At 36.5% G+C, this 324,218-nt stretch carries 270 protein-coding genes, 1 tRNA gene and 2 pseudogenes (1 of these 273 cut by a window edge); 88 read left to right on the plus strand and 185 right to left on the minus strand.

Annotated features, from left to right (window positions below):
* Nucleotides 1-1,744, plus strand: the 3' portion of a protein-coding gene (locus tag IPM14_10760) for a T9SS type A sorting domain-containing protein (GenBank protein MBK9098573.1). 77 nt of this gene lie to the left of the window's left edge; 1,744 of the gene's 1,821 nt are visible here — the last part of the coding sequence; its start codon lies beyond the left edge, outside the window; the stop codon is at nucleotides 1,742-1,744.
* Nucleotides 1,745-1,798: 54 nt separating this feature from the next.
* Here IPM14_10760 and IPM14_10765 read toward each other — a convergent pair whose 3' ends face one another.
* Both IPM14_10765 and IPM14_10770 read right to left on the minus strand, forming a co-directional pair.
* Nucleotides 1,799-2,482, minus strand: a complete 684-nt coding sequence (locus tag IPM14_10765) for a response regulator transcription factor (GenBank protein MBK9098574.1) — start codon at nucleotides 2,480-2,482, stop codon at nucleotides 1,799-1,801.
* A 135-nt stretch (nucleotides 2,483-2,617) separates the two neighbouring features.
* Nucleotides 2,618-4,201 (minus strand): HAMP domain-containing histidine kinase, encoded by a 1,584-nt coding sequence (locus IPM14_10770; GenBank protein ID MBK9098575.1) that lies wholly within the window; start codon nucleotides 4,199-4,201, stop codon nucleotides 2,618-2,620.
* A 102-nt stretch (nucleotides 4,202-4,303) separates the two neighbouring features.
* Here IPM14_10770 and IPM14_10775 point away from each other — a divergent pair, with 102 nt between their 5' ends.
* Complete coding sequence (locus IPM14_10775; GenBank protein ID MBK9098576.1) at nucleotides 4,304-4,504, plus strand: DUF2905 domain-containing protein; 201 nt, start codon at nucleotides 4,304-4,306, stop codon at nucleotides 4,502-4,504.
* Between the two features lie 102 nt (nucleotides 4,505-4,606).
* Here IPM14_10775 and IPM14_10780 read toward each other — a convergent pair whose 3' ends face one another.
* A complete protein-coding gene (locus IPM14_10780) occupies nucleotides 4,607-5,815 on the minus strand; it encodes an aminotransferase class I/II-fold pyridoxal phosphate-dependent enzyme (GenBank protein ID MBK9098577.1) in 1,209 nt (402 codons plus the stop codon).
* A 79-nt stretch (nucleotides 5,816-5,894) separates the two neighbouring features.
* On the opposite strand from IPM14_10780, the pseudogene rpiA reads away from it, so the two are divergent.
* Nucleotides 5,895-6,588 (plus strand): annotated as a pseudogene (gene rpiA, locus IPM14_10785) (ribose-5-phosphate isomerase RpiA).
* Between the two features lie 383 nt (nucleotides 6,589-6,971).
* Here rpiA and IPM14_10790 read toward each other — a convergent pair.
* From IPM14_10790 to IPM14_10830, 9 genes are all read right to left on the minus strand, one after another.
* Nucleotides 6,972-7,043, minus strand: a tRNA-Arg gene (locus tag IPM14_10790).
* Between the two features lie 2 nt (nucleotides 7,044-7,045).
* Complete coding sequence (locus IPM14_10795; protein ID MBK9098578.1) at nucleotides 7,046-7,291, minus strand: GIY-YIG nuclease family protein; 246 nt, start codon at nucleotides 7,289-7,291, stop codon at nucleotides 7,046-7,048.
* A 163-nt stretch (nucleotides 7,292-7,454) separates the two neighbouring features.
* Nucleotides 7,455-10,109: a carbohydrate binding family 9 domain-containing protein gene (locus IPM14_10800; protein MBK9098579.1), complete on the minus strand. Its 2,655-nt coding sequence runs from the start codon at nucleotides 10,107-10,109 to the stop codon at nucleotides 7,455-7,457.
* Between the two features lie 184 nt (nucleotides 10,110-10,293).
* A complete protein-coding gene (locus tag IPM14_10805; protein ID MBK9098580.1) occupies nucleotides 10,294-11,430 on the minus strand; it encodes a DUF4097 family beta strand repeat protein in 1,137 nt (378 codons plus the stop codon).
* A gap of 1 nt (nucleotide 11,431) precedes the next feature.
* Nucleotides 11,432-12,385: a zf-HC2 domain-containing protein gene (locus IPM14_10810; protein ID MBK9098581.1), complete on the minus strand. Its 954-nt coding sequence runs from the start codon at nucleotides 12,383-12,385 to the stop codon at nucleotides 11,432-11,434.
* A 29-nt stretch (nucleotides 12,386-12,414) separates the two neighbouring features.
* Nucleotides 12,415-12,993, minus strand: coding sequence for a sigma-70 family RNA polymerase sigma factor (locus IPM14_10815; GenBank protein MBK9098582.1), 579 nt, complete (start codon nucleotides 12,991-12,993; stop codon nucleotides 12,415-12,417).
* A 72-nt stretch (nucleotides 12,994-13,065) separates the two neighbouring features.
* A complete protein-coding gene (locus IPM14_10820; GenBank protein MBK9098583.1) occupies nucleotides 13,066-13,854 on the minus strand; it encodes an HAD-IIA family hydrolase in 789 nt (262 codons plus the stop codon).
* Nucleotides 13,851-14,765, minus strand: coding sequence for a dTDP-4-dehydrorhamnose reductase (gene rfbD, locus IPM14_10825; GenBank protein ID MBK9098584.1), 915 nt, complete (start codon nucleotides 14,763-14,765; stop codon nucleotides 13,851-13,853). The genes IPM14_10820 and rfbD overlap by 4 nt, the downstream gene beginning before the upstream one ends.
* Nucleotides 14,737-15,627, minus strand: coding sequence for a carbohydrate kinase family protein (locus IPM14_10830; GenBank protein MBK9098585.1), 891 nt, complete (start codon nucleotides 15,625-15,627; stop codon nucleotides 14,737-14,739). Before IPM14_10830 ends, rfbD begins: the two co-directional genes overlap by 29 nt.
* Nucleotides 15,628-15,752: 125 nt before the next feature.
* Here IPM14_10830 and bshA point away from each other — a divergent pair, with 125 nt between their 5' ends.
* From bshA to IPM14_10850, 4 genes are read left to right on the plus strand one after another with little or no spacing between them, the layout of a single operon-like run.
* Nucleotides 15,753-16,877, plus strand: a complete 1,125-nt coding sequence (gene bshA, locus IPM14_10835) for an N-acetyl-alpha-D-glucosaminyl L-malate synthase BshA (GenBank protein ID MBK9098586.1) — start codon at nucleotides 15,753-15,755, stop codon at nucleotides 16,875-16,877.
* A 2-nt stretch (nucleotides 16,878-16,879) separates the two neighbouring features.
* Complete coding sequence (locus tag IPM14_10840) at nucleotides 16,880-17,302, plus strand: hypothetical protein (protein ID MBK9098587.1); 423 nt, start codon at nucleotides 16,880-16,882, stop codon at nucleotides 17,300-17,302.
* Complete coding sequence (locus IPM14_10845; protein MBK9098588.1) at nucleotides 17,299-17,727, plus strand: hypothetical protein; 429 nt, start codon at nucleotides 17,299-17,301, stop codon at nucleotides 17,725-17,727. The genes IPM14_10840 and IPM14_10845 overlap by 4 nt, the downstream gene beginning before the upstream one ends.
* Nucleotides 17,724-19,184: an RsmB/NOP family class I SAM-dependent RNA methyltransferase gene (locus IPM14_10850; GenBank protein ID MBK9098589.1), complete on the plus strand. Its 1,461-nt coding sequence runs from the start codon at nucleotides 17,724-17,726 to the stop codon at nucleotides 19,182-19,184. The genes IPM14_10845 and IPM14_10850 overlap by 4 nt, the downstream gene beginning before the upstream one ends.
* A 40-nt stretch (nucleotides 19,185-19,224) precedes the next feature.
* Here IPM14_10850 and IPM14_10855 read toward each other — a convergent pair whose 3' ends face one another.
* The 10 genes from IPM14_10855 to IPM14_10900 form a co-directional block, all read right to left on the minus strand.
* Nucleotides 19,225-19,551, minus strand: coding sequence for a hypothetical protein (locus IPM14_10855; GenBank protein ID MBK9098590.1), 327 nt, complete (start codon nucleotides 19,549-19,551; stop codon nucleotides 19,225-19,227).
* 296 nt (nucleotides 19,552-19,847) lie between these two features.
* Nucleotides 19,848-21,062 (minus strand): T9SS type A sorting domain-containing protein, encoded by a 1,215-nt coding sequence (locus IPM14_10860; GenBank protein MBK9098591.1) that lies wholly within the window; start codon nucleotides 21,060-21,062, stop codon nucleotides 19,848-19,850.
* A gap of 223 nt (nucleotides 21,063-21,285) precedes the next feature.
* A complete protein-coding gene (glnA, locus tag IPM14_10865; protein MBK9098592.1) occupies nucleotides 21,286-22,713 on the minus strand; it encodes a type I glutamate--ammonia ligase in 1,428 nt (475 codons plus the stop codon).
* A gap of 19 nt (nucleotides 22,714-22,732) precedes the next feature.
* Nucleotides 22,733-23,182: an Lrp/AsnC family transcriptional regulator gene (locus tag IPM14_10870; protein MBK9098593.1), complete on the minus strand. Its 450-nt coding sequence runs from the start codon at nucleotides 23,180-23,182 to the stop codon at nucleotides 22,733-22,735.
* Nucleotides 23,183-23,313: 131 nt separating this feature from the next.
* Complete coding sequence (locus IPM14_10875) at nucleotides 23,314-24,123, minus strand: glycosyltransferase (protein ID MBK9098594.1); 810 nt, start codon at nucleotides 24,121-24,123, stop codon at nucleotides 23,314-23,316.
* A complete protein-coding gene (locus IPM14_10880) occupies nucleotides 24,116-24,274 on the minus strand; it encodes a hypothetical protein (protein ID MBK9098595.1) in 159 nt (52 codons plus the stop codon). The genes IPM14_10875 and IPM14_10880 overlap by 8 nt, the downstream gene beginning before the upstream one ends.
* A gap of 73 nt (nucleotides 24,275-24,347) precedes the next feature.
* A complete protein-coding gene (locus IPM14_10885) occupies nucleotides 24,348-24,506 on the minus strand; it encodes a hypothetical protein (protein MBK9098596.1) in 159 nt (52 codons plus the stop codon).
* A 9-nt stretch (nucleotides 24,507-24,515) separates the two neighbouring features.
* Nucleotides 24,516-24,932, minus strand: coding sequence for a hypothetical protein (locus tag IPM14_10890; protein MBK9098597.1), 417 nt, complete (start codon nucleotides 24,930-24,932; stop codon nucleotides 24,516-24,518).
* A 3-nt stretch (nucleotides 24,933-24,935) separates the two neighbouring features.
* Nucleotides 24,936-26,753, minus strand: a complete 1,818-nt coding sequence (locus IPM14_10895; protein MBK9098598.1) for a carbamoyltransferase — start codon at nucleotides 26,751-26,753, stop codon at nucleotides 24,936-24,938.
* A gap of 36 nt (nucleotides 26,754-26,789) precedes the next feature.
* Complete coding sequence (locus IPM14_10900) at nucleotides 26,790-28,631, minus strand: peptidyl-prolyl cis-trans isomerase (protein MBK9098599.1); 1,842 nt, start codon at nucleotides 28,629-28,631, stop codon at nucleotides 26,790-26,792.
* Between the two features lie 267 nt (nucleotides 28,632-28,898).
* Here IPM14_10900 and IPM14_10905 point away from each other — a divergent pair, with 267 nt between their 5' ends.
* The 3 genes from IPM14_10905 to IPM14_10915 are packed head-to-tail and all read left to right on the plus strand — an operon-like array spanning nucleotide 28,899 to nucleotide 34,626.
* Nucleotides 28,899-30,758 (plus strand): hypothetical protein, encoded by a 1,860-nt coding sequence (locus tag IPM14_10905; GenBank protein MBK9098600.1) that lies wholly within the window; start codon nucleotides 28,899-28,901, stop codon nucleotides 30,756-30,758.
* A 9-nt stretch (nucleotides 30,759-30,767) separates the two neighbouring features.
* A complete protein-coding gene (locus IPM14_10910) occupies nucleotides 30,768-32,750 on the plus strand; it encodes a hypothetical protein (protein MBK9098601.1) in 1,983 nt (660 codons plus the stop codon).
* The gene (locus IPM14_10915) at nucleotides 32,743-34,626 is read left to right on the plus strand and encodes a hypothetical protein (GenBank protein ID MBK9098602.1); all 1,884 of its coding nucleotides are present in this window, start codon (nucleotides 32,743-32,745) and stop codon (nucleotides 34,624-34,626) included. Before IPM14_10910 ends, IPM14_10915 begins: the two co-directional genes overlap by 8 nt.
* A gap of 53 nt (nucleotides 34,627-34,679) precedes the next feature.
* On the opposite strand, the gene IPM14_10920 is transcribed toward IPM14_10915, so the two are convergent.
* The 7 genes from IPM14_10920 to IPM14_10950 all read right to left on the minus strand — a co-directional run bounded on the left by IPM14_10920 (nucleotide 34,680) and on the right by IPM14_10950 (nucleotide 44,713).
* On the minus strand, nucleotides 34,680-35,717 hold the full coding sequence (locus tag IPM14_10920; GenBank protein MBK9098603.1) for a T9SS type A sorting domain-containing protein: 1,038 nt from the start codon (nucleotides 35,715-35,717) through the stop codon (nucleotides 34,680-34,682).
* Nucleotides 35,718-35,908: 191 nt separating this feature from the next.
* Nucleotides 35,909-36,913, minus strand: coding sequence for a PorV/PorQ family protein (locus IPM14_10925; GenBank protein ID MBK9098604.1), 1,005 nt, complete (start codon nucleotides 36,911-36,913; stop codon nucleotides 35,909-35,911).
* A gap of 14 nt (nucleotides 36,914-36,927) precedes the next feature.
* Complete coding sequence (locus IPM14_10930) at nucleotides 36,928-40,455, minus strand: hypothetical protein (protein ID MBK9098605.1); 3,528 nt, start codon at nucleotides 40,453-40,455, stop codon at nucleotides 36,928-36,930.
* Between the two features lie 18 nt (nucleotides 40,456-40,473).
* On the minus strand, nucleotides 40,474-43,266 hold the full coding sequence (locus tag IPM14_10935) for a TonB-dependent receptor (protein MBK9098606.1): 2,793 nt from the start codon (nucleotides 43,264-43,266) through the stop codon (nucleotides 40,474-40,476).
* A gap of 407 nt (nucleotides 43,267-43,673) precedes the next feature.
* Nucleotides 43,674-43,916 carry a zinc ribbon domain-containing protein gene (locus IPM14_10940; protein ID MBK9098607.1) on the minus strand — a complete coding sequence of 81 codons (243 nt, stop codon included), beginning with the start codon at nucleotides 43,914-43,916 and terminating at the stop codon, nucleotides 43,674-43,676.
* A gap of 3 nt (nucleotides 43,917-43,919) precedes the next feature.
* Nucleotides 43,920-44,156, minus strand: a complete 237-nt coding sequence (locus tag IPM14_10945; protein MBK9098608.1) for a zf-HC2 domain-containing protein — start codon at nucleotides 44,154-44,156, stop codon at nucleotides 43,920-43,922.
* Nucleotides 44,153-44,713 (minus strand): RNA polymerase sigma factor, encoded by a 561-nt coding sequence (locus IPM14_10950; GenBank protein ID MBK9098609.1) that lies wholly within the window; start codon nucleotides 44,711-44,713, stop codon nucleotides 44,153-44,155. The genes IPM14_10945 and IPM14_10950 overlap by 4 nt, the downstream gene beginning before the upstream one ends.
* A gap of 158 nt (nucleotides 44,714-44,871) precedes the next feature.
* Between IPM14_10950 and IPM14_10955 the strand changes: the two genes are divergently transcribed.
* The 4 genes from IPM14_10955 to IPM14_10970 are packed head-to-tail and all read left to right on the plus strand — an operon-like array spanning nucleotide 44,872 to nucleotide 50,607.
* Complete coding sequence (locus IPM14_10955) at nucleotides 44,872-46,854, plus strand: cyclic nucleotide-binding domain-containing protein (GenBank protein MBK9098610.1); 1,983 nt, start codon at nucleotides 44,872-44,874, stop codon at nucleotides 46,852-46,854.
* A gap of 36 nt (nucleotides 46,855-46,890) precedes the next feature.
* Nucleotides 46,891-47,787, plus strand: coding sequence for a tRNA (adenosine(37)-N6)-dimethylallyltransferase MiaA (gene miaA, locus IPM14_10960; GenBank protein ID MBK9098611.1), 897 nt, complete (start codon nucleotides 46,891-46,893; stop codon nucleotides 47,785-47,787).
* The gene (locus IPM14_10965; GenBank protein MBK9098612.1) at nucleotides 47,780-49,135 is read left to right on the plus strand and encodes a glycosyltransferase family 2 protein; all 1,356 of its coding nucleotides are present in this window, start codon (nucleotides 47,780-47,782) and stop codon (nucleotides 49,133-49,135) included. The genes miaA and IPM14_10965 overlap by 8 nt, the downstream gene beginning before the upstream one ends.
* Complete coding sequence (locus IPM14_10970) at nucleotides 49,132-50,607, plus strand: FAD-binding oxidoreductase (GenBank protein MBK9098613.1); 1,476 nt, start codon at nucleotides 49,132-49,134, stop codon at nucleotides 50,605-50,607. The genes IPM14_10965 and IPM14_10970 overlap by 4 nt, the downstream gene beginning before the upstream one ends.
* A 3-nt stretch (nucleotides 50,608-50,610) precedes the next feature.
* On the opposite strand, the gene IPM14_10975 is transcribed toward IPM14_10970, so the two are convergent.
* The 11 genes and pseudogenes from IPM14_10975 to IPM14_11025 all read right to left on the minus strand — a co-directional run bounded on the left by IPM14_10975 (nucleotide 50,611) and on the right by IPM14_11025 (nucleotide 61,320).
* Entirely contained in the window at nucleotides 50,611-50,997 is a 387-nt protein-coding gene (locus IPM14_10975) for a response regulator (GenBank protein MBK9098614.1), read from the minus strand.
* Between the two features lie 31 nt (nucleotides 50,998-51,028).
* The gene (locus IPM14_10980; GenBank protein MBK9098615.1) at nucleotides 51,029-52,441 is read right to left on the minus strand and encodes a cysteine--tRNA ligase; all 1,413 of its coding nucleotides are present in this window, start codon (nucleotides 52,439-52,441) and stop codon (nucleotides 51,029-51,031) included.
* 61 nt (nucleotides 52,442-52,502) lie between these two features.
* Entirely contained in the window at nucleotides 52,503-53,492 is a 990-nt protein-coding gene (locus IPM14_10985; protein ID MBK9098616.1) for an RluA family pseudouridine synthase, read from the minus strand.
* A complete protein-coding gene (locus IPM14_10990; protein MBK9098617.1) occupies nucleotides 53,455-54,144 on the minus strand; it encodes a signal peptidase II in 690 nt (229 codons plus the stop codon). The genes IPM14_10985 and IPM14_10990 overlap by 38 nt, the downstream gene beginning before the upstream one ends.
* Nucleotides 54,141-54,734: a signal peptidase II gene (locus IPM14_10995; protein MBK9098618.1), complete on the minus strand. Its 594-nt coding sequence runs from the start codon at nucleotides 54,732-54,734 to the stop codon at nucleotides 54,141-54,143. Before IPM14_10995 ends, IPM14_10990 begins: the two co-directional genes overlap by 4 nt.
* Nucleotides 54,735-54,767: 33 nt before the next feature.
* A complete protein-coding gene (locus tag IPM14_11000) occupies nucleotides 54,768-55,469 on the minus strand; it encodes a conjugal transfer protein TraR (protein MBK9098619.1) in 702 nt (233 codons plus the stop codon).
* An 18-nt stretch (nucleotides 55,470-55,487) separates the two neighbouring features.
* Nucleotides 55,488-58,641: pseudogene (locus tag IPM14_11005) on the minus strand (isoleucine--tRNA ligase).
* A gap of 8 nt (nucleotides 58,642-58,649) precedes the next feature.
* Nucleotides 58,650-59,261: a hypothetical protein gene (locus IPM14_11010; protein ID MBK9098620.1), complete on the minus strand. Its 612-nt coding sequence runs from the start codon at nucleotides 59,259-59,261 to the stop codon at nucleotides 58,650-58,652.
* Entirely contained in the window at nucleotides 59,258-60,082 is an 825-nt protein-coding gene (locus IPM14_11015) for a purine-nucleoside phosphorylase (GenBank protein MBK9098621.1), read from the minus strand. The genes IPM14_11010 and IPM14_11015 overlap by 4 nt, the downstream gene beginning before the upstream one ends.
* A gap of 3 nt (nucleotides 60,083-60,085) precedes the next feature.
* Nucleotides 60,086-60,622: a DivIVA domain-containing protein gene (locus IPM14_11020; protein MBK9098622.1), complete on the minus strand. Its 537-nt coding sequence runs from the start codon at nucleotides 60,620-60,622 to the stop codon at nucleotides 60,086-60,088.
* Nucleotides 60,619-61,320, minus strand: a complete 702-nt coding sequence (locus IPM14_11025; protein ID MBK9098623.1) for a YggS family pyridoxal phosphate-dependent enzyme — start codon at nucleotides 61,318-61,320, stop codon at nucleotides 60,619-60,621. Before IPM14_11025 ends, IPM14_11020 begins: the two co-directional genes overlap by 4 nt.
* A 188-nt stretch (nucleotides 61,321-61,508) precedes the next feature.
* Here IPM14_11025 and pta point away from each other — a divergent pair, with 188 nt between their 5' ends.
* The gene (pta, locus tag IPM14_11030; GenBank protein MBK9098624.1) at nucleotides 61,509-62,486 is read left to right on the plus strand and encodes a phosphate acetyltransferase; all 978 of its coding nucleotides are present in this window, start codon (nucleotides 61,509-61,511) and stop codon (nucleotides 62,484-62,486) included.
* A 230-nt stretch (nucleotides 62,487-62,716) separates the two neighbouring features.
* Nucleotides 62,717-62,953, plus strand: a complete 237-nt coding sequence (locus IPM14_11035; protein ID MBK9098625.1) for a hypothetical protein — start codon at nucleotides 62,717-62,719, stop codon at nucleotides 62,951-62,953.
* Between the two features lie 29 nt (nucleotides 62,954-62,982).
* On the opposite strand, the gene IPM14_11040 is transcribed toward IPM14_11035, so the two are convergent.
* A complete protein-coding gene (locus IPM14_11040; GenBank protein ID MBK9098626.1) occupies nucleotides 62,983-64,977 on the minus strand; it encodes a hypothetical protein in 1,995 nt (664 codons plus the stop codon).
* On the minus strand, nucleotides 64,977-66,803 hold the full coding sequence (locus IPM14_11045) for a transglutaminase domain-containing protein (GenBank protein ID MBK9098627.1): 1,827 nt from the start codon (nucleotides 66,801-66,803) through the stop codon (nucleotides 64,977-64,979). Before IPM14_11045 ends, IPM14_11040 begins: the two co-directional genes overlap by 1 nt.
* Before the next feature lie 252 nt (nucleotides 66,804-67,055).
* Between IPM14_11045 and IPM14_11050 the strand changes: the two genes are divergently transcribed.
* Nucleotides 67,056-67,544, plus strand: coding sequence for a glutathione peroxidase (locus tag IPM14_11050; protein ID MBK9098628.1), 489 nt, complete (start codon nucleotides 67,056-67,058; stop codon nucleotides 67,542-67,544).
* Between the two features lie 70 nt (nucleotides 67,545-67,614).
* Here IPM14_11050 and IPM14_11055 read toward each other — a convergent pair whose 3' ends face one another.
* From IPM14_11055 to IPM14_11065, 3 genes are all read right to left on the minus strand, one after another.
* Nucleotides 67,615-68,094 carry a TerB family tellurite resistance protein gene (locus IPM14_11055; GenBank protein MBK9098629.1) on the minus strand — a complete coding sequence of 160 codons (480 nt, stop codon included), beginning with the start codon at nucleotides 68,092-68,094 and terminating at the stop codon, nucleotides 67,615-67,617.
* Between the two features lie 161 nt (nucleotides 68,095-68,255).
* Nucleotides 68,256-68,750 carry a VOC family protein gene (locus IPM14_11060; GenBank protein ID MBK9098630.1) on the minus strand — a complete coding sequence of 165 codons (495 nt, stop codon included), beginning with the start codon at nucleotides 68,748-68,750 and terminating at the stop codon, nucleotides 68,256-68,258.
* 14 nt (nucleotides 68,751-68,764) lie between these two features.
* A complete protein-coding gene (locus IPM14_11065; GenBank protein MBK9098631.1) occupies nucleotides 68,765-71,272 on the minus strand; it encodes a glycogen/starch/alpha-glucan phosphorylase in 2,508 nt (835 codons plus the stop codon).
* A gap of 131 nt (nucleotides 71,273-71,403) precedes the next feature.
* Here IPM14_11065 and IPM14_11070 point away from each other — a divergent pair, with 131 nt between their 5' ends.
* Nucleotides 71,404-72,723, plus strand: a complete 1,320-nt coding sequence (locus IPM14_11070; GenBank protein MBK9098632.1) for an alkaline phosphatase — start codon at nucleotides 71,404-71,406, stop codon at nucleotides 72,721-72,723.
* 1 nt (nucleotide 72,724) lies between these two features.
* Here the strand turns inward: IPM14_11070 and IPM14_11075 are convergent, their stop codons facing one another.
* From IPM14_11075 to IPM14_11135, 13 genes are all read right to left on the minus strand, one after another.
* Nucleotides 72,725-73,117, minus strand: coding sequence for a RidA family protein (locus IPM14_11075; protein ID MBK9098633.1), 393 nt, complete (start codon nucleotides 73,115-73,117; stop codon nucleotides 72,725-72,727).
* Between the two features lie 8 nt (nucleotides 73,118-73,125).
* Nucleotides 73,126-73,836: a DNA alkylation repair protein gene (locus IPM14_11080; protein ID MBK9098634.1), complete on the minus strand. Its 711-nt coding sequence runs from the start codon at nucleotides 73,834-73,836 to the stop codon at nucleotides 73,126-73,128.
* Between the two features lie 124 nt (nucleotides 73,837-73,960).
* The gene (locus IPM14_11085; protein MBK9098635.1) at nucleotides 73,961-75,478 is read right to left on the minus strand and encodes a response regulator; all 1,518 of its coding nucleotides are present in this window, start codon (nucleotides 75,476-75,478) and stop codon (nucleotides 73,961-73,963) included.
* Between the two features lie 2 nt (nucleotides 75,479-75,480).
* A complete protein-coding gene (locus IPM14_11090) occupies nucleotides 75,481-76,785 on the minus strand; it encodes a GAF domain-containing sensor histidine kinase (protein MBK9098636.1) in 1,305 nt (434 codons plus the stop codon).
* A gap of 18 nt (nucleotides 76,786-76,803) precedes the next feature.
* On the minus strand, nucleotides 76,804-80,253 hold the full coding sequence (locus tag IPM14_11095) for a PD40 domain-containing protein (GenBank protein MBK9098637.1): 3,450 nt from the start codon (nucleotides 80,251-80,253) through the stop codon (nucleotides 76,804-76,806).
* Between the two features lie 366 nt (nucleotides 80,254-80,619).
* A complete protein-coding gene (locus tag IPM14_11100) occupies nucleotides 80,620-80,844 on the minus strand; it encodes a hypothetical protein (protein ID MBK9098638.1) in 225 nt (74 codons plus the stop codon).
* A gap of 257 nt (nucleotides 80,845-81,101) precedes the next feature.
* Nucleotides 81,102-81,527 carry a hypothetical protein gene (locus IPM14_11105; GenBank protein MBK9098639.1) on the minus strand — a complete coding sequence of 142 codons (426 nt, stop codon included), beginning with the start codon at nucleotides 81,525-81,527 and terminating at the stop codon, nucleotides 81,102-81,104.
* Nucleotides 81,528-81,815: 288 nt separating this feature from the next.
* Nucleotides 81,816-83,195, minus strand: coding sequence for a sigma-54-dependent Fis family transcriptional regulator (locus IPM14_11110; protein ID MBK9098640.1), 1,380 nt, complete (start codon nucleotides 83,193-83,195; stop codon nucleotides 81,816-81,818).
* A 3-nt stretch (nucleotides 83,196-83,198) separates the two neighbouring features.
* The gene (locus IPM14_11115; GenBank protein MBK9098641.1) at nucleotides 83,199-86,768 is read right to left on the minus strand and encodes a protein kinase; all 3,570 of its coding nucleotides are present in this window, start codon (nucleotides 86,766-86,768) and stop codon (nucleotides 83,199-83,201) included.
* Nucleotides 86,768-87,343 carry an ABC transporter permease gene (locus IPM14_11120; GenBank protein ID MBK9098642.1) on the minus strand — a complete coding sequence of 192 codons (576 nt, stop codon included), beginning with the start codon at nucleotides 87,341-87,343 and terminating at the stop codon, nucleotides 86,768-86,770. Before IPM14_11120 ends, IPM14_11115 begins: the two co-directional genes overlap by 1 nt.
* Before the next feature lie 73 nt (nucleotides 87,344-87,416).
* Entirely contained in the window at nucleotides 87,417-88,043 is a 627-nt protein-coding gene (locus IPM14_11125; protein MBK9098643.1) for a hypothetical protein, read from the minus strand.
* Nucleotides 88,040-89,026, minus strand: a complete 987-nt coding sequence (locus tag IPM14_11130) for an ABC transporter permease (GenBank protein ID MBK9098644.1) — start codon at nucleotides 89,024-89,026, stop codon at nucleotides 88,040-88,042. Before IPM14_11130 ends, IPM14_11125 begins: the two co-directional genes overlap by 4 nt.
* A gap of 9 nt (nucleotides 89,027-89,035) precedes the next feature.
* Entirely contained in the window at nucleotides 89,036-90,688 is a 1,653-nt protein-coding gene (locus IPM14_11135; GenBank protein ID MBK9098645.1) for a hypothetical protein, read from the minus strand.
* Between the two features lie 85 nt (nucleotides 90,689-90,773).
* On the opposite strand from IPM14_11135, the gene IPM14_11140 reads away from it, so the two are divergent.
* The 6 genes from IPM14_11140 to IPM14_11165 all read left to right on the plus strand — a co-directional run bounded on the left by IPM14_11140 (nucleotide 90,774) and on the right by IPM14_11165 (nucleotide 97,544).
* Nucleotides 90,774-91,535 (plus strand): ABC transporter ATP-binding protein, encoded by a 762-nt coding sequence (locus tag IPM14_11140; GenBank protein MBK9098646.1) that lies wholly within the window; start codon nucleotides 90,774-90,776, stop codon nucleotides 91,533-91,535.
* The gene (locus IPM14_11145; GenBank protein ID MBK9098647.1) at nucleotides 91,522-92,301 is read left to right on the plus strand and encodes an ATP-binding cassette domain-containing protein; all 780 of its coding nucleotides are present in this window, start codon (nucleotides 91,522-91,524) and stop codon (nucleotides 92,299-92,301) included. Before IPM14_11140 ends, IPM14_11145 begins: the two co-directional genes overlap by 14 nt.
* Nucleotides 92,298-92,771, plus strand: coding sequence for a Cys-tRNA(Pro) deacylase (gene ybaK / locus IPM14_11150; protein MBK9098648.1), 474 nt, complete (start codon nucleotides 92,298-92,300; stop codon nucleotides 92,769-92,771). Before IPM14_11145 ends, ybaK begins: the two co-directional genes overlap by 4 nt.
* A gap of 53 nt (nucleotides 92,772-92,824) precedes the next feature.
* Nucleotides 92,825-93,571 carry a TerC family protein gene (locus IPM14_11155; GenBank protein MBK9098649.1) on the plus strand — a complete coding sequence of 249 codons (747 nt, stop codon included), beginning with the start codon at nucleotides 92,825-92,827 and terminating at the stop codon, nucleotides 93,569-93,571.
* Between the two features lie 267 nt (nucleotides 93,572-93,838).
* Nucleotides 93,839-96,520: a PAS domain S-box protein gene (locus IPM14_11160; GenBank protein ID MBK9098650.1), complete on the plus strand. Its 2,682-nt coding sequence runs from the start codon at nucleotides 93,839-93,841 to the stop codon at nucleotides 96,518-96,520.
* A gap of 151 nt (nucleotides 96,521-96,671) precedes the next feature.
* Complete coding sequence (locus IPM14_11165; GenBank protein MBK9098651.1) at nucleotides 96,672-97,544, plus strand: EamA family transporter; 873 nt, start codon at nucleotides 96,672-96,674, stop codon at nucleotides 97,542-97,544.
* A 57-nt stretch (nucleotides 97,545-97,601) separates the two neighbouring features.
* Here the strand turns inward: IPM14_11165 and IPM14_11170 are convergent, their stop codons facing one another.
* From IPM14_11170 to IPM14_11225, 12 genes are all read right to left on the minus strand, one after another.
* On the minus strand, nucleotides 97,602-103,766 hold the full coding sequence (locus IPM14_11170; protein ID MBK9098652.1) for a hypothetical protein: 6,165 nt from the start codon (nucleotides 103,764-103,766) through the stop codon (nucleotides 97,602-97,604).
* Between the two features lie 141 nt (nucleotides 103,767-103,907).
* Nucleotides 103,908-104,591, minus strand: coding sequence for a 2-C-methyl-D-erythritol 4-phosphate cytidylyltransferase (ispD, locus tag IPM14_11175; GenBank protein MBK9098653.1), 684 nt, complete (start codon nucleotides 104,589-104,591; stop codon nucleotides 103,908-103,910).
* A gap of 15 nt (nucleotides 104,592-104,606) precedes the next feature.
* Complete coding sequence (gene queA / locus IPM14_11180) at nucleotides 104,607-105,641, minus strand: tRNA preQ1(34) S-adenosylmethionine ribosyltransferase-isomerase QueA (protein MBK9098654.1); 1,035 nt, start codon at nucleotides 105,639-105,641, stop codon at nucleotides 104,607-104,609.
* A 97-nt stretch (nucleotides 105,642-105,738) separates the two neighbouring features.
* Nucleotides 105,739-108,459 (minus strand): pyruvate, phosphate dikinase, encoded by a 2,721-nt coding sequence (locus tag IPM14_11185; GenBank protein ID MBK9098655.1) that lies wholly within the window; start codon nucleotides 108,457-108,459, stop codon nucleotides 105,739-105,741.
* A gap of 56 nt (nucleotides 108,460-108,515) precedes the next feature.
* Complete coding sequence (gene lpxK, locus IPM14_11190; GenBank protein MBK9098656.1) at nucleotides 108,516-109,553, minus strand: tetraacyldisaccharide 4'-kinase; 1,038 nt, start codon at nucleotides 109,551-109,553, stop codon at nucleotides 108,516-108,518.
* A 1-nt stretch (nucleotide 109,554) separates the two neighbouring features.
* Nucleotides 109,555-110,217, minus strand: a complete 663-nt coding sequence (locus IPM14_11195) for a lysophospholipid acyltransferase family protein (protein MBK9098657.1) — start codon at nucleotides 110,215-110,217, stop codon at nucleotides 109,555-109,557.
* Nucleotides 110,207-111,328 carry a lipid-A-disaccharide synthase gene (lpxB, locus tag IPM14_11200; protein ID MBK9098658.1) on the minus strand — a complete coding sequence of 374 codons (1,122 nt, stop codon included), beginning with the start codon at nucleotides 111,326-111,328 and terminating at the stop codon, nucleotides 110,207-110,209. Before lpxB ends, IPM14_11195 begins: the two co-directional genes overlap by 11 nt.
* A gap of 29 nt (nucleotides 111,329-111,357) precedes the next feature.
* Nucleotides 111,358-111,942: an isoprenylcysteine carboxylmethyltransferase family protein gene (locus tag IPM14_11205; protein ID MBK9098659.1), complete on the minus strand. Its 585-nt coding sequence runs from the start codon at nucleotides 111,940-111,942 to the stop codon at nucleotides 111,358-111,360.
* A 28-nt stretch (nucleotides 111,943-111,970) separates the two neighbouring features.
* Nucleotides 111,971-112,693 carry an MtnX-like HAD-IB family phosphatase gene (locus tag IPM14_11210; GenBank protein MBK9098660.1) on the minus strand — a complete coding sequence of 241 codons (723 nt, stop codon included), beginning with the start codon at nucleotides 112,691-112,693 and terminating at the stop codon, nucleotides 111,971-111,973.
* Between the two features lie 73 nt (nucleotides 112,694-112,766).
* Nucleotides 112,767-116,354 carry a chromosome segregation protein SMC gene (gene smc / locus IPM14_11215; GenBank protein MBK9098661.1) on the minus strand — a complete coding sequence of 1,196 codons (3,588 nt, stop codon included), beginning with the start codon at nucleotides 116,352-116,354 and terminating at the stop codon, nucleotides 112,767-112,769.
* 9 nt (nucleotides 116,355-116,363) lie between these two features.
* Nucleotides 116,364-118,961 (minus strand): hypothetical protein, encoded by a 2,598-nt coding sequence (locus IPM14_11220; protein ID MBK9098662.1) that lies wholly within the window; start codon nucleotides 118,959-118,961, stop codon nucleotides 116,364-116,366.
* Nucleotides 118,962-119,082: 121 nt separating this feature from the next.
* A complete protein-coding gene (locus tag IPM14_11225; protein MBK9098663.1) occupies nucleotides 119,083-119,835 on the minus strand; it encodes a triose-phosphate isomerase in 753 nt (250 codons plus the stop codon).
* Nucleotides 119,836-120,006: 171 nt separating this feature from the next.
* Between IPM14_11225 and queC the strand changes: the two genes are divergently transcribed.
* The 4 genes from queC to IPM14_11245 are packed head-to-tail and all read left to right on the plus strand — an operon-like array spanning nucleotide 120,007 to nucleotide 124,520.
* A complete protein-coding gene (gene queC / locus IPM14_11230; protein MBK9098664.1) occupies nucleotides 120,007-120,702 on the plus strand; it encodes a 7-cyano-7-deazaguanine synthase QueC in 696 nt (231 codons plus the stop codon).
* A 20-nt stretch (nucleotides 120,703-120,722) separates the two neighbouring features.
* A complete protein-coding gene (gene queF, locus IPM14_11235) occupies nucleotides 120,723-121,088 on the plus strand; it encodes an NADPH-dependent 7-cyano-7-deazaguanine reductase QueF (GenBank protein MBK9098665.1) in 366 nt (121 codons plus the stop codon).
* A 28-nt stretch (nucleotides 121,089-121,116) separates the two neighbouring features.
* Nucleotides 121,117-123,681, plus strand: a complete 2,565-nt coding sequence (locus IPM14_11240; GenBank protein MBK9098666.1) for an HD domain-containing protein — start codon at nucleotides 121,117-121,119, stop codon at nucleotides 123,679-123,681.
* Nucleotides 123,682-123,689: 8 nt separating this feature from the next.
* Nucleotides 123,690-124,520 (plus strand): glutamate racemase, encoded by an 831-nt coding sequence (locus tag IPM14_11245; protein ID MBK9098667.1) that lies wholly within the window; start codon nucleotides 123,690-123,692, stop codon nucleotides 124,518-124,520.
* A 14-nt stretch (nucleotides 124,521-124,534) separates the two neighbouring features.
* On the opposite strand, the gene IPM14_11250 is transcribed toward IPM14_11245, so the two are convergent.
* On the minus strand, nucleotides 124,535-125,527 hold the full coding sequence (locus tag IPM14_11250; protein ID MBK9098668.1) for an asparaginase: 993 nt from the start codon (nucleotides 125,525-125,527) through the stop codon (nucleotides 124,535-124,537).
* Between the two features lie 163 nt (nucleotides 125,528-125,690).
* On the opposite strand from IPM14_11250, the gene IPM14_11255 reads away from it, so the two are divergent.
* Nucleotides 125,691-126,233: a NifU family protein gene (locus IPM14_11255; protein MBK9098669.1), complete on the plus strand. Its 543-nt coding sequence runs from the start codon at nucleotides 125,691-125,693 to the stop codon at nucleotides 126,231-126,233.
* 73 nt (nucleotides 126,234-126,306) lie between these two features.
* On the plus strand, nucleotides 126,307-126,816 hold the full coding sequence (locus tag IPM14_11260; GenBank protein MBK9098670.1) for a methylated-DNA--[protein]-cysteine S-methyltransferase: 510 nt from the start codon (nucleotides 126,307-126,309) through the stop codon (nucleotides 126,814-126,816).
* Between the two features lie 76 nt (nucleotides 126,817-126,892).
* Here IPM14_11260 and IPM14_11265 read toward each other — a convergent pair whose 3' ends face one another.
* A complete protein-coding gene (locus IPM14_11265; protein ID MBK9098671.1) occupies nucleotides 126,893-127,057 on the minus strand; it encodes a hypothetical protein in 165 nt (54 codons plus the stop codon).
* Between the two features lie 213 nt (nucleotides 127,058-127,270).
* Between IPM14_11265 and plsY the strand changes: the two genes are divergently transcribed.
* Nucleotides 127,271-127,942, plus strand: a complete 672-nt coding sequence (gene plsY / locus IPM14_11270) for a glycerol-3-phosphate 1-O-acyltransferase PlsY (protein ID MBK9098672.1) — start codon at nucleotides 127,271-127,273, stop codon at nucleotides 127,940-127,942.
* A complete protein-coding gene (locus IPM14_11275) occupies nucleotides 127,943-128,938 on the plus strand; it encodes an NAD(P)H-dependent glycerol-3-phosphate dehydrogenase (GenBank protein ID MBK9098673.1) in 996 nt (331 codons plus the stop codon).
* A gap of 4 nt (nucleotides 128,939-128,942) precedes the next feature.
* Here IPM14_11275 and IPM14_11280 read toward each other — a convergent pair whose 3' ends face one another.
* A complete protein-coding gene (locus IPM14_11280) occupies nucleotides 128,943-130,643 on the minus strand; it encodes a hypothetical protein (protein MBK9098674.1) in 1,701 nt (566 codons plus the stop codon).
* Between the two features lie 22 nt (nucleotides 130,644-130,665).
* Complete coding sequence (locus tag IPM14_11285; GenBank protein MBK9098675.1) at nucleotides 130,666-132,033, minus strand: deoxyguanosinetriphosphate triphosphohydrolase; 1,368 nt, start codon at nucleotides 132,031-132,033, stop codon at nucleotides 130,666-130,668.
* Between the two features lie 106 nt (nucleotides 132,034-132,139).
* Here IPM14_11285 and recG point away from each other — a divergent pair, with 106 nt between their 5' ends.
* From recG to IPM14_11310, 5 genes are all read left to right on the plus strand, one after another.
* Nucleotides 132,140-134,347: an ATP-dependent DNA helicase RecG gene (gene recG, locus IPM14_11290; protein MBK9098676.1), complete on the plus strand. Its 2,208-nt coding sequence runs from the start codon at nucleotides 132,140-132,142 to the stop codon at nucleotides 134,345-134,347.
* 248 nt (nucleotides 134,348-134,595) lie between these two features.
* On the plus strand, nucleotides 134,596-135,678 hold the full coding sequence (locus IPM14_11295; protein MBK9098677.1) for an ATP-grasp domain-containing protein: 1,083 nt from the start codon (nucleotides 134,596-134,598) through the stop codon (nucleotides 135,676-135,678).
* Nucleotides 135,675-136,739, plus strand: a complete 1,065-nt coding sequence (locus IPM14_11300; protein MBK9098678.1) for an ATP-grasp domain-containing protein — start codon at nucleotides 135,675-135,677, stop codon at nucleotides 136,737-136,739. The genes IPM14_11295 and IPM14_11300 overlap by 4 nt, the downstream gene beginning before the upstream one ends.
* On the plus strand, nucleotides 136,714-137,196 hold the full coding sequence (locus tag IPM14_11305; protein MBK9098679.1) for a GNAT family N-acetyltransferase: 483 nt from the start codon (nucleotides 136,714-136,716) through the stop codon (nucleotides 137,194-137,196). Before IPM14_11300 ends, IPM14_11305 begins: the two co-directional genes overlap by 26 nt.
* A 9-nt stretch (nucleotides 137,197-137,205) precedes the next feature.
* Entirely contained in the window at nucleotides 137,206-138,348 is a 1,143-nt protein-coding gene (locus tag IPM14_11310) for a KamA family radical SAM protein (protein MBK9098680.1), read from the plus strand.
* A 114-nt stretch (nucleotides 138,349-138,462) separates the two neighbouring features.
* Here the strand turns inward: IPM14_11310 and IPM14_11315 are convergent, their stop codons facing one another.
* The 7 genes from IPM14_11315 to IPM14_11345 form a co-directional block, all read right to left on the minus strand.
* On the minus strand, nucleotides 138,463-141,174 hold the full coding sequence (locus IPM14_11315) for a T9SS type A sorting domain-containing protein (protein MBK9098681.1): 2,712 nt from the start codon (nucleotides 141,172-141,174) through the stop codon (nucleotides 138,463-138,465).
* Between the two features lie 253 nt (nucleotides 141,175-141,427).
* A complete protein-coding gene (locus IPM14_11320; protein MBK9098682.1) occupies nucleotides 141,428-141,808 on the minus strand; it encodes a hypothetical protein in 381 nt (126 codons plus the stop codon).
* A gap of 473 nt (nucleotides 141,809-142,281) precedes the next feature.
* Nucleotides 142,282-146,415, minus strand: coding sequence for a response regulator (locus tag IPM14_11325; protein ID MBK9098683.1), 4,134 nt, complete (start codon nucleotides 146,413-146,415; stop codon nucleotides 142,282-142,284).
* A gap of 84 nt (nucleotides 146,416-146,499) precedes the next feature.
* Complete coding sequence (locus IPM14_11330) at nucleotides 146,500-149,112, minus strand: TonB-dependent receptor (GenBank protein ID MBK9098684.1); 2,613 nt, start codon at nucleotides 149,110-149,112, stop codon at nucleotides 146,500-146,502.
* Between the two features lie 243 nt (nucleotides 149,113-149,355).
* Nucleotides 149,356-150,258, minus strand: coding sequence for an NAD(+)/NADH kinase (locus IPM14_11335; protein MBK9098685.1), 903 nt, complete (start codon nucleotides 150,256-150,258; stop codon nucleotides 149,356-149,358).
* Between the two features lie 6 nt (nucleotides 150,259-150,264).
* A complete protein-coding gene (locus tag IPM14_11340; GenBank protein ID MBK9098686.1) occupies nucleotides 150,265-150,573 on the minus strand; it encodes a DUF1844 domain-containing protein in 309 nt (102 codons plus the stop codon).
* A 234-nt stretch (nucleotides 150,574-150,807) separates the two neighbouring features.
* Nucleotides 150,808-151,551: an SdiA-regulated domain-containing protein gene (locus IPM14_11345; GenBank protein MBK9098687.1), complete on the minus strand. Its 744-nt coding sequence runs from the start codon at nucleotides 151,549-151,551 to the stop codon at nucleotides 150,808-150,810.
* Nucleotides 151,552-151,738: 187 nt separating this feature from the next.
* Between IPM14_11345 and IPM14_11350 the strand changes: the two genes are divergently transcribed.
* From IPM14_11350 to IPM14_11360, 3 genes are all read left to right on the plus strand, one after another.
* On the plus strand, nucleotides 151,739-152,107 hold the full coding sequence (locus tag IPM14_11350) for a hypothetical protein (protein MBK9098688.1): 369 nt from the start codon (nucleotides 151,739-151,741) through the stop codon (nucleotides 152,105-152,107).
* A gap of 80 nt (nucleotides 152,108-152,187) precedes the next feature.
* Nucleotides 152,188-153,522 (plus strand): sodium:alanine symporter family protein, encoded by a 1,335-nt coding sequence (locus IPM14_11355; GenBank protein ID MBK9098689.1) that lies wholly within the window; start codon nucleotides 152,188-152,190, stop codon nucleotides 153,520-153,522.
* Between the two features lie 240 nt (nucleotides 153,523-153,762).
* Nucleotides 153,763-154,062: a 4Fe-4S dicluster domain-containing protein gene (locus IPM14_11360; GenBank protein ID MBK9098690.1), complete on the plus strand. Its 300-nt coding sequence runs from the start codon at nucleotides 153,763-153,765 to the stop codon at nucleotides 154,060-154,062.
* Nucleotides 154,063-154,221: 159 nt separating this feature from the next.
* Here IPM14_11360 and IPM14_11365 read toward each other — a convergent pair whose 3' ends face one another.
* Nucleotides 154,222-155,217, minus strand: coding sequence for a tetratricopeptide repeat protein (locus IPM14_11365; GenBank protein ID MBK9098691.1), 996 nt, complete (start codon nucleotides 155,215-155,217; stop codon nucleotides 154,222-154,224).
* A 114-nt stretch (nucleotides 155,218-155,331) separates the two neighbouring features.
* On the opposite strand from IPM14_11365, the gene IPM14_11370 reads away from it, so the two are divergent.
* Together IPM14_11370 and IPM14_11375 are read left to right on the plus strand one after the other, a co-directional pair.
* Entirely contained in the window at nucleotides 155,332-155,868 is a 537-nt protein-coding gene (locus IPM14_11370; GenBank protein ID MBK9098692.1) for a DUF350 domain-containing protein, read from the plus strand.
* Nucleotides 155,869-155,898: 30 nt separating this feature from the next.
* Complete coding sequence (locus tag IPM14_11375; protein MBK9098693.1) at nucleotides 155,899-156,807, plus strand: transglutaminase family protein; 909 nt, start codon at nucleotides 155,899-155,901, stop codon at nucleotides 156,805-156,807.
* Between the two features lie 7 nt (nucleotides 156,808-156,814).
* On the opposite strand, the gene IPM14_11380 is transcribed toward IPM14_11375, so the two are convergent.
* Nucleotides 156,815-157,519, minus strand: a complete 705-nt coding sequence (locus tag IPM14_11380; protein MBK9098694.1) for an SDR family oxidoreductase — start codon at nucleotides 157,517-157,519, stop codon at nucleotides 156,815-156,817.
* A 193-nt stretch (nucleotides 157,520-157,712) separates the two neighbouring features.
* On the opposite strand from IPM14_11380, the gene IPM14_11385 reads away from it, so the two are divergent.
* Nucleotides 157,713-160,964, plus strand: a complete 3,252-nt coding sequence (locus IPM14_11385) for a glycosyl hydrolase (protein MBK9098695.1) — start codon at nucleotides 157,713-157,715, stop codon at nucleotides 160,962-160,964.
* Between the two features lie 138 nt (nucleotides 160,965-161,102).
* Here the strand turns inward: IPM14_11385 and IPM14_11390 are convergent, their stop codons facing one another.
* From IPM14_11390 to IPM14_11405, 4 genes are all read right to left on the minus strand, one after another.
* Complete coding sequence (locus tag IPM14_11390; GenBank protein MBK9098696.1) at nucleotides 161,103-161,495, minus strand: hypothetical protein; 393 nt, start codon at nucleotides 161,493-161,495, stop codon at nucleotides 161,103-161,105.
* Between the two features lie 92 nt (nucleotides 161,496-161,587).
* Complete coding sequence (locus tag IPM14_11395; GenBank protein MBK9098697.1) at nucleotides 161,588-162,043, minus strand: nuclear transport factor 2 family protein; 456 nt, start codon at nucleotides 162,041-162,043, stop codon at nucleotides 161,588-161,590.
* Between the two features lie 359 nt (nucleotides 162,044-162,402).
* Nucleotides 162,403-162,954 carry a T9SS type A sorting domain-containing protein gene (locus tag IPM14_11400; protein ID MBK9098698.1) on the minus strand — a complete coding sequence of 184 codons (552 nt, stop codon included), beginning with the start codon at nucleotides 162,952-162,954 and terminating at the stop codon, nucleotides 162,403-162,405.
* Between the two features lie 920 nt (nucleotides 162,955-163,874).
* Nucleotides 163,875-164,576, minus strand: coding sequence for a hypothetical protein (locus IPM14_11405; GenBank protein ID MBK9098699.1), 702 nt, complete (start codon nucleotides 164,574-164,576; stop codon nucleotides 163,875-163,877).
* A gap of 544 nt (nucleotides 164,577-165,120) precedes the next feature.
* Between IPM14_11405 and IPM14_11410 the strand changes: the two genes are divergently transcribed.
* The 4 genes from IPM14_11410 to IPM14_11425 all read left to right on the plus strand — a co-directional run bounded on the left by IPM14_11410 (nucleotide 165,121) and on the right by IPM14_11425 (nucleotide 168,582).
* Nucleotides 165,121-165,996 (plus strand): hypothetical protein, encoded by an 876-nt coding sequence (locus tag IPM14_11410; protein MBK9098700.1) that lies wholly within the window; start codon nucleotides 165,121-165,123, stop codon nucleotides 165,994-165,996.
* Nucleotides 165,997-166,112: 116 nt separating this feature from the next.
* Entirely contained in the window at nucleotides 166,113-167,645 is a 1,533-nt protein-coding gene (locus IPM14_11415) for a restriction endonuclease (GenBank protein MBK9098701.1), read from the plus strand.
* A gap of 6 nt (nucleotides 167,646-167,651) precedes the next feature.
* Complete coding sequence (locus IPM14_11420) at nucleotides 167,652-167,903, plus strand: hypothetical protein (GenBank protein MBK9098702.1); 252 nt, start codon at nucleotides 167,652-167,654, stop codon at nucleotides 167,901-167,903.
* 70 nt (nucleotides 167,904-167,973) lie between these two features.
* Nucleotides 167,974-168,582, plus strand: coding sequence for a hypothetical protein (locus tag IPM14_11425; GenBank protein ID MBK9098703.1), 609 nt, complete (start codon nucleotides 167,974-167,976; stop codon nucleotides 168,580-168,582).
* A 137-nt stretch (nucleotides 168,583-168,719) separates the two neighbouring features.
* Here IPM14_11425 and IPM14_11430 read toward each other — a convergent pair whose 3' ends face one another.
* The 9 genes from IPM14_11430 to hydF all read right to left on the minus strand — a co-directional run bounded on the left by IPM14_11430 (nucleotide 168,720) and on the right by hydF (nucleotide 181,746).
* Nucleotides 168,720-170,822, minus strand: a complete 2,103-nt coding sequence (locus tag IPM14_11430; GenBank protein ID MBK9098704.1) for a M3 family metallopeptidase — start codon at nucleotides 170,820-170,822, stop codon at nucleotides 168,720-168,722.
* A gap of 245 nt (nucleotides 170,823-171,067) precedes the next feature.
* Entirely contained in the window at nucleotides 171,068-171,460 is a 393-nt protein-coding gene (locus IPM14_11435; GenBank protein MBK9098705.1) for an STAS domain-containing protein, read from the minus strand.
* Nucleotides 171,461-171,780: 320 nt separating this feature from the next.
* Nucleotides 171,781-173,271, minus strand: coding sequence for a response regulator (locus IPM14_11440; GenBank protein MBK9098706.1), 1,491 nt, complete (start codon nucleotides 173,269-173,271; stop codon nucleotides 171,781-171,783).
* A 183-nt stretch (nucleotides 173,272-173,454) separates the two neighbouring features.
* Nucleotides 173,455-173,862 (minus strand): response regulator, encoded by a 408-nt coding sequence (locus IPM14_11445; protein MBK9098707.1) that lies wholly within the window; start codon nucleotides 173,860-173,862, stop codon nucleotides 173,455-173,457.
* Complete coding sequence (locus IPM14_11450; protein ID MBK9098708.1) at nucleotides 173,859-175,868, minus strand: 4Fe-4S binding protein; 2,010 nt, start codon at nucleotides 175,866-175,868, stop codon at nucleotides 173,859-173,861. Before IPM14_11450 ends, IPM14_11445 begins: the two co-directional genes overlap by 4 nt.
* 155 nt (nucleotides 175,869-176,023) lie before the next feature.
* Nucleotides 176,024-177,751: an iron hydrogenase small subunit gene (locus tag IPM14_11455; protein MBK9098709.1), complete on the minus strand. Its 1,728-nt coding sequence runs from the start codon at nucleotides 177,749-177,751 to the stop codon at nucleotides 176,024-176,026.
* Nucleotides 177,752-177,858: 107 nt separating this feature from the next.
* Nucleotides 177,859-179,841 (minus strand): SLBB domain-containing protein, encoded by a 1,983-nt coding sequence (locus IPM14_11460; GenBank protein ID MBK9098710.1) that lies wholly within the window; start codon nucleotides 179,839-179,841, stop codon nucleotides 177,859-177,861.
* Nucleotides 179,841-180,320 (minus strand): NADH-quinone oxidoreductase subunit NuoE, encoded by a 480-nt coding sequence (gene nuoE, locus IPM14_11465; GenBank protein MBK9098711.1) that lies wholly within the window; start codon nucleotides 180,318-180,320, stop codon nucleotides 179,841-179,843. Before nuoE ends, IPM14_11460 begins: the two co-directional genes overlap by 1 nt.
* 187 nt (nucleotides 180,321-180,507) lie before the next feature.
* Nucleotides 180,508-181,746, minus strand: coding sequence for a [FeFe] hydrogenase H-cluster maturation GTPase HydF (hydF, locus tag IPM14_11470; protein ID MBK9098712.1), 1,239 nt, complete (start codon nucleotides 181,744-181,746; stop codon nucleotides 180,508-180,510).
* A gap of 658 nt (nucleotides 181,747-182,404) precedes the next feature.
* Here hydF and IPM14_11475 point away from each other — a divergent pair.
* Both IPM14_11475 and IPM14_11480 read left to right on the plus strand, forming a co-directional pair.
* The gene (locus IPM14_11475; GenBank protein MBK9098713.1) at nucleotides 182,405-182,854 is read left to right on the plus strand and encodes a septal ring lytic transglycosylase RlpA family protein; all 450 of its coding nucleotides are present in this window, start codon (nucleotides 182,405-182,407) and stop codon (nucleotides 182,852-182,854) included.
* A 109-nt stretch (nucleotides 182,855-182,963) separates the two neighbouring features.
* Nucleotides 182,964-183,518 (plus strand): class I SAM-dependent methyltransferase, encoded by a 555-nt coding sequence (locus IPM14_11480; GenBank protein MBK9098714.1) that lies wholly within the window; start codon nucleotides 182,964-182,966, stop codon nucleotides 183,516-183,518.
* A gap of 7 nt (nucleotides 183,519-183,525) precedes the next feature.
* On the opposite strand, the gene IPM14_11485 is transcribed toward IPM14_11480, so the two are convergent.
* Nucleotides 183,526-183,894 (minus strand): DUF423 domain-containing protein, encoded by a 369-nt coding sequence (locus IPM14_11485; protein ID MBK9098715.1) that lies wholly within the window; start codon nucleotides 183,892-183,894, stop codon nucleotides 183,526-183,528.
* A 79-nt stretch (nucleotides 183,895-183,973) separates the two neighbouring features.
* Between IPM14_11485 and IPM14_11490 the strand changes: the two genes are divergently transcribed.
* Entirely contained in the window at nucleotides 183,974-184,315 is a 342-nt protein-coding gene (locus IPM14_11490; GenBank protein MBK9098716.1) for a hypothetical protein, read from the plus strand.
* A 3-nt stretch (nucleotides 184,316-184,318) separates the two neighbouring features.
* Entirely contained in the window at nucleotides 184,319-186,331 is a 2,013-nt protein-coding gene (gene uvrB / locus IPM14_11495) for an excinuclease ABC subunit UvrB (GenBank protein ID MBK9098717.1), read from the plus strand.
* 4 nt (nucleotides 186,332-186,335) lie between these two features.
* On the opposite strand, the gene truA is transcribed toward uvrB, so the two are convergent.
* The 4 genes from truA to IPM14_11515 all read right to left on the minus strand — a co-directional run bounded on the left by truA (nucleotide 186,336) and on the right by IPM14_11515 (nucleotide 189,683).
* The gene (truA, locus tag IPM14_11500; protein MBK9098718.1) at nucleotides 186,336-187,196 is read right to left on the minus strand and encodes a tRNA pseudouridine(38-40) synthase TruA; all 861 of its coding nucleotides are present in this window, start codon (nucleotides 187,194-187,196) and stop codon (nucleotides 186,336-186,338) included.
* Nucleotides 187,197-187,205: 9 nt separating this feature from the next.
* Nucleotides 187,206-188,450 (minus strand): anion transporter, encoded by a 1,245-nt coding sequence (locus IPM14_11505; protein ID MBK9098719.1) that lies wholly within the window; start codon nucleotides 188,448-188,450, stop codon nucleotides 187,206-187,208.
* Nucleotides 188,451-188,470: 20 nt separating this feature from the next.
* A complete protein-coding gene (locus IPM14_11510) occupies nucleotides 188,471-188,887 on the minus strand; it encodes a 6-carboxytetrahydropterin synthase (protein ID MBK9098720.1) in 417 nt (138 codons plus the stop codon).
* A gap of 154 nt (nucleotides 188,888-189,041) precedes the next feature.
* Nucleotides 189,042-189,683 carry a radical SAM protein gene (locus IPM14_11515; protein MBK9098721.1) on the minus strand — a complete coding sequence of 214 codons (642 nt, stop codon included), beginning with the start codon at nucleotides 189,681-189,683 and terminating at the stop codon, nucleotides 189,042-189,044.
* Between the two features lie 214 nt (nucleotides 189,684-189,897).
* Between IPM14_11515 and rpsT the strand changes: the two genes are divergently transcribed.
* The gene (gene rpsT / locus IPM14_11520; protein ID MBK9098722.1) at nucleotides 189,898-190,161 is read left to right on the plus strand and encodes a 30S ribosomal protein S20; all 264 of its coding nucleotides are present in this window, start codon (nucleotides 189,898-189,900) and stop codon (nucleotides 190,159-190,161) included.
* A gap of 55 nt (nucleotides 190,162-190,216) precedes the next feature.
* Here rpsT and IPM14_11525 read toward each other — a convergent pair whose 3' ends face one another.
* The 10 genes from IPM14_11525 to IPM14_11570 all read right to left on the minus strand — a co-directional run bounded on the left by IPM14_11525 (nucleotide 190,217) and on the right by IPM14_11570 (nucleotide 204,364).
* Nucleotides 190,217-191,722 carry an NTP transferase domain-containing protein gene (locus IPM14_11525; GenBank protein MBK9098723.1) on the minus strand — a complete coding sequence of 502 codons (1,506 nt, stop codon included), beginning with the start codon at nucleotides 191,720-191,722 and terminating at the stop codon, nucleotides 190,217-190,219.
* Between the two features lie 235 nt (nucleotides 191,723-191,957).
* Nucleotides 191,958-193,436 (minus strand): O-antigen ligase family protein, encoded by a 1,479-nt coding sequence (locus IPM14_11530; GenBank protein ID MBK9098724.1) that lies wholly within the window; start codon nucleotides 193,434-193,436, stop codon nucleotides 191,958-191,960.
* A 2-nt stretch (nucleotides 193,437-193,438) separates the two neighbouring features.
* Complete coding sequence (locus tag IPM14_11535) at nucleotides 193,439-194,029, minus strand: hypothetical protein (protein MBK9098725.1); 591 nt, start codon at nucleotides 194,027-194,029, stop codon at nucleotides 193,439-193,441.
* Nucleotides 194,029-195,891, minus strand: a complete 1,863-nt coding sequence (locus IPM14_11540) for an ABC transporter ATP-binding protein (protein ID MBK9098726.1) — start codon at nucleotides 195,889-195,891, stop codon at nucleotides 194,029-194,031. The genes IPM14_11535 and IPM14_11540 overlap by 1 nt, the downstream gene beginning before the upstream one ends.
* Before the next feature lie 5 nt (nucleotides 195,892-195,896).
* Complete coding sequence (locus IPM14_11545) at nucleotides 195,897-196,916, minus strand: hypothetical protein (protein ID MBK9098727.1); 1,020 nt, start codon at nucleotides 196,914-196,916, stop codon at nucleotides 195,897-195,899.
* A gap of 160 nt (nucleotides 196,917-197,076) precedes the next feature.
* Nucleotides 197,077-197,619, minus strand: a complete 543-nt coding sequence (locus IPM14_11550; protein ID MBK9098728.1) for a T9SS type A sorting domain-containing protein — start codon at nucleotides 197,617-197,619, stop codon at nucleotides 197,077-197,079.
* A 1,492-nt stretch (nucleotides 197,620-199,111) separates the two neighbouring features.
* On the minus strand, nucleotides 199,112-200,050 hold the full coding sequence (locus tag IPM14_11555) for a T9SS type A sorting domain-containing protein (GenBank protein ID MBK9098729.1): 939 nt from the start codon (nucleotides 200,048-200,050) through the stop codon (nucleotides 199,112-199,114).
* A 366-nt stretch (nucleotides 200,051-200,416) separates the two neighbouring features.
* Entirely contained in the window at nucleotides 200,417-201,307 is an 891-nt protein-coding gene (xerD, locus tag IPM14_11560) for a site-specific tyrosine recombinase XerD (protein ID MBK9098730.1), read from the minus strand.
* The gene (locus IPM14_11565) at nucleotides 201,307-203,508 is read right to left on the minus strand and encodes an HDIG domain-containing protein (protein MBK9098731.1); all 2,202 of its coding nucleotides are present in this window, start codon (nucleotides 203,506-203,508) and stop codon (nucleotides 201,307-201,309) included. Before IPM14_11565 ends, xerD begins: the two co-directional genes overlap by 1 nt.
* Nucleotides 203,501-204,364, minus strand: coding sequence for an HAD family hydrolase (locus tag IPM14_11570; protein MBK9098732.1), 864 nt, complete (start codon nucleotides 204,362-204,364; stop codon nucleotides 203,501-203,503). The genes IPM14_11565 and IPM14_11570 overlap by 8 nt, the downstream gene beginning before the upstream one ends.
* A gap of 271 nt (nucleotides 204,365-204,635) precedes the next feature.
* Between IPM14_11570 and IPM14_11575 the strand changes: the two genes are divergently transcribed.
* Nucleotides 204,636-205,499, plus strand: coding sequence for a tetratricopeptide repeat protein (locus tag IPM14_11575; GenBank protein ID MBK9098733.1), 864 nt, complete (start codon nucleotides 204,636-204,638; stop codon nucleotides 205,497-205,499).
* A gap of 16 nt (nucleotides 205,500-205,515) precedes the next feature.
* On the opposite strand, the gene IPM14_11580 is transcribed toward IPM14_11575, so the two are convergent.
* The 43 genes from IPM14_11580 to IPM14_11790 form a co-directional block, all read right to left on the minus strand.
* Nucleotides 205,516-205,866 (minus strand): STAS domain-containing protein, encoded by a 351-nt coding sequence (locus IPM14_11580; protein ID MBK9098734.1) that lies wholly within the window; start codon nucleotides 205,864-205,866, stop codon nucleotides 205,516-205,518.
* 1 nt (nucleotide 205,867) lies between these two features.
* Nucleotides 205,868-206,407, minus strand: coding sequence for a hypothetical protein (locus IPM14_11585; protein ID MBK9098735.1), 540 nt, complete (start codon nucleotides 206,405-206,407; stop codon nucleotides 205,868-205,870).
* A complete protein-coding gene (gene ligA / locus IPM14_11590; protein MBK9098736.1) occupies nucleotides 206,404-208,443 on the minus strand; it encodes an NAD-dependent DNA ligase LigA in 2,040 nt (679 codons plus the stop codon). Before ligA ends, IPM14_11585 begins: the two co-directional genes overlap by 4 nt.
* A 1-nt stretch (nucleotide 208,444) precedes the next feature.
* Complete coding sequence (locus IPM14_11595) at nucleotides 208,445-209,314, minus strand: DUF4115 domain-containing protein (protein ID MBK9098737.1); 870 nt, start codon at nucleotides 209,312-209,314, stop codon at nucleotides 208,445-208,447.
* Between the two features lie 24 nt (nucleotides 209,315-209,338).
* Nucleotides 209,339-210,727 (minus strand): 16S rRNA (cytosine(967)-C(5))-methyltransferase RsmB, encoded by a 1,389-nt coding sequence (rsmB, locus tag IPM14_11600; protein ID MBK9098738.1) that lies wholly within the window; start codon nucleotides 210,725-210,727, stop codon nucleotides 209,339-209,341.
* Entirely contained in the window at nucleotides 210,727-211,974 is a 1,248-nt protein-coding gene (locus tag IPM14_11605) for a GlmU family protein (protein MBK9098739.1), read from the minus strand. Before IPM14_11605 ends, rsmB begins: the two co-directional genes overlap by 1 nt.
* A gap of 42 nt (nucleotides 211,975-212,016) precedes the next feature.
* Entirely contained in the window at nucleotides 212,017-215,115 is a 3,099-nt protein-coding gene (locus tag IPM14_11610) for an efflux RND transporter permease subunit (GenBank protein MBK9098740.1), read from the minus strand.
* Between the two features lie 65 nt (nucleotides 215,116-215,180).
* Nucleotides 215,181-216,248 (minus strand): efflux RND transporter periplasmic adaptor subunit, encoded by a 1,068-nt coding sequence (locus IPM14_11615; protein ID MBK9098741.1) that lies wholly within the window; start codon nucleotides 216,246-216,248, stop codon nucleotides 215,181-215,183.
* A gap of 115 nt (nucleotides 216,249-216,363) precedes the next feature.
* Nucleotides 216,364-216,624, minus strand: a complete 261-nt coding sequence (locus IPM14_11620; protein ID MBK9098742.1) for a type B 50S ribosomal protein L31 — start codon at nucleotides 216,622-216,624, stop codon at nucleotides 216,364-216,366.
* Nucleotides 216,625-216,755: 131 nt separating this feature from the next.
* Nucleotides 216,756-217,496, minus strand: a complete 741-nt coding sequence (locus IPM14_11625) for a hypothetical protein (GenBank protein ID MBK9098743.1) — start codon at nucleotides 217,494-217,496, stop codon at nucleotides 216,756-216,758.
* A gap of 8 nt (nucleotides 217,497-217,504) precedes the next feature.
* Entirely contained in the window at nucleotides 217,505-218,089 is a 585-nt protein-coding gene (locus tag IPM14_11630) for a sigma-70 family RNA polymerase sigma factor (protein ID MBK9098744.1), read from the minus strand.
* A gap of 93 nt (nucleotides 218,090-218,182) precedes the next feature.
* Nucleotides 218,183-219,193, minus strand: coding sequence for a DNA polymerase III subunit delta (gene holA / locus IPM14_11635; GenBank protein MBK9098745.1), 1,011 nt, complete (start codon nucleotides 219,191-219,193; stop codon nucleotides 218,183-218,185).
* Entirely contained in the window at nucleotides 219,180-219,302 is a 123-nt protein-coding gene (locus IPM14_11640) for a MetS family NSS transporter small subunit (protein MBK9098746.1), read from the minus strand. The genes holA and IPM14_11640 overlap by 14 nt, the downstream gene beginning before the upstream one ends.
* Nucleotides 219,303-219,419: 117 nt before the next feature.
* The gene (locus tag IPM14_11645; protein ID MBK9098747.1) at nucleotides 219,420-219,746 is read right to left on the minus strand and encodes a transposase; all 327 of its coding nucleotides are present in this window, start codon (nucleotides 219,744-219,746) and stop codon (nucleotides 219,420-219,422) included.
* Between the two features lie 26 nt (nucleotides 219,747-219,772).
* On the minus strand, nucleotides 219,773-219,910 hold the full coding sequence (locus IPM14_11650; protein MBK9098748.1) for a hypothetical protein: 138 nt from the start codon (nucleotides 219,908-219,910) through the stop codon (nucleotides 219,773-219,775).
* Nucleotides 219,911-220,476: 566 nt separating this feature from the next.
* Nucleotides 220,477-221,955, minus strand: coding sequence for a sodium-dependent transporter (locus IPM14_11655; GenBank protein MBK9098749.1), 1,479 nt, complete (start codon nucleotides 221,953-221,955; stop codon nucleotides 220,477-220,479).
* A 47-nt stretch (nucleotides 221,956-222,002) separates the two neighbouring features.
* Entirely contained in the window at nucleotides 222,003-222,488 is a 486-nt protein-coding gene (locus tag IPM14_11660) for a peptidylprolyl isomerase (protein MBK9098750.1), read from the minus strand.
* 128 nt (nucleotides 222,489-222,616) lie between these two features.
* Nucleotides 222,617-223,465 carry an undecaprenyl-diphosphatase UppP gene (gene uppP / locus IPM14_11665; GenBank protein ID MBK9098751.1) on the minus strand — a complete coding sequence of 283 codons (849 nt, stop codon included), beginning with the start codon at nucleotides 223,463-223,465 and terminating at the stop codon, nucleotides 222,617-222,619.
* Complete coding sequence (locus tag IPM14_11670; protein MBK9098752.1) at nucleotides 223,462-224,124, minus strand: hypothetical protein; 663 nt, start codon at nucleotides 224,122-224,124, stop codon at nucleotides 223,462-223,464. The genes uppP and IPM14_11670 overlap by 4 nt, the downstream gene beginning before the upstream one ends.
* Nucleotides 224,121-225,176, minus strand: a complete 1,056-nt coding sequence (locus IPM14_11675; GenBank protein MBK9098753.1) for a flippase-like domain-containing protein — start codon at nucleotides 225,174-225,176, stop codon at nucleotides 224,121-224,123. The genes IPM14_11670 and IPM14_11675 overlap by 4 nt, the downstream gene beginning before the upstream one ends.
* Nucleotides 225,163-225,771 carry an outer membrane lipoprotein carrier protein LolA gene (locus IPM14_11680; GenBank protein ID MBK9098754.1) on the minus strand — a complete coding sequence of 203 codons (609 nt, stop codon included), beginning with the start codon at nucleotides 225,769-225,771 and terminating at the stop codon, nucleotides 225,163-225,165. Before IPM14_11680 ends, IPM14_11675 begins: the two co-directional genes overlap by 14 nt.
* A gap of 12 nt (nucleotides 225,772-225,783) precedes the next feature.
* Nucleotides 225,784-228,204: a DNA translocase FtsK gene (locus tag IPM14_11685; protein ID MBK9098755.1), complete on the minus strand. Its 2,421-nt coding sequence runs from the start codon at nucleotides 228,202-228,204 to the stop codon at nucleotides 225,784-225,786.
* Between the two features lie 12 nt (nucleotides 228,205-228,216).
* Nucleotides 228,217-228,939, minus strand: coding sequence for a 2-phosphosulfolactate phosphatase (locus IPM14_11690; GenBank protein ID MBK9098756.1), 723 nt, complete (start codon nucleotides 228,937-228,939; stop codon nucleotides 228,217-228,219).
* Nucleotides 228,940-228,946: 7 nt separating this feature from the next.
* The gene (gene gcvT, locus IPM14_11695) at nucleotides 228,947-230,029 is read right to left on the minus strand and encodes a glycine cleavage system aminomethyltransferase GcvT (GenBank protein ID MBK9098757.1); all 1,083 of its coding nucleotides are present in this window, start codon (nucleotides 230,027-230,029) and stop codon (nucleotides 228,947-228,949) included.
* 74 nt (nucleotides 230,030-230,103) lie between these two features.
* Nucleotides 230,104-231,675, minus strand: coding sequence for an Rne/Rng family ribonuclease (locus tag IPM14_11700; protein MBK9098758.1), 1,572 nt, complete (start codon nucleotides 231,673-231,675; stop codon nucleotides 230,104-230,106).
* 225 nt (nucleotides 231,676-231,900) lie between these two features.
* Nucleotides 231,901-234,009 carry a polyribonucleotide nucleotidyltransferase gene (gene pnp, locus IPM14_11705; protein MBK9098759.1) on the minus strand — a complete coding sequence of 703 codons (2,109 nt, stop codon included), beginning with the start codon at nucleotides 234,007-234,009 and terminating at the stop codon, nucleotides 231,901-231,903.
* A 10-nt stretch (nucleotides 234,010-234,019) separates the two neighbouring features.
* Nucleotides 234,020-234,283, minus strand: a complete 264-nt coding sequence (gene rpsO, locus IPM14_11710; GenBank protein ID MBK9098760.1) for a 30S ribosomal protein S15 — start codon at nucleotides 234,281-234,283, stop codon at nucleotides 234,020-234,022.
* Between the two features lie 71 nt (nucleotides 234,284-234,354).
* On the minus strand, nucleotides 234,355-235,311 hold the full coding sequence (locus IPM14_11715; protein ID MBK9098761.1) for a bifunctional riboflavin kinase/FAD synthetase: 957 nt from the start codon (nucleotides 235,309-235,311) through the stop codon (nucleotides 234,355-234,357).
* A gap of 69 nt (nucleotides 235,312-235,380) precedes the next feature.
* A complete protein-coding gene (gene truB, locus IPM14_11720) occupies nucleotides 235,381-236,112 on the minus strand; it encodes a tRNA pseudouridine(55) synthase TruB (GenBank protein ID MBK9098762.1) in 732 nt (243 codons plus the stop codon).
* Nucleotides 236,072-236,434, minus strand: coding sequence for a 30S ribosome-binding factor RbfA (rbfA, locus tag IPM14_11725; protein ID MBK9098763.1), 363 nt, complete (start codon nucleotides 236,432-236,434; stop codon nucleotides 236,072-236,074). Before rbfA ends, truB begins: the two co-directional genes overlap by 41 nt.
* 34 nt (nucleotides 236,435-236,468) lie before the next feature.
* Nucleotides 236,469-239,072, minus strand: a complete 2,604-nt coding sequence (infB, locus tag IPM14_11730) for a translation initiation factor IF-2 (GenBank protein MBK9098764.1) — start codon at nucleotides 239,070-239,072, stop codon at nucleotides 236,469-236,471.
* A 17-nt stretch (nucleotides 239,073-239,089) separates the two neighbouring features.
* Nucleotides 239,090-240,337 (minus strand): transcription termination/antitermination protein NusA, encoded by a 1,248-nt coding sequence (gene nusA / locus IPM14_11735; protein ID MBK9098765.1) that lies wholly within the window; start codon nucleotides 240,335-240,337, stop codon nucleotides 239,090-239,092.
* A 15-nt stretch (nucleotides 240,338-240,352) separates the two neighbouring features.
* Complete coding sequence (locus IPM14_11740; GenBank protein MBK9098766.1) at nucleotides 240,353-240,802, minus strand: hypothetical protein; 450 nt, start codon at nucleotides 240,800-240,802, stop codon at nucleotides 240,353-240,355.
* 86 nt (nucleotides 240,803-240,888) lie between these two features.
* On the minus strand, nucleotides 240,889-241,158 hold the full coding sequence (locus tag IPM14_11745; protein ID MBK9098767.1) for a DUF1049 domain-containing protein: 270 nt from the start codon (nucleotides 241,156-241,158) through the stop codon (nucleotides 240,889-240,891).
* A gap of 166 nt (nucleotides 241,159-241,324) precedes the next feature.
* A complete protein-coding gene (locus IPM14_11750) occupies nucleotides 241,325-243,532 on the minus strand; it encodes a S8 family serine peptidase (protein MBK9098768.1) in 2,208 nt (735 codons plus the stop codon).
* Between the two features lie 230 nt (nucleotides 243,533-243,762).
* Nucleotides 243,763-244,473, minus strand: coding sequence for a hypothetical protein (locus IPM14_11755; protein MBK9098769.1), 711 nt, complete (start codon nucleotides 244,471-244,473; stop codon nucleotides 243,763-243,765).
* A 13-nt stretch (nucleotides 244,474-244,486) separates the two neighbouring features.
* On the minus strand, nucleotides 244,487-246,418 hold the full coding sequence (locus tag IPM14_11760) for a transglutaminase domain-containing protein (GenBank protein ID MBK9098770.1): 1,932 nt from the start codon (nucleotides 246,416-246,418) through the stop codon (nucleotides 244,487-244,489).
* An 89-nt stretch (nucleotides 246,419-246,507) separates the two neighbouring features.
* Nucleotides 246,508-247,416, minus strand: coding sequence for a hypothetical protein (locus tag IPM14_11765; GenBank protein MBK9098771.1), 909 nt, complete (start codon nucleotides 247,414-247,416; stop codon nucleotides 246,508-246,510).
* Between the two features lie 158 nt (nucleotides 247,417-247,574).
* A complete protein-coding gene (locus tag IPM14_11770) occupies nucleotides 247,575-248,525 on the minus strand; it encodes a hypothetical protein (GenBank protein MBK9098772.1) in 951 nt (316 codons plus the stop codon).
* A 264-nt stretch (nucleotides 248,526-248,789) separates the two neighbouring features.
* On the minus strand, nucleotides 248,790-249,236 hold the full coding sequence (locus IPM14_11775) for a thioredoxin family protein (GenBank protein ID MBK9098773.1): 447 nt from the start codon (nucleotides 249,234-249,236) through the stop codon (nucleotides 248,790-248,792).
* 109 nt (nucleotides 249,237-249,345) lie between these two features.
* Entirely contained in the window at nucleotides 249,346-250,890 is a 1,545-nt protein-coding gene (gene malQ, locus IPM14_11780; protein MBK9098774.1) for a 4-alpha-glucanotransferase, read from the minus strand.
* 102 nt (nucleotides 250,891-250,992) lie between these two features.
* Entirely contained in the window at nucleotides 250,993-251,568 is a 576-nt protein-coding gene (locus tag IPM14_11785; GenBank protein ID MBK9098775.1) for an outer membrane beta-barrel protein, read from the minus strand.
* 209 nt (nucleotides 251,569-251,777) lie between these two features.
* Nucleotides 251,778-252,464: an outer membrane beta-barrel protein gene (locus tag IPM14_11790; GenBank protein MBK9098776.1), complete on the minus strand. Its 687-nt coding sequence runs from the start codon at nucleotides 252,462-252,464 to the stop codon at nucleotides 251,778-251,780.
* 173 nt (nucleotides 252,465-252,637) lie between these two features.
* Between IPM14_11790 and IPM14_11795 the strand changes: the two genes are divergently transcribed.
* The 3 genes from IPM14_11795 (at nucleotide 252,638) to IPM14_11805 (ending at nucleotide 254,343) form a co-directional block, all read left to right on the plus strand.
* Entirely contained in the window at nucleotides 252,638-253,252 is a 615-nt protein-coding gene (locus IPM14_11795; protein MBK9098777.1) for a DedA family protein, read from the plus strand.
* Nucleotides 253,253-253,433: 181 nt separating this feature from the next.
* The gene (locus tag IPM14_11800; GenBank protein MBK9098778.1) at nucleotides 253,434-253,733 is read left to right on the plus strand and encodes a GYD domain-containing protein; all 300 of its coding nucleotides are present in this window, start codon (nucleotides 253,434-253,436) and stop codon (nucleotides 253,731-253,733) included.
* Between the two features lie 136 nt (nucleotides 253,734-253,869).
* A complete protein-coding gene (locus IPM14_11805) occupies nucleotides 253,870-254,343 on the plus strand; it encodes a YbaK/EbsC family protein (GenBank protein ID MBK9098779.1) in 474 nt (157 codons plus the stop codon).
* A 25-nt stretch (nucleotides 254,344-254,368) separates the two neighbouring features.
* On the opposite strand, the gene IPM14_11810 is transcribed toward IPM14_11805, so the two are convergent.
* The 4 genes from IPM14_11810 to IPM14_11825 all read right to left on the minus strand — a co-directional run bounded on the left by IPM14_11810 (nucleotide 254,369) and on the right by IPM14_11825 (nucleotide 255,908).
* The gene (locus IPM14_11810; GenBank protein ID MBK9098780.1) at nucleotides 254,369-254,896 is read right to left on the minus strand and encodes an LOG family protein; all 528 of its coding nucleotides are present in this window, start codon (nucleotides 254,894-254,896) and stop codon (nucleotides 254,369-254,371) included.
* Between the two features lie 94 nt (nucleotides 254,897-254,990).
* Nucleotides 254,991-255,317, minus strand: a complete 327-nt coding sequence (locus tag IPM14_11815; GenBank protein MBK9098781.1) for a YceI family protein — start codon at nucleotides 255,315-255,317, stop codon at nucleotides 254,991-254,993.
* Nucleotides 255,269-255,622 (minus strand): YceI family protein, encoded by a 354-nt coding sequence (locus IPM14_11820; protein MBK9098782.1) that lies wholly within the window; start codon nucleotides 255,620-255,622, stop codon nucleotides 255,269-255,271. The genes IPM14_11815 and IPM14_11820 overlap by 49 nt, the downstream gene beginning before the upstream one ends.
* A gap of 10 nt (nucleotides 255,623-255,632) precedes the next feature.
* Nucleotides 255,633-255,908, minus strand: a complete 276-nt coding sequence (locus IPM14_11825) for a hypothetical protein (GenBank protein MBK9098783.1) — start codon at nucleotides 255,906-255,908, stop codon at nucleotides 255,633-255,635.
* Nucleotides 255,909-256,093: 185 nt separating this feature from the next.
* On the opposite strand from IPM14_11825, the gene lhgO reads away from it, so the two are divergent.
* The 13 genes from lhgO (at nucleotide 256,094) to IPM14_11890 (ending at nucleotide 274,180) form a co-directional block, all read left to right on the plus strand.
* Complete coding sequence (gene lhgO, locus IPM14_11830; protein MBK9098784.1) at nucleotides 256,094-257,308, plus strand: L-2-hydroxyglutarate oxidase; 1,215 nt, start codon at nucleotides 256,094-256,096, stop codon at nucleotides 257,306-257,308.
* Between the two features lie 6 nt (nucleotides 257,309-257,314).
* Nucleotides 257,315-258,355, plus strand: a complete 1,041-nt coding sequence (locus IPM14_11835; GenBank protein ID MBK9098785.1) for a DNA methyltransferase — start codon at nucleotides 257,315-257,317, stop codon at nucleotides 258,353-258,355.
* Nucleotides 258,356-258,363: 8 nt separating this feature from the next.
* Nucleotides 258,364-258,783: an META domain-containing protein gene (locus tag IPM14_11840; GenBank protein MBK9098786.1), complete on the plus strand. Its 420-nt coding sequence runs from the start codon at nucleotides 258,364-258,366 to the stop codon at nucleotides 258,781-258,783.
* 9 nt (nucleotides 258,784-258,792) lie between these two features.
* The gene (locus IPM14_11845) at nucleotides 258,793-259,164 is read left to right on the plus strand and encodes a hypothetical protein (protein MBK9098787.1); all 372 of its coding nucleotides are present in this window, start codon (nucleotides 258,793-258,795) and stop codon (nucleotides 259,162-259,164) included.
* Complete coding sequence (locus tag IPM14_11850; protein MBK9098788.1) at nucleotides 259,106-259,435, plus strand: hypothetical protein; 330 nt, start codon at nucleotides 259,106-259,108, stop codon at nucleotides 259,433-259,435. The genes IPM14_11845 and IPM14_11850 overlap by 59 nt, the downstream gene beginning before the upstream one ends.
* 112 nt (nucleotides 259,436-259,547) lie before the next feature.
* Nucleotides 259,548-263,753 carry a response regulator gene (locus IPM14_11855; protein ID MBK9098789.1) on the plus strand — a complete coding sequence of 1,402 codons (4,206 nt, stop codon included), beginning with the start codon at nucleotides 259,548-259,550 and terminating at the stop codon, nucleotides 263,751-263,753.
* Between the two features lie 356 nt (nucleotides 263,754-264,109).
* On the plus strand, nucleotides 264,110-264,646 hold the full coding sequence (locus tag IPM14_11860; protein ID MBK9098790.1) for an outer membrane beta-barrel protein: 537 nt from the start codon (nucleotides 264,110-264,112) through the stop codon (nucleotides 264,644-264,646).
* Nucleotides 264,647-267,164: 2,518 nt separating this feature from the next.
* Nucleotides 267,165-267,665, plus strand: a complete 501-nt coding sequence (locus tag IPM14_11865; protein MBK9098791.1) for a T9SS type A sorting domain-containing protein — start codon at nucleotides 267,165-267,167, stop codon at nucleotides 267,663-267,665.
* Between the two features lie 16 nt (nucleotides 267,666-267,681).
* Entirely contained in the window at nucleotides 267,682-269,070 is a 1,389-nt protein-coding gene (locus IPM14_11870) for a T9SS type A sorting domain-containing protein (protein ID MBK9098792.1), read from the plus strand.
* A gap of 489 nt (nucleotides 269,071-269,559) precedes the next feature.
* Nucleotides 269,560-269,937, plus strand: a complete 378-nt coding sequence (locus IPM14_11875; protein MBK9098793.1) for a T9SS type A sorting domain-containing protein — start codon at nucleotides 269,560-269,562, stop codon at nucleotides 269,935-269,937.
* 207 nt (nucleotides 269,938-270,144) lie between these two features.
* The gene (locus tag IPM14_11880) at nucleotides 270,145-271,182 is read left to right on the plus strand and encodes a T9SS type A sorting domain-containing protein (GenBank protein MBK9098794.1); all 1,038 of its coding nucleotides are present in this window, start codon (nucleotides 270,145-270,147) and stop codon (nucleotides 271,180-271,182) included.
* 125 nt (nucleotides 271,183-271,307) lie between these two features.
* Complete coding sequence (locus IPM14_11885) at nucleotides 271,308-272,666, plus strand: MBL fold metallo-hydrolase (GenBank protein MBK9098795.1); 1,359 nt, start codon at nucleotides 271,308-271,310, stop codon at nucleotides 272,664-272,666.
* 203 nt (nucleotides 272,667-272,869) lie between these two features.
* Complete coding sequence (locus IPM14_11890) at nucleotides 272,870-274,180, plus strand: citrate (Si)-synthase (GenBank protein ID MBK9098796.1); 1,311 nt, start codon at nucleotides 272,870-272,872, stop codon at nucleotides 274,178-274,180.
* A 102-nt stretch (nucleotides 274,181-274,282) separates the two neighbouring features.
* On the opposite strand, the gene IPM14_11895 is transcribed toward IPM14_11890, so the two are convergent.
* The gene (locus tag IPM14_11895) at nucleotides 274,283-275,809 is read right to left on the minus strand and encodes a DUF1501 domain-containing protein (GenBank protein MBK9098797.1); all 1,527 of its coding nucleotides are present in this window, start codon (nucleotides 275,807-275,809) and stop codon (nucleotides 274,283-274,285) included.
* Between the two features lie 14 nt (nucleotides 275,810-275,823).
* Nucleotides 275,824-277,170, minus strand: a complete 1,347-nt coding sequence (locus IPM14_11900; protein MBK9098798.1) for a DUF1800 domain-containing protein — start codon at nucleotides 277,168-277,170, stop codon at nucleotides 275,824-275,826.
* A 349-nt stretch (nucleotides 277,171-277,519) separates the two neighbouring features.
* Here IPM14_11900 and IPM14_11905 point away from each other — a divergent pair, with 349 nt between their 5' ends.
* The 11 genes from IPM14_11905 (at nucleotide 277,520) to IPM14_11955 (ending at nucleotide 290,649) form a co-directional block, all read left to right on the plus strand.
* On the plus strand, nucleotides 277,520-282,304 hold the full coding sequence (locus IPM14_11905) for a GNAT family N-acetyltransferase (protein MBK9098799.1): 4,785 nt from the start codon (nucleotides 277,520-277,522) through the stop codon (nucleotides 282,302-282,304).
* Between the two features lie 106 nt (nucleotides 282,305-282,410).
* Nucleotides 282,411-283,268 carry a carboxypeptidase regulatory-like domain-containing protein gene (locus tag IPM14_11910; GenBank protein ID MBK9098800.1) on the plus strand — a complete coding sequence of 286 codons (858 nt, stop codon included), beginning with the start codon at nucleotides 282,411-282,413 and terminating at the stop codon, nucleotides 283,266-283,268.
* A 117-nt stretch (nucleotides 283,269-283,385) separates the two neighbouring features.
* Nucleotides 283,386-284,114 (plus strand): esterase family protein, encoded by a 729-nt coding sequence (locus IPM14_11915; protein ID MBK9098801.1) that lies wholly within the window; start codon nucleotides 283,386-283,388, stop codon nucleotides 284,112-284,114.
* A gap of 24 nt (nucleotides 284,115-284,138) precedes the next feature.
* The gene (locus IPM14_11920; protein MBK9098802.1) at nucleotides 284,139-284,765 is read left to right on the plus strand and encodes a hypothetical protein; all 627 of its coding nucleotides are present in this window, start codon (nucleotides 284,139-284,141) and stop codon (nucleotides 284,763-284,765) included.
* A 14-nt stretch (nucleotides 284,766-284,779) separates the two neighbouring features.
* Nucleotides 284,780-285,115, plus strand: coding sequence for a hypothetical protein (locus IPM14_11925; protein ID MBK9098803.1), 336 nt, complete (start codon nucleotides 284,780-284,782; stop codon nucleotides 285,113-285,115).
* A gap of 240 nt (nucleotides 285,116-285,355) precedes the next feature.
* Nucleotides 285,356-287,344, plus strand: coding sequence for a hypothetical protein (locus IPM14_11930; GenBank protein ID MBK9098804.1), 1,989 nt, complete (start codon nucleotides 285,356-285,358; stop codon nucleotides 287,342-287,344).
* 357 nt (nucleotides 287,345-287,701) lie between these two features.
* Nucleotides 287,702-288,373: a hypothetical protein gene (locus IPM14_11935; protein MBK9098805.1), complete on the plus strand. Its 672-nt coding sequence runs from the start codon at nucleotides 287,702-287,704 to the stop codon at nucleotides 288,371-288,373.
* Between the two features lie 110 nt (nucleotides 288,374-288,483).
* Nucleotides 288,484-289,017 (plus strand): RNA polymerase sigma factor, encoded by a 534-nt coding sequence (locus tag IPM14_11940; protein ID MBK9098806.1) that lies wholly within the window; start codon nucleotides 288,484-288,486, stop codon nucleotides 289,015-289,017.
* Entirely contained in the window at nucleotides 288,995-289,558 is a 564-nt protein-coding gene (locus tag IPM14_11945) for a hypothetical protein (protein ID MBK9098807.1), read from the plus strand. The genes IPM14_11940 and IPM14_11945 overlap by 23 nt, the downstream gene beginning before the upstream one ends.
* A 1-nt stretch (nucleotide 289,559) precedes the next feature.
* Nucleotides 289,560-290,129: a DUF4252 domain-containing protein gene (locus IPM14_11950; protein MBK9098808.1), complete on the plus strand. Its 570-nt coding sequence runs from the start codon at nucleotides 289,560-289,562 to the stop codon at nucleotides 290,127-290,129.
* Nucleotides 290,119-290,649, plus strand: a complete 531-nt coding sequence (locus tag IPM14_11955; GenBank protein MBK9098809.1) for a DUF4252 domain-containing protein — start codon at nucleotides 290,119-290,121, stop codon at nucleotides 290,647-290,649. The genes IPM14_11950 and IPM14_11955 overlap by 11 nt, the downstream gene beginning before the upstream one ends.
* Nucleotides 290,650-290,769: 120 nt before the next feature.
* Here IPM14_11955 and IPM14_11960 read toward each other — a convergent pair whose 3' ends face one another.
* Together IPM14_11960 and IPM14_11965 are read right to left on the minus strand one after the other, a co-directional pair.
* The gene (locus IPM14_11960; GenBank protein MBK9098810.1) at nucleotides 290,770-292,170 is read right to left on the minus strand and encodes an insulinase family protein; all 1,401 of its coding nucleotides are present in this window, start codon (nucleotides 292,168-292,170) and stop codon (nucleotides 290,770-290,772) included.
* Nucleotides 292,171-292,190: 20 nt separating this feature from the next.
* Nucleotides 292,191-293,498, minus strand: a complete 1,308-nt coding sequence (locus IPM14_11965; protein MBK9098811.1) for an insulinase family protein — start codon at nucleotides 293,496-293,498, stop codon at nucleotides 292,191-292,193.
* Nucleotides 293,499-293,653: 155 nt separating this feature from the next.
* Here IPM14_11965 and IPM14_11970 point away from each other — a divergent pair, with 155 nt between their 5' ends.
* The gene (locus IPM14_11970) at nucleotides 293,654-294,103 is read left to right on the plus strand and encodes a hypothetical protein (GenBank protein ID MBK9098812.1); all 450 of its coding nucleotides are present in this window, start codon (nucleotides 293,654-293,656) and stop codon (nucleotides 294,101-294,103) included.
* Between the two features lie 24 nt (nucleotides 294,104-294,127).
* Nucleotides 294,128-294,574, plus strand: a complete 447-nt coding sequence (locus tag IPM14_11975) for an SRPBCC domain-containing protein (protein MBK9098813.1) — start codon at nucleotides 294,128-294,130, stop codon at nucleotides 294,572-294,574.
* 56 nt (nucleotides 294,575-294,630) lie between these two features.
* On the opposite strand, the gene IPM14_11980 is transcribed toward IPM14_11975, so the two are convergent.
* Entirely contained in the window at nucleotides 294,631-295,230 is a 600-nt protein-coding gene (locus IPM14_11980; protein ID MBK9098814.1) for a diheme cytochrome c-553, read from the minus strand.
* A 309-nt stretch (nucleotides 295,231-295,539) separates the two neighbouring features.
* Between IPM14_11980 and IPM14_11985 the strand changes: the two genes are divergently transcribed.
* Together IPM14_11985 and IPM14_11990 are read left to right on the plus strand one after the other, a co-directional pair.
* Nucleotides 295,540-296,031: a hypothetical protein gene (locus IPM14_11985; protein ID MBK9098815.1), complete on the plus strand. Its 492-nt coding sequence runs from the start codon at nucleotides 295,540-295,542 to the stop codon at nucleotides 296,029-296,031.
* A gap of 10 nt (nucleotides 296,032-296,041) precedes the next feature.
* Nucleotides 296,042-296,794 (plus strand): PEGA domain-containing protein, encoded by a 753-nt coding sequence (locus tag IPM14_11990; protein MBK9098816.1) that lies wholly within the window; start codon nucleotides 296,042-296,044, stop codon nucleotides 296,792-296,794.
* Nucleotides 296,795-296,846: 52 nt separating this feature from the next.
* Here IPM14_11990 and IPM14_11995 read toward each other — a convergent pair whose 3' ends face one another.
* Genes IPM14_11995 through IPM14_12015 form a run of 5 tightly spaced genes read right to left on the minus strand, consistent with a single transcriptional unit; the run spans nucleotide 296,847 to nucleotide 300,302 of the window.
* Nucleotides 296,847-297,083: an EamA family transporter gene (locus tag IPM14_11995; GenBank protein MBK9098817.1), complete on the minus strand. Its 237-nt coding sequence runs from the start codon at nucleotides 297,081-297,083 to the stop codon at nucleotides 296,847-296,849.
* The gene (locus IPM14_12000; GenBank protein ID MBK9098818.1) at nucleotides 297,041-297,736 is read right to left on the minus strand and encodes a DMT family transporter; all 696 of its coding nucleotides are present in this window, start codon (nucleotides 297,734-297,736) and stop codon (nucleotides 297,041-297,043) included. The genes IPM14_11995 and IPM14_12000 overlap by 43 nt, the downstream gene beginning before the upstream one ends.
* Nucleotides 297,733-298,746: a hypothetical protein gene (locus IPM14_12005; GenBank protein MBK9098819.1), complete on the minus strand. Its 1,014-nt coding sequence runs from the start codon at nucleotides 298,744-298,746 to the stop codon at nucleotides 297,733-297,735. The genes IPM14_12000 and IPM14_12005 overlap by 4 nt, the downstream gene beginning before the upstream one ends.
* Nucleotides 298,695-299,264: a glycosyltransferase family 39 protein gene (locus IPM14_12010; GenBank protein ID MBK9098820.1), complete on the minus strand. Its 570-nt coding sequence runs from the start codon at nucleotides 299,262-299,264 to the stop codon at nucleotides 298,695-298,697. The genes IPM14_12005 and IPM14_12010 overlap by 52 nt, the downstream gene beginning before the upstream one ends.
* A gap of 15 nt (nucleotides 299,265-299,279) precedes the next feature.
* Complete coding sequence (locus IPM14_12015; protein ID MBK9098821.1) at nucleotides 299,280-300,302, minus strand: glycosyltransferase family 9 protein; 1,023 nt, start codon at nucleotides 300,300-300,302, stop codon at nucleotides 299,280-299,282.
* A gap of 180 nt (nucleotides 300,303-300,482) precedes the next feature.
* On the opposite strand from IPM14_12015, the gene IPM14_12020 reads away from it, so the two are divergent.
* Nucleotides 300,483-301,451 carry a site-specific DNA-methyltransferase gene (locus tag IPM14_12020; protein ID MBK9098822.1) on the plus strand — a complete coding sequence of 323 codons (969 nt, stop codon included), beginning with the start codon at nucleotides 300,483-300,485 and terminating at the stop codon, nucleotides 301,449-301,451.
* Nucleotides 301,452-301,560: 109 nt separating this feature from the next.
* Nucleotides 301,561-302,475: a DUF1684 domain-containing protein gene (locus IPM14_12025; protein MBK9098823.1), complete on the plus strand. Its 915-nt coding sequence runs from the start codon at nucleotides 301,561-301,563 to the stop codon at nucleotides 302,473-302,475.
* Here the strand turns inward: IPM14_12025 and IPM14_12030 are convergent.
* Together IPM14_12030 and IPM14_12035 are read right to left on the minus strand one after the other, a co-directional pair.
* Nucleotides 302,469-302,984 (minus strand): DinB family protein, encoded by a 516-nt coding sequence (locus tag IPM14_12030; protein MBK9098824.1) that lies wholly within the window; start codon nucleotides 302,982-302,984, stop codon nucleotides 302,469-302,471. The two genes, IPM14_12025 and IPM14_12030, sit on opposite strands and share 7 nt — an antisense overlap.
* Before the next feature lie 2 nt (nucleotides 302,985-302,986).
* On the minus strand, nucleotides 302,987-303,829 hold the full coding sequence (locus tag IPM14_12035) for an alpha/beta hydrolase (GenBank protein MBK9098825.1): 843 nt from the start codon (nucleotides 303,827-303,829) through the stop codon (nucleotides 302,987-302,989).
* A gap of 221 nt (nucleotides 303,830-304,050) precedes the next feature.
* On the opposite strand from IPM14_12035, the gene IPM14_12040 reads away from it, so the two are divergent.
* Nucleotides 304,051-305,205, plus strand: a complete 1,155-nt coding sequence (locus IPM14_12040; protein MBK9098826.1) for a T9SS type A sorting domain-containing protein — start codon at nucleotides 304,051-304,053, stop codon at nucleotides 305,203-305,205.
* A 10-nt stretch (nucleotides 305,206-305,215) separates the two neighbouring features.
* On the opposite strand, the gene IPM14_12045 is transcribed toward IPM14_12040, so the two are convergent.
* Nucleotides 305,216-306,358: a hypothetical protein gene (locus tag IPM14_12045; GenBank protein MBK9098827.1), complete on the minus strand. Its 1,143-nt coding sequence runs from the start codon at nucleotides 306,356-306,358 to the stop codon at nucleotides 305,216-305,218.
* Nucleotides 306,359-306,363: 5 nt separating this feature from the next.
* On the minus strand, nucleotides 306,364-307,683 hold the full coding sequence (locus tag IPM14_12050; protein MBK9098828.1) for a hypothetical protein: 1,320 nt from the start codon (nucleotides 307,681-307,683) through the stop codon (nucleotides 306,364-306,366).
* Between the two features lie 319 nt (nucleotides 307,684-308,002).
* Between IPM14_12050 and IPM14_12055 the strand changes: the two genes are divergently transcribed.
* Nucleotides 308,003-309,196, plus strand: coding sequence for an MFS transporter (locus IPM14_12055; GenBank protein MBK9098829.1), 1,194 nt, complete (start codon nucleotides 308,003-308,005; stop codon nucleotides 309,194-309,196).
* A gap of 60 nt (nucleotides 309,197-309,256) precedes the next feature.
* On the opposite strand, the gene IPM14_12060 is transcribed toward IPM14_12055, so the two are convergent.
* From IPM14_12060 to IPM14_12120, 13 genes are all read right to left on the minus strand, one after another.
* Nucleotides 309,257-310,495, minus strand: a complete 1,239-nt coding sequence (locus IPM14_12060; GenBank protein ID MBK9098830.1) for a hypothetical protein — start codon at nucleotides 310,493-310,495, stop codon at nucleotides 309,257-309,259.
* Complete coding sequence (locus tag IPM14_12065) at nucleotides 310,492-310,944, minus strand: hypothetical protein (protein MBK9098831.1); 453 nt, start codon at nucleotides 310,942-310,944, stop codon at nucleotides 310,492-310,494. Before IPM14_12065 ends, IPM14_12060 begins: the two co-directional genes overlap by 4 nt.
* Before the next feature lie 159 nt (nucleotides 310,945-311,103).
* Complete coding sequence (locus IPM14_12070) at nucleotides 311,104-311,427, minus strand: RNA-binding protein (protein MBK9098832.1); 324 nt, start codon at nucleotides 311,425-311,427, stop codon at nucleotides 311,104-311,106.
* Between the two features lie 164 nt (nucleotides 311,428-311,591).
* Nucleotides 311,592-312,851, minus strand: a complete 1,260-nt coding sequence (locus IPM14_12075; GenBank protein ID MBK9098833.1) for an NAD(P)/FAD-dependent oxidoreductase — start codon at nucleotides 312,849-312,851, stop codon at nucleotides 311,592-311,594.
* Between the two features lie 160 nt (nucleotides 312,852-313,011).
* Entirely contained in the window at nucleotides 313,012-313,656 is a 645-nt protein-coding gene (locus tag IPM14_12080) for a hypothetical protein (protein MBK9098834.1), read from the minus strand.
* Between the two features lie 160 nt (nucleotides 313,657-313,816).
* A complete protein-coding gene (locus tag IPM14_12085; GenBank protein ID MBK9098835.1) occupies nucleotides 313,817-314,275 on the minus strand; it encodes a hypothetical protein in 459 nt (152 codons plus the stop codon).
* Between the two features lie 35 nt (nucleotides 314,276-314,310).
* Nucleotides 314,311-316,257 (minus strand): S9 family peptidase, encoded by a 1,947-nt coding sequence (locus IPM14_12090; GenBank protein ID MBK9098836.1) that lies wholly within the window; start codon nucleotides 316,255-316,257, stop codon nucleotides 314,311-314,313.
* Nucleotides 316,258-316,287: 30 nt separating this feature from the next.
* Nucleotides 316,288-317,403 carry a saccharopine dehydrogenase NADP-binding domain-containing protein gene (locus IPM14_12095; protein MBK9098837.1) on the minus strand — a complete coding sequence of 372 codons (1,116 nt, stop codon included), beginning with the start codon at nucleotides 317,401-317,403 and terminating at the stop codon, nucleotides 316,288-316,290.
* A 13-nt stretch (nucleotides 317,404-317,416) separates the two neighbouring features.
* Entirely contained in the window at nucleotides 317,417-319,435 is a 2,019-nt protein-coding gene (tkt, locus tag IPM14_12100; protein MBK9098838.1) for a transketolase, read from the minus strand.
* A 200-nt stretch (nucleotides 319,436-319,635) separates the two neighbouring features.
* Nucleotides 319,636-321,024: a Glu-tRNA(Gln) amidotransferase subunit GatD gene (gene gatD / locus IPM14_12105; GenBank protein MBK9098839.1), complete on the minus strand. Its 1,389-nt coding sequence runs from the start codon at nucleotides 321,022-321,024 to the stop codon at nucleotides 319,636-319,638.
* Nucleotides 321,014-322,945 (minus strand): Glu-tRNA(Gln) amidotransferase subunit GatE, encoded by a 1,932-nt coding sequence (gene gatE / locus IPM14_12110; GenBank protein MBK9098840.1) that lies wholly within the window; start codon nucleotides 322,943-322,945, stop codon nucleotides 321,014-321,016. Before gatE ends, gatD begins: the two co-directional genes overlap by 11 nt.
* Nucleotides 322,946-323,055: 110 nt before the next feature.
* Entirely contained in the window at nucleotides 323,056-323,268 is a 213-nt protein-coding gene (locus IPM14_12115) for a hypothetical protein (protein MBK9098841.1), read from the minus strand.
* A gap of 80 nt (nucleotides 323,269-323,348) precedes the next feature.
* Nucleotides 323,349-324,218 (minus strand): acyl-CoA dehydrogenase family protein (locus IPM14_12120; GenBank protein ID MBK9098842.1); only part of this gene is annotated, 870 nt, incomplete at its 5' end.

A 324,218-nucleotide genomic window follows, 5' to 3' on the forward strand; every position in this document is an offset into this window, starting at 1 on the left:
GACTTCTACTCTTGATAATTTAGTTTTTTTAGCAACTTCACAAGGTTTATATCGATCAATGGACTTTGGAGATAATTGGGAGAGAATTGATTCCGGATTTTCCAGTACAGTCATTAATGGAGTATTAAATTGTAGTAACGGTGATGTGTATGCCTATTTAAATTGGAGTATTTATCGTTCAACTAATAATGGTTTAAACTGGATAAGTCTCAGCGGGCTTCCGCCTTATAAAGTAACTCATCTTACAAGCGATGCATTAAACAATCTTTTTCTAACACTTAGTGAAGGTACATCTTCAATATTTTTTGGATATCGTTCTACAGATCAAGGCCTTACCTGGGAGCAATTTGGTGCAAGTTGTCCTGTATTCTTTCATTTCGTTAAAGTCTCTACAGACGGAAGTCTTTATATTCAAGGTCAGTTTGGCATATACAGATCAACTAATTTAGGAGAATCCTGGTTGCAGATAAGCTCACTTACTGACAGCAACTGTTTAAGTTTTTTTTCAAATGAAATATTATTTGCTGGTTCTTTGACCGGTGTCAGAAAATCTACAAATGCAGGTGTGGATTGGAATGTCGTTGGTCTTCCTATTGATTACCCCCGGATCTTATCACTTGCAACTAATTCTACCGGGATTGTTTTTGCCGGTGGGAAAGGAAATTTTCCTGTAATTTCTAAAACAACGAATCAAGGTCAAGAATGGTTGAATATTACCGCAACATTTGATGGAACAATAATAAGTGCATTAGAATTGGATGAGGAAGATAATCTTTTTGCTGGAAGCTATGGTGGAGGTATATATTACTCTACTGATTTTGGAGCAACATGGGTTCAAAGAAATAATGGACTGACTGATTTACACATTACAGCACTTAAATTAATTTTGAATGGTGAAGCATTTGTTGGAACTGATAATGGAGGAATTTTTTATACAACGGATTATGGTTTACAATGGAATCCAATAAATGAAGGATTAACAGTAACAAGAATCGAGGATATAGCAATTGCAACATCAGGTAACATTTATATTGGAACAACAGACGGAGTGTTTGGTTCTACCAATCATGGATTGAATTGGACACATTTAAATAATGGTTGGACTCAATATAGACAGGTAATTTCCATCGCTGTAAACTCACAGGAACATATATTTGCTGAAAATTCAGGGTATGGTATTTATCGTTCAACGGACTTCGGTAGTGGTTGGACTCAAGTATCAACTGAAATTTGGAGTCCAATTATGGACATTTTTATAAATTCAATAGACACAATTTTTGTTGCTGGTGCTAATGGAGTATTCAGGTCTACGAACAATGGAGAGGATTGGACACTCTTCAATTCAGGTCTCGCCGAATTTAATGGTACCAATAGTTTTATTATTGACAATGATGGGAAACTAATTGCTGGCACTGAAGATCGTGGTGTGTGCTGGACCACTGATCCTACCGCTTCGGTGGAAAATGTCAACAATCTGAGTAATAGTTATAGTTTATTTCAAAATTATCCTAATCCATTTAATCCTTTCACAACTATATCATACTCGATAAAGGAAAGAGGATTGGTTCAAATTAAAATTTATGACCTTCTGGGAAATGAAATGTTAAACCTTGTTAATGAGGAAAAATCGCAGGGTAATTATTCGGTAAAATTTGATGGAAGTATTCTACCAAGTGGAGTATATTTTTATTCATTAAGAGTCAATGACTTCTTGTCTTGTAAGAAAATGATTTTGCTTAAATAGATAATCTGGTTTTTTATCGTTATTTACTCTTAATTTATTCGCTTCAAAAACTGTTCAACTCACCAACTTATACCCAATCCCGTGAACAGTTAAAATTATTTGCGGGTGATTGGGATCTTTTTCAATTTTGTTACGCAGCTTAACAATGAAATTATCAACTGTACGCGTTGCAGGATTTTCTTCATATCCCCAAATGTTGTTGAGCAATTCATCTCTGCTGATTGTCTGGTTTCTTTTTTTCCAGAGATAGTGAAGTATCTCAAATTCTTTGTGTGACATCTGAACAGGGATTCCTTCCTCATAAGCCTGGTAGCCAGTAAAATGAACAGTAAGCTTTCCGATGACAGCTTCCGAAACATTTGTATTGATTGAGGTCTCACCTCTTCGTAAAACCGCTTTTACTCTTGCTAAAAGCTCGCGAAGACTAAATGGTTTTGTAACATAATCATCAGCGCCTAATTCAAGTCCGAGTACTTTATCAATCTCTTCACCTTTTGCAGTGAGAAGAATCACGGGTGTCTGCACTCCTTCTTTGCGGATTGTCTTGCAAACATCAAAGCCTGACATCTTGGGCATCATCACATCGAGAATGATAAGATTGTATTGGTTTTCGCGGATCATCTTCAAACCTTTTTCACCATCTTCAGCAATGCTTACTTCGTAACCTTCAAATTCGAGATTGTCACGCAAACCCATCCGCATATTTGGTTCGTCTTCGACGATTAAGATTTTGACCATAGGTTTTATTAGAATATTATTATTAAGTAAAACGATTCCGACCGTCATTCCTGCGAAAGCAGGAATCTACAGCTCACTAATTCATCATCATAAATATGGATTCCCACTTTCGTGGGAATGACAACAAGAAAACAATTAATCCTTATTCAACGGTAACAGCAACGTAAACTTACTTCCTTTATTCACTTCACTGCTTAACTCAATTTTGCCATGATGCGCATCAACAATATGCTTAACAATGCTTAAACCGATTCCAGATCCTTTTACATTGTGAATGTTTCCAGAGCTCACTCTGAAAAATTTTTCAAACACTTTTTTCTGATCTTTTGATGGAATTCCAATCCCTTTATCCTCAACGTCCACAAAAGCAAAATTGTTTTCCATTCCGGTACGAATAGTAATTTCCTTTATACTATCACTATATTTAACTGAATTGTCAACGAGATTAACTATTGCTTCTGAAACTGCTTCTTCATCAAGTTTGATAATAGGGATTGATTCATCTTTAATAATATTAAATGTAAATCCTTTCTGCTCCAGATGGAATTTGTACGAGCGGTAAACATTTTCTGCTACATCGTTTAAATAGCTGTCCACAAAATTGAATTGTCTCTTTCCGGCTTCCATTTTTGAAAAGTTAAGAATTGAATTAACTATCTTTCCAAGCCTGTTCGCTTCCTGGCTGATGATTGAATAGTACTCTTTCTTCTTCTCTTCTGTTTTTATCCTGTCCATTTCAAGAGTTTCTGAAAACATACTTATCAGCGAAAGAGGTGTTCTGAGTTCGTGAGAGACATTCGAGACAAAATCTTCCTTTATTTGCGCCAGCTCAACTTCTTTCTTAATATTCCTGTAAACGATCCAAACGCCAAAAATTAGCACGACCGTAAGTAAACCAACAAGCAAAATGTTTGTGAGTGCCCTCTGCTGAACAAGATCTTCAATCGTTTGTCCAACTAGTGAAATTCCTATCTGATAGTCAGGAAATATCCAAAGTGATTTAGATTGCTGTACTTCACCAATCTTAAAATCTTTCGATGAGTTGAATTGATAATTTTCTTCACGATTAAAAACTGAAATTAAAAATTCCTGTTGGGCAACTTCCTGTAATTTGGGTGAAAGTATGCGATATGTAAACTCCTTTGGATCAATCACCATCCCGGTTATCCTTTTTAACCCTTCCGGAGTTTCTTCTATAAATAACAGAATCGAACCATCAATAGTTGTATCAGATTTGATAGGCTCAAGTTTTCTGTATCCCGCTTCTTTATAAGTTAAAAGTCTGTTTACAACTGGTTGATTTTCAGATATATTTTTTTTAATTGATTTTTTAAACTCACCAAGTTTATTCAAGAACTCACTGTCATTATTTTGTCTAACGATCAGCTTTATTTCACTATCCACACTATCAGCCACAAAGATTAGATTTAAGGATGGAAACTGGCTGTAAAAACTGTCAATGGTTGAAGAAATTTTCACATCATCTAAATTATTAAGCTTATCATGAAATTCATCAATCTTACTAGCCCAGTCGCTCACAACATCTTCAGAATATTGGTTAACTGAATATAAAATTGCATCAAGCTGGTTGGAGTAAATTTTTGAGATTACTTCTTCGTTTTGCTTTAATGATAGAAATTCGTTAACCGTAAGAAAGACTGCAGGAAGTAGTATTAGAATAATGAGTATGATAACTATTCTTTTTACGGTCTTGTTCATCAGGTTAACAAATTGTCGTGGATTACTTTATACATTACAAAACTTTATTTTCATTTCTAAAATAATGAAATATATTTTTGAAGAAGATATTGAGAAAAATATATGCAGAGAACTTTAATAATAATCGGAATTGTGATTTTGCTGGCAGGATTGCTCTGGCCCTGGCTGATAAAGTTGCCTATTGGTAAACTTCCGGGAGATATAATAATAGATAAACCGAATTTTAAGATCTACATTCCTATTACTACGATGATCATTTTCAGCTTGCTGCTGACATTGATATTCTGGTTATTCAGGAAATGAGGTTTCCGAATGTCATTCCTGCGAAAGCAGGAATCTACTCACCGAGAACTGAAATAGATCGAAATGGATTCCCACTTTCGTGGGAATGACCATACTAACATCCTACGTCTTCAACAATCCAACATCCACCATACATTTTTTAATCCGTTCAAAAGTTTTGTGAATATTATTATCCAGTCCAATTGAAATTCTGACAAGTCCTTCACTCAATCCCATTTTCTCCTGCTCTTCTTTCGGAATCTCAGATGACGTGCTGTGTCCGGGCGAACTAAATAAAGTCTTGAAGTAACCAAGACTCACTGCAAGGTAACCGACTTTTTCATCCTGCATTTTTTTCATAAATGCATCGGCAGTTTTTTCATCACGCGCATCAAGTGCGAGCATACCACCAAATCCGAATCCTTCGTTCATCAGTTTTCTTAATAGTTTATGTCCGTTGTGCGAAGGAAGGCCCGGATAGTAAACTTTCAATCCAAGCTTCTCAAAATTTTCAGCAAGATAAATTGCATTCTTACTGTGCTTCTCTATCCTGATGTGAAGCGAATGTAAATTTTTCAGGATGCTTGCAGCTCTGTGACTATCCAGTACAGGACCGAGTAACATTGCCGTGCCCGAATTAATATCCATCATCTGATTGATGAATTCTCTGCTGCTACAAACACATCCGGCAACGCAATCGCTCGTACCATTTATAAATTTTGTGAGGCTGTGTATAACTATGTGTGCACCAAGATGTATCGGGCTTATAAATACTGGGCTGAATGTGTTATCGACCATCAATTTAATATTGTGAAGATTTGCAATTTCGCTAAGCTTTGGAATGTCCGCAATCTCAAGCAGAGGATTGCTAACTGATTCGCAGTAAATGATTTTTGTTTTGGTAGTAATAGTTTTTTTTACTGCTTCAAGATCAGTAGTGTTCACAAACTTAACATTTATACCAAATCTTGGTAAAAGATTCTTCAGAAAGGCATAAGTCCCGCCGTAAATCGTCCTGCTCGATATAATTTCATCGCCAGTGCTGCAAACCTGTAACATTGAACAAACTATAGCCGCCATTCCTGAGCCGGTTACAAGTGCTGCTTCACTGTCTTCAAGCCGGGCGAGCGCATCTGCCAGATATTTATTTGTTGGATTCCAGTGACGTGAATAAAGAAAACAACCTTCAACTTCGTGATCGAAAAGTTCTTTCATTCTCTCGGGACTTAAAAAAGTATAAGTTGATGAATCAGTTATTGAAGGATTTACATCTCCGTATTCGCCAAATACAAGATAATCCTGAATTTCGGTGGAAGGATCGAAGTGGTGCATTTTATTTCTCCTAAAAATTTGCTTTGTAAAAATAAATAAATGATTTTTCATTTGAACGTTTAATATTTTCGGGATAAAAATGGACGAAAAGAAAATAGCGGCTGAATACTCGGTCAACTATATTGAAGACGGAATGATTGTCGGTTTGGGGTACCGGTTCAACTGTTTCGCTGATGCTGAATAAGCTATCTGAAAGAATAAAATCCGGGCTGAATATAACTGCAGTATCCTCTTCACAAGCTACCACAAAACTTGCCACTTCACTTGGAATCAAACTAATACCTCTGAGTGAAGTTGAGGAAATTGATGTAACTATTGACGGCGCTGATGAAGTTGATGAAAAATTAAATGGTATAAAAGGCGGTGGAGGTGCACTGCTTTATGAAAAAATTATCGCCTCCAATTCAAAGAAAAATATCTGGATAGTTGATTCCTCGAAGCTCGTAAAAACCCTTGGAAAATTCCCTCTACCGGTTGAGATAATTCAATTTGGGCATACACAGTTGTGTGCTAAATTAGAAGAAAACGGATTTAATCCAACACTCCGAGTGAAAGGTCCATTAAAATATATTACTGATAATAACAATTACATTGTAGATTTGAAGATGGATAGAATTCAGGATCCGGTTTCCCTCGATATTAAATTAAAAAGTTTTCCAGGAGTTGTTGAGACCGGGTTATTTTGTAATACAGCAGATGAAGTAATTGTGGGAACTGGCAGAGAAATTAAAATATTTTCAAAAAAAAGAGAGCTTAAATCTCTGAGGTTTTAAACTCTCTTATCCCCGTTTTCTTGTTTTTAGTATTTATCCGCGCCCATTCTTCTTAATTCTCTTGCTACCTTTCTTGAATTATTATAAGCTAAAAATCCAAGTACTGCCAGGAAAGCGATAACGATTAATTCAGTAATTCCCATTTTATTATTTCTCCAATTGATTTTCTGTTTTGATTAAAAAATCAAGTATAATGCCATTTGAGTATTTCAAAATGAAACTTTCTTTAGTTCATTTGATTGATAAAAGTTTTTTTATCGATTTTAGAATTGTAATTATTACAGAATGCGACAGAACTGGCAGTAACAATTTACAATAACCGAGAACTTCATTAAGAATACAAAGTGAGCTGAATAGTAGTAAATATTTTTTCCTGGAAGAAATGCCCCCGAGAGGAGTCGAACCTCCGGCCAAAAGTTTAGGAAACTTCTGCTCTATCCACTGAGCTACGGGGGTGTTAATTATTCAATAATATTTTTAATTTTCTTCTACCAGCTGCTGACTTAAAGTATTTTTCCCTTTTTCGTGCACTAGCCCTATCAGCAACTACCTCTTTATAAATTACTTCCCAAGGTGTATATTTTTTCGTATAAATATTTTTACCCGAGTTATGTTCCTTTAATCTTCGTTCAATATCATTCGTCATTCCTATATAGGTTTTTTCATCATTCATACTTTTCAATATGTAAACAAAATATTTCAAATAAAGTTTAGGAAACTTCTGCTCCCCGCCTTGACCGACGCAAGTCGGGCAGGTATCCACTGAGCTACGGGGGCGTTTCAATTAAAAATGAAAAATTAACAATTAAAAATTTTTCTTTACAAAGGTAAGAAAGTTTGGAATTTTATTAAACGGAATTGATAAGTTAGAAATTCAACCAATAGGTTACTTTTATCATAAAAATATTATCCGGTTCAGCTTGCACCATTTTAGTCATCGATTCTTCAAATTGAAAATCTCCAATTTCTTCAGCTTCCGATCTTGTTTGAGTCCAGACAAAATAGATTGCACTTCCCGGTAAGTACTCCCAACGCAAAACAGCATTCCCTCTTAATGATTTTACATTGAAATCAGGATTATCAATTTCTATTGGCTGAGCAGGTCCCTCACCATCAGGATCAGCGATGTTTGTTTCTGGATCGAATGTAGAACCTTCTTCACCATATGTTAGAAACTCATATGTCCCCGGTGCTTTAAGTTCTTTAAATTTCGTGTACTCACCGGCTGAAATTAATGGCTGAACATAAAGCTGCAGACTTAAATTCGGAGTAAACGTCCAGTTTAACCTGATGCTTGATGATAGCGTCTTCTGATCAAGTTCAGCAAACACGTACCTGTTTCCGTATGTGTTTGTTGCGGTTTGATCCGTGTATGTATCAACATACTGTGCATATGAAAATTCTTTTGCAAACTGAGGACTTAGTACGAAAGAAATATTTGGTAGTAATCTGAGTTCGAGACTTGCACCGGTAAACCAATCGTAAGAAGGACCTGACTCACTTGTTCCTCCACCAACACCAATCACCCAATCTTTCCGGCTGTCTGATGAAAAATTTAATGAAAGCTGATATCCTGCAGGATTTAAAGTTAACGGTCCGCCTCGTGTTCGGTTATTATTAAAACTCTCAGCATACAATCCAACATTCCAGTTTGCAGAGTAGTAATTTGGGAATTGAATCGATCCAAAGTGAAAAAATCCTTCCCAGGTTTTATTTCCTCCAAAATCATAGTTTTGAAATAACGCACCGCCAAGTTCAAGATATCTGAAAAAATCATTTGGGTCACTCCAGTAATATCCGGCACCGGCATGCCAATTAATTATATCTGCACGATAAAGAAAACCCACATCATTTACATCAAATGAAGGTGTAATAAAACCAAAAGCTGTATTAACGAAAAAATTTCCTTTCTGCTTATTGAGATAAATTCTTCCTGCATATCCTGTAAGAGAAGTTGCAAGGCTATCTACATTTACATGATCAGCATCAGGTCTTTGAAAATAATGTCTTGAACTATTTTGCAGGTCAATCATACGCTGTTCATTTCCACCAACGTAACTAGCTCCAGTCCAACCTGCTATTACCCATGTTTTTGATTCATCGAGGAAAGTCCATCCATCAATACCAAAAGTTAATGCACTTTTGCTAATCTCATCACGTAGTCTTTGATCTTTAAAATCTCTGACGGCAACTGTAGAAATAAATCCAAGACCTTGCTGCCCATCACTGAATTCATTTTGTGCTCTGAAAATTCCATAATATGCAAGAGGTTCAACTTCAGTTTCGGACTGAACTCCATTACTCGAAATTTTTGCATACTCTCTTTGGGTTATATTCTGGATAGTACCAACATTCCAGCTATCACCAAGTTTTCCTGTGAGCTTTCCGGCTGCGAGTATATGAGTTCCAGTAGGATAATCGGAATAATCAATATCATCGGGTAAACTTCCCTGCGGTTGTCTACCAATTCTTCTACTGTAGAAAAAATCAGCACCACCCCAGTTAAAACCCCAGTAGTTTCCTGCACCACCATAACCAAAATTAAAAATACTGGAGCCCTCTATAAAGAATGGTCTCTTCTCTTCAAAAAATGTTTCAACATCGCTAAGATTTATTACGGCTGGATCAATTTCCACTTGTCCAAAATCCGGATTGATGGTTGCATTCAGATTAAGATTTGAGCCAACTCCCATTTTCAAGTCAGCGCCCGCACCTGGAACATAGCTTTTTCCGTTATGAAAAGGATCACCATCTTCATACTGAATGTATTCAGCTCGAGTTGTTATGTATGGTAATACTTCTATCTTTCCGCTGCCGGAAATATTTTCAAATCCTGTGAGACTGGCAAAGTGAGAAACGAATCCGCTTTCATGCTTAGGAATAAATACCATAAATGATTCCTCATTCTTGCGGGCAATAACCCTTTTAAAATTTACTCCCCATACCATGCTGTCAGATTGATTAAATCTCATTTGAGAAAAAGGAATTTTCATCTCTGCTGTCCAGCCATCTTTGTTTCTTTGAACTTTCCCTTCCCATACACCATCCCAGGAATCATCGCTCCAGCTATCATTATAAAGCACACCATCACGTTGAGTGCCTGCTGCGTTCAAACCAAAAAAATAACCACTGCGTTTATCATGATAAGGATCAAGACCTAATGCAATATGATCGGAATCAATCCATTCATCCCTTCTTGTCAATCTCGCCATTATTAAATCGGGATGCGAATCAAACATAAATGCACCCAGATACAAATATTTTTCATCATAAGCTATTTTGATAATCGTCTTTTCACTAGCTGGTTCACCCTCATTTGGATCTACCTGATAAAAATTTTCAAAGGTATTACCGTTATGCCAGACAGGTTCATCCAAAATACCATCTACTTCAACAGGCGAATTGAGCTTTTCAGCGATCAGAATAACATCGTTATTTTTTATTTGCAGTGTATCCCTGGAAGGGAAAATGATTGCTAAAGGGATGAAGAGAAATAATAGAAATAAAATTTTGCTCATCATTGAATTTTATAAATCTGGATTTTTTAATACGTCTTTCAGAATAGATAAACATGTTTTTTGAGCTTGCTTAAGATGCAGGAATTTTATCGCCTGCATCTTATCTTAATTCTCAATACAAAATTGATTATTATTTAATTAATCTGATTCATTATTTAAATGAACGGCTTTTTCTGATGATATATTGTTACTTGGATTTCTTAATATTTATTTCACCCAGACCAACATTCAACTCAATTTTGCTTCCTCCGCCATTAAGTTCATAAATGGCTTCAAAAGTATTTCCTCTGCGGAGTTGAGAAATATTATATGATTCGAAATCCGATTTAATGCTTTCAGAATCTTTTCGAGAATCGCCCCATTTAAAGTCGCTTGCTGTTGCAACAATAGTTGCTTTGGATGATTCAGGAATGTATAGCGTAATATTTCCAACACCTGAGTTTAAATCACTGCTGCTTTTACCATCAGGAATTAATTCGGCAGTAATATTACCCGCACCTGTGTTGGCTTCAATTGAACCTTTTATATTTTTTAATTCGATGTTTCCACCACCGGTATTTGCTTCAACTTTACCTGTTGCACCATCAAGAATTACATTGCCTCCTCCGGTTGAAATATCAGCACTTCCGGAGACTGTCGATACTGTAATATTTCCTCCAGCAGTTGATATATCCGCGTTACCACCGACAGTTCCAACAGTTACATTACCACCGGCTGTTGAAATATCCGCAGTGTTGTTCACAGAACCAACTTTAATATTTCCACCTGCCGTTGAAATTTCTGCTTTGCCATTAACCGAACCAACCTGAATATCGCCGCCAGCCGTAGTTAACTCTACGCTACCATTTATATCACCAAGCTTAATATTACCACCAGCTGTGCTTATATTTGCTTCCGCACCGATTGTTTTTGCTGTGATATTTCCTCCGGCAGTTGAAATTGTAGTTTTACTTCGGAGATCATTATTGATTGTTACGTTACCGCCACCGGTTTTAAAATCAATAGTTAAATCGTTGGGAATGGTCAGCTCTAAACTGAAGTCATCTGAATCGTCTCCTTTAAACTTGACTACAATAATTCCGGATTTTTTTTCTGCCGAGTAAAGATTAAGCTCATCATCATCAATGTTTTTAGCCGATATCTGTACTTCGTTTTTATCCCAGGTGCTTACATTAATATTTCCATGTTCTATTTCAACATCCAGCACATCACCTTTTTGAACACTGAATGTGGCGTCTTTATCCGAAGCAATAGAGAAATTCAATGAAGATAATATCAGAATGCTAAGGACCACCAGCAATGAAGTTACTTTCCTGTTTTTCATTTTAATTGTACTCCTGTAAAATTGTTTTTGAGCGTAATTTGATATAAGGATTTTCATCCTTTTGTAATTTTTCTTTGAAAAGATTTATTTCGTTGTTATTCAATTTGTAGCCTTTATTTCCTGCCTCGATAAGCGAGTTTAAAGCTTCAATTCTCAAACCTGAAACAGTATCATTGGCTACAACGTAAAACAGTGTTTGTTTGATTGATTCATCATAAGGAAATTTCCCCATCAGTTTCAATGCTTCTCTTCTAACACCCGGGTTTTCATCTGTCATCACTACAGTAATCAAAGCATTCTTTACATCATCATCATAATTAGTTGAGATTTCTGTATCCATTGCATTTATTGAATTCAATCTTGAGCCCGGATTTTGTTCATTAAGCATTGCATAAGTTAGGACACTTTGAATTTGCTGATCGTTGATGCTACCTTTCAGTCGTACGGGTCTTGATGCTTCAAAAGAGAATTCAACTTCACCATCAGAAGCATCCGAATCAATGAATCTTACATTTGAAATGCTGATGTCTTCACTCAATGATGCAAATCTGTTGTCACCATTTTGCTGATTTGAAAATTGAGTTGCACCTTTACCAAAAAACAAGCTGCCGATTACTACACCAACTACTAATAATGCTACTCCGGTAAAAGCAAATTTCAGCGGAGTGGTAAAAAGTTGAAAAATACTTTCAGCAGTTGAATTAAAAATATTTCTGTGTGATTGCTCTGATCTGAGTGCACCTCTCAGCTGGTATCGCGCATTAGATAAAACTTTTTCATTCACGATTGGTTTCTTTTTCCCGGATAATAATTCAAGGAGATTTTTCTGGTCTTCCAGTTCGGTACGACATTCTTCACATATTAAAAGATGCTCTTTCAAAATTCTCTGTTCTTCAGATTTTAATTCACCAAACAACGAAAGCTGAAGAAACTGTTTATATTCATTATGTTTCATTTGTTACTCCAATAATTGAGTTCGTCTGTTTATACATAAACAGGACTTAATTTTTTTCTAAGATTTTGAACCGCATCGAAGAGATATTTTTTAACCGTTCCTTCTTTACAATTCATCATCTCTGCAATCTCTCTTATTTTATAGCCTTCATAATGCTTCAGTATGAAAGTCATTTTCTGTTTTGGTGCAAGTGATTCAACTGCTTCATTCACTAGCTCTCCGATATTTGCACCTGAAGATATTTCCTCCGGTGATGAACCTTCATATACTAATTCGGGCGATGAACTTACACCCTGTTCTTCGTCATCATAATCATTATTAATAGAAACTTTAAGATGCTCTTTACTTCTGCTTTTATAAGTGAGGCAAACATTTGTCGTAATCCTGAAAAGCCAGGTCGAGAACTCACTTTGAAAACGGAAATTTTTCATCCCTCTGTAAACTCGTATGAAAACTTCCTGATACAAATCTTTTGCATCGTCCTCATTATTAGCATACTTGAGTGTAACGGAAAGCACATTTCGGTCGTAGCGGTACACGAGCTCCTCAAAGGCATTCTGATTGCCTTTTTGAGCCTGAATTATCAATTCTGTATCACTTAACTGCATTTAGTCCTTTCCATAACTAAGGAATTAGACTTCATTGTTTGAGAAAAGGTTGTGGAGTCTTCGGGATGAAAATTAAGTTTTAGGAATCAATAAATCAAAAACCGAGTTAATCTGGTAGGTTGGACTGATGTTTTCATTTCCATTTGAAAAATATTTTACGCCTGTACTCACTAAGGCTGTATCTATTCCGAATTTATTTCCCATAGTGATATCGGTTTCTATTCTGTCACCGATCAGCAATGTTTTTTCAGGAATAAATTGCAGATGATTTTTTATTTCGTTGAACATAAACTCGGATGGCTTGCCAAAATGCATCTCAAGTTTTCTGTGTGTTCTTTTTTCAAGCGCTGAAATTGTGGAGCCGGCATCGATTACTTCTCCGTTCTCCACTGGACAAGTATCATCAATATTTGCAGCGAAAAATTTAGCGCCGTTTTCAAGAGCTCGTGCTGCTATTTCCAGTTTCTGGTAGTTAAGTGTTCTGTCAAGTGTGATAAGTACAATTCTCACCTCATCCGCATTTGTTGAAAATTTCAATCCGGAATTTTCAATTTCTTGTATGAAGGAGTTCTCCCCAATAGCAAAAAATAATGAACCGCTGAAATGATTTTTTAGATAATTAGATAAAACAATTGTTGAATTGATTATCTGTTTTTCTCTGACATCCAATCCCCAGTTTTTTAGAAAGAGATAATAGTCTGTTGCAGTGCCTGTTGTTTTATTTGAAACGAATACAAATTTTTTCCCGGTGGTATTCAAAAAATTTATCACTTCATTTGCACGAGGAATGAGGTGTTCTCCTCTGTAAATAGTTCCGTCAAGATCAAAGATAAAATAGTCGTACTTTTCAGCTAATGTCACAGCTCAAGTTCTTTCTTCATTGCTGAAAGTGCTTCGGTGATTGTATGAGGTTTGTATCCAAGTTCTGTTTCTGCTTTTAATATTAATAAACCTGATTTAAGCGGTCGCCGAGCTGGTTGTTTCAATTCTTCAGTTGTAATTGGAATGATCAAACGTTTATCAAGTCTAAAAAAATCTGCAATCCGTAATGTGAAATCATAGCGGGATAAAAATTCTTTTCCGCCGATGTTGTAAATTCCGGTTTTTCTGAATTCAATTATTTTATTAATAGCCTGCACAAGATCGTCAATGAAAGTCGGATTGCCGATCTGGTCTTTTACTATCCGAATTTCCTGTTTATTGCGAAGAGAATTTACAACCCATCTGACAAAATCAGGTCTGCTGTTTGGAGCAATTCCATATAACACATTTGTTCTGAGAATTGTAAAAAATGTTCCGCTGATTCTAAGCGCATTTTCACTCGCAAGTTTTGTCCTGCCATAATATCCGATCGGATCAGGAGTTGCATTTTCATCATAAGGCCCATTCTTCCCGTCAAAAATATAATCTGTTGAAATATGAATTATATGCGCATCAATTGCTCTTGCTGCTTCACCAATGTATTCAACTCCTTTTACGTTTATTTTCCATGCTTCCTCACGTAGTTTTTCACTAAGATCCACATTCGTGAATGCAGCAGTGTGAACAATAAAATCGGGACAGTAATCATAAATTAGCTTTTTAATGCTTTCCCTGTCTTTAATATCTGACTGAATATACTCTACAGATTCAACAACTGATTTATCCTCAACAGAAGTTGCAAGTAACTCAACGTTTTCTTTCGAAGAATAAAATTGAACAGTCCGCTGTCCGAGCATTCCGTTCGAACCTGTAATTAAAATTCTATTTTTTACTAATCCATTCGTTTGCATATCGCTTTAGATTTAGGAATTCCTCTGTTGATGATAAAGTTGTAGCAACGCCTGCAAATAAATTTGCCTGTTCCAAAGCCAAAGTTACGTTTTTATTTTTTATGTAATTGTAGAAATATACTGCTCCAAAAACATCTCCGCAGCCGATTTTATTTTTTACATTTACTCTAATGGCATCTTTATGAATACGTTTTATTTCAATGCCGCTTTTGAAATAAACAGTTGCACCTTTTTCAGCTTTTGTAATTATTATCTGCTTAATTCCATACGAGAATAACTCATTCAAAATATCCGCTTCAGATGTATTATGTGAAAGTGTCATAAGTTCAGATTCATTTGCTTGAAGAATATCCACACATTCTGCCCATTCATTAAATGCTTCAATTCTTCTGAAAACTCGATTCATATTATCATCAACACCACGGCTTAAAGTATGAACATCAAAGTAAATCAATCCTTTAAAATCATTTCGCAATTGTTTCAGCTGTGAATGTGAAATATCATATCCGGTAATCATGTTAATTAATATTCCATCAAACCTTCTCAAATCGGAAGGCAATTTAAGGTTAGAACCGATCTTCGAGTAAGTTTCATTTCGCTCGCCCGTTTTATTCACAACGAGTTCTACTGTCGGAATTGAATCAACAGCAGTGATAAAATCTCTTTCTATTTGATTATCCGCTGCCTCAAATAATTCTCCACTTTCTTTATCAATGCTTGAGCAAAGAAACAATTTATCGTCAAAACTTTTTTGACCAAGTAATGATACGACGGTATAGAAGATACCTCCAGGTTTGGTGGAGATGCATCTTTCCTCTTTTATTTTATCTACTACCGAGTGTCCAATAACCAGAAAATTCATTTTAATTTTTTTAGTAAATATAGATTTATCATTACTTCAATAGAAATAATTGGGGCTTCAAACTTCATTAAAATTAAGTTATATTTGTTAATAATAATGATTACTAATACCTGCGGAATAAGTGAATGAAAATCGGAATTACGTGCTACCCAACCTACGGCGGAAGCGGTGTTATTGCTACAGAATTAGGTAAAGAATTAGCATTACGGGGACATCAGATTCATTTTATAAGCTACGCTCTCCCGTTCAGATTATCTCATTATATCGAAAATATTTTTTTCCACGAAGTTGAAATAAGTAATTATCCCGTGTTTGAATTTCCTCTCTACTCACTATCGCTCGCAAGTAAAATGGTAGAAGTAGCCGAGTTTGAAAATCTTGATTTACTGCACGTTCACTATGCGATCCCCCACGCGACAAGCGCATTTCTTGCCAAAGAAATAACTAAGAAAAATCGGGATCTGAAAGTTATTACAACTCTCCATGGCACTGACATAACTCTAGTTGGTTTAGAACCATCTTTTCTGCCATTAGTAAAACTGAGTATTGAAAAGAGCGATGGAGTTACTGCGGTTTCCCGATTCCTGAAAGAAAAAACCATCACAAATTATTCTTGTGAAACTGATATAAGAGTCATTCCCAATTTCGTAAATACTGATCATTTTAAACCAGAAAGCAGTTGTGACTTCAGGAAAACAATTGCGCCCAAAGGTGAAAAGATTCTTGTTCATACCTCAAACTTCAGACAGGTTAAAAGAGTACCAGATACAATCAGAATATTTGAAAAAGTGCAGAAAGAAATTCCATCTAAGTTAATTCTTGTAGGTGACGGACCGGACAGGTCTGAATGCGAAAGACTGACGAGGCAGCTTGACTTAGTTGATTCGGTAAAATTCCTTGGCAAGCAGGAAGCTTTGGTAGAAATATTATCTTCATCCGATCTCTTTCTTATTCCATCACAGTCTGAAAGTTTTGGACTTGCAGCACTTGAAGCAATGGCTTGCGGTTTGCCTGTGATCAGTTCAAGTGTTGGCGGACTTCCAGAATTAGTCAAACACAACGAAACCGGTTTCATTGCAGAGATTGGGGACATTGATAGAATGGCAAAATATACTCTTGAGCTTTTAAACAATGAAAAGAAATACAAACTCTTTGCCGACAACGCAAGGCAGAGAGCAGTCAATCAATTTGATAAATCAATTGTTATACCTCTTTATGAGGAGTATTACGAACAGATATTAAATAGCTAATTATGATCGTTTATTGTACCGGCACAAAAAAAGGTTACGAGGCTTATCAAATACTTCATAAAAATATAATTGAGTTTACTGAAAGTCTTGGTCATTCTGTATTGTCTGAATTAAGTCCAAAGTTCAGCACTACTATTCCACTTACCGATACGCAGATTTATAAAAGAAATCTGAAATGGATTGATGGCAGCAAGCTCGTCATAGCAGAAATTTCCAACAGCGAATTGGAGACAGGAGTTGAAATTGCATATGCTCTCTTTCACAGAAAGATTCCTGTACTTGCTTTGCACATTTCAGATGAAAGAAAACTTCCTCCGATGCTTTTAGGATGCGACCTATCTCTGTTAAAAATCGATCAATATAGTGACGAAAGTGAAATGCAGAAAATTGTTAAGAACTTTTTATTAAATCATTCCAAAAGTTGAACGAAAAAGATTTTATCTTCAGTAAAAGTAAAGACCTTTCTCTTTCAGGAATAAAGAATTTCCCACAGGACTTCAACAATTCACAGAGTTTTAAGACGATTGACGTACCCGAAAAAGTACTGGTTCTCGGAAAAGAATTTTTTGGATCATTCGAGGTAACTTCTGCAACCGGTGACTTTGTGATGACATTTCAGAATGAGTTTGAAGCTAAGTACGTTGTTTATGCAGGTCATAATAGAAAAAATAAAATTAAAATTCCCACTGATCTTTTAGCAATCAGAAATGCTGTTGAAGAATATGAAAAATATCTTGATAAACTACTTTTAGAAATAGAGAATGAATATCAGAGAAAAATCAATAATGGGAAAAACATTACTGCAGTTTCAAATGAAATTTTTAAGAAGCTGAACCTGACAAGGTTATGAGCAATAGTTCACGTGTTTCTGACAAAATCTACTCCTACCTTGAATCAACATTCGGTGAAGATGCCGCAAAAAATTATTCAAGCTTTATTGATTCCGAACCAGCAAAATATATCAGGGTCAACGAAAGTAAAATAAAACGGGAAACACTGGCAATCAGACTCGAAGAAGTTTACGGAATAAAAACAGAACCGATGAACTTTCCATCAAATGCACTTAAAATTATTGATGGCTTTGATTATGCTGGCAGTACTCTCGAAATTGCTTTCGGATTTTATTACATGCAGGCATTAACTTCAATGCTTCCTCCAATCTTTCTCAATCCATCAGAAAAAGATTTGGTTCTCGATCTATGTTCCGCACCTGGTTCAAAAACTACACAGTTAGCAGAGATGATGCAGAACAAAGGAAGACTGGTAGTAAATGAACTAGAAATTGATAGAATAAAGGCATTGGTCTTCAACCTTGATAAAATGAATTTCCTCAATTGTGGTATTGTAAATCAACGCGGTGAAATACTGAGCAAATACTATGATTCTTATTTCGATAAAATTCTTGTAGATGCACCTTGCAGCGGTTTGGGTATCATTCAGAAAAAAAGTGAAGTCAATAAATGGTGGTCAATTGAAAGAGTAAAGAATCTCGTTGAATTGCAAAACAAACTGCTTGTTTCTGCAATAAAAATGTTGAAGGTTGGTGGTGAAATTGTATATTCAACTTGCACACTCACTCCTGAAGAGAATGAATTAATTATCAACCGGATTTTGGAAAAATACCCTGTTGATGTTGAACTGATTTCTCTTCCTTTAAAACATCACATGGGATTAACTGAATACAACGGATCCAATCTTGACAAAAGACTATCAAAGGCAATCAGAATTTTTCCATGGGAAATAGATTCAGATGGATTTTTTCTTGTCAAACTCCGGAAAACAGATCATACTCCTGCAACAGAACAACTGAAATGGAAAAAGAATTTTATTTTGACAATCCATTCTCACTCCGACAAAATTCTAAATGATAAATTGAAATATTTAGCATCAGAGTTTGGAATAGATGCAAATATTTTTTCAAAATACAAGTTCTTTATTAAGAGGAATGATATATATTTTTCTTCAGGTGAATGGAACGATGATAATCTTGGGCTATTCCACAGGGTAGGTACTAAGTTTGGAATGATCGACAAGAATGGTAGTATTATGCTTCATTCTTTCGCTGCACAGATCCTTCAGGAAAAAATTTCAAAAAACATTTACAGAATTAAGAATCTTGATGAACTAAGATTATACCTGATGGGAGCTTTAATTCCAGTTGATAATCTCCAATCAGGACAATACGCAGTTAGTTTTAATGATTATATTTTAGGAACAGGTGTTGTAATCAAAGCAGGATTAAAGAGCAGATACCCTCGATCCAGCCGCACACAAACCATCCGAATAAAAGGACAAAAAATCCAATAGTTATTTATCAAAAATAATTGTTGATAAATCTAAATTACTATCAAGCACTTAAAGCAGCTACTAAACTTCCCTGCTTTTCAAGTTCAACTATACTTTTATGATTTTTTAATCCTTTTAAGCCATCCATTCTTTCGAGAAGAGAGAATGCTTCAAATATTGCTCTCTTCCAATCAGAGTTTTTTATTATAAAAGGTAATTCTCGTACAGGTTTCGGCGCTCCTTCAGAAATAGGCACTATCTTTACAATTTTATCCCTGTCACCAAGCGCCTGGTTTACAGAAACGCTTATCAAATATGAATGCAGAGTTTTGGGAACTCCATAAGAACTGAAATTATCCCCAAAGAATGTTACTGTTGCTAAAGCCATATACAACCACCATATTTTTAATTGTTGAAATAATTTTTTGAAGGAATCTACAACCGGAGATTCTACTTCATCCCACCCACTGGATTTGCTTTAAATATTTGCAAGAATAATACCATCAAACAAAATGCTGATTTACAACAATATGAGGTAGTGTTAAAACTACAGGCGACAAATTTTTTAAGGCGGCGACAGGATTGGCAACGTCGATGTTTTGCCGTCAAGGATGGTTATTATAAAAAAGCCGCCTCAATCAAATAAGGCGGCGATATCACAGATATAAGATCAGAAACTAAATTTTATTTTGCCAGAAGCATTTTTTTGGTTTGTCTGAAGAGTGGTGTCTCTATTGTATAGAAATAAGCCCCGCTTGTTAATCCGGAGGCATCGAAGTTAATACTGTGTTGTCCTGCTTCCTTGAATTCATTTACTATCAACGCAACTTCCTGACCGAGCAGATTATAGATTGCAATCTTAACAAGGCTTGCCTCTGCTATACTGTAATTAATTATTGTAGATGGATTAAATGGATTTGGATAGTTTTGCTCTAAAGAAAATTCTGCAGGAGAATTTACTTCCACTTCTATCTCATTGCTGTAATCAAATACACCATTGAAATCTATCTGCTTCAGACGATAAATATATTTATCATTCGGAATGTTCACATCGTTGAATGAATAACTTCTCTGCTCGGTAGTTGAGCCTGAACCAGCCACGAATCCAATTACTTCAAATCCTGATTCTTGTGTTCTTTTTTGAATTTCAAATCCAGAATTATTCAATTCAGTTGCGGTAGTCCATTGCAATATAACATTCTTGCCTGATGAAGTGGCTGAGAATGAAACTAATTCAACCGGGACAGGATCATCAGCAGTGATTCTAACGATAGAAAAATTTCCATATGCCCCGGAATCAGCTGCAACACCACTGCCCCAGCAACTTCTAAATAAAGTACCATACCCTGGAGTTGAGGTACCTAATGCATCTACACTTCGCGAAGTGCCTGTGAAGCCTGTCTGGCGAAGTTCGATTAATAAATTTCCCCCATTATAAACCCAGACACTATCAATGGCAAAAGACATTTCAGGTCCCCAGTTGTTAGGAGAACTTCCAAAAGTATATGAATTAGCCAATATTGTTAAGCTGCCATCTCTTACTTGTTTCTTGGGTCCGACAAAATTGGAAGAGAAATTTGTTCTGTCCATACTGGCAGGATCCACCCCCAGACCAAGATAAAAATCATAATCAGTTATTGTAATGTCAGCAGTTGGCCAATTTGTAGTTGCTGAGGTAGGGAGTCTCCAGCTAACTGCTAAAATTTGCTTATTCATCAATGGGGCTAACAAACTTTCATGCATAAGCAGTTGATACGTACGTGGAGAATTTGCCAGCTGACTTGTAAAACCTGCATTCCCGGGTGTGTTAGTATAATCTGGTGGAGCAACGTGATAAATTTGAGCCATGACGGTCAATGATAACAGGATAAAAAGAGAAAATGTAAAAGAAGTTTTCATAGCATCTCCTATTTTGTTGATGGTTATATTAAAAATAGAATATTCTTTCTTTTAAATCAACAAAAAAATAAAATTTATTGACTCAACCTTCCATAAAAGAGAAGTAAAGATTAAAATACAGATATACGAAATAAAAAAACCGCAATCCTTTTTTCAAGATTGCGGTCACAAATCAAGATAGCTTTTCCCGACTTAAATCGGAATCGCAATGAATTATTATTAATTAAACATCGTAATACATTCCGAACTCAAACGGGTGAGGTTGTAATGCCATCGGTTTTATTTCCTTTTCAACTTTATATTTTATCCAGGTTTCAATTACATCTTCAGTGAACACATCGCCTTTCAACAAATATTCATGATCGTTCGCCAGAGCTTTTATTGCTTCATTCAAACTTCCCGGTGTTGATGGAACATTTTTTAGTTCTTCAGGCGGCATATCGTAGATGTCTTTATCTAAAGGATCGCCAGGATCTATTCTATTAATTATGCCATCAAGGCCAGCCATGAGCATTGCAGAAAATGCAAGATAAGGATTAGCTGAAGGATCAGGACATCGGAACTCAACTCTTTTTGCTTTAGGACTTGTAGAGTACATTGGAATTCTAACGGCTGCACTTCTATTCCTTTGTGAGTATGCAAGATTCACAGGTGCTTCAAATCCCGGTACCAATCTTTTATAAGAGTTAGTAGTTGGGTTTGCAAAAGCACAAAGTGAGGCTGCATGTTTTAAAAGTCCGCCAATGAAATAAAGTGCATCTTCACTTAAGCCAGCATAGCCTGGGCCAGCAAAAAGTGGTTTACCTTTTTTCCACAAGCTTGTGTGCACATGCATCCCGCTGCCATTATCTCCTTGAATCGGTTTGGGCATATAAGTAACAGTCTTGTTCCACTTCTTCGCTGTATTCTTAATAATGTATTTAAACATCAAAAGTTGATCGGCAGCTTTAACCAGCGGTGAAAAACGTAAATCAATTTCGCATTGACCACCACTTGCAACTTCGTGGTGCTGAGCTTCTACATCAATACCGCAATCAATTAAATTATTTACCATTGCATTTCGTAAATCCATTAATGCGTCTGTCGGCGGAACAGGAAAATATCCTTCTTTATATCTCGGCTTGTATCCGAGATTCGGATTTTCTTCTCTGCCAGTATTCCACCTGCCTTCAACTGAATCAACGTGATAAAAACTTCCGTTGGGTTTCGAATCGAATCTCACATCATCAAAAATAAAAAACTCGGCTTCGGGTCCATAATAAACGGTATCAGCAATTCCTGTCGACTTCAGATGAGCTTCTGCCTTCTGCGCGATATTTCTTGGACAGCGAGAATATTTTTCCTTTGTTGCAGGTTCATAGACATCACAAATCAGACGTGCTGGCGGGGATTCAATGAACGGATCGAAGAATAAAGTATTTGGATCAGGAATAATAAGCATATCACTTTCGTTTATTGCTTTCCAGCCTCTTATTGATGAACCGTCAAATCCGTATCCATCTACAAAAGAATCTGCATCAAACTGACTTACAGGTACTGTAAAATGCTGCCACTGTCCTGGAAAGTCCATAAATTTTAAATCAACGAATTTGATTTTTTTTGTCTTGATAAAGCTGAGCACATTATCAATAGCGCTCGGGGTTTTAGCCATGTTATTAACCTTTTATTTATTATTGAATATTAATTGATGTTGTTTCTTTTATTGTAGAAAGTACATAAGTTGTTTTTGTTCCAGTGACACCGGGCCAGGTTTGAATTTCACTAAGTAGCTTTTCTAACGCCTCAGTATTCTTCACACAAACTTTCAGTAAGTGCGAACCTTCACCCAAAACTGAATAACATTCAAGAATGTGTGGATGTTTTTCTACATGTTTGATCAAATCCTTATAATGCTTTGAAGAATCCATCATAACAAGTATGAAAGCCAGGATATCATAACCGAATGCCTGTCTGTTGACTTTTGTATAATACCCTTCGATGATATTGTTATCTTCAAGTTTTTTTAATCTATCACTTACTGAAGGAACGGATAGTTGAACCTGATCAGCTAATTCATTTCGTTTTGTTCGACCATTCTGCTGAAGTGTTCTTAGTATTTTTAAATCCAGTTCGTCGAGCATAAAACCTTAATAATTTAGGAATATTCAAATTATTACCTTCGAAAATAAGTTTAGACAACATTTATTCCAAATTATATTTGGGATTTTATAAGATTATCCCGTAAATCAGTGGGTCAAATTGAGAAATTGTATTACTTTGTTAATCCGAAGGGAGTAAAGGCTAATTTGTTCTTTTTGACTTCATCGAAAAGAACAAGATTTCTACGTGGTCTGTCTTGCAATTTATGATAGAGGTGATATTGAACTGCTGCATGATTTACCGACTTAACTTGAATCCCGGAAAGTTCAAGTCTGAACTGAACATCCGAGTCTTCTCCGATGGAAGGTGCTTCATATCTTTCATCGAAGCCATTTATTTTGATAAGATCTTTTTTGAATAAAGAGAAATTGCAGCCGAGTAACCCTCTATTTTTCTTGTTTAAAAAACTCAATAATAATTTGTTCCGGATGTAAATACCTTTTTCTACATCGACGGAATTACCAAATATCCCGTCCAGAGCTTGCATAAAAAATTTTTTTTCCAGATAGCCTTCGCGAACATTTTGTTCTGAAAGAATGTATGTAATTTTTTGAGAGAGGTTTACCCTTCTTCCTGTGAGTGCTATATTCTTCCATGCAAAATTCAAGTGACCTTCGACGAATTCACGGTGAGGGACACAATCTGCATCGATAAATATCAAATAGTCGGACTCGGCTTCGTTAATTGCTTTGTTTAATATTTTATTTTTTCTAAACCCTTTGTCTTCCTGCCAGATATGTTTTATCGGGAATGAATATGTAGCTTTTATTTTGTTAATCTCTGCAACCACATTTTCTTTTGAGCCGTCATCAGCAATTATAAGTTCAAAGTCTTTTGTGGTTTGCCTTTCAAATCCTGTAAGAACAAGTTTCAGATAATCGATCTTGTTGTAGAATGCTGCAATGACTGAGGCCTTATTCATCGGGGGAAAGATCCTCACTAAGTTTCTTCTTCAGGTTTCGTTTGTTCTTCTTTCTATCGTATGCTTTCGGATTTTTCTCAACTTTTGGCGGTTTTTGCGGAACAGGAATCCGCTTTGCTTTTTTCTTTATTTTGATTTTACTTTTCTTCAACTTAAAAAAAATCGTTTGTGAACCTTCCTGCTGTCAGCAGATTCGTAGCAGAAGAACAAGCCACGAGCAAAAATTAAAATATTGCATAAATAAAAGGAGCTAATGCCGATCCTTGTGTTAAAATAATTAATCCTCCGAGAAGAAGAAGTAGAATAAGTATCGGTGCAAGCCACCATTTTTTTCTTACTTTAAGAAAATCCCAGAGTTCAGATAATATTGAAAGTTTGCTCATAATTATTTCCTAAAATTGTCTTTCGTAATCTATTTGTTTTTTCTGAATGATTGAACGCTTTTCCCAGTAGGTCTTTGCTGACCTGTCATATTTTAGATCCATAAATTTCTTCCCAAAAATTTTTGCAAGAAATCCGATTGGGGTAATAACAAGATAAAATAAAGTAGTCAGTATCACTCTCGTCATAATATAACCGAGGATTATCGCCAAGCCCATCCAAAGCTTATTGAGAGGTTTAAGCAATTGAGGGAATAATATTCCGAGAAGGATTAATAATCCTCCAATTACCGTGAAATAAATCTCCGAGGGTTTTTCAAAGTAAAAAATAAGTGCTCCAATCGCTACTAATACAATACCAACAGTTAAGCCAAACTTGCGAAGGTCGCTTTTTGTTTCTTTAATATGTTTGAATTCTTCTTTGAGCATAAATTAATCCAGTGCAAATTCCTTTTTCCAGTCAGTATCTTTTTCTAACGGTTTTTGATCCTCTTTCGATAAAAGATAATTTCCAAGCACGAGGTAATCAATGTTCGTTCTCATAAAACATTTGTAAGCATCTTCTGGTGTACAGACAATCGGTTCACCTCTGACATTGAACGATGTATTTATGATAACCGCACAACCTGTATGCTTCTCAAATTCTTCTATCAGCCTATGATATCTTGGATTAGTTTCTTTGTGAACTGTCTGAAGCCTTGCAGAATAATCAACGTGAGTAATTGCGGGAATATCGGACCGAACGACATTGAGTTTATCTATTCCCCAAAGATTATCCTCGTCTTCGGTCATTTTGATTCGGCGTTCTTTTTTCACATCAGCAACCTGAAGCATATACGGACTTTCTTTTTCAAACTCAAAATATTCACTCACTTTTTCAAAAAGAACGGATGGTGCAAATGGTCTGAATCCTTCCCTGAATTTTATTTTAATATTCATCAACGCCTGCATTTTCGGAGATCTAGCATCTCCAATTATTGAACGCGCACCAAGAGCGCGCGGACCAAACTCCATCCTGCCATCAAACCAGCCAACAACTTTTTCTTCAGCAATAAGTCCTGCTAATATCTTTATAAGTTCATCTTCCTGATACTTTTTAGCAACAAGATTTGATGATTGGATGAATGAGTGAATGTAACCCTCACTGTATTCAGGACCAAGGTAAGAACCTTGCTGTGAATCAGATTTGTCATCTGAAACTCTTGGATTACCGAGATAGCTGAACCATCCGAGAAGTGCTGCACCTAAAGCACCACCAGCATCTCCAGCAGCAGGCTGAATCCAGATGTTTTCGAAAGGACCTTCTCGCAATAACTTTCCATTTGCTACACAGTTCAATGCAACCCCGCCGGCAAGGACTAAGTTTTTCATTCCGGTTTCTTTGTAAACATGGTTCCCCATTTTCAAAACGATTTCTTCCGTCACTTCCTGCAGAGAACGAGCAAGATCCATATCTTTTTGTGTAAGTTTTGTTTCGGGTACTCTCGGTGGTCCTCCAAACAACTTATTGAACTTCTCATTTGTCATAGTAAGACCCTGGCAGTAATTAAAGTATTTCATATTCATCCGGAATGAACCATCATCTTTCACATCAATCAGGTGATCATAGATAAGTTTTTTGTATTTTGGTTCGCCGTAAGGCGCAAGACCCATTACTTTATACTCGCCTGAGTTAACTTTGAATCCGGTGTAATAAGTAAATGCAGAATATAAAAGACCAAGTGAATGAGGAAATTTTATGTCTGCCCAAAGTTCAATTGAATTTTCTTTACCAATTCCATAACTGCTCGTCGTCCATTCACCAACTCCGTCCATTGTAAGTATTGCGGCTTCTTTGTAAGGAGAAGGAAAGAATGCAGAAGCAGCATGTGATTCGTGATGTTCCGGAAATATTATTTTTCCTTCATATCCGAGTTCTTTTTTTATTAATTCCTTCATCCACAATTTTTCCTTTATCCATAAAGGCATCGCTTTGATGAAAGATTTTATTCCAATCGGTGCGAAAGTAAGATAGGTTTCAAGAAGCCGTTCAAATTTTAAAAATGGCTTATCATAAAAAGCTACAAGATCAAGATCGTTAGCCTTGATACCGGCATAATCCAAACAAAATTTAATTGCGTTATGCGGGAATCGATGATCATGTTTTTTCCTGGAGAATCTTTCTTCCTGAGCAGCAGCTAAAATTACTCCATCTTTCACAATGCAGGCAGCGCTATCGTGATAGTAAGCTGAAATTCCAAGTATGTAGATGCTTTTATCGTTCAAGAGAAATTCTTTAAAATCAATTTATGGTGATAGTGTTTCCTGTTCCTGCCATTTTTTAAACCACAAAAAATTTGGTGTTGTCATTGGCACGGCAAGCAACTTTCCGCCAAAACCAAAATACCTGTATATCACGGTAGTTGTGTTAAGCACTTTTACTGAACTCAAATTTTCAGTATTAATCTGCAAATCATACTTATTTGCCAGTTCAACTGTTTTGTTGATTATTTGCTCGCTGTATTTTTTAAGTCTTAGTTCCTGCTTAACTGCTGCTTTGACTGACTCAAAACTATCAGAGACAAAAGCACGATTTTCTTTCCGGTCAATCAATTCAAATAATGAGTAGCCCTCAGGAACTTTAATAGGTCCATACATCTCTCCTATTTTCATTACAGCAGCCTTCTGCCCGATTTCGCCATACTCGCTTACGGGAAAGAATCCCAATTCGCCATTATTATTTTTTGCTTCTTGCCTAATTGTAAACTTAACAGCAAGCTCTCTGAATTCTTTTCCATTATTTAGTTCATCAAGCACTTGTTTGATAACATCAAGGTCTTCAGTTAAAAGCTCAAGAATTTTCACTTCAACAATTGATAATTCAGCTTGATTCTTTTCAAGGTAATACTTATTTGCTTCTTCATCAGTGACTTTAATTTCATCTGCTATTTTTTTACGGAGTGATTCCGAAAGATAATACGAACTCCACATTTTTAAAGATCGCTGAACTTCTGGTGAATTCTGAAGTCTTCTCTTGTATCCTTCTGCTGATAAAAGTTCGTGCTCAATAAAATTTTTAATTGCGAAGTTCAACCTACCTTTAATATGATTTTCTTCGAGTGAGTCTACATACATTTTCTCTATTGATAACTCCTGCAGAAAATCATTTATTGTTGCTGACTGATCATTAATTTTTACAAATTCTGCATTCAGTAAATCTGATTCTAATTTGCTTTCAATTCTGTACAGATCATCTGGCATCAAATATATTTTATTACTTTCTTGTACATCTTCTTTCTGATTTTTACCCTTTAAAACATCAATTACAATATTGGATAGTTTCAGAAATAATTCTTTATTCGTTTCAGCTTTAGCTTCTTCAAAAAAACGAGAATAAAAATCCTTATAGATGCTGTCGGTTAACGTTGCTTCTGCAACTTTCAAAACATAATTCTGCTGCTCTTCTGCCTGCTTTACATTTTCAATTATTTTTTGGTCGGTGGATAGCAGCCTGAAAATGTACCAGCCGTTCGGAGCTTTTAACGGTGAAGTAAATTCACCGACCTGTAATTGATAAAGCTGATCTTCTACATTTTTATCCATCTGACCGTAGCTGACAACGTATGGTTTTTCCTGCAAGCTGCTTTCTGGTCGTTTCAGAAATACTGAATAAAAATCCGATCCAGAAACTAATTGCTGATAAATATTATTTATCTCATTTTCATCTTTCGAAAATATATAATGCAAGTTGAGAGAAAGACTATTTCGCCTGAAAGCTTCTATCAGATATTGATCCGATAAATTTACTTTACTGAGAACTTCCTGCTTGTAAAGTGCATCGCGTACATACATTTTCTCGATAGCTTTATATGTTGTTTTCATTAATTCTGAGTCGTTCAAACCTAATTCTACTGCTTCAAGCGCCCAAAGTCTTTCTGCAATAATTGAATAAAGCACTTCACGTTTGAAATTTTCTTCTCCTCCTTTAATCCCAGCATACAACTGTGGGGTAAGCTCATACCGTTCAATGAATTCACTTTCAGTGATAATTTCATTACCCATCTTTGCCAGTACATTTGATTCATCCGTTTGTCCTGATATTCCAAATGCTGAGAACAGCAATATTATAACAATAAATATCTTATGCATTATTTTCTGCTAATATTTAGCCGGATATTATTTGCAACGATTGAATTAATTTCTTGTTCGATGTTACTGAAATAGTTGATTAAATTGTTGCTAAAATAGCGATATTATGAGAATTCAGACAGGTTAAAAGAAGGAAATACCTGAATGAGCCACCTTCAATTAAATCTATTTTTGAGCTCCGCTTCTGATATATTTAAGCAGTTAATTCAATTTTTTTGAATGCATTTTTAACTAGCATTTATCTCCATTTTAAAGTGAACAAAAGTAATGGAAAGTTCTAATAAAAAAGTTCCACGCTGGTTTTATCTTGTAATGATTTTACTTCCTGTTCTCATTATCGTATTGTTAGAAGTTTGCTTGAATATTTTTAACTACGGAAGAATTAATGATCAATGGATTTCCACCGGAGATGGAAGATTAACCTTAAATCCTGAAATTGCATTCAGATATTTTTATAATACCGAAAGAGTTCCATCAGCCAATCACAATTATTTTGATGAAATCAAACAGAACAAATCCTACCGCGTTTTTATAATGGGCGGCAGTAGTGCTGCGGGTTTTCCGTATTCACCTAATGGAGCTTTCTCCAGATATATTCAGAAAAGACTTGAACTACTCTATCCGGATAAAAAGATAGAAGTTGTGAATATCGCAATGAGCGCAATAAATTCTTATGCGTTAAGAGATATGCTTCCCGGAGTTTTAGAAAAGCAGCCCGAGTTAATAATAATTTATGCGGGTCACAACGAATATTATGGAGCGCTCGGTGTCGGCTCAGTTGAGACACTGGGAGATACAAGATTTATTGTAAACACTGTAATCTGGCTGAACCAGTTTAAAACTTTTGAACTCCTCCGGAATATTATTAAGTCAGTATCCGGTATGTTTTCCGAGCCAGTAAAATCAGACGGAACTTTGATGGCACGGATGTCACAAAGACAACAAATTCCATTTGATTCAGATAAATATTTTGCAGGTTTGAATCAGTTTGAAGGAAACCTTCGTGATATTCTGGAAATGGCAAAGGATGAAAATGTTCCTGTTATTCTAGGAAAACTGGTAAGCAATCTAAAAGATCAAAAACCTTTTGAGTCAATTTCAGATAAAAATTTTCCATCGGCAGATGAGATCTTTACAAAAGCAAAAGATGAACTTGCTGCTGGAAATATTAAAAGTGCTGATTCACTTTTTAGATTTGCAAAAGATCTTGATGTATTAAGATGGCGCGCACCGGAAAAATTTAATCAGATAATTGAGACACTTGGTAATGAATTTAACTTCCCTGTTGTGGAAATAGATTCAGTAATGAATGCTGAATCTCTCTCAGGTGTTGTCGGTGATGATTTGATTACTGATCATCTTCATCCCAACCTCAGAGGATTTCAAATTATTGGAAGAGAATTTTGTAATACTGCAATTAACTCTGGAATTTTTCCAAAGGCAGACAATGATTATTCGCTCCATACTCAGGATAGTATAACTTTAAGCCATTACGAATTTACAAAGCTCGATTCCATCACAGCACTTTACCAGATAATTATCCTAAAAAGTGATTGGCCATACACAAAAGAAAAATTATCAGACGAAGAAAAACTAAAGCTGTTAAACATTCAAACTTATACTGATAGTTTAGCTTTTCTCACCGGTAAAGGTGATTTGTCCTGGCAAGCTGCACATCTTAAACTTGCAGAAAGAAAATTTTCCGAAGGTGATTTTCAATCTTTTCAAAATGAAATTGCAGCTGTAACAGATGAATATCCATTCGATCCATTTCCGTATGAATTTGCGGCTAAGCTTCTTGTGAATTCAAAAATGTTCACGGAATCTTATCCTTTTCTTGCTAAACTTAATGAGTTGCAACCCGGTGCGTATTCAACAAAGTGGCTAGGAATTATTGATTTGTTGAACAATAAAGTCGACTCAGCAACAAATTTTCTTTCGAAGAGTATAAATTACAATTCATCAGATGCACAGGTTTATTATAACCTTGCCGGCGCTTACTCAATAAAAAAAGATTACAAAACAGCTTTGCAGATGATCAATCGTTGTCTTCAGTTGGAACCTAATTACTCGATGGCGAGAGACCTTCAGCAGCAGCTATTGAATGCCACTGGAACGAGAAGGTAGAAAATAGAATTGGCTTTATCTGATAAACAAATTCAGTTTATAAAAAAGAATTATAGAATCCTTTCCTCAAAGGAAATGGCGAAGCAATTGAATGTTTCAACTGAGGATATTAATTCATTTTTAAAAGAGAATAAAGCTTCTTCACCCAAGTGGTTTTATTTTTTGCTGATCATTATCCCAATACTATTCTTTGTTCTTCTTGAAACAGGGCTTCGTATTTTTAATTATGGAAGAGATGATCGTGTATGGATCGATATTTCTCAAGATATGCAGATACTAAATCCCGAGCTTGGGTATAGATACTTTTTCACAACGCAGAACCTTCCGTTCTCAGTCGAGTCATTCATTTATAAAGAGAAAAAAGAAAACAGTTTCAGAGTATTTGTGGTTGGTGCAAGTTCTGCCGCGGGTTATCCGTATTTATCGAGTGCTTCTTTCAGCAAGTTCATCCGGAAAAAACTGGAGATTCTTTATCCGGATAAAACTATCGAAGTGGCTAACTTCAGTATGTCTGCAATCAATTCGTACACGGTCCGGGATTTAATGCCTGAGTTAATTAAAAAAAATCCTGATCTGGTTTTAATGTATCTCGGTCATAATGAATATTATGGTGCATTGGGTGTTGGATCTGTCGAATCATTCGGTTCATCGCGATTTATTGTGAACTCAACTCTCTGGCTCAATAAATTTAAAACTGTTGAACTGACAAGAAACATAGTTAAATCAATTTCCGGTTTATTTTCTTCTGATAGTGAATTGACCGGTGGTACAATGATGGCCCAACTTGCAAAGGAAAAGCTCATTGATTATAATTCTGAAATTTTCCTGGCGGGTATTGAACAGTTCGAAGGAAATTTGCACGATATTTTATCAATGTGTAAAGAGGCTGATGTTCCGGTTATAGCAAGTATACTGGCAAGCAATCTTAAAGATCAAAGACCATTCGTCTCTGTCCCTGATTCGGATTATCCCCCAGCGGATAAAATATTTAATGAAGCTATTACAAAATTAAATGCAGGAAAGTTAGATTCTGCAAAAAGCTTATTCGTTTATGCAAAGGAGCTTGATGCTTTACGGTTTCGCGCACCGGAAGAAATTAATAATGTGATTATTCGTTTATGCAAGAAGTTTAATTATAAATTTATAAGAAGCGATTCACTGCTTAATTCAAAAAGTAATTATGGAATTGTCGGCGATGAATTGATGACAGACCACCTTCATCCGAATGTGAAAGGATATCAGTTAATCGGAAATTTATTTTTTCATGAAATGAAAAGAAATGGCTATCTTCCAACTACTGAGCCATCCGATCTTGATGAGAAAACAGCAGACAGTCTGGTTTTTGCATATTATAATTTCACCCTCTTTGATTCAACAGTAGCTGATTTCCGGATAAAAATTTTAAAAAACGACTGGCCTTATATAAATCCCAAAAATCAAATTCCGAGAAACAAACTGATTTCACTCAACAATTTAATTGATAGTCTTGCACTTGAAATTATTGATGGAAGAATTTCAAGAGAGCAGGCACGATTGAAAGTCGCAAAGAGTTATTTGAGAAAAGATGAAATGGATAAGTACTCAACCGAGATGGCTGCTTTGATTGAAGAGTTTCCGTTTCTTTATAAGTATTATAATGTTGCCTCGCGCGAGCTGATTTCGGCAAGCAAATATCAGCATGCATATTATTTTTTAAAAAGAGGATTTGACAGAAAGCCTGATGCTTTCAATACAAAATGGCTTGGTATAATTGATCTTTCGCAGGGATTTACAGATGATGCGATCAAATATCTTGAAGCAAGTATACGATTTAGCAGTAATGATGCTCAGGTTTATTTCAACATTACAGGTGCATATGCTCAGAAGAAAGAATTCACCAAAGCGCTTGATGCAATAAATAAATGTTTGCAGATAAATCCGGAGTTCCAGCGAGCGGCAATTATAAAGCAGCAGCTTGAGGAGATTATAAGTCAAAGGAATACCGTTGAGTAAAACTCCAAAAAGTGAAAATAGAAACCATAAGAAATCACCTTTATGGTTTTATCTAGTTCTAATTCTGATTCCTGTTATCTTTTTTATTCTGCTTGAAATATTTCTCCGCGTTATAAGCTACGGAAAGAATACTGAGCAGTGGATTAAAATTACAGAAACAAAGCAGATGCTAAATCCGGATGTTGCAGCCAGATATTTCTTCAACACAGCAGATTTACCACAATCGAACAATGATGCATTCGATATTGTAAAGAGAAAAAATGCTTTCAGAATTTTTGTGATGGGTGGAAGCAGTGCGCAAGGATTTCCTTTCTCACCAAATGGAACTTTCTCCAGATATATCTGCGATCGACTCGAATTAGTTTATCCTGATATTCATTTTGAAGTCATTAATCTCGGAATTACAGCAACAAATTCATATACAATCAGAGACTTGATGCCTGGTGTACTCGAGCAGGATCCTGACCTCATTTTAATTTATGCAGGACACAACGAATATTATGGCGCGTTTGGTGTTGGTTCAACAGAAAATATTGGTAATTCAAGAGAGTTTGTAAATTTTCTTATCTGGCTGAATAAATTGAAATCTGTTGAACTTCTTCGAAATGCAATAACAACCATAGCAGATCTATTCACCAAAGATTCTGATTCAAATAAAAATCGCGGCGGAACTTTGATGGCAAGAATTGTAAATGAGCAGTTGATTACTTTTAATTCAGACTCTTATAATGTTGGAATCAGACAGTTTGAAGGAAATATGCGAGATATATTTCAAATGACACAGGATGCCGGCGTCTCTGTTGTGATCGGAACACTCGTAAGTAATCTGAAGGATCAAAAGCCATTTATTTCAGTCGGTAATAGCAAAAATGAAATTGCGGACTCCGTCTATTCACAAGCATTAATTCAATTAGAGAATAACAATAATCAAACAGCTGATTCACTTTTCAGGAAAGCAAAGGATCTTGATGCACTCAGGTTCAGAGCGCCGGAAGAAATTAATAAAGTAATCAAAAGATTATCATTTGAATTTGGTTACACGACGGTAGATGTAGATTCAATATTCAATTCAATTAGTCCGGATGGAATTGTCGGAAATAATTTAATAGTAGACCATCTTCATCCATCGCTTAACGGTTATTTATTGATGGGTAAAACTTATTTTGAAGCCATCCGGAAAAATAATCTTTTACCAAAAACAGGAGGAGTCCAGTTGACTGATGAAAAACAGGATAGCATTGTTGTCTCTGACTTTGCATTTTCTCATCTCGATTCCAGCATAGCTGACATCAGGCTTCGGGGATTACTACATGATTGGCCATTTGTCGAAGATCCGGATTTATCTTTCCTGAAGAACTTGAATTTGAAAGACAGGATTGATTCGATTGCGTATAAAGTCGCGGTTGAAGATATGAGCTGGGAAATAGCTCACAGAGAGGCAGCTCAATCGTATCTCAACAAAAAAGATTATCATAATTTCGCAAAAGAGTTCCGTGTGTTAGTCTCACAGTATCCGTTTAAACTCAACGATTACGATTATGCTGCTTCACAGCTTATTAATGTAAAGGAGTACAATCTCGCATACTCATTTCTACAAAAAAGGTTTAAGGAATCACCCGATGCATTTTCTACGAAATGGCTGGGAAATATAAATTTAAATCGAGGCAATATTGATGATGCCATCAAATATTTATCGCTAAGTATTAAGTATGATAACAAAGATGCACAAACTTTTTATAATCTTGCTGGTGCATTAATTCAAAATAAAGATTATAAAAATGCTCTGATGGAAATTGAAAATTGTCTTAAAATAAATCCTGAATTCCCTAATGCACAAAACCTAAGAGCGCAGCTCACCGAAATAGTAGCTCAATAAAAAAGCCCCGCAGAACGGGGCTTCAAATTTTTATAGAACCAACCCGGAGGGGATTACTTCAATAAAATCATTTTCTTTGTTTCAGTAAAGTTGCCAGAGCTGATCTTGTAGAAATATATTCCACTTGTAAGATTAGAAGCATCAAAGTTAACCGTGTAAGTTCCAGCTGTCTTTGATTCGCTTACTAAGTTAGCAACTTTCTGTCCGATTGAATTGTAAACATCAAGTGTTACAAATCCTTCAGTCGGAATACTGTAATTAATCTTTGTTGATGGATTGAATGGATTCGGGAAGTTCTGCTCAAGAGCATAAGCAACTGGAGTTGAACCTGGAAGATCGTTCACATCTGTTGTGAATGCATGATTTCCCATTGTACCGAATACATTATCAACACGGCACTGCCATGCAAGAGCAAATAATTCAATCACATGGTTAGCGCCTATGGCATTTTCATTATCGTTTCCGCCACCATTATTTACAGCGTCGGCGTAATTGATACCATACTTGTACTGAATTTCAAAAATCGTATATGCAGGAAATGTAACAGTCGCCGTAAATATTTTATCACCAGCTGTTTCATCTCCACCTGTCGCTCCGTCATCATACATAGGAATCATTCTATCTATCTGTGCATCAGGCCAACCAAGATCAGGCCATTGTAAAGGAGGTGTTCCACCTGCCATATGAACAGTATTTACCACAGGAAATGGCTGGTTATTTATTGCAGAAATTGCATTATTGCAATCGACTGTAAATATAACGTCAGTTGGCTGATTGGTAACCGTTTCAAGAGTACCGTCATTGAATGCACGTGAAATTACAGCTTCGCCGTTGTTGTAATCATCCTGGGTAAGAATGTATCTTCTGTCAGATCCGCCTTCCCAGTTACTTGGTGTATAGAAAAATTTATACCCGGTTATAATGGTATCGCCAACTTCAGCACCAAATACTGTATCAGGAACTTCGCTGATATAAAAATTTGGGTCTAGAGTGCTTGGAACAAGGTCGTGCCGACCCCATCCATTGAAATTACCTCTGGCAGCGACAGTATCGGAAGTATTAAATCTACCAGAAAGTATTTCAATTTCCATATTGCATTCCCAGTTAACGAGAATGTCTTTGGGCTGGGCAAATGAGAGGCCCGCGAGCAAGAGCAAAAAGGAAATGTAGAGCAATTTATTCATATTTCTATCCTTCTATTATTGTGAAATATTGCTGTTGATTAAAGTTTCAAATCCAAATATAGATAATTTTTCCATTAAATATTATTCACTAAATAAGGTCAAAATTTAATGCCTAATGAAAAATGTTGAGTATAATCAAGCATACCAAAATCCTGGTAAGCATAATCTACTCTGACACCAAAATCAGTAGTGAAATTATAGTTTAATCCAACCCCGGCAGTAAATCCTTCTTCGGAATTAGAAAGGAACAATGATTTATAACCTAATCTGAATGCAATAAGATTATTAAACATATATTCACCACCAACATTTATTGATTCATCGTTATCATTCGGGTGTAAAGCATCAGCAGCCAAAGTAACCCGATGTTCTTCACTATCCACAACATCCATTGCCAGACCAATTCTGAAAGTTAATGGAAGTGGGAATTCATCGGTTCTGAGGGATGCAAGTATCTGTTCGTTGTTACCATAATTATTTGGATCAATATCGTGCTGGACAAACAAATCCTGTCCGTCCATTCTCATCCCGGTTCCAAAGTTTGTGATTGTAGCTGCGATCCTTAATCCATAAATATCAGACAAGAATAATACACCAAGATCAACTGCGAAAGCACTTGCGGAAGTATTCCAAATTTTCTGCTGAATGTATTTAACCGTTCCACCGAGTGAGAATCTGTCAGTCAGGTTATAAGCATAAGTCATCCCCAGCGAAAGATCGTGTGCTGAGAACATCTGCCCTGTACCGTCCTGCTCAGCTAAGGTTGTTATTTCCATTTCACCATAGTTCAGATAAGTAAGGTTTAAACCCACAGTGCCAGCATCTCCTAATTTTACCATTGCAGCGGCCCATTCATACGTAATATCAGCGAACCAGCTGGAATGTGCAAAGATCGCTTCATTAGTATTGCTTCGGGAAGCACCCGCCGGATTCCAGTACAATGAGCTTATATCATTTGACGTGGCAACAAAAGCTCCACCCATTGAAATCGCTCGAGGTCCAACACCTATATTAAGAAACGGTGCCGCAGTCGATCCAATTTTTGATTGACCAAATAAACAGCCAACAGAGAGTAAAAGAAATATTATTATAAACTTTTTCATAATTTCATTCTCCATTATTTAATTAAGGCAAATTTGCCAATCTTGGTACCAATCCCCGGTGCGTCAACAACGAATACGTAGACACCAAAGGCTACATCAATATTTTCTTCGCTTCGTAAATTCCAATAAACATCGCCGACAAAAAGATTTTCGGTATTTAGAGTTCTTACCAGCTCACCTCTTACAGTAAAGATTGATATTTTCGATCCCGGCGGAATATATGTAAAACGGATTTCTCTTTCGCCTCTTCCGCTTGTTTGTGTACTGAGTAGCCTTTGTTCACCGGCATGTGTGACTACGTAAGGATTTGGCACAACTTTAATCTTATCAAGCTGGTCTTTTGCGAGATCATTATCTATCCTGGCTCCATACATCGTAAAGAAGAAACTGTCATTCTGATTAAACGGTTTAAAAGTAATTATGTTGAACGTTCCAGCGGTTTCAAGTTCACTAAGAGTTCTGTACCTAATATTCACACGCCAGGTTCTTACGTACTGTCCTTGTACAAATTCCTTAAACCATATGCTGTAAGTATAACTTAAGGTACCTACTCTTAAATAAACCGCATCTATATATTGATCTTTCGTTAGGTTTTTAACCTTGAAGTTAATCGGTCTTGCCGGAACAATATTGCTTGCACCGGTGCCAACAGTATCAACAACAGAAGTGTCAATTATTGAATCATAAAATTCAATCACATAATCATTTGGCGTTGCGTAACCATTATATTTTGGATTGTTTGCAACAAACCTCAAAACTTCAAATGTCGGTGGTGGATCAGAAGGAATATTTGATGCATAGGATGTATCAACTGCAATAAAATCATTATATAACTGCATCCTGAATCCGTGACGAACCGGTGTCTCTCCGTTAAACAAATTGGATTCGAAAACGAGAGCATCATAAACAGCAGTGTAGTATGACTGACCGGTAACTCCGACTTTGTTGCCGTTTACAAAAATTGTATCCGTACCAGCAGGAAGTGGAATAGAATCGTTTGGATTGACGATGTAGGTCTGATTCGCAAGCGGAACAAAAACAGTATCCGGTGTCTGCAAATCCAACAAAGTCCAGTTGGAAGTTAAATCTGTCAGTCCTGTATCCTGAAAAACTATCTGATAATTGAATCCATCCCGAACTTCCGCTTCATCAATAATTTCAACTGCTGCATAACCTGTTCCGAAGAATGGATCGGATTTTTCCAGATCATCAAGAAATGCATTTGAATACCCGGCTGGTCTTCTACCTGGAGTTATAAACGCTGTGTTATCATCAAGTATTACCTCACCGGTATTTGATCTGAATATAAATTTAGAATTTTCTTCCGGAAAGATATCCGGTGTTCCGTCTCCGTGGTCAAATGCACAAACTGCATAATAATATGTGATACCCGGAGTAACAGTCGAATCGACAAACCGGTTTACTATTCCGTTACCTTCACCGAAGTAATATGTAATTCCGCCGAAGGCTTCCAGCAGTTCTGCACTCGGGATGAAAAATCCATTATACTGATTTGCTAGATCGTACTGAGCGATTGGTTTATCGAATGTTAAAACACCGAGAGCATTTGTAATTGTCCTTGCATCCCGGAAGTTTGCATCCGTTGCTCTGTAAATTTTGTAGCCTTCAAAATCCTGTTGTTTGGTTACGAAGTCACGGGAATTTTCTGTCTCTTCACCATCCCAATAAATAACAACCTTTCCGTCATTTTGAGTGATATTTATCTTTGGCTTTTTCGGTGCCTGAGGGAAAGCATAACCAGCATTGTAAATCTGCTGAACTATTTTTTTATTCTTTACGATATCTGCGTAATCCTCACCGAATAACAATGAAACTGAAAATCTTTCGGGAGTTTTTGGAAAGAGCGGGAAGAATCCTGAACTATAAATAAAGTCACCATCCTGAGGAGTTGCCGGTACAACGTCGAATCTTCCCGGAGTCATTCTTCCCCAAAGAGATGAATCAATACTTAAATCAGGTGCACTTTGGAGTTCAAAGAAGTTAAATCCGGTAAGACCGATTTGGTCAGATTCATCTGGATCGGTTTTCCCAAAATTTGGTTCACCTTGAGTTGGTATTCCATCTCCCTCGCCAAAATCCGGACCCGGATAGTTATCATCTTCCGGACCTAACCCGTCTTCTCCTAAATCATCAAACAACGGATCCCAATCTTCATCTTCATCAATATCATTATCTCTTCTTTCATCGATTAAAAGATCATTCACTCCCGCCCCAGTGACAAAATTTTTGTACGACAGACCGGTCAATCCTCTTCTAACTCTGGTTTCATAGTGAGTTGCCTGGTTTTCATCAACCAAACCATCAAGGTCATTGTCTATAGCATCGTTTGCCGAAGGATCCGGGATAAAAATTTCCTGGCCGTTAACTAATGTGAGAGTTGCATTACCTTCTCTAAGTTGAGTCACACCAGGTTCAATGATGAATCTGACTCCGAGTGAAAAAACTGTATCTGTAGTAGATTTAACTGTATGAAGCGATCTTTTATAAATTCTTAATCCCTGAGCATCAACTGTATCTGAAATTAGCACAACCTGCTCACCAGCATTATAAATAACAGCATTAAAATCGGAAGAAACGAACCTCGGTGAATTTGATTTGGAATCATTGTCATTATCAATTCCATCAAAAGGATTTCCCGGAGATTCGAGGAAAGCATAACCAACGTATCCAACTTTTTGTCCACGATTACCAATGCCATCACTATCCCAAGAATAAGTTATCCAGTCATTGATATCAAAAAATCCAAGGTCATCCTGGCTGTCGCCATCACCACCGGCTAATGTTCCAACTATAGTTCCGAAATTAGCTTTTTTATAAAGCGTTGTTCCATCATTGTTGATTTCATACAACCAGAATATTGCATCTTCAGCTAAGAAACTTGACCATTGAAAACCTCTTTGTCTCATACGAAGAGCCATTCCGTTCCTGGAAAGGTTATTTGAATCTGGTCTGAAGTTCGCATTGAATTCATCATCCCAATCATCATCGGCTTCGAAGAAAGATTCCTGATCAGCGTTTTGAATACCTCTGCCGAAATAACCGAACCACTGAGTGTTTCCGTTTTCGTCTTTCCAGTTTCCAGCAACCGGATCGTTCCATCCTTCAATTGGCCAGGACTGTGGCAAATGACTCATCGCGACAGAAGGGTAATTCGGATTTCTGAATCCCGGGACAGGATTCCATCCCCAGAAATATCCGCTCGGACTCTTTTCGTCAAACTGACCGCGTCTGGGACCTCGTGAAATAACAATAGATTGAAGAGTATCATTAAGTGTATTAATGAATTCTACGCCGATCAATGGGATACAATCACCAATGTAGTTTTCACCTGAACCAAGTGGCCATTCACCCCTGATATCAATTCCGGTGTTTACTCCGGCAATCTGACCGTCATTGTAGTAAGTAATTGCTGCTCTGTTTCCGGTATGGTACCCAATCGTAAGCAGTGTCGGATCACTGGTTCGCTGGGCAAAAACACTGATGCCGGATAATAGAAATAGAATTAAAAGTATTTTCTTCATAATTACCTTCGCTTAAAATTAAAAGTTTAAACCTAATCCTAACTCAACTCTCCTTGGCTCAGAGAAATAAGTAGGATTAGTATAAAGTTCGTCAAGTGAATTATTATATAGAGTCGGATTTATTTTCTCTGCTTCAAGTTTTGCAAAAGTGAAGAAAGGATCTCCAGTATCTGTATAAATATTAACAGGATTATCAAAGTCTAATAGGTTAAACACTCTTAGGAAAACAGATAGTAAGGTACCCGATGCTATTTCAAAATCCTTGTAAACTCTTAGATCAACATTTACAATTGTGGGTTTATCAGCACTGTTTCTTGGGAAAGCATTTTGTGTAACTCTTGTATTTTTGTTAACTGCTGGCGTGTAAGGCTGACCTGAAAAGAAATTACCAATAAGAGAAAATCCCCAATCACTTGCTTTGGAATAAGCTAATGATACATTTAGTGTGTGTGTTTGATCCCAGTTTAAAGGAGCTATATATGTTTCTGGCAATGCACCGCCAAGTGCAGCATTCCTCGAATCGGCTGGATCTGAAGCATTTCCTTTTGTATCGGAGAATGTATAATCTACGTAAGCTGCGAATCCGCCGGAAAATCTTTTTGTGAATTTTAAAACGAATCCTCTTGAACTTCCAAAATCTGAGTTAATATATTGACTGTATGTTTGAGCTCCGCCAAATACAACTACATCCTGGGTTTGGGTTCCGGTAAGATTTCTAAAATCTTCAAAGAAAACTGTTGCATCAACTGACATATCATCTCCGATTTGCTGCTGCAATCCAATTTCACCCTTAACAGTTTTCTGCGGTTCCAGGTCAGCGTTACCAAACAAGCCGGCATTACCAGAATTTACGCCTAGTTTAAACCTTGGATTCTGATAAAGGTATTCATATCGCGGAAGCTGTAAAAAATGTCCATATGAAAAATGAACAACACCATTCGCTGAAATCGGAAACGCCAAACCTACACGAGGACTTACCTGTGTTTTAGAGGTAGCATCTCTATACCAGTAGGTTTCTCTTTCTTCAAAAGTTTTAGATGCTTCGCCTGGATCCTGAACTCCGTTTCCATTTGCGTCATTAAATCTGTTATTTGGTTTCAGCGGGTTGTAAATATTAGGATCAGTCGGATCATTAAGCACAACTCCATCTGGCTGGAAGTAATCAACTCTTAAACCCAGATTGAAAATCAGATTAAATGCTTCGAACTTTGATTGAACATATCCAGCAATTTCATTTGGTTCATGATTATAGGTGTCATAATCTGTTGAAGAAATATTTGGGACATCCACATTATATGGAGTGACTTTCTGGCCGTTTTCATCAACCATCGGAACAAGATTAATATTCTCAAGATAAATCTCATTATATCTGTAATCGCCGCCAAACTGCAAATTAATTTCCTGTGTAAGCTGAGATGTCCAATCAAGCTTGGCTCCGTACGTTCCCGTATTTCTTACAAAACGATTATTGTTTGTACCCCCAACTGCAAAGCTGTAAGGTGGAGTTACTACCGTTGAATTGTCTTCGTAATTTGTTGGTTTAGCTGCGTTGCCTGTATAAATCTCCTCAAATAAATACTGCCTGTAATCTCTGTATGCATAACTTAAATTCAAGGTATAGAAGCTGTTGTTAGATACAGCATGATTTATTGCTAAAATATTTGTGTATGATTTATTGAATCTTTGGAGATTATTATCCGGTGTCAGTTTATTGTTATGATCATAATCAAAATAATCTCTTTGCTCAAGCAAATAATTATAACTTAGTTTAAAACCCTGGAATAGTTGGTAAGTTAATTTCCCCTGACCATAGATAGTTTCACTTTCGTTCATCGAAACAAATTCGCCATCACCACTTTCCTGAACTTCGAATTCCTGAGTAATAGGATTTTCAATGGCACGATCACTTATCAAATATACTCTTTGACCGTATAGATATCCAGCGTTGTAATAATATCGTCCATTTACGTAGAAGAATAACTCATCCTGAAGAATTGGTCCGCTAAGACTCCCTTCAATATTTCTGATTCCTATCGGGTTTAAATCGTCTACGTTTGTAAAAACATCTGTTCTATCGGAAACATAATCACCGCTGTACAGTTGAAGATTTCCATTAAATTCATTATTGCCATCTTTTGTAACAAGATTTACAACACCTGATTGAGCCTGACCATATTCAGCATTAAATGCACCACTGATAACTTGTAATTCCTGGACAGAGTTTTGATTCACATTAATAACACTGCTTCCATCGTAAACGTCAGTAACAGGAACTCCATCAATTTGGTAAGCAACCTGGTTAGCTCTTCCACCTCTGATGTGAATGTTTCCCCCGGAAACAACAACGCCCGCTTGAAGTTTTAACACATCCTGAACTTCAGCGACAGGGAGTTGAGAAATAACATCATCACCAACAATAGAAGTGCTAGCTGTTAAATCCATCTTTACTAATGGTTTTGTAGCTATAACTACAACTTCTTCACCCAACTCAACAGATGCTTCAGATAGTTGAAAATCAATTGTGGTGGTAAGATCAATTGAGACTTTTACATCCTGATAAGTAACGCTGTTATATCCTATTGCCGAGGCTTTAACTTCATAGTTTCCCGGCGGAACATTAATAATTGAATAATATCCATCAATATCTGTCGCTGCACCCAGTGTTGTTCCCATAATAACAACATTTACGAAAGGAAGAGGTTCACCGGTTGCATCCGTAACACGACCTGCTAGTCTGCCTGTTGTTCCTGCAAATATTATCTGGTTGGAAACTATCAACAATGATAGAAAAATCTGTGAGAGTATTTTCATAAGATGCTCCTGTTTAACATTCTTACAAAGTCGAAATTGTGTACGGCTGTTTTATTTTTAATCCTGCCCGTTGGATAAATAATATTTTAGTAATCAAACTTAAACGGAGTTAATTTTTTCAGGATAAACTTCTACTTCACAGCCATCATCTTTGAAGGATTCCATTCAACAAATATGAATGGATTGAATACGGATATTTTAAAGGGAATTTGATTTTGAGAAGCAGTAAAGATTTATCGAATATCGCTCCGGGTTTCGTTTACAGTTTGGTTATGTTATTTCAATTAGAAAAAACGAATAAATTATGTGCAATATTAACACGTTTTTTTGCGATCAGCAAACTTGCTCGAATAATCTCAAGTTGCTGGAGAATTGCTAACTTGACATAAGTTTGACACAAGCTAATTTTAATTTAGACCGCACATCCCTGAGGAACAAGTATTTACGGGTAAACCACAGCTGCCTGTGCTGCACTCCCCGGCCAAAGAATTTGATCCACTCTTGATACTTGCACTGAATGAAGAAAATAATTTTCTGTTTTCATCTGATTTGCAGACAGGACAGATTACTTCTTCCTGCTGAGTTGTAGATTTGTGGAGGAATTCGAATTTATTGTTGCAGACGGAACATTTGTATTCAAATATTGGCATTAATTATTCCTCCAAGCCAAGCATTTTCATTAATCGGCCATGAGCTTCTTCCGGCACTTGAACGTTATATTTTCTATAGCACTCAATTGTTATTTCTACTGATTTAAAATATTCTTTGCAATGCGGGCAAGTATCAAGATGATTTTTAACTTCTGCACATTTTTCATCATTCAGGTTTTCACCCAAACTTTCACAAACGTGCTTCATTACTTCCTTGCAGGTTATTTTTTCTTTTTTCATCTGCTGAATGCCTCATTAATTTCTTTTCTTAGAAAAGCTCTTGCACGGTGAAGTCTTGACTTTACTGCTGGTACAGACAGATCAGTAACCTTTGCGGTTTCTTCCGTTGAAAGGCCTTCAACATCCCGTAAAAGAAATACGAGTCTATAATCCGGTGATAAATTCTGTATTGCCATATCAAGAATTTTTTTTAGTTCCTTGTTCTCTGTATCCTTATATGGAATTGTACTCCAGTCAGCTGCATATCTGTCTTCAAAAAGATTTTCCTCATCATCAAGTGAAACAAAAGACCGGCTCTTTGCTTTTCTGGCCATCATCAGGCAATGGTTGGCAACTATCCGGTACAGCCATGTTGATAGTTTTGAATTATGGTCAAACTGATGAAGTGATTTAACCATACTGTAAAAAGTTTCCTGCATAATATGCTCAGCATAATTTTTATCCCGGCAAATCTTAAATGCAAAATTGTAAATAGTTTGTTCGTACTGCTTTACCAACTCTGCCAGAGATTGCTTATCGCCGGCCTGCGCTTTTTCAATAAGCTCTTTTTCTTCCATTCGTAAGATGTTTTTAAGTAATTTAGGATTCAAAACTAATGAAATTATGGTTATTATTCTCTCAGAGATTACAGATCTTTTTAGTAATCTTTGCACTTTTATATTGGGATACCTAATTTTAAACTCAATTAATAAATTGATATTCGCTTATTTAGCATATGCCAATTACCCGGACAACCCGAGATATCAGAAGTAACAAACTTTTCACTGGCCTGAAAGAATCCCTGCTTAATTCCTTTTTTGATCAAAAAGAAATTAGAGAGGCCAGAGAAGGCGATATTATTTACAGAACCGGTGATCCTGGCAATGATCTTTATCTTATAATCAAAGGAGAAGTAAAGCTTAAGTTTCCATCCCACAGCTATGTTGCCAGTAAAATATTAAATGATTTTTTTGGTGAAAAAGAGCTTCAGGATGAGACGAAAAGAATTTCTTCTGCTATGGCTTTTAGTAAAGTGGTTTACTACAGAATTGACAAATCGATCCTTCAATCAATATTCAAAAAAATCCCCCAAATAGCAGAAAATTTCGGAAAATTCGGTGAATTTAAATTGCCCGAACCCACTCTTGATGCTGAAAGGAAATTTAATATATCCGAAAGAGATAGACCGGTCCGGTTTCGTGCATTTGCAAATGACAATAAATTAGAAGATGAAAAAAAATCTGAAAAGGAACCACCTCCGGTACAAACTCAGCAATTATTGCCTGATCTTGAATTGATGGAAAAATCCATTGAGATAGAAGATGAACTTATTCTGGAAGATAATCTTGAGCTTGAACAAGCTTTGGAAGAATTGAGTGAAATGACAGAAGATGATCAGATTGACTTGTTAGAGCCGATTGCAGCAGAGGAATATGAAGTTACACCACAATCAGAGCCAGCTGAAAATCTGCCACCGGATTCTAGTGAACCAGAAATTATATCTTCGGAAATTAAAGCTAACGACGAAGTAAAAATCGCTCCTGTTGAAACTGGTATTAACAGAGAAGTCGTAAGAAAAATATTCCTCGCTCTTAATCGGATCTTCAGCGGAATAAGTATGACTGAGTTAGTGAAAAACACAAAAAGATCGATCCGCGATCTTACAAATTCTGAAAGTGCCGATCTGATTTTTGTGGAAGAAAAAAATTCATCAATGTACAAGATTATTACACAGGAAGGTAAAAGCAAAAACGAATTTTTTGAAATAGCGGATGGATTGACAGGTGCATGCGCACTTCGAAAATCACCTATAAATTTTGACAGGCCAACTGAAGACAGCCGTTTTAATTCAAAGATAGACTATCCAGGTCCGGCAAGAATGAAACGGATTCTCTACTTCCCTGTTATGAATGATGTTGGTGAAACAATCGCAGTTATTCAGACAGCACGGGATAACAAAAAATTTAGTGATGATGAAGTATCTTACCTTACAATGATAAGCAAGCAGCTTGAAACAGCCATTTCACGCACCAAAACTCTTGAATCACTTCTGAACAAAGAAAAACTAAATTCCGGAAGAAAACTCAGAGATGTTATCACAAAGGAGTTACATATCCCGATAGATATTATCGACAGCTACACTAAAATATTAAGCTCTAAAAATCTTCCTTCTGATACAGATGATATTGTAAGAATGCTGCAGAAACAAGCAGCCTCTGTTATTGATCTGACCGACAGTATGCTGAAAGTATTAGTTGATGAAATAGCACTTGAAAGCGGCAAGGTTCATTTCAACGAATTCATTGACGATGTACTCGAACTCCTTTCCGAGTACTGCGAAACACAGGGAGTGAAGCTGTATAAAAAAATCGGAGATGGCGCAGTCGTAGATATTGATCGTGCTAAATTATTTACTGCAATTTTTCAGTTGATTAAAGCCTGTGTTGCTGATTGCCGAGATGCTGGAAAAATCTATTTCAGTACAGAACTTTCTATGGATAAAATTTCAGTTTCAATTCAGGATGAAGGTAAAGGTGTTATTGTATTCCCCGAAGGTGAAATTCTGGATTACTTTTACTACAAAGAAAAGATAAAAGAAGATGAAGTTCATTTACTTCTCGCAAAAAAAATTATCACTGCTCACTCCGGAAGTGTTGATGTGGAAAGTATTAAGGGAGTGGGTTCAACATTTCACTTGTTTCTACCGGTTGCTAACTAAGCTGCCGGAAATATTTACCCCAAATAAATTATAATCATGCCTTTCGAATTGGTCACAATCTTAGGACCGACTGCTGTTGGTAAAACGAGAATAGCAGTAAATCTTGCTTCCAAGATAAATGGTGAAATTATCTCGGCTGATTCCCGACAGGTTTATACTGGTATGGATATCGGTACAGGAAAGGATCTTATCGAGTTCAAAAAAAATAATATTAAATATCATCTGATTGATATAGTTGATCCAACTGAAGAATACAATATTTTCCGTTTTGCACAGGATTTTAAATTATCACTCGAATCAATTAAAAATGCCGGCAGGTTTCCACTAATGGTTGGCGGATCAGGATTGTACTTGTCTGTAGTTCTCCAGTCGTATCAACTTCCTTCTGTAACTGACTTTGAAACTGATGATTTAGGAAAAAAATCTATGTCTGAACTGCAGGAAATGCTATTACAGTTAAAACCAAAACTGCACAATATTACCGATTTCAATTCCCAAAAAAGACTTATAAAAGCAATTCTAATCGAACAAGCAAGAAAGCAATCTGATAATAAAGTAATTAATATCAACTCTTTAAATGTTGGGATAAAACTGAATCGCGAGGAAATAAAGAACAGGATAACTGAAAGATTAAAATCAAGATTAGCTAACGGAATGATAGATGAAGTAAAAGGGTTAATTCAAAAAGGAGTATCACATGAAAAGCTTCAGAATTTTGGATTGGAGTACAAATTTATTTCTCTGCACTTAATAGGCAAGCTTAACTATAACGATATGTTCCAGAAACTTAACAGCTCAATTCACACATTCGCAAAGAAGCAAATGACGTGGTTCCGAAAGATGGAGAAAGAAGGGGTCGAAATAAACTGGTTCCGTCCCGAACAGTACGACGAAATAGAAAATTTTGTCCTTTCTAAATTGAATAATGAATAAAACTCTTCCTGCAAACGTTTTTCATTACCTCGAAAAAAAATCTTACAAGGATTGGCAGCTCGAGTGGGAAGAAGTTTCCGGGATACAAGCTGTTATTGTCGTGCCAGCCATTAGTGAATATGAGAATATAAAAAGACTTTTAATTTCATTAATCAAGAATGACAGTGCTAGTTTGGAGAAGAGTCTCGTAATTTTTATTGTGAACAATTCTGTTACCGCAGATGATGAAATTAGGAGGGATAATCAAAGCACCATTGAATTTTTAAGACAAATAATACACGGCAAATCTAACGATCAGTTATCAAAAGACATTTTGGAATCAGGATTGAGGATCGGACTAATCGATGCTTCCTTCGAAGGAAAAGAATTTGGTGAGAAATTGAGTGGTGTGGGACTTTCAAGAAAAGTTGGAATGGATTTGTCGTTAACTTGTTTTGATTATTCAACTCAAAATAAAAAAATAATTATCTCGTTGGATGCCGATTGCATTGTTGAAAAAAACTATCTTCAGGAAATAATAAATTCCTTTGAGACAAAAAAAATTTCTGTTGCAAATATTGAATTCGAACATAATCTTTCTGAGAGCGGTATACACAAATCGGGGATAATTTCATACGAAATATTTTTGCGGCATTATGTTGCTGGACTTCTATTCGCAAAATCACCATTTGCTTTCCATACTGTTGGCTCAACCGTCGTATGTGATCATGATGCCTACATCACCACAGGTGGTATGAACACAAAAAAAGCTGCAGAAGATTTTTACTTTCTTGAAAAACTTGCCAAGCATTATAAAATTGATCGAATATTTAATACGAAGGTAAAACCTTCTTCGCGCGAATCGTGGAGGGTTCCTTTCGGCACAGGAAGAACTATGATGGAACTCTCTTCAAATAAAAAAGAAATTCTGGTGTACGATCCGGACATATATTTAATTATTAAAAATTGGCTGGAATTGTCTTACTCTGATTTATCAGTGAACATTGAGTTATTACTCGCAGAAGCAAAAAAAAATCATTTTGAATTATTCAATTTTCTGATCGAGAGAAAGTTCACACAGGATTGGAGCAAAATACTTGAGAACAGTAAATCAGTCAGACAATTAGATTATCAAAGAAAGAATTGGTTCGATGCTTTTGAGACGCTCAAGCTGACACATTATTTGAGAGATAAAGCTTTTCCGATGATGGATTTATTTTCCGGAACTAAAAAGTTTTTTCAGATTGCTAATTATACTCCTAAATTTGATTTGGAAAATGTTAATAATAATTCAGTAGATGATCTGCTATTGTTGCTTGACGAAATGCGCACATTTGAATTTCAACTTCACGAAGAAATGAATCAATGATAATAAAAACCGAACAGAACGAAATACAGGATTATCTTAAAGATGCTTCGAATACTAAAGGCTATTGTGATGCAGTAGTTTATCCGGAAAACACAGATGATATCGTTACAATTTTAAAAAGAGCAAATGAAGAAAATACAAAAGTAACTATCTGCGGTAACAGGACAGGATTATCAGCCGGATGTGTGCCTAATGGAGGAATCGTTCTTTCAACAGAAAAGATGAATAAAATTCTGCAGATAAATGAAAAAGAGAAATATGCAGTTGTTGAGCCTGGAGTTCTACTTTCAGATTTCCTGCAGATCATTAAGCCGTTAAAGCTTTACTACCCGCCTGATCCAACAGAACTGAATTGTTTCCTTGGAGGAACGGTTGCCACCAACGCTTCTGGTTCAAAAACTTTCAAATATGGACCAACAAGAGATTTTATACTTGGTATCGACATCGTTTTGCCAACCGGTGAATTGCTTGCTCTTAAAAGAGGAAAGGTTTTTGCTAACAATTTTAATTTATCATTTACTATTTCAAACGGAAAAGAGTTTGCATTAATAATTCCATCCACCAAAATATTAACCACAAAAAATACTGCCGGATACTTCTGCAAAGAGAATATGGATATCATCGATTTATTTATTGGTTCGGAAGGAACGCTTGGAGTTATAACCAAAATTAAATTGAAATTACTTTCGGCACCTGAAACAATTCTTTCTGCGGTGATTTTTTTTCAATCAGAAGAAGCTGGATTAAATTTTATTGAGCAAGCGAGAACTGAATCATACGAATCAAGAAAAAGTCAAAATAAACTTGCTATTGATGCTTTGTCATTAGAATACTTCGACAAGAATGCGCTGGAATTTTTACGAGACGATTATCCAAATATTCCGGTAAATGCAAATTCGGCTGTATGGTTTGAACAGGAAACTGATGAACAATCCGGTAATGATATAACCGAATTGTGGATTGGTCTGGTAGAAAACCATCACGGAGATCTGAGTAATTCCTGGATAGCAATGAATGAAAAAGATAAATCACGTTTCATTGAATTCCGTCACAGAATCTCAGCGAAGGTTAATGACTTTATTTCGTCAAAAAATTTAAGAAAGCTTGGTACTGATTTCGCTGTTCCTGATAACAAACTAAAAGAATTTTACTTCAAATTAAAAAAAGACGTTGAGTCAGCCGGATTTGATTATGTTATCTACGGACATTTCGGCAATTCACATATTCATTTAAATATTCTTCCAAAAAATCAGGAAGAATTTGAGCAGGCAAAGAAACTTTATAGGGAATTGTGCATTTCTGCAATTAACTACTGCGGCACTTTTTCTGCAGAACATGGCGTTGGAAAAAATAAGAAAGAACTTCTTTACGAGATGTATGGAGCAGAAATAATTGAGCAGATGTTCAGGATAAAGAAGACTTTAGATCCGGAATTAATTCTGTGCAGCGGGAATTTATTCAATACAAAATAATAGTCACTTGATAAGCACTTTATTAATTTTGTCAAGAAGAGCTTTTTTTGTGAATGGTTTAGTAATATAATCTGAGCAGCCGCAATTCATAATTCTAATTTCGGCTTCCTTGAAAGCATGAGCTGTTACAGCTATAATAGGTTTGTCGAAATAATTTTTATCTTCTCTTATTTTCTTTGCAAGTTCAAAACCATTTAATCCCTGACAGAGATTAATATCAAGCAAGATAACTGCGAATTTTTTTTGGTTGAGTTTATTAAAAGCCTCAGTTGAGTCAGAAGCTGTTTCAACCATATAATGGTTTTTTAGAAACATCACGACGATTTCACGGTTTGCACTATCGTCCTCAATGTACAGTATTGAATCTGAAACCCCTTTTTCTTTTTGCATCACGTTCTCCTTAAGCAGAAAATTGACTTTGCTATTGCCGCTTAATGAAATCAGTTCCTTCCCTGGTATCTTTTAAAGTGATTCCAAGAGATTCTAATTTTTTCCTGATCTCATCAGCAAGCTGAAAATTCTTCTCCAACTTTGCTCTTAATCTAACTTCAATTAATAACTTTATCAATTCATTTTCAAGGCGAGAATCCTGCTTCATTTCTTTTTCCTCAAAGGATATTATTCCCAAAACATTCTGAGCGGTGTTCGTTAAAAATTCTTTTACATGAATATAAAAATCGATATCAATGTTTTCCTTCTCTGCAATAACCCGGTTGACTTCCTTAACAAAGTCATAAATTACTGCTATTGCCTGAGGAGAATTAAAATCTTCATCCATAGCTTCAGTAAAACGACTCTCAAAAGATTTGAAATCAAAATCAGGATTTACTCCGTCGGATTTATTTTTGGTAAGTGCCGTATCGATAGTCGCCTGAAGATTTTTAAATTTTTCCAATCCCTTTTCGGCTGCGTCAAGCAGTTCAGCTGTAAAATCAACCGGACCTCTGTAATGAGCCTGTGCAAAAAATAACCGGATCGCTTCAGCAGAATATTTGGAAAGCACTTCTCTTGCAGTAAAGAAGTTGCCAAGTGATTTTGACATTTTTTCTTTGTTGATGTTCAGAAATCCAAAATGCAGCCAGTATTTTACAAATGATTTTTTATTTGCTGCTTCACTCTGGGCAATTTCATTTTCGTGATGAGGAAATATCAAATCATTTCCGCCAGCGTGAATGTCAAATGATTCTCCGAGATGTTTGCAGCTCATTGCAGAACATTCAATATGCCATCCGGGACGACCATTTCCCCATTCACTTTTCCAGAAAGGTTCACCCTCTTTTGATTTTTTCCAGAGTGCAAAATCAAGTGGATTCTGCTTTTCCTCCATCACTTCTACTCTTGCACCGGATTCGAGTTCATCAATTTTTTTACCGCTCAACTTGCCGTAAGTTTTGAATGAGGAGACATTGTAGAAAACATTTCCATCAACATTGTAAGCTGCACCGTTATCAAGGAGTGCTTTTATCATTCCAAGAATTTTATCCATATGCTCAGTTGCTTTAGGATAGAATGTAGCCGGCTTGATCTTTAGTCTTTTTATATCATCAAAGAAAGCATCCGAATATTTTTTAGCAACTTCACTTGCGGGAACTTTTTCCTCGATAGATTTTTTAATGATCTTATCATCGATATCTGTCAGGTTCATTATATAAGTAACATTGTATTTTTTATACTCAAGATATCTTCGTATGATATCTGCCATAATAAATGTTCGTGCATTACCGATATGAAAATAATCATAAACGGTTGGTCCGCAGATATACATTCCAACATTTGGCGGATTCAGAGGAATGAATTCCTCGATTTGCTTTGTAAGTGTGTTGTATAATTTCAGCATTAAAGTAGTAATTTAGAATTAATAAGCTTTCAAAATATAACTAATTAAAAATTGAATTTTAGGATTCGATTGATTTCAATTTTTGAATCAGGTGTTTCATATCATCTGGAAGTTCAGAATTGAAAAACATCTTCTTCTTTTCTACCGGATGATAGAATCCAACTGTTTTTGCGTGCAATGCTTGTCTCGGAATAATCTCCAGCAGATTCTGAACTCTTGCTTTAATTTTTGGAAGTTCAGAACCAAAAACGACCTGACGTCCGCCGTAAGTTGGATCACCAAATACAGGTTTGCCAATCCCCGATAAATGGACTCTGATCTGGTGAGTTCTTCCGGTTTTTAAATTTATTTTCAGATATGAAGTAAACTCAAATTCTTCGAGAACTTCGTATAAAGTGAGAGCTGTTCTTCCTTCACTTTCGCTCACTGAAAATTTTTTTCTGTCTTTTTTACTGCGGACAATGTTAAAATTAATTTCACCCTTCTTCTCTTTAAATTTACCCCAGCATATTGCGTGATACTCGCGATCAACTGTTCGCTTGCTGAACTGCTCTGCAATTTTTACGTGAGTAAAATCATCTTTGGCAACAACAAGCAATCCACTTGTATCTTTATCGAGGCGGTGAATAATTCCCGGTCTTCCGGGTTCATTTAATCCGCTGAGTTTTCTTGTATGATGAAGAAGTGCATTTACCAATGTCCCCGTATAATTTGCATAAGCTGGATGTGCGACCATTCCTGCAGGTTTGTTTATCACAAGCAGATAATCGTCTTCATAAATAATATCGAGAGGAATGTCTTCAGGTTCAGTTTCTTCAGGACGCGGAGTTATCGGATGAAATGCTTCGATTACATCAAATGGTTTTACGTGGTAATTTGATTTAACCGTAACGCCATTTACAGTTACAAATTTTGCATCAATCAGTTTTTGAACTTTAGAACGGGTTGCATTTTCAATCGAGCTGGCAAGAAAAACATCAAGCCTTTCTTTCTTTTTCCCCTCCGGTATTTCAAACCGATATTTCTTTTCCTTTATCAGTTTCACCATCGCTTAAACCATCATTTATATTTTTAGAAGGCAGCTCACTATCAGAAGTTTCACCGGAATGATTTACTTCTTTGTTCGCAATCTCTTCAGCTTCTCTCAGCTTTTTATCTTCTGCTTCGTGATGTTTATAAAAAACTAACAGAATTAAAACACCAATGGAAACTGCCGCATCAGCAATATTGAAAATCGGCCAACGGCCGTAGCTCCGCCCGAATATCGAGAAATTGAAAAAGTCAAAATCGAAGAAGTCAACTACTTTTCCGTAAAAGAGTGGGGCATAATCGTAAATCATTCCATAAAACATTCTGTCAATTACGTTTCCAACGGCACCACCAAGTATTAATGCAATTGCAATCTTGAGACTGAGCGATTTTTTCCGGATAGTGAAAAGATAGATGAGCAATCCGACACTTGCTACAAGTGAAAACACGGAAATAAATAATTTAAAATCCGATCCCGGATCAAAACCAAATGCCATCCCCGGGTTTTCAGTGAAAGTAATTCTGAAAAAATCTCCGATAACTGAAATAGATTCTCCAAAATACATCCCTTCGAAATTAATATTCAGAAAAGGAATAGAAATTCCTTTGATATAGAATTTCGAAACCTGGTCAATGAAAATTACAGCGAATGTAATATATAATACTCTCAATTTTTTTCTTCTCCGTCTTCAACGAGCTTTGGAACCAACTCATCCGGTTTATGACTTTTCCTGGTTAAAATGACATATATCAACAGAACTACACCAAACAAAATACAGATATCCGCAAAGTTAAAGACATAATTGCCGTGTATATTATCGAAGATAAAAATCCTAAAAAATTTTATATCCAGAAAGTCCACAACATTTCCCTGGAACAAAGGTGCGTAGTTATAGAAAACACCGTAGAATATTCTATCAAATAAATTTCCAACTGCGCCGCCAAGAATCAGTGCAACTGAAATCCGAACTTTTCTGTCAGGGTTTTTCACAACTACCAGATAAGAGAAAAAACCAATGCAGGTTAGAATAGTGATTACCAGTATCAAATCTCTCAAAGATTCGCCGGGATCTATACCAAATGCAATTCCGGGATTTTCAACCAGAGTAATGTTCAGCACATCATTAATAATTGGTTTGGTTTGACCAGGATTTATTCCGTCATAACTTATGTTGAACATCGGCAGGTGTAAACCTCTGACCGATATTTTGCTTATCTGATCTATAAGGAAAAGAGATAACGGAAAAAAAAGAATTTTCAATATTACGCTTCTGCTTTCTGCTGAGAAGAGATGCTATTTCTTTTCTTGTCTCTGCTTTATCGGCAAACAGTGCTGACTGTGCGGTACTGCTTCTAATCTTTCTTTTGGTATTAGAGGGCAAGTCTCACACAAATGCTGCGGTTCGTCAATACACTCCACGCAAATACCATACGTGCCCGCATCAATTCTTTTCAACGCATCTTCGAGATACCCGAGAAATTTATTTTCTCTCTGAGCATAAAGAAAAGTTTTTTCTCTCTCCATCGCATCGGTTCCCTGCTCAGCCATATGAAGTGAATAAGGAGAATTCTCGTTTATGTATTCGCCGGTTGTAGGATCAAGCATCTGCTCTTTCAGGTTCTGGAGCTGTTCAATTATTTCATCTCTTTTTTCAAGGATGATCTGTCTGAAATGTTCAAGGTCTCTTTTACCATAACCTTTTATCTTGGCAATCGCTTTATTTCTTGATTCAACGATGTCTTCAACTTTAACTTCAACCGGGGCTTTTGGCAATTTGCTTTTTTTGAATGATACAGCTTTAACCGCTTTTCTTATTGGTTTTGCTTCTTTTTTAACAACTGAACTTTTCGCAGCTGATTTTTTTGTGGCAACCGTTTTCTTAACGATTTTTTTTGCGGCGGTTTTCTTGTGAACTTTCTTTGGTGCCGCTTTTTTTGCAGCAGGTCTTTTAGCTGCTGTTTTCTTGACTGTTTTTTTAACGACTTTTTTAGCCATTGTGATTTACTCCTATAATTAAATACTTACTTTTTCTATTTTAATTTTAATTTCTTCGCTGCCGATTTTCCAATCCTGAACAAAGCCGCCATTAAGCTCAACTTTGTTCTCTATTTTTTCCGCAAGTGTTTCTATTGCAATATAATTTTTAAATGAATCAATCGCTGAGTTGAATTCTGAGTTTCCTGCAAACGCGATGGTTATTTTATCAGTAACCTGGAAACCGGCATCTTTCCTCATATTCTGAATTCTGTTTACGAACTCTCTCGCCAGTCCTTCTGAAATAAGTTCTTGTGTAAGCTGAGTATCAACAGCAACTGTTACACCATCTTCGCTTTCAACAATCCAGCCTGCAATCTGTTCGGACAGTATCTCCACATCATCTTTACTGATTGATAAGTTTTCACCATCAACTTCCACTGTAACTAAATTGCCTTTTTCGACTAAGCTAATTTCCGCAGCGGTAAAGTTTTTAATTTTCTCCGCAATGACTTTTACATTCTTACCGAATTTTGGTCCGATAGCTTTAAAGTTTGCTTTAGCTGACTTATGAACTAAGGTTGAATCGTCATCAAGAATTTCAAGTTCTTTAATATTCACTTCTTCTAGAATTACATCCTTCATCTTCGACAGAGCATCTCTCATATTTCTTTCAACAACAACAATAAGTTTCTTTCAGAGGCTGCCTGACTTTTAAATTTGATTTTGCTCTTATCGCTCTAACAAGATACACAACGTGCTGTGCAACATCCATTTTCTGTTCTAATTCTTTATCAATCTCGCCTCTGACCGGAAAATCAGCAAGATGGACAGACTCGATCTTTTCACTTTTTGTGACAGTATTTAAATTCTGGAATAATTCCTCTGCGAGAAATGGTGCAAAAGGGGCAATAAGTTTTGAAATTGTAACAAGACATTCATATAATGTCTGATACGCAGCCAGCTTGTTTTCGTTCATCTCAGATTTCCAGAATCTGCGTCTGCATCTTCTTACATACCAGTTTGACAGATGATCAATTGTAAAATCTGAAATTGCCCTTGCCGCTTTTGTTACTTCATATTCATCCATCAGTTTAATATTAGCTTCAACTAATGAATTAAGTTTTGAAAGGATCCACCTGTCAATTTCTTCTCTTTTAGAAAGAGGAACCTGCGCCTGCTTATTTTCAAATCCATCTATGTTCGCATACAAAGCAAAGAATGCATATGTATTCAACAACGTTCCAAAAAATTTTCTTTGAACTTCAAGCAATCCTTCTTCATCGAAGAGAGTTGGTCTCCAAGGAGGACTGTTTGTTACAAGATACCACCTCGTCGCATCGGCACCATATTTTTCAAAAAGAACAAAAGGATCGACTGTGTTGCCTTTTGACTTTGACATTTTCATTCCGCTCTTATCAAGAATCAACTCATTGACAATAAGGTTTTTGTATGCAACACTATCAAACAGCATTGTAGCAATTGCGTGCATAGTATAGAACCATCCTCTTGTCTGATCAATACCTTCGCAAATAAAATCAGCAGGGAAAGCTTTCTTTTCAAACCACTCTTTATTTTCAAAAGGATAATGATATTGTGCAAAAGGCATCGCTCCGGAATCAAACCAGACATCAATTAATTCTGGAGTTCTCGAATAAATCTTTCCGTCCTTCTCGAATTGTACTTTGTCAACAAATGGTTTATGGAGATCGATATTATCAATTTCACTTACAGGGATTCGTTTGTTGTTTTCAACTATAAAACCTTTTTTCAAGTCCTCGATGCTTCCGATTGGAAGAATATCTCCATCTTCATTTATCCAGAAAGGAAGCGGAGTAGCCCAGAACCTGTCACGCGATAATGCCCAGTCTTTATTTTCTTCCAGCCAGTTTCCGAATCTTCCTGCACCAACTTCCGGCGGCTGCCAGTTGATAGTTTTGTTAAGCTCGATCATCCGTTTTGCAACACTGGTGGTTCTGATAAACCAAGATTCACGAGCGTAATAAATTACAGGAACATCCTGGTTTCGCCAGCTGAAAGGATAAGTATGTACTATTGTATCTTTTTTGTAGAGCTTGCCTTCTGTTTTTAGTTTTATAATAATTTCTTTATCGGCATCTTTAACGAATTGTCCGGCGTAATCAGTAATTTCGGATGTGAATCTTCCGCCTCTGTCAACAGGCTGAAGCATCGGGAGATTATATTTTTTTGAAAGGTCATAGTCGTCCGCACCGAAAGCAGGTGCAATGTGAACAATTCCAGAACCGGTATCCGTACTTACAAACTCACCGAGACAAACGAAGAATGCTTTCTTGCTCGGTTTTACATAAGGTAAAAGCTGCTCGTACTCAACTCCCTCTAAATCTTTTCCTTTCATCTCTTTAAGAATTTCATACTCACCATCCAGCGTTGAGAGCAATTCTTTCGCGAGAATAATTTTCTTTTCTTTGTGAAGAACCTTTACATAGTCAACATCGGAACCAACTGCGAGAGCAACGTTTGAAATTAATGTCCACGGAGTGGTCGTCCAGACTAAGAAGTATTCATCTTGATCTTTCGATTTAAAGAGAACATAGACTGACGGGTCTTTTGTTTCCCTGTAACCGAGTGCCAGTTCTGCCATTGACAGAACAGTTTCAGATTTCGGATCCTGCGGAACGATTTTATAATCTTTATAAATAAGTCCTTTATCATAGAGAGTTTTGAGCGCCCACCAGACTGATTCGATGTATTCATTTGTCAACGTTATGTAAGCAGACTTTAGATCAATCCAGTAGCCCATCCGCTCGGTCATCTTCTCCCAGAGATCGAGGTAGGTAAAAACAGAATCGCGGCATGCCTGGTTATATTTTTCGACCCCGAACTTTGCTACTTCACTTTTATTTTTTATGCCGAGAGTTTTCTCAACTTCAATTTCAACGGGAAGACCATGAGTATCCCAGCCTGCTTTTCTTTCAACACGGTAACCACGCATAGTTTTGTATCTGCAGACGATATCTTTTAGTGTCCGCGCCATAACGTGATGGATTCCGGGTTTGCCGTTTGCTGTCGGAGGACCTTCATAAAACGTAAATGATTTTTCAGGAGAGCGGGATTCCACACTCTTTTGAAAAATCTTTTTCTCCGACCAGAACTTTAATATTTCCTGTTCGGTCTCCGGATATTTTATTTTTTCCAAACCTTGCTTATACATTTTAAAATCTATTTAAGCTCTTCGTATTTTTTTATCAGTTCTCGTTCTATCTGAATAAACTCTTTTAATTCCTGCTCAATTCTTTCCTTTTTCAGGAAAGTATTTTTTGCATTCGATTCAGCTGCATTAATTATTGTATCAGCAGTTAATCTTGCTTCTTTTATTAAAAGTTCAGCTTCTTTTTTTGTGTCCGGGGCAGTCGCTTCAAATATTTTAACTTTCTCTCTAAGGACTAATGCTTCCTTTTCACCACTTACAATTTCCTGGATTGCCATTCCAAAAATTCCCATTGCACCCAAAGTAATGTTCCTCAAACTGAAAAGAACAAGATTCTCTGCAAGCAACTCAAATGTTCCAAAGTATTCATTAAAGAAAACAATAATAGCAATACTCAGTATTGTCACAGCTACGATTACAGCAAATACAATCCTTCCGCCGCGCTGCCAACCGATTGTTCTGTTGATATACCAGCCGCAAGCAAAACATAAAATCGAAAGAACAAACCATACTGCAAAATTTCTGTCTCCGAAATTAAATAAGGATGTATTCAGAAAATTTGAGGTGAAGATTAGCAAACCAAGCAGTAATGGTATACTGTAAGAGCTAATAAATTTTTTCATTTCAGCCTCTTAATTATTTCTTTCATAATTAATGTCATTTTCGGTTCTGCCTGCATTGCTGCTGCGATAATCTCCTCAACATTAACGGGCTTGAGAGAATCAGGAAAACATTCATCAGTTACAATGCTGATTCCGAGCACTTTCATTCCCATATGATTCGCAACTATATTCTCTGGGATGGTTGACATTCCAACTACATCTGCACCTGTCGCTCTCAGAAATCTGTATTCGGCTCTTGTTTCAAGGTTTGGTCCGGGTACAGCAACGTAAACTCCTTTTTGAACTTTTATTTGATTTTCCAATGCGATTTTTTCTGCCAATGCAATCAACTCAAAATTGTACGGCTCACTCATATCAGGAAATCTTGGTCCGAGTTCATCTTCATTTTTGCCGATGAGAGGATTATCGCCAAGCATATTTATATGATCAACCATAATCATCACATCGCCTTTTCGGTACTGAGGATTCATTCCTCCGCAAGCATTTGAAACAAGCAAAGTTTCAACTCCTAAAAATTTCATCACGCGAACCGGATAAGTAATCTGCTGCATCGAATATCCTTCATAAAAATGAAAGCGTCCCTGCATCGCAACAACATTCTTTCCGTTGATTGTTCCGAATATCAGCTTTCCGTGATGTGATTCAACTGTTGAGATCGGAAAATGCGGAAGGTCTTCATAATCAATTTGATGCTTGACATTAATTTCATTCACAAGTCCGCCCAGACCGGTGCCGAGAATAATTCCAATCGAATATTTCTCTGAAGTATGCTTTCTGATAACTTCCAGAGTTTCATCAATATTTGAAATCAGCTTGCCCATTTTTTATAAGAGTTTATCTACAATTCCGTCAACGTCAATGTCTAGCTTTTGCGGTTTTTCCTTGACCACCGGTTTCTTCGGTTCCTGTCCGGCATCTTTTACTTTTCCTTCAAGAAGATTTGCCTGCGAGCCTACAATTGCTTTTAATCTTGCAATTATCAAATCCTTTTCCTCACGTAAAACCATAATAGCATTCTGCAATTGATTTGCTTTTTCTTCTGCATTCTGAATAACCTGCGATGCTTTTATTTCCGCTTCCTTAATTATAACTGCAGATTGCTTCTTCGCTGCTTCAATTGTCTGTGCAGAAGCTTCCTCTGTTTTTAAAATTTTTTCCTGAAGTTTTTGCTCTATCCTGTGAAAATTATCGAGCTCACTCTTGAGTCTATTCACTTCATTCTGCAGCTGTTCATTTTCATTGAGAAGTTCTTCAATATCGGTTGATAATTTTTCGAGGAATGCCTGCACTTCCTCAACATTATAACCTCTCATTGATTTTTCAAATTCCTGTTTTTTGATCAGGATCGGTGAAAGCTTCATGACTGCCTCCAGTCTTTTGTTGTGTCTCTTTGACCAAAGATTGCGGAACCAATCCTCAGCATAGTTGCTCCTTCTTCAATTGCAATTTCATAATCGTTTGTCATCCCCATTGAAAGTTCTTTGAGGTCAAAACCATTTTTATTTATTTTCTCTTTTAAGTTACGCAAATCAGCGAAACTTTTTCTGATTATCTTTTCATCTTCAGTAAACGCTGCCATTGTCATTAGTCCAACCAGCTCGACATTCGGAAGATTTGAACAGTGCTTCACAAGTTTCAGTACTTCCTCTTCATCACTTAATCCGGATTTTGTTTCTTCGGAGGATGTTTTAACTTCCAATAAAATCTTCTGAACCTTGTTTAACTTATTTGCTTCTTTATTTATTTCATCAACGAGAGAAGCCGAATCAACTGAATGAATATATGCCGCAGCTCTTACGGCGTACTTAACTTTGTTCCTCTGGAGATTACCGATGAAATGCCAGGTTACTTTATCACCGACTATTTCATATTTATCTCTCAGCTCCTGAGCCTTGTTCTCACCAAAATCAGTAATACCGAGCCGATGAGCTTCGGTTATTGCATCTATCCCGAAAAACTTGGAAACTGCGATTAGCCTGATTTCTTGCGAATTTCGCTTAAATTCATCACATTTGGCAGCTATTCGATCCCTGAGATGCCTTATATTTTGTGCAATCATAAAATTTTTAAGGCTGTGAATGTATATTATTCGGCATCAAAAATCAATCTAAATGAAGGAAAAATTATTCGGCAAATAATTCACTCAACTTTTCTATAAGTGAATAAGATTCAGTTCAATTAATCACACAATATCATTATCCGTTTTTGTAATTTTCAATGTCATTTTCTTAAAAATATGGAGACATTATGGAAATTAAGTTGCTAAATGAGATAAAGGAAAAAGCATCAAAGGCAAGAAAGACAATTATCCTTCCTGAATCCCACGATGAACGAGTCCTCAAGGCAGCGGAGAAACTAACAAATGAAAAAACCGTTTCAGTAATTACTCTCGGTGATGAAGACCGGATTCACAAAGATGCAAAGCGTCTGGATGTTGATTTGACAGGAGTAAGAATCATCAATCCAACAACATCAGACAAGCTGAGCGACTTTACAAATATTTTCTTCAACCTTCGCAAGCACAAAGGTGTAACAATCGAACAGGCTCGAAGTACTGTTCAGCAGGATTTGTTTTTTGCTGCGATGATGGTAAAAGAAAATATGGTTGATGCCAGCGTTGCAGGTTCAGCTTCTGCAACTGCGGATGTAATGCGAGCAGGAATTCAGTGCATCGGAATGCCGGAAGGAATTTCAATTGTATCAAGCTTCTTCCTGATGCTTTTCCCGGATAAAAATTATTCTTTTGCAGATAGCGCCGTTGTTCCCGATCCTGATGAAAAGCAGCTGGCAGATATTGCAATTTCTACTGCTGATAACCACAGAAAGCTTACCGGTGAAGAACCGTTTATTGCGATGCTTTCCTTCTCAACAAAAGGAAGTGCAAAGCATGAAGCAGTTGATAAAGTATTAAATGCAACTGCAATCATTCGTTCAAAAAGACCGGACCTGAATGTTGACGGTGAATTGCAATTCGATGCGGCCGTCATTGAATCAATCGGAAAGAAGAAAGCACCAGGCAGTAATGTTGCCGGTAGAGCAAATGTCCTGATTTTCCCTGATTTAAATTCAGGAAATATCGGTTACAAAATTGCACAACGATGGGGTAAAGCAGAAGCTGTCGGTCCAATGGTTCAGGGATTGAAAAAACCATTTTTCGATTTGAGCCGCGGCTGCAGTGTTGAGGATATAGCAAACACAGCGGCTATTGCTGCGTTGATGAGTTGAGGACGGCCTCCCCCTTCCCCCTCCGAAGGAGGGGGTTTTTGTATGTTCAAAACCAATTTCGTATCACAGGTCTCAAGACCTGTGCCTCGTATTACTAAGCGCAGGACTGGAGTCCCGCGCTACGTTGTTTCATAAAATTAACTATAATATTTTGTCAAAGGATGAACATTATTTTTTTGACATTATTTGCATTTATAATTAATATCCCTTTCGGGTACTGGCGGGCGAATGTGAGAAGATATTCGCTTCAGTTTTTTCTGGCAATTCATTTTCCGGTTGCATTAATTATTTTATTTCGGTTTTTTACTGATATTGGATTCGAGGTCGAAACACTTTTCTTTACTGTACCGGCATTCTTCCTGGGACAGTTTGCTGGTTCAAAAATTTATTTATTTCGGAAGTTAAGAGCAGCAGTTCCGCTTACTTCCTGCCTGGTTATGGATCTTGTTCGATCAATTTCTGAATGAAGATTTTTTTCTAAAAAAATATTTTCAAATTACTCATTTATCGGATTAAAGATAATTACAGGAACTTGGAGCAGAGAGAGATTACCAGTGATTTTTAAAAATTCTTCAAACTTTTCTTTCGGTTGATTGTTTTTCTTTAGAAAACTTTTCTGTTCAATTGAAATCAATCCATCCGCATACAAATAATAACCTTCAATTTTTCCAAACTCATTATCAAAATTAACATTTTCAATTTTCTTTAGTACTTCCCATTCTTTGGGGAAGTTTATTTTAATATTTTTTTGAAAGAGCTGATCAAAATATATAACAATTGGGTTTACTCTTTCCTTAGGATCCAGACGCTTCTTAAATTTTGATGAGGGTGAAAGTAATCCACCAGTTTGGAAAAGAATTTCTTCGGGTGTAAGTGTAACAAGATTATTTATTGTGTATTCAATTTTTATTTTTAGTGGTTCACTGGTATTCTCCATGTTAACAATTTCGTGACTCAATACATCGATGTTTCCTTCAGTGTAAGTTAATATATCCCTGATATCCTTTTCGATCTCTTTTTCTTTTCTTTCATCAAAATATTCTCTCAGTTCATAACCAAAATCACCATAAGCAGTTTTTACTTCCTTCACATTTAGCAATCCATCGGGAGTGATAGTTATATTATAATCTTCAGAAATAATATTGTTAGTAACAGTATCAAGAGGAATCTTCCAATATGTTCCGTGAACTTTTTCATTATTGGATATTATTAAAGCAGGTTGCTCTTGTAAATCATCAGGTAAATAGCCTATCGGAAGATATTTGTAATAAGGTATTACTATATAGTAAACATCATCGATCTTTGCTCTAATAGCGGGTATTTGAAATTGATCATAAGATACAAAATCATAATCGAGATATCCTGTACGGGCAGAGTGTATCAACAGATAATCAACTTCCAGATCAGCCTCACTTAGCATTGCCTCGGTAAGTCCGCATATTTCATAGATACTACCTTTCCTGTCACGAAGAACAGTTCCAAATTTTCTATCTTTATTATCTTCAGCAACGGTAATATTTTTTTGAATAAAGTTGACGATAGTATCTAATTTTGATAAAGGACTCTCAAGATCTTCAGTAAGTTCGTCTGATTTGCCTCCTGCTTTATTTGATAAGAAACTCTCTTTATTCATAGAGTAATCTTTAAATTCATCTGCAATTTCGATCCAGTCTTTGTAAATTTCTATTGGATATACCAGATCAATTAAAGTGAAATTGATTCTGAGATATTTGGCTACCTCATAAAAGAATGGGGCAAATGGCTCGGGTGTAATTGGTGGGATATTCTCTGCATTATATGACAGTATAGTTTTCTTCTCTTCTTTATTATTAGTTACTGTGTAGTCAATATCAGTACCGACGGCAACTTTTTTTGTCTTTATTTTCCACCAGTCAGGATAAGCAAATTCTAAAAAAAGCCTCTCACAAGGCATTTCATATTGCAATTCAATGAAGTAATTCAATGGACCTCCGTAATATGATAGATCCAGTCCGTATTCAATCATCGTTCCTTTTCTCACATCAGGAATGGCAAATTTGTAGTTAATGTTACCTTCATAATCCTTTTCGGCGATCAGACTTTTTTTATCATATCGTTTAATGCTTCTGTCTGGAGATATGGTTACAAGGTAATAACTATTAATTACCGCATTCTGCGAAAGCGTTGTATTTATTGTAGTCAATTTTTCATTATCGGGATTAATGACTAAATACTTCACCGAATATATTCTATGATATTTCCATTCACCCCCCCGACTGAACAATGGATTACCTTTTGTTGCAGAATGCTCGTATATATCTTTAATATTAAGATATACTCCATCGTATTTTGAGTATTTATTTATCAATGTATCAATGTTTATTGAAGTAGAAGCAAGCTCCGAATCGGTTGGAGCAGTTTGTATTGAAGTTAGACGTTTTGAAACAGTACAACTCGTTAACAAGTAAAGTGAAATTAATAAACTGAGGAAGGTGCTTATATTAAATTTCATTATTTAGCCTTAAGAATAAACATATTAGGTTTATTTATTAGATAACTATCATAAAAATTAATAAACTCTTTTTTTTGTTGATTGTTCAACTTTTTTTCTTCTATAGCTAATGAATAAGATATTAACAATTTGTTATTATCAAATTCACGTATCCTTGATTTAAATAATGTTAATTCTTCTTTATCTGATAGATAAAGAGAATCGGGCTCAAATGAATAATTTTGGTTATCCAGAATAATATTTAACTCCATCGAAATTCTCTCGGGCAAATAGAAACTCAATGAATCTTTGGCCCTTTCCAGAACATCTCTATCGAGAAAAAGAAAAGGTACTTTGGGAATATATTTTTTTGAAGCAGATGAAATGACAAATTCAGATAAATCAGCATCAGTACTAAATGTTAATGAATTCTCTGTCTCAAACTGTTCGGTAAAATAATCCAATGAAATTTTATATAAGTTCTTAAGCACAATTGCTGAAAGAAAATTTTCTAATTTTGCACCACTCAAGTCATTAATTGCATGCTTCGCATAGGAAAAGTAATCATTGTGCAATGTTATAATTGCTTTTGCTGTTCCGAGCGAATCAGATGATGCATAAATGTTTATTACGAAAGAAGGTTCCTGGACCGGTGCTTTAATCTTTTGCAATGTTGGATTGTCTGAATCTAATATAAATGCATCTCTGCCAATATTGTAATCGGGCAAGTTGCCAAATTCACAATACTTTGCAGTTGGATCAAAAAATATGGTTTCGTTGTTTATTGTACTCGAACAAATAACATGATCGAATTTATCTATATAAATATATTTATTGCCGACAGCCGTTTCTTTAGTCACCAAAGTCATGTTTATATCAATCCCATGTTCACGTGCTATGGCTGACATTAACGAAGCCCTTTCTTTGCAATCAGCATATCCGCGAGCTAATACTACTGATGGCATACGAGGTACAATTGAATTTTTTCCCTGTTCTTCTGCTATATATCTGAAATTTTCCCTTACAAAATTGTAAATAGTTTTAATCTTCTCTGTTTGTGTAGAACATGCAGAAATTTCTTTTGAAAGAATTTGTTTATCTTTTTGTTCTAATTCTGGATTTATCGATGTTAAAGAAGAATACCAATCAACAAATTCATCGGGTGTAACATTATTTATGCTGGTTCCCTGTTTCTGAAGGTCAATGAAAATAAAAAGCAAGTAATCGTTAAATGGAAAATAATTTAATTTATTTGAGGGTTTAATATTGGCTATTTCGAAGATTGTTTCGTCGGTGTCAACGTACTTCACGTCAAACGGATACTCTTGAAATATTCCTTGAACATTAAATATTGGCTTGATATCATCCGGATGAGAGAATATTAATTTAACTGATTCATATTCATAGTTATTGTTTAACCAAACTAACGGTAGATATGTGACATCAATATAGTCCTGTTCAAATTCATACCTCCATGATTCGCCCTTTTTTATACCTTCAGGAACGCTGAAATAATATAATTTCCCTCCGGAAATAAAAATATCTTCATCTTCAGGAATTACATAAGGAATATTTCTTTTATAAAACATAACCGATCTGGATCGCACCTCGATACTGTTAGTCTCATTAAAATAATTCTCGTAAATAATAAAATCTTTGGAATCAGTATCTGTTTCCGTAAGCCTGGTAAGAATATTCTTTTCTAAATATGTGAATTTATATTTACCATCTTCTATATCATCGATGTCAATTTCTATAGATTTACTTATAGAGAAATCAGCATCCTGTGGGAAGAAAGTAGCAGATAGGAAAAAGAATAGCGAAATAGCAGTTACATAAAAAATCATATCAAATGTTTTTTATTTCTCATTCTAAAATAATCTTTAATTATGTCAATGCAAATCACTCTTACATAAAAATGAACTATTACCAGTAAAATGGTATTTTGAAAAATCCATCTCTGTATTAAATTAAATTCAAAATATTATTTGATAATTATTAACAGTGAACAACTAATGAAAAAAATATATCCATATCTTGTTTTAATTCATATATTTTGTGTAATCCAATTATTTCCACAAAAACAAGAAAGTAATAAAATGCAATCAGATATAAATAATATTGAAGTAAAAGATATGTCTGGTAAGACCATTAGCCTTTCAGATTATAACGGAAAAGTCTTGATGATAGTCAACGTTGCAAGTGAATGCGGCTACACAAAACAGTACGCCGGTTTGCAGGAAATTTTTGAAAAATATAATCCACAGGGATTTGAAATACTTGCTTTCCCATGTAATGATTTCGGCGGACAGGAACCCGGCACAAATGAACAGATCAAGAATTTCTGCGGCTCAAAATTTGGAGTGACATTTAAATTGTTTGACAAAATAAAAGTGCTTGGCGCCGATAAATCACCGCTTTATGAAAGATTGATTAATAATGCCGTTACAGAGAAAGGTGACGTCAAGTGGAACTTTGAAAAGTTTATTATCTCGAAGGATGGAAAAATTGTGAACAGGTTTAGAACCAAAGTTGAGCCGACAAGTGATGAAGTAATTTCTGCGATTGAGAGAGAGTTAAAAAAGTAGTTGCTATTTAGTATTAAGATTCCGGACAAGTTCACCATTCGTGAACTTTCCGGAATGACATTTTAAACTATTATCTCCCCAATTCCTGTTTTACAAAAAGCTTTGTTCCGATAACATCTTTGTGTTCAAGATTCAACGTGCTGCCGATAATTTTGATGAGCCTGTCTTCGTGACTATCCAGCTTGCCGTCTTCATAAATTATCCGCCAGAGATTTTTCAACAATTCAATTTTTTCTGCTTGTGAAAAAGTTTCATTGATAACTGACGTGAACTCATAAACGCTGATGCTGTCTTTGACTTTTTGTTCAGAAAGTGTCAGTAGTTCACCCACACATTCATCGTCGAGATCGAAATCTTTTTTCATCAGGTTGATTATTCTTTTTCTTTCATCTTCCGAAAAATCTCCATCAGCTTTTGCTACTTCAACGAGTAAAGCAGCGGTCGCAACCCGATATTTTTTGTTGGGGGATTTGGAAGTTTCAATTTTTTGTAATTGAACTATTTGTTCTTCTTTCTCTGCGGAAAGAATTTTTCTTAAATATTCAAACATATTATACTTCTTATTTAGTGTTTTTATTCGGTTGGATCACCTGTGTCATTCCCGCAAGTCAACAAAGTTGACGCGTCGGGAATCTGAGTTTTATGTAGCCACGGAATTCTGGACTCTCCCGCCTAAAGTCGGGATTGCCAGAATGACAAGCCAACTAATTTTTAATCTTGACTATTCAATTCTGAAAGCAAGTTTGGAAGATCTAATGCTTTGGTAAACATCACAACATTACCCTCTTCATCAACTGGCCATTCTTCCTGCGGTCTGTCGCAGTAAAGTTCAATTCCGTTTCCATCAGGGTCTTTTAAGTAAATCGATTCTGAAACTCCATGATCAGATGCACCCTCGATCGGATATTTATTCTCCCACAAAACTTTGAAAGCTTTTGCAAGCTCTTCCCTGCTAGGATAAAGTATGGCAAAGTGATAAAGTCCGGTGTGACCTGCGGGCGGAGCAACAGCATTTTCACCGGCCCAGGTATTCAAACCAATGTGATGATGATAATTTCCTGAAGATAAAAAAATTGCTGAGTCGCCAAACTTTGCTGTAACAGAAAATCCGAGCATCTCAGTGTAAAACTTAACGGCTCTTTCCAGATTTCCTACTGTTAAATGAATATGTCCTATTCTCGCTTTTGGATGTATTTCGTAGCTCATTATTTTTTTCTTGATTATGTTTGATTGATTTTAACCGGTTCAACTTTCCAGATTTTTTCTGCGTACTCACGGATTGAACGGTCGCTAGAAAATTTCCCTACTCTTGCAACATTCAGTATTGCTTTCTTTGTCCACTCATCCTGATTTAAATACAATTTACTTACTTGATCCTGTGCATCCATGTAAGATTGATAATCAGCAAAGAGACAGTAGTAATCCACGCCCATTAAACTATCTATTATCGGCTTAAATATTCCCGGCTCATTTTTGCTAAAGAAATCAGAAGCAATCATATCAACTACCCTTTTAAGCATCGGGTTAGATTCATAGTATGTCCGAGGATTATATCCGCTGCTTTTTAATTTCACAACCTCATCAGCGAGTAATCCAAAAATAAAAATATTTTCTTCACCGACCTCTTCGCGGATTTCGATATTCGCTCCGTCCATTGTTCCGATCGTTAATGCACCGTTAAGAGTAAACTTCATATTTCCGGTTCCTGAAGCTTCCAGTCCAGCCATAGAAATCTGTTCGGAGAGATCAGCAGCGGGAATTATTTTTTCTGCAAGTGTTACCGAATAATTCGGAATGAATGCTACTTTCAGTTTATCGCCAACCTCCGTATCATTATTTATAATCGATGCTACAGAATTTATCAGCTTGATGATAAGCTTTGCCATTTGGTACGCTGGGGCAGCTTTGCCGGCAAAGATTATTGTTCTCGGAACCATTTCAATTTTCGGGTTGTCTTTTATTCTATTGTAAAGAGTAATGACATGAAGAACATTCAGGAGCTGGCGCTTATACTCGTGAAATCTTTTTATCTGCACATCGAACATTGATTCAGGATTAATTATTATTCCGTTATTATCTTCAATCAAATCAATTAATAATTTTTTTGTAAGCCATTTTGCACTTCTAAACGCTTCTCTGAACTCAGGCTGTTCGGCAAATTGTTCGAGCTTTTTTAAATCATTTAAATCATAAACCCAGTTCTCACCAATCCGTTCACTTATAATATTTGAAAGGAATGGATTCGCTGTCTTCAACCACCTTCTTGGTGCAATTCCGTTTGTTATATTGATAAACTTTCCGGGAAATATTTTATGAAAGTGTGAGAAGATCCTGGTTTTAAGAATTTCTGTGTGAAGTGCTGCAACTCCATTGACTGCATAACTTCCTACAATTGCAAGATTAGCCATCCGGACTGATTTACTTCCGCTTTCATTTATTATCGAAAGACCGGAGATAATGTTCGGATCGGTTGAATAATTCTTTTTAACATCTTCAATAAACCTTCTGTTGATTTCGTATACAATCTGCATGTGGCGCGGAAGCAGTTCTTCAAATAACTGCAAAGACCATTCTTCAAGTGCTTCCGGAACAACTGTATGATTGGTGTAGGCAAAAGTCTTGCTGGTAATGTTCCAGGCTTTTACCCAACTCATACCTTCCTGATCAATTAATATTCTCATCAGCTCGGGGATAGCAACAACAGGATGTGTATCGTTAAGCTGGATTACATTTTTCTCTGCAAACTCATCGAATGTATCGTGATTTATTTTGTACTTTCTTATAATATCCTGCAACGTGGCGGATACGAAGAAGTACTGTTGTTTTAATCTTAAAAATTTTCCCTGGACATAAGAATCGTTCGGATAAAGAACTTTTGAAATATTTTCAGAATCAGTCTTCGTTGCAACTGCAGCAACATAATCACCGGCATTAAATTCCTTAAAGCTAAATTCAGTTGCAGCTTTAGCCTGCCAGAGCCTTAAGTTATTTACAGTATTATTTTTATATCCGGGTACCGGAATGTCATAAGCAATTGCGAGAACGTCTTCAGTATCTACCCAATCAAATTTGTAAGAGCCATCCGGATTCTGAACTTTGACTGCTTTACCGTAAAACTTCACGCGATACTCAAGGTCTCTTCTCAGAATATCCCACGGATTTCCATTAAGCAGCCAGCTGTCAGGATACTCTACCTGATAACCGTTTTCAATCTCCTGCTTGAAAATTCCGTATTCGTATCTTATTCCATAACCAAATGCCGGAAACTCCTGAGTTGCCATCGAATCAAGATAACATGCAGCAAGACGACCCAAACCACCATTTCCCAAACCCATATCGTGTTCAATCTCTCTGATTTCTTCAAGGCTGTATCCATCTTCTTTTAAAATCTTATAGCACTCATCATAGTAATCCATATTAATTAATGAGTTACCAAGAAGTCTTCCCATTAAATATTCCAGTGAGAGATAGTAGACTCTTTTTGTATCTCTCTGGAAATATTGGTGCTGGGTTCGCAGCCATTTTCTCACAAGTCTGTCGCGGATCGCTAATGATAATGCAAAGTACGCATCTGAGCCGGTAGCTGTTATCCTGTCTTTGATCAGACGGAACTCTAAGTTTTCAGCAAATTGGTTTGAGAGAGAATATGAAGTTGGAGATTCAGTGTCAGTAAAGAATATTGAAGTTTTTCCGTTTAGAGATAGTTTCGGTTTATGCTTCATTAAAATCCTGATTTCTTAAAAAATAAAATTCGGGGGCTAATTTAAGATTGTGAGTAATCTTTACAAAATGATAATTAAATCCTCTAAATCTTTTTGATTAATTTACCTAAGTAAAATTTGAATGATGAGGAATTTTTATGAAAAAGACTTTAATAAAATTATTAATCTTTACTCTCGCAGCTTTAAGCATCTTACTAACAATTACTTTTTCCAGCCAATCCCAAAAAAATATTGAAACGGGTAATGTGATATTCATTCATCCCGATGGTACAGGTTTGGCAAACTGGAATGCTATGCGGGTTCTGTTCTATGGGCCTGATGGAGAAACAAACTGGGATAAACTTTCGCATATCGGTTTGTATCAGGGTCATACAAGAACTACTCTCACTTCCTCCTCTGAAGCTGGAGCGACAACACACGCCTATGGAGTCAAAGTAGAATTACTCTCTTATGGAATGGATGGAAATAAACCGTTGACTTCAAGATCGGGCAGCAACTTAAGTATAATGATGGAAGCAAAGAGTAAAGGGATTAATATCGGTATTATTAACAGCGGAAAGATTGTTGAACCCGGTACGGGTGTTTTTGTTGCAAGTGATGATTCAAGAGCGCACGAGGATGTAATTTCAAAAAAAATAATTGAATCCGGTGCTGATCTTATTTTTTCCGGTGGTGAAGAAAATTTATTACCATTGGGAGTTGAAGGAAAATTCGGACCCGGCAAAAGAAAAGACGGAGTTAATGTTATTGAATTAGCCAAACAGCTCGGTTACGAAGTGATTTACACAAGAGAAGAGTTATTTTCTATTTCAAATGATACAAAAAAAATACTGGGACTTTTTGCACGCAGTCACACATTCAATGATAAATCAGAAGAAGAACTCATTGAAGCGGGATTAGAAAATTATCAGCCTGAGGCTCCGACTTTAGCCGAGATGACGGATGCAGCAATAAAATTTTTATCATCTAAAGAAGGCAATTTCTTTCTTGTTATTGAAGAAGAAGGAACCGATAACTTTGGTAATGCAAATAATGCTAATGGATATTTCGAGGCTATTAAACGCGCAGATGATGCAATTGGAGTTGCATTAAATTTCTATTCAAAAAATCCCAACACATTAATTATTACCGCAGCCGATAGTGAAGCCGGCGGAATGGAAATTTATGGCTTCCTCGAGAAAGATATGAGGCTTGATCTGCCACTACCTGCAAACGCTCATAACGGTGCACCACTCGATGGAGTAAATGGGACGGGCACAAAACCATTTTTAACTGCTGAAGATAAAAACGGAAATCAATTTCAGTTTGCCGTTGCCTGGTCAACTAATGATGATGTTTACGGTTCGGTCGTAGCAAAAGCAGAAGGACTAAACTCTGATTTAATGAAAGGAAAAATAGATAACACAGAAATTTACAGAATTATGTACACCACTCTGTTCGGTAAAATCCTTGACTGATTTATTCAGCGCTTAAGTACGCTGTCGCTTCGATTTCCACAACAAAATTAGGATCGATCAGGGATTTTACTTCAACCATTGTTGTAACTGGTTTTATGTTTTTAAAAAACTCACCATGTGCCCTGCCAACAGAATCCCAATCTTTGATATTGGTAACATAAATTCTTGTCCTTACAACATCATTCAATGAAGCGCCGGCATCGTTCAACGCTTTTTCAATTTTTTGAATGATAAACTTTGTCTGCTGATAAGGATCGCCCGGAGCAATAATTTTCTCGCGGTCAATAGCTGCTGTACCTGATACTTCAATCAGCTTCCCAATTCGTACCGCTCTGGAATAACCGATTTTATCCTCCCACGGTGTACCGCTTGTAATACTTATTCTTTTTTCCATTTTACCCTCTAGATTTTTCCCAAAAGATATTTTTTCCTTTTTGATTCCGGAAACTTCTCTATAGCGTACCTGAGCATTGTACGCGGCATTTTTTTATAGTACAACTTTAAAAAGTTTTCTTCTGTTTTCAAATCTCTTTTACCAATTTCTCTCAGCATCCAACCGACTGCTTTGTGTATTAAATCGTGTTTATCATCTACGAGCAATTTGGCAATCTCTAATGTGGTTTGAAAATCATTATTTCTGATGAACTCATATGTTGATAGGACCGCAATTCGCTTTTCCCATAGATTTTTGGATAACGCAAATTTAAATAATAAACCCCTGTCTTTTTTCAACAGGTGTTTCCCCATTATTTTGGGTGCCGAAAGATCAACAAGATCCCAATTGTTAATCCCCTTTCTGTTTTTCAGATAGAATGAAAATATCTTTTCTTTTTCTATGTCACTACTTTTCTCATATTTATCAACGAGTATGAAAAGTGAAATGAGTCTTTCTTCATGAATCTTTGATTCAAGTAAAATTTTAAGTTCGGATAATTCTAAATTTATAAACTCACGTGCGATTTTCCGCTGAATTGGGACTTTGAGACCTGCAAAAATATCACCCTCACCATATTCTCCTTCTCCCGTTTTAAAAAACCATTGCATCGTTTCTGACACTTCGGGACTTGCGAGTGATTTTATTTTCTTCCTTAATTCTGCTATCTGTTTACTCATTTTACTTTTATGCAGTTAGTGATATTTATATAAAATTCATTAAACAACAATTAAAAAATAGTAAAGATGGAAGAACTTTTGTAAAGGATGGATTTAATTATCCTGTAGAGAACTCGGAAGGATATCAGTGGACAGCGATCTTTTTTATAAGAGAGACAAGCTCGCCTTTTGCAAATGGTTTGACCAGGAATTCATCTGCGCCGGCTTTTCGAAATTGCTGAATTTTTTCCTGCAGAAATTCACTTGATAATATTACGATTGGAACTTTTGTGCTTTTATCTTTTCTGACATTGCGAACAATCTCAAGTCCCCTGTTCCAGTAATTAATCGCTACATCAAAAATTATAGCACTGAATATTTGTTCTTTCATCAATCCCGAATTAAAATCCTGGGAGGATAAAAGTTTCACTTCGAAGTTATCTTTTAGGAATGCTTTTATTAGTGGATAAGAATCACCACTATCGTCTAGCATCAAAATTTTGGATACGCCATTACTTCTCTCTGAAGGCAATTTGCTTTTTTCTTTTCTCGATACTTTGGCAAGTGGTAATGTAAAAGTAAAAGTGCTGCCTACACCCTTGATACTGTCGACTATAAGTGAGCCGCCCATTTTTTCAATATATCTTTTTGAAATTGCCAATCCAAGGCCATTACCTTCAAAGTTTCTGCCTATATCAAGCTCTTCCTGACTAAAAGGTCTATATAAGTGGTCAAGATACTCTGTAGAGATTCCCACTCCTGTATCTTTAATTTTACAAACGGCTAATTCTCTATCGGCAAATGTCTGTACTTCAACCTCTATATATCCCTGCCGCGTGAATTTAATTGCATTGTCAGTAAGATTATTTATCACAGCTTCAACAGATTGCTGATCGACCTCAACATAAATATTATCATCAGAGATCTTTATAGTAAAATCAAGTTTCTTTTCAGCAGCTTTTATTTTAAATGGCTCCAAGCAATTTTTAATTATATGAATAAGGTTCACTGTCTCGAGATTTAATTTATAATTGCCGGCTTCAATCTGTGCAAACTCAAGCATCTGGGTTATACTTTTAAATAACCGTTCACTGCCTGTATAAAGATTGTCGAGATAAATTTTATCCTCGCTGTTAATTTTTTCTTTCAGGTTTTCCTTGATGATTGTAGAATACCCAAGTATAATATTCAACGGTGTTCTAAGTTCGTGTGATAGAACATTTAAAAAGGTACTCTTCAACCTGTCTGCTTCTTTACTTGAATCTCTGGCCTTTCGCACTTCTTCTTCAGCTAACAGAACATCTGTCTGGTCTTCATAGAAAAATACGATATATGATTTGTCATCAAGATTGAGAGGGAAAATTGTTGTCTTTAAAATAGGAACCGCTTTGTCGGAACCGAGCAGTCTTGTATCGACATAGTTTTGAATCTGCGCGGGCTTTTGCTGCTTACGGACATTACTGATTTTTTTGACGATTTCTCTTTTATGGAGTTCTTTGTCAGTTGCATATGAGTATCCATCCAGTTCGTTGATCGTATAGCCCCATCTCTTTGAGAATGCTTTGTTAATATAGATAACAAAACCGTTTTCATCGAATACTTCTACGGGAAAAGGTAAAGCATCGTAATACAGTTCAAAATATTTACTGCTATTCGACTGCAAGATTAATTAACCGGAAGTGAAAAATGAATGAGTGCCCCTTTATCGCTGTTAAGTATTTTAATCTCTCCTCTATGCTTATCAATTATATTCTTACAAAGGAACAGACCGTAGCCTCCGTTTGATAAATTAAAAACTGTTGAAGGATTTGATTTTATTTTTTCCGGAAAGCCGGGCCCATCGTCCTGAACTTCAACACAGTTGTGATTATCCTTTGCAAATGAACGGATTATTATAGTCGCATTTCTGTTTACATCGACTGCATTAGTGATCAGGTGTACCAAAAGATGCTGGATTTGCTCAGGATCAAAATTGCAAAGCGGAAGTGGATTTAGTTCGGTTTTGAATGTAACTGCATTGAACTTTTTTAATGGTGAGAGATATTTGATTACTGATTGAATGGTTCTGTTTAAATCATTGTTTTCTTTATTTAGATCTGTTACTGATGTTTCGAGCAGGACCTGTGCGTATTTCTGAATGTTGCGGATACTATCGGCAGCTACCTTCGATTTTAATTTCAACCTATCAAAAAGCAGATCATCAAGATTACTGTTGATTTCAAATTCATTTTGAGATTTTTCAATTGTTCTTAGAAGGCTTTCTGTTTCAAGAAGTGCAAGGTGAACTAAACCCTGCAATGCCTGTCCGATTTCAGCATCAATCCCGGCTTTAAGAACTCTTCTCTCAGCCTGAATAAGTTGAGCATTCGCTTCCTGCAGAGCATTATATGCGTTCACCTGTCCATCATATAGCTGAGCATTTCTTATTGCAGTAGCCGCTTGTCCGGCAAGAATTTCAAACGTCCCGGTTATTTCTCTCACTTTTATTTTGTGAAGATGTTTACTGTCGACATAAATTACACCGATTTTTTTTCCGTCAGTAATCAGAGGAGAACAAAGAATAGTTTGTAAGTCAAGTTTGAGAATACTTCTTGAAGGATCGTACTTTGCATCACTTTGAGCTCCTTCGATAAAAGCCGACTGTCCGTTATGAAAAACATCTTCTACTACTGTATTACTGACTTCAAATAATTGCTTTGGAAGATTTTCATCATGATCGTTCAATCCCAACTTGTACTCAAGTTCGCCGCTCATACTTTGGAGTACAATAAATCCTCTCTCTGAATTAGTAAGCTTGATTGCATTCTTGAGCACCAGCTGAAGTACATCTTCAAGTATAAGAGATCTGTTTATAGTATTAACTATATTCAGAATTACTTCAAGATTCCTTAACCTCTCGGAAGATTCATCCTCATCAATTGCAGTTTTAATCCTGTCGTCGATATTTTTTTTGAAGTCTGAAAATTTCATCAAAATAAAAAGAGATTATTAATCTTTTAATAATTTAATTGAGAGAAACCACTCCCAATCATGATAACCATCCCAGGACCATGCTTTTGCTACACCTGCAGAAAATGTCGATTCCAGATTATACCAGTGCTTTAGTTTGATATCCATCTGGGCTCCCAGATCAACCATATAATTCCCAAAGTTTGATTCAGTAACCAGGCCTTGAGAATACACAGAGAAATCAAAATGATTTACAAATTGCTCCAGCAATAACCATCCTGAAGTTCTTATCGGCGGAAACGCATTTTCAAGCATTAACTTGCCGAACTTACTGGTGACAAGGCTGTAAATTGGAAGCCCCGGAAACCTGAAAATTCTCCTGAACTGCTTGACTTCGTCATTGTCAACAGGTCTGTTTCCAAAACCGCCAACATAGAACAAACTTTGGACTAAATTTTCATTTTCCTTGTTATAACCACCTGCAATTTTTACGTGTAAAACGTTATGATTCCACAACCACGTAGAGAAATCACTCAATTCAATGTAAGTATTAAATCCAACTTCAGGTTGGTCAAAATTTGTACCGTATACACCAATTGTCCAGTTAAATTCGTTTCCATATTCAAAATCGGAACTTCCGATTGTTTTTCTGAGATTTTTGTAGTTCAGGTTTGTCGCAAGAACCGCAAAATCTGGCTGCGTGACTGGTATAAGGTTATCGTTTATAAATTTAACATCACGATAAAATGTTAAAGTAGTAGCTTGCTTAATCTTTGTCGGATTATCGTACTTCCAGAAGTAAGTATGCCCAAGTTTGAATTGAGTTCCGAAGGTGCCCCTTTTTCTTTCATTAAAAAGATCAAAAAAATCAGCTCCGTTGTAAAGAACATCTATGAAAAAAAGTTGTTTATAATCGTACTTGAATCTTAGATGCCAGAGAGGTTCACTTGGAGTTTCATTGAGAGGCGAAACACCTGCTTCCATATAAAAATCATGAATTAAAAGAGGATCAGAAATTCTGGTGAACAAACCAAAAACAACCTGGTTCTGAAATCCGCTCACTACCGGAATAATTGAATGGATATGTAAATTTTCTAATCCATTAAAACTCGATTCAGCAGAAAAATCCATTGGATTAATCGTTGTTGTGTCAGAGCTTAAATTCAGGCTTTCCAAATCTGGATTAACCTCTATTACCTTTTGTCCAAAATAATTGATCGCAGGTAAGTACTTAGCAGGTTTATTTTCAAAAACTACGGGAACAAATCCATCAGTTGTATATTCAAACGCAAAAACTGAATCCGGAGAAATTTCTATCGGCTTAAATAATCCTGTGATGCAATGCGAAATCGCCTTTACTGTATTGTCGGTAAAGTCATAACGATAAATGTTTGATACACCATTTGTATAAGCATTCCAGTACAAATTCTTTCCGTCCCTGCTCCAAGATGGATTCTCGGGAGAACCGCTGCTGGAAATAATATCATAATTGAGTAAAGAATCTGAAATTATGCTCGAAGCATCAAAAACTATTATTGACTGCTGACCTGATGGCTTCTTCAATGTTGCTGCTAACTTCTTACCTCTGTCTTCAATAGAAAGATTGAATATTTCTTCGCCGAGTTCGAGCGTGATTAATCTTTTTATCTCTTTGTACGGATATTTAGAATAAACCAGAGTAGCGAACCCGGATTCATGTTGTATTCCCCATAAGTCATGCGTAACCGGTGATACAGCAAGATCACCGATTCTTGCATCTTCAAAAAGTAACTTCTCGTCGCCTGTTTCCAGATGATAAGCCCAAATATCCCTGAATAGCTGATTATTGTTTGTAGTATAAAATAATAAACCATTTACTTCATCGAGTGCAATTGATGAAACCTGTATCATACTTGGTGTGGCAATGGAGCTAAGTTTGGTTGATACTCCCGACGATAGTTTTAAAGACTGTAATGAATTTAGTTCATGAGATCTGTGATACACAAAATATACCGATCCAGTTGGACTATCATAACAAGGACGTGAAACCCAGCCAAAATTTATGGGATTAAGAGTTTTTAAATTTGTCAGTTCGGCTTGCTTGAGTATTTTGATATTATCCTCTTGAAATTTTGATTCATATTTAAGAAAGTCTTTCCATTCCTGATCAAAGTCCTTCTTGAATATTTTATTAAATCTGCCTTCGAAGCCACTATAAGTATCTCCCGGCTTAGTTCTGAACCAATCAATCACTTTATCATTTCCATATACAAAAGATAAATAAGCTATAAACCTTCCTCCATAAATGTAATGGATGTTTTCTAACAGAATTGAATTATGGCTTAATAAAGTCTCAAGATCCAACTGAGAAGGCATTTGATTTTTTTCCAGAACCATACTTCTGAAATACATTTCATCGAAGCTGCCAAGTACACGGCCGTAACCACCACTTAACCATGTTTCGAAGTATACGGCAATTGACTCCTGATGCCATCTTGGTGAATATCTGTTATAATTTGTAAGAAGTCCATACAAAACTGAAAGAGGTTGTGTCTTTTCCGGCGGAACTTTTCCAAAAACCGATCTGCAAAACTTTTCAAATCCAATTTCAGCATCGTTGACAATTACGTGAACGAGCTCATGACTTATCAGCCATTGGATTCGCTCATTGTAAGGCACAACTTCGTACCCTGGTTCCATTGGTTCAATTTCTAGTCTGATAAAATTCTGAGGAGTGGTACTAGTTGCTGCAAATCCATAGTCACTGACATCATATGTATTGATTATTATTTTATCCTTGGGAATGTAGTTGAATAACTCTGATAGTGGTTTAAAGGCCTTTTCTGCACTTTTTAAAACATGATTGACCAGATGTGAATGATAATCGCGATAGATTACAATAAAATGTTCGCTTTCCTTTTCAAGCCACTGTGATTCTTCTCTTTCAAATAGATGCACAACCAATTCATTTCCTTTATCAGAATTAAAATACTCGTTCGCAACATTCAACTTTTTTTTCATTATTCTTATTTCAACATTCCCATCTAAATTAAACACACCGATATTTTTTACTAGCCCGACAGGCACCAGATTCTCAAAGTTTTTTCCAAAGGTGGATGAATTTTTAATCAAAATGTTAAGACTTGTGGAATCACTCGCTTTAACAAATGGATGAACTTGAAGATTTCCTTTAACTGATAGGTATGTTCCCTTAGTTGTATGATTAAGTGATATATCGTGTATATCGACAACTTCATTCTGTTCTTTATCAAGAACCATTACTTTACCAGGACTGATTATTGCAAGCGATTTTGAATAATATTTATTGAAAATGTCTATTGTTTCATTCAACGGGACAAATATTAAATTATCTACAAAATGTGTAGAGGTTGGATACTGGTGAATGGTTGATTTACCGTTGGATTTCGATACAACAACTACATAGGGATTTTTACTTGTAAACCTCAGAAGAAAATCTTCCAGGTTAATTTCGATTACATTGTCTGACACAGACAACTCTTCTAATAGATTTAACCCTTCAGCAAAATGTTCTAAAGAGACATATATTATTCCTTGATGATTGTATGATGGGATAGCATTACTAATTTCATTTTCAATTAAATTAATTCTGGATAATTCCTGCGGAATAATTAAGGTTGTTATTAAAAAAAACAGGAGAGATATTCTTAACATATTACAAGTAAGCAGGTGATTCTTTTTGTGCTGCGCAAAAATGACTATTCAATTAACAAAAATTTTACACTGACGATGAATTGCAAATTGCTATTGAAAAATAACAACTTACTGCAAATAATAAAAAAGCCTTCAATAAAGATTGAAGGCTTAACAAAGTATACTTTGGAGAACTAATTCATTCTACCTTACCCAGCCGTACTTGCCACCGAGTTCGTCAAGTTGTGAACCTGATCTTACCCAGCCGTACTTTCCACCGAGTTCGTCAAGTTGTGAACCTGATCTTACCCAGCCGTACTTTCCACCGAGTTCGTCAAGTTGTGAACCTGATCTTACCCAGCCGTACTTTCCACCGAGTTCGTCAAGCTGTGAACCTGATCTTACCCAGCCCATCTTCACCGAGTTCATCAAGTTGTGAACCTGATCTTACCCAGCCATTTTTCCACCGAGTTCGTCAAGCTGTGAACCTGATCTTACCCAGCCGTACTTTCCACCGAGTTCGTCAAGCTGTGAACCTGATCTTACCCAGCCGTACTTTCCACCGAGTTCGTCAAGTTGTGAACCTGATCTTACCCAGCCGTATTTCGCACCGAGTTCATCAAGCTGTGAACCTGATCTTACCCAGCCGTATTTCGCACCGAGTTCGTCAAGTTGTGAAGCTGATCTTACCCAGCCTGCTTTCCACCGAGTTCGTCAAGCTGTGAACCTGATCTTACCCAGCCGTACTTTCCACCGAGTTCGTCAAGTTGTGAACCTGATCTTACCCAGCCGTACTTTCCACCGAGTTCATCAAGTTGTGAACCTGATCTTACCCAGCCGTACTTTCCACCGAGTTCATCAAGTTGTGAACCTGATCTTACCCAGCCGTACTTTCCACCGAGTTCGTCAAGTTGTGAGCTTGATCTTCTATCAAGGAACTTTAACTCGGTCTGAGTAATTTCTGATGATTGAATATAGTGGTTACCGGTAACGGTAGACATATTATCCTGATTAACACGATATCTGGTCGCCTCCTGGACATTGTCAGCAACCTGAGCGAATCCGGATATGAATAGTCCCCAAATAAGGGCTATGGATAATATAGTTCGCATAGTACCACTTGTTAAATATGACACACTACTAGTAGTTTGACATACACTTCACCCTGAAACTGCGCTTTGCAGCCCAATTTGCAAAGCCAATGCTTGTGCCATGCGAAAAATTGATGTTTTTTGTTTTAAGGTGAGTCAAACATGAAAATCAGGTAATAATTACCTGAAAAATCACTGATATACTACTTTATGTAAAAAATTATTACGAAAAACATCAGTCAATCAAATAACAAAAATTCAAAAATGTCGGCGATCCAACCTATCGAAGAGTATACTCACTTCGTAATTCTATACCTTTAATAATATATCCAACTTAGGTCTGGAAATGCCTAGCAGCTTGGCGGTTTGGGTTTTATTTCCACCCATTTTAGCGAGCACTTTTTTAGCATATTCTTTATCCACATTTCTTAGTGAAGTAATTCCATAATTTACATCCAGCCTCACAATATTGTATGGTATATCTTCTTGCTTGGATTCTTCTAATGCTTTTGAATTAAAATTATCTATCAGATTACTAAAATCTTTAATCTGTAATTTCCGATCATCACACAGAAGTACAGCTCTCTCAATAGCATTCCTTAATTCCCGAACATTTCCGGGCCAGGAATAACCCATCAACAAATGCTGTAAATCTTTATCTAATTTTTTGACCGACTTATCAAATTGCTGATTAAATTCTTCGATGAAATGATTTGCTAAATGAATAATATCCTCTCCGCGCTCCCTTAACGGAGGTATTTCAATCGAGACTACATTTAACCTGTGGAATAAGTCTCTTCGAAATAAATTTTTTTCAACCATGAATTCCAGATCCCGATTTGTCGCTGAAATTATTCTCGCGTTCACCGGTATATCTACTACACCACCTAATCGTTTTATTACTTTTTTCTCAACAGCTCTTAAAAGTTTAGTCTGAATATTAAAGCTTAGATCCCCAATTTCATCAAGAAAAAGTGTTCCTCTTTCCGCAAGTTCAAACAAACCAACTTTTCTTGTTCTTGCATCCGTAAAAGCGCCCGCTTCATAACCAAACAATTCTGATTCAAGAAGATTTTCAGGTATTGCTGTACACACGATATCAATAAAAGGAAATTGATTTGCAGGTCCGCTATTGTGAATTGCTCTGGCAAATAATCCTTTTCCTGTACCGGTTTCACCAAGTATAAGAACATTTGAGTTACTTTTTTCAGATACTTTGCTTGCAAGTTCAACTGCTCTTAATAATTTTTCTGAGCTGCCCAGAATAGATTTAATTCCGTGCCTGCTAACACCGAAAGTTCCCAAGTGACCAGACTCTGTTATATAGGATTTGTTCGAAAAAACTTCCGCAAGAAATGATGTGAATTTTAATACTTCGTAGGGAAAGACAAAGATATCATAAAAACCTTGTTTTAATAATGATGTAACTAGTAATGCATCTGAGTTATTTATCACAACGACTATCTTGTTGGTCTTCGCTTTTTTGAACCGCTGTATGTCCTTATAGATTGAAGAGTCTAAGGATTCTAGTTTTAAAATTATTATCTCGTTATTCTCAATTTCAATTTCTGTTGGAAAGCTGATATTTAGTGAGAAGCCCTTCAGCTCCAATTGTTTTAATGCAGATGTCACAGAAATGAGATCAGCGGAATCCGAAAAGACTTTTATGTTAAAGTGACCTTCGTACATAAATTAACTCTGCGGATAAAAACTTTCTAATTTTTTCAATGTGTTCAATCTATCCTGTTGTCTTAAATATGCCGCACGTACTCTGGGTGAATGTATACGTTCTCCAATAAAATATATTAATTCTCTTGTATATGTAATAAATTGTTTGGCTTTATTAAGATTTCCGCGATCAATATACAGCTCGGAAATTTCATAAAGTACTTGCCAGGTTAATTCAATAATATTATCATTCTTAATTAGTTCATAAGATTTTTCAAAATACACCATCGGTGGTAATAATTTTTCTGATCTAAAATTTTTCGAAATAATTCCTAAAAAATATTCCCTCTCAGCCTCCAATATAGAATTTTGTGAGCATAATTCCATAAGTTTGGTTCTTTTAAGTTCAATGAGCGCTTCTTTAAATTGCCTATGGTGTATGTGAAATTTTGTTGTGAGAAAAACACATTCCAAATAATTCTTAATATCTTCCCGCGACAAAAATTTTTGACGCAGATACTCCATTTTATCCGGTAAAATTATACCGGTTCCAATGAATGCAATCCATTGCTCAAAAAATTCTTTTAAAATTTGATAATTATCCGGCTGATTTAATAACGAAAAATATGAGATGAATTCGTTATATGTTTCTATCAGTTTATCATTGAAACCGATTTTATAATACATTCTGCCCAATAAAAAGGTGAGGTCAAGCATTTCCTCTTTATTCTCTAATTTTTCAAAGAGTTTTCGGGCTTCATCAATTGATTCAATTACCTTTTGATATTCGCACAATGAAAGATAAACTTCTCCAAGATTCCAGAGTATTTGAGCTCGTCTCAAGTCCTTCCCCAAATTAAGAAAAATTATATCTGCTTTCTTATATGCGTGGATAGCTGATTCATATCTTATCCTGTCGTAATAAAAAACGCCCATACTTTGAAGCAAAATTCCTTCTTGCTCAAGACTGCCAATAGATTGATTTATTTCAGAAGCACTTTTCCAATGAAATTCCGCTTTGTCATATTCTTTTTGCATAGAATATACATTACCTATATTTACTTCGGCACCAGCCACCCGGGAAGACTGACCCGCTTCAAAAAATTTACTTCGTGCCGTTTGAAAATTTTCTAATGCTGAATTAAGGTTATTACTCTGATAAATATCAATCATTCCCTTCAAATTATAACAACGACCCGCTAGTTCAGGTGAAAGTGATTTATCATTTAATAAAAGATCACATTGCTGTTGCGCTTTGTCATATAATTTTAATTCAAAATCGGCGTAAGCTAATTCTACTTTTAATGCATGTATTTCTGCCGTATCACTTATTTTCCCAAGAAGGTCGGAGATAACCTTTTTGCCAGTTTCATATTCACCCGAGGCAATGAGTGCACTTCCTTCAATTGATGATATTTTTTTATCAATCTTATTTTCTGCTATTGTACTTTTTAATTCCTTAATAGTATTTAACGATGATTGAACATCACCAAGCTTAAAATAAACTTCGCTAAGTTTTATCTTTAATGCATCGAGTGTTGTCTTCTTCAGTGGAAGTTGAATCAAGTGGAGCAGCAATTTTTTCATATATGAAAATGCAGAACGTTTTTCCGCTTCATTAATTTCTTCCAGTGAGAGATTGCAGCTTTTATTATAATCGCCGGCAAGCTCATACTGTCTGGCTTCTTCAACTCTGTATATTGAAGGAACTTTGGCGGAAAACTTTTTAGCTATGTGCAGGTGAAAATCTTTTTTATTATCAACAGAAGCATATATGTATTTCTTTATCGCCTCAGAAGTAAAAATCAAAGTTTGGCCGGAACTGAACTTCTGGACAATATTATTCAGTTGAAGACTCGAAGCAATACCTTCTGCTTCTGCTTTTGAGATATCTACTAATAAAGATAGTAATTGTAAATCGATAAAAATTTCCAATGCCGAAATGATTTTTACAGTTGAAAATTCCTTTTCAGACAGGTTGGCTAACCTTAAATCATAAATGCTGAAATGCGCTTCGGTTAGAGCGGAAATCTTGTTTTCATCTTTAGTAAAACTGACACCGCTTGCGGAAAAATGCATTATCCCAAACAGAATTAAATCTTTAATGAAAGCCTTGATATTTCCTGGGATCAAATCAGCGTTTGTTATGATCAATTCTTTTAGCTCTGCTATAGGTACTTCCTTTGAATAACTTTCTTCCAGGAATTGAAACATTTCGCTATTAGTAAATGGACCAAGAGTAACTTCTTTAACATTATTTAAACTTGATGATAATAACTCATGCCCCTGAGATTCATTCACAATGACTTTGGAATTATTCACTTGCAGCAAAGGAATTACTTCGAGAAGGAAATTACTTGTTAACTGATCATATAGATTAAAATCATCAATCAAAAGAATAATGGTACATTGTGAAGCAACAGCTGCTGTGATTTGCTTCAATTCATCTATCTCTTTTTTCTTTCCATCAGAAAGAAATCTAAGAATCATTTGCTGATTCTCTGCATTGAGATTGGGATACACAGCTTTTGAGAAGATCATCTGCCGGATTATAAATCTTATTAATTCTTCAGATGTTTTTCCCCGCACTTCTGAAATAATCACTGCTTCATTTCGTTGCTCGAGTATTTTATGAAGCAGCGAAGATTTACCAACACCATCAAATCCCTTGATAGTGTAAACTTCACTGCTATCTGTATTATCAAGAAATTGAAATAAAGCTTCCAGGGTAGATTCGCGGGAGGAATATACTTTCGCCGGTAGAAACTCCTTTGTAAGTGCAAGGTCAATCTGAAAACCAAGATCTTTAATTATCGCCAAAGCTGAAGAATACCTTTTATCAGTATCTTTTTCCAGAAGCCTTTTTAAAATATCTATTATTTCTTTTGAGAAAATATCCGAGGCGGGATATTCAAATGAACTTTCAATGGCTGACTTATAAATATCAAGTTCTGTTTTAGCTTTAAATGGAAAATGATTATAAACAACCTGGTAGAGAAGAATTCCAAGTGAATAAAAATCAACGGAGTGATTGTGGTTTTCTTTCTTTAACAGCTCGGGTGCAATGTAATAAGCAGTTCCTTTAATTTCATAATCTGACGGAGATGGTGAATACTCAGCAAGTCCCAGATCAATTAATTTAATTACTGGCTGTCCATTCCTGAATGAGATTAAAATATTTTCGGACTTTAAATCGTAATAGATATATTTCGATTGATGCAGATAATAAAGTGCCGCACAAATCTGTCTTGTAATTTCCCTTAAAATTTTATCGTCGCGGATACTATTAGAAGATTGAAGAACTTCACCTTCAAAATACTCCAAAGTCATAAAAGTCGAACCGATTTCAATTTCTTCTTCACCATCGAAATGAAGTACTGTGCCCAGCTCATAGGCCTCAATTATATTCGAATGCTCAAGTCTTTGAAGTGTAAAGTATTCTTTTACAAAAGTATCGAGTTCTCTTTTATGAACATCTGCCGGAAGAATTTTTATTGCATATTCTTTTTCAGGAAATTCTATATCACGGCAGAGAAAAACTTTGCTTCTTCCCTCTCCTAGTTTTTTTAATATTTCATACCGAGTATTTATCATTATTTCATTCTTGGATTTAATTTTTTACCAAGCTTTCTTCCTGAAGAATTAAACGTGAACAAAGTAAGTATCAAAGCTAGTCCTGGAAATGTTATCAGCCACCATGCTTTAGTGATATATTCCTGACCTGAACTTATCATCGATCCCCACGAAGGATATTCATTCCCGGTTCCAAGCCCGAGATAACTTAAAGCCGCTTCTGCAAGAATAACATTGCTGAATAAAAAAACCATGTTAACTATAATGGGAATAATAACTGCGGGGAATATCTCTCTGAAGAGAAGGTGAATCTTGTGTAAACCGATCAGTTCTGCAGTATAGAAAAAATCTTTTTGCTTGATGGAAAGAACTTCGCTTTTAACAATTTTAAATAAGCTCATCCAGCCGGAAATTCCAAGCACTACAATTACTGAAAACACCGAACTGCCGAATAAAGCCAGTATTAAAACAATAAGATATATAATTGGAAATGATAAAAAGACCTCAGCAAAGCGATTTAACGCTGTATCTAAAAAACCACCGCGGTAACCCGCAATGAACCCCAGAATAATCCCAATAATAAATGATAATATCACTGCTCCTAAACCAACTGAAATTGAAATCCTTGTTCCGTATATCAGGCGAGAAAATAAATCTCTCCCGAATTCATCAGTGCCGAGCAGATAAAATTTTTTCTTTCACATCGATCTTATCATTTATCATAGCCAGCTTTTCTATTTCTATTTCATTAAAAATATTTTTCTGAAAATACGTTACTTTATTTGTCTGATTTACGCTGTCGGCGAGAATAATTTTATCGTTGTATGATGGTTTAATTATTTTTTCAGATTCTGAAACGAACTTTTCCGCTCCGATTAATGATTCACTGCTTCTTAATTCTAATTGTTTCAACGAGCTTATAGGCGGCAGAAGCTTCGCAACTGAAAGCTTCCCAGAGTATTCCGGATTTTCGTCTGCGATTATGGGGGCAAAAATGAAAACAAAGCAAAGTAGAATCAGAAATGCAAACGATAAATTTATCCTTTGCTGAAGAAATGATAACTTATTTTTATAAATTAAAGTAAGGACAAATAGTAAAATCAATACTACAGAAGATAACATCGCATCAGTAAATCGATAAGTTAAGATCGTAAGAGCGGATGAAAAATCAGAAAAAAGTAATGTTGAGTAACCAAATAAAAGTGAGTAATAATCGAGTATCAATTCAAAGCGAAAGATTACTAACAAAAGCCAAAGAAAAATTATCCAGTGAAATATTTTCAGATTTAATTTCAATTGAGAATTCCTTTAAGCAATCTTTTGTCGAGCTTCAGTTTAAAAATATCCGCTAGAAAATTTGCAATAATCATCACAGCACCTGCAGTAAATACACAGCCAATTACTAATGGATAATCTCTGGAAAGAATTGAATCGATTGTCAATCTTCCCATACCAGGGAGACTGAATATTACTTCTGTTATTAATGTCCCTCCAAGAAGTATTCCCAATTCTACACCCGCAACCGAGATTATTGGCCTCAATGAATTCGGGATAACGTGTTTCTTTAAGATTGAGTTGCTTTCCAGTCCAGAGGAAACAAGATTAGTTATGAATGTCTGACTGAGTACTTCATCCATGCTGTCCTTTGTATACTTATAGAACATAGCAACGCCGGCAGCTGTAAGAGTAATCAATGGTAAAAACAGATGATGTAATGTGTCAATCACCTTTCCAAAGAAAGAAAAGTTTTCAAAGTCAAGTGAATGCAAACCGGAAATAGGAAACAAATTCCATTCAACTGAAAAAATGTAAATTAATGCAACACCTAAAACAAAAGCCGGGATCGAATAAACAAGAATTGCTGAGTTGGAAATGAAATTGTCGAGCAGCTTACTCCGCCATTTTATAACCCACACAGAAAGCCAGATACTCATCCCTATCTGCAGGATAATACTTGTAATTGCAAACACAAGTGTAAATGAAAAATACTCCCAAATGATTTCGAAGACTGGCTGCCTGTAATTATAAGAAATCCCTAAATCACCCTTGAATACATTTGTAACAAATGCAAAGTATTGATCCGCAATCGGCTGATTAAGTGAGAATTTTTCGAAAATTTTATCTGATAATTCACTCCCGAGTTTAGCCGAGATATATTTATCGGTTGGATTGCCCGGTGATAATCTGATTAATACAAATAGAAAACTTATAAGCAGAAAAAGTGTCAATAGTGAGGAAAAGAAACGAAGCAAAATTGTCTTCAAGATTCCTGATTTCATAGATGCAAGTTAGTTAATCTTCCATTCCCAGCAGTGAACCAATACCCCATATGGAGTGATTTTCAGGTTCGTAATTTTTTTATTGTAAACGATAATGTTAGGTGTCCAGTAAAGAAAAGTAACAGGCTCATCATAGTGAATTATTTCCTGGAACTTTTTAAACTTTTCATTTTTTATTTCATCGGTGATGTCTGTTTCCAACTGATCCAGAATATTATCAACTTCATCATTATTATAACTTGAAAAATTCAGAAAGCCGGTGTTTGGATCAGAATACCAGTAAGGTTTTAAATCAAGAGGAATGGGAACGCCAAAACCAGCTATCCATGCGTCCAATTTTTTTTCATAAAGATTATCTATGAAAGCTCCAAGTTCCATTTTTTCGGTGGTCAATTCAATTCCAACAGCTTTCAAATTATTTTTAATAATGACTGCTGCATATTCACGCAATGGATTTCCAACCGGGTAATAAAGTGTAAATTTAAATTCAGTATTACCTTTTTCAAGTATTCCGTTTTTGTTTCCATCCTTCCATCCTTCAGCCGCTAAAAGTCGTTTTGCTTCTTCGGGATTATAATCATATGGTTTTACATCTGCATTAAACGAGGATTTAAATATCGGAGAGACCGGAGTTGCAGCGAGCATTCCCTGACCCAGTAGATATTCATCCAGAATTTCTTTCCTGTTAACTGCCATAGAAAGAGCTTTGCGGATGTTCCTGCTTCCAAAAAGTTTATTCGGTTTCAACATTCCTTTTTCGAATTTATTAACATCTATGTTGTTCCAGCCGATGTAATCATATTCCCGACCGACAATATTTTTAACGGAAAGATTTTCGAGAACAGAAAGCCCCGGGATATCTTCAACTTTGATTTGTTCTGCTAAATCAATATCTCCCTTTTTTAATTGTAATATTCTCGAGGTGTAATCAGGAATAATTTTGAACACAAGCTCTGATATCTGACCTTGTTGAAACAAGAAAGAATTACTGTCAGCTTCGAGTTTTATTGTCTGATTCCTTTCCCAATCTTTCAATTTGAAAGCTCCGCATGAAACCGGGTTAAAACTACTTTCGTGAGTTCCGATTTCGTCTCGTCCGATATTCTCAAAAATGTGTTTCGGAATAATGGGAACAACTATTTCAAATAAATCCGGAGTTGATCCAAGAGGGAAAAGAAATTCCAATTCATATTCAGAAATTATTTTAAATGATTTCTGAACATCAATGTGACCATCTTCCTCTAAAAAAAACTGATCAAACGTCCCCATAAAGCGGCTTTGAACATTCGGATCCGAATAGATATCATAAGAAAAAACTATGTCTTCAGAAGTGAGTTTCTTCCCATCGCTCCATTTAACATCATCTCTTAAAATAAATTTTATTGAAGAAGAGTCTACTGACCATTGCCAGCTTTTTGCTATCATCGGATGAGTCTCTAATTCACCACGGTCGGCATTCCACTGAAAATCCGACAAGCCCGGATATAGCAGGTCAGCAATAACAGTTTCTTCATAACTGAATGCAAACAAAGAATTAAAAGACTGAACATCCGAAGAAATTCCAATTACAATCCGGTTATCATTTGTGGAATGATCTGAACTGCACGATATTAACAGGAAGAATATTAAGGAAAGAAGCAGATTTAAAGTTTTATTGTTCATTTAATGGATTGTGTATTACTAATAGTAATTTCTCCTGTCAATTTATTATTTTGTTGAGTAAAAGAAAAACAAACATTTGCAGCTAATGTTAAGTGCAGACATTGACTCTGTGGTACTTCGTGTTGAAGATAAAAATCAACTTGTCCTAAAGAACATAAAGTTTGATATTACCAAAGGTGAAATCTATTCTATCCTCGGTAAGAATGGCTCCGGCAAATCAACCCTCATTAAATCTCTAACTTCTCTCCTGCCGGATAATCTTTATGAAATTAATGGCAATGTTTTATTTGGTACAACAAATTTACTGGAGACAACAGAAGAGAGTTTAAGGGAAATTAGAAAGAATAAAATCCGTTACGTTTTTCAGGATGCGGCGAACAGTCTCGATCCGTTGAAGAAAATCAAATATTACTTTGAGCTTACAAATGTAAGTCCTCTCAAAATCGAAGAGCTGCTGATATATTTTTCACTGCCTTCATATAAAAAATTATCCGCGCTTTACCCTTATGAACTGAGCGGCGGAATGGCACAAAGACTTTTGATTGTTCTTGCCCTTCTCGCAAATCCCGATCTTCTGATTCTCGATGAACCGACATCAGGGGTAGATTATGCTGTTATGAATCTTATCTTGTTAAAATTGAAAAACTTTGTTCGTGATAATGATAAATCCGTTTTGGTAGTTACTCAGGATATTAACTTTGCAATTAAGTCATCTGATTTTATTGCATATTTATCCGAAGGTAATCTCTCAAAATTTTTTACTCCGTCTGAATTGATGAACTCACCGGATGAAAAAGTAAAAAACTTTATTGAATCATTCAAAGAGTTGGACAATGTCTCTGCTTAAAGTTGAAAATATTTCTTACTCCGTGACTGTAAAAGAGGAATCGAAGAAACAGTTCGATATTCTTCAAAATGTTTCTTTTGAAGTTGAAGTCGGAGAAATTTTGGGAATATGTGGCGAATCCGGTGGAGGAAAATCAACTCTTGCAAAAGTTATTGCTAGACTAATCAAACCTGACAATGGAAAAGTTACTTTAAATTCAGAATCAGTGAAAAGAAAAAGCAGTCCGATTCAAATTCTGTTTCAAAATCATGGCGAGGTGTTAAATCCTTTTAGGAAAATCCAGAATGTAATCGACGAAGCTTTAATCATTTCCGGAATTGATAAGAGTAATCTGCAAATCGAACGAGAAAAAGTTCTTAGTTCTGTAGGATTCTCAAAAGGATTGTATGAACGAAGAGGAATGGAACTTAGCGGTGGTGAACAGCAAAGAGCAGCCTTAGCCAGATTGCTTGCAGTAAAGCCTGTTTTACTTATTCTTGATGAACCATTTTCTGCGCAGGATGTTGAGTCGCAGCTAAATCTTGTTAAACTTTTTAAATATCTGAATAAAGAATTTGATCTAACTATGATCTGTATCAGTCACGATTTAAGAATTCTCAGAAATCTTGCAAACAGAGTTATCATCATAAAGGATGGTGAAATTGTAGAGAGCGGAATTACAAAAGAAGTTTTCAATAATCCGCAAAAAATTTATACAAAATTTCTTTTATCGGCCGAATCATTAGAACTCACCTACGAAGAAATTAAATCCTTAAGTAAAAATTGAAATCTCAAAAAACTAACGCAGTCCGATTGCTCGAATCCGGCAGCATTCCACATTCAACTTTGGCTTACGATGTTGATGAAAGTGATTTAAGCGGAATTACCGTTGCAAATAAAATTGGAGTTGAACCGGAAAAAGTTTTTAAAACTCTCGTGACAAGAGGAGAGAAAACCGGGATTAATGTTTTCTGCATTCCTGTAACAGAAGAATTAAATCTGAAAAAAGCTGCCGTTGCATGCGGTGATAAAAAAATCGAAATGATAAAAGAAAAAGAATTACTTCCGCTAACCGGTTACATAAAAGGCGGTTGTTCACCAATTGGTATGAAAAAGTATTATCCAACTTTCATTGATGAGACGGCACAGCTATTTGAAGAGATCTCAATTAGTGCTGGCATCAGAGGGATGCAGATCATGATTAAGCCAGATGATCTTAAAAAAATCGTGAAAGGCCAATTCTCGGATTTAATTTGAAATATGTTTATTATTTTTCTAAAAAGCATAATTAACAAAAACGGAATACAACCTTGGAATGGATTACACAACCTGAGTCATTGATTGCACTGTTAACTTTAACAGTTCTGGAAATCGTTCTCGGCATCGATAATATAATTTTTATTTCAATACTGTCAGGCAAACTGCCGAAAGAACAGCAGAGTAAGGCAAGACTGACAGGTCTGGCACTTGCGATGATCACAAGAATTCTACTGCTTTTCTCAATCGTTTGGATAATGAAATTAACACTGCCTCTCTTTACGGTTATGAGTCAGGAAATCAGTGGAAGAGATTTGATATTAATTGGCGGCGGATTATTCCTGATCGCAAAAAGCACATTTGAAATTCACGACAAGCTGGAAGGAGAAGAAGGTCACAGGTCTGCAAAGGTTGCGAAATCTTTTGCAAGTGTAATCACGCAAATAATACTGCTGGATATTGTATTTTCACTCGACTCAGTCATTACGGCTGTCGGAATGGCTAACAATATCATGATAATGATTCTTGCAGTTGTGATAGCTGTCGGAGTAATGATGGTTTCAGCGAAAGGAATAAGCGATTTTGTAGAGAAACATCCAACTGTTAAAATGCTTGCACTTGCTTTTCTATTATTAATAGGTGTTTCATTAATTGCAGAAGGACTTGAACAACACATCCCAAAAGGCTATATCTATTTTGCAATGGCATTCTCGGTGTTTGTTGAAATGCTTAATCTGAAAATGAAAAGTAAAAGAAGAAATCCCGTTGAGTTGAGGAACAGGTTTGCAAAGGAAAATTGATAAAAAATTCATATTTGAGGATAAGCTATTGTTAACTCGCTTGTTAAATTAGCTTTAAGCAACCCACTAAATACTTGACTTTAAATAAGACTGCACCTATCGACAATTATCATTGAATTGACATTTCTTTTTCATTATTGAGAGCAATTCTCAATTGTTGTGTACTAACAAATATGAATATTCAAAAACAGCCTTTAATTTTACAAATATTTTCTGGTCTGAATATTGGATAATTTCTGCTCAATTAGAATTAATAGTGGAAAGAAAATGCAAGCAATCGATGAACCAATCCAAAAAATATCAAATCAAGCTAAAATAGATACCGGCTATGATTTATTCTTCAGCTTAAATCCTGTTCCAATGCTTATTTACGACACAAAAACACTAAAATTTTTAGATGTCAATCCAGCAGCAATCAAAATGTATGGATACACAAAAGATGAATTTCTTTCAATGTCAGTCGAAGATATTCGTCCTGATGAGGATATCGAAAAGTTAAGGAAGATGTTCAAGGATAATAATAATAACACCAGAATAACGGGGTACTGGCGACATAAAAGAAAAGATGGTTCGATTTTTTTCGTTGAAGTTTATTCACACCAAATTGACTCTGGTTTATACAAAAATGCGCGTGTGGTTACTGCATATGATGTGACCAGTAAAAAATTAGCAGAAGATAATCTCATTAAAAGTGAGCAGCGGTTCCGCGATCTTGCCGAACTGCTACCACAAATAATTTTTGAAATTGATCTTAGCGGCCGTCTTTTGTATTGCAATAAAATTGCTTATGATACTTTTCAATATCCATATGATACAGATCTAAGCACAATTAATATCTTCGACTTTGTCTCACCTTCACAGAATCATATTGCACAAGAAAACTTTTCTAAAATGGTGTCTGGTGGAAGGATGATGAATACGGAATATACGCTTTTCAAAAAAGATGGATCATCATTCACGGCTATTGTACTGATCTCGCCAATCCTTCAAAACGAGATACCCATCGGTTTCAGAGGAACAATCATAGATATCAGCGAGATGAAGAAAGTTCACAAAGAATTGCATTATAGTCAGATGAAGTACAGCTCTCTTTTTGAAAATGCATATTCAATGATGATGATAGTTGATCCCGAAACACAAATTATAATTGAGGCAAACAAGGCAGCTGCAGATTTTTATGGCTATACGCTGGAAACGCTGAAAAAATTACATTTATCAGATATTTCAAACCGTCCACACGAAGAATTAAAATCAGTAGTCAAGAAAGCAATGGACTTTGAGATAAATCAATTTATCGGCCAGCATAAATTGGCGGATGGAAGTTCTCGGTTTGTCGAAGTATTTACAAGTCCGATAGTGATTGAGGGGAGAAATTTTCTGTTCTCAGTAATACACGATATTAATGAAAGAGTACTTGCTGAAAGAAACATAAAGAAATTAAACAAAGCAATTGAACAAAGTCCTGTTTCGGTTGTAATCACTGATCGCGCCGGTAATATTGAGTACGTAAATCCAAAATTCAGTGAAGTCACCGGTTACACTTCGGAAGAGGTACTCGGGAAAAATCCTAAAATATTAAAATCGGATGAGCATAGCGATGAATATTATAAAGATCTTTGGAGAACAATAACTGGAGGTAAAAATTGGTACGGTGAATTTAAGAATAAAAGAAAAGACGGAAGTTATTACTGGGAATCTGCTTCTATTTCTCCTTTATTCGATGAACAAGGAAATGTCAATCACTTTGTTGCAATTAAAGAAGATATTACAGAAAGAAAAATAAAAGAAGTTGAACTCAGGCAGGCAAAAGAAATGGCTGAAGAATCAAACCGGCTCAAATCAAGTTTTCTTGCTAATATGAGTCACGAACTTCGAACACCGCTTGTTGGGATACTCGGATACGCTGATATCCTCGCAAATGAACTCCAAGAAAATGATTTCAAAGAAATGGCAGATACAATTCTGCAAAGTGGTCAGCAGCTTGTAGAGACACTTAATTCAATACTTGATCTTTCACGAATTGAATCAAATCAAAATCATCTTGATATAAAAACTTGTGAATTAAAATCTATATTACAAGAAACTTGCTCTCTCTTCCAATCGGTTGCCAAGAATAAAAATCTATACATCAAACTGAATGTCCCTGATGATAATATTTATGTAGACTCAGATAATCACTTATTGAATAAAATATTTAATAACCTGCTCAACAATGCACTTAAATTTACATCTTCAGGCGGAGTTACTATAAGTGTTGAATTAGAAAAAAATAATCAATTGGCTAAAATAGATATTGCCGATACCGGAATTGGAATCCCCGAGAAATATTATGAACAAATATTTGAACCTTTCAGACAGGCTAGCGAAGGTCTTTCCAGAAATTTTGGTGGGACAGGACTAGGATTAACATTAACTAAAAAATTTGTCGAGCTAATCAATGGAACGCTTTCATTAAGCAGTAAAGTTGGTCAGGGATCTACATTTACAATAAAGCTTCCCCTATCACAACAAACACAACAAAAAGTTTTTGAAGATGAGATTCATATCAATGAAGACAGTTTAAACTTAAATTTTAAACCTTCTATGCTTCTGGTTGAGGATGATGAAATTAATGCACAGATAGTTTGTGCTTATTTAAAACCATACTTTAATATTGATCATGTCCTAGATGGTCAAAGAGGAATTGAATATTGTAAAACTAAAGATTATGATGTCATCCTGATGGACATAGCATTGAAAGGAATTAGCGGAACAGAAGCCATGCTAGAAATTAAAAAACTCGGCAGAAATAATTCTAAAATTCCAATCATCGCAATCACAGCATTTGCAATGCTCGGTGATAGAGAATCATTTCTAAAGGCAGGATTCTCACATTATATTTCCAAACCATTTACACGCGTAAAACTTTTTGAAATTCTCCGTCAGATTTTTGTAGATAAATCCGATTAATTTCTACTGAACAGGTTATCTCCAACTGCGACAAATACTTCCTATATCTTTTTAAACTCCTTTCCTAAGGATTAAAAATGTGACGACGCGCAACAAGCTGAATATCAGGTTTGCACAAGAAAAATAAAAGAAGTAAAAAGCAGAAGCATTTATGAAAAATTTAATTCTGTATATCATCCCTGCATTTATCTGGGGCTCAACCTGGCTTGCAATAACTTTTCAGCTTGGTGTTGTTGATCCGTTAGTTTCGGTCTTTTACCGTTTTTTACTCGCTGCAATAATTCTTTTTGTTTACTGCAGTATGATTAAATTGAATTTAAAGTATAATGCAAAGCAGCATTTGTTTATGGCACTTCAGGGAGTATTTCTATTTGGAATAAACTACTGGCTGGTTTACCTCGCAGAGGTTCATCTTGAAAGCGGACTTGTTGCGGTTATATTCACAACAATTATTTTCTTAAATATTTTCAATGGTTTCGTATTTCTAAAATCTAAAATTCGCTTGAATGTTTTGGGCAGTGCTCTAATTGGCTTTACCGGGATTATTTTGGTTTTTAAGGATGAACTTTTAGGTTTTAATTTCTCCAGCGATAAATCATTAGGGCTGTTACTTTCTTTCCTAAGTGTTATAGCTGCTTCACTCGGAAATATAATTTCAGCATATAACCAAAGAAATAAATTACCTGTTGTGCAGACAAATGCTTATGGAATGTTTTATGGAGCCTTGTTAATGCTTCTCCTGGTTTTTATTACTAATACACCTTTAAGTTTTGATGCATCATTTAAGTATATCAGCTCATTAATTTATCTGGCAGTATTCGGTTCTATAATTGCTTTCTATAGCTACTTAACTTTGCTTGGTAAAATCGGAGCGGACAGAGCTGCTTACGTAACATTAGTCTTTCCAATCATCGCTCTTTTGCTTTCAACATTTTTTGAAGATTACACCTGGACTTTGTTCGCATTGCTTGGTGTTGCCTTAATAACGTTTGGTAATTTTCTAATGCTGAAGAAAGCACACTAAATAAAAAAACCCTCTCCACCTTTCGATGAAGAGGGTTGAATGATAATTAAAAATAATTTACTGAACCTTTACCCTCACACCTTCAGAATGACTTGCGAATTCAGGTGCGTACATACACTGGATTGTTGTAATTCCGTTTGAGAAATCTCCTTTGAATGTTACACGCAGCGGATACTCAAACACATAAGTTCCTTTCGGCAGCCAATCCATAAAGAAGTTTGTTGCAGCATCTCGTGTGTTTTCATAATAATATAAACCATCCTGGTATTTGTGCTGAGAGAGAACATTTATCGGTTCAAATCCTGCCGCACGCATATCTTTCATATGAACGAATTCTATATCGCGGTCAACACGGATTTCAATTCTAACTTTCACCAGATCTCCCGGTTTCAGCTTTGTGTTTTCATCAACCGGAGTAATTTTCTTTCCTGTTGGTGAATCCAGTTCTAGGAATAACTGCTTCTTTATCTTCAACGGAGTTTCAGCAGGAGTAATTTTATCAAGCTGTTCGTAATACTGCCAGTAGAGTGAACCCCAGGCAACAACATTGTTATTGTTGGTTACAGTTACTTCTCCCATTTCAGGTTTTATTTCTTCACCCTTCCAGGAAGTTTTGAAATATCCCGTTCCGGCCTCGATATGAATTTCAGGATTGTTCAGAAGATCAAACTTCTCACCACCAATCGTTATGTCAGGTAATTTTGTATCAGCAAGCCAATCGCTTCCTCTCAACAGAAGTGCATAGCAAGCTTCAGCAGTTGCTTTGGTTGTTTTCCAATCCTGAACTTGTTTCTGTTTCAGCAGCCAGACTTTCATATCATCAACAGACTTTTGATCTTTCACAATTTCATCAACTGCTTCAATCAGCAATGCCTGAGTTTCAATCGGAGCCTGATACCACCACCATCCCCATTCTTCTTTGAAATACATTCCCATTTCATCATTGAACACCGAGTTCTCAATAATCGATTTGATAATCGCTTTCGCTGTCTTCGCATCATACATTCTGTAAAGAGTAAGTGCAATCATTCCCTGCATATACTTATTGTTGCTCAGCCAGTATTTCTGTGCCTGACCCTTCCAGTAATCGAATGCTTCTTTGTATTTGTCATCGACAGGAATATCGAGATAGTAACTTCTTCCATAAAGATATTGTGCCTGGATGTAACCGATATTTTTCTTATCAAGGATTCCGTGCTTCTTTATCCATTCATAATCTTCATACATTCTGATATCAGTGTAAACGACAGCTCTCTGAAGCATTTGCCAGGTTGTAGGATTTTCCCGAATGTCTTTTATTCCTAGTCTTTCAAGATGTCCCATTCCAACAACAATATATTGAGTGATGAAACGGTTTTCAGGAAGTCCCGGGAACCATGGCCATCCGCCGTTTGAATACTGCATTTCCTGAATTTTCATTTCTGCTCGTTCAAGTTCACCAGCCATTTTTACTAAGTCAAATAATAATCCGACTCTTCTCTTTCTTTCACTTTCATCCTGTGCATCGAGAACCCACGGAGTTTCTTCAAGCAATGCATACTTCAACTCCTGGTTCTTTTCAAGATTAGAGAGAAGTGCATCTTTATCAACTTCCTTCCAGCTCTCAAAAACTTTTTTGATTTTCGGACTTGAGTTTGCAATATGAGTCGCGATGCTGTTTGCATAAAATCTATTGAACACCTGCTCGATACATTCGTACGGATATTCCATCATATACGGCAATGCCTGAATTGCATACCACGCAGGATTAGCAGTGAACTCAAGTGTGAGATTATAATTCTGCAAAGTTGTGGATTTATTTTCCATCAGTTTTTTAAGAATGAAAGTCTTCGTCTGGTTTCCTCTTACAGGAAGCGGAAGAGTTTCTGTAACAAGCATTCTATTAATCAAAATCGGAAGCGCATTCTCTTCACCGTCAGAATGTTTTCCGGAAGTTGCAATAACTCTGTAAACAATCGCATCAACTTTGCCGAGAGGAACTTTAAGTCTCCAGCTTAATCCTTCGCTCATTCCTTTTTCTGCAGAGAAAGATTTTATATTATCAGTATTTTCAAAAAGTGCGTCGACAGGTTTCATTGTGAATGCATCAAACAACTGCAGAGTTGCTGAACCTGTAATTGAACTATCGGAAAGATTGCTGACCTTTGCAGTGAAATAAATTTCATCTCCTTCTCTTAAAAATCTCGGGGGATTCGGCATTATCATCAAATCTTTCTGCGTCACAGTTTCATTGTAAACTATTGCATTCTTCAAATCTTTTGTGAGAGCAAATCCCATAAATTTCCATCTTGTCAATGCTTCAGGAACTGTGAAAGAAATTATTATTTCACCTCTTTCATTCGTTCTTAATTCAGGATAGAAGAAAGCAGTTTCATTAAGATTTTTTCTGACAGGAATTCCTTCAAAGTCATTAGGTTTTTGGACTTGAGTTTGTGATTCTTTCTTCTCTTTCACGCCTCCATCAATGTAATAGCTCACTTCATCTTGTCTGCCCCCCCTTATATTAATTGTGGCATTACCTTCCTTTTCCATTACCACTCCAGATTGCAGTGATGTAATATCACCAATGCTTCTCGTTGGCATCATATCATATCTGCCATTAGCATATCCGTAACCATAAAAATAAAAACCAAAGTTGTTGATGTACGGTAAATACATATATGGTCTGTTCACATATTGGTTCCAGCCTTCATCATAAAAGGACGAACTAATGCTTTTAAAATTATTATCAGTCGTCCAGTTATATCTTGAATAAAAGGAGGAATAAATATTAAAGTTCCAGTAATTTGCTGCGAAAACATCGAGAGAAGCATCATACATTGAAGCAAGAAGTTCTGCTGCGACTGCATCTCCATTTGGTCCTGATATTTTCAGCTTCCATTCTTCATTTGATCCTGGAAGAAGTTTGTTTCGGAAAGTTTCGAATGAAATTTTTAATTGCTTGTTCGTCCACGGAACTGTAATAACTTTTGTAATTATATTAGGTTCATTATTTACGATTGATGAAATATGAACTACAAGATTTCCGCGATACTCTTCTTTAACCAAAATTTCAATTTTCTTCTGTTCATTATCAAGTTCAATCCATTCTTTTCTGATAATCTTTCCATCGTATTCCAACTCGAAAAGTGCTTTAACATTTTTTTCTGCCGAACCAATGTAAAGAGTTACAGTTTCTCCGGGCTCATAACTTCTTTCATTCATATAAACCCAGCTTGATTCGTTCAAAGGAGTTTTATCAGATTCTGGATCGAATAAAGTGAAATATCTTGTAAGTTCAACCGGAGTTCCGTTTTTGTCTTTTGTTTTCAGAATCAGGACATACTTTCCAGCCTGCCATTCAGGTAAATCCTTGAAAGATATAAACGAGCTGTCAACTGTTGTAAAACTTGTCGTGAATTCTTTCCGTTCTTTTTCCCAGTTGAAGTATTCATTCTCTTCATCATAAACATCGTGCTGAAAGTTCTGATAGAATTCATCTTTTGTCATCAGAAATTTATCAGGTTTCGTCCAGAGCCTGCTCCTGAAAATTCTTTCGGGATTTTTCAAACGATAAACTTCAATCGAAATCGGTGCCGGTTCAAACTGTCCGTTCAGGTTTGTGGTTGAAACTTGGTATCTATCAATTTTATAAGAGTTGATAATTTCAGGAAGAATAATGTTTGCAACCAATGCAACATAACCTGCACTCACATAAGTCTGCGCAGAATGAGTTTCTCCCGTCACATCAATTACATCCGCATAAACAGTGTAGCTGAAGACCGGTTTGGTTTCTTTCGGCATTGAAAGATCGGGAATCAAATCAAACTCGACTTTGAATTTTCCTTCTTTATCTGTGGTTGTAACTCCATTCGTGATTTCCATTTCGTTATATCTTCCCCAGAACCAGTTGTAATACCATCTCCATCTGAAATCATAATACGGAAAGTAAACTGTGCGCACAACTCTGTATTTAACATCAACATCATTCAGGTTTGCACCGGAATAAGTTTTTGCAAAACCTTCAACTGTTACTTTATCATTTAAAGAATAACTTCCTTTTACCGGGTCAAACTTCACTTCAAACTTTGGTCGTTTGTATTCTTCTACTCTGAAATACTGAGAACCATTTTCATTTTGTATGCGGTATTGTCCGCCAATCTTTCCAAACGGAATTGTAAACTTTCCGTTGAACGTTCCGTATTCATTTGTAGTGAATGTTGCATCAGCGATTTTCTGATAGTTGGCATCGAAGAAAGTAACTGTCGTGGTTTGGTTCGTAACAACTTTATGATCTTTTTTCCCATCGGTATTAATCATCAAGCCTTTGAAGTAAACAATTTGTCCGGGACGGTAAATTGCTCTGTCAAGATAAAAGAAAGTTGTGTTTCGTTTTTCGGTTCTTTCCTGGTAGGAATAAGAATAAAAATTCTGCGACTCGAATTTGTCTTTTTTATGAATGAAGATTACTTTAAAGCTGTTATAACTAGCTGTAGTTTTATTCAGAATAATTGATCCCTGCTCATCAGTAAATCCGCTTTTAATAAGAAAGAATTTATATTCCCTATCATCAGGTTCATAACGTTGCCCATAAAATTCATATTTAACATTCGCAATTGGATCGCTCGATTTCCGATTGAGAACATAAAAATGTTCATTATTATTTTTTTCATTTTTCCTGATGTAGCTGATATTTGTAATCCATGTTCTGCTGTAACCAACTGCGTTTTTTACATAAGTGAATTCAGCATCGGTCCCGACAAGAATCAGATATTGACCAACAGACAACGAAGGCATTTTTATTTCAACACTGTGACTTTGATAATCTTTATCATCCGGAAGATCAACTGACCATTCCTGAATTGGTTTCTGTGATGCATATCGTTGATAAAGCTTTTGCGCATCAAGTTTATTTTTTGTTTGATCTAATGACTCTGTCCAGGGGAGTATGCGCAAATAAATCTTGTTAACATTTTTATAAGTAATTAAAGAACGGAACGGCTCATCAGGAATGTTTCCATATTCAGTCTGGACACTCAAACTTTTTTGAAGTATCGCATTCTGAAGCCATCCGCATTCCCCGGCACCAAAAGTATCAGGATACTTTTCAATGGTTGAATTGCAAATCTCAAGAGCTTTTTTAATTTTCCATTTGTAATTATCCGAACCGTTTGAATCGTACTTTAACCCTTCGTTATAATGATATTGTGCAATGTTGAATGAAATGAGAGAAGAGTATGGAACATCCTTGAATTGCTTTTCCATTTCAACAATCGCATTGAGATACAAACTATCCTTTATTGAATTAACAGTTTGACTTCTCACAAAATTCAGTCTTGCAAGATCAACATCTATCAATGCATCTTTTTCTTTATCCTCAAGATGAAATTCTATTAATTGCTGGTAAAGCTGAATTGCATAAAACTTTAGTGACAACGAATCTTTGGTTGAATAAACAATTTCTACGAAATCTTCTGCGGGTGAAAAATCATCTTCACTCTTTAATTCAAACTTGTAAACAGGTTGAGTTACTGATGCCTCATCATTCACAAAAAAAGCAATAGCCTGATGTGCAAGAAGATCGTACAATGTCGGACGGAGATAAGAATGTTCGGTCGTTCCATAAACAAGAATATCTTCAAACTCTTTGAGTGGAATTTTCTTCAGCTTATCGCTTTCCTCAAGTGAAGCGTGGAAATATTTTGTGATTTCTTTGATAAGTCTTGATAAATCCCACGTTTGAAAGTTTTCATTATCAAAATTCACAGTTTCGGTTCTTTGCTGAAATCTCCATCTGTTGTTCTGATAATACTGCCAGTAAATATTTGCAAGAATGGATTTAAGAATTGCATTTGCAGGAAATGAAGCTGAATCAATTTCAGCTTTTACATCATTAACAATCTTAACGTGACTGTCTTCCTCTATGTAGTTGCCATATTTCAACTTGTAAAAAACAGATTTGATAAACTGCGGCTGATTGTTGTCTTTCTTCGCTGCTTTGTAAATTTCCTCAACTACTTCAAGAGCAGAGCGAGTAAGTCCCTGTTGTTCTAATGAATCAACTGTTTTCCAGGCAGCTTTGTAATCATCTTTGAATTGATATGAAAACTCATTATCCGAATCAATATCAAAAATGTTTATTCCGGGAATCAGGTTTGAAAATGATAAAAATAAAAATGCAAATGGAAGGAGAAGCAAAAGATGATATTTATGTTTCATTGCAATTACCCTTAAATTTTTCATAATTATAAAACTCCCAATTCAATTATTTTAACTGGTAGTTTTACTGTCAGGGAACAAATAGGTTCCTTAAATTATTTTTTTGATAGGAGAAATTTAAAGATAAGAAAAGTGAAATGAGACAGATTTGGCGGGAAGAATCAATTATTGATTATGAGTTGTCAGTTTCTCAAACATCTCAATATCTGTCGCTGTTGTAACTTTAAAGTTGAGCATTGAGCCTTCAACAATATTGATATCAATGCCAAGTTCTTTTACAAGCATTGATTCATCGGTTCCAATAAAATTCTTTTCGTATGCTTTTTTCATTGCTTTAATTAAATCCCCGTACTTAAAAATCTGCGGTGTCTGCACGTAATACATTTCTGTTCTGTCAACATACTCTTTTACGAACTGATCACCTTTAAGCAAAGTATCTCTTGCTTTCAGGCAGACAAGCGCATTTCCCTTATCTTTTGCAGTTTTTATCGCATTGGTTAGAATATTATCGGGAAGTAAAGGTCGCGCAGCATCGTGTACGGCAATTAGAGCATCATCATCTGCTTTAATTGCTTTCAGTGCATTGTAAACTGAATCCTGTCTTTCTTCTCCGCCTTCAACCAGTTGTGAAATTTTCGTGAGATTATAATCCTTTATAATTTTATTCAGAAGTGTAAAGTACGGCTGTTCTGCAGATATAATTATTTCATCAACAAGATTACTTTTCTGGAAAACTTCAAGAGTATATGCAATCAATTCCTTTCCGTGGAATTTGAGGTACTGCTTCGGAGTTTCTGTTCCGCTTCGCTTACCCTTTCCGCCAGCAGGAATTATTGCATAAGTTTTCATCTGGTAACCTTTTGGTTACAGTATAAGCATTGCATCGCCGTAACTGAGGAAGCGATATTTTTCTTTAAGAGCTTTTTTATAAGCTTTCATAGTCAAATCAGTTCCTGCAAGTGCACAAACAAGCATTAATAGTGTTGATTCCGGAACGTGAAAGTTTGTAATTAGTTTGTTTGTAATTTTAAACTCATACGGAGGAAAAATAAATTTGTCTGTCCAGCCGCGGTTTGGCTTTACAAATCCATCTGCAGTTGTACTTGTTTCAAGTGCACGACAGGTGCTTGTTCCAACAACGAAAATATTATGCTTTTGATGCATTGCGTGATTAATAACTTCAGCTGACTTTGCAGGAATTTCAAAGAACTCGGAATCCATTTTATGTTTTGTCAAATCTTCAACTTCAACCGGCCGGAAAGTTCCCAATCCAATATGAAGGACTACAGGAACAATTATCACTCCTTTTTTATGAGCTTTTTGCAAAAGCTGTTTTGTAAAATGAAGTCCTGCGGTAGGAGCAGCAACAGCACCATCAACTCTTGCAAATATTGTCTGGTAATCTTCTTTGTCAGATGGTTCCGCTTCTCTTTTAATGTAAGGCGGAAGCGGAGTGAGTCCAATTTTTTCCACAGCTTTAAAAATATTTCCTGCCTGGTTGAACCTGATCGTTCGTCCTCGTGATGTTGTATTATCAATTACTTCACACCAGAGCTTATCATTGAAATAAATTTTGTTTCCGATTCTCACTTTTCTTGCCGGATCAACAATCACATCCCAGATCGCTTCTTCGGAATTAAGCTCTCTTAAAAGAAACACTTCAATCTTTGCGTTGGTTTTTTCTTTCTTTCCATACAACCTTGCCTGGAAAACCCGTGTTTCATTTACAACGAGTACGTCACCTTTAGACATATAGTCAACAACACTTGTAAACCGTTTTGACTCTAACTCCTGCGTTTCTCTGTTAACCACAAGAAGTTTTGACTTATCTCTTGGTGAAACAGGATATTTAGCAATTGAGGTTTTGGGTAGAACATAACTGAAATCTGATAACTTCATCATTTTTCGTCCTTCGAAATTATTTTTAAAAAGCGGATGACAATAAAGCATCCGCCAATAATTTATTTTTTACTTTTATTCTTTGAAGCTGATTTCTTCAACTTCTTTTCATTAATAACAGCACGGCAGCAGCAAGTCTCGCAATTGGAACTCTGAATGGAGAACAACTTACGTAATCGAGCCCTGTTCTGTGACAGAATTCAACCGAAGATGGTTCACCACCATGCTCACCGCAAATTCCAACTTTTAAATCCTTACGAACTGATCTTCCCTTTTTTGTTCCCATTTCAACAAGCTGACCAACGCCAGTCTGATCGAGAGCTTCAAAGGGATCAGTCGGTAAAATTTCATTCTGCACATAAAGCGGTAAAAACTTACCGGCATCGTCTCTTGATAATCCGAATGTTGTCTGAGTTAAATCGTTCGTACCATAGCTGAAGAACTCTGCTCTGCTTGCAATTTCATCAGCAGTTAAAGCAGCGCGAGGAAGTTCAATCATAGTTCCAACTAAGTAACTGATCTTCTTTCCTTTTTCGTTCATTACTTCTTTAGCAACACGCCTTACAATTTCTTCCTGAAGAATGAATTCTTTAACGTGACCAACAAGTGGAATCATTATTTCAGGTTTAACAGGAATTCCTTTCATCGAAATATTCACGGCAGCTTCGATAATTGCTCGTGCCTGCATTTCTGTAATTTCAGGATAAACAACTCCGAGTCTGCATCCTCTGAATCCAAGCATTGGATTGAATTCGTGCAAGCTTTCTATTTTTGCTTTTAGTTTTGATTGATCAATTCCAAGTTCACTTGCAAGCTCAGCAATTTCTTTTTCTGAATGCGGAAGGAATTCGTGCAGCGGTGGATCAAGTGTTCTGATTGTAACAGGTCTTCCTTTCATCACCTCAAATATTCCTTCAAAGTCTTCTCTTTGTAAAGGCAGAAGTTCGGCTAGTGCTGATTTTCTATCTTCAAGAGTATCAGATACAATCATCTTCCTTACAGATGTTATTCTGTCGCCGCCAAAGAACATATGCTCTGTTCTGCAAAGACCAATTCCTTCTGCACCAAATGCAATTGCATTGCTTGACTGATCTGGTTGATCGGCATTGGTTCTTACTTTTAATCTTCTTATTTCATCAGCCCATTTCATCAGGCTTGAGTATGTCTGATACACTGACGATTCTTTTGCCTGCATTGTTTGTGAAATAAGCACTTGAATCACTTCCGATGGTTTTGTTTCAAGTTTTCCTTTTATAACTTCACCTGTTGTTCCATCAATTGAAATGTAATCACCCTCACGAATCACATCGTTCTTTCCTTCAACCCCGATCGTTCTCTCCTTATAATTTATTTTGAGAGCACCACAGCCTGCAACGCAAACTTTACCCATTTGTCGTGCAACAAGTGCAGCGTGAGAAGTCATTCCGCCACGAGCAGTCAAGATTCCTTCTGAAGCATTCATTCCTTTAATATCTTCGGGCGAAGTTTCAATTCTTACGAGAATTACTTTGTCACCCTTTGCTGCCATCTCTTCTGCATCTTGTGCACTGAGAGCAACTTTACCGGAAGCGGCGCCAGGACCAGCATTCAAACCTTTAGCAAGTAAACTTCCCGCTGATATTGCTTTATTCTTTTCATTCTGATCGAAGATTGGTCTTAATAATTGATTCAACTGGTTGGGCTCTATTCTGCTGATCGCATCTTCTTTGGAAATTAATTTTTCCTTCACCATATCGACTGCCATTTTGATAGCAGCAAATCCGGTCCGTTTTCCAACTCGGCACTGAAGCATCCAGAGTTTTCCCTGTTGAATTGTGAATTCGATGTCCATCATTTCTTTGTAATGCTTCTCAAGTATTTTTCTGATGTCATCAAGCTGTTTATAAATTTTAGGATCTTCTTTTTTCAATTCAGAAATTGGATGAGGTGTTCTTGTTCCTGCGACAACATCTTCTCCCTGAGCGTTGAATAAATACTCACCGTAAAAAACATTTTCACCTGAAGCAGGATCACGTGTGAATGCAACACCAGTCCCGGAATCTTCACCCATATTTCCAAAGACCATTGATTGCACATTTACAGCTGTTCCCCAATCTGCGGGAATGTTATTGAGCTTACGATATACAATTGCTCTTTCATTCATCCATGAGCCAAATACTGCACCGACCGCACCCCAAAGCTGGTCCATCGGATTATCTGGAAAATCATGTCCGGTTCTTTCTCTGATTGCTGCTTTAAATTCTTCGACCAATTCTTTTAAATGATCTGCAGTAAGTTCAGTATCAAGTCTGAATCCGTGCTGATGTTTTTTCTTATCAAGAATAACTTCAAACGGATCTTCGTCGTGTTTATCAACTGGTTTTAATCCGAGAACGACATCGCCGTACATTTGAACAAATCTTCTGTATGAGTCATAAGCAAATCGAGGATTGTTTGTCTTTCTTATCAATCCCTGAACTGTGACATCATTCAATCCAAGATTGAGGATTGTGTCCATCATTCCCGGCATTGAAGCTCGAGCACCGCTTCTAACAGAAAGAAGCAATGGATTTTCTGCATCACCGAATTTTGCTCCCATTTCTTTTTCAACTTTACTTAAAGCGGAAAGAACCTGAGCTTTTAATTCTTTTGGATATTTTTTGTTGTTATCGTAGTAGTAGGTACAAACTTCAGTTGTAATTGTGAAACCGGCAGGAACCGGTAATTTAATATTAACCATCTCAGCAAGGTTGGCACCTTTACCGCCAAGTAGTGATTTCATCTCAGCTTTTCCTTCGGCGCGTTTTCCTCCGAAAAAGTATACATATTTTCTGGGCATTTATATTTCCTCCGAAATTAGATTATTTTTTGAAATATGTGCTAAATAGAAAAATTTTAGACCCCAAAGATAAAGCCTTTAAAGGCATCTTCATCATCAAGGGCAAATTTTATTTTTAAATAATATATGTCGATGTCGTCCATCTCACGTGAAAATCTGGTCAATTTTACTGCATCCTTTTCAGTTGTAACGACAGAGTGCGAATTTGTTGAATAAAACAACTGTCGTATTCTCTGAACATCATTATAATTATATCTTTTATGATCCTTGAAAATCAGTTTATTTTGTGTATCAACTTTTGTCTGCTTCAAAATATTCAGGAAAGAGAACGGAGTTGCGATTCCGGATACTACGAGGCTTTTCTGCCCCTGGAATTCTTCGAGGCTAAGTTCAGTATTGTGTTTTAAATCGAAAAAACTAATTGCCTTGTAGTAACCGGTAAATATTCTCTTATCCTCAAAGTGTCTTTGGTGATGGTCAGGGATATCCTTCTTTTCCATAAACTTCCGGTTGATGATAACAACATCTGCTCTTCCTATTGATGAGAATGATTCCCTCATTATTCCTGTTGGAAGCAAGTTATTTATGAAAAAATGATTTTCCGTCAAAAGGCGTTGATCAATAACCAGAATATCAACATCTCTCTTTATCCAGCGATGCTGGAATGCATCATCAAGTACGATTGTATTTACTCCGGTATCATTTATTAATCTTTCCGCACCTTTGACTCGATTTTCAGAAACTGCAGCCGGAACTGAGCAGTCTAAAGCAGTATGATAGATTTCATCACCTGCTTTATCTACGGTCGATAAAAATTTCTTACCATCAGAAACAAGAATATACCCTGATGATTTCCTCCCGTAACCCCGGCTTAAAACTCCGACTTTTTTCCCTCCAAGCTTCAACAAACTTGTAAGGTAAATAGTTACGGGTGTCTTACCGGAACCACCGAAAGATATATTGCCTACAGAATAAACTTTTGCATTCACCGTACGGCTTTTAAAAATATTTTTATCGAACAGAAAATTCCTCAGCCATATTACAAATGCGTATACGGGTATCAAAGGATATAATATGATCTTTAGCAAATTCATACTAATTAGTAAAATCCTGCGCTGACTGTTGGAGACGGTTCAACTCTTCATCACACTTTGAGATGATTGCCGAAGTTTCTTCATACGATAGATTATTATCAACATAAATTGGTTCTGAATAAATAATCTTTGCTTTGGTGAAGAAGTGCGGTATTTCAAATCTGTCCCAGTTATTCAAAGCTTTTTTCTTTTTAAATCCCACTCCGGCCAATATTAAAGGTATTCCTGATTTTTTAGCTGTAATAATAGCTCCGGCTTTAAATTGTTGTTTTGGTCCGCGCGGTCCATCAGGAGTGATTGCAATCGAATACTGATTTTTTGCATAGTCAACCATAATTCCAAGTGCTACATCACCTCCAGTGCTGCTTGAACCTCGGACAACCTGGTATTTCCACTTCTTTAAAATCTTTGCGAGAAGATCACCATCTTTACTTTTGCTTGTCAATGCGGCAAAATCATTCGCACCATGCAAATACCACGGAAGGATCATTGTTCCATGCCAGAATGCGAGTACAAAGTTTTGATTTTTTATTTTCAGTTCTTCAATCACTTTTAAATTCGCTTTTTCAATTTCCAGACTTTTACATAATGCCGTTACTGCAAAGTAAAGAAAATGATCGCCCAAAAACCTAAGTATCCCCTGCTTTGATTTTTTAATACTCATTCAGTATTTCCAAAATTTTACCGGCGGCTTTTTTTGATGCACCATCACCGCCCAGTTTCTCTTTTACCAATCCGAGTTTTTGTTTTACTGCCAGATAAGTTTTTCCATCTGATAAAATTTTTGAAGCGATAGCAAAAATATTTTCAGCATCTGCGTCGTTCTGAATCAATTCCGGTACAACCATTTCATCCAGTAAAATATTCACCATTCCAATTCTGTCAAGCTTTATCAGCTGCTTCCCAATCAGATAAGTAAGCGAACTTGTTTTGTATACAACGATCATCGGCAGAGCAAAATACCCGGATTCAAGTGTCGATGTCCCTGATTTGATTATACCAAAACGTGAATACTGCATCAACTCATAATTATAGCCATCGATGGAGACAAAATTTTCAGAATCAGCAAGATGACGCAGTAATTTTTCATCAATATTTTTTGATCGGGCAACAACGACCTGCAAATTATATTCTGCTGCAAGCTTATTAGCTGCTTTGATAATCTCGGGGAAAATTGACTTTACTTCCTGCTTTCGGCTCCCAGGCATCACCAGAAGAATTTCTTTTGCTTTATCCAGATTGAATTTTGTAAAGAATTCCTCCCTGCTTAAAAAATTATATTGACTTATTCTCTCAACAAGCGGATGACCAACATATTCAACATCTACATTCTCTTTTTTGTAAAAGTCAACTTCAAAAGGAAATACAACCAGCATCTTATCAACCAGTTGTTTTACTTTTTTTACTCTACCTTTTGCCCACGCCCATAATTGAGGCGAGACATAATAAATAATTTTTATTCCGAGAGGCTTTAGTTTTTTTGCAATGCTTAGATTGAATCCAGGATAATCAATCAGTACCACACATCTGATGTTTTCTTTTTTTATCACTTCAATCAGTTTCTTTTGGACTTCTCTTATGAAAGGCAAATGTTTTACAACTTCAACAAATCCCAAAAACGCCATCTGATTGGTATGATATATTAAATCCATTCCTGCTGATTTCATTTTCTCCCCACCAATACCCGTAATTATCAAATCAGGTTTTGAAGATTTTAGTTCCCTTACCAAAGCGCCGCCAATCAAATCACCGGATACTTCACCCGTAATGATCATCAATTTATTTTTTACTGCAGAAGTCACGATCAACCCCTGATAAGCCAAAGGATAGTTAGCAGTAAAGAAATTCCAAGAAATGCCTGAAGACTTCTTCTTTCAGATTTTAGTCCGGCTTTTGAATTGTAAGGTGGTTGAATTATGCTTGAGTTTTTATAAGGCAAAAGTCTTGGTAAAAATGCCGGAACATGCTTGCAGTATTCTTTGTAGTCATTCTTAAATCTTTCAACTAGATATTTTTCTTCTTCTCTGACAATGAAGTAATATTGAAGAAGAAAGAAAAGAATCGCAACAATTTGTAAATACGGAAACAATGCAAATGACATAATTCCAAGTCCGAAATAGATGAGTATATTTCCGACATAAAGTGGATTACGAACATATGCGAACGGACCGCTGATAATAAGAAAAGTTCCGCCGACTCCGCCAGTTGTTCTGGTTTCGCTGCCAGCCCAGCTTACTCCCCAAAACCTTATGAGCTCTCCAAACAACGCAACGATAAATCCGATAATTAAAGTCATCGGAGTTGATTGCTGAAAAATTAACATCAGAATTAAAAATGGAATCGGAGTGTAACTTCTGTATTTAAATGCAAGAGATGAAATGTTATTCATTAATTTCTTAATTCAGTTGAAAATATGTTTACTCTGCCAAATACGCTTCGCGGCGTTTTAATTCTGCCTGATGTCTTTTCTTTAATCTCTTTTTGGATAAAAGTCCATCCAGCTTTACAATCACATCATCAAAATTCCTGAATGGGAAAAATGTTATCCTGTTCATTTCACAAAATCGCAGGAGACTATCTTTCGCAAAAATGAAATCCACGTATTGAACTGCATCGATATCTGAACTCCCATCGCCAATATAAACTGTGTAATCGTTTTCGCTGCTGTTCTCGATTATATGATTTCTCTTGCAATTTGATGAGGTCCTGCAATCTGCATTAAAATATGGAAATAGAGGCATCAACTTCCCATTAGCAGTTAAGTTTAATTCGTTACTAAAAAAATTTAAATGTCCAAGATTTTCTCTTCCCAGAATTTTTTCTATGTAATAATCAAAACCATCACTCAGAACAAAAACAGGAAAATTATTCTTTTCACAATATTCAATAAAACGATGAAGCGACGGTTCTACTTCCTGTGAAAGTATAAATTCATCAAACTCTTTCTTTTCGATTAATGGTGCAGCGAGACAGAGAGCTTCCCAGCATTCTCTTGATGATATATTTTCTAAAAGAAGATCTGTCACTATTTTACTGACGACATCTTCATCAACGAATTTTCTAAAAATTTCTTCCCCGACATCGTTCTTTGTTATAGTGCCATCAAAGTCAATAAATATTTTGAATTGTTTTTCTGTCAAAGGTTTGATTGAATTACGGATTAAATTATTGAAATGATAAGATGGTTTTCTGTACTTATTTGAAATCAGTTGACTATGCAACGACTTTTATATCTTCATTAAATCTGACGCTTACAAGCTTTGAAACTCCTTCTTCCTGCATCGTAACACCGTAAAGAGTTTCTGCTGCTTCCATCGTTCTTTTATTGTGTGTGACCACTATAAACTGTGTGTTTTCGCTGAACTGTTTAATCAGCCTTGTAAACCGGTCAATGTTTGCATCATCAAGCGGTGCATCAATTTCATCGAGAATACAGAACGGACTCGGCTTCACAAGATAAATTGCAAATAAAAGTGCAATTGCTGTTAATGTTTTTTCTCCTCCTGATAAAAGCTCGATCGAAGTCGGACGTTTCCCCTTTGGCTTTGCAATTATTTCAATTTTGCCTTCGAGCGGATCGGCACCTTCTTCCAATCTCAGATCTACCTCATCACCGGGATCGAACAATGATCTGAAAACTCGAATGAAATTTTCCCTTATCTGGTTGAATGTTTCAGCAAATTTTGCCTGCGCCGTATGATTTATTTCTTCAATAGTTTTTACGATATCTTTTTCAGATTCAACAAGATCGTCACGCTGTTTATTAAGGAATTCAAGTCTGTCGCGTTCTTCTTCGAATTCAGAATATGCCAGAAGGTTTATCGGACCAAGATTCCGGATCTTCTGACGAAGATCATGAACTTCTTCTTTGCGCGGTTCAAATTCGAAACTATCGTTGTCATCAAATTTCTTCCGTTCAATCTTTATTGAATACTCCTCATTTATATGTTCGAGGAGATTATTCTTCTTAATTTCATATTCACTCAGCTTGATTTCAAGATCGCGGTTTGCATCAAGTATATTATCTTTTTCAGCTCGTATATCATTTATCTTTGTTTCAATAGCAGTACTCTCAGACCTCAATGTATTGTATGCTTCCTCAACTTTTTGAAGCTCGGTAATTGTATACTGTTTCTTGCTCTCAAGTTCAGCAGCTTCTGATTCAAGCTTTGCTATCCGCACATCAATTTCAGATATTTCTTTGTGAGCAAGTTCCGTATCATTCTTGCGTCCCGAAATTGATTTGAAGGTGTTTGCAACATTCTCTTCGGACTGAGATATAGTGTTACGAAGGTTTCGTACTTCACCGAGACTTCTTTCGATAATAATCTTAATTTCGTTTTCCTCGGCAATTAACTGATCAAAATTCTGTTCGGCTTTTCTATTCTCATCTTCCAGTGATTGGAGTCGTGATTCAGCAATTACTTTTTGATTCTGAAATTCAGCAAGCTGACTGCTGATTGTGTTTTTATCATTGTCAAGCTTGTTAGCATCAGCAGCGATATCTTGTATAAGCTGACGTGTTTTTTCGATCTCATCGTTTGCCTTTTTCTTTTCATACTCAAACTGCGAAATCTGCTTATCAATATTTGCGAGATCATTTACAAGCATTCTTCCCTGGTCAGATAAAACCTTCAAATCAATCTTGCTGATAGCAGTTTCATAATCAGAAATTTTCTTTGAAATTTCATTAAGGTCATTCTGCTTAGATGGAATATCCTTCTTGATCTCAAGTAAAAGCTGTCTCTTTCCGAACAGTGATTCATCAATAATCGCTGAACCGCTTTCAATTAACCCCGTTCCTTCTGCAAGATCGCCGTCAAGTGTAACAAATCTGAACTCGGGAAATTTTTGTGAAAGAGAGATTGCAGAATCCAAATCATTTACGATAGCCGTTTTACCGAGCAACTTTTCAAAATAATTTTTCCATTCGCTTTCTACCTGGACTGCATTTGCTTCCCAATCCTGGAAAGATTTGTCTGCTTCAATTTTTTTCTTTTGTCTGTTTGAAAAAAAGTTTTGAAGCTTTGCCAGAATTCCTGAATTTCCGATTCCATTCTGCTTTAAATAAAATGAAGCTCTTCCAAGATTATTATTCTTAAGATGCTTAATCCCTTTCTTCAACTCTTCAAGAGAAGAGATGAGGATATCATTTACATTATTACGTAAAGCGGCTTCAACTGCTGCTCTTAAATCATCAGAAGAATTGCCAGCGTTTGCAAGAAGTGTAACTTTCCCGTTAGCCCAATCTTTTAATTCGAGTAATGATTTTGTCCCCTGTGATACACCTTCGAGATTATCAACGAGATTCTGAATAAATGATATCTTATCATTAAGACTTTGCAGGATGCTGTTCAGTTCAAGCTCTCTCGCTTTGTATTCATTTAATTCCTGTTCAAGCTTTTCTTTTTCCTGAACTTTCTTCGCATAATTATCTTCAGCTTCATTCAGGTTGGAAGCAACTTTTTCTTTTTCATCTTTTAAATTTTCGAGGAAACCTACCGTCTTCGCAATATCACTAGTAAGATTTTGAATTCGGGAGTTAAGCTTTCTTATTTGTGAATTCCTGTCCTCGAGAGATTTGGTAATATTAAAAAGCTCATTCTCTTTGTCGCTTATGTGTTTCAATCCTGAAAGAATAACTTCAGAGTGTTTTTTCACCCCGGTTCTTTTTTCATCAAGTAATGAACCTGCATTTTCAATCTTCAGCTTCAGTTCATCTTTTATTTCTCTGTTCTTTTCTATTTCACGAGTGAAGGTTTCGGTATCCTGGAGTGCCTGTTGAATTACTTTCTTTGTTGATTCGATGCGGCTGTTGAGTTCAACTATTTCACTTTCGTACCTGGTAATATTTAAGTTAACAGAGTTCTTTCTTTCCCTTGATACAGAAATATCGCTCTGAAGCTTATAAATATTTTCTGTAAGTCGACCCTCCTCAACACGCTTCCCTTTCAGGTCATTTTCATAGCTGACCATATTTTTTCTGATTTGGTCAAGCTTTTCAGAGAGTGATGATATTTCATCTTCGCACAATTTCTTTTTCTTATTGTTCTCAACTTTATTTTGAATAATCTCTTCAGTTTTGTCAAGAAACCAGGCATACTCACGTTCAGCAAGTTCAAGTTCGATTTCTTTCAGCCTGGAAGATAATTGATTATACCTGTCAGCTTTCTTCGCCTGTCTTTCAAGACTTGCAACATTTTTAGCAACTTCACTAACGATATCATTTACTCTCGTAAGATCGCTCATCACCTCTTCAAGCTTTTTGAGAGCAAGTCTTCTTCTTAATTTATATTTATTCACACCAGCAGCTTCTTCAAACATTGTACGGCGTTCTTCAGCTTTGCTACTCAGAATTGTCTCAACCATTTTAAGTTCAATAACGGAATATGCGTTCGCACCAATTCCGGTATCCATAAAAAGATTAGTAATATCTTTTAACCGGCAAATGTTTTTGTTAAGAAGATACTCGCTTTCACCGGAACGGAAAATTCTTCTTGTAATTGTAACATCGGTGTATTCGGTAGGAAGTATGCCTTTTGTGTTTTCTATTGTAAGTGAAACCTCCGCCATTCCCATCGGTTTCCTGGTGGAAGTGCCGTTGAAGATAACGTTCTCCATTTTATCACTTCGAAGAGTGCTGCTTCGCTGTTCACCTAAGCACCATCTGATTGCATCTACAATATTGGTTTTTCCGCAGCCATTTGGACCGACAATGGATGTTACTCCCTCATGAAACTTTATCGGAGTTTTTTGAGCGAATGATTTAAAGCCGAATATTTCAAGCTTTGATAAATACAATCCTTATTCCTAAAAAATATTAAACTGTTTCAATGCAAAAAGTATGTACTGGATTGTTGAATATTTCAACTCATAATAGAATAATACCAAGCCGGCAACTGCAAGAATGAATATAATACTATAGAAATAAACCGTCGCGGGCTTTGAATCAAAAAGAACATAAATTCCTTTCATCAATCTGTACAACACCCACAACTTTACGATCAGAAGTCCCAGATAAACATAAGTATTTATACTGCCCGAATACAATAGTCTGTATAAAATTATTCCAACAGGGATTAAAAGAACAATTGGAAGCATCGCCCAGATAATAGTAAAGTATACGCTGATGATGTAAACTCTTGTTCTAACGAATAACGATGCAATTTTTATAATAAGTGCAACGATTACAAAGAGAACAATATTGAATGCTGTAAGCCAGAGAATTGACATCACCGGATTCCAGGCAAGATAATTTGCCGTTTTCATCAGCATCGGACTTGCAAAAGCAATAAGCACATTTTCAAAAACCAGGCTGGTTTTAAGATGATATAAAATGTTGCTGACAATCAAAGCGATCACAGCAGCTATTATTAATCCAAGCAAAGTGGTATGCGATGCTGATATTATTCTTTGATCACGAACATCAGAAAAGAAATTATATGGACGAAGTAATGCTCTCGAAGCATCTTCACGAAACTTCCTGCCTGAATTAACTAGCACACCCATAAAAATTGCAAGCAGAAGTCCGAAGATGATAAATATCATCGGCGAGTCGTCTTTCTTGCTGCCGATCGGTATGGTTACCTTTTCAAGATTATTAAGTTTTGAATAAACCACTTTGTAGCTTATTCTGTTTTTGCTTCTGTTCTCATCCATCAATCCGATTTTATACAGATTTTTTTCATTTCCACTGCAAAGCAGAGAGGAGAAATCTCCATAGTAATCAGTGAATGAATTCAGAAAAAATCCCGGAACATTGTTTTGGTTCAGGTAATCGAAAAATTCCTCGTAATACTTTGCCTGAGCTTCAAAAGAATATTCATTCAGATATCCATCGCTTCCTCCGATATAAACCGGATAAGTAACCAATGAGAAGAAAACTTTCTGTTTCCCGAACTTCTCCTGAAGATCTCTGATCTGCTCATCAAAATCCGATGGCTTGTCATAGATAAATTCTATCCCATACAAATCAAGCTTATCAATTTCCGTGATGTTTGTCCGTGAGAATGAAGCATAAGTGAGAAGATTGCTTCTTTCTTTTGAAGAATTTACAAGCGTTGATATCAATAAGATATGTTCTTCAAGTTCTGGAAGATAAGTTCCGCCAAAACCTATCCCTGCAAATGAAGAGTACTCCTCGTAGAACGAAATATAATTGTAAAGAAACTCTTTGCTTCTGCTGATGAAACTTTCCTCTGAAGCAATTCCTTTGGGAACTGCATTGATAGGAATATCGAGGAATGCTAACAATCCGTACTTTTCACAAAGCCGGAGATAATATGGGTGCGCTGTACTTTTGGCAAACCTTACAGAATTGAATCCTGCTTCTCTGATCAAAGCAATATCCTTTTCCATATCCTGGTAAGAAATCAGCTTGCCGAAGGTTTCAACACCGGGATAATATGCGATACCTTTTAAGGTATAATCAGCACCATTTAGAACAAACGATTCTTCACCGGCTTTTAGTTCGTACAATGAAATCACTTTATTTTTTTGATCGATGAGAGAATCACCAATGAACAATTGCTGCTTTAAAATATATGATAACGGTAGTTCCGGCGACCATAAAAGTGCTGAAGGAATATCAATCTTTTGTTTGATGGAAATATCTTTATTACGATCGAGAACAAAGTTGTATCCGGGGATTTCCTTGACCACAATGCCTGCCTGATCTGATACAGAAATTTGTAAACTATAAGTTTCAGCAACATCACCAATAGCAATGTTCCCTCTCGTTCTGTTATTTTTAATAAGTGATTCAACGTTGAGTGAGACATTTTTATAATCAGGAGAAAATAAACTTACAATCTTTTCTTTGGCTATATAAAAATCCGGTTTTGTGTGTATGTAAACATCGCCAATAATCCCGCCCCGGTTTTGCGGGAATAGAAATCTCTGCTTCTGCGGGATTGTATTTTTCGAGTTTAGCTCGTAGAGCAATTTTAAAGAGAGTATATTTTTTTTATCGCTTCGCAATATGTCTCTCGGAAGAGAAACTCTGAACGGATATTCACCACCACTATGACGGTAAATAATAGTTTTATTTAAGGAAATATCTGCCGTATAATTAATAGAAAAGAAAACTAACTCAAGTGTGTTCTGCGAGATCATCTCTCTGGAAAGCTCAAATTCTTTTTCAAAAATCAATTCACCCTCGCCTTCAAATACCGACGGAACACTTACTTGCAGCTTTGGTGCTTCCTCGTCATCAGCAGGACGAACTGACCATTCACCATTCAGAGAAATTATCGAACGCGTTGAGCTGAGATCGAAGAAAAGAGAATCAGTCGTGATAATTTTATAATCGGGAACTTCTTTAAAAACAACCTGGCTGAATGAAAAATGAAAAGCAAAAAGCGCAAGAAATCCTGATAATACAAGAGATCTAATGGGGAAGGTTAACATCCGATAAGCGAATCCTTTGAAAATTTATAAAAAACGCACAAATATACTACAGAATCGAGGGGAAATCAATCGGAATCTTTTGGTATTAAAGGATTTTAAGGTGCTCTCTAAAAGTTTTACATCAGGCAGATGCAATAATTCCTAAAAACGAATCTGCCTTAAGACAAGCTCCACCCACAAGTGCACCGTCAATATCTTTCTGAGAAAGAAGTTCGCCTGCATTATCCGGTTTCACGCTTCCTCCGTATTGTACGACTAAATTTTCAGCAACTGAAGTTGAAAATTTTTTAGCCACTAATTCACGAATGAACGAATGCACTTCCTGTGCCTGCTGCGGTGTTGCGGTTTTTCCTGTACCAATCGCCCAAACAGGTTCGTAAGCAATGATAATATTTTTCATCTGTTCAGCAGAAATTCCATCCAATCCTTTTTCGATTTGTCGGGATATAACCTGCATTGTTTCATCATTCTCTCTCTGTTCGAGAAGTTCTCCAATGCAGAAAATCGGCTTCAAGCCTTTTGTAAGTGCGGCTTTAATTTTTTTATTTATCAGCTCATCGGGTTCATTAAAAATTACTCTCCTTTCAGAATGACCGAGGATTAAATATTCACAACCGACAGACTTCAGCATATCGGCAGAGACTTCTCCGGTAAACGCTCCACTATCTTCATAATACATATTCTGCGCACCAAGTTTAATCTGTGTTCCTTTTAGTAAAGAACTCACTTCACTCAACGATGTAAACGGTGGACAAACTATTACTTCAGCTTTAGTATCTTTTCCCAAACCATTAATAATTTCACTAACTAACTTTTGAGATTGATGCAGGTTCATATTCATTTTCCAGTTGCCGGCAATAACTTTTTTTCTCATTTCTTCCTCTTTGTTTCTGATTTTCTTAGTGTAAAATTAAGTAATTATTTAAGTCTTTGCATCTATGATTTTATTTTCTATATCAATGATGTCGTAAAAAATTATCCAAATAACTTAGTTTGCTTTTCAGTATTTTTAGCACAAAAATTTTGACGATTTGTTAAACAAAAAATGAATTTCGAGCAAAAAGAAATAGCAGTCGTTGCAGTAAGCGGAGGAATGGATAGTTGTGTTACCGCAGCAATTGCAAATGAAAAATATCAGCTTGCATTTGCACATATTAATTATGGTCAGCGGACTGAGAAGAGAGAGCTGAAGGCTTTCAACGATATCGCAGATTTTTATAATGTGAAAGAAAGACTGGTGATCGATTATACACATCTTTCAAAAATCGGCGGCTCATCTTTGACAGATAAAAATATTGAAGTATCAAAAGCTGACTTGAAAAACATAAATATTCCAACTTCGTATGTTCCATTTCGTAATGCAAATATTCTTTCTGCTTGCGTAAGCTGGGCAGAAGTTTTGAAAGCAACAGCAATTTTCATCGGTGCTGTATATGAAGACTCTTCCGGTTACCCCGATTGCAGACCGGAATTCTTTTCTGCCTTCGGAAAGATGATTGAACTTGGAACAAAACCGGAAACAAAAATTAAAATTGAAACACCGGTTATTCATTTGTCCAAAGCAGAAATAATAAAAAAAGGAATTGAATTGAATGCTCCTCTACATTTAACGTGGAGTTGTTATCAGAGCGAAGATATTGCCTGCGGAATCTGTGACAGCTGTGCTCTTCGTCTCAGAGGATTTCAGTTGGCCGGAGTTAAAGATCTGATCCCATATAAACAGAAACCAAATTATTCCTAAATCAAAAGAATTTATACGAAATGAAAAACAAAAGAAATCTTTTAGAAACATTCAAAAACGAATTCCCAAACCGGGATTACACAATTATACACACAGCACCAGAGTTTACTTCGCTATGCCCTAAAACAGGTCAGCCTGATTTTGCTACGATAACTGTTGAGTATATTCCGGATAAACTTTGTATAGAATTAAAATCGTTAAAAATTTATTTTAACTCTTACCGGAATGATGGCTTGTTTTTCGAAAGTGCGACAAATAAAATACTCGATGACCTGGTTGCAGTATGCAAACCGCGATATATGCTAATCACAGCCGAATTCAATGTAAGAGGAGGAATTTCATCTGTAATTGAAGCTGAATATTTCAGCGACGTATTTAATAAGTAATTACTCGAAAGTTCATCAGACTAATAATTTGGAATCAGATATAAAAAAAATATTCCAGGAAAAACGCGACAAACTTTTTGCTGCATACTCCAAGCAGGCAGATGCATTAAGGTTCAGCAAAGAATATAGTCTGTTGATTGAAGAATATATCCGGGCTGTTGCCGGAAAAGATAAATACAACTTTGCTTTGGCTTCTGCTGGAAGCTTCAGCCGTCGTGAGTTTTCACCTTATTCTGATATCGATATAATTTTAATTGCGGAGTCAGTCGAAGAGAACGCAAAAGATATTTCTGATCTTGTCACAAAGTTTTGGGATAACGGACTGGAAGTTTCTCATACAGTTAGAGACTTATCCGACATCCAGAAATATATGTTGTCCGATCTTCATACATTCACTCAGTTTTTTGAAACCAGGTACTTGCTTGGATCAGAAAAAGTTTACAACTTATGGAATGAAACTCTTCTTAAAACTCTCAATGAAGATTTAAAAGCAGATTTAATTAAAAGGCTAATTGAGGATTCAGAAGAGAGATACAAGAAGTACGGCCATTCACCAAAAATGCTTGAGCCAAATGTAAAATATTCTGCCGGCGGATTGCGTGATCTTCAAATGGTTGAATGGATTTATATCTTCGCTCACAAGGAGTTAATAAATAAGCAGCAGGAAGCAACACAGATCGAAACTTTCCTCAGCATGCTAAAAGAAGACAAAGCTTCTTCAATTGATGAATGCAACCGCGTGCTCAGCAGCTACAAGCTGATACTTTCAGTACGAAACCTCCTGCACCTTGAAGCAAAACAGAAGCACGATCGCTTTGAATTTAATGAGCAGATCAGAATTGCAAGAATTTTTGGTTTTGAGGAAGAATCATTGATCGATTTTATGAGGATATATTTCAACGCTGCGGTAATCCTCAACCGGTTTTCCAAGTCAATGATTAAAAAATTCTACGATGATATTTCCGTTTCACTTCCTGCCTCACTTGCAATTAATCTTGACGATGATTTTGTAATCAAAGGCAAAGTTATTTCAATGAGAAATAATTCTCCGCTTAGTATGTCAGATATACTTCGTGCATTTTATTATCGCGGCCTTCATTCGGCACGATTCGATGAAGCTCTCCGATCACTTATTGTAGATAAGTTTGAAACAATTGACAGGCATCAAATCCAGGAAAGCGAATCATCTGTATTCTTCAGAGAGATTTTAAGGCTTCCAAATAACGTCGGCGATACTCTTTATGTGATGAATGAACTTGGAGCCCTAGGTGCATTTATGCCTGAGTTCAGGGACCTGACTGGTTTTCTTCAGCATGGTGTATATCACTCTTACACTGCTGATGAACATACTCTTATTGCAATACAAAACGTCGAGAAGCTTGCTAATGAAAATTCACAGCTTGGAAAAATTTTCAATAAGCTAAAAGACAAGGAAAAATTATTCCTCGGACTTTTGTTGCACGATATTGCCAAGCCAATAAATATCAGCGGACACGAAATCATTGGAGCCGAGCTTGCTTCTTCAATAATGTACAGGATGGGTTACAGCGATGAGGAAATAAGTATCGTTTCTTCCCTTGTGATGAATCATCTTGTTATGGAACAGACAGCTTTCCGGCGAAACCTTAACGATCCGGAAACTCTTAATAATTTTACCTCAAGATTTACTTCCATTGAGGAGCTTGAACAGCTTTATCTTTTAACTTACGCCGATCTTTCAGCCGTTAATCCTGTTGTCTGGACAAGCTGGAAGAATGAACTTTTAGCTGAGCTTTACAGAAAAACCCGCGCAATGCTCGAGGAAAAAATTTCAGGTGAGGATTTATTGTACTCGACCACTTATGCGGTTCCAAAAGAAATAAGCAAATATTCTCCCAACATATCAGAAGAAGATGTTCAGAACCATATTGAATCAATTGATGATCTGGCTTATGCTCACCATTTTGGTGCCGAAGAAATTGCAAGACACATTGAGGAAATCGAAAAAGGTTCAATTGTATCAGTACTGTTTTCCGAAGCAAACGGTTTTACCGGAATAACTGTTATCACGAAAGATTTTCCTTCTCTTCTCTCAAAGCTCTGCGGCGTAATGGCGATAAATGATTTAAACATTCACGATGCAAAGATTTTCACACGTAAAGATGGGATTGTAATCGACACATTTAACGTAACAGATTTCAGCACGCATAGAACGATTGACAAAGAACGATTCGGTAAAATAGAAGAGGATATGAATCTTGCTGTTCGCGGACTTCTTCAGCTCGGTAAAGAAGTCGCTTCTTTGAAGTCAAAATGGTGGAGAATTGAAAGCAAGCTGTTCAAGAAAAAAGGAAATGTAAAAGTTGCATTCGAAAATCATGAAAGATATACAATCATTGATGTTCATTCACCGGACAGGCTCGGATTTCTATACCATGTAACAACTAAAATGAATGAACTTGGATTGAATATATATTTCGCAAAGATTTCTACACAGGGTGATGAAATAGTTGATGCATTTTATGTGCTTGACAGGAATGGGAAGAAAATTTCCCCCAACGATTATGAATTTGTTAAAAATGAAATTACTTCAGCGATTGATAAATTATTATAAGGAATATTTTGAACCACACAGATAAACAAAAACCCATTGGCGTATTCGATTCAGGTATTGGCGGACTTACAGTTGTAAAAAGACTGGCATCTACTCTTCCGAATGAGAACATAGTTTATTTCGGTGATACGGCCCGCGTTCCTTACGGTTCAAAATCAAATTCAACTGTGATTGAATATTCAATTCAGAATACAAAATTCCTTCTGCAGAAAAACATTAAAGCGCTCGTTGTTGCTTGCAACACTGCTTCATCAATCGCAATTCCTGATCTAAAAATAATGTTTGATATTCCAGTCATCGGAATGATTGAGCCCGGCTCGAAAATGGCTTTGAAAAAAAGCCGAAGCAATAAAATAGGTGTTATCGGAACGAGAGCAACTGTTGGAAATCTTGCATATTCAAAAGAAATTAAAAAAATAAATTCTTCTGCACAGATAGTTGAAAAACCGTGTCCGCTTTTTGTTCCGCTTGCAGAAGAAGGATGGATAAAACATCAGGCAACTTATGAAATCGCAGAAGAATATTTGAAAGAACTTCGTGAAGACGGAATTGATACGTTAGTCCTCGGCTGTACACATTATCCAATATTATCCGCAGTAATCCAGGAAGTTATTGGCAGCAATGTTACATTGATTGATTCGGGTGTTGCTTCTTCTGAAGTAATCAAGTCAGAACTTGCAAAACTTGACTTACTATCCGATTCAAATAAACCAGGATTTCAGGAATATTATGTAAGCGACATTCCCGCAAAGTTCAAAGAAGTAGCCGAGCTTTTTCTCGGAAAAGAAATTGACCACGTACACAAAGTTGATCTGGAAGTTTTGATTTCGGAGCATTAGAAAAAAATCAACTCTTAAATCTCCCTTATCTCACCCTCAAAAATTTTCTTCAGGATTTTTCTGTCGTTGGTTTTAGCTAAAACAAGCATCAGCTTGATTCTTGCTTTTTGTCCGTTCAGGTAATCTGTGAATATTACTCCGAGGTCGTGCAAATGTCTTCCCGCACCGGGATAGCTGTAAATGTAATCCGTTTCTCCTGCGGGACATCGCGACACAAGTACAACAGGAATATTTCTTTTAATGACATACTCAACACCCTTGAATGCTGCAGGAGGAACGTTTCCAACACCCAGAGCTTCAATCACCAATCCTTTAGCACCGGAATCAGCAGAATGTTTGAAAAACTTTTCATCCATTCCGGCATAAACTGTAAGCAGATCTACATTCGTATTAATTTTATTAGTATTTATTATTTCCAGGAATCTCGGCAGACGATTGTAAATCACTCTCCCCTTCTCAACAAATCCAAGTGTTCCAAAATCCAGACTCTGAAAAGTTTCAAACTCATTGGAAAAAATTTTTGTTACCTCGCTCGCTGCATTAACTTCTCCATGCATACAAACAAGCGTTCCCATTCCTCTGGAATTTTCGCTCAGGCAAACAAGAATTGAATCAATTAAATTTTTTGGTCCATCCCAATTTGGTTCCGAACTGTTCCGCATCGAACCGGTAAATACAATTGGAATATCTGTTTTGATGGTGAGATCGATCAGATAAGCGGTTTCTTCAAGAGTATCTGTTCCGTGAGTGACAATAATTCCGTCATATATTTTCTGTAAAATTTTTGTTCTTAACTGCTTTGACAGTTCCATCATTATTTCAGGAGTAACGTGCGGACCGGGATATTTTCCGAAATCATAAAAGGAAATTTTCGCCAGCTTTCTTGCTTCGGGAATTTTTTTCAGCAGCTCCGCCCCCGAATACTTCGGAACAGCTCCGCCTGATTTCTTCTTATCGATCTTCATCGAAAAAGTACCACCGGTAAAAACTATCAATATATTCTTCATTTCAACCATAGAATTAATATTATTGTTTGAAAATCGAGGTCAAAATTAAACTAATTTTGCTAAAATTTCATTTGGCGCTATCATAGAGATGTCGATATACACTGATTTAACTTGAAGGTGAGGCAATGTTCCATTAACTTTAAAATAAAAAAATGAGGTTACTATGTTGATGGTAGAAGATGTTGATTTGACACCAAATCCGCACGCATTAAAATTTATATTAAATAAAAAATTACTTAGCTATGAAACTCGACAATTCGCCGATAAAGAATCTGCAAAGAATGATCCTCTCGCTGCTGGAATATTTGCACTTGATGGTGTGGTTTCAGTTTTTTATATGGATAAGTTTGTTACTATTGAAAAATCTCCTGATGCAAACTGGGGACAAATTCAGAGACCGTTTATCGATTTCCTGAAAACATTTGATCCAAACTTAATTCCAAAAGAAACCATAACAGCGCCAACTGCTGAAGAAGAAAATGAGCTGCTCAAAAAAATTAATAATTTGCTGGATCAAAAAGTCAGACCGGCACTTGCTGGTGATGGAGGCGGTTTGCAGGTTCTGGGAATTGACGGCTTTACCGTAAAGATAAGATACCAGGGAGCCTGCGGTAGCTGCCCAAGTTCAATAACTGGAACACTTATGGCAATTGAAGGATTATTAAAAAGAGATGTTAATCCTTCAATTCACGTTGTTGCTGCTTAAATTTTTTAATGGAGCTTCGGGGAAGAAATCAAAATGGTTTCTTCCCTTTTTATATTAATAGAAGAATATTTTTATGACAGATGAGTTGTCCTTCGCATCAGAAACAATAGCCGGAATTAATTTCGGCATAATTTTATCTGATAACGGAGTTCGGGAAATTCTGATAAACAAAATAACGGATTCTGAAACTCATACTAACCTAACTTACATTCCTTCTGATGATCCGAAAGTGAAAAACATTCTCCTTCAACTGAAGGAGTACTTGAATAGAACAAGAAAAGAATTTGATCTGCAATTAGAAATTATTGGAACTGATTTTCAAAAAAATGTGTGGAATGAATTAACAAAAATTCCTTACGGGGAAACAATCAGTTATGGTGAACTGGCTGAGCGGATGGGAGATAAAAATAAAATGCGGGCTGTAGCAGCAGCGAATGGTGCTAATCCAATTCCTATCATAATTCCCTGCCACAGAGTAATTGGCTCTGATGGAAGTTTGACTGGTTACGGCGGCGGGCTGGATGTCAAGAAATGGCTTCTTGAACTGGAAGGAAGCTGGACTATGGACTTATTTATTTCATAATCCTGAGTGTTCATTAATAAAAAAACGCGATAGGAAATCCATCGCGTCTAAACATTAAAACCGTAAAACTATCAGATTACTTAACTTCAGAAAGCTTGTTTAAATCCTCTAATTGAACAAACTTTTCATTGAATTTATAGTTCCCGCCTGCTGTTTTCATCGATTTAATGAACTTTACAGTTATAAGATCGTTTTTTTTCTTCTTTTTTAATTTATCTGAAAATGATTGCTGTTTTGCCATATCAACTCCTATAATTTGAGGCGCAAATATATCAAATCCGACCTGAAAAAAAAACATTGGTATTAATAGGAGAAAATAATACCTGCATCGGAATCTTATTAATTAATGTATCATCCAATACCTGCGAATTCAGTCAGTTTTGTCTGGTACAAAAATTCGTTGCTTATTAGTTGTTAAATGTTTAGGTTTTATAATCAATTTTTTAGAAAATAAATGTTGTTATTAGCAATTATAGTAATCCTTTCTTACCTGGTCGGTTCTGTACCGAACAGTATTATTATCAGCAAAGCAGTAAGCGGAATTGATATTCGCAAGCATGGAAGCGGAAATGCGGGTGGTACTAACGTAATGCGTGTACTTGGATGGAAATACGGATTAACCGTAATCATTCTGGATGCATTGAAAGGTGTAATTGCAGTAGTTTTAATTTCCAGATTACATTATGGTCCACTGCCGTTTGCAAACGTTTCTCCTTTTGATGATTTTACTTTAGTTCAGATTATAGCCGGAATGTCTGCGGTAATTGGACACATCTGGACTGTATTCGCAGGATTTAAAGGAGGAAAAGGAATTGCGACAGCACTTGGTATGCTTTTAACACTTATTACTATAGATATGCTGATTGCAGTCGGCGTTTTTGCACTTGTAGTTTTAATATCGCGCTATGTTTCTTTAGGATCAATCATTGCAGCGATAAGTGTTCCATCAACATTGTTTATCAGAGAAAATTTATTCCACGTTGATATCCCCGGATATGCTACACTATTTCCATTTATAATTGGTGTAACTGTTCTTGTTATTTTTACGCACAGAAAAAATCTCGTTAGAATATTCAACGGAAATGAAAATAAAATTAGTTTTAAAAAGAAAACTAAAATTGGTTAAATGAAAATTTCGGTTCTCGGCGCTGGCGGCTGGGGAACTACCCTCGCAATTTTACTTCACTACAACGGTCATAACGTAACTCTCTGGGAATATAAAAAAAGTTATGCCCGTGATTTAATAAAGCACAGAATCAACAAACATTACCTGCCGGGAATAAAAATTCCTAAAGAAATCTTAATTACTCATTCAATTGAAGAATCATCTTCTGATAAAAATCTTATAGTGCTTGCAGTTCCATCACAATTTTTGCGTAGTGTGGTAAGAAAAATAAATTTCAAGCAGATTGAAGACACAATTCTCGTCAGTGTTGCAAAAGGGATTGAGAATAAATCACTGATGACCATGTCCCAAATGTTGAAAGATGTTTTTCCGCATATCAGTAAAAATCAGATTGGAGTTATCTCGGGTCCGAGCCATGCAGAGGAAGTCAGTCAGCGTATTCCAACTGCAGTTGTTGCAGCTTCAACGGATATTGATACAGCAAAAACAATTCAGGCTGCATTTATGACTTCATATTTCCGCGTGTATTCTTCAAAAGATATTTTAGGTGTTGAACTCGGCGGAGCCTTTAAAAATATTATTGCTATCGGTGCCGGAATTATTGATGGTGCAGATTTCGGAGATAATACTAAAGCCGCAATTATGACAAGAGGTGTCGCTGAAATTTCAAGACTCGGTCTGGCGATGGGTGCAAGACCGGAAACTTTCGCCGGACTTTCGGGAATGGGCGATTTAATTGTTACCTGTATGAGCAGACACAGCCGAAACAGGTTTGTCGGTGAACAAATCGGTAAAGGTAAAAAGTTGAAAGAGGTTTTAAAATCAATGGAACAGGTTGCAGAAGGAGTTGAAACGACGCGATCAGCAAAGCAGCTCGCTGCTAAAATCGGAATTGAAACACCAATCACTAACGAAGTTTATAAAATTCTTTTTGAAGACAAAGATCCTGTTAAAGCTACAACCGATCTGATGACAAGAGATATGAAAACTGAGTGACGAATCACTCCTTATATAAAATTCCCTTTCTGAACAATTCAAAAGACAAAAACCAGTCAATTCCAGAATTATATTTGTCTTCATTGGATAAATAATCATTCATCATTTTTTCAATTTTCATTGAATCATAGTACTCAAAGTTCCTCGCATCAGCAGAATGTGCTATATCCCCGATAAATTCTTTCAATGATTTAAGAAAATCAATTTGAGATTTGCTCTGGTAAGATAAGCCAAGTCTGTTTTTTATTCGTGAGTGCAACCGTGCACCAAGTGAGGATGAGTTGAACGGATGAACAATGTTTCCTTTTACGAGTGGAAATTTGGTTAGTTGACTTGCATTTTTTTTAATCAATTGCTTAAACAATTTGCCGTTCTTTTTCTCTGACTCTCTTAAGTTAAATAACAAGTTTAAAATATCTCTTTGTACCAATGGCATAAATGAAACTACAAAATTATCAACCCGAATTTGTTCGGGTGCATAATAGTTCATAAGTCTCGAACGAATTGAAAAAAGATCTATCCACTTTTCAGGACTGATTTGATTTGCATCCAGCATTTCTGAAAACAATTCATCAAATTGACCAATAATTCCTGTTTCCATTTCCTTTATTGCATCTGAAGTAAAAATATCTGCGCGGTTATATCTTAAAAAAGAAAATAATCCCACAGCATCTTTTTTCAGGATTGAATTCTTTCCAAGGATTAGCAGCCTGTTCGCAAATGCTCTCCGCCAGATTTCGCCGAAACCTCCGTCGATGACAATTCTATTACGATCAGTCAGTCTATCATAAAATCTCAGATTTATAATGGAACTTGCAGGATTAGTTACAATCGATTGAACTGAATATTCTTTTATTAATTTAATCATTTGATCTTGTGCAGGAAGTTCATCATTAATAATTTCGTTTTCCTTTTTGAGACTTTTCAGTAATTGAAAGGCTATCTTTGAATCAGGGTGATTAGGATCACCAAAAGTGTGAGTGTCCCATTCATCTATATTAATTGTCTCCAGATAAGAAAGCAGCAACCTTGAATCCAATCCACCCGAAAGACTTAGCGATATTTTTTTATTTTCAACGGAAAGTAGTTTTTTTAAAGTAACATCGAAAATTTCCCGACTGTTTTTTGCCTCAAAATCAGGCTGCCAAATGTTTCGTTCAATCAATAAAGAATTGTTTTTGATAGTAGCATCTGCACAAACCAGTCGAATAACATTTTTAATTAAGCTGCTTCGTGATATCTGGTTCTGCAGCAGCCATCGTGAACCGAACTCTTTGAAATCAATTTCCGGCTTAATAAAATATTTCAACCAGTCAATTCGTGTTGTAAAGCCAAATGCGTTATTGAGTTTTACAATATGAATTTCTCTTAATCCAAGCTCATCAGTGAAAAATTTTAATCCATTTTCGGAATATTTAAGAACAACAAAATGGCCATTTACAGATTTCAGATTAATAGGATTTAATGATAGTAATAAATCCCAATCATCAGTATCAAGAATTTTGTAACCGATGTCTGCAGATTTCAATCCGATGCCAGAAACAATCCAGCAGGAACTGGAAGACTCAGATTTGAAGGAACAGGTTTGCTTATTTCCACCAGCAAAGAGAATTAGATTTGTATCTTTAAATGAATATAGAGGTGATTCGGGAGAAGCAAATTGCTTTTGATTGGTATTTCCAAAGTATCCGAAAAGCCAGCTCATTTATAACCAGAGTGTTTTCAATTTACTCGGTAACTCTTCCGCCGGGTAAAGAGATACCTTTAATTTTTCTGAAAAGCGAAACCGCAAATGAATCTGTCATACCGGAAACGAAATCAATTATCCTCAGAAGCCGGAGATAAAGATCATCCGGAATTTTCTCACCTATTCTGCTTGGCAGAAGAGCAAAGACAGATTTATTCTTCGAAGATATTTTTCTTTCATAAGCAGCGTTGTACGAATCGATAAATGTCTCCAGCAAACCGCCAAGCACTTCGTATCCGGCAACTTCTCGCTCAACAACACTGCGAGATTTGTAAATCTTTGCTATTGATATTTCCTTTATTCGCTTTAAGGCATTTGCTCTTTTAATTTCACTTATTAATTCATTTTCAAATTTACCCGTCAAAATATTTTTTTCTTCGTCAAGAAAAACTTTTGCAAGTTCATTCACAAGTTCGTTGATTGCTACTGCTCGCAAATATCCGATTCTGTCCTTCTCATTTTTGTCATGGTAATTTCTTAAAACTTGTTTTGAGACTAAAGGTCGAAGCAATTCTTCAGTTTCTTTAAATGAAATCAAACCGAGTCTGAATCCATCTTCAAGGTCCATAACTCTGTAGCAGATATCATCGGCGGCTTCAATAAGGAATGCTAACGGATGACGGTACCACCAGTAAGCTTTTTTATTCTTCACGCAATCAAGACCTGTTGCGTTTGCAACTTCATTAAAAATATCTTTTTCTGCCTGGAAGAAACCATACTTACGGTAAGCTTTATTCTGAATTGAATTATTCTGAACTCCGATTAGTGATTCTCTCGGATATTTTGTCACTGCTGCAAGAGTTGAGTAAGTAAGATTCAATCCGCCTTTTACTTTTGGATTCTGCAGCTTTGTAATAATTCTGAAACCCTGGGCATTTCCTTCATACTTAATAAGGTCAGTCCATTTTTTTTCATCCTTAATTTTCGATTTGAACTTTTGTCCATTACCGCTTCTAAAATATTCTGCGATTGCATCTTCACCTGAATGTCCGAACGGAGGATTTCCAATATCGTGAGCAAGGCAAGCTGCTGCAACAATTTCACCGAAATGAAATTTTGTAAATCGATGGACGAGAGAAGGATTTCTTTTTATAATTGTTTCACCGACCAGGTTTCCAAGTGATCTGCCGACGCATGAAACTTCCAGACTGTGAGTCAACCGTGTGTGAACAAAATCACTTTCCGGCAAAGGGAACACCTGCGTTTTATCCTGCAGACGTCTGAAGGCCGGAGAGAACACTATCCTGTCAAAATCTTTCTGGAATTCACTTCTTCCATCCTGAAGTTTTTGTTTCGGCTGGGCTTTTTCTCCAAGCCGTGAATCAGTTAAAAGTTTTTCCCATTCCAAGTTTAATTTCCTTCCTGAATTTCTTTTCTAAAATTAAATATAATTTTCCACAAAGACTTTAATCCATTTTTTGAGTTTAGTAAAACGTTAGATTATTTTTCTGTTGATGAAATCTGTTTCAAAGAACACACTTGATGATTCTGTCCAGTATTTAAAGTCTGTCGGACCAAAACGGGCCGAAGCTTTTTCGAAAATCGGAATAAAAACGATTCGTGATTTGCTATTTTACTTTCCATCACGTCATCTTGACCGTACTACCGTTTTAACGGCGGCCAAAGCTTACGGTTACCTGATGAACGGATACGATGGCGAACTGACTGTAATTGGAAAAGTATTTGATAAGGAAAAGAAAAGATTCGGTAAGAAGGAAGTTTTGAAAGTTCAGTTCAGGGATGAAACTGGATTTTTCGAATGTATCTGGTTCCAGGGAACAAAATATTTTTATTCGATTTTCAACGAAGGAGATGTTTTTGCGATATCTTCAAAACCAGATAAATCAAAATATGGGGCGCTGCAGTTTGTTCATCCCGACTTTGACAGAATAAGTGAAGAAGAGAAAAGCTTTCTTCATACGGGGAAGATCATTCCATTTTACAGAATTCCAAAAGAACTGAGATCGGGAAACATTGGCGACCTTAGTTTGAGAAGAATAATAAGTCTTGCTGTTGAAAACTATGTCAATATGGTTGAAGAAACTCTTCCGGCAGAAATTATTAATCAGAACAAGCTGATCAATCTTCAGGAAGCAATCCGCAATTATCATTTTCCCGAGACAATAGAAAAACTAAACACGGCTCAAAGAAGATTCAAATTTGAAGAGCTCTTTTATCTTGAGCTTCTGGTAGCATTGCGAAAGCAAAATTATCATAGCAAGCTTACCGGAAATAAGATGAGCATTAAAACAGATCTCGTAAAGAATTTCCTTACAACGCTTCCCTTCGAATTAACAAAAGCTCAATTAAAGGTTTTGGGTGAAATCAAAAACGATCTTCTTTCCGAAAAACCTATGAACCGGCTTTTACAGGGAGATGTCGGAAGTGGAAAAACTATTGTTTCATTGATAGCTATGCTTATTGCAATTGATAACGGATTCCAGGCTGCGATAATGGCACCGACTGAAATTCTCGCAGACCAGCATGCAAAAAATATTTCTAATATGATGAAACAACTTTTTGAAAGATTTACTGAAAAGGAAATTAAAGTTTCTTTGCTTCTCGGTGGACAGAAGAAATCCGAAAGAGAAAAAAGACTCCAGGAGATTGAACTCCAGGAAGCAGATATAATTGTTGGAACTCACGCACTGTTCGAAGAAAAAGTAAATTATAAAAATCTTGGATTAGTTGTAATTGATGAGCAGCATCGGTTCGGTGTGAGACAAAGAGCAAAGCTTCAGAGCAAAGGAAAAACTCCCGAAGTTCTTGTGATGAGCGCTACTCCTATTCCACGGACTATTTCCATGACAATTTACGGTGACCTCGATGTCTCTGTAATAGATGAAATGCCAAAAAACCGGAAACCCATTAAAACTGTCCTTAGAGGGGAAAGCAAGCTTCCGGAAATTTTCAAATTTATTATTGACAAGAAGAAGGAAGGTTACCAAACATTTATTGTTTATCCGTTGGTTGAAGAATCTGATAAGCTGGAACTTAAAGCTGCGGAAACTTATTACGAAGAGTTGAGCAAAACTCATTTAAAAAATCTCAAGCTCGGTTTAATCCATGGAAGAATGAGCTGGCAGGAAAAAGAAGAGAAGATGCTTCTCTTTCTGAAAAAAGAATTTGATGTGCTCGTTTCAACAACTGTTATTGAAGTCGGTATTGATATTCCCGATGCGAACATAATTCTTATCAACGATGCTCATAGATTTGGACTATCTCAACTTCATCAGCTAAGAGGAAGAGTCGGAAGAAGCGACAAGCAAGCTTACTGTATTCTTGTTACGAAGGATGAAATTGTACAGTATAATATACAACAGCAGCTTGAACTTGACTACTTATCAAGTGCAATGATTGAAAAGTACAGGTCTGCAATCAGACTTCAGACGATGGTGAAGACAAATAACGGATTTGAAATTGCTGAAATAGATTTAAAGCTTCGCGGACCGGGAGACATCTTCAGTACGAAGCAAAGCGGATTCCCGGATTTGAAATATGCAGACATCATTCAAGATTCGGAGTTGATCAGTCTGGCAAAGAACATTGCGTTTGAGCTAATAAATAAAGACCCTTCGCTTGATTCTACTTCAAACAGTGTGGTAAGAAAAAATCTTATCAAACATTATTCGGACAACCTTCAGTACGCAAAGATCGCCTGATAATCTTTTCTAACTTCTAAAAAATTTTTCAATCCTCTGCCAGTTCAACAGAAATTAAATTGATGATCTGTCACAAATTTTTTTTCAAACTTAATTCTTCTATCAACAAAAATTTTTCTTTACACAGTCTGTTCATGAAAAATTTCCATGAAAAATATTTTTTAAAAACTTTTTAAAACATGTTGACAAATTATTTATAAAGATTATATTTGGAGCGACAAGAAGAAAAAAATTTTCAAGGAGAAATTATTTTATCACCAAGGTTTAATGTACGTTTAGATGTTGCTGTAACATTCAACGTAAAACCGGAGAGTGAAACTTTCCTTGAAGAAGTCCCTCCTGTTCAAAATTCTCCTCAACATGAACTTCAACCTGCAGTAGATACTTATGCAGAATGGGATACGTGGGAAACTGTAAACGCTGTTAAAGATGCCATCGCAGAATTTCACAATGTAACTTTAGTTGAAGCAAACAATGATGCATTCTTAAAACTTAAAGAACTAAAACCTGATATCGTTTTTAACTTTGCTGAAGGACTGATTGGAGTAAACAGAGAATCACACATTCCTGCAATGCTTGAAATGCTTCAGCTTCCTTATTCTGGTTCTGATCCGCTCACACTTGGAATATGTCTGGATAAATCTCGGGCTAAGGAAATCTTGACATATCATAAAATACCTAATGCTAAATTCCTTGTCGCTGATCGAATGGAAGATATCAGCAAAGTAGATTTTGGTTTCCCACTTATTGTTAAACCGATATCGGAAGGTTCCAGCAAAGGAATTTTTTCCTCTTCTTTAGTAAAAAATGCCAAAGAGCTGGAGGATGAAGTAAAGAGAGTACTCTTTTCCTATAACCAGCCAGCTTTGATTGAAGAATTCCTGCCAGGCAGAGAATTTACCGTTGCTGTGCTCGGTAACGGAGACGAAGCAGAAATACTTCCGATAATTGAAATCCGTTACGAAGATTTCCCGCAGGATGTTGTTCCTCTTTATTCGTATGAAGCGAAGTGGATTCTCGACACTAAGGAAAATGAATTCGATGTCTTTGAATGTCCTGCCAAACTTGATGCTTCACTGGAAAAACAAATAAAGGAAACGGTTTTAAGAACTTACAGCGTCCTTCGATGCAAAGACTGGAGCAGAATCGATGTACGTTTGGATAAGAATGGAGTTCCAAATATAATCGAGATAAATCCATTGCCGGGAATTATGCCCGATCCAAATGAAAACTCAAGTTTCCCAAAAGCGGCCAGAGTTGCAGGAATGAATTACAACCAGTTGATACAAAGTGCATTATACCACGCTGCAAAAAGGTATAATCTCTTATGAAAGAGAATACTAAAATATTAATCTGCTATAATTTGCCTGTCAGCGTATTTTCCGTCTACAATGGAAAAAAGAACGACGAAGCTGCCAAAGCAAACGATCTTTCAGAAAATAATTTCGTTAATGAACTAAAAAAGGTTGAACAATCATTATCGAAGCGTTTTACTGAGATTAAATCGCTTGCAATAGACCGTGATGTGCAAAAGACTATTAATAATATTAATGCCTTCAACCCTGATGTGATTTATAACTTTGTTGAGTCAGTTGAAGGAATATCAACTTATGAATCATACATTGCAGGATTATTTGAACTTCTTGGTTATGAAATAACAGGTTGCTCACCGATAACACTCGGTAACTGCCTTAATAAAGCAAGAACTAAAGCGATTCTTAATTCAAGAGACATACTTACCCCTGAATACAGAACATTAAAGAAGACTAAAAGATTTACCGAGAAGGAGATAAAGTTACGTTATCCGCTTATTCTAAAATTGATGAACGAGGATGCGAGCATCGGTATTTCTGAATTCTCAGTGGTAAAAAATTACACGGAATTAAGAAAACAATTCTCATTTCTGGTAGAAACTTATAATCAGGACATAATACTTGAAGAGTATATTCAGGGTAGAGAACTAAACGTGGCAATACTTGGCGGAAGAGTTCTGCCTATATCGGAAATAAATTTCGAAGGATTGCCGGAAGAATTTCCAAACATAGTTACATACGATGGTAAGTGGACGGAAGGAAGTGTTTATTACAATCACACTAAACCTGTCTGCCCCGCTGAACTACCTGAGAGATTGAGAAAAAAAATCTATATGACTGCATTAGCATCTTATGACGCTATGAACTGCAGAGATTATGCGCGTGTTGATATAAGATTAAGCAATAATGATGAACCTTATGTTATTGAAGTAAACCCGAATCCGGATATTTCATCTGACTCAGGATTTGCAAGAGCAGCCGCAGCAGATGGAATCAGTTACGATGATTTGCTCTATACAATTGCAAGCTTTGCATTAATCAGAAAGAAGAAAAATGATTCGCAGGCTAAAGCCGGTTGATGCTAAAGTCATAGAAGGAATTTTAAGTTCGACACCGAATTTTAGTGATGAAGAAATTAAAGTTGCGATGGAACTTGTGAACATCGCATCAACTAATCTGATGCAGACGGACTATAATTTGTTCGTTTATGAGGAAGATGGCATGATTCTTGGTTACCATTGCACCGGTAAGAGACCGTTAACGGATGGTGTGTATGATCTCTACTGGATTGTTACCAATCCTAATTATGGAAAAAAAGGGATTGGAAAAAAACTTTTAGAACATGCAGAAAACTTTGTTAATGAAAACAACGGCAGGTGGCTGCTGGCTGAAACATCTTCTAAAGATAGTTACTCTGCTACAAGAAATTTTTATATGCGTAATAATTACAGCATACTGTTTGAAATAAATGATTTTTATTCCAAAGGCGATGGAATGATCGTCTTTGGAAAATATTTCAATCACAAGAACAACTGAGGAACTATCATGGAACTTTGGCAGGAAATGGTAAGGGACAGTGTACACACTGTAGACCATGTCGTGGAAAAATTTGGTATCGACCGCAAGACAGCGGAAGATCTCGATGAATTCTTCCAGGCACGAATTAATCCTTACTATTTAAGTCTGATCCGTTATCCCGGCGACCCAATCTGGCTTCAATGTGTACCGGCAAAAGTAGAGCTGGAAGACATAGATGCGGAAGAAGATCCTCTTCACGAGGACGAAATGAGTCCCGTTCCAAATATCACTCATCGTTATCCCGACCGTGCATTATTTTTAGTTACCAGCCAGTGTGGTATCTATTGCCGTTTTTGTACAAGGAAAAGAAAAGTCGGTGACTACGAAAAAATATCAATGAAAGGTCTTGAAAGCGCATTCAATTATCTTGAGCAGCATTCAGAAATTCGGGATGTGATTCTTTCAGGCGGTGATCCTTTGATGCTTACAGATACTATGCTTGAAAAAATACTCCAGCGTCTGCGTGAGATCAAGCATATTGAAATTATCAGACTTGGAACAAGAATGCCTGTTGTTCTTCCTCAAAGGATTACAACCAAGCTTGTTAATATGATAAAGAAGTATCACCCGATTTATGTGAATACACATTTCAATCATCCGTGGGAAGTTACTCCTGAAAGCTCAAAAGCATGCGAAATGCTTGCTGATTCCGGAGTTCCTGTAGGAAACCAGATGGTAATTATGAAAGGTGTAAATGACGATCCTGCTGTTGTAAAAGAACTGATGCAAAAATTATTGAAAATAAGAGTTCGTCCATACTATATGTATATGGCAGATGAGACTAAAGGTGCAAACCATTTCCGCACTTCAATTGAAACGGGACTAAAGATTGCTGAAGCTTTACGAGGACACACAAGCGGTCTGGCAATTCCTCACTTTGTAATTGATGCACCTGGCGGCGGTGGTAAAATTCCAATTCTGCCGAATTACGTTCTCCATATGGATGAAGAGGAAATAATCTTACGAAACTTCCAGAATAAGGTATACAGGTATAAAAACTATTCTGACAAGAATAATCCTGAAGGTTTCGGAAGCAAGAGAAAGAAAACCAACGGGAAAAAGAAAGTAGAAAAGAAAAAGGTCGAAGTGCCTGTTCTGGAAGAAGTTTAGATCTAATACATTTCATAAAAAAGAAAAATGCCATCTACGTGATGGCATTTTTTATTTTACTTCTCCCTTAATCCCTCTCCTTGGTTAAGAGAGGGAAACAGGGTGAGGTTATTTTTACTTCAGTAGCAACATCTTTTTTGTTTCTATAAAATTTCCTGCTTTTAACTGATAGAAATATACTCCGCTTGGTAATGCCGCGGCGGTGAACTCAACCTCATATCTTTCTGCTGGTTTGTATTCATTAACCAAAGTTGCAATCTCGTTACCGAGTATGTCGTATACTTTTAGTGTCACATCACCGTTTATCGGTAACTGGTAACTGATCACCGTACTTGGATTGAATGGATTGGGATAGTTCTGTTCAAGAGCATATTCTGTTGGAAGAGTTTCTTCATCTTCAACTCCAACTATTCCATCAAACTCATCCGCACCGATATCAGTAGAATCATCATCTCTGATATCTCCATCAATATCCGTCAACACTTCTGCAATCGGAGTCCCGCGCGATTCAAGATAAGTTGCTATAGATTTATCAATATGCAAATCGGTCGGTGAAATAAAGTGCGGCATTTCAACATAGCTATTCACATCATAACCTGTTGCTTGCCATTCAGCTAATGAATGATAACTACCGGTATTAGATTTTACCAGACAGTTGTAATTATTTTGCTCATAATTAAGAACATTGAAGTCTGATGAACTTAAAACTGTGTTCTGTGTCCTCAAATATATTGCAGAAGCGCAGTACTGTCCTTCATCTCTTGTATTAATAAAGATGTTATTTTTTACTTCAGTATTCATCCCAGGATTCCAAATATACAATGCACCAGAACCTTGATGATTGGCTCCTGTACCAGATAAATAAACTGAGTTATAATAAACTTTGGTATTGTTCTGATACTCCAGATGAATTCCGCCAATGTTACTGTATGATGCGGATGAGGAGCTATTTATATCGTACACCATATTATTATAAACTAGATTTCCATTTCCAACAGTGTTACCATCACCTGTTAACCCTATACCCATACTACCATTGTTATAACTCGTATTAACATTATGAACAATATTATTCCGGATTGTAGATTCTGAACATCCGTAGCAATTAATTCCGTGTGCAATAACAAATTCTGCACTGGCACCCCTAATTTTCTCAACAATATTTTCTTCGATGAGAGCATTTTGATTCTTCTCGATTTGAATTCCCCAGCTAATAAGGCTATCTGTTTCCGATCCAATGATGTTACCTTTAATAATGTTGCCTGTTGGCCGCAAGTTAGGTTGATGCGTACCTACCCAAATTCCTATTCCAGCTTGCTTTATAAAATTGGACTGTATCAGATTATTATCGGGTGTAACCTGTGCATTTAATTCAGAATAAAAACCCAGTACGACACCAAGTCTCATAGATGACTCATTTATAAAAGTTGTATTCTGAACTATGTTATAGTCCGAGTTATTTACAAAACAAAGTCCATTATTATAGACAAATTGATTATTATATAAAGCACGAAATGTTAGTGTGGTTGGACCTGTTATAGAAACACCATCAAATGTTAAATAGTTAGTGTTCATTAAGTACATTACAAAAATTCCGCCTCCTTCAATTACCACATTCTTATTTTCAGCAGGTTTAATAGTGACTCTGCTGTTTGGTCCGGCACCGGGAATTGGGCCGTTCAATTTTAAGCCAAATGAATCTGTTGGTGATGTGTAAAGTTCATCAATCAATTCAAGCGTAACATTACCTGCAACTCCATCAGTTTCAAGTTTATCAAATGCTTCCTGAATTGTTGCGAAGTTTCCGCCTGTACCGACAGTGTAAGTTCCGGGAAGTAGAGGCGGTGAGTAGAGAGATTTTGCAAGCCCAATTTTCCAAACATAATTTCCGGATGGACTTCCATCGTAATACATATATAAAGTATCTCCGACTAATAGAACACCTGGGGATTCTACTTCACCCCCATCCCAACCGCTTGTTGATGGTCTCAAAACCGGATTGGCGGAATGTTTAGTCCAATTATTAATTCCATCCGGTGATGTAGCAAGTCCAATTCTGAACTGTCCCCAGGAAGTTCCTGTCCCTAAATACCACATATAGTAGATATTATCCTTGAACATAACACTTGGTTTAGTTACCCACGTGTCGTCCCATTCTCCTGAAATTCCAGGTTCTAAGATGGGATTATTTTGTGTGTCTTTTTGCCAAAGAATTCCATCCACAGAGGTAGCATACCCTATACATAGCTTGCTCATACCAGAATTAGCCCCGACATACCACATTTTATATCCACCTGTTACCGGCATAACACAACTGCCTGCTACGCCTTCAGCTTCCCAGGGATCAGTGCCAGCTTCTAAAACCGGTGTTAGATGTTTTGTCCAATTGATTCCGTCAGGTGAAGTAGCGTATCCAATTTTGTAGGTTGTAGGACTAAGCGCACCGGAATACCACATCTTGTAAGATCCATTTTCATAAATAACATATGGTAATTCTACAGTATAGGAATCCCATTGACCCGCTGATGGATTTAGAACCGGTGTTGATCGCACTTGCCAGGACAATCCATCATTGGAATAGGCAAGACCAATTCGACAAGGTCTTCCACCACCCGCAGTAGTTGCCCCCGTAAAGAACATTTCGTATCTGGATGAATCAGCGTTATAAATGACATAAGGTGCAAATGCACCTGCGTACCATACACCCGGAACAGTTATTATTGGATTCCCCACGTACTTTATCCAGTTTACCTGGGCAAGTAAATCAGCATTGCTCAATAACAAAACTGTAATGAACCAGAACGATTTGAAAAAATTAGATCGCATAAGAACCTCCTATTTATGGTTGTTCAATAAATTAATTAGAAAATTTTTCCATCTTTATTCCCCTCCTCTCTGAGGAGGGGTCGACTTTAGTCGGGGGTGGTGCTTACATAAAAACAAATTTTCAGACCACCCCGTCTTTCAGACACCCCTCCTTATCTAAGGAGGGGATAATTTTTTTTAATTAAGCAATGTCATTTTTATTTCTCACACTACATTTGTAGGGACAAGTCGAGACCTTTCCCTACGATTACATTTACCATAAAAACTGCAATAGTGATTTCATATTAATCTTCCCTGAGAAGTGGTTTATACACAACCAAATTTTTTCGCTGGTAAAATTTCCGGCAATCATACAGTAGCAGTAGTATCCCGGAGAAAGATTCCGAACCTCCCCTGAATGAGTCCTGACGGCTGAGAATTCAGTTACGTATGTGCCCGGCTGCTTAACTTCATCAACCAGTTTTTCAATTACATCACCATCGTGATTGTAAACTGTAATCTGTACCCGTGTTTCGTATGCAACACAGTATTTAATTGTCGTTTTTTCCCTAAACGGATTCGGGTAATTCGGACTTAAATAAAATTCCGTCGGCTCAAGATCACTTTCATATCCATTTTTTGTTTGAGTGAGCATCTTACACCTGTTTTACTTTTTGAAGTCATTAAAAAATTTATTTTTTGCTTATATGGTAAGATTTTTAGGAGGGGATATCTACCAGATTTTAGTAAAAAACTTCCGCTTTTTAGTAAATCGCAATCAAAATAATTTGGTGATCAGCAACTGTTGGTGGTTTTTAGGTAGAAATTACTTCGAGGATGCTTTTGGTAAGTGATCCGTAAATCTAATTAGTTGATCAAGGAATCTAGATAAGGTAATAAGGTTGATAATATCATTGGTTACAAAAGTTACTAAGGTTTATGCTGATGATAAGTTTCAAGTCGTTTTTAATATCATAATCAGTCAACTAATCTGAAAACCTTAGTTTGTCTGCTTTTAACCTTAGTAAAAAACCCTGAGCAAGTGGTGCGGTAACCTTATTAGTTTATTAATGCTAACATTTTTTTGATAAGTGACTGGCCGTTTTATTAAGCCTCTGCCTTCGCCTTTTATTTGGCTGACAAATATTGAGATGGCGCTACACCAAATTGCTTCTTGAACGCTTCTGAGAAGTGAGCAGGATTATTATAACCAACTTCAAGAGCAACTTCTGAAAGATTCCCGAAATTATTTTTAATTAGTTCCGCAGCTTTGTTCAGCCTAATTCTTCGTATCAGGTCACCGGGTGTCTCTCCGATTAACGCCTGAATTTTCTTTTGTAAACCAGAACGGCTGATAGCTAACTCTTCTGCAAGTATCTCCACACTGAATGATGAATCAGAAATATGTTTATTAATTAAATCAAAACTTTTCCGCAAAAACATCTTATCAACGGATGTGATTTTTTGTTTATCTATTTCTATCAGACCTTGTTTTTTAAAGTGATTCTGTAATCTCTTTCTTTGTTCGATAAGATTTTTAATCCTCGATTGCAATTCATCCGTGTCGAAAGGTTTCATAAGATATTCATCGGCTCCGGTTTCAAATCCTGCCAGCTTATCTTCCTTTGCTGCTTTCGCTGTTAAAAGAATTACGGGAACATGACTTGTTCGTTCGTCAGTCTTAATTTTTTCACACAGCTTGAATCCATCCATCTTCGGCATCATTACATCGCTAACTATTAAATCGGGTAAATTCTCGATAGATTTATTTAATCCATCTTCACCATCCACAGCTTCAATAATTCTGTAATCTGTTTTAAGACTATCTTTGATGTAAGAACGAACATCTGAGTTATCTTCTACAATGAGTAACAGAGGAAATGAATCTTTTTCGATTAATCCGGCTCTGATTCCTTCCGGTTTCGATTCTTCTTCTTGCTCTGTTTCAGATATTTCTTTCTCATACTCTTTCTCTTCATCTGGTTCACAAATTTCCTCCGGTCTGAGATGATCTTTACCTAAAGGAAGACTAATTGTAAAAGTTGATTCTTTCCCTGGCTCACTCTCAACCGATATTTTCCCTTTGTGAAGCTCTATCAATTCTTTCGTAAGCGATAATCCAATTCCTGTTCCTTCGTGTTCTCTTGTATGACTACCATCTACCTGGTAAAAACGGTCGAAGATTTTATCAATCCTGTCTGCCGGAATACCAATGCCGGTATCACTAATTTCAATATTATTACTTCCCTTACCTCGTCGAGCCTCTACCTCTACCGAACCACCTTCCGGCGTGAACTTTAAAGCATTCGAAAGAATGTTGGTAATTATCTTTTCAAACTTATCCTTATCCAGATAAATCATTATTTCATTCTCTGCAGAACTGAACTTTAACGTAATTCTTTTTCTTTCAGCAAATGATGAAAATGACAAGACTAATCCTTTCAACAAGGGAATAATATTCATTGAAGCTGTCTGAAGTTTCATATTTCCGGATTCGAGCTTTGAGATATCTAAAAGCTGGTTTACAAGTCCAAGCAATCTTCCGGCATTTCTTTTTATTAAACTTACATCATGCTTCGTCTTTGGTTCTTGTGTACTTTCTAAAACATTTTTTGCGGGACCCAATATTAGAGTCAGTGGAGTTCTGAATTCGTGCGAGATGTTAGTGAAGAATCTTGTTTTAATTTCATCAACTTCGTGCATTTTACTTGCTTCAAGTTTGCTCAACTCGTATTCATGTTTAGATTTTAATCGCTTAACCTGAGTCTTCCAAGTGAAATAAATTATACTTCCTATTAAAACAATATACACCAGGTAAGCAATTGTGGTTTGATACCATGGAGGAAGGATGATTATTTTTATTAAAGCACCTTTCTCATTCCATAAACCATCATTGTTTGACCCCTTGACTCTGAAAACATAATCTCCGGGATCTAAGTTTGTATATGTTGCAGAAGAATTATTTGCGTCAGTATATGTCCATTCCTTATCAAATCCTTCCAAGATATATTCATACTTATTTTTATTTGGTGCCTGAAAATCCAAAGCTGCAAATTCTAAAGTAAATACATTATCACTATGATTAAGTTCAATTTCTTCACAGCCTATTATAGATCTTTTCAAGATTGTTCTGCCGCTAAGACTGTCAAAACCAATTAAGACGGATTTGTTAAACAATTTAAAATCAGTGATGTAAACAGTTGGAATATGCATGTTATCTTTTATGCTGTCAGGATAAAAAATATTAAAACCATTAACACCGCCGAATATTAATTCCCCGGTTCTGATTTTCCAGCAGGCACATAATTCTTCGAATTCATTGTTTTGAAGGCCGTCTTCAACATAGTAGTTTCTAAAAGTTTCGTTTGCGATATTAAATTTCGATAAACCGTTGCTAGTGCTGATCCATAAATTATCGCTATCATCTTCCAAAATTCCCATTACAAAATTATTGGCTAATCCATCACCCATTCGATAGCTTTTAAATATTCCTGTTTCTCTGTCAAATTTATTTAAACCTGCATCCTGGGTACCAATCCATAAAGTTCCTGATTTGTCTTGATATAAATCTGAAATTTTATCATTACTTATTGTATTTATATCACCCGGAATATTTTTATATAGGGAAAATTTCTCCGATTTCAAATCCAGTGATTGCAAACCCCCATGTTTTGTCCCAATCCAGAGAATTCCAGAATTATCAAGCAGTAGTTCATGTACATCAGTTGAACTCAAACTGTTTGAATCATCAGGAATATTTTTGTTATGAGTAAACTTTCCAATGTTTTTATCAAATTTATTCAGGCCTCCATAGTATGTTCCAATCCAAAGATTACCTGACTCATCCTCTGTAATTGATAGAATTCTGTTATCACTAATACTTGACGGGTCTTTTGAGTTATGATTAAAGTGATAGAATTTTCCCCTAGCTCTATCAAACTTATTCAGTCCGCCATTCCAGGTACCGATCCAAAAATCACCAGAACTGTCTTCATAAATTGCAGATACCGAATTATCACTTAAACTAAAGGGATCATCAGCGTTGTGTTTGTAGTGAGTAAATTTATTGGTGGATCTATCCCACTTATTCAATCCTCCATCCCAGGTTCCGATCCATATAATCCCTGCTCTGTCTTCGAAAATCGACATTACTCCGTTAGCACTTAGTGAATTTGGATTATTTTTTTCCCTATTATAATGTTTGAATTGTTTTTGCTTAAGATTAATTAAATTGATACTTCCACCCCAGGTGCCAATCCAAAGTATGCCAGAGTTATCCTGAAAAATTGTGGATACATTATTAGAACTTAGACTAGTTGGATCATCAGGATCGTTTTTAAAAGAAGTAAATAAAAGTTGTGAATCGTTGAGACTTGAAATTGTTCTGTTCAAACCACCGCCCCAGGTTGCAAGCCACATAGTGTTGTTTTTATCTATGTAGAAAGAAGCAATGTCATTATCACTCAAACTTGTTGGATCATTCGGAATGTTTTTGAAACTTATGAAAGAAGTAGAATGAATATCGTCACGGTATGTTATTTTATTTAATCCGCCCCCTAAAGTTGATACCCACACATTTCCAAATTTGTCTTCACATATCCCGGTTACTTTATTATGATTTAAACTTTTGGCGTCCTCAGGATTGTGTATAAAACGGAAGAACTTGTTGCTATTCCGGTCAAATAAATTTAGTCCTCCATCAATCGTTCCGATCCACAAATTAGATTTTGAATCCTCGAATACTGCAGTTACTAAATTACTGCTTAAACTTGTTGAGTCCTCGGGAATATTTTTATAGCTTCTGAATTTTTCAGTGCGGCGATTAAAAAAATTTAATCCCAATTCGGTGCCAATCCATAGATTTCCGGATTTATCTTCACAGATAGAATAGATATAATTTGCACTAATACTATTTGAATCATTCAGATTATGTATATATCTGATAAAATTTTCCTTATCATGATTGTATTTATTTAGTCCGCCTCCACCGGTGCCTATCCAAATAATTCCAGAATTATCCTCATAAATTACTCTTACAGCATTAGCTGCCAGGCTGTGAACATTTTCGTGCTCGTTTCTATATGCCTTAAATCTAAGTCCATCATATCTTAATAGCTCGCCAGATGTTCCAATCCATAAAAAGCCTTTTCGATCCTGAAAAATCGTCCAGGAAAAACTTATATCGAACCCATACTCTGCAGAGGCTTTTTTGATTATGGTTTTCTCAGGGACATAATTCTGTGCAGAAGTCTGGTAAGACAATAATAAGATTGTCAGTGCAAATAAGCAGCAAGCTAAGACACGTATGTTAATTTTTCTATGCAACTGAGTAAATAATTGTTTTTATTAAAAACTCACTTCAATTCCTAAACGCATTGATAGTGATGGCTGATACCTGAAAACCTCACCATATTTGTCATAAGGCCAAATAGGATCTCCGTTCTCATCTATTCCGTTATATTTTTTTTGAACAATGTCTACGGGCTTCTGTTGACTCGCAATATGAAAGACGTCAAGAATTATTTTTGAATTAACGGAATTTATAAACTGAAGATTGTATGTAAATCGCGCATTAAGATCCCAGATAAATGGCGTCCTACCAACAGAGCCGCGTTCTGACAAAAATTTAATTCCAAATCCTGTATTTGCTAATTCACTTAATGGTGCTCCACTCTGAGCTATAAAAAATATGCCTACAGTCAATCCGATAGGAAAGAGATAGTAGCCTGAAAATTTAAAGACGTGTGTCCTGTCATTAGGAAGCAATCCTGTTGAATTTATATCTGCAGTATTCAGATCATCAAAAGATGCATTTTCATTTGGAAATAAACCGTGTTTGAAGGAATCAAACAGTCCTTCGTAATTGCCATAGTTTCTGGAGAAGACATAGGAAGCTAGAAAGTTAAAATGCTCATCTCCTCTTCTTTCCAACGTAATCACCAGAGCAGTGTAATCTCTCTTTGGTTCTGGCCAGGCGGATAAAAATCCGCTGCCAGGATTTCCATATTGATATCTATCTTCTTCCTCAAACCAAACATCATCAATACATTGTCGGAGAGTTCTGTAAACTCCCTGCGCACCAATACGAAAATTATTGCCAATTAATGTTTCGTAGCCTAAAGTAAATTCATCGAAGTATTGAGCTTCGAGATCTTTTACTTCAGGTTTTATTGTATGTTTAAAATTATAAAGTGTATCGCCTCCAGTATTATCGATTCGCGGATCATGTTGAAATAAAATCCAGTAGTCATAACCAGTATCAGTATGATATTGTAGCGATTGCCAGAGTCCAAATTCCTGTGTAAATCTTCCAAATGAACCGAACAATCTGTGTGTTCCCTGATCATTGAGAAGATATACAATTCCCAGACGAGGCTGTAAAGGAACAGATAAAGTTTGAGCAATTTCACCATTTGAACCTACAGCAGTTTGGGATTCCCATCTGATTCCAGCAGTTACGTTTAATCTGTTAGAAATTCTCCAGCTATCCTGGATAAACAAGGAGGGAATCCGGTTATAAACTTCTGCCAATGCTTCACCAATTGATTCTCCGTAATACGCTGAATCAAATCTTTCTATAACTTGATAATTATGATTTTGATTAACGTAATTTGTTTTGTATTCTGCACCAACATTAATATTGTGATCGTTCAACTGTAAAGTTGAGGTAATCCTGCCAGCGTAGCTATATCTGTAAGAGTCCATCCTACCCCCTATTCCTCCTGACCAGGCATCATTCAGATAATCTTTGTAAAGAACTTCTGAGCCTGCCGGAGTTGAAGGTTCTACAATTTCATTCCGGTCAACTCTTGAAATTAATCCATCAATAAAGAAATTTTTGTTGAATGTGTAAGTTCCTTTCAAGGATAGATTTATTCCTCCGGACTTAACATCCATCAGGTAAGGATCAATATTAAGCAGAATTGAAGGAGAGACATTAATACCTCTTCCAACTGCATTTTGTTTTGCAGGATCGCCCGTTGCAGTAAATATTATTTGTAACTTGTCAGAAGTTCGCCAGTTAAGTTTTGCTGCAAACAGATGTCTGAGTATTTTATCCTGCTGTGTGCCGAAGCTTGGAACATCCACATCTCTGTTATTAAATGTTGGATTATATGCTGCATAAAACCATAATTGATCCAGAATTATTGGACCGCCGATTCCAAATCCAAAGTCATAGTTAGAATAGTCGCCTTGTGTAACATCGCTCAAACCAAGTTTTTTATTTTCAGCTAGCTTATTACTTGTATAAAATCCAAAAGCTGAGCCGTGAAATTCATTTGAAGCTGAAAAAGTAACAACGTTCATTAATCCACCAAGTGCACTCCGGGCATCAACATTATAACCACCCGACTTAACCTCAACTTCCTGTATAAAATTATAAGGAAGATTTGTTGCATCTGCTCCTATCAGCGGATCAGTAACTTCGATTCCATCGACATAATATTTATTTTCAAATCCTGTTGCACCGCCAATGTTCACTTCATCTCCGAAGTAGCTTAAATTAGTTTGCGGCAAAAGGGTCGTTATGCTTTTATAGTTTCTATCAACCGGAAGTTGTTCAAAATCTTTAGCAATTATATTTCCCCCATAACTTGTAGATAATGGATCGATAATCAACTTTTTACCAACCACAGTTACTTCAGGCAGATTAATAGTGTGCTCGCTGAGTATGATAATTCCGAGATTTGTTGTTTTTCCTAACTGAATCTGAACATGCTCAATTTTTAATTCACGATATCCAACAGAACTAAGTGAAACAGCATATTCGCCGATGGGTAAATTCAGAATTTGAAAGAATCCTTTTTCATTTGTTGTGGCACCCCGACTTCCCTGAAGACTTGAACTTTGAAGCGAAACATTTACTCCTGCCAGAGTATTTCCAAGAGTATCTTCAATTCTTCCTTCAATGTCACCACTTATATCCTGCGAGAATGAATGATTTGTAAAAAGTATCAATGATATAAAAACTGAGTAGAATATAACTAGGAAAAGCTGATTTGATGTTCGCTTTACTTTTTTTATGTGAATTATGAGAAATGTCTTGTGAGACGATAATAAAAATAATAGAACAATTAAAACACAATATTTGGTTGGATCCCTCATTTGAGCAAATATTTATTTAACTCAAAGGGAACTTCTTAAGAAAAAGTTAAAGTTGCAAGCAAAATATATCTTATGATTGGCAATAATATATTGCGGCTAATTCTTTCCTTTATTATTAAGTTTATTAACCCGAACATCAATTCCCCACATAAGCTTGTTTCGCAGGGTTTCAAAATAGGTAGTCAGGGAGGTTTTAATAAGTTTTAATGGTCTGTTACTCTTCTTTATAACAATTTCTAATGGAGGTTGGAAACTAAAAACACGCTGACCATCACAGCTTACCTGTACACTTTTATGGGGTGAGTTCGCCCGCAATTTTATTACCTGCTCGCTAGATAAAACGACGGGCTTAACAGTAAGACTGTGCGGAGATATCGGAGAAAGTGTAATCGCTTTTGCAGTTGGTGCAACAATCGGTCCGCCCGTTGAAAGCGAATATCCTGTTGAACCGGTTGGAGTTGCAATTATCAATCCATCAGCAGAAAAAGTTGTAACGTATTCATCATCCACCCAAACAGTGAGCTCAATCATTTTAGGCCAGCCACCTTTTTCAATAACCAAATCATTTACAGCAACAAGCTCACCTGTGGTGTGAGCAGAACAAATTCCGGATAAGACCATTCGCTCTTCGATTGAATATTTTTTCTTTTTCAGAAGATCAATCACGCTGTCCATTTGAGCCACATCCGTTTCAACAAGGAAACCAAGTTTACCAAGATTCAATCCTAGCACTGGTTTGTTGTACTGATGAGCTTTATATGCAGTTGCCAGCATAGTTCCATCACCGCCGATAGAAATTATAACGTTACTATTTTTGAAAACTTCATCATCTTCCAAATTAAAATTTGAAGAGGATTTGATTTTAAATTTTCCTTTGGATTCAACGATTGAATTTGTGAGGAGATAATCTAACTTTTTCTCCTTCAACTTTGTCGTGAAGGATGATACGACATCCAGAATATTCCCCTTGGTAATATTTGCAATTATACCAACTACCATTTGAGATTAAACTTTCTCCCCGGTTTTTTCTTTTTCCGGTTCTGATTTCTTTTTGTCTTTATCCACTTCATCGACGTAATTCAACTTTAAATCTTTCAGGGTTTCGATAAGAAATTTTTCCTCGTATTCTGAAAGATTACCTTTTGTTTTTGCGAGAAGCATATCGAGGGTGTCAATATATATTTTAGCGTGTTCCAGGTTACGCTCAACTCTGTCTGTAACCGGATTTTTAATTTTACCCATCGACATCATTGCAATCTGCTGATTCTGAATGATGAGCTGCATAAAAAGAATGTTGTGATTAGCGTCAGTCATTTTTTCCCTCCCTGATTTAGTTTTAACGCGCTTAAAAAATCATTTGCTGTAATTTTATCTATTGAGTTTATCTCGTTAGATAAATATGGGTCAAATTGAAATATTTAGAAATATTATCTAACAGATTTAGTTGATCTAATAAAAATGTTATCTAACGAGGCAAACTTACAATATTTTAAGAAAAGATACTTTCTCATGAACTATTGACAAACTTATAGCCCTAACTCCTAACTTTTATTTTAGGTTGAAGACATAAAGATTTTCTGTCCGATCGGAAATTATGTAAAGTCTCGTTCTTGCTTTGTTAAATGCAATTCCCTCGGGCTGAGTAACTTTAATCTTAAATTCCTCAATTGGATTTCCCGAAAGGTCGGTTTTGTAAATACGCTGGTTTTCATCACTTAAAATCCATAACACTTTCAGATCAGAATCATAAAATATTCCTGATATATCCTTTGAAAAATTAAGCGTGTCTCTTTTTATCTCGGCTAAATTTCGATCTAGTGTAATTAGTAAAAGAGGTTTCTTTTCATTTATAACATAAAATTTTTTTTCTGCTGGATCATATGTTATTCCTTCCAGGCCTGTATTCAAATCTCCTTTAAGATTAATAGAAGCACGTTTAATTTCATTTCCGGCCGTATCAAGAATAACAACTTCCCGTGATCTTTCAAGAACAACCGCAAGCGTACTGTCATCCACTATTGTAATTCCTTCAGGATCTTCCCCGTCAAGATCAAAGCTTTTAATTATTTTTCCCCAGCCGTCAAAAAGGTAAACCTCCGCAGTCTGATCGCTTACCGTCCAAAATGCTTTTTCATCCGAAGAAAGAGCAAGACCGGATGGTTCGGACACAGGAATTTTTTCAGCCACTGAAAAAGTTAAGGTTTTTACTTTTTCATCCTTTTTATTCGTTCCGCAAAAGGAAATTAAAAGAAATAGAGCTGGTATAACTATGTAGATGATTTTTCTTTCCAATTACATTTTTTCCTAAAAAATTGAAAATCCGGGGATAATATATGCTTTCCTCGTTAAAATTGATGGTTGCGTAAAGTGTAAAAATACTGTAGAATAGCAAGTGTGTGTTTTTTAGTTTTCGGCGTGATATATGCGGTGGGATGCTTGAAATATAATCACAATTAGAGAGGAAGGAGAGTTACTGTAAATGATGTCAAAAATTTCTATGTTTTTCGGGATAATAATTATCCTGTGCGTTCTGGTTTTTGGATTTGTTTTCTTCGAACCAATCTTTACTGAAGAGGTAATTGACATAAAAGTTACCAACAAAGAAGTGTGGTCCGGCGAGAAGGGAAGATATTTTATATTCACCGATAAAGAAGTCTTCTTAAATGAAAACAATTACTATCACAATAACAAATCCAACGCTGATGAAATTTATCGCCTTATTCAAGCTGGAAATACATACAAGGTTAAAGTAGTAGGCTTATATATTTCTTTCCTACCTCGTTTCAGAAATGTTCTTACAATTCTGGAAAAAAGAGAAATAAATAATCCTTTACTTCAGGAAAATTAATTCTTTCGTTCTGAGATGTATTTATTTATATAGAAAAATCTCAAATAAGTTGCCGGCTAAACATCTAAAATTCTGAATAAATATTGGAACAATTATTAATTGACATAAGAGATTTTATTTGGGGTATTCCTCTTATTGCTTTACTGGTGGGAACCGGAATTTATCTCACCATCCTGCTCAAAGGATTACAGTTCAAGCAGCTCGTCCACTCACTTTGGCTTGCATTTATAAGAAAAAGAGAATCCGAATCCGAAGGAGATATTTCTCACTTCCAGGCATTGATGACTGCACTCGCTGCTACAGTTGGTACAGGAAATATTGCAGGTGTTGCAACAGCAATTGCTATTGGCGGTCCCGGTGCTTTGTTCTGGATGTGGATTACAGGATTATTCGGTATGGCAACAAAATATGCCGAAGCGGTTCTTGCTGTTAAATACAGGATCAAAGATAAAAATGGTAATATGTGTGGTGGACCAATGTATTATCTTGCTAACGGGATGAACCTGAAATGGCTCGGGGCTTTATTTGCTATGTTTGCTTCTGTCGCTGCTTTTGGAATTGGGAATATGGTGCAGTCAAACTCTGTCGCTGATGCAGTAAAGTATTCATTTGATCTTCCTGTTGAAGTAACGGGAATCATCCTTGCAGTTGGAACCGGACTAGTTTTACTCGGAGGTATAAAAAGTATTGGCAAAGTGACAGGTGTTTTGGTTCCGTTTATGATTGCATTTTACTTTCTTGCCGCTCTCGTTGTTGTGATCATCCATATCGATCAAATACCTTCCGTGTTCAGTCATGTTATCATTGAAGCATTTACTGATACAGCAGCTGCTGGCGGTTTTACAGGTGCTACAATTATGATGACGATCAGAAGTGGAATTTCAAGAGGTGTTTTTTCAAACGAATCTGGTTTGGGAAGTTCACCGATTGCGGCTGCTGCTGCACAAACAAAACATCCTGTAACACAGGCGCTCGTTTCAATGACTCAGACGTTCATTGATACAATCATAATCTGTTCAATGACCGGATTTGCAATTCTTGTAAGTAATGTTCTTCCGACAGGAGCAACAGGAGCTCCATTAACTCAACAAGCATTTGAAACAGCATTACCCGGTGAGTGGGGCGGAATAGTTGTTTCTATCGGACTAATATTTTTCGCATACTCAACAATTCTTGGATGGAGTTATTACGGTGAGAAATCACTTGAATATTTACTGGGAGAAAAATCTGTCAAACCGTACCGATTACTCTTCGTTATTATTGTTTATATCGGAGCCGTCGTTAAACTTGATTTAGTCTGGACAATCGCAGATATAATGAACGGACTAATGGCTCTTCCAAATCTTATTGCTCTTCTTGGTTTAAGCGGAATAGTTTCAGCTGAAACGAAAAGTTACTTCAACAAATCGGTTTAACCCCATAAATATTTGCCTTCATCAATAATAAAGCGTGATTCATCTCCATATCCAATTAATGGAAATTATATTTTCAATATTGAGAACAACTCACCCCAGTTTCTTAAAAGTCAATAAAGACTGCGGGAAAATAGACCATTCAAATAAATTTAACTTCTCCCAAACGTTTAATAAAGGGCACAGTATTTGTCTTTGTGGTATAGCTTTATAATTCGATAACAAAAAAGACAGGAAATCAAAATGGCTTACTTAATAACCGACGACTGCATCGATTGCAATGCATGCGAAATTGATTGCCCGAACAATGCAATTTATGCTGGCGGAGCTCCATATGAATTAAATGGACAGGAACATCCGGCTTTACACGATACTCATACATACATCGCTTATGACAAATGTACCGAATGTGTCGGCTACTATGATGAACCTCAGTGTGTAGCTGCTTGCCCAAGTGAGGCAATAATAAAAGATCCGGATCGTGTAGAAACTCAGGAAGAGCTGCTTGCAAAAAAAGAGAGACTAGGCACAATACTTAAATAATATTTTTCTTAAGGCTGTTTCAACAATCTGCTGATTCTTACCTGCTGATACAGTGTCGTAAAACTTACCTTCATAAATAGGGGTAGGGGAAAATCGGGACCACTAATACCGGGGTGACACTGAGTGAAGGATGATGAAACAGCCTTTGCTATTTTAAAATTATTTTTTCGGCTTAACCTTTGGCTTTTCTTTTTCTTCGCAGTATTCTTTTATAACCTCATACGCTTCAAACATTCCAAGATCGCCTGCCTTCCTAAAATCCTCACAAGCGTTACTTTTCATATCAATATTAGCATAACAGATGCCTCGGTTGTAATAAGCCGTTGCGTCTGTCTGATCAAGAGATATTATATAAGTGTAATCGACAACTGCAGCAAGAAATTCACCCATTCCGAGTTTTGCCTCAGCTCTTGAATAGTAAAGTGAAACATTATCAGGTTCAATCACTATTGCACTTGAATAATCAGTGGCTGCATCAGAAAAATTTCCCAGCTTGTAAAATTCATCGCCACGATTTTTGTAAGCAATGACATTTTGCGAGTTGATGGCGATCGCCGATGAAAAATCATCTATTGCGCTTTCTGAGCTGTCGAGAAATGAAAACAACAATCCTCTGTTTATGAAGTATTTAAAGTCAGTAGAATCATTGTTAATTGCGGTAGTGTAATCTTCAATTGCACCTGAATAGTCTTCGATTGATTCTTTTGCAAACGCACGGTTGAAATAAATTGTTGAGTTGGTTGAATCTAAAACTTCAGCATAATCAAAATCGTAAATGGCCCCGTAGTGATTTTGGCAAGATATGTTTGCCAGACCACGATTTATAAAGTAATCAATTTTGGTTTTATCGAGTGTTATCGCTCGTGAATAATCATCAATTGCATCTTTACAACTATCAAGCTGCATTTTAGCTTTTGCTCTGTAATAATAGAGTTCTGAATTTCCCGGATCCGTAGTTATCGCCTGACCGAAATAATCAATAGCCGTTCGATACATCTCTTTATCATAACTTTCTATTCCTTTTATGAACAGCTCACTTTCCGCAGGAGTGCAGGAAATAAGTAAAAATTCTAATACCGTAAACACAGAATAAATCTTAATATGACTGAGAATTGTTCTACTCAAATAAAATATTTTTTGTAAATAATTTTTCATCGGTTAAATTTTAATCTGCCAGTGCCAAGATATAAAAACAAATTGTATTATTTTTTATCCGGACTTTTTCTAAAATGGTTAATTCCTCAATCATAAAATAATTTTGAGGCTCAAATGGACTTTATTTTACTTCTAACCGGAATAGTGCAGGTTCTTCTTTCTTTAATTATCGCTGTAACTCTGGTCTACTTATCTTCTAAGATTTTCCGACGACTTATAACCGGAATAAGCGAAGCGGACGAACTAAGAAAAAATAATGTTTCTGTAGCAATACTGAACGGCTCAATCATTCTGGCACTCATTCTTGTCGTAAAGAAATCGATAGAATCAGCAATAACTATTTTCGGAAACACCCTCCGTAATCCGGATGCTGTTTTAACAAGCTATATTCATTCGGCATTGATAATGATTGGACATATCATTCTTGGCGGAATGATTGCTTTTACAACTATCTACACAGCACTTCAAATCTTTATGTGGCTGACAAAAGATCTCGATGAGCTGAATGAGATAAAAGAAAACAACATTGCGGTTGGTCTTCTTCTGGGAATTATCATTGTCTCGATGGCATTGCTTCTTCAGCCCGGAGTTGATACAATACTAAACTCGCTGATTCCATTCCCTCCGGTTTCATTGATAGATATCGGGTAATTACTAACTGAACCGGGAAACAATTTTATAATGAAATCAGGCTGCGTACAAAAATCTTTTTTTGGCTGTGCATTCATATTTCTTTTTTTTGCAGTTATCATAATTATACTGTGGATCGCCGCACAGATTCCCGATATTGATCTTTCGACTACAGATACCGCAAAACGTGAATATGAAATCGAAGTCGACAGCCTAAGCAAAGAAAAAGTTATCAATTCATCATTTTCATGGCAGTTTGTTGATAACACACTAACAAGAAGAAAGTATCGGATTAATCTGAAACTTTTGGAAAAAGATGTTATTGAAGCGATGAACTACATCGACAGAATTTCAGCAATGAGCTACAGAGAACTTGGTCTGGAGAGGAATTATTCTGATCCTGAAATCGAATCACGTGTAGTCTGGGCAGAAGTTTACCGGAGAATATTTCTCTATTCCAGTCCACAGATGAAAGCCGTGCTCGAAGGATTAAACGAAATATTTCTTGAAGAAAAATTTGAAACGAGAGACAAAGTATATTTCGTAATAACTTTTGTTCAGAACATTAAATATGACAGGCCCGGAGGAACACTCGATTTGTTTCCACCAATTGGAACTCTGGCTTATAGATTTGGTGACTGTGATTCGAAGGCTTTGCTTCTTTATGTAATACTGGAAAGAATGGGTATTGATTGCGCAATGATGTGGAGCTATAACTATAAGCATGCAATGCTCGGCATAAGAGTTAATGCGAGAGGTGAATACCTGGTAGCTAACGGAAAAAAATATTATTTCCTCGAAACTACTTATCCTCAGTGGAGCATCGGAGAAATACCACCGGAATTTGGTAATACAAAATTCTGGTATATCTCTGAGATTGACGCTGGTTCTCAAATGAATAAGTTTTCCGATGAGACAGAAACGCGAAAAAGTTTCAGACCGACTCCTTCAATCCCTTAGAAATATTCTAAAAAGGATTCGTTGCCCAAATTGTTACTTCAGGAATAAACCCTCTGTCATCCATTTCAAGAGTCGAAACAATTGAGTGGGCTATTTCAATTCCTCTGAGTTTGTTTGAAACTTCCTTTCTCTCTCTTCCCTCCTCATCACCAAAAGCAGTTAGCACTTCACTTGGATTAATAAGAATAACTCTCACATTATACTTCCTCAACTCAGCCTGCCAGCATTGAGTCATTCCACGAAGAGCAAATTTCGAAGAAGCATAAACACTTCCTTCTGCAAAACCTTTGGTTCCGGCGGTTGAAGAAATATTAATGATGTTTCCTGATTTCTGTTTCTTAAAGATATTCGCAGCATACTTTGCCATCAAAGCTGCACCAAACACATTAACGGAGTAAACATTCATAAAATCTTCGAAGTCAAGATCAAAAACCTGGTTCCATTTGCCGCCGATTCCCGCGTTATTAATTAAGCAATCAAGGTTGCCGAATTCTTTCAGGAATTCATCATAGGTTCTTTTAACATCATCTGGTTTCGCAACGTCTGCGTGAATTGGGAACGCTCCGATTTCTTTTGCTGTTTTTTCCAGTCTAGATTTATTACGACCGGTAATTGTAACTTTACCTCCCTTTTCAACTAAAAGTTTAGCAGTTGCTTTTCCAATCCCAAGGCTTCCGCCTGTTACAAGAAATGTTGAATTTTTTATCTGCATTGTAATACCTATAATATTTATTGAATATAACTACCTGACTAAATATAAATCTTAGAACCAATTCGATGTAAAATAAATTCCATTTATCAAAATAAAATTGTAAACTTTTTTTTGTTTCCATAATTTGGCAGGTAATTTTTCTATAAAATCTAACTGTCATTAAAAAATCCATCCAAAATATTCAGGTGTTATAATGATAAACAAACTACTTTCACTTTTATTATTCTTTTTTATTATTTCATCTCCTCTGCTCTCGCAGGATAAAGAAGAAGACAAGAACCCGTACAAATCCGCAACATTCAACGGACTAAAATTCAGATCGATCGGTCCTGCAGTCACCTCAGGTAGAATAACTGACTTCGCGGTTAATCCAAATAATATTCACGAGTATTACGTTGCAGTTGCTTGCGGAAACGTTTGGAAAACAATTAATTCAGGAACAACCTGGGAACCTGTTTTTGATAACTATGGTTCTTTCTCAATCGGCTGTGTTACAATCGATCCGAAAAATACAAATGTCGTTTATGTCGGAACCGGCGAGAACAATAGTCAGCGAAGTGTTTCGTGGGGAGATGGTCTTTACAGAAGTGAAGATGGTGGTAAAAGTTTTAAGAATATTGGATTGAAGAAATCCGAACACATTGCAAAAATTTTAATCGACCCAAGAGATTCAAAAATAATTTACGTTGCAGCACAGGGTCCATTGTGGGGGCCAGGCGGTGACAGAGGTTTATATAAATCGACAGACTATGGTGCAACCTGGGATTCAGTTCTTTACATCAGTCCGAACACAGGAATTACAGATGTTGTAATGGATCCAAGAGATCCTGATGTTCTTTATGCTGCATCATACCAAAGAAGAAGACACGTGTGGACATTGTTAAATGGCGGACCTGAAGGAGGAATCCACAAATCAACTGACGGCGGAAAATCATGGAACAAACTCGAGTCTGGATTACCCAATGGTGATATCGGAAGAATAGGATTAGCAATATCACCAGTTAATCCGGATTATATTTATGCCATAATTGAAGCTCAGGGAAAAAGTGGAGGATTTTTTAGATCAATAAATCGTGGAGTTACCTGGGAAAAAATGAATGACGTAGTATCCTCCAGTGCTCAATATTACAGTGAAATCTTTTGTGATCCTGCTGATATCAACAAAGTATACATACTCGATACATTTTCGCAGTTAACAACTGATGGAGGAAAAACTTTCACTCCAATATCAACAAAAGCAAGACACGTTGACGATCATGCTTTGTGGATAAATCCGAATAATCCATCACACTTTCTTATTGGAGGAGACGGCGGTATCTATGAAACTTTTGATGGCGGACAAACTTTTCATTTCAAAGATAATTTACCGATCACTCAGTTTTATCGAGTTAGTGTGGATAACTTCGAACCATTTTATCGCGTGATGGGCGGAACTCAGGATAACAACAGTATGATCGTTCCTTCTCAAACAATAAATGAAGAAGGAATTGTTAACGCAGATTATATTCCTCTTGTCGGCGGCGATGGATACGAAGCATTGACTGATCCGGATAATCCAAATATAATTTATTGTCAGTGGCAGTATGGAGGACTTACTCGACACGATTTAAAATCCGGTGAAACTGTAAGTATCAAACCACAGGAAGGAAAAGATGAACAGCCGTACAGATGGAACTGGGATACTCCATTAATTCTCAGCCCGCACGCAAACAGGTTGTATGCTGCTGCAAATAAGGTTTTCAGGAGTGATGATAAAGGAAATACCTGGGAAGTTATCAGTCCTGATCTCACAAGACAAATTGATAGAAACAAACTTCCTATAATGGATAAAGTGTGGAGTGTTGATGCAGTTGCGAAGAATGCGTCAACTTCTTTTTATGGAAATATTGTTTCATTAACTGAGTCACCTTTAGTTGAAGATTTAATTTATGCCGGAACTGATGATGGACTTGTTCAGGTGACAGAAGATGGTGGGAAAAACTGGAAGAAGATTGAATCGTTCCCCGGAATTCCAGAAAACACTTACGTAAGCTGTTTGTACGCATCACGATTTGATGCCAATACTGTTTATGCAACATTTGACAATCACAAAAGAGCTGACTTCAAACCATACGTACTCGTTAGCAGAAACCGAGGTAGCAGCTGGGAATCAATATCAGGCGATTTAAAAGAACCATTTGTTGCTTACGCAATCACTCAGGATCACATCAAATCTGATCTTCTATTTATTGGAACTGAGTACGGAGTTTTCTTTACCCTTAACGGAGGAAAGAAATGGATTCAGCTTAAAGGCGGTTTACCAACACAAGCAGTAAGAGATCTTGATATTCAGGAAAGAGAAAATGATCTGGCACTTGCAACTTTCGGGAGAGGATTTTATATACTTGATAACTATTCGCCGTTGAGAGATCTGGATGAGCAATCTCTTGAGCAGGAAAACTACAAGCTTTTCCCAGTGAAAGATGCACTAATGTTTATTAAGAGAAGTGCAACATTCAGCTCACTTGGCTCTTCATTCTTTAAAGCTGAAAATCCCCCATTCGGTGCAACGTTTACTTACTATGTAAAGGAAGCTCCAAAAACCAAAAAGGAAACGAGACAGGAAAAAGAAAAAGAATTTATAAAAGATAACAAGCCGGTTGAGTATCCTGCGTGGGATGATTTGCGTGCAGAAGACAGAGAAGAAAAATCTTATCTGCTGTTCGTTATTTTGGATGAACAGGGAAATGTTGTCCGCAAACTTAAAGAAGGAATTAAACAGGGAATTAATAGAATAACCTGGGATTTGAGATATCCTGATACTAATCCTGTTAAATCAGTAACGGATAAAAACGAAAGCGGTACACCTGTTATGCCCGGTAAATACTCAGTTGAAATGTTCATGAGTATTGATGGAGAACTAACAAAAGTAGCTGGCCCACAATCGTTTGAAGCGAAGGTTCTTAACAACACAACATTACCAGCCGAAGATCGTGCTGCAATGGTTGAATTCCACAAAAAAGTTGCAGAATTCAATCGTGCTGTTGAAGGTGCACTTAATTCTGTCCGTGACTTGAACACTAAAACTGATATTCTCATCTATGCTATAAAGAGAACACCGGACGCACCAAACTCATTAATGGACAATGCTTTAAAAATCAAAAAGGATACTGAAGATATACTTCAGCATCTCTACCAGGATAAATCGCTGGCTGAAAGAAATGAACCTGTGCCTCCAACAGTTTACGACAGACTAAATGAACTTGCCTGGGGAATGTGGAGTACGACCTCTGCACCAACAACAACACAGCAGAATGTTTACAAAGCAGCGAGTGAAGAGTTTGAACCCATGCTTTCGAGAATAAAAAATTTGCTTGAAGTTGATGTGAAGAATCTGGAATACGAAATGGAAAAGTACGGCGCTCCATGGACTCCGGGAAGAGTTCCGGGATGGAATAAAGAATAGTTGACCTCACCCTGTTTCCCTCTCCTTATCAAGGAGAGGGATTAAGGGAGAGGTTTTTACTTCATCAACTATCTTCCTCAGAAGTTTTTATATGAGGTCCGAATTCCTATTCATTCTAGAAATAACATTCATTAAATATTATGACTGCACTGTCTTTAGCTGAATTGGTTTAACTAAGAAATAGCCATAGCCAATTGTGAAGAACAAATAAATAACTGCAATAGACCAACCTAATAAATTCAGAACACCTGAAACTACCGTAAGTGTAGTCATAACAAATGCTATCAGATCATAAACAAATAAAGCGAGTATTATTGCTCTCCGGGCATCAGATTCAGCAGCATTTCTTGCAAACCAGCAAAGAAATAAATTACCAAAGAGAGCTGAGCCATATTCGCGGGCGGTAAAAATTCCTCCATCGCTTAATGTTGCGCCAAATATTGAAAGCAGTTTATCCGGTACTGCAAGTAAGAGAATACCAAATACGAGGCATACTAATGCTTTGATGACCATTAAATTTTTTAAACTCATAACAGACTCCTCTGTTGTGTTGTTTGAAAATCAATTAAGGCGAGATGCACACTCGCCTTAAAAAAGTTATCAATCAGCAAAATTGTGATTTGCTATTTTATCTCTCCTCCGTGGTCTCCAACCATTAGCCATTTACCATCCTTCTTCATCAAGATATCTGTCCATCGTCCTTTTTCAGTTATTGGCTTGCCATCACTGCCTTCCATAACTTGAGTATAGTAGTAATGTGCATAGGCAAAGTTTCCATTAACCCATATCCTTGCAGGTGTAATAACATAGTAGACTGTTTTTCCCTTTGTTGTCCAGTAACTTAAAGATTTTTGTGCGTCTGCTTTTGTACTTGGAGCTCCATTTTCATATGACCATCCATAATATGAATCGTCGAAGTAATTAAGAAACTCCATTGGTTTATCTGATACACTTGCAGACCAATAGGCATCTACTCCTTTCCAAACATCCTTCTGCTCATCTGTCCACTGCTGGGCTAAAGAATAAGTTGAAATGAAAATAAAAAGTACAAGCAGAGTACCAGAAAATAGATTTCGCATAACTCCTCCTATTTTTTTGTGTTGATAGATTATATTTAACAGCATTTCTGCTTCGGGAGAGAAGGTCTGTAGTCTGTAAAGTAGAGTAGGAATTCAGTTATCTATATTCTTACTCCCTCCAAGTAGAAAAGAATTACCTTATATATAGTGCAACAAATTTTTCATATTATCAAGAAGTAACGCTTTGTAATTAGCAATTGAAAACTCATCTAGCCTGTATTGACAATGGTTTTTGAGCAAAGAAATATTTTTGTTTATAAGAATTATTCGATCAAAAATTAAACCCCCACCAGATTTGGCTGATGGGGGCCAGCCCCGGCATCTACTCCGAGAGAGAGGTAAGTACCGGAGACTGAAAATTATTTTAGAAGAATCATCTTTTTTGTGTTTTTGAAATTTCCAGCCTTAAGTTGATAGAAATAGATTCCGGATGCTAGATCCAGAATGCCAGATGAATTAAATTCAACTTCATACTTCCCTGCTGGTTTGTATTCATCAACCAGAGTTGCAATCTCATTTCCCAAAACATCAAATACTTTTAGCGTTACATCACTGCTTACCGGTATCTGATAACTGATCACTGTTCTCGGATTGAATGGGTTGGGAAAATTCTGAAACAGTTCAAATCCATTAATAGACGAAAATTCCCCTTCAACTCCTGCAGTCCCCTGGGGAACAATTTCTTCTACCACATCTACTGCTTGAGCTACAGAGTCAATTCCCCCGACAACATATAATCCACCTTTATATTCGGCTGTAGCCATCCAGTGCCTTTTGGAACTAAGTAACCGTGTATCTAAAGCCCAGGCGTTAGTAGAAATATCATATCTAAGTATAGTGTTATATTCCGCACCAGTCGCCCCACCAATATTCCCGCCGGCAAAATAAATAAGATTATTAATAATGCCCATCGCACAGGCACCTACTTGATAAAGAGAATTAGCAAGCCGCGTCCATTGGTCTATGGCTGGATTATACTTGTAAAACGATGAGTCGTCCCATCCTATAATGTATACTTCATTCTGATAAAGAATTGAGCTGAGGTCTCTGGTTCCGGTTGCTGTATTAAATGTTTTGGATGACCAGGAATCCGAGGCGATATCGTAAGCAAAACATTCCCCGTCAGGATTAAATAAGTAAATAACGCCGTTTAATACTTCTGCGGTTATTCCCCATGTATGGTATGTATTCGGACTGGAAGCCAGGTAAATCCATTCGTTTGTATTCATATTGTATCTTCTGTTGAGCTGAGGACCAGATGGCCAGGCACCTAAAAGATATACCTGATCGCCAACAAGGACAGAGGTAACCCCCCACATATTATTATCGGGTATGGAATCATAGTATGCCCAGTTGTTTCCGTCAAATTTATAAACTCGCGGGTAACAAGTACTGCCAGACCAATTGTTTGAACCTCCGAAATGGTAAATTGCGTTCTGCCAGACTTCACACGTTCCCGCACCCATTGGTATGGGAAGATTCGGTAATTGTTGTGCAAGTGATGAGAAAACAAAAAGCAGAACAAAAAGGAGAAATAAAATGTTCTTCATAGCGTGCCTCCTGTTAGAAGTTGAAAAAGTTAATTTCAAAACTTCTGCTTCGGTAGAGTAGTTTGGTGTGCAGTCTCAGCAAGTCATTCAGAAAAAAATCTCTGTACATCTTGCTCTATCGGAGTAGAAAAATATTATCCTGTAAATAAAATGCAAATTGTTCCTTGCATAATCAAGCAACACTTACCAATCAGCAAACAATTGTAGCGGCTAATTGAATTCGCCCAAAACAAAAAAGGGGCGTATGTGTTACGCCCCTGCGAAATTAATTTATAATTATCCTACGGTGTTGGCGGTACCGGATCCTCATCATCTCCGCCTCCGCTGTCTCGCACAAAGCTCTGATCAAAAAAGTCCATACACCTGTTTACATCTCCTACGAACATTGCACCGATAAGATGAACATTCTTCATCAATTCAACTTCAACTGCATCGCGCTGAACGCTTGTGGATGTTTTTGAATCTGCTACTTCACCGATCTTTACAAGCTGCGAGGTTCTTGCTGTTGTGTATGCAGTTAAGTAACCCTGGAACTCTGTAACAAGTGCGGCACCAAGCTGAGCCTGGTGTGCAACTGCCGCGTTAACAAACCTGTTCATCAGCATTTCAATGTTTTGCAAAGTTGCCTGACTGTATTCCGTTACACCAAGCGGAAAGAACTCCTGATACTGCGGCGAATCTTTTCCGAATGTTGCTCTTACGAGACCTTCCTTCTGACTTACAGCCTTCTTAAAATTAGCAACTGCATTCTCTACTGCAATCGTCAAACCCTGCTGAACCGCAAACTTTGTGTCCTCATCCGTTATCGAGCCGAAGTAACCTGAATATGCATTAGTAACATCGGTTATCATCTGCGAAAAATCCCCTCCGCCGTTATTAGCCGAAAGCCTCTGCAGATGTATCTCTGCAAACTTCCGCAGGTTCTCGTCGCTTATTTTGTTTGTGTTGAAGTGGTTTTTAAAAAAGGTTTCCATGTTTATCATGGCGTAGGCTCCTTTTGATTTGTGAGTGATGTTGTTAATTAGCCAAAGCACAGCAATTATTACTCAGCATCCCGCACACAGCTAACACAAATATAGAATAATTTGATAATATTTGCCAAATAGCAAATAATATGATTTCCAAAACCGGAAATAGGGCTCTAATTGCTTAGGGTGGCACTTCCAAAGTTGGAAATAGGGGTCTAAAGCTTTAGGGTGGCATTTCCAAAACTGGAAATAGGACTTTAGTCGGTTAAGGTGGTATTTCCAAAGTTGGAAATAGGGGTCTAAAGCCTTAGGATGACATTTCCAAAACTGGAAATAGGACTTTAGTCGGTTAGAGTGATATTTCCAAAGTTGGAAATAGGGCTCTAAAGCCTTAGAGTGGCATTTCCAAAGTTGGAACCCGCCTACCGTTAGGTAGGTAGGAATTTTGAAGATTTTGAGGGGTTTGGTTGGTTTCCTTGGAAAGAATTATGAAGTTTATATTTGAATTATAAATAATTAATGTTAAAAATTTTTAGAGGGAAGAATAGGGAACAAAATTATGGCAAAGGAAAAAGCTGAAAAAACCTGTTTTGTAATAATGCCGGTAACTACTCCTAAAGATAAGCTGGAACAGTATAAAAATGATAGAGATCATTTCAAACACGTACTTGACTGCTTATTTATTCCGGCTATAGAAAAAGCTGGCTTTCAAGCTATTAGGCCAATAGCAACTGGTTCAGAATTAATTCATTCGAGAACAATAACGCAACTAGAAAAAGCAGATTTGGTTTTATGTGATCTTTCAATTTATAATCCAAATGTGTTTTTTGAGTTAGGAATTAGAACTTCGATGAATAAAAGAGTATGCCTGGTTAAAGACAATTTTATAAAAAAAATTCCTTTTGATATTGGGCCTATAAATTGTGAAGATTATAGTTCGGCTTTAGATGCCTGGTTGTTACCAACTGAAATTGAAAAGCTTTCTTTACATATACAATCAAGTTATGAATCAAGTGAAAATAATACACTTTGGGAAAAGTTGGGAATAGCGAGCGTAGCTCAATCTATAAAACCTTCTACTGGTTTAGAAGGGCAGGTTGAATATCTGAGTTTACAAATGGCAAGTTTAGCAGCTAAGATTGATGATAGATTTGATCAACAGAGAAAATTCAACATAGTTGATAAAATGAACCAAAAAGATTTGTCCAATAATCGTGGTTTTATTTCCGAATTAGAAAGTATCCTTATTAATAATAAGATTTCTCCTTTTACAATTAAATCGACAAATAAAGGTGAGTTTAAAATAATAATTAAAGAAGAGCCGAGTGGTGGTCTACTAGATTCTTTAACACTATTGAGTTATGATCATGGTATATCTATTATAGTCTCATCTCCAAGCGGGGATTACGTTCTCAATACAAACGCTTGGAAATAGTTTTGCTTTTGAAATTATATCTTTCAGATGTTCCTGAATAAACTATATTTATGAGTACAAATGACATTAATAAATTTAATTCGCTAAAAATAAAAGAATAATTATCATTTAGTATTATGAACACCCTCTACCTCGGCGATTGCTTAAACGTTTTGCGGGATAACATTCCCGATGAAAGTGTTGACCTTGTTTACATTGACCCGCCTTTTAACAGCAAGCGTGATTACAACATTTTCTTTGACGATAAGGAAATACAAACTCAGCGTATTGCATTTGAGGATACGTGGACACTTAAAAACATTACCGACTCTCTCGCAGAACTGCACACACTAAAAACCGATAACCTTTATTATCTCTTGCTTACTTACCAGAAAGTAGCTCCGCACGCTTTCCCCTACTTAACGATGATGGCTTTAAGAATACTTGAACTGCACAGAGTACTTAAACCAACCGGAAGCTTTTATCTCCACTGCGACCCGACAATGAGCCATTATCTTAAAACTATTTGTGATTTGATTTTTGGAGAAGAGAATTATCGCAATGAAATTATTTGGAAACGTTCACCCTTTGCAGGAAGCAGTAAATCACGCGCACTACAATTGCCAAGAAATCACGATACAATTTTATTTTTTACAAAATCTAATGAAAGAATTTGGAATGTACCTAGCATTCCTTATGATGAAAAGTACTTGCAAAGATTTAAGTGGCAGGATGAACGAGGTTTTTATAGAAAAACTTTATTAAAAACATATAGTGATGAAACATTAGAAAGACTTCGAAGCGAAGATAGATTAATCGAACCAACTAAACCTGGTGCAATGTATTCATATAAACAATATTTAGATGAAAGTCGCGGTTACAAACAGATAGACGATATCTGGATTGATATTAATATGATTAATCCGGTTGCTAAGGAACGTCTCGGTTATCCAACACAAAAACCAAAAGCATTACTTGAGAGAATAATACAGGCAAGCAGTAACGAAGGCGATATAGTTCTCGACGGTTTCTGCGGATGCGGCACAACCATAGACGCAGCAGAGGGTTTGCACCGCAACTGGATTGGGATAGATATTTCACCGATTGCAATATCGCTTATCAAACGCAGATTAAATGACACTTATGAGAAAAGTCTAAGCAAGTTCGAGGTAAGAGGCACTCCAATAGACGAGCAAAGCGCAATAGAACTCTGGAAACAAAATCCGTTTGCATTCCAGGATTGGTGGCTAACCGAGTTCGAGGTTTTTTCAACAACCTTTGGCACAAAGGGCGCTGACAAAGGCGTGGATGGACTTGCACAATACTTAAAAGACCCAAAGAAGCAGGATGTAATTAGAGCGGCGTTCCAGGTAAAAGGCGGACACATTCAATCAAAAGATATAGATGCTCTGCTCGGTGCAATGGATAAACACAAATGTGAGATCGGTGTTTTCCTTACGATAGAAGAACCCACCAAACCAATGCTCGATACAGTTGCAGGTTCAGGCTTTGTGGAAATTCCGGGCTACAAAATTCCAAAGCTGCAGATACTAACACTAAAAGATTACTTCAAGAACAAACTGCCTAAACTTCCGCAGGTTAACATCACCTTCAAAGCTGCACAGCTAAAAGGAAAGAAAAAACAAAACCAGATAAAGCTGGAGATGTAGAAGATTATGGCAATCGTAACAGGGGCAACCATAAAATTGGATGACGGTACAAAGCTGGAAGCTCACGCATCAGGCAGCAGTTTTGCAATACTCTGTCCTAATTGTAAAAAACATCCTATTCTTTTCATTGCACAGAGGCTTCAAGAAGGCTCTGAGCGCGACAATCCTGCTATCTGTAATGGTTGCGGCAAAAGCTATTACATTATTAGCAATCTAAATCCTAGCTTTTTAAAAGAAATAATAATTAAAGCGGTTTAATAATTGTGTGTAATCAGCCAAAGGCTTTAGCAGGAAGAAAAGCAAAACCAGATAAAGCTGGAGATGTGATATGAAAAAAAGTATTATTTTTTTATTCATCAGTCTGATTGCTGTTAGCTCTTCCTGCGATGATAGTACTACTAACAGTTATTTTCCAAACAGCTTAATTCCCTTCAAGCTAAACAACTCCTGGGAAAGCGTGCATTTTTTATACGACTCATCCGGTATACCATTCTATACTGATACCATTGTAGCCCAAATTGTTAAAGACACAGTTATCTCTGGTATTCGTTTTTATAAATATGGGCTCTATTCTATAGATCATTACACTAGTAAAGATGACGGGATTTGGTTATACTTTTTTCATTTCGTCGATAGTACAGAGGAACACTCTTTGTATTTCAAGTATCCGTGCAAACAAGGCGATACATATAACTTCACATTAGGCAGACCACACGCGGTTGTAACAGTCTTATCAACAAATCAGAATATTCAGGTAGAGGCAGGAACGTTCTCGTGCATATTATATCGATTTGATTTAGAGGGACTGGACTCTTATCATAATTATTATATTGCTCAAGGTGTCGGAATTGTTAAGGCTGAATCTTATAGGTCTAAAGTATCCGGCACATTTTTTAAAAGTGCCGAGGATCGATTACTATCGTATCATTTAAATTGATGACATCGCAATAAAGAAAAAACAAAACCATTTTTTCTTAAAGTCAAGTGGAATCGATTTGTAATCAGCAAATAAAAACCCCTGCCGATAAATATTGACAGGGGCTTGAGTGAGTTAAAAAATATTTTTATTGTCTGCTAGTTAAGTCCTCTTTTTTTCAGTAACGCTTCAACTGTGGGCTTTCTTCCTTTGAACTTAACATAAAGTTCCATCGGATCTTCGCTGCCGCCTTTTGAAAGAATATTATTTCTGAATGAGTCTGCTGTTGCTTTGTCGAACAAACCGTTTTCTGCAAATGATTCGAATGCATCCGAGTCAAGAACTGCTGACCATAAATAACTGTAATAGCCTGATTCATATCCCCATGTTGCGATGTGAATAAAATTAGTTGTCAAATATCTTGGCCAGATCTGCGGTATCAAACCCATCTTATCAATTGATGCTTTTTCAAATTGAATAACATCTTTTTCCTCAGTGTCAGTAATTACATGCCAATCCATATCAAGCAATGAAGCTGCAATGTATTCTAATGTTTCAAATCCCTGGTTGAAGTATTTCGAGTTGTCAATCTTATCTATTAATTCCTGGGGAATTGTTTCGCCTGTTTTATAATGCTTTGCATACATTTTCAAAACTTCAGGCTGCATTGCCCAGTTCTCCATTATTTGTGACGGAAGCTCGACAAAATCGGAAGGAACTGAACCAGCACTTGGATAAGTAACATTCTGAAATAACACGTGAAGTGCATGACCGAATTCGTGGAATAACGTTCTCACTTCATCAAGACTAATCAATGCCGGAACATCAGAAGTCGGCTTTGAGAAATTGCCAACATTTGTGACGAGCGGAGTGATGTAATTTCCATTCATATTACTTTGACCTCTGAAGTCTCCGCACCACGCACCATTTGTTTTACCGGCACGAGGAAAATAATCTGTGTACAAAATCCCGATATGTTTGCCGTCAGCTTCTTTAACTTCAAAAACTTTTACTTCAGGATTATAAACTTCAATGTCTTTTCTATCTACAAATTGCAGTCCCCAGAGTTTTGTTGAAACCTGGAAAACTCCATCTATAACATTTTCCAGCTTAAAATACGGACGAAGCATTTCTTCATCGAGTGCATATTTTTCTTTTTTGACTCTTTCAGCATAAAACCACCAGTCCCATGGTTCGAGATTGAATTTTCCACCTTCGGCATCGATTATTTTCTGCATTTCTCCAGCTTCCGATTTTGCTCTTTGAACAGTGGGCTCCCAGATTTCATTCAGAAAAGAATAAACATTGTCAGGCGTCTTTGCCATTTTCTTCTGAAGTACGAAATCAGAATAAGTCTTAAACCCCAACAGATTTGCTTTCTCTACTCTAAGAACAACAATCCTGGAAAATATTTTTTTATTATCAAGTTCATCGTTGTTATTACCGCGGTTCATATATGCTCTGTACATTTTCTCACGCAGATCCCTCTTTTCAGAAAATTGAAGGAAAGGAATTAGAGTCGGCTTATCAATCGTGAACAACCACTTACCGGTCAATCCTTTTGCATCAGCTTTTTCTTTTGCTGCCTGGATTGAAGTTTCCGGAAGTCCGGCAAGATCATCATCCTTATCAACAATAAGTTCAAATTTGTTATTCTCTTTTCGAACGTTGTCTCCGAATTTCAAAACAAGCTGCGAAAGTTCATCATTGATTTTTCTCAGCTTTTCCTTGTCTGCTTCACTCAGATTTGCACCGCCTCTTACAAAATCAATGTAATAATTTTCAAGTACTCTGCTTTGTTCTGTTGTCAGGTTAAGGTTTTCTTTTTCGTCGTAGAGAATCTTTATCCTCTGAAACAACTTGTCGTTAAGGTAAAAATCATCAGTATGCTTTGAAAGCATCGCAGTTGCTTTCTCCGCAATCTTTTGCATTTCATCATCTGTGTCTGTGCCATTAAGTGAGCTGAAAACCTTATTGACTTTGGTGAGCAGTTGTCCGCTTTTTTCTATTGCTTCAATTGTATTTTCGAATGTCGGCTTATCCTGATCATTCACGATTGCATCAAACTCCAGGTTCTGAAGTTTTATTCCTTCTTCATAAGCCGTGAGGTAATGTTCATGCTTTATCTGGCTGAATGGCGGTGTTTGATATGGTGTTTTCCATTCACTAAAAAAAGGATTATCTGAATCCTGCGCCTTTACTGAAAGGTTAATGATCAACATAAATACAAAAATAAATGGAAGACATAAATATTTATTCATCTGGAACTCCCTGAAGATGTTGGATAATTTGTGATTTGAGGCGGTCAATAATATTCTGAAAATAATTTAGTTGCTGAATTATAGAAATAAGATCAGCCGAAATCAACAAATTTTATTTTATCGGTAATAAAAATTTATGGAGTTCTTCTCATTCTCAATTAGATTAAAAAGCAAAATAAGGATGGGGATTAGAAAATCGAATAAGCCGAACAAATTAAATCAGAACCTGTTCGGCTTACGCGAAATTAATTGGGAGAAATTGTGCTATTAAGGTTAAATTCCTGTAAAGGTCTTTTCGATCCAATACTCCGTAGTGCCTCAGTAAGAGTTTTGTAGCACGGGATTATTTTGTTAATACCGGTAACTATAAATAATTCCTGTTTAACAAGCTTAGGGAAAACAAGCGCCAGCTGACCGCCTTTCTCGTTCAGCTTTCTTAGAATTTTAACTAGCATCCCTAGAAATGTCGAGTCGACGTTGTTGCAGAAGGATAGATCAATTACTATTCTCTTACGATTGAATAGAAGCTTGGATTCAAATTCATCCCACAAAGGTTTCGCATCCCTGTGCGTTGCAATAAGGATATCCACCTTAACGACAACTATTTCGTCAATAATATTTATTTGAAAATCGCTCACAACTATTTATCCTCTTTTGTTTATTTTCATTGTGAGAGACAATACTAATGCCAGTAAAATATCCTCTAATTACAAGTTTGATGAAATTATTAAAGTTTCAATTTTGGATAGTAATTCATTTTGGAACAAGAATTACATTAAAACGAAAATTTTTGTTTGATAATTGGCAACCATTGTGAGCAAGCACGGAGGAAGCCTCTGCCTATTTATTCAACAGAGGCTCGTAATTGAAAAGCTTATTTAATAAGTGACATTTTTTTCGTTTCGATAAAACTTCCGGCTCTTAATTAAATGAAATAGAGTCAGTTTATTAAGTAAGCTCAATCTTTAGTCTTAACAGCAAAAGGCAGGTAAATTCTGAAAGTTGTTCCGATTCCAAACTCCGATTCAACTTCAATTTTACCGGAGTAGGAATCCACTATGCGCTTTACGATTGACAGACCAAGTCCCGTCCCGCTGATTGATTTGGTAAGCTCGTTCTTTGCACGGAAGAATTCAGAGAATAATTTTTTCTTTTCTTCGGGTTTAAGTCCGATGCCTGTATCTTTTATTTCGCTTATCAGGTAGTCTTCCGATTTTGATATTGTAATTGATACAGAACCGTTCTCTTTGTTGTACTTGACTGCATTGCTGATGAAGTTCGTGAAGAGTCTGTTTATTTCATCATAATCAGCTTTGATACAGGCAGCATCGCTTTCACAATTTAGTGAAACCGAAATTCCTTTTTTATTAATTTCAACCTGGAACAGTTCAATTACAGATTTTATAACTTCTTCAACACAGACCTGCTTAATTTCACGCCTGACTGTTTTCATTTCCATTCTTGAAATATCAAGTAGGTCGTTCACCATTTTAAGCAGACCATCAAGTCTTAACTGCGAGCGCACAATGTAGTCTTTCTGCTGTTCCTGCGAGAGTTTTATTTTATCATCAGTGATCAGGTTGAGAAAACCATAAACAGCAGCTATTGGTGCTTTCAGTTCGTGTGATACCATTGAAACGAACTGCGACTTGAGCTGCTCAATCTTTTTCAGCGCGGTAATGTTCCTGATTACAACAACTACACCTGCAAGTGAATTATCAGGATGCGGAACAGGAGATGCTGTTGCTTCGACAAACAATTCTCCCGACGGCTTCATCTCCACCTGCGATGAATATGTGCTTGGATGATATTCTTCGTTGCTGAGGATTTTATTGATCAGCCCGGCAATTTCCGGATGAAGTCTGCCGATTATTTTCTCCTCAATGTGAATTGATTCAAGATCAAGAAGCTTCAGTGCGGCAGGATTGTAAAGCACTGCTTCACCAGCTTTGTTAATTACAAGCACTCCGTCACTGATTGAGTTGATTATTGTATTGAGTCTTGTTTTTTCAAATGCAACTTCGAGGAGACGTTCTTCCCTTTCTTTACGCCATTTATCCGCTTCAACATAAAGCAGTCGTGTCTGGTATCCTTCTTTCAGATTTTGGATTAGTTCTTCCGGAGGAAAGGGTTTGGGAATGTAGCCGTGTGCTCCAAGCCTTGTCGCTTCTACAGCAGTTTCATAGCTTGCGTATGCAGTTGCAATATAGCAAACAGTGTGCGGAAATTTCTTTTTAATCTGTTTCAGAACTTCTATGCCGTCAACGTCGGGCATTTTCAAATCAATTACTGCAAGATCAAATTCTGCTTCAGTTCCAAGTCTGATTCCTTCGGTGCCGTTTTCTGCTTCCGTCACTTCATATTCTTCCATCTCAAGCAAACGCTTTACACCAATGCGTAACGCTTTCTCATCATCAATAACTAAAACTTTTGGTTTGTATGTGGTCATAATTTTATAGTTTGTCATTACGAGGAATCTCGGCAAAGTCGGGATGACGAAGTAATCCGCTTACTTACAGAGATTGCTTCTCCGGCAATTGCCGGATCGCAATGACAGCTTTGGTCAGACTGAGCCTGTCGAAGTCTGACTCAATTATTGTCACCCTTCGACAAGCTCAGGGTGACACCTTAATCATTTCTCTTTCAATTCAAAAAAGCTTTCAAGCTTCTGAACAAAATCATCAATCACTACCGGTTTATTAACAATTGCATCTGCTTTTATCCATTCCTTCTCTTCACTTGTTGAAGCACCGAACTTAAAGCCAGTTTCGTAAGTTGCTGAAGTCAATATAAACACAGGAATATGTTTCCCATGCTCATCTTTCTTTATTCTGTAGCAAAGCACAAAACCTGAATCGTGTTGTTCCATTATCAGGTCAACAACCGCCGCATCCGGTTTGGATTTTCTAAACTGTTCCCATCCTTCCTTTGAACTGTTTGCTGTTACAACTTCATAACCTTTTGATTCAATTAAAATTTTATTTTGTTCAAGAAGATCGAGGTCGTCATCAACTAATAGAATTTTCTTTTTATCTGTCATAATGCTTTCGCTCCTTCAAATGTTGCATCTGTTTGGTACGTCTGATGTTTTGGTAATGTTATCTTAAACGTCGTTCCTTTTCCTGTTTCGGTTATGAAATTAATGTTTCCTTTGTGCATTTTAATTATGCCGTAAGAAATTGCGAGTCCGAGCCCTGTTCCCTTGCCAATATTTTTTGTTGTGAAGAATGGAGTGAATACTTTATTCTGATTTTCTTTTGGTATTCCATTTCCTGTATCAGCAATTTCAATAATAAAATTATTCTGGTCCGACAAAATGTTGATTATCAACTCTTTCTTTTCGCTTTCGCTCATCGCTTCGCAGGCATTCTTAATTACATTTATGAAGACTTGTTTTAGCTGATCTTCATCGCCTGTTATCTTATAACCATTCATTAAAATGTTGAACTTAAAATCTATTTGCCTGTATTCAGAATCAAATGTAAATGGTTTTAATATTTCCGTGATTGATTCTGTTAAATCGAACTCGGTTAGTTTGAGTTTTCCCTGTCTTGCAAAATTCAGCAGGTTGGAAACAATATTCTTGCAGCGGTTCGCTTCTTCAACTATCAGCTCTAAATCCTGCGTCCGCTGATCCTCATTATAAATTTTTTCAAGATCACGTTTTAACATCGATGCATAAAGTAAAATTGTTCCGAGTGGATTATTAATTTCGTGAGCAACACCGGCGGCAAGTTGTCCGATTGATGCAAGCTTTTCAGCAACTCTCAATTGTTCCTGTGTATCACTTAGATTGTCATAAGCATTTTTCAATTCCTCAATCAGGTAAGGAAGACACATTTCTTTTTCTGCAAGGTCCTTTGCAATTGCAACTGCATATTCACGGCAGGTTGGATAACCGCACGCACCGCAGTTCAATTCGTCTTTGGGATTGAACTTACCTGTCTGTGCTAGTATTTCTTTTATTTTTTCTTCAGAAGGATACGGACGTCTCTGATTGTCAACTTTGAAACTCCTTGCAAGATTCAGCTTTCTTGCATTGTAAAGGTTGCTCTTCCAAACTCTGCGGTCAACGGTGTTAATTTTTTCGTTGATATAATTGATAACTTTTTCTCTTCGTGCATAGTAATTGAGAGTTGTATCAATTGCTGGCCCGCTAATACAGCCCTCGCAGAAAAGAATATCTGTAAAATTAGCATTGATATGATTGTTCGATATCTCTTCAATTATCTCCAGAACTTTTTTCTTTCCTTCAACTACAATTATGTCTTTCTCGAGAATGTCATCAACAACATCTGTGGTTTTCAGCAATCCACCTGCAAGCGGGTAAGCTTTTCCCATCATCGCATAAGGTCCGTCGAAGTCACTATCTTCAAGCTCATCAATATTAATTGACTGGTGCTCAAACATTTTCTTAAGCTCAGTGAAAGTGAGGACTGAATCAATTACTCCTGCGACATCTTCATCCTGAGCCTCGTGCTTCTTTGCAACACAGGGACCGATGAAAACAATTTTAACATCTTCACCCTGAGTTTGTTTCAAATATTTTCCAAGCGCAATCATCGGTGAAACTACTTTTGCTAGATTTGGAACAAGTTCCACATAGTATTTCTGAATGAAACTCACCACGGCAGGACATGCAGAGCTGATGATTGTTTTTTCCTTTTCATTGTTAATGATTTCCATATAGTTATTCGCAATCAGATCGGCGCCGAATGCAGTTTCAATTACTTGCGTAAAGCCGAGTTTCCTTAATGCGCTCGGAACTTGTTTATAATTATCAGGAAATGATGCAGCAAATGATGGAGCAACTATAGCAACTGCATGATTTGTTTTTAGAAGTTCATAGGTAATATCAATTTCAGAAAAAATCTGCTTAGCATCCTGCGAGCAAACTTTAACGCAATGTCCGCAGGCAATGCATCTCTCTTCAATCACCTGTGCCTGAGCATCAATGACTCGTATTGCAGAAGCCGGACATTCTCTTACGCAAGAGTAGCATCTCTTACATCTGTCTGATATTGTAGTTACTATTGCCTGGTTCATAATTTCATTTCTTATTTGCCATTCCGTGCTTGACACGGAATCTATTGCACTCTCTTATGGATTCCTGCTTTCGCGGGAATGACAGTTGCTGTCAGACTGAGCCTGTCGAAGTCTGACTTATTTACCATCACCCTTCGACAAGCTCAGGGTGACACTTAGTTTCTTAAAAATTTCTTTTTATCAAAATACTCTGTGTGCAAAATCTCATGAGCTTTGTGTGAATTCGGTTCACCAAAAAATTCTCTGTAAAGAGTTTGCACGGATTCATTCTCGTGTGATCTTCTTGTCTTCGCATTCTCATCAATTTTGTAAAGAGCTTTGATTCTCTTCATAACTTTTTCTGGTTTTTGATGAATGGGCTGACCTCCACCGTTTATACAGCCGCCGGGACAAGCCATCACTTCAATGAAATGATGTTTCGAATTTCCGCTCTGCACCTGGTCAAGTATTTGTCCAACGTTTCCAATTCCATTCACAACTGCGATGTTAACATCAAGATCACCGATTTTAACGATTGCTTCTTTCACTCCATCCATTCCGCGGATTTCTTCAAACTCAAGATGCTCAAGTTCTTTTCCGGTCATCTTAAAATAAGCTGTACGAAGCGCAGCTTCCATCACTCCGCCGCTAGTTCCGAAAATCGCCGCAGCACCTGTTGATTCACCGAGTGGATTATCAAATTCACTATCGGGAAGATCATTAAAATCGATTCCTGCAATCTTAAAAAATCTCACAAGCTCTCTTGTTGTAAGCACAGCATCAACATCAGGCATAGTTTCACTTGAAAGTTCAGGGCGATCTGATTCATATTTCTTTACTGTGCATGGCATAATCGAAACAACATAAATGTCTTCGGCACTTATTCCCATCTTCTTTGCATAATACGATTTCAAAACTGCTCCTTCCATTTCATGCGGGGATTTGCAGGTTGAAACGTGATCTAAAACTTCCGGTTTGTTCATCTCAATATATTTAACCCAGCCGGGGCAGCAGCTTGTAAACATCGGAAGACTTCCGCCATTCTGAATTCTGTTTATTAGTTCAGTCGCTTCTTCCATAATTGTAAGATCAGCGGCAAAGTTTGTATCGAAAACTTTATTGAATCCCAATCTTCTTAAACCTGTAACAAGCAATCCTGTAACGTCAGTTCCGAGAGGCATATTAAATTCCTCGCCGAGCGAAGCACGAACTGCGGGCGCAATTTGAGCAATGCAGTATTTCTTTTTATCATAGATGGCATTTGCAACTTCCTTGATTGTGCTTTTTTCTCTGAGTGCTGCAGTCGGACAAACAAGAATACATTGTCCGCACAAAATACAATCGCTTACATTTAATCCTTTGTTGTATGGCGTTGTAACGATGGAGGTAAATCCTCTCCTGGTAAAATCAATTGCACCGACTTTCTGGACTTCGTGGCAAACACGAACGCATCTTCCGCAAAGAATACATTTTGCAGGATCGCGTTCCATTGATGCACTGGAAATATCAATTGCATGACACTTGGTTTCTCCAACATATCTGTGTTCGCGGACGCCGTATCTTTCCGATAAATCCTGAAGCTCACAGTTTTTATTTCTGACACAGATCAAGCAATCCTGCGGATGATTTTCTACGAGAAGCTCAACGATAGTTTTTCTTGCTTTGCGAACTCTCGGTGAATCTGTTTCGACAACCATTCCTTCTGAAACAGGATAAGCGCATGAAGGAGTTAATCCTCTGAAACCTTCAACTTCAACCGCACAAATTCTGCATGCACCTGTTGGATCAAGATTCTTCAAATGGCAAAGTGTCGGTACTGATATTCCAACTGATTTAGCAGCATCGAGGATTGTCATTCCTTCTTCTGCGTTTACTTTTATTCCATTTATTGTTAACTGAACCATTTATAACTCCAAAATTTTTCTATTTGTCACCCTAAGCCTGTCGAAGGGTGATCTCACCATTTGTCAGACTTCGACAAGCTTAGTCTGACAGCAAGTTATTCTTAGTACTAATTAATATTTATCGCATCAAGACGGCAGATTTCGTAACACATTCCGCATTTAATACATTTGTTATCAAGGATGTAATGCGCCTGACCTTTTTCACCGACAATTGCTTCAACGGAACATTTTTTCACACACAATCCGCAGCCGCTGCAAACTTCATTGTTTATTGAGAATGTCAACAGCTCCTTGCACACACCCGATGAACATTTCCTGTCATACAAGTGCTCTTCATACTCATGACGGAAATATCGTAATCCTGAAAGGACTGGATTTGGTGCTGACTGACCTAAGCCACAAAGTGATGTATCGCGAATTACATCAGCTAATCTCTGCAAGTGTATCATTCCTTTGAATCTCTGAAGCTGATCAAGCTTGCTTCCGTCGCTTCCGTATCTCTTAGGAATCCGCTCGATGATTTCCAGCATTCTCTTTGTACCTTCACGGCAAGGAACACACTTGCCGCAGCTTTCTTCCTGTATGAATGTTAAGAAGTATTTTGCAACATCAACCATGCAGGTTTCTTCATCCATAACAACGAATCCTCCAGAACCCATCATAGCACCGACTTCTTTCAAAGATTCATAATCAACAGGAGTATCAATAACACTTTCAGGCAGGCAGCCGCCTGATGGTCCGCCAATCTGAACAGCTTTAAATTCTTTCTTTTCAGGAATTCCTCCGCCGATCTTAAAAACAACATCGCGAAGAGTTACACCCATCGGCACTTCAACCAATCCAGTGTTTTTAATATTTCCGCTGAGTGCAAAAACCTTTGTGCCTTTTGACTTAGCCGTACCGATTTTAGCAAACTGCTGTGCACCCATCATAATTATCGGAGGAACGTTCGCATAAGTTTCAACATTATTGATGACTGTGGGTTTGCCAAACAATCCTGATGCAACAGGATAAGGTGGACGTGGTTTTGGCATGCCTCTTTTACCTTCAATTGAACCTATTAGTGCTGTTTCTTCTCCACATACAAATGCACCGGCACCTTTTTTAATTTTAATATGAAGAGAAAATCCACTGTTGAGAATATTATCACCAAGTATTCCGTATTCTTCACATTTTGCGATTGAGTTCTGCAATCTTTCAATAGCAAGGGGATACTCAGCACGGCAATAAATGTAAGCTGCTGTTGCACCAATAGCATAAGCCGCTATCATCATTCCCTCAATCACACGATAAGGATCGCTTTCAAGAAGAGAACGATCCATAAAAGCACCGGGGTCACCTTCGTCAGCATTGCATATTAAATATTTCTGATCTGATTTTTGTTTTGCAGCAAGCTCCCATTTTTTACCTGTTGGGAATCCTCCGCCGCCTCTTCCTCTTAGTCCGCTTTCAAGAATTTCTTTTACTACTTCTTCGGGTTTCATCAACCTTAAGACTTTATCAAATGCTTTAAATCCACCGTGGGCGAGATATGCATCAATCGAAACAGGATTTACTATTCCGCAATTTGCTAGTACAATTTTCTGCTGATGCTCAAAGAACGGAACTTGTTTTAAGCTTATCACTCCGTTTGATTTTCCGTGGCTGCCAAGAACTTTTTCCTTGTAAACTTCTTTATCGACTAAAGTTGTTTTGATTAATCTCGGAACATCTTTCACAGTAATTTCCTGATAGGATATTCTGTCTTTACCGGGAAACTTTATATCAACGATTGGTTCAACTGCACAGAAACCTATGCAGCCGGTTCCTTCAATTGTTGCTTCGATGTTTAATTTTTTAAGTTCAGCTTCTATTGCTTCTTTTACTTTTGCTGCACCAGAGGCAAGTCCGCAGGTTCCCATTCCAATCATAATTATTGGATGATCGTGCTCTTCATATTTTAAACGCTTGCGCAGTGAAGTTATTTCGTGTTCACATTTTTCATCATGATGACAAAGTGGTCCTTCGGTACAGCATTGAATGAAATGTTCGCAAGGTTTATCAGTTGTATGCCAGCATTTTTCACAACAGAGTTGGTTGAAATCTTTCATTATACAACCTCCTCTGCCTTCTCAATTTTTTTTGCTGTCTGATATTTCTTAAGAATTTTAGGAATATCTTTTACGGAAATTCTTCCGTGATAATCTTCATTAACCAATATTACCGGGGCAATTGAACAAGCGCCAATACAGTTTACTACTTCAAGAGTAAATTTTTTATCACGTGTAGTTTGGCCAGCTTTTATTCCCAATTCTGTCTCTAACGCATAAAGTATGTTTGCAGAATTTTTAACGTGACAGGCAGTTCCTCTGCAAACGCGAATTACATTTTCCCCAAGAGGTATTAACCTGAATTGATTATAAAAAGTTGCTACTCCGTATACTCTGCTCAACGGCACTTGAACAAAATCTGAAATATCTCTTAAAGCATTTTCCGGAAGGTAACCATATATTGATTGGATATCCTGAAGAAGAGGGATTAAACTGCTTCTATCATTTTCCTGGTAATTTTCAAAGATCTGGTTGTGCATTATTTCCTCAAAATTGAATTCTTTGCTTGCAGTTTTAATGTCATTTAAGATGCCATCGAGCGAATTGAAAAAAGTTGTGCTAAGTTGAAAATTCAAATCAATAAATAATACTTAGCAAATAATTTTTCTTTCTTTTGAGAAGTGCGTTGTTGAAAGATGGAATTGGAATGTGAGCTATATCATTCGATCAATTTGAGCTCTTGACAAATTCTTGAACACTAGTTGGTGTCAATTGTTTACTGAAGGGAATATAGGTTCTATTGTAAGTATTATTGATAAAAGAAATCAGCGTACTGTAATCTGTTATAGGAATGTCTAATAGTTTTGCTTGCTTTATTTTTGATTGTAATAATTTTCCTGGGAGCTGACATCCATCACAATGAATGATAAGTTTATAGTCTGATATGTTTGCTGGGAAACCGAAACCATTTGAATATTCTATCTGCAGCTTTTTGTTCAAACGGGAATTAAGTAAGAGCGAAATTTTATTTTTTCCAAGATCATACCTCTGCAGGTGGCTATTGCATGCCTCCGAGATAAGAACTTTGTCACCATTGTCCAGATTACTAACTTCTTTGATACCATTTAGAAATTCGTGATGCATTCCCCGATTTTTATTCAGCAGAAACGAATAAGTTGTCAGCTTAATATTTTCGCTAATCAGAGGAGCTATTCGTTCAGCACTAATGCTGTCTGAAATAATAAGATCCGGTTGCCTTTTAAGCTGTTTAAGTCTGTATGATAAATCGCTTTCATTTATTATAATATTTCTTATTTCTCCAGGTAAGATTTCTTTGACAATTTTTATGTGTTCTTCAATGATTCTTCCATTAAGCAATCCATAGTCATCCGGAACAACGAAAACAATAAAATCTCCTTTGCAGGCAACATCTTTTAAGTATTGATTTTTATCTCTGCTAGGTAACAGATGAATCAATTTCTTTTTAAAGTATTCTATCCCTGCATTTTCCTTACAGGAAATTTCGAAGTGAGTTACTTCCAGAGCGCTCAATTCTGTCAAAAGATTCTGATTGATTCCAAACTCTACTTTGTTAACTGCAACTAAAAACGGAACTTCAATCTTTCTAAGTAATGTAATCAGTTCAGTTTCACTTTTAGTTAGTCCGCTTCTTGCATCTAAGACAACTATTGCAAAATCTGCAATGGAAATTGCTTTTATTGTTTTATTAATTATTTTCTTTTCAAAATCCTCTTCACTATCGATTCCTGCTGTATCAACAATTACAACAGGACCATATGGAAGTAGTTCAACCTCTTTACTTGTTGGATCGGTAGTTGTACCGGGATATTCATTAACGACGCAGAGTTCCTGATTGACAATCCGGTTAATCAATTTAGATTTTCCGACGTTTTGTCTTCCGACTATCGCTATATGTATTTTTTCTGGAACTTCAGAGTTAATCATTTGACCGGAAATAAATATTTGAAGAAATTCCCCAAAGAGTTTTATAATTAGCTTTTTGGCAAAAACTGTTCCATCAGTCTTTACATTCAAAAGGATAAAAAGTGACTTGATTTTGTAGTCAGTGAAGGAAAAGTGTGGGTCATCATTCCATATATAAAAAAGTGCTTCTCTTTTATTAGAAAATTCTGATCTCTACATATATTTTTTTAAGATTGGATTATTCGCTTATAGCTTACTCATCGTTTTATTAAAGATTTACCAATGTTAATAATTCAATACTCAGAAAGTCTGCTCAAATGGAAAATCAAACTTCAACTTCACGCACTTCAGCTCTCGATAAATTCACGATAGTATCTATGCATCAGTTTTAAAGTATAGATTAGCGTTAACATATTGTCTTCTCGGTTGTAAATACTCCTGCGAAATACGCAAAATTGGACGGAAAGAGAGACAGTTGTCGCTGTCGCCAAATAAATTCGACTAATACACCATTAAAGTCGATAGTTTTAGAATTTTACCTCTATAATAAATCCAGCAACTCTTCCATTGTAATAAAAACCGTCCTAACCTAAGTTTGTTTCATCAATAAATGTTAAACTAATTTGAGGTTATATTGAAGTCATTAATCATTGTGTTTTTAACGTTAGTTGTGGGTTTCATGGTAGGCTTTACTATATTAAAAAGTGATAATAATGAAAAAATTGAGCGAATTTTAATAGATGAATTCGTTCCTGCAACTATTAAGGAAAACACCGTTAATACTTCAGCTGTCGAGTTTATAGATCGTGGAACTATGAAGGCATCTTGGTACGGACCTAAGTTTCACGGCAAGCTGACTGCAAATGGAGAAGTTTATGACCAAATGGCGTTTACAGCTGCTCATAAGAGCCTGAGTTTTGGAACGCTTTTAAAAGTTACCAATACGAAAAACGGCAGATCGGTTGTTGTACGGATAAATGACCGTGGCCCTTACATTGAAGGCCGAGATTTGGATCTTTCGAAAGGTGCAGCGATTGAACTTGGAATTCTGCGGAAAGGTGTTGCACGTTTGAATATTCAGGAGGTTACGTTAACAGAAAAAGGAACACAAACAGCACTAGTTAATTAATCAGATCAAAACTTATTTCAGCCCGATCCCTAATGATCGGGCTTTTTTATTCCCGATTCTCAATCTCCATCCTTAAATTTACCCCACCTGAACTAATAAATAATTAAATATGAACAAACTAAACCTCGGCTGTGGAAAAGATATAAAGGCTGGCTACATCAACCTGGATATTGTTGATTATGGTGGGAATATGATTCACGATGTCAATTACTTCCCATATCCATTTGAAGAGAATTACTTTGATGAGATTTATGCTTCACACGTTCTTGAACATTTAAATAATTTTCACAACACAATTACAGAACTTTATCGTATCCTCAAGCCAAATGGAATTTTGATCGTTTACGCTCCATTCTTTTTAAATACTAAATATTTTGGTGAACCCGATCATAAGATTCCGTTTTCAATAAGGACTTTTGATAATTATGAAGACATCGAAAATCGAAAATTAAAATTTTACGAAAAATGGAAATTAAATCATCGGACAAATTACCAGGGCAAAGCACAATTTGAAGTTCTTGAAAAAAAATTTATCACCTCGCATTTTGCAGCACTTAAGTGGATGGATTTTATTGTCAATATTGAGCCAGTGATTTATGAAAGGTTTTTCGCTGGAATTTTTTCACCTGAAGAAGTTTACTTTAAATTACGGGCAATAAAATAGCGGGCGTTCAGTCCTTCTTTCTGATAACTTCGATTATTATCCAGAGCCATCCTATTAGAAAACATACTCCACCAACTGGTGTAATCATTGCAAAAAATCTAATTCCCGAAGTTGAGTAAAGGTAAAGTGAAAAAGAAAAAAGTATAATTCCTACCAGAAAAAATATCGAGGATAGTTTGCTTTTGATAAAATTCGTTAAAGATAAAACCAGTAACACAATTGTGTGAATGAATTGATACAATACACCGGTCTTATACACTTCAAGCATTTCAGATGAAAGTTTTTCTCTCAATCCGTGTGCGCCAAATGCACCGATTGCTACGGCCGTAAAACCTGATACCGCGGAAATAATTATCCAAAACTTTTTATCATTCATTAGATACCTCAAATGCATTGAATAGTTGATATTAAATTCTTTAAATTTGTCAGCAATTTAATCAATTACAAAAAGAGAAATGAAAGCATTACAAAAACTTATCCTGCCGGTATTAATTATTGTAGCAATAATCCTTGTGTACCAATTCTACTTTGTGAAAGGTGAAAACCTAGGTTCGTATTCCGATTTTGACCTGAATAATAATGCAGTTAAAGACATAAAGGTTCAGCTGCTTATTGACAGAGGAATTGAAAACATGGGTGCTGAAAACAGTTTTTATACTTCAGACAAGAATGGTCAGGTTGTTAAAGCTTATGGCGATTCACCTTTACCTGAAGGTTTTCAGCAAGCTGGAGTGATTACATTAAGAGGTCATTTAACCCAAAGCGGATTTCATTATCACGAGATTTTGCTCGACTGATAAATGAATAATTTTAAGCTTGTATCTCACTACAAACCTGCCGGAGACCAGCCTCAAGCAATTGAAAAACTTATTGAAGGATTAAAGCAGGGAGATAAATTCCAAACACTTCTTGGAGTAACAGGAAGCGGTAAAACTTTTACTATCTCAAATGTTATCGAGCAAGTAAATAAACCAACACTAATTATCTCCCACAATAAAACTCTTGCGGCTCAGCTTTATTCTGAATTCAAATCTTTCTTTCCTGAAAATGCAGTTGAGTTTTTTATCAGCTACTATGATTACTATCAGCCGGAAGCTTATGTTGTTAAAAGCGACCTCTACATTGAAAAAGATTTTTCAATCAACGAAGAGATAGATCGATTAAGATTGAAAGCTACGACTTCACTTATTGAAGGAAGAAGTGATGTAATTGTAGTTGCAAGTGTAAGCTGCATTTATGGAATCGGTGCACCGGAAGAATATGCAAATCAGATAATATTTGTAAAAAAGGGTGAAAAGTTAGATCGAAAAAAATTTCTGCGAGAATTAATTGATATTCACTTTGTAAGAAATGATGCTGAGTTCGGTAGAGGAACTTTTCGTGCTCGTGGAGATGTGATTGAAATAATTCCTGCTTACCAGAATGAAGAAGCCATTCGTGTTGAACTTTGGGATAATGATATTGAAAGAATTTCTATAATCGATTCATTAACCGGAACTATAGTACGTGAAGTTGAATCTGCACCTATCTATCCGGCAAAATATTTTGTTACTGACCGTGACAAAATGCAGAAAGCTATTTATAACATTGAGCTTGAGCTGGCGGAAAGATTAGAAGTCTTTCGAAAAGAAGAAAAGTATCTTGAAGCACAGCGTCTTGAGCAACGAACAAAGTTCGACATAGAAATGATGAAAGAAATTGGTTACTGTTCCGGAATTGAAAATTACTCGAGACATATGGATGGACGAGCACCCGGTTCGCGACCATTCAATTTGTTCGATTATTTTCCGGATGATTTTCTTTTGGTAATTGATGAATCACACGTTACTATTCCGCAAATCCGGGGGATGTATAATGGTGACAGAAGCAGAAAGAGTACTTTAGTTGAATACGGCTTTCGACTTCCATCTGCACTCGATAACAGACCGATGAAATACGAAGAATTTATGGAAATGTTAAACCAGGTAATTTTTGTAAGTGCAACTCCCGGCGATTATGAACTTGAAATGAGCGGCGGAGTTATTGTTGAACAAATTATCCGCCCGACGGGATTGCTTGACCCTGAGATTGAAGTTCGTCCAATCAAAGGACAGATAGATGATCTGATAGATGAAATAAGAACAAGAGCACATAAAAAGGAACGCACACTTGTTACAACACTAACAAAAAAGATGGCAGAAGATCTCGCTGATTATCTTGATAAAATAAAAATTAATGTTCGTTACATTCACAGCGACATCGATTCCCTGGAAAGAGTAGAAATACTTCGCGATTTAAGATTAGGTGAATTTGATGTTCTTGTTGGAGTCAACTTGTTGAGAGAAGGATTAGATCTTCCAGAAGTTTCACTCGTTGCAATTATCGATGCTGACAAAGAAGGATTCCTCAGAAGCGAGAGATCGCTTATGCAGGTTGCCGGAAGAACTGCACGAAACGTAAATGGGAAAGTAATTATGTATGCTGATGTAATTACTCAATCAATGCAGAAGACAATATCTGAAACAAACCGCAGGAGAAAACTTCAGAAAAAATATAACGAGCAGCACAATATCATTCCGGCAACTATATATAAAAGCATGGAAGAGATTCTCGCCTCGACTTCACTTGCAGAAGTCAGAAAGAAAGACGAAAAAGAAGATTATGGATTTGCTAAAGTTGCTGAGCCAGTGTTGAAGTATATGAACAAAGAACAGAAAGAAGATTTGATTGAGCAGTTAAGAGAGCAGATGCGAAACGCTGCAAAAGATCTTGAGTTTGAAAAAGCTGCTTCTTTGAGAGATGAAATTTTAAGACTTGAAAAGATGGTCAAATAGTTCGTTAGACTTTTATTATCGAATCAAAGTCTTCTTTAAACTTTTCCACTTCATATAAAACCTTTTCCAAAAACAATCCAGATGGCGGAGCTGTGTACTTTGCAACTTCATCCGATTTTCTGCTCAGATAATTCATTATATCTTTTTCAGATTTCTTTCCTCTTCCAACTTCAACCAAAACTCCGACAATTCTTCTTACCATTTTCCAGATAAAATGAGATCCCACTATTCTTATCAGGATTAAATCACCTTCTTCTTTCATATGAATATCGTCGATCAATACTTTGGTTGATTTTTCTTCTGGATCATCATCAGAGAAAGATGAAAAATCGTGCATACCAATAAATAACTTTGATGCTGATTCCATTTTATTAAAATCGAGTTTGTCTTTTATCCACCATACATAATTTTTACCAAAAGCTGTTCTTCTTCTTGAAATCTGGTAAAGATAGCTGCGTGCTTTTGCATTGTGTCTTGCGTGAAAGTAATTTGAAGTTTTTTCTACTTCAAGAATATTAATGTCATATGGAAGTAAATCATTAATCTTCATCCTGATTATTTCGGGAGCTAAAACAGTTTTCACATCAAGATGAGCGACCTGGCAAAGTGCATGAACTCCGCTGTCTGTTCTACCTGAACCTTGCAAATCAATAAAGTCATCACCGAATATTTGCAGAGCTGCTTTTACTATTGTTCCTTGAATTGTCTTTGCATTTTCCTGTTTCTGCCAGCCCGAGTATCGAGTTCCTTCGTATTCGACATAAAGTTTGAAGCGAGAAAAATCTTTTCTATCTGAAAACTTTTTCTTTTTACTGAATTTATTCTTCGATATAAATTTCTTTTTATCAGATCTTCGGTTATTCATTTTGTTCAACTATAATAATGAGTATGACAGTTGCAGATAGAGAATCAAAATAGAAATGAAAAGTGTAATTATTGTAACTATGATTCCAACTTTAAAAAACTGCCAGAATCCGATTTCAATTTCGTGTTTCTTTGCAACTTCAATTACAATAATATTTGCAACTGCACCGATTATGGTTGCATTGCCTGCCAGCGTTGCTGCTGATGCTAATGACAGCCAGAGCAAATCACTTGATGCTGATTTTAAAATAGGAAGCATCAGAATTGTATATGGAACATTGCTTACAATTTGAGAGAGAAACAAACTCAACGCATGAAGACTAACTATTCCTTCTAAATTATCACTGACTGGAGTGTTTTCAATAAACTGATCAAGAACTCCGACTTTCTCAATTCCATGGACAACAATAAAAAGTCCTGCAAAAAATAAAAGCAAAACCCAGTCGACTTCTTTTATAACTTTTGAAGGTTTTATCTTTCCGAAAATCAGAATTATGGAAGCTCCGGCTAATGCAATCAGTGGAATTGAAATATTAAAAGTATGGCTGAAGAAGAACAGAATTAATATTCCGATAAAAATCGGCACGGAAATTTTCATCGACTTAAAATTGTAATTGAATTCATCTCCCTGAAATTGAAGGTGGTTTTCACTTTTGAATTCATTCCGGAAGAAGGGCTTGATAACTAAAACAATCAGAAACATCCCGATCAAAGAAACCGGAAGAAGATGAAGCAAAAAATAGGTGTACGGAATTCCCGATTGCATTCCAATTAAAATATTTTGAGGATTTCCTGTTATGGTCATTGCACTGCCAATGTTTGATGCAAATATTTCGGCAATCAAATATGGAATGGGATTAAGCTTTGCTGACCTGCAAATCTGAATTATTACAGGTGTAAAAAGTAAAACTACCGCATCATTAACAAGGAATGCACTCGCTAATCCAGTTACAAAAACAATTATGGTTAAAAGCTGGTTTCTGCTTTTTGAAAGAGAAATTGTTTTCTCCGCGATGAACGTGAAGAATCCGTCTAACTCAAGTACGGCAATTACTATCATCATTCCGAGCAGAAGTGCAATTGTGTTGAAGTCGATTGCTGATACGGCTTCATCAAATGTAAGCACACCAAAAAGAATCATTGCCACAGCACCGAAGAATGCTGCTGATGGTCTGTCAATATTTACTTTTGGGAGACGGGTATAAATTATCCCGAGAAAAGTGATGATAAAAATTATAATTGCTGTCGTAGTCATTCAAAAAAAGCAAATCATCTTCATCTGATTTTTAACGATTCCTCTGCATAATCGTGAGAAGTTTCATAAACACGTACTTTTATTTCATTCACATTTTCCGGCAATGATGCTTTCTCAATCTCATTAAGCATATAAAGACAAATGTTCTCTGCGGTTGACTGAAAATCAACTACTACCTTTTTTGAATTCATCTTTTCTAAAAACTCAATAACAACCTTATCATTCTTGTTCACCATAAAAGAATGATCGAGCTTTTCAATTATCGGGTTGATGATTTTTTCAACATCATAATAATCAATTATCATTTCGTCTTTATTCAGTTCACCGTCAAACTCGACAAGCATTTTGTAAGAATGACCGTGAATATTTTTACACTGCCCGAAATGTTCGGGAAGCCTGTGCCCCATTTCCCATCTGAATTCTTTTGCGATTTTCATAATTTCTTTCTTTTTAATGTCATTGCGAGGAGCGAAGTGACGTGGCAATCTCTAGCTATAGATTGCTTCGTCCTGTTAAGGCAGGACTCGCAATGACAGTGTGATTAAATTTTCGATTGAGATCACTTCGCTTCGCTCGTGATGACAAAGTACTCTATACTCCTTTTGTCTGTGGATCCCAGATGTATTTATGCATCTGAAGTTGAAATCTTACCTCGAGCTTATCTTCCAATATCCAGTTCACAAGTTCAACAGGTTCAAGCTTACTAAAAACGACAGAGAAAAGTATGATACATTTTCTCTGCAGATTATATTTTTTTATTACATCAACTGACCATTCATAATCTTCGCGATTGCCGATTACAAATTTAAGTTCATCTTTTGCGTGCAGATAATTAACATTCTCATAAAGATTTTTCTTTTCCATTCCGCTGGAAGGACATTTCAAATCCATAATTATTTTCACTCGATGATCAATGTCTTTAATCGGAAGACTCCCACCTGTTTCAATCATCACTTCATATCCAAGATCGCAGAGTCGCTTCATCAGCTCGAGACATTCATCCATTTGAACAAGAGGTTCACCGCCGGTTACTTCAACCAGCTTGCAATTGTATTTTTCAACTTCATCAATAACCTGTTCGACCGAAAAATCCTTTCCTTCATAGAAAGCATATTCAGTATCGCAGTAAGTGCATCGGAGATTGCAGTAAGTCAGCCGGACGAAAACACACAGTCTTCCCGCACTTGTGCTTTCTCCCTGTATTGAGTGATATATTTCGTTGATTTTGAGCATGATAATATTAAGTATTTGTCACACTGAGTTAATCGAAGTGTGACGTCATCCTTCGACAGGCTCAGGATGACAATTCGAGACTAAATTAGCTTAAATTTACCAGCAAAAGTTACTCCTGCAAAGGTTGATTTCAAACCCTGCATAGCCTATATTTGGCACTCAAATTTTGACAAAAAGAAGTAATAATTAGTTAAAAAAGAAGGATTTTCATTTAATGGCAACTCATAAATCGGCTGAAAAAAGAATCAGAGTAAGTGCAAGAAGACAGGTAGTTAACAAAGCGGCAGAATCCAGAATTAAATCAAGTGTTAAAAAAGTTTTAGCAACTACGAACAAAGAAGAAGCAGAGAAATTTTACAAAGAAGCTGTCAGCATTTTAGATAAAGGAACTTTAAAAGGTCTTATTAAAAAGAACACCGCTTCACGAAAAAAATCCCTGATTACAAGACACCTGAACAGCTTGCAGAAAAAAGCGTAACTCACTCACAATTTTTCTCACACAAAAAAAGCTCTTCAATTGAAGAGCTTTTAATTTACATATCTTGAATTGCGCTCTCCCCCTCACTCTCCGGCACAAAATATCTCACAGGCTGTATATTTCCCTTTTTATCTTTCACTGCGCGGACTTTCTTTTTTACAAGTATGCTGTGCTCGATAAAAAGTTTGTCGGCTATCTTTGATCCGAAAATGTACGAGGTTCCTTTTATCAAAACGTTCTTTCCTATCCGCAGCGGGAATTCATCGCTGCCGGTCATATTAACGCTGGATTCAATCCGTGAGCCATCACCGATAATAATATTTCCTTTGATAATATCTCCCCAGAGGATTTGCACATCGTTACCAATTTTAAGTGTTTGCCCCGGGTAACAGGAAAGATGAACGTTACGACTTACGGAAACATTCTTTCCAAACAAAACTTTACCGTCAACAAAAACATCTTTACCAAGCTGAAGATTGAAATTCAAATCCACATCTTTCCCGATGTGAACGCCTTTTCCGACAACAACATCGAGAGCTGTATATTTTTTATCTGCCATTAAAATATTATCAACGACTTTTTCGTGGATAAAGAAATCGTCGGGGTCTTCAATTTCGATTATATCTTTAAGCTTCTCGTATACATTCTTCCGGGCAATCGCTTCCATTTCTTTCAGCACAGACTTATTATTGAAGCCCATCACGACGTAATCTTTTTCAGGACTTTCAGCAGCAACCGAATAATTTTTTTCATTAAATAATGAAATTAAATCGGTTAGGTAAATTTCTTTCTGAACGTTTTCGCTTTTTAGTTTGCTTATCAACTCTTTCAGCTTGCCGTATCGAAAAGCAAACACACCGGAGTTATATTCGCTGTTATTAATTAATTCCTCTTTAGTGAAAGAGTATTTGCTTCCTTTGTAGACAGCTTCGTAAGATTTATCAGCAGGAAGAGCGAGAATATCTTTATGTTCAATAATTTCAATGACTTTTCCTTTGTCGCCAAGCGATCTTGTTCCTCTTGTATCAAATTCTTTTACTCGAAGTATTCTACCGTAATTATTCTGTTCCGGATCGCCGTTGTAAATTCCTGTAAGAACGATCATATCAGCTTTAGAATCAATAAAACTTTTTCTGAAGCTTTTAAGAGTTTCAGCATCGATCAATCCCATATCTCCCGGTAGAACATAAACAATTCCATCGTCAGGAAATTTCTTTATGTTTTTTAAAGCAACCTGAACTGCGTGTCCGGTTCCGTTCTGTTCTTCCTGGTATGCGTAAGCTGTGTTTGATTTCTTCCCGAGAACATTTATCACATCGAGAGCTTTTATTCCGACAACCACAACTGAGTTAATTCCTTTTACAGCTTTTGTGCAGGCGATGTGGACTCTTTCAACTGTTGGAATTCCCCAGATTGTATGCAGCATTTTTGAACGCTGGGATTTTATTCTTTTCCCATGTCCGGCGGCAAGAATTATTGTCAGCTCTTTGCATTTAGAATTAAATGGCGAAGATAATTTCTTTATGTTTTTTACAATTTCTTTTTTGTCGTTGTTTTGCATTGGTCTATGATTATTGATTTACAAAATGATAATGCTACAGGTTTCAAAAATAACTATGATATTCTACTTTACTCAAGCAATTATCTTTATAAACTATAAATAAAAACCGTTGAAACGGTTTCACATAAAAGTATTTTTATTCCAATTAACCCACGGATTAATCCGTGGGTTTATCAATCAAAAGAAACAATCCAAACCGTTTTAACGGTTTAAAACAAATAGATACTAACTAAAGTTACTTTGTCTCTTCAGTAACCTGATTTTCTTCTTTATAACGAATGAACAATGCTATGTTCAATCCGACTGTAAAATAAATTAATGTTGCAATTTCCTGATCCCAGAAGTTTAGCTCAGATAATCCGGCAAACAAAATACTCACAAACGAAGCCAGCGCACCAATTGAATATGATGCAATGAACGGTTTTCCTTTAGTCGATTTATAAATTTTTGTAATGACCATTATTATCATCACAAACAAAAAGATCAGCGACAGGAATCCGAATAATCCCAGTGTCGCAAGAAAATGAAAATAATTATTGTGCAGATGACCGTGGATCTCTTTGTCATAAGGTCGTTTGTATTTAACATAATACTTTGCAAGATCAATATCACCGACACCAAAAAGTGGATGATCTTTAAAAATCTCGATACCTCCACGCCACATTGCAAGCCGGTTGAAGTTCTGTGGAAGATGCGGATCAAAAAAGCTGAGAAGTCTTCCACGCTTTATATACGTGCAATAAAGATTTCCATCAGAATAATTAAAGTTTGTTGGCTTCGGTGAAACTTTATCGCTTGCAACAAAATCGAACTTCTGATTTTCATTCATCTTAAGCTTGTAAATTGTTCCATCGCCGGTAAGCACTGCAAGAATATCTCCGTCACTATCAATCCTGTTAACCTGCTGTATCTCTTTCGGATGATCTTTTAACACAATTTCATTATTTTCAAACGCGAACATTCGCAAACCAGCAGGATTACCGACGATCATTTTTCCTTCAAAGAAATGAATTCTTCTCATATTATCTATTTCTTTTTTCGCTAATAATTCTCCGGGAAAATTTCCTTCTCTTGAATAAACCGCCGCGCCTGATCTGTCACCTGCGAAGTAAAAGGATGAGGAGTCAACGAACATTTTATTAAATCCTTTTAATTCCGGAAAACGTACCAGCATGGATTCTTTTGTGATAGAACTGTAATATGTCAGGCCGCTGTCAATGTCCAAAGCATAAAGTGATTCATCAAGCAGGAAGAAGTCTTTTGTATCACCGGGAGGTAAAATTTCATTTATCAGATGAATTTCCTGATTCTTTCTTTTAAAAACCAAAAATCTTGTGTCAATCAGCTGAGCAATGAACACACTATCATCAACTTTAAGAAAGGAAGTTGCTGGCTCCGGAGTAGCAATTCTTTTTATGAGAATGGAGTCTTTATAAAATAGAAGTCCGTTTTCGTAATCGTTGATAATAAACAAGCTGTCATCTTTTGCTACTGACCAGGCTCTTCCATCTGTATTGAATGAATAAAGTTTCTTCGCACTTGATCCCTCAAAATCATAAACACTTACCTGGCTGACATTTTTATCAATCATGAATAAAACTATTCCAGCAATAAAAATCGGGATCAGAATTTTCCATTGTCGTTTTATTAAAAGTATCAGAACTATTCCAACCGCAACACCCATCCAGCCAGTTCGCTTATACGTGGCGATCAAAGTCAAGACTGAAATTGCAAAACCCAAGTATAGCAGCAGTTTTGTTTTAAGCTTGTTTTTTCATTTATAATAAATGCAAAGAGGAATAAAACTGTGAAGCTTATTATTTCGCTTGTTGTAATCGGATTTTGAATTAACGCAGGTCCTGATTCAGTAAGCAGGTATTGATTGTTTAAATAATACTGAACTGAAACGATGAGATATACAATTCCCGTGACCAGTGAACCGACAAGAAATAGAATGAAAAAATTTTTTCCGGTTTTCAGGTTTGATGTTACAGTGATTGTTGTGTAAACAATTGGAATAAGCATCGCTCTTTTCGTAAAGTTGTGCAATGCTTCTGCTTTGTAATCCGAAAAGATCAACGCGAGAATTTCAGCAATCATATAAAGAGCAAACGCAAGCTCGAGCCCCGTTTTGCTGAAAGGATTTTTTCTTGTCAGAAAAGCTTTAATAAGTATGAAAAGAAGTGCGCCGAAGTATCCAACCTGGTTAACAAAAATCGAATTGCTAAGACTTAAAATGAAAATGATGAATAATGATATTATTATCCAGTCGAGAATTTTATATGATTTGTTTTCCTGATCGGGCATCAATCGCTATCCCTGAATTGCATTTCATAAAGCTTTTTATATAAACCGTCCGTTTTTAACATCAGCTGCTGGTGCGTTCCTGATTGAACAATTTTTCCTTTTTCTATCACAAAAATCATCGAGGCATTTCTTATTGTGCTGAGCCTGTGAGCTATTACGAATGTTGTTCGGTTCTTCATCATTCTTTCAATTGCTTCCTGAACAAGGATTTCAGACTCATTATCAAGAGATGAAGTTGCTTCGTCAAAAATCATAATGTCAGGATTTTTCAAAATTGCTCTAGCAATAGTCAACCGCTGACGTTGACCTCCTGATAATTTAACTCCTCTTTCACCAATTACTGTTTCATAACCTTCAGGAGTTTGCATAATGAAGTCGTGGGCGTTTGCAGCTTTTGCGGCTTCGATTACTTTGTCAATAGGGCAGTCGTCAAGTCCGTAAGCAATATTCTGTTTTATAGAAGTGTTGAAAAGAAAAGTTTCCTGCGTTACGATTCCCATTTTATTACGTAAAGATTCCAATGAGAAATTGCGGATATCTTCACCATCAATAGCAATGCTTCCTCTGGTTGCATCATAAAATCGTGGAATTAGATCTACAAGTGTTGATTTACCTCCGCCGCTTGGTCCAACTAGAGCAATAATCTCTCCTTTCTGTACAGAAAAATTAATTTTATCAAGAACCCATTCATCTGAGTCTTCATATCGGAAGCAAACATCATTAAAAATTATTTTATCGCCGAACACTCCCATCTGTTTTGCATTATCTTTGTCTTTAATATCCGGCACGGTATCAAGTATTTCAAAAACTCTATCCGCCGCTGCACCAGCTTCCTGAATTCTTGTATTGACTGTGCTCAATTCCTTTATCGGACGCATAAGTTGAAGAATCGCGAGAAGGAATCCCATAAAATGACTTGCTGAAATAGTTGAGCTTTGAAGCACGAGTGTTCCGCCGTAATAAATAATTATCGCACCGACAAGTATGCTTATCATCTCAGTTAGCGGAGACGAAGCATTTCTGATTCTTACGATCTTCAGCATCTCTCTCAAGAAGTTTCTTGTCTCGGTAAGAAATTTTTTATTCTCAAACTTTTCCATACCGAAAGCTTTAACGACTTTAACTCCGGAAATTGTTTCCTGCAGAACAGTAGTAATGTCTGCAAGTTTTCCCTGAACAATCGAGCTTTGCTTTCTCACTTTCAGACCAATCCACAGAATTGCAAGCATTGACAACGGTAAAATGATTAATGAAAACAACGTTAGCTGCCAACTGATACTCAGAGCAATGATCAGGAAGACGACTATTGTCAAAGGTTCTTTTATAAGATTGCTGAAAGTGGCCGAGACACTGTCCTGGATTTTTGTAACGTCATTTGTGAAACGGGAAATCAGGTTCCCGACTTTTTCTTTTTTGAAATATCCAATCGGAAGTTTGTGAAGATGCCTGTAGGCTGCATCACGCAAATCATTCATTGAAGAATATTCAACATAAGACATTAAGTTGGATTGAAGATATCCGAATAGATTTTTCAGAAAGAAGACAAGAAGGATTATAAAACAAATCTTCAGCAATATGTCGATTTTTTCTCCCTGGTAAACAAAATTTGTAAACCAGTCGCTAACTGAATCTTTAAAATCATTAATAAATCCCGGAAGAAGCGACGATGTCTGGTCAATTTGCTGCGTGGTTTCTGTTTGATTGCTAACGTTTCCTTCCTGGAATAAAGTATCGAGCAAAGGAATGACGAGGTAAATTGATACACCATTCAACACAGCATAAAGCACCGAAAGGACAAAAATTAAAATCAGTCTTTTCCAGTACGGCTTAACATATTGAAGTATTCGTATATACGTTTTCATAGATTTTAAATTTGCGGAATGATAACTAATCCTGCACCGCTCACCGTCTTTATTGTGTTCACAATTTTTTTCTTCTTCAGATCAAAAATGCTAACAATACAATTATTATTAAATCCGTTATCAAAAATCAGTAAATCGTTCAAGGTTACAAAGTTTTTAATTCCCGCACCTCCGAAAGCGCCAATTAATGAATCTGTTTCCAGTGAATATATGAATAATTCAGAGGTTTCGGGATTTTTTGTTTTAACTGTTTCATTGGTAAGATCGAGAGTTGAGATGATGAGATACTTTTCATCCTCGCTCCATTTGAGTTTATTCAGATTGTGCTTCATCACAGAAACAAATTCAAGCGAATCGCTGCCTGCTGATTTTAGAAACACTGAGTCTTGCTTGAATGAAACTCCGAATTTTCCGGAAGGTGACAAGCTTGGACTTCTAGGAGGAACCAACTGTGGGAATCCGCTTTTTAGGATATCAAAAGTTCTTATTTCGCTGTCGACCAGCTTGCCGTAATGATCATAAACTTTTGTGTACTGATTAACATAATTTGCGATCGTTTTGTCAACAGCAGTAAATAATAACTCGAGGTTTTCATCGTCATTCCATCTGGCTGTGAACTGAACTCCATCGCCGATGTCATCAATTTGTTTTATTTCGGAGAGGTCGTTTGAAATTATAAACAGTTTCAGTCCGCTGAAAGCCGGGATATTTCCTTTGCTGGTAATTTTATCTGCAGTGAAAAAATATGTTGGCAGTTTTCCGGGTTTATAAACAAGCATTACAACATTTTCCCGCGGATGCCACCAGACTGGTTTGTACTTTTTCTTTTCCAGATCATATTTATGAACACCAACTTTGTCGAACCACTCGGTAAGAAAAAGAAAACTCTTCCCGCTTGTTGAAGTTAAAGTATCTGTAATTCCGGTTGCGTCTTTTTGCTGTTCGGTTTTGCTTTTGTCTTTGCAGGATGTAATAAGAACAAGCAAAATAACTGTTAATAATATTTTTAGATGAAATAATGACATTATAATATTAGCTCAATTTCTGGTTTAAGTATATTAAAAATAATAAAAGTGCAGTTTAAAGAATTGATGTAAAGAAATTTATGTACACTTTGTTTTCGGCAAGATTAATAAAAAAGGTCGGGTTGGTTTGCCCGACCTTTATTTATTTCTTGATCTTAATCTACTTCAGCAAAATTAATTTCTTTGTTGCCGAAAAGTCACCTGAAGTTAAAGTATAGAAATAAATTGCGCTTGGCAATTCTGATGCGTTGAATGCAACAGAATAATTTCCTGCTTCCTTTACTTCATTTATTAATTTAGCTACTTCTATTCCTAATATGTCAAATACTTGCAATATGACTAAACCATTCTTCGGAATAGAGTAAGAAATAGTCGTTGTTGGATTAAATGGATTGGGATAATTCTGCATTAAACTATACTCAACAGGCTTCGTAGTATTTTGAGCAACTGCCTTTTGTGGTGGAGTTCCTTCTACCCTTGCCATTACGGAGTCACTTGGAACTGATGTAAGATATTGATTATCTACAGCTTTGACCACATAATAAATATTAGATTCATTAATACAAGCTTGTGGATAAGAGGGACAATATTCCTCTATAATATCTTCATAATAAATATTAGTTGTTTGAGCTAAATAATTCCAACTCCAAGAACCGGCAATGATTTTTTTCTTGTATATATTATACTTTCCGCCAAACAACATATCAGGTTCTTGATTCGCATCCCAAGTCAAATATGGGTGATTGTTTTGGCTTGGCTCCACTGCAAGATTCTGTGGCTTTGATGGTTTTCCTGAGTACGGATAAGTAAAGTATAATTGACATTTATATGTATTCCCAGGTAATTTCTGCTGAACTTCAATTGTAAAATTTAGTGAACCGCCATTTACTGAATATGGATTACTCTTGGGTGAAAAAACATTATTAAATATTAAATCAAACGCATCGTATGAATCACCCCATGCATCATCTGCAGGATAAAATGGAGTACGGCAGAAATAACCAATACCATTTATTTCTTCATAGAAATTAAGTTCATCCTCATTTGTCGTTTTATTCGATCTGCCACGTAAGACTTTTTGATTCTGTGTGTCAACAGTAAATTCCCAGTTACCATCCGCACATTCAACGTTTAGCGAAGGAGGGAAATAATTAGCATTGGTAACATGATGAATATATATCCCTTTGTCCCCTGCCCAATCATGGGGACTAATATCCTGATGATTCACTATCAGGAAATACTCAGTCGTACTTACCGGAATTCTATAAACATCATCTGTAGTATAGAAATCCGTTACATAAATGATGTCATCTCTGCTTTTATCCTGATAATCTATCCAGTCAAGTTTTTCTCTTTCCCATGGATGCATTCCTCTGGAAGCATTCCATGCAGGTCCTCCGTTCATTATAGATAAATTTGAATTTCCAGGAATATGACCACTGCCAAATTCATGGTGACAAAATTCGTGTGCTGCTTGATACATGGTATAATGTTCACCATTATATCCGCCTCTTTGCTGAATACCTGAGCCAGGAAATCCTCTTTTAATTGTTACACCATCAAATGTAAGATCATAAGGTAATATTAGAGACGCATTACCTGTCCATCCCTTACCCGTTGGATAACCAATTAGAGGGCCATCAAATTTTCGATAGATTAAAAATATCATATCAACTTTACCATCACTTCCAGAAATATTTCCAGTAAAATTATCGAAGTCAGAATAATCTATGTATGCATCCAAGCGAGTAAGAACTTCCTGATTCACATACTTTAAACCATTTGAACCATAATCTTCCTCATCCTCATAAGTTACGATTACTGCAGGATGAACATAACCGTAAATCTCAAATACTCCATTCGACATTTCATGGAAATAATGAGAAAGGTTTATTCTAAGGAATGGTTCTCCGGGTTCAGGATCCATCATGTCCCTGGCCCAAACTGGGAATGTATTTAAAGGCCAGCCAGAACTCTCAAAGTAATCATCTTTAAATTGGATAAATACCACTATAGCTTTAAGGTTTCCTTCTGACGGTGTGTAGAGTCCACCTCTATCCTCAGGTGAACGGTAGAAAGATGTATCTCCCATTCCACAAACAAACATTTGGTCTTGTTGAGCAAGCAATAAACTTGAAAACAAGGATATAACTAGTATTAAGATTTTCTTTTTCATTTTTGCCTTCTTTCAGTTTTTATCTGATTAAAATCATTTTTTTAGTTTCAGAATATTTTGATGCCTGTAAACTATAAAAGTAAACTCCGCTTGATAATTCTGACCCATCGAAAGTAATTTCGTGAAATCCACTATTCTTCTCTTCATTTATTACTTTGATCTCATTACCAAGAATATCAAAAACTTTCAGCTTTACAAATGTTGGTTCTGGCAGGTAAAATCTTATCACAGTAACCGGATTAAAAGGATTGGGAAAATTATTCTCTAATCTAAACTCAGAAAAAAACGAATTAGTTAATTCATCAACCTCAACAATATTTCCATATTTTATCCCATTTATAATCATACCCGTTAAGAATAAAGGTGGACTTCCTTCCGGATAAATTTCAACTACACCGTACTTATCTGCTATCAAATCATCTTGAAAAAGATATGATGCTATCCTTGCCATTACAGTATCACCAAATACAATAACCCAATATGGACCTTGTATAACCACAGGTTTTGGATCAGGATCTCCATTCCTCCAAGTATATCGATAAGAAGAATAATTTGTGGCGTGAGGCACCTCTAAACTATCTAGTAGAATTTCATCAAGTGAGTCTCCATCCTCATCTAGATCCTCAATATCAAGTCTGTAAGTTGCTACCTTTGATGAATCGTTTCGCTCCAAGTAGAAATAAGTGGAATCATATGAAAAAAACATATCGAGTTTTCGATAATATATCTCGTTGTAAATGATTGTATCCATATCTACTATTACTTCATCATAATTTCCAGAATAATCTACAAATTGCCACATATCACCAACATGAAGTGGGTTGTATTCATGTGATTCCTGTTGATAACGTTCAATAAATTCTTTTGGAACATTTTCTAACCTTCGTATAGGAGTCTGTGCTTCTATAGTTACACATATAAACAGGCCGAGTTTTATAATAAAAATTAATATTCTCATATAAATTTTGTTTTAATTAAATAATAAAATTTAGCTGTGAATTAATACTACGTAAAACCCGTTGGATATTTTTCTCCAGCAACAATATGAAAATTCTTTTTCATCGCTGTCTGAGGGATCTTTTTGATAAGTTTTGCGGGGGGGGGGATAAAAATTGTAACAGGAAATTAACTGCTCAACTAATGTTAAGTTCAGTAAAGCAAAACCGTATGTTCGAGAGATAAACATTGCCGAAGAATCCTAAGGAATGTTATCATAAAATTAATTTCCACTCGAAACGTAATTAATGAATATTATAATGTCAAGATTGGCCAGTGTTAATTTTTTGCGACGTGTTTGTTTTTACATATTTACTATAAAATTTTTTTATCCTCTCGGATGATAATCCCTATGAACTTGTTTGATATAATCCCTGTCAATGTGAGTATAGATCTGCGTTGTGGAAATATCAACGTGCCCAAGCATTTCCTGCACAGCGCGGAGGTCAGCACCGCCTTCAAGCAAGTGAGTTGCAAATGAATGCCTGAATGTGTGCGGATGAACTTCCTTTTTTATTCCTGCAAGCTTTGCATTGCTGTCAACAATTTTCCAAACGCCCATTCGCGACAGTTTTGTTCCCCTGCTATTCAAAAATAAAACGTGCTGGCTTTTCGCTTTCTTCTCCAGCAACGGTCTGCTGTTTTTCAGATACTCGGTGATCCAATTGATTGCAGAAGAGCCAATCGGTACAAACCTTTCCTTCGAGCCTTTACCAAAAACTCTTATCATCTCTTCATTCAAAAAAAGATCCGATATTTTAAGATTAATAAGCTCAGAAACACGAAGTCCGCAGGCGTAAAATGTTTCAAGTAATGCTTTATCTCTCATTCCAAGTTTTTTGCTGATATCGGGCTGAGAAAGTATCGCTTCAATTTCATTTATGTTGAGAACGTTTGGCAATCCCTTACTTACTTTTGGTGCGGATATTTTATCCATCGGATTTGTTTCAATGTAACTGCTGGAAGAAAGATAACCAAAGAATCCTTTAAGCGAGGAAAAATATCTTGCAGATGACCTGCTGCTCAAGCCTAGTTTTGTAAGTAAAATAAAAAAGTCGTTGAGTAATTTTGAAGTTATCTGCGAAGGATCAACAACTCCAGAATCTTTTAAAAAGTTTAGTAAAGATGAGAGGTCGTTTTGGTAAGAAGCAATTGTATTTTCTGAAAGATTTCTTTCAAGCTTGAGTGATGCCAGGTATTCTCTTAAAAAAACATCCATTATTTATTTTCTGTCTGGATTCCTTTTTCGGCTTCTTCCTGTTTCGGATATTTTATTCTCCTGTGGTGCTGACCGAGAAGTATACTAAGGAATTCTTCCTTCATAATTTTTATGTCTCTGAAATTGACCGGAGATTCTTCCAACTGCTTGTCGTCAATCCTCGATTTGAAAATGCTGTCAATAACATTTTCAACTTTTGTTGGATCGGGATTATCAATTGACCTGACTGCCGATTCGCATCCATCAGCAAGCATAACGATTGCAGTTTCTTTTGTATTCGGTTTTGGTCCCGGATATCTAAAATCATCAACTTTAACTTTTTCTTCACCGTAAATCTTCTTTGCTCTTTCAAAAAAATAACTCATTACCATTTGACCGTGGTGCATAGGTATAAAATCAATTATTTCGTGAGGAAGCTTGTGTTCCTTTGCGAGCTCAATACCTTCTTTAACATGCTGGACAATCATACTTACACTTTCTTCAGGAGTTAGGTTCTCGTGAACGTTCTGATTATTCAACTGGTTCTCAACAAAATTCTGCGGTGAAATTGTCTTGCCGACATCATGGTAGTAGGCTCCGATTCTTGCAAGCAGCGGATTGGCACCGATTTTTTCGGCAGCAGCTTCCGCCATTGTTCCCATCGTCATTGAGTGGTTGAATGTTCCGGGTGCTTTCCGTGCAAGTTCTCTTAACAAAGGTCTGTCGAAATTAGAAAGTTCGAGAAGCGTCAGGTCCGTTGTAATTTTGAAAAATCTTTCGAAGAAAATCAACAAACCGTACGTGAGTATAGGACTGACCAGCGCATTTGTAGTTGCAAAAGCTGATTCAATCAGGAGGTTATCAACAGGAGCGAACCGCTCAAATCCAAATGCGAAGATTGAAAGAATGTAGCCTAGTAAAATGAAAAGAAATGATCTGAAAATCTGCGAACGGTTTTTAATGTCACGAACCGAATAAACTGCAATTCCGCCGGCAATTAAATTCATCGCCATAAAAGTGTAATCGTTTCCTCTCAGAGCACCGGTAATAAGAGTCATTATCACAGTTGAATAAAATCCAATTCTCGAGTCAAACATAATCGTAAGTATCATTGAAGCCGCAGGAATAAAAATCAGATATTGAAGAGGTGCCTGCACTCTTACCTGGTTGATCAGGAAGGTAACGAACGATACGAACAGTATAATGATAACGAACATTAAAAGTTTTTGATTGTCAAAAAAGATTTTTTTCCTGAACAGATATAAATATGTGACAAGCAATGAGAGTATTAATCCAATATGAAAAAATTTGCCAACTGCCTGGAGAATTAATGCACCTTTACCGATCAGTTCGCCTTTTGATTCTTTGTACGATTCGATCTTCAACTTAATTTCTTTCGTAACTCTGTCGTGCTTTGCAATTATCCTTTCATTTTCATTTACAATCCCTGTATACCGCGAAACATTATTCTGTGCCTGAGTTGTTTCTTCATCAGTTAACTCACTGCTGTAAACGACTGTCGGTAATAAAAAGTGAGTAGTGTACTCGAGCAATGCCGTTTTTATTTCTTCGGAAAATTCAGATCTGTTAACTCTTTCGGTAATTTCTTTTCTAGCCTGATCCAGGAACAGGTTTTTGCTGATCGGTTCAATTGTGTCAAAGTTGCCTTTCCTCAAAGCGATGCTGTCTCTTAACTGGGATCCGGATTCAATACTAAGAATTCCTGTCACATATGTTGAAGACAGAGCATCCGCAGCAGTGTTAAAAAAGTTCTTCAATGGCTGACTTGTTTTGATAAGATTTCTCTCTCTTATTCTCATGTTCTGCAGACTTAAGAAAGAAGGCGTGCTGAGAAAAGTGGGATTTGTAACTGCTTCGGATTCTGCTTCAATACTTTCATCAAGTACTTTTATTAGATATGAATTGTAATTCTTTAAAGTTTCTATGCTCTTCTGTTTGTTTGCACTCTCATCAAGAAAAACTGGATACACACTTTTTTTTGCTGCCTCGACTTCCCTTCTGTAAACTTCATCGCTCTTTTTAATAGGAAAGCTGAATGGAGCAATCAAATCATCGTACAACCAGATAGAGCCTTCCGATACTTCGAATTCAATAGACTCGCCTTTGGGAAACATCAGCACAATTAAAATTATTGTAACAAAGCCCATTACAAACTTCGTAAACAAAGCTTTCCCGCTTTTTTGATTTTCAGGATTATCCATTTTTATCTCTCTTCGCTTTTAAAACCATTTCAAAAAATTCAGCAATTCCGTCATCCTTATTGGGCTTTGTTGTAATAATGTCAGCTGCATTCAACAATTCCGGGATTGCATTTGCAACAGCTACTTTAATTCCTTTTGTATCAAACATAGTAATATCATTGTACCAATCGCCGATAACTGCTGCTTGTTCTTGCTTCAAGGATGAATGACGTAATAATCGGCGAAATGCCTTACCTTTTGAGCAGCCTGCTTTTCTAATCTCAAGATAAAAAATATTTTCGTTTTTCTTACTGCGAAAATATGACGTGTTGCAGCCAATTGTACTCGGAAAATTGAATTTGTCTTCCATCTGCTTAATTGAACTCTTCACATCGCTTGAACAAACTATTTCAAGTGTGTTTTTAATATAATCATCGTACGAGCTTACTTTTGTATAAAATGCGCCGTACTTGCTGAGCAAAGACGGTATAATTGAATTATTTTCTGTATAATAAATTGAAGCTCCATGACAAAGCACAATGTTAACAAGCAGCTGTTCGGAAAGTTGAAGCGCTTTTTTTACATAGCGTTTTTTCAGAAATGATTCAAATATAGTTTCATCGCTGACAAAATTTTTAATCAGGGCTCCATCGAGAGAAATAACATAACCATTTAATGAAAGTTCATCTGCAACTTCCCGCACAGCAGAATGAAGTCTGCCCGTTGCCAGCGAGATTATAACATCTTCTTTCATCAACTCCCGGATTAGTTTTTTGCTTTCCATTCCCAGTTCACCATTATCGTCCAGCAGTGTTCCATCGATATCCGAAACGATAAGTTTTAAATTTTTCAGGGATCTGTAATTAAATTCTTTCAAATATTACCGGATATTTTATACAAAATCTTGGCTTTGTAAACAATTAATCATTCTCCCGGACGAGATTTTGAACTTCATTTTAAAAGCTTCTAAAGAAGAAAATTCGTAATCCGCAGAAAAGAAACTCTCTCCCCGGTAAAATGTTAAAGGTTCATTAACAATTATCTAATCTTGAATGAAAAAATATGGATTTTTGTCTAAATTTGTTGTAGTATATTTTATTATAATTAACTGCAGCTTAAAATAATACATAAGAAATGGTGAGTTCAGTATGCTGTATATACTCGGCGCAATAGCATTAGTCTTTATTATTTACGGGCTTATTCTATTCATTAAAAAGGGGAATAAAGAGTTCGAAGCCAAGTTGTCTCTCCGTGAAAGAACCGAATTGGAAAAGTTGCTCGAAAAGCAGGCAAAAGATGAAGCTGAAGAAAAATCCAGAGAAAGTGAAGGGGAAAAGGAGAAAGAAGTCCAAAAAACAACTGAAGTCGCACCGAAATTAAAGCATGCCTTCCCGACCAAGGATATAAAAACTGAAATAAAAAAATACTCTACTCACGTTGACATCAATAACTTAAAAGCCCAGCAATCAATAAGAAACGGTGTAAGTAATTTTTTAAATCTCGATTACAAAGTTGCTCTTGAGGAATTCAGTATTGCCGCTGAAATGAATCCACAGGATGTAACAGGATTTTATTGCCGCGGACTAACTAAGCTACAGCTGAAAAATTATGAAAGTGCCGTCAGCGATTTTACCGAGTGCATTAATCTGAAGATGAAAGAACCCTATGCTTTCTATTACCGTGCACTGAGCTATTCTCATCTGCATGATCTGGATAATGCAATTCTTAACTTTAAAAGCTACGTAAATGCTGAAAGCCGTTCACCGGAAGCATATTTTGATCTTGCAATATGTCTGAAACAAAAAGATAACATCAACGAAGCAATAAAATATTTCTCGTCAGCAATTGAAAATAATCCTACACATCAACTAGCATATTATGAAAGAGGATTATTAAAGCATAGAATTGATGATATTGAAGGCGGATGTGCCGATTTGAAAAAAGCATTAGGGCTAGGAAACCTGGATGCTCTTGAACATATCAACGAAAAATGTAAAAGCAGTAAAGCTTAGATTTTATTTTAAGTGATCACCCCAGCTTTTGTAAATCTTCAAAAGCTTCATTAACTGTCTGGCAAACCGGGAGAACCCTGTCAAGCTGTGTAATTTTAATGAGCGCATAAACTTTTTCGGATGGTGAAGCGATTCTCATATGACCATTTGTGGAATTCAGAATTCTGTTTGCAACGAGGATAGCACTTAGACCAGAACTATCGCAGCTTTCAACAGAAGATAAATCAAGTATAAACTTTTTTGCACCTTCAACTTTCAGCAACATAGTAAACTCGCCTTTGAGCAATCCTGAAATGTTTGTATCAAGTCGTGCTTCATTCAATTTAAAAATTGTAATGCCGGATTCTTTCTTTACTTCGAAATTCATTTTAGTGCCCTTGAAACATTTTTAAACAATCGATAAGATTTTTGTATGATGTTTCCGGATCGTTCTGCTTATTAATGACCTGTAGATTAAAATATTTATCAGAGTCTGATCTGGAAAAGCCAACTTTGACCTGCGAGTTAAGAGATTTTGCAATGTAGCTGTAGAAAAGAATTTCTTCCCTGTTTGAATCTATGATAACATCAAACCTCATACTGGATAATCTATCTAGCAGTTTTTTTGACGGAAGGCTTAGTTTTGTTTCATCTTTTACACCGTGTTCAATTGCGTTTGTCTTAAAGTAAGGCTGAAGCAGACTAACACGGTAATCATATGTCATCACCACAATATTTTTTCTCTGTTCTCTCAGGTAATCGAGTATCGGGAAAACAAATCTGAAATCGCTCTCTTTAGCCGGCATCAATACAAGGAATGAATAAGTTTTGGACAATATTGAAGCAAAGTTTCGTTGACTGAATTCAGCAATGGGAGTTTTCCTCCGTATTACAAATTTAGCTGCCTGTTCTTTTAAAGTTGACATCATTTCTTTTCTGCTTCAGTAATCTTTTCTTTGAATTCAGTTTCGCTTATAATTTTTACGCCCAGTGATTTTGCTTTATCAAGTTTTGAACCTGCCTTTTCACCAGCCAGAACATAATCGGTTTTTTTACTAACGCTTGAAGATGTATTTCCACCAAAACCAATTATCTTTTCCTCCGCTTCTTCACGGGTGAAAGATATTAATGTACCGGTTAACACAAAAGTTTTGCCTTTGAAGAAGTTATCGCCCACAAAAGTAGTTTTGGCATCAGTAAATGTAAACTTTAAGCCAGCCTTTTTCAATTCTTCAATGATCTTTTTGTTATGGCTGTCACTAAAGAATTTCTTAACACTTTTGCTTATACTTTCACCAATTTCGTAAACTTTTGTTATATCTTCCTCATTTGCTGACATTAAGGCATCAAGAGATTTGAAATGGGTTGCCAGCTTTTTAGCTGCACCGGCACCAACGTAACGGATTCCTAATGCAAAAAGCACTTTGTCAAATGGCTTTTCTTTACTTTTATCAATTGATTCAAGGAGATTGGAAACACTTTTCTCTCCAAGTCTTTCAATAGCAACAAGCTCATTTTTGAACTTTCTGAGCTTGTAAATGTCACTGTATGTTTTCAGGAATCCCTTCTCAACAAATAAATCAATCAGTGATTCACCCAGCCCTTCGATGTCCATTGCGCCGCGAGATGCAAAATGTTCCAGTCTTCCCTTAACCTGATCCGGACATTCTGAGTTTTCGCAATAGAAGGCAACCTCTCCTTCGGGTTTGAATAATTTGGAGTCACAGGTTGGACATTTTTCCGGCGGTTTTGTTTTTCTGCTGCCCGAAGATCTCTCACTTAAAACAACCTGAACTACTTTCGGAATTACATCGCCGCCTTTTTCAATGATAACCGTATCACCAACACGGATATCTTTTCTTACAATTTCATCATAATTATGAAGGGTTGCCCGGCTTATAGTTGAGCCGGCAAGAAATTTTGGTTCCAGCTCCGCAACGGGAGTTACCGATCCTGTTCTCCCGACCTGCCAAATTATATCATTAATTTTTGTAATCGCCTGCTTAGATTTGAACTTGAAAGCAACAGCCCAACGTGGCGCTTTTGCTATACTCCCCAGCCTGTTCTGTTGTTTTATTGAGCTAACCTTTATGACTGCACCATCGATTTCATATTTTAATTTTTCCCGTAGTTTTTCAAATTCACTGCAAACCTTAATTACTTCTTCGATGCTTCCACATTTTTTATAATGCTCATTAACTCTGAAACCGAGCTTTTTAAGTATTGAAAGATTTTCTTCCTGAGATTTAAATTCTTCTTCAAGACTGATAAGGCTGTATGTAAATATGTTGAGAGGTCTCTTTGCAACAATTTTGGGATCCTGCAATTTTAAAGTTCCTGCGGTTGAGTTTCGCGGGTTTGCAAAAGTCTTTTCACATTTTTCTTCTCTTTCTTTATTCAGCTTTTCAAAATCTTCAATGTTCATAAATATTTCGCCACGTACTTCAAAATCGTTCAGCTTAAATGAGATTGAATTATCTTTTTTAATTCTTAACGGGACCGACTTTATCGTCCGAACGTTTGCGGTAATTTCTTCACCAACTGATCCATCGCCCCGAGTCGCTGCTGTTTTTAAAATTCCATTGACATAATTTATGCTCACCGAGGCTCCATCAATTTTAAGTTCAACAATATATTCAACCTTTTCTCCTGAAGGTAAACCTTCTTTTACTCTTCGGTCGAAATCATATAATTCTTCTTCTGAATATGTATTTGAAAGGCTGAGCATTGGAATTTTATGCTCTACAGGTTTGAATATTTTTGTTAGATCACTACCAACGCGTTGAGTCGGTGAATCCGGAGTTATTAATTCCGGATGTAGTTTCTCAAGCGCCTCTAATTCTTTGACAAGCTTATCATACTCCGAATCAGGTATTGTTGGCTGAGTTAGAATGTAGTACTTGTAATCGTGTTCCCGAATTTCTTCCCTTAGGGATTCAATTTTTTTTTCAATAGAAGATGGCATCTTACTCAATCTTAATTATCGGGGGAGAATTTAATCTTTGGATACCTTTCCTGTTCACTTCAAAGTGTCTTACGGAACCTTTCCTGCCTTCAAAATTCAGTTGCTGGTTATCTAATTTCAGAAGAATCACACCGGAGTTCCCCAGAGTAAATTTCAGATTGTCTTTAGCCCGGACTGATTTTGAACTACCGGGATAAAGCAGGAAGTCTTCTTTAAAAGAATCATCGTGAATTACCATCACCCAGGCTGAATCAACAGAATCTGTATTTATAAATTGCAGTGAAATACTATCTGCACTTACCAGAACAGCGAGCGAATCTTTTTTCTCTTCTTTGACTTCATAACGGTTCCTGGTTTCCTCGAGTATTTTTTCATAAGGAACTTCTTCAACGACTATGGTCGAACTCCGATTTGATAACGTAAAGTAAATTATTACTCCCACCAGAATTGCTCCTGAAGCATAAATTAATAATCTTAGTTTTTTATTAAGATCATCAGGTTTTGCTTTTGGTTTCTCGACTGCAGGTGAGCTATCGAATACAGGCGTTTGCTTTTCTTTCTGAATCTCCGGTTCTTCGGGTCTGGTTTCTATCTTTTGTTCAAGAAGCGATTTAGGTTCGTCATCTTCAATAAATTTGCCGGCAAGTGCATCTTCATATTTCTTAATCGTTTCATTTTCATCGAGATCAACCGACTTAGCATACTGCCTGAGGAATGCTTTAACATACAAATCCGGCAGAAAACCGAAATTGCCATTGTCAATTGCCTCAAGAAATTTAATATCAATTCTTGTCTTGGCGGCAATTTGTTGAAGCGATATTCCTTTTTTCAGTCTCGCTTTTCTTAATTGTTCGGCAAATCTATCAAGCATTTTTCTAACTTATTAAGTTTAGTTTCAGGAAATCCTTACTAGTTTTGCAGCAAAAGCTCCGTCCGTTTTATGAATGTGGGGTAAAGTTTGAATGCAACCGTTCTCATCAATTATTTCTTCCGGGAACTTTTCTCCGGCAGACTCAAATCTGAAATTCGGATTTTCCTCGAGGAACTTTTTTACTATTTCGAAGTTCTCTTCAGGTTCAATCGAACAAGTACTGTAAACCACAACTCCGCCGACTTTAACAAGTGAAGCTGCTTTGGCAAGAAGCTTTGATTGTAAAATATTCAGATCACGAATATCAAACAGATCTTTTTTCCATTTAATATCGGGTTTCTTTGATAACGTACCGCTGCCGGAACAAGGTGTATCAACAAGCACTCTGTCGAATGGTAAACTTTTATATTCAAGTGCATCGGCTTCTACAACTCTGACGCAATCAACACTCAGTCTTGTCATATTTTTTTGAAGCAGCTTCAATCGGCTTTCAAACCTGTCGATAGCAACAACTTCTCCTCTGGAATGCATTAGAGCGGCAATGTAAGCTGTCTTTCCTCCCGGGGCTGCACACATATCAAGCACACGCTGACCTTCCTGAACATCCAGAAGTCTGCAGGCAAGTCCGGCACTTTCATCCTGTATATTAAAATATCCTTTTGTGTAGTATTCCCACGCCGTAATATTTGTGAGATTATGCAGCTTAAAAAATTCAGGGAGGAAATTTCCCTGATGATACTTTAAGCCGACATTTTCAAGCAATGTTTTGAACTCGTCAGGTTTTGTTTTAAGCGCGTTAATTCGCAGAGTCAGATACGGTTTTTCATTATTTGCTGCTAATAGTTTTTCAGTATTTTCTCTTCCAAATCTCGCAACATATCTTTTTACCATCCATGAAGGATGAGAATAGTATGCAGCAAGATAACCAACCAGATCTTCATCGGGGTCCGGATACCGGATTGTATTTTTACTTCTGATAATATTACGCAACACTGCGTTAACAAGATCAGCGGGTTTTTGTCCCTGTAGTTTTTTTACAAACTCAACAACTTCGTTCACGGCTGCATAATCCGGAACTCTGTCAAGAAAAAGAATCTGATAGAGTGCAACACGCAGAGCATTCTTTAAATTAGGAATGGCTTTTGAAAAAGTTCCTTTGTAAAAGCCATTCAGTATCCAATCAAGTCTTCCCTGCCATCGAACGACACCGTGAACGATTTCGTACAATAACGCTTTGTCCGGACCGCTCATTTCCATACTTTTCATTTCATTATCAAGCATTCTTTCAAGATATGCATCTGTTCTGTCAATTCTGTTTAGAATTTTTATGGCTAACCCGCGAACACCCTGATACAAATCAGTAATGGAATGCGTTTCAATTTTGATTTCTGAGTTATTCGTTTCCTGATCCACTAATAACCTCGTTTACTTCTATCTTCTGCTGTTAAGTTAAAGATTGTTTCAAAAAGTTTTGCATCGTCATTGGTAAAATTTTTATCTCTTCTTGCAAAAACAGCTTTTGCTGTTTCAATTGCTTTTGTCAGTTTATATTCCTGCATCGATTCACTTCCTCCCCAGCCGAAAGATGGAATATATTTGGGAGGAAAACCAGCACCAAAAACGTTACTTGAAAATCCAACAACTGTTCCGGTGTTGAACATTGTGTTGATTGCTGTCTTTGAGTGATCGCCCATCATCAATCCGACAAATTGTTTTCCTGAATTAATTCTTTTTCCATTTACCTGTACAGTAATCGGTCCATAATTATTTTGAAGATCGCTGTTATTAGTATCAGCACCAATGTTTATCCAGCTTCCAAGATATGAATGACCAAGAAAACCTGAATGCTGCTTATTTGTGTAAGGTTGAATGATAGTATCCTCGATTTCTCCACCAACTTTACAAATTTTTCCAACGCTCACATTTGGATAAATTGTAGCACAGGATTTTATTCGGGATGATTCGCCAATGTAAAATGGTCCCTGAATTACTGCATTTGGAAAGATTGTTACATTTTTCTCGATATATATTGGTCCCGTTGAAGCATCGAGCACAACACCGGGGTTTATGTCAACATTTTTACCAATGAAAATATTTTTCCTGTTTACAAAATTTACTCCCGGGTATTTTTTCTTTGAGGATGATTTTCCTTTTGTGATAATCTTAAAATCATTCTGAATTTCTTTCCCGTTCAGGTAAACAAGATCCCACAAATAATTTGCATTCGGGATATCAACTTCAACGGTCGGAAGATTGCTGAAAATTTTTGTGTCAATTAATTCACTATTAGTCGGGGATATATCTTTAATTCTTTTTGCTGAAACTTTTGCTGCAGCCACAACTCCATTCGAAATAAAAACTTTTTCTTCTCCGGGTTTCACTGCTAAAATATTTTTCAGATTTGAAGGGGCAACAATTCTTCCATTTATGAATAGATAATCTTCATCAGCGAACGAATTTACTTTAAGTTTTGGATTTTCATATTTAACGAAAGGTTCAAGATAACTGCGACATTTTAATGTGAGTTTCTCTTTGGGGAATGCACGTATTATTTTTTCTTTCAGCGTGGTCATTCCGCAAATTAGATCAAAGACCGGTCTGGAATAGACAAGCGGTTCAAAATTTAAATGTTGTTCGTCCTCAAAAATGCAGATGTGCATATAAATTTCTTTTTAATTTTTTGAAATTTAACACTTTTTGAGTTAAGATTCCTGAGCTATGACAGGCGGAATCTCCGTCTCCGTTACATTTGTCACTGTTGCTGTTTTCCTCGACAAATAAGAATACATCGCCGGCACAACAAACAGTGTTAAGAAAGTAGAAAAGATTAGTCCCCCAATTACTGCAATACCCATTGATACTCTGCTTTCAGATCCTGCACCAAGTGCAAGTGCAATCGGAAGAATTCCAAGAACGGTTGAAAGGCTGGTCATCAAAATTGGTCGCAAACGGGATATTGCTGCACTGATAACCGCTTCCGTTTTTTCAAGTCCGGCTGCTTTTCTTTGATTGGCAAATTCGACGATCAGAATTCCATTCTTCGTTACAAGACCGATAAGCATAATAATTCCAATCTGACTAAAGATGTTCAACGTCTGATCAAAATACCAGATTGATATTAAGGCTCCGGCTAAAGCAAGTGGAACGGTGAAAAGAATTATAAATGGATCTCTAAAACTTTCGAACTGCGCAGCGAGAACAAGATAAATCAATCCGAGAGCGAGAATAAATGCAAACAGCAAACTTGATGAGCTTTCCTGAAAATCTTTTGATGGGCCATCGAGAGATGTAGCAAATGTTTCATCGAGAACTTTATCTGCAATTTCATACATGGTTTCGATACCTTCACCAAGTGTTCTTCCCGGAGCTAATCCTGCAGAAACAGTAGCCGAAACGTATCTGTTGAATCTGTAAAGCTGCGGAGGCGCGCTTTGCTCTTCTGTGTAAACAACGTTATCAAGCTGGATTAATTCGCCCCGATTATTTTTTACATAAGTTGATTTCAGGTCAATCGGTGCGTCACGGTTCTCTCTTGAGAACTGACCAATTACCTGGTATTGTTTTCCATCTTTGATGAAGAATCCAAATCGCTGACCGCTGAATGCTGCCTGAATAGTTTGTGCTATATCGGCTGTTGATACACCGAGTGTTCTCGCTTTCTGCCTGTCAATGCTCAGTTTTAGTTCCGGTTTATTGAATTTCAAATTTGCATCAACAATAGTGAAGATGGGATAGTTTCTTGTTTCATCTAAAAACTTTGGAAGGAATTCTTCCAGCTTTTCAAAGTTCGGAGCCTGAATAACAAACTGAACCGGCAAACCGCCTCTTCTTCCTCCGCCGATCGTTTGCTGTTGCGTTACAAATGTTCGTGCACCGGTGAGCTTATTAACAACCGGAGTGATATCATCTGAAATTTGCATTTGCGATCTTTTTCGTAATTTCGGTTCAATTAAAATTGCACCAGCAAATCCTGAATTAACTGAACTCGATGCACCAAATCCCGGTGACGTAACAGAAAAAATTCCAACAGTTTCCGGAATGCTGTCTTTCATAACCTGGATAAGTTGATCCATATAATAATCCATATATTCAAATGTGGCTCCTTCGGGTGCTATCGCATTTACATTCATACGACTTCTGTCTTCAAGCGGCGCAAGCTCTGTTGGGATATTCTGAAATAATATCCAGATAATTATTAGTGTAATTACAATTGCCGGGAAAGTAATCCATCTCCGCTGCATAAAACTTGTCAGGTGACGTTTGTAAATAGCATTCATCTTCACAAAAAATGGTTCCGTCATATTATAAAAAGCATTATGCTTCTCTCTCCGTTTCAAGATTCTTGAACTTAGCATCGGAGTAAGTGTTAATGCGATGAAAGATGAAATGATAACACTTCCGGCTATGACTATTCCGAATTCCCTGAATAGCCTTCCGGTTAATCCCTGCAGAAAAATAATTGGCATAAAGACCGAAGCAAGTGCAACTGTAGTTGATAGAACCGCAAAGAAAATTTCAGCGGCACCTTTTCTTGCAGCTTCCATCGGCTCCATTTTATCTTCGATCTTTACATAAATATTCTCAAGAACTATTATGGCATCATCAACTACAATTCCGATCGCAAGGACGATTCCGAGCAGAGTTAAAACATTGATGGTGAAATCTGCCAAGTACATTACGAAGAATGCACCTATGAGCGAGATTGGAATCGCGATAACAGGAATAACTGTAGTCCGCCAATCCCGAAGGAACAAAAATATTATCAAAATGACGAGTGCAAATGCAACGATAATTGTCTGCTCGACTTCAGAGATTGATTCTTTTATATAAGTTGTAACATCAAAGCCAATTACTGTTGAAATATCAGAAGGGAGATTCTTCTTCAACTGATCAAGCCTTTTATAAAACTCATCGGTTATTGCTATGTTGTTAGCACCTGCCTGAGCGACGAGTACAACTCCAACCATCGGGATTCCGTTCCACTTAAGTACTGTTCTTTCATTTTCTGCACCAAGTTGTGCATATCCCAGATCTCTCAACCGCACGATTCCGCCAGCATCTTCTTTAACAATCAGATCATTAAATTCATCTTCAGTAGATAATCTTCCGACGGTTCTGATCGAGAGTTCTGTTTTATCTCCTTCAATTCTTCCCGAAGGCAGTTCGATGTTTTCTCTGTTCAGAGCATTTCGAACGTCCACAGCGGATAGATTGAACGCAGCAAGTTTTCCAGGATCAAGCCACAAACGCATAGAATATTTCTTCTCTCCCCAGATCTGTACACTACTGACACCGGGAATTGTCTGCATTCTCTCTTTAAAAACATTATTGGCAATTTCAGAAAGCTGAATCAGATTCCTGGTATTACTCTGCACTCCACAAAACACTATGGGAAAAGCATCCGCATCTGCTTTTGCCACAATCGGTATATCTATGTCTGGTGGAAGATTGAACTGTGCACGCGAAACACGGTCTCTGACATCATTAGCGGCAGCTTCGAGATCAACTTCGATATCAAATTCTACAGTAATTGTACTTCTTCCGTCTCTACTGACCGAAGTCAAACTTCTTATTCCTGCAATTCCATTAATTGATTCTTCAAGAGGTTCGGTGATCTGGCTTTCAATTACATCTACATTTGCGCCAATGTAATTAGTTGATACAGTAATTATTGGGGGATCTACTGAAGGAAATTCTCTTACACCAAGATAAGTATACCCGATGATCCCAAATACTACAATAACGATAGACATCACTATCGAAAGTACGGGTCTGCGGATACTTGTTGAAGATAAACTCATAAAATAATTTCTAAAAGATGACATCTTTTTATGAAGATGTCATCTTTAATCTTACCTAAATAATATTAATTAAATTCTGTTACTTTAACTGGTGCACCTGGTCTTATCTGCAGAATGCCGGAAGTGATAACCGTATCGCCTTCTGTCAAACCTGATGTAATCTGAACGCTCTTATCTTCACGCAAACCTATATCAACTTTCTGCGGTGTTGCAATACCACTTTTGTAAAGATAAACTAACTGACCTTTTAATTCAGGTACAACTGAAACGGACGGAATAATAATAGCTTCATCATTCTCTTTGAGATTCAGTTCAACATTTGCAAAAGCTCCGGGAAACAGATCTTTGTAGTTTGTTGTGCAGATTGCACGTAGCCGCAATGTTCTTGTAGATGGATCGATCTTTGGTTCGGTGGCATAGATTTTTGCTTTGTAAAGAAAATCATTTCCGCTCAGCTTGAATCCGAGTTCATCGCCAATTTTAACCTGCGAAGCATATTTCTGAGGAATAGAAAAATCAACTTTCAGGTTGGATAGATTTTGTAGTCGTGCGATTACAGTTGAGGTAGTGACAAAACTTCCTTCACTTACTTCGCGCAAACCAATAACACCATTGAACGGTGCCCTGATTTCTGTTTTATCAATCTGTGCTTTTATCAGATCGTATTCAGCTTTGCTTGCCTGGAGGTCGTTCAACGTGCTCTCATAATCTTCCTGGCTGATCATCTGGTTTTGAGCAAGCTGTCTTTGACGAGCTTCCCTATCTTCGACCAATTTAACTTTTGATTCAGCTTTTCTTAATTGAGCCTGAAGTTCCGCATCGTTTATTTTTACCAGTAGATCACCTTGTTTGACATAGGCGCCTTCTTTAAATAGAATACTAACTATTTTTCCAGATGTCTCACTTCTCAATTCAACTTCTTCGTTCGCAAGAATAGTCCCTGTTGTATAAACGATGTTACTTAACTTTTCATAAGCTACTATATGTGCAGTGACAGGAATTTGCATATTCATATTTCCGCCCTGCATTGTCGGGCTGCTGCTTTCCGAAGAAATTATTTTCGGCAGAAAAATTATCAGCAGCAATATCAGGATAACTGCACTTATTGCGATCGTTTTTATTTTTTTGTTCATCTGACTAATACCGTTTTAAATACCGACTAATCTTTCTTGTAAATAGTTCCTCAAATATCGCCAAAAATAAAAAAGCCAGATAAACTGGCTTTGATGAAAACCAATAATTTTAGAATTAACTTTTGCCGGATTTCTTCGTTGAATATTTTTTCTGAAATTTCTCAACACGACCTGCCGTATCAACAAGCTTTTGTTTTCCTGTAAAGAAAGGATGCGAACCGCTGGATATTTCCAATTTTACCAAAGGATAAGTATTTCCGTCGGTCCATTTTATTGTTTCGGAAGATTTCATTGTCGATTTTGTAAGAATCGCGAAGTCACAGGATGGGTCCTGAAAAACAATCGGTCTATATTCCGGATGAATGCCTTTTTTCATCTTTAAATCCTTGATTTTTAAACATTTTCTTCAAATTTGAGGGCTAAATATAGAAAGATTATGAGGAAATAAAAAGACGATTTTATGCAAGAATTTAAGGCCAGGACTATAAAATTTGTCCTGAATTCAGATTACTTCTGTGTCTTGTTTGTTTTATTCAGGGATTGAACCTGATTCTTCAGTTCATTTACAGTTCGCTGTTGTTCTTCATTGAGCTGGATTTGTCTGAAATTCAGTTCATCTTTAGTTATTGATTGCCCGGTTACTACTTCTGCATTAGCTTCTGCCGGAACTGTGGGCTGCGGACTTTCTGTAACATTCGTCAATGTTGATTCAACTGCAGAGAAAGCTCCTGATGTTAATCCTTTATCTCTGGAAACATCTTTTTCATCGGTCAGAACATCATCAAGCTTTAATTCTTCTCTTCCAGCAACTGACTCATCTTCTGCTGATTTTAATTCAGAAGATTTTAATTGACCTTCATTAGTTCTTTGCTCAATAACCGGTTCTTCCTTCTTCAAAGATTTTTGCCTGGATAATTCTTCCTGTTTTTTTTCCACTTCTTCGAACTCAGTTACAGCAAAAACATCTTCACGAACTCTCGGTTCAATAAGAAATGGATTATCCATTTCTTCAGTTCTAGACTCAATCACAAAAAAGATTACAACAGCGGCAGAAACTAATCCGAGAGAAGGAATTAATTTTGCCGGAACAAAAATATTCTGCCAGAAACTTTTCTTTTCTTCCTTTGAAAATTTCTCTGAATTTATTCTTCTCTGAAGATCAGCTTCAAAGTTTGCGGGAGCTTTTACTTCCTGCAGGCCTTTTAATGCTTTTATTACATCTTCATATTTCTTTTCATCGTTTTCCATATTATCACTCACTCTTTATAAATACCTTTCAGCAATTCTTGTAATTGTGCTCTTCCTCTGTTTATTCTTGATTTTACTGTTCCTTCATTTACTCCAAGTATATCAGAAATTTCTTCATAACTCATTCCCTGTATATCCCGGAGAATAACTGCTTCTCTGTATGTTTCTTTTACTTTCAATAATGCTTTTTGAATTATTTCATCTTTAATGCCGCTGTCTGTAATCACATCCGGTCTGGAGCTTTCATCCGGCAGATCATAAGTTTTATGTTCTTCACCGTAATCGTTTATCGAGAAAATATTTCTTCTTCTCTGCCTTCTGTATTCAGTTCTTGCAAGATTGCCTGCAATGGTGTAAATCCAGGTTGAGAATTTTGCCACTGAGTTATATGCATCTTTGTACCTGTAAACTTTTATCATCGTTTCCTGCACAACATCTGCACAAGCTTCATAATCACCAAGAAACCTGAACACAAAATTTGTTAACGGATTTTTATATCTCTGAACCAGAATATTGAAGGCATCTTCCGTGTTGTTCTTCTGGAACTCAAGAATTAGCTCTTCATCCGAAAGTTCATGGAGCTTTATATCCATTAAGCTGCTTTTATACCTGTGTTAGTTGAAATTTGTTTCAAAATAGACATTGTCAAATTAACCAAAATGGATGTTTTTCTGAAAAATTGAGTCTTAATTATGAAGAATTTCAGCAATCAGGAGAGTAATTATTGTTTTATCGTCAGCAGATGTGGTTTTAACCGATACATCTGCTTTCAGCAAAGCACGGAAAACTTCAACAAGTTTTTGATCAGAAAAGAGATTTCTTGCTTTTACGTATTGAGGATAATAGAAATGATGTGTACCAACAATCCGAGCAGCTTCCTGCACAGGGATGTTTTTAGATTGCAGCTCCGGAATTTTTGCCAGTCCCGTAAAATATCTCGTCAGAATTGTGATAATGAAGGTTGGTTCAGCTCCGTTATCAAGAAGATTGTTCGCAATGGTAAGTGACTTTGCTTTGTCTTTTACTCCGATTGCATTCTGCAAATCGAAAATATTAAACTGCTTTAATTCAGAAGAGACTTGCTGAATACTTTCAATTGCTATTTCATTCTTTCCACTAATGAAAATGCATATTTTTTCTAACTGATCTTCGAGCATGTTCCTGCTCTCGCCGACAATGTCAACCATCACCTGTGCATTTTCTTCCGAAAGCTTTTTCCCTTTTTCTTCGGCCAGACCAATCAGCCAATCAATTAGATTTTTACCTTTAAGTTCTTTGGCTTCAAATAAAAACTCGTTTGCTTCGAGAGTTTTGAATGGCTCGGAATTTAGATTTGTAATTGCACCATTATGGAAGAAAGCAATAATCGTAAAATCAGCGGGAGAAGAGGCATAATCCTTTAAAGGTTTTTTATCCCTGATTTTTTCTGCTTCTTTGACAATTATTAATTTTTTTTCTGAGCCAAACGGAAATGCAGCTGCAAGTCCAAGTATATCGTTGATAGATCTGTCTTCAGAATAAATTGTCTCCTTATCAAATTCAGATTGCAGCAGTGGTTGAAATGATTCTTCAAGAGCGTGTAAAGCTGTAGAAAGATTGAATGAATCTTCACCAAAAAAATAATAAACCGGTTTAAATTTTTTTTTCTTTATTCCCGGAAGTGCTTCAAGAATTGATGATGCTTTACTCTTCGCCATTTTTCATCTTCATTTTTTCATACTTGAGTGCCCTGCTAAGGAAGAAAGTTAATCCGCCCCAGACTATTCCGATAACTATTATGGCTGTTATTATTGTAAAGATATCCACACTACTTAATCTCTAAAAACTTAAATATAAACTTGTCATCACGAGCAAAGCGAAGTGATCTCATTATTAAACTCAATTCAACAGATTGCTTCGTCGTTCCTGCCTGCCGGCAGTGTACTACTTCAGTAATTCGGTAACATGACGCAGGCAGTCTAAAGGAGTTAAATAATTTAAAGAACCATGACGACGTTGATAATTATAACGAAATAAGTAACTACTAATTTCAGATGATAAAGTATCTAAAGATTGACCAAAGTTCAAATGGATTAAACATTCTTGATGTAAGATCCGCCAAAAACGTTCAATCTTACCATTGGATTGAGGATGATATGGCCGAGTGTATGTATGATCAATACCAACGATACTAAGCATAGTTTCAAAGAAATGAGTTCTTTTAGCTTTTTGAGAAGTAAAAGCAGTGAACTCAACACCGTTATCAGTCATAACCCGCTCAAGGCGGATGCCGTGAGCTAAGAAGAAACGGACAGAGTAAAAAATGCTTTTGAAACTTCAGCTGCATTTATTGCAGGAATCACTTGTAGATAAGCTAATCGGCTATAATCATCGATGATGCCGAACAGATAGTATCTTTTTCTATCTTGCATCATTGATTTAGCAAGATGATAAGTATCTGCGTGAAGAAGTTCACCAGGATACTTTTTAACATAACGTTTGATCTTTTGTTTTCTTTTAGCATTTAATGGATATCTCTTAAAAGTTCTATAAATCGTTGAAACAGAAGGATGAAAATCAAATTTGCTCTTTAATAAATGAAATATTTCAAATTCGTTAGCACCAAGTCTGCGCCGAATTTTAATAATTATTCGTTCTTCATCCTTGGTAAGAAGTTTATACTTACCAGGTCTAGGGCCTCTTTTATGTGGAAGAAGAGCAGATTGATCTTTACCAGATTTAATCCATCGTTCGTAATATTTCCTTATATCCTTACGATGGATATGGTGAACTTCACAAAGTTGATTAACTGTCTTAAATACAGAAAAATCACCAGATTTGATTTTTTTGATAATCGCGCAAAATGGTTAACCATTTTGCAGTAATGGCACTGATTGTTGATTTGTTCATAATAACACCAGAATATTATTTGAAAAATAACTCCAGTGTTACCGAAATGCTGAAGAATTATACGGCAGGCAGGTCACTCCTCACAATGACTTTAATGTTTTTCATCCGATAACCGTTTCACCATTGCTTTATTCAATACAATAAACAAAATAAGCATTATTGTCCATTGAAAAATAACCGTTCCAAAATTTTCTGCGTGGAAAGGATTCCACCATTCTGCATCCCATCCGATGGAAGAAATTAACCACCAGCTTATTAATATGATAACCTGAACCGGGATCAGAATTCCGACTACAAAATTATACCATTTGCCTATCTTGACATCACTGCCATATCCATTAATTATTTCTCTTCTGAATTTATCCACACCATACTTTATAATTGAGAAGGAAATAAACGCACCGCTTAAAATTAAACCAACTCCCCAGACCCAATCCTGATTTACTAGAAACTGAATATTCAGTGCTGAAGGAATTCCAAATAAAAAACCCATTGAAGCTATGATGATAATGGCTCTCTTTCTATCGATTCCAAAATCAATCAAAGTTCTGGTTGCCAATTCAACCATAGAAATTAACGATGTAAACGCTGCAAAGAAAAGGGCGAGGAAAAATCCTGATGCAAATAATGTATTAATTAAGTTGCTTTCCGATAGTTTTGTAAATAGTAATGGCAGATAAATAAAAGTTAATCCGGTGTTAGCCGGACCTGATTGTGAAATTTGTTTCATTGCATCGACAGAACCGAATGCGAAAACCGTAGAAAAAATTGTGATACCTGCTAACAATGAAACGCTGTTGTTCCCAAATCCAATCAGTGCTGCGTTGAGTGAAATATCTTCTTTCTTTCTCATATAAACTGCATAAGCCATAATCAATCCCCAGCCAGCACCGGTATCCCATGCATTCTGCGTTAATGCATTCAGCCAGACTTTATAATCCAAAATTATATCGATATCCGGAGTGAAGAAATATTTTATTCCTTCGATTGCATTTGGAAGAGTGATCGCCCGGAAAAATAAAATCAATAAAATTATCAATAAAGAAGGAACGAGAATTTTTGTTACTCTCTCAATTCCTTTGGTTACTCCTTTAAGGATTACAATTCCTGCAAACAGAATCGCAAAGAAATGAAACAAAAGAGGTTGATAACCCGAACGGAATTCATTCCAGTAAGCAAGATGTTCGGTTGTGTTAAACAAATCTCCGGATGCAGCAGAGAAAAAATATCTGATACACCATCCGGTAACAACCGAATAGTAAAACATAATGGCCGTTGATACAAAAACTATCCACGCACCCATCCATCCAAAACGATTACCTGCAGTTTTTGAAATTGCTCCAACCGGTCCCATTCGGGATGATTTACCAATCGCAAATTCAGCGATAATTAGTGGAACTGACCAGATTAGAAGAAAAATCACCCACGGAATAAGAAAAGAACCACCTCCGTTCTGTGCAACAATTCTTGAGAATCGCCAGATGTTGCCTGTACCAACTGCTATCCCAATAGTAGCAATTATCAATGCCCATCGGGAAGAAAAGAATTCTTGTTTTGTTCCTGATTTCATTTAAAAATAAAAAACCGCATCGTAAAAGATGCGGTTAATGATAAATATTATTTTACTTCTCTTTTTTCAATCGTCACAGATTCCATCACAACATCTTTAAGTGGTTTGTCACCGGGTTTGCTTGTCTGCACCTTACCAATTGCACTGACGACTTCCATTCCTGCAATGACTTTTCCAAATACAGTATGTTTTCCATCAAGCCATGGTGTTGCCACGAGTGTTATAAAAAACTGGCTTCCGTTTGTGTTTGGTCCTGCATTCGCCATCGATAAAATTCCCGGCTGATCATGCTTTAAGGAAGGAACTATTTCATCCGCAAATTTTCCACCCCAGAAACTATCTCCGCCTCTGCCTGTTCCTGTCGGATCTCCGCCCTGAATCATGAAATTATCAATAACTCTGTGAAAAATTACTCCGTTGTAATATCCTTTATTTGCAAGTCCAACAAAGTTCTCAACTGTTTTTGGTGTTTCTTTTGCAAACAATTCAATTTCTATTGTTCCCATATTAGTTTTTATAACTGCTACTGTCATTTCTGTGCTTTCTGTTTTTGTTTGAGTAGTTTCTTTTGTTTCAACTTTCCCTTCTTCCTGTGCATTGCAGGCAAAAGTTGCAAGTGAAATAATCAGCCCGATCATTAATTGTTTCATTTTATTCTCCATTATGGTTGAATGATATTGTTAAATAATAATATTAAAATGAAAATTCCTAAAGCTATTCTGTAATAAATAAATAGAAAGGTTGAGTTCTTCTTTAAAAATTTTAAAAGAAAATCAATCGCAAGATAACCGCTTATTCCTGATATAATTGTTGCAATTATTATATTGATGGTCATTGATTGATCAATAAATTTTAAAGCTTCATACAACTGCAATAATCCGCTTGCCAGTACTGCAGGGATGCTTAATAAAAACGAGAACCTTGCCGCAGCTTCACGGTTTAATCCAACGAATAAACCGGCGGTAATGGTTGTGCCTGATCTTGAGGAGCCTGGAATCAGGGATAAAGCCTGAGCGATACCAATGATTACTGAGTCCAGTAATGTAACATTTTCAATATTTTTTTTGAACTTTGCTGTTTTCTCAGCAAGTGCTAAAATCAAAGCAAGAATAATTAAGCTGGAAGCAATCACGTACAGATTTTTAGTCAGTGCGCCTTCAATGGCATCTTTGAAAGCAAGCCCAATTATTACAACCGGAATGGTTCCAATAATTATCAGCCAGCCGATTTTTGAGTTTACCTGTTGTTTTGAATAACTCAATCTTTTGATGACGTTATCATTGAAAAAATCCTTAACGATAGCAAGCAGATCTTTCCAGAAATAAACCAGAACTGCCAGCATCGTTCCAAGTTGAATTACTGCAATGAATGATGTCCATTGCTCAGGATGTTCTGCTGAAATGAGGTTCATCAATTTTCCGGCAACCGTCAGATGTCCGGTGCTGCTTATCGGTAGAAATTCAGACAGACCCTGAATTATTCCAAGAAGAATTGCTTCGAAGATACTCAATTCACCACACCAAATATGTATGAAATACCGAGCTTCACACCGAGCGCAAAAGTATCGAAGTTCACATTTTCACCTTTAACATTATTGACGAGTGTGCTTCCATTGTCGTTTTCTGGTTCACCATTTATATCATATCTCATATCAAGTCCAAGATTCGCGTAAACATTTTCTGCAAGCGCAGTATTTGCTTCGACACGCAGCAATCCTCCGAAGCCAACAGCACTGAATGAATCCTCTGTTCCCTGCCATTTCTTACTTTCAGTAACACTAACAAATCTTACTCCGGCACCTCCACCGAACTTAATATTATACCCAGTTCCCATCAATACATAATAAGCCATTACCGATGGTAAGACGGAGTTGTATGCTAACTCATACTGACCTAAGCCAACATTTTCTGTATAAGAGTATATCTGATATGGAAGTTCAATACCCAGAATAAATGAATTACTCAAAAACATTCCGGTTTCACCTGTAAATATTATCGCCGAACTGAAGGTACCTAACTGAGAGCCAGATGGTGCAAAGTTTTCATTTATATAATCCTGCATCGATGGCACACTTAAAAAATTTATTCCCATAGTTGCTTTCACTTCTGTCTGAGCAAATAATGAAAAGTTAATGAATAATAGTAATAGAAAGAGATAAGTTTTTTTCATGTTTCTTCGGAATTAGTTTTGAAAATATTGAACAGGCTGATGTGCTGCTTATTTAAGGCAAAATACATAACCAGAGCAATCACTATAAATAAAATATAAGATATAATATGTGTAAGAAAAGCATATGCAGCACTGATGGTTTCACCGAATCCGAAAAGGAGAACAAGTGTACTCATTGCCAGTGCATGATAAGAACCGGTAGCTCCCGGAGTAGGAATAACAACACCAATTGCACTTATACTCATCACAACCCAGCCCATTGCAAAAGTCACTTCCCTCATCGACTGCATCTCAAGCATGTAAAATCCGAAATAAGATGTTAGTGCGTAGATAAGAAGTAGAACTGCTGATAATAAAAATGTAATAATATAATTTGTTGATCCTTTAAGACTCATAAAACCTTGAATTAGCATCTCGAAAATATATGAGAGTCGTTCAGCAAGCTTTGATGAAATTTTTCCGGCTATCTTTAATAAATAACCATAGAATTTTTCTTTGAGCTTAACAGATAAATAAATCATAACTAAAATAGCAGCAAGAATAGCTGCCGTGATATAAAGAGTTGCCTCAAGCCACGGAAAAGTTTTATAAAGACTTCCACCCCATATAAAAGCAGAAATCAAAACAGCGGCTCCCATAGAGATAATATCAATTACTCTTTCAACTATCACGGTCCCGAACATTGATGAGCGGGAAAGATTCTCATATCTCCCAATCATAATTGCACGTGTAACTTCACCAAGTTTTGGAGTTACACAGTTTACACCATAACCAATCATCAATGCACCAAATAAATTCCAAAGCCTGACATCAGGTTTAACCGAATGCAGAATATATTTCCAGCGCAGAACCCTAATGTAATGACCTGCCATTATTGCAATAGTGAAAAGTATAACCCAGAGAATAGAAGCTTTCGAAACCAACTCAAGCACTTCGCCAATGTTCACATCAGAAAATGCTAAATATAAAAACAGAAAGGCAAGACCAATTGAGATTAGAAAATTAAATAATCCTCTTAGTGCCGGTATTTTTTTTACATTATCTGAGATCAAGAACCTGGCTTCCTTCGGGTGGAGAAAACTTGAAGTAACTATCCGGTAGACCTTTGTTGAATTGAATTTCAGAAAGATCAACTTGAATATTCCCCGTAGCCGGATCATCAATGAGTACTTTAGTAATCAGGTTCTCTGAATTAATAAACAGCTTGATAGAATTAAAACTAAATGTGTCATCCTGAGGAATCAGTTCAAGAACATCAATTCCCGCTACCTTACTTGCTATAAGTTTACATTCATCGGGATATTCATATATCAATTGACGGATTGATAGAATTTTATTTCCTTCAGTATTATAATCGCTGATAATTACTTTGTCCTGTTTCTTATTAAAATTCCAAGAAGTTTCACCATCTGAAACAATTATCATATTGTCAAATTCAAACCTAAGATTGTTTTCTTTTTTATAGAATGCTTTTCCCTTAAGATTAGTTTTCCCATTTACTGATTGGGTTATCTTCGCGGACAGATCTGAAATCGAATCAAATTTGTTTTGAATATCTTGTAGAAGTTGTTGTGGATCTGATTGTGCTAGACATATGTTTATTATAAAGAAAAAAATAGAAAGCGTTGATAAAAATTTTGTAATCATATTTATTCCGGATTAAAGTGTTCTCAAAACTGTTTCCAGCTGCTCGTCATTTTCGATCAACACCTGTCTCGCTTTGCTGCCGTCATTTGGTCCAACAATTCCTGCATCCTCGAGTTGATCTACAATTCTTGCAGCACGTGAATATCCTAATTTTAATTTTCTCTGCAAAAGGGAAACAGAGCCCTGCTGATGCCGGACAATTACTCTGGCCGCTTCTTCGAACATCGGATCGAGATCAGCTGACAGTCCTGAAGAACCTTTTTTCTTATCATAAATTGATGGCAGATAATACGGTTTTGAATAGGAAGGCTGTGAGTAAATATAATTTGTTATTGATTCTACTTCGTCGGTGGAAATAAAAGCATTCTGCATTCTGATTGGCTTTGGTGAGCCTGTTGGAAGAAACAGCATATCGCCTCTTCCGAGAAGCTGTTCTGCACCGTTCATATCAAGAATTGTTCGCGAGTCAATTTTTGTTGCAACCTGGTATGCAATTCTTGAACTGAAATTTGCTTTGATTAATCCGGTAATAACATTTACGGACGGTCGCTGTGTTGCAAGTACAAGATGAATTCCAACTGCACGAGCGAGCTGAGCCAATCTTGTGATGGGCTCTTCAACATCTCTTCCGGCAGTAATCATAAGGTCAGCAAGCTCATCGATGATAACACAAAGATACGGCAGGTGATGATGTTTGATGGACTCAGTATCGTGCGGTTTTGTTTTCGGATTATCTACCTTCTTATTGTAATCAACGATATTTCTAACACCTGCTTTTGCAAGCTTGTCATATCTTCGCTCCATTTCAATCTCAACAGACTTCAGCATTAACACTGCATTTTGCGGTACAGTAATTATCTCTTCGTCGATATCCGGTGAAACAGCAAGGTAGTGTCTTCGTAATTTATTATAAAATGACAGCTCAATTTTCTTGGGATCAACGAGAAGGAATTTGACATCAGCAGGAATTTTTGAATAGAGCAAACTGCTGATGATCATATTTATACCAACACTTTTTCCTGATCCTGTTGAACCGGCGATAAGCAAATGAGGCATTAATGAAAGATCGGTGAGATAAACATCTCCGCTGATTGTTTTACCTAATGCTAATGGCAACTGCATTTTTGAATCGCGTACTTTTCCGAGTACTGATCGAGCATTCACAATTGCAGCTTCTGCGTTCGGAATTTCGACACCGATTGCACCTTTACCCGGAATTGGTGCAATGATTCTGATTCCTCTCGCGGCGAGTGCAAGCGCAATATCATTTTCAAGTCCAACAATCTTGCTGATCTTGACTCCCGGGGCTGGAACAATTTCATACAAAGTAACTACCGGTCCCGGTGTTACAGATATATTTTGAATTTCAATATCAAAGAGCTTTAGTTTATCCTTCAACAGCTCGGCGTTGCGGGTTAATTCCTCCTCGGCGACTTTTATATCTTCAGCAGCAGCGGGCTGAAGCAGATCAAGTCCGGGAAGTTCATAATCCAGATTCTCTTCCCACGGATTGGGAAGATTTTTTTCTTCATCATCCTCGTCCTCAATGACACTTTTCTTAGTAGGAAGCTCTCCTGTTTTCTCCAGATCAACTTTTTTTCTCTCATCGACTTTTATCTCGTCTTCTTCCATTATTTCGGTATCAGCTTTTCTGATTATCTGGATCTGGGTTTGTGCTTCCTCTTCCATCAATTCTTCTGCTGAGAGATCTTCATCTTCAACAACAGCGGGTTTCTTCTTTTCTCTGCCAAGCTTTTTTATTTTTTCAAGATTTGAAGTGTCGGCCTCATCATCATTCCTGGTAATTTTAATTTTAGTTTCAGAATCGGTAGCGAACATATTTTTAATAAACTGAAATATGTTCTCAATCTTAATATCGAAAGCGAAAATCAAAATCACAGCAGAAACGAATAAAAGAAAAAGAATACTTCCTGCTGTTCCAAACAATCCAATTAGCCAGCTGCCGAGATATTCGCCAACATTTCCTCGCAGTTCTTTTGTCCCGGGCAGAAAATCCAGCCCTGCTTTCAAAACTCCGAAGAAAGAAGCAAAAGTTAGCCCAAAGATTAATAAAAGGTTCGTAGTATGAATCAGTGTTTTAAAAGTGAACTTCTTAAAAAATGATAGTCCCCATAAAAACATGATTGCAGGGAAGACAATGGAGAAATAACCTATTGTCGACTTTATAAAGAAATACGAGAAATGTGCACCTATCAAACCAAGCCAGTTATGAGATTCGCCACCGGAAAAGATTGTATTCTCAAGAAGAACTTCGTCTTTTCTACTATATGAAATTATGCAGAGAAATAAAAACACTGAAAAAAGAACAAGAAAAATCCCGATGATACTTTTCTTCTTGTCAGGGGAGAAGCTGAAATAATTCTTGCCTGAATTATTTTTTTTAACGTTACCGTTTCTCTTCTTTACAGCCATTAAATATGTTCTCTACTTAAATACCTTTAAAGTGCTACCGGAATAAAAAGGAATTACATCGGTGTTATCAAGTTCGGCACATGCCTGAAGATCATTTTGAAACCCGTTTTCGATGAGAAGCTTTCCATGATCTGTTTCGCTCAGCATCTTCAAAATATTTTTACCGAAAGATTTAAATAAAGCCATTACGCTCCTTGCAGAATCTGTCACTCCATTATTTTTGTTTTCTAAGACTAATTCACTCACCAGCATACCTGCACAAACTGAATCTTCCAGACTGAAAAAGTTGTTATTACCCGAACAAAGTATAACTACATCTTCATTAAGACTTTTAAGATGCGTCGCCAAAGTTTTAAGATTATTAAAAGAGCATATAAACAGGTTAGCTGAATATTTCGCTTTAACAATTGCACGAGATCCATTAGTAGAATAAAAGACTATTGATTTTCCAGCGACTATTTCTTTTGTGTATTCTGCAGGAGAATTACCAAGTGCAAACCCTTCTATCTTTTTTGTGTTGCGTTCGCCGCCGAGAAGTGTTTGTCCTCCGAATATCCCACCGGATACTTTAACTGCAAACTCAACAGTACCGACAGGAACAATTTCTTTCGCTCCATTTGAGAGTGCAGTTATAATTGTTGTAGACGCACGCAGAACATCAATTACAACTGTAGTTTTTCCTGTAAAGAAAAGCTCATCAGCCTGAACCGGTGAAAACAATACATCAATTTTCATTTTAATATCATTTCTTTACAAAAGGTAATTTGGTAACAACCGCCGGAATTTCTTTATCTCTTATTTTAAATGCCACATTGCTGCCGGGAGAGTTGAATGGCTTATCAACATAACCAAGTGCGACAGGTTTTTCTAAAACAGGACTTACTGTACCACTGGTAATGTGTCCGACTTTTTTCCCATCTGCAGTAACATCGTACCCGTGTCTCGGAAAAGTTTTTTCATCCGAAATCATGGCTACTAATTTTCTATTTGGACCTTCCTGCTTTACTTTTACAATCACATCTTTACCAATAAAACTTACCTTATCAGTTTTTGTAATCCATCCCAAACCTGCTTCAATCGGGTTCGTAGTTTGATCGATATCATTTCCGTATAAACAGTATCCCATTTCCAAACGCAACGAATCACGTGCAGCAAGTCCAACTGGCTGAATATCAAATTCTTTTCCCGCTTTAAAAACTTCATCCCAAACTTTTTCGGCTTGCGCAATATCACCAGTAAAATAGAGCTCGTATCCAAGTTCTCCGGTATATCCGGTTCTTGAAATTATCATTTCAATGCCTGCAATTTTTCCTTTTGTAAAATGATAATACTCGAGTTCGGGGATGTTTGTTACTAATTTTTTAAGAACTTCACCTGAGTTCGGACCTTGAACAGCAAGTAAAGAATAATCATCACTTCTATTATCAATATCAACACCGAATTTATTGTTCTCTTTCATCCACTTAACATCTTTATCAATATTCGAAGCATTGATAACCAGCAGAAATTCTTTATCAGATATTTTATAAACTAAAAGATCATCAACAATTCCTCCATCCGGATAGCACATTGCCGAATACTGGACTCTTCCGGGAAATAATTTTGAAGCATCATTAACCGTAATGTGCTGAACGAAATCCAGAGCTTTATCTCCTGTAATAAATACTTCGCCCATATGAGATACATCAAAAACCCCGACAGAATTTCGTACTGCTTTATGTTCGGCAATAATGGATGAGTATTGTATCGGCATTTCGTAGCCTGCAAACTCAACTAATTTCGCCCCAAGTTTTTTATGAATGCTGTTAAAAGTTGTTTTTTTCATTTTGTTGCCCCATTAAAATAGTTTGGAATATTTTCTGTGCTTGTTTCAATTTTCAAATAAATAATAATTTAAAACTAATCAAATTCCCGAGTTAATTCACGCCCGGTTTTTGCCGAAAAGAATTCAAAAGTATCCGGAGAGATTGAAGCATCTTCTCTTAGAGTAATTTTAACAAAATACTTTAACTGCAGTTTGAATAATGATTTTATCTTTCCTTCCCTGATCTTTGCAGCAGTTGAAGGATGAGCTTTTAGAATAATACTTCGCTCTCGTGATTTCCTTCTGAATTTTCTGAGCCAGCTTTCTAGATCGTAGACGAGATGGGAACTTTTAGTTAGTAATCCAGTGCCGTGACATTCAGGACAAACTTCCTTTATTGCCTGAACAATATTTTGTCTGATTCGCTGTCTTGTAATTTGTATAAGTCCGAAATCTGACATTGGCAGAATGGAAACTTTTGCTCTGTCTTTTCTGAATTCCTTCTTAAGTTCATCATAGACTTTTTTGCGGTTTTTATCATCTTCCAAATCAATAAAATCAACCACGATAATTCCACCGATGTCTCTTAGTCTTAGTTGTCTTGCAATTTCACGCGAAGCTTCAAGATCTGTTTTTAGCGAATTCGATTCCTGGTCTTTACTCTTTGCATACTTTCCGCTGTTTACATCTATTACGACCATTGCTTCGGTATGTTCGATGATCAGATATCCGCCGCTTGGAAGAGGTACTTTTCTTCCCATCAGCGTTTTAATCTGTTCTTCTATTTTAAATGTGTTGAATATTCCGTAAGTGGATTTATACAGTTCAACCTTCTCAGCAATCGCCGGTTGTACAAGCTCAAGATAGTTTTTGATTTCCTTGTGAAGCTTTTTTGAATCAACAAATATTTTCGAAATATCAGAATTGAAAAGATCGCGTATTACGCTGACCGTTGTGTTTAAATCCTGATAAACGAGTGCTGGCGGACTTTGTGATTTCGATTCCTTTTCTATCTGTTCCCAGGTTTTCATCAAATTCTTTAAGTCATCTTTAAGAATATCTTCAGGTTGATTCTGGGCCACTGTTCGTATAATCAAACCATAATTATCAGAAACAATTTGTCTTGCAATTGATCTTAATCTTTTTCTTTCACGGAAATCATAAATCTTTTTAGAAATGCCCACTTTATTATCATAAGGAAGAAGAACACAAAACCTGCCGGGAAGCGACACTGAAGATGTTACACGCACTCCTTTATTGCTGACCGGTTCTTTAATAATCTGGATAAGGATCTCCTGTCCTTTTTTAAGTGTAGGAATCTGTGGTTCGGTTTTCTTTGCTTCCGATTTGGCTTTTGCCACAGTTCCGTTAGATTCTTCATCTTCATCGACATCTGCATCAGAATCTTCATCACCGAGCATATCTTGAAGCTGCTGTGTCCGTTCGCCAATATCAGAGAAATGGAGAAATGCATCGTGCTTCATTCCAATATCAATGAATGCAGCACGAATTCCCGGAAGAACTCTTGCAATTCTTCCAAGATATATATCGCCGACCATCCGGCGGTTTTCAGGGTAGTCTACAAAGAAGTCGACTAAGTTTCCATCTTCCGTAATAGCAACACGTGTTTGCGTGGAAGCGGAGTTGATAATAATTTCTTTTACCATTTGGTATAAACTCACTTGATGAAAAAATATTTTTCATCGAAAATCTTTTAAAAAATGAAAAGCTCTTCTGCAATTTTTGAGGCTCTGCATAAATATTCAGGCAGAACAAAACTAAAAACATAATGAATAAAAAAATTTCAGATTGCATAATGAGCTTTTCGACTAAAAATTAATTACGAAAAATTCTTTTAATGAATAATATTTATAAATAATATCTGAAGGCGATCAGTTGTTCTGAGCTTTTTCCTTTTTGCCTTCTTCTTTTAATAATTCTCTTCTGCTCAGGGAGAATTTACCGTTTTCAATTTTTATCAGCTTAACGGTAACTTTATCCCCAACTTTATAGTAATCGCTTACTTTTTCAACTCTCTTGTTATCAATCTGGGAAATGTGAAGCAATCCTTCTTTTCCTGGTAGTATCTCAACGAATGCACCGAAATCCATTAACTTGGTAACAACACCTTCGTAAGTCTCACCAATTTCGGGTGTCGCTGTCATCTTTTTAATATACTCTTTACACTTAACTGCATTCTCTTTGTTTGGAGAAGCAATATTGACTGTGCCGTCCTCTTCGATATTAATCTCAACACCGAATAGTCTCTGCATTCCCTGAATTGTTTTTCCGCCGGGACCAATTACTAATCCAATCTGATCCTGATCAATCTTCATCGAAATTAATCTGGGTGCAAATTCAGAAAGATGTTCGCGAGGCTGGCTTATTGCCTGATTCATTATTCCGAGAATATGATGTCTTCCGTCCTTTGCCTGCTGCAAGGCTTTTTCCATTATCTCAAAAGAGATCCCTTGGATTTTAATATCCATCTGGAAAGCAGTAATTCCTTCTGTGGTACCAGCAACTTTAAAATCCATATCTCCGAGATGATCTTCGTTGCCAAGAATATCAGACAGAACTGCATAACGATCACCTTCTTTCACAAGACCCATTGCAATTCCCGCTACACTTTTGCTGATCCCGATACCTGCATCCATCATTGCAAGTGATCCGGCACAAACAGTTGCCATAGATGATGAACCATTTGATTCAAGTATATCAGAAATTACACGAACTGTGTATGGGAAAACCTCTTCACCCGGGAAAACCATTTTCAATGCTCTTTCAGCGAGGTTGCCGTGTCCGATTTCTCTTCTTCCGACACCGCTCATTCTACCAACTTCACCAACGCTAAATGGCGGAAAGTTGTAGTGAAGCATAAATCTTTTTGTGTATTCTTCACGAAGCCCATCGATAATTTGTTCATCGTTTTTTGTGCCGAGAGTAACGGTAGTTAAGCTCTGTGTCTCACCCCTCGTGAATAATGATGATCCGTGTGTTCTTGGTAAAACGCCAAGTTCAATAGTAATTGGTCTTATCTGTGTCGTGTTTCTTCCATCAAGACGAATTCCTTCTGTAAGAATTCTTTCTCTCATTAATTCTTTTTCAAGATCGTGAAGTATCGAGCCAATCACTTTCTCCTGCTCGGGAAATCGTTCAGCCAGCATTGAAGTTACTTCTTCCTGAAGCTTTTTGTTTTTTGCTGATCTTTCTTCTTTAGTTAATACTGAATGTACTATATCTCTGAATTTTTCCCCAGCAAGTTCAAGTACTTCTTTCTTCAGTTCTGGATCAACTTCTTTTACTTTTATATCCCATTTTGGCTTGCCAATTTCTTTTTTTAATTCATTTTGAAGATCAACAAGTTTTTTGATTTCTGATTGAGCAAACCTGAGCGCATTGAGTAAATCATCCTCGCTGACTTCCTTTGATTCGCCTTCGACCATTATTATTGAATCACTGGTTCCTGCGACAACAAGTTCAAGATCACTTTGCTCAATTTCTGCGTGAGTTGGATTTACAATTAGCTGTCCATTAATTCTTCCGACACGAACTTCTGCAATGGGTCCATCGAAAGGAATATCAGATATAGCAAGTGCAGCAGAAGCTCCAACTGCACCGAGAACATCGGCATCATTCTCCCCATCATACGAAACCACAAAAGCTATAACCTGAGTCTCATTCATAAAGCTTTCGGGGAAAAGAGGCCGGATTGGTCTGTCAATCAACCTGGAGCTGAGAATTTCTTTTTCGGTTGGTCTACCTTCGCGTTTAATAAATCCGCCGGGAATTTTTCCTGCTGCAGAAGTTTTTTCTCTGTACTCAACCTGCAGAGGGAAGAAATCCTGATCTTCTTTTACTTCTGCAGATGCAACTGCAGTGACCAGTACCATTGTATCAGCGTATCGTACCATAACAGCACCATTAGCCTGTCGTGCATATCTCCCTGTTTCAATGGAGAATGTTTTTCCACCTATTTCTACTTCCTTTTTAACTATCATTTCAAATTCCTTACTTTCTGATGTTCAAATCTTTAATAATTGATCTATATCTCTCAATATCTTTTTTAGCAAGATAATCAAGCAGTCTTCTTCTTTTACCAACCATCATCATCAATCCTCTTCGTGAGTGATGATCCTTTGCATGTTTGTTAAAGTGATCGGTCAGGTCATTAATTCTTTTCGTAAGAAGAGCAACCTGCACTTCTGTTTTACCAGAGTCTTTTTCATTCCCGCCGTATTTTTTTATGATATCGGCTTTTTCTTGTTTTGTCATTTTGTTTAATCCTTGTTATTAGTTATACGATATAATCCCAGAATCAATCAATTAAATTGAAAGAACCAGGATTAATTAATTAGTTTACTTAAAATTTCTCTTCCTATTTCTTCGTCTTTTTTCATACGAACGATTAATTCTTCGACAGAATTAAATTTTTCTTCATCTCTAATTCTTTCTACCAGATTAACCCGCATTATGCTATCATAAATATCTCTGTCGAAATCAAATATGTAAAATTCAGGAATCACATCACCATCTTTATGAAAAGTTGGTCTGCTTCCCAGGCTTAACAAACCATAATGCTTTTGGTTTTCAACAATACACTCTGCAGCATAAATACCTTTTGCCGGAACAAGTTTGTCTTCGTAATCAATTGAGATGTTTGCAGTTGGGAAACCAAGTTTTTTCCCTCTGCCATCACCCCGAACAATTTTTCCTTTGAAAGAATAAAATCTTCCAAGCATTTTGGCAGCTTTTACAACATCACCGCTAAGAAGAGCATTCCTGATTTTTGTACTGCTGATTGTTTCTCCGTCAACACTGAATTCAGGAACGAGTGTCACATGATAATTAAATTTACTTCCAAGCTCCTGTAAAAGTTCAAAGTTTCCGTCTCTTCCTTTTCCAAAGTGATGATCGTAGCCGATTACAATTTCCTTTAGACCGATTCCATTCACAAGATATTTCTCTACAAACTCTTCCGGTGTCTGCTTTGAAAATTCACTGGTGAAATTTATCACAAAAAGATTTTCCAGACCGAGCTGCTCTAAAACCGAAATTTTTTCATCAAGTGTACTTAACAACTTAATATCATTCCTGCCCGGAATTACTTTCCTCGGATGAGGATCGAAAGTCAGCAGATAATTTCTTCCTCCGAGCTGTTTCGATTTCCGGATTACCGTCTCAACAATCTGCTGATGACCAAGATGAAGTCCGTCAAAAGTACCAAGTGTAATTACACTTTTCTCATCACGCTTTATTTCTGCTAAATCCTTTATTATCCTCATCTTAAACAGATTTTTCAAAAGGGTTCAAATTTATATTAATCCGTTCCGAAATAAAAGCTTTAACCGGGCATTCCATCATAAGATAACTCATGAATTTACAATATTTTTCATCTTAAATTGACTTAAAAATGCATTTATAGAAATGGCATCTTCAACCTGATAATTGCCAATACCAGTTCGCCTTAGTTCAGTCAAAATAGCTCCTGTATTCAGCTTTTTCCCAAAATCATCTGCTATAACCCTGATAAAAGTTCCTTTGGAACAGGTTATTGTAAAGTGAATGTCCGGGAGGTTTATTCTATCAATATCAAATCTTTCAATCAAAATTTTCCTTGGTTCACGCTCGACGGTTTTTCCTTTTCTTGCAAGATTATAAAGTTTTTTACCGTTGATTTTTACAGCAGAGAACATCGGCGGAGTCTGTTCGGTTTCTCCGATGAAACTGTCCCGCACTTCCAGAATTTTTTTTTCATTCAGATTTTCGGGAATTGGTATTTCAATACATTCTGTCTCTATATCCATTGAGGGAGAAGTTAAACCAAGCCTGATTACTCCAGTATATGTTTTATTTAGATTTATGAAACTATCCATTAACTTGGTTTTCTTACCCGTACAAATAATCATCAAGCCACTTGCCTTCGGATCCAACGTTCCTGAATGACCAACTTTTTTCGCATCAATTATTTTTCTGATCTTGTTAACAATCTGAAATGATGTCGGACCGGAAGGTTTATCAATGAGAATTATTTCACCCTCTGAGAAATTAACATCTGGAAGATCAAGAGTCTGATTGGTTATTATTCTGTTTATGGATTTCATTTATCAATCCTTCAATCTTCTCAACGTAATCAAGTGTATCATCGATAAAAAATTTAAGTTCTGGTACAAATTTAATTCTGATCCTGTGCGCAAGTTCGGTTCTTATATGTCCAAGCCTCAGATTAATTTTATTCAAGACCAATTCTCTTCTTTCTTTTTGAAGAACGGAGAGATAAATTTTTGCGATCTTTAAATCCGCACTTGCTTTTACATCTGTTACGGTAATAAATCCAAGATCATCACCCTGCATCCTGTTAAGCAGAATGTAGCTTATCTCTTCTTTAATTAACTGTTCAACTTTATCTATTCGGTGCGAGGACATTTTCTTATTTGCTTGTTAAATAAATATTGAATTACTAAGCCAGGGTTTTCTTTGTCTCAATCAGCTTATATGCTTCAATTATATCACCAACTTTTACATCGTTATAGTTTGCAATATTCAATCCGCACTCATAACCTGAATCAACTTCTCTGACATCATCTTTAAATCTTTTAAGTGTGCCGATATCTCCATCGAAAATTACAATACCTTCTCTTATCAATCGGATTTTATTACTCCTGGCAATTTTTCCTTCAAGTACATAACATCCAGCAACTGTTCCGAATTTCGGAACTTTGAATGTATCTCTTACCTCGAGGGTTGCAGTTACTTCTTCTGAAATTATTGGCGACAGCAGACCTTCAAGTGCTGATTTAACTTCATTTATTGCATTATAAATAACACTGTATAGACGAATATCAACGTGCTGTTTCTCTGCAAGTTTTCTTGCATTGAGGTTTGGTCTTACATGGAAACCGATAATAATTGCTCTTGAAGCATCAGCAAGAAGTACATCACTTTCAGAAATTCCGCCAACTCCTTTGTGAATAACTTTAACTACCACTTCCTCTGTAGAAAGTTTTAACAACGAATCAGCAAGTGCTTCAACCGAACCATCAACATCACCTTTAACAATAAGCGGAAGTTCTTTTACACCGCCGATGCTGATCTGTTTTGCAATTTCATCAAGTGTAAGATGATGAATCTGTTTCTGATCCTGTTCGCGTTTAAGCTGTTGTCTTTTTATTCCGATTTCTCTGGCAACTCTTTCAGATTCTACAACAACAAATGAATCACCTGCCTGCGGCGGACCTTCAAATCCGAGAACGAGTACCGGAGTAGCCGGAGGAGCTTCGATTACTTTATTTCCTCTTTCATCAAACATTGCACGAACTTTTCCCTGGTAAATTCCGGCAATGAAAGGATCTCCAATTCTCAATGTTCCTTTTTGTACTAAAATCGTTCCGGTAATTCCTCTTCCTTTATCGAGTTCTGATTCAACAACGACACCGCGTGCTAATCTTTCCGGATTAGCTTTAAGGTCGAGTATTTCAGCCTCGAGAATAATTTTTTCAAGAAGTTGCTCTACCTTAGTACCATGTTTTGCTGAAATTTCAACAGACTGATACTTGCCTCCCCATTCCTCCACAAGAATATTTCTATCTGCAAGCTGCTGTTTTAATCTTTCCGGGTTGGCTCCGGGTTTATCAATTTTATTTATGGCAACTACAATGGGAACTCCTGCTGCCTGCGCATGATTTATCGCTTCGATGGTCTGCGGCATAACTGCATCGTCCGCGGCAACGACGAGTACAACAATATCTGTTAACTGTGCCCCGCGCGCTCTCATTGCTGTAAATGCTTCGTGACCTGGAGTATCAAGAAATGTGATAGAGCGACCGTTATCCAGATCAACTTTATATGCACCAATATGCTGAGTGATTCCACCGGATTCACCCGCAACCACATTCGTTCTTCTGATATAATCAAGAAGAGAAGTTTTTCCGTGATCAACGTGACCCATTATAGTTACAACGGGTGGTCTTGGTTGAAGTTCTTCCTGCTCATCTTCACTATCTTCAACAGCATCAGAAGTATATTCTTCCTGCAGTTCAATATCAAATTCAAATTCATCGGCGACAAGAGTAATAGTTTCGACATCAAGTCTCTGGTTAATAGAAACCATTAAACCAAGTTCGATACATTTAGTAATTACATCACTGACGGGAACATTCATAAGGTTCGCAAGTTCGCTTACCGATATGTATTCATTAACTCTTAGAGTTTTACCTGCGAGTGTTTTTTCTTCCAATCTTTTTTCTTCCAGTGCTTCACGTTCTTTTCTTTTTCTTTTTCGTGCGCTTGCCCGACCAGGTGCTGATACATCGTCCATACTCATGAGCGTTTTCCTGATAGCTTCTTTAACCTCGCGCTCATCTACTTCAAATCTTCTTACCCGTTTTTTCTTTTTAGCTTCAGGAGATTCTTCAACAGTTCCTTCTGCTTTTTTCTTTCTTATTCTTGGTTTTTTCTTTTTCTTGGCAGCTTCATCTGTTTCTTCATCAGTACCGGATTTTGCTTTAACCTCATCCGACTTTGCTGGTACTTTCTTCTTCTTCTCATCCAGATCAATCTTACCAACCACAGTTAAACCTTTAGCCTTCGGGATCCTGCTTTCTTTCTCTTTTTCTTTGCCTTCTTTTATCTCCTGTACTTGCTCAGATTTTTCTTCCGACTGTTCTGCAACTGGTTCCTCAACTTTCTTTTCAGATTCTATCTGTGCAACTTCTTCGACTGCTTTTTCGGTCGCCTTGATAATGGTTTCCGGTTCGACAGTTTCAGTTGTCGGGGCCAATTCTGGTGCTTCTTCAGGTCTTTCTTCCTCTTTAGCTTCTTTGCTTGCTCTCTCAGCACGTTTTTTATGGAACTCGGCTAATTTTTTGTAATGATGTTCTGCCTTCTCAATATCTTTTTTATAATGAGCATTTATGGCTGTGATCATATCTTCTTCCAAAAGAGACATATGATTTTTAACCTTGAATCCTTTGCTGTTCAGAAATTCCACAAGCGAATCAGCAGATAGATTATACTCAGTAGCGAGCTTGTAAATTCTTATTTTCTTTTCTTTGGTATCAGCCATAAATGTAGTTTGTTATTTTATTCTTCTTCTTCAAATTGAGCTTTGAGCAATTCAATTATACTGTTAGCTTTTTCTTCATCAAAGCCTTCTATTTCCATCAGTTTCTGAGCTCCGGCAGTAAGCACTTCAAGAGCAGTATCATAACGATTATTAATCAAAGTGTTATAGACTTCTTCTCCAAGCTCTTCTTTCAGATCAATAAGCTCGATATCTTCTTCATATTCTTCGAATGCTTTTTGTTCTCGAAGAACATCTATTTCAAATCCGGTGAGCTTCATCGCAAGCCGGATGTTCACACCATTTCTTCCGACAATTAGAGATACCTGGTCTGAATCAGCAGTAACTGTTGCTTTTTTCGCTTCTTCATCAACCTCGACTTGTTTGATTTTTGCCGGCGCAAGTGATCTCTGAATATATAAAGTCGGATCATCAGTGTAATTAACAACATCTATATTCTCATTGTTCAATTCTCTGACGATTGCATGAATTCTAACTCCCTTCATTCCAACGCAGGCTCCAACTGCATCAATTCTAGCGTCCTGAGATTCAACTGCTACCTTTGCTCTTTCGCCGGGTTCGCGGGCAATTCCTTTTATGTCAATTATTCCATCATAGATTTCCGGAATTTCTATCTCAAATAATCTTCGCAAGAACATATTATCGGCTCTTGATACAATTATCTGCGGACCGCTTCCAGTTTTCCTGACTTCTTTGACAATTGCTCTTATCGTCTCGCCTTTCTTATATTTTTCATAAGGTATCTGCTCATCGCGAGGAAGCATCAATTCGTTTTTGTTATGATTGATAAGGATATCATTTTTCCTGATCTGATAAATATCTCCCACAACAATTTCACCAACAAGCTCTTTGTATTCATTGTAAACAATATCTTTTTCTATTTCTCGTATTTTTTGATTTAGACTCTGCTTTGCAAGTGTTATTAGTCTTCTTCCGAGAGAAGCAAGTGCAATCTTTTCAACGTAATCTTCACCGACTTCAAGCTGGTCTTCGTTCCCTCTTTTATTTACTTCGCCGATACTTATTTGTGTCCCGGGATCAGTTACTTCGTCAACAATCTGTCTTTCGAGATAAATTTCAATATCGCCACGATCCATATTAACAACAACATCGCATCTTGCTTCTTCGCCGTATTTTTTTCTTACCAAAAGAGTAAATACCTCTTCAAGAATTCCTGCCAGCACATCTTTATCGATGCCTTTCATTTTTACCATATCGGCGAAAGATTCAACTATTTCGCGATTCATTTAAGTAGATCTCCTTTAATTAAAACTTACTAAAACTTTTGCTTTTATAATGTCCGGAAATTTTATTTTAATTTCCTTGTTTGATTGAAAAGTCAGAACATCATCTTCAACTGAACTTAGCTTTCCTTTAAATTTTACTAATTCACCAGCTGCTGTAAACTCAACTTCAAACAACCTGTTTAGATGCTTTGTATATTGTTTCAAATAGACAAGTGGTCTGTCCACTCCCGGTGAAGAAACATCCAGACGATAAGATTTCAGCAACTCCTTTTCTTCAATTTGCTTGCTTATCTCTCTGCTTACTAATGCACATTCATCTGCAGTAACATTGACTTCACCATCGATGAAAACTTCAATCACCCGACTAGATTCAGAACCACGAATTATCAAATCGATGAGGAAAAGATTATTCTGCTCGGCAACCTGCTGAGCAATTTCACGGATATTTTCAATATTCTGATTCATACAAACAAAAATCGCCCAAAAAGGGCGAATAAGGACATTCAAACATACGTTTTTTTAACCAATTACCAAAGAGGGATTTTTTTATCTTATTTAAACTGTTGTGAGTCCGAAGTCTTGTCTTTTTCTTCTTTTTTCGTTTGAATTACAGCTTCCTGCTTCTTTTTCTTCCTCTCATAATTGCTGCTGAAAATTAATCCTATAACCAAACCCAAAATAAATATCACAACAATCATCACAATAAGCGGTGCCTGAATTGACCAGAATATAAACTTAAGTTCGGTCGCGATCGTATTCTGCACAGCAATAATTGCGAACAAAAGAAAAAGGAATGAAAGAATTATAATTTTTAGCCGCATTCTCACCTCACTGATTAAAATTAAGCTTTGTAAATATATACAATTATTTTTAGTCGATATGAGATTTTAATTAGAGATGAAATCTCTTAATAAAAAAGGCGACTCAGATGAATCGCCTTTGAAGTGCAGTAGCACAGATTATTAATCTGTGCAACAAAATTGAATTTTATTTCATCAGTAACATTTTCTTTGTCTCAACGAAAGTTCCATTCTGTCCGTTTGCTTTCAGTTGATAAACATAAGTTCCGGACGGAAGGTTGCTTGCATTAAAATTGATTTTATGATAACCAGCATCAAGAGACTGGTTAATAAGACTCGCAACAAGCTCACCGATAACATTATAAATTTCAACTGAAATATTGCTTGTTTCTGGAATTGAGAACTCAATTGTTGTTGAAGGATTGAATGGATTAGGATAGTTCTGCATCAGTGCAAAATTTGTTGGCGCGCCAACTTCTGCAAAAACTTCATTGCTGTATTCTGTTGTGCCGTCAAAATCAATTTGTTTCAGACGATAGCTATATGAACCCATGGAAAGATTCGCATCAGAGAAAGAATAACTTTTTCTTTCAGTAGTTGTTCCGAAACCGGGAACAAACCCAACTTCAATCCATCTTTCGTCAAGAGGAGTTTTTCTTTCAACAGAAAATCCTGAATTGTTAGTCTCGGTAGCTGTTGACCAGTTTAATGTTACCGAATTTTCATTTGCTGATGCGGTAAAAGATTCAAGCTCAACAGGAATCATTGCAAGAGCAAGCAGGTAAGCCTGGTATGCATCAATTCTTCCAGCACCATATCTGTTATCTTTTCCAGGGTCCCCTTTCTCTACACCAGTCGTTTGAAGAATCATACTAACTTCGGATGGAGTTAGATTTGGATTTACCGATAAAACAAGCGCAACCGTACCACATGCGTGGGGAGTCGCACCTGAAGTACCGCTGAAGGACGCATAACCGCCACCATTTGTAGTTGAAGTAGTTCCATTACCCGGCGCAGAGACATCAGGCTTTATTAAACCCATAGAACCAGGTACAGTTTCATAAGGATAATCCTGATAATTCAACGGCATTGGATAAGGATAACTTGGGTGCAAAATTTGTAAATCTTCCCAGGTAGTTGGACCCCAGGGTGAACTGCTGGCGATAACATCTGTTTGGGCGGTAACATTTCCAACTCCAATTACTGAACTTAATCCGCCAACTAATGTTTGGTCAGGATGAATCCATGCAGTCGGTGTATTGCCCGGCGCTGAAATATTAAATGGTATTCCAACAGAATTACCATCATTGCTGGTAGAGTTAGTGTGCACTACACCAGCTGCTAGTTCGAAGTCATTCATTTGTCTATGCATCGGATAATTGGGTTGTGGACTAAAATACCATTTGTAACTATGCGAACTGGTAATTACATCCACTCCCGCCGCAACAGAGTATTGAATTGCCAGCCATGAAGTTGATTCACCTCCAAGTTCACAATTAATTAATTTAGCTTTTGGTGCTACACCAGTTTGAGTTCCATTCGTACCATCACCACAAACAATACCTGCCGTACAGGTTCCGTGAGTTTGAGATGAGTTCGGATCGTTGGTGTTAGTATTAAAATCCCAACCTATAAAATCATCTGTATAACCATTTGCATCGTTATCAACACCATTTATATCACCGGGATCAAAAACCCAGGCCGAGCCATTCCAGATAACAGTCCTGCCATTATTGTTTGCATCTTCACCAAGGTTGTTCCAGATATTATTAATTAAATCGGGATGGTCCCAGTCACATCCGGAATCATGATTGGCAGCAAGAACTCCCTGACCGCTATCACCAGCAGCCCAAACTGCGGGTGCATTAATTAAAACTAAACCTATTTGAGGGGCTAAAACATCGCCGGGAAGGACTTCGACTGATTCTTCAGTCGGGTCAGTAACTAAACTTTGATCAAACACGGGATCAAATCTTATTTCTGCAATTTCCTCAAAATTTTCTGCAAGACTGTAGATAACTTCTGGTACGGCAGAAAATACTATTGTATTTGCAGCCCAGAGAATATCGATTTTACTAACAAGATTTTGCTGTTTAGCATTTTCAAGATAATTACGGATATCCTGCTGCTGAAAATTTGCATACTCTCTCAATATTCTTACAACTTCCTTCTGCCTTTCTTTTTTTGGAAGAAAAGCAGTCTGCTGTTTCAGATCATCATAAGAATATTGATCGCGCAATGTGGCATAAACATCTATCATCTCTGTGTTCGCAGCATCAAGTAAAATAGTTTGAAGATACGGATGTATTACAGAATTGTTAGATTGTGCTTGGGAATTTACTGTAAGTACGAGTATGACAAACAGAGTACACAGGAGGGTAAATATTTTTTTCATATACAACCTCTAAGTTTTTGTATTAGGAATAATATTTCGAAAATAAAAATGCTCTTTTTTTTTGCTAATATCAACTCTCTGCTACAATTTATTTAGTATTACCAAGATAATTTGATGTCTCGTATATAATGTAGAAAAAGCATAATTTAAGAAAAAAAATGAGAAAATTTGAGGGAGGAATTAAAACAAGTTTTACACACAAAGAATAGAACTAGAAACTGGACTAAAATCTAATTATTAAGCAGAATTTTATTTATACTGTCTATTTTTTTTGCGACCTCCTTCTTTTCTTCACCTGTTAGTTCCAGTTTCCTTATATCCATATATTCTCTGAGAGCTTCTTCATATAATTCTTTCTCATAAAGTAAATCCGCGAAGAATATCCTGAATGAAGGTATTTGTTTCGAATCCGGGTATTTTCTGTAAGTTTCTTTAGCGAACACAATAGATGATTCTTTGAATCCGTTTTTTGCTAATTGAACCGCACCGTTTAATCTTTTAATTCCAAAATTATCATCCTTCAAATCCAAATTTTTTCCTTCTCCCTCTTTATCTCCATAAACCGCTGTGTTGCTGGAGTTATTTTTGCCATTTGTTTTGGGCGCGTTGATCATATCTTCCATCGCAAGCGCTAGTAGAAGTTCATCAGTACTCATTAGCTTGATACTGGACAATGCAACCGCTGAAAGCTCTCCCAGACTAAATATCTGCTCCGCTCTTTTTATTTGGACAGAGGATCTTTCGCCTGTTATTACAAAGTCGGTTGGCTCCAAGCTGAATTCTTCTTTCAACACATTCCACTCTTCGGATATTGCAGTCCGGTACTTTACATCTCCTTTGATATTTACTGCACTAAATTGTTGTGCAAGTGTAGAGGATAGGAACAAAATTGATAGTAAAAAAATTTTCATAATAAAACGGGATTTTATTTCATTTATCATTTTACCTTCTCCTTTAATAAACATCTATTATTTGAACTTTACCGGTTGATATACCAAGCTCTTCAATAGCTTCAGCATTAAATTTTTTAACGCCTGTATTCCAGGCCTCATCAAAATTGGTCAGAGAAGTAGTCTCAAGCGGTATCCAGACTTCCTGTTTACCATTAGAATCACTTCTGATAAAATATTTTGAATCATTATTGGTTATAAGCTGTGCTTGCTGTGGAGAGAGATTTGTGTTGAAAAGAACATTGACATGTCTTACCTCGCCATTTGTTTTGTAATCGACGAGCGCTGTTTGCACACCAACACTTTCCAACAATGAGCAGTAAGCAACACTTAAATCATCACAGTCGCCACCTTTAAGCTCGATTGTTTGCTTCGGGAACTGAACATACTCTGCAGTTGCTCTGGGATCGGCGGTATACACAAGGTTTTTAACAAAATTATTAAACAATAATTTAGCTTTGTTAAAAGGTGCGAGCACGCCGGGTAAGGTATCCAGTAACGTCTTGTAATCGCTTAAAATATTTTTTGAAAAATTGATCGAGAACTCCGGATCCCTGAATATGAAATAACGAAGATTAGCAACATTTCCATCCCAGGAATTCATACTATTAATTAATGATGCTTTCTGCATCTGGTCATCCGGTTCATTTGCCGATGCTGTTACATAAAAATCAGCATAAGATAAAACAGTTTTCTCGACTATAATTTTTTCCGGAATTATCATGTAAAACGGAACTGTCACAGTATCTCCCGGCGGAATCAACTGCGGAGGCGACTGAATTCTTTCTTCGTTTATTCCTTCAATCCTTACAGAAGGAGTAACGCTGACGGTTTCATTAGAAATGTTCACAACTTTTCCGAATGCAAATGGCTCATCGACATACTTATCAAAAAAAGCAGGATAAATTTCTTTTACTATTTCAACATCAATCAACTCAACTTTCCGTTCAGGTGTGCCGCTGATATTAACTGAAAGTGAGAGAACTACTTTGTCGAAACTATATCGATTATTCATGATGTTGTGAATTCCCTCTTCAGAGAATTTTGAGAAGCTTGCATTGGAATTTCTTTCTGAAAAATATTTTACTCCGCTTAAAAGAATTTCAAACAGATCGGTTCTGTAACCCAAAGCAGGGATAATTCCCGCAATAAAAGGTTCCTGATATTTGTCGTGAAATGCTGTTAGTCCATAAACAAATTGATTTGCAAAGCCTGTCATACCTAATTGAAATGAACTGGAAGTCTCATAAATCGCGTGAAGATTAAAATATTCATCGGGTTGGTAGCTTGCAGATATTATCGCAGCTATATCTTGCTTCATTTCAAATCCCTGAAACTCTTCGGCATCCGGCTCATCACCAAAATTCATCAGATTTACAGATGAAAGTCTGAACAAAAAATTATCATTCAAAATATAATTAACGCCAATATCTGCTTTCCAGTAGTTAACTTCTTCGCCTAAAGATTCGCGAACAAGATATAACGTATCTCCGAATACAGGTTTGACAATTTCACGATTAAAATCCTGATTGAAAAAACGAAACGTAAATCCTGCACTGAATTGCTCATTAAATGAATACGAATAACCCAATCCGAATAATTCCCTATACTTATAATTTGCTTCCAACGATTGAGTTGTTGTATCATTAATAATTATAGACTCTCCGGTTGCAAACAAAAACTCTTTCTGATAACCCGGTGTATAGCGTATTGATAAAATGTGATTTCCTATCCTCTTTGCCAGTGCAAGCAGGTAGAGATTCGTATTTATTTCTATTTCCGAATTATCTGTTGCAAGATCATCCGGCATTGGTGAAATTGATTTTCTGGAGAATTCAGCTCCGTACTGTAATGATATGCCCCAGTCTTTTAATGAAGAGTAGTTTGAAACATTACTCTCATAATTATAGTAAGGAGTTGTAAATGATTCAGGCATCCCCCAATAACCGTTCAACCCGAATGAATTCTGGGATAATATTTTTGAATTCAACATCATTACCGATATAAGAATTATGTGAATATATCTCAAGGAATATCTATAACTATGCTGTGAATGCTTTGTGAAGAAACCAGTAATTCGTTGCTGCCGCTGCCGCGATAATTCTCATAACTCCGTACGAAAGTAAAAACAATCCTTTCAAATCGTTCCAAAGGAAGTTCGTTAAGAAACCGGGCGGGGATATTCATTTCTCCATCATCCCGCGTTTTCAACCTGTAGACAGGAATTGATTGAAGCTGACCCGGACGCATCAGACTGATAACCATAGTAACTTTCCCGACACCGCTGCTGTTCCAATTTAATTTGGCAGCAAGATTTTTATTAATTCTGTTTCCATTGAGAGTTACACTACCAATAATCTCAGGAGGTGTAAGGATTGTGAAAGAAATATTCTCTCCGGGCAGAATAGGATCAAATTCAAAACTGACGCTGGAATTATAACTAAAGTAGAAAGGATCCGGATAGCCACCGAAGATATTATAAAGCACGTATTTAAATCCAATCAGCGTGTCCATAGGAATTCCATTATCTCTGTATCTTATTTTATAAGGAACAATATGGGATTCCGTACCATTGAATTTGATAGTTCCGGGGATTATAGTTTTATATGCAAGCAGTCTTCCATCAGAATAATTAATAGGTTTCGATTTGTCAAAAAACATAGCCTGTGCAAGTGAAAATTCATCAGTATTATTTCTGCTTGTTATTTTTATCCCGCTTACGGAAATCAGGTTTGTTATCCCAGTAAGATTTTGCGTTATTCCTGAGGTATCAACTCCACTTATTACATTTTGATCATCAAGGTCTTTGTTAAGCAATTCAACTTCAAAATCATCTGATGTATCGTCAATAAGTTGAGTCGGTGCAGGCTTATCACAGCTTACCAGCAGAAAAATACTGCTAAGGATTAATGAATATGTAAATAACTTTTTCATAACAGTTAAAATTTATGTTTGAAACTTTTTAATAGCAATCCGATTTTTATTTAACTTCTCCCTGCAAAAAAGTCTCCCCCTCCCGCGTTAAAAGGAGGGGGATGTGGAGAGGACGTGTGCAGGGAAGCTCAATTCCTCTTAATCAATTCTTATTCAAATTATGGATGAACGAAATACGGTATTCCCCAGGATTCGGTTTCCACAGGTGCTGCGTCATCTTTTATGACCTGCTTGGGCAGGGCATTTATAATTGCATGATAAAATCCCGGCCATTGGTGCGTCGTGAATGTTTGCTCATATACTTTGTCGAAACCGTTTCCATTTGGAGTTGAAGAAACCAAATCAAATAATTTTTTTACTCTGTGCTTAATCCACCTGTTGGCTCCCCACGTAAGTGAAACAAAATCATCTTCTTCAAAGGCACTATATACTTCAACACGAATGGTTGCTGAATCTCCCCGACCGATGAATGGAATATTGTGCCACCAGCCCCAGCCTCTTCGCAGATAATAATCATTCGGGGAATCTATTACGAGAGTATCTCCGTTAGATAAAAAGATAGTTGTTTTAGTAATGTCAATATTCGGACTTTGTGTTCCACCTTCAGGAAGAGATATTGCAGCGAGTATCCAGTTTTTACGCGGGTACGGTGTATTATTAATTTTCTTGAATATCAGATTCTGTGTAACAACTGCAGTGAATGGTTTCTTAATTAAGGTATCGGGCTCGGTAGCATTTGAATCGTAGGAAGCAGCAATTAGTAATAAGCCTTCAAAAGTTTTTGTAAGTGTTCCGTATGCGACGGTATCCTGAAAATCTATGCTCAGCGTTCTGTTTATTAAGCGCATCTTCTGACCAACGCGGAACGGATAAATCTCCGCACTGACTTTACCTAAAAAATCCATCACTCCTTCTTCATCATAATTGTAATCGAAAGAAGTAAGTGAAGAATCTTCATCAACAATTTTTTCTAATGCTGCGCGGTCAGTTGTTGGTTCGGTATCATCCGGATCAACCACCATTTCATCCTGGCATCTGACGAACAATGCCAGCATCATCAAAGCAAAGAATGCCATAATATACCGGTGAAGGTTGCTTTGTTTTTTCATTTTAGAACTCCTGTAAAATGATTGTAAATGATTATTTATTTTCCCAAATCCTCTCATTATCTGAATTTGAATAAATAAGTATTGTGCCAATACCAGTCAATTTGTTAAATCATTTGCTTACAAGGCATTAAAAGGAAAGGATCAATTTCCATCTGCATGGAAAACAATGGGGAATGCATGAAATCCCATTTTTATGCAGGATTACAGAAGGAAGAAGTGGACTATAAAACAAAAAAGGCGACCTTTCGATCGCCTTCAAAATTTTTATAGAAAAGATTTTATATGTTCAACGTATTTAACAGCACCACCTGGTTGGTAACCTGTCTGAGCTACAAGCTTGCCCTGACCGTCAATTAACAAAATAGTTGGAAATCCCTGAATGCCGTATTTCTGTGCGAGCATATTATTGTATGATTTAGTTTCCTGTGACTGTTCAATGTTTTTCGGGAAGTCAAGCATAACCAACACTAAGTTATCCTTTGCATATGTTTCAAATTCTTTCTGCTGAAAAACTTCCGCACTTAATCTCTTACACCAGATGCACCAGTCGCTGCCAGTGAAATTAACAAGCACAGCTTTGTTTTCTTTCTTTGCCTGTTCAATAGCTTTTTCAAGATTGCTCGTCCAGTTAAGATTTCCGGTCGTTGAAGCTGACTGACCGTTGTTACAAGAAGTAAATAAAAATACTAAAAGAACTAAAAGTGCCAATATCTGTTTCAAACCAGGTCTCCTGTTTTTGGGTTATCTAAAATATTTTTACGGTTATTTGATACAATAATTAGTATAAAGATTCAGAAATTCATATTGATAATCAGGGTAATTATGCTTCCTCAACATCAATATTTTCTACTTTTTTAGGTTTTGGAGGGCGTTCATAAAGTTGAGTCAATCCGAAATAATGCTTGGAAAGACTTTCACCTATTTGATCCCACGTAAATCTCCAGCTCCAGTTACCGCCTGTAGTGCTTGGGAAATTCATCCTCGCTTCGGTTCCCAGTTTTAAAATGTCCTGCATCGGGATAATTACAATGTTTGCAACTGATGCATAAGCTATACGAATGAGTTCGGATAAAATATCTTCACCGAAATAATTTAAGTACACTTGTGCATGTTCAAAAATATCATTCTTTCCATTATTTGATTTTTCCTTTTCGAAATAAGCACGAGTTGTGTCGTTATCGTGTGTGCCTGTATAAACCACACAATTCGGTACGAAGTTGTGTGGAAGAAATTTCGTTTCCATATTTGTTCCGAATGCAAACTGTAAAACCTTCATCCCCGGAAAGCCAAAATTATCACGAAGAGCTTCCACCGGAGGCGTTATGACTCCAAGATCTTCGGCAAGAATTGGAAGTTCACCCAAATATTTATTTAAAGTGCTGAATAATTTTTCACCGGGTGCTTTTACCCATTTTCCATTTATCGCAGTTTTTTCTCCGCCGGGAATTTTCCAGTAAGCTTCAAACCCGCGGAAGTGATCTATCCGAACAATATCCACAAGATCAAACAAGCTGGAAAATCTTTTTCGCCACCAAAGGAAATCATCTTTTTCCATTTCATCCCATTTGTAAAGAGGATTTCCCCACAGCTGTCCGGTTTCGCTAAAATAATCTGGTGGGACGCCTGCAATAAAAGTTAAACTTCCTTCTTCATCAACAGTAAAAAGTTTTTTATTCGACCAGAGATCCGAACTGTCGTACGCAATGAAGATTGGCATATCACCGATGATCTTAATCCCTTTTTTGTTTGCATACTTTCTTAATGAATTCCACTGTTTGAAGAATATAAACTGAATAAATTTATGATATTCAATTTCATCAGTAAGTTTTTTCGTCCACTCTGCTAAAACTTTTTTATCCCTGTGAACGAGACCTTTTTCCCAGCTGCTCCAAACTGCACCGCCGTGATGATCTTTGCAAGCCATAAACAGTGCGAAATCTTCAAGCCACTCATTCTGCGCTTCACAGAACTTTTGAAAGTCTTCCTTTACAGCAGCAGAATTGTTTTTGAAATTGTTGTAAGCTTTTTTCAAAAGTGATTTTTTGAATTCTATAACTTGTCCGTAATCAATTTTCTTTGGATCGGATTGCGTTGGATTTTTCAGGTCATCTTCTGTAAGAAAATTATCTTCCATTAATTTTTCAGGACTGACAAGAAGCGGATTTCCGGCAAATGCAGAAAAGCATTGATACGGAGAATCACCATACCCAGTTGGACCAAGCGGAAATGTCTGCCAGAGAGTTTGTCCGGCATCTTTTAGAAAATCAATAAACTTAAAAGCTTCGTTGCCAAGGTCACCAATTCCGAAATTTCCGGGAAGAGAGGTTGGGTGAAGCAGAATACCTGCACTACGATTGAATTTCATTATTACCTTAAAAAATTTTAAGCATTAAAATACTGACGCATCGTAGAAAATAAAAAATCCCGCCTGTTACAGCGGGATCAAATAAATTTCAATAAAATAAAATTATTTACCCAAGAATACAGTAAAACCAACCATTACATCAAAATTATTAGTTCCGTTCCTGTCACCATCCCAATCTTCTGGATTTAAAGTAGTCATATTATATCCTAGACTGAAATTGACAAGGGCACTATTTCCAAGTTGATATTTCAAACCTCCTCTTGCTCCATAGGCCAGACCACTTAGAGTTTGACTGTCTTCACCATTATCAGCTGTAACAGTGTTGTATCCAATTCTTCCCTCAATGAATGGAAAAAGCTGGCTTTGCAAATCAAAATTCCAGGCTGGAGCAAAATAAATTCCAAAGGAATTCTCAGAATAATCACCAAGGCTAGCAGTCTGGTAGGAAGGAATAAGCCCTAATTCAAGGCCGTTTATCACAAACCATCCAACATATGGTTCAAAAGTAAAAGTAGTGAGTACATCATCTCCGCTTTCTCCGTTAGAAACAAATGTTGTACTAGAGAATCCGATACCGCCTCCAAATTCCCAGACTCCTTTTTTTGCAAAATTCTGTCCAAAAATTGAAATGCTACTTACAAGTATCAAAGTAAAAAGTGCAAAAGTGAATTTTTTCATTTTTAGATCCTTTTTTATTTGTGAATAATAGAGTTTAAAAAAGTCCGCCAAATCTATATGGACGAGTATCAAATAAGCAAGCTTATTTTAATATTATCCGGTTACAAGTTACCTGCATCACACTTGATAAATAGATGAGTAACGATATCATTTTAATAAAAAAATCCTCCGGAATAGTTTTCCCGGAGGATTATTGTTATTCAAAATTATTAGAAATGAACATTTAATATTACACTGAAAGTGCTTATACCGAATGCTGTGCTGCTTGGACCTTTTTCAGTTTCACCTTCGCTTGTTACTTCCGGTTCACCAAGACTTCTGAATCCGAGAGCATATTTACCACCGAGTGATAACCCTTCGGTAAAATACCAATCAAAACCAAACTGAGCTGCAGCACCAAATCCGCTTCCGGAATAATCCGTTGTTTCAGTTGCTCCTCCATCAGGTGTGAACTCATCAGTTCCTGAAAGTGAACTGAAATTAACATTAATTCCAACATAAGGTGATACACCATAGAGTGAAGTCAGATGATAATTTGCATCGATGCCGACTCCAAATACCGTCATTGAGGATTCCGATTTCCCAGTTTCAGATTCCAATGTGCTTGAGGAAGTTCCGAAACTCAGTCCTAATCCAAGTGCTATTTGATTTGTAATAAAGTAACGGAAACCAGCACCCATCAAGTCTGCACTTGAAAATGCTTCATCAGGTACGCTGACAGTACCAACATAAACGGGTTCAAGATTGCTTTGAAATGGTGTATACTGGAATACCAGAGATTTAGCTCCTGCCCGAACTTCTGGTTTTGGTCCATCGTAGTTAGAATTTACTTGAGCCACCATCGAAGTAAATCCAAATACTACGAATAAAATAATTGCACGACTCACCATTTTCATTTGTTTTCTCCTTAATTATTTAGTGAATTTTATAAATAATATTTCTTAGCAAAACTCAAATCATCAAATTGTTGATGAATAGTTAAGCTGCCCAATATTTTCAATTATTAAGCCAAAAACATTTTCGGGAAAGCCCCATTTAGCTAACTTTGCGCCTTATTGAAAGCGAATTAATGAAACTTCTGAGAAATCTTTACGACTGGGTTCTTCACTGGTCAAAAACCAAATATGGCACTGCAGCTCTTTTCATTTTGGCATTTACTGAATCTTCTTTTTTTCCAATTCCACCAGATGCTTTACTTATTGCGCTTGTTCTCGGCAACACACAAAAGGCTTTTAAGTTTGCATTTGTTTGTCTGGTTGGTTCAGTTCTAGGTGCACTTTTCGGTTACGCTATTGGACATTACTTGTGGTGGACACCAACTAACGAGTTCACGGGAATTGCAAATTTTTTCTTCAACAATATTCCTAGCTTTACACCTCAAGCGTTTTATGAAATTCAAAAGTTGTATGTTGAATATGATTTCTGGATTATTTTCACTGCGGGATTCACACCTCTGCCATATAAGGTGATAACCATTTCATCTGGCGCTTTTAATATTGATCTTGTGATGTTTATTGTGGCATCCATCATAAGTCGTGGCGCACGTTTCTATTTGGTGGCTGCACTGATCTGGAAATTCGGGCCTCAGATAAAATTATTTATTGATAAATATTTTAATTGGCTTGCAATTGCATTTACGGTTTTACTGATCGGTGGTTTCGTAGCAATTAAATATGTTTTTTAAGATTCCTGCTGTTATTTTCAAATATCATTTGCTAATTACCAACTGATAAGTTCTTTGTTGGCTTTGATATTTATCTTTTCACTTATTACATTTCAATAAGGATTACAACTTAAACTGTAAAAGTTTAGGTGGTATGCTTAATTTAAATCGAAACCAAAAATAATTCGGAAAGGATTAAGCAATGAAAACTTATGTAATGCTGACAAAACTCTCCCCGGAATCTTCAAAGCAGATGAAAGACCGCGCAAAGCTTGGCAGACATTGGCTTGACCAGGTAAAACACAAATGTCCGGAGGTTAAATTCATAGCACATTACGCACTGCTCGGTCATTATGATTTTCTTGATATTTATGAAGCGCCGGATGAGGAAACAGCTGCGAAGGTTTCAATGATAAGTTTATCGAACGGAGCTTTCCAGGCAGAGAGTTTATCTGCAATTCCTTATAAAAGATTTCTGGAATTAGCGGACGAAATCTCATAGTAACTTATTATCAAAATAGAACCAGTATAAATACAAATTCAGGACGTGAGATAATTTTTGGATAAGCAATCCTCTTGTTTCATAATTGTTATCGCACGTCCCGGGCAAAACAATAATTAAAATTTAGGAGGAATCTATGCCTTCGAAAAAACTAAAAGCTTTCCTTGATGAGAATAAAGTGAAATATATTTCAATTCAGCATTCATCTGCATACACTGCACAGGAGATTGCTGCAATTGCACACATTCCGGGAAAAGATCTCGCTAAAACTGTTATCATAAAAATTGACGGGAAGATGGCAATGGCTGTTCTGCCTGCTTCATACAAAGTAAGTTTTGACAATTTGAAATCCTCTCTCGGAGTAAATGAGGTCAGGCTTGCTTACGAACAGGAGTTTATGGATAAGTTTCCTGACTGCGAGGTTGGTGCAATGCCCCCATTTGGTAACATTTATGGAATGGATGTTTACGTTGCTGAAACTTTAGCCGAAGACGAAGAAATAGCATTCAATGCATGCAACCATACTGAGTTGATTAAGATGAGTTTTAGTGATTTTGAAAAACTGGTCAAACCGAAACGAATAAAATTTTCTATCGCGAGCAAGATTTAGAATTCGGAATAAGTTTTGGAAACAATCATCTTAGTTGTTGGCTGAGGTATTCTACTATCTCATCAATTGTATTTAATGGTCTGACAATATCAATGCTTCTTCTTTCAAGCTGCATTTGATGGTTCATCTCTGCAACTATCGATTTCCATATTGAAGAGTGACAAGCAACGGGTTTTGGTTTCATCATATCTTTATTAATATATTCCCATACTGCAGCAAGTTCTAACAAAGTTCCTGTCCCTCCCTGCAAAACAACAAAACCATCACCCACCTCAATAAGTTTATTAATTCTTTCAAACAAAGAATTACAAGCAATTTCTTTTGTTACAAACCTGTTAGTCTTTCCACCCCATAAATTAACCGTAACACCGATCGCTTCTCCGCCTCCTTCAACTGCACCTCTGGAGGCAGCTTCCATAATTCCATTAAATCCGCCTGTGCAGATATCAAAACCGTTTTGTGCTAGTTTCTTTGAAAGATCGTACGCTGTGAGATATTGTTCATCGTTGTTAACCGGTTTTGCGCTGCCGAATATTGTAATAACTTTTTTCATGTATAGAATTGAATTTTCATACGAAATATAAGCAAATAAAAAATCCGTAATCTTTTTCAGACTACGGATTTTTATAAATAAAATTTATTTAAGATTATTTTGCGTTTGAGCCGCGGAGTGTTGCTGTGATTTCAATGTTGTCAGCAACTTTCTGCCCAACGATCATATTCTCGACGTCAAAGTCCGATAATGATATGTTGAACTTAGCTTGCACACCTAATAAATCACCCGGGGCAAATTGTGCTGTTTGTTCGCTGGCATCCAGATATGTCATGGAAACATCAGCAACAACCTCTTTAGTTACACCGTGAGTTGTAAAGTCGCCGGTTACTTTTGCTTCAATTTTATTATCTGCTGTAGATTTTATATCACTTACACTTTTAATGGTAAAAGTGATTTCCGGATAATTAGCAGCATCCAGCCAGTTTTCGCTCTCTGGAGATGTTCGTCTCTCAAATCAATCGCCGTTTTCAGTGATGATACCGGAATGCTTATAGAACCTTTCATCGTTTTAACATCGTTGACGTTTAAAGTAACCTTTCCTTTTACAGCGTTGGAAATGCCTGTTATATCTTCAAGAGGCGTAGTGCTGAAAAACTTCAACTGGTTTCTCTTGTCTTCAAAGTTAAACGTTTGTTCGCCTATTGCCTTTACTTTAAAGCCTTGACCGAAGGTAAAAGCAAATGCAACAAGCAGAAATATTATTGTTTTTATTATCGTTTTCATTTTTTCTCCTTTATTTTTTTGTTTTGAATATGAAAAATAAAACTACAGAAATAAGTAATACCGCTCCCGAGAAAACTGCCGTGTGCGGTAAAAGACCAAGTATGAACTTCTCCTGAAAAACTTTTTGAGGCTCCAATCCTAAAGCTTTATCCAATTCAGAAAGTTCTTGTTCAATCCAAATTCCGTCCTTGGATAACATATCCCCGCCGCTGATCAGCCACCAAGCAATTGCAGCTGCAATTAATATTAAAGCAATTAAGATTACAGATTTTTGCTTACTGTTCATAACTTACCTTGATTGTTATGTGTATTAAATTATCTAAATTTTCAATCATGATTAATTTAAAGTCCATCTGCTTCAAATTTTATGAAAATATAGTCGTGGATATGACTTAATGATTTTACATTTCTATGTTACGACATATATTTCAAAAGCGCAAGATATTTCAGTGATAATTGAACTAACAAATAATGAATGAAAAAAGTTTCAATATAATAGTAATTGGCGGCGGGATAATCGGGACAGCAACAGCACTTTCCCTCCAAAAGAATTCAAAATCTAATATTTTGCTGATAGAATCAGAAAATAGACTTGCGTCTCACCAAACCGGAAATAACAGCGGAGTTATTCATTCAGGCTTATATTACAAGCCCGGTTCATTAAAAGCAAAAAACTGCACTGAGGGACGCGAATTACTCTACAAATTTTGTGAAGAAAATAATATCCCTCACGAAAAATGCGGTAAAGTAGTTGTTGCAACTTCGGATAGCGAACTCGACACACTTGATGAGCTTTACAATCGAGGTGTTGCAAACGGTTTAAAAGGAATTAAAAAACTTAGTGCGAATGAAATAAAAAAGCATGAGCCTCACGCTGATGGAATTGCCGGATTATTCGTTCCACAAACCGGGATAGTTGATTACTCAAAAGTGACAAATGAATATGCCAAAATATTTTTGTCGATGGGAGGCAAGATTGAAACCGATTGTAAATTTCTTTCGCTGAGAATTTCAGGATCGGAACTTATCGTGTCAACTAATAAAGGAGAATACAAGTCGAAATTTCTCGTTAACTGCGGAGGATTATATTCAGATCGGATTGCTAAACTCTGCGGAGTAAATCCGGGTTTGCAGATAGTTCCTTTCCGTGGAGAATATTACAAACTAAAGAAAGAGAAAGAATATTTAGTAAAACATTTAATTTACCCTGTCCCTGATCCGCGATTTCCGTTTTTGGGAGTACATTTTACAAGAATGATGAAAGGTGGAGTTGAAGCGGGTCCGAATGCTGTTCTCGCTTTTAAAAGAGAAGGATATTCAAAAAAAGATTTTTCTGCTGCTGATGTATCACAAATGTTTTTTTACACAGGATTCTGGAAGATGGCTTCGAAATATTATAAGATGGGATTCGGTGAATTTTATCGTTCATTTAGTAAGAAAGCTTTTGTAAAGGCTCTGCAAAAATTAATTCCTGAAATACAGGAAGAGGATATCGAGTCTGGCGGTGCTGGTGTTCGCGCACAAGCTCTTGAACCCGATGGAAAACTTGTTGATGATTTCAGAATTGTTGAAGCAAAGAAAATGGTCCATGTCTTGAATGCACCATCCCCGGCTGCAACTGCCTCGCTGAGTATTGGGAAGATTATCGCCGAACTAGTTAAAAAGAAATTCGAAAGTGAAGTCTAATCTACAATGAAAATTTTATCAACACTTGACAAAATTCTAGTGCGGGATAATCTTGACGAAATAAAAAATTTAGTCCGAAAGATTTCTTCAGAAATAGATGATTTTAACGGGGACGCAATCATTTATAGTTTTAATGAAACTGACCAATCAATCGGTAAAAATTTTCTTCTTAAAGAACTAAAACAAATTCTCGAAACAAGAACAATTGAAAGAACAAAGTATTATCTGAACAGATTAATTAAAAGCCTGTCTGTTCAAAGAGAAGGAAAGATTAATGATCTTAATCTTAATCGCTGGAAAGAATATGATGATCTGATTACCGATAGTCTCTGGATTTTCGATAAACGTGATTCATCCGGGGTTCATAAAGCAGATTACTGGGGAAATTTTATTCCGCAAATTCCCAATCAATTGCTGCGAAGATTTACTAAAAAGGGTGAATGGATTCTGGATCCATTTCTTGGCAGCGGTACAACTCTCATCGAATGTCAGCGTCTTGGAAGGAATGGTCTTGGAATTGAGTTGAATAAGCAAGTTGCTGTTGCCACAAAAGATAGAATCAGAAAAGAGAAAAACAATCTCGGAATACAAACTGAAATTATTTCCGGTGACAGCAGGACAATTGCTCTTCAACCAAAATTGAAAAAATTAAAAGTGAAATCGTTTCAGTTTTTAATTCTTCATCCTCCGTACTGGGATATAATTAAATTCAGCAATAACCGAAGTGATCTGTCCAACGCAAAATCAACTGAAGATTTTTTAAAGATGTACAGGGAAGTTGTTGACAACACTTACTCTTTTCTTGATAAAGGAAGATACTGTGCTGTTGTTATTGGCGATAAGTATTCGGCCGGCGAGTGGATACCTCTTGGATTTTATGTGATGCAGGTGATGATTAACAAAGGCTTTAAATTAAAATCAACCATCATAAAAAACTTTGATCAGACAACAGCAAAGCGGAACCAGAAAGAATTGTGGCGTTACAGAGCTCTCGCAGGAGGCTTTTATATATTTAAGCATGAATACATTTTTTTATTTCAGAAATAAGGTATTAAATGAGAATACAGCTTTTTCTTTTCCTGCTGATTGTATTATTAAGTTTTACTTGTTCAACAAAAGAAACGGAAAAAATAGATGTAATGCGCTTGCACGATATCTGGGCTCTGGAATCAATTGAAGGTAAAAAAGTAATCATTGATGAGACGGTCAGAATTTTACCTGTGCTGGAAATTTATGTAGAAGATGAAAGAGTTCACGGAAATACAGGATGTAATGTTTTAAATGGCAGTGTTGAAATAGATGAAGAAAAAATTTTGTTTTCTAAAATCATAACCACAGAGATGGCTTGTCCCGGTAATCTTGAACAGAGATTCTTAGCTAGCCTGATTGAAGTGAACAGATATAAAATTGAAAAGATGAGTTTGCATTTGTTTGAAGATGAAAAAGAATTAATGGTCTTCAAAAAAATTGATTGAAACAAAGTAATGCAATCTGAACTCGTCCAGATCGAGAAAGAATTAAAGAAAAGATTAACGTATCCATACAAATGGGGAAGAAAACAGGACGATTACTTTGATAGGCTTACAAATTATGTTTACGGAATTTCTTCGTTCGATGATGTCCTGAAAGAAACAGAAAAAAGATTCAGCAAGGACAAAGAAAATAAAAACATAGCCAACTACGCCTTGAACCGATGGTATAATTTTTGGTCTGCACACGCAGTTGAAAAAATATTCTGCTCTTTGCCAAGTGTTAAACCAGCACTGGATGAAAAAGACAGACTTGTTGACTTCACTATTGACGGAGTTACATTCGATCACAAGACTTCTGGTTTTCCCGAAAAATTTTCCATATAATATTGATGGGGCAATAAAGAAAACAGAAGAGCTTATTCGCTGGCTATACAAACACCAATCTCAACAGCAGAGAAAGCATTTAAAGAACAGACTGTTTATAGTTTTATATTCATCTGATGGTGAGCACTGGAAACTCAAGGCAGAAATTTCCTGGCTCAAAGATAGAATCGAAAAATATATGCATGGTTTCAATCCACATTTTCTTCTTAAGTTCAACCTCGAACCTGAGCATCAGACACTTGCAGATGTAATCTGGGCTGTCAAGCAATGATATTTTTGCTTAATCAACGAAGACTATCCCTTCAACCATTTATTCACCCATCAAACTACTTCATATAGCAAAAAATATTTGCTTAAACCATCTGGTTACTTATATTTGAAATATGGCAATATCTCATCGCAATTATATAATATTTTTTCTGATTTTATTTCTAGGGTGTACTCAACAGTATAACTTTGCTCAATCACTACGGTTTAACCGTTTAACAGTTGAGGATGGCCTCTCTAACAATGATGTAAATACACTAATTCAGGATAAGACCGGCTTTATCTGGTTCGGAACAGAAGATGGGCTAAATCGTTTTGACGGATACAACTTTATAATCTTTCGTCATAATCCAGCTGATCCAAATAGTCTTTCAAGTAATGTTGTCTGGTCTTTATTGGAAGACAAAACGGGTAACATCTGGGTTGGAACGGCTGATGGAATTCTAAATCAGTATGATTCTATGAATGAAAAATTTACGCGCTGGGATTTTGCTGGTGAAAATAAAAAGTATTGCAGCATAACAGCATTATTTGAAGATCAAAAAGGATATCTCTGGATTGGAACAAGATCAAGAGGTGTGTTCAAATTTAATCCTGACACCAGAGAAGCAAAAAATTACAGATGGGAAAAAAACATTCCTTCAAGTTTATCACATACCACTGTCAGATCAATCAGTGAAGATAAAAACGGTAATATCCTGATCGGCACATATAATGGATTGAATAAATTTAATCCAGACCAACCAGATGATGGATTCAAAAAATTCTTCTCTGAAAAAAACAACCCGAATAGTTTAACCAACAGTCAGATTTATAACCTTTCTGTATCAGAAAGTCGTCCGAATATTTTCTGGGTTGGTACTCCTGAAGGTCTTACAGAATATAATTCTGATTCAGATTCATTTAGAAGAATTGACATTCCAAATCCTGATCGTCTGCAGTTCGGTGCAGGAGCCAGTACTGTAATTGAAGAGAAGGTGGGCAATGAAAATATATTGTGGATTGATACTTATAGTGGTCTGGTTAGAATGAATTTAACTTCAGGTGAATCTCTTCGTTTTATCCATGACGAAAATGATCCTAATACCATCATCGATAATCAGATAAATAAAATTCTGAAAGATCGCTCGGGGGTTCTCTGGCTAGCAACAGAAAATGGAATAAGTTTCTTACCTGCAAAGAGTTTAAAATTTAACTCATTATTTAATTCTGTACAGTCTTACTACCTAAAAACCTTGAATAATAAAAGAGATCTTAACGCAATTTATCAGAATAAAAATGATGATATATGGTTTGGTTTTTCAAATGGTGCAATTGGCTTGCAGGAAGTAAATGGAAATCTGAAAACAAAAAGTCCGAGAGCACTTCAAAATATTAATGCATGGAGCATGATTGAAGATTATAAAAAATCTTTGTGGATAGGCACATTTGGACAGGGTTTAATTGAATACAATCTGAAAGATAATTATTTGAAAGAGTGGGTCTTAAGATTTCCAATTAAAAATACCACAACAGTACCTTTTGTAAAATCAATCTTTCAGGATGATGATAATTTTTTATGGGTTGGATTCTGGGGTTCAGGTCTAGGCAGAATAAATCTTGCTAACAGCAATTATAATCTTTGGATTACTGATATTTCTAACTCGGATGCAATCAGCCATCAGGACGTATGGACGATTTTGCAGGATGATTTAGGAAGAATCTGGATTGGTACCATGGGAGGAGGTCTAAATTTATTTGAAGACAAGAATGGAGGTAAATTTCATAAATGGACTCAGGGAGACCCATCAGAAGGTGGGTTAGTTAGTAATAACATAATGACAATTATTGAATCAAAAAAAAGAAAAAATTCTGAGCCTGATAGCAATACAATTTTGTGGTTAGGTACTTCCGGTGGACTTAATATGCTGGTTGTAAAAAATATTGAGTTTGATAATTATGATCTGGAAATTAAAATAAGCTCTTACACTGTTAATGAAGGTCTTCCGGATAATTCTGTAAACAGCATTCTGGAAGATAAAAGTGGAAACTTATGGCTTGGAACCGGTTCCGGAATATCTTATTTCGATGTCGAAGCAAAAAAGTTTACAAATTATTCATCTGAAGATGGGTTAAACGGAAAGGTAATGAATCCTTCTGCAGCTTTATTACTTGAAAACGGGCTTATGCTATTTGGAAGTAAAAAAGGATTAAACATATTCGACCCTAAACAGATTAAGCTTTCTAAATATAAGCCGAATGTAGTGATTACAGATTTTCAGATCTTTAATCGTTCAGTTGAAATAGGAGAAAATTCCTTCTTAAAAGAAAGTATTCAAACAACTGATGAAATAGTTCTGCCACATGATCAGGATGTGTTCTCTTTTGAGTTTGCAGCGCTTGATTATAATTCTTCACAGTCAATAGAATATGCTTATAAGATGGAAGGATTTGATAAGGACTGGATTGAAAGTGGAAACAGAAGGTTTGCAACATATACTAATCTTGATCCTGGTGAATATACATTTAAAGTTAAATCAACTAATGCTGATGGTATCTGGAATGATCAGGTTACTTCATTAAGTATTACTATTGATCCACCGTGGTGGAGAACTTTATGGGCTTACGGTTTATATGTGGTTTTAATATTTCTTGGCCTCTTAGGAATAAGACGTTTTGAATTAAACCGGACTAAACTTAGAAACGAATTAAAATTAAGAGAATTTGAAGTACAGAAAAAAACAGAACTCGAAGAGGTGAAATCAAGATTCTTCGCAAATCTTTCTCATGAGTTCAGAACTCCTCTTATGCTTATCAAAGGACCACTTGAACAATTGAAAGACAGAAGGGATAATGTCAATTATTCTGAAAATATTAATTTGATTGAAAGAAACAGCGACCGTCTCAAAAAACTTATTGATCAACTGCTCGAATTATCACAGCTGGAAAAAGCTGCTATTCCTGTAAAAGCAAAACAGGAGGATGTAATCGTAATTTTAAAAGGATTGTTATCGTCGTTCGAATCATTGGCTGAACAAAAAAATATTTCAATCAATTTTAAAAGTGATGAAGACACAATAGCTTGCTGGATCGACAGGGACAAGTTTGAGAAAATTATTAACAATCTCCTTGCAAACGCTTTTAAATTCACACCAGAAGGCGGAAAAGTTTTTATCGGAGTTAATGAGTTAACAAAGGATGAAAAAAAGTTTTCAGAAATAAAAATATCAGATACCGGTGTTAGCATTCCAAAAGATAAAATTGATAGAATTTTTGATCGCTTCTACCAGGTTGATGATTCTGCTCAACGATCTTATGGTGGATCGGGAGTAGGTTTAGCATTAGTCAAAGAACTTGTTGACTTACACAAATGGGATATATCTGTCCAAAGTGAAAAAGGAAAAGGAACCGAATTTAAGTTACTTATTCCGATGTGTGATGATTACTTAAATGATGATGAGAAATTAAATATTGAACAGTTTGATAATTCAGTAAATCCGGATGTGATAAAATCCAGTTCTGCAAAATTACCTCAAACTCAAAACGTATTGCAGGCGCAATCCACTTCAAATGATTCAAATCATAATCCTTCTGTTTTAATAGTTGATGATTCCGAAGATGTGAGAACATACTTATCAGGATTGTTAAAAGATAGTTTTAAGATTTCCCTGGCCGCTACTGGAGAAGAAGGGTTGGTTACTGCAGCAGAAATTATACCCGATCTGATCATCAGTGATGTGATGATGCCGTCAATGGATGGGTTGGAATTCTGCAGAAGAATAAAATCCGAATGGCAGACTAGTGAGATTCCGGTTATTCTTCTAACTGCAAAAGCATCTGCTGAAAGTAAAATAGAAGGTCTCGAAATTGGTGCTGATGACTATCTCACAAAACCATTTGATTCAAAAGAATTATTTACCCGAATTCGAAATTTGCTTGAACAAAGAAAACGATTAAGAGAAAAGTACGGCAAAGATCTAAATCTGACAGATAAAAAATCTAGTCTCAGTGCAGCCGATAGTGAATTCCTGGAAAAGACTTTGGCATTAATAGAAAAAAATATGGATAGAGCTAATTTCAGCACCGAACAATTAGCAAGAGAAATGTTTGTAAGCCGCACACAACTTCATCGTAAGATAATCGCCATTACAGGTCAGCCACCCGGAGAATTTGTCAGAACAATCAAACTGAAGCGTTCAGCAGAATTACTGAGCGAAGGAAAGTTGTCTGTAACACAAATTGCCTATGAAATTGGTTTTTCAAGTCCTGCACAATTCACCAGAGCATTTGTAAAGCAATTTAATTGCGTTCCATCAGAGTATTCCTCCAGACAAAAAAAGTAATAAAAGAGATTATTTTCAGGACTTTCTACATTTTGTTACAAAACAGCAAAATGTTGTAACAAATCAGATAGCCGCCCTCCTTTCAATAATCTACCTTTGCTTCCGTAATAATTCAAAAAAAAATCTTGTTTAGTTAGTTGAAAAAAAAGAAGATCAGTACGGAAGATAGTCCGGAACAAATTCAAAAAAGAGAAAAGCTGGTTTCCAGATACATAATTATAATAGCAATTATAGTTGGTGTGCTGATAACACTTTTGCTCACTGGCTTACTGGAATTTTTTACCAAGTAATAATGAAATCAAAATCCAAAAAATTTTAATACACAATTAATTTCAAACAAATCAGGAGTGACATACATGAAAACATTTATTTCTATTCTTTTCGTTTTCTTTTTTGCTTTAATCTCTATAAATGCACAAAACAAAATGGCATTAGGTGGAGGTTTAGTTGTTTCATTGCCAATGGGTGATTTTGGAGATGCAGCAAACACAGGATTTGGTGGCACAGCAATTTTTGAGCTGGCTTTTACTCCTCAACTTGTTGGTGTTGGCCAGATAGGCTATATAGTCTACGGTACAGAATCAGATGCTGTAGACTTTAGTACTATTCCCCTACTAGCTGGTGTAAAATATTTCTTTGTTCCGGGTGTTGGTTTTTATGGAATGGGAGAAATAGGACTGAATTTCTTTTCAACTACAGTCGAAATCCCGTCAGTCTTTGGTTTCGGAGGAGGATCAGTAAGTGAAACTTCAACTGAATTCACTTTTGTAATCGGTGCAGGATATCAGCTGCCTGTTAGTTCAAATGTCTATTTGGATTTTAACGGTACTTTTAATCTAATCAGTGATTTTAACAATATTCAATTTTGGGCCGGAGCAAAGTTTGGGTTGTAGGGACTTTGATAGCATTAAGAGTTTTTCAGGATGAGTAAAGACAAAATGGATAAGCAATTACAATCTGTACATCGTAAACATCATTTGATTTAATGAAGGAAATATTATGAAAAGTGTTTTACTATTATTTACTTTGGTTTCTTTCACCACCTCAGCCCAAATTACAATAACGGGTGAAGACGTTGAAGCCGTATTCGAGGTTGGTAACGAAACAACTATTAGGCAGGACACATTACCTTCATCTGTAGATATAGGCTCACCCGGAGGTAATAACGTTTGGGATTTTACATCACTTCAATATAATCTGGAAGCAGAATATTCCAGTGTTGACCCATCAAGTACGCCATACAGCAGTGACTTCCCTAATGCAACCATTTGTACTCACACCGATGGTTTCTCACAAGGTTATGAAGCAGAGATTTGGACATACGGTTCGCTGAATGGTTTCTTTAATAATATCGGCAGCGCAACAACCGTAAGTGCTTTCCCCGGTGATGTAATAACAATTAAAAACGAGCCCCCAAGACAGACTTATATAAATCCAATGACCTACGGCTCACAGTGGAATCAAACTTATACGCAAACAATTTATTTCAACGGTACACCATTCGGTTCAGAAAGTGTTTCGCTAAATGTTATTGTGGACGCTTACGGAACAATGACTCTACCCGGTGGAGGAAGTTATGAAGCACTTAGAATAAGAGAATCGGTGACAATTACCGGTATTACGAATGTTACTTATTCTTTCCTGGCAATTAATGGTGCACAGGTTGCTTTGTTCGCCGCAAGTTCCAATCCACCGGATAGCGGAATTATTTCTGTGGCCGAAACCTCATATAATTTTGAACTTGATGGCGGAGGTACATCCTTTGTAATTACTCAGCCGGAAGAATCTGAAATACTAATAGCCGGAGAAGTAGATACAATAGCTTATGAAAACTCCTTAGGTAATGTTGATCTTTACTACAGAACCGACTACGGGATGGAATATGTTTTAATTGATACTAACTATTCTGATCCTATGGGTATTTATTTGTGGGATGTACCTGATACATTATTGACCACAAAAGCTACAATACGCATAGTAGAATCTGAGGATACAAATTCGTTTGCTTTGAGTGAAGAGTTTAAAATAAAACCCTGGCAGCTTTCCAGGATAGATGCGAACGATGATTTTGAATTATATGAACCAGACCAGGATGGATGGAGTTTTTGTAATTGTGGCTTTAATCAATGGCCATCCACATGGTGGACACAGTTTGATTATCAAAATGGAGATGATCCTTTTACAGGAAGTTCTTATCCAAATCAATCACCCTTCAATAATGCTAACTCTTCAAGATTTCCCGATTGGCCAATGTTCGTAGATATGTTTAAACCATTCCAATGTTACACGGATTTTCCACCTTCAACATATCGTTCAGCAGCAACAACCAGATGGATTTCAGGAAATGGTAGGTGGGCTGGTTCCTGTACTGGATTTACTGCCTCCAGTTTACAAGGATTTTATAACAAGGGAAGTCTTGTTCAAATAATTGGAAACTTTGATGATCTCTTTAATGTAGGTTTAAATGATACTACAAGATATATTATTAATATATATCAAAATTATCAATCCGGTAAAGAAACAAGAGATTATCGAAGGCAAAAATTTAATAATAGTCCACGTCAATTATTAAGCGAAGTTAAAGAAATGCTCGGGATGGACAATATTGATGCGAGTGGCTTAGTTTACTGGAATAATAATGGTTCCGGTGGTCATTCGGTAGTTCCTTACAAACTTGAAAGAATTGGAAATACATCAACCTTTAATATAAAATTATTCAACAGCAATGCACCTGGCAGTCTAAACAATTTTATTTATATAGATTCTGTTGCTAACACCTGGTCTGATAGCACTGGTTTAAATTGGGGCACAGGTACAATTAGCTGTTTTCTTGACCCTGTCAATTCCGAATACATTTCACTACCAACACTTGAGAGACCAAATTCGATGAATTTGTCAAGTTCAGATTACTCTGGTTCATCAAGAATAGAAATTTACAATACACCAGATGCAGAAATGGTTATCACGTCTGGTACAGGTGAACAAATTGGTTACCAGGATAGTATAGCATTTAACAATATGTCAGATGCTGTTCCAATCATTCCGTTGACAGGTGGTTTCCACCCTCCCATAGGATATGATCTACCAGAAAACAATTACTCCGTTCATTTGGATAACTTTATTGATTCTGTATCATACGCCATCTTTTTCACAGATTCAACTATTTACAATTATAGAAGATCAAACGCAGAAAATAATGAGACTGATGTTTTTGAATTTACAGAAAATGGAATTGGCATTACTAATCCTGACCAGAATATTAAGTATGCAAATTTCGAAACAATAATTTTGCAGGACACTATAGCTGAAAAAGTATTTGTAGCAACGAATGTTCAAATTTCTTCTTCTGACTCAATTCATTTTAGAGAGAAAGATCGAAACGAGCTCCTATTTCAAAATTATGGAAGCAGCATGAACTATGATTTACAAGTTAGATATAACTCTATAAACGAAGGAATAAACTTTCTTCACATGTCTGTTCCTATGGCTCAAAATTCTGCCCATCAAATCGTACCCGATTGGTCTGACTTAAATAGTGAACCAATTACTATACTAATTGATCTTGGAAATGATGGAACAATTGACGATACCATCTTTGTAAAAAACCAGTCAACAAATGTTGAAGATGAAGGTTCGTTGCTTTCACCTGATAGCTATAACCTTGCACAAAATTTTCCAAATCCATTTAATCCTGCAACATCAATTCGGTACTCAATTCCAAAGAGAAGCAATGTAACATTAAAGGTATATGACATTCTCGGAAATGAAGTGGCTAACTTGGTCAATGAAGAAAAGGATAAGGGAGTTTACACAGTTACTTTTAATGCTGCTGGTCTTGCCAGTGGGATATATTTCTATACTCTGAGGGCAGATGGCTTTGTCCAAACAAAGAAAATGTTGCTGATTAAATAAACCAAAGGATCAAACAATGAAGACTATATCTATTTTATTAACAACTGTATTAAGCATAACATCAAACTTGTTCTCACAGGTTCAATTTACCTCCCATAATATTACTTTTAATGCAGGTAATGTTGATGAAATACATGCCGGGGATATTGATGGTGATGGCGACCAAGATGTTGCAGCCGCACTCTTCGTAACAAATGAAATTTACTGGTATGAAAACGACGGTAATGAAAACTTTACAGAAATATTAATTACCACCGAAGCCGATGGACCAAGATCTGTTTATATATTCGATGTTGACAGCGATGGAGACATGGATGTTCTGTCAACTTCGATGAGAGATGATGAAGTCGCCTGGATGGAAAATGATGGTAATCAGAATTTTACCTACCACATAATTGCAACAAATGCTGATCAGGGAACATCAGTATTTGCCATAGATATGGATGAAGATGGTGATGCAGACGTACTTGCTGCTTCAGCTTTTGATGACAGGTTCTTCTGGTATGAGAATGATGGCAATGAGAACTTTACTTCTCACACCATTTCATCAAATGTAGAAAGTCCTCAATCAATATTTGCAATCGACATTGATGGTGATAGTGATATCGATGTTCTCTCTGCATCTCTTATTGATGCAAAGATTGCCTGGTATGAAAATGACGGTAATGAAAATTTTACCCAACACGTAATCTCAACAACAGCAAATTTAGCGTTGCAAGTTTTTGCTATTGATTTAGATACTGATGGAGACATTGATGTCTTATCTGCCTCTGCATCGGGCGATAAAATAGCGTGGTACAAAAATGATGGAGATGAAAATTTTTCAGAGCATATTATAACTACAGATGCAGATTATGCGCAGTCTGTGCATGCAGCAGATATCGATGGTGACTCAGACATAGATGTGGTTTCAGCATCCCGGGAAGATAACAAGATTGCCTGGTACGAAAATGATGGCAATGAAAACTTCACCACTCATATAATTTCAACTGATGCAGTAAAAGCTGTTTGGGTTTTAACTCGCGATGTAGATAATGACGGAGATATGGATGTTCTGTCTGCTTCTGCACTGGATGGTGAAATAAACTGGTATGAGAATCTCAGTATTGTAAGTGTTGAGTCAATTTCAAATGAACTACCGATTGAGTTCAGTTTAAAGCAAAATTATCCTAATCCATTTAATCCTTCAACCATTATCGAGTTTAGCATCCCTGAAGAATCATACGTTGAATTGAGAATCTACGATGCCATAGGAAATGAAATTGCAGAACTTGTAAGTGAGACATTGCCAGCAGGGAATTTTAAGACTGATTTTGTGGGCTCAAACCTGGCGAGCGGATTTTATGTTGCAAGATTAAAAGCGAACAAGTATTCGAACTCGATAAAGATGAACCTGATTAAATAAATTTATTCAATCACCAAAATCATAGGAGGTTCTATGAATATTTACACAAATCTTTTTTTCATTCTGTTATTATTAATTGGGATTAATTCTTTTGCACAAATCCCAAACTCTGGTTTTGAAAACTGGATAGATGAAATCACACCAGAAAGCTGGATGACAAATAATTTTCCTTCTTTCTGGACAACAGTTTCAAAATCCTCTGATTCATATCAGGGTGCATACGCAGCTAAATTGGAAGTTGCGAATGCGAATGGTTTTCCTTTTCCCGCTGTCCTAACCTCAACTTTCCCGGTTAGCCAGGGATACCAAACGATAAATGGTTACTACCAGTTCCATCCAAATGGATTTGATGTCACATTATCGATATACGCATATTATTTCGGAGGAGGGTTATTACTTGGTACTGGTTACGTTGATATTGAAGCCGCAGCTACCTCTTATACCCAATTTAGCTTTTATTCGTGGTTATCTGATACACCAGATTCATTAATGCTTCAGTTAGAATTAATTGGTGAGGATGTATCCAATATTGGAAGTTATGCGCTTGTCGATCAATTGAGCCTTAGTGGTGCATCAGATGTTAAACAACTCAGTGGATTGCCAAAGGAGTTTAACTTAAGCCAGAACTATCCGAATCCTTTTAATCCTTCGACTAAAATTGAATACAGCATTTCAGAAGCTTCTTTTGTTCAATTAAAAGTGTATGATATTCTTGGAAATGAAGTTGCAACTTTGGTTGATGAAGAACAATCTGCTGGAAGTTACGGTGCAGATTTCTCGAGAGCTGAACTATCAAGCGGAATGTATATTGCAAAACTGCAAGCCGGTAATTTTACAAAGACAATAAAGATGATTCTAATGAAATAAGTCGGTGGGTTTTTCAAAGCCAGATCTCATGCGATCTGGCGTTAATTTATACAATTGCCTCGTACCTTATTAAAAATCTCCTATACTAAATCAAAATAATTGATTGATACTAACACTTGTGTTGTGTTAATTGATTTCGTTATGTTCACCCGGGCTATAAAATATTACTTAAATAAAATTTATCATCTAAATTTAAGGAGGTTTATTATGAGGAAACTTTTCCTGCTTTTTGCTGCTGCCAGCATTTCATCATTCGCACAGATTACTATCACAAACAGCGATGTTTCGAATGTTTTTGCTGTTGGTAACTCTGCAACAATTCATTCTGCAGATATAACTAGCTTTAACATCGGTTCAGCCGGTGGGGGAAATAACTGGGATTTCACAGGATTACAAAGCACCGAGACTTTTACTCTGCTCAGTGTAAATCCTGCATCAACACCTCACATAAGTGAATTTCCGGGTGCGAATATTTCAACTTATAGCCAGGGAGAATATCAGGGTAATCCGGCGGAAATTTGGTCTTACCTGACACTTAATGGAGCGCTTAGTAATATGGGACAGGCGATGACTTCAAGTGCTTTTCCGGGTATTGTAATTACTTCAAAAAATAATCCGGCCAGTATAGAAATGCAATTGCCAATGACATATAACACTTCCTGGTCACAATCATATGTTATAACTTTTACTATTCCCGGGTTACCGCCTAGTACCTCTAATGTATCAATCAATGTTATAGTCGATGCCCATGGACAGATGACAATGCCCGGTGGTGCAATCTATCAAGCATTAAGAATTCGGGAAACGACAACAGTAAATGGAGTTACAAGCGTCTCATATTCTTTCCTCGCAACGAATGGTGCAAACGTAACTGTCTCCGCTACTGATCCAAATCCACCAAATAGCGGAACGATAAATGCTGATTGGTACGACTGGAATACGCCATTTACAAGTGATGTTGAACAAATCAGCGGTTTACCACAAGATTTCAATTTAAGTCAGAATTATCCTAACCCATTTAATCCATCCACCAAAATTGAATACAGTATTCCGGAAGCATCTTTTGTTCAGTTAAAAGTGTATGATGTTCTTGGAAATGAAGTTGCAACCTTGGTTGATGAAGAACAATCAGCAGGCACATACAGAGCTGATTTTTCCGGTAGCGATCTTGCAAGCGGATTATATATTGCAAAACTACAAGCTGGAAATTATTCTAAGACAATTAAGATGTCTCTTCTAAAATAATTTTTCTAATAAACTTATTGTAGCACAGATTAATAACCTGCTTATCGGCAGACAGGTCTGTGCTACATCAGTAATCTTTTTATTCTTTTCTTTAGATTTACCCTCAAATTTATTAAGTAGTATTAATGATCGAATTTCTTCCACTCGGCGGTGCCGGCGAAATTGGTGCAAACTGCTATTACCTGAATATCAACGGAATAGGTATTATACTCGATTGCGGAATGCATCCGCAGAAAACCGGATTGGATTCTCTTCCCAAGTTTGATTTGCTGGTAAATAAACCAACTGATTATGTGTTGATTTCACACGCTCACCAGGATCATCTGAATGGTCTCCCCTTCTTAATAAAAAAATTTCCTCATCTGAGAATTATCACAACTCCGCAGACACGGGCAGTAGCCGAGCTAACTCTTCATAATGCCATCTCAATTTTAAAAAGGCAGGTTGATAAAAATGAATTCGAAATTTATACACGTGATGAAGTTGATCTACTTATTAAGTCAATAAATTATAAGTCATACAATGAAAAATTTATTTTAAGTTCACTCAACAGCAGTCAGGAAGTCCAAGCTGAATTTTTTGATGCGGGACACATAATCGGCTCTGCTGGAATTTTATTCGATTTTAATGACAAAAAATTATTTTTTACGGGGGATATAAATCTTTCATCTCAATCACTGCTTTCCGGAGCTCACCTTCCAAAAGAAAAAATTGATATACTGTTAACTGAAACAACTTACGGAGCTACCGACTCTTCAACCATCAACAATTGGGATAAAGAAGTAGACAGATTTTCATTTTCTATTAACAAAGTAATAAATAATGGAGGATCTATACTTATCCCGGTTTTTGCTTTGGGCAAATTACAGGAGATGCTTTCCGTCATCTGGACGCAAATGCAGAAAAATAAAATTACAAACGTCGATATATTCACCGGCGGAATTGGAAATAAGATAAGCAGGATTTATGATTATAACCGATATACAGTGAATAGAAAAGATAGGGAAACAATCCTCTCCGACATTCCGCAAAAGAATTTAAACGAACTCACTGATTTTGAGGAGCTCTTCAAGTCTCCGAGTATTGTTCTGGCTTCCAGCGGAATGATGCTTGAATCCACGAACTCATTCCTGCTTGCTAAAAGATGGCTGCAGAAAAAAGATTCAGCAATATTTACTGTTGGATACATGGATCCTTCAACTCCGGGCAGCATAATTGCAAAAGCGAAAAGAGGAGAAAAAATTCAGCTTACAGGTCAACATCCAATAGCCGAGGTAAAATGCGAAATAAAGAATTTCCGGTTTTCAGCTCACTCAAAGAGAGAGGAAATATTATCACTAGTAAAGCATTTGAATCCTGACAAAATTGTTTTAATTCACGGTGATATCGAAGCTATTGATTGGACAGGAAGCGTAATTCTGAAACAGTTTCCGGCAAAAAAAGTTTACGCACCGCATAACTACAAACAAATTTTGTTTGATTAATAGCAATAACTATTGATATATTGAAATAAAGAATTTTTTAACATTTTCATTCAAGGGGTATTCTTGAAACCTCTTATACAAAAAACTCGCACTTCATCAATTCTGGTACTAATCGAACCCGAACTTGTATCAATAAAAAAATTTATAAGCTATCTAATTAATCAATCATTCATTGGATTATAACTAAAATCACCGGAGGAAAAATGTCTGGACTAAAAGAAAAACTAGGGAAAAAAATTGAGGAATGGCGTCCTCGAACTACAAGACTTCTCAAAGAATTCGGAAACGTAAAAGTTGATGAAGTTGATATTGGTCAGATCATCGGGGGAGCAAGAGATATTAAATGTCTTGTTACCGATATTTCATATCTCGATCCATTTGAAGGAATCCGTTTCAGAGGATTGACCATTCCTGAAGTAATGGAAAAACTTCCAAAAGTTCCCGGCGGCGAAATGCCTTACGTTGAAGGGTTCTTTCACTTCCTGTTAACTGGAGATATTCCATCTGAAGCTGATGTAAAAGAGGTTGCGGAAGAATTCAAAAAGAGAAGTGTAATTCCTAAGTACGTGCTCGATATTCTTAAAGCAATGCCTGCTGATTCTCATCCAATGGTAATGTTTTCGACTGCAGTACTCGCAATGCAGAGAGAATCAGAATTCGTAAAACAGTATAATTCAGGAAAACTGAAAAAGAATGATTACTGGATTCCAACTCTCGAAGACGGATTACAGCTTCTCGCAAAGATTCCGGGCATAGCTGCATTTATATACAGGTTGAAATACAAGAACGGACAAATAATTGAATCTGATCCGAAACTTGATCTCGGCGGCAACTTTGCACATATGATGGGAATCAAAAAACCTTACGATGATGTTGCAAGAATGTATTTCATTTTACACAGTGATCACGAGAGTGGAAACGTTAGTGCGCATACAGGTCATCTTGTTGCAAGTGCATTGTCGGATTTATATTATTCAATTTCAGCAATGACAAACGGACTTGCCGGTCCATTGCACGGACTTGCTAACCAGGAAGTACTTAGCTGGCTGCAGGGAGTTTATGATAAGATGGGCGGAAAGATTCCAACCGAAGAAGAAATGAAACAGTTCGTTTGGGATACACTCAAAGGCGGACAGGTAATTCCGGGATTCGGCCACGCAGTTCTTAGAAAAACAGATCCTCGTTACCAAGCTCAAAGAGAATTCTGCCTGAAGCATTTACCAAAAGATCCTTTGTTCATTTATGTCGATCTTCTCTTCAAAGTAGTTCCGCCGATATTGCTTGAACAGGGTAAAGCAAAGAATCCGTGGCCAAATGTTGATGCACAATCCGGTGTTATTCAGTGGTATTATGGATTGAAGGAATACGATTTCTACACTGTTCTGTTTGCTGTTGGTAGAGCACTTGGTGTTGTTGCTAATATAATTTGGGACCGCGGACTCGGTTATCCGATTGAGAGACCAAAATCTGTTACAACTGCAATGCTTGAAGAAGCTGCGGGAATCAAGAAATAAAAAGGCTCGGCCATTACAGCACGGCTTACAAGTCTGTGCTATAGTTTAAAATATAAATGCCATCCAACAGGATGGCATTTTGTTTAATCACTTATCATTCAACTATTTTATCAACATCATCTTAATTGTCTTGCTTGTAGCTCCGGTATCAAGCCTTGCAAAATATACTCCGCTAGAATATTTACTTCCATCAAACTGAACTTCGTAGCTTCCGGTTTCCTGGTAAGCATTTACAAGTGTTGTTACTTTGTCTCCGGCAGATGAAAACACATCTATTCTGACAGCCTGTGGAATTCTTAAATAGTAGCTGATTGTTGTCGTCGGGTTAAAGGGATTAGGATAATTCTGTTCAAGATGAAAAACTGATGGACCGGTAAGATTACCAGCCTTCTCTGAAATCAAGGGTAAAGTTTCAAAATCTTTCATAAGTACATCAGGCATTCTGTCAATCGGCATTCCTAACTGCTGGGTTAACAACGTAGCATAAAGCTGCCTGAAATCATATCTGTATTTAATATCTCCGCTGTTATCAAGGTCTGTAAGGTCAGGATTGTTTCCGTAAACTCCTCCGTAAACATTTCTTCCGATAACAAAAAGTGGTGCTGCTGTCCCGTGATCAGTTCCGCCGCTTCCATTCTGGTTAACTCTTCTTCCGAATTCTGAAAAAGTCATTAGCACAACTCTATCTTCAATTCCAAGAAGTCTCAAATCGGTTTGAAAGGCTTCAATAGCTTGTGCAACAGTTGTCAGCAGATTAGCGTGACTTCCCGCCTGGTTTGCGTGCGTATCGAATCCGCCAATCGAAGTAAGATAGACAGGTGTTTCAAGTCCGCCGGCAATTAACTCGGCGACAATTGCTAGCTGCCTTGCTAATCGTGTATTCGGGTAAGTTGCTTTGTTTTCAACCGAATCAGCTTTCTCCTTTATTATCTGAGCATAACGGATTGAAAGTGCTGCAATCTCTTTAATATATTTCAATTGATTACCTGCAATTGTATCGGGCGGCGGATCGTTATCGGCAGTGCTTCCGTTTATCAATTGGTAAAACTGGTTTGGACTTTCAAATGAGATTCCCATTGTGCCCTGGCAGGTACATTCTAACAATGCTGATTGTGTGGATCCAATCTGTATTGCCATTGGATGTTCTGAATTAATTGGATTATGATCAGGTAAAACTTTTGCAAGATATCTGCCGACCCAGCCGTCATCGATAACAACATTTGAATCAGAAGCACTCAACCAGATGTCTGTAGCTCTGAAGTGTGATCTGTCGGGACTGGCGTATCCAACACTCTGAAGTATTGCTACCATTCCTTCATCGTACAAAGCTTTAAGAGGCTGAAGAGATGGATGCATACCTGTAAGGTTATTTAATTTGATCACATCTTCTTTTCTGATTCCTAAAGAAGGACGAGCGTTGTAATATAAGCTGTCTTCAAATGGTATAATTGTATTAAGTCCGTCATTGCCTCCGCTTAATTGTAACAATACTATTACTTTTCCGTTGACCGCCTGAATATTCATGAACGATCTTGAAAAAGCTCTTAGTGGAATATTTCCAAGTGCCATTGAAACTGTGCCCGCACCGGCAACTAATCCTAAATTTCTTAAAAATGATCTTCTGTCCATAATTGTCTTCCTGATTATGAAAGTTGATATTCTGATAATCTCATTAAAGCTTTAAAGAACATCTTTAATCTGTTCTCAGCCTGCGGATCGGAAGTTGACCAATCATAGACTTCAGCGCCATCTAATAATGTATTCAACAAATATTCTTTTCTGTTATCGCTCAACGGATATTGCAGGAATATTTTTGAAATATCTGCAATAAGCTGAACTGCATCTTCAGCGCTTGGAAATGTTCTTGCATATTCAACAAGATCTAACTGGAAAGTCAGGTCACCGCCTCCCGGTTTTTTCCCATTTATTACTGCATCGGTATAAATGTTTCTTGCCGGAAGTGTTGTTGTGTTGATCCAGATTTTATCGCCGTCCCATCCGCTTACATTTGGCGGAGAGAATAATTCCTGCTTTGTTTGTGCCGCAACTGTTCTTATATAAGCGTAATCCGGTGTGGCTACGTTGAACTGGCGCATCACTCCCAGCAACAGTTCTACCGGGCTTTTAATCTTTGCGCCTCTTACTTCATTGGTGTGAAACATAACAGATTTAAGTAGTGTTGATAGAACAGGTTTTAGCTCATAATTATTTTCGCGAAGAATCTGCGCCATTGTTTCAATGCTGGGTTCATCAATTGCAACGTGCATAAATTCACTATACAGTTCTCTGCTGAAAAAAGTTGCTGCTGCTGGCTGTGTAAAAATTATATCGACAACATCGTGGTAAATGAAGTTGCCCGTTTGTCCTAAAATTGTTTTGCTGCCATTATCAAATCGACTGGAATCAAAGAACGAAGTCAACCCATCAACCCGCCAGCCTGTTAAAGCTCTTGCTGCTTCCTGAATATCCTGTTCTGTATAGTTACCGATTCCAAGAGTGAATAATTCCATCAGCTCTCTTGCGTAATTCTCGTTCGGTGCACCTTTCCTGTTTCTTATTCCATCAAGATAGATGAGCATTGCAGGATCGATAGTAACTGCTTTTGTCAAGTCGACGAGATTGCCCATAGCATTATCACGAAATAATTTATTCTGCCAGTACATCCGCTGCGGCAGACCAACTTTTGAAACTTCACTTACATAGTGATTGTGCCAGAACAGAACCATCTTCTCCCGAAGTGAATAACCTTGTGTGATCATAAGGTTATACCACCAATGGATTAATTCCCGGGTTCGTTCAGTATTGTTTTCATTGGTTGGATAATTCACCCAGTCAGCAGGCTGCGGAGGTTCAGGCTGATCAGCAAGCAAAAAATTATCTACAAAGTCATCGAGTGTATGTGAAAGTGCAAATTCAATATCCTGCTTATTATAGCCGAAAAGTGATCTTGCGAGAATGTGTCTCGCTGCATCTTCATCCCAGGCACTTATCTTATTAAAATTGTTAGCATTTTCTACCATGCTGCCTCGCTTAGTTTTATTAGATTTTAATTATTGGTTATTAATACTTGTAAAAAATATGCCAATAGCTAACAGTTGATGACTGGCAAATTAGAGAATTTCCTTTTGATTCAAACTAGTAGATTGTAAATGTTTCCGACGAAATTTGCCTGCTACTATACAACATTTTACGGCGCAAATTGTGACGCCATTTAAAAGTATGTCGCATCTGGTATTTCAAATTTTCCGTTATTCATGATATTCCAATTGACAGAACTATTTGATGTAAATTCCTATTTTAACGCAGCTATTTCAAATAATTAAACACTTATAAAAATCTATGGACGATAAGCGTAATCCTCTTACAATTGCCGGTGGGATTTTGGACAACATCTTTTCAATCACAGAAAAGTTTATTACCGGTTTAACTTTTTTCGGAAAAAGGGACATCAGTGAACAGCTTGATACTTTTGCTGAAACCTTAAAGCAAATTCCACTTGAAAAAAGAAATTTATCAAAGGATGAAACAGAAGCACTCCATAAAATTTTTGTGGCTGCTGCACAACCCGAATTTGCAAAAAGATTTATGGGCGACGTTGATAAGGAAGTTTTCTTTTCTTTTGGTAGTTTTCTTAACGATCAACTTTCTAAAGTTGATAGTGCAAAGAAACTTTCTCACGAATACTTAAATCTTTATCGCTTCTCTTCCCTGCTGCGCAGGATATATGAGGATAAAAAATGGGAGTCATTGATTCACGAATTGATTCTTAAAAGTGACTACAACACAAACACTTTATTCAAACAGAGACTGCGAGACTATCCAAAGAAAACTCTCTTCAAAGTAATAACCGGAAGCACAACCACTGAATACAGCTGGGAAAAATCTGCAAGCATTATTAATAGTTACAAAAATGCTTTGTATTCATTCGTTATTAATGAAACCAAAGTTGCTTTTCTTTTAGAAAATTGTCTTGAGATGGCTATGCTCGATCTTGCCTGCCTTACTGGTGGAATTGTAAATGTGATGATTCCCGGAAATTCCGTTACCGAACATATTCTTTTTATTCTTCAGCAGAGCAAAGCCACGGTACTGATAGCTCACGATGAAAAACAGCTTTCAAAAATAAAATCCATTAAGAACGAACTGCCAGATCTTAAAACACTAATTCTTCTTGAAGGAAATTCGGGCGAGGATTGGGTTATCAGTTTTGATAAGTTTTTAAAATCCGCCAAAGACGATCAACCTGAAATTGAAAGAGGAATAAATGATTTAGCAACGATAATGTATACATCCGGCACAACCGGCGAACCTAAAGGCATAATGTTTTCACAAATGAATATTGTTTATAAAAGATTTTGCCGTGCAATGGCTATACCTGAAATTGGTGATGGAGACAGGTTCATCTGCTTCCTTCCGCTTTATCATACTTTTGGAAGATATCTTGAAATGACGGGCTGTGTTTTCTGGGCTGCAGAATATTGCTTCCTCGAAAATCCATCCGTTGAAGCAATGATAAACAATATGCAGCTTGTAAAGCCAACAGTCTTTATCAGCATTCCTAAAAAATGGATGCAGTTGTATGAATACATCACCAGCAAAGTAGATATTGAAGTCGATGAAAGCAGCAAAATAAAATCCGAACTTGACAATGCAACCGGCGGTGAATTGAAATGGGGACTTTCCGCAGCAGGATATTTACCTCCCGATATTTTTATGTTCTTCCAGAAGTACGGTGTTGAGTTGATGAGCGGTTTCGGAATGACGGAAGCAACCGGCGGAATTACCATGACTCCTTGGAAAAGATACAAACCAAACTCACTTGGCAAAGCTTTGCCCGGTATCGAAATTAAAGTTGGCGATGATGGCGAATTACTTGTAAAAGGACCTTACGTAATGCTTGGTTACTACGACATCGAAAATTCGGAAACATTTACTGAGGATGGATGGCTTCCAACTGGCGATGTAATGAAAATGGACGAAGATGATTTCATTCAGATCATCGACAGGAAAAAAGAAATTTATAAAAATATTAAAGGTGAGACTGTTGCCCCTCAGAAAATAGAAAATCTTTTCCGCGACTTTGAAAATGTTAAGCAGGTTTTTCTTGTTGGTGATCATCGTCCTTTCAACACAGTGCTAATTCATCCAAATTATGATGATGTGGACTCAATTATTTTTGATATGGACGAAAAACAGAAACAGGAATATTTCTCATCGCTTGTTGTATCGGTAAATAAATTTCTCGCACCGTTCGAAAGAATTCTTGATTTCAGATTGATAGATCGGGCTTTTGATGACAAGCATGGCGAACTGACACCAAAGCACACATACAAACGAAAAGTTATCGAGAAGAATTTTTCCGAGTTGATCGAGTCGATGTATGTGAAAAGTGATACAAGTGTTTTTGTCGGAACAACCGAAGTCAGAATTCCAAATTGGTTTTTAAGAGAGAAAGGATGTCTTGGAAGAGATGTCTCTGCGGATGAAAAAGGAGTTTATATTCCAAAGCTTAACCTTTCATTAGCTCTAAGTAAATCTGATGAAAAAAATGTTTTCAGAATAGGAAGTTTCACTTATTCAATAAGTTCACGCTTCATAGATTTCCAGCAGATACTGATTGATCCGTTATTATGGATTGGTAACAAGGAACTGATTTCATTCACAGGAAATTCAATCGTGCTCTGGCATCGGCAGATTAAGGAATCTGTAAATATCAGGTTTAATTCTGTATTCGGTAAAATAGATTTGTCAAAAGATGAGCTGAACCAGTTCGACAAAATCAAATCATCTTCTGAATTTTCTCTCGCTGGAATTAATCTTGCATACAAGATGTTTCTTTCTGAAGAATTAAAAGCTGCTGACACTGCACTCGAATACTTCAATGAAATTCTTGACGATCCGAAGAATATTCATTTCCGTCTTGTCTTCAATTTACTTGCCCGTCCTGCAACAACAAGTAACATTGAAATAAAACGAAAGCAATTCGCACTTATCACCAAAGGCGCGGATGAAAGAAAATTCGGCGATCTGTTTCTCTCGTTTATTGGTGAAGACAAATCGCTTTTAAACTCAGAGCTTGCTCATCACATTGCAGTACATTCCAAAGGCGAGAAGAGGTTAGATTATATTGAAACTTTCATTTCAGATGAAATAAAAAATTTCCGTTTCGATGAATCACTTGAACAGACTAACTTTATTCATTTCTTTGAGTTAATAACTGCTTATGGAGTAACACATCCCCAGCTTTACCGGCGAGTTAGAAGGTTCCTGATGAAATTATCTGTGCTGTCGGAAAATTCCGGTATTAAAAAATTTGCTGAATCAAGTCTTGAAGCACTTACTGCCGGTTTCAGAGAATGGCTTGGAACAAACCGCAAGATTGCAGTTGATCTTGAAACAGGTGAAGATTATCAGTGGGAAGATGTAATTGCTTTTGAGGAAGGTATCAATCCCGGTGACAGGCAGAGAATAAAAAATGCTCTTTCCAAAACAGCAGTATTGAGAGAGGCAGTATTTATGTTCTCAAAAGGTTTTCTAATCAGACTCGATGATATTTTACCCGGCGGCATCTGGCTAAGTCAGCTTGAATCACGAAGTGAAAAATCTATTTACAGATTAACAATCCAGACAAGATTTCAGGGAGCTTTCGATCTCACTGTTCATCTTAGCAAAAATCTTCCGCCCGCAAAAGTTAAAGAAGAAATCAAATGGTTGATACTCGGAGGAACTACAAATAAAGGCGAAAGACTTCTTCCGCATTTCGGCGGTTACTGGGAAGAATATGAACTCTGGACTGAAGCTTATGTGACCAGAGATAGTGTTGCGCGTTTCATCGAAAAAGAAAACAGAAAAGCAGATGATGAAACCAGAATCAGACTTCGTGAACTCTGGCCTCACTTCGTTTGGAATAGCACGGCTGCATATATGAACTTCTGGACGGTAACAAACTATAAAATTCAGCTTGCTAACCCGAAACCGGAAAACATAACGGTTCCGACTCATGATTATCAGACAGGGACTTTGCTCTATTCAGTATCCAAGAGAATAATCTCATCTTCTCCGAAAGAATTCTTTATAAACTTTTACAATCTGTTTGTAAAAGAAACTCTCGACAAATATTCGTTCCTCGATAAAAAATCAATTTGGAATTATATTTTTTCCGGTGTAACCGAATGCGAAGGCGAATCAAAAGCAGTTGATGTGATAAATACATTTATTGCAGAAATCAAAACGGCAGATGTTGAAAACAAAGATGAGATAATTTTCAGAGCAGAGGAATTTGTGCGGAGCGTTACGCAGGATGGTTTCATCCCGAAGAATTTATTCTTTGCAATAAAGAGATTTCACCGCTGGAAATTGTTGAACGAAAATGCAGACATAAGCGCTCAATCACAGATGCTTTTTGAACTTTATGAAACGTACCAGCTTTTTGATTATGAAAAAGAATATATAACCACCCGTGCTATGTTTTTCCTCAACACAGCATTTGCCGGATCTTCGGACAATATGAAGAATGCGTTACGGGAAATCATCAAAAAGCAGCGCGCCGGTGAGCTAAGTGCTGATAAATCACAGATGCTTTATGCTGAACTTCACTCGCTTCCAAATCTGACTGAAGATGAAAAGTATTTTCTCACAAGATTAACATATCCGTACCTGAAGCCAAAAGATACCGCCGCATTAATCCGTGCGGAAAGTTTTGGAGGCGATACTTCAAATCTTGTAGTTCAGTTAACTGATGAGGAAGGAAATCCATTCCTGATAAGAAGCCCGATTTCTCCGAAAGAAATTTCAAGGCTTCACTCGCTGTTCCTGGATTCAAATCTTGTTGTCAATTTCCGACCAGAGCACAGATTCCTCGTTGCACTTTCTGAAAGAGGATTTATCATCGGCGGTTTGTTTTATGAATTGATCGATGAGCAGACAGCACATATGGAAAAAATTGTTGTGTCTGCACGTTATAGAAGGACAGGCATCAGTGAAAACCTGATGAACGAATTTCTGAAAAGATTAAAAAGCGAGCATATCAGGTATGTTACAACGGGATTCTTCAGGCCCGAATATTTTTACAAATTCGGATTTAAAGTTGAGAAGAAATACTCGGGCTTGGTGAAAGAGTTGTGAAGCCGCGTGATTAATAGCTATTGAATTTCGATATTTTACTAATTAAGTTGTATTTGGTTTCTCTGCTATTCATTTTACTTTAAATAGGTAATTGGGAGATGATTAAATGTCTTTAATGAGATTATTTGAGGCCTCTTTTATTTTTTTAATTATACTTACCTCCTGTTCAAGTGAAAAAGAATCAAATCCTGTTTTAACCGTTTACAAAGGAACCATAAAAGGTTTTGTTTACGATGCAACAACCGGAGCCCCAATTTACTATGCAAAGATCAGCACTGATCCTCCGACAAAGGAAACTTATACCGGACCAGATGGTGAATTCATACTAAATGATATTTTGGCAGGTGATTACATCGTCGATGCCCACAAGGATGGTTTTGATAATGATACTGCTTTTGTGACTATCCAACATAAAGACACTGTGAACACAATTTTCGCACTTCAAGATTTTAGTGTATATCTTGATTACTACCCTCTTGGGATTGGAAATTATTGGGAATATTGGCATGGAGATTCGCCTCTTTTTTCGCTAGAAGCAATTTCAGACACTACGATTTCAGGAAAAATTTATCGAGTCATTCAATACAAAAGTCTTGCTTCACAAAATATTGAGTATAGGTACGAAAGAGTAGATGAATACAATGCAATGGTTTACAGATACTTCCCATATTATTTAAAAGAAATGATTATTGATAGTCTGGCAGCCAAAGCAGGACAAGAATTTTCAAGTAACATGTTTTTTCATCCAGATGTAAGCTGTTTTTCAATATGCAGCAGCATTAAATTCGAGGAAATTTTCGGTGAACTAAGGATGATACGAAGTTTATTTCATGCTTGTGCAACTGACTTGCCATCGTACCAAATTATTAAGGGCATTGGATTATATAGTGCTAGTTTTTGGAGGACTGGAGGTTACAAACTCAAATATGCAATCATCAACGGTGTAGAATATGGTGAAAGGTAATATTGATTCCTAGTCAACTAATGCAGTAATTATATTTTTATATTTTCAAAATTTTGACCTTTTCTTTAGTTTCACCCTGCCATTTTTAATTATTAAATCCATTAATCGGAGATACTTTTGAGCAGAGAAATACACCGCTGGTACAGCCCCAATCTCAATAAAGATATGGAAATTGTTATTTACGGACACTACGGTTTTGCATTATTGATGTTCCCAACAGCAGCAGCAGATTTCCTGGAATATGAACGATTCAAATTAATTGACTCAATCGGCTGGTTCCTCGGTGAAGGAAAAATAAAAGCATATTCAATAAACAGCATCAACAACGAAAGCTGGCTGAATAACAATATGCATCCGGCCCATAAAGCAATCCGGCATCAGCAATACAACAAGTACATTGTTGAAGAAGTTGTTCCCTTCATCCACAATCACAGCAAAGGATTAGTACCAATAATTACTACCGGTGCATCGCTTGGTGCATTGCACGCAGCCAATAATTTTTTCCGTCGTCCTGATATTTTTTCAGGAACGATTGCAATGAGCGGCAGCTACGACCTTAAAACGTACAGCAAAGGATATTATGACGACAATGTTTATTTCAACTCGCCGATCGATTATCTCCCGCACTGGAATGACCAATTTATGCTTGAAAAAATGAAGAAGGGAAAAATTATCATCGCTTCCGGTCAGGGTGATTATGAAGATCCGAATGCTTCCAGAAAACTTTCTGATATTTTAAATTCAAAAGGAGTTAACCACTGGCTGGATTTGTGGGGACACGATATTAAGCACGACTGGCCGACGTGGCGTCAAATGCTTCCTTACTTTTTAAGCAAGTTCAATTAATTTTTTCAAGTTTCTAATTGTAAAATGAGCTGGAAAACTTTCTTTCAAGACAGCAAAAGCAGAATAGAGTTTATCATCACTATTATAGTTATGATTCCGCTTCTGTCCGTCTTCTCAAGGTTTTTATTATTTATTGAGGAACGGGAAGGAGTTGTTCTTAACGATCCTCTACTGAATCTGTTTAATCCGGTTGATCTAACCTGGGCAACTTTTGCACTAATCTATGTTGCGCTAATAATATTCCTTGTGAGTATTATCAAAGAACCTAAAAAGCTGATGATTGCACTGCAGACTTATGGATTGATGGTATTCTTCAGAGGAGTTGCGATGTACCTGACCCCTTTTAATGCACCAGAAAAAATTATTCTTCTACACGATCCATTTGTTCAGTTTTTCGGTGACGGCGGCATCTTAACGAAAGATCTGTTTTTCTCGGGACATACCGGAACTATGTTTTTACTCTTTCTTCTTGTTGATAACAAAACTCTTAAAACTATTTTTCTTGTGGCTACAATTTTAGTCGGTTCTGCTGTACTTCTTCAGCACGTTCATTACACTGTTGATGTTTTTGTTGCCCCGTTTGTTGCGTACGGTTCATATCGCATCATAAAAAAATTACACAGTACTCTTATCGAAGAAAAAGGAAATTAATTCATTGAATTTTTATGGAAGACGAAAAGAAACAATTATTTGAAATCACGCGCTTTGTCGAGAAAGATTTTTTAATTAAAGAGGATCAGTCACTTATCCCATCGGCTGATTTAGAATCTCTTGAAGAATTTAAAAAGTATCTTACCGAAAAACTCAAAATTCTTCTTGATGAGAAATTTGACGTTCTGGTAAACATACTCTACCGCATTGACATAAATGAAAGAAAGTTGAGCGAATTATTTTCCGGGAAAAACAGAGACTCAATCCCCGCTTCTCTCGCTCAAATGATAATTGACCGGCAGCTTGAAAAAATACGATTGAGGAAACTTTACAAAGAGGGAAAACTTTAACAGCTACTTTCTGCAAAATGTGAAAGTCAGTCCAACGCATTTCGCTGGTATAGTTTTTTCTTTTCAGTAATTATCTTACAATTATTGCTTATAATAAATTTAGTATTTAGGTTTATAATAAAGCTTAAACTATTTTCTATAAAAGGCATTCAAACCGAAAATGTTCCTGCATTTTTTGTTGTTTTGCAGAAACTCGTTCATAAAGTTGAATTATGAGCAGGAACAGGAGGGCATCAAAATTTGATATTAAACAGCAAAAAGATAAAAGAACTTCAAAGCGAAAACGATGAGCTCAAAAAGCTGATAGCTGGTTTTACCGAAAAGGAAAATCGTCTGAAACAATTCGACGAACTGATTAAAAAATCAAGAATTGAATACGCTAACATTGCTCTTAAAAAAAATCAAACAGCCCACACCTTAGAAGTCCTCGAAAATCAGAAAGCAAAGCTTAATAACGAGCTTCACAAAATATCTTCCGAGATTAAAAAGCTGAGAGAAATAAAAGTTTCTGAACAGAACCAGGTTCTTGTTCTTGGAAACCTTACTTCAAAATCAAATCAGACATTATCCGGAAATAATCTGGAATCCGTAAAAGATATTATTTATAAAGAAATAGAGTCTGCCGAGAAAAGAAAAAATGAGATTGCAGTAGAGACTTTTAAATTCAAGAAAAAATTTGATGAGCTAAACAAAAAAATTGCTGAGATTAATCAGATTAAAAATGCTTTGACAAGTGAAGTTGAAAAGAAGAAAGAAGAAATCGGAATTCTAATCGGGAGAAAGAAAGCAATCTCACAGGAACAGAATGATGATATCACTTCCGCATTGTTAAGACAGAATGAGGAAAAATTAAAGCTTGCTGAAGATATTCAGGCGCGAATAAACCAATTGCGAAATCAGGAAGCGATAATTATTGACAGACTGACTGATAAAAGGAGTGAATTACAGAAACTGGACAAGCAGCTGGAAGAGAAAAGCCATCTGATCCGCAACGAAGCTGAGCTAAACAATTCATTGAAACAATTATCCTTTGTTGAATCAGCAAAAAAAGAATTACTTCGCGAGCTTGATATAAAGATTGGAGCGAAAGAAGCTCATCTTACTTCATTGGTTGAAGATTGCAAATCTAAAACTGACTCATTAAACTGGTTGAAAAATGAGAACAAAGAAATTTCCGAAAAAATTAATTCAGGAAATGAAAAGCTAAAACAATTGAATGAATCAATTGAAATTGCAACTGCAAGGCTTTCTGATCTGGATTATAGTCTGAATGTTCTTGATAAAGAATTCAATAATCTCTTCCAGGATATCGAGAATAAGAAATCAATAAGAACTGAACTCGATACTCAGATAATTTCAAAACAAAATGATAAGCAACAGATTGAAGATGTTATTAGAGAATTGAAGGAAACGACTTCTATTCTATCACAATTGAAAAATGATATAGAAAAAGGAAGCGGTCAATCTGCAAAAAGATTTACGGGTGTTCTTCAGCATTATAGTTCGACAATAAACGAGATGGCGAAGAAAAAATCCGATCTCGAAAGAGAGCTCAATATGAAATCAAAAGAGATTGGCGAAAAAGATCGGTTGATAGAAGAAAAGCAATCGGTGCTGGAAGAAATTGAGAATATGTTAAATGCAGGCAGGAGTAACTTTACTTTGTTTGAAGATCTGATGCACTTTATAGCTGCACAACGGAAAGCTTTGCGGGAAAGTAAAAATATTCTTGAAGATTCCATGGAGAAAGTTGAATCAAGTAATGACATCATCATACAAGAGAATAAACTGGTTGAATATGAAAATGCTTTGAGTGAATTGCTACATAGTGAAGACGACTATTCTTCGGATCTGATTAATTCAAGAATTTCAATTGAAAAAGAAATAGAAGAGAATAAAGTTATACTGGACAACCTGAAAAAGAATATCGTAGATTCATCTTCTGAGCTTTCTGAAATGAAAGAATCAATAAATAAAATAAAGACAGAACACGAAGAACACCGAGTTGCAATAAACAAGCTTGCTTTAATGAAACAAAAACTTCAGGAAGAAATTAATAAGCAGCAAATTGTAGCCGATAAGTATGTCAGGATAAAAGAATTGATCAGGCAAGAGCAGGAATTGATAATGAAGAAAAGAGAGCTTGCTGATACTGACAACTTAGTAGATCAACCTAGGGCAAAAGAAAAAATTTTCGAGAAGCATAATCCAAACTGGATAAAGCTTTAGAATTTTTCTTGCTGTCAATTTTAACCGGTCGAACGTTTAATAACCCCTATTACTAAAAAAGATTAATAAAATGCTCGCAGTTTTCAATTTATCCGAAGAATCTTTTGAATTAAATCCCTGGGAGTACCGGGTGTATATTAAATAGGATTTATTCCCTTTCATAATAACTGTTGCTTTCTGTTAGTACTATTGCACAATTCAATAGACACTAAAGAAAATTGTGATTAATGTCATCTCTTCATACCTTCATTTTTATCACATAAATAATCTTTTCTAATCAGTATTAAATTTTAGTTAATCCACTAACCCGGCAAGGATTTTGTAATTCTCTGATTAGTATAAAGGATGATCAAAACAATGAAAAAGTATTTTACCATATTCTTATTATCAGCAATAATCCCGCTGACAACAATTGAAGCACAGCCTTCAGCCAGCATCTATTTTACAACCGCATTCCCAGTCAATGACTACAGACTCTTCGATAATGAGCCCGGATACGGCGGAAACTTAGAACTTCTTTTCATCACTCCTTCAAAAGCCAAACCGCTGGGTGTTGGATTAAGCTTTTCATTTTTCTCACAAGGTTTATTCTGGGCTACTGATTACTATACAGGAGAAACTATACTCAGTGATAACAGAGCAAATAATTTTTCAAATCTTCATATTTTATTTCAACTTGCACCAACAGGCGGAACGGTCAGACCTTATATCGAATCCTTCTTTGGCGGAAGCTACATCTACTCGCACTCACAGGTATTTACATTGGATTATGTTCCCGTTTCACTGTACGTTGATGATTGGGCCTGGAGCTACGGAGTTGGCGCTGGTTTCAAATTTCTTATTGGCGGTGAGGAAGGCAATGGATCTTTATACCTCGATTTAAAAGGAAGATATCTGATGACTTCAGAAGTAGATGTTTTAGACAGGAACTCCATCAGGTATGCAAATAATGGATTCTACTACACACTCAATGAATCACAAATCAATTTCGCAGCTGTTCAGATTGGAGTTCTTATTTATTTCAACTGATTTTAACCGTTAATAAGTTTTTAATGCCTTAAATCATTAATCCCCGCTCCTGTCTCTTTTTTATCTGCTTCTTTGTAACAATTACAAAAACTAATTCGTCACTATAATAAATGCTAAGCCCGGCAAAGTTTGAATATTTAATAAAGCAGCATAAAAAGAAGGTTTACAATTACTCTATCTATATGTTGAAAAACCAGATGGATGCTGAAGATATAACTCAGGAAGTGCTGATAAGAACCTGGCAGAATATAGACAATTTTAATTTTCTTGCTGCCAAAGCGTGGATAATGAGAACAACTCATAATCTTTGCATTGATTATCTTAGAAGAAATAGATCGATTTATCATAAGGAAATCCAGCTAGAAGAAGACATTCACAATGAAATCGCTGATTCGGAAATAAAAAGTAATCCCGAAGTATCTTTAGATAAAATTATTTCAGAGGATATAATTAAAGAAGCAATAGAGAATTTACCTGAAAGACTAAGAAGCGTTTTTGTTTTATATGAATTGCAACAATTCAAGTATAAAGAAATAAGTGAAATGCTCGACATTCCGATCAATACTGTTAAAGTAAATATTCTAAGAGCAAGAAAGCAGCTTCAGAAAGAATTAAAAGTTTATGCAAAAGAAAGATTTAAATAAATTTCATCAAAAAATAGAAGATAAAATAATCAATGTCGCTTACGGAGATGCGAGTATAGTTGATAAATTATATGTGAAATGGAAAACCTGGCGTGATAAAGATTTAAACAAATTATTCACCGAGTACAGAAATACTGCCTCAGGTGTTCACAGATTACAGCCGGATGAATTACCGGAACACTTAACTGATTTTGTGATCAGTAAAACCATAAGCAAAGAAAAAAACAAAAATATCATACAATTAATTTCGGTTCATATTTATGAACTGTTAGGCAGCAGACTAATACCTGCTGTTGCTTTGAGTTTGGTTATAATAATTATGATTTCGATATTCATTTTCAAAGAGCCTGCCAATCAAAACGAGTACTCAAACGCTCAGATTGAATTGGCAGAAAAGCAATTCAGACAAACTATTGCCATAGTAGGAAAAGCGTTTAACAAAGCTGAGAGCAGTTTTAACAATGAGATAATAGAAAAACAAGTAAACAAAAAACTTAACAAGGGTTATTATTTAATCAACAATATTCTTATCGGAGGATAAAATGAGATACTTTAAGCAATCTCTTTCATTATTAGTACTATTCGCATTTACACTTTTCGCACAAAGCACTGATATAACTAAAGAACCTGGTTATGTTGACTTCGGTGACTTAACAAAATTTGAAAGCTCAACTGGTGTTACAGAAGTTTATTTGGATGAAGATTTACTTTCCACGCTTGCAGAAATTTCAACAGATGAAGATCCAAATGCAATGGAAATTCTTGAGGGATTAAAACTGGTGAAAGCAAATGTATTTGAAGTTTCAGATAACAATAAATCAGAAATTGAAGCAAAGGTGTCGGGTATTGATGCGAAATTGATGTCTTCCAACTGGAAAAGAATTGTCAAAACCAGAAGCGAGGATGAAATGACAAATGTATATATCAAGCAGGATAGCAATAGAAAAATTGTTGGTTTGGTAGTTGCTTCTGTTGAAGGAGATGGTGAAGCAGCTTTTGTCAATATAGTCGGCAACATTGAGCTCGCAAAATTGGGAAAGCTTGGAAAGCAATTCAATATTCCTCAATTGAATGATATGAAAGACAGTAAAGGAAAGAACGATGAAAAATAAGTTTATCCTTTTATCAATTTTGTTGCTGTTATTTCCTTTGACCGGATGTATCGGAATAAACGAAGAGTTTTCAAAGATTCGTGATTCAGTAATAAAAAGTTTTGGAGAAGAGTATCATTCTGAAGTGCAATTTTCTTTAGGTTCCGTTGGAATGACATTATCAAGCTGGATAGTTGATGTATCTGAAGAAGAGAATCTTTCTTCTGATATTTTGGACGATGTATCATCAATTCAGGTTGGAGTGTATGAAAAAATAAAAGGATCGAATGAGAAAAACATTTCAGCGCTTTATGATATCGAATCGGAAATGCAGAAAAGCGGTTGGAAATCTATAATAAAATCCAGTTCAAACAATGAATTGGCCGCTGTATATATCAGAAATGATAATGAAGATATATTAAATAGATTATTTATTATCAACTACGATGGAAGTGAACTTGTACTTGTTGAAGTTGAGGGAGATTTACAAGAAGCAATTGCTGCAGTGATAAAAGAAAAAGGAATAAAAATAAATATTTAAATAACTGTATTATTAGAATTCAGAGATGTTCTGTTCACTTGCCTAATAATAAATAAATGATTCTTGCAAGAAAATTTTAGTAACTAGAGACGCATAGAAATGCGTCTCTACTAAATGATATTAGAAAGAATCTTCTTCAATATTTTTTTCAATTAATTTCCCATATTTAGCGGCGACATTTCTTATCTCATCAGCCTTACCGATCAAAACAAACTGTAGATTATCTTTTGGGAAATATTTTTTAATCAGCTCATTAGCTCTGGCAACAGTTAATCCATTTACTTCATTTTCAAAATTATTTATGTAAGAATCTTCAAGACCATAAATATACTTCTGTACAAGAAATCCGGCTAAAGATCCCGCCGTTTCATAATCCGGTGGAAATTGTCCTTTAACATAATTCTTAGCAGACAATAAAGTTTCTTCATCAATACCTTTTTCGAACAAGCGGTTATAAGTTTTAAGTGCAAGGTCAATTGCGGCTTCCGTATTTTTTGTCTGTGTAAAGGTGCTAATGTAAAAAGTTCCCGTGTTCTTGTACTTTGCAAATCTGCTCCTTGCACCATAAGTAAGTCCGGCATTCACTCTAAGTTCATCGTTTAGCCAGGAGGTAAATCTGCCTCCGAGAATGGTATTGATTACATCAAGCTGCGTTTGATCTTCATTGCTCATGGTTATTCCATAGCTTCCAATTAAAAACGTTGTTTCAGCAGAATTACTTTTATTGATGAGATACACAGCAGAACTTTCGAATGGTGTATTTACAACCCTTAAATCAGACAATTTCTTTGGAGAATTATTCTTCCATCCTCCAAAATAGTCCATGATCATTTTTTTCATCTCGGCTGAGTTGAAATCGCCCACGACAGCAATTGCCGAACTTTCAGGACGGTAATTCGTTTTATAAAATTCCTGTATTCCCTCAACTGTAATATTGCTTATGCCTGACTTGGTTCCATTAACCGGGTTTCCGTACGGTGAATCACCGAAAATGTGTTTGTTAAAATAACTGCCAATTACTGATCGGGGGCTTTCTTTTGCCTGATCTAATTCAGCAATCCATCTTTGTTTTCTTTTTTCTATTTCTTCTTTCGGATATGATGGACTTATAATAATCTCATTAATCAAGGGAAAAAGAGTTTCTGTGTTATCCTTAATAAATTGAGTGTATAATCCCGAATAATCAGCATTTGCATAAGTGCTAACGCTGCTTCCATAAAAATTGAATATAGAATCTATCTGTGATTTTGTGTAGCTAGCTGTTCCAAAGCGCAAAGCCTCAGCTGTAAATGACGCAATGCCGGAAGTTCCACCATCTTTAATAACTCCCCCATCAAATACTGCAGAAAATGAAATTAACGGCACATCCTTTTTCTCCATCAAATAAACAGTTAATCCATTATCAAGAGTAATAGTTTCATATTCCGGCAATTTGAATTGAGCAAAAGAGATCGAACTCAATATTGTCAGAACAGATAATAAATAAATAGAGAATTGTCTTTTCCATTTTCCATTATACATTTTACATTTTACCTTCTTATTCATTGTTCTTCCTCCGTATTTAGTATTCCAACAGTTCTGTTTTGTTTTGTGAAATATTTTCCTGCTACACGTTTGATGTCGTGGATGGTAACTTTTTTATAATCATCTGGTGCGGAAAATAATTTTTTGTAATCGCCAAAGAATAATTCATACGTTCCGATTGTATTTGAAAGTCCGTTTATCGTTTCAAGAGTTTTGTAAAAATCCATCAGCTTCTGGTTTTTAACTTTTTGAAGTTCGTTTTCACTAATTCCTTCATTGATAATCTTATCAACTTCTTCAAGAATTGCATTTTCCAATTCGGAAGCTTTAACTCCATCATTGCAGATTCCGTAGAAATAGTAAAGAGTCGGATCAAATGCTTCGGGATAATATGTGCCAACCTCAAGTGCAAGTTGTTTTTCTTCAACAAGAGAATTGTAAAGCCTTGATGACCTTCCCTGAGATAAAATGGAACTTAAAAGATCAAGAGCATAATAATCTTCGTTACCAGTTTGAGGAACGTGATATGTAATCATTAAATATGGAGAGGGAACTTCCCTTTTTACAAAAACTCTTCTTTCCCCTGTCTGCGGTGGTTCAACCGTGTGCACCTTCCTTGGTTTTGGACCTGAAGGAATTGGTTCCCAGTACTTTTCTGCGAGTTTCTTTATGTCATTCAATTTCACATCACCGGATATTACAACTAGGCAGTTATTCGGTGCGTAGTAGGTATGAAAATAATTTTCTAGGTCATTTTTTGTCCAGTTCTTTATATCCGATTCCCATCCGATAACCGGCCACATATACGGGTGTGCAACAAAAGCCGTTGCCTGAACTTCCTGCCACAGTTGTTCAAGGGGATTGTTCTCCAATCCGGTAGTTCTTTCTGATAGAATTACTCCGCGCTCACTTTCAATCATCACAGTATCAAAATTGAGGTTAGCAATTCTGTCCGCTTCAAGATCAAATATTACTTCAGTTGCTGAGCTCGGAAACCAGTTCGTATATGCTGTGATATTTTCAGAAGTGTAAGCGTTGTTTGCACCGCCGTTTGCTTCCATTGTTCTGTCGAATTGTTTCGGTCCGTATTTCTTTGCACCATTGAACATCATATGTTCAAAAAAGTGAGAGATGCCCGTAATGCCGATGTATTCATTTCTTGAACCAACTTTGTAGAAAAAATACATATTTGCATTTGGGATTGAACTGTTTTCGAGAACCAGAATTTTCATTCCGTTCTTCAGAGTGAAAGATTGAACATCATCTGCAGCAACTTGCGCGAACATAGAAGCTGCCGAGATGAATAAAGTTAAGATTAGTTTCATATCATACTTTCAATAATTTATTTTTTAGTACAACTAAAATACATATATCAGAATGTATCTGATAAATATTTGTTATAATCGGTCATATGATTATTTAATTTTATGTGAAAATTCTGGGAACATTAAAAAACATATTCTTTTACAAATTAACAGGTTTGAACTTTTTATTAATAGTTCTACTGTTTGCCTTATCGTATTACACACTTTTTGCAGTACCGATTCTGTTTGTGCTTATAAGCAACTTGTTCGATATTCTTGGTTATCACTTTACATTAATCCGCAGAACAACCACTATGCCTGAAAAGGAAATTATAAAAGCTTACCGAGTTAACCAGCTTATGTTCGATGCAATGCTGTATGTTGTGCTGGGTTTAGTTTTTGGATGGATACCGGCTTTTGCCGGTGTAATATTAAAAATTTTTGGTCTGCAAGATATTCTTTACTATATATTCTTACAGAAGTCATTACCGGAACAATGGCACTGGCTGAAGTGGACACCATTCGGTTTATTCAAAACAATACTTACCAGGAAAGAAGTTATTGCTCAGGCTATAATTGGAATAGTTATTTCCCTTGCGATACTTATTTTTTATAAATTGTTTTAAACAAACAAATAATCAGGAGTAATAATGACTGATAACAGAATAAAAGCAAAAGTGCAATTGGGGATCTTGAAACCGGCAGGGGAAATATTTGATGCAATTGTCAATCCTGACACGATGACTAAATATTTTATCTCCGAAAGCACAGGTAAAATGGAGAGCGGAAAGACTTTAACCTGGAAATGGACAGACTATGTTGGTGAGCATGAAATTAAAGTTGGAAAAATCGAACAAGACAAAGTTGTTTCATTTGAATGGAATGGAAGCGGATTGAATTGCGTAGTTGTTATCACACTTGAATCCAAAGGAGAAAATAAAACATTGGTTAAAATTACGGAATCTGATTGGCCTGCAGACTACAAAGGAGCTAATCAATGCATGGGTCAGGTTGAAGGTTGGACACATTTTCTCTTATGTATGAAAGCTTATCTTGAATATGGAATTGATTTAAGAGTAGGTGGTGTGCTTAAATAAAAAAAGCACTCTCCTTTTTTTAAGGATGAGTGCTAATGTGGAAAGAAAAATAATTTTTATTTCGCTGCTAAAAATGACTCGGCTTTATCCGGCGGTACGGGAAGCGGAACCTGATTTCTGATTGGTTTTATACTCATCAGGTAAGCATACATTGCCTTTAAATCTTCATCTGTCTTTAATCGGTATACTTCCCAGGGCATTGGTGGTAGAAGTCCTCTCCCAACTCCTTTTAGTTTGCCATCTCTCATGGTTTTTATGAACATTTCTTCTGTAACTGTACCAATGCCGGTTGCTTTATCAGGTGTCAGGTTTGCCGAGTACGAAACTCCCCAAGGACCAACCCAGGTTGTTAGGTTCATGTTGCTGGCAATCCAATCCATTTTGAGTGCTGATTTATCAAGCGATGGTACCACTTGATCTTGCGGATGACCAGAAAGCAATCTTGTTGTGTCAAGAATCATTCTGCCATCTTCAGTAAAAATTTTGGGAGTATGACAATCATCGCATGCACTTGTATGAACGAGATATTTCCCCAGTGCAATCATTTCCTCCTGAGTTTTAGGTTTAGCTTTCCCTTCTTCAGAACAACCAAGCTGTACAAAAAGAACAATAAAAAATATTGCGGAAATCGCCGCAATAAAATAGCCTCTGCGCATTGCGCCTCCTTAGTTAAATGTTGTTAAATAAATTTTGCCTGGCCGTTAGTTGTTCGGCAGAGATTAGTAATTTTGAGTGAACCGGATGATTGGATGATGAGAATATTGTTCACTCAAATGCTGTGCGAAACTATTCAATGCGTATCTCAAATCCAAATTATTCTTCGATAGGATCTGACTCAATAAAAATTTTGCATTTATGTTCAGTATTAGCACGTTTATCTATTATTTTTACACTTTTTCGATAATATAAATAATGATAACTTTTATTTATTAAACATTATTCTTAAAAAATAGTGGAGCTTGAATATGATTAAATCATTATTGAATTATAAACTTTTAATGTTGATAGTGTTTATAGTTTCAATTGCTTTCCTGGGATGCGAGAAAAAAACAGAGCAAACCGAGCAGCCGAAAAATGAGGTTCAAACTGATCAAACTGCACCCGATGCTGTGCCCGAAATAAAAGAACCTTTAGTTGAAGAAAAAATAACAATCCCTGATATTAAAGGAACGTGGACTGGAGTATTTGATAAACGGGCCACAACTCTTCGAATAACGGAACAAACTGACAGTAGCTTTTCCGGGAAAATAACTATAGAATACCGGGAAGTTATTAATCAGGATGTTAAAGGTTCATTCAGCCCTACAACATTAAAAATGACAATGACAGATCAGTTGCATAGCCGTTATCAGGGAAGTTATAGCGGTAAATTATCAAAAGAAATTAATACCTACTCAGGAACCTTCACAATGAAATTAGATGGTTCAAAATTTTCATTCAATCTGAATAAAAAATAAGGAGCTAAAAATGAAAAAATTAATTTATTTATTACTCATTCCGGTTGTTGCTTTGCTGGTAAGTTCGTGCTCGGATGATGATCCTATAACGCCAGCTGCAATGGAAGGTAATCTTTACATTACATCTAATCCTGCAGGTGCACAAATCTGGATAGATGGCGTTAACACCTCACAGACAACCCCTGATACAGTACTAGATATAGATGAAGGTGTTCACAATGTAACTTTAAGACTTACAGAGTATAAGGATACTACATTCAGTATCAGTATCACCGCAGATCAGACAAGCGTTGTTGGACCAATTGCGTTGACATCAGATATTAATACAACTTTGTACGGTCCGATTAGAATTTATGAAACTGCCGGAACAAGCGCCAGCGAACCAAGTGGTTTGGATCTTTCAAGTGGAATGGCATATGGTGTATCTTCTGCGAACAATGGACTTGTGGATATTTATTACTCCAGTACAGGTTTTCTTGTTCAAAGTGCTAATCTTTATCCGGGTTTGATTCGCGAAACTGATTTCTTGGTTGGAAATTCAGGAAATCTTTTTGATGGAGTTGATTCTCCGGAAAGAAGTACAGGAACCTGGACCACCGGTATTGGTGACAGAGAAGCAAATTATGTATTCCTTTATGATCACGATGGGAATTATTCCAAATTGAAGATTGTTAACTGGGGCGGTGGAGTTCCTGGTGAGCCTGCCTGGGTTGATGTTCAATGGTATTACAATAATACACAACTCGATGAACGATTTAAATAATCTATCTTCCATTTGATTTTAGAAACCCTCATTGCCTAACGATGAGGGTTTTTTATTTTCTAATTTTTAATTGAACTAACAATGCACCAGCTGCGGCAATCAGCATTCCTATTCCTTCCTGTAAAGAAATCGCTTCACCGAGAAATATCCATGCAAGTACAGCAATTTGTATGAGCATTGTCCCATTAATTATGCTTGATTCCATTGCTGACAAAGTTCTGAGCGTAAAATTCCAAATAGTGAATGCTAGTGCCGTGTTGATAATCGCAAGCCATAGAAGATATAGTATATTTTTTTACTGATGGCTGGTAAGCCTTGAACAAGAATACCGGCTACCAGAAGAATTATCGAACCAATTCCCATACTGATAACTGTAACCACAACCGGATTACTTTTCACCTCGCGGTTGATGCTTCTTCCAAGTACTGCTGATGCTGAGTTTGCTAACACTCCTATTGTCATAACAATAAGCCCTGCTGTTTGTTTATTATTCAGGTCGACTGGAAAAAAGTATATGAAGATTCCAAAAACAAAAAGTACTACTCCGGCCCATTGAATTGTTGTTGGATATTCATTGATTAAAAAAATCGCCATTAAAGCAACAATGAGTGGAGTAAAATTCAGCCAAAGGCTAACAGTAACTGATGGAAGAAGAGATAAACCAATGAACTGTGTCCCTTGTGTAAATGCATAAAACAGAAAGCCTAATAGAACAAGTTTCAGCCAGTCTTTCTTATCAAGATTCTTAATTACCACAGAATTCTTTTTAGTGAATGCAAATGGCAGAAGACAAATAAACGCGATAGTGTACCGCAATCCTGCAAAAGTTAATGGTGGAATTTCGGCTAGCCCGATTTTAATTATCACAAAAGATGTCGACCAAAGAAAAGTTACAAGCAGTGCGAGCAAAAGCGTGGAAAGATGAGATTGGTGCTTACTCATATGAATATTTTATCGCTTTGTCTGATATCTTCAATACTCACTTTCAAGCCTCTTCCAATAAAAATTGTAAGATTGTTCTCATACGGCATTCCGTACTTTGCCTTATGAAATCCTGCTTTGTAAACTTCTTCCAAAGCTTCCAGATGTTCTTCAAGTTCACCACCGATAATAATTACTGTTGAATAATTTCTTCCATCAGGCCACCAATACCAATAATTGTTATGAGGACATATGACCTTAGGCAGAGGAAATTTTTTACTGAAATATTCAATCGCGCCTGCTTTACCGTAGTTGCTACAGTATACAACTGTATTTTTTCTTTCTGTTTCCGGAAGTGTGAGATAAACATCAGAAACATTTTTCGCTAATTCTTCCCACCCGAACATATCAGAATAAAATTGAGGGAGTACTGTTTCATGGCCTTCATTGCTCGAGGGTTTAAGTCCTACTGCATTTTGATAATCAAGAAATCTTTCAACCGAGAGGAAGGGACGTGCAAAAGGTGCAAACAAAATTCCAACCGTAATAATTGGAACGGCTGCTGCATATTTAATCCAGCTCTTACTCAAACTCCATTTCTCTATCATCACTGCGCCGCTCGCAAAAAGTATTTGATACGCAGCAGCTATATATTCTCCTTTGCTATGCCCGTTGATTAAAAGAATAATGAAAGTTGTAAGCCAGATGAATCCAACAGCACGGAATTGTTTGCCCTCTCTGTTCACAAAATAAAATAACAATCCCGGCAGCCAGATTAGAATTGATAACGGGTTTAGAATTAAGATCTGGTCAATAAAAAATGAAACAGGTGTTAATCCGCCGTACTTTCTTGATGCAGCATTTCTCATAAATTCAAGGTGAGCAAATTCGTGTGATATATTCCAGATTAAATATGGTGAAAAAATTAATAGAGCAATTGCAGCGGCGATATATGGATATTTTGTTTTCAATTCTTTTCTTAATGGAGTGAAAAGTGTTCCAACAGCAATTCCTGAGCACAGCCAGAGCATCTTGTTTTGTTCAGGAGTCCAAATCCGATAACAACTCCAAGCAGCAGCCAGAGTTTCTGGTTATTGGTTTGAACAATTCTAAGAAAAATATATGCCGATGAAATCCAGAAAAGAAAATCGAAAGTGTTCATTGAATAAATAGTATTCATTCCGAGAAAGATCGGGCTGAGCATAAAAGTAATTGTAGAAATTAAAACTGCTGTTTTCCCTCCGCCTAGCCGAACAGTAAACATTCCGATCATAAAAAGAATAATTGAAGTAACAATCGCCGGAATCATTCTTATTACAATCATCGAATCACCGAAAAGTGATTTCCACAACGCAAGAATCCATATTGAAAATGGCGGATGATCAACATATCCAAAATCAAGTCTGTTAGCACACGCTAAATAATAATACTCATCACGAAACATTCCGTAAGCAAAAAAAGCCTGTGTTATCAGGTAGATGAGAAGATTCAAAAAAGAAATTGAAATAATTAGTGAGAGAATGTTTCGGGGAATTTTATCGTTTTCCATTTTGAAGAAACTCTGTTATAAATTCACAAATGATTTTATTCTTTGATAAACTTTTTCTGAATCAATTCCACCTATTCCACTGAAATCACAAATGTGCGGATCGCCGGGACAGACTGTTTGGCAATAATTTTCTTCCGGCAAAATTATTTCAGATTTATTTCCGAGAGGACCCCATAACTTTGGCGAGCAGGCAGGAAGCGGACAAAACATTGAAATAGTCGGAACCTCCAATGCAGCACAAATATGCAGCGGTCCGGTGCTTGCTGAAACAAGGACATCCAACGCGCTGAAATTAATTATTGACTCTCTCAGAGTTAAACCAATATTGGGATAAAAGATGTTATTAATATTCTGTAATTTGTCAGGTGGATTATTATCTGTAACAAAAACTCTAATATTTTTTTCTTCTGATAAACGAACAATTAATTTTCCGTATTCTTCAATCGATAAATTTGGTGAAGACTTTCCGCTTGTTGTATTTATCCCGACTAATATTTCTTTATTGGATGATAACTTTCTTCTAATTTCATCTCTCTTTTTAATCTCTTCAGTTGATAAAAATATTTCCGGCTCAAGACTCTTTGGTTCGATTCCAATTTTCCTTGCCATATCAAGGCAATAATCTGCTTCGTGTCTTAAGGGAATATATTTTCTCCGGTCAACATATTTAGAAAAGGTAAGGAACTGATAAAGCTTATGTCCAACACCAACACGATTTGGTATTCCGCTGAAAAATAAAATCCAATTTAGTCTTTCGTTGGGCAGAAGCATAAATGCATGAGTAAATTTTCGCTTTCTAATTTCTCCAACAAGATTCCAAAAAGATTTTGGATTTGTTTCATCCTCGCCATCGAATAAAATAATTTCATCAACATGCGGGTTGTTGAGATAGATATCTTTTGTGTACTTTCTGACGAGGACAGAAACAAAACTATCGGAGTAAACTTTTTTTATTTCACGAGGAATCGGTGTGGAAAGGACCACATCACCGATACGGTCGATTCTTGACACTAATATTCGTAGTTTACTTTTATTCATATTACGGTTCACAGTCCGAAAAATACAACTAAAATATAATTTAAGCAGTAACTACTATTGCATAGGCTAATTCGCTCGGTTAATTAAAAGCTTGCTTCCCAAAATATTGATTCGCTTCGACTTACAAGTCTTTTTGATTAATTTTAGATTTATAATTAAAGCAGAATGTCCTGAATATTGATGAAGACAAAATTGCAGACAAAAAACACAAGAGAGAAATTATCCCGCCTTGATATTGATGAGGAGCTTCGAAAAAAAATTCTCCCATATTGCAGATTAAAGGAAGGTCAAATCTGGAAGGACCCTAAGGGAAAACATAAAGTCGGTGTTCTGGATGCAACTATTTTTGAGGATACAAAAAAGTTATTTAACAAAGAAAAAGTACAGCTTGTTATAAACGATCCTCCTTACAATGTTGTTGTCGGGAATGCCAATACACAAAACCTCTCCAAAATAAAAATTGATGAATACATCGATTTCTCGCGTAAGTGGATTTCCAATGTTTTATCTGTGCTTGATAAAAATTCTTCTCTTTACATCTGGCTTGGTGCAGATCAGAATGACGGTTTCCAGCCGCTGCCTGAATTTATGATGATGATGAGAGAATTTAAAGAGATGAAAACCCGAAGCTTCATTACTATGCGCAATCAAAGAGGCTACGGAACTCAGAAAAACTGGATGTCTGTTCGACAAGAACTTCTTTACTATACAAAAGGAGATCCTTACTTCAAAGTTGTTTATACTGATATACCAAAAATCCTCGGCGGTTATTACAAAGAAGTAAACGGAGAAGTGACTGACAATTTTGAGAGAAGCAAATCTAATTTCATCCGTCCAGGAAATGTTTGGGTTGATATACAACAAGTATTTTACAGGATGGAAGAAAATGTTCCCGGTGCTTATGCACAAAAACCATTGAAAGCAATTTCAAGAATAATTGAATCTAGCAGCCGAAAGAATGATCTTGTTGCAGATTTTTTCAGTCATAGTGGAGTTACTCTTCTAGCTTCTGAAATTCTTGGACGAAAATGTTATGCAATGGAGATAGATCCTGCGTTTGCTGAACTTTCAATAAGACGGCTTGAACATTATCGCAAAACCGGAAAGACAGGCTGGCAATGGGAAAATCCGTTTCCAGAACTAAAGTAATTAAAACATAAATTGGAAAATTATACTTCCAAGTTGCATCGTTTTGAATTGAACTTTCTATATCAATCAGTTAGCTTTGTTCATCAAAATTAAATCTGGAAAACTTCTGATGGAAAAAATTATATTCGCACTTGCTGCACTATTTTCAATAGCGTTTCTCTATTCCTGCAAAACAGAAACACTTGAGACAAAAGGCTCGCCGGAATATCTTGAAGAAATAAAAAAATGGGATCAGAGAAGAGCAGAAAGACTCAAAGCCGATGACGGCTGGTTAAATCTTGTCGGAAGAACCTGGCTCAAGCCCGGCGAAAACAAATTCGGTTCAGCAAAAGATAATGACGTTGTGATCGAATCGGACAATGTTCCTGATTATATGGGTGTTTTTGATTTTCAAGATTCTACAGTTATGATGAAGGTAAGTGATGGGGTTGAAGTATTATTCAATGGTAATCCTGTAAAAGAAATGGTGATGATCGGCGATACTAAAAAAGATATGACTGTATTTCAATCCGGTCCGATAAAGTGGAATCTTATTGTTCGCGATTCACTTTATGGTATTCGATTCCGCGATCTTGAATCTGAACTTGTTAAAAAGTTTTCAGGAATTGAACGTTTTCCTGTCAATGAAGATTGGAAAGTTAATGCTGATTTTGAAGCATACGATCCACCCAAGAAAATAGAAGTGCCGAATGTTTTGGGACAAATTGATGTAGAGCCTTCGCCAGGTGCAGTTGCATTCACAATGAATAACCAGAATTACAGAATTGATGTAATAGATGCCGGTGACAGACTATGGCTTATCTTTGCGGACGGAACAAGCGGGGAAGAAACTTACGGCGGAGGAAGATTTTTATACACTGATAGTAAAGCAGATTCAACAGGTAAAGTAATCGTAGATTTTAACAAAGCATATAATCCGCCTTGCGTGCTGACAAAATATGCGACCTGTCCATTACCTCCAAAGCAAAACTATATCAAGCTAAGAATAACTGCCGGTGAAAAAATGTGGGGAGGACATCATTGAAATTCGTTTATAAGTTCTTTGATGGTTTCAATATGATGTTCATCGTGCTCTAATATAAACTGAGCCATATCAATCGGTCTCATCGACTGCTGAAGTCTTGGATGTATTGAGCTTTTCATCAGATCTTTCTCATCAAGACTTTTCATCCTTTTAATAAAATTTTCTCTCACGATTTTAAATTGATTAACAAGTTTGAAAATATCCTTGCTGTTATGATTTGCTTCATCCGTTTTCCTGTTGTTAAGATCAGCGGGTCTTAACTTCTCTTTGCCTTCAATAAAATCATCTATTCTGCCGTCGTGCAACTCTTCAAGATCTATAAGATGACCTACATTTTCTTTAATTGACCAACGGTTGTCAATCTTTCGTATCAAAACGTCTTCGGGTAAAGATGATACAAGCTTAGAAATTTTATCAGGATTTTCACTAAGTTTTTTCAGAATTCTATCATAATTAGCCTGCGATAAATCAAACTGAAATTTTTTATCAAACCATTTCATTTTCGTCATAGTTACTCTTCATTTTTGAATACGGAAATCAGCCCGTGTGTTAGCGATTCCGGCGGACCCATCAGATGAGTTGAGCCATCAAAAACTTTTGCCTCCAGCTTAACACCTGAATAATTGCGATCCTGAATCTGTGTTACAAGGTTATCAATCGGATTAAAAAACTTTTCATCTGATTCGTCACTGCCGACTGAAATAAAAATTTTCAATTTCTTATCAGATATTTTATCTGTAGAAGTTTCTTCATAATTAAAAATTGAATAATCATCCCAGGCGAGACCCGGACTGCCGATAATATACCTGTTAAATATTTCGGGTTTTGTAAACAGTGAGTACAATCCAAACAGTCCGCCTATTGAATAACCATTTATTGTTCTATTGCCCGGAATCGTTCTATAGTTCGAATCAATTAATGGTATCAATTCATTCTCAATAAACAATAAAAAATTCTCGGCACCGCCGGACTCAATCGGTCTGTAATCTCGCCTGCGTTTTTCTCCTGCTGACTTATCCGCAGATCCGTAACCAATTCCAACAATTATTAATTCCGGAATATTATCACCTATCTGCAGATAACGCGCAATGCTTGCAGCCAGACCAAATGCTATATCTCCATCCAGCACATAAAGCACAGGAAATTTTTTATCAGTTGTAGAATAATTATCAGGTACGCTTATTAGAATCCGGAATGTATCTTTCACAGAATCAGAAAACATTAATCGTTCTGAAGTATTATAGAGAAAGGAATTTTGTACATCAGTCTCTTCGGAAATTGTCTGGGAATTTATGAGATTGATTGGAACGAGTGATACTGCGATCAATATCGAAATAAACAAAAACTGTTTCATTTACTGGCTCCCTGCTTATTAAATTATTTTACAGTTATCCAAAATTTAAAGGAAAGTATTACCCAAAAACCGACGCAAAGGAAAAATTTTACTTATTCATTTACTATTATGTGCGCGATGATTATGTTTATTGGGTATAAAAATTGATTCCTTAGTTGTTTGGTTCGTGGTCTTTAACATATACTAAATTATAAAGAATATTTCACTTTAAAGGTGCAATAATGAATAAGTTAATTTCGCTGATTATAATCTTTTATTCGGGAGTTTGCTTCTCACAAAGTTTTTCAACTCCTCTCACTAATCCATATAACCTGGATAATTCCGGAAGTTTTAACAGCCCTGTTTTTGTTGACATAGATAATGATGGTGATTTAGATTGCTTTAGCGGACTCGGAACCGGACAAACTACTTATTATAAAAATAATGGAACAAATGTATTTCCTGCTTTCGCTTCCTGGCAATTAGCAAACATTTTCGGAATTTTTGATGCGGGAAATAATGCGAAACCTGAATTTGCCGATATTGATTTTGACGGCGATTATGATCTTTATCTCGGAGAAGCCGGATTTAGAATTTTGTTCTTAAGAAACTCAAGTGCATTTAATCCAAACTTCACTTACATAGTTGATAACCCGGCAGGAATTTCTGGATTGGGAAGCAATGTTACTCCGGCTTTTGTTGATATAGATGATGACAATGATTTTGATTTATTCACAGGTCAGCTTGATGGGAATATTTTATTTTTCAGAAATATCGGGACAAGGTTTAATCCATCGTGGGCAAATTCGTTATTTAACCCTTTTGGATTAAATGATGTTGGCTCAAGATCAAAACCTACTTTCTGCGATGTTGATAAAGATGGCGATTATGATATTTTCATCGGGAACGAAAGTGGTGACATTATCTTTTTTAGGAATACCGGGACAAAGACTGATCCAGCTTTCGGAATTCCTTTAACTAATCCATTCGGATTGTCGAATGTGGGAACGAATGCAACTCCAACTTTTGCAGATATTGATAATGATGGGAAAGAAGATCTATTCGTTGGTTCAGGCACAGGTGCGACATATTATTTCAGGAATACCACAATAGTAAGTGTTGAAGAAGAGCAGAATTCTTCATTTGTTGAAGTCAAGGCTTATCCTAATCCGGTTAACAACATCCTCAGTATCAGCGGCAGTCAAATTAATTTGGATGATGCTGAGCTATCTGTCTATTCAATTCTAGGCGAAAAACTAAACCTCAGTATCACAAAGAATGGATCATTTGCAACAATCAATTTTTCTGATCTGACTGCGGGCATTTATATTCTTGTTATAAAGAATGACTTTATTAATTACACATCAAAAATTATAAAGACAGGCAGGGGATTTTAAGAAATAAAATTTATTGTGTGACTTCATTTATAATGTGACGGGTAACCATTGGAAGCCCGTTTTCTATTTTTTCATTCTCAATATTATCTCGGTAGAAAGAATAAAGTTTTTCATCTGTTAATAGATTTTTAATAACTCCGGGAAGCTTGCTAATTTTTGGTTCATAGATGCCAAGCTTCTTTTCTACCAGATAATCAACATTCCCCTGTTCCTGTTCCCAGATGTAATCATTAACGACGGGAACTTTTTTTAGATTTAAGATTTCCATAATTGTAGAAGCACCGCATTTTGTGAGCACAACATCCGAAATGCTTATCAAATCATAAATGAAATCAACATAACCATAAATTTTTAGTTGTGCTGCCTGATATTTTTCTTTCAATCTTTCAGCACCATTTTGAAGCACTTCATTCTTACCGCAGACAATTCCTATTTCATAATCAGGTTTTGAAGAAAGAATCTCTTCAAGTATTCTTTCACCTTTCGGTATTCCATCGCCACCTCCTAAAATTAAAAGCAGTTTTTTAGAAGTATCATATTCATACTTGTTTTTCAAAGTACTAACTTCATTTGCAGAAATTTGCTTTGAAAATTTTTCATCAATCACAAAAGGAAAGGTTTGAACTTTGTAACCTCTATTTTTATTAAGGACTTTTTCTTTTAAATCTTCACTAAACACAATAAAATTCTGATTCTTTATCAAAAACCACATCGGGTGTGGAGTGAACGGATCTGTAATTACTGTTTCGACTTGTATCAATAAATTTTTCTTCTTTAGAATTCTATAAATAGGTATGATTAGAAAGAAATGGAAGATCACTATTTTATCAGGTTTCTCATTTACGATCGTCTCTTCAAGATATTTACTCACAAAGGGAGTGATGAGCAGGCAGGTTATCCTGGCTATAATCGGAATTTTATTTATTGCATAAAGGAATTCAAAAACCCATTTACCCGTGTATTGAAGCATCCGGTAACCATCTTCAATTATATACTGAACCCAACGGGGAGTTTTCTCAAAGCCATAAACTAGCTTTGGATCCGTGACATCTGAAAAATATTTATTCATATAATTAAATATTGCACGAGCAGGTGCCAGATGACCTCCACCGGTTTTCAGATATACAAATAAATATTTTTGCTTTTTATTCACTACAACTACCTCAGTACCGGATGAGTTTCTTTTTCCAGGAATCCTTTTTCAAGAACCTGTTTAATTTTGAACGTACCAAGCTTCCGTGCTTTTAAAAATCCATCCCACGCTGATTCTGCAAGTGTTCCTCTGTTCAGCAAATCGTAAAGCCATTGATCTGTGTAATCCGGTGTTTCCTGCTTCAACGCTGCCTGAATTTCCCGAAGCCATTTCCTGTTGAATTTTTCCTGCGACCCGATAATCGGACTCATAATAATCGGAATGCCCAAAGCCGCATAGAAAGAAAGTTCGCTCGGTTTTGTCCAAAGTATATCCGTTTCATGTAATGCTTTGTTAAACAAATCAAAGTAGCCGTGCAATGACTCGGAATAAATAATTTTTATGCTGTTCCCTTCCGGATCAATATCTTTTTTCACCGATTCAAAATAATCACTTACTTCTTTTCTGATTCCGGCAACGAGAAATAATCTAATCTCCTGAGACTTTAATTTTTCTCTAAGACTATATGCTATTTTCTGACCAATTTCTTTCTGTGCACCTGCCCCGCCAACAGCATAAGTAATAGTTAGCTTTCGATTATTTATGAAGACACAATTTTCCTTCCCAAGAAAATGTTCAACATTCTTCCCGTGCCTTGTCCAGAATTTTCCTTTGGGATCGAGATAAAATAATCTCTGCGCTAAATCCTTTTTCAGGACAGAAAGATTTTCATCGCCGAGAAGCTCAGTCGGTAGAGGGAATCCTGTCAGGTGAATTCTTTCTTCAGGAACACCATAAGCTTTTAATCTTTGAGCTGCTTTACCGCAAGGGGCAAAGTATTCTATTCTGCTTTCCCACGGATCTTTTGCAACCCACACACGATTAATGTCAGCATCGCAGATTATGCAGTAAATCTTGTTGAATCCTTTTTTATCAGCTGCAACTGCAGAGGCATAAAATGATGTTATCAACGGCAGATTTTTAGTTGCTGTTTTATCAAGCATTCCTTTGCAGAGACCTTTTTCAATTAATGATTCCAGAAGATTAACCTGGAAAGTGCTGCTCGATAAATTTCTCATCGGGTAAAACGAAGGAATGCGCATCAGTGAATCAAGCATAGAGAAAAATGGTGGACCAATTACAGGAATGCCTTTGGCTCTCGAAAAAAATTCGTATGCATTTAAAAGTCTTTTCCAAAGCTTCTGCTCAGATTTTGATACTGCTTCGGAGGAACCAACTGTAATTATTCCTTCTTCAGCGATATCTTTTAAAGGATAAACTGCTCTCTGATGTCCGTAGCCCATATCGGCAGAAACTACCCATGCTTTGTGTTTGGATTCACTCATTAATAATTAAATAAAAGTAGATAATATTCCGGGGAGTAAAATAGGAAATTGTAGGAACCTTTGCTTGAAGGGGAGGATTTCCTGATAATAGTTCTTTGCACTAATTGAATATAGTGCCGTTATATCAGCTTAGGAGGTTTGTTTGTTTGAACTCTCTTTGAGTTTTTCGTAAGCGATTACCACAAGGAATAAAGCTATTCCGATGAAGAATCTTAAGGTTTCGTCCATGATTATTTTCCTTCTTGTTGTATTTTACCAATCGAAATTTATTCCAAGTAGATTAACTGAAGATTAAGCTAATGTTAACTTTAGGTTAAGAATGAAATATGCGTTGAAGAACCCGTACAGCGGATTAAAGAATATTCCTAAAAATATCTGGATGCTTGCTGCGGCAACTCTGATTAACAGATCGGGAACGATGGTTTTACCATTTATTGCTCTTTATGCCAACCAGGTACTGAAAGTTTCCAAGGCAGATGCAGGATTGGTGCTTGCTGTTTATGGTGTTGGTGCTTTTATATCTGCACCTTTCTCCGGAAAGTTAAGTGATAAAATCGGGACAATGCGGCAGATGAAAATATCTTTGTTCGCGACCGGATCATTCCTTCTTTTTTATTCCTTCATTACTGATTTTATATTATTTCTTTCTCTCACGTTTATCTGGGCAATTTTAAGTGAAGCATTCCGTCCAGCGAGCATGGCTTTTATATCAGATGAAGTTACATCTGACAGAAGAAAAACTGCTTTCGCACTTCAGCGGCTGGCAATAAATCTTGGGATGAGCATTGGTCCGGTTGTCGGAGGAATACTAAGCACAATAAATTTTCACTTGTTGTTTTATATCAACGCACTCTCATCACTTGCTGCGGGAGCTTTTTTGACTTTTTCACATTTTGAAAAGCACGAAACGACAGATCCGGAAAAGCAAATCATTGAAAAAAATATTTCTCACCAAAAAGTAAATGTGCTTAATGATAAAAGATTACTTTACTTTCTTCTCGCATTTATTCCTGTTGAGATAGTTTTCTTCCAGCATATTGGTGCGCTGCCATTATTTATTGTATCAGATTTAGGATATACAAATGCTGTATTTGGAATTTTAACTGCTGTCAACACCGTTCTGATAATTTTTATTGAGGTGCCTCTTAACGATTCAATGCGATATTGGGATGACAGAAAAGCGCTTGCACTTGGTGCGCTATTGTGCGGAGTTGGTTTTGGTTTGATGGCTTTTACAAATACAATTCCTCCAATCGCTGCGTTGATTGTTATATGGACTTTTGGGGAAATGATTTTCTTTCCTTCATCGGGTGAGTATGTTGCGAAGATAGCTCCAGAAAAACAACGCGGCGAGTATATGGGTTATTTCCAGATGGCATTCAGCTTTGCGTTTATGGTTGGTCCGTGGCTCGGTGCAACGGTGCTTGATCTTTACGGTCCGTTTAATTTGTGGTTGGGATGTCTTGCGTTTGGATTGATTTCTACTGTGATGATGTTGAGGTTGAAAAAATAATTGTGATAAAAAAGCCCCGTTATTCGCGGGGCTTACAAATAATTCTGCCTGATCGTTTTTCTAATCGCTCACTTTGGTTTTAGGTTTTCTTCTGCTGAAAAAGTATATCGCGATAACAGCTATAACCACTACTGCAATCATTACATAAATCCACCAGCTTGAAGGGAATAGTGCGCTTTTCCATTCACCTATTTTACTTTCCATCTTGTTCTTGTTTTCGTCGGTGATCATTTTATTTTCGATCAAGTAATTCATCCAAACTGGCTGAATGGTTTTAAACCAGATGCTGTCAGCAAACTGAGCATAGATTCTCCTTGATTCTTCCGTACTCTTAACGCCGAGATTTTTAAGTTCGTCGCCTATAAATGTTTCAACGGAAGCAGTAAAATCATCACCATTCCTGAAGCTTCTGAGCTCGATACCGTTCAAAGAAAATTCTTCGTTGATTGATTCCCATGCTTCCTGCCTGACGGCGGCGTTCCAATCGTTAAACAGATCATCAATCTGCTTAAGCTCTTCTGATTTTTTTTCATCATCAGCATATACTTCAACCAGCCTGACTCCCACTTTCCGCCACTTGTCAACAAAATCATTCTGCTGTTCTTTTATCTCTTTAAGATCTTCAGGCTTGAGCGAAGTTGCTTTTATGAATTTAATATTATCTCTTATTGTGATCTTAATATTGTTCAGAACATTGTCCTTCTGTTCCTGGCTGGCGACTTCGCTTTTATCTTCTGTGGTGAAAGCATCTTTATCGCGCATAGTAGGTGGCATCAGGCTGTCGATCATCGCAAGAACGAGGTCGTCTCTTTCTCTAATAGATGAACGAAGTTCCGCAACAAGTTTTTCAAGTTTTTTAATTGTCTTTACATCCTTTTCTCTTTGTGCTTCAAGTTTTTGTACCTGTGAGAGAAGTTCGTTGTTACGCTGGTTAAGAACTTCAACCTGCTGCTTGAGTTCTCCGACTTCTGTTTGTAAAACATCAATTGTTGAGAAATCTCCCTGCCTTAACAGGTACGCTTTGTTCAGCTTGTCAATTGATTCATCAAATTTGTCGGGATAAAGACTTTTATCGAGCAAATCTTTGTGAACAAGATAGTTACTGTTGAGAGTTGTTATTTTATCTGCAACCGGCTGCAGTTCCTGAAGCGAAGTTGCATCTTTAATACTTTTTTCAATTGCCGAATATTCAGCTTTGAAATTATCTACTATCTCTCTGTCGGATTGAGCGTTTGAAATGCTTATCAACCCAGCAAGTAAAAAGAAAACGAAAACAAGATTAAAATATTTTCTGATCATTTTGAAGCTCCTTCTATTCCTTTATAAGTAAGATTCATTTTATTAGTTCCATCAACGAGTTCAATGTAAGGCTCACGCTGATTGAATGCAGGGCTCTGCAATCCGAATTCAGAAATGAATATTTTGTTTTCAAGAACCATTGTGCCTTCTTCTGTTTTAAATACATAAACGTTCTTAAAGCCAGCGGAAGTTAAAAAATAAAATCCCATATTATCTCTTATCAGATGAGCATCTTTGCCTTTGTATGAAAGTGAATCCTGGAATTCTTCAAAGAACATTCCGACGGTATTAACCTCGACGGAATATCTGTCATCAGAAATTTTTCCGTTAGCATCAACAGGCAAGACAGATTCAAGTGGCCAGGAAAAATTTGCCGGCTGAAGTGTCAATACAGAGCAGGCAGCAAATAATGCAGAAAGGATTAAAGAAACAATTAATAATTGCTTCATATATTCTCCCAAAAATTGTTTGTTATAAAAATTTGTTAAAGAGTTAAGTAAAAAATAAGAAGAAATTGCTTTCGTTTTATTGTAAAGAATAATGACCTGGTTTATAATAAAAAAGCCGCAAAATACTGCGGCTATTAAATTATTAATTATTAAGTGCTTTTATCTTCTTCCGCCTCTGCCGCCGCCACTTCGACCGCCGCCAGCACCACCGCGTCCACCGCCTCCGCCGCCTTTTCTATCACGCTGCGGACGGGCCTCATTTACAACAAGTTTCTTTCCCTTCAATTCGAATGTATTAAGTGTTTCGATTGCTTTCATCGCTTCAGCCTGTCCGGGCATTTCAACAAAACCGAAACCTCTAGATTCCTGTGTAAACATATCGCGAATTACTTTCGCGCTGCTAACCTTGCCGTGCTGTGAAAAAAGTTCGTTAAGGTCATCTTCTTTAACATCAGATGCAAGGTTGCCTACGTAAATGTTCATTTTGAACTCCTTAAAAAAAATAAAAAAATTGTCAGGCGATACTTATTTGTGCCTGATTCCTGTCGTTGTAAAAAGAGATAAAGCGGGAAATTTGATGAAATGCTGTATCTTTATTTTATGCGGACGCTCAAAGTTAGAATAAATAATGTGCTTTTACAAGTGACTTATGATTTAGGAAGAAAATCCTCCGTATACTTAATAATTAGCCTGATTCCCGGTCGATTTGTTATATAATACCATATCCATTCAACCATAACCCTTAAACGGTTTCTGAATCCTATCAGATATGCGATGTGAACAAATGACCACGCAAGCCATGCAATTAACCCTGAAAGTTTGATGCCTTTTACAACTCCAACAGCTTTGGCTTTTCCGATCGTTGCCATCGTTCCCTTGTCATTGTATTTAAAAACCCCTCTTGAATTCCCTATTAAATTTTTTGCAATGATTCTGGCAACGTATCTTCCCTGTTGCATCGCAACAGGAGCAATCGCAGGGAGATATTCACCCCTTTTATTTTTGATTGCAGCTGCATCACCGATTACAAAAATTTTATCATCTTCCTTAATGCTTAAATCATCTTTAACAACTGCTCTGCCGGCTCTGTCAATTTCAGTGTTAAGAGATTTTATTAAAGGCGATGACTGATTTCCTGCAGCCCAGAGTACGTTGCTTGATTCAATAAATCTGTCGCCAACTTTTACTCCGTGATCATTTATTTCAGAAACCTTTTGATTTAATATTACTTCAACTTCAAGTTTCTTTAAATCTTCAAGTGCATGGGCAGAAAGTTTATCGGGATATGATGAAAGAATTTTCGGCAGTGCTTCAATCAAATATACTTTTGTCATTGATGCGGTTATGTTCCTGAAATCAGGAATAACATTTTTATTAACTATTTCCGAAATGGCTCCTGCAAGTTCAACACCAGTTGGTCCACCACCGATAATTACAAAGTTGAGATACTTTTGTCTTTTTACAAGATCAACTTCTTTTTCCGCTGCTTCGAGAGATAGAAGAATTTTCTCTCTGATCTTCAACGCATCATTCATTGTTTTTAATCCGGGTGCAAATTTTTCCCATTCATCTTTTCCGAAATAGGAATGTTTTGAGCCGGTTGCAACTATTAAATAATCAAAATCAATTTCAGAACCGTTGAATAAAACTTTCCTTTCTTCTCTTTTAATCGCTCTTACTTCGCCAAGAAGTACTTTGACATTTTTATTTTTGCTAAAGACAGATCTGATTGGAGTTGCAATATCAGCCGGAGATAAAGCAGTTGTTGCAACCTGATAAAGCAAAGGCTGGAAAACGTGATGGTTTGTTTTGTCTATTATGGTTATATCAAAATCAAATTTTGCTAATACCTTCGCGGCTGTCAATCCGCCGAAACCAGCGCCGATTATAACTATCTTTTTCATAATTCATAAACCTCCTGCTCAAAATTAATAAATTGTCGTTCGTTAAACGTTGAGCAATGTCACATAAAAAAGAAGCCGTCACAGGGACGGCTCCATTTAAAATCAATGTAGCTAATAGAAGTTTATTGAAAGGAAAATTACTCCTTTAAGTTTTAAGAACTAACTAAACCTCTGTGTCTTCTTCTTCCACTTCAAATTCAAACTTAAACTTTTTCAGCTTTGGCAGATTTTCCTGAAGTTCTTTTTGGAGTTTTTCCATCTCTTCCTTGAATTCTTTATCATCGAACCTGAATTTGTAAATGTGATCCTTGTTTTCTTCCAGCTCTTTTTTCAGTTCTTCCATTTCTTTTTGAAATTCTTCACTATCAAAATAATGGAACCGGAAATTTTCCTTGAGTTCAGGAAGGTCCTTCTGCATTTCTTCGAGATCTTTGTGTAGTTCTTCCATATCAAAATGGAAATCCTTGCCAGCAACCAGAGGCATATGGAATTTAAATTTCCGGTCACCGAATCTCATTTCATCAAGCTGGTCGTAAACTTTTTCTTTATAATCTGCTACAAGATCATCGGGAATTCTACTTCCATTTTTATAAATGGAGGTAATCTCATCTCCCATAAAGTTTACTTCCCAATGTATTCTTTCACCATCAACGGTTTCATAAAATGAGAGATACTTCGATGAATCTTTATTCAGAGAATCGGTTGGTGTGGCTGCACAGGAAACGGAAGTAATTCCTATTAGAAAAAATATTACAAGCAAAAGCGTGTTTGCGGACTTTGTTTTCGGAATGGTTGAAAAAAAGTTCATGGTTTCTCCTGTTTAATTGTTAATAATCCGTCCCCTTCTTGGGCTTCACTGAAAATTATGACGCAATTAACCGGATGAAGTTTCAATTCTTATCCATTATATGAAATATGAACCTATTTGCTGATGGATGGCTGTACGAAAGGTTGAAAATCGATTGGATTTATTTCCAGAAACCGTATTTCTTAATATGGCGGTATGCCATGTAGCCAACTGCACCTGCCTGAACTGCCCCTAAAACATAACGCACCATATCGAATTCTGAATCCCGCAGATACTGCTGGTATAACGGTGCAGTAAAGAAAGTATTCACTTCGCCATTGCCCGGTTGTGAGCTGTTCGATATTAATAATTCAGTTCTCAACCATACTGTAGATGGATTATCATCAAATAAAATATCTTCAGGTATATATGGAGCAATAGGCTTGCTGAAAATTTCGTCGATATTATACTGAAATTCAATTGGTGGAACTATCCCCTGAAACCTTATTGTCGAATCGGGCAGCTGACTCTGATTTGTTTCCTCAACCTGAGCAAATGAAATGCAGGCATATAAACACAAAGCAGAAAGTATTTTTAATCTCGTAGCCATATTCGGTAAATAAAAAAGCTGTGGACTCAAACTTGATGCCCACAGCCAAAAATAAATTAAGAGAGTTATTTCAACAAATACTTTTCGTAGAATAAAACTTCTGACCAGATGTAATAATCACGATTGGTTTTCTTTCTGAAACCGTGTCCTTCATCTTTTGCAAGAAGATACCATACTTCGCCGCCATTCTTTCTAACAACATCAACAATCTGCTCAGCTTCAGTATACGGTACTCGAGGATCATTATAACCCTGCACAACAAAAAGTGGCTTGGTTATTTTGTGTGCATTTGTTGTTGGAGAAATGCTGTTAAGAAAAGCATTCATATCGGGATCTCTTTCATCACCATACTCAACCCTTCTTAAATCTCTTCTGTAATCCTGTGTGTTATTCAAAAAAGTTACAAAGTTGCTGATACCCACAATGTCTACTCCGCATCTAATTCTGTCATTGTAATTAAACATAGATGATAATACCATATATCCACCGTAAGACCCGCCATTAACAGCAACACGATTTGCATCAAGGTCCGGCTGCTTTTCAATCCAATCTAATAATGCGCCAATATCTTTCACAGAATGCTCTCTGTTATAACCATTATCAAGTGATAGATAGGTTTTCCCGTAGCCTGTTGAACCGCGAACATTTGGTTCAATAATCGCAATGCCCATTTCATTAATATAATATTGATTAATCGGACTGAAAGAAGGAACCGCTTGACTTTCCGGTCCGCCGTGGATATCAATTACGACCGGATGCGGTCCATCACCTTTTGGTTTATAAACAAAAGCTGGAATCATTCTGGGTTTGCCGTCTACTTCATCAAAAGTTGGATAATGGATTAGTTCGGGGATCACAAACTCTGAAGTGTTCAATCCGCCGGCTTCACTGTAAGTCCATCGCTCAAGAGAATAGTCTGATAAGTTCATTACAAAAATATCGCCCGGTGTTTGCGGCGTATTTAAAACAAGAGCAAGCTTTTTTCCATCAGGATGAAATGATAATCCATAAATCTGACCAACAGGAAGATCTGGAACTTGATTGTGCTTCATGGTTTTTGTATCAAGCAAATAAAGTTTATCCAGTCCGCCTTCATTAACTGTGAATGCAAGCATATCACCTTGTTCTGACAATGTCAGCGCTCCAATATCCCAGTTAATATCTTCTGTAAGCACAGTAATATTTTTTGTTTGAAGATCATAATACCGAAGTCTTTTAAACTCACTCTTTTCATCTGATGTAAAGAAAATTCCTTTGCCGTCTTTTGAAAATTTTGTTCCGCCGTAAGATATCTTTTCTGGTGAAGGATTGATTTGTTCGAGATTTTGGGTGTTGATGTTAAAAGTGTAAAGATAGCTTTCATTAGCAGAAATATATTTTCCAACGATGAGTGAATTATCATCCGGTGACCAATCAACTACACCCCATGCACCACCTTCACTTAAAACCATTTCAGCATTTTCAGGATTGTTTATATCAGCAATGTAGATATCCCAATCCATTCCGTTTCTTTTTGTACTAAAGAAAGAAAATTTATCTCCTTTATTATTCCAGGAAACTCCGCCGTTACTTGATTTTCCATCAGTAAGCATTTTGAATGTCCCGGTTACCAGATCGAATGAAAATATCTGGTAAAATTCGCCTCCGCCAACATCCTTTGTGAATAGAAAAATATTTTTAGTTTTATCTGGACAAACAGTCGCTCCACCAACCGGTTCATTAAAAAATGTAATTTGTTCTCTTGAGCCGCCCGGGTTTTTTACTTTGTGGAATTGTACTGTCTCGCCAAAGCGTGTTGAAATCAAAATACCTTCATTATTGTGCAGCCAATCCTGGAATGAAGCCGATCGTGTACTTTGATATTGAAAGATTCTGTCTTTGAGCTGCTGCGGGATTTCCGGAATGTTTTCAATTATGAGATTGCCAAGTTCTTTTCTTTCAATCTGAGCAAAAGCAAAAGAGCAAGGAATAATGATTGAAAGAATAAAAAAGAGTGATAACATTTTTTTCATTTGTGTTCTCCTTTGTAGTTATAAAAGAATTTAAGTTTTATCTATCCTTATATCTTTATCCTTCAGATAGGAAACAATATAATTAAAACAATTTTCATCTTCACCGAGAAATTCCGGTGGGCAAATTCCTTTTCGATTGTAGTTATGATCCAGCAAATATCTCGCAGCTGCGCAACATGTAAATCCGGTTGTTCTTGCCATCGATGAATTATCTTCCTTTGAATCGTATTCGTCAAAAACAAAATAGTGATGAGAAGTTTTTTTGTTGTCCTGACTTCCTTCTATCAATACATCCAGCACAGTAAAATCTCTTTCGCCTTTTACGGGCGACCAGAATGGAAAAAGTAATTTGGCTGTCAGATCAATCGGATTAACTTTTTTCTTATTTATTTCAATTTCTTTTTCACCGAATAATCCGACCTCCCTGAAAATTTTCATCAGCTCGATATGACCCGGATAACGCATAGTCTTTTCAATCATATTCGGAATTTTCATTGTCTTCATCAAAGACCTCAATCCGTCTGTGTTGAATGCTTCAAGATCTCCGACTTCTTTGTAATTAATTATTTCAGGTTCTGACAAAGCAGGCTTCTCAATAATTTTTCCATCAACTACCAATCTTGCCGGCCGAGTATATTCAGCGATCACATCAATTGGTGAAAAGAATGCTTTGTACTCAAAAGGCCATTCACGTTTGTATGGAAGTCCTCCAACAAGACATTTATAATTTGAAATCTTCATTCTTTTATTATGATACCCGAGAATAATATTTGCAAAACCTGGTGCAACTCCGCAATCAACAATTGCAGTAACGCCTCTTTGCTTTGCAAGTTTGTCCAATAAGAATTGATCCTCGGGGAAGAAAGAAATATCGACAACATTTTTCCCTGCTTTGATTATTGATTTCAATGACTTGAATCCCATGAATCCAGGGAGAGCACAAATTACCAGATCAGAATTCTTGACAACTTTTTGAATTTCAGAGTTAGAAGAAAGATCTGCTTTACGTGTTTTTATTTTTTTGTCTTTGAGATTTTTAAGCCGGATGGAATTTGAATCAACTGCGGTAACCTGATAATCTTTGGAAAGTTCTATCGCTATTGTTCTTCCAACTAATCCTGCCCCGAGAACAATTACTTTTTTCATTTTGAAATCCCTGTTAATCTTTTTTCAACTTAGAAATAAGTACTTTGGCTTTTTGTACAATAGCTTCTTTTGTGAAACCATACTCTTTAAAAATAATTTCATATGGAGCTGACGCACCGAATTTTTCAATGCTTATGGCTTCTCCATAATCGCCGAGATATTTTTCCCAGCCCTGCTTTACTCCGGCTTCGATTGAAATTCTTGCTTTAATTGATTTTGGAAGAACTGATTCTTTGTATTCATCTGATTGCAATTCGAACAATTCCCAACTTGGGAAACTTACAACTCTCGAATTTATTCCTTCGGACTGAAGCTGGTTGAATGCTTCAACGGCAAGCGAAACTTCAGAACCGGAAGCCATTAATATCACATCTGGTTTGTTTTCTGATTGAATGAGAATGTATGCACCTTTTGATAAATTTTCTGCTGAGGACATCTTTGTTCTATCGAGAACAGGAACTTTCTGTCTTGTCAACGTAAGTGCAACCGGACTTCCTTTATGTTCAATAGCAACTTTCCAGGCTTCCACAGTTTCATTTGCATCAGCAGGTCTGATCACTACAACTTTGGGTATTGCTCGAAGAGAAGCAAGATGCTCAAGTGGCTGATGAGTTGGTCCGTCTTCTCCAAGCCCGATGCTGTCATGAGTGAAAACATAAATCGGACGAACACCGGAAAGTGAAGCGAGCCTGATTGATGGTCGCATATAATCAGAAAAAACAAGGAATGTTCCGCCATATGGGGTTACTCCGCCGTACAAAGCCATTCCGTTTAATATTCCGCCCATTCCGTGTTCGCGAATTCCGAAGTGAAAATTTTTACCGCTTCTGTTTTCAGCAGAAAATTTTTCTGATTCTTTTATATAAGTGTTGTTAGATGGTTCAAGATCAGCTGAGCCCCCAATCAATGTCGGGAGATGTTTTGCAATTGCATTAATTACACTTCCAGATGCATTTCTTGTTGGAACACCTTCACCATATTTAGTAAAGGAGGGTAATGCTGCCAACCATTCATCGCCAAAATCATTATTGAATACTTTTACAAATTGCTCTGCTTCAGCAGGATATTTTTTCTTGTAGTTTTCGAATAGTTTGTTCCATTCATTTTCATAATTACTGAATGTGTTTTTCATTTTTCTGAAATGATCTGCAACTTCATCCGGTATATAGAAAAATTTGTTCTCGTCCCAGTCAAGATTTTTCTTTGTGGCTTTTACTTCATCCTCTCCAAGCGGTGATCCGTGAGCTGCAGAAGTATCCTGCTTCTTGGGACTTCCAAATCCAATGTGTGTTTTTGTAATTATTAATGTCGGTTTGGTAGTTTCCTTTTGTGCCTGCTCAACAGCTTTATCAATTTGTGGGAGATCGTTCACATCATCAACATTCAAAACCTGCCAGCTGTATGCTTCAAATCTTTTTTTGATATCTTCTGAAAAAGCAAGACTTGTTTTTCCATCGATAGTAATTCCATTATCATCATAAAAGAAAATTAATTTGCCGAGCTTCAAATGTCCTGCAAGCGAAGCTGCTTCGTGAGAAATTCCTTCCATCAAATCGCCGTCGCTGCAGATTCCGTAAATAAAGTGATCGAGAATTTTAATGTCATCCTTATTAAAAAGTGAACCAAGATATTCCTGTGCAATTGCCATTCCGACAGCATTTGAAAATCCTTGTCCGAGCGGACCGGTCGTAGTTTCAACACCGGGAGCTAAACCAAATTCAGGATGACCGGGAGTAATACTTTTCCATTGTCTGAAATTTTTCAAATCATCCATTGAAATTTTGTATCCGCAAAGATGAAGAATAGAATACAACAGCATACTTCCGTGTCCGGCAGAAAGAATAAACCTGTCCCGATTTTTCCAATCCGGGTTTTCAGGATTATGCTTCATAAACTTTGTATAAAGCCAATAAGCAATCGGTGCACAGCCCATCGGCATTCCGGGATGACCAGAGTTTGCTTTCTGAACCGCATCAACAGCAAGGAATCGTATTGTATTAATTGAGAGTTGAGATAAATCTTTTTCTGGCATTTGTTACTCCTGAATCACAAAATATTGTATAATTGAAGAAGGTAATTGAAACATAAAACTATTTAAGCCATAGGCTTATAAAAAGAAATGTTTGCCGTAATCTGTTCAAAAAGGGTCTAATCTTTAGTGAAAAATTACGGCTAATTTTGGGGAATTAAAAAAGAATCTTCGAGTAAGCAGTCAAAAAAAAATTATAAAAATTACTTCCTAAACTGCTTAATAAAATCTTCCACTTCCGGTAAACCGCCCTGGTAAATTAGATAGCCGTTGCTCGGTTCGCGTTCTGTAATTTCTCCGGCAATTGGTGTGAGCATAATATCTTTTACTTTTTGTGGATCATCGGTTTGTCCTAATGCCCAGCCAAGTTTTACATAAGCAACTTCGGGAAGCATATTTGCTGCGGGAATTACTCCAAGCTCCATCATATCTCTTCCGGTGTCGTAAACGTACATCTGCACATAACCCCACAGAGTTTGCACAGTCATATACACAGCAACGTTTTTTTCTTTAGCACGTTTAAGTGCGGGATACATCGGTTTGTTCACGTGACCAAGTCCTGTTCCCGCAATCACAATTCCTCTGTAACCGTTATCAACTAACGAATCAATTATATCAGGCTGCATATTCGGATAGTAGTAGACAATGCTAACCTTCTCTTCAAACACAGGATTGATGATTACATCTTTGTCTTTTCTTCTGCGTTTGTAATCATTACGAAGCGGGGTGATTTTTTCTCTGCTGACTGTAGCAATAGGAATGTCGCCAATAGTTCTGAAAGTTGATCTGTAACTTGAATGCATTTTTCTTACGCGCGTTCCGCGATGAAGAAGACCATAAATATCAGATGTTGGTCCAAACATACAAACCATCACTTCAGCAATATCACTTTCCGATGCGGTTTTAACTGAATGAATTAAGTTGAGTGCAGCATCAGATGATGGACGATCGCTTGAACGCTGCGAACCAACCATAACAATAGGGACTGGAGAATTCTGAACCATAAAAGATAACGCTGCGGCAGTGTGATGCATAATGTCCGTTCCGTGTCCGATCACAATTCCCTGCACACCTTTTTCAATTTCTTTTCCGATTGCTTCTGCAACGCCTTTCCAGTGTTTCGGCCCGATGTTTTCGCTAAACTCCCCGTAAAGCTTTTCGGTTTCAAGATTGCAATAATCTGCAAGCTCCGGAACAGAGCCGTACAGTTCTCCCGGTGAGAATGCAGGAATAACAGCACCGGTTCGGTAATCGAGTCTGCTGGCAATTGTTCCGCCGGTACCGAGAAGTTTCACTTTTGGTTTTTTAGGATCGTAGGGAAAATCTTTTTCTGGAATTTTATAGTGAGCTTCTTTTCTTCCAAAAATTTTTATTGACTGAATTCTCCTTGCGGCAATACCAATATTATATCCGACAGGAATTTTCAATACTATATGAAATTCATCGGCGGTTTCGGATCTTGGAAGAATCAATCCTTTAAAATCTCCATCTGCAGTGTTTATCTCCACATCGCTCCACACAAGCGCATTGAATTTCTGAAGAGTTTTTAATGCTTCTCCTTTATAACCCTTGTATTCATCATTATTTGACATTCTTCAAACTCCTTTGAAACTCAATGACTTTCTGCGCAACTTTCTTCGCACTGATCTTTCCGCGAAGTCTGCTCATCAATATTCCCATCATTATGCTATTTGCGTTTTGTGGTTTAACGAACTTCATTCTTTGCATTTCGAGATCTGCACTCGTAATTTCTTTTTCAAGGTCTGTATCGCTGATCGGTCTTGGTAATATTTCTTCAACAAACATTCCGAGCTCAGTGCTGATCTTCATCGCCTTGAGAATGAAATCGTACGTGAGCTTTCCATCAGCATATGCTCGGAGAATTGCTGTCATCATCTCTTCATTTATTGAATCTATCACGTAACTGCTTCTGCTTAATCTTTTTGGATATTGAATCAGAATTACTGCCGCAGTTGTTGGGTTTACCCTCCACCCAATAACTGCTTTCTTAAACAGTTCAGCATATTTTGAAATTGACAGCTCATCGATTGTATCGGGAGGAATATTAAGCTTCCTGTACCATTCCTGTCTCTTCCAGAATTGTTCGGGAAGCCAGGATTTAATTTTATTAATTCTTTCCGCACCAATTTTTTTAGGTGGAAGGTCTGTATCGGGATACATTCTGTCTGCACCCGGAAGAATTCTTTCGAATCCATTTGTACCATCACTCAGTGCTTGTCTCGTTTCCGAAGGAATACCAATCGTTGCTTCCTTCGCACGAATGATAATTTCGTTCACAGCAGTTTGAATATCATCATCACTCGCCCAAACAATTACAATTGTATCATTGTCCGTTGCTTCAACGTGTTTTTTAATTTTCTGCCAGTCGGATGAAGTGATTGTATCGGTCCTGCTGTCTGAATGAATAATATTTGGAATAGTTGTCAGGCAGGCAATTACTCTCACTCTATCTGAAATTTCCTTGGAAAAATATGTGTCGGTTTGAGTCTGCCAACGAAGCAAATCTTTAAATCCTTTGAGGACAACACAACTGATTTTCAATTTGCTTTCTACTGCATTTTTTAATGGAACGTAGTGAGGTTTTTTTATAAGAGATGTTATATCATAATCTTTTGCCTGGAAAGTTTCGGGAGTAATTCCTCTATTCTTCAGTTCTTCCCGCAATCTTAATAGATTCCATTGACGCATTGCTTCGTTGTGTGTCAACAATGGAATCATTGTAATCTTTGGAACACCTTTTATTTCAACTCGTGTTCCTCCTTCCACACTTACGTTTACATCCTGTCTTGCTGCACCGATTCCTCTTCGTACTTTGTGAGTGCTTCTGACGAGTTTTGCACAAATCCATCCAACTTCAGCTACTTCGTACGGAGTTCGCATATCCGGACCCGTAACAGTTTCAATCAGCGGCATTCCAAGCCTATCTGTCAAATAAACTCTTGTGTGAGAATAATCGGCAACTTCCCTGCAGGAATCTTCTTCAATGGACATCTGGACAATTTTTACTTTTCTGTCTTTGTACGGTATCCAGCCGTCTACAGCATAAATTGCTGTCCGCTGAAAACCTGTTGGAATACTTCCGTCTAAATATTGTTTTCGCGCAATATGAAGTTCATCAACAAGCTTGCAGTTATAAAGCATTCCAATTCCAAGTGCAATATCAAGTGCATCTTCGTTAATAAGGAACGGAGGTGTGTCATCCATTTCATATGTGCAGACAGTGTTTCTGTTTATCCTGTAAATAATTTCTTTTTTTGTTTTGAATTCCATCAAAGCAGTGCCATCATAAACGCCAAGTTCTGATAAAGTCGGACGCATATGTCTAAGTATTTCTGCATGATAGTTATCGCTGTAAATGCCAGCGGGGCAACGGCAAAATAGTTTCTTATTGGTATAAAGCTGTTGATGAATTTCGAGACCGGATTTGAAGCCAACGGTTTGATAATCGGCTTCTGTCATCTCTCCGAATGGTTTGAAGATAAATTCTTTCATAAGATTTTAATTGATGTAACGCAACATATAAAAAATATTCCCGGCAGAGAACAGCATTATACCGTACAGGGTGCCGGGAACACACAAGCGACATAAAATATTGGGTGGGATTAATATGATATATCGCTTATTTCAATAATTTCAGCTTCAGGATCGTGCTTTTGTAAATAGCTGATAAACTCCGGATTAAAATATTTTTGATGAGTTCTTTCATATTCCTGCAGCCAATGTTCAACCTCCTGATGTGTAAGTGAGCTCTTCACATAATTTAGCTTTTCGGTGTCATCAAAAATCCGGTAGTAGAATATTTTTTTCTTACTCATATTTTTTTTACTTATGGTTTTTTCGGATATACCCGATAATGATTCCTCTGTCAGAGTCATAATAAAACCTCATTACAAAGTTAGAAAATTTTTCCGCCTTTTTTAAGAATATCTCGTGCAATAATCCCTTTTTGTATTTCGTTTGTTCCTTCAAAAATCCTGTTGATCCTTGAATCCCTGTAATATCTTTCAATTGAAAGTTCCTGTGAGTAACCCATTCCACCGTGTATCTGAACAGCACGGTCAGCAACTTCATCAAGTGCGTCGGAACAATATAGTTTTACCATCGCTGATCTTGTTGAGATGTCTTTCTTCAAATCATAATCAGTAGCAGTACGATAGACTATTGATTCCATATTGAAAACCATTGTTGCCATCTCTGCAAGCATAAATTGAACTGCCTGGAAAAAGCTGATAGGATGATCGAATTGTTTTCTTTCTTTCGCATAATTTGTTGAAAGCTCCAACAACTCTTTTGCAACTCCCAGGCAAGCAGCACCGAGTCCGAGTCTTCCTGCATCCAGAGTTTTCATTGCAATTAAGAATCCCCTTCCATCAACACCTAATAGATTTTCTTTTGGTATCCGAACATTTTCAAAACTCAGTGCGTTTGTCGTGCTTCCCTTTATTCCCATTTTCTTTTCCGGCGGACCAGCTTTAAATCCCGGAGTATCTGTTTCAACAATAAAAGCACTGATTCCTTTTTCGGTTCTTGCAAATAAAGAAAGTATACCCGCAATTCCACCATTTGTAATCCAGAGTTTCTCTCCGTTTATAACCCACTGATCACCTTCAAGATCTGCTTTTGTTTTTAGATGAAATGAATCTGAACCGGCTTGTGCTTCTGTTAAGCAGAAAGCTGCTATCTTTTCTCCTGTTGCAAGCTGTGTTAGATATTTTTTCTTCTGCTCTTCACTTCCCCCGATGTAAATTGCATTTGAACCAATTGA

The organism is bacterium (assembly GCA_016716565.1).
Taxonomy (GTDB): Bacteria; Bacteroidota; Ignavibacteria; order Ignavibacteriales; family Ignavibacteriaceae; genus IGN2.

Excerpts from the sequence above, each read along its gene's own strand:
- IPM14_11485 (MBK9098715.1), bottom strand. The coding sequence starts at position 183,894 with ATGAATGATAAAAAGTTTTGGATAATTATTTCCGCGGTATCAGGTTTT.
- IPM14_11300 (MBK9098678.1), top strand. The coding sequence starts at position 135,675 with ATGAAAGAGAATACTAAAATATTAATCTGCTATAATTTGCCTGTCAGC.
- IPM14_10765 (MBK9098574.1), bottom strand. The coding sequence starts at position 2,482 with ATGGTCAAAATCTTAATCGTCGAAGACGAACCAAATATGCGGATGGGT.
- IPM14_10810 (MBK9098581.1), bottom strand. The coding sequence starts at position 12,385 with ATGAAACATAATGAATATAAACAGTTTCTTCAGCTTTCGTTGTTTGGT.
- IPM14_11655 (MBK9098749.1), bottom strand. The coding sequence starts at position 221,955 with ATGAAATCAGGAACAAAACAAGAATTCTTTTCTTCCCGATGGGCATTG.
- glnA (MBK9098592.1), bottom strand. The coding sequence starts at position 22,713 with ATGGCTAAAACCCCGAGCGCTATTGATAATGTGCTCAGCTTTATCAAG.
- IPM14_11410 (MBK9098700.1), top strand. The coding sequence starts at position 165,121 with ATGGCAAAGGAAAAAGCTGAAAAAACCTGTTTTGTAATAATGCCGGTA.
- uvrB (MBK9098717.1), top strand. The coding sequence starts at position 184,319 with ATGAATAATTTTAAGCTTGTATCTCACTACAAACCTGCCGGAGACCAG.
- IPM14_11650 (MBK9098748.1), bottom strand. The coding sequence starts at position 219,910 with ATGATGCAAGATAGAAAAAGATACTATCTGTTCGGCATCATCGATGAT.
- IPM14_11280 (MBK9098674.1), bottom strand. The coding sequence starts at position 130,643 with ATGAGCTGGCTTTTCGGATACTTTGGAAATACCAATCAAAAGCAATTT.
- IPM14_11630 (MBK9098744.1), bottom strand. The coding sequence starts at position 218,089 with ATGGATATAAAGCTCCATGAACTTTCGGATGAAGAGCTAATTCTTGAG.
- IPM14_12020 (MBK9098822.1), top strand. The coding sequence starts at position 300,483 with ATGAAGACAAAATTGCAGACAAAAAACACAAGAGAGAAATTATCCCGC.
- IPM14_12115 (MBK9098841.1), bottom strand. The coding sequence starts at position 323,268 with ATGAGTAAGAAAAAAATATTCTACTACCGGATTTTTGATGACACCGAA.
- IPM14_11835 (MBK9098785.1), top strand. The coding sequence starts at position 257,315 with ATGAAAATTTTATCAACACTTGACAAAATTCTAGTGCGGGATAATCTT.
- IPM14_12095 (MBK9098837.1), bottom strand. The coding sequence starts at position 317,403 with ATGAAAAAAGTAATTGTTCTCGGGGCAGGATTAGTTGGAAGAACAATA.
- IPM14_11380 (MBK9098694.1), bottom strand. The coding sequence starts at position 157,519 with ATGCAGATAAAAAATTCAACATTTCTTGTAACAGGCGGAAGCCTTGGG.
- IPM14_11335 (MBK9098685.1), bottom strand. The coding sequence starts at position 150,258 with ATGGTAGTTGGTATAATTGCAAATATTACCAAGGGGAATATTCTGGAT.
- IPM14_11390 (MBK9098696.1), bottom strand. The coding sequence starts at position 161,495 with ATGAGTTTAAAAAATTTAATGGTCATCAAAGCATTAGTATGCCTCGTA.
- IPM14_11795 (MBK9098777.1), top strand. The coding sequence starts at position 252,638 with ATGAAACTTCTGAGAAATCTTTACGACTGGGTTCTTCACTGGTCAAAA.
- IPM14_12010 (MBK9098820.1), bottom strand. The coding sequence starts at position 299,264 with ATGGAAAACGATAAAATTCCCCGAAACATTCTCTCACTAATTATTTCA.
- IPM14_11790 (MBK9098776.1), bottom strand. The coding sequence starts at position 252,464 with ATGAAAATGGTGAGTCGTGCAATTATTTTATTCGTAGTATTTGGATTT.
- IPM14_12035 (MBK9098825.1), bottom strand. The coding sequence starts at position 303,829 with ATGAAACAGTTTTTGTTTATTTCGATATTGATCGCAGTATCACTCGTT.
- IPM14_11555 (MBK9098729.1), bottom strand. The coding sequence starts at position 200,050 with ATGAGAATATTAATTTTTATTATAAAACTCGGCCTGTTTATATGTGTA.
- IPM14_11115 (MBK9098641.1), bottom strand. The coding sequence starts at position 86,768 with ATGATAAATACTCGGTATGAAATATTAAAAAAACTAGGAGAGGGAAGA.
- IPM14_10970 (MBK9098613.1), top strand. The coding sequence starts at position 49,132 with ATGATAATAAAAACCGAACAGAACGAAATACAGGATTATCTTAAAGAT.
- lpxB (MBK9098658.1), bottom strand. The coding sequence starts at position 111,328 with ATGATCATTACGGGTGAAGTATCCGGTGATTTGATTGGCGGCGCTTTG.
- IPM14_11250 (MBK9098668.1), bottom strand. The coding sequence starts at position 125,527 with ATGAAGAATATATTGATAGTTTTTACCGGTGGTACTTTTTCGATGAAG.
- IPM14_11540 (MBK9098726.1), bottom strand. The coding sequence starts at position 195,891 with ATGAAAACGTATATACGAATACTTCAATATGTTAAGCCGTACTGGAAA.
- IPM14_11195 (MBK9098657.1), bottom strand. The coding sequence starts at position 110,217 with ATGAGTATTAAAAAATCAAAGCAGGGGATACTTAGGTTTTTGGGCGAT.
- IPM14_11265 (MBK9098671.1), bottom strand. The coding sequence starts at position 127,057 with ATGGCAAAACAGCAATCATTTTCAGATAAATTAAAAAAGAAGAAAAAA.
- IPM14_10985 (MBK9098616.1), bottom strand. The coding sequence starts at position 53,492 with ATGGTGAAACTGATAAAGGAAAAGAAATATCGGTTTGAAATACCGGAG.
- IPM14_10965 (MBK9098612.1), top strand. The coding sequence starts at position 47,780 with ATGAATAAAACTCTTCCTGCAAACGTTTTTCATTACCTCGAAAAAAAA.
- IPM14_11340 (MBK9098686.1), bottom strand. The coding sequence starts at position 150,573 with ATGACTGACGCTAATCACAACATTCTTTTTATGCAGCTCATCATTCAG.
- IPM14_11420 (MBK9098702.1), top strand. The coding sequence starts at position 167,652 with ATGGCAATCGTAACAGGGGCAACCATAAAATTGGATGACGGTACAAAG.
- IPM14_11925 (MBK9098803.1), top strand. The coding sequence starts at position 284,780 with ATGGAAGACGAAAAGAAACAATTATTTGAAATCACGCGCTTTGTCGAG.
- IPM14_11360 (MBK9098690.1), top strand. The coding sequence starts at position 153,763 with ATGGCTTACTTAATAACCGACGACTGCATCGATTGCAATGCATGCGAA.
- IPM14_11455 (MBK9098709.1), bottom strand. The coding sequence starts at position 177,751 with ATGGTTCAGTTAACAATAAATGGAATAAAAGTAAACGCAGAAGAAGGA.
- IPM14_11015 (MBK9098621.1), bottom strand. The coding sequence starts at position 60,082 with ATGGGCAAGCTGATTTCAAATATTGATGAAACTCTGGAAGTTATCAGA.
- IPM14_11670 (MBK9098752.1), bottom strand. The coding sequence starts at position 224,124 with ATGAAAAAAACTTATCTCTTTCTATTACTATTATTCATTAACTTTTCA.
- IPM14_11255 (MBK9098669.1), top strand. The coding sequence starts at position 125,691 with ATGTTGATGGTAGAAGATGTTGATTTGACACCAAATCCGCACGCATTA.
- IPM14_11405 (MBK9098699.1), bottom strand. The coding sequence starts at position 164,576 with ATGATAAACATGGAAACCTTTTTTAAAAACCACTTCAACACAAACAAA.
- IPM14_11950 (MBK9098808.1), top strand. The coding sequence starts at position 289,560 with ATGAGATACTTTAAGCAATCTCTTTCATTATTAGTACTATTCGCATTT.
- IPM14_10850 (MBK9098589.1), top strand. The coding sequence starts at position 17,724 with ATGAGCAATAGTTCACGTGTTTCTGACAAAATCTACTCCTACCTTGAA.
- pta (MBK9098624.1), top strand. The coding sequence starts at position 61,509 with ATGGAAATTAAGTTGCTAAATGAGATAAAGGAAAAAGCATCAAAGGCA.
- IPM14_10955 (MBK9098610.1), top strand. The coding sequence starts at position 44,872 with ATGCCAATTACCCGGACAACCCGAGATATCAGAAGTAACAAACTTTTC.
- bshA (MBK9098586.1), top strand. The coding sequence starts at position 15,753 with ATGAAAATCGGAATTACGTGCTACCCAACCTACGGCGGAAGCGGTGTT.
- IPM14_10940 (MBK9098607.1), bottom strand. The coding sequence starts at position 43,916 with ATGCCAATATTTGAATACAAATGTTCCGTCTGCAACAATAAATTCGAA.
- IPM14_11805 (MBK9098779.1), top strand. The coding sequence starts at position 253,870 with ATGCCTTCGAAAAAACTAAAAGCTTTCCTTGATGAGAATAAAGTGAAA.
- truB (MBK9098762.1), bottom strand. The coding sequence starts at position 236,112 with ATGAAATCCATAAACAGAATAATAACCAATCAGACTCTTGATCTTCCA.
- IPM14_11585 (MBK9098735.1), bottom strand. The coding sequence starts at position 206,407 with ATGATGTCAACTTTAAAAGAACAGGCAGCTAAATTTGTAATACGGAGG.
- IPM14_11700 (MBK9098758.1), bottom strand. The coding sequence starts at position 231,675 with ATGGTAAAAGAAATTATTATCAACTCCGCTTCCACGCAAACACGTGTT.
- rpsT (MBK9098722.1), top strand. The coding sequence starts at position 189,898 with ATGGCAACTCATAAATCGGCTGAAAAAAGAATCAGAGTAAGTGCAAGA.
- IPM14_11785 (MBK9098775.1), bottom strand. The coding sequence starts at position 251,568 with ATGAAAAAATTCACTTTTGCACTTTTTACTTTGATACTTGTAAGTAGC.
- miaA (MBK9098611.1), top strand. The coding sequence starts at position 46,891 with ATGCCTTTCGAATTGGTCACAATCTTAGGACCGACTGCTGTTGGTAAA.
- IPM14_11960 (MBK9098810.1), bottom strand. The coding sequence starts at position 292,170 with ATGTATAATGGAAAATGGAAAAGACAATTCTCTATTTATTTATTATCT.
- IPM14_11460 (MBK9098710.1), bottom strand. The coding sequence starts at position 179,841 with ATGAAAGATTTCAACCAACTCTGTTGTGAAAAATGCTGGCATACAACT.
- IPM14_11745 (MBK9098767.1), bottom strand. The coding sequence starts at position 241,158 with ATGCGGCTAAAAATTATAATTCTTTCATTCCTTTTTCTTTTGTTCGCA.
- IPM14_11685 (MBK9098755.1), bottom strand. The coding sequence starts at position 228,204 with ATGGCTGTAAAGAAGAGAAACGGTAACGTTAAAAAAAATAATTCAGGC.
- gatD (MBK9098839.1), bottom strand. The coding sequence starts at position 321,024 with ATGTCAAATAATGATGAATACAAGGGTTATAAAGGAGAAGCATTAAAA.
- IPM14_11550 (MBK9098728.1), bottom strand. The coding sequence starts at position 197,619 with ATGTTGTTTGGCGGAAAGTATAATATATACAAGAAAAAAATCATTGCC.
- queA (MBK9098654.1), bottom strand. The coding sequence starts at position 105,641 with ATGAAGTTATCAGATTTCAGTTATGTTCTACCCAAAACCTCAATTGCT.
- IPM14_11525 (MBK9098723.1), bottom strand. The coding sequence starts at position 191,722 with ATGCAAAACAACGACAAAAAAGAAATTGTAAAAAACATAAAGAAATTA.
- IPM14_11740 (MBK9098766.1), bottom strand. The coding sequence starts at position 240,802 with ATGAATCAGAATATTGAAAATATCCGTGAAATTGCTCAGCAGGTTGCC.
- IPM14_11940 (MBK9098806.1), top strand. The coding sequence starts at position 288,484 with ATGCTAAGCCCGGCAAAGTTTGAATATTTAATAAAGCAGCATAAAAAG.
- IPM14_11220 (MBK9098662.1), bottom strand. The coding sequence starts at position 118,961 with ATGTTAACCTTCCCCATTAGATCTCTTGTATTATCAGGATTTCTTGCG.
- IPM14_10805 (MBK9098580.1), bottom strand. The coding sequence starts at position 11,430 with ATGAAAAACAGGAAAGTAACTTCATTGCTGGTGGTCCTTAGCATTCTG.
- IPM14_10800 (MBK9098579.1), bottom strand. The coding sequence starts at position 10,109 with ATGATGAGCAAAATTTTATTTCTATTATTTCTCTTCATCCCTTTAGCA.
- IPM14_11980 (MBK9098814.1), bottom strand. The coding sequence starts at position 295,230 with ATGCGCAGAGGCTATTTTATTGCGGCGATTTCCGCAATATTTTTTATT.
- IPM14_11510 (MBK9098720.1), bottom strand. The coding sequence starts at position 188,887 with ATGAAAATCGCAAAAGAATTCAGATGGGAAATGGGGCACAGGCTTCCC.
- IPM14_11480 (MBK9098714.1), top strand. The coding sequence starts at position 182,964 with ATGAACAAACTAAACCTCGGCTGTGGAAAAGATATAAAGGCTGGCTAC.
- IPM14_11910 (MBK9098800.1), top strand. The coding sequence starts at position 282,411 with ATGTCTTTAATGAGATTATTTGAGGCCTCTTTTATTTTTTTAATTATA.
- IPM14_11395 (MBK9098697.1), bottom strand. The coding sequence starts at position 162,043 with ATGCGAAATCTATTTTCTGGTACTCTGCTTGTACTTTTTATTTTCATT.
- IPM14_10815 (MBK9098582.1), bottom strand. The coding sequence starts at position 12,993 with ATGCAGTTAAGTGATACAGAATTGATAATTCAGGCTCAAAAAGGCAAT.
- IPM14_11880 (MBK9098794.1), top strand. The coding sequence starts at position 270,145 with ATGAGGAAACTTTTCCTGCTTTTTGCTGCTGCCAGCATTTCATCATTC.
- IPM14_10885 (MBK9098596.1), bottom strand. The coding sequence starts at position 24,506 with ATGAGCAAACTTTCAATATTATCTGAACTCTGGGATTTTCTTAAAGTA.
- IPM14_11020 (MBK9098622.1), bottom strand. The coding sequence starts at position 60,622 with ATGAAGCTTTCACCGATCCTGATCAAAAAACAGGAATTTGAAAAATCA.
- IPM14_11605 (MBK9098739.1), bottom strand. The coding sequence starts at position 211,974 with ATGCACATCTGCATTTTTGAGGACGAACAACATTTAAATTTTGAACCG.
- IPM14_11890 (MBK9098796.1), top strand. The coding sequence starts at position 272,870 with ATGTCTGGACTAAAAGAAAAACTAGGGAAAAAAATTGAGGAATGGCGT.
- IPM14_11580 (MBK9098734.1), bottom strand. The coding sequence starts at position 205,866 with ATGAATTTCGAAGTAAAGAAAGAATCCGGCATTACAATTTTTAAATTG.
- rfbD (MBK9098584.1), bottom strand. The coding sequence starts at position 14,765 with ATGCAAACGAATGGATTAGTAAAAAATAGAATTTTAATTACAGGTTCG.
- IPM14_11415 (MBK9098701.1), top strand. The coding sequence starts at position 166,113 with ATGAACACCCTCTACCTCGGCGATTGCTTAAACGTTTTGCGGGATAAC.
- IPM14_11770 (MBK9098772.1), bottom strand. The coding sequence starts at position 248,525 with ATGAAAAAACAAAGCAACCTTCACCGGTATATTATGGCATTCTTTGCT.
- IPM14_12080 (MBK9098834.1), bottom strand. The coding sequence starts at position 313,656 with ATGAACTTTTTTTCAACCATTCCGAAAACAAAGTCCGCAAACACGCTT.
- IPM14_11080 (MBK9098634.1), bottom strand. The coding sequence starts at position 73,836 with ATGAGTAAACAGATAGCAGAATTAAGGAAGAAAATAAAATCACTCGCA.
- IPM14_11185 (MBK9098655.1), bottom strand. The coding sequence starts at position 108,459 with ATGCCCAGAAAATATGTATACTTTTTCGGAGGAAAACGCGCCGAAGGA.
- IPM14_11400 (MBK9098698.1), bottom strand. The coding sequence starts at position 162,954 with ATGGGCATTATTAATAATCTTATTTATTTTGCCGGCGGGAATATTGGT.
- IPM14_11990 (MBK9098816.1), top strand. The coding sequence starts at position 296,042 with ATGAAAAAATTAATTTATTTATTACTCATTCCGGTTGTTGCTTTGCTG.
- IPM14_11965 (MBK9098811.1), bottom strand. The coding sequence starts at position 293,498 with ATGAAACTAATCTTAACTTTATTCATCTCGGCAGCTTCTATGTTCGCG.
- pnp (MBK9098759.1), bottom strand. The coding sequence starts at position 234,009 with ATGATAGTTAAAAAGGAAGTAGAAATAGGTGGAAAAACATTCTCCATT.
- IPM14_10870 (MBK9098593.1), bottom strand. The coding sequence starts at position 23,182 with ATGCTCGACGAACTGGATTTAAAAATACTAAGAACACTTCAGCAGAAT.
- IPM14_11840 (MBK9098786.1), top strand. The coding sequence starts at position 258,364 with ATGAGAATACAGCTTTTTCTTTTCCTGCTGATTGTATTATTAAGTTTT.
- nuoE (MBK9098711.1), bottom strand. The coding sequence starts at position 180,320 with ATGCACAACCAGATCTTTGAAAATTACCAGGAAAATGATAGAAGCAGT.
- xerD (MBK9098730.1), bottom strand. The coding sequence starts at position 201,307 with ATGGATGTTTTTTTAAGAGAATACCTGGCATCACTCAAGCTTGAAAGA.
- IPM14_11075 (MBK9098633.1), bottom strand. The coding sequence starts at position 73,117 with ATGGAAAAAAGAATAAGTATTACAAGCGGTACACCGTGGGAGGATAAA.
- IPM14_11090 (MBK9098636.1), bottom strand. The coding sequence starts at position 76,785 with ATGAAATTTTCAGACTTCAAAAAAAATATCGACGACAGGATTAAAACT.
- IPM14_11315 (MBK9098681.1), bottom strand. The coding sequence starts at position 141,174 with ATGCGATCTAATTTTTTCAAATCGTTCTGGTTCATTACAGTTTTGTTA.
- IPM14_10905 (MBK9098600.1), top strand. The coding sequence starts at position 28,899 with ATGGAAAGTTCTAATAAAAAAGTTCCACGCTGGTTTTATCTTGTAATG.
- IPM14_11800 (MBK9098778.1), top strand. The coding sequence starts at position 253,434 with ATGAAAACTTATGTAATGCTGACAAAACTCTCCCCGGAATCTTCAAAG.
- IPM14_11545 (MBK9098727.1), bottom strand. The coding sequence starts at position 196,916 with ATGTCATTATTTCATCTAAAAATATTATTAACAGTTATTTTGCTTGTT.
- IPM14_12055 (MBK9098829.1), top strand. The coding sequence starts at position 308,003 with ATGAAATATGCGTTGAAGAACCCGTACAGCGGATTAAAGAATATTCCT.
- IPM14_11130 (MBK9098644.1), bottom strand. The coding sequence starts at position 89,026 with ATGAAATCAGGAATCTTGAAGACAATTTTGCTTCGTTTCTTTTCCTCA.
- IPM14_11025 (MBK9098623.1), bottom strand. The coding sequence starts at position 61,320 with ATGATTGCACAAAATATAAGGCATCTCAGGGATCGAATAGCTGCCAAA.
- IPM14_12090 (MBK9098836.1), bottom strand. The coding sequence starts at position 316,257 with ATGAAAAAAATGTTATCACTCTTTTTTATTCTTTCAATCATTATTCCT.
- IPM14_11165 (MBK9098651.1), top strand. The coding sequence starts at position 96,672 with ATGAAAAATTTAATTCTGTATATCATCCCTGCATTTATCTGGGGCTCA.
- IPM14_11955 (MBK9098809.1), top strand. The coding sequence starts at position 290,119 with ATGAAAAATAAGTTTATCCTTTTATCAATTTTGTTGCTGTTATTTCCT.
- IPM14_11055 (MBK9098629.1), bottom strand. The coding sequence starts at position 68,094 with ATGTTTGAATATTTAAGAAAAATTCTTTCCGCAGAGAAAGAAGAACAA.
- IPM14_11895 (MBK9098797.1), bottom strand. The coding sequence starts at position 275,809 with ATGGACAGAAGATCATTTTTAAGAAATTTAGGATTAGTTGCCGGTGCG.
- IPM14_12000 (MBK9098818.1), bottom strand. The coding sequence starts at position 297,736 with ATGAGTAAGCACCAATCTCATCTTTCCACGCTTTTGCTCGCACTGCTT.
- hydF (MBK9098712.1), bottom strand. The coding sequence starts at position 181,746 with ATGATTAACTCTGAAGTTCCAGAAAAAATACATATAGCGATAGTCGGA.
- IPM14_11445 (MBK9098707.1), bottom strand. The coding sequence starts at position 173,862 with ATGACAGATAAAAAGAAAATTCTATTAGTTGATGACGACCTCGATCTT.
- IPM14_12005 (MBK9098819.1), bottom strand. The coding sequence starts at position 298,746 with ATGCTCTGGCTGTGCTCAGGAATTGCTGTTGGAACACTTTTCACTCCA.
- IPM14_11110 (MBK9098640.1), bottom strand. The coding sequence starts at position 83,195 with ATGTACGAAGGTCACTTTAACATAAAAGTCTTTTCGGATTCCGCTGAT.
- IPM14_10935 (MBK9098606.1), bottom strand. The coding sequence starts at position 43,266 with ATGAAAATACTCTCACAGATTTTTCTATCATTGTTGATAGTTTCCAAC.
- IPM14_11385 (MBK9098695.1), top strand. The coding sequence starts at position 157,713 with ATGATAAACAAACTACTTTCACTTTTATTATTCTTTTTTATTATTTCA.
- IPM14_11100 (MBK9098638.1), bottom strand. The coding sequence starts at position 80,844 with ATGAACTCGGTGAAGATGGGCTGGGTAAGATCAGGTTCACAGCTTGAC.
- IPM14_11575 (MBK9098733.1), top strand. The coding sequence starts at position 204,636 with ATGCTGTATATACTCGGCGCAATAGCATTAGTCTTTATTATTTACGGG.
- IPM14_12030 (MBK9098824.1), bottom strand. The coding sequence starts at position 302,984 with ATGACGAAAATGAAATGGTTTGATAAAAAATTTCAGTTTGATTTATCG.
- IPM14_11160 (MBK9098650.1), top strand. The coding sequence starts at position 93,839 with ATGCAAGCAATCGATGAACCAATCCAAAAAATATCAAATCAAGCTAAA.
- ispD (MBK9098653.1), bottom strand. The coding sequence starts at position 104,591 with ATGAAAACTTATGCAATAATTCCTGCTGGCGGAAAGGGTAAGCGAAGC.
- IPM14_11505 (MBK9098719.1), bottom strand. The coding sequence starts at position 188,450 with ATGACTACGACAGCAATTATAATTTTTATCATCACTTTTCTCGGGATA.
- IPM14_11375 (MBK9098693.1), top strand. The coding sequence starts at position 155,899 with ATGAAATCAGGCTGCGTACAAAAATCTTTTTTTGGCTGTGCATTCATA.
- IPM14_11425 (MBK9098703.1), top strand. The coding sequence starts at position 167,974 with ATGAAAAAAAGTATTATTTTTTTATTCATCAGTCTGATTGCTGTTAGC.
- IPM14_11615 (MBK9098741.1), bottom strand. The coding sequence starts at position 216,248 with ATGAACAAAAAAATAAAAACGATCGCAATAAGTGCAGTTATCCTGATA.
- IPM14_11515 (MBK9098721.1), bottom strand. The coding sequence starts at position 189,683 with ATGCTCAAAATCAACGAAATATATCACTCAATACAGGGAGAAAGCACA.
- IPM14_11205 (MBK9098659.1), bottom strand. The coding sequence starts at position 111,942 with ATGAATAACATTTCATCTCTTGCATTTAAATACAGAAGTTACACTCCG.
- IPM14_11440 (MBK9098706.1), bottom strand. The coding sequence starts at position 173,271 with ATGACCACATACAAACCAAAAGTTTTAGTTATTGATGATGAGAAAGCG.
- IPM14_11365 (MBK9098691.1), bottom strand. The coding sequence starts at position 155,217 with ATGAAAAATTATTTACAAAAAATATTTTATTTGAGTAGAACAATTCTC.
- IPM14_10770 (MBK9098575.1), bottom strand. The coding sequence starts at position 4,201 with ATGAACAAGACCGTAAAAAGAATAGTTATCATACTCATTATTCTAATA.
- IPM14_11000 (MBK9098619.1), bottom strand. The coding sequence starts at position 55,469 with ATGGCTAAAAAAGTCGTTAAAAAAACAGTCAAGAAAACAGCAGCTAAA.
- IPM14_10855 (MBK9098590.1), bottom strand. The coding sequence starts at position 19,551 with ATGGCTTTAGCAACAGTAACATTCTTTGGGGATAATTTCAGTTCTTAT.
- IPM14_10840 (MBK9098587.1), top strand. The coding sequence starts at position 16,880 with ATGATCGTTTATTGTACCGGCACAAAAAAAGGTTACGAGGCTTATCAA.
- IPM14_11755 (MBK9098769.1), bottom strand. The coding sequence starts at position 244,473 with ATGATAAATGAAATAAAATCCCGTTTTATTATGAAAATTTTTTTACTA.
- IPM14_10950 (MBK9098609.1), bottom strand. The coding sequence starts at position 44,713 with ATGGAAGAAAAAGAGCTTATTGAAAAAGCGCAGGCCGGCGATAAGCAA.
- IPM14_11645 (MBK9098747.1), bottom strand. The coding sequence starts at position 219,746 with ATGACTGATAACGGTGTTGAGTTCACTGCTTTTACTTCTCAAAAAGCT.
- IPM14_11565 (MBK9098731.1), bottom strand. The coding sequence starts at position 203,508 with ATGGATAATCCTGAAAATCAAAAAAGCGGGAAAGCTTTGTTTACGAAG.
- IPM14_12025 (MBK9098823.1), top strand. The coding sequence starts at position 301,561 with ATGGAAAAAATTATATTCGCACTTGCTGCACTATTTTCAATAGCGTTT.
- IPM14_11845 (MBK9098787.1), top strand. The coding sequence starts at position 258,793 with ATGCAATCTGAACTCGTCCAGATCGAGAAAGAATTAAAGAAAAGATTA.
- IPM14_11105 (MBK9098639.1), bottom strand. The coding sequence starts at position 81,527 with ATGCGAACTATATTATCCATAGCCCTTATTTGGGGACTATTCATATCC.
- IPM14_11625 (MBK9098743.1), bottom strand. The coding sequence starts at position 217,496 with ATGGAAAACGATGAAAAGAAATATGAAGATGTAATAAAAGCATTAAAA.
- IPM14_11060 (MBK9098630.1), bottom strand. The coding sequence starts at position 68,750 with ATGAGCTACGAAATACATCCAAAAGCGAGAATAGGACATATTCATTTA.
- IPM14_11690 (MBK9098756.1), bottom strand. The coding sequence starts at position 228,939 with ATGAAAATTGATGTATTGTTTTCACCGGTTCAGGCTGATGAGCTTTTC.
- IPM14_11045 (MBK9098627.1), bottom strand. The coding sequence starts at position 66,803 with ATGATTTTTTATGTAACTGCTATTTCGCTATTCTTTTTCCTATCTGCT.
- IPM14_10900 (MBK9098599.1), bottom strand. The coding sequence starts at position 28,631 with ATGCATAAGATATTTATTGTTATAATATTGCTGTTCTCAGCATTTGGA.
- IPM14_10930 (MBK9098605.1), bottom strand. The coding sequence starts at position 40,455 with ATGAAGAAAATACTTTTAATTCTATTTCTATTATCCGGCATCAGTGTT.
- rpsO (MBK9098760.1), bottom strand. The coding sequence starts at position 234,283 with ATGACAAAACAAGAAAAAGCCGATATCATAAAAAAATACGGCGGGAAT.
- lhgO (MBK9098784.1), top strand. The coding sequence starts at position 256,094 with ATGAATGAAAAAAGTTTCAATATAATAGTAATTGGCGGCGGGATAATC.
- ligA (MBK9098736.1), bottom strand. The coding sequence starts at position 208,443 with ATGCCATCTTCTATTGAAAAAAAAATTGAATCCCTAAGGGAAGAAATT.
- IPM14_11660 (MBK9098750.1), bottom strand. The coding sequence starts at position 222,488 with ATGACAGTAGCAGTTATAAAAACTAATATGGGAACAATAGAAATTGAA.
- IPM14_11135 (MBK9098645.1), bottom strand. The coding sequence starts at position 90,688 with ATGAACAATAAAACTTTAAATCTGCTTCTTTCCTTAATATTCTTCCTG.
- IPM14_12070 (MBK9098832.1), bottom strand. The coding sequence starts at position 311,427 with ATGAACATTTACGTAGGCAACCTTGCATCTGATGTTAAAGAAGATGAC.
- IPM14_11260 (MBK9098670.1), top strand. The coding sequence starts at position 126,307 with ATGACAGATGAGTTGTCCTTCGCATCAGAAACAATAGCCGGAATTAAT.
- IPM14_10775 (MBK9098576.1), top strand. The coding sequence starts at position 4,304 with ATGCAGAGAACTTTAATAATAATCGGAATTGTGATTTTGCTGGCAGGA.
- malQ (MBK9098774.1), bottom strand. The coding sequence starts at position 250,890 with ATGAAATTCAATCGTAGTGCAGGTATTCTGCTTCACCCAACCTCTCTT.
- IPM14_11450 (MBK9098708.1), bottom strand. The coding sequence starts at position 175,868 with ATGAACCAGGCAATAGTAACTACAATATCAGACAGATGTAAGAGATGC.
- IPM14_11765 (MBK9098771.1), bottom strand. The coding sequence starts at position 247,416 with ATGAAAAAGTTATTTACATATTCATTAATCCTTAGCAGTATTTTTCTG.
- IPM14_11305 (MBK9098679.1), top strand. The coding sequence starts at position 136,714 with ATGATTCGCAGGCTAAAGCCGGTTGATGCTAAAGTCATAGAAGGAATT.
- IPM14_11225 (MBK9098663.1), bottom strand. The coding sequence starts at position 119,835 with ATGAGAAAAAAAGTTATTGCCGGCAACTGGAAAATGAATATGAACCTG.
- IPM14_11905 (MBK9098799.1), top strand. The coding sequence starts at position 277,520 with ATGGACGATAAGCGTAATCCTCTTACAATTGCCGGTGGGATTTTGGAC.
- IPM14_11010 (MBK9098620.1), bottom strand. The coding sequence starts at position 59,261 with ATGAAAAAATTTATTAGCTCTTACAGTATACCATTACTGCTTGGTTTG.
- IPM14_11750 (MBK9098768.1), bottom strand. The coding sequence starts at position 243,532 with ATGAAAAAAATATTTACCCTCCTGTGTACTCTGTTTGTCATACTCGTA.
- IPM14_11170 (MBK9098652.1), bottom strand. The coding sequence starts at position 103,766 with ATGAAAAATTTAAGGGTAATTGCAATGAAACATAAATATCATCTTTTG.
- IPM14_11350 (MBK9098688.1), top strand. The coding sequence starts at position 151,739 with ATGATGTCAAAAATTTCTATGTTTTTCGGGATAATAATTATCCTGTGC.
- IPM14_11070 (MBK9098632.1), top strand. The coding sequence starts at position 71,404 with ATGAAAAAGACTTTAATAAAATTATTAATCTTTACTCTCGCAGCTTTA.
- IPM14_11870 (MBK9098792.1), top strand. The coding sequence starts at position 267,682 with ATGAAGACTATATCTATTTTATTAACAACTGTATTAAGCATAACATCA.
- recG (MBK9098676.1), top strand. The coding sequence starts at position 132,140 with ATGAAATCTGTTTCAAAGAACACACTTGATGATTCTGTCCAGTATTTA.
- IPM14_11370 (MBK9098692.1), top strand. The coding sequence starts at position 155,332 with ATGGACTTTATTTTACTTCTAACCGGAATAGTGCAGGTTCTTCTTTCT.
- IPM14_10890 (MBK9098597.1), bottom strand. The coding sequence starts at position 24,932 with ATGCTCAAAGAAGAATTCAAACATATTAAAGAAACAAAAAGCGACCTT.
- IPM14_11430 (MBK9098704.1), bottom strand. The coding sequence starts at position 170,822 with ATGAATAAATATTTATGTCTTCCATTTATTTTTGTATTTATGTTGATC.
- IPM14_11855 (MBK9098789.1), top strand. The coding sequence starts at position 259,548 with ATGGCAATATCTCATCGCAATTATATAATATTTTTTCTGATTTTATTT.
- nusA (MBK9098765.1), bottom strand. The coding sequence starts at position 240,337 with ATGAATCGCGAAATAGTTGAATCTTTCGCCGATATGGTAAAAATGAAA.
- IPM14_11985 (MBK9098815.1), top strand. The coding sequence starts at position 295,540 with ATGATTAAATCATTATTGAATTATAAACTTTTAATGTTGATAGTGTTT.
- IPM14_11145 (MBK9098647.1), top strand. The coding sequence starts at position 91,522 with ATGTCTCTGCTTAAAGTTGAAAATATTTCTTACTCCGTGACTGTAAAA.
- IPM14_11320 (MBK9098682.1), bottom strand. The coding sequence starts at position 141,808 with ATGCTCACTCAAACAAAAAATGGATATGAAAGTGATCTTGAGCCGACG.
- IPM14_11865 (MBK9098791.1), top strand. The coding sequence starts at position 267,165 with ATGAACTATGATTTACAAGTTAGATATAACTCTATAAACGAAGGAATA.
- rbfA (MBK9098763.1), bottom strand. The coding sequence starts at position 236,434 with ATGTCCTCGCACCGAATAGATAAAGTTGAACAGTTAATTAAAGAAGAG.
- IPM14_10860 (MBK9098591.1), bottom strand. The coding sequence starts at position 21,062 with ATGAAAACTTCTTTTACATTTTCTCTTTTTATCCTGTTATCATTGACC.
- IPM14_11490 (MBK9098716.1), top strand. The coding sequence starts at position 183,974 with ATGAAAGCATTACAAAAACTTATCCTGCCGGTATTAATTATTGTAGCA.
- IPM14_11275 (MBK9098673.1), top strand. The coding sequence starts at position 127,943 with ATGAAAATTTCGGTTCTCGGCGCTGGCGGCTGGGGAACTACCCTCGCA.
- IPM14_12040 (MBK9098826.1), top strand. The coding sequence starts at position 304,051 with ATGAATAAGTTAATTTCGCTGATTATAATCTTTTATTCGGGAGTTTGC.
- IPM14_10875 (MBK9098594.1), bottom strand. The coding sequence starts at position 24,123 with ATGAATAAGGCCTCAGTCATTGCAGCATTCTACAACAAGATCGATTAT.
- IPM14_12015 (MBK9098821.1), bottom strand. The coding sequence starts at position 300,302 with ATGAATAAAAGTAAACTACGAATATTAGTGTCAAGAATCGACCGTATC.
- IPM14_11620 (MBK9098742.1), bottom strand. The coding sequence starts at position 216,624 with ATGAAAAAAGGCATTCATCCGGAATATAGACCGATTGTTTTTCAGGAC.
- holA (MBK9098745.1), bottom strand. The coding sequence starts at position 219,193 with ATGGCGAAGAGTAAAGCATCATCAATTCTTGAAGCACTTCCGGGAATA.
- IPM14_11860 (MBK9098790.1), top strand. The coding sequence starts at position 264,110 with ATGAAAACATTTATTTCTATTCTTTTCGTTTTCTTTTTTGCTTTAATC.
- truA (MBK9098718.1), bottom strand. The coding sequence starts at position 187,196 with ATGAATAACCGAAGATCTGATAAAAAGAAATTTATATCGAAGAATAAA.
- queF (MBK9098665.1), top strand. The coding sequence starts at position 120,723 with ATGAAAAACAAAAGAAATCTTTTAGAAACATTCAAAAACGAATTCCCA.
- IPM14_11140 (MBK9098646.1), top strand. The coding sequence starts at position 90,774 with ATGTTAAGTGCAGACATTGACTCTGTGGTACTTCGTGTTGAAGATAAA.
- gatE (MBK9098840.1), bottom strand. The coding sequence starts at position 322,945 with ATGAAAGAATTTATCTTCAAACCATTCGGAGAGATGACAGAAGCCGAT.
- IPM14_11825 (MBK9098783.1), bottom strand. The coding sequence starts at position 255,908 with ATGAACAGTAAGCAAAAATCTGTAATCTTAATTGCTTTAATATTAATT.
- IPM14_11680 (MBK9098754.1), bottom strand. The coding sequence starts at position 225,771 with ATGATTACAAAATTTTTATCAACGCTTTCTATTTTTTTCTTTATAATA.
- infB (MBK9098764.1), bottom strand. The coding sequence starts at position 239,072 with ATGGCTGATACCAAAGAAAAGAAAATAAGAATTTACAAGCTCGCTACT.
- IPM14_11595 (MBK9098737.1), bottom strand. The coding sequence starts at position 209,314 with ATGCTTGATAGATTTGCCGAACAATTAAGAAAAGCGAGACTGAAAAAA.
- IPM14_11760 (MBK9098770.1), bottom strand. The coding sequence starts at position 246,418 with ATGCCTGAATCATTTACAACTCCTTACTATAATTATGAGAGTAATGTT.
- IPM14_10920 (MBK9098603.1), bottom strand. The coding sequence starts at position 35,717 with ATGGAAATTGAAATACTTTCTGGTAGATTTAATACTTCCGATACTGTC.
- IPM14_11050 (MBK9098628.1), top strand. The coding sequence starts at position 67,056 with ATGCAATCAGATATAAATAATATTGAAGTAAAAGATATGTCTGGTAAG.
- IPM14_10975 (MBK9098614.1), bottom strand. The coding sequence starts at position 50,997 with ATGCAAAAAGAAAAAGGGGTTTCAGATTCAATACTGTACATTGAGGAC.
- IPM14_11310 (MBK9098680.1), top strand. The coding sequence starts at position 137,206 with ATGGAACTTTGGCAGGAAATGGTAAGGGACAGTGTACACACTGTAGAC.
- IPM14_11040 (MBK9098626.1), bottom strand. The coding sequence starts at position 64,977 with ATGAAATTTAATATAAGCACCTTCCTCAGTTTATTAATTTCACTTTAC.
- IPM14_10780 (MBK9098577.1), bottom strand. The coding sequence starts at position 5,815 with ATGCACCACTTCGATCCTTCCACCGAAATTCAGGATTATCTTGTATTT.
- IPM14_11475 (MBK9098713.1), top strand. The coding sequence starts at position 182,405 with ATGGTAGGCTTTACTATATTAAAAAGTGATAATAATGAAAAAATTGAG.
- IPM14_10830 (MBK9098585.1), bottom strand. The coding sequence starts at position 15,627 with ATGAATTTTCTGGTTATTGGACACTCGGTAGTAGATAAAATAAAAGAG.
- IPM14_11975 (MBK9098813.1), top strand. The coding sequence starts at position 294,128 with ATGACTGATAACAGAATAAAAGCAAAAGTGCAATTGGGGATCTTGAAA.
- IPM14_11535 (MBK9098725.1), bottom strand. The coding sequence starts at position 194,029 with ATGCCCGATCAGGAAAACAAATCATATAAAATTCTCGACTGGATAATA.
- IPM14_12060 (MBK9098830.1), bottom strand. The coding sequence starts at position 310,495 with ATGATCAGAAAATATTTTAATCTTGTTTTCGTTTTCTTTTTACTTGCT.
- IPM14_12065 (MBK9098831.1), bottom strand. The coding sequence starts at position 310,944 with ATGAAGCAATTATTAATTGTTTCTTTAATCCTTTCTGCATTATTTGCT.
- gcvT (MBK9098757.1), bottom strand. The coding sequence starts at position 230,029 with ATGAAAAAAACAACTTTTAACAGCATTCATAAAAAACTTGGGGCGAAA.
- IPM14_10925 (MBK9098604.1), bottom strand. The coding sequence starts at position 36,913 with ATGAAAAAGTTTATAATAATATTTCTTTTACTCTCTGTTGGCTGTTTA.
- IPM14_11810 (MBK9098780.1), bottom strand. The coding sequence starts at position 254,896 with ATGAAAAAAGTTATTACAATATTCGGCAGCGCAAAACCGGTTAACAAC.
- IPM14_11875 (MBK9098793.1), top strand. The coding sequence starts at position 269,560 with ATGCTTCAGTTAGAATTAATTGGTGAGGATGTATCCAATATTGGAAGT.
- plsY (MBK9098672.1), top strand. The coding sequence starts at position 127,271 with ATGTTGTTATTAGCAATTATAGTAATCCTTTCTTACCTGGTCGGTTCT.
- queC (MBK9098664.1), top strand. The coding sequence starts at position 120,007 with ATGAATTTCGAGCAAAAAGAAATAGCAGTCGTTGCAGTAAGCGGAGGA.
- IPM14_11945 (MBK9098807.1), top strand. The coding sequence starts at position 288,995 with ATGCAAAAGAAAGATTTAAATAAATTTCATCAAAAAATAGAAGATAAA.
- IPM14_11610 (MBK9098740.1), bottom strand. The coding sequence starts at position 215,115 with ATGAGTTTATCTTCAACAAGTATCCGCAGACCCGTACTTTCGATAGTG.
- tkt (MBK9098838.1), bottom strand. The coding sequence starts at position 319,435 with ATGCCAGAAAAAGATTTATCTCAACTCTCAATTAATACAATACGATTC.
- lpxK (MBK9098656.1), bottom strand. The coding sequence starts at position 109,553 with ATGAATTTGCTAAAGATCATATTATATCCTTTGATACCCGTATACGCA.
- IPM14_11885 (MBK9098795.1), top strand. The coding sequence starts at position 271,308 with ATGATCGAATTTCTTCCACTCGGCGGTGCCGGCGAAATTGGTGCAAAC.
- IPM14_11920 (MBK9098802.1), top strand. The coding sequence starts at position 284,139 with ATGAGCTGGAAAACTTTCTTTCAAGACAGCAAAAGCAGAATAGAGTTT.
- IPM14_11820 (MBK9098782.1), bottom strand. The coding sequence starts at position 255,622 with ATGAAAACGATAATAAAAACAATAATATTTCTGCTTGTTGCATTTGCT.
- IPM14_12050 (MBK9098828.1), bottom strand. The coding sequence starts at position 307,683 with ATGAGTGAATCCAAACACAAAGCATGGGTAGTTTCTGCCGATATGGGC.
- IPM14_11935 (MBK9098805.1), top strand. The coding sequence starts at position 287,702 with ATGAAAAAGTATTTTACCATATTCTTATTATCAGCAATAATCCCGCTG.
- IPM14_10945 (MBK9098608.1), bottom strand. The coding sequence starts at position 44,156 with ATGAAAAAAGAAAAAATAACCTGCAAGGAAGTAATGAAGCACGTTTGT.